Source organism: Phycisphaeraceae bacterium, assembly GCA_019636735.1.
Classification (GTDB): Bacteria; Planctomycetota; Phycisphaerae; order Phycisphaerales; family SM1A02; genus VGXK01.
In genome coordinates this window covers 1-461,373 of sequence record JAHBWY010000002.1, presented here as the reverse complement: position 1 = coordinate 461,373, position 461,373 = coordinate 1, and the positions used below count along the sequence as shown (strand labels likewise).

General features: G+C 66.0%; 352 protein-coding genes, 4 tRNA genes, 1 rRNA gene, 1 other RNA gene and 2 pseudogenes (1 of these 360 only partly in view). 160 read left to right on the top strand and 200 right to left on the bottom strand.

Annotated elements, in window-relative coordinates:
* Nucleotides 1–691: the end of a S8 family serine peptidase gene (locus KF724_04000; protein MBX3354843.1), read on the top strand. It extends 3,035 nt beyond the left edge of the window; 691 of the gene's 3,726 nt are visible here — the last part of the coding sequence; the start codon falls outside the window, past its left edge; its stop codon occupies nucleotides 689–691.
* 170 nt (nucleotides 692–861) lie between these two features.
* Here KF724_04000 and KF724_03995 read toward each other — a convergent pair.
* Nucleotides 862–953: transfer RNA gene (locus KF724_03995), tRNA-Ser, on the bottom strand.
* Between the two features lie 127 nt (nucleotides 954–1,080).
* Here KF724_03995 and KF724_03990 point away from each other — a divergent pair.
* From KF724_03990 to KF724_03965, 6 genes are all read left to right on the top strand, one after another.
* Nucleotides 1,081–1,782 carry a DedA family protein gene (locus tag KF724_03990; protein MBX3354842.1) on the top strand — a complete coding sequence of 234 codons (702 nt, stop codon included), beginning with the start codon at nucleotides 1,081–1,083 and terminating at the stop codon, nucleotides 1,780–1,782.
* Nucleotides 1,783–1,796: 14 nt separating this feature from the next.
* Nucleotides 1,797–3,014 (top strand): ADP-forming succinate--CoA ligase subunit beta, encoded by a 1,218-nt coding sequence (gene sucC, locus KF724_03985; protein MBX3354841.1) that lies wholly within the window; start codon nucleotides 1,797–1,799, stop codon nucleotides 3,012–3,014.
* Between the two features lie 13 nt (nucleotides 3,015–3,027).
* A complete protein-coding gene (locus KF724_03980; protein MBX3354840.1) occupies nucleotides 3,028–3,735 on the top strand; it encodes a haloacid dehalogenase-like hydrolase in 708 nt (235 codons plus the stop codon).
* Between the two features lie 84 nt (nucleotides 3,736–3,819).
* The gene (locus KF724_03975; protein ID MBX3354839.1) at nucleotides 3,820–4,563 is read left to right on the top strand and encodes a hypothetical protein; all 744 of its coding nucleotides are present in this window, start codon (nucleotides 3,820–3,822) and stop codon (nucleotides 4,561–4,563) included.
* Nucleotides 4,564–4,649: 86 nt separating this feature from the next.
* The gene (locus KF724_03970; protein MBX3354838.1) at nucleotides 4,650–5,927 is read left to right on the top strand and encodes a hypothetical protein; all 1,278 of its coding nucleotides are present in this window, start codon (nucleotides 4,650–4,652) and stop codon (nucleotides 5,925–5,927) included.
* Between the two features lie 226 nt (nucleotides 5,928–6,153).
* Nucleotides 6,154–6,462, top strand: coding sequence for a hypothetical protein (locus tag KF724_03965; protein MBX3354837.1), 309 nt, complete (start codon nucleotides 6,154–6,156; stop codon nucleotides 6,460–6,462).
* 129 nt (nucleotides 6,463–6,591) lie between these two features.
* Here the strand turns inward: KF724_03965 and KF724_03960 are convergent, their stop codons facing one another.
* Nucleotides 6,592–7,452, bottom strand: a complete 861-nt coding sequence (locus KF724_03960) for an NAD(P)-dependent oxidoreductase (protein MBX3354836.1) — start codon at nucleotides 7,450–7,452, stop codon at nucleotides 6,592–6,594.
* A gap of 276 nt (nucleotides 7,453–7,728) precedes the next feature.
* Here KF724_03960 and KF724_03955 point away from each other — a divergent pair, with 276 nt between their 5' ends.
* The 9 genes from KF724_03955 to KF724_03915 all read left to right on the top strand — a co-directional run bounded on the left by KF724_03955 (nucleotide 7,729) and on the right by KF724_03915 (nucleotide 17,823).
* Nucleotides 7,729–8,727: an AAA family ATPase gene (locus tag KF724_03955; GenBank protein ID MBX3354835.1), complete on the top strand. Its 999-nt coding sequence runs from the start codon at nucleotides 7,729–7,731 to the stop codon at nucleotides 8,725–8,727.
* An 84-nt stretch (nucleotides 8,728–8,811) separates the two neighbouring features.
* A complete protein-coding gene (locus tag KF724_03950) occupies nucleotides 8,812–9,711 on the top strand; it encodes a DUF58 domain-containing protein (GenBank protein MBX3354834.1) in 900 nt (299 codons plus the stop codon).
* A gap of 200 nt (nucleotides 9,712–9,911) precedes the next feature.
* Complete coding sequence (locus tag KF724_03945) at nucleotides 9,912–10,853, top strand: hypothetical protein (GenBank protein ID MBX3354833.1); 942 nt, start codon at nucleotides 9,912–9,914, stop codon at nucleotides 10,851–10,853.
* Nucleotides 10,850–11,947 (top strand): VWA domain-containing protein, encoded by a 1,098-nt coding sequence (locus KF724_03940; protein ID MBX3354832.1) that lies wholly within the window; start codon nucleotides 10,850–10,852, stop codon nucleotides 11,945–11,947. The genes KF724_03945 and KF724_03940 overlap by 4 nt, the downstream gene beginning before the upstream one ends.
* Nucleotides 11,948–11,972: 25 nt before the next feature.
* A complete protein-coding gene (locus tag KF724_03935; protein MBX3354831.1) occupies nucleotides 11,973–13,022 on the top strand; it encodes a VWA domain-containing protein in 1,050 nt (349 codons plus the stop codon).
* Nucleotides 13,019–14,422, top strand: a complete 1,404-nt coding sequence (locus tag KF724_03930; GenBank protein ID MBX3354830.1) for a hypothetical protein — start codon at nucleotides 13,019–13,021, stop codon at nucleotides 14,420–14,422. The genes KF724_03935 and KF724_03930 overlap by 4 nt, the downstream gene beginning before the upstream one ends.
* A gap of 21 nt (nucleotides 14,423–14,443) precedes the next feature.
* Nucleotides 14,444–16,315, top strand: coding sequence for a BatD family protein (locus KF724_03925; GenBank protein MBX3354829.1), 1,872 nt, complete (start codon nucleotides 14,444–14,446; stop codon nucleotides 16,313–16,315).
* Nucleotides 16,312–17,172 carry a tetratricopeptide repeat protein gene (locus KF724_03920; GenBank protein ID MBX3354828.1) on the top strand — a complete coding sequence of 287 codons (861 nt, stop codon included), beginning with the start codon at nucleotides 16,312–16,314 and terminating at the stop codon, nucleotides 17,170–17,172. The genes KF724_03925 and KF724_03920 overlap by 4 nt, the downstream gene beginning before the upstream one ends.
* 177 nt (nucleotides 17,173–17,349) lie before the next feature.
* Complete coding sequence (locus KF724_03915; protein MBX3354827.1) at nucleotides 17,350–17,823, top strand: EamA family transporter; 474 nt, start codon at nucleotides 17,350–17,352, stop codon at nucleotides 17,821–17,823.
* Here the strand turns inward: KF724_03915 and KF724_03910 are convergent.
* The 5 genes from KF724_03910 to KF724_03890 form a co-directional block, all read right to left on the bottom strand.
* Nucleotides 17,807–19,018, bottom strand: coding sequence for a hypothetical protein (locus tag KF724_03910; protein MBX3354826.1), 1,212 nt, complete (start codon nucleotides 19,016–19,018; stop codon nucleotides 17,807–17,809). The two genes, KF724_03915 and KF724_03910, sit on opposite strands and share 17 nt — an antisense overlap.
* Nucleotides 19,019–19,071: 53 nt before the next feature.
* Nucleotides 19,072–19,159 (bottom strand) — tRNA-Ser (locus KF724_03905).
* 64 nt (nucleotides 19,160–19,223) lie between these two features.
* The gene (locus tag KF724_03900; protein ID MBX3354825.1) at nucleotides 19,224–21,278 is read right to left on the bottom strand and encodes an elongation factor G; all 2,055 of its coding nucleotides are present in this window, start codon (nucleotides 21,276–21,278) and stop codon (nucleotides 19,224–19,226) included.
* A 189-nt stretch (nucleotides 21,279–21,467) separates the two neighbouring features.
* Nucleotides 21,468–22,967 (bottom strand): hypothetical protein, encoded by a 1,500-nt coding sequence (locus KF724_03895; protein ID MBX3354824.1) that lies wholly within the window; start codon nucleotides 22,965–22,967, stop codon nucleotides 21,468–21,470.
* A gap of 273 nt (nucleotides 22,968–23,240) precedes the next feature.
* Nucleotides 23,241–23,489: a DNA-directed RNA polymerase subunit omega gene (locus KF724_03890; GenBank protein ID MBX3354823.1), complete on the bottom strand. Its 249-nt coding sequence runs from the start codon at nucleotides 23,487–23,489 to the stop codon at nucleotides 23,241–23,243.
* A 205-nt stretch (nucleotides 23,490–23,694) separates the two neighbouring features.
* Between KF724_03890 and KF724_03885 the strand changes: the two genes are divergently transcribed.
* The gene (locus tag KF724_03885; protein ID MBX3354822.1) at nucleotides 23,695–25,518 is read left to right on the top strand and encodes a chloride channel protein; all 1,824 of its coding nucleotides are present in this window, start codon (nucleotides 23,695–23,697) and stop codon (nucleotides 25,516–25,518) included.
* A 224-nt stretch (nucleotides 25,519–25,742) separates the two neighbouring features.
* Here KF724_03885 and yidD read toward each other — a convergent pair whose 3' ends face one another.
* The 8 genes from yidD to KF724_03845 are packed head-to-tail and all read right to left on the bottom strand — an operon-like array spanning nucleotide 25,743 to nucleotide 37,058.
* Nucleotides 25,743–26,045: a membrane protein insertion efficiency factor YidD gene (gene yidD, locus KF724_03880; protein ID MBX3354821.1), complete on the bottom strand. Its 303-nt coding sequence runs from the start codon at nucleotides 26,043–26,045 to the stop codon at nucleotides 25,743–25,745.
* A gap of 35 nt (nucleotides 26,046–26,080) precedes the next feature.
* Nucleotides 26,081–26,740, bottom strand: a complete 660-nt coding sequence (locus tag KF724_03875) for a fumarylacetoacetate hydrolase family protein (GenBank protein MBX3354820.1) — start codon at nucleotides 26,738–26,740, stop codon at nucleotides 26,081–26,083.
* 27 nt (nucleotides 26,741–26,767) lie between these two features.
* The gene (locus tag KF724_03870; GenBank protein MBX3354819.1) at nucleotides 26,768–28,783 is read right to left on the bottom strand and encodes a hypothetical protein; all 2,016 of its coding nucleotides are present in this window, start codon (nucleotides 28,781–28,783) and stop codon (nucleotides 26,768–26,770) included.
* Complete coding sequence (locus KF724_03865) at nucleotides 28,783–30,879, bottom strand: ABC transporter permease subunit (protein ID MBX3354818.1); 2,097 nt, start codon at nucleotides 30,877–30,879, stop codon at nucleotides 28,783–28,785. The genes KF724_03870 and KF724_03865 overlap by 1 nt, the downstream gene beginning before the upstream one ends.
* A complete protein-coding gene (locus KF724_03860) occupies nucleotides 30,876–32,222 on the bottom strand; it encodes an ABC transporter ATP-binding protein (protein MBX3354817.1) in 1,347 nt (448 codons plus the stop codon). The genes KF724_03865 and KF724_03860 overlap by 4 nt, the downstream gene beginning before the upstream one ends.
* 18 nt (nucleotides 32,223–32,240) lie before the next feature.
* Nucleotides 32,241–33,812: a hypothetical protein gene (locus KF724_03855; protein ID MBX3354816.1), complete on the bottom strand. Its 1,572-nt coding sequence runs from the start codon at nucleotides 33,810–33,812 to the stop codon at nucleotides 32,241–32,243.
* Complete coding sequence (locus KF724_03850) at nucleotides 33,813–34,811, bottom strand: hypothetical protein (protein ID MBX3354815.1); 999 nt, start codon at nucleotides 34,809–34,811, stop codon at nucleotides 33,813–33,815.
* 18 nt (nucleotides 34,812–34,829) lie between these two features.
* A complete protein-coding gene (locus KF724_03845) occupies nucleotides 34,830–37,058 on the bottom strand; it encodes a hypothetical protein (protein ID MBX3354814.1) in 2,229 nt (742 codons plus the stop codon).
* 155 nt (nucleotides 37,059–37,213) lie between these two features.
* On the opposite strand from KF724_03845, the gene KF724_03840 reads away from it, so the two are divergent.
* Nucleotides 37,214–38,326, top strand: coding sequence for an ABC transporter permease (locus KF724_03840; protein ID MBX3354813.1), 1,113 nt, complete (start codon nucleotides 37,214–37,216; stop codon nucleotides 38,324–38,326).
* A 132-nt stretch (nucleotides 38,327–38,458) separates the two neighbouring features.
* On the opposite strand, the gene KF724_03835 is transcribed toward KF724_03840, so the two are convergent.
* The 6 genes from KF724_03835 to KF724_03810 all read right to left on the bottom strand — a co-directional run bounded on the left by KF724_03835 (nucleotide 38,459) and on the right by KF724_03810 (nucleotide 44,781).
* Entirely contained in the window at nucleotides 38,459–39,886 is a 1,428-nt protein-coding gene (locus KF724_03835; protein ID MBX3354812.1) for a hypothetical protein, read from the bottom strand.
* A gap of 50 nt (nucleotides 39,887–39,936) precedes the next feature.
* Nucleotides 39,937–41,166, bottom strand: coding sequence for a hypothetical protein (locus KF724_03830; GenBank protein MBX3354811.1), 1,230 nt, complete (start codon nucleotides 41,164–41,166; stop codon nucleotides 39,937–39,939).
* Between the two features lie 103 nt (nucleotides 41,167–41,269).
* A complete protein-coding gene (locus tag KF724_03825) occupies nucleotides 41,270–42,550 on the bottom strand; it encodes a CCA tRNA nucleotidyltransferase (GenBank protein ID MBX3354810.1) in 1,281 nt (426 codons plus the stop codon).
* 13 nt (nucleotides 42,551–42,563) lie between these two features.
* Entirely contained in the window at nucleotides 42,564–43,289 is a 726-nt protein-coding gene (locus KF724_03820) for a 1-acyl-sn-glycerol-3-phosphate acyltransferase (GenBank protein MBX3354809.1), read from the bottom strand.
* Nucleotides 43,286–44,032, bottom strand: a complete 747-nt coding sequence (gene cmk / locus KF724_03815) for a (d)CMP kinase (protein ID MBX3354808.1) — start codon at nucleotides 44,030–44,032, stop codon at nucleotides 43,286–43,288. The genes KF724_03820 and cmk overlap by 4 nt, the downstream gene beginning before the upstream one ends.
* Complete coding sequence (locus KF724_03810; protein ID MBX3354807.1) at nucleotides 44,029–44,781, bottom strand: TIM barrel protein; 753 nt, start codon at nucleotides 44,779–44,781, stop codon at nucleotides 44,029–44,031. The genes cmk and KF724_03810 overlap by 4 nt, the downstream gene beginning before the upstream one ends.
* 176 nt (nucleotides 44,782–44,957) lie before the next feature.
* On the opposite strand from KF724_03810, the gene gcvH reads away from it, so the two are divergent.
* From gcvH to KF724_03730, 16 genes are all read left to right on the top strand, one after another.
* Nucleotides 44,958–45,350 (top strand): glycine cleavage system protein GcvH, encoded by a 393-nt coding sequence (gene gcvH / locus KF724_03805; GenBank protein MBX3354806.1) that lies wholly within the window; start codon nucleotides 44,958–44,960, stop codon nucleotides 45,348–45,350.
* Nucleotides 45,340–46,149 (top strand): ABC transporter ATP-binding protein, encoded by an 810-nt coding sequence (locus KF724_03800; protein MBX3354805.1) that lies wholly within the window; start codon nucleotides 45,340–45,342, stop codon nucleotides 46,147–46,149. Before gcvH ends, KF724_03800 begins: the two co-directional genes overlap by 11 nt.
* Nucleotides 46,097–48,682: an ABC transporter permease gene (locus KF724_03795; protein MBX3354804.1), complete on the top strand. Its 2,586-nt coding sequence runs from the start codon at nucleotides 46,097–46,099 to the stop codon at nucleotides 48,680–48,682. Before KF724_03800 ends, KF724_03795 begins: the two co-directional genes overlap by 53 nt.
* A gap of 100 nt (nucleotides 48,683–48,782) precedes the next feature.
* The gene (gene uvrB, locus KF724_03790) at nucleotides 48,783–50,885 is read left to right on the top strand and encodes an excinuclease ABC subunit UvrB (protein ID MBX3354803.1); all 2,103 of its coding nucleotides are present in this window, start codon (nucleotides 48,783–48,785) and stop codon (nucleotides 50,883–50,885) included.
* A 673-nt stretch (nucleotides 50,886–51,558) separates the two neighbouring features.
* On the top strand, nucleotides 51,559–54,513 hold the full coding sequence (gene uvrA / locus KF724_03785) for an excinuclease ABC subunit UvrA (GenBank protein MBX3354802.1): 2,955 nt from the start codon (nucleotides 51,559–51,561) through the stop codon (nucleotides 54,511–54,513).
* 156 nt (nucleotides 54,514–54,669) lie between these two features.
* A complete protein-coding gene (locus KF724_03780; protein MBX3354801.1) occupies nucleotides 54,670–55,065 on the top strand; it encodes an acyl-CoA thioesterase in 396 nt (131 codons plus the stop codon).
* The gene (locus tag KF724_03775) at nucleotides 55,062–55,850 is read left to right on the top strand and encodes a hypothetical protein (protein MBX3354800.1); all 789 of its coding nucleotides are present in this window, start codon (nucleotides 55,062–55,064) and stop codon (nucleotides 55,848–55,850) included. The genes KF724_03780 and KF724_03775 overlap by 4 nt, the downstream gene beginning before the upstream one ends.
* Nucleotides 55,850–57,475 carry a PDZ domain-containing protein gene (locus tag KF724_03770; GenBank protein MBX3354799.1) on the top strand — a complete coding sequence of 542 codons (1,626 nt, stop codon included), beginning with the start codon at nucleotides 55,850–55,852 and terminating at the stop codon, nucleotides 57,473–57,475. Before KF724_03775 ends, KF724_03770 begins: the two co-directional genes overlap by 1 nt.
* Before the next feature lie 232 nt (nucleotides 57,476–57,707).
* The gene (gene raiA / locus KF724_03765) at nucleotides 57,708–58,016 is read left to right on the top strand and encodes a ribosome-associated translation inhibitor RaiA (GenBank protein ID MBX3354798.1); all 309 of its coding nucleotides are present in this window, start codon (nucleotides 57,708–57,710) and stop codon (nucleotides 58,014–58,016) included.
* A 19-nt stretch (nucleotides 58,017–58,035) separates the two neighbouring features.
* Nucleotides 58,036–58,512 carry a PTS sugar transporter subunit IIA gene (locus KF724_03760; protein ID MBX3354797.1) on the top strand — a complete coding sequence of 159 codons (477 nt, stop codon included), beginning with the start codon at nucleotides 58,036–58,038 and terminating at the stop codon, nucleotides 58,510–58,512.
* 12 nt (nucleotides 58,513–58,524) lie between these two features.
* Complete coding sequence (locus tag KF724_03755; GenBank protein MBX3354796.1) at nucleotides 58,525–58,797, top strand: HPr family phosphocarrier protein; 273 nt, start codon at nucleotides 58,525–58,527, stop codon at nucleotides 58,795–58,797.
* A 3-nt stretch (nucleotides 58,798–58,800) separates the two neighbouring features.
* The gene (locus KF724_03750; GenBank protein MBX3354795.1) at nucleotides 58,801–59,847 is read left to right on the top strand and encodes an NAD(P)-dependent glycerol-3-phosphate dehydrogenase; all 1,047 of its coding nucleotides are present in this window, start codon (nucleotides 58,801–58,803) and stop codon (nucleotides 59,845–59,847) included.
* A 16-nt stretch (nucleotides 59,848–59,863) separates the two neighbouring features.
* Nucleotides 59,864–60,886 carry a serine/threonine-protein phosphatase gene (locus tag KF724_03745; GenBank protein ID MBX3354794.1) on the top strand — a complete coding sequence of 341 codons (1,023 nt, stop codon included), beginning with the start codon at nucleotides 59,864–59,866 and terminating at the stop codon, nucleotides 60,884–60,886.
* A 175-nt stretch (nucleotides 60,887–61,061) separates the two neighbouring features.
* Complete coding sequence (gene cadA / locus KF724_03740; protein MBX3354793.1) at nucleotides 61,062–63,146, top strand: cadmium-translocating P-type ATPase; 2,085 nt, start codon at nucleotides 61,062–61,064, stop codon at nucleotides 63,144–63,146.
* A gap of 64 nt (nucleotides 63,147–63,210) precedes the next feature.
* Nucleotides 63,211–63,981 carry a methyltransferase domain-containing protein gene (locus KF724_03735; GenBank protein ID MBX3354792.1) on the top strand — a complete coding sequence of 257 codons (771 nt, stop codon included), beginning with the start codon at nucleotides 63,211–63,213 and terminating at the stop codon, nucleotides 63,979–63,981.
* A 124-nt stretch (nucleotides 63,982–64,105) separates the two neighbouring features.
* Nucleotides 64,106–64,495 carry a DMT family protein gene (locus KF724_03730; protein ID MBX3354791.1) on the top strand — a complete coding sequence of 130 codons (390 nt, stop codon included), beginning with the start codon at nucleotides 64,106–64,108 and terminating at the stop codon, nucleotides 64,493–64,495.
* Here KF724_03730 and KF724_03725 read toward each other — a convergent pair.
* From KF724_03725 to KF724_03705, 5 genes are all read right to left on the bottom strand, one after another.
* Complete coding sequence (locus tag KF724_03725) at nucleotides 64,440–65,039, bottom strand: hypothetical protein (protein ID MBX3354790.1); 600 nt, start codon at nucleotides 65,037–65,039, stop codon at nucleotides 64,440–64,442. The two genes, KF724_03730 and KF724_03725, sit on opposite strands and share 56 nt — an antisense overlap.
* Before the next feature lie 16 nt (nucleotides 65,040–65,055).
* Complete coding sequence (locus tag KF724_03720) at nucleotides 65,056–66,135, bottom strand: class I fructose-bisphosphate aldolase (GenBank protein MBX3354789.1); 1,080 nt, start codon at nucleotides 66,133–66,135, stop codon at nucleotides 65,056–65,058.
* A gap of 110 nt (nucleotides 66,136–66,245) precedes the next feature.
* Nucleotides 66,246–67,520, bottom strand: coding sequence for a tRNA 2-thiouridine(34) synthase MnmA (mnmA, locus tag KF724_03715; protein ID MBX3354788.1), 1,275 nt, complete (start codon nucleotides 67,518–67,520; stop codon nucleotides 66,246–66,248).
* A 247-nt stretch (nucleotides 67,521–67,767) separates the two neighbouring features.
* Nucleotides 67,768–70,404 carry a hypothetical protein gene (locus KF724_03710; protein ID MBX3354787.1) on the bottom strand — a complete coding sequence of 879 codons (2,637 nt, stop codon included), beginning with the start codon at nucleotides 70,402–70,404 and terminating at the stop codon, nucleotides 67,768–67,770.
* 230 nt (nucleotides 70,405–70,634) lie between these two features.
* Nucleotides 70,635–71,018, bottom strand: a complete 384-nt coding sequence (locus KF724_03705; GenBank protein MBX3354786.1) for an RNA-binding protein — start codon at nucleotides 71,016–71,018, stop codon at nucleotides 70,635–70,637.
* Between the two features lie 221 nt (nucleotides 71,019–71,239).
* Between KF724_03705 and KF724_03700 the strand changes: the two genes are divergently transcribed.
* The 4 genes from KF724_03700 to ribD all read left to right on the top strand — a co-directional run bounded on the left by KF724_03700 (nucleotide 71,240) and on the right by ribD (nucleotide 77,573).
* Nucleotides 71,240–72,280, top strand: a complete 1,041-nt coding sequence (locus KF724_03700) for a hypothetical protein (GenBank protein ID MBX3354785.1) — start codon at nucleotides 71,240–71,242, stop codon at nucleotides 72,278–72,280.
* A 208-nt stretch (nucleotides 72,281–72,488) separates the two neighbouring features.
* The gene (gene fusA, locus KF724_03695) at nucleotides 72,489–74,603 is read left to right on the top strand and encodes an elongation factor G (GenBank protein MBX3354784.1); all 2,115 of its coding nucleotides are present in this window, start codon (nucleotides 72,489–72,491) and stop codon (nucleotides 74,601–74,603) included.
* 178 nt (nucleotides 74,604–74,781) lie between these two features.
* Complete coding sequence (locus KF724_03690; GenBank protein ID MBX3354783.1) at nucleotides 74,782–76,428, top strand: serine/threonine-protein phosphatase; 1,647 nt, start codon at nucleotides 74,782–74,784, stop codon at nucleotides 76,426–76,428.
* Nucleotides 76,425–77,573 carry a bifunctional diaminohydroxyphosphoribosylaminopyrimidine deaminase/5-amino-6-(5-phosphoribosylamino)uracil reductase RibD gene (ribD, locus tag KF724_03685; protein ID MBX3354782.1) on the top strand — a complete coding sequence of 383 codons (1,149 nt, stop codon included), beginning with the start codon at nucleotides 76,425–76,427 and terminating at the stop codon, nucleotides 77,571–77,573. Before KF724_03690 ends, ribD begins: the two co-directional genes overlap by 4 nt.
* A 6-nt stretch (nucleotides 77,574–77,579) precedes the next feature.
* Here the strand turns inward: ribD and KF724_03680 are convergent, their stop codons facing one another.
* Genes KF724_03680 through KF724_03670 form a run of 3 tightly spaced genes read right to left on the bottom strand, consistent with a single transcriptional unit; the run spans nucleotide 77,580 to nucleotide 82,503 of the window.
* Entirely contained in the window at nucleotides 77,580–79,007 is a 1,428-nt protein-coding gene (locus KF724_03680; protein ID MBX3354781.1) for a DUF4340 domain-containing protein, read from the bottom strand.
* Nucleotides 79,004–81,805 carry a hypothetical protein gene (locus tag KF724_03675; protein MBX3354780.1) on the bottom strand — a complete coding sequence of 934 codons (2,802 nt, stop codon included), beginning with the start codon at nucleotides 81,803–81,805 and terminating at the stop codon, nucleotides 79,004–79,006. Before KF724_03675 ends, KF724_03680 begins: the two co-directional genes overlap by 4 nt.
* Nucleotides 81,802–82,503, bottom strand: coding sequence for an ABC transporter ATP-binding protein (locus tag KF724_03670; GenBank protein ID MBX3354779.1), 702 nt, complete (start codon nucleotides 82,501–82,503; stop codon nucleotides 81,802–81,804). The genes KF724_03675 and KF724_03670 overlap by 4 nt, the downstream gene beginning before the upstream one ends.
* A gap of 199 nt (nucleotides 82,504–82,702) precedes the next feature.
* Here KF724_03670 and KF724_03665 point away from each other — a divergent pair, with 199 nt between their 5' ends.
* Nucleotides 82,703–84,229, top strand: a complete 1,527-nt coding sequence (locus KF724_03665; protein MBX3354778.1) for a response regulator — start codon at nucleotides 82,703–82,705, stop codon at nucleotides 84,227–84,229.
* A gap of 37 nt (nucleotides 84,230–84,266) precedes the next feature.
* Here KF724_03665 and prmC read toward each other — a convergent pair whose 3' ends face one another.
* Nucleotides 84,267–85,193, bottom strand: a complete 927-nt coding sequence (gene prmC, locus KF724_03660; GenBank protein MBX3354777.1) for a peptide chain release factor N(5)-glutamine methyltransferase — start codon at nucleotides 85,191–85,193, stop codon at nucleotides 84,267–84,269.
* An 89-nt stretch (nucleotides 85,194–85,282) separates the two neighbouring features.
* Between prmC and KF724_03655 the strand changes: the two genes are divergently transcribed.
* From KF724_03655 to KF724_03640, 4 genes are all read left to right on the top strand, one after another.
* The gene (locus KF724_03655; GenBank protein ID MBX3354776.1) at nucleotides 85,283–85,732 is read left to right on the top strand and encodes a hypothetical protein; all 450 of its coding nucleotides are present in this window, start codon (nucleotides 85,283–85,285) and stop codon (nucleotides 85,730–85,732) included.
* A gap of 2 nt (nucleotides 85,733–85,734) precedes the next feature.
* Nucleotides 85,735–87,255: a glycosyltransferase gene (locus KF724_03650; GenBank protein ID MBX3354775.1), complete on the top strand. Its 1,521-nt coding sequence runs from the start codon at nucleotides 85,735–85,737 to the stop codon at nucleotides 87,253–87,255.
* Between the two features lie 125 nt (nucleotides 87,256–87,380).
* Nucleotides 87,381–88,907 carry a catalase gene (locus tag KF724_03645; GenBank protein ID MBX3354774.1) on the top strand — a complete coding sequence of 509 codons (1,527 nt, stop codon included), beginning with the start codon at nucleotides 87,381–87,383 and terminating at the stop codon, nucleotides 88,905–88,907.
* A 108-nt stretch (nucleotides 88,908–89,015) separates the two neighbouring features.
* On the top strand, nucleotides 89,016–92,141 hold the full coding sequence (locus tag KF724_03640; GenBank protein MBX3354773.1) for a proline dehydrogenase family protein: 3,126 nt from the start codon (nucleotides 89,016–89,018) through the stop codon (nucleotides 92,139–92,141).
* A gap of 114 nt (nucleotides 92,142–92,255) precedes the next feature.
* Here KF724_03640 and KF724_03635 read toward each other — a convergent pair whose 3' ends face one another.
* From KF724_03635 to KF724_03610, 6 genes and pseudogenes are all read right to left on the bottom strand, one after another.
* Nucleotides 92,256–93,827, bottom strand: a complete 1,572-nt coding sequence (locus KF724_03635; protein ID MBX3354772.1) for a YifB family Mg chelatase-like AAA ATPase — start codon at nucleotides 93,825–93,827, stop codon at nucleotides 92,256–92,258.
* 341 nt (nucleotides 93,828–94,168) lie between these two features.
* On the bottom strand, nucleotides 94,169–96,004 hold the full coding sequence (locus tag KF724_03630; GenBank protein ID MBX3354771.1) for a HAMP domain-containing histidine kinase: 1,836 nt from the start codon (nucleotides 96,002–96,004) through the stop codon (nucleotides 94,169–94,171).
* An 84-nt stretch (nucleotides 96,005–96,088) separates the two neighbouring features.
* On the bottom strand, nucleotides 96,089–96,841 hold the full coding sequence (locus KF724_03625) for a response regulator transcription factor (GenBank protein MBX3354770.1): 753 nt from the start codon (nucleotides 96,839–96,841) through the stop codon (nucleotides 96,089–96,091).
* Between the two features lie 182 nt (nucleotides 96,842–97,023).
* A pseudogene (locus KF724_03620) lies at nucleotides 97,024–97,170 on the bottom strand (iron-sulfur cluster assembly accessory protein).
* Nucleotides 97,171–97,563: 393 nt separating this feature from the next.
* Entirely contained in the window at nucleotides 97,564–97,998 is a 435-nt protein-coding gene (gene iscU, locus KF724_03615) for a Fe-S cluster assembly scaffold IscU (GenBank protein MBX3354769.1), read from the bottom strand.
* 60 nt (nucleotides 97,999–98,058) lie between these two features.
* Nucleotides 98,059–99,297 (bottom strand): IscS subfamily cysteine desulfurase, encoded by a 1,239-nt coding sequence (locus tag KF724_03610; GenBank protein ID MBX3354768.1) that lies wholly within the window; start codon nucleotides 99,295–99,297, stop codon nucleotides 98,059–98,061.
* A gap of 248 nt (nucleotides 99,298–99,545) precedes the next feature.
* Between KF724_03610 and panC the strand changes: the two genes are divergently transcribed.
* Entirely contained in the window at nucleotides 99,546–100,460 is a 915-nt protein-coding gene (gene panC, locus KF724_03605; protein MBX3354767.1) for a pantoate--beta-alanine ligase, read from the top strand.
* A 78-nt stretch (nucleotides 100,461–100,538) separates the two neighbouring features.
* Entirely contained in the window at nucleotides 100,539–101,801 is a 1,263-nt protein-coding gene (locus KF724_03600) for a TlpA family protein disulfide reductase (GenBank protein MBX3354766.1), read from the top strand.
* 63 nt (nucleotides 101,802–101,864) lie between these two features.
* Here KF724_03600 and KF724_03595 read toward each other — a convergent pair whose 3' ends face one another.
* Nucleotides 101,865–102,884: a polyprenyl synthetase family protein gene (locus KF724_03595; protein MBX3354765.1), complete on the bottom strand. Its 1,020-nt coding sequence runs from the start codon at nucleotides 102,882–102,884 to the stop codon at nucleotides 101,865–101,867.
* A gap of 108 nt (nucleotides 102,885–102,992) precedes the next feature.
* Nucleotides 102,993–103,739: a class I SAM-dependent methyltransferase gene (locus KF724_03590; protein ID MBX3354764.1), complete on the bottom strand. Its 747-nt coding sequence runs from the start codon at nucleotides 103,737–103,739 to the stop codon at nucleotides 102,993–102,995.
* Between the two features lie 73 nt (nucleotides 103,740–103,812).
* Here KF724_03590 and KF724_03585 point away from each other — a divergent pair, with 73 nt between their 5' ends.
* Entirely contained in the window at nucleotides 103,813–104,037 is a 225-nt protein-coding gene (locus KF724_03585; protein ID MBX3354763.1) for a hypothetical protein, read from the top strand.
* 24 nt (nucleotides 104,038–104,061) lie between these two features.
* Here the strand turns inward: KF724_03585 and KF724_03580 are convergent, their stop codons facing one another.
* From KF724_03580 to fliM, 13 genes are all read right to left on the bottom strand, one after another.
* A complete protein-coding gene (locus tag KF724_03580) occupies nucleotides 104,062–104,835 on the bottom strand; it encodes a TVP38/TMEM64 family protein (protein MBX3354762.1) in 774 nt (257 codons plus the stop codon).
* 132 nt (nucleotides 104,836–104,967) lie between these two features.
* On the bottom strand, nucleotides 104,968–106,638 hold the full coding sequence (locus KF724_03575; protein ID MBX3354761.1) for an L-lactate permease: 1,671 nt from the start codon (nucleotides 106,636–106,638) through the stop codon (nucleotides 104,968–104,970).
* Nucleotides 106,639–107,249: 611 nt separating this feature from the next.
* Nucleotides 107,250–109,631, bottom strand: a complete 2,382-nt coding sequence (locus KF724_03570) for a protein kinase (GenBank protein ID MBX3354760.1) — start codon at nucleotides 109,629–109,631, stop codon at nucleotides 107,250–107,252.
* Nucleotides 109,632–109,661: 30 nt separating this feature from the next.
* Complete coding sequence (locus tag KF724_03565; protein MBX3354759.1) at nucleotides 109,662–110,459, bottom strand: sigma-70 family RNA polymerase sigma factor; 798 nt, start codon at nucleotides 110,457–110,459, stop codon at nucleotides 109,662–109,664.
* Nucleotides 110,460–110,543: 84 nt separating this feature from the next.
* Complete coding sequence (gene icd, locus KF724_03560) at nucleotides 110,544–112,016, bottom strand: isocitrate dehydrogenase (NADP(+)) (protein MBX3354758.1); 1,473 nt, start codon at nucleotides 112,014–112,016, stop codon at nucleotides 110,544–110,546.
* A 65-nt stretch (nucleotides 112,017–112,081) separates the two neighbouring features.
* Complete coding sequence (locus tag KF724_03555) at nucleotides 112,082–112,753, bottom strand: hypothetical protein (protein ID MBX3354757.1); 672 nt, start codon at nucleotides 112,751–112,753, stop codon at nucleotides 112,082–112,084.
* Between the two features lie 46 nt (nucleotides 112,754–112,799).
* A complete protein-coding gene (locus tag KF724_03550; GenBank protein MBX3354756.1) occupies nucleotides 112,800–113,525 on the bottom strand; it encodes a YebC/PmpR family DNA-binding transcriptional regulator in 726 nt (241 codons plus the stop codon).
* 150 nt (nucleotides 113,526–113,675) lie between these two features.
* Complete coding sequence (locus KF724_03545) at nucleotides 113,676–117,182, bottom strand: tetratricopeptide repeat protein (protein MBX3354755.1); 3,507 nt, start codon at nucleotides 117,180–117,182, stop codon at nucleotides 113,676–113,678.
* A gap of 62 nt (nucleotides 117,183–117,244) precedes the next feature.
* Nucleotides 117,245–118,354: a hypothetical protein gene (locus tag KF724_03540; protein ID MBX3354754.1), complete on the bottom strand. Its 1,110-nt coding sequence runs from the start codon at nucleotides 118,352–118,354 to the stop codon at nucleotides 117,245–117,247.
* Entirely contained in the window at nucleotides 118,351–118,734 is a 384-nt protein-coding gene (rbfA, locus tag KF724_03535; protein MBX3354753.1) for a 30S ribosome-binding factor RbfA, read from the bottom strand. Before rbfA ends, KF724_03540 begins: the two co-directional genes overlap by 4 nt.
* 27 nt (nucleotides 118,735–118,761) lie before the next feature.
* Nucleotides 118,762–121,791: a translation initiation factor IF-2 gene (gene infB, locus KF724_03530; GenBank protein MBX3354752.1), complete on the bottom strand. Its 3,030-nt coding sequence runs from the start codon at nucleotides 121,789–121,791 to the stop codon at nucleotides 118,762–118,764.
* A 73-nt stretch (nucleotides 121,792–121,864) separates the two neighbouring features.
* On the bottom strand, nucleotides 121,865–123,175 hold the full coding sequence (gene nusA, locus KF724_03525; GenBank protein MBX3354751.1) for a transcription termination factor NusA: 1,311 nt from the start codon (nucleotides 123,173–123,175) through the stop codon (nucleotides 121,865–121,867).
* A gap of 416 nt (nucleotides 123,176–123,591) precedes the next feature.
* Nucleotides 123,592–124,731, bottom strand: a complete 1,140-nt coding sequence (gene fliM / locus KF724_03520) for a flagellar motor switch protein FliM (GenBank protein ID MBX3354750.1) — start codon at nucleotides 124,729–124,731, stop codon at nucleotides 123,592–123,594.
* An 87-nt stretch (nucleotides 124,732–124,818) separates the two neighbouring features.
* Here fliM and KF724_03515 point away from each other — a divergent pair, with 87 nt between their 5' ends.
* Entirely contained in the window at nucleotides 124,819–126,972 is a 2,154-nt protein-coding gene (locus KF724_03515) for a thioredoxin family protein (GenBank protein MBX3354749.1), read from the top strand.
* On the opposite strand, the gene KF724_03510 is transcribed toward KF724_03515, so the two are convergent.
* Nucleotides 126,932–129,355, bottom strand: a complete 2,424-nt coding sequence (locus tag KF724_03510; GenBank protein ID MBX3354748.1) for an O-antigen ligase family protein — start codon at nucleotides 129,353–129,355, stop codon at nucleotides 126,932–126,934. The two genes, KF724_03515 and KF724_03510, sit on opposite strands and share 41 nt — an antisense overlap.
* Nucleotides 129,352–130,479 (bottom strand): undecaprenyl/decaprenyl-phosphate alpha-N-acetylglucosaminyl 1-phosphate transferase, encoded by a 1,128-nt coding sequence (locus tag KF724_03505; GenBank protein MBX3354747.1) that lies wholly within the window; start codon nucleotides 130,477–130,479, stop codon nucleotides 129,352–129,354. The genes KF724_03510 and KF724_03505 overlap by 4 nt, the downstream gene beginning before the upstream one ends.
* 90 nt (nucleotides 130,480–130,569) lie before the next feature.
* Between KF724_03505 and KF724_03500 the strand changes: the two genes are divergently transcribed.
* The 7 genes from KF724_03500 to KF724_03470 all read left to right on the top strand — a co-directional run bounded on the left by KF724_03500 (nucleotide 130,570) and on the right by KF724_03470 (nucleotide 141,187).
* On the top strand, nucleotides 130,570–131,181 hold the full coding sequence (locus KF724_03500; protein ID MBX3354746.1) for a TIGR00730 family Rossman fold protein: 612 nt from the start codon (nucleotides 130,570–130,572) through the stop codon (nucleotides 131,179–131,181).
* A 105-nt stretch (nucleotides 131,182–131,286) separates the two neighbouring features.
* Entirely contained in the window at nucleotides 131,287–131,925 is a 639-nt protein-coding gene (locus tag KF724_03495; GenBank protein MBX3354745.1) for a sigma-70 family RNA polymerase sigma factor, read from the top strand.
* 4 nt (nucleotides 131,926–131,929) lie between these two features.
* Nucleotides 131,930–136,255, top strand: coding sequence for a protein kinase (locus tag KF724_03490; GenBank protein MBX3354744.1), 4,326 nt, complete (start codon nucleotides 131,930–131,932; stop codon nucleotides 136,253–136,255).
* A gap of 360 nt (nucleotides 136,256–136,615) precedes the next feature.
* Complete coding sequence (locus KF724_03485; protein MBX3354743.1) at nucleotides 136,616–138,454, top strand: hypothetical protein; 1,839 nt, start codon at nucleotides 136,616–136,618, stop codon at nucleotides 138,452–138,454.
* Nucleotides 138,455–138,646: 192 nt separating this feature from the next.
* Nucleotides 138,647–139,525 (top strand): UDP-2,3-diacylglucosamine diphosphatase LpxI, encoded by an 879-nt coding sequence (gene lpxI, locus KF724_03480; protein MBX3354742.1) that lies wholly within the window; start codon nucleotides 138,647–138,649, stop codon nucleotides 139,523–139,525.
* Nucleotides 139,526–139,563: 38 nt separating this feature from the next.
* Nucleotides 139,564–140,166: a hypothetical protein gene (locus KF724_03475; GenBank protein ID MBX3354741.1), complete on the top strand. Its 603-nt coding sequence runs from the start codon at nucleotides 139,564–139,566 to the stop codon at nucleotides 140,164–140,166.
* A 100-nt stretch (nucleotides 140,167–140,266) separates the two neighbouring features.
* A complete protein-coding gene (locus KF724_03470) occupies nucleotides 140,267–141,187 on the top strand; it encodes a hypothetical protein (GenBank protein MBX3354740.1) in 921 nt (306 codons plus the stop codon).
* 32 nt (nucleotides 141,188–141,219) lie between these two features.
* On the opposite strand, the gene KF724_03465 is transcribed toward KF724_03470, so the two are convergent.
* Nucleotides 141,220–142,395: a DNA topoisomerase IV subunit A gene (locus KF724_03465; GenBank protein ID MBX3354739.1), complete on the bottom strand. Its 1,176-nt coding sequence runs from the start codon at nucleotides 142,393–142,395 to the stop codon at nucleotides 141,220–141,222.
* A 76-nt stretch (nucleotides 142,396–142,471) separates the two neighbouring features.
* On the opposite strand from KF724_03465, the pseudogene KF724_03460 reads away from it, so the two are divergent.
* Nucleotides 142,472–142,609, top strand: a pseudogene (locus tag KF724_03460) (Cys-every-fifth RiPP peptide CefA).
* A 21-nt stretch (nucleotides 142,610–142,630) separates the two neighbouring features.
* On the opposite strand, the gene KF724_03455 reads toward KF724_03460, so the two are convergent.
* A complete protein-coding gene (locus KF724_03455) occupies nucleotides 142,631–144,841 on the bottom strand; it encodes a DNA topoisomerase VI subunit B (GenBank protein ID MBX3354738.1) in 2,211 nt (736 codons plus the stop codon).
* Between the two features lie 182 nt (nucleotides 144,842–145,023).
* On the opposite strand from KF724_03455, the gene ndk reads away from it, so the two are divergent.
* The 3 genes from ndk (at nucleotide 145,024) to KF724_03440 (ending at nucleotide 147,789) form a co-directional block, all read left to right on the top strand.
* Entirely contained in the window at nucleotides 145,024–145,494 is a 471-nt protein-coding gene (gene ndk / locus KF724_03450; protein MBX3354737.1) for a nucleoside-diphosphate kinase, read from the top strand.
* A 481-nt stretch (nucleotides 145,495–145,975) separates the two neighbouring features.
* Nucleotides 145,976–147,004: a sigma-70 family RNA polymerase sigma factor gene (locus KF724_03445; GenBank protein MBX3354736.1), complete on the top strand. Its 1,029-nt coding sequence runs from the start codon at nucleotides 145,976–145,978 to the stop codon at nucleotides 147,002–147,004.
* An 83-nt stretch (nucleotides 147,005–147,087) separates the two neighbouring features.
* Nucleotides 147,088–147,789 carry a CoA transferase subunit A gene (locus tag KF724_03440; protein ID MBX3354735.1) on the top strand — a complete coding sequence of 234 codons (702 nt, stop codon included), beginning with the start codon at nucleotides 147,088–147,090 and terminating at the stop codon, nucleotides 147,787–147,789.
* Between the two features lie 123 nt (nucleotides 147,790–147,912).
* Here the strand turns inward: KF724_03440 and KF724_03435 are convergent, their stop codons facing one another.
* Nucleotides 147,913–148,827 (bottom strand): nucleotidyl transferase AbiEii/AbiGii toxin family protein, encoded by a 915-nt coding sequence (locus KF724_03435; GenBank protein MBX3354734.1) that lies wholly within the window; start codon nucleotides 148,825–148,827, stop codon nucleotides 147,913–147,915.
* Nucleotides 148,824–149,423: an AbiEi antitoxin N-terminal domain-containing protein gene (locus KF724_03430; protein MBX3354733.1), complete on the bottom strand. Its 600-nt coding sequence runs from the start codon at nucleotides 149,421–149,423 to the stop codon at nucleotides 148,824–148,826. The genes KF724_03435 and KF724_03430 overlap by 4 nt, the downstream gene beginning before the upstream one ends.
* 396 nt (nucleotides 149,424–149,819) lie before the next feature.
* Here KF724_03430 and KF724_03425 point away from each other — a divergent pair, with 396 nt between their 5' ends.
* The 13 genes from KF724_03425 (at nucleotide 149,820) to KF724_03365 (ending at nucleotide 166,251) form a co-directional block, all read left to right on the top strand.
* A complete protein-coding gene (locus KF724_03425) occupies nucleotides 149,820–151,076 on the top strand; it encodes a hypothetical protein (protein ID MBX3354732.1) in 1,257 nt (418 codons plus the stop codon).
* Nucleotides 151,077–151,201: 125 nt separating this feature from the next.
* Entirely contained in the window at nucleotides 151,202–152,767 is a 1,566-nt protein-coding gene (locus tag KF724_03420) for a type II/IV secretion system protein (GenBank protein MBX3354731.1), read from the top strand.
* 5 nt (nucleotides 152,768–152,772) lie between these two features.
* A complete protein-coding gene (locus tag KF724_03415) occupies nucleotides 152,773–154,050 on the top strand; it encodes a type II secretion system F family protein (GenBank protein MBX3354730.1) in 1,278 nt (425 codons plus the stop codon).
* Between the two features lie 152 nt (nucleotides 154,051–154,202).
* Complete coding sequence (locus tag KF724_03410; protein ID MBX3354729.1) at nucleotides 154,203–154,667, top strand: type II secretion system protein GspG; 465 nt, start codon at nucleotides 154,203–154,205, stop codon at nucleotides 154,665–154,667.
* A gap of 21 nt (nucleotides 154,668–154,688) precedes the next feature.
* Nucleotides 154,689–155,267, top strand: a complete 579-nt coding sequence (locus tag KF724_03405) for a type II secretion system protein (GenBank protein MBX3354728.1) — start codon at nucleotides 154,689–154,691, stop codon at nucleotides 155,265–155,267.
* Nucleotides 155,268–155,323: 56 nt separating this feature from the next.
* On the top strand, nucleotides 155,324–155,851 hold the full coding sequence (locus KF724_03400) for a hypothetical protein (GenBank protein MBX3354727.1): 528 nt from the start codon (nucleotides 155,324–155,326) through the stop codon (nucleotides 155,849–155,851).
* Nucleotides 155,823–156,881 (top strand): prepilin-type N-terminal cleavage/methylation domain-containing protein, encoded by a 1,059-nt coding sequence (locus tag KF724_03395; protein ID MBX3354726.1) that lies wholly within the window; start codon nucleotides 155,823–155,825, stop codon nucleotides 156,879–156,881. Before KF724_03400 ends, KF724_03395 begins: the two co-directional genes overlap by 29 nt.
* The gene (locus KF724_03390; protein ID MBX3354725.1) at nucleotides 156,878–158,275 is read left to right on the top strand and encodes a general secretion pathway protein GspK; all 1,398 of its coding nucleotides are present in this window, start codon (nucleotides 156,878–156,880) and stop codon (nucleotides 158,273–158,275) included. The genes KF724_03395 and KF724_03390 overlap by 4 nt, the downstream gene beginning before the upstream one ends.
* Nucleotides 158,272–160,290 (top strand): hypothetical protein, encoded by a 2,019-nt coding sequence (locus KF724_03385; GenBank protein MBX3354724.1) that lies wholly within the window; start codon nucleotides 158,272–158,274, stop codon nucleotides 160,288–160,290. Before KF724_03390 ends, KF724_03385 begins: the two co-directional genes overlap by 4 nt.
* Before the next feature lie 10 nt (nucleotides 160,291–160,300).
* Nucleotides 160,301–160,909 carry a hypothetical protein gene (locus KF724_03380; protein ID MBX3354723.1) on the top strand — a complete coding sequence of 203 codons (609 nt, stop codon included), beginning with the start codon at nucleotides 160,301–160,303 and terminating at the stop codon, nucleotides 160,907–160,909.
* Nucleotides 160,906–161,916: a hypothetical protein gene (locus KF724_03375; protein MBX3354722.1), complete on the top strand. Its 1,011-nt coding sequence runs from the start codon at nucleotides 160,906–160,908 to the stop codon at nucleotides 161,914–161,916. Before KF724_03380 ends, KF724_03375 begins: the two co-directional genes overlap by 4 nt.
* Nucleotides 161,917–162,118: 202 nt before the next feature.
* Nucleotides 162,119–165,031 carry a hypothetical protein gene (locus KF724_03370; GenBank protein ID MBX3354721.1) on the top strand — a complete coding sequence of 971 codons (2,913 nt, stop codon included), beginning with the start codon at nucleotides 162,119–162,121 and terminating at the stop codon, nucleotides 165,029–165,031.
* Nucleotides 165,019–166,251, top strand: coding sequence for a hypothetical protein (locus tag KF724_03365; protein MBX3354720.1), 1,233 nt, complete (start codon nucleotides 165,019–165,021; stop codon nucleotides 166,249–166,251). Before KF724_03370 ends, KF724_03365 begins: the two co-directional genes overlap by 13 nt.
* Here the strand turns inward: KF724_03365 and KF724_03360 are convergent.
* Together KF724_03360 and KF724_03355 are read right to left on the bottom strand one after the other, a co-directional pair.
* Nucleotides 166,203–166,676: a hypothetical protein gene (locus KF724_03360; protein ID MBX3354719.1), complete on the bottom strand. Its 474-nt coding sequence runs from the start codon at nucleotides 166,674–166,676 to the stop codon at nucleotides 166,203–166,205. The genes KF724_03365 and KF724_03360 overlap by 49 nt on opposite strands.
* 62 nt (nucleotides 166,677–166,738) lie before the next feature.
* The gene (locus tag KF724_03355) at nucleotides 166,739–171,025 is read right to left on the bottom strand and encodes a PQQ-binding-like beta-propeller repeat protein (protein MBX3354718.1); all 4,287 of its coding nucleotides are present in this window, start codon (nucleotides 171,023–171,025) and stop codon (nucleotides 166,739–166,741) included.
* Nucleotides 171,026–171,148: 123 nt separating this feature from the next.
* Between KF724_03355 and KF724_03350 the strand changes: the two genes are divergently transcribed.
* Nucleotides 171,149–171,712, top strand: a complete 564-nt coding sequence (locus KF724_03350) for a hypothetical protein (protein MBX3354717.1) — start codon at nucleotides 171,149–171,151, stop codon at nucleotides 171,710–171,712.
* Between the two features lie 32 nt (nucleotides 171,713–171,744).
* On the opposite strand, the gene ppk1 is transcribed toward KF724_03350, so the two are convergent.
* Both ppk1 and KF724_03340 read right to left on the bottom strand, forming a co-directional pair.
* Nucleotides 171,745–173,901 (bottom strand): polyphosphate kinase 1, encoded by a 2,157-nt coding sequence (gene ppk1, locus KF724_03345; protein MBX3354716.1) that lies wholly within the window; start codon nucleotides 173,899–173,901, stop codon nucleotides 171,745–171,747.
* Complete coding sequence (locus KF724_03340; GenBank protein ID MBX3354715.1) at nucleotides 173,898–174,371, bottom strand: 6-carboxytetrahydropterin synthase; 474 nt, start codon at nucleotides 174,369–174,371, stop codon at nucleotides 173,898–173,900. Before KF724_03340 ends, ppk1 begins: the two co-directional genes overlap by 4 nt.
* Before the next feature lie 151 nt (nucleotides 174,372–174,522).
* Between KF724_03340 and KF724_03335 the strand changes: the two genes are divergently transcribed.
* Complete coding sequence (locus KF724_03335; protein ID MBX3354714.1) at nucleotides 174,523–175,944, top strand: hypothetical protein; 1,422 nt, start codon at nucleotides 174,523–174,525, stop codon at nucleotides 175,942–175,944.
* A 19-nt stretch (nucleotides 175,945–175,963) separates the two neighbouring features.
* On the opposite strand, the gene KF724_03330 is transcribed toward KF724_03335, so the two are convergent.
* Genes KF724_03330 through KF724_03320 form a run of 3 tightly spaced genes read right to left on the bottom strand, consistent with a single transcriptional unit; the run spans nucleotide 175,964 to nucleotide 178,296 of the window.
* Nucleotides 175,964–176,503, bottom strand: coding sequence for an NUDIX domain-containing protein (locus tag KF724_03330; protein ID MBX3354713.1), 540 nt, complete (start codon nucleotides 176,501–176,503; stop codon nucleotides 175,964–175,966).
* On the bottom strand, nucleotides 176,500–177,498 hold the full coding sequence (dapA, locus tag KF724_03325) for a 4-hydroxy-tetrahydrodipicolinate synthase (GenBank protein ID MBX3354712.1): 999 nt from the start codon (nucleotides 177,496–177,498) through the stop codon (nucleotides 176,500–176,502). The genes KF724_03330 and dapA overlap by 4 nt, the downstream gene beginning before the upstream one ends.
* A 36-nt stretch (nucleotides 177,499–177,534) precedes the next feature.
* Nucleotides 177,535–178,296 carry a pyridoxine 5'-phosphate synthase gene (locus tag KF724_03320; protein MBX3354711.1) on the bottom strand — a complete coding sequence of 254 codons (762 nt, stop codon included), beginning with the start codon at nucleotides 178,294–178,296 and terminating at the stop codon, nucleotides 177,535–177,537.
* Between the two features lie 30 nt (nucleotides 178,297–178,326).
* Between KF724_03320 and KF724_03315 the strand changes: the two genes are divergently transcribed.
* The gene (locus KF724_03315) at nucleotides 178,327–179,007 is read left to right on the top strand and encodes a hypothetical protein (GenBank protein ID MBX3354710.1); all 681 of its coding nucleotides are present in this window, start codon (nucleotides 178,327–178,329) and stop codon (nucleotides 179,005–179,007) included.
* Between the two features lie 16 nt (nucleotides 179,008–179,023).
* Nucleotides 179,024–180,442, top strand: coding sequence for a UTP--glucose-1-phosphate uridylyltransferase (locus KF724_03310; GenBank protein ID MBX3354709.1), 1,419 nt, complete (start codon nucleotides 179,024–179,026; stop codon nucleotides 180,440–180,442).
* 193 nt (nucleotides 180,443–180,635) lie between these two features.
* Here KF724_03310 and KF724_03305 read toward each other — a convergent pair whose 3' ends face one another.
* Complete coding sequence (locus tag KF724_03305; protein ID MBX3354708.1) at nucleotides 180,636–182,465, bottom strand: DHH family phosphoesterase; 1,830 nt, start codon at nucleotides 182,463–182,465, stop codon at nucleotides 180,636–180,638.
* A gap of 147 nt (nucleotides 182,466–182,612) precedes the next feature.
* On the opposite strand from KF724_03305, the gene KF724_03300 reads away from it, so the two are divergent.
* Entirely contained in the window at nucleotides 182,613–183,236 is a 624-nt protein-coding gene (locus tag KF724_03300; GenBank protein ID MBX3354707.1) for a nucleoside monophosphate kinase, read from the top strand.
* 39 nt (nucleotides 183,237–183,275) lie between these two features.
* Here KF724_03300 and KF724_03295 read toward each other — a convergent pair whose 3' ends face one another.
* From KF724_03295 to tpiA, 5 genes are read right to left on the bottom strand one after another with little or no spacing between them, the layout of a single operon-like run.
* Nucleotides 183,276–184,298 (bottom strand): PDZ domain-containing protein, encoded by a 1,023-nt coding sequence (locus tag KF724_03295; protein MBX3354706.1) that lies wholly within the window; start codon nucleotides 184,296–184,298, stop codon nucleotides 183,276–183,278.
* Nucleotides 184,299–184,312: 14 nt separating this feature from the next.
* Nucleotides 184,313–185,377, bottom strand: a complete 1,065-nt coding sequence (locus tag KF724_03290) for a phosphotransferase (protein ID MBX3354705.1) — start codon at nucleotides 185,375–185,377, stop codon at nucleotides 184,313–184,315.
* On the bottom strand, nucleotides 185,367–186,257 hold the full coding sequence (locus KF724_03285; GenBank protein ID MBX3354704.1) for a YicC family protein: 891 nt from the start codon (nucleotides 186,255–186,257) through the stop codon (nucleotides 185,367–185,369). Before KF724_03285 ends, KF724_03290 begins: the two co-directional genes overlap by 11 nt.
* Before the next feature lie 30 nt (nucleotides 186,258–186,287).
* A complete protein-coding gene (gene secG, locus KF724_03280; GenBank protein MBX3354703.1) occupies nucleotides 186,288–186,833 on the bottom strand; it encodes a preprotein translocase subunit SecG in 546 nt (181 codons plus the stop codon).
* A 37-nt stretch (nucleotides 186,834–186,870) separates the two neighbouring features.
* Nucleotides 186,871–187,710, bottom strand: a complete 840-nt coding sequence (gene tpiA / locus KF724_03275; protein MBX3354702.1) for a triose-phosphate isomerase — start codon at nucleotides 187,708–187,710, stop codon at nucleotides 186,871–186,873.
* 47 nt (nucleotides 187,711–187,757) lie between these two features.
* Here tpiA and alaS point away from each other — a divergent pair, with 47 nt between their 5' ends.
* Both alaS and acs read left to right on the top strand, forming a co-directional pair.
* Nucleotides 187,758–190,637 carry an alanine--tRNA ligase gene (gene alaS / locus KF724_03270; protein ID MBX3354701.1) on the top strand — a complete coding sequence of 960 codons (2,880 nt, stop codon included), beginning with the start codon at nucleotides 187,758–187,760 and terminating at the stop codon, nucleotides 190,635–190,637.
* Nucleotides 190,638–190,872: 235 nt separating this feature from the next.
* Nucleotides 190,873–192,954, top strand: a complete 2,082-nt coding sequence (gene acs, locus KF724_03265) for an acetate--CoA ligase (GenBank protein MBX3354700.1) — start codon at nucleotides 190,873–190,875, stop codon at nucleotides 192,952–192,954.
* A gap of 171 nt (nucleotides 192,955–193,125) precedes the next feature.
* On the opposite strand, the gene KF724_03260 is transcribed toward acs, so the two are convergent.
* The 3 genes from KF724_03260 to KF724_03250 form a co-directional block, all read right to left on the bottom strand.
* The gene (locus KF724_03260; GenBank protein ID MBX3354699.1) at nucleotides 193,126–194,199 is read right to left on the bottom strand and encodes a response regulator; all 1,074 of its coding nucleotides are present in this window, start codon (nucleotides 194,197–194,199) and stop codon (nucleotides 193,126–193,128) included.
* Complete coding sequence (locus tag KF724_03255; protein MBX3354698.1) at nucleotides 194,196–199,346, bottom strand: PAS domain S-box protein; 5,151 nt, start codon at nucleotides 199,344–199,346, stop codon at nucleotides 194,196–194,198. Before KF724_03255 ends, KF724_03260 begins: the two co-directional genes overlap by 4 nt.
* 133 nt (nucleotides 199,347–199,479) lie before the next feature.
* Nucleotides 199,480–200,268: a hypothetical protein gene (locus KF724_03250; GenBank protein ID MBX3354697.1), complete on the bottom strand. Its 789-nt coding sequence runs from the start codon at nucleotides 200,266–200,268 to the stop codon at nucleotides 199,480–199,482.
* Between the two features lie 243 nt (nucleotides 200,269–200,511).
* Between KF724_03250 and KF724_03245 the strand changes: the two genes are divergently transcribed.
* Nucleotides 200,512–201,594 carry a dockerin type I repeat-containing protein gene (locus KF724_03245; protein MBX3354696.1) on the top strand — a complete coding sequence of 361 codons (1,083 nt, stop codon included), beginning with the start codon at nucleotides 200,512–200,514 and terminating at the stop codon, nucleotides 201,592–201,594.
* Here the strand turns inward: KF724_03245 and KF724_03240 are convergent.
* A complete protein-coding gene (locus tag KF724_03240) occupies nucleotides 201,548–201,763 on the bottom strand; it encodes a sigma-70 family RNA polymerase sigma factor (protein MBX3354695.1) in 216 nt (71 codons plus the stop codon). The two genes, KF724_03245 and KF724_03240, sit on opposite strands and share 47 nt — an antisense overlap.
* A 117-nt stretch (nucleotides 201,764–201,880) precedes the next feature.
* On the bottom strand, nucleotides 201,881–202,486 hold the full coding sequence (locus KF724_03235; protein ID MBX3354694.1) for an HD domain-containing protein: 606 nt from the start codon (nucleotides 202,484–202,486) through the stop codon (nucleotides 201,881–201,883).
* Between the two features lie 246 nt (nucleotides 202,487–202,732).
* Between KF724_03235 and KF724_03230 the strand changes: the two genes are divergently transcribed.
* From KF724_03230 to KF724_03215, 4 genes are all read left to right on the top strand, one after another.
* Entirely contained in the window at nucleotides 202,733–203,986 is a 1,254-nt protein-coding gene (locus KF724_03230) for a DUF1015 domain-containing protein (protein MBX3354693.1), read from the top strand.
* Between the two features lie 78 nt (nucleotides 203,987–204,064).
* The gene (locus tag KF724_03225; protein ID MBX3354692.1) at nucleotides 204,065–205,339 is read left to right on the top strand and encodes a hypothetical protein; all 1,275 of its coding nucleotides are present in this window, start codon (nucleotides 204,065–204,067) and stop codon (nucleotides 205,337–205,339) included.
* 42 nt (nucleotides 205,340–205,381) lie between these two features.
* Entirely contained in the window at nucleotides 205,382–206,521 is a 1,140-nt protein-coding gene (serC, locus tag KF724_03220; protein MBX3354691.1) for a 3-phosphoserine/phosphohydroxythreonine transaminase, read from the top strand.
* A gap of 102 nt (nucleotides 206,522–206,623) precedes the next feature.
* Nucleotides 206,624–207,793, top strand: coding sequence for a M28 family peptidase (locus KF724_03215; GenBank protein MBX3354690.1), 1,170 nt, complete (start codon nucleotides 206,624–206,626; stop codon nucleotides 207,791–207,793).
* Here KF724_03215 and KF724_03210 read toward each other — a convergent pair.
* Entirely contained in the window at nucleotides 207,780–209,624 is a 1,845-nt protein-coding gene (locus tag KF724_03210; GenBank protein ID MBX3354689.1) for a histidinol-phosphate aminotransferase family protein, read from the bottom strand. The genes KF724_03215 and KF724_03210 overlap by 14 nt on opposite strands.
* Before the next feature lie 39 nt (nucleotides 209,625–209,663).
* Between KF724_03210 and KF724_03205 the strand changes: the two genes are divergently transcribed.
* Both KF724_03205 and KF724_03200 read left to right on the top strand, forming a co-directional pair.
* Nucleotides 209,664–210,353, top strand: a complete 690-nt coding sequence (locus KF724_03205) for a DJ-1/PfpI family protein (GenBank protein ID MBX3354688.1) — start codon at nucleotides 209,664–209,666, stop codon at nucleotides 210,351–210,353.
* An 89-nt stretch (nucleotides 210,354–210,442) separates the two neighbouring features.
* Complete coding sequence (locus KF724_03200) at nucleotides 210,443–211,954, top strand: trehalose-6-phosphate synthase (GenBank protein MBX3354687.1); 1,512 nt, start codon at nucleotides 210,443–210,445, stop codon at nucleotides 211,952–211,954.
* 33 nt (nucleotides 211,955–211,987) lie between these two features.
* Here KF724_03200 and KF724_03195 read toward each other — a convergent pair whose 3' ends face one another.
* A complete protein-coding gene (locus KF724_03195) occupies nucleotides 211,988–212,650 on the bottom strand; it encodes a flavin reductase family protein (GenBank protein ID MBX3354686.1) in 663 nt (220 codons plus the stop codon).
* A complete protein-coding gene (locus tag KF724_03190) occupies nucleotides 212,640–213,185 on the bottom strand; it encodes a low molecular weight phosphotyrosine protein phosphatase (GenBank protein ID MBX3354685.1) in 546 nt (181 codons plus the stop codon). The genes KF724_03195 and KF724_03190 overlap by 11 nt, the downstream gene beginning before the upstream one ends.
* A 65-nt stretch (nucleotides 213,186–213,250) precedes the next feature.
* Here KF724_03190 and sthA point away from each other — a divergent pair, with 65 nt between their 5' ends.
* A complete protein-coding gene (sthA, locus tag KF724_03185; GenBank protein MBX3354684.1) occupies nucleotides 213,251–214,717 on the top strand; it encodes a Si-specific NAD(P)(+) transhydrogenase in 1,467 nt (488 codons plus the stop codon).
* Between the two features lie 65 nt (nucleotides 214,718–214,782).
* Nucleotides 214,783–215,129, top strand: a transfer-messenger RNA (tmRNA) gene (gene ssrA / locus KF724_03180).
* Nucleotides 215,130–215,210: 81 nt separating this feature from the next.
* Here ssrA and KF724_03175 read toward each other — a convergent pair.
* The gene (locus tag KF724_03175; protein MBX3354683.1) at nucleotides 215,211–217,517 is read right to left on the bottom strand and encodes a hypothetical protein; all 2,307 of its coding nucleotides are present in this window, start codon (nucleotides 217,515–217,517) and stop codon (nucleotides 215,211–215,213) included.
* 272 nt (nucleotides 217,518–217,789) lie between these two features.
* Between KF724_03175 and KF724_03170 the strand changes: the two genes are divergently transcribed.
* The gene (locus KF724_03170; protein ID MBX3354682.1) at nucleotides 217,790–218,506 is read left to right on the top strand and encodes a hypothetical protein; all 717 of its coding nucleotides are present in this window, start codon (nucleotides 217,790–217,792) and stop codon (nucleotides 218,504–218,506) included.
* Complete coding sequence (locus KF724_03165) at nucleotides 218,503–218,931, top strand: hypothetical protein (GenBank protein ID MBX3354681.1); 429 nt, start codon at nucleotides 218,503–218,505, stop codon at nucleotides 218,929–218,931. Before KF724_03170 ends, KF724_03165 begins: the two co-directional genes overlap by 4 nt.
* Nucleotides 218,932–219,080: 149 nt before the next feature.
* On the opposite strand, the gene KF724_03160 is transcribed toward KF724_03165, so the two are convergent.
* The 6 genes from KF724_03160 to KF724_03135 all read right to left on the bottom strand — a co-directional run bounded on the left by KF724_03160 (nucleotide 219,081) and on the right by KF724_03135 (nucleotide 227,765).
* On the bottom strand, nucleotides 219,081–220,748 hold the full coding sequence (locus KF724_03160) for a TolC family protein (protein ID MBX3354680.1): 1,668 nt from the start codon (nucleotides 220,746–220,748) through the stop codon (nucleotides 219,081–219,083).
* A 64-nt stretch (nucleotides 220,749–220,812) separates the two neighbouring features.
* Nucleotides 220,813–222,060, bottom strand: a complete 1,248-nt coding sequence (locus KF724_03155) for an ABC transporter permease (protein ID MBX3354679.1) — start codon at nucleotides 222,058–222,060, stop codon at nucleotides 220,813–220,815.
* On the bottom strand, nucleotides 222,057–222,899 hold the full coding sequence (locus KF724_03150) for an ABC transporter ATP-binding protein (GenBank protein ID MBX3354678.1): 843 nt from the start codon (nucleotides 222,897–222,899) through the stop codon (nucleotides 222,057–222,059). Before KF724_03150 ends, KF724_03155 begins: the two co-directional genes overlap by 4 nt.
* Before the next feature lie 20 nt (nucleotides 222,900–222,919).
* Nucleotides 222,920–224,296 (bottom strand): efflux RND transporter periplasmic adaptor subunit, encoded by a 1,377-nt coding sequence (locus KF724_03145; protein MBX3354677.1) that lies wholly within the window; start codon nucleotides 224,294–224,296, stop codon nucleotides 222,920–222,922.
* A gap of 259 nt (nucleotides 224,297–224,555) precedes the next feature.
* On the bottom strand, nucleotides 224,556–226,631 hold the full coding sequence (locus KF724_03140; protein MBX3354676.1) for a hypothetical protein: 2,076 nt from the start codon (nucleotides 226,629–226,631) through the stop codon (nucleotides 224,556–224,558).
* A 225-nt stretch (nucleotides 226,632–226,856) separates the two neighbouring features.
* A complete protein-coding gene (locus tag KF724_03135; protein ID MBX3354675.1) occupies nucleotides 226,857–227,765 on the bottom strand; it encodes a zinc-binding dehydrogenase in 909 nt (302 codons plus the stop codon).
* Nucleotides 227,766–227,915: 150 nt separating this feature from the next.
* Here KF724_03135 and KF724_03130 point away from each other — a divergent pair, with 150 nt between their 5' ends.
* Nucleotides 227,916–229,085 carry a DUF1573 domain-containing protein gene (locus tag KF724_03130; protein ID MBX3354674.1) on the top strand — a complete coding sequence of 390 codons (1,170 nt, stop codon included), beginning with the start codon at nucleotides 227,916–227,918 and terminating at the stop codon, nucleotides 229,083–229,085.
* A gap of 336 nt (nucleotides 229,086–229,421) precedes the next feature.
* Here KF724_03130 and KF724_03125 read toward each other — a convergent pair whose 3' ends face one another.
* The gene (locus KF724_03125; protein ID MBX3354673.1) at nucleotides 229,422–231,476 is read right to left on the bottom strand and encodes a hypothetical protein; all 2,055 of its coding nucleotides are present in this window, start codon (nucleotides 231,474–231,476) and stop codon (nucleotides 229,422–229,424) included.
* 405 nt (nucleotides 231,477–231,881) lie between these two features.
* Here KF724_03125 and KF724_03120 point away from each other — a divergent pair, with 405 nt between their 5' ends.
* Complete coding sequence (locus KF724_03120) at nucleotides 231,882–233,192, top strand: hypothetical protein (GenBank protein MBX3354672.1); 1,311 nt, start codon at nucleotides 231,882–231,884, stop codon at nucleotides 233,190–233,192.
* Here KF724_03120 and KF724_03115 read toward each other — a convergent pair.
* Nucleotides 233,164–234,867 carry a COX15/CtaA family protein gene (locus KF724_03115; GenBank protein ID MBX3354671.1) on the bottom strand — a complete coding sequence of 568 codons (1,704 nt, stop codon included), beginning with the start codon at nucleotides 234,865–234,867 and terminating at the stop codon, nucleotides 233,164–233,166. The genes KF724_03120 and KF724_03115 overlap by 29 nt on opposite strands.
* A gap of 64 nt (nucleotides 234,868–234,931) precedes the next feature.
* Here KF724_03115 and cyoE point away from each other — a divergent pair, with 64 nt between their 5' ends.
* Nucleotides 234,932–235,978: a heme o synthase gene (gene cyoE, locus KF724_03110; GenBank protein MBX3354670.1), complete on the top strand. Its 1,047-nt coding sequence runs from the start codon at nucleotides 234,932–234,934 to the stop codon at nucleotides 235,976–235,978.
* A complete protein-coding gene (locus tag KF724_03105) occupies nucleotides 235,975–237,123 on the top strand; it encodes a DUF3179 domain-containing protein (GenBank protein MBX3354669.1) in 1,149 nt (382 codons plus the stop codon). Before cyoE ends, KF724_03105 begins: the two co-directional genes overlap by 4 nt.
* A gap of 7 nt (nucleotides 237,124–237,130) precedes the next feature.
* Here KF724_03105 and KF724_03100 read toward each other — a convergent pair whose 3' ends face one another.
* From KF724_03100 to KF724_03040, 13 genes are all read right to left on the bottom strand, one after another.
* On the bottom strand, nucleotides 237,131–237,739 hold the full coding sequence (locus KF724_03100; protein ID MBX3354668.1) for a heme-copper oxidase subunit III: 609 nt from the start codon (nucleotides 237,737–237,739) through the stop codon (nucleotides 237,131–237,133).
* Nucleotides 237,740–237,790: 51 nt separating this feature from the next.
* Nucleotides 237,791–238,225 (bottom strand): cytochrome C oxidase subunit IV family protein, encoded by a 435-nt coding sequence (locus tag KF724_03095; protein MBX3354667.1) that lies wholly within the window; start codon nucleotides 238,223–238,225, stop codon nucleotides 237,791–237,793.
* Between the two features lie 16 nt (nucleotides 238,226–238,241).
* Nucleotides 238,242–239,201, bottom strand: a complete 960-nt coding sequence (locus KF724_03090; protein ID MBX3354666.1) for a cytochrome c oxidase subunit 3 family protein — start codon at nucleotides 239,199–239,201, stop codon at nucleotides 238,242–238,244.
* A gap of 2 nt (nucleotides 239,202–239,203) precedes the next feature.
* Nucleotides 239,204–240,922, bottom strand: coding sequence for a cbb3-type cytochrome c oxidase subunit I (locus tag KF724_03085; GenBank protein MBX3354665.1), 1,719 nt, complete (start codon nucleotides 240,920–240,922; stop codon nucleotides 239,204–239,206).
* Nucleotides 240,922–242,079 (bottom strand): cytochrome c oxidase subunit II, encoded by a 1,158-nt coding sequence (coxB, locus tag KF724_03080; GenBank protein MBX3354664.1) that lies wholly within the window; start codon nucleotides 242,077–242,079, stop codon nucleotides 240,922–240,924. The genes KF724_03085 and coxB overlap by 1 nt, the downstream gene beginning before the upstream one ends.
* A complete protein-coding gene (locus KF724_03075) occupies nucleotides 242,076–243,038 on the bottom strand; it encodes an SCO family protein (protein ID MBX3354663.1) in 963 nt (320 codons plus the stop codon). The genes coxB and KF724_03075 overlap by 4 nt, the downstream gene beginning before the upstream one ends.
* Entirely contained in the window at nucleotides 243,038–243,583 is a 546-nt protein-coding gene (locus KF724_03070; GenBank protein ID MBX3354662.1) for a hypothetical protein, read from the bottom strand. Before KF724_03070 ends, KF724_03075 begins: the two co-directional genes overlap by 1 nt.
* A 30-nt stretch (nucleotides 243,584–243,613) precedes the next feature.
* Nucleotides 243,614–244,918, bottom strand: coding sequence for a hypothetical protein (locus KF724_03065; GenBank protein MBX3354661.1), 1,305 nt, complete (start codon nucleotides 244,916–244,918; stop codon nucleotides 243,614–243,616).
* A 27-nt stretch (nucleotides 244,919–244,945) separates the two neighbouring features.
* Nucleotides 244,946–245,629, bottom strand: a complete 684-nt coding sequence (locus KF724_03060; GenBank protein ID MBX3354660.1) for a cytochrome c — start codon at nucleotides 245,627–245,629, stop codon at nucleotides 244,946–244,948.
* A gap of 2 nt (nucleotides 245,630–245,631) precedes the next feature.
* Nucleotides 245,632–246,249, bottom strand: coding sequence for a DUF3341 domain-containing protein (locus KF724_03055; GenBank protein MBX3354659.1), 618 nt, complete (start codon nucleotides 246,247–246,249; stop codon nucleotides 245,632–245,634).
* Nucleotides 246,246–247,697, bottom strand: a complete 1,452-nt coding sequence (gene nrfD, locus KF724_03050; protein ID MBX3354658.1) for a polysulfide reductase NrfD — start codon at nucleotides 247,695–247,697, stop codon at nucleotides 246,246–246,248. Before nrfD ends, KF724_03055 begins: the two co-directional genes overlap by 4 nt.
* 86 nt (nucleotides 247,698–247,783) lie before the next feature.
* Nucleotides 247,784–251,074, bottom strand: a complete 3,291-nt coding sequence (locus tag KF724_03045; protein MBX3354657.1) for a TAT-variant-translocated molybdopterin oxidoreductase — start codon at nucleotides 251,072–251,074, stop codon at nucleotides 247,784–247,786.
* Entirely contained in the window at nucleotides 251,062–251,715 is a 654-nt protein-coding gene (locus tag KF724_03040; protein MBX3354656.1) for a cytochrome c3 family protein, read from the bottom strand. Before KF724_03040 ends, KF724_03045 begins: the two co-directional genes overlap by 13 nt.
* A gap of 292 nt (nucleotides 251,716–252,007) precedes the next feature.
* Here KF724_03040 and KF724_03035 point away from each other — a divergent pair, with 292 nt between their 5' ends.
* From KF724_03035 to KF724_03020, 4 genes are all read left to right on the top strand, one after another.
* Complete coding sequence (locus tag KF724_03035) at nucleotides 252,008–252,799, top strand: TatD family hydrolase (protein MBX3354655.1); 792 nt, start codon at nucleotides 252,008–252,010, stop codon at nucleotides 252,797–252,799.
* 4 nt (nucleotides 252,800–252,803) lie between these two features.
* Complete coding sequence (locus KF724_03030; GenBank protein ID MBX3354654.1) at nucleotides 252,804–253,904, top strand: twin-arginine translocase subunit TatC; 1,101 nt, start codon at nucleotides 252,804–252,806, stop codon at nucleotides 253,902–253,904.
* 67 nt (nucleotides 253,905–253,971) lie between these two features.
* Nucleotides 253,972–254,559 carry a tRNA adenosine(34) deaminase TadA gene (gene tadA / locus KF724_03025; protein MBX3354653.1) on the top strand — a complete coding sequence of 196 codons (588 nt, stop codon included), beginning with the start codon at nucleotides 253,972–253,974 and terminating at the stop codon, nucleotides 254,557–254,559.
* 240 nt (nucleotides 254,560–254,799) lie between these two features.
* Nucleotides 254,800–255,969, top strand: coding sequence for a hypothetical protein (locus KF724_03020; GenBank protein ID MBX3354652.1), 1,170 nt, complete (start codon nucleotides 254,800–254,802; stop codon nucleotides 255,967–255,969).
* A 167-nt stretch (nucleotides 255,970–256,136) separates the two neighbouring features.
* On the opposite strand, the gene truD is transcribed toward KF724_03020, so the two are convergent.
* Genes truD through KF724_03000 form a run of 4 tightly spaced genes read right to left on the bottom strand, consistent with a single transcriptional unit; the run spans nucleotide 256,137 to nucleotide 260,112 of the window.
* The gene (gene truD / locus KF724_03015; protein ID MBX3354651.1) at nucleotides 256,137–257,447 is read right to left on the bottom strand and encodes a tRNA pseudouridine(13) synthase TruD; all 1,311 of its coding nucleotides are present in this window, start codon (nucleotides 257,445–257,447) and stop codon (nucleotides 256,137–256,139) included.
* Complete coding sequence (locus tag KF724_03010; protein MBX3354650.1) at nucleotides 257,444–258,037, bottom strand: HAD-IA family hydrolase; 594 nt, start codon at nucleotides 258,035–258,037, stop codon at nucleotides 257,444–257,446. The genes truD and KF724_03010 overlap by 4 nt, the downstream gene beginning before the upstream one ends.
* Before the next feature lie 53 nt (nucleotides 258,038–258,090).
* Nucleotides 258,091–258,537: a bifunctional nuclease family protein gene (locus KF724_03005; protein MBX3354649.1), complete on the bottom strand. Its 447-nt coding sequence runs from the start codon at nucleotides 258,535–258,537 to the stop codon at nucleotides 258,091–258,093.
* 30 nt (nucleotides 258,538–258,567) lie between these two features.
* Nucleotides 258,568–260,112 (bottom strand): S8 family serine peptidase, encoded by a 1,545-nt coding sequence (locus tag KF724_03000; protein ID MBX3354648.1) that lies wholly within the window; start codon nucleotides 260,110–260,112, stop codon nucleotides 258,568–258,570.
* A gap of 130 nt (nucleotides 260,113–260,242) precedes the next feature.
* Here KF724_03000 and metK point away from each other — a divergent pair, with 130 nt between their 5' ends.
* The 3 genes from metK to KF724_02985 are packed head-to-tail and all read left to right on the top strand — an operon-like array spanning nucleotide 260,243 to nucleotide 263,287.
* The gene (gene metK, locus KF724_02995) at nucleotides 260,243–261,487 is read left to right on the top strand and encodes a methionine adenosyltransferase (protein ID MBX3354647.1); all 1,245 of its coding nucleotides are present in this window, start codon (nucleotides 260,243–260,245) and stop codon (nucleotides 261,485–261,487) included.
* Nucleotides 261,484–262,806 (top strand): hypothetical protein, encoded by a 1,323-nt coding sequence (locus tag KF724_02990; GenBank protein ID MBX3354646.1) that lies wholly within the window; start codon nucleotides 261,484–261,486, stop codon nucleotides 262,804–262,806. Before metK ends, KF724_02990 begins: the two co-directional genes overlap by 4 nt.
* A gap of 22 nt (nucleotides 262,807–262,828) precedes the next feature.
* Complete coding sequence (locus KF724_02985; GenBank protein MBX3354645.1) at nucleotides 262,829–263,287, top strand: PTS sugar transporter subunit IIA; 459 nt, start codon at nucleotides 262,829–262,831, stop codon at nucleotides 263,285–263,287.
* A gap of 111 nt (nucleotides 263,288–263,398) precedes the next feature.
* Here the strand turns inward: KF724_02985 and KF724_02980 are convergent, their stop codons facing one another.
* Nucleotides 263,399–265,639, bottom strand: coding sequence for a 4Fe-4S binding protein (locus tag KF724_02980; protein ID MBX3354644.1), 2,241 nt, complete (start codon nucleotides 265,637–265,639; stop codon nucleotides 263,399–263,401).
* Between the two features lie 47 nt (nucleotides 265,640–265,686).
* On the opposite strand from KF724_02980, the gene KF724_02975 reads away from it, so the two are divergent.
* The gene (locus tag KF724_02975; GenBank protein MBX3354643.1) at nucleotides 265,687–266,700 is read left to right on the top strand and encodes a DnaJ domain-containing protein; all 1,014 of its coding nucleotides are present in this window, start codon (nucleotides 265,687–265,689) and stop codon (nucleotides 266,698–266,700) included.
* A gap of 272 nt (nucleotides 266,701–266,972) precedes the next feature.
* Nucleotides 266,973–268,001 (top strand): S1/P1 nuclease, encoded by a 1,029-nt coding sequence (locus KF724_02970; GenBank protein ID MBX3354642.1) that lies wholly within the window; start codon nucleotides 266,973–266,975, stop codon nucleotides 267,999–268,001.
* 136 nt (nucleotides 268,002–268,137) lie between these two features.
* Here KF724_02970 and KF724_02965 read toward each other — a convergent pair whose 3' ends face one another.
* Nucleotides 268,138–268,743: a hypoxanthine phosphoribosyltransferase gene (locus tag KF724_02965; protein ID MBX3354641.1), complete on the bottom strand. Its 606-nt coding sequence runs from the start codon at nucleotides 268,741–268,743 to the stop codon at nucleotides 268,138–268,140.
* On the bottom strand, nucleotides 268,740–270,311 hold the full coding sequence (gene gatB / locus KF724_02960; protein MBX3354640.1) for an Asp-tRNA(Asn)/Glu-tRNA(Gln) amidotransferase subunit GatB: 1,572 nt from the start codon (nucleotides 270,309–270,311) through the stop codon (nucleotides 268,740–268,742). The genes KF724_02965 and gatB overlap by 4 nt, the downstream gene beginning before the upstream one ends.
* Nucleotides 270,312–270,331: 20 nt before the next feature.
* Here gatB and KF724_02955 point away from each other — a divergent pair, with 20 nt between their 5' ends.
* The gene (locus KF724_02955; GenBank protein ID MBX3354639.1) at nucleotides 270,332–271,534 is read left to right on the top strand and encodes a peptidylprolyl isomerase; all 1,203 of its coding nucleotides are present in this window, start codon (nucleotides 270,332–270,334) and stop codon (nucleotides 271,532–271,534) included.
* A gap of 255 nt (nucleotides 271,535–271,789) precedes the next feature.
* Here KF724_02955 and KF724_02950 read toward each other — a convergent pair whose 3' ends face one another.
* Together KF724_02950 and KF724_02945 are read right to left on the bottom strand one after the other, a co-directional pair.
* On the bottom strand, nucleotides 271,790–272,278 hold the full coding sequence (locus tag KF724_02950; protein MBX3354638.1) for a peptidylprolyl isomerase: 489 nt from the start codon (nucleotides 272,276–272,278) through the stop codon (nucleotides 271,790–271,792).
* 34 nt (nucleotides 272,279–272,312) lie between these two features.
* Nucleotides 272,313–273,260, bottom strand: coding sequence for a hypothetical protein (locus KF724_02945; GenBank protein MBX3354637.1), 948 nt, complete (start codon nucleotides 273,258–273,260; stop codon nucleotides 272,313–272,315).
* 338 nt (nucleotides 273,261–273,598) lie between these two features.
* On the opposite strand from KF724_02945, the gene KF724_02940 reads away from it, so the two are divergent.
* A tRNA-Cys gene (locus KF724_02940) sits at nucleotides 273,599–273,672 on the top strand.
* A 350-nt stretch (nucleotides 273,673–274,022) separates the two neighbouring features.
* Here KF724_02940 and KF724_02935 read toward each other — a convergent pair.
* From KF724_02935 to KF724_02885, 11 genes are all read right to left on the bottom strand, one after another.
* Nucleotides 274,023–275,984: a DUF2075 domain-containing protein gene (locus tag KF724_02935; GenBank protein ID MBX3354636.1), complete on the bottom strand. Its 1,962-nt coding sequence runs from the start codon at nucleotides 275,982–275,984 to the stop codon at nucleotides 274,023–274,025.
* 107 nt (nucleotides 275,985–276,091) lie between these two features.
* Nucleotides 276,092–276,307 carry a hypothetical protein gene (locus tag KF724_02930; protein ID MBX3354635.1) on the bottom strand — a complete coding sequence of 72 codons (216 nt, stop codon included), beginning with the start codon at nucleotides 276,305–276,307 and terminating at the stop codon, nucleotides 276,092–276,094.
* A 208-nt stretch (nucleotides 276,308–276,515) separates the two neighbouring features.
* On the bottom strand, nucleotides 276,516–277,823 hold the full coding sequence (locus KF724_02925) for a hypothetical protein (protein MBX3354634.1): 1,308 nt from the start codon (nucleotides 277,821–277,823) through the stop codon (nucleotides 276,516–276,518).
* 232 nt (nucleotides 277,824–278,055) lie between these two features.
* Nucleotides 278,056–278,784, bottom strand: coding sequence for a hypothetical protein (locus KF724_02920; protein MBX3354633.1), 729 nt, complete (start codon nucleotides 278,782–278,784; stop codon nucleotides 278,056–278,058).
* Between the two features lie 498 nt (nucleotides 278,785–279,282).
* On the bottom strand, nucleotides 279,283–280,179 hold the full coding sequence (locus KF724_02915; protein ID MBX3354632.1) for a dockerin type I repeat-containing protein: 897 nt from the start codon (nucleotides 280,177–280,179) through the stop codon (nucleotides 279,283–279,285).
* Nucleotides 280,180–280,450: 271 nt separating this feature from the next.
* The gene (locus tag KF724_02910; protein ID MBX3354631.1) at nucleotides 280,451–281,179 is read right to left on the bottom strand and encodes a hypothetical protein; all 729 of its coding nucleotides are present in this window, start codon (nucleotides 281,177–281,179) and stop codon (nucleotides 280,451–280,453) included.
* A 142-nt stretch (nucleotides 281,180–281,321) separates the two neighbouring features.
* The gene (locus tag KF724_02905) at nucleotides 281,322–282,185 is read right to left on the bottom strand and encodes a type II secretion system protein (GenBank protein MBX3354630.1); all 864 of its coding nucleotides are present in this window, start codon (nucleotides 282,183–282,185) and stop codon (nucleotides 281,322–281,324) included.
* A gap of 57 nt (nucleotides 282,186–282,242) precedes the next feature.
* Nucleotides 282,243–284,006, bottom strand: a complete 1,764-nt coding sequence (locus tag KF724_02900) for a dockerin type I repeat-containing protein (GenBank protein ID MBX3354629.1) — start codon at nucleotides 284,004–284,006, stop codon at nucleotides 282,243–282,245.
* Nucleotides 284,007–284,135: 129 nt separating this feature from the next.
* A complete protein-coding gene (locus KF724_02895; protein ID MBX3354628.1) occupies nucleotides 284,136–284,906 on the bottom strand; it encodes a hypothetical protein in 771 nt (256 codons plus the stop codon).
* Between the two features lie 134 nt (nucleotides 284,907–285,040).
* The gene (locus tag KF724_02890; GenBank protein MBX3354627.1) at nucleotides 285,041–287,257 is read right to left on the bottom strand and encodes a hypothetical protein; all 2,217 of its coding nucleotides are present in this window, start codon (nucleotides 287,255–287,257) and stop codon (nucleotides 285,041–285,043) included.
* A 6-nt stretch (nucleotides 287,258–287,263) separates the two neighbouring features.
* Nucleotides 287,264–289,105 carry a hypothetical protein gene (locus KF724_02885; GenBank protein ID MBX3354626.1) on the bottom strand — a complete coding sequence of 614 codons (1,842 nt, stop codon included), beginning with the start codon at nucleotides 289,103–289,105 and terminating at the stop codon, nucleotides 287,264–287,266.
* Nucleotides 289,106–289,823: 718 nt separating this feature from the next.
* On the opposite strand from KF724_02885, the gene KF724_02880 reads away from it, so the two are divergent.
* Complete coding sequence (locus KF724_02880) at nucleotides 289,824–291,227, top strand: radical SAM protein (GenBank protein ID MBX3354625.1); 1,404 nt, start codon at nucleotides 289,824–289,826, stop codon at nucleotides 291,225–291,227.
* 391 nt (nucleotides 291,228–291,618) lie between these two features.
* Here the strand turns inward: KF724_02880 and murJ are convergent, their stop codons facing one another.
* Complete coding sequence (murJ, locus tag KF724_02875; protein MBX3354624.1) at nucleotides 291,619–293,220, bottom strand: murein biosynthesis integral membrane protein MurJ; 1,602 nt, start codon at nucleotides 293,218–293,220, stop codon at nucleotides 291,619–291,621.
* Between the two features lie 76 nt (nucleotides 293,221–293,296).
* Between murJ and KF724_02870 the strand changes: the two genes are divergently transcribed.
* Nucleotides 293,297–293,689: a hypothetical protein gene (locus KF724_02870; GenBank protein ID MBX3354623.1), complete on the top strand. Its 393-nt coding sequence runs from the start codon at nucleotides 293,297–293,299 to the stop codon at nucleotides 293,687–293,689.
* On the opposite strand, the gene KF724_02865 is transcribed toward KF724_02870, so the two are convergent.
* The 6 genes from KF724_02865 to nadC form a co-directional block, all read right to left on the bottom strand.
* Entirely contained in the window at nucleotides 293,644–294,660 is a 1,017-nt protein-coding gene (locus KF724_02865; GenBank protein MBX3354622.1) for a VanZ family protein, read from the bottom strand. The genes KF724_02870 and KF724_02865 overlap by 46 nt on opposite strands.
* Entirely contained in the window at nucleotides 294,660–295,775 is a 1,116-nt protein-coding gene (locus tag KF724_02860; protein MBX3354621.1) for a ParA family protein, read from the bottom strand. Before KF724_02860 ends, KF724_02865 begins: the two co-directional genes overlap by 1 nt.
* Nucleotides 295,776–295,798: 23 nt before the next feature.
* Nucleotides 295,799–297,595, bottom strand: coding sequence for a hypothetical protein (locus tag KF724_02855; protein MBX3354620.1), 1,797 nt, complete (start codon nucleotides 297,593–297,595; stop codon nucleotides 295,799–295,801).
* Nucleotides 297,596–297,721: 126 nt separating this feature from the next.
* The gene (locus KF724_02850; GenBank protein ID MBX3354619.1) at nucleotides 297,722–298,735 is read right to left on the bottom strand and encodes a hypothetical protein; all 1,014 of its coding nucleotides are present in this window, start codon (nucleotides 298,733–298,735) and stop codon (nucleotides 297,722–297,724) included.
* Nucleotides 298,736–298,757: 22 nt separating this feature from the next.
* Nucleotides 298,758–299,594, bottom strand: coding sequence for a biotin--[acetyl-CoA-carboxylase] ligase (locus KF724_02845; GenBank protein MBX3354618.1), 837 nt, complete (start codon nucleotides 299,592–299,594; stop codon nucleotides 298,758–298,760).
* Entirely contained in the window at nucleotides 299,587–300,576 is a 990-nt protein-coding gene (nadC, locus tag KF724_02840; GenBank protein ID MBX3354617.1) for a carboxylating nicotinate-nucleotide diphosphorylase, read from the bottom strand. The genes KF724_02845 and nadC overlap by 8 nt, the downstream gene beginning before the upstream one ends.
* Nucleotides 300,577–300,649: 73 nt before the next feature.
* Between nadC and KF724_02835 the strand changes: the two genes are divergently transcribed.
* Nucleotides 300,650–301,093, top strand: a complete 444-nt coding sequence (locus tag KF724_02835; protein ID MBX3354616.1) for an HIT family protein — start codon at nucleotides 300,650–300,652, stop codon at nucleotides 301,091–301,093.
* An 87-nt stretch (nucleotides 301,094–301,180) separates the two neighbouring features.
* Here the strand turns inward: KF724_02835 and ppdK are convergent, their stop codons facing one another.
* Nucleotides 301,181–304,282 (bottom strand): pyruvate, phosphate dikinase, encoded by a 3,102-nt coding sequence (gene ppdK, locus KF724_02830; protein ID MBX3354615.1) that lies wholly within the window; start codon nucleotides 304,280–304,282, stop codon nucleotides 301,181–301,183.
* A 151-nt stretch (nucleotides 304,283–304,433) separates the two neighbouring features.
* Between ppdK and KF724_02825 the strand changes: the two genes are divergently transcribed.
* Nucleotides 304,434–305,840: an anthranilate synthase component I family protein gene (locus tag KF724_02825; protein ID MBX3354614.1), complete on the top strand. Its 1,407-nt coding sequence runs from the start codon at nucleotides 304,434–304,436 to the stop codon at nucleotides 305,838–305,840.
* Here KF724_02825 and KF724_02820 read toward each other — a convergent pair.
* The 6 genes from KF724_02820 to KF724_02795 all read right to left on the bottom strand — a co-directional run bounded on the left by KF724_02820 (nucleotide 305,797) and on the right by KF724_02795 (nucleotide 312,723).
* Complete coding sequence (locus KF724_02820; GenBank protein MBX3354613.1) at nucleotides 305,797–306,648, bottom strand: hypothetical protein; 852 nt, start codon at nucleotides 306,646–306,648, stop codon at nucleotides 305,797–305,799. The genes KF724_02825 and KF724_02820 overlap by 44 nt on opposite strands.
* Before the next feature lie 46 nt (nucleotides 306,649–306,694).
* A complete protein-coding gene (locus tag KF724_02815) occupies nucleotides 306,695–308,941 on the bottom strand; it encodes a DUF3488 domain-containing protein (protein ID MBX3354612.1) in 2,247 nt (748 codons plus the stop codon).
* Nucleotides 308,942–308,961: 20 nt separating this feature from the next.
* On the bottom strand, nucleotides 308,962–310,086 hold the full coding sequence (locus KF724_02810) for a DUF58 domain-containing protein (protein ID MBX3354611.1): 1,125 nt from the start codon (nucleotides 310,084–310,086) through the stop codon (nucleotides 308,962–308,964).
* 24 nt (nucleotides 310,087–310,110) lie between these two features.
* Nucleotides 310,111–310,611 carry a hypothetical protein gene (locus KF724_02805; GenBank protein MBX3354610.1) on the bottom strand — a complete coding sequence of 167 codons (501 nt, stop codon included), beginning with the start codon at nucleotides 310,609–310,611 and terminating at the stop codon, nucleotides 310,111–310,113.
* A gap of 139 nt (nucleotides 310,612–310,750) precedes the next feature.
* On the bottom strand, nucleotides 310,751–311,314 hold the full coding sequence (locus KF724_02800) for a hypothetical protein (protein MBX3354609.1): 564 nt from the start codon (nucleotides 311,312–311,314) through the stop codon (nucleotides 310,751–310,753).
* Nucleotides 311,315–311,331: 17 nt separating this feature from the next.
* Nucleotides 311,332–312,723: a hypothetical protein gene (locus tag KF724_02795; protein MBX3354608.1), complete on the bottom strand. Its 1,392-nt coding sequence runs from the start codon at nucleotides 312,721–312,723 to the stop codon at nucleotides 311,332–311,334.
* A gap of 606 nt (nucleotides 312,724–313,329) precedes the next feature.
* On the opposite strand from KF724_02795, the gene KF724_02790 reads away from it, so the two are divergent.
* Nucleotides 313,330–314,232 (top strand): hypothetical protein, encoded by a 903-nt coding sequence (locus tag KF724_02790; GenBank protein ID MBX3354607.1) that lies wholly within the window; start codon nucleotides 313,330–313,332, stop codon nucleotides 314,230–314,232.
* 186 nt (nucleotides 314,233–314,418) lie between these two features.
* Here KF724_02790 and KF724_02785 read toward each other — a convergent pair whose 3' ends face one another.
* The 3 genes from KF724_02785 to KF724_02775 form a co-directional block, all read right to left on the bottom strand.
* On the bottom strand, nucleotides 314,419–315,861 hold the full coding sequence (locus KF724_02785; GenBank protein ID MBX3354606.1) for an AAA family ATPase: 1,443 nt from the start codon (nucleotides 315,859–315,861) through the stop codon (nucleotides 314,419–314,421).
* A gap of 74 nt (nucleotides 315,862–315,935) precedes the next feature.
* A complete protein-coding gene (leuS, locus tag KF724_02780; protein MBX3354605.1) occupies nucleotides 315,936–318,788 on the bottom strand; it encodes a leucine--tRNA ligase in 2,853 nt (950 codons plus the stop codon).
* Nucleotides 318,789–318,901: 113 nt separating this feature from the next.
* Nucleotides 318,902–320,428 (bottom strand): bifunctional folylpolyglutamate synthase/dihydrofolate synthase, encoded by a 1,527-nt coding sequence (locus KF724_02775; protein MBX3354604.1) that lies wholly within the window; start codon nucleotides 320,426–320,428, stop codon nucleotides 318,902–318,904.
* A gap of 212 nt (nucleotides 320,429–320,640) precedes the next feature.
* Between KF724_02775 and KF724_02770 the strand changes: the two genes are divergently transcribed.
* Nucleotides 320,641–321,459 carry a TIGR00730 family Rossman fold protein gene (locus KF724_02770; protein MBX3354603.1) on the top strand — a complete coding sequence of 273 codons (819 nt, stop codon included), beginning with the start codon at nucleotides 320,641–320,643 and terminating at the stop codon, nucleotides 321,457–321,459.
* Here KF724_02770 and mnhG read toward each other — a convergent pair.
* The 14 genes from mnhG to ribH all read right to left on the bottom strand — a co-directional run bounded on the left by mnhG (nucleotide 321,439) and on the right by ribH (nucleotide 334,367).
* Nucleotides 321,439–321,768: a monovalent cation/H(+) antiporter subunit G gene (gene mnhG / locus KF724_02765; GenBank protein ID MBX3354602.1), complete on the bottom strand. Its 330-nt coding sequence runs from the start codon at nucleotides 321,766–321,768 to the stop codon at nucleotides 321,439–321,441. The two genes, KF724_02770 and mnhG, sit on opposite strands and share 21 nt — an antisense overlap.
* A gap of 5 nt (nucleotides 321,769–321,773) precedes the next feature.
* Nucleotides 321,774–322,064 (bottom strand): hypothetical protein, encoded by a 291-nt coding sequence (locus tag KF724_02760; protein ID MBX3354601.1) that lies wholly within the window; start codon nucleotides 322,062–322,064, stop codon nucleotides 321,774–321,776.
* On the bottom strand, nucleotides 322,061–322,405 hold the full coding sequence (locus KF724_02755) for a Na+/H+ antiporter subunit E (GenBank protein ID MBX3354600.1): 345 nt from the start codon (nucleotides 322,403–322,405) through the stop codon (nucleotides 322,061–322,063). The genes KF724_02760 and KF724_02755 overlap by 4 nt, the downstream gene beginning before the upstream one ends.
* On the bottom strand, nucleotides 322,405–323,862 hold the full coding sequence (locus KF724_02750) for a Na+/H+ antiporter subunit D (GenBank protein MBX3354599.1): 1,458 nt from the start codon (nucleotides 323,860–323,862) through the stop codon (nucleotides 322,405–322,407). Before KF724_02750 ends, KF724_02755 begins: the two co-directional genes overlap by 1 nt.
* On the bottom strand, nucleotides 323,859–324,329 hold the full coding sequence (locus KF724_02745) for an NADH-quinone oxidoreductase subunit K (protein ID MBX3354598.1): 471 nt from the start codon (nucleotides 324,327–324,329) through the stop codon (nucleotides 323,859–323,861). The genes KF724_02750 and KF724_02745 overlap by 4 nt, the downstream gene beginning before the upstream one ends.
* The gene (locus tag KF724_02740; GenBank protein MBX3354597.1) at nucleotides 324,326–324,778 is read right to left on the bottom strand and encodes a Na(+)/H(+) antiporter subunit B; all 453 of its coding nucleotides are present in this window, start codon (nucleotides 324,776–324,778) and stop codon (nucleotides 324,326–324,328) included. The genes KF724_02745 and KF724_02740 overlap by 4 nt, the downstream gene beginning before the upstream one ends.
* Entirely contained in the window at nucleotides 324,775–327,066 is a 2,292-nt protein-coding gene (locus KF724_02735; protein MBX3354596.1) for a DUF4040 domain-containing protein, read from the bottom strand. The genes KF724_02740 and KF724_02735 overlap by 4 nt, the downstream gene beginning before the upstream one ends.
* 144 nt (nucleotides 327,067–327,210) lie before the next feature.
* On the bottom strand, nucleotides 327,211–329,853 hold the full coding sequence (locus KF724_02730; protein MBX3354595.1) for an ATP-dependent RNA helicase: 2,643 nt from the start codon (nucleotides 329,851–329,853) through the stop codon (nucleotides 327,211–327,213).
* Nucleotides 329,850–331,037, bottom strand: a complete 1,188-nt coding sequence (locus KF724_02725) for a hypothetical protein (protein MBX3354594.1) — start codon at nucleotides 331,035–331,037, stop codon at nucleotides 329,850–329,852. The genes KF724_02730 and KF724_02725 overlap by 4 nt, the downstream gene beginning before the upstream one ends.
* Before the next feature lie 8 nt (nucleotides 331,038–331,045).
* Nucleotides 331,046–331,756, bottom strand: a complete 711-nt coding sequence (locus tag KF724_02720) for a hypothetical protein (GenBank protein MBX3354593.1) — start codon at nucleotides 331,754–331,756, stop codon at nucleotides 331,046–331,048.
* A 12-nt stretch (nucleotides 331,757–331,768) separates the two neighbouring features.
* Entirely contained in the window at nucleotides 331,769–332,413 is a 645-nt protein-coding gene (locus KF724_02715; GenBank protein MBX3354592.1) for a prepilin-type N-terminal cleavage/methylation domain-containing protein, read from the bottom strand.
* Nucleotides 332,414–332,529: 116 nt separating this feature from the next.
* The gene (gene ftsY, locus KF724_02710) at nucleotides 332,530–333,456 is read right to left on the bottom strand and encodes a signal recognition particle-docking protein FtsY (GenBank protein ID MBX3354591.1); all 927 of its coding nucleotides are present in this window, start codon (nucleotides 333,454–333,456) and stop codon (nucleotides 332,530–332,532) included.
* A gap of 3 nt (nucleotides 333,457–333,459) precedes the next feature.
* On the bottom strand, nucleotides 333,460–333,885 hold the full coding sequence (nusB, locus tag KF724_02705) for a transcription antitermination factor NusB (GenBank protein ID MBX3354590.1): 426 nt from the start codon (nucleotides 333,883–333,885) through the stop codon (nucleotides 333,460–333,462).
* On the bottom strand, nucleotides 333,882–334,367 hold the full coding sequence (gene ribH, locus KF724_02700) for a 6,7-dimethyl-8-ribityllumazine synthase (GenBank protein MBX3354589.1): 486 nt from the start codon (nucleotides 334,365–334,367) through the stop codon (nucleotides 333,882–333,884). Before ribH ends, nusB begins: the two co-directional genes overlap by 4 nt.
* A gap of 32 nt (nucleotides 334,368–334,399) precedes the next feature.
* On the opposite strand from ribH, the gene KF724_02695 reads away from it, so the two are divergent.
* Nucleotides 334,400–335,368, top strand: a complete 969-nt coding sequence (locus KF724_02695) for a hypothetical protein (protein ID MBX3354588.1) — start codon at nucleotides 334,400–334,402, stop codon at nucleotides 335,366–335,368.
* A gap of 27 nt (nucleotides 335,369–335,395) precedes the next feature.
* Complete coding sequence (lptD, locus tag KF724_02690; protein ID MBX3354587.1) at nucleotides 335,396–338,557, top strand: LPS assembly protein LptD; 3,162 nt, start codon at nucleotides 335,396–335,398, stop codon at nucleotides 338,555–338,557.
* An 86-nt stretch (nucleotides 338,558–338,643) separates the two neighbouring features.
* On the opposite strand, the gene ruvB is transcribed toward lptD, so the two are convergent.
* From ruvB to KF724_02675, 3 genes are read right to left on the bottom strand one after another with little or no spacing between them, the layout of a single operon-like run.
* Nucleotides 338,644–339,693, bottom strand: coding sequence for a Holliday junction branch migration DNA helicase RuvB (gene ruvB, locus KF724_02685; protein MBX3354586.1), 1,050 nt, complete (start codon nucleotides 339,691–339,693; stop codon nucleotides 338,644–338,646).
* A 57-nt stretch (nucleotides 339,694–339,750) separates the two neighbouring features.
* The gene (locus tag KF724_02680; protein ID MBX3354585.1) at nucleotides 339,751–340,356 is read right to left on the bottom strand and encodes a LemA family protein; all 606 of its coding nucleotides are present in this window, start codon (nucleotides 340,354–340,356) and stop codon (nucleotides 339,751–339,753) included.
* Between the two features lie 17 nt (nucleotides 340,357–340,373).
* Nucleotides 340,374–341,078: an HAD family hydrolase gene (locus KF724_02675; GenBank protein ID MBX3354584.1), complete on the bottom strand. Its 705-nt coding sequence runs from the start codon at nucleotides 341,076–341,078 to the stop codon at nucleotides 340,374–340,376.
* Between the two features lie 163 nt (nucleotides 341,079–341,241).
* Here KF724_02675 and KF724_02670 point away from each other — a divergent pair, with 163 nt between their 5' ends.
* Nucleotides 341,242–342,078 (top strand): peptidylprolyl isomerase, encoded by an 837-nt coding sequence (locus KF724_02670; protein MBX3354583.1) that lies wholly within the window; start codon nucleotides 341,242–341,244, stop codon nucleotides 342,076–342,078.
* Nucleotides 342,079–342,156: 78 nt separating this feature from the next.
* Here KF724_02670 and KF724_02665 read toward each other — a convergent pair whose 3' ends face one another.
* Both KF724_02665 and KF724_02660 read right to left on the bottom strand, forming a co-directional pair.
* The gene (locus tag KF724_02665; protein MBX3354582.1) at nucleotides 342,157–342,882 is read right to left on the bottom strand and encodes an LON peptidase substrate-binding domain-containing protein; all 726 of its coding nucleotides are present in this window, start codon (nucleotides 342,880–342,882) and stop codon (nucleotides 342,157–342,159) included.
* Between the two features lie 39 nt (nucleotides 342,883–342,921).
* Entirely contained in the window at nucleotides 342,922–345,369 is a 2,448-nt protein-coding gene (locus KF724_02660; protein ID MBX3354581.1) for a radical SAM protein, read from the bottom strand.
* A 69-nt stretch (nucleotides 345,370–345,438) separates the two neighbouring features.
* On the opposite strand from KF724_02660, the gene KF724_02655 reads away from it, so the two are divergent.
* Entirely contained in the window at nucleotides 345,439–346,083 is a 645-nt protein-coding gene (locus KF724_02655) for a hypothetical protein (protein MBX3354580.1), read from the top strand.
* Here the strand turns inward: KF724_02655 and KF724_02650 are convergent, their stop codons facing one another.
* Entirely contained in the window at nucleotides 346,084–348,582 is a 2,499-nt protein-coding gene (locus KF724_02650; protein MBX3354579.1) for a hypothetical protein, read from the bottom strand.
* A gap of 143 nt (nucleotides 348,583–348,725) precedes the next feature.
* On the opposite strand from KF724_02650, the gene KF724_02645 reads away from it, so the two are divergent.
* From KF724_02645 to KF724_02635, 3 genes are all read left to right on the top strand, one after another.
* Nucleotides 348,726–349,799, top strand: coding sequence for an aminotransferase class I/II-fold pyridoxal phosphate-dependent enzyme (locus KF724_02645; protein MBX3354578.1), 1,074 nt, complete (start codon nucleotides 348,726–348,728; stop codon nucleotides 349,797–349,799).
* Nucleotides 349,796–350,668, top strand: a complete 873-nt coding sequence (locus KF724_02640; protein MBX3354577.1) for an HAD family phosphatase — start codon at nucleotides 349,796–349,798, stop codon at nucleotides 350,666–350,668. The genes KF724_02645 and KF724_02640 overlap by 4 nt, the downstream gene beginning before the upstream one ends.
* A gap of 158 nt (nucleotides 350,669–350,826) precedes the next feature.
* Nucleotides 350,827–351,954 (top strand): aminopeptidase, encoded by a 1,128-nt coding sequence (locus KF724_02635; GenBank protein MBX3354576.1) that lies wholly within the window; start codon nucleotides 350,827–350,829, stop codon nucleotides 351,952–351,954.
* Between the two features lie 99 nt (nucleotides 351,955–352,053).
* On the opposite strand, the gene KF724_02630 is transcribed toward KF724_02635, so the two are convergent.
* The 4 genes from KF724_02630 to tkt form a co-directional block, all read right to left on the bottom strand.
* Nucleotides 352,054–352,356 (bottom strand): hypothetical protein, encoded by a 303-nt coding sequence (locus KF724_02630; GenBank protein ID MBX3354575.1) that lies wholly within the window; start codon nucleotides 352,354–352,356, stop codon nucleotides 352,054–352,056.
* A gap of 177 nt (nucleotides 352,357–352,533) precedes the next feature.
* Entirely contained in the window at nucleotides 352,534–353,427 is an 894-nt protein-coding gene (locus KF724_02625; GenBank protein MBX3354574.1) for an FKBP-type peptidyl-prolyl cis-trans isomerase, read from the bottom strand.
* 44 nt (nucleotides 353,428–353,471) lie between these two features.
* Complete coding sequence (gene rpiB, locus KF724_02620; GenBank protein ID MBX3354573.1) at nucleotides 353,472–353,966, bottom strand: ribose 5-phosphate isomerase B; 495 nt, start codon at nucleotides 353,964–353,966, stop codon at nucleotides 353,472–353,474.
* Nucleotides 353,967–354,028: 62 nt separating this feature from the next.
* Nucleotides 354,029–356,038 (bottom strand): transketolase, encoded by a 2,010-nt coding sequence (gene tkt, locus KF724_02615; GenBank protein MBX3354572.1) that lies wholly within the window; start codon nucleotides 356,036–356,038, stop codon nucleotides 354,029–354,031.
* Nucleotides 356,039–356,327: 289 nt separating this feature from the next.
* Here tkt and KF724_02610 point away from each other — a divergent pair, with 289 nt between their 5' ends.
* Complete coding sequence (locus KF724_02610) at nucleotides 356,328–357,002, top strand: hypothetical protein (protein ID MBX3354571.1); 675 nt, start codon at nucleotides 356,328–356,330, stop codon at nucleotides 357,000–357,002.
* A 148-nt stretch (nucleotides 357,003–357,150) separates the two neighbouring features.
* On the opposite strand, the gene KF724_02605 is transcribed toward KF724_02610, so the two are convergent.
* From KF724_02605 to KF724_02590, 4 genes are all read right to left on the bottom strand, one after another.
* The gene (locus tag KF724_02605) at nucleotides 357,151–357,894 is read right to left on the bottom strand and encodes a hypothetical protein (GenBank protein ID MBX3354570.1); all 744 of its coding nucleotides are present in this window, start codon (nucleotides 357,892–357,894) and stop codon (nucleotides 357,151–357,153) included.
* A 109-nt stretch (nucleotides 357,895–358,003) separates the two neighbouring features.
* Nucleotides 358,004–359,002, bottom strand: a complete 999-nt coding sequence (locus KF724_02600; protein ID MBX3354569.1) for a formylglycine-generating enzyme family protein — start codon at nucleotides 359,000–359,002, stop codon at nucleotides 358,004–358,006.
* A 190-nt stretch (nucleotides 359,003–359,192) separates the two neighbouring features.
* Entirely contained in the window at nucleotides 359,193–361,787 is a 2,595-nt protein-coding gene (locus KF724_02595; GenBank protein ID MBX3354568.1) for an arylsulfatase, read from the bottom strand.
* Nucleotides 361,788–361,858: 71 nt separating this feature from the next.
* The gene (locus KF724_02590; GenBank protein ID MBX3354567.1) at nucleotides 361,859–364,345 is read right to left on the bottom strand and encodes a hypothetical protein; all 2,487 of its coding nucleotides are present in this window, start codon (nucleotides 364,343–364,345) and stop codon (nucleotides 361,859–361,861) included.
* 196 nt (nucleotides 364,346–364,541) lie between these two features.
* Here KF724_02590 and KF724_02585 point away from each other — a divergent pair, with 196 nt between their 5' ends.
* Entirely contained in the window at nucleotides 364,542–366,044 is a 1,503-nt protein-coding gene (locus tag KF724_02585; protein ID MBX3354566.1) for a hypothetical protein, read from the top strand.
* 28 nt (nucleotides 366,045–366,072) lie between these two features.
* Here KF724_02585 and KF724_02580 read toward each other — a convergent pair whose 3' ends face one another.
* The 3 genes from KF724_02580 to KF724_02570 form a co-directional block, all read right to left on the bottom strand.
* Nucleotides 366,073–367,152, bottom strand: coding sequence for a hypothetical protein (locus tag KF724_02580; GenBank protein ID MBX3354565.1), 1,080 nt, complete (start codon nucleotides 367,150–367,152; stop codon nucleotides 366,073–366,075).
* A gap of 310 nt (nucleotides 367,153–367,462) precedes the next feature.
* Nucleotides 367,463–368,962, bottom strand: a 16S ribosomal RNA gene (locus KF724_02575).
* A 762-nt stretch (nucleotides 368,963–369,724) separates the two neighbouring features.
* Nucleotides 369,725–370,783: a ComF family protein gene (locus KF724_02570; GenBank protein MBX3354564.1), complete on the bottom strand. Its 1,059-nt coding sequence runs from the start codon at nucleotides 370,781–370,783 to the stop codon at nucleotides 369,725–369,727.
* A 283-nt stretch (nucleotides 370,784–371,066) separates the two neighbouring features.
* Here KF724_02570 and KF724_02565 point away from each other — a divergent pair, with 283 nt between their 5' ends.
* The gene (locus KF724_02565; protein ID MBX3354563.1) at nucleotides 371,067–372,311 is read left to right on the top strand and encodes an HD domain-containing protein; all 1,245 of its coding nucleotides are present in this window, start codon (nucleotides 371,067–371,069) and stop codon (nucleotides 372,309–372,311) included.
* A gap of 54 nt (nucleotides 372,312–372,365) precedes the next feature.
* On the opposite strand, the gene KF724_02560 is transcribed toward KF724_02565, so the two are convergent.
* Both KF724_02560 and KF724_02555 read right to left on the bottom strand, forming a co-directional pair.
* Nucleotides 372,366–372,719, bottom strand: coding sequence for a DUF1428 domain-containing protein (locus KF724_02560; GenBank protein ID MBX3354562.1), 354 nt, complete (start codon nucleotides 372,717–372,719; stop codon nucleotides 372,366–372,368).
* A gap of 177 nt (nucleotides 372,720–372,896) precedes the next feature.
* On the bottom strand, nucleotides 372,897–373,598 hold the full coding sequence (locus tag KF724_02555; GenBank protein MBX3354561.1) for an isoprenylcysteine carboxylmethyltransferase family protein: 702 nt from the start codon (nucleotides 373,596–373,598) through the stop codon (nucleotides 372,897–372,899).
* A gap of 366 nt (nucleotides 373,599–373,964) precedes the next feature.
* Between KF724_02555 and KF724_02550 the strand changes: the two genes are divergently transcribed.
* Nucleotides 373,965–374,546, top strand: coding sequence for a TetR/AcrR family transcriptional regulator (locus KF724_02550; protein ID MBX3354560.1), 582 nt, complete (start codon nucleotides 373,965–373,967; stop codon nucleotides 374,544–374,546).
* Between the two features lie 115 nt (nucleotides 374,547–374,661).
* Here the strand turns inward: KF724_02550 and KF724_02545 are convergent, their stop codons facing one another.
* From KF724_02545 to KF724_02535, 3 genes are all read right to left on the bottom strand, one after another.
* Nucleotides 374,662–375,414: a biliverdin-producing heme oxygenase gene (locus KF724_02545; GenBank protein ID MBX3354559.1), complete on the bottom strand. Its 753-nt coding sequence runs from the start codon at nucleotides 375,412–375,414 to the stop codon at nucleotides 374,662–374,664.
* A gap of 65 nt (nucleotides 375,415–375,479) precedes the next feature.
* Nucleotides 375,480–378,269, bottom strand: coding sequence for an aconitate hydratase AcnA (gene acnA, locus KF724_02540; protein MBX3354558.1), 2,790 nt, complete (start codon nucleotides 378,267–378,269; stop codon nucleotides 375,480–375,482).
* Nucleotides 378,270–378,313: 44 nt separating this feature from the next.
* Nucleotides 378,314–379,717, bottom strand: a complete 1,404-nt coding sequence (locus KF724_02535; protein ID MBX3354557.1) for an MFS transporter — start codon at nucleotides 379,715–379,717, stop codon at nucleotides 378,314–378,316.
* Nucleotides 379,718–379,813: 96 nt separating this feature from the next.
* On the opposite strand from KF724_02535, the gene KF724_02530 reads away from it, so the two are divergent.
* A complete protein-coding gene (locus KF724_02530) occupies nucleotides 379,814–380,263 on the top strand; it encodes a hypothetical protein (protein MBX3354556.1) in 450 nt (149 codons plus the stop codon).
* A gap of 242 nt (nucleotides 380,264–380,505) precedes the next feature.
* Here the strand turns inward: KF724_02530 and solA are convergent, their stop codons facing one another.
* From solA to KF724_02510, 4 genes are all read right to left on the bottom strand, one after another.
* The gene (solA, locus tag KF724_02525; GenBank protein ID MBX3354555.1) at nucleotides 380,506–381,699 is read right to left on the bottom strand and encodes an N-methyl-L-tryptophan oxidase; all 1,194 of its coding nucleotides are present in this window, start codon (nucleotides 381,697–381,699) and stop codon (nucleotides 380,506–380,508) included.
* A gap of 3 nt (nucleotides 381,700–381,702) precedes the next feature.
* Nucleotides 381,703–382,380 (bottom strand): VOC family protein, encoded by a 678-nt coding sequence (locus KF724_02520; GenBank protein MBX3354554.1) that lies wholly within the window; start codon nucleotides 382,378–382,380, stop codon nucleotides 381,703–381,705.
* A 130-nt stretch (nucleotides 382,381–382,510) separates the two neighbouring features.
* Entirely contained in the window at nucleotides 382,511–383,416 is a 906-nt protein-coding gene (locus KF724_02515; GenBank protein ID MBX3354553.1) for a 3-hydroxybutyryl-CoA dehydrogenase, read from the bottom strand.
* A gap of 4 nt (nucleotides 383,417–383,420) precedes the next feature.
* Nucleotides 383,421–384,593, bottom strand: a complete 1,173-nt coding sequence (locus KF724_02510; GenBank protein MBX3354552.1) for a citrate synthase — start codon at nucleotides 384,591–384,593, stop codon at nucleotides 383,421–383,423.
* 84 nt (nucleotides 384,594–384,677) lie between these two features.
* On the opposite strand from KF724_02510, the gene KF724_02505 reads away from it, so the two are divergent.
* Both KF724_02505 and prpB read left to right on the top strand, forming a co-directional pair.
* Nucleotides 384,678–385,409, top strand: coding sequence for a chromophore lyase CpcT/CpeT (locus KF724_02505; GenBank protein ID MBX3354551.1), 732 nt, complete (start codon nucleotides 384,678–384,680; stop codon nucleotides 385,407–385,409).
* 49 nt (nucleotides 385,410–385,458) lie between these two features.
* Nucleotides 385,459–386,361, top strand: coding sequence for a methylisocitrate lyase (prpB, locus tag KF724_02500; protein MBX3354550.1), 903 nt, complete (start codon nucleotides 385,459–385,461; stop codon nucleotides 386,359–386,361).
* A gap of 35 nt (nucleotides 386,362–386,396) precedes the next feature.
* Here the strand turns inward: prpB and KF724_02495 are convergent, their stop codons facing one another.
* Together KF724_02495 and KF724_02490 are read right to left on the bottom strand one after the other, a co-directional pair.
* Complete coding sequence (locus tag KF724_02495) at nucleotides 386,397–388,586, bottom strand: hypothetical protein (GenBank protein MBX3354549.1); 2,190 nt, start codon at nucleotides 388,584–388,586, stop codon at nucleotides 386,397–386,399.
* Nucleotides 388,586–389,383, bottom strand: a complete 798-nt coding sequence (locus tag KF724_02490; GenBank protein ID MBX3354548.1) for a sigma-70 family RNA polymerase sigma factor — start codon at nucleotides 389,381–389,383, stop codon at nucleotides 388,586–388,588. Before KF724_02490 ends, KF724_02495 begins: the two co-directional genes overlap by 1 nt.
* 226 nt (nucleotides 389,384–389,609) lie before the next feature.
* Here KF724_02490 and KF724_02485 point away from each other — a divergent pair, with 226 nt between their 5' ends.
* Nucleotides 389,610–390,494, top strand: coding sequence for a hypothetical protein (locus tag KF724_02485; GenBank protein MBX3354547.1), 885 nt, complete (start codon nucleotides 389,610–389,612; stop codon nucleotides 390,492–390,494).
* Here KF724_02485 and KF724_02480 read toward each other — a convergent pair.
* On the bottom strand, nucleotides 390,441–391,904 hold the full coding sequence (locus KF724_02480) for a DUF1570 domain-containing protein (protein ID MBX3354546.1): 1,464 nt from the start codon (nucleotides 391,902–391,904) through the stop codon (nucleotides 390,441–390,443). The two genes, KF724_02485 and KF724_02480, sit on opposite strands and share 54 nt — an antisense overlap.
* A gap of 58 nt (nucleotides 391,905–391,962) precedes the next feature.
* On the opposite strand from KF724_02480, the gene KF724_02475 reads away from it, so the two are divergent.
* Genes KF724_02475 through purH form a run of 4 tightly spaced genes read left to right on the top strand, consistent with a single transcriptional unit; the run spans nucleotide 391,963 to nucleotide 400,316 of the window.
* Nucleotides 391,963–394,335: a hypothetical protein gene (locus tag KF724_02475; GenBank protein ID MBX3354545.1), complete on the top strand. Its 2,373-nt coding sequence runs from the start codon at nucleotides 391,963–391,965 to the stop codon at nucleotides 394,333–394,335.
* A complete protein-coding gene (locus tag KF724_02470) occupies nucleotides 394,332–397,382 on the top strand; it encodes a VWA domain-containing protein (GenBank protein MBX3354544.1) in 3,051 nt (1,016 codons plus the stop codon). The genes KF724_02475 and KF724_02470 overlap by 4 nt, the downstream gene beginning before the upstream one ends.
* Entirely contained in the window at nucleotides 397,379–398,683 is a 1,305-nt protein-coding gene (locus tag KF724_02465) for a PQQ-binding-like beta-propeller repeat protein (protein MBX3354543.1), read from the top strand. The genes KF724_02470 and KF724_02465 overlap by 4 nt, the downstream gene beginning before the upstream one ends.
* A 22-nt stretch (nucleotides 398,684–398,705) precedes the next feature.
* Complete coding sequence (gene purH / locus KF724_02460) at nucleotides 398,706–400,316, top strand: bifunctional phosphoribosylaminoimidazolecarboxamide formyltransferase/IMP cyclohydrolase (GenBank protein MBX3354542.1); 1,611 nt, start codon at nucleotides 398,706–398,708, stop codon at nucleotides 400,314–400,316.
* On the opposite strand, the gene KF724_02455 is transcribed toward purH, so the two are convergent.
* Nucleotides 400,310–401,584 (bottom strand): MltA domain-containing protein, encoded by a 1,275-nt coding sequence (locus tag KF724_02455; protein ID MBX3354541.1) that lies wholly within the window; start codon nucleotides 401,582–401,584, stop codon nucleotides 400,310–400,312. The genes purH and KF724_02455 overlap by 7 nt on opposite strands.
* 94 nt (nucleotides 401,585–401,678) lie before the next feature.
* Here KF724_02455 and KF724_02450 point away from each other — a divergent pair, with 94 nt between their 5' ends.
* The 4 genes from KF724_02450 to KF724_02435 all read left to right on the top strand — a co-directional run bounded on the left by KF724_02450 (nucleotide 401,679) and on the right by KF724_02435 (nucleotide 406,996).
* On the top strand, nucleotides 401,679–401,981 hold the full coding sequence (locus KF724_02450; GenBank protein MBX3354540.1) for a twin-arginine translocase TatA/TatE family subunit: 303 nt from the start codon (nucleotides 401,679–401,681) through the stop codon (nucleotides 401,979–401,981).
* A gap of 34 nt (nucleotides 401,982–402,015) precedes the next feature.
* Nucleotides 402,016–404,094 (top strand): DUF2868 domain-containing protein, encoded by a 2,079-nt coding sequence (locus tag KF724_02445; protein MBX3354539.1) that lies wholly within the window; start codon nucleotides 402,016–402,018, stop codon nucleotides 404,092–404,094.
* On the top strand, nucleotides 404,087–405,649 hold the full coding sequence (locus tag KF724_02440) for a DUF3482 domain-containing protein (GenBank protein MBX3354538.1): 1,563 nt from the start codon (nucleotides 404,087–404,089) through the stop codon (nucleotides 405,647–405,649). Before KF724_02445 ends, KF724_02440 begins: the two co-directional genes overlap by 8 nt.
* Nucleotides 405,650–405,775: 126 nt before the next feature.
* Nucleotides 405,776–406,996, top strand: coding sequence for a patatin-like phospholipase family protein (locus KF724_02435; GenBank protein MBX3354537.1), 1,221 nt, complete (start codon nucleotides 405,776–405,778; stop codon nucleotides 406,994–406,996).
* Between the two features lie 47 nt (nucleotides 406,997–407,043).
* Here the strand turns inward: KF724_02435 and KF724_02430 are convergent, their stop codons facing one another.
* Nucleotides 407,044–408,555, bottom strand: coding sequence for a peptidoglycan DD-metalloendopeptidase family protein (locus tag KF724_02430; protein MBX3354536.1), 1,512 nt, complete (start codon nucleotides 408,553–408,555; stop codon nucleotides 407,044–407,046).
* 573 nt (nucleotides 408,556–409,128) lie between these two features.
* Between KF724_02430 and KF724_02425 the strand changes: the two genes are divergently transcribed.
* A complete protein-coding gene (locus tag KF724_02425; protein ID MBX3354535.1) occupies nucleotides 409,129–411,831 on the top strand; it encodes a hypothetical protein in 2,703 nt (900 codons plus the stop codon).
* A 15-nt stretch (nucleotides 411,832–411,846) separates the two neighbouring features.
* Here the strand turns inward: KF724_02425 and KF724_02420 are convergent.
* Nucleotides 411,847–411,920, bottom strand: a tRNA-Val gene (locus KF724_02420).
* Nucleotides 411,921–412,140: 220 nt separating this feature from the next.
* The gene (locus KF724_02415; GenBank protein MBX3354534.1) at nucleotides 412,141–412,410 is read right to left on the bottom strand and encodes a TM2 domain-containing protein; all 270 of its coding nucleotides are present in this window, start codon (nucleotides 412,408–412,410) and stop codon (nucleotides 412,141–412,143) included.
* 34 nt (nucleotides 412,411–412,444) lie between these two features.
* On the opposite strand from KF724_02415, the gene KF724_02410 reads away from it, so the two are divergent.
* The 4 genes from KF724_02410 (at nucleotide 412,445) to mgtE (ending at nucleotide 416,791) form a co-directional block, all read left to right on the top strand.
* Nucleotides 412,445–413,605: an NADH:flavin oxidoreductase/NADH oxidase gene (locus tag KF724_02410; GenBank protein ID MBX3354533.1), complete on the top strand. Its 1,161-nt coding sequence runs from the start codon at nucleotides 412,445–412,447 to the stop codon at nucleotides 413,603–413,605.
* Nucleotides 413,605–414,930, top strand: coding sequence for an MFS transporter (locus KF724_02405; GenBank protein MBX3354532.1), 1,326 nt, complete (start codon nucleotides 413,605–413,607; stop codon nucleotides 414,928–414,930). The genes KF724_02410 and KF724_02405 overlap by 1 nt, the downstream gene beginning before the upstream one ends.
* 81 nt (nucleotides 414,931–415,011) lie before the next feature.
* Entirely contained in the window at nucleotides 415,012–415,383 is a 372-nt protein-coding gene (gene mscL, locus KF724_02400) for a large-conductance mechanosensitive channel protein MscL (GenBank protein MBX3354531.1), read from the top strand.
* Between the two features lie 25 nt (nucleotides 415,384–415,408).
* Nucleotides 415,409–416,791: a magnesium transporter gene (gene mgtE, locus KF724_02395; protein MBX3354530.1), complete on the top strand. Its 1,383-nt coding sequence runs from the start codon at nucleotides 415,409–415,411 to the stop codon at nucleotides 416,789–416,791.
* Here the strand turns inward: mgtE and KF724_02390 are convergent.
* The gene (locus KF724_02390; GenBank protein MBX3354529.1) at nucleotides 416,766–417,752 is read right to left on the bottom strand and encodes an alpha/beta fold hydrolase; all 987 of its coding nucleotides are present in this window, start codon (nucleotides 417,750–417,752) and stop codon (nucleotides 416,766–416,768) included. The genes mgtE and KF724_02390 overlap by 26 nt on opposite strands.
* Nucleotides 417,753–417,868: 116 nt before the next feature.
* Between KF724_02390 and KF724_02385 the strand changes: the two genes are divergently transcribed.
* A complete protein-coding gene (locus KF724_02385) occupies nucleotides 417,869–418,396 on the top strand; it encodes a TlpA family protein disulfide reductase (protein MBX3354528.1) in 528 nt (175 codons plus the stop codon).
* A gap of 49 nt (nucleotides 418,397–418,445) precedes the next feature.
* Here the strand turns inward: KF724_02385 and KF724_02380 are convergent, their stop codons facing one another.
* The 6 genes from KF724_02380 to KF724_02355 form a co-directional block, all read right to left on the bottom strand.
* Nucleotides 418,446–419,591: a tetratricopeptide repeat protein gene (locus tag KF724_02380; protein MBX3354527.1), complete on the bottom strand. Its 1,146-nt coding sequence runs from the start codon at nucleotides 419,589–419,591 to the stop codon at nucleotides 418,446–418,448.
* Complete coding sequence (locus KF724_02375; GenBank protein MBX3354526.1) at nucleotides 419,588–421,591, bottom strand: secretin and TonB N-terminal domain-containing protein; 2,004 nt, start codon at nucleotides 421,589–421,591, stop codon at nucleotides 419,588–419,590. Before KF724_02375 ends, KF724_02380 begins: the two co-directional genes overlap by 4 nt.
* Nucleotides 421,592–421,661: 70 nt before the next feature.
* Nucleotides 421,662–422,171, bottom strand: coding sequence for a type II secretion system protein (locus KF724_02370; GenBank protein ID MBX3354525.1), 510 nt, complete (start codon nucleotides 422,169–422,171; stop codon nucleotides 421,662–421,664).
* Nucleotides 422,172–422,177: 6 nt separating this feature from the next.
* On the bottom strand, nucleotides 422,178–423,821 hold the full coding sequence (locus KF724_02365; protein ID MBX3354524.1) for a hypothetical protein: 1,644 nt from the start codon (nucleotides 423,819–423,821) through the stop codon (nucleotides 422,178–422,180).
* Nucleotides 423,818–424,435, bottom strand: coding sequence for a prepilin-type N-terminal cleavage/methylation domain-containing protein (locus tag KF724_02360; GenBank protein ID MBX3354523.1), 618 nt, complete (start codon nucleotides 424,433–424,435; stop codon nucleotides 423,818–423,820). The genes KF724_02365 and KF724_02360 overlap by 4 nt, the downstream gene beginning before the upstream one ends.
* Nucleotides 424,432–425,022 (bottom strand): prepilin-type N-terminal cleavage/methylation domain-containing protein, encoded by a 591-nt coding sequence (locus KF724_02355; GenBank protein ID MBX3354522.1) that lies wholly within the window; start codon nucleotides 425,020–425,022, stop codon nucleotides 424,432–424,434. The genes KF724_02360 and KF724_02355 overlap by 4 nt, the downstream gene beginning before the upstream one ends.
* A 270-nt stretch (nucleotides 425,023–425,292) precedes the next feature.
* Here KF724_02355 and KF724_02350 point away from each other — a divergent pair, with 270 nt between their 5' ends.
* The 10 genes from KF724_02350 (at nucleotide 425,293) to KF724_02305 (ending at nucleotide 437,156) form a co-directional block, all read left to right on the top strand.
* On the top strand, nucleotides 425,293–425,652 hold the full coding sequence (locus KF724_02350) for a prepilin-type N-terminal cleavage/methylation domain-containing protein (GenBank protein MBX3354521.1): 360 nt from the start codon (nucleotides 425,293–425,295) through the stop codon (nucleotides 425,650–425,652).
* Nucleotides 425,653–425,778: 126 nt separating this feature from the next.
* Nucleotides 425,779–426,861, top strand: coding sequence for a hypothetical protein (locus tag KF724_02345; protein ID MBX3354520.1), 1,083 nt, complete (start codon nucleotides 425,779–425,781; stop codon nucleotides 426,859–426,861).
* A complete protein-coding gene (locus KF724_02340; protein MBX3354519.1) occupies nucleotides 426,858–427,559 on the top strand; it encodes a PilN domain-containing protein in 702 nt (233 codons plus the stop codon). Before KF724_02345 ends, KF724_02340 begins: the two co-directional genes overlap by 4 nt.
* Entirely contained in the window at nucleotides 427,556–428,146 is a 591-nt protein-coding gene (locus KF724_02335; GenBank protein ID MBX3354518.1) for a hypothetical protein, read from the top strand. Before KF724_02340 ends, KF724_02335 begins: the two co-directional genes overlap by 4 nt.
* The gene (locus KF724_02330; protein MBX3354517.1) at nucleotides 428,143–428,748 is read left to right on the top strand and encodes a hypothetical protein; all 606 of its coding nucleotides are present in this window, start codon (nucleotides 428,143–428,145) and stop codon (nucleotides 428,746–428,748) included. The genes KF724_02335 and KF724_02330 overlap by 4 nt, the downstream gene beginning before the upstream one ends.
* 33 nt (nucleotides 428,749–428,781) lie before the next feature.
* Complete coding sequence (tadA, locus tag KF724_02325; protein MBX3354516.1) at nucleotides 428,782–430,599, top strand: Flp pilus assembly complex ATPase component TadA; 1,818 nt, start codon at nucleotides 428,782–428,784, stop codon at nucleotides 430,597–430,599.
* Nucleotides 430,583–431,902 carry a type II secretion system F family protein gene (locus KF724_02320; GenBank protein ID MBX3354515.1) on the top strand — a complete coding sequence of 440 codons (1,320 nt, stop codon included), beginning with the start codon at nucleotides 430,583–430,585 and terminating at the stop codon, nucleotides 431,900–431,902. Before tadA (KF724_02325) ends, KF724_02320 begins: the two co-directional genes overlap by 17 nt.
* A 303-nt stretch (nucleotides 431,903–432,205) precedes the next feature.
* A complete protein-coding gene (locus KF724_02315) occupies nucleotides 432,206–432,811 on the top strand; it encodes a TetR/AcrR family transcriptional regulator (GenBank protein MBX3354514.1) in 606 nt (201 codons plus the stop codon).
* Nucleotides 432,808–434,019 (top strand): efflux RND transporter periplasmic adaptor subunit, encoded by a 1,212-nt coding sequence (locus KF724_02310; protein MBX3354513.1) that lies wholly within the window; start codon nucleotides 432,808–432,810, stop codon nucleotides 434,017–434,019. The genes KF724_02315 and KF724_02310 overlap by 4 nt, the downstream gene beginning before the upstream one ends.
* Complete coding sequence (locus KF724_02305; protein ID MBX3354512.1) at nucleotides 434,016–437,156, top strand: efflux RND transporter permease subunit; 3,141 nt, start codon at nucleotides 434,016–434,018, stop codon at nucleotides 437,154–437,156. Before KF724_02310 ends, KF724_02305 begins: the two co-directional genes overlap by 4 nt.
* Here KF724_02305 and KF724_02300 read toward each other — a convergent pair.
* Both KF724_02300 and KF724_02295 read right to left on the bottom strand, forming a co-directional pair.
* Nucleotides 437,143–439,248 (bottom strand): serine/threonine protein kinase, encoded by a 2,106-nt coding sequence (locus tag KF724_02300; GenBank protein MBX3354511.1) that lies wholly within the window; start codon nucleotides 439,246–439,248, stop codon nucleotides 437,143–437,145. The genes KF724_02305 and KF724_02300 overlap by 14 nt on opposite strands.
* An 18-nt stretch (nucleotides 439,249–439,266) precedes the next feature.
* A complete protein-coding gene (locus tag KF724_02295; protein ID MBX3354510.1) occupies nucleotides 439,267–441,318 on the bottom strand; it encodes a methyl-accepting chemotaxis protein in 2,052 nt (683 codons plus the stop codon).
* Nucleotides 441,319–441,367: 49 nt separating this feature from the next.
* On the opposite strand from KF724_02295, the gene KF724_02290 reads away from it, so the two are divergent.
* On the top strand, nucleotides 441,368–441,682 hold the full coding sequence (locus KF724_02290; protein ID MBX3354509.1) for a hypothetical protein: 315 nt from the start codon (nucleotides 441,368–441,370) through the stop codon (nucleotides 441,680–441,682).
* Nucleotides 441,683–441,755: 73 nt separating this feature from the next.
* On the opposite strand, the gene KF724_02285 is transcribed toward KF724_02290, so the two are convergent.
* Nucleotides 441,756–443,267 carry a hypothetical protein gene (locus tag KF724_02285; protein ID MBX3354508.1) on the bottom strand — a complete coding sequence of 504 codons (1,512 nt, stop codon included), beginning with the start codon at nucleotides 443,265–443,267 and terminating at the stop codon, nucleotides 441,756–441,758.
* A gap of 28 nt (nucleotides 443,268–443,295) precedes the next feature.
* Nucleotides 443,296–443,952 (bottom strand): phosphopantothenate--cysteine ligase family flavoprotein, encoded by a 657-nt coding sequence (locus tag KF724_02280; protein MBX3354507.1) that lies wholly within the window; start codon nucleotides 443,950–443,952, stop codon nucleotides 443,296–443,298.
* A gap of 117 nt (nucleotides 443,953–444,069) precedes the next feature.
* Here KF724_02280 and KF724_02275 point away from each other — a divergent pair, with 117 nt between their 5' ends.
* Complete coding sequence (locus KF724_02275; protein MBX3354506.1) at nucleotides 444,070–446,121, top strand: heavy metal translocating P-type ATPase; 2,052 nt, start codon at nucleotides 444,070–444,072, stop codon at nucleotides 446,119–446,121.
* On the opposite strand, the gene KF724_02270 is transcribed toward KF724_02275, so the two are convergent.
* Nucleotides 446,064–447,728: an NAD-dependent malic enzyme gene (locus tag KF724_02270; protein MBX3354505.1), complete on the bottom strand. Its 1,665-nt coding sequence runs from the start codon at nucleotides 447,726–447,728 to the stop codon at nucleotides 446,064–446,066. The genes KF724_02275 and KF724_02270 overlap by 58 nt on opposite strands.
* Nucleotides 447,729–447,779: 51 nt before the next feature.
* On the opposite strand from KF724_02270, the gene KF724_02265 reads away from it, so the two are divergent.
* Nucleotides 447,780–448,304 carry a SprT-like domain-containing protein gene (locus KF724_02265; protein MBX3354504.1) on the top strand — a complete coding sequence of 175 codons (525 nt, stop codon included), beginning with the start codon at nucleotides 447,780–447,782 and terminating at the stop codon, nucleotides 448,302–448,304.
* Here KF724_02265 and KF724_02260 read toward each other — a convergent pair.
* From KF724_02260 to KF724_02250, 3 genes are all read right to left on the bottom strand, one after another.
* Nucleotides 448,244–448,666: a hypothetical protein gene (locus KF724_02260; GenBank protein ID MBX3354503.1), complete on the bottom strand. Its 423-nt coding sequence runs from the start codon at nucleotides 448,664–448,666 to the stop codon at nucleotides 448,244–448,246. The genes KF724_02265 and KF724_02260 overlap by 61 nt on opposite strands.
* 37 nt (nucleotides 448,667–448,703) lie before the next feature.
* Entirely contained in the window at nucleotides 448,704–449,480 is a 777-nt protein-coding gene (locus KF724_02255; GenBank protein ID MBX3354502.1) for a hypothetical protein, read from the bottom strand.
* 379 nt (nucleotides 449,481–449,859) lie between these two features.
* Complete coding sequence (locus tag KF724_02250; GenBank protein ID MBX3354501.1) at nucleotides 449,860–450,525, bottom strand: hypothetical protein; 666 nt, start codon at nucleotides 450,523–450,525, stop codon at nucleotides 449,860–449,862.
* 504 nt (nucleotides 450,526–451,029) lie between these two features.
* Between KF724_02250 and KF724_02245 the strand changes: the two genes are divergently transcribed.
* From KF724_02245 to KF724_02210, 8 genes are all read left to right on the top strand, one after another.
* Nucleotides 451,030–452,139 carry a WYL domain-containing transcriptional regulator gene (locus tag KF724_02245; GenBank protein ID MBX3354500.1) on the top strand — a complete coding sequence of 370 codons (1,110 nt, stop codon included), beginning with the start codon at nucleotides 451,030–451,032 and terminating at the stop codon, nucleotides 452,137–452,139.
* Complete coding sequence (rmuC, locus tag KF724_02240) at nucleotides 452,139–453,581, top strand: DNA recombination protein RmuC (protein ID MBX3354499.1); 1,443 nt, start codon at nucleotides 452,139–452,141, stop codon at nucleotides 453,579–453,581. Before KF724_02245 ends, rmuC begins: the two co-directional genes overlap by 1 nt.
* Nucleotides 453,582–453,793: 212 nt before the next feature.
* Nucleotides 453,794–454,357 carry a hypothetical protein gene (locus tag KF724_02235; protein ID MBX3354498.1) on the top strand — a complete coding sequence of 188 codons (564 nt, stop codon included), beginning with the start codon at nucleotides 453,794–453,796 and terminating at the stop codon, nucleotides 454,355–454,357.
* A 142-nt stretch (nucleotides 454,358–454,499) separates the two neighbouring features.
* The gene (locus tag KF724_02230) at nucleotides 454,500–456,071 is read left to right on the top strand and encodes an efflux RND transporter periplasmic adaptor subunit (GenBank protein ID MBX3354497.1); all 1,572 of its coding nucleotides are present in this window, start codon (nucleotides 454,500–454,502) and stop codon (nucleotides 456,069–456,071) included.
* Nucleotides 456,058–456,738, top strand: a complete 681-nt coding sequence (locus KF724_02225; protein ID MBX3354496.1) for an ABC transporter ATP-binding protein — start codon at nucleotides 456,058–456,060, stop codon at nucleotides 456,736–456,738. The genes KF724_02230 and KF724_02225 overlap by 14 nt, the downstream gene beginning before the upstream one ends.
* A complete protein-coding gene (locus KF724_02220) occupies nucleotides 456,735–457,892 on the top strand; it encodes an ABC transporter permease (protein MBX3354495.1) in 1,158 nt (385 codons plus the stop codon). The genes KF724_02225 and KF724_02220 overlap by 4 nt, the downstream gene beginning before the upstream one ends.
* Nucleotides 457,893–457,894: 2 nt before the next feature.
* Nucleotides 457,895–459,091 carry an ABC transporter permease gene (locus KF724_02215; GenBank protein MBX3354494.1) on the top strand — a complete coding sequence of 399 codons (1,197 nt, stop codon included), beginning with the start codon at nucleotides 457,895–457,897 and terminating at the stop codon, nucleotides 459,089–459,091.
* A gap of 111 nt (nucleotides 459,092–459,202) precedes the next feature.
* Nucleotides 459,203–460,738 carry a cytochrome c gene (locus KF724_02210; GenBank protein ID MBX3354493.1) on the top strand — a complete coding sequence of 512 codons (1,536 nt, stop codon included), beginning with the start codon at nucleotides 459,203–459,205 and terminating at the stop codon, nucleotides 460,736–460,738.
* Nucleotides 460,739–460,755: 17 nt separating this feature from the next.
* Here the strand turns inward: KF724_02210 and KF724_02205 are convergent.
* On the bottom strand, nucleotides 460,756–461,373 hold a 618-nt coding region (locus KF724_02205; GenBank protein ID MBX3354492.1), incomplete at its 5' end, for a hypothetical protein.

Here is a 461,373-nt window from a genome sequence, read left to right as displayed (position 1 = left end):
TGTCACGACCATTTACGACGAGCCTCAGCAGCTTTCGAACCTCTCGATCACCGCGATCGGCGAAGCGATCCCGAGCAACAGCGTCTACACGATGTTCTTCGTCTTCAATGTGCAGACGAATCGCTGGCTCCTGCTTCCCGACACGCTGACCTTCTTTGATGACGAAGGGGGCGGAGTCGTCAACATCGGCTCAGGTTCCATCAACCTGCTCTACAACACCATCAACCTCATCGACACATCGAGCGGTCAGGGCAAGGTGCGATTCCGCCTCGTCACGATCGGGCCGCCGACCGTGAACACCTATCAGACATGGTGGGACTTCGTGCAGGTTCAGCCGAATCCGCCGCTCGAGCCGCCGATCCCCTGCTGGGTCGCGCGGGAGGTCTACGGCGCGAACAACCCGCGCTGGGTCTACTTCCGCACATGGCTCGACCGCCACGCTCCGTCGGTGGTGAGGGATGCCTACGACACCTTCGCACCAACAGCGGCCGAGTGGCTGAAGAGCCAGCCGACCGCGAAGAAGGCCTTGCGCTCCATGATGGATGTGGCCATCGGCCAACTGAGTCATGAGGAGATTCGCACGGCGATCAAGCGCTTCGGATGGAGCCCCGATGGGCAGATCTTCCGAGCTCGCGTGAACCATGCGGTCTCGAAGGCGCTCGAGGAGCGCGCGCTGGCGATGCCGGAGTAAGCCGCTCTCAAGGCTCAACACGACCAGACCTCCTGGCTGCATGCAGCCAGGAGGTTTTTTCTGCGCCAAGGTTGCTCTCTCGCGCCGCGGCAGGGCTCTCGCGTGACCACCCAGCGCGCCGCGGGTTCACCGCGGCCACGACTCAGAGGCCCCCGCAGGACATCAAGAAACGGACAGGGCGGGATTTGAACCCGCGATACGAGGCGGTACCCCGTATACCGGTTTAGCAAACCGGCGCCTTCAGCCGCTCGGCCACCTGTCCCTTCGTGCTGGACTTGCCGAGCACGACGAGCCGAAGTGTAGCGTGGGAGTCCTCCCTCGTGGAGGCCCGATGACCTACGCTGGCCTCTCCCCCCACCTACGCCATGATGGAACTTCTCCATGAATTCATGCGGCTCTTCACCGAGCTGCCTCAGTTTCTGACCGAGTTCGTCCACGCCTATGGAGCGTGGATCTATGTCCTTCTCTTCCTGATCATCTTCTGCGAGACGGGGCTCGTGGTGACCCCCTTCCTGCCCGGCGACTCGCTGCTCTTCGCGGCGGGAGCCATCGTCGCGATCACTCAGCAGCCCGATGAACAGGCGGCCGGCACGGTGGGCCTGAATGTCCACCTCCTGGTGATCCTGCTCATCATCGCCGGAGTGATCGGGGATGCGGTGAACTACCACATCGGGAAGTGGATCGGGCCGCGGGCGTTCACCGATCGCTACCGATTCCTGAAGAAGCAGCACCTTGAACGCACCCATCGCTTCTTCGAGAAGCACGGCGGCAAGGCGATCATCCTGGCCCGATTCGTGCCCATCGTGCGCACCTTTGCCCCATTCGTCGCAGGCATCGGCACGATGACCTACCGGCGCTTCTTCGCCTACAACGTGATCGGTGCGATCGTCTGGGTGACGAGCTTCGTCTACGCGGGGTATTTCTTCGGAAACACGCCGGTCGTCAAGGAGAACTTCACCCTCGTGATCGGCGGCATCATCGTCGTGAGCGTCATGCCGATCGTCTACGAGTGGTGGAATGCACGGCGGGCGGCGAAGCGAGCGGCGGCCCAGAGCGTCCCGGCCGCATCGCCGGGTCCGGGCGGCTGCTAAGCTTCCTGCCCCTCATGCGGATCCACGAACACCAGGCGAGAGCGTTGCTTCGAGGCGCCGGGGTCGCCACCCCGCGATTCTCCGTGGCCCACAGTGTCCCCGATGCCGTGACCGAGGCGCAGCGACTCTTCGGCGAAGGGGCGAAGGAAGTCGTCATGAAGGCGCAGGTGCATGCCGGAGGCCGTGGCAAGGCTGGCTTCGTCAAGCTGGTGCGCTCCGGCGAAGAGGCCCGCAAGGCTGCCGAGTTCATGCTCTCCACGCGAATGAAGAGCCCGCAGACTCCGCCCGAGGGCCTCGAGGTTCGCACGCTGCTCGTGGCCGAGGCAGTCGAGATTGCGAAGGAGTTCTATCTCGCGGTCACCCTCGATCGCTCCGTGCGGACCAATCTTGTGATCGCCAGCGCCGAAGGGGGAACCGAGATCGAGACGGTCGCCGAGGAGCGCCCGGAGGCGATCCTGCGCGTGCCGATGGACCCTGTCACCGGCCTCGCTCCCTACCAGGCGCGTGAGATCGCCTTCAAGCTTGGCTTCCATGGCCGACAGGTGGCCCAGGCGGTCACGATCATGCTGCGCCTCGCCAAACTCGCGGTCGATCGCGATGCAAGCCTCGCCGAGGTGAATCCGCTCGTGGTCACGCCTCCTTCGAGTGAGCATCCCGACGGACAGGTGCTCGCCATCGATGCCAAGTTCACCTTTGATGACAATGCCCTCTTCCGGCAGAGCGAAGTCGCCGACCTATTCGATCCGACCGAGGAGAACCCCGCCGAAATCCGCGCGCATGAGTTCGGCCTGAGCTATGTGGCGCTCGACGGCTCGATCGGGTGCCTCGTCAACGGCGCCGGTCTCGCGATGAGCACGATGGACCTGGTGAAGCTCCATGGCGGCCATCCCGCCAACTTCCTCGATGTCGGCGGCAGCGCCAGCGAGGAAGCGGTCGGAGAGGCCTTTCGCATCATCCTTGCCGACCCTCGTGTGAAGGGCGTCCTCGTCAACATTTTCGGCGGCATCATGCCCTGCGATCGCATCGCCCGCGCGATCGTCGCCGCGGCAACGCAAATCGGCTTCAAGGTTCCACTCGTGGTTCGTCTCGAAGGCACGAATGTCGATGCGGCGAGGCGGATTCTGAAGGACGCCCAGCGCAGCATTCCCACGATGCAGGCGGCCAGCGATCTCACCGACGCGGCGCGACGGATCGTGGCGGCGACCGGCGCGAAGGCAGCGGCGCTTGCCTGAGGCGTCTCCGCCGATGGATGGCGAACGCCTCATTCTCTTCGACATCGATGGCACGCTCCTGCGAACGCAGGGGGCAGGCATGGCCGCGATGATCGAGGCGCTCTCCCGGCTCTTTCCCGCGCAGCGCTTCTCATTCGATAGCATCCCCGTCGCCGGACGGCTCGACACGCTCATCTGGCGCGATCTCGCCGAGCGTCACGGCATTCCCGATGAACCCTCGGTGCATGCTCGCTTCCGCGCCACCTACGCGGAGTGCCTCCGCGCAAAGCTTGACAGCGCCCCGGGCTCGACGCGAGTCATGCCCGGAGTGCCGGTACTCCTTGATGCGCTGCGCGGGCGCCCGGGCGTGCATCTTGGCTTGCTCACCGGCAACTACAGCGAAACGGGCACGCTCAAGATTCGTCACAGCGGACTCGATCACACTCTCTTCAAAGTGAACGCGTGGGCGGAGGATGGGGAGAGCCGTCGGGCCCTACCACCAGTGGCCATCCGACGCTTTCATGAGCAGCACGGCCGGCCGATGGACCCCGAACGCGTGGTCATCATCGGTGACACGCCGCATGATGTCGATTGCGCCCTCGCGACCGGCTGTAGGGTGCTGGGCGTGGCGACCGGCGAATTCCCGCGCGACACCCTCGCCGAGCACGGCGCGCACATGGCGCTCAATGCACTCGACGACACCGGGGCGGTCGTCGAGTGGCTCCTCAACTCGTCACACTGACAGGCTGTCCACAGCCGCTGCCACCGCCTGCGAAGCACCAGAGCGTCGACGCCCTTCCCGTATGCTCGGCGGCCGGAGGCAAGGATGGGAACCGAGTACGGCCTGTGGTGCCGAGACTTCTACATCAACCAGAAACTGGCGCTGAAGCTCGACCTGCCCGCGGGTCGGGAGCCGGTGCTCGAACTCTTTGATCGCGTCCGCAAGCAGGCGCCGTCGCTCAGGCACCTGCGCCGCTTCGACCAGGAGATCGTGCTCGAGAGCGACGACCACGATCGGACCTTCTCCTGGGTGACCATGCGGCAGACCTCGCTGCGCAGCGGCATGGTCAATCCTCCGTCGCTCGACGCCGCGTATGCGCTCCATCGCACGGTGCTCGAAGTGGCGCCGTGGTACCTCTCGATCTCTCCACTTGATGTCGAGCATCTTGAACTCATCTTCTGCTTCGACTTCGAGACCGAGGGCAATCGCGATCAGATCATCTGGGATGCGCTCCTTGCGGAGTCGCCACTTGCGGCATTGGTCGACCTTCAGCAGGAGCGCCCCATCGATGTGCAGCCCTTCATGGGGCTCTCCCTCAGCCCATCGAATGACCTCCAGGCCTACTTCGAGGTGAAGAGCCGGACCAAGAGCAGCGAACCGACCGTGGTTCGGGCGGGTGAGGAGCCCATCAGTGTCTATCTCACCGTCCGGCGCAGCGGACCGATCCAGGCGATCGCCGAGTTGCCCACGCTGCTGGCCACGCTCTGCGGTCACGCCGAGCGGCTTGCCGAGGATCGCGTGATTCCACACATCGTCAAGCCGATCCGTGACGCGATCACCGCGTCATAGATCGTGAACATGTCGGACCGGGGCCTTCCGTGCCCGAGCCTTCGGCTTCTCGCAGCGAGCGAGCCGCCCTACCGGTAGGAGTGTGCGTGAACAGAGTCATCAGCCGTGCCTCGTCAGGTATTGCCCTTTGCAGAGAGCGAACGATCGTGCTCGCGATGGTGGTGCCGCTGGCCGCGCCGTTCAGCTCCGTGCATGGTGCCGCCTCGACCGCGGATGCGCGTCCCAGTCACCGCGCGGAGCGTGCATCTCTGCTGACCGCGAGCGCCGCGCGGCCGCAGTCGTTGCACCCACCGGGGCAGCACCCCCTTCGTCCACCTCCGCTGCCGGCGGATCTCCCCCGTCCGCAGCCATCCGAGGCGCCACCGCCGACTCCCGAGGCGGTATCGCCCCCAACCGCCGCTGAACTCGATGTGCTCGCCCAGGAGCTCGCGCTCCTCGATCTTGCCGCGACTCTCTCGGTCACCGTGCCGCGCGATGTGCAGACACTTGATGAGGTGATCGCTGCGCTCACGGCGCAGACGAACCTGCCGATCGAGGTCGATTGGGAGGGCCTTGTCTCGATGGGTATCCGCAACGACGGTCCCGCCGTGCTCGCTGGCGCGCAGGGGTCGCTGCTGGCCGTCCTTGAGGCGATCTGTGCGAATGTCGGGACGACTTTTGCTCGGCCGCGCGCCGAGGCGACGCTCGGTCGCCTGCGCATCATGAATGATGCGGCGGCCACCGCGCTGCGGCGCACGCGCGCCTATCGAGTGGATCTGCTCGCCGACGACTTCATGACGAAGGCGCGCGAACACATCGATCCCGACTCGTGGCTCGTGAATGGCGGCGATCTCCTTCACGCCTCGCGCACCGGCGGCACGGTCCTGGTGAGCGCACCGGCAACGATCCATCGGCGACTCGCCGCGCTCGTTGAAGAGCTTCGACTGACCCATCCCTCCATGCTGAAAGTCTCGGTCGATGCCATTCGGGTTCCCACGCGCGACTGGCGCATCATCTCGATGTCGGAGCGCACGGAAGTGATCCGGCCCGAGGCAGTCATGTCAATCGCCGGGGCTGCGCGAGTCGCATCACCGACGCTCGTGACCACGATGGATGAGCAGGCCGAGTCGGTGCTCTCCGAGCCGGGGTTGAACCTGCGGTTCGCCTTCCGTCCCGAGTGGGACACCGAGCGAGGGGTCCGAGTCGTCTTCGAGTGCGCGGTCACGCGCGAGGGAGTCGAGGCGATCAGTTCAGGGTCGATCGCCGCACCGATCGACGGGCCGCCCGCGGTCACGGCGGTCGACCTGCCCGGGACCGAGGAGACCGTGGTCATCTTCCTCCGTGCACGCCCTCTGCCGAGGGCTGCCTCGGCCGTCGGCCTTTGACGGTCCCGCCCGGCGATCACCGAACAAGGCCAACAGCCCCCCTGCGTGCTCTGGTGGCTGGTGATCGGCCCCCAACGCCGCGCTATGCCGCCTTTCGAGGAGCGATCCCGGGGCGTGAACTCAGCCCACACCCCCTGTCCGCTGGCATTGAATGGCCTTTCCCGCTACCCTGCGGGACTCTCGCCGCCTGACCAAGTCGGTCCGGGCGATTCAGAAGGACGCTTCCATGGCCGAGCTCGCCCCCAGCAGCACCGTCACCTTCACCATCAAGGCCCTCCCCCGCACGGAGCGCCAGCGCAAGACGCTTCAGCGCCTCATGCGACTTCAGCCGAAGGTGCAGCGAACGCTCTCACGCTTGGCTCATGTGCGTCGCCGGGAGACGCCGTGGACGCAGCGCGGCGGCCGACTCTTTGCTCGCCGCAAGACGCCAACCAAGGTCGTCGTGCCCACGGTCGGTGCCTCGTTCACGCTTCGCATCACGCCGCAGATCGTGGCCGATGTTCGGAGCGTCGAGCGCTACCTCGCCACGAAGTAACGGACTGTTTCAGATCCCGCGCGGGGGTTCGTTCGGCGTCGCCCTGGTCTTGGCGCAAGGATCACGCCGCCGGGGCTGTTGGTCCGAGGGTTGTCGACTGAACAGGTCGATCCGTCGTCACCCATCACCTCAGGTTGACTCGGGCATCGACTTCGCGAGATCTGGGCGGTAGTGCAGAATCATGGCGTGCGTGCCCCGTGCGCCGTATCCCTTCGCCACGAGGTCATCAAAGAGCCGCTTGGCCAGCAGCAGACCCGGGAGTTCAAGGGACATCTCCTTCGCTTCGTCGATCGCGATGGCGAGATCCTTGGCGAGATGCTCAGCCATGAAGCCGGGCGCAAGGTCGCCCCGGAGCACGCGCGGCGCCAGGTGCTCGATGGTCCAGCTTCCAGCCGCACCACCTCCGACACTTCGGAGAACCTTGTCCGCATCGAGTTCGGCCCCGTGGGCGTAGGTCAGTGCCTCACACATGCTGATGGTGGCCGCGGCCACGAGAATCTGATTCACCAACTTGCAGTGCTGGCCGCTGCCGGGGGGGCCATGATGCACGATCGTTCGCCCGAGCTTCTCAAGGAGAGGCATTGCGGCGGCGACATCGCTCTCCTCACCTCCGACCATGATCGAAAGGGCTGCATTCCTGGCACCGATGTCGCCACCGGAGACCGGCGCATCGACGCTGCCAACACCCACCTCGCGAGCACGGTGCGCGATGCGCCGCGCAAGTGACGGCGGCGATGTGCCCATGTCCACCACCACACGAGGAGGTGTCCTGGCCGCCAGCGTGCCCTCGCCCGAAAGATGAACCATCTCCACTTCGTCGGGCATGCCCACCATCGAGAAGGCCGCGTCCGCGCCATCGGCAGCGGCGGCGGGTGTCGATGCCCAAGTCGCCCCGCGCGCGAGGAGTGCCGACGCCTTCGACTTCGTCCGAGTGTGGAGAACCACCTCGTGTCCTGCGTCAAGAAGATGACCCGCCATGGAGCGTCCCATCACGCCGCAACCAATCCAGCCGACTCGCATGAAACACTCCCGTGACAAAGTCCCGTCTCCGCCCGGCGGCCCACTCAGGCCGCAGGTGTTGACCTCAGCGCCGATCCTACGACGACACGCCCTTTCACACGCCACGATGAAGCGCCGTATCTTCTTCCGGGTACCACCTTGCTGCTGGCGGGAGCTTCCGTCAGCACTGGCGCATGAGACCTGAATGTACCGAGGCGAGGGGCCCCACCATGAGCCCCTGAGGCGCCGTGACCTGAGGAACCCTCCATGACCGTCACCCAACACGACATCTCCTCCATCGAACGACAAGTCGAAGCCGCAAGCAAACCCTTTCGCCAACTCGTGGAGCAGATGCACCGAGTGGTCGTCGGACAGGATGAGCTCCTCGAAGGGCTGCTCATCGGTCTTCTCTCGAACGGGCACATCCTGATCGAGGGCGTGCCCGGACTCGCCAAGACCACGGCCGTCGCAACCCTTGCCGCCGGCATCCGCACGGGCTTCCAGCGCGTGCAGTTCACACCCGACCTGCTGCCGGCGGACCTCATCGGCACGCTCGTCTACCGCCCCGCGAGCGGCGACTTCGTCGTCAAGAAGGGCCCGATCTTCACGAACATCGTGCTGGCCGACGAAATCAATCGTGCGCCGGCGAAGGTCCAGAGCGCCTTGCTCGAGGCGATGCAGGAGCGCCAGGTCACCATCGGCACCGAGACCTACCCGATGGCCGACCCCTTCCTCGTGCTGGCAACGCAGAATCCCATTGAGCAGGAGGGCACCTATCCCCTGCCCGAGGCGCAGGTCGATCGATTCCTGCTGAAGCTGGTGGTGCGTTACCCGACGCCCAAGCAGGAGCGGCAGATTCTCGACCGCATGGCACGCACCAACTCGAAGATCGCCATCGAGCCGGTCATGCACCCGGAATCGATCACGGCGGCCCGCGCCGTCATCGATGAGATCTTCGTCGACGATCGGATCAAGGACTACATCGTCAACATCGTTGTTGCGTCGCGCGACCCCGGCGCCTTCAAGGCGCCACTCAAGGAGCTGATTCAGTACGGCGCCTCACCGCGAGCGACGATTGCGCTCACGCTGGCGTCGCGTGCCAAGGCCTTCCTCGACGGCCGCGGCTATGTGGTGCCGCAGGATGTCAAGGATGTCGCCCTCGAGGTGCTGCGTCATCGCATTGGCCTGACCTATGAAGCCGAAGCGCTCGAGCGCACCAGTGATGATGTCGTCCGCACGCTGCTTGAGCATGTCCCCGTGCCGTGATGATCGGCACGGGCATTCGTGCGGCGGCGGCTCATGCGCCCCGCTGCGCCGAACGCCCCGTGAACGCATTCGCATGAAGTAAGCATGGTTGCCGCCCCCACCTTCTCTGACGCCAGAGAACTCCTTCGCAAGGTTCGCCGCATCCAGATCCGGACCAGCCGGATCGTGAGCGAGGCGCTCGCGGGGCAGTATCACTCCGCCTTCAAGGGGCGAGGCATGGAGTTCGAGGAGGTGCGTCCTTACACGATCGGCGACGATGTGCGCTCGATCGACTGGAATGTCTCCGCTCGAGTCGGGATGCCTCATGTCAAGCTCTTTCGCGAGGAGCGTGAGCTGACGGTCATGCTGGCTGTGGACTTGTCCGGGTCGCTCTCCTTCGGTTCATGTGCCCAGTTCAAGCGCGAGCTGGCGGCGGAAGTGGCGGCGACCGTGGCCTTCTCGGCGATTCGCAACAACGACAAGGTGGGCCTGATGGCCTTCACCGATCGGATCGAGCGCTTTGTCCCCGCGCGCAAGGGCTCAAGGCATGTGCTCCGGATCGTTCGCGAGCTGCTGGGATTTCAGCCTGCGGGCCGGGGCACGCGACTGGGCGAAGCCATCCGGGAACTCGATCGCATTCAGCGGCGGCGCTCCGTGCTCTTTGTCGTGAGCGACTTCCTAGATGAGGGGTGGGAGGACTCCCTCTCGCTGGCCCGCCAGCGCCATGATGTCATCCCGGTCGTCGTCCACGATCGGCGCGAGGGCGTGCTGCCCGCCGTCGGACTTGTCGAGTGTGTCGATCCCGAGACGGGTGAGCGCGTGGTCATCGACACCACCAGCCGGCGCGTGCGATCGCGCTACGCAGCCATGGCTGCCGAAGGCTTCGAGCGCCGACGCCGCGCGTTCGCCCGATCGAAGATGACACCAATCGAAGTCGAGACCGGCGCCGATTGCGGCCGTCCCCTCATGGACTACTTCCGCCGTCGCGAGGGGAGGAAGCGGTGATGGGGCCGAGGAGCGATCGCCTCCCATGCCACCAGAGGCGCCGCGCCGGCTCGCGCTGCGCTGCGCTGCTGATCAATGGCGCCGTGGCGCTGAGTGGAGCTGGCGCTGGCGCCAACGCGCAGGTGTTCGATTCCCCGACTCCGAGCCGAACCCCAGGTGCCACTGCGCCGCAGAACCAAGTCGCTCCAGCAGCGGCATCGATGTCCGACGCCGATCTCATCACCGACGCCCACGCCGAGGCTGCGGGGGTGCGCGCAAAGCTCGTCGCCGCGAGCGGACGCGTCGAGGTTGGCGAGCCGCTTCGGGTGCGCCTCGAAGTGCAGGCTCCGCCGGAGATGGCCGTGCGTTTGCCGAGCGCGGCCGCGCCGGGGGCACCGCGCCCGATGCTCGGCGAGTTTGAACTCCGCGCGGCGCGTCTGCTCCCGACCGACTCCCGCACGCCGGGGCTCCAGGTGCAGGAACTCGACTTCGTCTCCTTCGCCGCAGGCCTCCAGGAGCTTCCGCCGATCCCGATTCGCAGAGGAGGCACCGACGGTGGCGAAGTGCTCGCGGTTGGCCCTCTGCGCATCGAGGTGCTGTCGCTCATGGGCGAGGTCGACGACCCGCGCGAAGCGCTTCGGCCCGTCAAGGACCCGCTCGACATGGCGCTTCCGGGTGAGTGGTTGCCATGGCTTCTCGCCGGTGTGGGCGCTCTCGCGGTCGCGGCGTGCGCACTGCTCCTGATGCGTCGGCTGAGACGCCCGGCGCCACCGGTCATCATCTCCGCCGAGGAAGAGGCGCGAGAGGCACTCGGCGCCCTGCGGCGCGACGCTCTTCCCTCCCAAGGTCGAGTCCTCGACTTCTATGTGCGGCTCTCTGACATCGTGCGGCGCTATGTCGAACGGCGCTTCGGCATCCGGGCTCCCGAGCAGACCACTCAGGAGTTCCTCGTCGAAGCGAGCCGACACCCGATGATCGTCGAAGGGCATCAGGTTCTTCTCGCAGGCTTCCTGCGGACCGCCGATCGTGTGAAGTTCGCCGCGGAGCGTCCCGCCGAGGGCGAGTGCGCGCGGGCCTTCGATGCAGCCTCGGGCTTCGTCGATGAGACCGCGGAGCGCGGGACTCCGGGCACTCCGGACAACGCCTCGGAGGTGCGCCGATGAGCGCCTTCTCCTTCGAGCAGGCGTGGTGGCTGCTGCTGCTCTTCGTGATTCCGCTCTTCTGGCTCAGACCCATGAATCGAGCGTGGCGAGCGAGCGTGGTGTTGCCGGGCGCATCCGCCCTGCGGCAGGCGGGCGCCGCCTCGCAGGGGCTCCTTGTGCGGGTCCGTTGGCTCCTGCCACTCCTTCGCTCACTTGCGGCGGCGCTTCTGGTGATCGGGCTGGCACGACCGGTCAAGGCCAACGAGCAGACGCGCATCTTCGTTGAAGGCATTGCCATCCAGATCGTGGTCGACCGCAGCGGTTCGATGCAGGCGATGGACTTCGCCCGGCGCGGGCGCGAAATGGATCGGCTGGATGCGGTGAAGCTCGTCGCCACGGAGTTCATCGCGGGAGGCGAGGGACTCAAGGGGCGCCCGAACGACCTCATCGGGCTCGTGACTTTCGCGCGCTTCGCCGACAGCCTCTCGCCTCCCACACTCGATCACGACTATGTCATCGATGTCCTTCGGAGGATTCGCCCAGCAGGCCCCGGCGGCGAAGATGGAACCGCGATTGGCGATGGCGTCGCTCTTGCCGTCGAGCGCCTTCGCGGGCTCGGTGATGATCGCTCCGTCGACTCGACTCGCAGGATCAAGAGCCGTGTCATCATTCTCCTGACCGATGGCGAAAACAACGCCGGTGACATCGATCCGATGCTGGCCGCCGAGATGGCGAAGGCGCTTGGAATCCGCATCTACTCGATCGGTGTCGGCTCGCGCGGCATGGCACCGATGCCGGTGCAAACTCCACTTGGTCGTCGCTTCGTCGACCAGCCGGTCAGCATCGACGAGGCGCTGCTCCGTCGCATGGCCGAGATGACCGGCGGCGAGTACTTCCGAGCCGTCGATGAACGGAGCCTGCGCCAGATCTACGAGCGCATCGATGCGCTCGAGCGCACCGCGACGGAAGAGCGCCGATATCTGCAATCGTCCGCGCTCGCCGTGGAACCCGTCACCATCGAAGGCATCCGTCTGCCGCCGCTGCTGCTCTTGGCCGTGATCCTCCTCGGCATTGAGATGCTCCTCGCGCAAACGCGCCTTCGAAGCCTGACTTGATCCGCACGCACCCTTCCCCACCCCCATGGACCTCGAGTTCGCAAGACCTGCCGCCGCACTCATCATTCCCGTCGCCGCAATTCTGCTGGCGTTGGCGGTGTGGCGTCAGCGCACGCGGGTCGCGGCATGGGCGCGATTCGCCGAGCCCGCGCTCTGGCGGCGCCTCGCGCCGGCCGCCAGCGCCTGGCGACCGCTGCTGCGAGCCGCGCTGCTGACCGCCGCCATCATGTCGACCACCTTGGCGCTCATGGATCCGCGCTGGGGACTTCGCGTCGAGGAGATTCCACGAACGGGTCTCGATACCTTCTTCCTGGTCGATGTGAGCCGCTCCATGCTCGCCGAGGATGCGACACCGAACCGGCTCGATCGCGCGCGGCAGTTCGTCTCCGATGCCATCGATCGCGCGGCGGGTGATCGGGTCGGACTCATCGAGTTTGCCGGAGCGCCGGCCATCCGTGTCCCGCTCACGCTCAACTACGGCGCGTTCCGGACGATCCTCGCCGAACTCTCTCCGCAATCGGCGGCGCGCGGCGGGACCTACCTGGCCGATGCGATCGAGCTGGCCATCGACAGCTTCCCCGAAGGCACGGGCGCTCCTCGCGCGCTTGTCATCCTGACCGACGGTGAGGACATGGGCGAAGGCGATCCCGCGCTGATTGCGGCGAAGGCGGCCCGGGAGCATGGCATTCGAATCTTCACCGTCGGAATCGGCGACTCGGTTGACGGGGCTCGCATCCCCCTCTCGCGGGGCGCCCAGCGCACTTGGCTCATGCACGATGGTCAGGAGGTCTGGAGTCGCATGGACCCCGAACTGCTCGCCCGCGTGGCCGAGGCGGGCGAAGGGCTCTTTGTGAGGGCGGGAACGGCCCAGGCCGACTTCGGCGAGATCTATGAGCAGACCGTGGGCCAACTGGAGCGTGGCGCCTTTGAAGGAGGCACCATCCAGAGGCGAACTCAGCGGTATGTCTGGTTCGCTGGCCTCGCGTTGCTTCTCCTGGTGCTGGAGAGCCTGGTCAGCGATCGCCGGGATGGCGGCTGGCGGCGCGCCTCGGCGAGATTGGAAGGTGCGGCATGAGATCTTCTCGCTTCCAAGACCATCATCGACTTGCCTTCGCCTTCGGGAGTGCGCTCGCGATGGTCGCGCTCCTGCCCGCAGCGGCTCAGCAGCCCGCGACGACGACTCCCGCGCCCGCAAGCCAGGCGCCTCTCACCTTGCCCGAGAGCGCCCCATCGCCCGCCGACATCGGGTCGCCATCGCTTCCTCCACTGCCTTCGCCCACAGCAAGCAGTCGAGCAGGGGGCGATGCGACCGAGCGCGCCTTCCGAGACGCGATCCTCGAAGCGCGCTCGGCTCGGCAGCGCGGCGAGGTCGAGTCGGAGCGCTCGGCGCTCGCCCGCGCCCTTGAACTGAAGCCTGACGCAAGCGAGGTCGCCTACAACCTCGGCCTCGCCGAGTATGCCCTTGGGAACCTCGCGAAGGCCCAGGAGTTCTTCGGCCGTGCCGCACAGTCGCGCAACGCCGATGTCGCCGCGAGGGCCATGTACAACCGCGGCCGCGCCGTCATCGACGCGGTGTCGAGCGATTCCGAGGCCGGCGCTCCCTCGCCTGAGGCGATGAAGGAGGCGATCGAGCAGGTCCGTCGCGCCCTGACCCACTTCAAGGATGCAAGCGCTGCCGATCCCACCGATCGCGATGCCCGCGTGAATGCCGAGGCGACCCATCGCCTTCTCCGGCTGCTCGAACAGGAACAACAGCAGCAGCAACAGCAGCAAGGTGAGAAGGACGACCAGCAGGAGTCCGGCGAAGGAGACCAGGGTCAGCCGCAGCAATCGGGCGACCAGTCCAACGACCAGCAACAACAGCAGCAGTCGCAGGATCAACCTCAATCCGGTGACCGTTCACAGCAGCAGCAACAGGACGGTCAGCAAGGACAGCAAGGACAGGAGGGACAACAGGGTCAACAGAGTCAGCAGGATCGGCCGCAGGAGTCGAAGGACACACCACCTTCGGAGGAATCCAAGCCGTCGCCACAACAGCAGGGCGAAGGAAAGTCGCCGCCGGAGCAGCCAAAGCAACCCAAGGACTCCTCGCAGGATCGCGACCAGCAGGCGCCTCCTGAGAATCCGCTTGATGATCGCCCGCAGGAGCCGAAGGGCGACGGCGAACCGAAGGAGCCCCAGCAACAGCCCCAATCCTCGCAGCCGTCTGGAGATTCGCGTGATCGGGACCAGCAGAGACAGCAGCAGCCCAGCGCCCAACCCGAGCAGGGTCAGGGTGGTGACTCGAGTGCCAGCGCCGCGCCTGAAAGCGGCGAAGCCTCATCACAGCCACCGTCGGGTGAGCCGCGTCGGACGATGAGCCGCGAGGAGGTCGATCGCCTTCTTCAGTTGGTTCGAGAGAAGGAGAAGAAGCGGCGCGAGCAGCGTCAGGCGCAGGAGCGATTGCGACAGGCGCCCGCGGAGCGAGATTGGTAGTCCATGCGTGTGAGGTCGTTCATGCACTCTCGAAACCACATCCTGAGTCCGCTCCTTGCGTGCGCGATGGCGCTCACGGCGCTTTGTGGGCCTGTGTCGATCGCGTGGCCGCAGGGTCGACAGGGCGCGGAAGCCCGTTCTTCGAATGCCAATGTCGAGATCGTCTATCCACTCCCCCGGGCGGAGACCGGCGAGCCGATGACGGTGACCTTCGAGGTCACCAATGCGTCCACGGTCGAGGATCCGCGGGTGCCGAATACCCCGGGTCTCGAAGCTCGCGTGACGCGCTCGCGCGAGTTCTCACAGACCACCATCATCAATGGCCAGGTGACTCAGCGCCGCTCGGTGCGCTTCGATGTCAACTTCTTCGCCGAACAACCGGGGCGATTCGAGATCCCGCGGATTCGCATCGTGGTCGATGGTCAGACCTACGAGAGCCGCCCCACCACGGTTGAAGTGACGGGATTGGACACATCGCGTCTGGCGCGGGCGGAGATCTCCATCGATCCCGGCGAGGCCGTCGTCGGGCAGATGCTCACGGCGACGCTGCAAGTCAGGATCCGGAACCCCCGTGCCGGACGAGTGGCCGCCGACGCTGCGCGACTCTGGGACACCTTGATTCTGCCGAATGAGTCCCGATGGGGCCTCTTCCAGGGAGCAGTTGAAGAACTGTATCGGGAGCGCCGTTTCCGCATCCCTCCGAGATCGGAGCGCGACGCCGACGGCGACGAGTGGGTCGTTTACGAGCTCTCGACTCCCTTCTCAGCGGACAAGCCCGGGCCACTCCTCATCCACGGCATCGAGATCAAGCTTCGCTATCCGCGTGGCGCTGGCGAGCGACTGCTCACGATCGAACCAGCGCAACCTCGCGTGAACATCGAGCCTCCGCCAAGTCAGGGCCGTCCGGCTGATTTCGCCGGAGCCGTGGGTGTCTTCGAACTCGATGTCCGCGCGAGACCGACGCGGGTCGGCGTGGGTGACCCGATCACCCTTTCGATCATCATCGCGGACCGCACGCCGGGCGGTGCGGATCTCACGCGACTCCTTCCCCCGCCGATTGCGGAGCTCCCCGAACTCACGCGGAACTTCCGCATGCCCTCGGAGCCGCTGGTGGGCACCATCAACGGCCGGACGAAGGTCTTCACGCAGACGCTTCGTCCCCTCTCCGAGCGCATCACCGATATCCCACCGATCCTGTTCAGCTTCTACGACCCCGACACCGGCCTCTATCGCACACTCCGCTCGCAGCCGATCCCGATCACGGTTCTTCCGGTCGAGCGCATCGATACCGCTGCCGTGACCGGCTCCGCACCCGTCGCGACGCGACCATCAACATCGCCGACCGCGAGGTTGACTGAGATCGAAGGTGGCTTGACCGCCAGTGTGCCCGTGAGTCGTGCGATGCTCAGCTCGACGCGCCCCGATGTGGGTTGGGGCATCGCGGCGCTCCTCATGGCACCGCCCCTGCTGGTCGCGGCGATTGCATTTGCTCGTCGACGAGCGGAGCTTCGCAATGCCGATCCGCGCGGGGAACGGGCTCGAACGGCGGGCCGGCGAGCGCGTCGAGCGCTGGCCAGCGCCACCGATGCCGCGGGCGTGGCATCCATCATCAAGGCCTTCATCGCCGATCGGAGCGGCCTCGCGGCCGCCTCGCTCACCCGACGCGAGGCGCTCTCGATCCTTCGGGAGCACCACGCCGATCCAGCGATGTGCGATGAGATTGACGAGCTCATCGCCGCAGGCGAGCGACTGGCCTTCGCGCCGAACGCCTCCGCAGAGTCGACGGAACGCCTTCGTGACCGAGCCCGAACTCTGCTGGCGGCGCTCGAGCGCGTCGAGCTCAAGGTTGCGCCGCTCCCGAGCGCGCTTCCATCCACGGGAGGTGCGCTGTGAACGCGCGGCTCAGCCTCCCACTGATCGCGGCGCTCGTCGCGCTCATGCTCACAGCGCTCGTGACCCCCGCCGCGCGGGCCTCTTCCGACCCCGCCGCCTCCGGCGATGCACTGGCCACGCTCCGCGCCGCCGAGGAGGCCTACGACGACGGCATGCAACTCCTCCGGAGTGATCCCGCTGAAGCTCGGCGTCGATTCACCGAGAGCGCCACCCTCTACGCGGCGGTGCGCGACTCCGGTGCTGACAACGCCGCACTCCACTTCAACCTGGGCAACGCGCTCCTCCAAGCCAATCAACTCGGCCCGGCCATCGCCTCCTATCTCCGAGCCGAGCGAGCTTCTCCGGGTGACAGCCGTGTGCAGCGCAACCTGGCGCATGCCCGCGGCCAGGTCACCGATCGCTTCGAGCGAGCGGGCACCACGACTATTCTTGAGAATGTCGCGAGCTGGTGGCATGTCCTCTCCACATCGCAGCGACTCGCGATCGCGGCAGGCGCGTGGGCTCTGCTCTGGACGCTGATCCTGATCCGCATGGTGCGACCCCGTCTCTTCATCAGCGAAGGAAGCGCGATGGCCTTCCGCATTGGCGGTGGAACACTCGCCGCCGTGGCCCTCACCCTCGGCGTGACGGTCGCCGCTGATCTGGCCCTTGAGCGCTTGCGTCCGCGCGGGGTCATCGTCGAGAACGGAGTGGTCGTCAGGAAGGGTAATGGCGACGGCTTCGATCCGCAGTTCCAGGAGTCACTTGGAGAGGGAGTCGAGTTCAGGGTGGTCGATCGGCGGCCGGGATGGCTTCAGATCGAACTCTCGAATGGCCGCGGCGGCTGGATCAGGGAGAGCGAAGCGGAAGTGCTTTGAGCGACGCGCGCTGGCGCATCCGCCCGCGAGGTCGATCGGGCTCGGCAGCATCAAACATCGCGCCCATCGAAGTGTGACGGCTTTGAGCGCAAGGTCAGCCCAGCGCCGACGGCGCACCGTCACCGCCCCCATGTTCGCCTTCGTCGGGTCTCCGCGTGGCCGCGGTATCGTGGCGCCATGCAGGCAATCCTCTTCGGTGTCTTTGCAGGCGTGGCTTGGGGTGTGGGCGAACTCTGCACCAAGCTCGTTCTCAAGTCGGGCCAGGTCGGTCCCCTCTCGGCCATCATGGTGCGGACCGTGGTGGCGCTGCCGATTCTTGCCGCAGCGTGGTTCTTCGCCACGCGAGGCTGGCTGTCGTGGGTCGGTCTCGACTCGAGCCGGGAGCCCGCTTGGTGGCTCGCCGATGGTCGAACGCTGCTCCTGCTTGTGCTCGGCTCAGGTCTCAGTGCCGGTGCGCTCGGGGTCGGGCTCTTCTACATGGGCATCGCGGTCGGCGATCTCTCCAAGGTGAAGCCAATTGCCTTTGCCCTCGCTCCGGCCATTGCCGTCGTGCTCGCTTGGCTGATTGTCGGCGAACCCATGAGCCTGCGGAAGGTGCTGGCACTCGTCCTGCTTCTCTCCGGCGTCGTGCTCCTCACGAGCTCGAAGTGAGCGCCGCACTCTCGGCGCTGCCAGCTTGCCCATCACCACGACTTCCCGTGGCGAGATGACGAATCAACTCCCCGCACTCGGGACAGCGATCGCTCTGGATCTTCATCAGGTCCTGACGACAAACGCGACATTGCGGCGATTCAAGCGTGAGCTTGTAGCGAAGGCCGCATTGGAGGCATTGACCGGAGCCAGGCCTGATCACGATGACGCCGTGACAGCGTGGGCAACCGATTTCGCCCGGCGTGATGGATGCCGCGTGCGCCGCCACCTCGACACGCCAGTTGAACCAACCGACAAGCGCCACGATCGCAAAGAGGCTGGCCGCAATGACCCCGACAGTCCCGCCGAGCGCCAGACCCACATCGCTTCGGAGTCCGGCCCCTGCCGCGAGGATGACGCCAGAGGCGATGACACATGCGATGAAGGCCGCTGGAAGAAACGCCGTGCTCCCCTGGAGGCGCGCGACGCGCATTGGCCGGGCGAGGGAAACCCCGACCGCGATCGACCAGCACACGAGAAGCAGCACCGGCGGGTCGATCCCGAGGATTCTCTCTTCGCCGGTCCTGCGGGCATGAAGGATCATGGCGCCGGTCACGAGCAGCGCCAGCAGCGGCGCGATCGACGCGAGGAACGGCGCCATCAGCGGCTCCGCAGGTCGACGCCATGCGGCGGCCAGAAGGAGGAGCGTGGTCACGGAGATGACCTGCCCGAAGATGCGGGCTTCGATCCACCAATTCTCCCAGAAGGTGGATCGCACCGCTGCGTCGATCGAGGGCGCCACTGAAAGGGCGGCCGCGATGGCTGCCAGCGAGACTCCCGCCATCGCCAAATGGCGTACTCCCGGCTGGTGGAGCAGACTGAGCGACGACAATGCCGCAAGGCCCGGCAAGAGGAGGAGAAAGGCCGCACCGAGCAGCGCATCAGATCCCACCGCCGTCACGAACACTGCCGAGAGGGAAATGAGCAGAACCTGAAGGGAGAGCGTGGCGATGCCTGCGACTCCCGCTTCGCGAAACGAGGGGCGCGCCGCAAGCATCGCGAGGGGAATGCAGAGGAGCGCCGCCACAACTCCTGCGATTCCGATGGCTGCGATCCTGGGCAGCGCGTCATACCGCCCCTGCACCATGATCACGAGAGAACTGAGCAGGACCACTCCCAGGAGCAGCAGGATTGACCCGATGATCCACTGGCGCACGGGGACCTCCTAGGAAGTGCACGCCACACGCCCCTGCACGGGCGTGAACTCAACGGAGAGGGTGGGATTCGAACCCACGAGCAGGACAAGCCCGCTACCGGTTTTCGAGACCGGCCCTTTCAACCGCTCAGGCACCTCTCCTCACCGCACTCCTCGGACGACACCCTCGGAGTCGGGGCGAACACGATAGCAGAGAGCGTCTGGTTCAGGCGACCGCTTCCTCCTGCGGCTTGAAGGCGGCAATGAGCTTCTGCTGGACATCGTGCGGGGCCTGCTCGTCGTGGCTGTGCTCCATGGTGAAGCTGCCCGCACCTGCGGTCATGCTCTTCAGGCTGCTCGCGTAGGTCGTGACTTCGCCCAGCGGCGCGGTGGCTTTGACAAGCACCTGCCCGCCCGGCAGCGTCTGCGTGTCGATGATGCGGCCTCGGCGCGAGGAGAGGTCGCTCGCGATGGCGCCCAGCGCGCTCGCCGGCGCGGAAACCTCGAGCGAGACGAACGGCTCCATGATCACGGGCTTCGCCTTGCGCGCGCCATCAATGAAGGCATGCTTCCCGGCGGTGATGAACGCGATCTCCTTGCTGTCGACCGGGTGGTGCTTGCCGTCGTACACGCTGACCTTCACCCCCTGCATGGGGTAGCCCGCGATCACACCATGCACAAGCGCCTGGCGAACGCCCTTCTCAATCGCCGGAATGAACTGCCTCGGCACGCTTCCGCCATAGGTGTCATCGACGAGTTCGAGAGGCCAGTGCGGGTTGTCATGGGGCAAGGGCTCGACACGAAGGTAGACCTCGGCGAACTGGCCGGCGCCACCAGTCTGCTTCTTGTGTCGGCAGTGACCTTCGCCCTTGATGGTGACCGCCTCGCGATAAGCGATCTTCGGCGGGTGGGTGTTCACATCGACGCCGAATCGCTCCTTCAGCATGCGCAAGGCGATGCGCAACTGGAGGTCGCCCATGCCGCGAAGCACCGTCTCACCGGTCGCCGCGACATGCTCGACGCGCAGCGTGGGATCCTCGAGTTCGAGCTTCGCGAGGCCCTCGGAGAGCTTCGCCTCCGTGCCCTTGGTGGCGGCTTCGACGGCAAGCCCCTGCACGGGGCGCGGCATCGGCAGCGGACGAAGTCGCAGCCACTCCGACACCTCGGCATCGTGAAGAATCGATCCTGCCCGAACTTCCTCGAGCTTCGGCACTGCGCCGATCTCACCCGCGACGAGTTGGTCAACCTCCACATGATTCTTGCCCTGCATGCGGTAGAGATGGTGGAGTTTCACCGGCTTGCGGCTGTCATCGAGTCGAAGCGCCGCGTCCTTCCGAATGGTTCCCTGGTGCACTCGGAAGTACGCGAGACGACCGACATAGGCGTCGATCGAGACCCGGAAGACATGCGCCATCGCGGGATCGGCGGGGTCGTGACTCGGAACCCATGGCTCCGGCGCCTTCCCTTCCTGCACGACCTCGAAGGGGCGCGGATTGCTCTCGGAGGGACTGGGCGCATGGTGCACAAGATCCTTGAGCAGCTCCTTCACACCCGCTCCGCTCCGAGCGGAGACGAAGACGAGTGGAATCAGGTGCGCCTCTCGAAGCGCCTTCTCGAAGGGATCGTGCAGTTCATCAACTGAGGCGACCTTGCCGTCGAGGTACTGCTCCATGAGCTTCTCGTCGACCTCGACCACCTGATCAACAAGCTGGGAGTGGAACGACGCCACATCGCCAAGGTCACTCTCCCCCTTCTCGTTCTCGAAGCAGTCGACGACGCTGGCACCGTGACCCGCAGGAAGGTCGAGCGGACGCACCACCGGGCCGAGGAAGTCCTTGATTGCCTCGATCGCTTCCGAGAGTTCGTCGCCGCGATCAATCTTGTTGATGGCCACCATGCGCGGCAGCTTGCGCTCCTCGGCCACCTTGGCAAGGCGCCGAAAGACAGGATCTACACCCGTCTTCGGATCGACGACCAGAAGCACCATGTCCGCGGCGGGCATGCAGGCGAGTCCGCGTCCCAAGAAATCGGAGAGCCCGGGCGTATCGATGAGGTTGACCGTCACGCCTTCGAACTCGAGGTGCACAACGGTTGCATCCACCGAGTGTCGCAACTCCTTGGAGATGGGGTCGTAGTCGCAGACGGTCGAGCCTTCCTCGACCTTTCCCGCCTTGGGGATGGCGCCCGCCTCGTGGAGCAGAGCTTCGATCAGCGAGGTCTTCCCGCCGCCCGAGCCGCCCATGACCACGATGTTGCGGACGCTCCTGTTCGCTCCAGCCATGTCGCCTCCCAGTCCGGACCTGCGACGCGGCGCACCACGCGCCGGGACGCGGGCTCATGAAAACCCCGGGAAAGCGCATCGTAGTGGGCCGACTCCGCCTTGGCCGCCCCAATCAGGGAGAGCGGTCCGAAACGGAGCCGGCCCGAACAGAAAACTCCGAGGTCACCTCTCGAGCAGTGACCCTCTCACTCATCCGGTCCAGTTGCCCAGCACGAGGGCGATGTCGGCACCATCAACCACTCCGTCGCCATTGGCGTCGCCGGGCGAGCCCGCACCACCGCCCCAGTTTCCGAGCACGATGGCGAGATCACTGCCGTTGACAAAGCCATCGCCGTTGAGGTCGCCCGGAATGGGAGGCGGACCCTGCTCACAGACATCGGGCGTGCCGTTTCCGTTGAGATCAGCACAGGTCGTCATCGGACCGGCCCACGGCACACCGGCGACCGCCGCATCCTCCTCGAACATCTCGAGGCAGAATCCGTTCGGGAAGCACGCGGCTCCAAGCGGGGGCGGACAGTTGGCCTGAGCGCAGGTGACATTGTTCCCCGTGTAGAGACCGCCAGCGGCGGCGCAGTCGGCTGGGCTCATCACGGCGCATGTGCCGTCAGGCTTGCAGCATGCGCCGGTCGCGAAGCAGGTGTAGCTGGCGCAGTTCTGTCCCACGGGGCCTGGAACTCCGCCCGCCGCGACACAGTTCGGGAAGCTCAGGTTCAGGCAGCCACCCGTCGACTGGAAGCAGCAGGGAACATTGCCGGTCGGCACGCAGTTGGCGGACTGGCAGTTGGTGTTGGCGCCTTGGAAGGTTCCACCCAGTGCAGCGCATTCATTCGGAAGCGCGATGGTGCACTGGCCCGATGGCAGGCAGCACGCACCCGGTGCTGGTGGTGGACACCCGAGCCCGGTGTAGCTCACCCGAATGTTCCAGTCGCCGGTCGGCTTGCAGAAGCTGATCAACTGGTTGAAGTTGAACCAGCCACCCGGGCACGCCAGCGGACAGGTGATCGCGAAGAGCCAGTTGTTCGCGGCGTGCTGGAGACCGTTGGTGTCCGTGGTTGGAAATGCGTTGCTGTTGGTTGGAATGGTGCCACACGGGCCGCTCGGCAGATTGTGATGCTTGTCGATGCGGTACCCGACGGAGATGATTCCGCTTCCATTGTTCTGAAGGATGATCTGCTCCGGGTCACCAGGATCGACCAGGAACTGGATGTTGACGCCGTTCGTGCCCGGGGGAATCACGAGGTGAGGCAGGACCGTCCCATCGGAGCTGAAGACCGCCACGAGATTGCCCGTCGCCGGAGTGCCCTCCCAGAAGAGCACTGACCAGTGGGTCGTGGTCGTCACCGTGGTGTTGCTCGTCGCGAAGATCATCTCGGTGAGATCGATTCGAACGGGAAACTGATCGGCGGGAACCGCGAACGACGCGGCCGCAATCTCGCCCTGCGAGAAGCCCGCTTGCAATGTGAATGCGCCGCCTGAGAAGTTCGCGGCGGACCAGGTCTTCACCTCCGGCGGACACGATGCGACGCCACCTTCGTAAGGCTCGTTCTCGCCGCCGACGGGCAGATCGATGACATCCCTGAGCAGAATTGGTAGAGGATCGAAGCGAGTGCCCCCACGCTCCGCGGCCATGACCGCTGACGAGAGGAAGAGCGCGGAGATCGACACGAACGCGAGGCTCTTGGCAGACATGAGAACTCTCCTGTGTGCCCCGGAATCAGAAAGGCCGATATCGGAAAGTTAACATCTGGCGGATTGATGCCAAGCCCCAGTTCCGATCTCGGCGCACTTCCGACGCTCTCATCGGCCTGACTTCGTGACCGGAGATACCTTCCGGACCTTCTCTACGGCGTACACCTCCACCCCGCAAGCCCCGACGGCCAACCATTGGCTGGCGACCGCGCTCAAGGACGGGATGCGCCCCACCACTGTCATCACCCCCGTTTCGAGAGTCCTGACGGTTGTTCAGCGCTTCCGGGAGGACGAGGGCGGACGAAGACCGCTGCTCTCCCAGTCGATCGTGATCTTGCCCTGCCGGATCTCCTCGATCGCGATTTCGAGATTGGAGAGGTGGCGACCGTCGGGCGTGCTTCGGGACACCAGCGGACGGGCATCTTCGACCAGCTCCGCCAGGCGTCGCTGGATCAGCGCCGTCAGCTTGAAACGGCCACCGAGATTCTCGACAAGGTCATCGTTGAGCAGGGCTTCGATCACAGAGACTCTCCTCGGAGCGAATCGTGGAGTGTAGCGAGGATCGACCGCCACGCCAAGGGCATTCCAGCCCTCCAGATCGCGTAACCGGTGTTTGGGGTTGGAACCGATCCCGCCGCTCGGAGGTTCAGGGCACGCAGCACGCCCGGCGGCGGGTGGTGGGCGGGGCTCCGGACGCTCAATGGCGGCAACAGGTAGATTCGGGCCGATGGCGGAGGTGAAACTGCCTGCAACGAAGTCCGGTCCGCGGGCACTCAGACTCGATCGAGATGGCGTGATGCTCGTCGCCGCGGCCATGGTCGGGGTGGTGATGGGCCTCGCGGCGCTGGCGTTCATCGGCCCCATCCAGTGGCTTGAATCAAGGCTTGAAGGCGGCGCTCATTCGCTGGGTTCGCTCGGCGTCATCGTCGTGCTGACAGCGCCGATGATCGGGGCGTTCCTGACCGCCATGGTCTTCATCGCACTGCCCATCGTGGCCCGCGGTCACGGCGTGACCTGGGTGCTCTACGCCGTCAGTCGCGAGCGCTCCCGTCTTCCTCTGCGCCTCGGCGTTCGGCAGTGGCTCGGCAGCACCTTCACCATCGGATCAGGTGGATCGGCGGGACCTGAGGGACCGATCGTCACGATCGGCTCCACCATCGGCAGCGTGCTGGCCAGAAGACTTGGAGCGTCGCCGCCGCAGATCACGACCTTGCTCGGATGTGGCGCCGCTGCAGGATTGGCCGCTGTCTTCAATGCGCCACTGGCGGGCATCTTCTTCGTGCTCGAGGTGATCCTGCGCGACTTCTCCCTTCGAACCTTCACGCCGATCGTGATCGCCAGCGTCATGGGGACCGCCACGGCGCAGACCGTGCTCGACAGCCGACAGCCGATCTTCGGCATTGGTCCCGGATTCTTCGAAGGTGCGCCTCCTTCCTTCACCGTGGCGCAGGTGCCGTCGTTCGCGCTCCTCGGGGGCGCGTGCGCTCTCGTCGCGATCGCCTTCGCGCGGGTGCTGCGCCGCAGCGAACATCTCTTCGCGCGCGTTCCGGGGCCTGCATTCCTGCGACCTCTCTGGGGCGCGTGTGCGCTTGGCCTGCTCGGAGCGGGCTATGTGCTGCTGACTCGGACCACCGAGGGTGGACCGCCCTTCTTCGGAAACGGCTACGCGCTCATCCGGGATCTACTGACCCCCGCCTGGTACAGCCGTGACGATCGAGTCGGCGGCTCGCTCATCATGCTCGCGATCATTCTCGGCGCGTGGACGCTCCTCAAGATGATCGCCACGGCCTGCACGCTCGGTTCGGGTGGTGCGGGCGGCCTCTTTGCACCGAGCTTGCTGATCGGGGCCACCGTCGGTGGTGCCTTCGGAGCGTTCGTTGACGGCACGGGCATCATTCCAGGCGCCCACCCCGCGTCGTTCGCGCTCGTCGGCATGGGATGCACGGTGGCGGCTTCGTCACACGCGCCGCTCACCGGCGTGCTGCTGGTCTACGAATTGACGCAGAGCCCGCGCATCATTCTGCCGCTCATGCTCGCCGCGGTGGTGGCGGTACTGGTCGCACGCTGGTTTGATCGCGACTCGATCTACACGGCGGAACTGCGGCGCCTCGGCGTGCAGTTCGGACCATCGCCCGATGCGGCGCTGCTCCGCCAGCTCTCAGTGAGCGACCTGCGCCTTGAGCCCGCCTCATTGGTTCATCCGCAGGACGATGGCCGTCGCCTGCTCGAACTCGCGGAGCAGCACCATGCCGATGAGATGGTCATGATCGACGACGAGGGGTGCTATCTCGGCATGATCACGGCGGGCGATCTTCGGGCGGCGATCGTCTTCCGCGAAGCGCTGCCCCTCGTGCACGCCGATGAAATGGCGCGACGCGACATCTCGCCGCTCGCACCCGACCTGTCGCTTGACCAGGCGCTTGATCGCTTCTCACGCCACGATGTCCAGAGCCTGCCCGTGGTCGATCCTCAGACGAAGCAGGTGCTCGGCATGGCGGGCCGGGCTCGCATGATGCGGCGATACCAGGATGAACTGGAGCGGCAGGCGTGAGCGAACCCCGCTTCCGCTTCCCGGTGCGGATGCGTCTCCGGAGCCCCGCTGTCTTCCGACGCGCCTACGCCGACGGCGCCAGGACCGACGCGGGTGGTGTCATCGTCTATGCGCTCGCCAATGAACTCGACCATCCGCGCCTCGGCATCTCGATCGGCCGACGCGTCGGCGGTGCAGTCGTGCGCAACCACATGAAGAGGCTGCTGCGCGAAGCCTTTCGTCTCTCACAGCACACGATCGGCGGCGGATGCGACTTGGTGGTCGTGGTCCGCCCGCACCGGGCCCGGAGCGTGCCGGAGTACACCGAGGTTCTCCTTCGAGCCGCCGCCAAGCGGAGGCACGGGATCGACCCCTGAACCACCCCACGGGTGGCATCGCGCGAGTCGGCGGAGCGTGAGGGCGCTGCCTCGGATCGCTCCGTGAGTGCGCAGCGCCTCCTTGGCGTAGCAGGAACACGAGGGGTGAAAGCGGCAGCGCCCGCCGAGCACGGGACTCAGCAGCCGCTGGTAGAGCGACACGAGCGCCATGACCGATCGCGCCGCGATCGTGGGGCGCGCGGTACTCACGGCTCCTCCCGAACGCGGTTGCGAATGAGCCCCACGCCGGTCACCTCGACTTCGACCACATCACCGTCCTTGAGGAATCTCGGCGGCGTTCGAGCCGCACCGACACCCGACGGAGTTCCCGTGAGGATGAGCGTGCCGGGAAGGAGCGTGGTTCCTCGGCTCAGGTCGGCGACAAGCCGCGCCACGGAGAAGAGCATGAGGCTGGTCGACGACTCCTGCATCAGCTCGCCGTTCAAGCGCGTGCGCAGGAGAAGTGATCCGGGGTCAGTCACCTCGCGCGCGGGCCGGAGCGGCGAAAGCGGGCAGAAGGTGTCGAAGCTCTTGCCGCGGCAGAACTGGCCGCCGCTCCCCTGCTTCTGCCACCACCGCGCCGACACATCGTTCGCAACGCGGTACCCCGCGATGACCTCGCCCGCCTGAAGTTCGGGCACATCGCGCGCCGCCACGCCGATCTCGACGGCCAGTTCCCCCTCAAAGTCAACTTGCGGGCCATGCTCGCGCGCGATCCTCGGAATGACGATGTCATCCTCGGGCCCGCAGATGCTCGCCGGGTTCTTCATGAAGACCATGGGGTGGGTCAGCGGCGCCCCGCCCATCTCCGCCGCGTGATCGGCGTAGTTTCGACCGATGCAGAGGATGGCTGGAGGCGTTCGCATGTCGTGGGCGCGACCGGGGCAACGCCGTCAGCGAGTCTGGAAGTCGGCTCGCGATCCAGCGCGCTGCTCCTCGCGCTGACGGGCTCGCTCGGCTCGAACCAGTCGCCACTCTTCCATGCCCGGAGGCTCGGGGAACATCTGGGTGACGGCCTGGGAGAGCGCCGTCTCAACATCGGGGTCGCCGCGCCCTTGCGCTCGCACGCGCTCCACGATCGACTGACCGATCGGACTCATCCTGATCTCGCGGTTGATGGAGTCTCGGACGCCATCATAGGCCAGGCGTCGCATGGCCTCGGGCGCGCGGTTGTACATGGTGAGCCGGTCAAGCAGCGAAATGCTCGAATCCTTCAGCAGCGCGGTGAACACGCGTTCCTCGGTCGTCTCCATGTCCGCAATGAGATCCCTCATGCGTCCTTCGCCGAACTTGTTGACGAAGTTGAAGTAGTGCGTGCTCTTGAAGAACTCGATGATGCCGGAGGCGAACTCGCGCGCGGTCTTGAGCCGCTCGGGTCGACCCATCAGGTAGGCCTGAATGAAGCCGTTTCGGAGCGCGGCATAGACATCGGTTGCCGCGGTGTCGGGGACATACTCATACTCACCCCGCGTCGTCTCCTGGACGAAGACATCGATGGGGCGACGATACTTGTTGCTCGGCCGCACACCTGTCGAGCCGAAGAGCTGGTCCAGTTCCGTGTAGATCTGCTGCGCCGCCTCGATTTCGCCCGCACGCCACAACTCGCGGACATTCGAGGTCATGAAGTTCTCATAGAAGTCGGCGAAGGTGTCGACGCCACCGCCGCGACTTCGGTCGTAGTAGTGGTCGTAGAGATTTCGGAAGGCCTTGTTGGCCGCCTGGATCCAGCGCGGGTCGTTGAGCCGGGTCGGGTTGTCGTTGGAGAAGGGATCGAAGCTCATCAGCCCCGATCGCTGGAGAGCCTGGATGGCCTGCAGCCAGAGGCGATCATTGTTGAGCTGCTTGTAGACATCATCGATGTTGTCGTAGCGCTCCGCGCCCGTCTCGGAGCCGAGCTTCGCCCAGTAGAAGGCGTGAGCCTGCGGATGGCGCCAGTCGAAGGGACCGTACTCCTTCGTGTATTGCGCCATGCGAACCGGGTCCATGTTGTAGGTATCCAGCAGCACGCGCTTGCGAAGCCAGGTGATGAACTGCTCAAGCGGCACCTGGAGCTCGGGATCGCGGAAGACCTCGGAGATCGCGACATAGAGCGGGTCGGTGCGACGAAAACCCTGATCGAGCTCCATGAGCCTCGCATAGGGCGAGGTCTCGATGGCCTTCCATTGACCGTAGAGGTTGAGCAGATTGCGATCGAACTTGAAGGAGAAGCGTCGCTGGTAGGGTGAGAGACCCGAGGTCAGGCGATCGACGACCTTCTGCACATCGGGGTGAAGGGCGACGAGCTCGGCATAGGTGTCGGGCGCATCGGCGATCGCCTGAATCCAGCGCTCCCGCTCTTCCTGGTCAAAGGGCGGAATCCCCAGCAGATACTGCCACTCTCTGGCGAACTCGCGCTTGTAGAAGAGATGCGCGTCATCGCTCACGCCGTCGATCTTGTGGGCGAACCAGAAGGCCAGTTCCTTGTTGAGCCCGAGGTCGTTCGGGTTGTAGCGGAGCCCCTGGTTCCGAACGAGGTCGATGCCCTGGTTCACCCATGACCAGCGCTCCTGCGGCGTGTTCGTGAGAACCGAGATGTTGTAGGCCATGTTGTGGCCGTGGAAGGCCCAGACCTCGGGGAAGCGCGGCTGGAGCTTGGTGATCCACGATGCGAGAGAACTCGCCTCGTAGAACTGGCCCTTCTCCTTCATCTTGGCGAGCTTGATCCAGAGGTAGTCCGCCACGATGGGCCTGATGGCGCCGATGGCGTTGGCGAGTGCAATGATCGGCGGCGCGCCCTCGATCGGATCAGCGGTGTAGCGCAGGCCGAGCGTCTCCGCGCCCGACAGCATGCGTGGCACGAGCGCACTCGCGCCGACCACCGAGACGAGCACGGCAAGCGCCGCCATGAGTTGGATCACGCGATCACGCATCAGCCACCTTGACCACTGTAGATCGCAAGTTCCTTCCTGCGGAAGATGATCCATCCGACGCAGGCGGTGACTCCCGTCCAGAGCACCCCGATCACGGCGATGGTGCGACCGACCGTACTCCACGGGACCAGGCGCCCTTCGACGAGGAGCGTCTCGCCACTGGTTCCGCCGAACCCGGAGAGCGCGAAGTACGCCGCCTGCGCAATGCCGCGGACCGTGTGCTGGAAGGCCTTGGCCAGCCAGAAGTCATTCGGATCGACCCAGTACTCCTCGATGGCCACCGCGAGGAAAGGCGTCAGCGAACCGATGAGATAGACCGTGGCACTGAAGAGGAGCGCGACCGGGAAGTTCAGAACGGTCGCCGCACAGATGCCCAGCATTGCGAGGAACGAGAGCTTGACCCACTCCACCACCATCGCGCGGACAAAATTCATCTCGAATGAGCCAGCCTTGTAGAGCACCTCGATGCCGTTGGCATCCCAATTCAGTGTTCCACTTCCTGGGAAGAACTCCCCGTCTCGGAATCCGATGTTCATGATCTCGAGCACCAGCGTGCCATCGTCACCGATGTTCTGCCATCGGACGCGCTCGGTGTGGCGCTGGGCGGGCACATAGATGCGATCCATCCAGCTCCCGTCGGCGAAGCGGAAGACCACCGGATGCTGTTCATGTGGGCTGCTCGCCCCGATATGGAAGAGGAACGAGAGGCTCACATCGGCCTGCGCGGCGCGCGCGGCGCCCATCCCGGGGAAGCGATAGGTGCGTGACTCACCCGCAGGCACCAGGCGCTGCGCCGAGAGCGCATCCCGACGGATCTGGTCGCCGAGCGCTCGACGCACCTCCGCCTCGTTGCGGAAGCCCATGTCGATGTCCTGTCGGATGCTCGGGTCGGCGGCGATCAGGTCATCGACCGCCGTGCGCACCTGATCGGGCGAGAGCGGCTCATAGACAGGTCGCACACCCACGCGTGCGGCAAGCACTTCGTCGCGGACCGCCATCTCATCGAGAAAGTCCTGCGCGGGCTGCGTGCGCATGTACTCGACAAAGAGCAGGATGCTCACGCCGCTGACGAGGAGGAGCACTGCGTTGACCGCCACCACGCCCAGCCACTTGCCCAGGATGTAGCGCATGCGATCGACGGGCTTGGTCAGCGTCTGCCAGATCTGGCGATCCCGGATCTCGAGCGCAACCGTCGCACAGGCCAGCACAAGCGTGAGCAGTCCCGCCAATCCGAAGGTCACCCCCAGCGACCAGCTCAGGAAGGCCTGGATTCGGTAGCGGAGCGGTCCAGCATCGATCGCGAGCGGGACGAGCGGCAGCACCACCAGCAGCACGAGGATGAACGCGCCGGTGTACCACTGCCGCGTCGACTCGCGGACCACGATGTTCGCCACTGCGGAGAGGGAGCCGGCACCCGAAAGGGCTCGCAGCACCAGCCGACTCAGCACGCCGTAGCCGACGATCAACACCACCATGCCCACGATGGCGACGAGCATGCCCGTCTCGCCCCGCAGGAGCGCGATCGACCCGCCTCCGATCGCGCCGAGAAGGACCGCGAGCATCATCGGCGCCAGACCGAGCCCCGCGGCGATGGCCGCGATCGCGGCGGCGGCCAGCACGACCCCCACCACGGCCGTTCGATTGAAGATCGCCGGTGGCGCCCAGGCCGGCATCGAGGGCGCCATCAGAAGTTCCGCAATCTGATCGGCGACGACGAGGCGCCCGGAGGTCCTGTCGAAGAGTTGCTCCCCGAGGGACCGCAGCTGCATCGACACATAGCTGCGATCACCGACGGTCACACGCCCCTGTTCGAGCAATTCCACCGTCGCCGGATCGCGCTGGTTCAGGTTCGCATTCGCGAGGCGATCGATGATGCCGGCCCGCTGCGAGGCGAGCCGGAACGAGGTCACGATGACCGGCAGCCCGGCAAGAATGACGACGAGCGCGGCAATGAGCGCGGCGATCCATGTCCGCCCCGGCTTGCGCAGTGCGTTCTGAAGCCTCGGCAGAAACAGCCAGAGCACCCACAGCCCCACGCATGAGGCCAGGAGCGTGATGAGCAGAAAGGCGTTGAAGGTGAAGCTTGCCGCGCTCACCGCTTCGACCCACCCTCATCATCGGCCCTGTCGCCGAGAAGCCCCTCGATGAACGAACGATCGACCTTGGGATCGGACGGTGGGGCCGCCCCCGGTGTTCGCGGAGATGACGGCGATGACGAAGGAGTTGGAGAAGACGGTGTCCCCGGCGTCGAGCCCGAACCGCTCCCACTCTTCGGTGGCGCTCCCCTCGCTGGCCCGCCGCGCTCCGGCGCGTCGATCTCTGGATGATCCGGCGCCTTCGCCTCGGTCAGTTCGCGAAGCACATCGTCCCGGACGCCGCGCTCGCGTCGCGCCTCGTCGGGGCGCTCGACCTCGACGGCACGCACCGGTGCGCTTTCGGAGGTCGACGCGAGGGACTCGATGAGCGCGCCGCCTTCGCTCTCCTCGCTCGCTTCGTCGCCGTGGAGCAGGAAGTCCGCCGTGGGTCCGCCGTGCTTGGCGCCGCTCGTGGCCACCTGCTCCTGGCGTGCCCGCTCGACGATGCTGATGAAGAGCTCTTCGAGCTTCTGACGCGGCGCCTGCACCCGCTCGATGGAAGCGCCTTCGCTTTCCCGAATGACCTGCTCGATGCGGGTGATCGTCTCGGGCTTCAGGCGCGGCGCCTGAATGACCGTTCGATTCGTATCTTCGAGAAGCTCCTCGGTGGTGCCTTCAGCTCGAACTCGCCCGCCATACAGGATCACCATGCGGTCGCAGACATCCTCGACCTCGGAAAGCAGGTGGCTCGACAGGAGGATGGTCTTCCCGCGCCGACCCAGGTCGAGCAGCAGGTCCTTCACCTGCCTCGTGCCGACGGGGTCGAGTCCCGATGTCGGTTCATCGAGGATGAGGAACTCGGGATCGTTGATGAGCGCCTGCGCCAGGCCGAGGCGCCGCGCCATGCCCTTGGAGAACTCGCCCACCGTGCGATTGGCGGCGGCGTCGAGACCGACCATGGACAGCAGCTCGCCCGACCGACGGCGCCGGACGCGCCGATTCAACCCGAAGAGCTTGCCGTAGTAGTCGAGCGTCTCGACCGGGTTCAGGAAGCGATAGAGATAGCTCTCCTCGGGAAGAAATCCGATGCGTCGCTTCACCGCGACATCGTCGGGTTCCCGGCCGAAGACCCGCAGCACGCCCTTCGATCGCCGCAGGAGTCCGAGGATCATCTTGATCGTCGTGCTCTTGCCGCTGCCGTTGGGGCCGAGCAATCCGAAGATCTCATGCCGCCGGATGTGGAAGTCGATGCCATCGACGGCCACGGCGGTATCGCGATGCCAGAAGTCATGGAAGACCTTGGTGAGCGCCACCGCCTCCACGACGAGGTCCTGCTTGGCAGGTTTGACGACGGCTTGCTTCATGTGCACTCCTGCGCCGGGTCAGCGTCCGCGGCCTCGCGTGGCATCGCGCTCCAGTCGCCGACCTGGACCATCGATGACGATCCCGCGCAGTCCGAGGTTCCATGTCGGATCGAGTCGCGCGGCCGCATCGGCCTCCGCTCGCTTGCGCCGCAACTCAGCGTCGCGGCGCGACTGCATGACATCGGGACTGCTGGCGACGGAGACGGTGAAGCGCGACATGCCTGGCGCCACCGAGAAGACCTCGATCTGGTCGGCGTTGTCGCTGAAGACCTGCTTGATCGCATCAAGCCACATCTGCCGAACAAGCTGGCGCGGATTCTCGCGGAAGCTCTCCTTGAGTCCTTCGAGTCGGCGTGTCTCCGCGCCGAGCGTCGCCTGGATGGCGCCCTGATAGGCGCGCGCCCGGTTCAGGATGAGCGACGCCTCGCCCCCGAGATCAGCCCGCTCCATGAGTGTGCCGAGCTCGGCCAAGAGCGCGTCCGCTCGCTCTTCGTCACCAGCCAGAAGCGCCGTTTCGTAGCGGCGAACACCTTCGAGCAACGCCTCGTAGGCGGGCCCCGCCACCGCCACCAGCAGCGACTGCGCCTCCTGCCGCGCCTTGTCGACCACTTCCTTGGCCTGCTCGCGCGCCACCTGCACCTGGGCGTAACGGTTCTCGACTGCCAGCGGTGCGATGCGCTCGGGGACGGAGAGGGTCACGATGCGGATGCCGCAACCAAGCTGATCGAGCACCTCTTGGGCCTTCTCGCGGATGAGCAGCTCGAGCTCGCTCCGGCGGCCTGTTCGGGTCACCACCCTGACGGAGTCCTCTCCGGCGTCGTTCGAAGCATCAGGCGCCGCTTCGGCCGCCGCAGTCTCGGTTCGTGCAGCACCACTCTGCTGCGTCCCGGCATCCGCTCGACCTCGCAAGCTGTCGCGATCGGCGAGGAGATCGTCGAGCGGCGTCACCGCGCTCGCGAGAACCACGCCGCGCATCAACGCCGTGCGAACGAGTCGATCGACAAGAGCTCGGTCGACGCGCTCCACATAGGCGCTGACATCGTCGACCATGTACTCCGCCACCACCTGAAGGTGGGCGAGATCGCCATCGGCGGTCAGGACTGAACCATCGGCCCCGGGACGAATCGGGTTCGAGGTATCTGCCGCCTCGATCGCGCGCTGGATCGTCGAGTTGGGCGGAAGGCGCGGCCAGAACTCATTGCGAAGGGAGATGTCTCGCCGGGATTCAAAGACGACAATCTCTCCGATCGGGTACGGCCAGAACGGCTCGAGCCCCGGGCTCAACTGCGCCTCGGCGCCCTGCCCCTGAATACGCCCGAACATTGTCTTCACCCCGGTGAACCCCTCCTGCACCGTCTGGAATCCACTGAAGAGGAAGGTCACCAGCAGTCCGAGGATGGCGAGTTGAAGGATGCGATAGCTGAGCCGCAGGGCTTCGCCGAGGCTCTGATTCGCGGGGTCCATCGCCTCGCGCAGCGCCGCCTCTCCCCCCGCCTCGGCGGAGACCTGAAGCCGGACGCTCGCCTCTCGGCGCGGCGCATCCTCATCGCGGTCGACATCTTGAATGGGATCGTCGGGAAGGGAACTCATTTACGAACCTCCCGCTCCACCACTCGCGGCCGCCGCAGGTCGTGGCGACATGCGAGTGGAGTCACTCTGCGGGCGAATGGGTCTGCCGCCGGCGTCGCGCGTCGGCTGCGGAATCCCCTGCGCATCAGTCGGCGCATCGGGATCGAGCAACTGGAATGGCGCCCGAGACATGTCGGTGACGAAGGTGGTGCTTCCCGTCAGCGAGGTTCGCAGCGTGTCGAGCCAAGCGAGGAAGATCGCCAGGTCCGCGTGCTGCTGCATCTCGCGGTAGAAGCGCGACGCCTCGCGATCGCCCTGCGCCTGGATCTCGGCGCCCCAGAGCCGCACGAGGTCGCGAATGATGTCCGCCTGGCTCGCGGCCTGGCTCTTGAGTGAGTCGGCTTGAGAGTTCGCCCGGCTTGCCTCGAGGCTCGCGAGGCTCTCTTGCGTCGCGCCCATGCGACGAAGCACCGCGGTGGTCGTCTTGGGCGGGAGCACCACCTGCGCGATCGCCACCTTCTCCGGCGTGATCCCGGCAATGGGGTTGCGCCGCAGGTCCGCCAGGATCGCGGACTCCGCCTCGGGGAGCTTGCTGTTGCGCCCGATGAGATCGCTGAAGTTGTAGCTGCCCACCTGCCGGAGCGAGCCCTGCAACAGGCCGGTCAACTGCCGTGATGCTCCGTCGAGCGAGGTGTATGAGTTGTAGAACTCCCGCGGCGCCTCCCCCGAGTCGTCGATGCGCCAGAAGAGAAACGCCTTCACCAGGATCTGCTGGCCGTCGCGCGTGTTCACGGTCTCGAGCGGACTCTCGATGAGCTGAAGCCGAGTATCGAGCTTCGCCACGCTGTCGATGAAGAAGGGCGCCTTCAGGTGCAGACCGGGCTCGCGGACGATGCCGGCTGGCTTGCCGAAGCGCGTGACGATGGCCACTTCATGGAAGTTCACCGTGAAGGTGGTGTTGAAGAGCACCAGCGCCAGCACGATGACGGCGGCCACGATGAGAACAACGGGTCTGAACATGGTCGCGTCTCCGAGAGATCAGTCCTTCCGCTCCAGGTAGTCGCGGAGATTGAGTGCCGAGTCGGGGGTCTGCATGCTGAGGTCGAGCTGCACGCGCTCGGGGTCGACGCCGAAGACGAACTTCGTCCGGACGCCCGCGAGCACCTGGCCGATCACTTCCATCGTCTTGCGCTGGCGATACAGCTCCGGCGCAGCGAGATACGACTCAACCTGGCCGAGCACTTCCATCGCGGAGCGGCGCACGGCGATCTGGCTGCTCCAGCGCCGCGAGGCCGAGAAGGCGAGCTCCCGCGCCGCCTGTGCGGGGTTCGCGGTGAGCAGGCGTTCCAAGCGAGCTCGGCCTTCAATGACCGCGGGGTCGTCGTGACCCTTCTCATTGCGAAGGGCCTGCCACGCGAGAATCTCGTTCACGATCATGGTGGCCTGTGACGCGTCACCGATGAGCGTGGCCATGGTGTTGTCGACCACCTGCCGCGCCTCTTCGAGCGTCTTCCGCGCGTTCTGCGTCTCGACCGAGATCGACTCGAACATCTCGCCCGCTTCACCGGGCGGCTTGAGCATGGTCGTGATGACGGCCACAACTTCCACACCCGCCCGCTCACGATCAAAGGCGGACTGGATGCGAGCCTGGAGGGCCGTGCCCAGCGACTCCCCGCGCGGACTGAGGACCTCGTCGAGAGGCTGCGTCGAGAGGAACTGGCTCAACTCCCGCATTGCGATTGCACGCAGCGCACGCTCGCGCATGTCGAGTTCGGAGCGGCGCACGCGCACATCGTTGGCGAAGTTGAGCCAATCGAGCAGGCCATCGGACTTGATGCGATAGGACATCATCACATCGGCGTCGACCAGGGCGAATCCGCGCGCGGCATCCTCGAGCGCCTGCTCCTCGGGCGAGGCGCTGGCCTGGCCGGGCCGACCGGCGCCTCGGACCGGGGTGGCGGCCGTCATCGGACTGGGCGGCACCTGGGGAAGTGCGGCCGCCCCGCCGAGTGCCGCCGCCGCTTCGCTGCCGGGGCCGAGGTCGCGCTGGCGCTCCGCGGCGAGCGACGGCGCTGCGACGAGGAAGGCCTGCCGCGAGGGGTCCGGAGATGCATCGGCCGCCCAGAGATTCACCGCGCGACCATCAATCGGCTTCGGCTTCGGGCCAAGTTCGAGCGTGCGAAGCTGGGAGACATCGACGACATGCGCCGTTTCGAGGGGCCACGGCCACTTGATGAGGACCGTCGCCTGCTGCACTTCGCCCACGATGCGACCACCCCGCAACCGCACCGCCTGCTGACCAGGCCCGACCACGACGACCATCGACAGGAGCACAAGCACCACGGTGCCCAGGGCCAGCAGCGCCGCGAAACTCCGCAGCATGAGCTGGTAGCCCCATGAACTCGTGATGTCGAAGCCGAACTGGTAGTTGATGGCTTCGTTGATGCTGCGGACGATGTTGTCCGGCGCCGCCAGCAGACCCAGCACTCGAGAGTCGAACGCCGGACGCGGGTACTCACCCGGCCGCCGCGGGCGATAGAGGTTCAGGATGAAGTTCAGGAGCGCTTCCGCCGCCACCAGCACCATGAACCACGCGATGCACCGCGCCACCACCTCGGCAGCACGGGGCTGCTGGAAGACATGGAAGACGATGCCGACCGCAAGCGCAAGGAGCACGAGCGCCGTGCCCACCATGACGCCCGCCCCGCCGCGGAGGTTCTGCCACGCCGTCTGCTTCGCCATCCCCGCGACGAAGCGCGAGAAGATGAAGGAGACAAGGGCCAATCCCACGGCGATGGCGAGTTGCCACCCCTGGTGGCTGCCAACCCGGAAGGCGTCCGCCTCGGAACCTGGGCGATCGAGCTCCGCATAAAGGTTCAGTGCATAGATGCCGAGGCCGAGCCAGAGGCCGGCGACCAGAAGGGTCACCCCCGGCACCATGAACTTGTGCACCAATCCAAGACGCCGAGCGGCTGCGTCGGAGACAACACTCTCCTGGTCGAAGACACCGCGTCCTTCGCGCCGCGCCGCCTCAATCTCCAGCCGCTCGAGCGCCTCGAGTCGCTCCAGGCGGTGCTGGTTGAAGACAACAATCAGCGTGACCCAGACTGCGATGCCCGGCAGGACATACCAACTCGCTCCGACGAGCGCAGTGTCCCCAAGGACCTGTCCAAGAATGAGGAGGAGCAGGCCGATCGCGAGTTGGAGGAGCAGGCCGAATCCGGCGACCCGGGTCGCCTGCTGATAGGCGAGATGATCGATCCGCATGGCGCGAACCCTGAAATGAGACCGGGATGGTAGCGAGAGATGGTCCCAGCCGTCGTGCGGATTCTACGACGAGCGAGCGGGCCCGGTTCAAGGAGGTTCGCTACTCTTCCTGACAAGCCCGCCTTGACATCTCCCGCGGGCGCCTGGACGCGGACATGGGAATCATCGAGCAGCTTCTCGCCATCGCGCGGGTCACTCTCCTGGAGAGCATTCGTCAGCCGGTCGTGGCCATCGTGGCCGTTGCCGGGGTCATTGTTCTCATCCTGGCCAATCCGCTGACGACCTTCACGATGGAGGATGACCAGCGGATGCTCATCGAAGTGGGGATGAGCACCATCTTCATCGGTGGCCTGCTGCTCGCCGCATTGCTGGCCACGGGCGTGATGACTCGGGAGATCGAGAATCGAACGGTGCTCACCGTGGTGAGCAAACCGGTCGAGCGACCGGTCCTGCTGGCCGGCAAGTTCCTCGGTGTGCTGGTGGCCATTCTTGCCTCCTATGCCTTTCTCGCCTGCGTCTTCATGCTGGTGATCAGGCATGGCGTCATGCCCACCGTCGCCACGCCCTACCAGGCACCGGTGCTGCTCTTCGGAATCAGCGCCTGCCTGCTTGCAGGGGGGTTCGCCCTCTTTGCGAACTTCTTCTACGGGTGGAGTTTCGGGGCGACCTTTGTCCTGACGGGCACCCCGCTGCTCTTTGCGGCCTTCCTCGCCACGCTGCCGTTCAATCACGACTTCTCGATGCTGCCGGTGAATCCCCCGCCATCGACGATTCCCGGTTACACGCCCGATGATCTCGCCTCATTCATCTGGCGGAACCTGAACCTCGAACTGTGGAAGGCGATTTTCTTCGCGGGGGTTGGCCTGACGGTGCTCACCGCCATCGCTGTCTCGCTTTCCACGCGGCTGAGCCTTGTCCTGACGCTGATCGCGACCATCGGCGTCTTTGTCCTCGGCCTGCTCAGCGACTGGATCTTCGCGCGTCGGATCGCGGCGATCGAGAAGATCATCGCCGCGGACCCGGGATCATGGTGGGACGCCAATCACCTCACCTGGGCCTTCTGCAAGGCAGCTCAGGCGGTCATTCCAAACTTCCAGCTCTTCTGGTTGGTTGATGCCGTGAACCAGAAGAAGACGATCGTGATGTTCGGGGACCTCGACGGCGAAACTCAGGCCTACGGTGCCATGGTGCTTGCCTATGGCGCGGTCATGACGGTGGCCGCGCTCGGTCTCGGGGCCATCCTGTTCCAGCGGCGCGAAGTGGGTTGAAGTCAGGATGAGCCGGAGGTGCGCAGTGCGCGCCCTCATTCGCGCGAGCGAGCATCGGGACCGCAGCATCATGCCATCCAACGATCGCTTGACGCCTTCGGCCCTCGCATCGACCCGATCCGCGATCGTGACTCAGCCGCGGTTGCGGCGCTCCTGGGCCCGCTGACGCTGGAGATCGGAGAGCTCCTTCTGAAGCTGCATGAGCATCTCTTCGAGCACCCGCTTGGGCGGCGCATTGAGCTCATACATCATGATGGGCTCGGCTCGATCCCACCAGCCGATCAGCCGGCGGATGGCGTTGATGCGGATTCCCAGGGTCGCTTCGGGATCGCGGCCCGAGGCGCGAATCTGATAGTCGCGCAGCAACTGCTGGTACTCGCGCTTGCAATCTTCCTGGGTGCGCCGCCAGTCCTCGGCAATGCGCTTGCCGACATGGCTGACCACATAGGTGTCCGGAGCGAGTTGCATGGCCTCGAAGAGCTCGGCCTCGGTGTTCGCACGGCCCTGGGCAAATCCGCTTCGAACCGCGTCGGTTGCATTGAAGGAGAGGTTGTCTCCCGATCGCGAGACAACGAACTGGCCGGTGGTGTCCTGATGCCAGGTCACGAGACCGGTCTCATCATCCACATCGTAACTCGCCTCGAACGACGAATGCACCATGCAGCGGCAGAGGAATCCCGGACGGCCGCCGATCTCGCAGACCTCATAAATCTTGTTCAGCCACGCATCAAGCTGCTGCCCCTTGATGGAGATGCCGCCGCCACCCATGGTGATGGCGCCGAGCGAGCCGACATCCATGAAGTAGATCTCGTCCGCATGGAGCGCTGTAAATGCGGCACCGGAGATCGCCTCCTCAATCCACGCCACCAGACGATGCTTGCGCTTGATGCGCTGGAGGCTGACATGAATGCGATCACCTTCAAGCACGAGGCCGCCGCCGGAGTTGATCCGCATGACCATGATCTGACCGGGCCCAAGCTTGTCCATTTCCTTCTCAAGCTTCTCCATCTCATCGTGACGGAGACCGGTGCCGACCATGCCGGGCAGCGGCAGCACGAAGACCGTCTTCTTCCCATCGGCACGGGGTCCGGTGATCGGCCCCGCGTTGTCCGCAACTTCCATCGCCGAGAGGCGTGACGACGCTCGGGGCGCAGGCGTCCCCGGAGTCGTCGGCGTCGCTGGGGCTTCTGGAGCATCGTCCTGGGAGCCGCCACCGGAACCCGCCGGCGTCGCTGTTCCACTTCCTTCTTCAACAAGCTTCACGGAGCGCACATCGCCGAGGATGATGACGCGACGCCCGGTGCGTCCATCGGCATCGACCTCAAGGGTCATCGCGAACCGCTCGAGCTTGCTCAGGACGCCCGTCACGGTCTCGTCCCGTCCGCGATCACGGAAGGTGACCTCGATTCGGTCGCCAATCGCGCCTCGCCAGACTCCGCCGGTGAAACGAATCTCCGCTGCTTCACGCTGCTGGAGAGCCCACGCCCCCCCGACGGCTGGAATGAGGGCCAGCGAGGCAGCAAGGACAAGGCTTCGAATCACTCTGCTTCGTGAGGTCATGTTCGCTCCAAATCAGCGTCAGGTTGATGCGTTCCGTTGCGGCGTGCAGGTCATCGACCAAGGCCGCGACCGCGACCCCCACCAAGACCACCACCGCCGCCACCGGTTCCCCGATTTCCGCGGCGTCGTTCCTCGATCTGGCGGATCTGGCCCCGCACCTCTTCGAGGAGATCCTCGATGTCCTTCAAGCGAGCCCGGGGCGGTTGCCGGCGAGCCATCCAGCGGAGTTCGACGGCAGGGAAGCGCTCCATGGCCTCCTTGATCTCCTCGAGCGCCCGCCGAGCCTTGCCGAGGTGAACCAACGCGTCATCACCGCTGGCCCATCCCATCTCTCGGACATAGGTGTCCCACGAGGTGAGCGAGCGCTCGTACGCGGCTCGCCATCGCTTGATGTAGTCGTCCGTCAGCCTCGCTCCATCCTGGTTGCCATCGACCAGCGAGCGATCCCACTCGCGATAGCCCAGCGCGAAGAGAAGATCATCGAGGTCCTCCACCGTGCCCTTGCTGAGCATCAGGTCCTCGGCGATCTTCGCGTTGAACCCAGCGACGGACCGCGTGGAGTCATCGACCACATAGGTGCCCTGGTCGTCTTCCTGCCAGATGAGTTCACGCCCGCGCCATGACACGCTCAGCTTGTGCTTCGCTTCGATCATGCCTCGAGCGAGCGCCTTGGGATAGCCACCCGCCTCGAAGAACCCCACGGCGATCGACTCCCATGCGGCATAGAGCTTGCGGTGCCACTCGAAGTCGGGCGTCCATGTGGACATGTTGAAGACATTGTTGAGTCCATACAGACGCGCGTTGGGCGCCATATAGAGATCCGGCCAGGCGAACGCAAGCAGCGATGCGAACCCGACGGAATCCTGCACCCACACGACGGCGGGGATATCGCCGATCTCAGTCTTGAACGCATTGATCAGGTTGCGCATGTCATCGGCATCGAACTTCGCGAACTCCTCCGGATCGATGTTCGGGAGGTGCTCATTCGAATCGATATCCGCAGCATTGAGCACGAACACGATCAGGTCGGGCTGCTTCGTCTTCACATCGGCGATGACATTCCGGTACGCGGCAGAGTTGATGTCCGTGCCCATCTGCCCTCGCAGAGGAATGCGATAGACCTTCGGGTGATGGGCCGGATCCTTCTGATCCATCTGGTAGGGCGAAGGACCGCGTCGCTGGACCACGCCACCCGACTGGAAGCCGAACGAGGTGGTGAGCAGACCGGTGAGTGCAAGCGCACCAACCAGACGAGCGGGGAGCCAAGAGTGATTCGACATGTAGTCCTCCAGCGGGGTGATTGTACGAGTATACCCCCCGGATTCCGGTTGGCTGCTTGACTCCTCGCTCTTGGAGGGGTCGAGCGTGGCAATTTTCCGCCGATCATGTGGTGCCTGTCCCATCCTCGGGCGATGGGTCCGCGGAACGATCGGCCGAATGAACCTCACGCGCGGCCGCGATCGCCGCGCTCCGGGAGGAGAACTCGCCTCGAAGCTGACGGTCATAGAGATCGCTGAGGACTCTCTTGAATGCCGGTCCCGGTGCCCATCCAAGCGCGATGAGGTCATCACCCGTGACCAAGGGCGCGGGGGCAAGCCCCTCCGCCGCAAGGCGCTCGACCTCGGTCGCCACCAACTCCGCCCGGACGGGGTCTTCAGCCCCAATGAGATCGAGGGCCGAATGGAATGCGCTTCGGGCCGCCGCCCGCTTGCGGGGGGCGAGGTCCGCGTCTTCCCATCCGGATCGAATGAACGAGGCGAGCTCCAGGGTCACCGAGAGCGCCTCGGCTTCGGCATTGGAGAGGACCAGTGCCGCACCCCACTGCGCCTGTCGATCGGGACCACAACCGGTTGATGCGCCCGAGCGATCGAGCATCCACGCCGCGAGCCCCGCGGCAAGATCGCACATCGGGGGGAGTCTGGCGATCCTCTGGTCCGTCAGCGGAAGAGGCGATTCTCGGAGCACCGAAGGCCCGAGCCCGAGCGCCTCGATCAGCGCCACGCCGCGACCTCGTGACGGATGCAGCAGGATGCGTCGAACTTCGGTGCCAACTCGCTCCCGACTCACGCCAAGCAGGTCATTGGCGTGGAGCCTGATGGCCGTCTCGACCTCGGAGTCGACCTCGAGGTCGAATCGTGCGGCGAAGCGCGCAGCGCGGAGCATGCGCAGTCGATCTTCTCCGAGTCGATCTTCGGCGCGACCGATCGCGCGAAGGCGACGAGCGCGCAGATCCTCGACGCCCCCGACGAAGTCGATCACACGCCCATCGGAGGGCACCTCGAAGAGGCCGTTGATGGTGAAGTCGCGCCGCCTCGCATCCTGCTCCGCGGTCCCGAACTCGACGCGCGCGGGCCGACGGCCGTCGAGATAGTCGCCATCCCGCCGAAAGGTGGCCACCTCGATGGTGTGCCCCATGCTGCGCACGAGCATCACTCCGAAACTCGCGCCAACTCCGCGGGCTCCGGGGAAGTGACGGGCGATCTCCTCGGGCCTCGCATCGGTGGCGATGTCGTAATCCGCTGGCTCGAGCCCGAGAAGGCGATCTCGCACACAGCCCCCGGCGAAAAACGCGACAAAACCCTCGGCCGTGAGAACGGCGGCGACCCGCGCCGCGGCTTCGCGAGGTGACTTCGGGGCTGCCGAGGTTCGGCCTGAAGGAGGCACCCCTGCACTCTACCTACGGCAAGGCGCGCCGGGGCCGCCAGCCCGTGCGCCGCATGGCCTCTCCTCGACGCCTGACAAGTTCGCTCACCTGCTCCCGCAAGAGCGAGAGAAGCGCTCCCGGTTCGCGCGGCAACTGCTCGGCAGGAATCGGCTGCCCGACTTCCACCTCGATGCGTCCGAAGAGCTTCGGCCACTTCTCTCCTCGCCGCCAGACATCGAATGCCCCCTCGATTCCCATGGGCACGACTGGAACTTGCGCGCGGCGAATCAGCAGGGCCACGCCCGGCATGAAGTCGTGCACCCGTCCATCCGGGGTGCGCGATCCCTCGGGGTAGATGAGAATGCACCGCCCCTCGCGAAGTTCTGCGAGGGCCGCCTTGAAGGCCGCCGTGTCGCCGCCCTCTTCCTTGAGCGCGATCGCGCCATAGGAGCGCATCAGCCACGCAAAAGGCTTCCAGCGAAAGAGACTCTCGCGCGCCATGGCGGTGAGTTGACGGTCGACCACCGCGCAGCCGTTCAGGACGGGGTCGAGCAGCGACTGGTGATTACTGACGAAGATGCACGGCCCGGACGCAGGAACGAGCGACTCCCCGGTGATTCGGAAGCGGTAGCAGAGTTTCAGCGTCAGGCGGCAGAGCGATTCGCAGACATCGAACCAGAGCACCTGAAGACGCGAGCGTCCGGGGCACCGCCGGGTGTGATCCAATCGACGGCGCCGCGCCACCACCACGGTGCTCACCGGCAGCAGCCCCCCGCGGCGGCGGCATCGAGGCGATCACGGGGAATCCGCCGCCTCACTTCCTGCTCGAGACGATCGACGACTTCGCGCTCCGAGAGCGCGCTCGTGTCGATCACCACCGCCCCCTCGGGCACGCGCAACGGAGCGTCGGCGCGGGTCGAATCGATGCGATCGCGAACGAGCATCGAGCGACGCACTTCTTCGGGGTCGGTGCGGCGACCCTCGCGCTGCAATTGCTCGCAGCGGCGCCGCGCTCGAACGGCGGGGTCGGCGTCGAGATAGAAGCGCACGGCCGCTTCCGGAAAGACCGCAGAACCCTGGTCCCGCCCCTCGGTCACGAGCCGCGGGTGCGCGCGGGCGATCTGCTGCTGCAACACCACCATGACCTTGCGCACCTCGGGCTGCGCCGCCACTTCACTCACGACCGCGTTCACATCCTGATCCCGGATTCTGGCCATGACATTGCGCTGCCCGAGGTGGAGCGCCGGGGGGTCGCTCATCCAGTCGAAGGCGAGCCCCTGCGAGCGAAGCGACGCCGCGAGCGCCGCGCCGTCGGAGGGTTGGAGGCCCCCCTCGATGGCCGCAAGCGCAGCCGCGCGATACATCGCCCCCGTGTCGAGAAACTCAAGGCCGAGTCGTCGGGCGAGGCTCCGTGCGACGGAACTCTTGCCCGTCCCCGCCGGACCATCGATGGTCACGATGACGCCATGCTCCGCGTCACGCTGACCCGTGGCGTTGGTCACGCGGGCTCCTCGGCGAGAATGGCCTCCGACATCTGGTCGCGCGCCTGCTCGATGGCCTTGGTCGGATCGCCCTTGCCGACAAAGTCGATGCAGAGCGTGTTCACATAGCCGACGCTCCGCACCGCTTCGACGCAACGCACGAGATCCCACGGCTCATGGCGATCGCCCTTGCCGAAGCCGCGCACCGTGGCGAGGATCGCGCTGGTGGCGTAGGGCGCCAGGCGACGCAGCGTCTGTTCTGTCTCACCGGAGGCGTGAGCGTGCTCGAAACTCGGCAGGCTTCCGATGCGGAAGCCACCGACCTTCTTGATGAGTTCCGTCAGGCCCGCCGGCGGATCGATCAGCCCGGGTGCCGGTTGAAGAAGGACATTCACCTCCATGCGATCAAGCGCGGAGAGCGCCTCCTTGATGCCCTGCGCGGTCTGATTGAAGGCGTGATCGTCGGTGACGGCCGCGGGCTTGATGCCGATCGCGCTGCATCCGAGGCGCGCGGCAGCCGCAGCCAACTTCCGCATGCGCTCGATCGAGGCCGCCCGATCCGCCGGTGCCCGGAAGTCGAGTGGTTGAGACTCAACGAGCAGGAGGCAGGGACATTGGTCCTTGTCGCCGGCATCCCGAAGTGCATCAAGCTGGGAGAGGCGAACTCCCGCGAGCAAGTCAGTCGGCAGAGCCAGTCCTCGGAGTCCGAGTTCCCTGGCGGTGTACCCCGGCAGGTCGCTGAGCGCAAGCGGCGAACGCGACCGCGTCACGAGCGATCGCAAACTTCCAGCCGCGAGAGTGAGAAGGATCTGCGTTTGCACGGCGAGGTGAACCCGTCGAGCGGGCGAGTTTACGGGAACGGCCCGCCCCGCGCGGCCTGCGGTATAGTCTGCCCCCCTGCATCGCGCGGCGCGATGCGACGAAGAGACCCCAGCGGAAGAATCCCATGGCCAGCCCCGCCGATCGACGCTACAGCGACACCCACGAGTGGTTCCATTCCGAGGGCACGACGGTCACCGTGGGCATCACCCGCCACGCCGTCGACCAGCTCACGGACATCACCTTCGCCGACATGAAGCCGGTCGGAAGCGCCATCGCCGCCGGGGGCTCCGTCGGCGAAGTCGAGTCGGTGAAGACCGCGAGCGAGATCTACAGCGCGATCCCCGGCACCGTCGCCGAGATCAACCAGGCGCTGCGTGACGATCCCTCGATTCTGAACAGTGATCCCTATGGCCGCGGCTGGATCGTCAAGCTCACGGTGACCGACCCCGCCGCCGTGGCCCAGCACATGGCCAAGTTGCACGACGCGGCGGCCTACGACTCGAAGAATGGGGGGTGACGCGACCGAGATCCGGTCGACGCCCCCCGTCCAGGCGCCAGCCGCGCCGCTGGCGGGACCATCCATCGTCACCCGGGGTCTCACCCGGCGCTATCGCTCGGGAGAGCGCGTGGTTGAAGCGCTTCGGGGAATCGACTTCGAGTTGAGAGAAGCTCGCTTTCACGCGGTGATGGGGGCGTCGGGCAGCGGCAAGAGCACTCTGCTGCACCTGCTCGCCGGGCTCGATCGCGCCGACGGCGGTGAGATCGAGGTGAATGGCGAGCGCGTCGATCGAATGGACGAACGGGATCTCACCCTCTATCGGCGGCGCCGGATCGGGGTGGTCTTCCAGAGTTTCAACCTGCTGCCAACACTCTCGGCCCTTGAAAATGTCGCGTTGCCGGGCGTGCTCGACGGGCTCCCCCGACGCGCTTGCCACGAACGAGCGGCAGAGCTGCTCCGTGATCTCGGCCTTGGAGGTCGTCTCGATCATCGACCTGATGCGCTCTCCGGAGGCGAGCAGCAGCGTGTGGCGATTGCGCGATCGCTCTACTTCGCGCCACCGGTCCTCTTTGCCGATGAGCCGACCGGCAATCTCGACTCGGCATCGAGCGAGCGCGTGTGGGAAGCGCTTGAAGCGCTCGCCGCCACGCGCCGCATGATGGTGCTCATGGTGACCCATGAACCGACAGCCGCCGTGCGCTGTTCCGGTGTGACGGTGCTGAGAGATGGGCAGGTCGCGGGACGATTCGACACGGAGGGCATGCATGCGGGCGACCTTGCAGTTCGCGCTGCGGAGCTTGCTGGCGCGTCGAGGTAGGTCGGCGCTGCTTGCTTCGGCCATCGCCTTCGCCACGGCGCTGATCGTGGCCATGGCGTGCGGCATCGCTACGGCGCAGCAGAACATCGATGCCCGCATCGACCGGCTCATCGGTTCCGTGCATGCCCGCGTGGTGCACCAGTTCTCCCAGACCTTCGAGGCTGAGGTGGTCGACACCATTCGAGCCCTTCCGGGAGTCGAAGCGGCTGGAGCAAGACTGATCGGATCGCTCACCCTCGTGCATGCCGACGGGCGCCGGGGTGATGACGGTCGCGTGATTCGCGCCACGGTGCAGGCGCGCGGCATCGATCTTGACGGCGATCCGCGGCTCACGCCGCTGCCGCTCCTTGAGGGACGGGCCCCTCGAAACGGTGCGGAGATCGTGATCGATCCGACAACACAGCGCCTGCTGAAGGCGACCATCGGCGATCGCCTCGAGGTGCAGCGCCTCGGAGATCCCATCGAACTCGAAGTGGTCGGCATCTTCGATCGGCCGGCCCTCGGCGCGCTTCAACGGCCGATGGTGCATGTCGATCGCTCCACGCTCGCCGAGGCCAGCGACCGGGGCGACGAGGTCTCGGTGGTGGCGATCATTCTTCGCGACGGCATCGATGTGGAGGCATGGTGCGAGACTCACTCCGACGCGGTCCGCGAGCCGCTGGTGCTCGAGCCCGCGGAGAGGGTCAAGGCGGGGCTTGATCGCCAGGCGGCAGGTTCCGCACTCGGTTTCACACTCGCCTGCGTGGTGGGGTTTCTTGGCTGCGCGTTCATCGTCGGCACGGGCCTGACCACGGCACTTGCCGAGCAGGTGCGCGAACTGGCGATGCTGAGGGCGCTCGGCGCGGGTCGCTGGCATCTCGTCGCCTCGCAACTCTCCGCCGGGGGATTGCTCGGCGTTGCGGGCGTCTGCGCGGGCCTTCCCCTCGGGATTGCGGTCACCGCCGCTGGCGCCTTCTGGTATCGCCATCTCCTGCCGGTCGGACTGGTCCTTTCAGTCACGGGAATCCTGGTCGCAGTCGCGGGCGCCGTGGTCTCGGGAGTGCTCGGCGCTTCATTTGCCGCGGCGAGCGCATCGCGCGTCACGCCCCTTGAGGCCCTTCGCATTCAGGCGAAGCCGCCAGCCGCGGGCATTGTCGTGCGCCTCGCCCTGATCGGTGTCGGGCTCATCGGGCTCCAGTCGCTGCTGCTGCTCATTCCCGATCGCGACGCGCGCTTCTGGATGTATGTGCTGCTCGGTCAGCCGGCCCTCTTCATCGCCTGGCTGCTCTTGAGCGTGCTGGTCCTGCGCGGCGTGGCGCGGTCTGTGGCGCCGCTCCTTGATCGCGCGCTGCGCCTTCCGCTTGGTGCTCTGCGAGGCGCGGTCGAAACCTCGCCGATCCGCCTCGGATTGACGGCTGGTGCGCTGATGGTCGGCATGGCGATTCTCGTCAGCGTCTGGGGGAATGGACTCGGCCTGATGCGCGAAGTGGTTGAACGGGTGCGCTTCGCCGATGCCTTTGTCTTCAAGACGACTGGGCTTTCGCCCGCCGCCCAGGATGAGCTGCGGGCCATTCCCGGTGTGCGCACTGCGGTGCCGATCGGCTACCTGCCGGTGCGCGTGATTGGAGAACAGGTCTTTGGTGCGCCCGGACTCGGACCTCAGAATGTCACCTGCATCGGTTTCGAGCCCGAGTCGTTCTTCGAGCTCAATCGCATCGAGTGGATCGAGGGCGAGCCGGCCACCGCCCTGCCGAAACTCCGTGAGGGGAATGCCGTGCTCGTGGCGAGCGAGTTCCTGAATGCGCGCGGCTACCGCGTCGGCGACACGATCACGCTCGGCGGACCTCGACGGCAGCATGACTTCGAGATCGTCGGGGTCGTCTCCAGTGCGGGACTTGATGTCGTCACCCAGTTCTTCGGCATTCGCAGCGTCTACATGGAGCAGGCCGTGAGCTGCGTCTTCATGGACTTCGACGCGGTCGCGCGCTGGTTCGATTCGCGTGACGCCTTCATCATGCAGATGGACCTCGGGCCCGATGCCAGCGTAGAGACCGAGGCGCGCATTGCCGAGGAGGTCTCCGAGCGGGTGCCGGGGGCGGTCTTCTCGAGCGGTCGCATGATCAAGCATGCGGTCACGCAGATCGGACGGACGGCGCTCGCGGTGAGTTCGGGCGTGGCCTTCGCGGCGCTGCTGCTGGCGACCTTCGGCATGGCGAATGTGGTGGCCGCGGGAATCTCGGCGCGACGGCGCGAGTTCGGCGTGCTCCGCGCGATCGGCGGATCGCGGGGCGTGATCGCGCGACTGGTGCTGGGCGAAGTCATGCTCGTCGGCATCACGGCGATCGTCTCGGGCACCCTGCTGGGTCTTCACCTCACCTGGCTCGGCACACTCCTCTATCGCGACATGGCGGGGCTCAACATCGAATTCGTGATCCCATGGCTCCAGGGCGCGATCGGCGCTGTGGCCCTGCTCATCGTGATCGGCGCGGCGGCGCTCCTTCCGCTTCGAGGGGCGTCGCGCCAGACCCCTCGAGAGTTGCTCTCGACCGCGTGATCGCCCAGCTCTGTTGCCCGCCTTGGCTTCGGCGATCGATGGAATCACGCCCCGTCGGCTTCCGACCTTGGCCCCTCCGCCCATCTCCTACGATTTCGCGGTGAAGTCCTTCGACCTCCACCGGCCATTTGAGCCGACGGGCGACCAGCCCACCGCGATCAAGGCGCTCGCCGAGGGCGTGCTCGCGCGACGCCGCTGGCAGACGCTGCTCGGCGCCACCGGCACGGGCAAGACTTTCACGATCGCGAATGTCATCCAGGAGGCGCAGAAGCCGACGCTCGTCATCAGTCACAACAAGACGCTGGCGGCGCAGCTCTACGAGGAGCTGCGCGAGCTCTTTCCTGGCAATGCCGTCAGCTACTTCGTGAGCTACTACGACTACTACCAGCCGGAGGCGTACATCCCGCAGAGGGACATCTACATCGAGAAGGATGCGAGCCGCAATCAGGATCTCGATCGACTTCGTCTCGCCGCCACCAGCCACCTGCTCTCGCGCCAGGACACCATCGTGGTGGCGAGTGTGAGCTGCCTCTATGGCCTCGGTTCACCGGACGAATATGCGCGTCGCGTGCTGCCTGTCGCGGTCGGTGCCCGGCTCCCGCGGCGTGACTTCCTGCTCGGCCTCGCGGGCATGCAATACTCGCGCAACGAGATCGCTCCGACGCGAGGGCAGTTTCGCGTGCGGGGCGACACGATCGAGCTCTTCCCGGCCTATGAGCAGCACGGCATCCGCATCGGGTGCTTCGGCGAGGAGGTCGAGTCGATCGAGCTCTTTGACGCCACCAGCGGTGAAGTGCTCGCGCAGGAGCGCGAGGTCTTCATCTTCCCCGCGGTCCACTATGTGATGCCGGAAGAGCAGCGGCGCACGGCCATCGAGCAGATCCGGGCGGACCTCGACGCGCGCGTGCTCGAACTTCGCAGCGAGGGCAAGCTCCTCGAAGCGCAGCGCCTCCTCGGCCGCACGCGCTACGACCTCGAAATGATCGAAGAGACCGGCTTCTGTAACGGCATCGAGAACTACTCCCGCTACTTCGACGGTCGGCCGCCCGGTGCGCGGAGCTACTGCCTCTTCGACTACTTCAATCGCGTGCCGGGGCGGGCGCCGGGCGACTGGCTCATGGTGATCGACGAGAGCCATGTCACCATCCCGCAGATCCGCGGCATGTACTTCGGCGATCGCAGCCGCAAGCAGACGCTCGTCGATCATGGTTTCCGGCTGCCTGCTGCGCTTGACAACCGGCCGCTCAAGTTCGAGGAATTCGTGGACCTCGCGCCCCAGTGCATCTTCGTGAGCGCCACACCGGGGCCGTGGGAACTCGAGCAATCGGAAGGCATCGTCGTCGAGCAGGTCATCCGTCCAACCGGACTGGTCGATCCGCCGATTGAGATCAGGCCCGCGCGAGGACAGGTGCCCGACCTCGTCGAGCGCTGCCGCGAGCGCGTCGCCCGGAACGAGCGTGTGCTTGTGACCGCGCTGACCAAGCGGCTGTGCGAAGACCTCACCACCTTCCTGCACAAGGAAGGGCTGCGCGTGCGCTATCTGCACTCGGAGATCGAGACGCTCGAGCGCATTGAACTCTTGCGCGACCTGCGGGGGGGCGAGTTCGATGTCCTGGTCGGCGTCAACCTGCTGCGCGAGGGGCTCGATCTTCCCGAGGTGAGCCTCGTCTGCATTCTCGACGCCGACAAGCAGGGCTTCCTGCGTAGCCAGTCAAGCCTCATTCAGACGATGGGCCGCGCCGCCCGCAACGCCAACTCGCTGGCGGTCATGTACGCCGATCAGGTCACGCCGGAAATGCAGGCCGCGATCGATGAAGTGGAGCGCCGGCGCGCCAAGCAGCTTGCGTACAACGCTGAACACGGCATCGACCCGCAGACGATCCGCAAGGCGATCCGACGCGGCATCGAGCAGGAGCTCGCCGCCCAGAAGACCGTGCGCGAAGCGATGGGCAAGCGCCGCGCTTCGGAGACCTTCGACCGCGACGAGTTTGTCGCCAAGCTCGAAGAGGAGATGCTCGAAGCGGCCCGCAACCTCGAGTTCGAGAAGGCGGCGCAGCTTCGCGATCAGGCGGCGAAGATTCGCGCGTTGCCCGAAGCCAGCGGTCGTCTCAGTGTCTCCGTGCTCGATGACGCACCCGCCAAGCGCCGCACGAAGGCCGGAATGCCAGGCACCCGCGCCGGTCGCAAGCGGCGCGGCCGGTAGTCGTCGGGGAGTTCGGTCGGGGCCGTCGCTCGGGCGCCGCATCGCGCGACCGCTGGACCAGGAGCGCCGCGCGCCATGCGCGTGCATCGCTCAACTCACGCACTCGCCGCCATCAATCGCAGTACTCGCACGACCGCGCTCGCCCCGGCGAGCGAAGCTGTCCACCGTGATTCAACTGCCCCCTGAAACTCAAACCGCCGGTCGATGAGAGCCGGCGGTCGCTGGTGAAGAGTCTGTCTCCCGGGCGAGGAAGTTCGGATCGATCGGCCTCATCCGAAGAGCGCCGACCGAGGCCATCAGGAACTCCCAGTCACCTCGATCCGGAGCCACCGAGTGGTTGGATCGAGGCAGGGGACAGGATCCCTCCGTGCTCTTGGCGTCAGCAGGCAGAGGGATGGTGGCGGGGGCAGGCATGGGAGTGCTCTCAATCAGGGCACCAGAAGGTTCGTCAACTTAACCGCGACGGTGCCAGAATTCTTCCAAGTGGTCCGATGATTCTGCCTTCTCCGGACCTACCCGCCAGTCGCCAATTGTCGAAACAGGAAAACATTGCGCCTTGGGCGGTGGCGTACCATCGACACTCTCTCGCCTCGTGTTCCAATAATGGGCCCAAGACCGAGGCAGATCCTACCCTCCCCCGCCCTTGAGCGGTGCCTGCCAAGCCCTACGCCTCATGTCCTCACGCACTTCCCGCACCTCTGATGATCGCTGCATTCGTGTCACTGGGGCCCGGGAACACAATCTGCGCGGGCTGAACCTCGAGATCCCGCGCGATCAGCTCGTGGTCCTGACCGGCGTCTCGGGAAGCGGCAAGAGCTCACTCGCCTTCGAGACCATCTTCGCCGAGGGCCAGCGCAAGTACATGGAGAGCCTCTCCGCGTATGCGCGGCAATTCCTCGACCAGATGCAGAAGCCGAATGTCGAGTCGGTCGAGGGGCTTCCGCCGACCATCGCGATCGAGCAGCGCTCGGGTGGACACACGCCGCGCTCGACCGTCGCCACAACCACCGAGATTTACGACTACCTGCGACTGCTCTTCGCTCGCGCCGGAACGCCGACCTGCTGGCATCGCGACAGTGAGGATCCTCGCGCCGCGCCGTGCGGTCGACCGATCACCGCCACGAGCGCCAGCCAGATCGTCGCGGGCGTGGTGGACGCCTTCGCGGGGCGCCGCATCATGGTCGCGGCGCCGCTCATCCGGGCGCGCAAGGGCTTCCACAAGGAGGTTCTTGAAGCGATCCAGAAGCAGGGATTGATGCGGGCGCGCATCGACGGGCGCGTGGTCGATCTCCGTGAGGCGCTCAAGGCGGGTGGTGAGAACCCGCTGGGGCTCGGCCGCTACGAGACGCACACCGTTGAAGCGATCGTGGACCGCCTCGAGGTCTCCGATGCCGACCGGCAGCGCCTCGCCGAGAGCGTCGAAACCGCGCTCAAACTGGCGCAGGGCAGCGTGACAATTCTCGCGGAAGAGGCGGGCGGTTCATGGAGTGAACGCCCCTACAGCGAGAAGTTCGCCTGCACCGAACACCCCGAGTGCTCGCTCGAGGAACTCGAACCACGACTCTTCTCCTTCAACGCGCCACAAGGGGCCTGCCCCGCCTGCGCGGGTCTCGGCACGGTGAGCGAGTTCGACGAGGCGCTGGTTGTGCCCGACCCGGCTGTGGCTCTCAACGACGGCGCCATTGAAGCGTGGCGACGCTGGGGTCCGCGCACGAACATCTTCTACGCGCGGCTCCTTCGGCGCTTCGCGGCGCTCTTCAAGGTGGCACCGGGGACGAGCGTGGCGAAGCTTCCGGCGAAGGTCCGTCGGGCGCTCCTCCACGGCATTCCTCCAGAGGATGCGGAGAAGCTTGGCGCCAGCTTCGAAGGGGTGATTCCGAATCTCAAGCGTCGCTTCGAGGAGTCAGAGAGCGACTTCGTGAAGGAGCGCCTGCGGCAGTACATGTCAAGCGCGCCGTGCCAGACCTGTCATGGCGCTCGGTTGCGGCCCGAGGCGCTCGCGGTGAAGCTGCGCTCCGGTTCGCTGAAGCTCTCGATCTCGGAGACGACCGCGATGAATGTCGAGCGTGCGCTCGCCTTCTTCGAGTCGCTGGACCTCAATCGCGAACAGTCGACGATCGCCGCGCCGATTCTCAAGGAGATTCGGGCGAGACTCGGTTTCCTCGCGAATGTGGGGCTCGACTACCTGACACTCGACCGGCAGAGTTCCACGCTCTCCGGCGGCGAAGCGCAGCGGATTCGGCTGGCGACCCAGGTCGGCAGCGGCCTCGTCGGCGTCTGCTATGTGCTCGACGAACCGACCATCGGGCTTCATCAGCGCGACAACGACAGGCTCATCGCGACGCTCAAGCACCTGCGCGATATCGGCAACACGGTGCTCGTGGTCGAACATGACGAAGACACCATCCGCGCCGCCGACCATCTCGTCGACATCGGCCCGGGACCCGGTCGGCACGGCGGAACCATCGTTGCGCAGGGGTCGGTGCGCGAGATCGAGGGAAGCCGCGAAAGCCTCACGGGCGCCTTCCTCTCGGGGCGACGCCGCATCGAAGTCCCCGAGTCCCGCCGTGCCGTTGATCGCGGCAAGGCGCTTGTCGTCAAGGGGGCCCGAGCGAACAACCTCAAGTCGATCGATGTCACCTTCCCGCTCGGCGGGCTGATCTGCGTGACCGGTGTTTCGGGCAGCGGCAAGAGCACGCTGGTGAATGAAGTGCTTCTCAAGGCGGCGAAGCGCACGGTCGGTGGAGCTCGCGTCATTCCCGGGGCGCATGACCGCATCAACGGTCTCGCGGCGATCGATCGCATCGTTGAGGTCGATCAGTCTCCCATCGGGCGCACACCACGCTCGAATCCCGCCACCTATACCGGCGTGTTTGATGACATCCGCAAGCTCTTCGCCGCGGTGCCCGAGTCAAAGATCCGCGGCTATGAGCCCGGGCGCTTCAGTTTCAATGTCAAGGGCGGTCGCTGCGAAGCATGCACCGGTCAGGGCGTGCGCATCATCGAGATGCACTTCCTGCCCGATGTCTTCGTGACCTGCGAGGTCTGCAAGGGCGCGCGATACAACCGCGAGACCCTGGAGGTGCGCTACCGCGGCCGGACCATTGCCGAACTGCTGGATATGACCGTGGACGACGCGGTCGGCCACTTCGAGGCGCATCCGCGCATTGCCCGCATGCTCGGCTGCCTGCGCGATGTCGGCTTGGGCTACATCCAGCTCGGCCAGGCGAGCACGACCCTCTCCGGCGGAGAGGCGCAGCGCGTGAAGCTCGCAACCGAGCTCGGCACCGCGTCGACCGGTCACGCCCTCTATGTCCTCGATGAACCGACGACAGGACTGCACTTCGCCGATGTGGAACGGCTCCTTCATGTGCTGGCCCGCCTCGCCGATGCCGGGAACACGCTGGTGGTCATCGAGCACAACCTCGATGTCATCAAGTGCGCCGATTGGATCATCGACCTCGGGCCCGAGGGTGGCGAGCGGGGCGGCACGGTGGTCGCCGAGGGAACGCCGGAGCAGGTCGCCCTGGATCCCAGGAGCCACACCGGTCGTTACCTGAAGTCGATGCTTCCATCGCTCAAGTCTCCTGCGGTGCGCCGCCGACCTGTGCGGAGCGGGCATGGATAGGCGGAGCCGAGGCGAGGTCCGTGTCCGCTCACATTCCCTCGTGATCAGCCGCGACGACGGCGGCAGCGTCGACGGAGCAAAGGCGAGGTCCGAATCCGCTCTCCGCTGCCGTCCCTTGCCTGACGGCCGATGTGCGTTTCGGATTACGCTCGCGGCATGAGCGGCGAGGTCCCGTTCCATCCGGCGCTTCGGCGAATCACCTCCCCTGCCGACGAGAATCATCAGGGCACCGTCTTCGGCGGCGTCATCCTGAGCCTGATCGATCAGGCCGGCTATGTCGAAGCGCGACGCCACGGCCTCCATCGATGGGTGACGGCGTCGATCGATCGAGTCGACTTCATAGCGCCGGTGTACACCGGGGACATTCTCGCACTGTCGACTGGCACCGAGCATGCGGGTCGCAGCAGCGTTCGCGTGCGCGTCGTGGTTGAAGCGGAGCGCTGGCGAGGCGGCGAAACCGTCAAGGTCACCGAGGCCGTGCTCACGATGGTTGCCATCGGCCCCGATGGCCGGAGTGTCGACTTCCGATCGCCGCCTCGGAGTGAACCATGACCGTTGCCCCGCGCTCTCGCGACGCCGAACTGGCCAAGCCTGCACTCCGCATCGCCTGCATGGTGAGCGGCCCGGGCACGACGGTCATGAACCTCGCCGATCGCATCGAACGGGGTGAGCTGCCGGTGCAGATCGTCCTTGTTGCGGCGACGAAGGCCGGGACCCAGGCGATCACCCGCGCTGCCGAGCGCGCTCTGCCGACCATGGTCATTGCGACCGACGATTCACCAGCGCGCTCCGATGCAGCGTCGCCTCCCGCGGCCGCGACACGGACCATGACCGGAGAGCGCGCCGGACGGAGTCGAAGCGCGAGTCGTTCGCCGCAGCCCGCGATGCACGCGCTCCAGAGCGCCATCGATGACTCACTCGATCGCGCTCTTCGTCTCGCCAATCCCGACCTCATTTGCCTCTGCGGGTACATGCGACTCTTCCGCGTCGGACCGTGGGGGGGAAGGGTCATCAACATCCATCCCGGGCCGCTGCCCCAGTTCGGTGGCAAGGGCATGTTCGGTTCGCGTGTTCATCGTGCGGTGCTCGATGCCGGCCTGCACGAGACGCGCTGCTGCGTTCACCTCGTTGACAGTGATTACGACCGCGGCCCGGTCATCGCGGAGCGCCGAGTCATGGTCCTGCCCGCCGACACACCCGAATCTCTCGAAGCGCGCGTGCGAGCGGCGGAACTCGAACTCCTGCCGGAGGTGCTTTTGGGCATTGCGCGGGGTGAGATTGATCTCCAGGAGATCGCCTTGAAGGCGGGCCGCAGCGACCTATCCTCTGGAGCGTGATGCGTCGCTTCGCCGGACCCTTCGCCACTCTTGCTGTTGCGCTCGCGACCGCGTTCGGTCAGGGCGCAACGAGCGAGGAGTGGTTGGCGCCTGCTGGCAGTCCACTCCCCATCGGCGTCGATGACACCGCCCCTCCCCGCACTCGTGACGATGCGCCGCGAACGCCGCGTGACGGCCCTCGGGGTACGCCTCGCGACGGTGCGCGTGAGCCCGAGCGCCCGCGTGACCGCCCCGCCCCGAGTCCCATTGACAGCGATCGCCGGGCCGCCGAGCGCCGCATGGATGCCGAGATCGCCAAGGGTGATTGGCGCCGCGCACTGACCTTCGCCGAGGCCTTTCTTGAGAAGTACCCCGGTGATCCGCTGATGCTCTACCAAGCCGCGTGCGCGCTAGCCCAGTTGGGCGAGCGGGATCGCGCCTTCGAGGCGCTCGAGCGATCGATCGACGGAGGCTTCGGCGATCTCGGGACGACACTCGGCGACCCCGACCTCGCGCCCCTGCGCGACGACCCGCGATGGAACGCGCTGCGTGATCGTCTTCGCAGCAAGCGCCCCGCGGGCGAGCGCCGGGTGCGACTTGGCGAGGAGGCCTTCACCGAGTGGCAGACCAAGTACGGCGACCGGCGCTACACCTATCTCACCGACGATGCGCGGCGCCTGCGCCTCGCGCTCGCTCTCGATGAACGAAGCCGTGGCGAGATGCTCGAGATGATTCACCGTCAGGGGGATTGGTGCGCTCGCATCCTCTTTGACGGCGTGCAGAACGATGTCGTGCTGTTGGCCGTGCCGCACCCGCTTGACTTCAAGGATTTCTTCCCCGATCAGAACACTGCCGGTCTCTACGAGCATCGCAACCGGCGCCTCGTGAGCCGAGACACCGGCGCGAGCCTGCGCCATGAGTTTGTCCACCTCCTCCACTGGGGACACATGGATCGCCTGCGCCAGGTGCATCCCATGTGGGTGCAGGAGGGACTTGCAGGCCTCTTTGAGGACTACACCTGGGATGAGGATGGATCCCCCCGCTTCCGGCCGAACATCCGTCACAACCTCGCCCGGGGTGCCGCCTCGGCGGGGAACGCGCCTCCGTGGCCGCGCTTCTTCTCAATGAACGGACCGCAGTTCATGCTCCGCGCCGAGCTGCATTACGCCCTCGCGCGTTCGATCTTCGAGTTCCTCGCCGATCAGGGGCGGCTCGTCGCGTGGTACCGCGCCTACACCGAGGATTTCGAGCGTGATCCGACGGGCGGCGAAGCCATGGTCGCCGTCTTCGGGAAGCCGCTCGACCAGATCGAGCGCGACTGGCGCCGCTGGCTCGCCGGACGCGGTGCCGTCAAGGATCACTACTCCATTGATCCGATCATCATCGGCATCCAGGCGGAGAACTCCAACGATGGCGTGCGCGTCACGCGCGTGCTCCGGCGCACCCCCGCAGCCAACGCGGGACTTCGCATCGGTGATGTCATCGTCGAGGTCAATCGCGAGTCGGTTCGCTCACTCGAAGAGCTCGTGATGGCGCTTGGTCGGCGCCCCCGCGGCGAGCCCGTCGATATCGCCTACCGTCGGCGCGGGGAGTATCGAACGGCAGTGCTCGTTCAGACGAACGAGCGTCCAGCGCTTGCGCCGTGAGATCCCGAATTCGAATCAAGGCACCACGGGGATGGCGCGATCTCAGGCGCTCTCCGACTCGGCGCACCGCGCCACGGGCTCACGCGACCGGCGCGCGTCGCCATCCGCGTCTGTGCTCCGATCTCCGGGGCTCTGCGTGACCGTGTAGGATGATGCGCCTTCGGGGCCGGAGGCCCCCGACGAGCTCCCGGCCTTGCGGCCACAAGCCAAGTCTCACTCAAAGGTTGCGTTCATGCAGGTGAATATTTCGGCCAGGCACATGGACCTCACGGGCCCGATCGAGGCCTACATCCACAAGAAAGTCGAGCGCATCACGCGCCATTTCGACCGCGTTCAGCAACTCTCCGTGGTCATTGAGAAGCAGCCTCGGCATGGATTCCATGTCGAGCTGATCACCGACATCGAGGGTCACGCCGACTTCGTGGCGAACTCGACCCACGAGGATCTCTACGCCGCTGTGGACCTGGTGGTGGATCGCGGCGTGCGCCAGCTCACCGACCACAAGGAGAAGGTCCGCAATCACCACCACCCGCACCAGTGAGCCCCAGGCCACCGACCCCATGAAACTGCTGAACATCGTCGTCAAGGAGGCCATCATCCCCAAGCTCGTCGCCGTGAAGCGCGACGATTCGATCGGGGAGTTGCTCGATGCGCTGGTCAAGGCGGGGCGTGTACCGGCGGCCAAGCGCGACGAGTTTGTCAAGGCCGTTATCAAGCGCGAGAAGCGGGGCTCAACCGGCATCGGTCACGGCGTCGCCGTGCCCCATGTCAAGAGTCTTGAGACCGATTCGGTGCGCGTGGCCGTGGGACTCAGCGAGCGCGGCGTTGAGTTCAATGCGCTCGACCGCCAGCCCGTGCACGCCATCTTCCTTCTGGTCTCTCCCGAAGAGCGACCGGAAGAGCACATCGCGGCCATGGAGGCCATCGTGGGATGTCTGGGCAAGGACCAGTTCCGCCGCTTTCTCCGTCAGGCCAGGAGCGTCGACGATGTCGTGACGCTCCTGGAGGAGGCGGATGCGGGAAGGGCCGTTCATTGAGCGCGTGAGAGCGTGGTCAGCGCACGCATCGTCATCCAGAACAAGCTCGGGCTGCATGCGCGGCCGGCGATGACATTCACCGAAACTGCGTCGCGCTTTCAGGCCTCAGTCACAGTGCGCCGATGCGACGGCGACGAGACGGTTGACGGCAAGAGCATCATGCAGATGCTCCTGCTCGCGGGAACGCAGGGCACCGAACTCGAGATCTGCGTCGACGGCACCGATGAGGCGGCGGCACTCGACGCGCTCGTCACGCTGGTCAATCGGCGCTTCGACGAGGAGTGACTCGTGCCGATGCCGCCTGCACCTGCGTCCGATGACTCCACTGTGCCGGTGACCATCGTGGGCGATGGGCAGATGGGTCTCGTGCTCGCGAGACTCCTCGCCGAGAAGAACGCGCCATGCGTCCTCTCCGGCCCATTCCCCGACGAGGTCGAGCGACTTGCCCGCGAGCGGCGCTCCCCGCGGCTGCCCGACTTCACGCTGCCGGACTCGATCAGGGTGGAGCCGATCGCCGCCCGCGCGCTGCACGGCGCGGCGCTCGTCGTCAATGCCATTCCCACCCAGTTCATTCGCGCGGTCTGGGTGCCTCTCGCGTCGTCGCTTCCGCGCGAGGCGGTGGTGATGAGCGTCGCCAAGGGCTTCGAGCGCGGCTCTCATCGGCTGCCCTGCGACATTCTCGCGGAATCGCTGCGAACTCCGACGAACGCCACGCCGCCAATGGTGGCACTCACCGGCCCCACAATCGCCGCGGAACTCGCGCGTCGCCTGCCTGCCGCCATGCTGGCCGCCAGCCACCACGCGGAGGCCGCGCATCTGGTCCAGCGCGTCTTCACCACGCCGTGGCTGCGCATCTACACCCACGACGACCCGGTGGGCGCCGAAGTCGCGGGCGCCCTCAAGAATGTCATCGCGCTCGCAGCAGGCATGATCGATGGACTCGGGCTCGGCTTCAATGCGAAGAGTGCGCTCCTCGCGCGCGGTCTCGCCGAGATGGTCAGGCTTGGCGTGGCGCTCGGCGCGAGAACGGAGACCTTCTTCGGGATCGCAGGAGTGGGTGATCTCGCGACGACATGCTTCAGTCCGGAGGGCCGCAATCGCGCCTGCGGAGAGGCCATCGGTCGCGGCGCGACTCTCAATGAGCACCTCGCCCGCACGAGGTCGGTGGTGGAAGGGGTTGAAACCGCACGCAGCGTCGCCGATCTGGCCCGCGACCGGGGTGTCGACATGCCCATCACTGACGCCGTGTGCAGAATCCTCTTCGATGGCCTGCCTCCACTGGACGCCATTCACGAACTGATGACGCGAGAGGCGAAGTCGGAGCGGATCGGCTGAGGTCCGGCTTCAAGTGTTGAGTTCGGCCGCGGTCGCCACGGCCGATCCCTCCCGCGCCGGAGCGTCGATGAGCACCACCCAGGACATTCACACAATGCGCTGCATGGAGGTCTGGGGCGGCAATGACGCCGTCGATCGAGGTGTCGCCATGCCGGGCCTCGAACTCTGGGTGCGAAGCGAGCCGCTGCCCGGCCACACGGAGGGCGGCGATGTGCACTTCGTCTCCTCGTGCGGCACGGGGCGCATCTCTCGCATGGTCGTCGCCGATGTCAGCGGCCACGGCGATGGCGCCAGTTCGCTCGCGCAGGGTCTTCGTCGACTGATGCGCCGCTTCGTGAACTTTGTCGATCAGACGCGCTTCGTCCGAGCGCTGAACGATGCGATCTTCAGCCCCACCTCGGGGGACTTTGCCACCTCGCTCACGATGACCTTCTTCGCGCCGACGCGACATCTGACCCTCTGCAATGCCGGTCATCCTCGCCCGATGTTCTGGAGCGCATCAACCCGCGAGTGGCGCGTGCTGGCCGCGCGGCAGGCTTCGGCGAGGAAGCCCGGCACCGCACCGCGCAACCTGCCGCTGGGGGTCCTTCAACCGACGGAGTATGAGCAATTCGGACTCACCCTCTCTGAGAACGATCTGGTGCTCGCCTACACCGACGCGCTCGTCGAGGCCAGAAGTCCCGAGGGCACACCTCTCGGTGAGGCGGGCGTGCTCAAGCTGCTCTCCATGCTCGATGCGACCCGTCCCGATGACCTGATTCCCGAGTTGATGAGTGCCCTCTCGAAGTGGTGTGGCGGTGCACCGCTCGAAGATGACCTGACGCTCCTTCTCTTGCGTCAAAGCGGCGCGGCGGTGAGCGCGGGGGCCGTGGTTCGCCTGAAGGGTGTGCTCAAGTTTCTGGCGATCGTGCTCCGAAATCTGCTGCCGATCGGAAATCGACCTCCCATTCCCTGGCCCGAGGTCAGCCGAAGCGTGCTCCTGGGGGTTTCGCGCCGACCCGAGGTGGAACCGGCGGAGAGGACCCGGCCCGCTCCGTGAACCCTTCGCAGGGACGACGAGCGAGCGTGGGCACGACTCGATGGGTGCGGAGAGAACCTGAGCCGCTGCATGAACCCTCGGCGTGCCCCGCTCGTAGCCAGTGGCACCAGGTGCGGGTCCGCTGCTAGGCTTCGAGGACTTCACTTCTTCCGTCGCGCCCAGAGAGTCGCGCCCCATGAGCACTGCAAGCGCTTCAACCGGTCTTTCTTCCGGCACTTCGCCGTCTTCCCGAGGTCACTCGTCATCCCGCCGCGCCGCAGATCCCGGCGCCGAGGGAGGTCGTCGCCTCGAACAGCAGCTCTTCCTGGCGCTGGTGGGCGGAATGCTCCTGCTGTCCGCGTGGATCGCCACGCTGCTCGGCATCGATCCCCAGGTCGCGGACATTCCTGCGGCCCTCGGCGCGATCATTCTCTTCATTCCGCTCGCCTGGGGCGCCATCCGTGAGTTCCTCGCCGGTCGGCCATCGAGCGACACGCTCGCGTCGCTGGCCGTCTTTGCGGCGCTCATGAGCAATCTCTTCCTCGCGGCGGGCTTTCTCGCGTTCTTCCTCTGGCTCGCTGAGCTCGTCCTGAGCCGAACCGCGTGGGGGGCGCAGCGCGCCATCCGCGACCTGGTCGAACTCACCCCCGATGTGGCTCGACTGGTCGACGGTGATTCGGAGCGCGAGGCGAGTCTCTCGGAGATCCGCGTCGGCATGGTCGTGCGCGTCCGCCCCGGCGAGAATCTGCCCGTCGACGGCCGCGTCCTCTCGGGCACTTCGAGCATCAACCAGGCGTCCCTCACCGGTGAAGCCGTGCCGATCGAGGTCGAGCCGGGCACCGATGTCTACGCCGGCACCAGCAACCTGACGGGCCAGATCGACATCCGCGTGACCGCCGTCGCGGGTGAAACCACGATCGGCAAGGTCGAGACGCTCATTCGAGAGGCCGAGGGTTCGCGCGGTCAGCGCCAGGAACTCATCGAGCGCCTCGCGAGTTACTACGTTCCGGTGGTGCTGATGGTCGCCGGCCTTGTCTGGTTCTTCGCGAGCAAGAGTGAGAATGCCGCGATCAAGGCCGCGGCCGCCGAGCGCGCCATCACCGTGCTGGTGGTGACCTGCCCCGGCGCGCTGCTCATCTCCTATCCGACGGCGATGGTCGCCGCGTTCGCCGCGGCGGCGCGCCTCGGCATCATGATCAAGACGACGCGCGTGCTTGAAGCCGCGGGCAATGTCGACACGGTCGTCATGGATAAGACGGGCACGCTCACGACGGGCCGCTTCAGCGTCAGCCGACTGGCGCCCGCCGAGGGCGTTGACCCCGCGTCGCTCCTGCAAGCCGCCGCCGATGCGGAGCAGAGTTCCAATCACCCGCTGGCCCGCAGCATCATGGAGACAGCGGCGAAAGCGCGTCTCCAGCCTGAGAACCTCTCGAAATACGAAGAGCTTCATGGGCGCGGTGTCATCGCCCAGACCAACGGAGGAAGCACGATTCACGCGGGCCGTATCGAGTGGCTCGCGCAGATGAACCCCGCCATCGAGGCCTCGGTGCCAGGTGTCGAATCGATGATCGAGGGCATGTCGGGCGTCCATGTGATGCGCGACGGCCGCTACCTCGGCGCCGTGGGCCTCGAGGACAAGCTCCGCCGAAACGCCGCCGAGGTGGTGACCAAGCTGCGCGATCTCGGGGTGCGCCGCGTGGCCATCTTCACCGGTGATCGCCTGAGCGTGGCGAAGCGCGTCGGTCAGGCGGTCGGCGTCGACGCCATCGAGGCGGAGTGCCTCCCCGAGGAGAAGCACGAAGAGCTCAAGTACCTCATCCGACGCGGCCATCGCACGTTGGTGGTCGGTGACGGCATCAATGACGGCCCCATCCTCGCAAGCGCCGATGTCGGCGTGGCGATGGGCCTCTCCGGCTCGGATATCGCGACCAACTCCGCCGGCGTGGCGCTCATGAACGACGACCTTCGCCATGTGCCCTTCCTGCTCGAACTCGCGCGGCGCACCCGGCTCATCATTGCGCAGAACATCGGCGCGAGCCTCCTGCTGGCGATCATCGGCCTGGCGCTTGCGGCGACCGGCAACATCAACATCTGGGCGACGCCCTTCTTCTACGCGGTGAGCTATGTCTTCGTCATCGCGAACAGTCTCCGACTGGTCCGCTTCGGCGAGGACTTCATCGGCAACGAAGAGGCGCGGCGCGCGGCCGAGGCGCTTGCTGCGTCGAAGCCGGCGCGGCAGTTGCGTCAGCGCGGTGGATCGGCTGCCGCGACGGCGGGATGACGCCGACCCACCGACGCCCTTCGGCGTTCGTCGTCGCTCCGGTGACGATCGAGGGGTCGCGCCCATGACCGCACCCGAGGCTCGATTCACCGGACTGGCCGCGGATTACGCGAAGGCGCGACCGGATTACCCCCCTGCGGCATTCGAAGCGATGGTGCGCGGGCTTGCCCGTCCGGTGCGAGCGGTTGATATCGGCTGTGGCACGGGGATCTCCACGCGTCAACTCGCGACGGTCGCCGACCAGGTGATCGGCGTCGAGCCGAACTCGGAGATGCTCGATCAGGCGAAGGCTTCGAAGGGCCACTCCCCTGGGCTTGCGCCCCTCGAGTGGCGCAGCGCTCCCGCAGAGCAGACGGGCCTGCCCGCGGGCGAGTTCGGCCTGGTGCTCGCGGCGCAAGCCTTCCACTGGTTTGATGCCGATCGGGCGCTCGCCGAGTTCGCCCGGCTATTGCGCCCGGGCGGGCGGGCGGCGCTGCTCTGGAACTTGCGCGACGATCGCGATCCCGTGACCGCGGCGTACTCAGCAATCGCGGTTCCCCACGCGATGCGTCACCTCGATGCGACCACGATTCGGGCCCGCGCCGAGGGCGGCGAACCGCTGGCCCGCTCGCGTCTCTTCAGGAACGCCCGCCGGGTGGACTTCATTCAGACGCAACATCTCGATCTCGAGGGCACATTGCAGCGGGCTCGAAGCGCGAGCTACTTCCCGCGCGAGGGCGCCGAGCGAGCCGCGGCCCTCGATGCCTTGCGAGGTCTCTTCGCCGAGCGATCGCACGATGGCCTGCTGACCCTCCGCTATCGCACGGAGTTGCACATGGCCGAGCGGCCGGAGTGAGCGCCCCTCGAAGAGCCGCCGGGGCGCGGAGCACTCGAGCGATCGCGTCACCGCGCTCCTCCGGTGTGCATGAGTGCCGCTCCGCCCATGTCCGCCGCACGCGACAAGCTGGGAGAATGCGGCCATGCGACCGTTCACGCCCATTCTCCTTCTCGCCATCGCCAACATCTTCATGACCTACGCGTGGTACGGACACCTGCGCGATCTCAAGCATCGCACGCTCATCGTGGCGATCGTGGCGAGCTGGCTGGTGGCGTTCTTCGAGTACTGCTTCCAGGTACCCGCGAACCGACTCGGATTCGGCGACGGACAGGGACCCTACACGCTCGGACAACTCAAGGTCATTCAGGAAGTGCTGACCATGACGATCTTCGCCGCGTTCGCCGCGGGATACCTTCGGCAGCCGATCACACTCAACTACCTCTGGGCGAGTCTCTGTCTGGTCGGCGCAGCGTTCTTCATCTTCCGGGACCAGGTGCCGTCGGCGGCTCTTCCGACGATTCCGGCGCCATGATCGAGGCGCGCACCCGGCCAGCGCGGGAGAACAGGGGATCACCGCCGCGCATGGACCATGGGCCGAAGTCGCGCTGGTCATCGATCGCTTCGATGATTCCCCTCGCCTCCGCAGCCGTGATGCCGCCGGGACCGACTCGAATGGGCACCTGACGCGAGATGCTGGTGCGAAGCACGGCGACATAGGCCGGCTCGCCGTCGACCACCACCGCGACCGGGCGATTGAGGTGAGCGAGCGTCGCCGCATCGAGTCGCATCTGTGAGCCCGCCTTCACATTCATCAAGAGAAAGTCGTCGTTCCCCTGCCGTCGCACCATGGCGAGATGAATGTCCTCGAGGTCGATGATCGGTTCCGGCGCGAGGTGCACCGTTTCGCCATACCGAGAGCGCGATGGACTCCACTCCTCCACCGCCTCGAACGAGGCGAGGTAGACCTCGACCTTCGGCGGAGGCCCGCTGATGCGGGGAGAGGTCCTGCATCCGCACGCCAACAGCAGCAGAAGCACCAGCGCGGCCGACCCTCGAAGCGCCGGTGTGATCATCACCGCCAAGGTCCTCCCATCAGGCGATGGTCACTTCGGGGTCGAGATAGACATCCTGAATGGCATGGAGCAGCTTCACGCCGTCGGCCATCGGACGCTGGAAGGCCTTGCGGCCGGAGATGAGTCCCGTGCCGCCGGCGCGCTTGTTGATGACGGCCGTCTTGACCGCATCGGCGAGATCGCTCGCGCCTGCACTCGCACCGCCGGAGTTGATGAGCCCTGCGCGACCGCAGTAGCAGTTGAGGACCTGGTAGCGCGTGAGATCGATCGGGTGATCGCTGCAGAGATCGGTGTAGATCCGCTTGTCGAACTTGCCGTAGCTCGATCCGCCCATGTTGAGCGCCTCGTATCCGCCGTTCAGTTCGGGCTGCTTCTGCTTGATGATGTCCGCCTCGATCGTGACGCCCAGATGGTTCGCCTGACCGGTGAGGTCGGCGCTCGTGTGATAGTCCTTGCCATCCTTCTTGAAGGCGTTGTTTCGCAGGTAGCACCAGAGGATGGTGGCCATGCCGAGCTCATGGGCGTGCTGGAAGGCGTTGGCGACTTCGACGATCTGTCGATCGGCGTTGTCGGAGCCGAAGTAGATGGTCGCCCCCACCGCGGCCGCGCCGAGGTTCCACGCTTCTTCGACCGTGCCGAAGAGGATCTGGTCAAACTTGTTCGGGAAGGTCAGCAGCTCGTTGTGATTGATCTTGACGATGAAGGGGATCTTGTGGGCGTACTTGCGGCTCACGCTGCCGAGGACGCCAAAGGTGGTCGCAACCGCGTTGCAGCCGCCATCGATGGCGAGCTTGATGATGTTCTCGCCGTCGAAGTAGAGCGGGTTCTTTGCGAAGCTCGCGCCAGCCGAGTGCTCGATGCCCTGGTCCACCGGAAGAATGCTCATGTACCCGGTGCCTGCCAGCCGCCCGGTGTTGAACATCAACTGAAGATTCCGAAGCACCTGCGGCGAGCGATCGCTCTGCATCCAGATTCGGTCGATGAAGTCCGGGCCGGGCAGGTGCAGCAGCTTGCGATCGACCTTGGCCTTGTGGCTCAAGAGGGAGTCGGCCTCGGCTCCGAGGATCTCAACGGTCTTGCTCGCGGTGGTGGCAGGCATGAAAGCTCTCCTTGAAGTGGAGAATCGTACACAGAGCACGGGCGAAGGCCGGCGCTGGAAAGGCCCTGCGCCGCGCCCCGGTGCCGCTCCGGTGTGGCATGGCCGTCGGCTCAGGTGGCCGCTTCGATCCACCCGCCTCCGATCACCTCATCGTCGCGGTAGCAGACGACCGCCTGCCCCGGAGCGACGGACTCGATCGGAGCGTCGAAGACGACCTCGATCGTGTCCGGAGTGATGGCGCGAACTCTGGCCGGAGCGGGCTCGGCGGTCGAGCGCACCTTGGCCGTGCACCTGATGAAGTCCGCCGGCGGATCGATGAGCCAGTTCGATTGTGCGGCCGTGCACCCGCGTCGCAGAAGCCGCTCCCTTGCTCCGACGGTGATGGTGTTCGCGACGGGATCTTTCGCGATCACATGCACGGGTCGCCCGAGCGCCACCGGCACTCCCCGCCGCTGACCGATCGTGAATCGCTGATGGCCGTCGTGCGTGCCGATGGTCCGGCCGTCTTCATCAAGAATGTCGCCGGGCCTCAGGTCATGCGGCGAGCGCCGATCGATGAAGCCCGCGTAGTCCTGATCGGGCACGAAGCAGATCTCCTGCGAATCGGGCTTCTCAGAAACCGGGAGCCCGAGCTCGGAGGCAAGGGCGCGAACCCGCGCCTTGGTCATGGCGCCGATCGGCAGCAGCATCTCGCTGAGGCGCTCTCTCGGCGTGCCAAAGAGCACATAGCTCTGGTCCTTGCCGTGATCGATGCCTCGCAGCAACCTCGCTCGTCCGGCGGCCGGGAGCGCCGCAGCGGCATCACCGCCGACCCCTGATCGGGGCGTCATGCCACTGCCATCGCCCCGCACCACGCGCGCGTAGTGGCCGCTCGCCACGAACTCGGCACCAAGATCCTTCGCGAGCGCATGCAACCTTCCGAACTTGAGCCAGTCGTTGCAGCGCACGCAGGGGTTCGGGGTGCGCCCGGCGTTGTACTCACTGACGAAGTAGTCCATGACACGGCCGAAGTCCCGCTCGAAGTTGACCGCGTAGAAGGGAATGCCCAGGTGCGCCGCGACCAGTCTCGCGTCCGCCGCGTCGTTCACGCTGCAACAACCCTGCTTGTGGCTTCGCGGCGCCTGCGGAAGCGAGGTGCGAGTCGGCGCAGCCAGGCGCGAGGCACATCGCGCGGCGTCGCGCGGAGCACCGATCGAGCCCCCGCGGCCGCCGGGCTCTCCATCGCCGTGAAGTTTGATGTCACACTCCGCCTCCTCGCGCGCCTCGGCCGATCCGAGGCGCATGAAGCAGCCGATGACCTCGTATCCCTCTCGCAGGAGCAGCGCGGCAGCCACGGAGCTGTCCACGCCGCCGCTCATGGCCACGACAACCTTGGTGCGACTCATGCCGGGACCCCGAAAGTGGCGTCGAGTCTCTCTACCGCGTGGCACTTGCGCTCACCGTCACCATGCCCGATGCGAAGCCGCGCATCCGCCGCCGCTCCCAAGAGGCGCTCCTGGCGCTCTCGGCGGGCAGGGCTGACAACACACTCGCGGGCAATCGGGGACATGGCCGGTCGATGGTAGTCGCGCGCCGCGCTTCGGGCTGCGTGCGGCACGACATCGGCACACCCCTGTTCACCGAAGGTTCACATCAGCGACGGCCGCTCCCCTCCTCGTTCACGGGCACGCCGGTTCCAGCAGCGAAGGTCATGAAGCTCGGACTTGCCGCGATCACGGACTCCGGGAGAGTCTGAACCATGTACCAGGCGCATCGCTGCCCATGAGAACGGAGCATCTCGCGTGGGCCCTCCATGGCGCGCTGGCGGACCTGACTCAGGTCTCGAACGCCCTGCACGGAGTCCACGCTCTTCGGCAACGGCTCGCTCCAGAGCGTCACCACTCCACCGACGGTGTCAACGACACCAGCCGCCAGGGCTTCCTCCGCCGCATCGATCCGCTCGATGTCACTCAGGCCCCGTTCCAGCTCGGCCGATCGCGCTGCGGCGTCCCTCAACTCGTCGCAGGCGCGCGAAGCGTGGTTTGACAGCCAGAAGAGCTGCGCGAATCGCCGCTGCACGACAGCCCTCTCCAATCGCGCCTTCTCAGACGGCGTGAGCATCTCGTCCAGTTCAGCGAGCACCTGTCGCTCGAGGTGGCGCCAACGCTCCTGGAGTGAGCGCAGTGGCGCCTGCGTCTCCAATCGAGCAAGAGGCGACTGCTCCCCCGAGGAGTGTCGCGGCAGCGCGTTCGCCATGCGGACGAACGAACGCAAGAGCAGCCTCTCCTCGTCGATGAGCGGTTGGAACTCTTGAAGCCGAGGGGCAACCATCCGGACCGCCTCCAACTCGCGCGCCGTTCCGAAACGAGCGCTGCGGATGGCGTCCAACGGACTGACGCGCGCGCCGCCGAACACAGTGAGGTCGCCCATGACGATGAGCCAGCTCACCCATGCATAGGGAATCGAAATCACAGAATCGGCGCGCCGGGAGAAACTGATCGCGTCGGCGCGCCAGCTCTCCTCCGGCGGAAGTGCGGCACGAATCGACTCGAACAGCCGCCGGTCGATCTCGTCAGCAGCCGCCTCGATGAGGTCGATCGCCTCTGAGACGCGGCGCCGCCACTCATCCGTCCCCTCCGGCTCCTGGTCGTTCTCCCCGACGACGACATAAGTGACGATGCGGCCGCTCTCACCGGGGCGTCGCTCCATGGCCACTCGCGCGTGCGGCGCGACTCGCTCCTCCCACTCACGACCATGGGCCTCGACCAATGCCTCAAGCGTTGCGCGCGGCAGGAGCGACTCGCCGAGGAGACGCATCCATGCGTCGATCTCCCGCGTGCCCAGTGTGAAGCGGCCGAACCAGTCCATGCGGCGACCTGTGGAGTCCGCCGGTGGCGTGCGCGCCGAGGTTCGCGGTGACCCGCCGAGCAGCTCCTGCTCAGCGGTCGTGAACTCGGGGAACTCGGTCACTTCCGGAAGCGGATCCGGCGGAACGGCGGAATCGGCGATCCACGCCATGCCAAGCAGCGACGCAAGGCGCTTGCGGAACGGCGTCGAGAGCGCTTCGAGTTCAGGGGGGACCTCGTCTTCCTGGCGGAACATCGAGAAGTGCCTGGAGGTGCTTGTTCGTCCCCAATCGGGATCGCTCAGCGCCGCGCTGACCGCCTGCTCCTTGAGTGCATCCTCGGCGTCGAGCCACTCATTGAAGATCCGAATTGCCTCGGCGCGTCGCTCTCCGGTCACGCTCCGCTGCGAGAGGACCCGTCGCGCAAACCACTGCGGAGACGGCCGTGATGGCGCCGCCAGGTCCCATGGATCAAAGGACATGAACCCGTCGAGATTGAAGATCTGATTGCGGTACACGCGCCGCAGACGCTTGGCTTGCTCGGGCTCGAGCTGAGAGGCCACCGCTTCCACCGCCTCGCGCTGCGCCACAAGCAGATCCCTCAGCGGCAATTCCGGTGTTTCCCGAAGCGCCCAGAACTCGCCCAGAGGATCAACGAACGGCTGCGGCGGAGCGTCTTCCGCGGCAGCGCGCGCCTCGATGTATGCCTTCATCGCCCGATCAGCATGTTCTCGAAGTCCATCCGCTCCCTCCTGGAAGGTCAGACCCGAGATACCGAACTCGGCGCACGCCTCTGCAAGCCGAAGGCGCTGCGCGAGGATTGCATCGAGGAGTGCGCGGTAGACCCGCTCGCGACGCGGCGCACTTGCCGCGAGCCCTTGCCGCACGGCCTCACTTTGTCTTGTCGCTGGCGGAAGCGCCTCGAGCAGTTCGCTCAGGTCGAAGGGCTGCGCGATTCCGCTCATCGACTGCCCACGGGCGAACCGTGCCAACCAGCGCACTCGCAATTCCGTCAGCACCCCCCCAAGGCGACTCCGCGAATCATCCGGCGCTGCGCGACAGGCACACTCCACAAGCCTCTCGATCGCCTGGTGTTGCTGCGACATGGCGCCTCGAACCACGGTGATGGCTCGTCGGACCGAATCCGGAGCCTCGTATCGAGTTCCGTCGACGCCCAATGCGTCGGTCGATGCCTGGCAGTGCTTGATGTTCGCCTCCACCGAGGTCAGGTACTCCCCGTAGCAGCGCCAGAGTGTCTCCGGCTCGATCGGAACCCCCGCTGATCTCAGAAGGTCGGCCACCTCGACAATGCCAACCGGCTGAGATCTTCCGTTCAGTCCCGTGGGGAAGACCTGCGCTGCTGCTCGCGTGGACGCCATCACAACGAGCGAGGCGATCAACGCCCACCACGCGCAACCAGAGACTCTGCGAACGCCGACCGTCATGGGCTGGCCTCCTCGGAACGGGCGCATCTCACGCCCGGGCCTTTGGAAAGAAAAGCGGGCACGCGTGGTGCAGCATAGAGCCGCAGCCTCGCGTGCCCGCCTCTTTCGTGTCACCGGCCGCGACCGCTCCAAGTGGAACTGCCGCAACGCGGTGATTGTCTCTGCGGCATGACGCCGCTCAGGATCTGGCTAGAACCGGCTGGAATCGGCCAGACCTGTCTTGCTCAGGTTCACCAGCCGCCGCGGTCGCCGCCGCCGCCACGGCCGCCGCGGCCACCGCCGCCGCCACCGTAACCGCCGCGACCACCACCGCCACCGCCGTAGCCACCGCGGCCACCGCCGCCGCCGCCACCACCACCGAAGCTCCGCTCCTCGCGCGGACGAGCCTCGTTGACCGTCAGGTCACGACCCTCGATGTTCTTCCCATTCAGGGCCTGGATGGCCGCCTGAGCCTGGCCGGAATCGTCCATCTCGACGAAGCCGAAGCCACGCGAACGACCGGTCATGCGATCCGTCACCACCTCCGCGCTGCGCACGGAGCCATGCTGCTCGAACAGCTCGCGCAGACTCTCATTGGTCGTCTTGAACGACAGGTTGCCGACATACAGTTTCATCACAATCAATCCTTGCCCGAACTCTGATGCAACCGGCGACGATCTCGGGCGAGGTCAAGCGACGGCTGATTCAACGCTGCGGTCTAACTCGAACGGTTCAGTCAGCCCTCGCGAATCCGACCCGAGTATAGCGTCCGATCTTTCGGAGGTGTTCAACAGACCTGAATGTTTGAGGAAGGATCCGGGCGATACAGAGCGACCCAGCAGTTACCCTCTTCGCCATGCCGCTGCTTCTGGGCATCGACGAAGCGGGCTATGGCCCGCTGCTTGGCCCCCTGTGCGTGGGCTGGGTGCTCGCTGAGGTCCCTTCGGCAGACTTTGCGCCATCTGGCACGAACTCCGAAACTGGCGGTGCCTCGACCCCCGCCACCTCGGGCGATCTCTGGACCACCCTCGGCAGCGCCATCTGCCGACGACCGCGCGATCCGCGTGGCCGCATCGCTGTCGACGACAGCAAGCGGTTGAAGCGCCCCAATGATGCCGCGGGTCACCCTCTCGAGCACTTGGAGCGGGGCGTGCTCGGCTGGCTCGCCTGTCTCGATGGCCGCTGCGCACTCGACGCACCCGCCGCCTTTCCCGTCGATGACGGTGCGCTCCTGTCGCTGTTGGGCGCCGCGCCGCCCGACGCAGCGCCGTGGTCGACTGCGCCGACACCACTCCCGCTTGCCAACGATCGCGCGCTCCTCGGCATCGCCGCGAAGCGCCTTCAGCGAGCGCTCGCCGACTCCGGCGTCGCGCTGCGCGCGCTGCGCGTCAACGCTCTTGATGTCCCCGCGTTCAATGCGGCGTTCGAGCGCACGCGCAGCAAGGCGTCGGTGAACACGGCGATGGGCCTTGAGGTGGTGCATGCCGTCTCGCAGCAGCACTCCAACGACGATCTCATCGTCGCCTTCGATCGCCACGGCGGCCGCGTGCACTACCGCGAGGAACTCGCCTACACCTTTCCCGAAGCGTCATTGAGGGTGCTCGAAGAGTCCGATGCGGGCAGCCGCTACGAACTCGACTGCCGACATCGCCGAATCACCGTCTCGTGGCAATCGGAAGCGGAGTCGAAGCATCTCACCGTGGCGCTGGCGAGCATGGGCGCCAAGCTGGTTCGCGAGCTTTGGATGCGTCGCCTGAACACCTCCTTCTCGAAGATCATGCCGGAACTGAAACCCACGGCCGGCTATGTGGAAGATGGCCGCCGCTGGCTGGCTGAAGTGGAGCCTCACCTGGCCCGTCTTGGCCTCGATCGAAGGCGGCTCGTGAGAATGGCGTGAGTTTCCGGGCTTGACAGTGGCGTCACCCGGGCCTCGGAGGTCGCCCTTCTCGACTGAATCCTTGACTTCGAAACACGGGTACCGGTAAATTGCCCGATTCTTCGCCGCAGGGCAGGCGCTCGACGGCCGATGTCGGGACGGTCGATCGCTCATCCCTCGGACACCGCACGCAAGGCTCCATTCATCAGGAGCAGGAAGCTCGAACGCCATGGTCACCGATCTCAGCAAGGTTCGCAACATCGGCATCTGCGCCCACATCGACGCGGGCAAGACGACCGTGACCGAACGCATCCTCTTCTACACCGGCAAGATCCACCGCATGGGCGAAGTGCACGAAGGCACCGCCACGATGGACAGCCTCCAGGAAGAGCAGGAGCGCGGCATCACCATTCAATCCGCGGCGACGAGCTGCCCATGGACTTTCCAGGGGGTCGACTACAAGGTCAACCTGATCGATACCCCGGGCCATGTCGACTTCACCATCGAGGTGGAGCGTTCACTGCGCGTCCTCGACGGCGCGGTGGCGGTCTTTGACGGCAAGGAAGGTGTCGAAGCCCAGTCGGAAACGGTGTGGCGACAGGCGGAGCGCTACGGCGTGCCGCGCCTCTGCCTCATCAACAAGATGGACAAGATGGGCGGCGACTTCGAGTTCAGCTTCAACTCGATTCGCGAGCGCCTCGGTGCGAACGCCATTGCCATTCAGCTTCCCATCGGAAACGGTCCGGACTTCAAGGGCATCATCGACCTGATGACCATGAAGGCGCTCTTCTGGAAGGCCGAGGATGACGGCACCACCATCACCGAGACTGAGATTCCCGATGACTGGAAGGATGCCGCCACCATCTGGCGCGCCCAGATGGTCGAGCGCATCGCCGAGCTCGATGAGCAGCTCACCGAGAAGTACATCCACGATCACGACTCGATCACGGTTCCCGAAATGAAGGCGGCGCTTCGGAAGGCGACCATCGATCGCCGCGCGTTCCCCGTCCTCTGCGGCTCGGCGCTCAAGTATGTCGGCATCCAGAAGGTGCTCGACTCGGCGATCGAGTACCTGCCGAACCCCACCGAGCGCGAGGATGTCGAAGGCGTCGATCCCAAGGAGCCTTCCACCAAGCTCACTCGGCCCCACACGGAGGACGCGCCCTTCTCGGCGCTGGTCTTCAAGGTGGTGGCCGATGTCGCGGGCACCCTCACCTACCTGCGCATCTACTCCGGCAAGCTGACCAAGGGCAGCCGCGTGCTCAACCCCGGCAACGGCCGCAAGGAGAACATCAGCCGTCTCTACGAGATGCACGCCCTCGACCGCGAAGCGCTCGATGAAACGGGCGCCGGCCAGATCGTGGCCGTGGTCGGCCTCAAGGACAGCTTCACCGGCGACACCCTCTGCGACCCGGATCATCCGATCATCCTCGAGCGCATGGTCTTCCCGGAGCCGGTGATCTCGATGTCCATCGAGCCCATCACCGCCGACGACAAGAAGAAGCTCGGCGAAGCCCTCACGACCATCCGCCGCGAAGATCCCTCCTTCCGCTCCAACTACAACGATGAGACGGGCGAGACGATCATCTCGGGCATGGGCGAGCTTCACTTGGAGATCATCAAGAACAAGCTGACGCGCGACATGAAGATCGGCGTCAATGTCGGCAAGCCGCGCGTCGCCTATCGCGAGACGATCGTCGGCCGTGCCGAGCGCGTGCGTGGTCTCTTCAAGAAGCAGACCGGTGGTCGCGGCCAGTTCGGCGACGCCTATGTCACCGTGGAGCCGATCACCCCGGAACAGGCCGAGGCCGAGGAGCTGGAGCTCAAGGATGGTGTGGTCTTCCAGGACAAGATCACCGGCGGCGTCATCCCGCGCGAGTACATCCCGAGCGTCGAGTACGGCGCGCGCCAGGCGGCCGCAAGCGGCATCCTCGGCGGGTACCCGGTCATCAATGTCCGGGTGCAGCTCGTCTTCGGCAGCTACCACGATGTCGACTCGAGCCAGATCGCGTTCGAGCAGGCGGGTGCCCTCGCCTTCCGCGAGGCGTGCACGCAGGCTGGCCTCGCCCTGCTTGAGCCCATCATGAAGGTCGTCGTGACCACGCCCGATGAGTTCTTCGGCAGCGTCTCAGGCGATCTCGCCTCGCGACGAGGTCACATCGTGGACAGTGAGATGCGCGGCGTTTCCCGCATCATTCATGCCGAGGTTCCGCTTGCGGAGCTCTTCGGCTACACCACCACGCTCAGGTCCATGACGCAGGGCCGTGCAAGCTCCAGCATGGAGCCGCACACCTATCGCATCATGCCCGATCGCCTCAAGGACGAGGTGCTCGCGAAGACCTGATCCGGAATTCGGCCCGCAATCTCACTGCCCTTGTTCCCAATTCCCCGTGCTCGTGCGGCCTCATCAGCCGCGCGGGATACTGTCGCTTGGTTGGAGCGTCTCAAGGTGATTCAACCTGCGTTGCCTCCGGCGCGAACCCGACGCCTCCCGAGCCCGAACTGACCTTTCCATCGTGTCCATGAGCGAGTCCGCATCCGAACAGAACCTCCCCGGCCTCTTCCGCGGGGAGTACGAGCGAGAGATGGAGCGCTGGTTCCGCACGCGCTTCCTGATCCTCTGCGCGGTCTTTGCGCTGCTGGAGATCTTCGCCCTGGGGACCTATCTGCTGATCTGGTGGGCTTCGAGCATGCAGGCTCCGGAGCGCCTGGTGACCGCCGACCAAGCGGTCCTGCGCCAGGGGTTCGACAGCCTGACCCTGCCTGCGGCCTTCGCCAGCAGCGTCGCCCACTTTGCCATTCTTGCGGTCTTCGCACTCATCAGGACGCGTCGCGTCGAAACGCGCGAAGCCCTCGTGCACGAGGCAAGCTGGATGATCGTGCTCCTCGGGGGCGTGCACCTCGCCCTCGAGTCGGTTGCGGCCTTGCTTGGTGCGACCGAGACCTTCAGCCCGGTGCAGAGCATCTTCTTCTGGCATTTCTCCGCGTGCCTGATCCTGCCATGGTCTCCTCGCGAGAGCCTTCGTCCGATGGTGCCGCTGATCGTGGCTTATGGCGTCGCCGCATTGCTCCTCAATCAGCACGGCGGAGTGGTCCAGGTGCGCGGCGAAGTCCTCCAAGACTCCGGCTGGTGGATTGAGCCGCTCCTGAGCACGCTCCTCCTGCCGCTGGTGCTCATTCCGGGCATGGTGGCGTGCTGGTGGCGCCTGAGTCGTCATCGCCGCCGATTTGGACGCCGCATGGCCAGCCAGGGCTTCATGGAGTTGCGCCGCGAGCTCTCCCAGGCCCGGAAGATTCATGAGAGTCTCTTCCCACACCCCTCCAAGCACGAGGATGTGGAATTCGACCTCCTCTACCGACCGATGCGCGAGCTCGGCGGAGACTTCGTGCAGGCCTGGACCGACCCGCTTGATCGCTTCCACGCGGTGGTCATCGATGTCACCGGGCATGGGCTCGCCGCCGCGATGACGGTCAATCGACTTGCTGGCGAACTTGATCGCATTCGCGCCGAGAACCCGCTGATCTCACCGTCGGCGGTGTTGGCGGGATTGAACCGCTACATCTATCTCACGCTCTCGAAGCATGTCATCTTCGGAACGGCGGTCGCAGCCCAACTCGATCCGCACACGGGGCGCCTGGTCGTTGCGAATGCAGGTCATCCGGCCGCGGTCCTGCGACGACGCAATGGCGGTGTCGAATCGCGCGAGAGCACGGCGTATCTGCTCGGAGCCATCGCCCACACGGAGTTCGAAGTCACCGAGGAGGTCACCTGGCTCCAGCCGGGCGAGACGCTCATCCTCGTCACCGATGGTGTGATCGAGGCGCGCGATCGGCGCGGTCGTGTCTTCGGCGAGTCGCGGCTTCGCGAAGCGTGCAGCCGGCAGCCGGCGCCTCCGCGCTGGAGCGAGTTCCTCGCTTCGCAGATCGATCAGTGGAGCGGCGGCATTCTCCACGACGACCTCCTCATTGCGACGATGTCGCTTGCACCGACGGCGCGAGTCGCGCCTCCTCCGGGCGTCACGCTCGAAGAGCGCACCTCGATTCGCGAGGGTGAACGCACGCCCTCACCCGCCACGGTGAGTGGTGGAACTGTCGCTAGGGCGACCGTTGAGAGTGCGACTCAGGAGCCCCCGGTGGAACTTTCCGCGCAGGTCTCCGTCGCCACATGACCGGATCCGCCGACTCCAGCGAGAGCCTCTCTCCGCGCGAGGCCGAGTGCATCGATCAAGCGATCTCGACCGCCGTTCGCCTTGCCGTTCGCGGCCACGGTCATGTCGAGCCGAACCCGATGGTGGGCTGCGTCATTCTCGCGTCCGACGGCCGCGAGGTCGGCCGAGGCCATCATCGTCGGCTAGGTGAAGCGCACGCCGAAGTCGAGGCGCTCCGCCATGCTGCTTCGAACGCTCGCGGCGCGACGATGGTGGTCACACTCGAACCTTGTCGCCATCACGGGCGGACCCCTCCATGCACCGACGCGATCATCCGCGCCGGTGTCGCCCGGGTCATCTACGCGACGGCCGATCCGAACCCGATCGCCGGTGGTGGCGCGGCGGCCCTGCGAGAGGCGGGCATCGTCGCCATGCAACGGGCGCACCCCTCGGCGTCGGCGCTCAATGCTCCCTTCGTTCATCGCGTGACGACGGGACTTCCGTGGGTGTCCGCCAAGTGGGCGCAGACGATTGACGGCGCGATCGCCGCCCACGGCGGGGCCTCTCGCTGGATTTCGTCCGAACGGCTGCGCCGCATGGTGCACCGCGAACGGGGCCGGGTCGATGCCGTGTTGACCGGCATCGGCACCGTGCTTGCCGACGATCCTCAGCTCACGCCGCGTGGCGTCACGAAGCGCCGCACGCCCATGCGCGTGGTGTTCGATCCCGAACTCACCATCCCGCTCGAGGCGGCGCTCGTCGCCTCGGCCGACCGGGTTCCGCTTCTGATCGCGGCGCATCCCGAAGCGATCACGCGGCGACATGACCACGCGGCGCGCCTTCGTGAGCGCGGTGTCGTCCTCATCGAAGTCGAAGGTCCGCTGCACGCGCTGCTCCTGATCCTCGCGAGAGACCATGGCGTCTCGCGCCTGCTCGTCGAGAGCGGCGGCGGTCTGCTGGGCGCACTTGAACGCGAGAACATCATCAATGAGCGCTGGGTGGTCATTTCACCGCGACTCGCAGGCGACCCGCGTGCCCCCCGAGCGATCCGAGGCTTTGAGCCCGCCACGCCCGATGACATGAGGCGGCACACTCTCGCCGGCGCCTGGCAGCGCGGCGACGAGATGGTGCTGCTCTACCGCAATCTCGAAGGTCCCCGCGCCTGAGCTGATTCACTCCCCGACCAGCCCGAACTCCTGGGCCGAGAGCGGCAGCGCGAAAGAGGGCGGGAAGATCCGCAGGACATCGTCCGACTCATCAAGCGCCCAGCGCCCCCCGTCGCCCTCGCGCGCCACCCTGATCACGCTGGGCGACCCCGATGTCGGAACGAGTTCAATCGACGCGAGCAGGAGCTCCTGCGGCATCGGATGAAGCGCCAGCTCGGTGGCCCGGGACTCGACCAATCTCTCGATGAGCATGGCGAGTGCGGGGAGATGGGCGGCCTGCTTCGATTGATCATCGCCGCGCGACACGAACCATCCATCGATCGTTCGATCGAGTTGGACTCGCAGAGCCCCCTGCGGATCGCGAATGCGAATGGAGCGAATGTCCTCGGGTCGAAGCGCGGTGGGCCGAGGATCGGCGAAGGCCTCCGCCGCGGGCAGGAGCGCGGCCAGCGCCGTCTGGTCGAGGAGCACGATCGGGGGCCGATCGGTGCGCCGAGCACAGATCGAACCCCCCTGCGCGAGAGCCGATCCGATCTCGACACGCTCGATTCGCAATGGTGTCGCCGTGGCGCCAGCGGAGTCCGCGCCACTGCCGAGCGTGCCCGCCCGCGCCGATGCGACCTCGATGGACGCGATGGGGCGCTCCAGTCCGAAAAGGGCCAGGTCCTCGGGCTGCTCATCGGCGAAGCCCGCGTGCTCCACTCGAGAGAGTGCGCCCAGAAGTGCGGTGACGACCCCTTGGTCCACTCTCGTTCGGAAGGGCGCCTCCATCATCCAGCGACCATCTCGCTTGATCACTTCGAATCGCTGCGCCGGGCGCGACGGATCTGCCGGCGTGCGATCGACCGTGATGCGCTGAGGGTCCGCACCAGCCAGATCGAACAGGCGCCATGAGCGCAGGAGCCTCAGATCGCCCTCAAGCACCGCCTCGTGCAGCGACGGCTCCGCGGCAAGGGCCGGGCCATCATCAACGCGCAGCCACGCGCGCCCGCCCACGCCCCGGCGCCCAAGCTGAAGTGTGATCGATTCATCACCGAGGGTGAGTCGGACCTTCGCCTGTGGCGGAGCAAGCCCCAGCGCCGCAGCTTCGTTGTCACTCACCGCGCCGCGCGAGGTCGCGCGAAGATCGACCGCGCGAGTCAGCAGCTCCCGCAGCGCACTCCCCTCGGCGGGCTGGACGAAGGGCAGCACTTGGAACCAACCATCACCACGACGCTCGAAGCGAAGGGTGGAAGCCCCCGCGCTGATGTCCACCGCATCGAGCCGATCAAGCGGCCAACGGCCCGGCGTGAGAACCGGGCGAGGACCGCCCCGGACTTCGCGCGAGTGAACCTCATGGTCCATGACGCGTGCACGCTGGCGGGCCAAGTACCACGCGCCCAACGCCAGCGCGGCCAGAAGCCAGAAGACGATCGCGATGCGCCAGACCTTCATGACGCCCGCCTCCTGAGCCAGAGGAACGCCGCGAAGAGCATGGCCGCACCCGGCACACCCGCGACCGCGCTCAGGCCGAGCACGCCACGCACCCGCGTTGCCTCGACAGGAATGCGCTCCACCTCGCGCCCCGTGGCGGAGGCGAAATCGCCTTCGAGTTCGACCAGCCATCCGATGATGCCGACGAAGAGCTCGCGGTTTCCCGGATAGCGAAGGAAGACGCGCTCCGGGCCGAGTTGCCCCGTGAGATCGGTCAGGCCGGAGAAGAGCCAGCCGGCGCCACCTGAGACCACCGCCCGCGCGCCGCCGGGTCGTTCGCGCGCCACGATGACTGCCACGGGCGAATCAAAGCGCTTCGCCACTGGCACGGCTGTGGTGCGACGAGCGGCACCGCGCCAATCATCTTCGAGCCAGCGATTGCCGGCCGGTGCAATCTCGAGGAGTCCGATCGCCTCGACACCTTCCATGCCGGAAACGGGAACCGGCTCGCTGATGATGGTCCTCATGCCCGCTGCACCACGCGCCGCAGGATGGCTCGATGCCCCATCGATCTCGTGAAAGGCTCGAACCTCGCGCTCACGCTCGGAGAGCGCCGCGAGCTCGAGCACGGTCCGGCTGCTGTCCGCTCGCACGCCGAGACGCTGCGCGAGCTCCGCCCATGGATCGGGGCGTCCGATCAGCGGAAGCACACTCGGCGTGACGGCGAGAAGGATCGGCTCCCCCGACTCGATAAGCCGCAGGGTCGCCTCCAAGAGGCGCTGCTCCCGCGCATCGGCCTCGATCGACTGCCGTCGCAGAGGCGGAATGATCACCCACGCCTGTCGTCGGCCTTCGCGCGCGAGCGGCCGAGGCTCCGCACCGGGCTGCCACTCCGAGACCGCGCAACGGACCGAGCGCAGGGCGTCGGCGAGCGCCGTCAGGTCCATCCGATCGGCGGAAGGTCGAAGGAGCGATCGTCCCTCTGCATGCACGAAGATCACCTCCGGCGCCCGGCCACGCTCAATCGACCGCAGCGCGGCCGCGATGACCTCCTCGCCTCGGAATCGTCGATCGAAGGAGGCCCCCCCGCTTCCGAGTGGCGGCAACACCTGCCAGCCGGGAATGGCCGCCACACCGCCCGGCCCGCTCACCACCACGGCGTCACCCGAGCGCAGCGCGGCGGCAACCTCGCTCAAGGCCACGCCGGGAAGCCGGGCGAGCCGATCCTGCGCCGAGGCGAGGCGCTGCGCCATGTCCAGAGCGCGCGACGGCGCATCTCGGAGATAGTCCATGACCGGAGGCGGCAAGTTGGCGCCGCGGCGCAACTCACGAAGCGCCGCCTCGGCGTCGTTGCATTGGGTGATCCACGCTCGCAGCGCCGCATCGAGACGGCTCGCCGCCCGCATCGGATCGGCGAGCGGCGCCTGCTCACTGCTGCGGGCATCGGCCCGGACTGCATCAAGAAACGCGCGGTGATCGGTCGCCACTCGAATGCAGATCGCGCGCCACTGCTCCAGCACTCCGCGTTGTTCGTCAGTCAGCGTCGTCCGGCCCGCCGCACCACCGGCCGCCGCGACTTCCGCCGCCGACGGCACCTGCGCGAGGAGCGCTGTCAGCGCATTGGCCTCCGCACCGGCCCACGAAGCAAGGCGCTCATAGGCGGCAATCCCTCCATCGACTGCGGCGTGCGCCTCGGACAGTGGCGACTGGTGCAGTCGCTCGAGGCGCTCAAGCGCCTGCTCGAAGCCCATCGACTGCGATGGATCGGCGGGGTCGATTCGAGCAGAGGCGAGTCGACCGCTTCGTGTTGCCAGACCGTCAAAGCGAGCGAGCACTTCATCCAGTTGCCTGAGCGCCGCTGCATCGACGGTGTCACGACCGGCAATTGCCTCGATACGCCAATCACCATCGAGCGAGGCGACCAGCGCCCGAGTTCGATCGCTCAGCGTCCATGCGCGCGTGCGCGTGAGGTCAACGCTCTGCCGAAGCATCGGCTCGCTCGCGAGGCCGATGATCGCGATCACCAGCACCAGCGCCCCGGAGAGCATCGCGGCTCGTGCCGCCACGCGGCGGCGCGCCTGGCCTCCGCGCATCGACTCGCCCACACCATCGATCGACGCCACGAGGAACCATGCGATGACCGCGACGAAGAAGAGCACATTCGCCGGATCAAGAATGCCCAGCAGGAAGTCATCGACCCGCCGCAGCGGATCGACGGCGAAAGCGATCGAAAGCGCCTCGGGCGGCACCATCGTCGGGAGCGCTCGCCCCAGAAGGAGCCACGCCGACCAGCCGCCGATCGTCAGCAGATAGGCCGTCAACCCACTCGGCACGAGCAACGCGAAGAGGCACGCGCTCGCCAGCACCGCACCACCCGCGAGCAGGATCCCAAGGAGCCCGCAGGCGAACTCCCCGAGGTCCGGCCGAGCCACGAGCGACAGCAAACCAACCTGCGCCACCAGCGGCAGCGCAAAGAGCAGCAGGAAGGCCATCAACGCGACGAATTTCCCGAGGATGATCGCCGTCGCCGATGCTGGCGACGAGAGCAGGGTGTCCCATGTGCCCGAGCGCCGCTCCTCTGAAATGCTCCGCAGCGCGAAGACCGGCGCGGTGACAAAGAGACACCACGCGGCCACTTGGAGCGGAACTCGCATCGAGACGGGTGTGCCCGGGACCAGCGCACCGAGTGCGAAGACGATCCCGGGCGGCACAGCGAAGGCGGCGAGCGCCACCCATCCGATCGGCGCCTGCACGAGCATCAGCCACTCGCGCAGCAGGATGGCCCGTAAGGCGCCCGACGATGCGGAGGAGCTCGTCATTGCAGTCGCCCGCCGAGAAGACCGCGATAGAGATCTTCGAGCGTGTCCGCGCCGCCGCGCCGGAAGTGATCGACCTCGCCATCGGCGAGGAGGGTGCCTCGATCAATCACCACCACGCGCTCGCAGAGTGACTCGACCTCCGAGAGGACATGGGTTGAGAGCAGCACCGTCGTCTCCCCCTTCAGCGAGCGGAGCAGTGAACGAAAGTCGTCGATCTGACCGGGGTCGAGCCCCGAGGTCGGCTCATCGAGCACCAGGACGCGCGGGCGATGCACGATCGCCGCAGCCAGGCCCGCTCGCTGCCTGAACCCCTTGCTGAGCTGTCCGCAGAGGCGCCGACGCATCGGCGCCACGCCGGAAGCCCGAATCGCGAAGTCGACCGCGTCGCGCCGCTCGCCTCCGCTCAACCCATACATGCGGGCGCGCAGGCTGAGCATCTCCTCGACTCGGAGTTCACCGGGCAGTGGCGCGTGCTCGGGAAGCCACCCGAGCGTTGAGAGGGCCCCCGCCCGATCGCTTCCCAAGTCACGGCCGCAGAGCGTGATCCGCCCCTCGTCGGGGGCGATCGCCCCGGCGATCATGCGAATGGTGGTGCTCTTGCCGGCTCCGTTGGGACCGAGAAAGCCGCACAGCACCCCCGCCGGCACGCGGAACGAAAGCTCTCGCACTGCGGCGACCGTTCCGAATCGTCTGCTCACGCCTTCTAGATCGATCATGCGGGGCCGCGTCCAGGTGCGTTCCGTGTTCCGGGAACTCTCGCACCGGACGGCGTTCACGCATCGTCTGGAGCGAGAGTTTCGAAGTCTACTCGCGCGGGAAGGGCCGTCGTGCCGATCTATACTCGGCGGTTCTCCCCTGCCCGCCCGGTTGCGACCGGACCCCTCTGGCAGTTGACCCATGACTTCATCCGACGCCCCACCTGAAGCTGCCACGACCGGCGATGTCCCGCAACTCATCGAGGCCATCGCGGATGGTGTCGGTGTCGTCGAGGCCTCGGGCGAAATCCTCTGGATGAACAACCGGCTCGCCGCGCAGCCACCGGAAGTGATGGCGCGCTTCAGCGACGCCTGCCGCGACCAGATGCGCGACGGCATGGCCGTGCCGCGTCGCGCTCATACGCGGCGATTCAGCGTCGCCAGCCGGCGCTTCGAAGTCATCATCTCCCCCTTCGTTGGCGGACCCGGCGCCACCCTCCGCGCCGTCGGCGTACTGTGCGAAACCACGGCGCGGGAGCGCCTCGCCGATCGCGTCCGCGCCATTGACACCGCCGGAGCTTCGCTGCTCGCGCTCGATGCGCGAATTCTGAATCCCCTCAATGTCGCCGAGCGGCTCAAGCTTCTGGAAGGTCGTATTACGCAGGCGCTGAAGTCGATTTTCGGCAGCGATCACTTCGAGCTGCGACTGCTCAATCGCGAGTCGGGGCAGCTTGAGCTCGTGATCGGACATGGCATCGAGCCGCTGCGGATCGGAACGAATCTCTTTGCGCGACCCGAGGGCAATGGCCTCACGGGCGTCGTGGCGTCGTCCGGTGAGAGCATTCTCACCCCCGACATCTCGAATGAACCCCGCTACATGACGGGGCTCACCAACGCGAAGAGCAGCCTGGTGGTCGCGCTCAAGCTCGATGAGCGCGTGGTGGGCACGCTCAACCTCGAATCCACGAGCGCGTCGAAGTTCGATGATGAAGATCGCCTGCTGCTCGAGCTTTATGGGCGCTACACCGCCATGGCGCTCACGATCCTCGACATGCTGATCGTCGAGCGCTACACGACGAATCAGCGCGTCTCCGGCTCTCTCCGCGAGGAGATGGCCGTTCCCGTCCACGCCGTTCGGAATGGCCTCTCGCGCCTGCGACTGCGACTTGGCGACGACGCCGATGCCGCGTCGATTCTCACCGAGATCGAGCGATCGCTCGAATCGGTCGAAGAGCGAGTCCGCAACTGCACCTCCGGTCCTCGCAGCGTGCTGGGGCTCGATCGCCTCGACCGCGAGCGCGGCAAGGACACGGTCATCTCCGGGCGACGCGTGCTTGTGGCCGACGATGAGGCCCCCATTCGAGAGACGATCCAGAGCGTGCTCGGCGATGCCGGCGCGCTCGTCGAAGGCTTCGGTTCCGGTGTCGCGGCGATCGAGGCCATCCAGAAGGCGGCCGCGGCCAGCCGGCCATTCGAACTGGTCCTGAGCGATGTGCGGATTCCCGATCGCAATGGCTACGAGATCTTCCGTGCCGCCAAGGATGCCTCTCCCGCCACGGCCGTCATCCTGATGACCGGCTTCGGTTACGACCCGAATCACTCGATCGTGCGGTCGAGTCAGGAGGGTCTGAGTTGCTTCCTCTTCAAGCCATTCCAGGCAACGCAGCTCGTGGAAGAAGTGCGGAAGGCGCTGAGCCCTGAGACCGACGCTGGCCTACCCGCGGGCTGATCCGCCGCGATTGCTCGCCCGCAGAACACTCTCGCGGTCAGGAGACGGCGGCTCGCGCCCGCAGCACTCGATTGAATCCCTCGTGATCAGGAAGGACTTCCGCCTGAGTGAGGCCCTGTGTCTCTGCGGCGATATCGAGCGCGGCGTCGCGCTGCGCGTGACCGATCTCGACGAGCAGCAGCCCGCCAGGCTCAAGGTATGCAGGCGCCTCGGTCACGACGCGCCGCACCAGGTCGAGGCCATCGGCTCCACCTCGAAGCGCGAGCGGCGGCTCGTGCAATCGCACATTCGGCTCAAGGTCATCCCACTCCGAATCGGCGACATAGGGAGGGTTCGAGGCGATCAGGTGGAACTTGGAGTGATTCGGTGAAAGGGCCGCATAGAGATCGCCTTGGAGCAGCGTGAGGCGCTCCTCCACGCCATGCCGGCGCGCGTTCTCTCGCGCGAGGTCGAGCGCGTCCGGGGCGAAGTCGCTCGCGGTGATGGCCACGCTGAACCCCTTGGTGCGAAGCAGCGAGATGGCGATGCACCCGGTTCCGGTACAGAGGTCGAGCACACGAGAAGGCTCTGACGCGCCATCCGATGCGCCATGCACGGCGCGCAGATGCGTGATGGCTTCCTCCACAAGCCGCTCGGTGGCCGGCCTCGGAATGAGGGTCGCCGGCGAAACTCGGAAGGGCCGTCCGAAGAACCAGGCCTCGCCCACCACGAACTGGACGGGCTCATGCGCCACGACGCGGCGCACAAAGTCGCGCAGGAGCGCCCGCTCCTCGGCGCTCGCGGGCCGTTGCGGATCCATGTAGAGCCGCATGCGATCGCAACCGAGCGCCCGAGCAAGCAGCATCTCGGCACAGACCCGCGGGGCGTCAATGCGCTGACGCTCGAAGTGCTCGTGCATCCATCGAAGCAGGCGCGTCGTGGTCCAGGGCTCCTCCGTGTTCCTCACTGGCGCGGGTGCATCCATGCGATCTCCTGCCTGCGAGCGTAGTCGGGGAAACGGGTACACTGTTCGCCCCTTCCCTTCCCGCTCCCCGCTCCGCCGCTCCCAGTGCCATGCGTGCCATCGACCAGGACTTCCTCAAGGACCTCGCCGAACGAGCCAAGGCCTCCAAGGCCTTTGGCGCGATCGAACTCCAGGGCCCCCGACTTCGCTGCGCCGCCGCCGACGCAGCCGCTGAGGCGTGGTACTGCGTGGAGTTCCGCGACGATGCATGGCACCTGACGCTGGTCACTCCCGATCGATGGCTTTCCGAGTCGATCGAGTCTGACCTGATGCACACGGGCGATGCGATGGAGGAGCTCTTTGAAGAGGAACTGGTCGAGTTCGGTGTCGAGACCGTTCCTCCGCCGGTTCGTCACTATCGATCGGACGATCGCCTCTACACCTTCGATGTACGGCTGCCTGACGGCCACGATTCCGAACTCATCTCGCGCTACCTGCTGGCGTTTGAGGCGACCTTCCGGAATCTTGGCGATATGTCAGGCGCGGACGAAGAGGAGTGAACGTGGCATCCCTGCGGGTGCTCATGCTCGGATGGGAGTTCCCGCCATTCATCACGGGTGGCCTGGGAACGGCGTGCTATGGGTTGACCCGCGCGATGTCGCGCATGGGGATGGAGGTCACCTTCGTCCTGCCCAAGCAGATCGATCCGAGCTACGCCTCGCATGTTCGGCTCATCTCGCCGGGCGAGCCTCGCCCCGAGGACGCCGCGGGATTCCCGACGGCCGCGCCCTTTTGCGTGGAGCCGCAACCCGGCGCACCGGAGCCGCCGGGAGGTCTCCATGGCATTGATCGCTCCGCGTCGAGCGGAGTGACGGCCGAGGGCCGGCTCTCCATCCTCGGTCCGCTGGCGACACCTGAGCCGCGCCGCTCGGAGTCTTCGGTCTACGGGCCGGGTGGACTCTCGTCGCGTCTGGGTTCGCTCATCGCCGCGTCAAGACACCGGCGCCTGCTCCAGCACTCGCTTCGGGCCATGGACGCCGAGACGCTCGAACGCGAACTGGCGCTTTACGAGGCCGTCCCCGAAGCCTCGGCGGCACCAGCCTTCGACTCCGAGGCGGACATCACCCCGCCTCCCACGCGCTCCGACTACGAGGGCGACCTCATCGGTCAGGCGGAGCGCTACGCGCGCTTCTGCGCCAAGGTCTCGAAGACCCTCGACTTCGATGTGATCCACGCCCACGATTGGCTCACCTATCCCGCGGGACTCGCGGTCGCGCGACTGACGGGCAAACCGCTCGTCTGTCATATTCACAGCACCGAGTTCGACCGCTCCGGCGAGCATGTCAATCAGCCCGTCTACAACATCGAACGGCGGGGCATGCACGGCGCGGTGCGCGTCATCGCGGTGAGCATGCTCACCAAGAACCTCTGCGTGAACCGCTACGGCGTCTCACCGGACAAGATCGATGTCGTCTACAACGGCGTCGACCTCGATCCCCGCGCGGTCGGCATCGCAGGCATCGAGAAGGGCGATCGAATCGTCCTCTACTTCGGCCGCATCACCATGCAGAAGGGCCCGGAGTACTTCATTCAGGCGGCCAAGAAGGTGCTCGATGTCATGGACGATGTGAAGTTCGTCGTCGCCGGATCGGGCGATCAGGCGCAGCGCATGATCGAGATGGCCGCCGCGCTCGGCATCGGCTCCAAGGTGCTCTTCACGGGATTCCTGCGCGGCAAGGACATTCAGCGCGTCTTCAGCATGGCCGACCTCTATGTCATGCCGAGCGTGAGTGAACCCTTCGGCATCGCCCCCCTCGAGGCGATGAGCCATCGCGTGCCCGTGCTGATCAGCCGCACGAGCGGCGTGAGCGAGATCCTCGTGAATGCCCTCAAGTGCAATTTCTGGGATGTCAGCGACATGGCGAACAAGATCGTCGCCGTGCTGCGCTATCCGCCCCTTCAGAACACGCTCCGAGACCATGGCTACTTCGAGGTGCGCGGCATCAACTGGGATGGCGCAGCCCGGCGCTGCGAGACGATCTATCGCCGAGCCCTCGGTGCGATGAATCACGCGGCGCATTGAGCCCTCTGGCCTCGAACATGATGCCAGATCCGGAATTCAAGTCGCGGTTCGATCCACTCGCCCCCCTCGGGCGAACCTAGACTTCCGCCCTGCTCCAACCCCAATTTTTGAACGAGGAGACCACGATGACCGAGCGATCGAACCCCTCCCCGCGCCCGAACGGCGCTGTCGAGCCGAAGTGCCCCGTCCTCACGACTGCCAATGGCGCGCCCATCGGCGTGCAGCAGGCGCTGACCGCCGGCCCGCGCGGACCGCTGCTCATGCAGGATGTGGCGCTGCTCGAGCAGATGCAGCACTTCAATCGCGAGCGGATTCCCGAGCGCGTCGTCCACGCCAAGGGGTCTGGCGCCTACGGCACCTTCACCGTCACGAAGGACATCTCGAAATACACCCGGGCGTCGATCTTCAGCCGAGTCGGCAAGACGACGGAGCTCTTTCTCCGCTTCTCGACGGTGGCGGGCGAGCGCGGAGCCGCCGACGCCGAGCGCGATGTCCGCGGCTTTGCCGTGAAGTTCTACACCGACGAGGGCAACTGGGATCTCGTCGGCAACAACACGCCCGTCTTCTTTGTGCGTGACCCCTACAAGTTCCAGAACTTCATTCACACGCAGAAGCGTCACCCGCAGACGAATCTGCGCGACATGGATATGCAGTGGGACTTCTGGTCGCTCTGTCCCGAGGCGCTCCACCAGGTGACAATTCTCTTCAGTGATCGCGGCATTCCCGCGACCTACCGCCATCTTCACGGCTTCGGCAGCCACACCTATTCGCTCATCAATGCTGCGGGCGAGCGCGTCTGGTGCAAGTTCCACTTCAAGTCGAAGCAGGGCATTCGGAATCTCACCGATCAGGAGTCCGCGGAGCTCATCGGCCGCGACCGCGAGAGCCATCAGCGCGATCTCTTCGAGGCGATCGAGGGCGGCGACTTCCCGAAGTGGCGCGTCTGCATTCAGGTGATGACGCAGGCGCAGGCGGATGGATTCCACTGGAATCCCTTCGACCTGACCAAGGTCTGGCCGCAGAAGGAGTTCCCGCTGATTGAGGTCGGCGAGATGGAACTCAACCGAAACCCGAAGAACTACTTCGCCGAGGTGGAGCAGGCGGCGTTCAAGCCATCGGCGCTCGTGCCCGGCATCGGGCCGAGCCCCGACAAGATGCTCCAGGCGCGGCTCATGTCCTACGCCGACACGCATCTCCATCGGCTTGGCGTCAACCATCATCAGATTCCGGTGAATGCGCCGCGCTGCCCGGTGATGAACTACATTCGCGATGGCGCACAGGCCAATGCCGCGAACTACGGCTCGGCGCCGAACTACTGGCCCAACAGCCACGCTTCGGCGCCGAAGCCCGAGCCGACCTTTGCCGACCCCGCGTGGAAACTCGGTGAGACGATCGTCGATCGCTTCGACAGCACGTTCGATCACGACGACTACACCCAGCCGGGCAATCTCTACCGGATGTTCGATTCGGCTCATCGCGATCGCCTTGCCGCTCGCATCGCCGGCGCGCTCGGGCAGGCCCGCATGGAGGTGCAGTTGCGTCAGCTCTGCCACTTCTTCCGTGCGGACGAGGATTACGGCAAGCGAGTCGCGGCCGCCCTTGGTGTCGACCTGTCGGCCCTCGGCTCGGTGCCGGAGGCGGCGCACGCCTGACCGCCTGCGGCGGAATCGGGGCCATCGTCGCCGTCGGTCGGGAGATCGGCGGCGACGATGACTGACGCCGAGGAGTGACGGGGGCCCCCTTCTATACTTCCGCCTCCCATGGGTCTCTTCTCCAAGCGCAAGTCGCGCGCCACCGTCGCTCCCGCGCCACCCTCATCCGGATCCGCCTCGTCAGGATCCTCCTCGTTCGGCGCCGACTCATCCGACGGGCGTGGCGGGCGGGCCCTTGATGATCAGGACGGCCCATCGGGATCTTCGTCATCGCCCGTCTCGCGCCGGGGTCCGGCGCGCCTGGTCGAGAGTGAAGAGTCCGCCTTCACCAGCGAACTGCTCAAGGTCGGGCGAGAGATGCTCGACAGGGCTCGCGCGAATCGAAGCGGCTTCCTCAGCGCTGCGTTCTGGTCGGACAAGCTGATGGACTGGTCCATGAAGGATCAGGCCTTCAAGGTGCAACTCTTCCGCTTCGTTGATGCGTTCCCGATGCTGCGGACGCCGGAGCAGATTCACGATCACCTGGTCGACTCGATGAGTCAGCCGGGAGTGAATCCGCCGCCGGGCTTCGACCTCGGACTCAAGGCGGGCGGGCTTCTCAAGGGCATCGCGGCGCGAACAATCTCCTCCCAGATCACGGGCATGGCCGGGAAGTTCATCGCCGGCACCGACGCGGCGAGCGCGCTGCCGAAACTGAAGGCGATCCGCAAGGACGGCCTCGCCTTCAGCGTCGATCTGCTCGGAGAGGCGTGCGTCAGCGACGAGGAGGCCCGTGCGTATCAGGCGAAGTACCTCGATCTGATCGAGCATCTGCCGAAGGAAGTCGCCCGATGGCCCGCGAACGAGCGCCTCGATCGCGATCACCTCGGTGAGATTCCCCGCACCAATGTGAGCATCAAGATCAGCTCGCTCCACGCCCGGACCGACCCGATCGACACGGAGGGTTCGATCCGCGGGCTCATGGAGGGCCTCGCCCCGATTCTGAAGGCGGCTCGCACGCATGGCGTCTTCGTCAACTTCGACATGGAGCAGGCGTCACTCAAGGACCTGACGCTCGAGCTCTTCATGCGCTGCTGCGAAGCGGTGGACTTCCAAGCCGGTCTCGCGATGCAGGCCTATCTCCGCAGCGGCGACGACGACGCCGAAAGGATCATCGAGTGGTCGAAGCGCTCCGGTCGCCAGGTGACCGTGCGCCTGGTGAAAGGCGCTTACTGGGACTACGAGACGATCCATGCGGAACAGCAGGGTTGGCCCATTCCGGTCTGGAGCCGCAAGCATGAGACCGACGCCTGCTTCGAGCGCATGGCGGAGGCCATTCTCGCGCAGACTCCGCGCAGTGCGGGCGCCGGCGGCGTGAAGCTGGCGCTCGGCTCCCACAATGCGCGGAGCATCGCCGCCGCGCTCGCGTTGCTCCAGCGCTTCGATCTGCCGCGATCGGCGCTCGAACTCCAGATGCTCCACGGCATGGCCGACCAACTCAAGGCGGCGGCGGTCGAGCTCGACCTTCGTGTCCGCGAGTATGTGCCCGTCGGCGAGATGATTCCGGGCATGGCCTATCTCGTGCGACGGCTCCTTGAGAACACGAGCAACGAGAGCTGGCTCCGCGCGGGCTTCATGGACAACGCCTCTCCGGAGGAGCTGCTTCGCTCGCCGCATCGGCAGCGCGCTGCACCGGCGCATCCCCGCGCCACGCCGAAGGAGCACCATGCGCTCTCCCCCGCCGAACCGGGCATTGGCGACGAGCGGCCGTTCTTCACCGAGGCGGTCCGCGACTTCTCGAAGCGCGATCAGCGCGACGCATTCGCCGCCGCGATTGCCCGGACCAAGGTGCCGAAGGTGGCCAATGACACCACCGTGGAGCAGGCGAAGGCGGCGATGGCCACACTGCACGGGGCCTTTCCGAAGTGGCGCGACACGCCGTACAGGGAGCGAGCCGCGATCCTGACGCGCACCGCCGCAGCGATGCGGGCGCGGCGTGATGAACTCGCCGGCGTCATGATCCGTGAGGCGGGCAAGACCTGGCGCGAGGCCGACGCCGATGTCTGCGAGGCGATTGACTTCTGCGAGTACTACGCGCGGCTCGGGGCGAAGCTCTTCCGTCGGGAGCGTCTCGGACGATTCGTGGGTGAGCTTGATGAAGTGATTCACGAACCGCGCGGCGTCTGCACGGTCATCAGTCCGTGGAACTTCCCGCTGGCGATTTGCACCGGCATGACCGTGGCAGCCCTCGTCTGCGGCAACACGGTGGCGGTGAAGCCCGCCGAGCAGACACCCGGCATTGCTCGCCTGATGTGCGAGTTGCTCTGGGCCGCCGGCGCGCCGCGCGAGGTGCTCGCATTCCTGCCCGGTGCGGGCGAGACCGTCGGCGCCGCGCTCGTGCGGGACCCGCGAACGGCGATCATCGCCTTCACGGGCTCGAAGGCGGTCGGCCTCGACATCCTGCGGGTCGCGGGCGATACCTCGCCGGAGCAGCATCATGTGAAGCGCGTCGTCTGCGAAATGGGTGGCAAAAACGCCATCATCGTCGACGCGAGCGCCGATCTCGACGAGGCTGTCCTCGGCGTGCGTCAGAGCGCCTTCGGCTTCTCCGGACAGAAGTGTTCCGCATGCAGCCGTGTGATCGTCGTTGACTCGGCGCATGATCACTTCCTGCATCGACTCATCGAGTCGACCAAGTGCCTCTCGGTCGGCGACCCGATGCTGCCGGGCACCGATGTGGGCCCGGTCATCGACGCGGAGGCTGCGGAGCGCATTCGGCGCTTCATCGAACTCGGCGCCCGCGAGGGCAAGCTCGAAGTTGAACTCCCCGTGCCTGCTGGAGTCGCCGAGTCGGTCGGCAAGCCATTCGTGGGGCCCACGATCATCAGCGGCATTCGCCCCGAGCATCGCCTCGCCCATGAGGAGATCTTCGGCCCGGTGCTCGCGGTCATGCGCGTGCGTGATTTCGACGAGGCGTTGCAGGTGGCGCAAGGCACCATCTATCGACTCACCGGCGGCGTCTACACGCGCAAGCCGTCGCATCTCGAACGAGCCAAGCGCGAGTTCCGGGTCGGCAACCTCTACCTGAATCGGGGAATCACGGGCGCTCTCGTCGGTCGCCATCCCTTCGGTGGTGGCGGCATGAGCGGCGTGGGCACCAAGGCTGGCGGTGCCGACTACCTGCTTCACTTCGTCGAGCCCCGCGCGATGTGCGAGAACACGATGCGCCGCGGTTTCGCCCCCGGCCTCGAGTAGCGTCGGGATCGGCGATCACCGGGGCCGGCGGCAGCTTCCGCTTGCCTCAGGCGCTCGCGCCCGGTCGCCGACATCGGCGCTTCGATTGCGGCCTGACAGGCGCCGCCGGTCGCCTCAGGCGCTCGCGCCGACCGACGCGGGGGCTCCGAGTCGATCGAGCAGCCGATATTGGATCGCCTCCGCGACATGCTCGATCTGCACTTCATCGCTCTCCGCGAGGTCGGCGATGCTTCGGGCAACCCGGCGAATGCGGTCATGCGCCCGCGCGCTCAGGCCGAGTTGGTCGATCGCATCGCCGAGAAGCCTCTGCGCCGCCTCGGGTAGCGCGGCATGGCGGTCAAGCGCAGGTCCCCTCAGCCGGGCGTTGAGGAGCCCCGGCCCCTGCCGGCTCGCCTGCCGTGCCCGCGCCTCGGCCACCGCCGCGCGCAGCGCAGCGGAGTTCCTGCCCGGCCGCGATCGCGCCAACTCACGAAAGGGCACCGGAAGCACCTCGACATGAACATCGATTCGGTCAATCAGGGGCCCCGAGAGCTTCTCCATGTACTTCGCCTGCTCCATCGCGCCCTTCTCGCCGCGGGCGCGGTGACCGCGCGCCGTGGGGTTCATCGCGGCAATCAGCATCACCTCGGCGGGAAAGCGAATCGCGCCGTGGGCGCGGGCGATGGTGATGTGTCCATCTTCGAGTGGCTCGCGAAGGCTCTCAAGCACCGCCCGACCGAACTCGGGAACTTCATCAAGAAAGAGAACGCCCCGGTGCGCGAGACTCACCTCGCCCGGCCGCGGAATCGCTCCACCGCCGACCACGGCGACGGCGCTCGCCCCATGGTGCGGTGCCCGCACGGGTCGACGCACCACCATCGCGCCCGCCACAGCACCGGCGCGAACGCAGGAGTAGAGCCGCGTCACCTCGACCACCTCGTCCCGCGTGAGAGGCGGCAGAATTCCGGGAAGGGCGCGGGCCATCATCGTCTTCCCAGCACCGGCGGGACCGATCATGAGCGCGTTGTGACCACCTGCGGCCGCGACCAGCAGCGCCCGCTTGGCCGTCTCCTGCCCTCGCACCTCGGCGAAGTCGACATCCGCTTCCGCCGAGCGCACGGCAGCATCGACATCGACCGGCGGAAGCGGCTCGAGTGGGCTCTCTCCGCGGAGAAAGTCGATCACTTCGCGCAGCGAGTCGCATCCATACGCGTGGACCCCCTCGACGAGCACGGCCTCGCGCGCATTCACCATGGGCAGGCAGAGTGAGAGGCCTCGCTGCCGGGCATGAAGGGCGAGGCTGACTGCACCCTTGATTGGCCTCAGTCGGCCATCGAGGGCGAGTTCGCCTGCGAAGATGAAGCGATCGAGATCGGGCCGCGCCGCGGGCGCCTTCGTCCCGCGCACACCTGGAGGATCGAGGGCGCCCCCGCCGTGCAGCACGCCGACGGCCATCGGCAGGTCGTAGACAGGGCCCTCCTTCCTGAGATCGGCCGGCGCGAGATTGATCGTCAACCGACAGCGGGGCCACTCGAATCCCGTGTTCTCAAGGGCCGTCCGCACCCGATCGGCCGACTCGCGCACCGCCGTATCGGGCAATCCCACGATGGTGGTGCGCGGCAGGCCGCTTCCCGCGAAATCGACCTCGATCTCGCAGGGCTGGGCATCGACCCCCTGAAGGACGAAACTCTGGATCCGACTGATCACGCAGGCCCAATGTGCCATCGACAGGAGCGAACCATCGAAGATCCGCCCTTCTTTCCGACGAAGCGCCTCTTCTGACGACCGCCGAAAATCCCCTCTCCATAACGAATCGTCTCTCCCGACAGACACTTCGCGCTCCCGCGATTGCTCAGCCCGGAGCGTCACTCAACAACGGCACTCACCCGCGCGGCAGCGTCTCTCCCGACAGACACTTCGCGCTCCCGCGATCGCGCAGCCCGGGGCGTCACTCAACAACGGCACTCACCCGCGCGGCAGCGTCTCTCCCGACAGACACTTCGCGCTCCCGCGATCGCGCAGCCCGGAGCGTCACTCAACAGCGGCACTCACCCGCGCGGCAGCGCCAGCTCGAATCGAGCGCCGCCGATCGCACTTTCGCCGCAGTGCAGCGAACCGCCGAGGCTGTTCGCGAGTTCAAGCGAAATCGAAAGCCCGAGTCCCAGACCTCGCACCGAATCGCCGGGCCCCAGAGAGCCTCGGTCGAACGCACGGAAGACGCGCTCGCGCAGTTCCGGTGGCACCCCGGGACCATCATCATCGACGGAAAGCACCACGCTGCCGTTGCGGGCGACAGCGCTCACCTCGACCCTCGCATGCTCGCCCGCGTACTTGCAGGCGTTGTCGACGAGGTTGAAGAGAATCTGCCGCACGCGCGACGGATCGGCGAGCGCCTGGACATCACAGGTGCTGCGAGTCACGAGTTCGGCTCCCGCCTCCTCGCAGCGGCGTCGCAGCACCGACTCGGCGTCATCGAGCAGCGCCTTCGCCGGTACTGGGCGCGCCTCGGCGGCTCCTCTCCCCTCTTCGAGACGCGACCATGCCAGAACATTCTCGACCAGCAGGCCGAGGCGCGTCGACTCATCACGCAGCGTCCGCAGATACTCGCGCGACCGGACCGGATCATCGACCATCCCGTCGGCAAGCATCTCCGCGTAGAGACGGAAGGTAGTCAGGGGCGTCCGCAATTCATGGGTCACACTGGATGCGAAGCGACTGGTCTGAAGCGCCGAACGAATGGTCGCTCGCATGGCGAGTCCCGTGGCGCCGATCGCACTGATCGCGAGAGCCCAGACGACGGCCAGTCCCATCGCGACTCCCTGCCCCACCACGGGCACCGGCGCAGGGCTCGGTGGAGGGACGAATCGAACGGGAAGGCTCGCGAGAATCCCTCCGCCCGGAGCATCGCCGATCGCCACGGGCTCGAGCATCGCGCCCGGCGCCGGATAGAGGTCACGCACGCGCTCAAGAAGCTCCCTCCGCAGCACGGGCCAATCGACCACCGCGCCCTGAAGCCAGATCCGATCGCCAAGGGCGACCCGTCGGGCGAGCAGCAACTGCCCCGGCGGCGAGCCGAGCCAGAGCGGCACCATGGGTCCGATGTCCGCCATGCCTCCGGTCACCTCGAGCAGCTCCGGGTGCGAGTCGAAGAGCTGCGCCGTGAGCGCGTTGCCCGGCATGCCGTGGGTGCGTCGATAGGCCGACTCCGCCATCGATGCCGCGTCGCGCCTCGCCCGGAAGTCACGCACGGCATCGGCCGTCAGGCTCTGCGCCCGCTCGCCCCAGGGCCACACCGGATGCCCGCCGGAAGCACGCGGATCGCCCCCATCCAGCTCGAACGCCGACATCAATCGTGTCTCGGTGTCTTCGAGCTGAAGAAGGAGAAGCGTGCCATCATGCTGCATGGCGAAGGCGCGCAAGCGATCGGCCATCGATGGATCGGGCGGAAGCGGGACGCAGCCGATCAGCCCCTGCGCCACGATCTCAGGCGACGGGAGCTGCGGCGAAGTGAAGCCATCGCGATGGGTGAATTGCACATGCAGCGGCAGGAGCTCGCTGCGAAAGAGGAGCAGCGGACTCGGCACCACCACTTCACCGGCGGCCAGCGGCTCGCCAAGTCGATTGAGCGCGAGCGTCTCCGGGTAGTAGGACTGGTACTCGAACCAGGTGCGTGCGCTCTCGCGCGCAAGAATCGGCGCGATCCATGAATCCATGCGCCATAGCGCCAGTCGGAGCGTCTCCTGCTGCGCGACTTCGGCGCGGGCCATCGCCTCCTCGCGTTCGAGTCGCGCGACCTGCACGGAGATCCACCCGAGGCCCGCCAGAACCGCGCCGCTGCCGATCGCGTAGACGATCCACCAGGCTGTGCGTCGACTGCGTCTCATGGAGAGCGTCCGCTTCCGAGTGATCGTGGCCGAGGGTGATGCGCCGTACGACGGGAGCTCCCGCGGCCCATCCACCGTCCGTGGCTATCGCACGGTGATCTCACTCCCCAGACGATAGCCCTTCCCGCGCGCGGTGGCGATCCACTCGCTGCGAGCGCCCGCCGAGGCGATGCGTTCCCGGAGCCTCGCAATCTGCATGTCGACGGTCCGCGTTTCGAGATTGCGGGGGTCGAGACCCCAGACGACCTGGAGGAGTTCATCCCGTTCCACCACGCGCGTCCGATGGGCGGCCAAGTGGCGCAGAATGCCCACATCCCGCTCGGAAATTGAGCTCTCGCTCGCGGCTCGCTCGGAAGCTGGCGACGACACGGGCGCACCCTGACCATTGGACACTGCCTCCACGACCCGCCGGGCGAGGTCCACTGTCACGGCACCGTCACTGAGTTGCGTGACATCCAAAGGTCGGCCGGGAGAACGCCGCAGCACCGCCTCGACGCGCGCGAGCAGCTCCCGGAGTGAGAACGGCTTCACGATGTAATCGTCCGCCCCGAGTGAGAGTCCGGTGACCCGTTCATTCTCTGCGCCGAGCGCGGTCACCATGATCACAGGAAGCGTCGGGCGCGAAGCGCGGATCGCCTTGAGCGCGTCGAAACCCGATTGCTTGGGAAGCATGCAGTCAAGAATCACGAGGTCCGGCGCCGACTCGAGGGCCTGCGCCACGGCGGCTTCTCCATCCCCCGCTTCAATCGTCTGGTAGCCCTGGAACTCCAGAGCATCCACAAGTCCGCGTCGGATCGCGGCGTCATCTTCGACCACAAGAACTCGAGTCTGGCTCATGACGATTCTCTCTGAAGGTGCATGTGCATCCCCAGCACGCCTTGGCGCCGCGCGGGATGCTCGATCGCGCCCCCTTGGGCGCTCAAGTCGCCAAGGGTACCGGAGCGCGCATGAAAAGGCCCCCGCCGAAAGGTCGACGGGGGCGCGCTTGGAAGCCGGGCGAAGCTGACCTCGGAGGCGGCTCAGGCCGCGAAGCTTGAGCCGCAGCCGCAGGTGGTCGTGGCATTCGGGTTGTTGAAGACGAAACCACGGCCCATGAGCTCGTCCTTGAAGTCGATCGTGGTGCCGTTGAGATAGAGGTAGCTCTTCGGATCGCAGATCACGCGCAGGGTGAAGGACTCGGCCGAATGGGTGGCCGTGGCGGTCGCTCCGCCCTGGCTTGACGCCGCCGCCGAGGCGCTGACCGTGACTCCCGACTCCTTCTTGGCCACCGGAGCGAGGGCGAAGGTGTATTCCCACACCTCATCGTTGTCCTTCTGCACTTCGGTGAGATCGAGCAGATAGCTGAAGCCGGAGCAGCCGCCGCCCTTCACGCCCACGCGAAGGCGGATCTTCTCCGCGTCGAGCCCCTGCTGGCGGACGATCGAGGCGATCTCACGGACGGCGGTTTCGGTCACATTGACGGGCATGAATCGGTCCTTGAAAATTAGCGAGTGCGGACGGGGCGGGTGAAGAACACCCGCGAGTGAACTTGGGCCGACACCGCGGCCCGGGTGAGGCAGTCAGTGCGTGTTCGCGGCCTGCGGCTTCTTCGCCTCGGCGACGCCATTCTTCTTCTTCCAGTCGGCGATGGCAGTTCGGATCGAATCCTCGGCGAGCACCGAGCAGTGGATCTTGACCGGCGGAAGGCTCAGCTCTTCGACAATCTGCGTGTTCTTGATCGCGAGCGCCTCGTCAACCTGCTTGCCCTTGATCCACTCGGTGGCGAGGGAGCTCGACGCAATCGCCGAGCCGCAGCCGAAGCACTTGAACTTGGCGTCCTCGATGACGCCCTTGTCGCTTACCTTGATCTGGAGCTGCATGACATCGCCGCACTCGGGGGCGCCGACGATTCCGACGCCGACATCCTTGCGCGTCGCCACATCCTTGCTGGAGCCGAAACTGCCGACATTCCGCGGGTTGTTGTAGTGGTCGATGACCTTGTCGCTGTAGGCCATGGGTTCAGTCCTTCATGGTGCGGCCACGAGGGCCGGTGGGTGCGAGCGGAGAAACGAAGCTCAGTGGGCCTGCCACTGGATCTTCGAGATATCGATGCCTTCCTTGTGGAGATCGTAGAGCGGGCTCATGGTGCGGAGGTGGTTGACGGCCTTCACGATCCCGGCGATCGCGTAGTCGACCTCCTCCTCGGTGGTCCAACGGCCGAGCGAGAGACGCAGCGAACTATGGGCGAGTTCGTCTCCCACGCCCAGGCTCTTGAGCACATAGCTCGGCTCAAGACTGGCGCTGGTGCAGGCGGAGCCGCTGCTGCATGCGATGTCCTTGATGCCCATGAGCAGGCTCTCACCCTCGACGAAGCCGAAGGAGATGTTGGTGATGTGCGGCAGCCGACGCTCGGCGTGACCATTGACCTGCACCACCTCAAGCTTCGAGGCGAGCTCGCGCTCGAGCTTCTGACGAAGTCCGAGCAGGCGCTGGCCGTCGCGGTCCATCTCGGCGGCGCAGAGCTCGCACGCCTTGCCGAAGCCGACGATGCCCGTCACATTCAGCGTGCCGCTGCGCATGCCGCGCTCGTGGCCGCCACCATCCATGAGCGCCTCGAGGCGCACGCGGGGCTTGCGGCGGCGGACATAAAGAGCGCCGACCCCCTTGGGGCCGTAGATCTTGTGGCCCGACCAGCTCATGAGGTCGATGTTGTCCCGCTCGACATCGGTGGGCATCTTGCCGACCCACTGCGTCGCATCGGTGTGGAAGATGATCTCGCGCTCGTGGCAGAGTGCGCCGATCGCGGGAATCTCGTTGATGGTGCCGATCTCGTTGTTCGCCCACATGAGGGAGACGAGGATCGTGTCGGGGCGCAGCGCGGCCTTCACCATCGCCGCCGAAATGATGCCGTCAGCGCCGGGCTCGAGGAAGGTGACCTCGAAGCCCTCGCGCTGGAGTCGCTTGCACGGATCAAGGACCGCCTTGTGCTCAAGGACCGAGGTGATGATGTGGCCGCGTCCAGTCTGGCCGTCGCCGGCCTTCGCATACATGCGAGCGGCGCCCTTGATCGCCAGGTTGTTGCTCTCGGTCGCGCCGGAGGTCCAGATGATCTCCTTCGAACTCGCGCCGATCAGCGCGGCGGCCTGGTCACGCGCGGCTTCGACGGCGTCTTCCGCCTCCCAGCCGAACTTGTGATTGCGACTGGCGGCGTTGCCGAAGCGCTCGGTGAAGTAGGGAAGCATCGCCTCGACCACGCGCGGATCGCAGCGGGTGGTGGCGGCATGGTCCATGTAGATGGGAAGCTTGGGAGCCATAGGGGTGTCGTGCACTGAAAGGGAAGACTCTGAGAAAGGCCCCGAGGAGGCGCCTTGAACACTCGTACAGACGATTCGACGACCACTGTTCCAAGATTCCTTGGTCGCTGAGAATCGTTCTCAACGGGAGTATATGCATCGCCATGGAAACCGCGTCCTCTCGGCGGACTTCCACGGACCTTGGCTTCCGGATTTGAGCCCTGAACCGCGAATCGCGGCCATCCGTTGGGGCGGTAGTGTGACGGCCCATGGAGATCATCTCGGACCGTCGAGCGCTTCAGCGCTGGCCGAACGGCGCGCTCGTCCCGACGATGGGAGCGCTGCACGATGGTCACGCTTCGCTCATTCGAGAGGCGCGGCGCCGGAGGGTGGGTCCGGTGCTGGTCTCGATCTTCGTGAATCCGACGCAGTTCGCGCCGCACGAGGACTTCGCGCGCTATCCGCGCACGCTCGAGGCCGATTCGGTCGTTGCAAAGGCCGCCGGCGCCGATGTGATCTTCGCACCACCTCCGGAGGAGATCTACCCCGACGGCCCCGACGCCGCCGCACGCGCCGCGGAGCACTTTCCCCTGCCGCAGGCGGCGACGACGCCAGCCCTTGAAGATCGCATTCGACCGGGCCACTTCGGCGGAGTCTGTCTTGTGGTCGCGAGACTCTTCGAACTCGCGGCTCCGAGAGTCGCCATTTTCGGCGAGAAGGATTGGCAGCAGTGGCGGGTCATCGATCAGATGGCGCAGCGGGCGGCCGCCGACGCGCCGATTGAGAGCCCGCTTCGTCACCTCGAACTTTCTGTTGCGCCCACGGTGCGGGAGCATGACGGCCTCGCGATGAGCAGTCGCAACCGCTACCTCTCCGCCGAAGATCGCCGACGCGCGACGGCACCCTGGCGCGCGATCCAACTCGCTCGAGAGTTGAAGCACCTCGCGCTCACCGAGATCGAGGAGGCCATGACCAATCTGCTGGTCGCCGAGGGATTCGAAGTCGACTATGCGGTCATCCGTGAGGAGGACTCCCTGAACGCCCCGGGCGCGTCGACACCCGTCGAACGCCTGCGGGCGCTCGTGGCGGCCCGCGTCGGTGGCGTTCGGCTCATCGATAACGCTCCGCTGCACCCCCGGCACGGCGGCGATTCCATTGATCAGTCCATGGGAACAAGGGCGTAGGATGCCCGTGTTCCAAGGGTCGCTCCGGCCTCTGATGGGCCTGGCGACGCCGCTCACTCAAACTCTGGACGCCCACGCATGAGCCACTCCTTCCCCACGAGATTCTCCGGCCTCACCTCAATGCGTGGAGTCGCGTGCGCCCTTCTCTCCGTGGCGCTTCTGCCATCAGTCGCGCTCGCCCAGGGCGCCCCCGGGGGACGAGGACCGAGGACTCCAGGCTCGCTTCAGCGCGGCCCCGAAGACCCTGTCGCCCAGCCTCGATTCCAGCTTCGACTGGATCAGGCCGACCGCGCAGCGCTTGATCGGAACATCGGCTTCGCAATGCCGCCTGTGCCCGCCGACGGTGTCGAGTGGATCGGAAGTGAGCCGCTCTCGGTCGAAGCACTGCGAGGGCGGGTCGTGGTCATTCAGAGCCTCACGACACGAGGATCATGGCGCGGGTCCGTCGATCAACTGCGGACGCAGCTCAAGGATGTCAGCGAAGTACCAGTCGTCTTCCTTCTTCATGTGCCCGAGGCCGCGGACCAGGGACGACGACAGCTCGAGCCCGCCCTTGATGGGTGGATCGGCCTCATCGACTCGGACGGAAGTTTCTGCGACGAACTCGGAGTCTGGCGGAGACCCGTGAACCTCGTCGTCGACCGCAATGGCGCCGTTCGGTACGCGGGGCTCACTCCGGAAGGCGTTCGCGCCGCAGTCGAGCATCTCAACAAGGAGACGCGCGAATCCGATGCCGCTCCGCCTCCCGCGCGGCCGGCCGGCGACGCCCGCGTCGAGTTCCCCACCTTCCGCGACGCCGTAGGAAGCGCCGCTGACCGCCGGGGCACGCCGATGCCTGAATTCGTGATCGAATCGTGGATCACGGCCCAGCCGACCCCGGGCGATCGCCTGGTTGTCATCGACTTCTGGGCCACATGGTGCGGGCCCTGCATTCAGGCGATTCCCCACATGAACCAGCTCGCCGACCGCTTCGGTGCCGACGCCTGCATCGTCGGAATCTCGAACGAGAGCAAGTCGAAGTTCGAGCAGGGCTTCCGCGATCGCAAGCTGAAGGAGCGAGACTTCAAGTACGCCCTCGCCATCGATCCACAGGCGCGCCTCCAGGGCTTCTTCGAAGTGCGCGGCATCCCCCACTGCGTCGTCGTCTCTTCTGACGGAGTGGTCCGATGGCAGGGAGGCCCCAATCAGCTCACCAATGATGTGATGCAGAAGCTCATTTCCGCCAATCGCGAACTCGTCAAGGCGAAGAAGAGCGGCAGTTCGCCCGATCGAAGCTGGAAGCGATCGGCTCCTCCGCCGCGCCAGGGTGGTGGCGGGCGCGATGTCCGGCAGCGCTATTGAGATCCCCGGGGATGAAGATGAGAACGCGTTCCGGGCGCTCGTGACGGCGCTGATCTGTCCGCGTCACGCGTCGCGTCGAACGACACTCGCTGCGGCATCGGCCAAGAAGTCATGCGCCGGGCCCGGAGGCAGGAGCGACAGCCTCGCCCGAGCGCGGGCGACGAGGTCCATCGCCCGCTCACGAGCCCGATCGAGCGACCCGCTGGCCCGCATCGCCGCGAGCAGGCCTTGGACATCGCGCTGGGTCACGAGGGCGAGCGCCGCATCATGGCGGCGACGATCGGCCGAGGCTGCGCCGAGGTGGAGAATGACCGGCAGCGTGAGTTTTCCCTTGGCAAGGTCGCGGCCGAGACTCTTGCCGACGATGTCCGGATGGCCCTCGAGGTCGAGGAGATCATCCTGAATCTGGAACGCTACGCCAAGGTCGTGGCCGAAGTCGCCCAGCGCCTGACAGAGCGCTTCGTTGGCGCCGGAAAGCCTGGCACCAATGCGGCAGCAGGCGGCGACCAGTGACGCTGTCTTCCGACGCACGATGTCGAAGTAGCGCGACTCATCAAGGGCCAGATCGTCGCGATGCGCGAGCTGCACCAGTTCGCCCTCACACAGCGTGTTCGTGATTTCGCCGAGGGCCAGATTGATCCACGGCTCTCCCGCGCGGGAGCAGAGGTGGAAGGCGTTCGAAATGAGGTAGTCGCCGAGGATCACGGCCGTCTCATTCCCGCGGAGGCTGTTCACGGTGCGGCCCCGGCGACGGATCTCCGCATCATCGAGCACATCGTCGTGCACGAGCGTGGCCATGTGAATCATCTCGACGACGGCGCCGATCATTCGGTGACGCTCGGTGACGGCATCGGGGTCCGTGCCCCCGCGCGCCGCCATGCCGCTCAGGACCATGAGTGAAGGACGCAGCATCTTGCCGCGGTAGCGCTCGACATAGCGACAGAGCTCGTTGACCTCGGGGAGATCACTGACAAGTTGCTCATCGAAGATGCGCTCGACCTGACCAAGCTCTTCGGCAAGGCGAGCCGCCACCCAGGCGTGGGCGGCGGTGGCTTCCTGGCCGAGCAGCGACGGGCGGGTCATGAGCGGAATGATAGGAGGCCCCGCGTCGGCAATGTCGCTCCCCATGCGGCCAATGGTGGCTCCGAGGGTTCGAGGACTGCGTCGGCGTATGACGACCTGCGGCTGCGGCTACCGCTCCGCCACGATGTAGGCGATCCAGCCGGCGCAGGGCTCCCCGCGATCGCTCGGCTTGAAGACACCATTTCCTTCGCCGCTTCGTCGCTCGGTCCCTTCCCAGTAGACGGTGCTGCGGCTGAAGCCTGCTTCGGCGAGGACCTCTCGGATTTCCGCGAGCGTCCAGAGGCGCCAGTCATAGGTGAACGCCCGCTTGATCTCGCTGCCGTCGGGGAATCGGAAGTGGATGTGATTGACCACCTCGTTGGTGATGGGATTGACCATCGCCTGGTCCCACACATAGGTGAAGCCGTCGAGGTTGCGCTCCTCTTCCATGACCGACCAGCTCTCATACCCACCGTACGCATCGAGGATGAGCACGCCGTCGCGCACCAGCGCCTTGTGGGCGTTGGCAAAGTAGCGCCGCAGGGCCGCGCGGCTCTTGAAGACGAAGTAGCTGAAGTTGAGCGCGACGACGACATCGACCGATGGACCGCGAAAGGTGGCGGCGTCAGCCTGCGCCAGTCGGATGCGCCCCAGCTCCTCGGCGGTCCGCTCACCAGCGCGGTGACGCTGCCCCCACGCGAGCACTTCTGGGTCGAGGTCGATCCCGATCGCTCGATGCTGCGGATTCCGACGCACCCACTCGGCGGCCAGCGCAAAGCTCGCCGCGAAGTCCTCGCGCAGTGTCACCGGCGCACGGCCGCGAAGCTTTCGAAAGACGCGCTCAATGAAGTCCGCCTCGTTGTCGGGACTCTGCACTGCCAGTTCGTAGAGCTCGCGCGGATCGGAGTTCGAGGCATTCCGCCAGGCGCGGCGCGGCGAGCGTTCACTCTTGCGCCGTCGAGATGCTCTCGCCTTGGGCGCCTTCGAAGTCCGCTCGGTCGGGCGTGCGCTCGCGGTCGACTCTGCCGCACCCGGCGCGCGTCGCGACTTCGCCGTCGAGGTCCGACGCTTCGGCGTGGCACTGCGAGTCCCCGCCGCCGAGGGCCTGGACTTGGAACGAAGTGGCGGACGAGGTGAAGCAACAGCCGTGGCGGAATTCGACATGGAACGGTGATGGTAACGAAGCGCCGCGGCCCCTTCAGGCCGTCGGACGGTCCGCCGGACCCGCCGGGGGCGAGGCCTTCCCTCCGGGTGTTCGCATGGCGCGTCGCAGCGCGGCGCGACCGATGAGACTGATGGCGCCGAGGCAGACGGCCATGATCACCACGCCGACGAAGGCCATTCCCAGTCCCTTCTCACGGACAAGCGACTGGATGTCCTCGGCGTGACTGGCGCCCTCGGCGGCGATCCAGCAGGCGACTGCGGTCCGGGGCGCCATCCCGATCGCCGTACCGATCAGGTAGGGCCAGAGTCGGACGCCGCTCGCGGACATCGCCAGATTCGTGAGCGCAAATGGCGAGTTCGGCGGCACGCGAAGCAGTGTCACGATGAGGAGCGTGCGCCAATAGCCCTCATTGACGAGCGCTTCGCGCACCACGCGTGCCTTGGGCTTGGAGTCAAGCCAGCCCTCCACGCCCTTCCCCGCCACGAGTCGGGAGATGCACCACCCCACGAAGGCGCCACCCACGAAGCCGATGATCGACGCGGTGAAGCCGCGGGTGAATCCGAAGGCCCAGCCGCCGAGGATCGCCTGGGCATAGGTCGGCAGCATGCCCGTGCCGGCGGCCAGAATGAACACCGCGACGAAGATCACGATCCCACGGTCGGGATCGGAGCGGAGCCACTCGGAGAACGGCCCGAGGTACGCCAGCAGAACAAAGCCCCACAACGGCGGAGTCGTTCCCCAGAGCACCGCAAGGACGCTTGTGGCGAAGAGGCGCTTCGATCGCTTGGTTCGAAGGACTGTGCTCATCGGTGTGCAGCGGACCGGGTGTTCGCCAGATTCGCAGGCGCGGACGCACGCTACACGGCGGCGCCGGGCGTGTCGACCGGGCGGCCAGACAGCGGCCAGCGGAACCCTCGGCCTCGCGCGCCGGCGCCATGGTCAGAGCAGCAGGGAACTGACCGCTGCGATCGCGGCGTAGACCAGCATGGGGGCGACCGTGAGTCGTAGAATCGATGCGACACTGCCGTCGAGCGCATCGGGCTCCGCCCCGCCGGCGGGCCGGTCGCGCAGGCCGACCACGGCCGCCACCGCAACGATGTTGTGGATGCAGATCATGTTCCCGAGCGAGCCCCCCACGGTCTGAAGCGCAAGCACCGTGGTGAGCTCCAGGTCGAGCGTCCCGGCGATCGCCGCCTGGACCGGCGCGAAGGTGAGGTTCGAGACCGTGTTTGATCCGGAGAAGAACGCTCCGAGCGCTCCGAGCAACGAGGCGACCTGGAGCCACGAGGATCCCGCCGCGAGCGCCATGGCATGTCCGATCGCCATGACCGGCGCGGCTGCTCCGCCCAGCATCATCACCTTCACGAGCACGAGCGCGCCGACGAGCGCAACAGCCGGCCGCACGAGGCGCGACACGGTGTCGCGCCACGCTGTGGCGACAGCCTCGCGCCTCATACCGAGCAGCGGAATGGCCATGAGCGACACGGCCACGAATGGCAGCAGGAATGGAACGAACAGAAGCGGCATCTGCCACGCGGCGTCGGTCCCCAGAATGTGACGCAGTCCCACCACCAGCCCGGGTGTGACCCACCCCGTTCCCGCGATCCCGAAGTCGATCTCTGCGGCGGGACTGTCGGCGGTGAGCGGGGTGCGAAGTCCGAACGCCTCGATGCGCGTCAGCGCGAGCAGCACGACGACGGCGATCAGCGGCGTCGCCGCTCGGAGTGTTCCGAAGCGCCTCTCAGCCCTGGCATCGGCGGACTTCGGGGTCGCCACGGTGGCGGTGGTCGAGAGCCCGAACTGTCGGCGGGCGAGCGCGCCACCGAGGATGGTGCCGCAGAGGCCTCCCGCGATCGACGGGAACTCATACGAGAACAACGCCATGACCGTGTAGGGCACCACGGTGGCGAGCGTGACCGCAAGCGTGAAGCCGAGCGACCCGCGAAGCGTCCGCCACGGAAGGACGACACGAAGCGCGAGAATCGGGATCACGAGCGCCGCCACCGCGTTCACGGCAGCCGCCTTGCGCCCGATGGCGAGCAGCTCGCCGGGGCCGAGCCCGAGCTCGCCAAGACCGAACCAGATGGGTGTGCCGACGGCGCCGAACGAGACCGGCACGCTGTTCATGATGAGACACATGGCCGCCACGCGCACGGGCGGAAACCCGAGACCGACGAGGATTGGTGCCGCCAGAGCCGCCGGCGCACCGAAGCCGCACAGACCCTCGATGAGGAACGAGAAGCTCCAGCCGACGAGCATGAGCTGCGCAACGGGATGCGGGCTCAGGGCGCGGATGCGCTGGGTCAGCTCGCGCATGGCGTCCGAGGCCTCCATTGTCTTGAACAGGAGCACCGCGCCGAAGACGATTCCAATCGGGGTGAGCGCGGAGAGCGCGCCATCGATGACGGCGGCGTTCACCAGGCGCCCAACCGAAGTGGAGCCCGGAAGCGCTCCACTGGCGGTCGACCCTGCCCTGAACCAGATCCACTGGAGGGCGTAGGCCAACCCTGCCGCCGCCGGAAGGGCGACATGGGCCGGCAGGGGAAACCACCGCCGCGGCCTGGCGACGGTCATCGCCGCGACCAGCAGGGCGAGCGGGAGGATGGCCATCGCCAGCGTCATCGTGACCCATGGGTGCCTGATCGACGGTCAGATCGAGCCGGCGGCAAGGGTAGCGGCCGAGCGCTTCGACTGATCGCTCGCAGGAGAGACGCCTGCCTGCGGAGGCACGCATTGGCGACATCTGCAACGAGGCCGTTCCCAGACCACCGCTCCGCGTCTCCCGTTCACTCGGCGTTTTCCGGGGGCTCGGAGGCGAGGAGCCATGGGGAACGGCCAGCGGAGTGCGCTTGATCCGGGACGGCGTCAGGCCGCACCTCCGCAGGTAGCGAGTGTGAGTTCACCCCCGCCCATGGACTCCTGATCATGCGCTTCTGGCCACTTGGCGTCGCGGCACTTGCGACGATCATCTCTCTTTCGACGATGGCTCGCGGAAGGGTGGAGGAATCCGCACCGACCAGCCGCGTCGCCATCTGTGTGGTATCGACCAACGAAGAACTGATGATCGCCCGGCTCACGGCGGAACGGATCGTCCACAGTCCGCACGGCGTCGGCGCATGATCGCCGCGCTCCGGCGCGGTTGATGCGCGGAATGTCATCCACACTCGGCCACCGCCGTCAATCCCACGCAGTGCGGACCGCGCACGCCACGCAAGGCAAGATCACGGCGCCAGGGACCGCAGGGTCCGATGTGCCTTCGCCATGGCGAAGAGTGCCGGCTTGAGGTGTGGATGGCTCCACCCAACCACGGCCAGACCCCTGATCCAAAGCGGCCCAGAGCGGATCACCTTCCAGAGGGCCGGATCGCCCGCCTCGAGAAGTGTCGCCGCGTCAACGAGCGACATTGTCTGCCATGAAGTCACCTGCGGCGCTGGTGCGATCGGCGCCGGCTGGCGCAGCCCATCTGGGCGGCGGCGCTCCACTGCAAGGCGACTGGCGAGAATGTCGATCAGGCCGCCTCTCTCCGCCCCGCAGAGCGTGGCCACCCAGACTCGAGCGCGTCGTTCTTCGGGCGACATGGCGTCCCACCACCGATCCGCGGCACTGACGAAGATCCCGATCGGGCGTCGTCCCTTCGGAACATCGGACATGATCGACGCATAGACGGCCACGGCCTCGTCGAGCCTTCCGCGCGACTCGAGGAATTGTCCGTACTCCAATCGCAGGGGATGGGCCCGTACGGCCGCCCGGTAGATCGCCTCAGCCTCCTCGTCGCGTCCTTGCGCCGCGAGCACCCCGGCGGTCACCCGTGCCGTGCCACCGAGTCGGTTTGCCAGGACCTCTGCGGCGAATTCGTCCACGATCCGCTCGGCAAGCGCAATGTCGCCGCAGTGTCTTGCGGCATCGGCGAGATAGAGCCGAAGCACTTCCATGGAGGGGTGGGCGCGGACCGCCTCGCGAAGGCGCGGATAGGCTCGAGCGGGTTCGCCGCTGGCCAACAGCATGACGCCGAGGGCGCCATCCACGAACGGATCGGGCGGTGAGTGGACGGATCGCCTGGCCTCGAATCGGTCGAAGGCGGCGATGGCCTCATCCACCTCGGTCTCCAGGTAGGCGCGGAGTCCAACCAGTCGATCATCGTTCGCATACTGCGCCGGAATCGGCTCGCCGGCCAGGGCCGCTTCGACCACCTCCAGTTCCGCTCGGGCGTCGCGGTTCCATGGTGACCAGAAGAGCGCCGCGCGGAGTTGATCGCGGGCCGAGTGGACACTTTCAGGCACGAGCGTCCTGAGCGGCCGACTCCCGTCTACCCCCGGATCGTTGTAGAACGCGCTCGAGAAGATCACGAGGATGGTGCTCTGATTGAGGAGCGAGCGATGGGCATTGGTCCGATGCTGGTCGACCCATCCGGGAACCAGGAAGAGTCGCACGCCCACCGCCGAAAGAAGCAGTCCGGCCAGGACGGCACCGACGGATGCGGAGATCAGCACACCACGACGCCGTCGAGCGAGTTTCACCGCCCGGGTCAGCAGCCCGTCCCTCTTCGCCAGGATCGGTCGATGCGTGCGAACGCGCACGAGGTCGTCCGCGAAATCTCGCGCCGTCTGGTAGCGGCGCGTCGGGTCAGGGTCCATCGCCTTGGCGATCACCGTCGCCATGTCGCGAGGGATCTTCGAGTTCAGGTGTCTGAGCGGAGGCGCGCTGCCGCCCTCGATCTGGGCTCGAAGCCGCACCGGGTCATGGCCCTCGAAGGGCGGCTGAAGCGCCGCGGCGTGATAGAGCGTGGCGCCGAGAGAGTAGATGTCACTGCGGCGGTCAATCCGCTCGGCATCGCCGCACAACTGTTCGGGTGAGGCATACGCGGCCGTGCCGATGAACTGACCCTGGCTGGTCAGCGTCGCGTCCGTCTCCCTCGCCAGGCCGAAGTCCCCCAGCAGCGGGGTGCGACTCTCGCGGATGAGAATGTTCGAGGGCTTCACATCCCGGTGAATGAGACCCGCCGCATGCACCGCGGCGAGGGCCTTCGCGATCGAGACTCCCAGATCGCAGACGAGGGCCCAATGGGACTCCGCCGCCTCGCCCTTCGTGCGAGCGCCGCCCCGCTCCCTGCGGCACTCCTGGATCCACTCCGCGAGCGTCGGCCCATCGATCCACTCCATGGCGAAGGCCTGCACGGACTCGGAGACGACCACATCATGGATCGCCACGATGTTGGGGTGCGAGAGGCGCGCCACGGCACGAACCTCGTCACGGAAGCGCTCCCTGGCCCTTGGCGAGACGGCATGCGAGGACGGCAGGACCTTGAGAGCGACCAGGCGGTCGGCCAGCCGGTGCTGGTGGGCAAGGTAGACCGTGCCCATTCCGCCGCGCCCCAGGACTCGCAGAAGCGTGAACCCCGGCACATCAGGCATGGGCTCGAGAGGGTCGGATCGAATCCGGCGCGCAAGCTCGATGAGGCCCTGGACGCGACCGATGAGCCGCGGCTGACCACGGCACAGCAGGTGCGCGTCGAGTGTCTCCCCTTCCTCCAATCCACGAATGATGCGATCGAAGACCTCGTCGAGGAACGATTCGTCTTCAGAAGGCGATGAGGTCGGCGCCATAGGAGTGACAGGAGCCCCGCGGCCCTTCCTTCAACTACCCGGAGAGTTGTCGTGTGCGCCGCCAAACCCGGGACTCTGGCCGGTGGCCGCGTCGGGCGCCGTGTCGCGTTCCACGGGGGGAGAGCCAGCCGGGGCCATGGATGTGACTGGCGCACTGTGCGAACGAAGCGCGAGGCGAAGGCCGGATGCGTACAAGGCAGCGCCCCGTCTGAAGCGATGCCGGACCGCCGAGATCCCGATGTGAAGCCGCTCAGCGATCTGCTCAACCGGAAGCTGCTCGATCAGTCGCAGACGAACCACCTCCTGGTCTTCATCGGAGAGCGCGGCAAGCGCGGAGCGGATCGCCCCCGCCCGCTCCCGCAGAATGGCAACGCGACTCGGCGTGTTCGAATCGGACACTCCCGGTCCGTCGACACATTGCAGATCGATGCGCTTCCGCCATGGCGGTGCGTGGACGGGAGGTTCGTCGGAGCCATGGTCTCCTCCTCGCTTGAGCGCCGCGTAGTAGTCCGCCATGTCCCGGATTCGATTGTCGATCACGCTCAGGATCCAGTTTCGAAACGCTCGCCTCCCCCGCCACTCACAACGGTGACGATCGCGCCAGGCATGCAACATCGCCTCCTGCCAGACATCGTCCGGCGAGCACATCGTCTTCAGCGCCGTGGACATCCGCGACTCGATCACGAGGAGGAGCGCCGGGGGATCGATCGCCTCGATCGCCTGATCCCACTCGTGAACGGTCCATTCACCTCGAGGTTGCTCCATGGCCACACCACGCTCCACTGACGGCATCCACACCCACCGCACACAGCGTCCGCCCCCCTTCATGGTAGTGGCAGGACCACCCAGCCCAAAGCCCTGCTCGAAGTCGCGTCGAACTGAGTCCGTCACGCCGCGGGTGTGCCCAGCCCGCTAGACACCGACCGGGACCTTCACATCCATGTGCCTGATGATCTCATCGCCGAAGCCAGAGCAACTCACGAGCGTTGACCCGGGCATCATCCGCTCGAAGTCATAGGTCACCGTCTTCGCGGCGATGGCGCCTTCGATTCCGCGAATGATGAGATCCGCCGCCTCGCTCCACCCCATGAAGCGGAGCATCATCTCACCCGAGAGGATGACCGAACCGGGGTTCACCTTGTCGAGGTTCGCGTACTTGGGGGCCGTGCCGTGCGTCGCCTCGAAAATCGCGTGACCGGTCACATAGTTGATGTTCGCGCCGGGGGCGATCCCGATGCCACCGACCTGCGCGGCGAGCGCATCGCTCAGATAGTCGCCATTCAGGTTCATGGTGGCGATGACATCGAAGTCCTTGGCCCGCGTCAGCACCTGCTGGAGCGTGATGTCTGCGATCGAATCCTTGATGAGCAGCTTCCACTTCCACTTGCCGTCGCCATGCGTCGACCAGAGCTTCATCGCCTCGTCCACCTCGGCGATCACCTTCTTCTTCTGCTCCGGCGTCATCATCTCGTAGCCAGGATCGATCATGCGAGCGTTCTCCTCGCTCGTGATCGACGGCTTGCTCTCGCGGTTTCCGAGGATCCAGCTCTCACGCTCGGTGACAACCTGATCACGGAAGTACCTGGCCGCAATCTGGTAGCCCCAGTCGCGGAAGGCGCCCTCGGTGAACTTCATGATGTTGCCCTTGTGCACGAAGGTGACGCTGCGGCGCTTCTCCTTGAGTGCATAGGCGATGGCGCTGTGAATGAGTCGCTCGCTGCCCAGGTAGGAGACGGGCTTGAAGCCGATGCCGACCTGCGGCGGCGTACTCGAGAGATCGCGCTTCGGCGCGCCGACTCCTTCGAGCTGGGCCTGCCATTCGACACTGCGCTCCTTCGTGCCGAAGCGGATCTTGCCGAACTCCTTGGGGAACTCCTTCGCGAGGAAGTCGAGCACCTTCTGACTCTCCGCCGTGCCCGCGGCATACTCGATGCCCGCGTAGATGTCCTCCGTGTTCTCACGGAAGATCACCATGTCCACATCTTCGGGCTTCTTGACCGGACTGGGCACGCCCTTGAACCAGCGCACCGGGCGCAGACAGACATAGAGATCGAGGAGCTGACGGAGCGCCACATTCAGCGAGCGGATGCCGCCGCCGACGGGCGTGGTGAGCGGGCCCTTGATGCCGACCAGGTGCTCACGGAAGGCCTTGAGCGTCTCGTCGGGAAGCCAGTTGCCGGTCTTGTTGAAGGCCTTCTCGCCGGCGAGCACTTCGTGCCAGTGGATGCGCCGCTTTCCGCCGTAGGCCTTGCGGACGGCTTCGTCGAAGACCTTGACACTCGCGCGCCAGATGTCCGGTCCGGTGCCATCGCCCTCGATGAACGGAACGATGGGCTCATCGGGGACCTTGAGGCCGCTGGCGGACATCGAAATGGAGCTGGGCATGGGTCTCTCTCCTTGGGGCGAAGATCTGAAGGTTCGAAGCGGGGCGCGTCCGGCGGATCGGCCCGTCAGGGAATGTCGATGGGTTGCGACTGGCCGCTCGGGCGCGCCGCAGGCGGTGGAGGTGGCGGAGCGATGCGACGACCCGAGGGCGCCGCATCGGGCGGAGGCACCGAGTCGAGCGGATCGTCGCGTGCGTCATCGCGCGCGGAGAGGCTCGCCGGTGGAAGCAGCATCGGATCATCAAGGTCCATGGGCACCGATGGCGCGATCGCACGAGCGGGCGCCATCGCCATGAGCCTCGACTGCACCTCGTCGAAGTAGTGATCGGCCTGCAGCCAGAAGTGCGCCGGGATGCAGAGGTCACTGGTCGAGAAGCGCACCACCGGAAGATCTCCGGGCTCGAGGGTGCCGCGCAGGCGCCACTCCGCCTCCTCGCGATAGGGCTTCTGCCCGGGGAGGACCACATCGCGCTTCAACTCGCGCCAGATCTCGACACGAGCCCCCGGCTCGTCGGTCCACACCATGTTGTCCATCACCATCCAGTCGCGATAGCGGGGCTGCTTCGCGGCAGCCACCATCGCCTGCCAAACTTCGTCGCGCGTGTGACCTTCGAACGATCGGCTCTGCGAACAGCCCGATGCAGTCGCCGCCGCAGCGGCCAGCATGCACCACGCCACGCAAGAAGATCGCCGACCGCGAGCGCCCGATGGCGCCGCATCGGGCGAAGCATGGGGCACTGCGCGGGGTGTGGCGCGGGGCGAGGCGCAGGACACGCCGGAGCTCTCACTCGACAAAGTCAGCATTGCTGTGGACCTTCTGGACATCGTCATGCTCTTCCAGTGCATCGATGAGTCGCTGCACGGCCGCCACCAAGTCGCCCTCGACGGCGGTCGTCATCAGTGGAACATACGACAACTCGGCATTCTCGACAGGAACACCCGCCGCCTCGATGGCCTCCTTGACCGCGGCGAGGCGGGTGGGCGGGCATGACACGAGGTGTCCGTCGGCGTCGCTCCGCACATCGTCGGCCCCCGCTTCAAGTGCGATCTCGAGCATTCGCTCCTCCCCGACGCGGTCGGCGGAGACCAGGATCACCCCCTGCTGGGAGAAGCCATGCAGGACGCTCCCGGGTACTCCGAGCTTGCCACCGTTCTTGTCAAAGATAGTCCTGATCTCGGGAGCCGTGCGGTTGACATTGGAAGTGAGACTCTCCGCGATGATCGCCACGCCGCCCGGGCCATAGCCCTCGTAGCGCACCGCCTCGTAGTTCTCCCCCTCACCGCCACCAGCCCCCTTCTTGATCGCTTTCTCGATCGTGTCGCGCGGCATGTTGGCAGCCTTCGCCTCGTCGACGGCGAGTCGCAGACCGGCATTGAAGCGCGGGTCACCACCGCCGCTCTTTGCCGCGACGATGACGGCGCGACTGAGCTTCGACCAGAGCTTGCCTCGCTTGGCGTCGACGGCGGCCTTGCGCCGCTTGATGTTCTTCCATGCACTGTGTCCGGCCATGTCGTCGAAGTCGGAAGTTGAGTGGTTTTGGGTAAGGATCTTCTCAGCGGACGGTCACGAGGCGAGCGAGGCCTGTGGGTCACCCGCGGGCAAGAGCCGCGACCACCGACATGCGTCGTGCATCGTCGCGGCGCCGGACGGAACTCGCGTTTACGGATCGCCGCCGTCGCCCGCAACCTGCGGAGTCGCGATCATCGGTGCGCGACCGGCCTCGACATCGGCCAGCTTGCGAGCCGCCCGCTGCGTGGGACGCCCGAAGTGCTCCTCGTAGAAGCCCTCGGGATCGGCCAGGCGAAGTCCGCACTCGCCGATCAGGTACGCGCCGAGCTGCGGCAGGAGCTTCGCCCGATCGAATTGCTGCGAGGAGATTCTGACGACCTTGCGCCACGACTCGATGGCACCATCTCGATCACCGGAAGCCCAGAGCGCATCACCGAGATGGTCGAGGACTTCGAGGCTCGGCTCCTGCTGCTTGACGGCGACCGATCGGCGCAGGAGTGTCAGTGCGCCGGGGGTGCCGTCGCCGCGATCGGCCAGTTGACCCTGCATGTACCGCACCCAACCGAGGGTGTCGAGGATGGCCGCCTCCTCGGGCGCACCCGCGAGGGCCCGCTCCGCGAGTTCGACCGTTCGAGCGTCGAGGAGCCCGCGCTCGAGTCTCGACCACGCCAGATTGTTGAGGGCCATCGCGTGATCGGGCTGCACGAGGATCGCCTCTTCCAGCAGGCGTTCACTGCCTTCGCGATCACCGACCATCGAGTAGAGCGTGGCCAGTTGCACGAGGGCGCTCGCCTCATCGTCACCGACATCGCGCGCCCACTCGAATGGACGAATGCCCTTGCCGCGCAGGGCACGGAAGAGGGCGATCGACTCTTCCGCCTGATCGCGCGTCTCGGCATCCGAGGCAAACGCCGCCGCTTGAAGCGCTCGAAGCGCGACCGGCGGCAGTGAGGAGGGGTCCTCGAGACGGGCTCGAAGAAAGACACCCGCCGCCTGCGGGAACCCCGTATCGATGAACATCTGTGCGGAGTCGCGCCATCGCATGGCCATCGCAAGATCGCCACTCGCGCCCGCGCTCGTCGCCGCTGCTCGTCGCGCGAGTTCCGCCACGCGCTCGACGGCCTCGCGCTGCTCGTTGAGCGAGCCGCCACGCGCATCCTCCATGGTGCCGACGGCGGCCGCCGCGGCATAGAGCACCGCGTCAGGACCACCCTCGGCCAGTCCCGGCTCGGCGAGTTCGATGAGCACGCGGCTTCGACCCGGAATGCTGTTGGGCAGGCGCGAGGCGATCTCGACCGCGGCCAATCGCTGCGCCGCGCCGATCGAGGGTGCTTCGAGCACGCTTCGGAGCGCTTCGAGAGCCTCGCCGGGGCGATCGGCACGCTGCTCCAAGTTGGCGAGTTCGAGCGAGCGACGCACACCCGGTGGTCGAGCGAGAAGGCGCTCGCGGCTTCGAGTGGCCGCCTCCTCGCGGCGCCCAAGCGCCCGGAGCACCGCCTCGAAGTGCCAGGTGAGAAGCGCATCATCGGGGTCATCGACCATCGCGCGGCGCAGCTCTTCGAGCACCGCATCGCTCTGGCCCGCCTGCACCCGCGCTGCAAGCAGCGCGTCACGAAGAGGGACCAGTCCGGGCCGCGCCTCGCGCTCTCGCTCAAGCCACGCAATCGCCTCGTCGCCGCGCCCCGAGCGCGCCATCAAGTTGACGGCAAGACCCACAATCTCTCCATCGAACGGCCTCGCCTGCGCGAGCGCCTCAAGCCGCGCCACGGCCTGCTCGGCGCGACCTCGGGCAATGTCCTCTTCAATCGAGACGCGCTCATCGAGCCACGCCATCGGACCTCGACGCAGCTTGGCCCGGAGCAAGGTCCATGACTCTGCATCGGCCGCCGCGCCCTGGCGCGGGTCGAGCAGCCGAAGCATGACCACGGCGGCTTCGTCATCGGTGGGGTTCTGTTCGAGTGCGGCGGTCGCCCGACGGAGCGCCGTCAGGGCGAGTTCCTGACGAGTTGGATCATCGGCACGAAGGAGCGCGACGCGGTCGGCGAGCATCTTCGCCCGCGCTGAGGCCGCGCCTCGAACGCCGCGCGCATCAAGCGCTTCGAGCCGGGCGAGCGCAAGGTCCAGTTCTCCCGCAGCTCGAAGGGCGAGCGCCGCCGCCCGCTCCACCTCGTCGCCGGGGGGCAGGCCTTCCGCCGTGCCGGGCGCTCCTGATTCGAGCTTCGCGATCAACGACGCCTCTTCGAGGGCGCCAGCCACCTCGAGTTGGGCGATGGCGAGCCCGAGGTCATCGGGCGCCTTGGCCCGTGCCGCGACCACGGTCGTCCAAGCACTTCCGAAGTCGCGACCCAGCGCCGCGAGGCGCACTTCGGCCGCTGCGCGCGACGGCGAATCGGGCAGTGCTCGAAGCGCCGTTCGAAGCGAGCGCTCATCAACCGCCCCCGAGAGCGCCGCAATGGTCGCGGCCATTCCGAACTCGGGGGTCGCTTCAAGGCGCTCGACGAGCGCCTTCGCCCGCGCGTCGGGATCGCTGTCTCCCGCCGCATCGAACCAGCCTCGCAGGGAGACATCATCCCCCGGTGACGCGGCGAGCAATTGCTCGAATGCCTCGCGCGCCTGCTTCGGATCAACCTCGCCCAGGAACTGCACCGCGAGAATCGACTGCGGCCGCTCTCTCGCCATGAGGCGCGCTCGCTCGATGAGGGCGGGGCGCGTCGCGTCGATCGAAACAAGCCAGCGGGCGAGATCGACCTCTCGGGCCGATGGCTCCTGAAGCTGGGCCAGCGTCTCGGCCAGGCGCGCCTCGGCCTCTTCGCGTCGCCCTGCGGCTTCCAGAAGGTAGAGCTCGCGCGGAAGGACGACATCGTGATCAACGCCGGGAAGTTCCTTGATGACTTCGAGCTCTTCGAGAGCATCGGCCCATCGACTCAGACGCGCCATCGCATCGGCGCGAGCCAGCAGGAGCTCTGCACGGAGCCGAGTCGTGTCCTGTGCAGCGGCGTTGGGGTCGAGATGCCGCGCGGCCTCGAGTTCATCGAGCGCGACCAGCGCATCTCGCCACGCTTCGATGGCCGCCACATCGAACTCGATCTCACGAAGGACGCCCCCAAGCACTCGACCGCCGATGACGCGGGACGCGCTCGTGAGTGGAGTTCCATTCCGCTCAGCCGCAAGGAGTGCACCGGCGATTCGGCGGATCGCATCCTTGTACTGCCGCTGCGCCGCCGCCGCGGTCCCCGTCGCCATCAAGGCCTGCGGATCATCGGGCTTGATGATGAGGATTCGCTCATAGGCATTGAGCGCACGCCCATCGTTGCCGACTTGCGTGAAGGCTTGCGCCAGGAGGCGAAGCGCCTCAAGATCTCCGGGGTCTCGAGCCGTGGCCGCTTCGAGGTCCACGATCGCCTTCAGGAGCTTTCCCGCACCGAGCGACTCCCGAGCACGCTCAAGAAGCCTGCGCACCTCAGCGGCGTCGACACCGTCGGGGTCGAGCGGTGCCACTCCGGGCCCCTGCGGTGGCGCGAGCGGACCGAGCAACTCGAGCACCTCAGCGAGTGATCTCGCCGCGAGTTCGGGCTCGGCATGCACTCGAACATCTGATTCGGGCACACCGGGCGGCGGCGCTGGAGGTCCAGCGAACGCTTCCCGCGCGAAGGCCATGGTCGCCCAAGTGAGCGCCACACATCCGACTGCGCGAAGCCATCGACACCGCGAATGATGGCTCACTTCCGAGCCGCCTTTCCAGCCTTCCGGCGAGACGCCTGACCGGACGCGCGCGTCGAACCCTTGGCGGGGCGCGAGGCCGGCTTCGCGCGCCGCGAGCTTCGCTTCGCATTGGCGACGCGGGCTGGTGCGCGCGACGAAGGCCGTGCGCCTCGCGAGGTCTTCGCGCCGCTGGGTCGCGCACTCTTGCTTCGTCCCGCGGATCCCGCTGACGACTTCTTCGGCTTCGGTCGCGGGGCGGCGGGCGTCTTCCCACCCCTGGCTGCCTTCTCCTTGGTTCGCGACGGGGCGGGCTTGCCGTTGGACGCCCCTGTCGCGGGGGTTCCCTTGCGACCGGCGGCCGACTTGGAGGCGCGAGCTGCGCTCCCGCCACCGCGCGAGGGTTGCGTGGCACTGGTCTCGGCTTCGGTCGGTGGGGGCTCGGCGACAACGCGCGGCATCCGGGCGACGCGCGCGGCTTCCGCTTCCGCGATCATTCGCGCCACGCCTCGCGGCGTTACCTTGGCAACGAATGTCTCGGCCGCCCGCTGAAGCGCGAGATGCGAAGCGAGGGCGCGATCGGCGGGAATGTGCCTCTGAAGCCACCCAGTCGCTTCGACCACCGTCGTCTCGCGATGAAGCGCTCCATGATGCACCAGCATCATCAGCGTCTGGTCATCGACGGGTACGGCGTGCGCGTCGAGCCCCAGCAGCGCGACGCGGGCCGCCACGAACGGAACCATGCCCTGGAGACTCTCGAGATAGGCGCGGGCGTCCCGCTTGCTCAGCCCCGAGACTCGATCGAGTGACACCGCGTACTCACGACGGTAGAGATCATTGAGTGCAGCCCTGACGCGGATCGCCCGCTCCTGGACCAGCGGGTACCGCGGACCGATCAGTTCAACGACTTCCTTGACGAGCGACACTCGAAAGTCATTGAAGCTGACGACCGCGGTCTTGATTCGAGCCATGGCCGCATCGGCCTGCGCGGTGGTCGCCTCCCAGACCATGAAGGAGTGCACCAGCAGTTCGACTGGATCAGGCCGCTCCTTCGAGGCCGGTGGCGGCGCCGCGACGGCGTTCGATCGAAGGATCGCGTTGAGCTTGCTCGTTGAACCATCATGCTTCACGAAGCATCCTCCCCCTTGGTGGAGTTGAGTGCGGCATCGAGCGCCGCCTGCTTCTTCAGGCGATCGTCGAGTTGAAAGTCAAGTTGAGGCAGGCGACGCGAGCGCACCATCTGGCCCACTTCGGCCGCCAGGTGCGGCGCCGCGTGACGAAGCGCCGCCACGGTCAGCGGACCATGTTCCGAGGGCAGAACGGAGATGCCGACCGACGCGCGCGCCTGATCGGGCGAGAGATCGACCTCGGTCACGCTGACGAGACCGCGGAAGCGCGGGTCGTGCAGGCCTCGCGCCAGAATCGTCTGGAGCGCGCGTCGCAAGCGCGCTTCGAGATGGCCCTGGCGCGGCGATCGCGGTCCATCGCCGGACCGTGCACTTCGCTGCATGCGCGGGTCCGACCTTCCCATGGCGAGTTACGCGCCGCTCCCAAGGCTTCGTGCGACCGAGATCGTCCTGTAGCACTCGAGGACATCGCCAACCTGGATGTCGTCGTAGCCCACGATCTTCATGCCGCACTCGTTGCCGGCGCGAACCTCCCTGGCGTCGTCCTTGAACCGCTTGAGCTGCTCCAGGCGCCGATCCTTCTCGACCACGATGCCGCCTCGCGTGACACGGATCTGGGCGTTTCGTTCCATGACGCCATCGGTGACATAGCAACCGGCGACAGCACCAACCTTGGAGATGCGGAAGACCTGGCGAACCTCGGCGTGCCCGAGGACCTCGAGCTTGAGCTCGGGCTCGAGAAGACCTGCGACCGCCTTCTGCACATCGTCGGTGAGGTCGTAGATGACATCGTAGAGGCGGATCTCGATCTTCCTCGCCTCGGCCGCCGTGCGCGCCTTGGAACTGGTCGTGACATTGAAGCCGACGATGATGGCGCCGGTGGCGGCCGCGAGGGCGACATCGCTCTCGTTGATACCGCCTACAGCACAGTGCTTGACGCTGACGGCGACCTCGTCGGTCTTGATCCGCGAAAGCACCGTACGCAGCGTCTCGACCGAACCCTGGACATCGCCCTTGACCACCAGCGCGAGCTCCTTCCGCTCGCCCTTGCCGAGGTGCTCGAAGACATTGTCGAGGGTGATCTTCGGTGCGGCGAGTTCGCGCTCGCGTTCGACGCGGCGGCGCTCGATGGCCGCCTCTTCCGCCTCCTTCAGCGAAGGCGCCACGAAGAAGCGATCGCCCGCGTCGGGCAGGAGATCGATGCCGGAGATGGCCACCGGCGTGCTCGGCCCCGCTTCGTCGATCCGCTGACCGCGATCGTTGACGATGTCCCTGACTCGGCCGAAGGCGCGACCGATGACGACGATGTTGCCCTTCTTGAGCAGACCTTCCTGTACCAGAATGCGGGCGACCGGTCCGCGTCCCTCTTCCATCTGCGCTTCGAGCACGGTGCCGACGGCGGTGCCGGCGAAGTCCGCCTTCAGGCCGAGCAATTCCGCCTGATAGTCGAGGACATCGAGCAGCTCCTGAATACCCGTGCCCTTGGTAGCGCTGGTCCTGACGATCTCCGTGTCGCCGCCCCACTCCGTAGGGTTCAAGCCATGCTCGGCGAGCTGGCCGAAGATGCGCTGGATGTTGTTGTCGGTCGCCTCGGATCGATCGATCTTGTTGAGCGCCACCACGATCGGCACCTTGGCGGCCTTCGCGTGATTGATGCTCTCGATGGTCTGCGGCATGACGCCGTCATCGGCGGCGACGACGAGCACGGCGATGTCGGTGACATGAGCGCCTCGCGCCCGCATGTTGGTGAACGCTTCGTGACCAGGCGTATCGATGAAGGTGATGACCCGCTCGCCGTCGCCCGCCTTGACGGGGACTCGGAACGCGCTCGTCGCCTGCGTGATGCCGCCCGCTTCGCCCGCCGCGACATTGGTGTTGCGAATGCGATCGAGCAGGCTCGTCTTGCCATGATCGACATGGCCGAGAATGGTGACGATGGGGCTGCGCGGCCGCTCATCGGTGCGCTGCCGCTGCTTGAAGATCTCTTCGATGTTCTCCGTGGCGGTCTTCGCGTCGGTCGCCTCGATCTCGACACCGAACTCCAGCATCACCTCCATCGCCTGCTCGGCGTCGAGGGTGGAGTTCAGGTTCGCCACGATGCCCTTCAGGAAGAGCTGCTTCAGAATGTCGGCGGCCTTGACGCCCGTGGCTGCGGAGAGATCCTTGATGTAGACGGGCGTGCTGACGCGCACCGGTCCCGAGGGCTGACCGGGGGCCTGCCTCTGGCCGGGCACCGCCGCGCGCTTCGCGTGATCGCGTCGATGAGCGCGGAAGAACCCGCCGGAACGACTGAGTCGATTCTCCCGCTCCAGAAGATCCTGCTCGCGCCATGGCTCGAATGGCGCTTCGCCTTCGCCACCTCCTGCTCGAGCACTGCGGCCACCGGGGCCATCGGCGACAGCGCGGCGACGATTGCGTGCGCCCTGGCCAGTCGCCGGTCCGCCTCGACCGACTCCTCGATTGCGGTCGTCGGTCCCAGGACCATCAGTTCCACGCCCGACGCGCGGCCCTGTTCGAGGGGGACCGCCGGGTCCGGCGGCGCTCCGAGGCCGCGGTGCGGCGATCTGCTCCGGCTGCTCCACACGGATGACGCGCGGCCCGCTGAGCTGCGTGCGCACCGGTCGCTCGAGCATCGGTCCGACAGGCTTGATCTCCTGCGGCCGGTCAGGAACATTCATGCGCGGCGCCGGTCCCGGCGGGAACACCGGTCCACGAGGCGAAGCCTGAGTCGGAGTCGTTCCACCGGGGGCGACCGATCCGGGACCAGCCGGCGGCGTCGGACGACTACCAAGGCCGGGCGGTGGTGCTGGAGGCGGTGGTTGATCGAAAGCGCCGGGCGAAGACTTCGCGTGCGCCTTGCCGATGGGCGGGACTGACTGATCAGTCGACAGTGCAGTCTCAACAACCGGAGTGGAAGTCACACCAGCGGGCGCGGTCGGTGCAGCGGCCACCGGCGTGGCAGAGGCTGCGACCTCGCCAACCAGCGCACTCTCAGACTCGCCAGAGGCAGCCCTCTCTTCAACGGCAGATCCAGCCTCGGAAGCCACGGTCGCGGTGCTCTTGCGAGTTGAGCGACTCCTCGTTGAAGGCGCGGGCTTCTCGTCCGACGCAGGGGGCGCTGCGGTCGCCGTGGCGGTGTCGCCGTCAGACGAACCATGATCGCCAGCCGCGGTCGCCGACTTGCGCGATCTCCGTGGAGCCTTTTCGGCGCGGGCGCGAGCTTCCTCGACATCGACGGGAGCGGCTCGCTCGACGGCCGTGCCTGCATCCGCCGCGCCAAACCACTCACGAATGGTCAGCGCGAGGCCTACGGACACCGTCGCCTGCGGCTTGTCAACGCCGGGAATGTCCTCGGCCTTGCACTTCTCGATGATGTCCTTCGCGGTGACGCCCAGCTCCTTCGCAAGCTGTGAGATGCGCACCTTCTGGATCTTGGACAAATGTGGCTCCTTGCCGTCCCTTGACAATCGTTCCTGCGGCACCGCCCTGCCGCGCGTGGTTCTCTCCGCCCCGTCAGCGACCGCCTCCGAGAATGTCGTCCGCGGCGCTCTCCGCCTGCGCGTCCACCTCGGCGTGGACTCCGCCGCCCAGCAGCGCATCGGCCGCCGCGTGCTCCTCTGCCTTGCGAGCTTCCGCCTCGGCCTGCTCGCGAGCCTGCTCCTCCTCGACGATGCGCGCCCTGGCGCTGCACGCGTCGACAATCCGATCGACCAGATCCGGTTCGAGGCGGAGCTTCTCGGTGAAGATGTCCGACCGGACCTCCTCGACATCGAAGACGCTGATGAGACCGAGCGCGCCCATCTTGTCGAGGATCTCGCTCGTGACACCTTCGATGGGCCGAACCGTCTCTTCGAGAATCTCAAGGCCGCGGTCAAACTCCGCTGGCGTGAGAATGTCGATGTCCCACCCGGTCATGCGCGCCGCCAGTCGCACATTCTGACCTCGTCGACCGATGGCGAGCGAAAGCTGATCTTCGCGCACCACGATGGTGGCGCGGCTCAACTCGAGACAGATGCTGACCTCTTCGACCTCGGCCGGCTTGAGCGCATTGGCAAGCAGCACCTGGCTCGAGTCGTTCCAGCGCACGATGTCGATCTTCTCGCCGCCGAGTTCGTTCACGATGTTGCGGATGCGACTGCCGCGCACGCCGACGCACGCACCGACGGCGTCGACCTTGCTGTCCACCGAGGCGACGGCGAGCTTGGTGCGGAAGCCGGCCTCGCGCGCCATCGCCTTGATTTCAATGACTCGCTCGGCGACCTCGGGAACTTCCGCCTCAAAGAGGCGCCGGATGAAGTCCGGATGGGCCCGCGAAAGGACGATGCGGACCTGATGGCCGCCGTCGCGCACATCGAGAATCAGGCAGCGGACGCGGTCACCCGGCTGAAACTGCTCGCCGGGAATCTGCTCGGAGCGGGGCATGAAGCCCTCGGCCCGATCGATCTGGACCATCAGCACATTGCCGTCGTAGCGCTGCGCCGTGCCGGTGACGAGCTCGCCCTGGCGCTTCGAGAATTCATCCAGCAGGCTGTTGCGCTCATCCTCGCGGAAGCGCTGGATCATCACCTGCTTCGCGGTCTGTGCCGGAATCCGACCGAGCGCTTCAAGCGGAATCTCCTCGATGGTCCCCTCGTTGTTGCGCCAGAGGCGCACCTTGCCTGAGAGACGATCGATCTCGCAGCCGAACTCCTCGGTGTCGAGCGAGTTGAAGTGCTTGCGCGCGGCACTGACGAGCGCCTGCTCGAGATCGCCGATGAGCAACTCTCGGTCGATGTTGCGGTCGCGCGCGATGGAGTCGAGGATGCGGAGGGTTTCCGAGTTCATGAGACGGTCCTGCGATGGATGCCTGGTTGTCGAGATGTCTGCCTGTGACGCCCCGGCGGACGACGAGATGTCGCTGCGAAAAGAAACACGGGCCACGCTCGGTCGCAGCACCGAACATGGCCCGTCCCTTGGGCGAGACGCTGCCGGCAGAGCCGACACCTCTCACCCTGTCCCATTTGGCAACCGGCGTTACGGCACGGCGGCCTCCGGGATCTGCCAACAGGCCCCACGGGCCCGCTGTGCGAGACCGGCTCGACGGCTCACGATGGACGCGTGGCGCGTCATCGGGAGTCGGCAAGGAGCGTTGGAACCAGCACGATCATGCGGGCTTCCTGGGCTGAGGACAGGGACGGAACGACAAGCCAGCCGGGACGGCCCGACTGACTCGCGAATAATACGCCATCGTCCCGAAATTCTCAAGATCCGGCAGTCGCCGATGCCCCGCCGGGGTGTGCGGAATCCGATGTCGCAGAACGACTTACGCTGAAATCGCGATCCGCCACCGCGCCGTGGCCCTGCGACGCCCCCGAGATTGCGACCGCCCGGCGACCCCGGCTCTGGCCGAGCCGCCCATGGAACTTGGGCCGCCCCTCCACTCTGAGGGTGGCCGGAGCAGAGGCCTTTCGTGTGGTCACGATGATGTCCCCGGGCTCCAGAGCGCGGAGTTCGGAGACCGTCATGGTCGTCTCGGCGAGCACCGCGTCGATCGTGAGCGTTGCGGAAGAGAGCGACTTCGAAAGGCGCTGCTGCGCATCGGGCGCGCGGCGCGAGCGGCCCGCCGCGAGCCAGCTCTGGCTGTTCAGGCGGTCCATCAGCGGCTCGATCGCGTTGTAGGGCAGGCAGAGGCGCATCGGGCCGCTGCATGTGCCGAGCTTCACATCGAAGGTGATGGCGACGACGACTTCGTTCGGCGGCACCACCTGCACGAGCTGTGGATTGCTCTCCGTTTCACCGAGCGTGAAGTCCATGCGCTCAAGGCCCTGCCACGCTTCCGCAAGCGCACTTACGCCACGATCAAGCAGGTTCCTCACCAGGCGCATCTCGATCGGCGTCATGGGCCGCTGCGGCACGAAGATCTCGCGATTGCTGCCGCCGAGCAGGCGATCGATGACGGGATAGATCACCGTCGGACTGAGATCGAGCAGGAAGTGCCCCTCCAGTCGGCCACTGTGCAGAAGGGTCAGACTCGTGGGATTCGGCAGGCGCGAGATGAACTCCGCGTAGCTGACCTGTTCGCAGCTCTGCACGCTGATCTCGACGATGGTGCGCAGCAACCCCGAGAGCCCGGCGCCATAGCTTCGCGCGAAGGTCTCGTGCAGCGTGTTGAGCGCACGCATTTGCTCCTTGCCGATGCGCTCCGGACGCTTGAAGTCGTAGGGTCTGATCTCGACGGTCTCCTGACCGCGCCGGCGACGCGTGAACATCTGCGCGGGGGAGCGACCATCGAACACGCCGCTCGTCACGGCATCCCGCAGTGCGTCTCGCTCGGAGGCGTCGAGAGGTGGTGCGGTCGGCGTTCCGGCCGACGGTCTGCTGGCAGCTGTGGCGTCATCCATCCGATTCGATATCGGCCGTCTGCGGGCCCTTGTCCCAGCGATTACACCCTTGCACCCGAACAGGCCGTCGACCGTACGCTTGGCATCATGTTCGATTCGGCCAGCTTCCTCTTCCGACTGCCCCGGGCGGTCATCACCACGCTCGCCTTGGGAATGGGCCTCCTGCTTCTGGCGGGCGTCGAGGCTGGCGAGGCCGCAGCCCAGGGACCACCGGCGTCCGGGGGTCGCCCCGGCGGTCAGGGCGGCGGAGGCGGGTTCGGTATTCCGGGCATAGGCAGTGTGCAGGCCCCTGTTGACGATTCGATCGTCCGAGTTCGCGCCATTCCCGCGCGGGAGCGGGTCATTCCGGGTGATCCGGTGCCGGTGGCCATCGTCTTTGACATCAAGCCGGGCTGGCACATCTGGACCTCGGCCGTTCAGGCGGCCCGACTCCCCGCGGAGTTCTCTCGATTCGATGGCGCGACCTACACCACGATCGCGCTTGATTCAGCGGCGAGCAGCGCTGGTGTCGAGGGGCTTGTGGTCGGCACCTCGTTCATCCAGTGGCCCGACTACAAGCCCTCGACGGTCTCACTGGGCGAAGGGCCTCAGACCTTCGCGTTCTACGAAGGTCGCGTGATCGCGTACCTGCCGATCATGGTCGCGCCAGACGCGGTGCCGGGCGAACGAACAATCCCCCTGCTTGTCAGCGTCCAGGCGTGTGACGACTCCAGTTGTGCGATGCCCGAGGATGTGTCCGTCCGAGTCGCCCTGACCGTGCTTTCGCCGAGTGAAGCTGCTGCGGAGCAGTCAACTGGCACCGCGCAGGCACCAGGCATGACGCAGCCTCCCGGAGGCAGCAGCAGTGCTTCTCAAGGTGGCTCCACCGACACGGCGCTCTTTGCGGCCTTCGATCCCTCAGTTTTCGGAAGGATCGCGGCGGGCGAGGCGGGTGATGAGGCGCCGCTCATCTCCGGAGCTGGTGACGATCGCCGCGTTCACTTCAATCTCTTTGTCATCCAGTTCAGTGTTGACCCCGACGGTGCGGGAGTGCTGCTGCTGATCCTGATCGCGCTCGTCGGCGGCATGCTGCTGAACCTCACGCCGTGCGTGCTGCCGGTGATTCCGCTCAAGATCATGGGGCTCACGCAGATGGCGGGCGATCGCATGCGCGCGATCGTGCTCGGGCTCGCCATGACGGGCGGAATCATCGCGTTCTGGGCCGTGCTGGGCATCCTGATGGCGTCGATTCGGGGTGTCGATGCGGTGAGCGCGCTCTTCCAGTTCCCGCTGGTGACGCTTGGCATCGGACTCTTCATCGCGGTCATGGCCATCGCCATGAGCGGTGTCTTCACGGTGGGCCTCCCCAACTGGGTCTATGCCTTCGAGCCGAAGCATGACTCGCTCAAGGGAAGCTTCATGGTGGGCATCATGACGGCAATTCTGAGCACGCCCTGCACCGGCCCGTTCATGGGCGCGAGCATCGGGTTCGCGCAGAAGATCAACTCACCGTGGCTCCTCTTCGGCATCTTCATCGCGATCGGCATCGGCATGGCGCTGCCCTACCTGGTGCTCTCGGCATTCCCCGAATTGGTGAAGCGGGTGCCGCGTGCGGGACCGGCGAGTGAACTCGTGAAGCAGATCATGGGTCTCCTGCTGCTGGCGGCGGCGCTCTACTTCATCGGATCAGGCGTCGTCGGATTGATCGGCCACCGGGGCTATGAGTACTGGTGGGTGGTGGCCGCGGTCTCGGGATTCGCGGGGCTCTGGCTGATGATCCGAACCATGCAGATCACGCGCTCGCCCTCACGCCGCCTGATGTTCGGCGGCGTTGGCGCGGTGATCATCGCCATCTCCGGCGCCGTCGGGCATGCGATGGCGGGTCAGGTCGATCCGCTCAACTGGAGTCTCTTCTCGCCCGAGGCCGAAGCGCGGGCTCGGGATGAAGGCCAGGTGGTGGTCATCAAGTTCACCGCCCACTGGTGCCTCTCCTGCAAGGCGCTTGAGAAGGTGGCGCTCTCGCCGCCGCGGATTGTCGATCGCCTCTCCCGGCCCGATGTGAAGCTTCTGACGGTTGACATCACCGATGGCGACCCGATTCAGAAGGCGCGATTGCGCGAGGCGGAGAGCGCAACGATTCCGCTGCTTCTTGTGTATGCACCCGACGGCGCGCTCACCCTCCGCAGCGATGCGTACACGACGCAACAGGTCCTCGACGCGGTCAATCTCGCGGCGAAGCGGGGGTCGATGGCGCGGCGCTGATCAGTCGTTCGAAGAAGGCTCGATCCGCGGGGGCAAGTTGTCGGAGAGGATCGAGCGTGAAGCTCTCATTCACCTCAAGGGCTCGCCGAGCCGCCCTCTCCGCACCCGCTGTATCGCTCAGGAGCAGGTTGATCTCCGCCATGCGCCGCAGCATGCCGAGTGAGCGGGGATCGCGGCGCAGGGCTGTATCGATCGCCTCGCGCAGCGCCGCGTCCTCGTCGGGCTCACCGGGGCCGGGCACGACGGTGCCGCGAGCATCGCGACGCGACTCGATCGCCACCAGCGCGTGCGCATCGACGAGCAGGCGCGCGGTGGCGAGTTCTGGTCGACTCCTGAACGCCCGCTCGGCGCGATCAAGCGCCTCCCTGGCGAGCGCTTCCCTCTCGGTGGTCTCCGAAGGCGGCACGGTCTCGACCGCGCGGATGCCCTGCTCGACCGCCGCGAGCCACGGGAGCGCATTTCCGGGAATGGCCTGCGTCGACTCCTCGAGCAGCATCGCCGCGGCGCGCCGAGGGAGCGGCTCTCCCGTGGCCGCGGCCTCTTCGATCGACTGCGCGGCTCGCTCGGCGCTGCGCTCCTGGATGCCCGCTCGCATCGAGACGACGGCGAGTGCCATTGCTGCGGCGAGCGAGAGCACACCAACGAGCGCCAGCATTGGCCGATCGGCGCGGCTTGGCGGCCGTGATCCTGCACCGGCCGCCGCCGTCCCAAGCAGCAACCAGCACCACCACGCGCTGCCGGGCAGCCAGAAGTCCATGTCCACCTGCGCGTGCGTCAGCAGAGCCCACGCGGAAACCGCCAGCGCCAGCGCAATGACGCGCCCTCCGCGCAGCACCAGCCTCGCGGCGAGGGGCGCCATCACGGTGGCGATCACGCTGCCGAGGAGTCGGACTGATAGCGACTCGACCGCATGATCGCTCGATGAAGTGAGCGCGAGGGCGAGAAGAGCGCCGAGCGCCGCCGCCAGGAGCGCAAAGCCCGGCGCAGAGCCCAACGCAGAGCGCTCCTGCGCTGTCGGGGCATCGGGCTCATCTTCATCGCGCGCCGCACCGCGAAGCGAAGCTCGCAGGAGGAAGAGCGCCAGCACCACGAGCCCGGCACCTCCGGCTCCAAAGGACACCATCCAATCCACGAACGCGCCATGGGCGCTGGTGACCTCTTCGGGGGAGAACCAGGGGCGGTTCCGCACATACGCATCCTGGAAACCACCGACACCAGTTCCGATCAGCGGCACCTCGACGAACGCGCGGGCACTGCCGATCAGGTAGTGCCATCTGAACAGCATGCTGCGCTCGCCGAGCGTCGTCTCGCCCAGCAGTCCGCCACGAATGAACGCCACCACCGGTGCGGTGAAGACCAGCACGAGGAGCAGACGCGGCACCCATCCGGGTGCAGGCCCTGACGATCGCCTCCAGACCAGCAGTCCCGTCGCCGCGACCGCGAGAACCAGCACCGCGAAGGCGCCTTTCGAACCATTCATGATGACGAGCGCGAGCGAGCCGAGCGCCAGCACCGCACACGCGAGACCGGCGACCTGATTCAGCCTCATCTCGCGCGGGCTCGATTCGACTGCTCCACTTCGTGCCCGTGATGCGGAGGAGGCACGCCCGACGGCCCGAGCCTCACTGCCGCGGCGCTCGGACCACGCGAGAAGCGCGGCCAAGAGTGCCGCGCTGAGCAATACTCCTGAGAGCACATTCGCCAAGCCAAACCAACCCGTCGCCTCGGGCTGACGAAGGCGACGCTCATAGGCGAGCGCGGCGGGCGAGCCGGGCGTCCAGCCCCGGCTTGCGAAGAAGGACTCCCTCACGCGCTCGAAGTCGCTCACGAGCGCCGGATGCTCGACGAGGAACTGATTCGCGCCGCGGACCGTCATCGCCGCCGCCGCTCCGATCAGCGCACCGGCCACGATCGCGCGCCCGGCCCGATCGCTTCCCGCCACGAGCACTGCGGCCATCGCCGCCACGAGCCATGTCGCACCTCGCCAGAAGTTCGCGAAGTCCGCATGGTGCGCCATCGATTGAGCGACGAACGCGGGAAGCGGAAGGAGCGCGAGAATGATCAGCAGCGCCACGCCCTCGCGCGTCGAGGCGCGCGGGTCCATGACTCCGGCCTGCGACAGTCGCGACGCTCTGAGTCGAGCCGCCGCAAGCATGGCGATCGCCGCCGCGCCGATGGCGTCGAGCAGCAGACTTCCGCTGGGCCCCATCCCCGCGAAGGCGCCGGGCACCAGGGCGGGGTCACTGTCAAAGCGAAGAGCCGGTGCGATCGTCACGAGGCCGCGCGCTGAAGCGACGCCCGCGAGGACCACCAGCGCCACGCGCTCGCGCAGGCGCGCGGCCGCAAGCGCCGGCGATTCGAAGGCTCCGCGCGAGACACTCATCGTCGCACCGTGTGTTCAAGAAGTCCGAGGATGAGCAGCGTCGCCATCGTCTGCACGCCGATCAGCACCGCCTGCCATGGCTGCACCGTCCCGAGGCTGACACCTCCCACACCGGTGATGAAGGTCAGCGCCCAGATGACGAGCACCGCCTGGCGCCGGGAGAGCCCGCGCTCGACCAGCCGGTGGGAGAGATGCTGCTGATCGCCGACCAGCGGGCTTCGCCCCTGCGACACCCTCAGGATCGACACCGCGATGAGGTCGTAGAGCGGTACGGCCAAGATGATCAACGGCATGAAGACGCCGTACCACGCGCTTCCCAGCGCGTAGGCCGGATTGTCGGTGGCCGTGAAGGTGATCCTGATGGTCATGACCGCCAGGACATAACCGATCACCAGAGAGCCGCCGTCGCCCATGAAGATGCGGGCCGAACCCCGCAGCGGAAAGTTCTGCGGCATGAACCCGGCAAGCCCGCCGACAAGCAGCGCCAGCACTCCCGCGATGAACCACTGCTCGACGATCAGCGCAGCCGCGAGCAAGAGCGCACCGGCGATGAATCCCACTCCTCCCGCCAGGCCATCCATGTTGTCAAGGAAGTTCAGCGCGTTGATGACCGCGGTGATCCAGAGGGTCGACAGCGCAATCGACAGCCAACGCCCCCCGGCTCCCCACTCATCGAGGAGAACCAGCAGTCGCAGATCGAAGAACGCCGCGAGCGTGAACGCCACGCCAAGCTGAATCACCAGCTTCGGCAATGCCGGCAGTGGTCGCCGATCATCAATCAAACCCATCAGGTGGATCACCAGCAAGCCGCCGAGAAACGCCCATCCGAAGGGAGCACTCTTCAGAAGGCGATCAAGGAAGGGTTCGACCATCGGCTCAAGCGCCAGCACCAGGTCGAGCCGGCTCGCACTCACCAGCAGGAGCCCCAGCAGGAGCGGCAGGGCGATCGCCGCCGCAATCGCAATCCCACCGATGTTGGGCACCCGGCGCAGCACTTTGGCGTGTCCCGCCGCCCCCGGCGAGTCGAGCGCGTTCCATCGGGTACCGAGGCGAATGAGCAGCGCCGTCGTCGGAACCGAGATCACGAAGCCGACGAGAAGGAGCGCAAGCGCCGTCGCAACCATCGCGTCGTATGGTATCGAGCGACGCTCCGGCGTTGAGGGTTCGGGCTCCACCTGACCCCATCACTTCCCGCCCTTTCCCCCCACCGACTCATGCCACCACTTCGAAGCGTCACCGTCTACTGCTCCAGTTCACCTCACCTCGAAGAGCACTTCGCACACACGGCAGAGCGGCTGGCGACTTCGATCGCACGACGGAACCTCACGCTCGTCTACGGAGGAGGCGGAATCGGATTGATGGGGGTCATCGCCCGAAGTGCGAAGGCGCACGGCGGCCGGGTCGAGGGGATCATCACCTCGAAGTTCCTGCGGCTGGAACAGGGCTGGGATGGCTGCGATGAGCTGGTCGTGGTCGAGACCATGCGCGAGCGGAAGCGACAGCTCGCGGAGCGCGCCGATGCATTCGTGGTCCTCCCCGGAGGGCTGGGCACCTTCGAGGAGTTCTTCGAGATCCTGGTCGGACGACAGATCGGCGACCACCACAAGCCCATTGGGATCGTGAACGACCGCGGGTACTACGACCCGATGCTGGCGATGATCGATCACTCGATCGAGCACCGCTTCGTCAAGCCGGCCACGCGCGCCATGCTCCATGTTCATCCCGATCCCGACTGGGTGCTGGATGCATGCGCGAATGAAGCCGCCGATGGCGGAGCCGCCGCGAGGTATGACCCGCAGATCTACCTCCCGATGGGGCCCCGATAGGTTCACGGACCTCTGCACTCGTGCGATGCGCCGCTCGCACCGTCGCCATGGCCCCCATGGACTGGTCAACCGCGCAGGCTCTGCGCGATTCGGTTCGTCGCCGCAATGGCGTTGGTGCGCGGCGTTCCGTCGGTTACCATCGACCCCATCATGGGGACTCCGGAGCCTGGCGCTGCAAACATCACAGAGCTTCTGATGCGGGAGGCGGCAGGCGACTCCGCAGCGCGCAGCGAGCTCAGCGAGCGGCTCTACCACGAACTTCGCGCCCTCGCCTCGCGCTTCATGACCAAGGAGGCACCGGGCCACACCCTTCAGCCGACGGCGCTTGCGAATGAAGCCTTCATCAGGATGGCGGGTGACCGAGGTTCCCCTCAGAACCTCAATCACTTTCTCGCTCTTGCCGCGCGACACATCCGCCGAATCCTGGTTGACCATGCGCGCCGTCGAGCCCGCGTCAAGCGAGGCGGCGGAGTGAGGCCGATTTCGATCGACTCCGTGGACATCGAGACGACCACCCCGGGCCTTGACCTGCTGGCGCTGGAAGAGGCCATGACCCTCCTTGAACGAGATCATCCGCGCGAGGCGCAGGTGGCTGAGCTTCGATTCTTCGGCGGATTGCAGGAGGAGGCCATCGCCGCGCGGCTCGGGGTGTCGCTTCGAACCGTGCAGGACGATTGGCGCTTTGCACGGGCGAAGCTCCGGACCTTGATGAACGGGGAACACCGCAATGGAGTCGCGACCTGAACGGATGCGTCGGCTCTTCGCTGCGGCGCTTGAGCGCCCGAAGAGCGAGCGGGCCGACTTCGTGCATCGGAAGTGCAGGGATGACCCTGCGCTCGCCGCCGAGATCATGGCGCTCCTTGCCGAGGCGTCGAGGGAAACGGCCTTCATGGAGGCGCCGATTGTCTCCACCGAAGGTGCGGCGCAAGCGATCGCCGAGGCGTCACACGATCCTTCGGTCGGTCTCGAGGGCCAGCGGATCGGCTCGTTCACCATCGGTCGCCTGATTGGTGCCGGGGGCATGGGCCGGGTCTACGAGGCGGAGCAGTCCTCGCCCCGTCGGAAGATCGCCTTCAAGGTGCTTGCCTCTCACGCGATGAGCCCCGCCCTCGCCAGGCGATTCGCGATGGAGGCGGAGGCCCTGGGACAGCTCGACCACCCCGGGATCGCCCGGGTGCTCGAGGCGGGAGTGCATCGGATGCCCCATGGCGCGCTGCCCTACATCGCCATGGAGCTCGTGCCCGACGCGCAGAGCATCCTCGCCTACGCCGATGCTCAAGGGCTCGCTTCACACGAGCGCGTGGCTCTTGTCGTCCAGGCGTGCGAGGCCATTGAACACGCGCACTCCCGCGGGTTCATCCACAGGGACCTGAAGCCATCCAACCTGCTCGTCGGGAGTGATGGGCGCCTACGGGTCATCGATTTCGGGATCGCCAAGCCGACTGCTGCCGCGTCGATGGAGCGATCGATGGCCACGCTGACGGGCGAAATGGTGGGCACACCGAAGTACATGAGCCCCGAACAGTGTGAGGGTCGCCCCGCGGCCATCACCGTGCGGAGCGATGTCTACGCACTGGGCCTGGTGCTCTACGAGCTCCTGGCGGGCCGACCGCCCTTCGACTTTCCCGCGGACTCGTTCATCGCCGTGGCCGATGTGATTCGCACCCATGATCCGCGGCGACTGCGCACATTGGCGCCCGCACTGGGCTCCGAGTTCGATGCCGTCGTCATGCGCGCCATCGAGCGCGATCCCGTCGCGCGCTACGCCTCGGCCCGGGAGCTTGCGGAGGATCTCAACCGCGCGCTGGCCGGCGAACCGGTTCAGGCCAGGCCGCTCACCTTCAGTCGCCAACTTCGCCGACTCGCGCGGCGATACCCGGTTCCCGTCGCGGCGGGTGCTGTCGCCGTCGCCGGTCTCCTCCTCGTCAGCGTCATCTCACTGGTCGCCCTTCTCGTGGTGGTGGCGACCAACCGGGCGCTCGATGAGTCCTACGCCGAGCTCGAGCGCTCGACCCGAACGGCGGAGAACGAGCGTGCCACCAGGGAGCTGACGCAGCGCCAGATCAGTACGGCGGAGGCTGCGGCGGCACTCAATGGTGGCGATGTGCGCGGGGCGCAGCATGCGCTCGCCGGGTTGCCAGCCGATTACACCCCCTGGGAAGCGCAGCACCTTCGCGGCCGCGCCGACCTGGCCGCGGTCATGATCGAGAGTGCGAAAGGCGAGTTCCGGTTCGCACTTCCGTTCAGCGACGGCGATGATCTCCTGACTCTGACCTCGGAGGCGGGTGGCCCGGTCATGCTCCATCGTTTCGGACTCAATGGCGCATCCAAGGGCCGCGAGGCGCCGAGTCTCGATCCCTCTGTAATCGAGGCGCTCACTTCAGAGTCGGGTCGCTTCGATCGAACCTGCGCTCGCTTCCGATCGCCCGACGGTCGTGACGGCTACATCATGTCCAACGGATTCGTGCTACTCCAGCTCGAGTGGGCGGACGGCGGCCTTCGTTGCAACCTGGTGCAGGAGCTTCTTCGCCCGACGGCTCATCTGGGTGTCCGGAACCTGACCTGCGATCCAACTGGGCGCATCATTGCCGCGGTCACCTACAGCGCGCCTTCCGAGTCCGATGTGGGCATTTGGCTCCTTCGTCGGAAGGACGACGGTCGCTTCGAGCGCTATCACTTCCTGGACGCATCGACGCCGGCCTACACCCTGGCGAGTTTCTCTCCCGATGGACGCACCCTTGCAGTGAGCCGGGCCAATGTGATCACGCTCTACGAGATCGACGACGAGGGCATCCCGCGCGAGTGCGGCCATCTGACCGGCCATTCGCACTACATCAACGACATGACCTTCTCCTCCGACGGCACGCTCCTGGCCACGGCCTCATCGGATCGATCGGCCATCCTCTGGAGTGTGAATGAGGCGCGCGCCGCCTTCGAGGCCCGCCAGCGAGGCGCCCTGCCGGAGGAAGTGGTCGAAGCTGAGCATCGCACCCGGATTGGCACTGCCGAGAACCTCGGATCTGCGGCGTTTTCGATCGCCACTTCGCCAGCCGATCCCGATCTCTTCGCCGTTGCCGATGGGAGCAATGACATCATGCTCTTCCGTCTCGAGCGGTCAGGTGGCTCAGCTCGAGTCCGCCAGGAGGCGACCCTCAAAGGTCACACGGTCCCGCCCTACTCCCTGCGGTTCAGCGACTGCGGTCGCTGGCTCATCTCCTACTGCTCCCAATCGGCGCGACTGTGGGTGCCAGCGGACAGCGACGGGATCACATCTCTCCCCTACCTCACCTCCGGTGTTCGCGCAGTTGACTTCTCGCGCTGCGGTCAGCTCGCCTTCGTCGCGGGACAGAACAGTTGGCTGACCATCTGGGAGATCGACCGCCCCGGCGCACCCATTTTCTGGGAGCAGTTGCCCGGTCCTTCAATCTCTGCCTTGGCAGTCCTGCCGCGCTTCAACACCATGCTGATGGCTCACGGGGGAGGCGCGATGAGCATCTGGGACATTGCCGATGAAAGGGCACCGAGACTCCGCAGGTCCCTTTCGTGGCCAGCCTCCGTCGCTACCCAGGCCGTGCTCGCGGCAACCGAGAACGGCGAACGCTTCATCTTCGCAAACTGCGGCGTCAGCCGTTGGGGTGGGGCCGATCTGACAGAGGGCTCAATCGTCGTGGTCGGCGAACTCGAGTGGATCAACGGCGAAGTGGAGGTTCGCCTGCGGGAGAGGTGCCATGTGCCGGCGCCGGTCGCCAGTCTTGCGCTCTCCCCCTCGGGCCGAGTTGCCGCATTCTCACGCCTCGATGGAGGCGTCTTCCTGCTCGATCTTGATTCCAATGACGAAGCTCGTGAGCTGCGGGTCGACGCGGCCCACGATCCGGGTGGGCGCTCCTCCATCGAGCCTGTGTCGACGCTGGTCTTCGTTGATCAGGAGACTCTGCTCGCCGGACACAAGGATGGACCGGTGTCGCGCATCAGCTTCGGGGGAGGACGCGTGGTCGTCGAGCCCTACGGGACCGCTGGAGGCGCTCACTCGGAAGCCATCTCCTCGATCAGCCTTGCCACGCAGTGCGACCCGCCCCGGATCTTCACCTCGTCACTCGATGGCACCATCAAGGTGTGGGACCCTCGGACCAGGACCACCGTCGCAACGCTTGGCGGCTCAGCCAGGTCCGTCCTCTTCCTGCGGGCGTCCGCCGATCCTTCGGGAAGAGTCCGGCTGCTCACCGGCAGCGCTGGCTTCGGCGGGCTGGGGAACGCCGCCCGGCTCTGGGAGGCGGACATCGACCGCCCCACGCGAGTTCACCGGGAGCGATGGCGACTTCAGATGGACCGGGCGGCGAAATGGCTCTGGCACCACCTCTCGACCTCTCCCACCGACACCCCGCTCGACGCTGAAGCGCTCCTTGCACAGGCGTTGGCCGTGGGCGGCTTCACCGACGACGAACTTCGCGCCGCACAAGGACAGCTTGTCAACTCCCCGATGGCCTTGGCGCGGCCATTGAATCGCGCGTGGCTGCTCTGGCTGGAAGAGCTTGCGAGCGCCCAGGCGCTGCGAAATGGGGACCCCACCGCCGTGTCGCAGGTTGATGACACCGCCTCAGCGATCCGTCGTCAGGAGGCCTCGCGCTGGCTTGATTGGTGCGAACAACTGAACCCCAACTGCTCCGAGCTGCTTCTGATTCGAGCGGGTCTCGCCCAATGCGCCGGCGAGCCCGCTCGCGCTCTTGAGCTTCTCGATGCGTTCGACCGGCGCCTGACCGAGGGACTGACCGCGAACCACGGCGTTGCCGTCGCAACCCGTGTCGATGCGCTGCTTTCGATGGGCAGGATCGACGACGCCGAGGAGCTCATTCGGGCGATGCCGCCCAGCAGCTCGGCGTGGTTTCCTGCAAGTGTGGAAGGTGCCGCGCGGAAGATCTTCGACCGCGAGGTGCGCGTCGCTCGCCTGATGGCGATCCGGGCCGAACGCCACAACAACGACTCACGCGAGACGCTGGCCGACGCCCCTCCCTCGGCGTACCGGACATCCGATCACGACCCGGCGGTCGATCCTCCCGGCGGACCGCCGCTCCCCTGACTCGTCCAGAATCCTGAAGATTTCGATGTGGACCGCACGCCTGAAGGACGCGTTATCGAGTGGGGGTCGCTCGACTCTGTCGCGTTGCGGAGTCGGGCGATCCTACCTCCGGAATTCAGCGCAGTGGCCCGGGACGGGCGCCGCTCGGCGCCCCATCGCGCGCGGCCGGTCGGCGCATCCACGGTCGCCTCGAGTTCGGAATCTGCTCCGGGCGCGGCCATCGCCCCGGACTGAAACTCTCTCGCCCAATCGACAGAGGGTCGTGTCAGAGAGTCATGTCGGTCCTCTAGGTGCTCTTGAACATGGGCTGTGCCGGCGTCGGCACCAAGCCACGAGAGCCACCTCAACAGGGAACCCGACATGACCACTTCGCCACACAACCTCACCTCATCCGCTGGCGATCACGCTCCACGGATCGTCCGAACCCGCTTCCTTGCGGAAAGTGCCTCCGCTGGACCCGGACAATGGCTCCTCGCCGCGGCGATCATCGCCAGCAGCCTCGTCGGGCCGCTTCACGCCGAGACCGTCAGGTGGACCGGCGCCGCTGGCGACAAGCGCTGGGAGAACAAGAACAACTGGACCAAGCTCAATGCACAGGGCCAGCCCCAGGGCGCACCTGCGGCCGCCCCCGGATCGGAGAACGACGGCGGACCCTACGAAGTGCTGATTCCCGGCTCATCGGGCACCATCACCATCACGGCAAGCGGCGCGAAGAACCTGAAGTCCCTGAACATGGCGACCGGCGGCGCCATCACCACCATCACGAGCAGTCGCGCCGCCTCCGGCGAGGCCATCGAGATCGAGTTGAACGCCGAGAAGGGCTTTCACATCGGCATGGGCCATCGCATCATCGCCGCCTCGAGCGGCGTGGGGCCGATGGCCGAGGGGTTCGCGGGAGGAAGTGTCACTCTGAAGAGCACTGATGGAGCGATCGTCCTGGACAGCAGCGCGATGATCGTGGCCGGCAAGGGCGGCGGTGGCGCCAATGTCTTCTCCGGAGCCGGCGGCGACATCATGCTCATCGCGAAGACCTTGGTTCGCTGCACGAAGGGCCGCATCGTGGCGGGTGACTCCGGAAGTTCGCCCCAGGCCTTCATTCCCCAGTCCGCTCGCGGCGGCAACATCAACATCGTGGTCACCGACGGGGACTTCCTGAATGTCGGGTGGGGGGATCAGCCGGGCGTTCGCGCTGGCGATGGCGTGGCTCGGGGTGGCCATGTCTCGATCACGGCAAAGAACATCATCAACAACATGTCGTTTGCCAAGATCACGGCCGGATCCGGGACCATGCTCGGGGCGGCAGGTGGCGATGTGACCCTCGTGGCCATCGAGAGCGTGCAGAACACCGGCGATGTGAACAGCGGTGACCAGCAGAGCGCCACCATCCGCGCGGGAAACGGCGGACCGGCAAGTCCCCAGCATCGAGTGTCCTCCGGCAAGGGCGGGCGAGTCACCATTCTGGCGGCCACCCTGTTGAACGGAGTCTCCCCGACGGGTCAGCTCCGGCCGGGTCAGATTCTCGGTGGCCAGGCGGGCATCGGCGAGACACCGACGCCCGCCGAGGGTGGCTCGGTGGCCGTCTTCGCCAGCACGAAGGCGCGGGTCGGCAAGATCCTCGCGGGCAAGGGCCGCACGGGCAACGAGGCCGGCAAGCCCCATGGTGATCTGACGGTTGTCTCGCCCAACATCTACGGCGTGGTCAAGGCATTCGGTGACGAGGTGAAGTTGGTCGGCGCGGCGGGACTCCTGGCCGCCGCATCAACGATCGACCTCGCCGGCCTCGGCGCGAACGCCGTCGAAGGCATCACCCTCGTTTGCCTGAACACCGACGGAGGAACCATCAAGCTGAAGGGCTCGGCCGCTGGTGCGGTCACCTGCGACGGTGGCTTCGGCGAGATCGTCATCAATGCCGAAGCGGTCGAACTGACGGGATTCGCCCAGCCGGTGGCTCTGAACGATGCCTGGAATCAGATCGTCAACCTCATGCAGGGATTGGTCTTCGCCGATGCCAAGTGCAGCGCCCAACCATGTGTCGGCGATGTCGATGGGAACGGCGTGGTCGATGCCGCTGATCTTGCCCTGCTGCTGCAGGCATGGCTCACCAACAACGCAGCCTTCGACCTCAATGACGACGGCAAGGTCGATGGCGCTGATCTCGCCCTGGCGCTTGGCAATTGGGGCGATTGCGACGAGAACTGACCGACGCTCCTTGAACCGGCGGGCGCACTCGGCGTCCGCACCACCGAACCGACCTTGATCAACACCATGCCCCCTGCGGCCCTCGTGCCTCGAACATTCGAGCACGGCGGTCCGGGGGCATGGTGTTGCGCGCCCCGCAAGACCCTGGCACGGCTGGCGGGCCGACGCCGAACGCGGGTACAACCACGGCCCATGGCGGATGCTCCTCCTCCCCTGGGCCTGATCGCCGGGAGCGGCCAACTGCCTCTCCTTGTGGCCTCAGGAGCGCGGACTGCAGGCCGCGCGGTGGTGGCCGTAGGCCTGCGGGACCAGTTCGATCCCGCGCTTCCTTCCCTGTGCCATCGTTTTCACACGGCGGGCATCGTGCAGATCGGCCGATGGATCCGTCTGTTGCGGCGCGAGGGTGTCCACGAGGCGATCATGGTCGGCCGCGTCGCCAAGGCCCGGATGCACGATCCTCTGCGGCTCTTCAGGCAACTCCCAGACCTGCGGGCGGCGCTCCTCTGGTACCGTCGTCTCAGGCATGACCGCCGCAACGCCGCGCTGCTGGCTGCGGTCGCCGATGAGCTCGCCTCCGCTGGAATCACGCTGATCGACTCGACTGCGTACATCCCCGGTCACATGGCCTCACCCGGCGTCATGGGCAAGGTGACTCCCTCGCGCGAGGCCGAAGGCGACATGACCCTCGGATGGCCTCTCCTGGTGCAGATCGTCGAACTCGACATCGGCCAGTCGATCGCCGTCCGGGATCGCGATGTGATTGCCGTCGAGGCGGTCGAGGGCACCGATGCGCTCATCGACCGCGCCGGCGCGCTCTGCCGCGCGAAGGGCTGGACGCTGCTCAAGACGGCGAAGCGCGCCCACGACATGCGAAGCGATGTCCCAACGGTCGGGGTCCAGACCATCGAGCGTCTGGCCGAGCGCGGCGGGCGCTGCCTGGCCCTCGGCGCTGGGCGCGTGATCATGGTCGATCGCCCCGCCGTGCTCGCCGCGGCGGACCGACTCGGCATCGCGGTGGTCGGAGTTCCGGAGGTCGCCGCGTCCGACCGAGGCACCGGCGCTCCTTCGTGAAGCGGGACGAGGAACACCCCTTTGTCAGCCGCGCGGGCATGAAGCTCGCGCACGCCCTCGATACCTTCGGACCGGCGGGATCTCTCGGCTCGCGCGGCTTGGATGTCCGCGGTCTTCGCTGCGCCGACTTCGGCTGCAACAAGGGCGGCTTCACCGACTGTCTCCTACAGCGCGGCGCCGCCCATGTCATCGCGATCGACACGGGCTACAACATCATCGATTGGAAGCTGCGCAGCGATCGACGGGTCGAGGTGCGCGAGCGGACGAATGCGCTTCATGCGGAACCGCCGCGGGAAGGCGTGGACCTTGTGGTCATCGACCTCTCATGGACTCCGCAGCGGCTTGCCGTTCCTGCGGCACTTCGGTGGCTTTCACCCTCGGGAGCGAAACGGATCATCACGCTCGTCAAGCCGCACTATGAACTCCGCGCCGATGAGAAGCACCTCCTGGAGCGGGGTTTCCTTGCCCATGATCGAGCACGAGGCGTGGCTGAACGGGTCGCGTCGGAGATGCCCGCCCTCGGGGCGAGCGTGATCGATTCGTGCGCCTCGCCGATCATGGGCGGGAAGTCCTCTCGGGCCCGCAAGGGCGAAGGGAACCTCGAGTTCCTCATGCTGATCGAGCCCGCCCGCTCGGGGTGACCGGCCCGATTGAGAAAATCCTCGCGTGCGCTGTCAGGACCCGACAGAGTCTCGATAGGTGCCCCTGAACGCCGGACTTCCCGGCGCCAAGGAGCCACCGATGAACACCCCGCGCAACCCTTCGCAGACCTCGACTCGCCAGACCAACACCCCTGGCACCGTCCCCGAGAGCGCCGATCAGTTCGGCACGCTCACGGTCAACGGACACCTCTCCCTCGCGTCGAGGGGAAGCGAAGATGAATCAATGACCGTGGCGCACGCGATCGACCCCGAAGCGGGGTTGGTCACGGGGCTCCACCTTCGCGGCGATCTCCTCCTTGGACACACGCCCGCTCAAGACGCAGGCGCGGCGTGTGCGTTTCTCGCAGTCGCGGGCGGGGTTCGAGGTTCCACCCCGCCCGCCCTGCGAGTGGACGGTGCCATCGCCTCACCACCCCGCGCTGACATGCTCTTCGTCCTGCGAGGACGGGCTCGCGCAGGCATGTTCGTCCTCTGGTCCGGCCATCTCCTCGGGGATGGCACACTGGAGCTTCACGAAGGTGCCTGCGCGACACCGAGCTCGCCCCATGCGGGCGACACCGCCCATGCCGGTTCGATCGGCGCCTTTCTCGGCCCGAATCTCGAGGTTCAACCCTTCGGCTGCGAAGCCGTAGCGCCATCAAACCCGAATGCGCGTCTCTCGCAGGAGGCGGAGTATGGAGCGCTTCACTTCGACATGGGCGCGGTCATGCAGCGGAGCACGCTGCGACTGCGCGTCGGGCCGCGCGACTGGAATGGCCGCACCAGCGACATGCTTCGAGTGCAGGGCACCCTGCATCTGGGCGGGTCGAAGCTCATCGTTGCCAGTGCCTTCCAGTCGCTTCCGACCATGCTGAAGCCCGGCGACTCATTCCCCCTGGTCCAGGCCAGTACGCTCTGCGGCGAGCTCGCCGCGGTCGAGACTCCGAACCTGCCCAACGGCCTCCGATTCGAACTCGAGCGAACCTGGACCACGCTCGCGCTCCGCGTCGTCCGCAAGTGAACGGGCCAGGGCACCGCGCCGAGGCCCATGAGTCAGTCGAGCCAGTCCTTCGCCTTCAGGCGCTCGGGCACATAGGTCTCGGTGACATAGGAAATGTCCTTCGTAATCAGCGACTCGACCTCCATCTTGAAGCCGTTCTTCAGGAGGAGGTCGATCTCGCGCTGCCAGCCGCGGTGCTGGGCGAACCACGGGTAGGCCGCGATCTCCTTCGCCCGCTTGATGTCCGTGTCGGTCAGCGTGATCTTCACCGCGTCGGAGAGCTTGCACTCGACGAAGTCCTTCGCGCGAATGCCGAGGAACTTGGCCGCTGGAATCGCCAACCTCGACGACTCGAAGGCGAGCGAGATCGACCCCTGCTTGATGACGCTGTAGATGTAGTGCCCCCACGGATCGCAATCGAGCAGGCAGATGATGGGAAGCCCCAGCTCGGTGTGAAGGCGCTGGAGAAGCCGGCGACAGCCGCGCGGCGGTTGCCCCGCACCGTGAGTCAGGATGCACTGGTGCTTCTCCCAGAAGCGATCCTCGTTGAATCGATTCCAGACCGTGCCCTTCTCGACATGAAGCACGAACTTCGCATCGCACTTCTTGAACTGGATCACATCGGGTTCGACGATGCTCGGCAGCGCATAGCCGCCTGAGCCCATTCGGCGGCAATCGATCTCGTCGCCCTTGTCGACGAGCGTGATGGTGCCGACCATCGACCCGCGATTCTCGGCGAAGACATGGAGCTCCTCCCGCAGCGACCCGAGGGTGACTTCGAGATCTTCGAGGATCGCGTCGGACTCATTCTGTTCGTCGAAGGTGTTCTCCTTCGTCCCCGCGACCGTGTGCTTCGCCTTGTAGAACACACCTCGAAGACTCGAGGTCTTGCTCGCGGCAATCAGGTCCTTGATGGTGCTCGCATGCAGCAGGGTCTGCATGAACTGCTTCGCCTGGTTCAGGTTGAAGAGCTGACGCTCCTGCGTCGCTTCGCCCATCTCGAGAATGCCGCGCTTCCTGTTCCAGATGGTGTTGGAGCGTGTGCGCGAGGGCACCTCGATGACCGGCTCCTTCCCGGCAACGGCGCGCGAGACCACGGTGTTGGCGAGCGCCTCGATCTTGCCGCCGGTCAGGGCATCCCGATCGGCGACGGAGCGTCGGCCGGTCGAAGAACCTCGACGCCGTGCGGGAGGTGATGTCGCTGCCGATTTCACTGTTCGCCGAGCCATGGGTGAGTCCTGCCGTTGGGTTCGATGATCTGCCACATCCCGCTCAGTTCAGTTCTGTTCGTTCCAGAACTGCTCAATCCAGAACTGCTCAATCCAGTACTGCTCATTCCAGGCCTGCTCGTTTCAGGCCTGCTCGTTTCAGGCCTGCTCGTTTCAGGCCTGCTCGTTTCAGGCCTGCTCGTTTCAGGCCTGCTCGTTTCAGGCCTGCTCTATCCACTCCCGCGATCGCCATCGCTCACTCCGCGGCGAAGAGCGTCTCGTCGTCGTCGCGGGCCGCCTTGCGGCGCAGGCGAGGTGCAGGGGTGGAGTCCTTGACCGGTGCCTTCGCCGCCGCCCCGCGACTCTGGCGAGCCGGCGCGTCAGCAGCCTTTGCCGTTGCGGCGTTCGCCTCACTCGTCCGCTTCGCCACCTTCGCTCCCTTCGCCGACTTCGTTCCCTTCACCGCTTTCGTTCCGTTCGCTCCCCCACTCGGCGGCGTGTCGGTCACGACGGGCTGGCTCGAAGGCGACGCCACGACGATGACGCCATCCAACGCGTCAAGATCCTCCTCGTCGCGCTGGACCCGGCCCTCTTCGTCGAGCACCTGATCGGCCACGGCGGTGAGTGCGCGGGCCTGCGCCTGGAGCTTCTCGAAGAGCTTCTTCGGATCGGTGCCGTTGATCGCGTGGACTGCCTGGACAATCTCACCGATGTAGCGCTCGAAGACATCGCGACGCTCACCCTCGCGCGCCATGCGCTGGCGTCGGCGCAGATAGGTCCCGAGCTTGCGGCCGCACTCCATCAGAGCCAGCTTCATCTCCTTCCGGATCTCGTCGTAGTCGGCGATGGCTTCCTTGCTCTCGCTGGTGAAGGGCACCCAGACGCTCGCCATGTGAATCGCGATCACGAGCGGGCCCACCGGAAGCCCGCCGCGCGGCTGCTGGAGACCGTAGTTGCGCCATCCCGTTTCCGCGACAGCGCGGAAACTGGAACATGCGCTCTGCTGGAAGAGGAGCGGAACCCGGTTCGCAAATCGGATGACCCGCGCGCTCTCATCGGCGGGGAGTTCTCCACCGAAGGCGATGGCCGCCTCGATCTGAAACGGGCGACCGCGATAGACCTCGGCGTCGCGACTCGACGCCGCGTAGAACTCGGCGCGGACGCCCTTCAACATGCCCGCGAGAAGCTGTCGCACGCCGATCGGCGAGAGGCAATCGGTCGGTGGCGGCAGGAAACGCTGCGTCTGAAAGGCCCGGTAGATCGCCTCGGCGAGCGGCGCATCGACCGACGAAATGCGCGTGCGACTCGTGACTCCGACCGCCGAGCAGATCGACGCCGCCGTTGCCGAACTCACCCGACAGAAGCGCTCCTGAAGGAAGGTGAAGAGCGAGCCCTTGGTGGTGGCTTCGTACTCCTTGAGCATCTGGAGGAGCGTGCCGAGCTCGATGCCGCGCGGATGCGGCTGGATCTCGCGCGTCTCAGCGGGAAGTTCATTCACCGCCCGCGGATAGTTCACGCAGCCGAGCGTCTCGCTCGTGCGCACCTCGACCCCGTCGCTCACCGTGTCCGCTGGTGTCGTCAGCGCGGCCTTCAGGAGCTTGGGCTCAAGATCCTCCTCTTCCGCGGCGCTCTCCCGCGTTGGTGGAATCAGCACGATCCGCGCGTGGGGATTGGCGATCGCGGTCAGTTCGAGGAACTCCTCAACGCTCCCGCGTCCGCGCTGATAGCGCCCCTCGAGTTCGATCGAGACGCTGGTGCCGCTGGCGAACTCCCCCGTCTCGAGCAGCGTGCCAGAGCGGGCAAGTGCCTTCGCTCCAGCGGTGACCGTGCTCAAGCGCTTCGGCGGGAAGTCGTCGGTGACCCGATCGACCGTCACCTCGGCTCGATTGGTCTTCGTGTTCATCGCCAGCTCGATGTGATGGGCTGACGCCTTGGGTCCGGGTTTCGTGTGGATCACCATGGGCTGCCCCGTGGTGATGAGGCCATACATGCCCGCCGCGGAAATCCCGATCCCCTGCTGCCCGCGCGACATCTTCAGCCGATGGAACTTCGAGCCATAGAGCAGGCGACCGAAGATGTTCTCGACCTGCTTGCGCACGATGCCGGGGCCGTTGTCGACGACTGTCAGGCGGTAGCGCCCGCTGCGAGCCGTCGCCGGACGACCGGGCTCGAGATCCTCGATGGCCACCACGATCGACGGGAGAATGCCCGCCTCCTCACAGGCGTCGAGAGCATTGTCGACCGCCTCCTTCACCGCGGTCAGGAGCGCCTTGCGCGGATTGTCGAATCCAAGAAGGTGACGGTTCTTCGCGAAGAACTCGCTGACCGAGATGTCGCGCTGGCGCGACGCCATCTCCTCGGCGCTGGCGCCTCGGCGAGCCTTGCTCTCCTTCGGCTTCGACTCCCGCTTCGAACGATCGGACCTTCCCTGTGGCATGTCGAGCAGTGCCGCCTCCGTGCCGCCCATGGTCACCTCCTGCGAACCTCGGCGAAAAGTACCCGATCGCTTGCGCGCCGGGCCAGACCTCACGCCCTTTCAGGATCCGCCATCGGCACGAAGCTCGCGTCGTCGCTATCCTTTCCGCCCTTCTCACTCCACGGCGGGGCCGTGGTTGCGGTGAGAAGGAGACCCCGCACTGGGAGACGACCGTGGAAACGACGCTGATCATCCTGAAACCTGACGCCCTCCAGCGCGGACTCGTGGGCCGCATCCTCACCCGCTTCGAGGAGAAGGGACTTCAGGTCGTCGGCTGCAAGCTCATGCAGATCTCGCCGGATCTGGCGGCCCAGCACTACAAGGACCATGTCGGCAAGCCCTTCTACGCGGGGCTCGTGCGATTCATGACGAGCGCCCCCGTTCTGGTCCTCGCCCTCCGCGGCATGAACGCGATCACCGTTGCCCGCGGCATGATGGGAGCGACCTTCGGCAGCAAGGCGGCCGCCGGCACCATTCGCGGTGACTTCGGCGTCAGCAACAGCTTCAACCTGATTCACGGCAGCGACGGGCCCGAAGCCGCAGCTCGAGAGCTTTCGCTCTTCTTCAAGCCGGGCGAAGTCATCGAGCACGCCCGCGCCGTCGACGCCTGGATCTACGACCACTCGAGCGGCAAGCCCGAGTAAGAGACTCCTCGAAAGCCCCGCAGCCATCGACCGGTTCCGGCTTCGCAGCACCGCATCGAGATTCGATCAGCGGCTTCCCAGAAGCCCGCGTCGACTGCTCCTTGTGGGCCACTCGCACCGGCTCGAGTCCTTGTGGCTCGCTCTCGGCGAAACGGGGTTGTGAAGCACACTTCGGGTCGGCCATTTCGATCGGCCGAGCTGGGCCGGAAGTCTGAGGTTGAATCGACCCCGCCGAAAGGTCCCGCACACCGAGCGATAACCGGGGGATCTCCGGGATGGCCCCATCTCGTGATTCCACGGCCGCTTGCTGACCGTCGGGGCGGCCCCATGCGCAAACCGTCGCCGATTTTGCGTCCCCGATTCAACGCAAGGCGAACTCCCCCCGTACTCCACTGGTAACAGCGGTAGCGAAACCGCAGGCCCCGCCCCGTTTCTGGCGGCAACTTCAGGATGAGGTCGAAGTCACCTCAAGGTGGACACGATGTCCGTGCTTGGATCCAACTCCCCGCTCGATCGCCTGCGTCGCCGACAGCGTGCCATTGTGGCTCGCCGCGCCGCCGACCGCGCCGATAGCCCCGCCCTCTCCCGCGAGGAGGAGCGGCTCCTTCGTGAGATCCTCTCGGAGCCGATGGACTACATCGACTCTCCCGAGTTTCGCAAGCGCGACGCGGAGCGGACCATCTACGAGCAGGCCCCGAACATCCAGCGGCCCGATGTCTCCTGGTATCGCCCGCTGCTTGACAGCCTTGTTCCAGGCGATCGTTCGCGAAGCCGTTCCCAGCGAAGCCCGGGGTCGGTCCTGCTCACCGGTGCGCAGGAGCGCGTGCTGTTCCTTCAGTACAACTACGCCCGCTGGCGCATCTCGGAGATGCAGAAGCGTCTCGATGGTGCCCTCCCCGATGTGACCACGGCTCGCGAGGTGCTTCGCTGGTATCGCGTCGCCAAGCGCTACCGCGAGCAGATCGCCGAGACGAATCTCGCGCTCGTCCTGGCGATGGCCAAGCGAACTCGCATGAGCGAGGTGGACTTCGCCGATCTCATCAGCGAGGGGAACATGGCCCTGATGCGCAGCGTCGACAAGTTCGACTGCGGTCGCGGCTTCAAGTTCTCCACTTATGCCTGCCGCGCCATCATCAAGGCGTTCAGTCGCCAGGGCATGAAGCTGAGCAAGTACCGCCAGCGATTCCCGAGCGAGTTTGACCCACAGTTCGAGAAGTCGAACCATCTGGAGACGGTTCGCGCCACCGACGAGCGCGACTCCGCGGCCGAAGTCCGCCATGTGGTCATGAGCAACGCCTGCGATCTCACTGAGATCGAGCGGACGGTCATCGTTCATCGATTCGGCCTCGATCCGCAGCGGGATCGCCCGGGCCTCACGCTCGATCAGGTCGGCCAGATCATCGGCGTGACCAAGGAGCGCGTTCGCCAGATCCAGAACAAGGCGCTGGAGAAGATCCGGCTCGCCCTCGACGAACTTCGCGCGGATCCTCCCAAGCCGAGCGAGAACTGATCGGTGGGCCTGCGGAAGGCCGGGCTGAACAGGGCTCCTCTGTCGATCACGAATCCGCTTGCGCCGCCGCTACACTCGCGGCCATGGCGACACATAAGGTCTATCCGAGTGCTTCCGAAGCCCTTCGCGGCGTCGTCAAGGATGGCATGACCATCGCGGTCGGCGGCTTCGGGCTCTGCGGAATCCCCGAGCAATTGATCATCGCCCTCCGGGACAGCGGCGCGAAGGACCTCGTGTGCGTGAGCAACAACGCGGGCGTCGATGACTGGGGCCTTGGGCTCCTGCTCCAGACGCGCCAGGTTCGCAAGATGGTGTCGAGCTATGTGGGTGAGAACGCCGAGTTCGAGCGGCAGTTCATGTGCGGCGAACTTGAAGTTGAGTTCACGCCGCAGGGCACCCTTGCCGAGCGCCTTCGCGCAGGCGGTGCTGGAATCGCGGGCTTCTACACGCGCACCGGCGTCGGCACTCCCGTTGCCGCCGGCAAGCCCACGGAGGTCTTCGATGGTGAGACCTTCGTGCTTGAGCGCGGCATCGTTGCGGATCTTGCGCTTGTGAAGGCGTGGAAGGCCGACGAGTGCGGGAATCTGATCTACCGCCGGACGGCTCGGAACTTCAATCCGATGATTGCGACCGCGGGGCGCCTCACGATCGCCGAGGTCGAGGAGATCGTCCCGATCGGCTCGATAGACCCCGACCAGGTCCACACGCCGGGCATCTTCGTCCAGCGGATCGTGAAGACCGTGTCGGAGAAGCGCATCGAACAGCGGACCACCCGCCCGGGGTGATTCGAACCCCCGGGCGCTTGGCGAATCTCCCGGAGATCACGCGAGTTCGGCGCAGCGCGCAGCGCCCGGCGCAGCGCGCTCTGCACTGAGGACCGCGGATGCCACCGAGGGCTGCCGAACCGATCAACCCCACGGCCCGCCGCAAGGCCAACTCCCAGTGGCCTGCCTGCCATCGGCGACCGCTTCGAAGACCGGCCCGAGAAACGCCGCGAGCGCGGTGACGACCGTGGGCAGCTGATCGACCGGCTGGCCAGATCGCAGCCGCCGGCAGAAGGCCTGCCATTGGGCCTGCTTCGTCGGGTCCGTCGCGAACTCAGGGCTGAGCCCGGCGACCGGTCCTGCGGGAATCGGCACATTGCGCCGGGTTGCTGTGGCCGCAAGCGCACCCGTCAGCCCACATGCATCGAGAGTCCGGGTACGTGAGAGATGGAGCAGATCGAAGTAATCCTTCATCCGCGAGTTGAGGAGTCCCCGCTCAACCATCCCGAGGGCCTTCTCGGTGACGACGGTTTCGACGGGGTAGGCACGCAGGCGGGCTCGCGGCAGATCGATGAGCGTCGGAAACTCGATGTCTTCGGGCCCGGGAGTCACGGCATCGCCGAAGCCCACATCGACCTGGAGTCGGATGCGTGCCTTTCCGAGAGTTGCCACAGCGCTGACGCGAACGCCGCCGTAGTCCTGGATCGTTCGGATCTCGGCAGCCTGCACGCTCTCGACATCGAAGATGAGACCATCGTCTTCGACGGCGGTCGCGGCAACTTCTCGCATGACGGCGGTCATGCGCTCGAGCGAGTCGTCACCGAACCCGAGGAGGTCGATGTCGCGCGTCACACGGTGCGGCATGCCCTCCCACGCCACGAAGAGCATGGCGCCCTTGAGGAGGAACGATCCCGCGTGCATCGACTTCGAAAGTCGGTAGAGAAATCGCTCGGCGACCGAGCGCACGAGCACCTGCTCGAACTCCTCGCCGCGTTCGTGCGAGAGGTTGAGAAGCCGCTGCTTGACCGACGCGCTGATATCACGAAGCGGGCGCGTCATTGCAGCCCCTCGAGGTACGGACGCATCACCTTCTCGACCCGACACACTTTGGCGGCGCGGAGGACTTCGTCCATGGTCACCCGACGAGAGCGAACCGCCTCGCGAAGTGCCTCAAGCGCGACATCGAGTCCCACCTTGTTCCGGTACTTGAAGAGGTCTGCGATGGTCTTGGCGACGGAGTAGACCTTGACCGTCGCGCCTTCGACTTCGTGCGTCTCGACGCCGTGCGTGAGCGCCTCGCCGGAGAAGCGGACGATCCGCAGTGGCGGGGAGCTCTGTGCCGGCTTGCGTGCCCAGGGGTCGATCGCCAGCCAGACCTCCCATGGGTTCTGGACGGTCAGGCCATGGAACACGAGCGCCGAGAGCAGGCAGACGACTCCATGCGGAACGAGGGTGCATGCGACGGCGAGCGAGTGCTTCTCGGTGAGATCATGGTCGGCGGCGACGTAGACACCGCGGGCGATCCGTCGGAGGTCGCCCGAAGCGACTAGTTCACGCAGCCGGTTCCGGGTGATCCCAAGGGCGGCAAGGTCCCGGCTCCGGACCACGCCACGGTCGCGGACTGCCTCGAGAGGATGGCGTGGCGGGCCGGCCATAGGTCACATGGTACAAAAGGTCTGTAGAAACCAACAAGTACCGACGGATTGTATCGGCAGAATGGAGCGCCTGCCCGCGTACAGGCGTCGGACTCCGCGATCGGCATCTGCGGTGGTGTCGTGGCGTCGGTGCATCCTCCTTCAAAGGCCCAGTCCTGTGTCCAAGGAGATCGAGCACCTTCCCGGAACGCGCAAGGCAGAAGCAACTCCTGTGTCATCAGCAGTTGTTTTATAGGACCTCATTGATCAAGGTCCGTGAATCTTCTCTCCAACAGAGAGAATGCGCTCGAATCGGCCGCCGATCTCGCCGATCGCTCAATCTTGAGGGCGAGATTGCCATAAACCCGGCCTCAGTTCGTTCATCGTGCCCATACGGAGGTCCGCAAGGAGTCACACATGAAGCATTCACTCTTCGCCGCGCTCATCGTTGCGGGGGCCATCGTTGCCTCCCCGCTCTCGCACGCCCAGTTCGGAAGCCGCAGCCTGATGGTGCAGGCCTTCGAGCCCTACATCATGCAGCGGGACATGCCGCTGATGGTGGCGATCCTCGATCTCGATGAGACCCAGCGTCCCATCGTCGACATGCTGCTCGAGGACTACATGGCCTCCTTTGCCGCAGGCATCGAGAAGGTCCGGGCCCAGATGCAGGATGCGGGCAGCGCGGCGAAGGAAGATCTGACCGCGCTGCTCCGGCCATTGAACAACTGGAGCCGCGAGCGACAGGAGCTCTACAACCGCTTTGCCGAAACGATGAAGAGCGTGCTCAGCCCTCAGCAGCTTGACCGCTGGCCTGCGTTCGAGCGGGCCATTCGCCGCGAGCGGCTTCTGCCTCAGTCGGAGATCTCCGGCGAGGGAGTGAACCTGATCGGCATCATCAACGACCTCGCGCCTCCCGCGGAGGTCCGCGCCACCGCCCAGCCGGTGATCGAGGCGTATGAGATCCGAATCGATGGCGCGCTCACCGAACGCCAGGCGCGGGAAGAGGAGAACATGGGTCCGATGATGGACGCCATGGTCACCATGGATCATCAGCGGGCGGCCGAACTGCAGGATCGGATCATGGCCGCACGCGTGCGCTTGCGTGATGCGCAGGAGATCAGCATCGAGGAGATCTCTACGGCGCTCGGCGCCGATTGGGGGCCCCGCTTCCGCGTCATCGCCATGCAGCGGGCCTTCCCCGAGGTCTTCTCGCCCAACAGCGTCATTCGACTCTTTGATGCGGCCCTTGAGATCGCCGACCTCACCCCGGAGCAGCGCGCCTCGATCACCTCGCTCAAGGGAGAGATGGAGCGGGAGTGGGAGGGCCTCTCGCGGGAGATGCTTACGGTCGTCAAGCGAGATGAGCCTGCGGCGCCGAAGCGTCGCGCGGCGGCTCCGGCCGAGCGACAGGGCCGTTCGCCGGAACTCGAGGCGATGCGTCGGAAGCGCCAGGATCTGGCCGAGCGCTACCGCCAGCAGCTTGAGCACATCCTGACGCCGGAGCAGTACGCTGATCTCCCCGGAGCACAGCGGCATGCGGCTCAAGGCTTGGGTAAGCAGTTCGGACCCGCCACTCCGGGTGGCGGCGGTGTGACCACCATGCCGAAGGGCGGCGGAGACCTCGGCGCCGGGGCCGATGATGCCGCACCGATTCCACCCACGGCGATTGAGTAAGGACGACTCCTCTGGACCCCCTCACAACGCGAGAGACGCCCGTGACCGGCAGCAGTGCAACCAACGGCAGCGCCGCCAGGGGTGTCGATCTCACCTCTCTTCGAGCGGGAGCCGGTGCGAGCGAGATGTCCCTCAAGGATCGCTGCGGCCTCCTCGGAATCGAATGGTTTGACAAGGCGCCGACGGCCGAGCCAGAGGCGATGGCGTTGATTCCCGCTGAGACGGCTGTGCGACTTCGCGTTGTCCCGCTCCGTCTCGACGGCGCCAGGCTCCAGGTGGCCATGGCGGATCCCTTCGACCTCGCCGCAATCGACGAGGTCGCGGCGATGACCGCGCGACCGCTCTCGCGAGCGAGCATGGAGGGCTCCGTCTTCGGCGATCTGATGCGCGCCGTGTATGGCACCACCGCGGCTCGCATGGCGGAGAGTCTCGCCGGTGAAGCGGACCTCGCCTCAACCAGGGTCGAACACAATCTCGATGCGATCGATGCGGCGGATGTGCACCGGATGGCGGAGCAGCCGACGCTCATCAACCTCGTCAACCTGCTCATTCTGGAGGCGATCCAGAATCGAACGAGCGACATCCACATCGAGCCCTTCGAGAGCGAACTCAAGATCAAGTACCGCATCGACGGTGTGCTGCTCGAGCAGAAGCCGCCTCCGAAGCATCTCCAGGCGGCGCTCATCGGTCGTGTCAAGATCATGGCGCACATGAACATCGCCGAGCGCTATGTGCCGCAGGATGGCCACATCACCCTTCGCTTTGAGGGCCGCAAGGTCGATATCCGCGTCTCAACCGTGCCCACGATCTACGGCGAGAGCGTCGTCATGCGAATTCTCGACAAGAGCTCGCTGCCGCTCGACCTCCGAAGCCTCGGCATGTCGGAGAAGCATCGCGGGATGATGGACCGGCTCATCGAAAAGCCGCACGGAATGGTGCTGGTGACCGGACCCACCGGCAGCGGAAAGACGACCACGCTCTACGCCGCGCTCTCCAAGCTCTACGACCCCCGCAAGAAGATCATCACCATCGAAGATCCCGTCGAGTACGAACTCGCGGGCATCAACCAGATTCCCGTCAATCCGAAGCGAGGATTGACCTTCGCGACAGGCCTCCGCGCCATCCTGCGACAGGACCCCGATGTCATCTTCGTCGGCGAAATCCGCGACAACGAAACGGTGGACATCGCCATTCGCTCAGCGCTGACGGGTCACTTGATCTTCAGCACACTGCACACCAACGACGCCATCAGCTCCGTTGGCCGCATGGTGGACATGGGCGCCGAACCCTATCTCATCGCGAGCGTGCTCGAGGGGCTGCTCGCCCAGCGACTCGGCCGGCGCCTCTGTCGCCACTGCGCGACGCAGGTTGCCCTCGACGACGATCGACGAGCTCGCATCACCGACGAGGAGGCAGCGCTCTTCAACGGACGGTGCGCCATCGGGCGCGGCTGCGACGAGTGCAGCGGCAGCGGCTTCCGCGGGCGCCTCGGCTTCTTCGAACTGGCTCGAATCAATCCGCGCCTGAGGGCCGCCATCTCGCAGGGTCGAACGGTCCTCGATTTGCGCGAGCAGGTCGATGCCGACTTCATCACTATGCGCCAGGACGGCCTGGACAAGGCCGCCGCCGGTATCACCACCATCGAGGAAGTACTCCGCGCGACGCAGGATGTCGACGACTCCGGCGGTTGAGTCCCATGCCCAGTTTCCGGCACCAGAGTCTTGATGCGAAGGGCGCCGTCGTCTCCGGCGTGATCGCTGCGACCGATCGCGCGGCGGCGATCAGGCAGCTTTCGAGCCGCGGTCAGCGGCCGGTGTCGATCGTGGTGGTCGACGAGGACTCGACGCCATCGAAGGCAACTGCGGCGCCGCGTGCCGACGGATCGAAGACCAAGGCCTCGCTCTTCTCGATGCTGACCGCGAAGAGCACGCTCTCCCGGAGCGAGCTTGCGAACTTCATCCGCGAACTGGCGACCGCCCTGGAAGCAGGCCTTCCGCTGATGCAGGCTCTTCGCACGGTGCGCCAGCAGGCTTCCGGCCATGCCCAGGCGGTCATCCTCGATCGTCTCATTGAGAAGGTCGAGGCGGGCCAGCCGCTTCAGCAGGCGATGGCCGACTACGGCCCGCCCTTCGACGAGATGGTTGTCGGCATGGTTCGGGCCGCCGACGCCTCGGGTCGAATGCCCGAGGTCCTGCACCAGCTTGCCGACCTTCTCGAGCGCGGCATCGAACTGCGCCGCGAACTTGTCGGCGCGACCATCTACCCCTTGATCGTGGCCGTGATGATCCTCGTCAGCGTGGTCATCCTCGTCACGGTCATTCTTCCACGCCTGATGGAGCCGCTCCTCGCCTCGGGCACGCCCCTGTCGCTGCCTTGGCCGACTCGCGTGCTCATGGGCTTTGCCGACTTCATGCAGGCGTGGTGGTGGGCCGTGATCCTCGGCATCGGCGGCGCCCTCATCGGATGGCGACTGTGGATCTCAAACCCCGAGAATCGCCTGATGGTTCACCGGGCGCTTCTTCGACTTCCCATCGTCGGAGTTCTGTTGCGTGATGTCGCCGTCGCCCGCTTCACGCGCACGCTGGGCACGCTCGTCTCCGCCGGTCTCCAGATCATTCCCGCACTTCGGATCGTCCGGGACACGCTCGGCAACCTGGTCCTGATGCAGGCCATCGACGAGGTCACCGAGCGAGTGAGTACGGGTCAGAGCCTCGCGGAGCCGCTCGAGCGATGCGGCCACTTTCCACCAATCCTCATCCAGATCGTCAACATCGGTGAGCGGTCGGGACGCCTTGAGAGCATGCTGCTGCATGCCGCAGGCGCCTTTGACCGTCAGGTCAACGCCTCGATCAAAGTGCTCACGAAGGCACTGCCACCCGTCCTGCTCGTGATCATGGCGTGCCTCGCCGGGTTCGTTCTCCTGGGAATCCTGCTGCCGCTCATGAATCTCCAGTCGGCCTTCATGACGGGTTGATTTGCGGCGAGTTCACGCCGCACTGACACCTATCGGACGCTAGTCTTCCTAGCTCGCTCGTTCTCCTTACCCGTGAATCCGGCAACGCCGAGCGCCCTCGTGCGTTGTGACTGTCACGGGGTTCCCTATCGACCCTGAGGAGTCCTCCGGCCATGAAGTCCATGAAGAACCTGATGCATCCAAATCTTCCGGTGTCACGACACTCCCGCAGACTCAAGCGGCGTGCGCTTCGTCGGCGCGCCTTCACCCTGCTCGAGATCATCATTGCCGTCACGATCGTGGCGATTCTCGCCGCGCTCATCGTCCCGCGTCTGACGGGGTTCATCGGGCAGGCGAAGAACGATCGGGCGAAGGCCGATGCCGCGACGCTCGCCCAGCAGGTGGAGCTCTACATGACGAAGAACCACCTGAGCACGGTTCCTTCGGACTTCAGCCTGGAGGTCCTCGCCGAGGGCGAGCCGCCCATGCTCAGGAATCGCAAGCAGCTTCTCGATCCATGGGGCCGTCCCTTCACCATCCGGGTTCCCGGCGTCGTCAACTACGACTTCGACATTGTCAGCGCGGGCGAAGATGGCGAGCTCGGGACGCCCGATGACATCGTCAACGGCCAGACCTGATCCGAACCGAAGAGGTTCCAGTTGCGCACGGTTCACCCCCGAGGCTTCACGCTCGTCGAAATCATGGTGGTGGCGATCATCCTCGCCGTCATCGGCGCGATGGTGCTGCCTCGGCTGGTCGGAAAGAGCTCGGTGACGGCGCAGCTCGGCGCCGAGCAACTGGCTTCGATGCTCGGCACCTTCGCCTTTCGCGCCTCGCTGGCAAGCCAGCCGGTGGCCCTGATGCGTGATGGCGAACTCGGCACGATTGAAGTGTGGATCCTCGACACCGATCCGAGCCGTCCGGAGAATCCCCCCGACTGGCGCCTCGATCGCTTTTCCAGGCCGCTTCAACTGCCCGAGGGTGTCGTCCTCTCTGAAGTTGTGGTCAATGGCCAGCGCCTCATGCCCGATGCGTGGCGCGTCGTTGCAACTCCCGGAATACCCAGGCCGCTCATGGAGTTCGTCCTCGCCTCCGAGGAGGCCGGCGACGAGATCACGGTTGTGCTTGAGCCACGCGCGACCGCGCCCTTCTTCATCACACGAAGTGGCCGAACCACCGCCATCGGTCGTACCGCCTACGACCTCGACCGTGAGGGCCGAGAGAAGGAGCCGTGGTGACCACTGTGGCAATCGCCGAACCAACCATGGGCGCGCGAACGCCAGCAATCCCTTCTGTGACTGCGCCGGAGCGTTGCGATGCGCCAGCACCTTGCAGGGCGTCGCGCCCCACGCGCTCGACCGCCCCGCTGCGCCTGCGTTCACCGCGCGGCTACGCGCTGATCGATGCGCTGCTCGGCGGGCTCCTTCTGGCCATCGCGCTCGTGGCGGTGCTATCACTCTCCGCGCGCAGTCTCCAGATGGAGCGAGCCGGAGAGGAGGAGGTCGTCGCGGCAAGTCTGCTCGACGAAGTGCTCTCGCTTGTCCTCGCGGAAGGTCCCGTTGACTTTCCCAAGGTTCACGACACGGCCGGACGCTTTGACCCCCCGTTCGGCGACTGGGAGTTCGAAGTACTCATCGAAGCGCAGGGTCTTGGAGATCCATGGCGCGTGCTCGCGATTGTCCGAAGTCCTTCCGGCGCGACCTATCGATGCGGCACGCTTCTGGCGCCGCGCCCCGAGGATGCGCCGATCATCATGCGACGCCCACCTCAGCGACTTGAAAGGGAGGATCGCTATGAAGCGGCCCGACAGTCTGTGCGCTGAACACTCGCTGCAGGTTGCCTCGCGACCTCGAGGCTTCACCATCGCTGAACTGGTGGTGGCACTGGTGGTCGCCGCGCTCGTGCTCACCGCCATCAGCACCTCGGTCAGCCGAATCGGGCGATCCCGGGAACTCGTGCAGATCCGGCTGTCAGCGCATCAACGCGCCATCGATGCAGTCGAGTCGCTCCGCCGAGACCTGAACAGCATCATTCGATCAACCGATCTCTTCCAGACTCGACTGGTCATCACAGAGTCGGTGATGAACACCCGCTCGGGGCCGGTCGATCGGAGCGAGGTGATTCTCTTCGCGACCCGGTTGATGCCGGTCCGCGACATCGAATACAACGGCGAGGGCATCGAGTACGAGACCCAGTATCGCGTCATGGACGATTCCGCAGGCTCGGCGCTCTGGCGGCGGCGCGATCCCGTGCCGGACGACACGCCCGACGGTGGCGGCGTGGTCGAGCCCGTGGCCGATGGAGTGATCGGCCTCTACCTCGAGGCTTACGACGGCGAGAACTGGTGGCCCGCATGGGACTCCGACGAAGATGGCTTGCCTCTCGCGGTCCGAGTCACTGTCACTGTGGCTGGCGCCGCGCCCGATCGAGATCCGAATCTGCCTCCGGAGGCCATCATCACGCTTCGAACACTCGTGGCCATCGACCGGGTTCCTGAGCCGATCGACGAGGAACTCGAACGACTCGCACGCGAACAGGAGGCCGCTGCGGCCCTGGCGGAAGCGGCTGGCGCGGGAGGCATGGGAGGCCTTGGTGACCGAGGCATGGGCGCCGACGACGGTCCCGCCGCTGCGGCGGTCGCCGGACCGGCCTCGCCAGCCGGTCGTGCCGAGCGCGCCGAGGCCATCAGGGACATCGAATCGCGCGGCGGCGGAATCCGATCGCAGGGTGGTCCCGATGCGGGTGGCCGCGGTGGCGGAGCGCGGGGTGGTGATGGTGGCGGCGCACGAGGTGGTGGCGGCGGCGGTGGAGCGCGAGGTGGTGGTGGCGGAGGAGGCGCCGGAGCACGATGAACGGGCGAAGGCGTCACACCTCGGTTCAGCGCCCCCGCGGCAGCGTCACGCTCGTCGTCCTCTGGGCGGTCGCGATCGCGTCGATCGTCGTGGCGGCGACGCAGGTGCTCGCCTGGCGCCAGGCGGTCATGGGGCGCGAAGCGCTCGCCCGAGTGCAGGCCCGCTGGGCGGCGCGCGCTGGCGTCGAGTCCATGATCTCGATCATGGAGTACTACCAGAAGAATCCCGTCAGTGATGACGCGCTCGCGCTCACTCGCGACCTCGAAGCCCACGCGATCGGCTCGACCGAGACCGGCGAGTTCGACATCCGACACTTCCGCGACGGCTTCGAGTACGCCGGTCCGATGGACGAGCACTCGAAGCTCAACATCAACATCGCGACCAAGCCGCAACTGCTGACCATTCCCAACATGACTCCCGATGTCGTCGACGCCATCATCGACTGGCGCGATGCGAACAACGAAGTCGAGGGTTTCGGCGCCGAGGCGGAGTACTACGCCAATCGGGGTTACAAGTATCGCCCGCGGAATGACAACTTCCGCAGCATCGCCGAGCTGGAACTGGTCGCCGGTTGCTGGCCGCGCTATGTTCGCGGCGAGGACTGGAACCTCAACAGCCGTCTCGATCCCAACGAGAACGACGGCTCGCTCAGCATGCCCGACGACAAACCGGACGGCTATCTCGATGCTGGCTGGAGCGGCTATCTGACGGCGTACTCGCGCGGCTCTCACGCGACGGCCAACGGGGTTCCGAAGCTCTTCCTTCGAACGGCGACCACTCAGCAGATCGAGGAGCGGCTCGGCGTCGACTCGGCGCAGGCGAGCGCGCTGTTGAACTTCTCCCGGCAGGGCAACGCCCGACTCGAAACACTGCTCGTCACGCCTCTCAATGCGCTGGCCCCGGCGGGCGGCGCAGGGGGAGGGCGCACCGCTGGAACCACCGGACGATCTCGGGCCGGTGGACGGCAGGGCAGCCAGCCGGCGCAACAGCAGCAGGAGGTGGCGCCGCTGGACTCCAATCAGCTTCGACTTCTCTTCGCCGAGTGCACGCTCGATGACCCCTTCAAGCCCGCTCCCGGCCGAGTCAACCTGAACACGGTGTCCAGCGAAGTGCTCCAGCGCGGGCTCGGCCTTGAGCCGCGTGCCGCCGAGGCGATCATCTCCGCCCGACAGCGTCGCCAAGGCGGCTTCACCAGCATTGTCGATCTGCTCGAAATCGCCGATCTCAAGCCCGAGACGATCACGCAGATCGCCGGGCAGGTCGGAGTCGAGAGCTTCGTCTACCTGATTTCGAGTCGAGGTCGGGCGTTGAGTACCGGGACCGAAGTCGAACTCGTGGTGGTGGTCGATCGTTCCACCATTCCTCTCTCCTTCATTGAGGTTCGCGAGCCATGACTCGTCGAGTGCGCGTTGCCGCAGATCCAGCCTTGACGGCCATCATTGAGGTCCCTGCGACTGGTGATGCGAGGCTTTCGCTCTGGCGCCAGGGTCCTTCGGGTGTGCGCCTCGAGCGCATGACCTCACTGGTCTCCAGCACTCTTGCCCATGCGGTGGACGAGAGCCGCGCGGCCCGAGTCGTGGCGCTCCTTGCGCCAGGCCAGGCGCGCTGCCGTGTCTGCGAACTTCCCAACGCCGACGAGGCGCAGCTCCTGAGCGCCTTGACGCTCCAGGCCGAGAGCATGCAGCTCGGCAGTGTTCCGCCACACCGCAGTGCCGCTGCTGTCATTCCCCGAAGCGAGGGCGCTGATCGTTGCGGCGTCGTGGTCGAGTGGCCGCCATCAGAGGAACCGCCTGCCCTGCCAGGCTCACTCCTCTCCTCGCGGCAACTCACCTTCGCGGGAGATGTCTCAGCACTCGCCGCGCTCGTGACCGTTCCCGGGGTGCGGGGCCCCCTGCTGCTGATTGACGCAGAACGAGGCGTGGTCTCCTTCGCGATCGCGACGCCGCGCGGAATCGCGCTGCGATCGGCGCGTGAGAACCTTGCCGAGGGCGGGGTTGACGCCATCGTTCGCCTGGTCATCGAGACCGCGCTTCACCACGGCGCGTCAGGCGCCGAGATCGAATCGCTCGCTGAAGCAGTCCGAGCGGCCGCCGCTCAGGCAAACGGCGCTGGATTCGGTTGCTCGCCCGACGATCTGACTCGGCTTGCCGCCGCCATCGGGGGATCGGTCGATCCCGCATGGTGGCGTCAGCACGCCATTCATGCCGGCGCGGCGCTCGCGGCGGCGGGACCACTGGCCGCGCTCACGACACTGCTCGCGCATGAACCGGGCGAGGAACCCAATGCCGTCGGTCGTGTGCTGAACCGCCTGGCCGATCCGAGGGTCCTCACCGGGCTGATCGTGGCGGCTCTTCTCGCCATTGCGTTCGGGCCTCTTGTGTTCGCTTGGGGTGATTACTGGGTCACGCGATGGCGCATCCGTGAACTCGGCCCCGACAAGCTGCGGGAGGTCGTCAAGGAGAACGACCTTCGCATCGCGCTCTATCGCGAACGCGCCGCGCGGACCTGGCCCATGTCGAAGATTCTCTCCGACCTCGCCTGCTGCACGCCCGAGGGCATCGAGCTCGATCAGCTCAACATCGTCCAGGGCGAGTCGGTGTCAGTGCGCGGCCGCGCATCGCGCCATGATCTGCTCGCCCCCGAGGAGGTCGTCCTGCGCATGGAACGGCTCATGCAGGACTCGCGCATCTTCACCCGCATCAGCAAGGGATGGGACGCTGCGAATCAGTCGGGCATCATGCAATTCAATCTCTCGGCCTTCGTGGCGGCGCCGACGGCGCCGATCGCCATGAGCGAGACCCAGGATTGGGCGAAGCTGACCCTCGCCGATCGGCGGCACCCGCGAGCCCGCGCCGCCACCCCCACGGCGCCACCTCCACCTGCAACTTCGCCGGCCCCGAGCAATGGCGCTTCGGGACAAGGTGCGCCGTTGGCGACCGCCTCATCTGATGCGCCCAACGACGGCTCCGTGCCCGGCTCGGCGCGTCACCGGAGTGCATCGGCGGGCGAGGGTGACAGCGCGGGGTCATCGCCCACTCAAGTCACCGCGGCGAACGGCACCCAGGAGGGCGCGAATGGAGCGGGCGAGGCCGTTGCCGTCTCGTCGTCGGAGCGCCGAGCGCCGCCGCCCGCAGGCGGAAGCCGCGCCGAAGAGCGTGGCTTGGCAACCACCGGCCAGCCTGGCGCCTCGAACGAGCGAGCCGGACCGCGAGGTCCCGCTGCTGCTCCTGCCGATGTCCCGCCCGATCCGCTCACCGACGAGCAGATCGCCGCGATGACCAAGGAAGAGGCGCTCGCCGCCGCCGGCGCCGTTGCAAGGGCCCGCAACAATCCCGCGTTCAACGCCGAGACCGTCGCCCGCCTGCGTGCGGAGTTCGACAAGCTCATGGCCCATGTTCGATCCAAGTAATGAGTGACGCATGAACCTTCCCTTCCAGCAGCAGATTGACCAGATCAAGTCGTGGCCCCGAGCGGCGCAGGTGGCGCTTCTTCTTGCCTGCGTCCTCGTCGGGTGGCTCCTGGTGCGCGACAGCACCTGGGCATGGGCCGCGAGTTACTCGAAGGAGGCGGTGGAGCTTCGAACTCTGGCCGCCCGCGAGCGAGACCAGAGCCAGAACCAGGTCAGGATGATTCGAGACCAGATCATCGCACACGGACAGGTGCAGGCGCCTCGGCGCGCCTCCGAGGGCGCTGCCCAGATGGCTGCGGCGGCGACCCGGATCATCCGCCAGCACTCGAGCGTCATCAACTTCAAGTACGACGCTCGCACCTCGCAGCGGCTCCCCGCGTCGGCGCTGCGCGATGTGGTCGGCAATCGCCGCGCGGAGCGCGTCACCGCCGATGTTCAGTTCGAGGCGCCTGTCGAGGTGGTCAGCAAAATCGTTTCCGAGCTTGAGGCGAGCCCTGACATCGACTCGGTGAGCACCCTTCGGCTTCAGCGCGTCGACCCAGGCCGGCGCCTTCGCGTCAAGATGATCATCGAGGCGTGGGTGGTTGCGGGCGACGAGCCCGGCAGGAGAACGACATGAGTCCGCGAGTCCGACTCACAAGCGGAGTGCGCTGGTCCGGCCCCGTCATCGTGGGGCTTGTGACGGTGGTCGTGATCGCGGGCGTTTCGCTCGCCGGTGTGCTAAGGCTCGCAGGCGCAGCGGCAGGGCCGAGGGTCGACTCGCGCGAGACCAGCGCCTTCGATGCGCTGCTCGCCACCCATGACGAAACCGCGAAGCTGCACCGCGAGCGCTTCGAGGGACGGAGCCTCTTCTTCATTCCCATTCGACCCGCGGATCCCACCCCTCCGCCGCCACCGCCACCACCGCAGCGCGATGAACGGCCTCCGCCCCCGCCACCCGAGCCTGCGCCTCCGGCCGAATACACCGGCCCGAAGGTCATCGCATGTATCGGGAACATGGTCTTCTTCGCGGACAGCATGCAACTCGGCAAGGGTGAGGAACGATCAGGTGTGCGCGTCGTCTCCACCAATCCACCGTGGAGCGTGACGCTCCATCACTTGAAGAAGGACTATGTCGTCTCGATCCTTCCGGACTCGAATGAGTCGTTCTTCGGGGGAAGCCTCTCGACCATCAGCCCCTCGAGCAATCCCGGCATGGAACTGATGTCCGCTCCCAGTCCACGGCCAGTGGCGGGCCGAGCCACGGCCACGCCAACGCCGTCTGCACCAGCGGTGCGCGGAGATCAGCCCCCCGAACCGCGTCCCGGTGACTTCCCTGGTGATGCAGCGGTGGGCGATCCTCCGGCGTCCGAACAGGAACCGCCTCTTGATGGCGGGCCTCCGGTTGCATCGCCGCCTGCGCCATCTGATGCGCCATCCGGCGCCCCGCCGAGCGCTTCATCGGAGAGCGGTCCTCCGCCGCTCACCAAGGAGGAGATCGACGCCATGGATCGGGATGCTGTGTCGAAGGCCATGATGGCGGTCTCCCGGGCGCGCCTGAACCGCAATCTGGACGAGGCGACTCGCAGTCGTCTCGCCCAGGAGCTTGCGTGGCTCCAGGCCCGAATGAACCAACTCCGCCGTTGAGCGAACGGCGGCATCTCTCGTGAAACACCGGGCTCTCCCCAAAGAGGCCCGCAATGACCGGGGCCAATCCCCGTTCAACCACCCGGACGATTACAGTGTCCGCCCAGAACGAGGCCCCGAGGCCCCAGGCCGCCCTTCGTGCCGAACGATGGCATCTGACGGAGAACCGAGTGTGACCACCCGATTGACCCGACTCCTGCCCATGCGTTGCCCCTCACTCCTTCGCTCGCGCGCCGCGCTGGTCGCAGGAGTTGCCTCAGCCCTCGGTGCGGTCACCTTGCTGACCTCTCCCTCGTCGGCCCAGGCGCGCCGGCCCCAGCCGGCTCCGCAGCCTGAAGCAACCGTGCAGGCGGAGTCGTCGCAGGACGAAGCGCCAGCGGCACCGCGTCGCGTGCAGCCCCAGGCGCAGCCCGATGGTCCGCAGGCGGGCGCTCTCGAACTCGGTCAGGCGAATGGGCAGGGCAATGGAGTTGGTCCGGCGCCAGTGGTCGTCCCCGCTGCCGCGACTCCACCCGGCAACGATCTCCCTGCACTTGTCGTTCCCGATGGCTCAATTGATGACAACGGCGCATTCAGCGTCATCAGCGGCACCAGGCGCCCCGGAGGCGAGGAGCGCGTCAAGCTCGTCGCTTCACAGACGCGCGTCAAGGAGTTCATCAAGTTCATTGCCGAAGTCACGGGGAAGAGCGTCATTCCCCGTCTCACCACGGCCGGCGAGACACCGATCACCATCGTGAGCGATCGTGAGGTCACGCGCCGCGAAGCCCTCGATCTCATCTTTCAGGCGTTCCGGGTGAATGACATCGCGGTTGTTGAGACGGACCGCTACATCTTCATCGACTCGATGGGCAGCGTCGGCCGGCTCGGTCCCCACCCGGTGCTCGGACCCGAGGTCGATGTGCTCTCGCTCGTCGAAGACGGTCAGTGGGTCTACAAGATCTTCAAGATCCAGAACACCAAGGTCGACGCCCTTGCCAGCCGGATCACCGATCTCCCCGACTCCGCGTCGCTGACGCCGGACCCCAACAGCAACCAGCTCATCTTCTTCGGCGACCTCTCGACGGCGAAGCGCGTCCAGCGACTCGTGAATGTGCTGGACACCCCGGCCTATGTCGATGTGCAGACGAAGACCTTCCGCCTCCAGTGGGCTGACGCCTCCCAGGTGGCCAGCTTCATCTCGGAACTCTTCGCGGCCCGGGGAACCTCCGGTGGTGCCGCTGCGGGCGGTGCTCAGCCCCGCGTGGCGCAGCCCGCTCGTCCCGGACAACCACAGCCACGACCGGCTGGCGCCACGGGTGGCGGCGAGCTTGTCGGAACGAGCGAACAGCTCCTTGTCAGCGTGATACCCGCGCTGAACTCGATCACGGTGCGCGCCGAGCCCTCGGTGATGCGCGAGATCGAGCGTCTCATCCAGACGGCCTGGGATGTGAATCCATCAAGCGGTGGACAGATCTTCAAGTACTACGACCTTCGCTACACCGATCCGCTCAAGGTGCGCGAAGTCTTGAGCGCGCTGCTTGAATCCGGCGGCAGTGGCGGTGCGCGAGGCGGTGCAGGCCGGGGTGGCCTCGGAGGAGGCGTCGCCGGGCGCGTCCAAACGGGCGGCGGAGGCGAATCCGGTGCCGATGTCGCCGTCGCGAACATCTTCCGCATTGAGGCCTACCCGGACTCCAATCGTCTGCTGGTCATCTCGAAGACCCCGGACAACTTCAAGTGGCTCGACGAGATGATCGCGGATCTCGATCAGCCGCTTCGCGTCGGGCTTCCGCTGAATGTGCCGCTGAAGCACGCGAACGCCGTGGAAATGGCTGAGATCCTCAACGCCCTCCTCGCCCCCGCCGGCGCCGATGCACGCATTCGAGCCCCGGAGACAGGGTTGACGGGCATCGACTTCACCGTGCTCCAGGGCGGAAGCAGCGGATCAAGCGCCGGTACCGCTGGCGCCTCCGGTCAGGCTGCGGGCACGGGACAGGAGATTCGCTTCCCATGGCAGTCGGCGCGAGGCGCCGGTGAGTCGGCACAGAACGAAGTGAGCGCCATCGTCGGCAAGAGCCGCGTGGTGCCGAATGCCAATCAGAACTCCCTGCTAGTCCTTGCAACTCCCGAGATCCAGGAGGCGCTCCTTCAGATCATCGAAGACCTGGATGTTCCGGGCCGCCAGGTCATGATCACGGCGATTCTCGCCGAGGTTCAGCTCGGCGATCAGCTCGCCTACGGCCTCCAGTTCGGACCCGCAGGCCTTGCTCCGACGAATCCGAACAACGCCATCGTCATCTCGGGCACGGGCGACGCTGGCCGCATGTTCGCCGGCTCGCGCGAAGGCGACTTCATCGGAGATCTCACCACCAGCATCCTGAGCTTCGGCGTGGATGCGACGGTCATCCTTCAGGCTCTCGATCAGGTGACCAATGTGAGCATTCTTCAGTCGCCGCGCATCTACACCAGCGACAACAAGGAAGCGAAGTTCTTCGACGGTCAGGATGTCCCCTTCCAGTCGCAGGCGACGACCCAGGGTACGGCCGGCGGTACGACCGCTTCGTTCGAGCAGATCCCGGTCGGTATCGGTCTGAATGTCCGACCCCGAATCACCAAGGAGCGGAATGTCTACATGGACATCGAAGTGCTCCTCTCGAATCAGAACCCCACCAGCCCGCAGGGCGTCGGCGGCAACCCCGTCATCGATCGTCGCCAGACGAACACGAAGATCACGGTCAAGAATGGACAGACCATCGTCATCTCCGGCATCCGCAAGGAGCAGCGGAACTTCCAGAAGACGAAGGTGCCATTCCTGGGCGACATCCCAGGCCTCGATCTGATCTTCGCCTTCACCGACGACACCACCACCACCAAGGAGCTTGTCGTCTTCATCACACCCGTCGTGGTTGACAACCCTGATGAGAACGACAGCAACTTCAATGTCCAGGAGCGCCGGCGCCTGCGGGAGCTGGCCCAGCCGCTTCGTGAGCGCAGCGACAAGCTGATCCGCGGCGCCGGCTTCACGCCAATGAGCGATCTCAAGGACGACTTCGGCGGTCCGCTCATGCCCGAGCTCCCGGAGGACAGCGATGTGAATCCAGCGCCTCCCAGCGAGCCGACGCCCGCGTGGCCGAGGTGAGTCGTCGCCTCCGGCCCATCGGCGTCCTTGTGACGCTCCTGCTGCTGCCGACGGCGATCGGCCTCGGTGGCTGCGAGCAGGAGCGGATGACCGAGTCGCGCTTGCTCATGCCCCCACCGTTGCAGCCCGGCGGTGACGAGACGCGCCGCGACGGCTTCCTTCGCGTGGCGATTGAGCCGCTCGGCGAAGTCTCCAACGACGGCTTCACGCTTCCGCTCTGTTCGCCCGACGGCCGCTTCATCGCCGTGCAGGCGATGAGCAACGCCGACTGGCCAACGCTGACCGCGGGCCCCGAGCAGGCCCGAGCCGTCCGCGGGCGGATCGTCATCTACGAGGTGCTGCTCGGAGCGCTCCAGCCTCTCGGAGAGGTCGCGGGCCCCTACCTGCTCGGTCGCAGCGCCAGCGACGAGGGCTTCCTCGTTGAGAGCCCGCGAGAAGATGGAAGTCGCGCCATCGGCCTCGTGCGCTGGGACGACCGACAAATCGAATGGCTCATCGAGGACTCATTCGTGAACGCCTTTGCCGTCCTGGGACCACGAGGCACCTGGGCGTACTCGCGGCGACCTGTGGATGGCCGCGGGTTCGAACTTGTCATCGAACGGCCCGAAGGGCGCATGGTCTTCTCGACGGGGCGCGACCATAGCTGGCTGCTCCCCCGCTTCGACGGCGACGGCAATCTCTTTGCCCTGCGCCTCACCGATGGCACGCTGGCGATGGGTTTTCTGCCGATGACACCCGGCATCGCCGAGAGCGCGGAGACGCTCCGGCCCGCCGTCCGCATGCTGCCGCTGTCGCTCCGTGGTTCGCCGGATCGAGCGCTCGCCACAATGACGCCCACCGATGGACTTGCCCCCGTCGGGCTCTCCGAGCAGGTGCTCTTCTTCCACCCTGACTTTCGGCGCATGGCGCTCTGGGACGCCGGGAGCGACTCTCCCCAGCTCCTTGTTGATGGGAGCGTCGGCGCCGCGATCATCCCCGATGGGAAGAACTCGCGAGCGATTGTCGCCTCACCCAATCGACTGCTCGAGCAGGCCATTCCGCCCCGCCCCGGCGATGTCCCCCTTCGAGTTCTTGAAGGGCTCTGGCTTCCAAGGACCGCGCCGACCACTGACGGACAAGTTCTGATGGTCTCGCCCGACAGGGCGCGGCTCATCCTGACCCGGCTGACGATTCAGATCTCGTCGTCTTCCTCCTCGTCCTCGTCGTCGTCGAAGTCGTAGTCCTCATCCTCGTCGTCGTCGTCGAGGTCGTCGTCCTCGTCGTCTTCTTCGTCCTCGTCGTCATCCTCGTCGTCATCGAGGTCGTCGAGGTCGTCCTCTTCATCTTCCTCTTCCTCTTCCTCTTCCTCGTCCTCGTCTTCCTCTTCTTCCCCGTCCTCCTCGTCCTCATCGACGGCTTCCTCGTCGTCGAGCTCCTCTTCATCCTCCTCGTCCTCGAGCTCTTCCTCCTCTTCCTCCTCCTCCTCCTCTTCTTCCTCCTCCTCCTCTTCGTCGCGCTTGGTGCCACGCCGAGCATCCTCGAGCGCCGAGCCCAGTCCATTGACTCCGCTCAAGTCGAACCACGATGCGTGGTCACCACGCGGCGTGCCGAAGATGGCATCGCTCACTTCGTCGATCATTTCGTCCGTCATCTGCAACACGCCCATGGCAAGTTCTCCGGTCCCGCGTCCCGCGGGCTGGCGAGTTATGCGCGGGCGGCGCGCAAAAGTCAATGCGCGGTTCCGGCGGGCATTCGAATGGCCGTGCTTCGATCGACCCCCGACCCGACGATCATGCCGTCGAGGACGAGCCACCGATCGGGTCGATCGCCGGTGGGAATCACCAGCGGATCCCCGATGAGGCGAGCGCCATCGCGTCGAGAGAGCTGGTAAAGCACCACGCCGGGCGGGCTTCCAATCATGCGCTCCTGTCCGGCCTGATACGCCGGCGCCGCCTCGGGATCGATCACGATGAGCGTCTCCTGAGTGGCGAGAAGTGTTTCGAAGCGCCGATCAACGGCGATGGCATCCTGTCCGATGAGACGCCCCGAGAGGTCGAAGAGGACCAGCCGATCGGCACCGAGCCACGCCACGGAGTCACCCACGCGCTGCAACGATCGCAGCGACGAGCCCGCCAGCGTGCGTCGCATCGGCGTGATGAAGCGGCTCGTCTCCACGGTGCCGTCGATGAGGTTGATGGGAACAATCTCATCGCGCCGAGAGCCGCGCACCACCACGACCAGCCGGCGATCCGCTGACTGGATGGACGGTGAGCCTTGGCCGATTCTGTGGTCGATGCGACGCCATCGCAGACCATCACCCGGCGCGAGCGCCGAGACCTCGTTGCGCACCGCGACGAGCAGCATCGGACCTGGAGCCAATGCCAGCCAATCGACATCGGCGTCCGTCGATCGCACTTCAAGCACTTCGCCATCGGATGGATCGAGCATGGCGACCATGGGCGTCGGAGCGCCTTCGAGCGATCGTCGCACACCAGCCACCGCCAGCATCCATCCATTCACGGCGACGGGGAGTTGGCCTCCCGATGCACTGTCCGGAATCTCATCGAGCACACCGTCCCGGCGCCACACCACCGCTCCGCGCGCCAGGTCCACGCAGGCGATGTCGCCATTGCGCCGCACGAGGAAGAGCCGGTTGCCTGATCGAAGCGGGAGGATCTCGCTCGGAACGAACTGGGTGATTCGCCCCGCAGGTCCCGCACGCCGCGGCACGACCGAAGGCCCGGTCACCCGGCGCGGATCAAAGAGCGCGCCGACGGCCGGAATCTCCCACTGCGTGGAGCCATCGGCGGGATTGAGCGAGATCAACGAGGCGTCGGCGCCGCTGCCCTTCACCCAGAGGACGATCGAGTCATTGAAGGCGACGACCACGGGCTCCTCGTGATCCAGCGGACGGCTCCAGACTCGATCGAGAGATGTCCCGCGCCGCAGGGCGAGCGTGGGTCGGGGCTGTTCGCGATCCGCTCGCTCGACAAAGAGTGCCGCGTCGCGCGGGCGCTCCGCGTCAGCAGCGCTGCCCAGAAGCGCCAGCCGACCGCTCAGCGTGACGGCGCCACTCGGCTGGGCGCCGATGCGAGGCCAGTTGCGCACGGCGGGGTGATCGGGCGAGACTCGGCGGAGCGTCTCGCGAAGGAGGGCGACCTCCTGCGTCGATGAGCCCGTCATCACGGCGTGATCGTGAAGGAGCGCGACCTCAGCGCCGATGGCGTCAAGCCAGCCCTTCTCCTGCCCGAGCTCGACGAGCAGAGCCAGGAGTGGCCGAGCCGCCTGATCGACGCCAATCAGGCGTGATCGGCCTCGGAGCGCCTCGACAGCGACGGCCAGCGCCTCGCGCGGCCGACCGGACTCCAGAAGCAGGCGAGCCGCCGACTGAGCAGCCATGACACCGCTGTCGCTCCCGACCCATGTCCGCGCAAAGTCAATCAGTTCTCCCGGCGTTGGCACGGGAGGAACGCGCCGCCACTCGGACTCCGCCTCGCGATTCCGGTCATTCAGGACGCCCTGCCCCGCAAGCAATACGAGGTGCTCCAGCCGAGAGAGAACCGCAGCCGAAGCTCTCAACTCTCCATCACGCGTGACGAGCATTGCCTCGCGGAGTTCGGGTGACGCCAGGATCCGTTGCCAGGACTCGACCGCCTCGGAACCACGGCCCCGCCGGAGTTGCCAGGCGCCCTGCGCGAGCGATGCCGTGACGCGATCGGCGGGGCGCACGGCAATCGAGATGGCCGAGGCGAGCATGCGCTCCATGTCGGCATCGGGCAATTCGACTTCCGTGGACCCGGCGATGATGCGCTGGACCAGTTCACTCCGCATGGCCTCCTCGCGCGAGGCATCGATGGCGCTGGCCGTCGTCGCGATGCCTTCGAAGATCATCGCGGGCACTGCACACTGGATGCCCAGTTCGAGCAGCGCCATCGCGCGGGTGGGATCGATCGGATCGCGAGCCATCCAGTCGCGCACGGCGCGCTCGGCGCCGACCAGCGGCATGAAGCACTCCAAGCGATCATTTCCAGCGAGAAGCACCTGTCCATCGGCGAGAAGGGCGTTGCCGGGCCGTCCAGTCTCGATGACCTGGGCCAGCGTGCCAGCCTCGGCGTCGATGAGCAAGAGGCGATCGAGGAGCGGGACCACCACAGCCGCGTGACCATGAATCGAGCCTTCGGCGAAGTCCGCACGACCTCGGACCGCCAATCGCCCCCCGTCCAAACCTGCCGCTCGGGTGACTTCGCTCAGCCGCCATCGAGGCTGTTCCAGTGAGTCGGCGTCAAAGAGCGCCATGTCGTCGCCGATCGCCAGAAGCAGTCGGCCATCGGCCGAGGCCCGCACCACGCGTGGCGAACCCCACGCTTCGCCGGCACCCGTGAGGAAGCGACGCTGAATCGCGCCACTCTCAGGATCAAGGACAAGCACCGACTGACCGTCGGGCGCAATCGCCACGAGTCCACTGCGGAGGAGCGCCGGTGTTCCGGTTTCCCAAGGCAAGTTCACGCGCGACACCTCGGCCACCGGCACCGATGAACGGCGGAGCCAGCGGATCGAACCATCCGCGGCATCGACCCGAGCAATGGCACCCACTGAAAGGGCGACGAAGATCGACCCCTGTGCAGCCAGGGGGCTCGACAGCGGTCGCATGTTGCTCATGGGGCGACTGCCCGCGCCCGCGAGGTAGGTGATCCATCGCACATCACCTGTTTCGAGGCCGAGCGCCACCAGCGTGGCAACGCTCTCCCTTCGCGTGGTCTGCTTGCGGGCGAGCACGATGACCATGTCATCGACGACCAGCGGGGCTCCGTGGGGAAAGAGACCATCGCCGCTGTCGGGATCGGGCGGCTCAAGTTGCGCGAGCATCCGCTCCCAGAGGATCGTGCCGCTCTCGGCATCGAGGGCGACGACGCGCCCCTCGCCCGTGCGTCGAGACTCTGCGGCATGTCCGGTGAGCACGACCAGTACGCCGTTGCCGAGGGCAAGCTCGGAGAGATCGCCCAGTGGCATCGTCTCGGTGTCATCCCGAACCGAGAGATCGCGCTGCCAGCGGACACGCCGGCTCAGGCGATCGACGCAACTCACGAGGTGGCCCTCTGAGAGAAAGAGGCGATCGCCGTCGGGTCGCGGTGCCACGGTCAGAAGGGCCCCCTCCTCGGCCGCCTGCACCGCCGTCGGCACAGCCACCAGTGGACCGTCGACAGGATTGAGATAGCGCCGCGAGAAGGGCGAAGCGGCCAGTGGCTGACGCCAGATGCGATGCCACGCCGAGTTGACATCGATGGGCGAGGGCGATGCCTGAGCCGCGCGGGACGCGTCGACCTCCGCGTTCACGGCCTCGGCGATGCGCGCGACCTCGGGGTGAAGTGCCGCGAGGTCCGCCAATTCAAGCGCTCGAAGCGAAGCGAGCGTGGTCTCACCGAGTATGCGATGGGCGCGGCTCTGAATCGCGAGCACGAACGCGAGGTCTCGAGGGGCTCCCTGGCGCGAGGCGAGTTCGTCGAGGTCAACATGACGAAGCCACGCAAGGGCGCCAGCCGGTCGGCCCGCCTCAAGTTCGCGCTGCGCGAGTCGCAGCGCGGCGCGCGAGCCTTCAAGCGTGGTCGGCGCGAGAGTCGCAACGGTCGCGTCATCGCGCTCTTCGCGATATCTCGCGATGAAGGGGGCAACCAGCCGCTCCCACTCCGCGCGGACCGCAGGCGCCCGGCGCAGGAGCGAGATCATCCGATCGGTGACCGTGACGAAGCGATCTTCATCCTCCTCGGAGGGCACCAGGCGCTCGCCATATTCCGCGAGCAGCCTCTGGGCGATCCTCGCGGACTCGAGGGCGTTGGCATCGCGCAGATCCTCGGCACGCCGCGAGAGTTGCAGCGCCGAGGGGCTGTCGCCCACCGTGGGGATCGCCACCTCCTGCGCGAGTGCATGAGACACCATCGCCCAAGCGAGAAGGAGCGCGAGCGCGCTCCGGCACCTGGGTCGCTGCAATCGCAGGGTCAGCCCATCGAGGATTTTCACGCGGGGCCGTCTCCGGTGAGGCGTGCTGGCGGTCGCCGACACGACGACGCGCACATGGTTACATTCTTCGGGTCCATGAAGCGAAGGCCAGCACCAGAGTGCCGAGAACGAGCAGGAAGGCGCGTGCCCACGACCTGTAAGCGATGCCCGGCGTCCGGTTGCACCGAGAACTCCGTTGATGAGGCCGGCCGCGGGGCGACACCGCTCCGTGGCGGACTGGCCGTGCTTTCGTTGCTGACGCTCGGGGCGATGCTCCCGGGATGCGTGGCACCACCCGACATTTCGATCGATGCCGTGGATGTGGTCGAGGTCGGTGAATCTACGGTCGAGCTCGCCATCCGTGTGGTGCTTGAGAATCGCGAAGATGTGCCCGTCAAGCTCGACATGTGGGACTACCACCTCGACTCATGCAGCGGCCGCTATCAGGGCCGCTGGTCAGCCGGGTTGACCATACCGCCGAATGAGACGGTGCGCACCTCGATCCCCGCCGTCGTGCCGGGCGGTGCCATGGGCACGCCCTCGTGCACCTGGCGATCGGGTGGCAGTGTCACCTTCATGGCGCCGAGTCGCCTTGCCGAGGTGCTCTTCGAATTGGGCCTGAACAGGCCAAGCGCATCCTTTTCCGGGACTGGGGACGCACTCGGGCGCGGCGGTCCTGTCCCGTTGATTGCGCCGATCGGCCCGTAGGCTCGGCGACATGCTCCGGCGCCTGTCGCCGCTCAGCCGTCGCGCCGCAGCGTGCCACTCGCCCTGCGGTTGAGCGCCACGCTCATCAGCCGGGAGTGGACGCCGAGCGTGCGAGGATCATCGTCGGGCAGCCCATCGGATCGCACGCGCTGATAGGTGCCATCAGTCTGCATCTGCCACGCGGAGGCGCAGTCATCGAGGCAGACCTGGAGAATCTCCCAAAGCTGCGATCGCAGCGCCCGGCCCTCAACCGGTGTCGCTGCCTCAACGCGCGTCTGGAGGTTGCGATACATCCAGTCGGCGCTCCCGAGGTAGAAGTCGCCAAGAAGCGGATCGGACTGCCCTCCCTGGAACCAGAAGATGCGGCTGTGTTCGAGGAAGCGCCCGACGATCGAGCGCACGCGGATGTTCTCCGAGAGTCCCGGCACACCCGGCCTCAGGCAACAGAAGCCGCGCACGATCAGGTCGATCTGAACCCCCGCCTGGCTCGCGCGATAAAGGGCGTCCATGACGCCGCGATCTTCGAGCTGGTTCATCTTGGCGATGATTCGACCGGGGCGCTCCTTCGTGTGCAAGAGGGTCTCGCGCTCGATCAACTCAAGGAAGCGGCGCTTCATGGCCACCGGCGCAACCAGCAGCTTGGTGTACTCCTTCTGCCGGGAGCGACCTGTCATGTAGTTGAAGAGGCCGACGAGATCCTCGGTGATCTGCGGATCGCAGGTGAAGAGGCCGAGGTCTTCATAGAGTCGCGCAGTCTTTGAGTTGTAGTTGCCGCTGCCGATGTGTCCATAGCAGCGCAGACCTGTCGGCTCCTGGCGAACGACAAGCGTCGTCTTGGTGTGCGTCTTGAGTCCCACGACGCCGTAGGCGACATGGACGCCGGCATCTTCGAGCTTCCTGGCCCAGAGGATGTTGCGCGCCTCGTCAAATCGGGCCCGAAGTTCGACCAGCACGGCCACCTGCTTCCCCGCCTCGGCTGCCTCGATGAGGCTGGTGACGAAGGGACTGTCACCCGAGGTGCGATAGAGCGACTGCTTGATCGCGACCACCCGAGGGTCCCGCGCCGCCTGCTCCACGAATTGCTCCACCGTCGCTTCGAAGCTCTCGTAAGGATGGTGAACAAGGAAGTCGCCGGCGCGGATGAGCGAGAAGATGTCCCCTTCGCCATCCTCCAAACCCGCTGGCGTGAGCGGGGTCCAGCGAGACCAGTGCAGTTCGGGCAGATCGAGGTCGGCGATCTGATTCAGCACGCCGTAGTCGAGGAGCCCCTCGGTTTCGTAGATCGCCTCGGGCTCGAGTTGGAGTTCGTCCATCAGGAAGCGGAGAATCCGCGGGTTCGGACGACTGCCCAGTTCCAGACGGACCACGCGGGCGAAGCGTCGCTCCTTCAGGGTCTGCTGAATCGCCTCGAGCAGGTCCTCGACATCCTCGTTGTCTCGCTCAATCTCCGCATTCCGCGTGACGCGGAAGGGCAGCACCTTGAGCACTTCCATTCCGGGGAAGAGATCGTCGAGGTTGTGCTCGATGATCTCCTGGAGGAGGACGAAGCGACGCGTACCGGGCACCTGGTAGAGGCGGCTGGGCGTCTCAGGCACCTTCACGCGCGCGAAGAGCTGCTCGCTCTCGCCGGGTCGCCTGAGCATCACGCCGAGCGAGACGCTCATGTTCGAGATGAAGGGGAAGCGGTGTCCCGGGTCGACCGCAAGGGGTGTGAGAATCGGAAAGACATTCTGGTGGAACCAGACCTCGGCGTCGCGCCGCTCCGAATCCGAGAGATCGCGCCAGTGGACGAGCTCGACTCCGACCTCGGCGAGCCGGGGCAGCACTTCGCCGCGCAGCATCTCCGCCTGCTCGTGGCCGAGCTGCATGACCATCGACCTGATCTCGGTCATCACCTGCGCCGGCGAGAGCGCCTCGGGCACGGGCCAGCTCAATCCCATCGCGGCTCGGCGCTGAATCGGCCCGACCCGCTTCATGAAGAACTCATCGAGGTTGCTCGAGAAGATCGACAGGAAGCGAAGGCGCTCGAGAAGCGGCGTCCTCGGGTCAGCGGCGACCTCAAGGACTCGTCGATTGAAGTGCAGCCACTCGACATCGCGGCTCAGAAAGCGCGCGAGGTCGGATGGACCTGGCTGGGCAGTGGCCGGCGGCGCCGCACCCGGCGCCGACTCGACCGGCGGAGGGTTCATCGACGACGGCTCCTCGCCGGCGCGGTCGCCGAACCGGGCGTCGCCGACAGCGGCTCCGTAGCAGCGGTGGCGGGCTTGGGTTCAACCGCGATGCCCGTGCGGGCCACGCCGCAGGTGAATGTCGCGACGCACCCAGGGGCCTCCTCGATCTCGACGCGCCGAACGGTCACTCCGCGCGGCAATCGCCGCGCCACTTCGAGGGCGATGAACTCCGCGACATTCTCCGCCGTTGGATTGACGCGATCGAAGGGCGCCGTCTCATTGAGACTTCGGTTGTCGAAGGCAGCCACCACATCGCGAAGCGTTGCCTCGAGCGCATGAAAGTCGCAGAGCAGGCCGTCGGGGTCCAGCACCTCACCCCCGACCGTGAGGGTGACGCCCCAGTTGTGACCGTGCAGGCGCTCCCTGACACCCCTCATCACGATCGCATGCGCCGCCGAGAATGTGCGCCGAACGGTGAGTTCGAACATGGCGAACTGAAGTCTACCCATGACCTTGCACCGCGAGACCGATCGATTGAGAGGTCGATCCGCTTTCGCGCCAGTTTTCCGCAAGGAGGAGGTTCAGATCGCTCCTCTCAACCGGGGGAAAGCACCGGCCGGTTCGGCTACCTTGACCTTCATGGGAACTTCGACCGCAGCACCCCTCATGCTGAGCATTTCAGGGTTGCGTGGCATTGTTGGTGAGTCGTTCACGACCGATGTCGCCCGCCTCTACGCGACGGCTTTCGCTGGCTGGATCGACGAGGGTCGGCCGGGCGCGGCCGCGGCGCCTCGCATCTGCGTCGCCCGCGATGGACGACGAGGTGGCGAGGCCGCTCTCGGCGCGGTGCGCGACGCCCTGCAGGACGCCGGCTGCGAGGTGATCGACCTCGGCATTGCCATGACCCCGACCGTCGGTGTGGCCATTGCGCACCATCGCGGCGACGGCGCGCTCGTCGTCACCGCGAGTCACAACCCGCAGCAGTGGAATGGCCTGAAGGCGCTCGATTCGAGCGGTCTCGCCCCGCCACCGGAGCGAGCCGCACCGCTGATGGCTCGCTTCAAGGCCCTGCGCGATGGTGTCGGCAGCGCGGCAGCCACCGCGCGCGTCTCTCGCCCTCGCGGCGCCGCGACCGAGGATTCACACGCCGCGGAGCGCCATGTCGAGCGCGTCTTGCAACTCGTCGATGTCCCCGCGATTCGCCGCGCCGGCTTCTCCGTTGTTCTCGACTCAATCAATGCGAGCGGCGCCATCGCGGGGCGCATGCTTCTCGAGCGCCTCGGCTGCCGGCTCACCCACCTGAATGGCGACCTGAGCGGCGTCTTTTCCCACACACCCGAGCCGCTCGAAACGAACCTGGGTGAACTCATCGCGGCCACGCCGCGCGCTGGCGCGGCGGTCGGTTTCGCGCAGGACCCCGACGCCGATCGACTCGCCCTCGTTGATGAACGAGGCCGCTACCCGGGCGAGGAGTACACGCTCGCGCTCGCCGTGTGGCGCATGCTGGAGCGCCGCGGCGCGGGCGTCCTCGCCGCCAATCTCTCAACGAGCCGCCTGATCGACGCCGTCGCCGGGCACTTCGCGGGCAGCCGCGTGATTCGCACGGCCGTGGGCGAAGCGAATGTCGCCGCTGCACTGAGGAGGGAGCATGGCCTGATCGGCGGAGAGGGCAACGGCGGCGTCATCGTGCCGAGCGTGACCTGGGTGCGCGACTCGCTCTCCGCGATGGCGCTCACGCTCGACCTGCTGGCCGGACGCGGGCGACCTCTCTCGGAGATCGTGGCCCAGTTGCCGCCGACCGCCATGGTCAAGTCAAAGCTCGACCTCGCGGCCGTGGGAGGCGCGGCGGCGGTCGCTCCCGCGCTTGAGCGAGTGAAGCAGGCGTGGTCCCATGCGTCACCGAACACGGTTGACGGCGTTCGCGTCGATCTCGACGACGGCTGGGTCCACCTGCGGGCAAGCAATACCGAGCCGATCATCCGCATCATCGCCGAAGCGCCGACATTGGCTCGCGCGAATGCCCTCGTCGATGAATGTCGTCGTCTCGCCGGACTTCCCTGACGCGACCTCCGCGCCGCCGTTACGCGCGCGGACGGCTCTCGACCACTCGATGGACGAAGGGTGTCACGGTGCAGTCGATCTCCACCATGAAGAAGCCGCCTCGGTGCTGCTTCACGCCCGGCCACATGACACGGCGATCGGTCTCAGGGATGTTCCTTCGCTCCACTTCCTGGAGCGGAACCCACTCGAGCCGACCTTCGTCGAACTCTCCCTCGGGTACGGCGCCATCGTCGATCGGACGCGTCGCCTCATAGAGGAAGATGAGCCAGTGGCCCTGGCCCTCGTACGCGCGCTCATTGACGATGCCGAAGAGGCGCAGCCCGTCATCGGGAAGTGACAACCCCGCTTCCTCGCGCACTTCGCGCAGGGCGCACTCGCGCGGGCTCTCCCCCGCCGCCACTTCCAGTTTGCCGCCGATGGGCGAGTACATATCGATATTCGGCAGCTTCCTTCGATGAAGCATGAGCAGGCGATCCTGCCGGTCCCAGAGGTAGCAGAGCACCGCGATTCGATAGGGCAGGCCCCCGACCGCACCGACGACGCCGGAGAGATCGCTCAATGCTTCGACTCCCCGCGCGGCGCGACGGCCGTCGCCCCCGCCTCACCCGACATTCGCGCGCCTCCATCGGCCATGAGCCCGGCCTTCTGGAGCAGGTCGCGCACGCGCGGCACCAGCGACTCGGACATGCGACAGAGCGGCAGGCGCAAGACTCCCGAGTCACGCCCCAGGAGTTCCATCGCACGCTTCAAGGGAATCGGATTCGTGTCGAGCGAAAGGAGCCCGCGCGCCAGTGGAAAGAGCTCGGCGTGGATGCGTCGCGCATCGGCATAACGATCGGAGAGGAAGGCATCGCAGAGCGCCTTCACCCGCGCCGGGAGCAGGTTCGAGAGCACGCTCACCACGCCGCTCGATCCGATGGCGGCGAAACTCAGTGTGAGCGAGTCATCGCCCGAAAGGATGGTGATGCCGCAGCGCTGCCGGATCTCGCTCGCGGAGTCCATGCTTCCAGTCGCTTCCTTGACCGCAACGATGTTCGGATGCGTCGCGAGACGCTCGATCGTCTCCGGAGCGATCGCCACGCCGCAGCGGCCCGGAATGTTGTAGAGCACGATGGGCAGCGGCGTCCCATCGGCGATCGTCATGAAGTGTCGATAGAGCCCCTCCTGCGACGGCTTGTTGTAATAGGGGCTCACCTGAAGCGACGCATCGGCGCCGAGGCGGTGGGCAAGCTTGTGCAGGTGAAGCGCATGCGCCGTCGAATTGCTCCCCGCGCCGGCAATGACGGTGAGCCCGCGCGCATGACCCTCGCGCACCGCGAGTTCGACCACCGTCGCGTGCTCCTCTTCGGTGAGCGTGGGGCTCTCACCGGTCGTCCCGCAGGGCACGATGCCCGCCACGCCGCCTTCAGCCTGCGCGAGGATCTGCCGCTTCAATCGATCGACATCGACCTGACGACCATCTTCGGTGAAGGGAGTGACGATGGCGGTGAAGCAACCTTGCAGCGGTCTCACGGGTTGGGCCTTCGGTTCTGGCAGTGGAGTTGGGCGGGGCATGGGCGCGTGATCAGGAGGGGCTCGATGACAGTGAGCCTATCCCGCGGGTGACATTCGAGCCGCTCGATCCATCGCCTCGATCATCTCGCGGACCGCGAGGCGCATCCCCAGCAGAATGGACCTCGAAACGATCGAGTGGCCGATGTGAAGCTCGACGAGGCCGGGCAGCCTTGCCACTGGACTGACATTGATGGCCGTCAATCCATGCCCCGCGTTGAGCCGCAATCCCGCCCGGCGCACGGCGTCGGCGGCTCGGGTCAGCGCGGCGAGGACCTCGACGGCCTGTGGCGAGCGACCATCGTTGCCATGATCTTTGAAGGCGTGAGCCCAGACGCCCGTGTGCAGTTCACAGATGGCGGCACCGACCTCGTGGGCCGCCTCTACCTGACGCGGATCGGGGTCGATGAAGACGCTCACGGGCACCCCATGGTCTGCGAGGCGCCGCACCACCTCGGCCACGCGCCCCCGCGAGGCGATCACATCGAGCCCGCCCTCGGTGGTGATCTCTTCCCGACGCTCGGGCACAAGCATAGCGCTGTGGGGCCGGACCTCGCAGGCGATCCGAACCATTTCGTCGGTCGCCGCCATCTCCAAGTTGAAGCGCCCTTGCACCGAGTGACGCAACCGCCGGACATCGGCGTCCTGGATGTGCCGCCGATCCTCCCGCAGGTGAACCGTGATCCCAGCGGCGCCACCCAGTTCCGCTTCGACGGCGGCCGCCAGGGGGTCGGGCTCATCGCCCCGGCGCGCCTGGCGCACGGTGGCGACATGATCGACATTGACGCAGAGATCGGGCACTCTGAGAGGGTAGCGGCTACCATCGGCGGCGTGCCTGACTTCGCCGACAAACTCGCGGCGCTGGACCGTGATCTGGCCACCCAGGGTGAGCGCGTGCTGGAGCTCTGCACCCGCGCGGTCGAAAGCTACTTCGACCGCGACGCCGAGCGAGCCCGAGGCGTCGTCGCCATGGATGATGCGATCGACAAGGTCGATGTCGAGATCGAGCGCCGCTCGGTTCCGATGCTCGGCATGGGTGAGAAGGACGAACATCGCATCCGCGAGGTGCTGACCATCGTCAAGGTCAACAACGAGCTCGAGCGCATCGCCGACGCGGGCGTCGTGATCGCCGAGCATGTCATCGAGCAGGGCCCGATGAGCGAGCGCGTGCCGCCGACCTTCCGGGTCATGGCCAACAGCGTGCTCGGCGTGCTGCGGGACGCCGTCCGAAGTGTCGCACGCAAGGACGCAGGTCTCGCACGACAGGTCCTTCTCTTCGATGACACGATCGAGCGCTTCAAGCGCGAGATCCTGATGCACGCGCAGGAACAGGTCGCACTAGGCCACTTCGGAGTGCCCTTCGCCTTCAGGCTCATGGCCGTGGTGAAGGCCCTCGAGCGGATCGCCGACCACTGCACCAACATGTGCGAACAGGTCATCTATCTCAGGTCGGGGCTCATCGTGAGGCATCGACCGGAGGGATGGACCGAGCCGGAAGCCCCCGATGCCTGAACCGACGACTGCCGAGATGCCGCTTGAGAAAGTGCGTTCGCGACTGCGCGCCTGCGGGCAGGAACACCTTCTCACCTTCTGGAGTTCGCTGAGCGAGAGCCAGCAGCGCTCGCTCCTCTCCCGCATCGCCGCGCTTCCTCTCGAGCGACTCATTGAGATGCGACATCAGGCTGAGCACCGGGCCCCTGCCGATGTCTCATCGCTGGCGCCCGTGCCCGTCGTTCGGCGCGATCATCCCGACGCCGTCCGTCTCCATGCCGCGGGTGAACAGCTCGTTCGCCACGGGCGCGTGGCGGCCTTCACGGTGGCCGGTGGACAGGGCACTCGACTCGGCTGGCGCGGACCGAAGGGGACCTTCCCTGCGACGGTCATCACGGGCAAGCCGCTCTTTCGCCTCTTTGCGGAGCAACTCCTTGCGCGTGAGCGGAGGCATGGGGTGTCGATTCCCTGGTACATCATGACCAGCCCCCTGAACGATGCGGACACCCGCGCGTTCTTCCACGACAACAACTACTTCGGGCGTCGCCCGGCGGATCACTTCTTCTTCCCTCAGGGGGTCGTCCCGACGCTGGACCTCGAAGGGCGGGTGCTCCTGAGCGCACCGGATGAACCGGCCACGAACCCTGATGGTCATGGCGGATCACTGCGGGCGCTGCGAGAGAGTGGCGCCATCGAGGACATGGGCGCTCGCGGCATCGAGGTGGTGAGCTACTTCCAAGTCGACAATCCCCTTGTCCATGTGCTCGACCCTCTCTTCATCGGCGCGCATGTCGCCTCGACGGAGTCGTCGGGAGAGATGTCGAGCAAATGCGTGCCGAAGCGAGATGCGGCGGAGAAGGTCGGTGTGCTCTGCCATGCGCCCGGCCCCGATGGACACGCGGTCACGCAAGTGGTCGAGTACAGCAACCTGCCGCGCGAAGTCGCAGAGCGGCGAGCGCCCGATGGAAAGCTGCTGCTTGAGGCCGGGTCGATCGCCGTGCACGCGATCGGGCTCGCCTTCCTCGATGCGCTGACGAAGGACCTCGATGGCTCCGGTCTGCCGTGGCATCGAGCGCTCAAGGCGACGCCTTTCGTCGATCTCCAATCGGGGCGCCTGGTCGAGCCGAAGGAACCGAACTCCATCAAGTTCGAGACCTTCGTCTTCGACGCGCTGCCTCTGGCCCGACAGTCGGCGGTGCTTGAGACCTCGCGTGTGGAGGAGTTCGCGCCGATCAAGAACGCGAGCGGCGAGGACTCCCCCGCCAGCTCGCATGCGCTCCAGAGCGAGCGAGCCGCCCTCTGGCTCGAGGCTCATGGCGTGAAGGTTCCCCGGCGCCCCGACGGCGCGGTGGACGCGAGGATCGAGATCTCACCTCTGACGGCGCTTGAGGCGAGCGATCTCGCCCACGCATCGCTTCCGCGACAGGTCGAGCGAGGTCAGGACCTCGTCCTGTAGCGCCCTCGATGGGTTGACCAAGATCACCGCAGGTGTTGCCGGCCGAGCGAGGTCAGGACCCCGTCCTGGAGCGCCCTCGATGGGTTGACCGAAGTCACCGCAGATGTTGCCGGGCGACGCTCGATGCACAGCCGCGACACGGGGTTCCGGTCGAAGGCCGCGCGGCGTCCGAAGCGGCTCTCTATGACTCGGCTCACCGAACGCTCGCTGCCGCACTCACTCGGCGCATGTCAATGACAGTGAGGAGTTCCTCTTCGCGGCCGCGGAAGCGATTGAGGCGCGCTTCAACCACGAGATCGAGCGACTCCCCGGTGTCGAGGTCGCGCGTCCACTCCGCGCCGGACCACCAGATGGCGCGGCGCGTGGTCCGACCGCTCCCCTGCCTGAGCCAGAGTTCGACATGCGATCCGCTCGAGCCAAGTTGGCGCGGCGGTGCCGCGAGCACCACGCACTCCAGCAGGAAGCGCGGCCGTGGATTGCCGCGGCCGAAGGGCTCGAGGCGCGCCAGTTGACTCAGCGTTGACCGCGTCAGCTCATCGAGCGTCGCACGAATGTCGATCGAGAGCTCGGGAATGAGCGCCTCGGGAGCGAGGCGCGCGTTCACCTCCTCAATGAGCGCCTCCTGAAAGCTGGGCAGCGCCGCGCGGTCGATCTCCATACCCGCCGCCATCGCATGACCTCCGAGGCGACGGAATGGCACACCACGCAAGGCGCACGCCCGAAGCGCTTCGAGCAGGTGCACGCCCGGCACGCTCCGACCGGAGCCCTTGAGCGTCTCGCCCTTGTCCTGAAGCAGAATCGTCGGCCGTCCGAATCGCTCCACCAGCCGGGAGCACGCGACACCCACGACGCCCTCATGCCAGCGAGCATTGGCGAGCGCAATCACGCGCCGATCGGGGCGGGTCATGCCCGCGGCCTCGGCCGCTTCCATTGCGCTCTCGACACAGGAGCGCTCGAGCCCCTTGCGCTCTTCGTTCAGTTGCGAGAGGGCACTGACAATCTCGCTTGATCGTCGTGCATCAGCCGTGGTGAGCAACTCGAGAGCCTCCGCCGCGTGACCGAGGCGCCCGCAGGCGTTCAGCATCGGTGCGAGGCGGAACCCGATCGCCTCGGCGTCGACATCGCTGCCGGCTTCGGAGCGGACGAGGGCCTGAAGGCCCGGAATCGCTGTGGTCGCAAGGCCTCGAAGCCCAATGGCCGCGAAGATCCGGTTCTCATCTTCGAGGTCCATGACATCGGCGATGGTGCCGAGTGCGACGAGCGGCAGCAATCCAACGAGCGTGCGCCGCACGGGCTCGGAGACCTGATGAGGTCCGAACCATGCGCTCGCCGTGGTGCAGGCGGTCTTCCAGGCCACCGCCGCGCCACAGAGCCGCGGAAATGGCGCTGCCTCTCCGGGCAGATCGGGGTGCACCAGCGCAGACGCACGCGGCAGCCGATGGGTGCCACCGTGGTCATTCACCGCGCTTCCCGCAGCGCGACAATCGGCCGATGCATCGAGCTCGGTTGCCGCACTCTCCGAGAGCTCCATCGCATGATGGTCGGTGATGATCAGCTCGAGGCCGAGTTCCCTCGCGAGTTCAGCTTCGGTCACTGCGGTGATGCCGCAGTCAACGGTGATGACACTCTGCACACCGCGATCGGCGAGTTCGCGCAGGGCATCGCCGTTCACTCCATAGCCATGCTCCATGCGGTGCGGCAGATAGGTCTCGGCGGAGCGCGAAGGGTCAAGCGCCCGGAGCAGATGCCAGAAGAGTGCCGTGGCCGTGATGCCATCGACATCGTAATCGCCATAGATCGCGATCCGCCTGCGATCGCGCCACGCTCGGGCGATCGCCTCTCCCGCGGCGACCGCTCCCGGGAGTGTGGTCGGTCGATGGAGGTCCTGAAGTGCGGGCGATTCCAAGATGCGCCGCCGTCGCTCATCGCCCCCCGATCGATCGTCCAGCAGGCGCCTGGCGAGAGACGACTGTCCCTTGCCCGCCTCCATGCGGACCGTCCACCTCCTTCGCACACCCTGCATGCGGGCAAAGTACGCATCCGGGACGGGCGCGGCAAACCAGCCAGGTGGTCCGATCCGCGCCCTCGGCGCCATCGGACCCCGATTCACCCTTCGGGCAACCTCGACTTTCGCGTTTCCCGGCGCTGCGTCATACTGCCGGACCTGCTCATGGCTCCCGGCAAGATCACCTCCATCCTCCTCTTCGGCGTGCCCGGTTCGGGCAAGGGCACCCAGGGCGCCATCCTCGGTCGCATTCCCGGGTTCGTTCATCTCGCGATGGGCGATGTCTTCCGCTCGCTCGACCGCCAGAGTCCGCTGGGCAGGAAGTTCATGGAGTACTCGACGCGCGGCGAGCTTGTGCCAGATGACCTCACCATCGAGATCTGGCGCGACCATGTCGATTCGATGATCGCGTCGGGGGCCTACCGGCCGAATCGTGAGTTCCTTCTGCTTGACGGCATTCCCCGCAGCGCGGCGCAGGCCGAGGCGCTCGCTCCCTTCGTCGATGTCCGACTTGTCATCCATCTCGTCGCGAAGGACCAGGAGGAGATGGTCGAGCGCATGCGCCGCCGCGCGCTTCAGCAGCAGCGTCCGGATGATGCGGATGTCGCCGTCATCCGCCGCCGCTTCGAGGTCTATCGCGAGTCGACCAAGCCAGTCCTCTGCCGCTTTGATCGATCGCTCATTCGCGACATCGAAGCGAGCGGGACGCCCGGACGAGTGTTGCTTTCGATCTTGGAAGCGGTCGTGCCGCTGCAGGAGTCGACCTTCACGAATCCGCTCGGCCACTGAGGCTCGACCGATGCCCCGAGGCGGCTCGCGCCGCCTGCGTCATCGAGGGGGAATCTGCTGATCGACGGGCATCAGCAGATCATCGCGCGAGAGGAGCCGACCCAAGCGCTGAAGCGCCCCGGCGAGGCGCACGCGATCGCGATCGGTCACGCTTTCCTCATTCATGTGAGCTTGGAGCGCGTCGAGACCCTGCGCTGTCGCGGAGAGAGCGTCGATTGCATCTCCTCGCGTCCGCCAGATGCCATCTTCGAGTTCATCAAGGCGTCGCTCGAGTTCCGCGAGACGCCCCGCAAAGGTCATCTCGACCACGGGGCCGTCGCGTGAGGTCGAGGTCAGGGGAACAAGTGTCGCCGTCGCGACGAAATCGCGCCGGATGCGGCGCGCTTCCGCCTCGCGAAGGATCTGCACATCGGAGCTGCGTCGGAACGCATTTCGCTCCCGACCCATCCGGTCGTTGGCATCGAGCTGCTCCATCGAGCCGAGGCGCATGGTGACCTGCACTGCCTGCGTCACCACCTGCCCCGCGCGATCGCGTCGGGGACGCCCCTGCTCATCGAGCACCGGACGCTGCACGCGCAAGTGCACGGCTGTTCCGGGTGCGAGCCGCTGAACCACATCGCTCAGTACCTGGCTGCTGAGGATCGGCTCGTCGTTGATCGCCTCGATCACATCGCCGATGCGAAGGACTTCCGCAGCAGGCATGCCGGGCACCAGGCCCATGACGCGCACGCCGGACATGCCCTGTGGGCCGATGTCCATGCTGATGCCCAGCGCCCCGCGAGGTTGCTCGACCAGCCGGCGACACGCTGCATCAGCCAGCCGATGACGCTGTTCGGGGTCGAGACCGCCGCGCTCAAGGCGGCGAAGCAGGACGGGCTGCGCCTCAGGCATCGGCAGGGCCATGAGTGCGGCGGATGCAGATTCGCGCTCCTCCCACTCCGGGCTCGCAAGTCGATCAACGAGCGCATCGACCTGCCGCTCAAGTTCCGCGCTGACGGCCGCCGCTTCGCGCGGCGGAGCGACGGCGCGATCTGGCCGCCCCTGAGGCGCTGCGCCGAGCACGGCGGCCGAGGCGATCAGGAGGATGGCGAGAGCGCTTCGAGAATGAGTGGCTCCTCTTCGCGGATCCACTCGGCGCGGCGGCGCAGGAAGCGCACCATCGCCGAGCCTTGCAGATTCGCAAGGCTGCCCGTTCGAGCAATTGGAACGATGCCCTCGGCGATGCACGCCTCGATCATAAGCCACGGAATCGCTCGGCGCTCCGGTAATTCCAAGGTGACACCCGCCCGCTTCACGCCCCCCATGGCAGCCCGCACCAGAAGGGGATCCAGCCCGGCAGGCCACTCATCGATCTCATGACTGGGGAGCCGAAGCGAGCCGAGGTGGAGCAGCGCGTTGGCCACCTCCACCGCCCTCGGCTCCACCCGAGCCGCATCGAAGTCAACGATCGCCGCGACCTCGCCCCCGCTGAAAATGAGGTTGCCCGGGTGGTAGTCGCCGTGGATGGGCTGCACTCCGGTGGCAGCGAAGCCGCTCTCGATGCCCCGCTGTGCGGCGACCCGGTACATCTGCCGCAGCGCCTTCGTGTGCCCAAGGAGCTCCGCCCGGTCAACCTCAGGTTCAACTGCGGGCACGCTCTCCTCCGCGAGCTTGGCCGCGCCGAGAATGATGCCTGATGCGTGAAAGCTCCCATGGACGGGGTCGCCATCGAGGCGCATGGTCATGGCCGCCAGAAGGAGCTGGCCGAGCGCCTCGCCCGCTGCTTGCGCATGGTCGACCGATCGCTGGTAGCGCGCTCCGTCGACGAATCGAAAGTACTCGTAGACATGGTCGCCCATGCGCAGCGAGGTCTCGCCGCTCTTGAAGGGCTGTGGCGCCGCCACGGGCACGAGCGCGAGTTCGAGGCGCCGCTGGAAGTCCTGGCAGAAGCGAACCCGTTCCGGCGCCGCATTGATCGGCGCCCGGCGCTTCAGCAACCAGCGGCTCGTCTCCGTCGAGATGAGCAGTTTGGGACTGCGACTCGAGCCCCGGTCGAACTCGACGACCTTCTCCACCCGACCGAGGCGATCGGAACCGATGCGTCGAATGACCTCTCTGGCCTCATCAGGCGCAAAGCGCTCGCGAGGTCGACTACTCGGCATTCTGCGACTGTTCCTTGATCCGATCGATGGCCGCCTTGACCTCGACAATCCGGCGACTGATGTCGACATCGGCCGACTTGCTCGCGATGGTATTGGCCTCCCGTAGCATCTCCTGAGCAAGGAAGTCGAGCACGCGGCCGATGGGCTCGCGATTCGACGGGTCGACGAGCGTATGGAACTGTTCGAGGTGTCCCTCGAGTCGGGTGATCTCCTCGGCGATATCCGTGCGCTCGGCGAATCCTGCGACTTCGCGGATGACATCCTCTTCGCGCACGGCGACGCCGAGCTCACCAAGCATGGTCTTCATGCGCGCCATGAGGCGCTCTCGATAGAGCTCGCTCACCTCCGGTGCTCGATGCCGCACTGCCGCAAGCCCGCGCGCGATGTCCTCGCCGAGCTGGACGAGCGTGCGGCGAAGGGAGTCGCCCTCGCGCTCGCGCATCTCGATCACTCGATCGCACGCCTGGTCGACAAGCTTCGCGAGCAAGGGCCTTGCGCGCTCGGCGATGCGATCGGCCGCGTCGTCGATGACCACGCCCGGCAGCGCCAGGAGCGCCGCGAGTGAGGGGCCGTTCACGCCGCCATTCTCGCGAATGGCGCCAAGCCCGGGCACGCCATCGAGCTGCGAAAGATAGGCCTGCAACGCCTCGCGATTGATGCGAGCCGCGACTCGCGCGCTTGAGTCGAAGACTCGAATCGAGACCGTCACGCTGCCTCGAATCAACCGTCTGGCGATCTGCGCATCAATCTCCGCTTCAAGCGAAAGGAGCGCATCGGGCAGGCGAAGCGTGCTCTTCAGGAAGCGATTGTTGACCGAGCGGATCTCAACCGAATAGCGTGCACCATCTTCTTCGATGGACGCAGCCCCGAATCCGGTCATGGAGCGGATCATGGTGTTCCGGCGAGCGGGTCAGCGCAGGTCGCTGTCCTGCGCGGGATTCGCGCTTGAATCGAAACGCTCCTCGCCCGAGGGATCTGCCGCAGGGTCTGCGGAGGGCGCATCGCCGGGCTCGCCGACCGGCGGCGCCGCCGGCTCATCGGGGGGAAGGACAGCAGGTGGCGTCACCGCGCCCTCGCTGGCAGGCAACTCGGCCGGGGCCGGCACGGGCGGTGCGGGGATCGTGGGGGCGGGCGTCAGCGGAAGGGGCATCGGCTCAAGCGCGCCGGGCTCGGGAGCGCCGATCGCCGGTGCCGATGCGGGAACAACCGTCGGCCGTGAAGGCACAAGGTTCAGAGCGACGGCGATGACCACGAAGAAACCCGCAGCAATCCAGGTTCCCGTGGTGAGCACATCGCCCGTTCGACCACCGAAGGCCGTGTCAGCGCCACCGCCACCGGCTCCACCGAATGCTCCGGCGAGGCCGCCTCCCTGCGGACGCTGAACCAGAATGATGAGGACGAGCGCGAACGCCGTCGCGATCATGAGCAGAGTCAGAATGGTGAACAGAAGTGGCATGGGTTTCTCGTAGTGTCCCGTCAGGAGCTGTTCTCGATCAACGCTCGACCTTCGCGGTGGCGCCGCAGGCCGCCACGATCGCCAGAAAGTCGGCGGCCTTCAGGCTGGCGCCTCCGATGAGGCCGCCATCGATGTCCTCTTCCGAAAAGAGGGCCGCCGCATTCGCCGCATTGACCGAGCCGCCATAGAGGATCCTCACCCCGCTGGCGGATCGGAGATCATAGCGGTTCGCAAGCCACTCCCGAATCGAGCGATGGGCCTCCTGGGCGTCCGACGCCGATGCGGTCTTGCCCGTTCCAATCGCCCAGACGGGCTCATAGGCGACGACCACCTCGCCGAGCCGCTCCGCGCCGACCTCGCGAAAGCCTGCCTCTAGCTGGCGGCGATTGACCTCATGAGCCTTGCCGGCGCTCCGCTCTTCCCAGGTTTCCCCCACGCAAAAGATGGTCCGGAGCTCGGAGCCGAGCGCCCGAGTCAGCTTTCGGCCGCAGAGTTCGTCGCTTTCGCCAGCCCCGTGGCGTCGCTCAGAGTGTCCAATAATCACCCATTCGCCGCCACTGTCGCGAATCATCTCGGCGCTGACCTGCCCCGTGAACGCCCCCCGCTCTTCGGCGGACAGGTCCTGGGCGCCGACGCCGATCGCGCTGCCAGCAAGGACTCCCGCGACATCCCGCAAGTAGGGAACTGGGGGAAAGAGCACCACCTCCGCGCGCTCGGGCCCGTTCGCGCACCGCGCCGCACCCTCGGTGGCGCCGCCGGGCGCCGGCAGCGGCGCGTCGCACGCGCGCCGAATCGCCTGCGCCAACTCCACTGCCGAGGCGCGAAGTGTGTTCATCTTCCAGTTGCCGCCCACGAAGGGCCGTCTCGCCGGGACCATGACCGCAGAGGGTAGCCGACGGCGTCAGACCGTACGATCCACGGCCCATGCGTTCGGCTGCGGACATTCGCCAGATCTTTCTCGACTTCTTTGAACAACGAGCGGGCCACACGGTGGTGCCGTCGAGCGCGGTGGTGCCTCACGACGACCCCACCCTGCTCTTCACCAACGCGGGCATGAACCAATTCAAGGATGTCTTCCTTGGCCGCGGCACGCGCCCCTACCAGCGTGCGGTCGATACGCAGAAGTGCATCCGAGCCGGGGGCAAGCACAACGACCTCGAAGATGTCGGCCGCGACACCTATCACCACACCTTTTTCGAGATGCTCGGCAACTGGAGCTTTGGCGACTACTTCAAGGCCGAGGCGATCGAGTGGGCGTGGGAGCTGCTGACCTCGATCTACGGGCTGCCCGCAGATCGTCTCTACGCGACCTACTTCGCTGGCGATTCGAAGGCGGGTCTCGACCCTGACACCGAGGCGCGCGCTCTCTGGCGACGCGTGCTGCCTGCGGAGCGCGTGCTGCCCGGGCTGATGCGAGACAATTTCTGGGAGATGGGCGAGAGCGGCCCGTGCGGCCCGTGCAGCGAGATTCACTTCGATCGCATCGGCGGGCGTGACGCAGCCGACCGGGTGAACAAGGGCGATCCCGATGTGCTCGAGATCTGGAACCTGGTCTTCATTCAGTTCAATCGCGAAGTCGACGGCACCTTGCGACCACTGCCGGCGCGCCATGTCGACACCGGCATGGGCTTCGAACGCTTGACGAGCGTTCTCCAAGGCAAGCGATCGAACTACGACACGGACCTCTGGACTCCGATCTTCGCGCGCATTCGCGAGGTCACGGGTGCCCGCGCCTACGACGGGAATGTCGAGAAGCTGAGTGATCCGATCGATGTCGCCTACCGCGTCATCGCCGACCACGCGCGCTGCCTCACGGCGGCGATTGCCGATGGCGCTGCGCCAGGCAACGAAGGTCGAAACTATGTGCTGCGCCGCATTCTTCGACGCGCCGTCCGCATGGGGCACCAGACGCTCGGCGTGCGCGAGCCCTTCCTCTGGCAGATGGCGCCGGCGGTCGCGGAGTCGCTCGGCGGAGTCTTCCCCGAGATGCGCGAGAAGCTTCCGCGCGTGCAGGAGATCATTCGCGAGGAGGAGAGCGCATTCGGTCGAACGCTCGAGCGCGGACTGGCGCTCTTCAACGAGGCGGCCGGTCGCTCGCGCGAAGCAACGCTGGCCTCAGGCGGTGACGGCTCAGGAACCGTCGCCGTGGCTCCGCCCCGTATTGCCGCCGAGGATGCCTTCCGACTGCATGACACCTTCGGATTCCCGATCGATCTGACCCGCGTCATGGCCGAGGAGCGCGGGCTCGAGGTCGATCTCGCGGGGTACGAAGCGCTCATGGAGCGCGCGAAGCAGACGAGTCGAGATGCCGCCGAGGGCGCCGGTGATCAGATGCAGCTCCTGACCCCCGACGCGATCGCCGGTCTCGCGCACATGGGCGTGCATCCGACGAACGACTCGGAGAAGTACCCGGGCCATGATGTCCGCACCGAAGTGGCCGCGATCTGGAATGGTCGCAACTTCGACGAGCACGCCGATGTCGGCACGCGCGTCGCCATCATCTTTCACAAGACCTCCTGCTACTCGGAGAGCGGCGGGCAGATTGGTGATCGCGGCACTTTCATCGTTTCGCGCCGGCATGGCGATGACAGCGGTCGCGACCAGCGCTTCGAGGTCGACGAGACCCGCGCCTTGGGCGGCTTCGTGCTGCATATCGGTCATGTCGCCTCCGGCCAGGTTCGCCGTGGCGACAACGGCCTGCTCTCGGTGGAACGAGGCCGACGCCAGCTCATTCGCGGGCATCACACGGGGACGCATCTCCTGAACCATGCGCTGCGCAGTGTGCTGGGCGACGAGGTCCAGCAGCGCGGCTCACTCGTCGCCGACGATCGGCTCCGCTTCGACTTCTCCTTCCATCGGTCGGTCAAGATCGACGAGCTGGCGCGGATCGAGGAACTGGTCAATGACGCGATTGCCGCTGACTCGCGTGTGCATGCCGCGATCGTCCCGCTCGACGAGGCGAAGCGCATTCGCGGTGTGCGGGCCGTCTTTGGCGAGCGCTATCCAGACCCCGTGCGCGTGGTCAGCGTGGGCGTGACGGTGGAGGAGCTCATTCGTCATCCCGATGATGCGCGCTGGATTGACCATAGCATCGAGTTCTGCGGCGGCACTCATCTGGCCACCACCTCCGAAGCGATGAGGCTCGTCATCCTCTCGGAGTCCGCGGTGTCTGCGGGTGTGCGCCGGATCACGGCGCTCGCGGGCGCTCCGGCGCAGGCGGCGGTGGCCACGGCCGCGAATCTTGCGGAGCGATTGGAAGGCGCGAAGAAGCTCGACGGTCAGGCGCTCGCCGAGGAGGTCGACGAGATCGGCGAGATGCTCAAGGATCTGCCGACGGGCGTTCTCGCTCGTCAGCGCCTTGAGCCGCTGCTTGTTGCTCAGCGCGAGCGCGTGAAGGCGTGGCGCAAGGAGAGCGAAGGCGCGAACCTCGGCCAGATCGTCGAGCGGGCGCGAGAGATTGCCGCGATGGGCGGCGGCAAGGCGATCGTGGCGCGGATCGATGGCGCTGGCCGCGACCCCCTGCTCGCGGCGCTCGATGCCATTCGCGCAAAGCGAACCCAGTCGGCCGTTCTGTTGATCTCCGCCGATCACGCCGCCGGCCGAGTGACCATTGTCGCGCATGTCCCGCCGCCGCTGGTCGAGGCGGGCCTGAAGGCGGGCGACTGGGTGCGTGTCGCAGCGCAGGCCTGCGGTGGTTCGGGCGGTGGACGCCCCGATTCAGCGCAGGCTGGCGGCAAGGACCCCGGGCGCGCCGGTGAAGCGCTCGCTGCGGCGCAGGCGCACGCGGCGAAGTTCACCGCGTAGGTTCGTTCCTCGAGAAGAACGACGACGATCCGAATCGATCGGGAGTGCCTGCCTTGGGATCATCGCCTCGAAGCGCGCTCGTGCGACCTGCCCGCTGATGATCGGTCTCGGGCCCTGCCCTGCAACGCCCGGACTGGCGGCGGCGCCACATCGAGCCCCCCGCCCTCTTTCACCACCCCGCGCGTGGAGGTCCACAGGGCCCGAGTGCTAGATTGCCGCTCTGGAGGTCTTCGCCATGGAGCAGAGGAGTGGGCATTCGTCGTCAAGCGCTGCGCGTGGTTCTGCGGGCTCCGGTTCGAACGCCGCGGGCATCGAGTCGATCCTGACCGAGGAGCGCATCTTCAATCCGCCCTCGGACCTCGCCTCGCGGCTCGGCTCGCTGCATGTCCCCGACATGGCGAGCTACCGGGCGATGTACGAGCGCTCGATCCGCGATCCGGAGGGCTTCTGGGCTGAAGTTGCCGGAGGATTCCACTGGTTCAAGCGCTGGTCAAAGGTGCTCGAGTGGGATCTTCCCTTCGCCCGGTGGTTCGTCGGCGGCACCACCAATGTCTGCTTCAACTGCGTCGACCGACAGGTGAACGAGGGCCACGGCAATGAAGTCGCCATCATCTGGGAGGGCGAACCCGTCGGTGCAGGATCTGGTGGCGCGGGGCGCGGCGATGCACGCGCTGTGGGGCCTCAGATTCGGACCCTCACCTATCGCGAGTTGCAGCACGAGGTGAGCCGATTCGGGAATGTGCTCAAGAGCCTCGGTGTGAAGCGCGGCGATGTTGTCACGCTCTACATGGGCATGGTGCCGGAACTTGCGATCGCGATGCTCGCCTGCGCTCGGATCGGCGCGGCGCACTCGGTCATCTTCGGCGGATTCGCCGCCAGCGCCATCGTCGATCGCGTGCGTGACGCCGGAAGCACGCTCATCGTGACCTGCGACGGCGGCCATCGCCGCGGCTCGCTGGTGCCGCTCAAGGACAATGTCGATCGCGCCTGCGAGCAACTCCCCGAGGTTCGGCATGTGGTCGTCTTCAGGCGATGCGCCAATCCCATCCAGTGGACCCACGGCCGCGATCACTGGTGGCATGAGCTCATGCAAGGGGCGGGTGATGCGTGCCCCTGCGAGGCGATGGACTCTGAAGAGCTGCTCTTCCTGCTCTACACGAGCGGGTCGACCGGCAAGCCCAAGGGCATTCGCCACACCACCGGCGGCTACATGATCTACACCGCCTTCACGGCGAAGATGACATTCAATCTCCACCCCGGAAGCGACGAGGTCTACTGGTGTACCGCCGACATCGGGTGGATCACCGGCCACAGCTATGTGATCTACGGGCTCCTGCCCAATCGCGTGCCCACGCTCATGTACGAGGGCGCTCCGAACCACCCGAAGGAAGACCGCTTCTGGGAGATCGTGGAGCGCCATCGCGTCACGCACTTCTACACGGCGCCGACGGCCATCCGCGCCTTCATGAAGTGGGGCGACGAACATCCGGCCAGGCATGATCTCTCCTCGCTGCGCATCCTCGGGACCGTGGGCGAGCCGATCAACCCGGAAGCGTGGATGTGGTATCGCGGGAAGATCGGGAGTGATCGCTGCCCGGTCGTCGACACCTTCTGGCAGACGGAGACAGGCGGCCACATGATCACGCCGCTGCCGGGATGCACACCGCTCGTCCCGGGAAGCTGCACGCTGCCCTGCTTCGGCATCGATGCCGCGGTCGTCGATGAACAGGGTCGCGAGCTTCCGCCGAATCGAGGGGGGCTGCTTGTCGTCCGCAAGCCGTGGCCCGGAATGCTGCGCGGCATTCACGGAGACCCGCAGCGCTACAGGGAGACCTATTGGAGCCGAGTGCCGGGCATGTACCTCGCAGGCGACGGCGCTCGGCGGGACGCGCGTGGGTACTTCTGGATCATGGGTCGCATCGACGATGTGATCAATGTCTCCGGCCATCGGCTGGGCACGATGGAAGTGGAGTCCGCCCTGGTCGCACACGACGCGGTCGTGGAGGCGGCCGTCGTCGGCATGCCTCACGAGATAAAGGGCACCGGCATCGCGGCGTTCGTGACACTCGCACCGGGGTGGCAGGAGCGAGCCAACGACGCGCTGCGCAAGGCGCTGCAGGACCATGTGGTCCAGGAGATTGGTGCCATCGCCCGACCGGACATGATCCGCTTCACCAATGCGCTCCCCAAGACGCGCTCCGGCAAGATCATGCGGCGCCTGCTCCGAGATGTCGCCGCGGGCCGCGACTCGGCCCAGGACACCACAACGCTGGAAGACTTCAGCGTGCTCGCGAAGCTGCGCGAGAGCGAGGAGTAGTCCGCATGTCCATGGCGGGATCGAGCTTGGTGGTCGTGACGCGGAGGCCCGTGGCGGGTGGCGACCTTCGCTGGCGGGGCTCGGAGCTGTGCCGTGCCGCCTCGCCGACACCCAGCCCGCGCGGCGCACGGCCACCAGCGGCGATGGCATGACGCCTCGGCCCCCGCCCGCTCACGCGATCTTCACGGGTGCCGGCGCCAGGCCCGGCGGAGGCAGCGGCGCCAGGGTCAGTTTCGACGCCTGGATGGTGTCGTCATACAGGTTGTGGATCTCGATGAACTCCTCCTCCCGGTCGAGGAACGCCGCGACCACCTCGGGATCGAAGTGGGAGCCCGACTCCTTCACGATCAGATCGCGTGCGACGCTGTGAGTGAACGCGCCCTTGTAGATGCGCTTGGAGGTCAGGGCGTCGTAGACATCAGCCACGGCCACGATCCTGCCGGAAAGGGGGATGTCCTCGCCGTGAAGACCAAGCGGGTATCCCTGGCCATTCCACCACTCGTGATGGCTGGCAGCGATATCGCGGGCCATGCGAAGAAAGCCGGCATCGGGGTAGCGCTCGAGAGCGGCATCGAGCGTCTCCGCCCCGATCGCCGCATGCGTCTTCATGATCTCGAACTCCGACTGGTTGAGCCGGTCGGGCTTGAGCAGCACCGAGTCAGGGATGCCGACCTTGCCGATGTCATGCAGCGGGCTCGTCTGGAAGATCAGGCGGATGAACTCCGCATCGATCCGATCGCGGTACTTCTCACGCGCCGCAAGCCTCCGCGCGAGCGCTCGCGAGTAGAGCTGCACTCGTTCAAGGTGCGCCCCCGTCTCCGGATCGCGAGACTCGGCGAGCTTGGCGAGCGCGAAGATCGCCACATCGCGGGTCTCGAGTCCGAGGATCCGCTCTCCGATGCGCACGCGCTCGATCAGCTCGGCAGGTTCGAACGGCTTGGCAATGAGGTCATCGGCGCCCGCCGCGAGCCCCTGCACGCGCTCGGCCGGCGTGTGGTGTGCCGTGACCAGCAGGATGAAGACATACGCCGGGAGGTCTGATCCGCGCACGGCGTGGCAGAGCTCCAGCCCCCCCATCCGCGGCATCTCCCAGTCGGTGACGACCAGGCGCGCCCTTCCCTCTTCGATCCACCTCATCGCCTCCACGCCGTCGGACGCCGTGTGCACGCGGAACCCCGCGCTCTCGAGCGTGCGTCCAATCAGGGTGCGGAAGATCTCCGAGTCATCGACGACAAGCACATTCATGACTTCTCGCTCCCCCTGGTCTCGCCGCGCGGAACATGCATCGCCAGGCGCGGGCGAAGCACCGGAAGGAAGCCGAGGCATCGTTCGACCTCCTCATGGAGCTCGTGCAGCGAGCGGGTCGCCTCGTGGAGCGCTCCAGAAAGGACGGCCTTCTCAATGCGCTCGGCGGCTGACGAGACGCCATCGGCGGCCATGGTCGCAGCAGCACCCTTGAGTGCATGGCATCGCTCCGCCGCGGCGCGCACCTCGCCCGATGACACCAGGCGTTCGATCGCCGTGAGGCTCTCGCGTGCCTGGCGTTCGAAGCGCTCGAGGAGGTCGTCGACGAGCGTCAGATCGCCCATGCAGCGATGGACGAGCGTGGCTGCGTCGAGTGGGTCGATGCCTGATCCCTCGTCGCCCGTTCCACGCGCCTGCGCATCGGGCGAGCGACCATGGCCGAGGGGGCACTGGCCGGTCCCGGTGTGGTGCCGGGGCACTTCGTCGCGCGGCGCCGAGGCGCTCCCCGCAGGCCCCGTTGAGTTCGGCGTCGGATCAATCGTCATGGTGCATTCCTCCTGGAAGTTGCGTGAATTCGCGACACAGGCGTCGAGCGCCGCTGTGACCTGCTGCAGGTCCATCGGCTTGGTGATGAAGTCGTCCATGCCCGCGTCGAGACAGCGATCGCGATCTCCGCGGACGGCATTCGCCGTGAGGGCGATGATCGGAATCCTCCTGACGGGAGCAGCGCCACCGGATCGCTCCGCCTCCCGGCGGCGGATCTCGCGAGTCGCCTCGAACCCGTCCATCTCGGGCATCTGACAGTCCATCAGCACCGCGTCGAAGGACTCTCGCTCGATCGCCTCGAGGGCGGCCCGTCCATTGGGGGCCACCGCGCACCGATGTCCAATCTGCTCCAGGAGCTCACGGGCAACCACCTGGTTGATCTCGTTGTCCTCAACGAGGAGCAGATGAAGTGAGCGGCTCGCCGTCCGGGCCACCGCATGACGCGAATCGACTGCCGTCGTCACGGCCCGCCGCAGTGCCGACCGCCGAAACGGGGTTGAGAGAACTGCGGCGCAGGCTGGAAGAGGCGGCACATCGCCCCCCCGATCGGATCGGATCAGGATCCACGGGATCCGGGCGAACATCGCGTCGAGTCGTCGGGCGTCGGCCATGGCCTGCCCCTGCGACGCCCCCGGGCGGTCGACGAGCACCATGACTTCAGGACGCCGCTCCGAGGCAGTGACACCCTGCAGCCATCGGATCGCCTCGGAGACTTCGGCCTGCTCTTCAATGCGGTATCCAAGGTCGCGGACGGTCCGAACGAGGTGATCGTGCTGGATGTGACCCTGTGCACCGATCACCAGCGCCGATCGCTCCAGGGCTCCGATCGCCGTCACAGTCTTGGTCATCGGGAGGCACGGGTCGGTGGTGGTGAGCGGAACTTCAAAGTGGAAGGTCGAGCCGCGGCCTTCCTCACTGTCGACTCCGATGGAGCCACCCATCAGCTCCACCAGGCGCTTGCAGATCGCCAGGCCGAGGCCCGTGCCGCCAAATCGACGCGACGCCGTGGCATCAGCCTGGGAGAACGCCTGGAAGAGGCGCTTCTGGCCCTCGGGAGAAATCCCAATCCCGGTGTCGGTCACGCTGAAACGGACCACTGCCCTGGCCCCGTCCGTTGTAGGGCCGATGTGTTCGACCTGGAGCGACACGCTGCCCCTTGGAGTGAATTTCACTGCGTTGCTGAGAAGATTCAGGAGGACCTGGCGCAGTCGATCGGGATCGGCATGGACGAAGCGCGGCACCTCCGACCCGATCGCGCAGGAGCAATCCAAACCGCGCTCCTTCTGCCGGATCGCGGCCATGCCGACCGCATCGTGCACCATGGCGTGCAGATCGAAGGGAATCTCATGGAGCTCCAGCCGACCCGCCTCCACCTTCGAGAAGTCAAGGATGTCGTTGATGATTGACAGCAGTGAAACGGCGGAGTATCGCCCGAGGTGAATGTACCGTCGCTGTTGCTCCGAAGTGGCGGATTGGTCGAGCAAGTCAAGCGTGCCGATGACTCCGTTGAGCGGCGTTCGAATCTCGTGGCTGACCATGGCGAGGAACTCGCTCTTGGAGCGACTGGCCGCCTCCGCCCGCTCGGAAGTCGCACGAAGCTCCTTGGCCTGTTGTTCCAGCTTCTGAGTGGCATCCAACAACTGCTGGGTGTGCAGTTCACGCGCCGCTTCAGCCGCCCGGCGATCCGAAATGTCTCGAAGAAACGAGCAGAACATGAGACGGCCGTTGGCCATGCGCGACGCCGCGACCGACATCTCGACCGGGATCTCACGACCATCTTTGCAGCGGGCAACAAGCTCCACGCGGCGACCGATCACGCGACCGCCGCCTTGGGCGCAGAACCGTGCGAGGCCGGCACGATGTCCTTCGTGAAATCGCTCCGGAATCAGCGTGTCGGTCAGGTTTCGTCCCACCGCCTCGTCGCGAGTCCAGCCAAATGCAGCTTCTGCATGCTGGTTCCATGAGATGATGACCCCATTTTCATCGGCGGCGATCGCGGCATCGAGTGCACCACCGATCATGGCGCGAGCCTGTTCTTCGCTGGCTCGCGCCGCCTCGACCGCACAGGCGAGAGCGTTGGCCTGCTCGGCCAACCGCTCCTGTGCGAGGCGCACCTCGGTGATGTTCTCGTGAGAAACGACGACCCTCACGGCTCCGTCACCGGGGAAGCGCGCGACGCGCATCATGAACCATCGTTGCTCGCGGGGGGAGTGACAGTCATACTCCATCGAGAAGCTCTGCCTGGAACCCTCGAGGACCATCCGGACACCCTCGGCAGCTTCAATGGCCTTCGAGGCGCTGTCCCCGGCGGCGGACCGGCACACCGTGAGGTAGTTGACGCCCTCGAAGGCGCCCGTCGATCCGTTGGCCGACGCGAACGAACGCCATGCCTCGTTGACGGCAAGGATCGTGCCGCGCTCATCGAGGATCGCTACATGAGCTTGGAGTGCGTCCACGGTCGCGCGAGAGAAACGCTCGGACTCAATCACCCGTTGCTCAGCATCAATGCGCTCAAGTCCGCGTCGAATCTCCCCGGCGGCGACCTCGAGCATTCGCGTGAGGCGCTCGCCGGGGACGAAGTCTCCGTCCCAGAGAAGTTCGACCACCACCTGGAGAACCTCGCCGGTGCGGATCGGAATACGAACGGCGGTGATCGGCCGCGGACCGCCCGTGGCACCGTCGTCGGTATCGGCACCACCATCAGACTCCGATCTGAACCACATGGTTTCCGAAGGGTCGGCGCGAAGGTCAAGCGAGGTCTCGCCATGTCCCATGGAATCATCGACGAGCTTCCAAGCGGCGTCTGTCCACAATGAGTTGCTGCTCCCATCCACTGAGCGAACCTCGAGCGACGGGTGGCCCGTAGTGCCGTCTCCACCGATTCGGCTCACCCGCGCGGATCGACACCCGGTCGCCTCACGGAGGGCTTCGAGGGCCAGGTGAAGCGCCTCGCTCTTGCAGAGGGATCGCGACGCTCCAGTGGCAATGGACAGCAGCATGCGCAGCTCACTCTCAGAACTGCAGGCACGCTCCAAGGCGGCGGCAAGGCTCTCCTCGGCAAGAATCTGCTCTGTCAGGTCCGAGCGGACCGAGACGAAGCGCACGATCCGTCCATGCTGGTCGCGAATGGCCACGATGGCGGTCTTCAGCCAGATCAGCGATCCGTTCTTGGATCGATTGCAGATGGTGCCGTTCCAGATGCCGTCGCGGTGGAGACACTCGAACATCGAGCTCCAGAACTCGGCGCTGTGACGCCCCGAGCTGATGAGGCGGTGCGTGGCTCCGATCAGCTCCTCGCGGGAGTACCCGGTGACCCGGCAGAAGAGATCATTCACCGCGGTGATGCGACCGTCGGCATCAGTCTCCGAAAGGATCGTGGCGGTGTCGAGGGCGATCGACTGGAGCCGAAGCTCGTGGTTCAGGCGGTCCGATTCCATGACCGCGCGACGCAGCTCCGATGTCATTCGCCGCGCGATCTCCACTGCGCGGGCGCGCGTTCGAATGAGCATGGCTGCGATTCCGGATGCGAGGGCGGCGAAGATGACTCCGCCGATGGGAAGCAGCCACTGATTGACCGCCGAAGGCTGCCCCGCATGGAGGCGCGTACCAACGGTCCAGGTTCGACCGGCCACAGGCACGCTGAACCAATTCACCGATGCATCGGCCGGGGGGCCTGCGCCCGCCCCGTCCCCATGGCAGATCAAGGAATCCTCCGAAGGCTCCGGCCCGTTGTGAACCCAGACCTGCCCGACGGAGTCGAGCGCCTTGATTGCATTGTCACTGAGGAAACGCTCCGACTCGAATCGAAGACAGACCCAGCCGGCCAGCGCCTGTCGGCGATCGCCAATCGTCTCCGGCGGCACCGTGGTGTTGAAGATCGGCAGGTAGAGGTTGAACCCGCGCGTGGAAACGCCGCCCCATAGGTCAATCAGACCGGTGATGCGGCATTCGTTCGAGTCGCACGCTTCGAGCATTGCATCAACGCGGTCGGCACATTGGCTCAAGTCGCGCCCGAGCATGAAGTGCGCCACTGGCTCCGGCTCGCAATGAGTCACTACCCATGCCTCGGGAAACTGGTGCGGGCCATCGGAGCATGGCGCCTGAGTGACATGCGCTGACTCCTCGCGAGGAAGGAGCGTCGCGATCAGCGCCTCCCGCTGGTCCTCCGGAATGCGGGTGATGACGAGCATTGCGTTGACGCCGCTCGGATCAACACTCCGTCGAACGGCTGTGACCACTCGCAGCCACTCCGCTCGATCCACACCGTTGCTGCCGTCGAAGTAACTCTGGGCTGCGCGGAGTGCCTGCTCGAATTCCCGCATGCGATCCCCGATCGTGAACTCGACCATCGCACGGAACTGATCTTGTTCGAGTCGGTGCCGCTCGGCAATTCGGTCACTGTCCACGGCGAACTTCGATCGTGTGATCAACACCACGGAGATCAGACACACCGAGAAGACGATCGCTGCCACGACGGACGCGCGAAGGAGACGCGAGTGACCGCCACACACTCCGAGGCGCAGTTCAACCTCGGCAATCGCGGTTCGCGCCGACGCCATTGCCATGGCGCGATGATGATGTTCCTGCGGATCGCACGGCATCACCGCCTTCGATCGGCCTGAACCGGGGCCGGGTTGAGCGCCGATTCGCCGAACGGCCGTTGAAATGCCTCAGATAGCGGCCTTGTTCACGAAATCTGGCTCCAGCACGGGCCTGCCGTGCGACCGGAGATCGCTAAGGCGTCAGCTGCCAGTCGAAGGCATTCGCGGTGTTGGCCCAGAAGCGCATGTCCCTGAGGGCATCAACCTGAATGGTGTCGACCGCGCCGCTGGTGAAGGCGCAGACCGCGGTTCCATCGTGTCGCGCGCTGATGTTGCCATAGCTCGCGGGCTGCGCCGGGTCATAGGCAGCCTGCCACTGCGAGGTCACGAGACGCGGCGACTCGATCCGGAAGTACCCCTCGACCTGGCGGTTGTCGCTCGTCGCATCAGTGCGCGACGACGCAAAGAGCAAAAGCTTGTCGGGATTGCGAATGCTGGAGAGCCGCTGGACATAGAAGTTCTTGAGCGGTGCCGGGGCGTTCGGCAGGAAGGCGTAGCGCTCCTGGTCACCGCCCACGAAGGTGCTGTTCATGCCGAGGCTCGGATAGAGGCTCGCGAAGTAGAGGTACTCCTCGTGCTTCCCGTTCTTCAGCTTCTCGAGTTCGGAAGCTTGCTCGTTGATGTACATCCCCTCGAACTTGTGCCCGAGATAGGGGGCGATCCGCCATGGATATCGGGCGGCGATGGTCGCTCCGCCGCCATAGCTGTTCGGGGAAATGAACGAGCCATCCTGAAGTCGTGCAGGAAGTCCGGTCTTGAATCCGGGCAGAACCCACGCATTGGAATCCGTGGCGTAGGTGTTCCACGCCATGACCATCTGTCGTGCCGCCGCCATCTCTCGCGCCCGCGAGCTGTCGGCCACCAATCGCCTGAATGCAGGCACCGAGAACGCGAGCAGAACAGCAATCGTCGCGACAACCACCAGCAACTCCACAACCGTGAAGCCACGGCGCTCGTACCGTCCGGACCTGCGGGCGGGGCGTCGGACCGGGGAACATCGGACTCGGAACGCAAATCGTGGGGACGCTGGAGCGGAGGGCATCGGGTGAACCTTCTGCATCGAACCGAGAGTGCGGCTCGTGCCGCTCTCCAGATACGCGGATCGCATGATAGGCGTTCCGTGACGATCTTGCGAATCATTCTCAATACCAACTACACTCCTGCCATGACCGCCCCCACCACCTTGCCCAGACCCTCGTCCCGATCCTCCTTTCTGACCACCGGCTTCGCCGCGGTCGCTCCCGCGCTTCTTCTCGCGGCGTCAGCGAGTGCGGAGGTCAACTACCAAGGCCTCATCCTGACCCCGGCGCTCGATCGCTGGATGTACCCATTCGGCGCTCAAGCTGGCGCGGAAGCAACGATCTCGACCTTCGGCTCGGAACCCGGTGCGCCGGACTTCGACAGCCGCGACGGGCAGATGCTGGTGCGCTTCGATACGGGTTCGCTCGTCCCCGCGGGTCTTGGTGCTCATCGATACCTGGTGACTTCGTTGCGCCTCACCGTCGAGTTCGCGAATGACCTCATCGTTGAGTACGACCCGACGCCCGATCCATGGCAGAGCTTCCTCGACCCATCGGACCCAGAGTGGGTTCCCGACCCTGACCCGGGCCAGCCGGTCGAACTCTTCGGGGTCGGCTTCCGCAACGGGTTCTCGCTTCAGACCTTTGCGGAGAACTCGCCCTACACGGTGCCGCCGAACAGTCCTCTGAGCCCGAGTGTTCGCAATGCCTTCGCGCTCTCCTTCAACGAGCAGGGCGCGGCGATCGATGTCAGCAACAACCCGCGCGAGGGCTTTGATCCGAAGCGATTCAGCGTCGGCCTGATCGACGGTCTTGAACCGGGCGATCTGATTCCCGTCGGCACCGTCATGCACTTTGACCTCGATGTGAGCGATCCTGACATTCAGGGCTATCTCGCCAAGGGCGTCGATGCCGGGCGGTTGATGTTCGCCATCACCAGCCTGACTTTCGTGGTCCAGCAGGGCGGCAACTTTCCCCGCTTCTACAGCAAGGAAAATGCCTTCGTCATCTTTGGATTGGCGCAGCCGGCGCGCTTGGAGTACCAGGTGACGATTCTTCCGGAGTGCATCCCCGCCGACCTCAACTGCGATGGCTCAGTGAATGGCGCCGACCTTGCCCTGTTGCTCGGAACCTGGGGCCCATGCGTCGGATGCGCCGCCGATCTGAACAACGACGGTGTCGTCAACGGAGCTGATCTGGCGATCCTGCTGGGCAAATGGACGGGGTGAGCGCCACCGCCTCGGAGACAATCTCTCGCACCCGGTGAACAATCGCCGAGATCTCCCCGCGATCGCGGGCGAGCACGCTGGCCATCTCATCGATGGTGCATCGATCGCCCCAGTGCATGATCAGGACCAGTCGCTCCGTCTCCGTCAGTTCAGCGATCGTGCTCAGCATGTCGCCCTCCATGGCGGCCCTCCCGAGTCCGCATGGTAACGCGAGTTCCTGGCTCGTGCCCACGGCGCGCGTGTGAGCGCACCTCTTTCGCGCGCAGGCGCCTTCTCCCGGCCTCGCTCACGCGGCCATCAGGAGGGCGCGATCGACGCGCTCGTCGACCACTTCGTGCACGAAGAGCTCTGCGAGCGCAGGGTCGAACTGGCTGCCCGCGCCGCGAAGGATCTCAGCTCGTGCCTCCTCGATCGATCGCGTCGGCGCGTAGCCGCGCGGCTGGACCATGGCATCCCAGGCGTCGACCACTGCGATGATTCGCGCGACGAGCGGAATCTCCTCCCCCGCGAGGCGACCCGGGTACCCGGTGCCATCCCATCGTTCATGGTGGTGGGTGACCGCAGCGGCGAATGAACGAAGCGCGCCAACCCTCGACACGATCTCCGAGCCCATCTCCGAGTGCTCCTGGATGAGCGAACGCTCACCTGGCGTCAGAGGCCCCGGCTTCCGGAGGATCCGCGCAGGCACCCGGAACTTCCCGATGTCGTGCAGCAGCCCCGCGACCTCGGTGATGGTGATCTCTCGCACGCTCAAGCCGGCGGCGCGGGCCAAGCCCCCCGCCAACTCGCTGACCCGCCGGCAGTGGTCGGCCATGTCCCTGTCCATGGTGGCGAATCCCGCCAGGAGGCCCTCCGCCGCGGCTCGCATCGACAGTGTGCAGGATGACTGCATGAACGCTTCTCCTCTTCAGAACTGCTCGGGCCCTTGGGGAACACCTTGAACCCCGAGGCCCTTGGGAGATCGGCCTGTCCTCGGGGCTCATCGAGGCGTTGACGACTTCGCCGTGCCGCGTCGAAGGTGTCACTTGCACAGCCCCACCAGCCGCGCGTCGCAGCCGCGCCGACCCACCCCAACTGCGTGGCGCGCCGGCAGCCGAAGTCTCTTCCCGGACCCGCTACAATCGTTCGCTTTACCACCGTGATCCGCGTTCACCCCTTTCCAGCCCTTCGCCCCATTGCCAGTCGCGCCGCCGAGGTGGCATGCGAGCCTTATGATGTCGTCACGACAGCCGAGGCGCGAGCACTGGCCGACGGTCGCCCTGCCTCGTTCCTTCGAGTCGTCCGATCGGAGATCGAACTCGATCCATCGATCGACCCCCACTCGACTCCGGTCTACGAGCACGCCCGCAGGAAGCTCGGTGAATTCTGCGATCAGGGCATCCTGCTCCGAGATGATGCGCCGTCGTTCTATGTCTATCGCCTCTCGGTGGTTGGACGACGCCAAGCGGGCCTCGTCGCCTGCATGGATGTTGAGGATTACCGCTCCGGTCGAATCCGCATTCACGAGAAGACGCGACCCGACAAGGAAGATGATCGAGTTCGGCACATCCTGACGACGCGGACGCACGCTGAGCCCGTGCTTCTGGCAGCGCGCGGCGCCGACGCGCTGAACTCCCTGCTGTCAGCGGACATGAATGAGCGTCCGCTCTATCACTTCGTTGCGCGTGATGGCGTCACGCACAGCCTTTGGCGTTCGCGTCATGTCGCCGAGTATGTCGATGCCTTCCGGGAGCTCGGCGTGGTCTATGTCGCCGATGGCCACCATCGCTCCGCCGCCGCCGATCGCGTGGCGCGCGAAGTCGATGAGGGACGCGCGCCGGCGGGTCAGGGCGAGGAGCATCGCCGATTCCCCGCCGTGATCTTCCCGGCGGAGCAACTCGTGATCCTCCCCTATCACCGAGTGGTGAAGGACCTGAACGGGCATAGTGCCGAGGCGTTCCTCGAGCACCTGCGGAACAACGGTTCGCTCACACCCACGGTGCACCCCGATCCCGACTCCCACGGCAAGGTCTGCGTGTATCTGGCCCATCGCGCGGAGCCCGGGCCCGACCGAGGTCGCTGGTACCAGTGGCAGCCGGCGCCACAGCACCTTGAGGGTCGCGATGCGGTCGCTCGACTTGATGTCTCACTGCTCCAGGATCTCGTCCTTGCGCCCGCCCTCGGTATCCAGGATCCGCGGCGCGATGCGCGCATCGGCTTCGTGGGTGGCAGCGTGGGGACCGCCGAGCTCATGGGGCAGGTCGACTCAGGCGCCGCGGCCGTTGCGTTCAGCATGTTCGCAACGAGCATGGATGAGCTTCTCGCGGTGGCCGAGGCCCACCAGATCATGCCGCCGAAGAGCACCTGGTTTCATCCGAAGCTTCGCAGCGGTCTCTTCATGCACTCATTCTGACGCGCCCCACGGCATCGCCGGCGCGGCATGATGACCGTGTGACTCGGAACGACCTGCGGCCGCGGGTACACTTCCGCGATGCAATCATCCGCCTCCCAGACCGCCAGCGGCGCGGCTCCCATCGCCGGTGTTCCACTGGCCCGCGTGCTTATCGCCGACAAGCTCGAGACCTCCGCCGTCGACGCTCTCAAGGCCTTCGGCTGCGAGGTCCTGCTCAAGCCCGATCTGCCCGCCGACGGCCTCGGCGCAGCGCTTGCGGAGAGCGGCGCCGAGGTGCTCGTTGTTCGAAGTCGAAAGGTCAATGCCCAGGCGATCGACGCCGCAACCAAGCTGGGTCTGATCGTGCGCGCGGGCGCCGGCTATGACACCATCGATGTCGCGGCCGCGAGCCGTCGCGGCGTCTTCGTGGCGAACTGCCCCGGGAAGAACTCGATCGCCGTCGCCGAGTTGGCGTGGGGACTCATCCTCGCCGCCGACCGCCGCATTCCCGACCAGGTGGCGGACCTCCGAGCCGGCACATGGAACAAGAAGGAGTACTCCGCGGCGCAGGGGCTTTACGGTCGCACGCTCGGCATCGTCGGCCTCGGACAGATCGGGCAGGAGATCGCCCGGCGCGGACGAGCCTTCGGCATGAAGGTCGCCGCCTGGAGCCGCAATCTCACCGAGGAGCGCGCGGCCGCCCATCAATGCGACTTCTGCTCGAACATCGTCAACCTCGCGAAGGTCTCCGATGTCATCAGCATCAGTGTCGCGGCCAACGAGGAGACGGCGAACCTCGTCGGTGAGAAGTTCTTCGCGGCGCTCAAGCCCCACGCGATCCTGGTGAACACGAGTCGCGGCACGGTGGTCGACCAGGCAGCCATGACCGCGGCCATCCGCGACAAGAAGCTCCGCGCCGGTCTCGATGTCTTCGCCAAGGAACCCGCGGGCGGCACGGGCACCTTCGAGGACCCGATCGTGAAGGAACCCGGCGTCTATGGCACGCACCATGTCGGTGCCAGCACCGACCAGGCGCAGCAGGCCGTGGCTTCGGAGACCGTCCGGATCATTCGTGACTACATCCTCCATGGGCGCGTCCCGAACTGCGTGAACCGCGCCGCGACCACACCGGCCACGACCCTGCTCTCCGTGCGTCATCTCAATCGCCCGGGTGTTCTCGCGCATGTCTTCTACACCCTCGGCCAGGCGAAGATCAATGTCGAGGAGATGGAGAACATCATCTACGAGGGAGCGAAGGCGGCGCTCGCGCGCATTCACCTCGATGGCGTCCCCACGAGCGAGCAGATCGACCACATCTCAAAGAATGAGAATGTTCTTGCGGTGAGCGTCTCCCAGATTGCTCGCCACACCTGATGAACAGACCGCCGAACCACCACCCTCGCCACGGATCTTCCCATGACCACCTTTGCCTCAGCGTCCACCACCATGACTTCTGCTTCCAATCGCCCCAAGCGCATCTTCAACTTCTCAGCGGGCCCCGCGTGCATGCCGGAGGAGGTGCTCGCCCAGCTCCAGGAGGACATCTGGAGCGTGCGCGGAAGCGGCATCGGCATCATGGAGCACAGCCATCGAGGCCCGGTCTACGACCGCATCATCGAGGAGGCTGAAGCGGACTGTCGCGCGGTGGCTGGGATCGGTGATGCACACCATGTGCTGTTTCTTCAGGGTGGCGCGACGCTTCAGTTCGCCATGCTGCCGCTCAACTTCCTGCATCCGGGCCGCATCGCCGACTATCCCGACACCGGCGTCTGGGCGACCAAGGCATGCAAGGAAGCGAAGCTCTTCGGCAAGGTGAATGTCGCCTTTGACGGCTCGAAGACGAAGTACGACCACACGCCGAGCGCGAACGAACTCACGCTCACTCCTGACGCGTGCTACCTCCACTACTGCTCGAACAACACCATCTACGGCACGCGCTGGCCAGAGCCGCCGAAGACCAACGCGCCGCTGGTCGCCGACACGAGCAGCGAGATGTTCGCGAGGCCCTGGGACTTCCAGCATCACGCGATGGTCTACGCGGGCGCTCAGAAGAACCTCGGCCCCAGCGGTGTCGTGCTTGTGCTGCTGCGCAAGGACTTCCTCGAGACGCAGCGCAAGGATCAGCCGATCGCCACCATGCTCGACTATCGCAAGCATGTCGAGAACGGCAGCCGTCTGAACACCCCCAATACCCTCGGCATTCATGTCATGGGCCTGACCTTCAAGTGGATCCTGAAGCATGGAGGCCTGAAGGCGATCGAGCAGCGCAATGCCGAGAAGGCCGGAGTCATCTACGCCGCCATCGATGGCAGCGGCGGCTTCTATCGAGGCCATGCGACGCGCGAGTGCCGGAGCCACATGAATGTGGTCTTCCGTTGCCCGAGCGAGGACCTCGACAAGAAGTTCGTGAAGGAGGCCGAGGCTGCGGGCATGGATGGACTCAAGGGCCATCGCGATGCAGGCGGCCTTCGTGCGAGCATCTACAACGCCTTCCCGAAGGCCGGCTGCGAGGCGCTCGCTCAGTTCATGGCGGAGTTCGCGAAGAAGAACGGCTGAAGTCGCCCCACGCGATCGCGGGGCCGCAAGTGCGCTGACGGCGCGGGCGGCCGTCGTGCGACGGGCGCCATTCGATCGATCGGGGCGATGGAGGACACCCGCTTGAGCGAGCCGATGGACGGTCCTTCGCACGACGCTTCGCACGGCTGTTCGAAGGCCTCTCCGTCAAGCGCCCTTCGGCTCTGCGGCATCACCATCGCCTCTCGCGCGGCGCTCGTGCGCCTTTTTGTGCTCATGGGAGCCATCGCGATCGCGCTCGTCGTGGCGCACCGCATGTGGATCGTGATGCCCGGGAATTCGTTCACCGGAGCGTTGCCGGAAGCGACCCCGGCCGAGCGGGCGCTCGCGGAGGCCCTCGCCCGCGATGTCCAGTTCCTTGCAGGCGAGATTGGCCCGCGCAATCGCGCATTCGCAAGGGCGTACACCAGAGCGGCCGACCACATTGAGCGCCGACTGCGATCGATGGGCTACGAGCCGCGGCGCGAACCTTCACCTGACCACGATCCGACGGCGAGTCCGGGGAACATCATCGTCGAGCGTCACGGCGGCGCGCGAAGCGAGGAGATCCTCGTCATCGGGGCCCACTACGACAGCTTCGAGGATTCTCCCGGCGCCAACGACAACGCGACGGGCGTGGCCGCGGTTCTCGCGCTGGCCGAGGCCTTCTCGCCCGCCAGGCGACCCGCCGCGCCGGAGCGCACCCTTCGCTTTGTGCTCTTTGCCGACGAGGAGCCTCCGTACTTTCAGACGGAGGACATGGGCTCCTTGACGCACGCCCGCGCTTCCCGTCGAGCGGGCGACCGAATCGTCGGCATGCTCTCACTCGAGACGATGGGGTGGTACTCCGATGAGCCGGAGTCGCAGAAGTACCCGCCACCACTCGGATCGCTCTACCCCGATCGCGGCAACTTCATCGGCTTCGTCGCCAACCCGCGTTCCCGCGCATTCCTGCATGAAGTGATCGGGGCCTTTCGGGAGACCACGGAGTTTCCGTCGGAGGGCGCAGCGCTGCCCGGCGTCATTCCCGGCATCAGTTGGTCTGACCACTGGTCGTTCTGGCAGGAGGGCTATCCCGGCCTGATGATCACGGACACCGCGCCATTCCGTTACCCCTACTACCACACGACGGGCGATACACCGGACAAGATCAACGCCCTGAAGCTGGCGCGGGTGGTCGCAGGACTGGAACGAGTGCTGGGGCGACTCGCGGGCGCCGATCGGCCAGGCCCCTCGGCTCCCCATGCCGAGAACGCGTCACTCACGGCACCGTAGGCCGCGGCACCTGAACATCTTCGATCTCTTCCGGTGATGCGCGCACTTCCAGCGTCCGCATCCGCGATCGCATTGCGTCCGCAAGGATGGCGACCATTCGCCTGTTGACCTCGCGCTGTTTCACGGCGATGCGAATCGTGTGCGTGCCAAGAACACGGCTTGTGCGGCCCGCGTCACGAATGAAGAGACCTCGGCGAGCGCAGTCGGCGCAGAGCGCCCTGGCATCCGGACCGTTGGGGGGCAGTCGAAGAAGAAGCCAGTTTGCGCCCTCTCCAATCAGCGTCAGCTCCGGCATCGTCTCGTCGATCAACATCATGAGCTCCCGCCGCAGCTCCACGGTCTCGGCGTGATGCCTGCGTGCGTGCTCAGAGTCCCGAAGAGCCTCGATGGCCGCCATCTGCGCCGGCAGACCGATCTCCCACGGTGGGCTGAGATGCCTGATCTCGCGCACACGCTCCTGATGCGCGCAGAGATACGCCACGCGGAGCCCGCTGAGAGCGTGCGCCTTGGAGAGCGACTTGCACACGATCAGTCGAGGATCGTGAGCGGCGATCGACTCGAGAGTTTCGTCCGGCGCCTCGAAGTCGATATAGGCCTCGTCGATCCAGATCCGAGTCGAGCGGGGTGTCGAGGCGAGAATGCGAAGGATCTGGCTCCGCGAGAGGAGTTGACCCGTCGGATTGTTCGGATTCACCAGAATCAGGAGATCGATCCGCTCGGCGCAACACCGCGCGATGACTCGCTCCGGATCAATCCGGAAGCCCTCCGATTCACGCAGCTCCATGCGCTCGACCTTGCAACCGATGAGCCTCGAGAGCACATGGTCATACTCGCCGTAGGTTGGGTCAGGCAGCAGCACGCGCGTATCGGCACCGAACCAGAGCCGCAGCGCTCGATGGATGAGCGCCGACGAGCCGGCGCCGACCGAGATCGACTCGGGTGGAAGTCCGCGGCACTCGGAGATCTCACGCACCACGCCTCGCGCGTCCTGAGGAGGTGCCGTGGCAATCGACCAGGCGAGGTACTCCTGAAGGACGCGGAGCACCCCCGGTGCCGGCGGAAACCAGGCGTCGAGCACATCGGCGTTGATGGTGGACTCGTGACGATCGACTCGCTCGAATCGTTCCCCGATGGCGGCGAAGGCGGCGCCGCCGTGAAAGCAGCACTCTTCGCACTCCGACACCGACGACTCGAGATGACCGCAATGATCGGGACCGAGCGCGAGCTCGAGCGGCGCGTCGAGGTCCCACTCGATCGATGAGCGACCGTCTCCGATCCGGGCGGAGATCTTTCGATGCCGTTCCATGCCGCGAACTCGGTCGATCGTGGCGCTCATGAGCTCATAGGTCACCCTGCCTGATCGGGCCAGAAGTCCATGCGGTTCCAATCCCGCCTTGACATAGAAGGACCGAAGCTGCTGCCGGCCGATCGCCACCACTCGATGACCGCCGCGCGCCTCGATCCAACGGAACGCCGCCAGCATGAGGATCGCCGCCAGGCGGGATCCTCGCCGATCCGCAGGAACGGTGAGGAGACGCACTTCGTGGGCACCCTCGTCCATCTCGAATGGAAGCTCCTCCCGCTTGAAGTACTTGTCGATCGAGAATCGACGACTTCCCGCCGGCGTGATGGTGACGAACCCCACGAGGTCATCGCCACAGGAGGCCACGATCTGAACATTGAACTCGTCGAGCTCATCGGAGAGCGCTCGCAGGGCGTTCTCCTGGTGCTGCCCCAGCTCGGTCGCATAGACCTCATGCCGCAGTCGTCGGATCCGCTCGCGCTGTTCAGCAGTCGCGATCGAGACCCGCGTTCTCGAGGGCACGGACATGTCGCGGGAGCGTACCACTGCAGCCATGCAGGAACTGCCTTGAACCGCGATGCGGGTACAACCTGCGGTGTGCAGTACCGCATTCTGCTCTACCCCGGCTTCGACGAACTCGACGCCATTGCTCCCTTCGAGGTGCTCTCGATGGCGGCAAGGCGATTGGCGCCTGCCTCGGATGCGTGGTGCGTCGACCTGGAGACGATCAACGGCGCCGAGGAGGTGCGAGCGTCCAACGGTCTCGTGGTTCGAATTGAACGACGAGCGCCGACGGGCCATGCGCCGCAGGTTCTCATTGTGCCCGGCGGCGGCTGGGTCGATCGATCCCGCATCGGCGCCTGGAGCGAGTTCGAGCGCGGCGATGGCCCAGGCACCGTCGCGCGCGCCGTTCGTGAAGCCCACGCTCGCGGCACCATCATTGCCAGCGTCTGCACCGGTGCCATGCTGCTCGCACGCGCGGACCTCCTCCGAGGGCGCCGGGCCATCACCCATCACGCCGCCATCGATGATCTCGAGCGATGCGGCGCCGTGATCGTCCGCGACCGCGTGGTCGATGATGGCGAGATCATCACGGCCGGCGGTGTGACCAGCGGAATCGACCTCGCGCTCCACCTGGTTGAACGATTCGCATCCGCCGCGCATTCCAGCGGCAAGAGTCTGGCCGACGAGATCGCTCGCACACTCGAGCATCCGCGAACGGCCGCAACACCGAGACCGTCGAGTCGATCCTCCTGACACGGCATCTGTGGGCGACCCCGCACTCATCCGGCGAAGCCGACTCTCAGCCGCGCAGACTTGCATCGTCGCGCCCATCGCGGTACGCCATGCGTGTGTGGACGCGTGATTCACTGCACCAGATGATCGAGTCGAGGATGAAGGGCTACCGCTTCATCGTGGTGGCCAACCGCGAGCCCTTCATTCACCGATTCGATGGCGATCGGATCACCGTTGTGCGTCCAGCAAGCGGCATGGCGACGGCGATCGATCCCATCATGCGCGCCAGCGGCGGCACATGGATCGCGCACGGCTCGGGCGAAGCGGACCGAGAGGTGGTGGACACCTCCGACCGAATCAGGGTCCCTCCGGAAGATCCCTCGTACACGCTCCGGCGCATCTGGCTCTCGAAGGAGGAGGAGGAAGGCTACTACTACGGCCTCGCCAACAGCGCCCTCTGGCCGCTCTGTCATGTGACCTTCGTGCCGCCGGTCTTCCGACCGGCTGACTGGGAGTGCTATCGCCGCGTGAACGAGCGCTTCGCCGACGCCGTCCTGAGCGAGGTCGGCGACGCCCCCAGCTTCGTCTTCATCCACGACTACCACTTCTGCCTGCTGCCGCGCATGCTCAAGCGCGCCAATGCGAACATCATCGTCGCGCAGTTCTGGCACATTCCCTGGCCCAATCGCGAGGTCTTCCGCGCGTTCCCCTGGAAGCAGGAGCTCCTGGAAGGCCTGCTCGGCAACGACCTGCTGGGCTTTCACATCCGCTACCACTGCCAGAACTTCCTCGAGACCATCGACCGCACCATCGAGGCGCGTGTCGATCCCGACCGCTTCCAGATCACTCAGGGTGGACGCACCACCGCGATCCGCGACTTCCCGATCACGATCGACTTCGAAGCCCAGTCGCAGCGAGCCTCGTCGCCGGAGGTCGAAGAGGCGATGGAGCGCTGGCGCCGAAAGCTCGGCCGCCGCGCCGAGATGATCGGTGTCGGCATTGATCGGCTCGACTATTCCAAGGGCATTCCCCAGCGGCTTCACGCCGTCAACGAGTTGCTTCGCAGCCGCCCCGAGTGGCGTGGTCGGCTGACCTTCGTGCAGGTGGCGGCGCCGAGCCGAAGCCATATCGAGCCCTATCAGCGGATCGAGGACGAAGTCGATCGCCTCGTGGAAGAGATCAACTTCCGCTGGCGTGAACGGGATTGGCAGCCCATTCACTTCTTCAAGACCCATCATGATCCCGTGGAGATGACGGCCCTTCACCGACTGGCTCGCTTTGCGGCGGTCACGAGTCTGCACGATGGCATGAACCTTGTTGCCAAGGAGTTCGTCGGCAGTCGCATCGACAATGACGGCGTGCTGGTCCTCAGCCAGTTCACCGGCGCCGCCCGCGAACTCACCGATGCGATCCAAGTGAACCCGTTCGCCATCCACGAGATCGCCGACGCCATGCACGCCGCGCTCATCATGCCTGCGGAGGATCGCGCGCGCCGCATGAGGCGCATGCGCAGTCATCTCGCCCAGAACAATGTCTATCGTTGGGGGGCGAAGATTCTCTCGGAGCTGCTCAAGTTCGACTTCCCCGAAGATGCCGAGTCACTCCTGCGTCTGCGCACCTGATGCAACGAACGCGGCGGCGAGTGATGATGCTCCTCAGGAACCGGGCGGCATCTCCAGCGCCGCGGCACCCCACGGAAGCTCGAAGCGATCGCGCGTAGTGGCGTATCCGAATCCGCCCATGCGACCCACCGCATCGAGCTTCGCGGGGTCGATCCGATGGCGCGCATCAACCATCTCGTCGCGCACATGCACTCGCACGACGGCGCCAATGACGATGTTGCCGGCGTTGGGCACGGCGCTCCCGCCATCGAGACGAATCACTTGAAGGGTTCGGCACTCAAAGGCAACCGGGCTTTCCGCCACGAACGGCGCCCGCACCATCACCCCGGGCCTCGGTGTCAACCCCGAGAGTTCGAACTCGCTTGCGCCATAGGGAAGCGGCTCGGCTGCGGCGACCACGCGCCGGATGATCGGGTGGGCCGCGATGCTGACGGTGAACTCCCCTGAGCCGCCTTCGCTGCGCGACTTCGCGTTGCGCAGCGAGTCCTTCTCATGACCGTGCTCATCATTGGCCGGGCAGAAGAGGAGTGACATTGGCTCACTTCCAGCGCCGGCAAAGAAGCTGAATGGCGCGAGGTTCACCGAGGCGCCATCGGGCGAAGTCGTCCCGACGACGGCGATCGGTCGCGGCACGATCGCGCCGATCAGCAGCTTGTATCGCTCCGACGAGGGCAGCGTCGCAGGGTCAATCTCCATCGTCCTTCCCTTCGGCGCGGTTCGCGCGCTTCGCCCCGGCGTTCGCCCGACATGGCAGCTCGTGTTCGCGTACGAGATGCTCGACAAGCGCGTCGACCGCGATCATGATCTCCTTGAACATCAGATCGAAGGCTTCCGGACCGTGCGGGTAAGGATCGTCGACTTCCATCGTTGCGCCGATCGGTGTCGCCGAGAAGCTCTTGAGAAGCTGCACTCGTTCGGCCGGCGCACCCATCCTCGCCAAACCTCTCCGGTTCTGTTCATCCATGCAGATGATCAGATGCGTGCGCGCGAACTCATCGGGCTCCACCTGCCGCGCACGAGACACCATCGGAATGCCGTGTCGGGCCGCCACCTCGCGCGCCCGCTCATCGGGTCGTTCGCCGGCATGCCAACCCCCGAGCCCCGCGCTGGAGACTTCCACGAACGGGTCGGCCCCCACCTCGCGAAGTCGATGCTGAAGGACCGCCGCCGCGACAGGACTCCGGCAGATGTTGCCCAAGCAGATGAAGAGAACTCGAATCCTGGCGGCCATGCACAGGATTCTTCACATTCACCATCAGCTTCGCAAGGGGTCGCGTCGATATCCTCGACCATCCCATGAGCGCGCTCTACGAATATGACCTGATCTGCATCGGAAGCGGTCCCGCAGCCATCCGCGCGGCCATTCAGGCCGCGAAGCTCGGCCGACGCGCGGCGGTGGTCGAGAAGGCCCGCATGCTGGGAGGTTCCTGCCTTCGCACCGGCACCATTCCGAGCAAGACCTTCCGCGAAGCGGTTCGCACGATGACCGCTGACACGATCGCGAGGTCCATGCACGCCACCGGGCTTCAGCGTGTGCGTCCCACGATGCCGCAGCTCGTGGCGCGCGTGCAGGAAGTGATCGAGACCGAGGCGACCACGACGCGCGCCATGCTTGATCGCAACGATGTCACGGTGATTCCGGGCATGGCCTCGTTCATTGATGCGCACACGCTTCGCATTGAAGCGACCGATGCCACTCGGGTTCTCCAGGCGGCTCATGTGCTGATCGCCACCGGGAGCCGCGCGATTCTCCCGCCCGGGGTCCGCTGCGATGGCGAGACGATCTTCTCAAGCGACAACATTCTGGAGATGCGCGAGCTCCCGCACTCCATGACCGTCATGGGCGCCGGCGTCATCGGGATCGAGTTCGCCTCGATGTTCGCCGCCGCCGGAGTCCTGGTGACGCTCGTCGACAAGGTCGATCGTCCTCTCGGTTTCGTCGACCGAGAGCTGATCGACGAACTGATGCATCAACTCCGCGCGCTGCGCGTCACCTTCCGCATGAACGAGGAGGTCGACCAGGTCGAGGTCACGGAGGCTTCACCGCGCCGGGCCGCCGTCGTCACCCGCAGCGGCAAGCGGATCGTGAGCGATGTGATCCTGATCTCCGCGGGTCGCGTGGGCAATGTCGAGAACCTGGAGCTCGAGGCAGTCGGCATTCAGGCGGACGATCGCGGGCGCCTGAAGGTCGACGAGCACTACCGCACGGATGTGCCGACCATCTACGCCGCAGGCGATGTGATCGGGTTTCCGGGCTTGGCGGCCACCAGCTACGAACAGGGGCGTCTGGCCGCGTGCCACATGTTCGGCGAGCGCAGTGAGCCGATGGGCGAACACTACCCGTACGGCATCTACGCCATTCCCGAGATCTCGATGGTCGGCGCCACGGAAGAGCAGCTCACGAAAGCGTGCGTCCCCTACGAGATCGGTGTTGCCCGTTACGGCGAGATTGCGCGCGGCCTCATTCGAGGAGCGGATGCCGGGGTGCTGAAGCTCATCTTTCATCGCGACACTCGACAACTGCTCGGCGTGCATTGCATCGGTGAGCAGGCGACGGAGCTGATCCACATTGGCCAGGCGGTGCTTCGCCTCGGTGGTGGTCTCGATTACTTCCTGCAGACGGTCTTCAACTATCCGACCTTCGCCGAGTGCTACAAGACTGCCGCGCTCAATGCCCACAATCGCTTGCGGCTCTCCGCGAGTGCGTCCCCAGCGCGTGACACCTCCGCCCCCGTGGCACGCCCGGCGCCCGAAGCACGGTGATCGTCTGGAAGTGAAACCGCCTCAGCCTGAAGCGACGCGGCTATACTCGATGCTCTTTGACAATCGGGCCCGAACTGGCTTCGACCGGACAATCCCGTCCTGTCGTGGCGCGCCGTGGAGCATGCAGGCCACGCAAAAAGCATGCACAACAACAACTGCCAACACGCAGTACGCTCTCGCGGCCTAATATTGGCCGCACGGAACCCGCCCGATGCCCGGTAGGGTGAAGTTCCGCAATCATCGGGCAGGCACGAATCGGCCGACAGACCCGACCGTGTGACATTCAGTCCGTCTTGGTTCCGCCGAGGCTGCTGCCGGCCGTAGGCGGAGTGACGATCAACGGCAGATACGCGCGTAGAGGCGACTTGACGACTGTTTCGGCACGGGAGTTCGAATCTCCCCGGGTCCATTGCGAGTGGAAGAAGCGAGCCCGGAGGCGGAGCCATGATCCGCCGTCCGGGCTCGTTCTCGTTCGTGGTCGCGGCTGGGGCGCCTATTGCGGACACGGCCCCCATGCACCGAGCAGAATGGCGAGATCAGCGCCATTCACCGATCCATCCTTGTTGATGTCGGCGGGGCATGGCGGCGAGCACGCGCCCCACGCACCAAGCATGATTGCGATGTCGGCGCCACTCACCTGGCCATCGCCGGTCAAGTCCGCGGCGCATGGCACCTGAGGACAAAGGCCCTGGAAACCCGGGCAGCAGTCGCCTGAGCTCAGGCACTCCGGGTCACACCAGCAGCCGGATGGCGACTGGCTGCCGCACCATCCGTCGCAGGGGTTGTCAGGCTGGCACTCATCGGGGATTCCGTCATGGTTCGAGTCCATGCTCAGCCCCATGGCGATGTCGTACGCGTCGTGCCGTCCGTTCTGGTTGCAGTCCTCGATGCCGTCGAGGCGCACGACGACCTCGTCGACCCAGCCATCCGCCATCGAGATCGTGATGGAGTCGAGTTCAAAGTCATCCGGGAGCGTCACGATGGTCTGCACGAAATCGCAGGGGAAGGTGGTCGGAAGGGCGACGAAGAAAATCATGCCCGATGTTGAAGTGACCTGCGCGTCGAAGGCCTCGCCTGCCGTCCAGAACTCCACCATGGTGGCGCGCGTCTGCTTCGGAATGGTGGGACGAGTGTGATAGGCCGCGTTGACCAGGCGAAGCGAGAAGGGAGCCGCTTCGGGAAGCGGGGCGGCGCAAAGCGGATCGATGAACGCCTCGGAGAACAGCGGATCGAACAGGATGAAGTTGTGCAGAAGGAAGTCGGGATCGGGGAATGGCCGCGGCTCCGCCGGATCAACCGAGATGAAGGTCTCGATCAGGTCCCCGTGACCGAAGGTGACTTCATCGCTCGTGGCGCCGACACCGACGATGGCCGCGCTGGTCTGCGCCGATGCGGGATAGGAATTGACGCTGCGGTTCTCATGCACGCTGCCGCAGGTCAGGGCGAGCAACTCCACCTTGTAGGCGCGATAGCGTCGCGGCGGACTGTCGAAGCAGACGGTGAAGAGGTTCAGCGGCGGCTTGCTCAGGTCCTTTGCTGCAATGGTGCTGCTGAGCAAGAGCGGAAGACCGTTCAGCGCACCGGGAAGGGTGAGCACCGTTCCATCGGCGCATGTGTGATCGACCGCTCCGGGCGCGATCCACGGCCCACCGGGAGCCGTCGCCGCGGGGTTGAGTGCGATCGTCGGCGGTCCGACGACCCCGGTCATCCGCTCCGGACCGTACATGCCGAAGAGCACGGGCTCGGTGTTGCAGCCACCGTTCACATTGAAGCGCCGCGCCTTCAGATTGAAGAGTCGAACGACCGGGCACTTCTGCGGAACGATGAGGTCAAGTCGCCGGAACCTGATGATGCACTCCGGCTTCGGCGGCTGACCTCCGTTTCCTCCGCCACCGCTGCCGAGAACCTGCGTGGCCATGAAGATGCCGGGCTGATTGGGACCGCCATAGGTGCTCGAAAACTCGAGGTAGTGATCCTCGATCTCTCCGAACTCATCGTGCGCCGCGATCATGGTCCCGTCCCACGCGATCTGATTCTGAAGGAGCGGCCAGTTGCACTTCGGGTCGATGTTCGCCAAACCCGAGTAGACGCAGCCAATCTGCCGATTGCTCACCACCATGCGAACCCACAGCGGACTGAGCGGATTCTCCACGCGAATGCCGCTGATCGTGATGGTGCGCGTCTCGCCCGGCCCCATGGTGATGGGAATGTCGCGCACGGCGTGCTCCATATTGCCATCGACCTGCGGGAGTCCCGTCAAGGCGTTGTAGAGCTCACGCCATGCTCCGTCACGATTCTGATCGATGAAGAGGTTGAAGTAGAAGGTGCCGTCGGCAGGATGACCCGCCGTGGTACTCACTCGGAACCTGATGTCCGCAATCGGGTTTGACCCCACGGCGTAGAGAAGAATCTGCGGCACCGCGTCGTTGTCTGGTGACGAGGGAGTCTGCGTCGAATCGAAGGTCGCCGTCGGCGACACGGTTCCCAGCCGGAAGGTGGTGGGCACCTTGAGCCATGTGCCGTGATCGTGGAGTGGCGTCGCAGGCACCAGGTTGGTGTGATCGAAGTTCGTCACCCAGCGTGCCAGCACCCCCGGATAGGCGAGGATGAGCGGCATGCTCGTCGTGCTGCCGACCGGCGCATCGCCATAGTCGGCCAACGGCGGAGTGAACGCAGCCACCTGTCGAGTGGTGCCAACCGCACCCGCGGCGGCAAGGGCCAGCAGCGACACGCCAATCATGGGCGCAACTGAACACGCCCGAACCCCGACGGGTCCGATCCGACGATTCTGCCCCTTCATGATGGAAGTCCTTCCACCCCCGGAGAGGTGTTCTCGCATGGTCCGCCCCCACGACAATTGGAGGAGCGACCTGCGTGCAGGATCTTATCACGATCTGAACCGGAATAGTTCGGGAACTCTTGCACGAACACGGCGGCCTCGCGCGAGATTCACCGAGACCGACAGTGCGATTCAACCGCGAAAGCCGTACCGCCCCGCGTATAAGTGGCGAAGTGCCCGGGTCGCCAGACACCTCCACCGGCTCCTCGTCCGCCTCGCGGCTCGGAGCGAGCATGACCGATTGGAGCGAGGTCGCCCGCGCTGCGGACCCCGACTCCCACGGCTACGAAGCGTCGCGGACCTCGCTCGCCCAGCGCTACTGGCCGATCATTTACGCATTCATCCGCCAGAGCGGCCGCGATGAGGAGACGGCGCTCGACCTCACGCAGGGCTTCCTTGCCGATGTGCTCTTCTCTCGCGGCCTGCTCGATCGCGCCAACCCTGAGCGCGGACGCTTTCGAACGCTGCTCCTGAGCTCGGTGGTGAACTACCTTCGCGATGATCATCGTCGCCGCACCGCGGCGCGGCGACACCCCGGCGAGGGGCGATTCGTGCTGCATGGAGCCCTTCCGGTGATTCGTGACCCATCGCTCACTCCGGAGCAGGCCTTTGCCGCCGCCTGGGTGGCGATGCTCATTCGAGAGGCGGCCGAACAGTGCCGCCAGCAGTGCATGCGCGAAGAACGCGAGGCGGCATGGATCTGCCTTGAGCGCCGCATTCTTCGCCCCGCACTCGAAGGTGCTTCACCTGCCACGACCGAGGAACTGAAGCAGATCACAGGGCTTGCGACCGCGTCGCGCATCGCCCGCGCGCTGGCGTCGGCGAAGCGCTGCTTCGCGGAGCGACTTCTCGAACGCATCGGAGCAAGCGCTCACGATGATGCATCCGACGAGGAGATTCGCACGCTGCTCAAGCTCTTGGACGGCGAGAAAGGAAGGAGTTCATCATGACGCAACCCCGCCCGCAGGTTGATCCGGGCCTCCTTCGCCCCACGCTCGCCTGGGTGCGGGCGTGGAGCCAGTCCCCGGAGTGGGCTGTCGCCGACCTTGTGGCCCGCGAGCTCGAACCTCGCTGTGAAGGTGCCATCGACCTCATCACCTCCCCGGACACCTCGCTCACGAGCCTGGTCAAGGCGAAGTCGTTGTTCAAGGAGCTTCGCATGGAGGGCGACACGCTCGAGGAGCGCAAGCTGGCGTCACAGCTCTATGCCCTGACGATTGCGGCGGCCCTCGTTCGCTTCGACGAGTTCATCACCCGACAGCGGCGAGCCTCGATCAAGCAGGCGTTTCAGCATCTGACGCAGGACGACGCACTTCCTTGGTCGCTGCGCGAACTGGCTCGGGTGGCGCTCGCGCGATGTCCCGGCGTGAGCTGAGGTGCGGTCGCGCATGGACAGCCTGCGCCATCGAAACAGAATCTGCGTCGAGTCGCGTCGGAGTGCCCCAGGGCCTGTTCGCACACGCCCCACCCGTCCCGTCGCACGCCGACCAGGCCCGCCATGCGATCACCGCACGCCAGCGCGAGTCACCGCGGCGCCGAGAACCAGGTTCCCGGATCGACCGTCGGTGGCGGAAGAGCCCTCTCCCAGTCGATGCGGGTTCCGCCGAGCAGCGTGCCTGTCGCAAAGGAGAGGTCAACGAGGGCGATCTGCCACGCGGCGAGCGCCGCGACCTCGCGGCTTCGCGCATCAGAGAGGCGAGTGCTCGCATCCAGCACATCCGTGCTTGTCCGCAGCCCCACGCTGAACTGCCGCTCCTCGCCCGCGAGCGTGCGTGCCGCGAGCACCACTTCGAGCCGCGCCGCCAGAATCCGGCGCCACGCGTTTTCCAGGTTATCGAGCGAATTGAGGACTTCCTGGCGAATCACCAGGGCGCGAAGATCGCGGGTCGCCAAGCGCTGGAGTCGCGCCAGAACGGCCTGCGCAATCCGGCTGCGCGCCGCCTCGTTGCCGAGCGGAATCTCAGCCCGCACGCGAAGGAGGTACTGGTCGTCATCGCCGATCTCGGAGACGGAGCCCCCGAAAGAGGTGCCTCGCCCGAGGACCTGGTACTGGTAGTCGAGCACAAAGAGCGGCAGGGCCTGATTGCGTCGCAGATCGATGGTGGTCGCGTCGATCGCAAGTTGAAGCTCGAGCTCCAGCATCTCCATGCGCTCTGCGACCGCTCGTGCGGCGAGCTCCTCGCCATCGAGCGTCAATCCAAGCGGATTCGGAGGGGTCACCGGCATGAGCGCCGTGGGTGAACTGATCGGCAAGTCCGGGTCGTTCATGATCCGCTTCAGGTCGCGGATGCGAAGACGCAACTGGTTGTCGGCGACAATGATCGCTTCGACGGTGCGCCCGACCCCGCTCTCGGCGCGCGTGATCTCGATCTCAGGCGCATCCTCGGCGCGCACTCGGTTGCGGGCCAGCTCGAGCTGGGCCATCGCCAGCTTGTACTGCTCCTGCCTGACCTCGAGCTCCTTCCACGCGGCGTAGAGATTCCAATACGCGCGGTCGGCATTGGCCAGCACGCGGATGGCTTCGAGCTTGGCGCGGGCATCGGCAATCTGGCTCGCCAATCTCGCAATCCGGATGCTGGCGGTGTTCGCCTCGATGCCCGCGTTGCGAAGGAGTGGCTGGCTGATGCTGAACTCAAGCCCGCTCTGCCATGAGTCCGAAGTGATCAGGGGATTGTTCGGATCGGCGCGGTTGAAGAGGCCGCCGGCGGTGAAGGTGCCTCCGGTCGCCAAAGGGAAGCGAACGCCCGTATCGAGCGAATCACTGGCGATGGGAAGTCCCTCCTCGAGGTTCGTGAGGAGATTGTTCTCATTGCGGGTGTAGTTCGCGAAGAAGGTCGATTCGAACTTCGCTTCCTCCTCGCTGACGCGCGATCGGGCGATCGACGGGTCAATCTGGATGACCTTGAGGTCGAGGTTGTGTGACAGTGCCTTGGCACGGACATCGGCAAGAGTGATGTCCGTGCGCGACGGAAACTCGAGACGCCGCGGCCCATCTTCGAGGATCCGGCGCTGCGCGTCTTCGAGCGTTTCGGGAGGCCCGCGCGTCTCGGCCTCGGGTTCGAAGGCGGCGATCTCGCGGAGCTTGGCGGGCGGCACTCGCCAGGGTTCCTCCCAGTCGCCGAAGAGTTCATTCTGGCACCCGGCGCTCGCCGCAAGGGCCGCCATGACTCCGGACCACGCGACAAGAGTCATCGCGCCTGATCGTGGGCGGCGTGGCGAGCTCTCCGTGGCCGACGCGGGCATCATCCTGCGCAGGCTACTCATGTCGAAGGGCTTCGATCGGATCGAGGCGGGCGGCCTTGATGGCGGGGAACATTCCGAAAACGATACCGACCAGCGCACTGAAGCCGAACGCGATGGCGATCGCCCACATGGGCACGGTCGCATGCTCAAGCCCCGCCTGCGGAATCATCATCATGGCGAAGGCGAGCCCCTGGCCGATGGCGACTCCGAGGAACCCTCCGACCAGACAGAGGGTGACGGCCTCGAGGAGGAACTGGAGCAGGATCGCCGCTGGCGTGGCGCCCACCGCCTTGCGCAACCCGATCTCCCTGGTGCGCTCGGAGACCGAGACGAGCATGATATTCATGATGCCGATTCCGCCGACGAGCAGCGAGATGCCGACGATGCCACCGGCGATGGCCGTGATGGCGGCGGCCATCGACTTGAACTGGTCGATGTACTGATCGATCGCTTCCACTCGGAAGGTGTCGGGTTCACCTCGACCGATGCCGCGTCCGCGCCGCATGACATGCATGATCTCCGCCCGCGCCTCCTCGGCGTGCTGCGGACTGAGCGCCATGGCGGCGAATCGCATGAAAAACCAGGAGTCTTGGAGTTTCTCCACCACGGAGAAGGGAATGAAGATCTCCGTTCGACTGGTGTTCATGCCGCCGAACATGCGCCCCTGGATCGTCTCCACGATCCCCACGATCAGGAATCGCCGTCCACCCAGAAGGATGTGCTCGCCGATCGGGTCCTCGGGAAGTCGCAGCTCCTCGATGGCCGCCTCGTTGATCAGGCAGACCTGCCGGGCGCTGTCGATGTCGATCTGGCTGAAGGCTCGCCCCACGATGACCTGGCGATTCTCGACCTCATGCCACGCTGGCCAGATCCCCACCACATTCACCGCCTCGAGTTGTTCAAGACTGCTCTCGGCGGTCATCGTCATGTCGCTGATCGGCGTAATGCAACGGACCGACGGACACTGGCTGGCGATCGCTTCGGCTTCCGAAACCTGGAGCCTGACGCGATTCCACGGATAGCGCTGTCTGGAGGTCGCCTCGGGTCGGTTGGGGAAGATGAAGAGACGCGACGCGCCGAAGGTCTCGAACTCGCGCAGAATCTTCTGTTCGAAGCCGGTGAGCGCGGCGATGACCGCACAGACACTGCCAACACCCACCACGATGCCAAGCGCGGTGAGCAGGCTGCGCGTCTTGTTCGCCCAGATCTGCCCGAAGGCGAGCAGGATTGCCTGGAGATAGAAGAAGGGGTTGAAGATCACGCGGCCTTCTCCTCGGCCGAGGCCGCCTTGGTCCCTTCAGAGTCCCGCTCGCCCGGGTGTTCTCCCGAGGCGCTTCGCTGCAATCGTTCGAGCGCCGCCTCCACGCGCGCGGTGGCCATCGGCACCAGTCGCCCAACTGATTCATCATCGATCGCAGCGCAATCAGAGATGATCTTGCCATCGCGCAGGCGAATGACGCGCTGACAGGTCGCCGCCACCTCGTCCTCGTGGGTCACCAAGAGGATGGTCTGGCCTTCACGGTGCAGTTGGCGGAAGAGCGCGAGGATCTCTTCGGTGGTCTTCGAGTCGAGATTGCCCGTCGGTTCGTCGGCCATCAGGATGCGGGGACGGTTCAGGATGGCGCGAGCGATCGCCACGCGCTGCTTCTGACCGCCCGAAAGCTGGTTCGGCCGATGATGCACCCGCGACGCAAGCCCGACGCGCTCGAGCGCCGCGAGCGCCTTGCGGCGACGGCTCCCCCACCACCCCGAGCGCCGGGCATAGATCAGCGGAAGTTCGACATTCTGAAGCGCTGTCTGTCGAGCGAGCAGTTCGAAACTCTGAAAGACGAAGCCGATCTCCTGGTTTCGGACCCGCGCGAGTTCACCCGCACCGAGCGCACTCACCAGACGCCCTGCGAGTCGATAGCTCCCGCCCGTCGGCCGATCGAGACAGCCGAGCATGTTCATCAGCGTGCTCTTCCCGCTGCCGGACGAGCCCATGATCGCGACCATCTCATTCTCGTGGATCGAGAGATCGACTCCGCGCAGCGCGTGAATCGTCTCGACGCCGACATGGTAGATCTTGGTGATCCCGCTGAGTTCGATGAGGGCCGCCATGGGGAGCTCCGTCGAACGCTTCAGAAGCGCACGCTCATTCCGCCCCCGCCACCGCCACCGCGACGACCACCTCCTCCACCAGCACCGGGAGGTCCGCCGCGCCCCGTGGGTGCTGGCGCGCCGCGGAACTCACCCAGCCCCGCATTCTCATCGGGCTTGACGAGATCACCCGCCTTGAGCTTCTCCAGAGTCCTGAACGGCCCAGTGATGATCTGTTCTCCGGGCTCGAGACCGGCCACGATCAGCGTCTCTGTCAGGTTCGACGGCCCCACGCGAACCGCGGCTGCAACCGCGCGACCATCGACAAGCTTGAAGACGATCGGCGTGGTTCGGCGCCCCGATCGGTCAATCAGGTCGCTCGATCGCAGCTCGGCGGGCAACTCGCTCGGTCGCCGCTCGACGACGGCCTGGCTGGGAACGATCACACCCTCGTGCGTTCCCACCACGATGTCCACATTCCCGCCCAGCCCGGAGAAGATGACCTCGCCGTTGAGTTCGAGAGCCACCTTGACTGGGAAGAAGCCCGAGTTGTCGCGCTCCGTCTGACGCTGGAGAGGGACCTCGGAGACGCGTCCCTTGAAGACGCGATCCTTGTAGGCGTTGATGAAGATCTCGGCATCCTGATCCCGGGCGATGCGCGCGATGTCGGACTCGCTGACGCGCGAGAGAAGTCTCATCTGGCTCAGGTCGGCGATCGTCATGATCCGCGTGCCGGGGTTGTTCATGGTGCCCACGACGACCAGTTCCCCGACTTCGGCGTTGAGCAGGGTGACCACTCCGTCGATGTTGCTGATGATGGTGGTCCGCCGAACCGCCTCGCGCGCCTGCTCGATCTGCGCCTCGGCGGTCGCGAGTCCCTTCTCGAGCTGGTTGATGGTGCTCTCCGCCGCCTGCACCTGGGCTTCGAGTTCACTCACTCGGAGCATCGCATCATCGAGCGCCTGTCGGCTGACATCGCCAGTCGCATAGAGCTGCTCCTGGCGATGCTGGGTCTGCTTCGCGTTCAGCAGGTTCTGCCGCGCACCGACGATCCTCGCTCGTTCAGCCTCGAGGCGGTAGCGCTCACCATCACGACGAGCCTCGGCCGCCTGAAGCGCCGCCCGAAGATCACGATCATCGAGCCGAATGACGACCTCGCCCTTCTCGACTCGCTCACCCTCGCGACGGCGGATCTCGACGATTCGGGCGGAGACCTCGGCGGAGATGTCGACCTTGGTCACGGGCTCCACGGTCCCTGGAGCCGAGATCGTCTCGGTGAGCGTCCCCAGCCGGGATGAGTCGGTTCTGACTGCGGTCGGCTCCTCCGCTCGCATGTTCCGGAAGGTCGGAGCCGCGAAGACGGCGCCGACACCGATCAGGACGGCGAGGACGATGAGAATGATGATCAATCGTCGCATGGGCGGCGTCGCGGTGGAGCCAAGGCAAGCTTCGGGTCAGTTCGCGAGGTCCAGCACGAACGGCTGCGACCTCCCGCGCCCGCCTCCAACCCGGATTCAGAGAACCCGTCTCGATCGGAGGGCAGAGTCTACTTGTTCGCCGAAGTCTCCCCGTGGTTGCGAATTCAGAGGTTCGGAGCGGCCCCGTGGCAAGAAAGAGGCCCCCCGGCCGAAGCCGGGGGGCCATCACCTTGCATGGGGTCGTGATGCTGGGCCGAACTTACGGGCAGTTCGGACCAGTCAGCCAGGCACCAAGGATCACCGCGATGTCAGCACCGCTGACAAAGCCATCGCAGTTGACATCGCCGGGAGCGCCGGGAACGCCGGGGGTCGTCGGACTCCAGTTGCCGAGAACGATGGCGATATCCGCACCGTCGACGCAGCCGTTGCCGCTCTGGTCAGGGGTCTCCACACACGCCGCCTCAACGGGCTGGCCAATGATTCGGAACGCGTTGTTGTAGAGCCAGTTCGGGTCGTCGCCGACCTGCACTGCCCATACCGCGGGCAGCAGGAAGAACTGGAACCCACCAGCCGCGGTGGCGCTACGCCAGCCGTGGAGACCACCTTCGAGCAGCGGGACACCGTCTGGCCCGAGGAGGAACCACGCCCACTGGGAGAGCTCATTCGGTCCACCGTTGTCGCCGTAGAGAGTCAGGTAGTAGTCGCCGGGCGGCAGGACCGGACGCTCTGACTCAGGAATCACGATCGGCCACGCGGCGTTCGCTGCGTCATCATCAGCCTCGTCGTAGTTGACCGGGAGTGGCACGAGGCCTGCCGCAACCTGATCCGCGGCGGTCGGAGCCGGGTTGCCCGGCAGGCGATTCCAGATCACCCAGCCGAGATTCGAGACGGTCCAGCCGGCGGGGATGAATCCCTTGCCGATGATCTTTGTGACCACATAGTCCGAGTCGCTCTGCGGCACAGTGAACGCCACCGCCGACCAGCGTCGGGTATTCGCTCCACCGAGGTTGCCCGAGGAGAGACCGAGGTTGGTCAGCGCGCCGGTGTCCTGGTTGCGGATGGCCCGCTGCGAACCGGTGTTGAAGATCACGCCGTCGAAGTCGAAGGCCACATTGCCTGAACCGGACTCCGGCGGGAACTGCGCGTTGAACCAGCTTCCAATCCGAACCAGGTAGTAGTGGTTCGCATTGGCATTGACGATGGTGATGCGTGATGGTCCAGCCACCTGACCGCAGGTGTCATCGGCGCAGGCGCTCGGGTAAGTTCCCAGGAGCGACGGATCAAACGCGCCGAGGTCGGTGCCGATGTCGTAGACGGCGATCACCGAGTCGAAGTCGAGGTTGCAGCCGTCAACCGAGAGCTCGCCGTTGGACGGGGCCTTGATGACATACCAGATGTCCAGACCGATATCGACCGCGCAGAGGCTGCTCGGGCCGTTCGGGCCGTCGGTGGTGGCACCCGTGGTGTCAGCAAAGACCACATCACCTGGCTGCACCAGGATCGGCGAGAACGCGCAGTCATTCGCCGGTCCGGGATTGTCGCAGCTATAGATGAAGTAGCCGCACTCCGACACCGCCAGATCGACGCAGTTCTGATCCCACGAAACGAAGCAGCAGTTGGAGTCGAAGCCGCAGACGGCCTCGCAGCAGGTGAAGTCATCGCAGCCCACACCCGCGTGAACTTCGGCGCAACCCGCGGTCGCCGCAGCGCAGATTGGACCGAAGGGCGTCGGCTGAGCGTCGATCCACACCTGGTACTCGGCCGGGCAGTTGTAGAACGGGACGGCAGAGTCAACCTCGAACGGAGTGGTGATGACGAAGGTGTAGGTTCCAGCCGGCAGGATGAACTGCGGCATGATGTGATTGCAGGAAGACCCCGCTGCGCCGTACAGAACGGTCCCCGCCGGGCACGATCCGCCCTGGATCAGGAAGAGCACCGAGCTGACGAATCCGGGCGCGCCGCCCTCGCCGTCCGCATTGTTCATGCGAGCATTGATGCTGACCGTCGCGCCCTGATTGAGCGTGAAGGTGTACCAGTCAAGGTCGCGGCTGGTGTGTGCGGTTCCGCCGAACGGCACGAAGGTTCCGACCGTTCCCGTGAGTTCGAGCAGTCCGGGCACCGAGAGCACCCCGACATCCTGAAGTTGAGCTGGCGTGAAGTTGCAGCCGCCGTTGGGGTCCACATAATTGGCCACCGCACCAGCCTGCAAACAGTCATCGTTGTTCAGAATCGGGCTCGATTGCACCGCCAGGCAACTGCTGCCTGCATTCGCAGCACCTGCCGCGAAGAGTGCGAGGGCGCCGACACCGGCGCCGAGAATCAATCTCTTGTCCATGAACGCATGTCCTCCTTGAATCTCAGCCCCAACCGCCCCTCCCGAGCCATGGCACCACGACCATGGAACGCCGGGCCAACGCGGTCGGCCTGACGAGATCGCCTCTAATGTAACCCGATCATCACACGAATCCAATGGACGGGCAGGGCCATTGCGAGTTTCCAGAGAGATTCGCGCCGGTCTCGCCCGGGGTCCACGCCCTCGTCCCGAAGGACCGAAATCAGGTTATTGCCAGACGATCACGACTTTCCCGAACTGAGCACCCGACTCGAGCCGTCGGAATGCTTCCTGCCCATGCTCAGCGTGGTGAATGGAATCGACCACCGGCCTGACCAGGCCGGCACGGAAGAGCGCCAGCACTTGGGCGAACTCCTCCATGGTTCCCATCGTCGACCCGACCACGGAGAGCTGATTCCAGAAGACGCGGGTGAGATCGCAAGTCGCATCGCCGCCCGTGGTCGTTCCGCATGTTACGAGCGTTCCCCCGCGGGCCAGGCTCTTGAGGCACGCGCCGAAGACTGCCTTTCCGACTGACTCGATGCAGAGATCGACGCCCCGGCGGCCGGTCGCAGCGCGGACCTCTCGGGACCAATCGGCGCCCGAGTCGAGAATGGCATGATCCGCCCCGAGCGCCTTCGCCCTCTCGAGCTTCTCTGCGCTCCGGCTCGTGACGATCGTGATGCACCCGAGGTGCCTGGCCAGACCGAGCGCCGCGAGTGCAACTCCGCCGCCGATACCAGGGATGAGCACACTCTGACCAGGGCGGACTCGGCCGCGCGAGATCAGCATCCTCCATGCAGTCAGGTGCGTCAGCCCGAAGGCCGCAGCCTCGACTGGATCACTGTCGCCGACTTCGATCAGATTCGCCGCGGGCGCCACGAAGAACTCTGCGTGCGTTCCGGGGCGGTGCTCACCGATCATCTCGATGTCTTCGCCAGCCGGTCGCTCGCCCGGCTTCGGCTTCGGTGAATGCATGATCGCGGCGTTCAGAATCACACGCTTGCCGATCCATGCTTCATCGACCCCGGGCCCAACGCGATCGACAACTCCGACGCCATCGGAGCCACTGGTAAAGGGCCATTCGACCTCGACTCCCGGAAGGCCGCGCCCACCCCAGAGGTCGAGGTGATTCATTGCGGACGCTTCGGTCCGAACACGAACTTCACCGGGACCGGGCACTGGTTCAGGACGATCGGTCGTGAATCGTATGTTCGGCGCAACAGGGTCTCCCAGGCGCGTGATTTCAATGGCTCGCATGGGCCGCGAGTGTAGGATCACGACTCGATGAAGACGATCGAAGTGCTGCTCGCCCTGGCATTGACAGGCAACCTGCTCGCCTGCGCCGATGCCTCCGAGTCATCGCAGGACACCGCGGCTTCCGCCGTCGCGCCACTTGACTCCTCGCAGTCAGACGCCCTCGCTCAAGTACCCGGAGCACGACCCGGCCAGGGAGCCACGACTCCGCCCGCTCGCCGCCCCGCTGCACCAGCAGCGCCAGTTCGGGTCGAGCCCGCCCTCGTCAACTTCGGATTCGTCGCCCCTCACACCGACCTCTCCGCCGAGGCGAAGATCGTCAACGACACGGATCGTCCGGTCCGCGTTCTCCGGGCTGTTCCATCCTGTCAGTGCACCACCGTTGATCTCGACGGAAAGGTCATTCCCGCCCGCGATTCATTGACTTTCCCGCTCGCGATGAAGGTCAGTTCGACCGGCGTCAAGATGGCCGATGTCCGCCTGATCGTGGAAGGCCTCGACACGCCGCTTCGCGTCGAGCTCCGCGCCGAGGTGGTGTATTCGGTCCGCGCCGTCGCTCAGAACAAGCCGGGCGGTTCGTGGGACCCCTTCATCGATGCCGACACTGATCCATCGCGCGTGCGCGGCGAGGTGACCGTGGGCACACTCGACGGCAAGCCTTTCCGGGTCCTCAGCGTCGGTGCCAAGCCGCCGCAGTTCCTCGATTGGGATCCGTCGCAGCCTCCAAAGGCCTCCTATCGCGTGCGCTACGATGTCTCGGCGCGGGACTGCGACTCGATGCCGCGCTACCTGATCATCGAGACCGACCGTGAGGATGCGCCGCTCATCGACATGCGGGTGCGCCACAAGTGCACCCACATCCGTCCGAGGATCCAGTTCGCCGAGTTCAGGGCGAACGCGGGGGTGATTTCGCCGGGCAAGCCAGGAACCTTCGAGATCGAGATCAAGAAGGCCGTCATGCCCCGGGGCAATCTGACGGTGCAGCGCGTCACCAGCACACGCAGTGACATCGTCGCGGAGCTCCTGGAGCAGAAGTTCGACGGAGAGAATTCCGTGGTCACCGTGCGCCTCACTCCGAAGGCGGGCGCCAGCGGAGTGCTTCTCTTCCCCGTGCGCTTCGACCTGACTTCACCTGAGGAAGCGCGCCCCTTCGCCGAAGATCTGCTCGTCTACTGCAAGGCCGTGCCGGACGACGCATGACCTGACGCCGGTGGCGAGGATCCGGGGATCTCGACGCGCTCACGCTTCCAAGCGCGGCGCGTGACGGCCTGCGCACCCCGCTCCGCTCGAACTCGCTCATGAATCGAGCGGCTTCCGCGCGAAGCCTCGGCTGATGCACACAGACCCTGCCCCCGACACAGCGCAAGAACAAGGGAATTGGCCCGGCGGCCCCCCGAAGGGCGGCTGTTCACTGCCCCCGACCGAGCGAGAGCGGGGGCGCAAGCGGGGCGCAGACAAGGCGCAAGAGAAAGGGCCCCCCGGCCGAAGCCGAGGGGCCCATGATTCCACAGGAGTGGACCGGATTGGAGATCCGGATTACGGGCAGTTCGGACCCGTGAGCCACGCGCCGAGGATCACCGCGATGTCAGCACCGCTGACGAGACCATCGCAGTTCACATCGCCGGGGCTGCCCGGGGTGCCGGGGGTGGTGGGGTTCCAGTTGCCGAGCACGATGGCGATGTCCGCACCACTCACGCAGCCGTCGCCGCTCTGGTCGGGGTTCTCCGTGCAGACGGGCCCGCTTGCACAGCTCACGGTCAACGCGTAGTCGTTGTTGCCGCTGCCGCAGGGGAAGCCGTTGAAGACCGCGGGAGCCGCGAAGACCCAGTGCGTACCGGCCGGCAGCGTGACCGTGAAGGTCGCCGTGCCGCAGAAATCACCGGCCGCGAACGGATTGAGCTCGGTGGCCGTCGCACAATCCGTGGTGTTCACGATGCCGATGACCATCGGGAGCTGCGAGGTGATGGTCACGGTGATCTCAGTCTCATCGGCAAGGTCGAGGACATACCAATCGGTGTCACGCGTGCCGCCAGAGGCCCACGCCGTACCACAGATCGTCTCGTTGCAGTTCACCACGCCGAAGACAGGGAAGACCGAGTTGCAGCCGCCGTTGGTGTCCTCGCCGCACGGCTCGCCCTCGGCGGTACCGGTGCAGGTGAAGGGGCACTCAGGCGGAGTGCAGGTCTCGCAGAACTCGAGAGCCTGATCGGCGCAGAGCTGATCCCACGCGGTGTCGCAGCAGAAGGGATCGAGCAGACAGATGAACTCGCAGCAGGTTGGATCGCTGCAGCCGGGGGTGGTCGCCGCGGCGCAGCAGTCATTGCCGCTGAGCTCGCAGATACCGGGGCACGGCAGGCCGCAGAAGTCGGCGGCCAACTGCGTGCAGAGGAAGTCCCAGGCGATCAGGCAGCAGAACGAATCGACCGAGCAGACGAGGTCGCAGCAGATCTCATCGGAGCAGCCCGGGGTCTCGGAGACCTCGCAGCAATCCTGGCCAGCGCCACAGATCGGATCACACTCGGCCGGTTCATTGCTGACGACGAGCGTGTACTCGTTCACATCACCGGATCCGCAGGGGAAACCGTTGAACACGGTCATCAGCGCCACGATCCGATAGGTGCCAGCCGGCAGGCAGTCGAAGGTCAGAACTCCGGGGCAGCCAAAGCCGGTCACCGCAATGACCGTCGGCGGGCAGATCGCATCGACCAGGATCGCCGCGCCTGGTCCGTCGGAGTAGATCTCCACGGTCAGGTTCGTCGGCTCGGTGGTGGTGAACTCATACCAGTCGGTGTCGCGCGTGTCAGCGTCGGCCCAGAAGGTGCCGGCGATGATCTGGTTCGGACTGATGATGTCGACCGGGGTGAAGGGCGGCGAGTTGCAGCCGCCGTTGAAGTCGTCGCCGCAGGGCTCCGGCTCGAAGTAGTTCGGAGTCGGGCCGACACACGAACTTCCGCCGACCACCGAACCGAAGACATCAACCATGAAGCGCGCGGGCACGCCGGCGCCGAATCCAAAGAACGCCTCGAAGATGCCCGAGCCATTGAAGTTGAACATGCCGAAGCCGTTGATGCTGGCACCGATGGCCGGAGCACCCGCGGTTCGTGCGCCCTGCTGGTTGGTGCCGACGGCGCCGCTCACTTCGTTCCAAGCGATCCAGAAGCCGCCCAAGCCAGGGTTCGACACGGTCTCAAGCGTCAGTGTCACCGGCGAAGCGGGGATGGCATTGATCGTGAAGTTGCCTGCCGCGCCCTGCTCAGGCAGGGACACCACACCAAGGCTCGTCTGGGTACCAATGTTGAACGCGGTGCCATCGAAGGTCATTTCGACCGCGAAGAGCTCGATGTTCACCGCCGGTGCATTGGCAAGGCGGAAGAGCGTGAGACGCGCCTCGGTGATCTCCGCCTGTGTGGCGCTGGGCGGAAGCTCGACGAAGCAGTTGTTGTAGACGCGGACACCAGCGTTGGCGCCCTGTGGGTTGAAGAAGTTCGGCCCGGCAGCGCCGGATCCGAAGATCTGAGTTTGTGCTCCGGCAGTCGACGCGGCAACGATCGTCGCGACGCCCAGAGCGGCGAGGGTGGTACAGAACCTCATCTTCCTTGGACTCCTCTGAAAAAGGGGATAAAACGGTCTCGAGGCCATTCGCGTTGAGCCTCGAGGAACTGACCGAGAATACGCACGGATGACAAGGGAGGACGCACCTAGGTCGCCCATTGCTGGCCGTCCGGATCCACGGACGCGGGAAGTCTGTCGCCGGCCATCGTGGAGTCCAGCACGAACACCAGGCCACGCCGCGAATTCAACGGAACTGCCTTCCCTTCAGGCGTTATGTTGACCCAAGGAGTAGTTCTTCTCGGAATCTTGTCCCCCCATCCCCAAATGCCCATGCCGCTCCTTCTCTCTGCCCCCCTCTCGATGGCCCTTCTTTCCGCTGGCTGGGTCCAGTCCACCTCCCCGGAACAGCCTGGGGCAATCCCGGACAGGTTCGTCCAGCAAAGCGTGCCGCTTCCCCCCGAGGTCCGCCGAGAGGTCACCGCCCCCACCGGGGGCGAACCCGGCACCCTCGTCGACCCGGCTCGGATCACCCGCCTTGCCGTGCCTGAACCGCCGGGGCGGGTGGCGCTCCTGCCCCCCGTGGTCCACCGGGTCGCCGGAAGCGCGGAGCAGGTGCCCATCGACCGAGAGCGCTTCGAGCGAACAACGGCGGCGATCGATCGGGGTCTCACTTGGCTGCGAAGCGTGCAGGGGCCAAACGGCGGGTGGATGGAGGGAACGGCGGGCGCTGGCACCGATCAGGTCAGACCTTCGTTCGCTGCGTCGCTTGCGATCACGGGTCTGGTCATCAAGGCCTTCGCCCAGAACGGCATCGATGTCGAGAGTGATCCGGCGCTCGCTCGCGCGATCGAGTACCTCCGTCGCCGCGCGTGGCCCGACGGGACATTCGACCCCGACTCATCTGGGGCGCTGGGCAACTATGCCGCGTCGGCGATGACGATGGGTCTCGCCTCGGTGGGCAGTGCTCGAACCCGGGAGTGGGTCGTCGAGATGGTCACCTGGCTCAAGTCGAAGCAGTGGGACCAGGCGCAGGGGATCGGGCCCGATCGCGATTGGTTCGGCGGCGCCGGCTATGGCAACAGCCGTCGCCCCGACTTGAGCAACACCCAGTTCTTCCTTGATGCACTGCGCGACGCCGGTGTTGACGCGACCGACCCGTCGGTGCAGAAGGCGCTCATCTTCGTGACGCGCTGCCAGAATCTGCCTGAATTCAACTCGGCAGCGTGGGCCGAAGATGGCTCGCGCGATGGTGGCATGGTCTACACGCCGGCCAACGGCGGCGAGAGCATGGCGAGCGGCGCTGCCGGTGAAGGGCGGGCCGGCGAGAAACTCCCGCCGGGACAGCCCCGCTCACTGCGAAGCTATGGAAGCATGACCTACGCAGGCTTCAAGAGCCTGCTGCACGCGGGATTGACCGAGGATGACCCGAGAGTCCGCTCTGCGCTCGAGTGGATCTCGCGCCACTGGACCTTCAAGGAGAACCCCGGCATGGGACTCGAGGGTCACTACTACTACCTCCATGCAATGGCGCGCGCCTTGCGAGCCTCGGGGCAGCGCATGATCACCGACTCAAGCGGCACCGAACACGACTGGCGAGACGAACTCATCGACACGATCGTCGGCATGCAATCCGCCGACGGCAGCTTCCGCAACAGCGCCGAACGCTGGATGGAGGCGAACCCCGAACTCGCGACGGCCTATCTGCTTCTGGCGCTTCAGGAAGCGATCAAGCCGACGCTGGTGATGGAGCCCTGACCGCGGGGAGCGTTGCACTTGAGCCGCGCACGAGGCGCCAGCTCCATGCCGCGAGAAGCGCTGCCACCGCGAGGAGAACCGCGCCCGTCGCCTGGTGTGCCGTGGTCACAATCACTTCCCAAGAAGGAATCGCTGGCCCGCGTCGCGTCAGGACTACAACGAGCGCGCCGATTCCAAGCAGGATCTGCACGCCCACCACCGCGTGCAGCACGCGGCCTAGGCCCGGGAGAATCGGCACTCGTCCGTCGCGACCGAAGGCCTTCGCGCGGAAGCCAGTCATGAGCACGAGGATGAGAATGACCGCCGCCATCGTGATGTGCCCATGCAGCGCCCAGAGCGGGCCCGAGCCCGGCGCGTCCTCGGTCGGCCGCACCGAGAGGTGTCGATAGCAGGCGCCGAGAATGAGCTGCATGATGAGCAGCGCAATGAGCACGATGCTGAAGCCGCGCATGGTTCCGCCTCCCGGGATCGCCTGCGCCGCTGGCAAGCGCCTCCAGCCCGAGGAGAGCATGGCGGCCAGCACGACGGTTCCCGCGAGAATCCCCTGCCCCATCACGCCATGCACGATCCCGAGCACCAGGCTCGGCTCATGATCGGCGCGATGCTCGCTCATCGAGAAGCCACCCGTCACGCGCAGCGCTCCAAGCAGCCCCTGAACCACCACGGCGAGAAGCAGGGCGATCGCCAGCACGCGAACTGAAACTCGGGACTCGCTCCTGAAGACGACGCCCACCAGAACGAGCGTGGTGACACCAACCAGCATACCGAAGAGACGATGCGCATGCTCGTAGTACACACCGCCCGTCATCGCGCTGAGCGGATAGAGCAGCATGTTGTGGCCGAAGCTGCTGGGCCAGTCTGGCACGGCGAGACCCGCCTTCATGCCGGTGACCAATCCACCGGTGATGAGCAGCAGGAGGATGGCTGACGCGGCGACGCATGCAAAGAGCATGGCGGGGTTCGAGAGTGGCGTGCCGCTGCGTCGCCGACCGATGCGATCACCCACCCATCCGAGCACGCCGGACACAAGGAAGAGCCCGATGATCCACGGCCCTCCCTGCGTTCGAGTTGTTGCACCGCGCTCGAGAGCGGCGTGCGCCGCCTCGGCCAGTTGCTCGCGCGACTGAGCCTCATGCCCATCGATTCTCAGGATGAGATCGCCCGCCTGGAGGTGCGAATTCTCGGCGCTCGATCGTGGTGCGACGGCCATCACCCGCAGGCCCGAGATCTGGCCCGATGGCGCCGCCTCCAACAGGAGACCGAGCTCGATCGCCTGACCCGCCTCGGGTTCAATGACGAAGAGCGGGATCTCCTCGCGCTGACCATGGCGCTCGACGAGGAGCGAGATTGAGGGCTTGCCGCCCAGGAGACCACCCACGACCAGCAGATTGACGGCGGCGCAGACAAGTCCGACGACCATGCCGGAGGCGAGCGGCCCGCCGTGACGGGCGGCGATGAATCCCGCGGCGACGATCACGAGAAGACTCAGGATGAAGATGATCTCGCCCGCGATGAAGCCTGGAGCCGTCATGGCGGCGTAGCCACAGGCCCACATGCCGACGGCACTTCCAAAGCCCAGCGCGAGATTGATCACGCGCACCCTCGAGGCGAGGGCAAGGACGGCCAGCGCCGCAAACAGAGCCACAAGCACCAGGATGGTCGGATTGGAGAGCATGGATTCCTATACTAAGCATCCTCCGCGACCGCTGACGGCCTCGCCAACTCCCCTGCGCCGCCCCATGACCAGCGCCACCTCCACTTCTGCGCCGATGCAAGCTCCGGGCTCGCCGCGCGATGGCACCGTGGAACTGATTGGTGCCGCGCCGCTCGCTGCCAATCTCGACGCCGCTGATGCGCAGCGAAGCGAGCGACGCTTCCTTTCAGTGTGGGCGGCGCTCTCGAAAGCGCGACTCAGCGCGCTGGTCGTCTTGACGACGGCGGTGGGCTACGCGGCGGCGCCGACCCCCGACCGAGCGTGGCTTGCCTTCATGGGCACGGTGCTCGGCACGGCCCTGGCCGCCGCAGCAGCAGCGATGCTCAATCAGCTCATTGAGACGCGACGAGATGGCCTGATGGTGCGGACGCGCGGACGACCATTGCCCGCAGGCGCCGTCTCACCCGTCGTGGTCTTCGTTGTCGGTGTCGTGGCGGCGTACCTCGGCGTTTCGATGGTCGCCCTCTTCGGCAACCTCCTGGCGGCGGGGCTCACGCTCTTCACAATCCTGCTCTACATCCTGCTCTACACGCCCCTCAAGCCACTCACGACCTTCAACACTCTGATCGGCGCGATCACCGGCGCCACGCCACCCATGATCGGCTGGGCTGCGGCGACCGGCTCCCTCGAGCCCGGCGCATGGATCCTCGGCGCCATCCTCTTCGTCTGGCAGATCCCCCACTTCTTCGCCCTCGCGTGGATCTATCGCGATGACTATCGACGCGGTGGCTTCGCCATGCTGCCCGTGCTCGATGCCAGCGGGCGCACGACTGCGGAGATCGTACTCCTCACCTCGCTGCTCCTCATTCCCGTGGCGCTCCTCGCCACCATGTTCGGTGTCGCGGGCTGGTGGTTCGCCGCGGGTTCGCTGCTGCTCGGGCTCTGGCTGAGTGCGCTCGCAGTTCGCTTCAGAATCTCGCGGACGACTGCGGCGGCGCGGGCAGTCTTCATCGGCAGCATCGTCTATCTGCCCTTGCTGCTCATTCTGCTGGTGGCTGACCGAGGTCCAGTGGGTCCCCACGCCGCGCTGCGAGGCGGGTCGTCCTTCGCCGTTGATGTGCCGGCGCCATGAGCGGCGTCACACCTGCTCCCGGCGGGCCCGCGCGACTGACCTTCGCCTCCGGCGGCTGGGCCATCGTCGCGGCACTGCTGCTCGTGGTGGGCATCGTCCTCTGGTCACTCGTCGGCGTCTGGTCGGGGCGCGGTCGCGTGGGCGATGGCACTTCGGTCGAGAGCTACGGCTTTGATCTCTCGAACCTGCGCGTGCCGCGCGAGACCTTTGTTGCCAGCGGCATGGCGCGCGACGGATTGCCGGCGCTCGACAATCCCGTGGTTCTCGACGGCCGGGAGATTCCCACCATCAACACGCAGCGGCGCCGCAAGCTCGTGGTCAGCACGGACCGGGTGCTCGGCGTGGTGGTGGATGGCATCGCCCGCGCGTATCCGCTTCGCGTGCTCAATGGTCACGAAGTGGTGAATGACGAGATCGCCGGAGTGCCGATCGTGGTCACCTACAGCCCGCTGGGTGATGCCGCAGCGGTCTTCTCCCGACGCATCGGGGAGCGCACGCGGCGGTTCGGCGTGAGCGGTCTGCTCGATCGATCGAACCTGGTGTTCTATGACCGCGACACGGAGTCTCCCAGCCTGTGGGGCCAGCTCTCGATGGAAGCGATTGCTGGACCACTTGCGGGAACGCCGCTCGAACCACTGCCCGGCGTTGTCATCACCACCTGGGCGGCGTGGCTTGCTCGCCACCCCCACAGCGAGATCATCGATGGTGATCCCGCGCTCGGGCGTCGCTACGCGAGCACCAGCTACACGCGCTACTTCACGAACAACTCCTTTCTCTTTCCCATGCCGCCGGCGCCATCATCGCCGCAGGAGACGCCGGCCCTCGCCCGCAAGGCACCCGTGGTCGCGCTCCGCGACCCGCGCGACGCCTCGAAATGGATGGTGCTGCCGACCGAGCGCATTCGCGTGGCGCTCGGGCGGAGCGACTCGGGCGAGATCGAGGTCGACGGTCTGCGACTTCGCGCGGAGGTGACCGCCGCGCACGCACCGGGAGAGCCTGCGGGCGCTCGCCTTGAGCCGTTTGACGGCGACCCGCTCATGACTGTTCCGTCGCTCTGGTTCGTGTGGCGCGCCTTCCACCCCGACGCGCAGATCGAGGTCATCACGCGCCCCGAGGAGAGCGCGGCGGCCGATCCGTCGCGGTGAGGCGCTCTCAGCTTCCGAACCAGAGCACGGCGTAAAGAGCGATCCACGCGATGGCGAGCGTGTGCCAGTAGAGCCCCGAGAGCTCGATGCCGACGGTGTCGTCGGCGCGATAGCGCCCCTGCATGGCGCGATGCGTGGTCAGCGCCAGAGAGGGCATGCCGCCGATCACATGAAGCGCGTGAAGGCCGGTGAGGACGAAGAGCGTGTAGGCATAGAGCGACGCATCCATGCGCAGATTCGCGGCGATCAGCTCCCACCAGGCGATCACCTGGACGACCAGGAAGAGGAGCGCACCGATCGAGGCCGTCATCATCCAGCGCCCGGCACCAAGCGCCGTGCCGCTCCGAGCTGCGCGTAGCGCCATCACATGCGCGGCGCTGATCAGCCCGACCAGCAGCGTCGACATGACGAAGAGGCGGGGAACTCCCGGCGCACCCGGCGGGCGCCACTCCGCTCCGACGCCTTCACCGAGGCGCACCACCATGTACCCCAGGATGGCCGAAGCAAAGACCATGCCCACGACCACGACGAAGAGCCACATGCCGAAGCGCCACGCGCTGCGACGCTCCGATGATGAATCGAAGGGATCGATGAAGCGTTCGGTCTTGATGGCCACGCCGTCAACGCCCCTTCCGCGCGAGCGTCGCGTCGCCAGGACGCCGATCGATCACGGGGTGAACTGGTGGAAGCGCGCGACCGGCGCCCCTGGCGCCGCCGCTTCGAGCGTCTTCTGCACCGCGGGAGGATTGCCGCCGAACTGGAGGTTCTTGTACTGGACGGAGTCCATGACCGTGAAGGCCATCATCAGCACCACGAAGAGAACGCAGGCGACGAACATCAGCAGGTTGAAGGGGCGATCCCAGCGCAAGTGCATGAAGAAGAGCGCCACCAGCGTCGCCTTGATCACCGCGATGCCGATCGCAATGTGAATGTTGAACTCACCGACATCGATGTACCGGACGGCGACCGTGATGACGGTCAGCACGATGAGTGCGGCGGCCGTACCCAGAAGCGTGCTCATGGGCACGAGATGGCCGACGAGCGGATGAGCTTCGCCGTGGGCGCCGTGGTGATGAGCGTGAGACGCGGATGGATTCGCCATGGCTGTTCCGAGGCCGTCAGTGGATGAGATAGAAGAGCGGGAAGAGGAAGATCCAGACAAGATCAACCACATGCCAGTAGAGGCCGCCCACATCGACGGGCGTGTAGTACTGCGGCCCGAAGTCTCCGCGCATGCCGCGCCAGATGAGCCAGACGAGCATGAAGCCGCCGATCACGACATGGACGCCGTGCAGTCCTGTCATCGCGTAGTAGATCGCGAAGAAGAGGTGTGTATTCGGCGGAAGCCTGGGATCCTCAAGATGGAACGCCGCGGCCTTGTCCGGCTCGGTGGCGACCGTCCTGATCCCCTCGGCCTCGGCCATGCGTCGCGGCGAGGCGAGGCCCGTCGGCGCCTGAGCCGCGGGCCTGATCGCCGCCTGGTCCACGGGAGGCATCTCTGCCAGCACCGGCAGCGCGGTTGCGGTCGGATCAGTGACGACCAGTGGCGGCGGAGGCGGCAGTGGCGTGGCCAGCGCCTTCATCTCCTCGCGCCCATCCGCGGAATCGGGCGGAACATAGAACGCCGTGCCCCACTTCAGGTTGACTTCCAACTTGTGCTGGTACTCGAAGTACTTGATGACCATGAAGCCCGCGGCACCGGCGAGCGTGAGCCAAAGGCAGAGGAGCATCGCCGACTTGCGACCGGTCTGCGCGTATCGCACCGCGAGCGCCATCGTCAGGCTGGAGAGAATCAGCACCGTCGTGTTGATCCCGCCCAGGATCGTGTCGAGGTAGAGACTGGCGTAGCTGAAGACCTCGGGGAAGCGCACCCTGAGGACGGCATAGGCCACGAAGAGACCGCCGAAGAAGAGCACTTCCGTGGCAAGAAAGAGCCACATGCCGAGCTTCGCGCTGTCGAACTGCTGCTGGGGCGTCTCGAAGTGATGCGCGAGGAACGGCGGATGATCGTGGCCATGCCCGTCGGCGTGGCCGTCATCGTGTCCGTGTGAGGATGGGCCTGCGGAGATGGTGCTCACGGTCAATGCGCCCCCGCCCGCTTCGGGGCATTCGGGTTCAACTCGGGGTCAAGACTTCGATCGACGACATAGCCGCCCTCTTCCTCGTTCCAGACGACGCAGGAGAAGTCGTAGCAGTCACCGACCCTCGGCTGCGAGGGGAAGTTGTCATGCGGAGGCGGGCTCGAGCACTGCCACTCGAGGCTTCGACCACCCCAGGGGTTCGCCGGTGCGCGACGCCCGAACCAGAGGCTCGAGAGAAGGCAGTACGCCGTCACCAGGAACCCGAAGGCCATGACATACGCACCGATCGTCGAGATCACATGGTAGGTCTGGAACTCGGGCTGGTAGGTGTAGTAACGCCGCGGCATGCCGTGGCTGCCGAGCATGAACTGCGTGAAGAAGGTGATGTTGAAGCCGATGAAGATGATGATGCACGCGAGGCTTCCGAGCGTCTCGCTGTACATGCGGCCGGTCATCTTCGGCCACCAGTGGTGCAGGCCGCCGATCATGGCGATCAGGGCCGAGCCCATCATCACATAGTGGAAGTGCGCCACCACGAAATAGGTGTCGTGGAGGTGGACATCGGTGTTGAGCGTGGCGAGGTGCAGGCCCGTCAAGCCGCCGATGGTGAAGAGCACCAGGAACGCCAAGGCGTAGAACATCGGCGTCGTGAGACTGATCGAGCCCTTGTAGAGCGTCGCGGTCCAGTTGAACACCTTCACGGCGCTCGGGATGGCCACGCTGAAGCTGATCGCCGAGAAGAGCACATTCAGCAGCGCCGACTGGCCCGAGACGAACATGTGGTGGCCCCACACGAGGAAGCTGAAGATCGCGATCGCCACCGAGCTGTACGCGATGAAGCGGTAGCCGAAGATGTGGCGATGGGAGTGCACGGCGAAGAGCTCGCTGATGATGCCCATCGCCGGCAGGATCATGATGTAGACGGCGGGGTGACTGTAGAACCAGAAAAAGTGCTGGAAGAGCACCGGGTCGCCGCCAAGCATGGGATCGAAGATGCCGATGCCGACGGTCCGCTCGACGATGAGGAGCAAGAGCGTGATGGCCAGCACCGGGGTCGCCAGCACCTGGATGAGCGCGGTCGAGTAGAGCGCCCAGAGGAAGAGCGGCATGCGGAACCAGGTCATGCCGGGCGGCCTGAGCTTGTGGATCGTGACCACGAAGTTCATGCCGGTGAAGATCGAGCTGAAGCCGAGAATGAAGACGCCCACGACGACCGGCACCACGCCGCCGAGGTCGGTGGTGGTCGAGTACGGCACATAGAAGGTCCAACCCGTGTCGAACTGACCCATCAGCAGCGAAAGGACCGCGCAGGCGGCGCCGGCGAGCCAGAGCCAGAAGCTGAAGAGATTGAGCCTTGGGAAGGCGACATCCTTCGCCCCGAGCATGATGGGCAGAACAAAGTTCCCGAGGGCCGCCGGAATGCTCGGGATGATCACCAGGAACACCATGATCGCCCCGTGCAGGGTGAACCAGATGTTGTAGGTGGTGGGATTGTCCGTCAGCACCGGCGCCGGGCTGAGGAGTTCCGTCCGAAGGAGCAGCGCGAAGATGCCGCCTCCGAGGAACGACACCAGGACGGCGACCATGTACATGACCCCGATCCGCTTGTGATCGAGGGTGAACGCCCAGCTCAGGAAGCCGCGCGTGTGCGTGAGATAGTTGTCGCCCGACGCGGTGTGATCCAGAACGGCGTCGTTATTGACATTGATGGCGGTCATCACTTCTGCTCCGTGGCTTCCTTCAGCCACCTGCCCGTGCGTGGATCGAACTCTTCGACATTCTTGATCATCCCGATCAGCGCGTCGATCGCGCGCTCATCGAGCTGTCCCCGGAAGGTCGGCATCTGACCCGCCTTGAAGGGACGGACGATATGGCTGTTTGGATTGATGATCGAGTCCCGGATGTAATCCTCGGGAGTGGCGAACTCCTTCCCGGGTCCGATGAGATCGCGATAGGCTTCATCACGGTTCGTGCGTGAGTTGAGAACCAGGCCATCGCTGCCCGCCCCACCGGTGGTCTTCGCCCAGAGCCCCTTCCAAGTCGGACCGACACCGACCGTGCCGTCAAGCGAGTGGCAGGTCACGCAACGCCCGAAGAGCTTGGGACCGGCGCGCCAGTAGAGCTCCTCATCGTCGATCTTCTCGAGCCAGGTCTCCTCGTTCTTGAGCCACGCGTCGAAGTCGGGCCGACTGAGAACGAAGACGCGGCGGTTCATCTGCGAGTGACCGCTGCCGCAATACTCGGTGCAGAAGAGGTGGTGGAAGCGATTGCGCCCCGTCGGCTCATCCGCCTGGAACCAGAGGTAGCCGTAGCGCTCCGGCACGCAATCGCGCTTCACTCGGAAGTTGGGAATGTAGAAGGAGTGGAGCACATCGGTCGACTTGAGCACCATCTTCACCGGCTCGCCGGCGGGGATGTAGAGATCATCGGTGATGACACCGTTGGGGTACTTGAAGGTCCATGACCACTTCACCGCCGTCGCCTGGATCTCGTAGCTGTTCCTCGGAGGCGTGACCAGGCCAACATAGCCCTCGACGCCCAGGGTGCGTGAACCGGCGAAGCCGAGCCAGAAGATGACGACCACCAGAATCAGCGGAATCACCAGCCAGGTGAGTTCGAGTGGTGTGTTGTGCGTGGGACCATCGGTCCGGAAGGTGTGCCCCTTCGGCGCCCGGTACTTCACCACGAAGATCACCATGAGCACGGCGATCAACGCGAAGAAGAAGTAGCAGAGCCAGTTGATGAAGTAGAACATCTGGTCCAGCCCGCCCGCAAAGGTCGATGCGGGCTCAGGCAACCAGAAGTCACCACCGAGGACCGGCGTGGCGGTGTCGGCGAGAGCGACAGGTGCGATGGCGAAGAGGAACTCGGTCATGACTTGGGTCCGGCGTCAAAGGGCGGCGTGATGCTGGGTGTCGAGCGCTCCCGGCGAGTGGAGATCCACTGCATCCAGACGACCCCCGCCACAATGCCAAGCAGCGTGACTACGCCGCCGATCTGCATGAATCGGAAGGCAAACCACGCATAGGTGGCACGGTCCGGGTCATAGACATGACACCAGAGGATGAAGCGATCCACGATGGTGCCGATCGTGCCCCCCGAGGCTTCGAGGAGCGCCATTCGAAGCGTTGAGGGCTTCTGGTCGGCGCCGTAGAGCTGGCGCGAGACGCGCCCATCGGGCGTCAGCACAAAGAGGCACGCCGCGTGGGCGTACTCACCATCGGGCTGAAGGCGGAATCCGAATCCAACCGCATCCGCGAGTCCGCGGCTGCTCGACTCTGGCCCCGTCAGGAAGTGCCAGCCATTCGCGCTCTGCGGACGGCCGTACTCAATGACATACCCGGCCTTCTTGGCCGCGGCGAGGTCATGCTTCTCCTCGGGGTTGATGCTCACCGAGATCACATCGAACTGATCGCCCGCACTCCAGTCGACGCCCTGGAGCCCCGCCACGAGCCGGTTCAGGACCAGGCTGCACAGCATGGGGCAGCGCAGATAGCCCAGTTGGAGAATGGCCGGTCGATCGGGACGCAGGACCTCCCGCAGCGTGACCGGTCGCCCGTGGTCATCCACGAAGGGAAGGTCGAGCGGCACCTGCGCGCCGAGCTTCGTGACATCGATGTCGACGCCCTCGAGTTCCTCCGGCGTGCCGTGCGCCGAGACGCGCGGCGGCTTGTAGCCCGAGCCGGTGCGCTGGGCCGTGGCGGTCGAGATGATCGCACCCGCGCAGACGGCGCCGAGCAGCCACGCGGCCACGCGGCGGGCGTTCTCTGGCCGGCGACGATCCGCGAATGACCCTCGAACGAGAGCGAGCATGGTGTCGGTCAGGGTGGCCATCACGGCACTGGCTCCGTTGCTCCTGAGTTCGACGGAGCGGGCGCTCCGGGCGCAGCGATGCGCTCCGCAGAGTCCGCGTTCGACGCCATGGAGCGCTTCCCGCTGCTGGAGTACTCCTCCGACACAAGCTTCATTGCCTCGGCGATCGGAATGCGAACAAGCGTCTCCGTCTTCTCCTCGGCGTTGATCCAGGGATATCGCATCCACGAGTTCAGCAGGAGCCCCTGCGACAACCGCGCGTACTCGGCGGGCGAAAGTCGCCCTTCGACGTGCACCTTGTCGAGGGCCGCCTGCACGGAGCGGACTCCGGCGGCATCGAGCGGACCGGCGGGAATCAGCGCGGCGATTCCGGCGCTCGCGTCGAGCACCTTCGCCTTGAATTCCTTGCGCTCGATGTTGAAGTTGAGCGCGGCGATGGCGACAACCAGTGCAATCAGCACGATCACTCCGGCCAGAGAGAAGAACCAGGTCCAGCCTGGCTCGGGATCGTCGAATGGCTCAAGCTGCGTGAGCGACTGCGAAGTTGTGGAGGGTGGATGTGACACGGTGCGGTGAGTGAAGGCGGAGCGGGTCGATCAGATGTTGTGGAAGCGCAGGCTCTCCTGGAGCCGCGGGTCGCGCGTGCACACGAGCGGATGCACGCGGAGGCGCATCAGCGTGTAGCCCGCGACGAGCCCGAGCATGCCCGCGAACATCAGCCAGTTGACGGGGTTCGAGAGCCCTGTGGTGACATGCGCGTTGGCCGCCAACATTTCGTCATAGTTCGTGAAGCTCGGCAGGTTGGCGGGGATGCGCGGCATGATGAGCCAATAGAGATCAATCCACGCGAAGAGGAGCATCCACGCGGCACCGATGGCGAGAGTGATGCGGAAGCGCTTCGTCCATCGACTGATCAGGAAGAGGAACGGAATGACGAAGTGGCCAAGCAGCAGCACAATGCTGAGCGGTCCCCACCCACCGACCTGTCGCGCCATGTAGTAGGTCGTCTCCTCGGGAATGTTCGCGTACCAGATGAGCATGTACTGGCTGAACGCGATGTACGCCCAGAAGACGACACCGAAGGCGAAGATGAGCTTGCCGATGTCCTGATAGTGCTCGGGGGTGATGACGCCCCGCAGGTATCCGCGCTGCTGGAGGAAGAGGCAGAGCAGCGCCAGCGAGGAGAAGCCCGCCGTGCAGGCGCCCGCGAAGAAGTAGACGCCGAAGATGGTGCTGAACCACGCCGGGTAGAGCGTCATCATCCAGTCCACCGCGGCAAAGGTCACCGTGACACCGAAGATGATCGCCGCCGGCCCCGCGAAGCGCTGGAGGCGCACGCTTCGACTGACGCTGCCATCAACATCCTGCCGGATGGAGTCGCGCCAGAAGATCCATGCGAGGATGAACCAGCTCACGAGATAGATCGCCGACCGGATGAAGAAGAACGGCGCGTTCAGGTAGGCCGTCTTCTTTTTGACGACATAGGCCTCGTCCGGATCGCGCAAGCGCAGCGACTCGAGATCGAGCCATGGCCAGAGGACATCAAGCTGGTCTCGCAGGAAGAGCACCACGAACGGCAGGAAACCGATCCAGAGCCAGAAGAGGTTCGACATCAGCGCCTCGGCCGGGCGCCGAACCGCCACGCTCCAACCTGCGCGCGTGAGGTGCTGGATGATCACGAAGAAGAGTCCGCCGAGGGAGATCGACAACCCGAAGAGCCAGGTCTGAAGCCAGACTCGGGAGAGCTGATCGGCCTCCATCGTTCGCCAGCCGAGCACCACGCCGGCCGCAAGAAGCATGACGCCGAAGACCATGGCGAGCCGTGCCTGCATGGTGAGGCCGGTGCCGATGATCGAGCGATCGGAGAGGTCGGGGGCGTGAAGCGTCGCGGAGTGGCTCATCGTCTGCTCGTCAGTCGTGCGTGGGAATCAGTCGAGTCGGGACCGCAGGTCGGCGGGAACATCGCTCTCACGGGCGTTCTGGCTGCGCTGAAGCGCCTTCACATAGAGCGCGATCGCCCAACGATCCTGGACGGAAATCTGCGACTCGTAGCCGGCCATGTTGCGGATGCCGTGCGTGATGGTGTTGTAGATCTGGCCGATCGGCTGGGTCACGACGGTTTCGTCGTGCACCAGGTTCTTCGCCTGAACCCAGGTGGTGCCGTTCACCGGACCGTTGATGTTGGTCAGCAGTTCCATCGCCCGCTGATTGATGACGCCATCACCGCCACCGGCGTAGCCGTGGCAGAGCGCGCAATAGATGTTGAAGCGGGCCCGTCCGCGCTCGAGGAACTCAAGCGATGCCTGCGTCTCGGGGTTGGGTGGAAGCGTCGTGGCCCAGGCGCCGTCGACCACACCAGCGTCGAGGTGACCATCCGCGCGGAGCTCGCCCCGGGCCACCGCGCCAAGGATCGGCGGTCGCATGGCGCGAAGGTCGGCAAAGAGCGGATTCTCCGACTGGGGGTTGAATCGCGACTGGAACGCCATGTCCTGGAAGAGGCGCACGGGCCGGTTGGGGCTCGGCTCGGAGCGGATGCGTGCGATCACCGCCGGGGGGATGAGAAGCAGCAGCACGACGAGGAGGCCGCCGAAGATGAGTGCGCGGGGTGGCATGATTACTCCTCCACCGCCTCGACGGTGCGCGCTCCGAGGGACTTCAGCAGAGCCTCGGTGCGGCTCCGCAGGAAGTTCGGATCACGGGCGTCGATGGAAATGAAGAACCGGTCGTCGGTCGCCCGAAGGAATCGCCGATTCGTGAAGAGGGGATGGAAGAGGCGCGGAAGTCCGTTGAGGAGGAACATGCCGCCCGCCGTCGTCATGGCGGAGAAGAGCACCGTCAGTTCGAACATCACCGGGATGAACGCGGGGATGCTCCAGAGCGGCTTGCCGCTGATGAGGAAGGGATATCCCGTCACCCAAACGAGGGCCCAGATCGAAAGGCTGGTGCCGTTGGTGAAGACCTGAAGGGCGAGCGCCAGCGTGGCACCGGTCAGCCCGGCCATGAAGACGAGCACAGGAAGGATGGTGCGCCGAATGCCCATGGCGGCATCGAGGCCGTGCACGGGGAATGGCGTATGGCAATCCCAGAGCGCGTAGCCCGCGTCGCGGACGCGCTCCGCAGCCGCGACGATCTGCGCGGGATTGTCGAACTCGGCGATCAACCCCCAGAGGCGCGTGCCCGCGCCTGCACTGCGGATGGGCACGGCGGGAGCGGGAGTGGTGACGGTACTCATGTGCGGGGATCTCCCGGGGTCTGCGGAGTCTCCGGTGCGGGCGAGGCCAGTGCGGCGCCGGACACCGAGGGGTGGCCGTGGGAAGCGCCATGGCCGCCGTGACCATTGTTCGAGCCGTGATGGCCGTAGCCGCTCCAGTGCGGATCCGCCTGGGGCATGGTCGCCTTGACCTCGGCGATCGCGATCATCGGCAGGTATCGGCAGAAGAGAAGGAAGAGCACTCCGAAGAGGCCGAAGCTGCCGATCATGGTCCCGATCTCGACCCAGGTGGGTGCGTACTTGTCCCACGAGGACGGGAGGAAGTCGTTCGCGAGGCTCGAGACGATGATCACATAGCGCTCGAACCACATGCCGATGTTCACCACCAGGCTCAGGACGAACATCAACGGAATGCTCGTTCGAATCGCCTTGAACCAGAAGAGCTGCGGGGTGATGACATTGCAGCTCACCATGATGGCGTAGGCCCACCAGTACTGGCCGAAGGCGCGGTTGACGAAGGCGAACTTCTCATAGAGAGCGCCGGAGTACCACGCGATGAAGAACTCCATCGCGTAGGCGTAGCCCACCATGCATCCCGTCACCAGGATGATCTTGTTCATGTTGTCGAGGTGCCGCAGCGTGATCAGGTCCTTGAGCCCGAAGAGCTGTCGCGCCGGGACCGCGAGCGTAACCACCATGGCGAAGCCGCTGAAGATGGCGCCCGCGACGAAGTACGGCGGGAAGATGGTCGTGTGCCAGCCGGGAAGCTGGCTCACGGCGAAGTCGAAGGAGACGACCGAGTGCACGGAGAGCACCAGCGGCGTCGCCAGCGCCGCGAGCAGCAGGTAGGCCACTTCATAGCGGTGCCAGTGGCGATTGCTGCCGCGCCATCCGAGGGCGAAGAGACCGTACCCAAGCTGCCGGATGGTGCCCTTGGCCCGATCTCGCAGCGTCGCGAGGTCGGGAATGAGGCCGACATACCAGAACACCAGTGACACGGTGAAGTAGGTGCCGACCGCAAAGACATCCCAGAGGAGCGGGCTTCGGAACTGCGGCCACATCTCCATCGAGTTCGGCACGGGGAAGAGCCAGTACGCGAGCCAGACGCGACCGACATGGATGCCGGGGAAGAGACCCGCGCAGATGACGGCGAAGATGGTCATCGCTTCGGCGAAGCGGTTGATGCCGGTGCGCCACTTCTGCCTGAAGAGGAAGAGGATGGCGCTGATGAGCGTGCCCGCGTGACCGATGCCGACCCAGAAGACGAAGTTGGTGATGTCGAAGGCCCACATCACCGGGTTGTTCAGGTTCCAGACGCCGACACCCGCGAAGACGAGATAGGTCACGCAGAAGCCGAGCAGGCCCACGAGCCCCATGCTCAGCACGAAGGCGATGTACCACGCGAGCGGCGCCTTCCGCGACTCGGCCACCCGGGCCACCTGGTGAGTGACCTCGCCGAAGCGATCCATGTTCAGCACCAGCGGCGCACGCTCGCCCGGCTGATCGACTGTGTTGTCGCTCTGGATGAAGCCGAGGCTTCCTCGATCGATCACGCTCACGCGGCACCTCCCTGACCGCCGGTGCCATTCGTCGCGCGGCCATTGGACGCGTGGCCGTGTCCACCATCTCCACCCACGGCAGGGTTCGTCACCCGCGCCATGTAGCGAAGTCTGGTCTTGGTGTTCAGCTCCTCAAGCATCTGGTAGCTGCGAGGATCGCCGTGCAGGGCGCTGACACGGCTCTTGGGATCATTGAGGTCGCCGAAGACGATGGCACCGGCCGGGCAGGCGTCCTGACAGGCGGTGGTGATCGTGCCGTCGGGAATGGTCCATGTCGATTCGCCGCTCGCGGTGCCACCCTTGCGAGTCCAGGCGTTCTTCGCACGAATCTTCGCCGACTGGATGCGCTGCACGCAGAAGGTGCACTTCTCCATCACGCCGCGCATGCGAACGGTGACCTCGGGGTTGAACTGCATGCGAAGCCTGATGTGGGGCCCAGTCTCGATGAAGTACTCGGGTTCGACCGCCAGCATCCCCTTCTGCTCTCGAATCGGGGTGCGCCGCTGGTAGTCGAAGAAGTTGAAGCGACGCACCTTGTAGGGGCAGTTGTTGCTGCAATAGCGGGTGCCGATGCAGCGGTTGTAGACCATGTTGTTCAGCCCCTCATCGTCGTGCACCGTTGCGGCGACCGGGCACACCTGCTCGCATGGAGCGTTCTCGCACTGCATGCAGGTGACGGGGCAGATCGCGAAGCCGTCGGGGCGATCGATGTCGTCGCCACGGAAGTAGCGGTCGATGCGGATCCAGTGCAGTTCGCGTCCGCGAGCCACCTGGTCCTTGCCGACGATTGGAATGTTGTTCTCCGCCTGGCAGGCGACGACGCACGCCGAGCAGCCGGTGCAGGTCGAAAGGTCAACCGACATCGCCCAGCGGTACTTCGCGCCGTCGAGGTTCGTCTCCTCCCAGAGGCTGAGGCGGTGCATCACATGGGTGCGATGCGCGGCGAAGTCGGGGTGATCGCGATACTCAGAGAGCGTGCCCTGCCGCACGAGCGACGGCAGTCGCGCCTGGATGCCCTGGTGCGGCACCGCGGGAATGATCGCTTCGGAGACGCCGTGATCCTGCGTGTGAGCGAAGGCGTATCGACCACCCGCCTTGGTGACCGAGGCGTCGGCGTGCACCCATGGCGCGCTGCTGGTGCGCAGGGCGTAGGCGTTGAAGCCCGCGTCGCGCGCAATCGACGAGCCGCACTCGCGTCGGCCATAGCCGAGCGCGATTGAAATCGAGTCATCGGCGTGCCCCGGCAGCGGCCAGACCGCCGCGTCGATCGAGCGCCCACCGGCGGCGAGCCGCACGATCTCGCCCTTGGAGACGCCGAGCTTTGCCGCAGTCTTCGGGCTCAGGAGCGCGGCGTTGTCCCAGGTGATCTTCGTGACGGGATCGGGCAACTCCTGGAGCCAGCCGATCGATCCGAAGCGGCCGTCGAAGACCTTCATGTCATTGAAGAAGACGACTTCGAGTCCGCCGGCAGCGGCGCGAGGCATGGTGGTGCCGTGAGCGTCCAGGCCGCTCGCGATCGCTGCGGCGTTGACGGCGGGGCGCCCCTCGGCAGTGGCCGCGGAGCCGGGCACGGAGCCGCGTTCGAGCATGCGGCGCCACGCCACTTCGGCCGCGAGTCCCGGTGGTCCCGAAGTGTGCGTGCGCCGCACGAGCTGCTCGCCCTCGGTCGGCCCGTCGCCAGCGATCATCGCCAGCATCTCGATGGGGCTTCGAGCCTTCTGATCATCGGGCACGAGCGGCAGAATGAGCGGCTGCTGAATGGAGATCGAGTGATCCCAGTTTCGGACATCGCCCCAGCACTCGAGATAGTGCGCCGCGGGCAGGTGCCATGTGCAGGCGGAGTGCTGCGAAGTCTCGTTCACCTCGAGGGAGAGGTGAATCACTTCGCGCGCCTTGGTCATCGCGCTGCCGAAGTCGAGGTCGGCAGGCGCGGTGTAGACGGGGTTGCCGCCGAGCATGACGAGCGTCTCGACTCGACCGGCCTGGAGCGCATCCACCAGCGCCTTGATCTGCGGCAGCGAGGGACTCTCGAGCGCTGGCACATAGCGCACCGTCGCGCCGCTGTTCCCGAGCGCATCGTTGATGAGCGCACAGATCGCATGAACCACCGCGGGCTGGCCGGGGCCGGCGACTACGACGCCGCGACCGCGCGCCGCGCGAAGATCATCGAGAAGCTTGGCGTAGGCCTCGGTGCGGCCGTGGCCGAGTTGGTCGGGACTGAAGTTGGCGCCAAGGCGACGGCACGCCTCGATCGCCGGATTGGACGGAACTTCGAGCGAGCCGGCGATGTGCGCCGCAATCGCGGGAATGATCGAGCGCTGCACGGCAAATCGCTCGTCGGCATTCATGCCCGTGACCGAGAGCGTGCTCTCGAAGGCATAGAGTCGGGAGAGCGTCGCGTGCTTCGGATCGGCTCCATTCGGGCGACGCCCCTGCGCGAAGTCGCGCGTCAGCCTCGGCGAGATCGGCGACGCGTTGAGGAAGTCGTCATCGAGCGAGACGATCACATCCGCGCGGGAGAAGTCGGGGATGACGCGCCGCGGCGATCCGAAGGCCAACGCGGTGCCCTCGAGCGCCGCGTCATTGGAGAGCGGCTCCCAGGTGGCCCAGAGCGCCTTCGGGAAGGCCTTCATCACGCGTGCCTTCATGTCGGCGAAGGTCGGACCACTAAAGGCCTCGGAGAGGAAGGCAAGTCCCTCGCCGCCCCGCGCCTTGAGCGCCGCGAAGCGCTCGACGGCCCACACGCTGAAATTCGCATCGGTGGACGGCGCGCCCCGCTCATGCGCTTCGATGCTGCGCTCCGGGTTGTAGAGCGCGATGATGCTCGCCTGCGCGAGCGTGCTGGTTCCGCCGCCCATCCATGTCTCGGCGTTGCCGTCGAGCTTGATCGGGCGGCCGTCGAAGCTGGTGGCCAGCAGGCCCATGCCGACGCCGCCGTACTCCGTTGCTGTCGCGTAGATGACGGGCGTGCCGGGAATGCGATCGGCGGGGCGAACCGCGTAGGGAAGGATCTTCTCCTCGGGCCAGCGCCGGCACCCCGAGAGCCCGATGCCCGCGAGCGCCATCGACGCGCCCATCAGCTTGATGAAGGTTCGACGATCCTCGCCGTCGGGAAGCTCCGACGCGCCTTCGGGGAACTCGCGACCGAGCTGCTCAAGCAGTTCCGGCGATGGGGTCTTCTCTTCAATCGAGCGCCACCAGCGGCGCCCACTCAGAGGGGCGGGCGACTCCGAGGAGCCGCAGCCGCCGGACGGAGACGCGGAGTCGCGGTCGTTCAGCGGTGGCATGTGGAGCAGTTCTCGTTGGGATGAATGTGATAGAGGTCCCGCAGCGCCTCGCGCTCGGCGCGAGTGAGTGCGGTGCGCTGGTCGTAGGCCATGTTCGTGATCTCGTTCAGTGGTCGCAGACGATCCACGGGATCACGATGGCAATCAAGGCACCATCCCATCGAGAGCGGCGCCGACCGGTAGACGACTTCCATCTGGTCGACGCGACCATGGCACTCCACGCATCCGACACCTCGATTCACATGCGCCGCGTGGTTGAAGTACGCGTAATCCGCCAGGCGATGCACCTTGATCCACTCCACCGGCATGCCCGTGGCGTAGCTCTCAAGCACGGGCGCCAATCGAGGACTCTGCACATGAATCTGCGTGTGGCAGTTCATGCATGTCTGCGTCGGAGGAACCGCGGCGAAACCACTCTCCTCCACGGTGTTGTGGCAGTAGCGGCAATCCATGCCGAGCGTGCCTGCATGCAGCGCGTGACTGAAGGGCAGCGGCTGCGTCGGCTTGTACCCGACTTCGAGCGTCTTTGGACTCAATCCGTACGCAACAAACATCACCGCGTACAACGGCAGCACGGCGCCGGTGACAAGCAGCACCGGCAACAGCGCATTCGACCATCGGGGGAAGAGGAAGCGACTCATGCGAGCGGTGGTTCCAAGGCGTGCGGGGTCACGAGGGAAGCGGATCGATCGGGGCCGGGAGGATGGGCGGCGTGACCACACCTCCGTGCCAATTTTCACGAAGTAAGGTTTCTGATGCTACGGGACGCGCTTCGGGATGGTCAAGAAATCACCGCGTTGAGAGTGACTCTCAATTGCCGTTTGGGTACCGCTCAGCGCGACTTCACCCCCCCGCCGGGCCGAATCGGACCCCAACCTGGAGGCTCGTTGTGGCTCCGGTAGAGTCACACCCTCGCCCGAGGCGCCGCAACCCTTGATCGACACCCACTGCCACCTCAGTTTCAGCGTCTTCGAAGGGCGCGTCGCCGAGGAAGTTGCCGCGATGCATGCTGCGGGTGTGAAGCAAGCGATCTCTGTGAGCACCACGAGCGCTGACGCGATCCGCGCGAGGACGATCTCCGAGACCCACCCCGAAGTCTTCCACACGGCGGGCGTCCACCCGCTCTACAGCGACCAGCCGGTCAACTGGGGCGATCTCCGCGAGGTTGCCTCCGGTCCCCGGTGCGTTGCGTGGGGCGAACTCGGTCTCGATCGCCATCACCGAAAGCCCCCCTTGAAGGTGCAACTCGAAGTCCTGCTCGAACAGCTTGATCGTATCGCGCGGTGGCGCTCGGAGGGGCTGGACCTTCCGATCGTGATTCACTGCCGCGATGCCTTCGACGATCTGCTCCCGGTGCTGGTGCAATCGACCTTGCCGATGGAACGCATGGTCTTTCACTGCTTCAGCGGCTCACCCGATGAAGCGCGCCGAGTGCTCGATCTCGGATCGATGATCAGCTTCACCGGCATCGTCACCTATGCGAACGCGCCGCTCGTCGCCGAGGCGGCGGCCCTCGTGCCGCTGGATCGCCTGATGGTCGAGACCGATGCGCCGTTCCTCTCGCCCGAGCCCATGCGCGGCACCTTTCCCAATCGGCCGGCCCATGTCCCGCTGGTCGCGGCGAAGCTGGCAGCCCTGCATGGCCTGGCCCCCGAGGTGATGAGCGAAACCCTCGATGACAACGCCCGGCGCTTCTTCAACCTGCCGCGGCCCGCCGTAGCATGAACGCGTGCACGACGCCCACGACTCCCACGACTCCGGCGGCGCTAACAACGCCGAACCTCGCGGGGTGATGAGCTTCGGCGACCACCTCGATGAGCTCCGGAAGAGGTTGATCCTCGCGGTCGCGCTGCCGCTGCCGCTCGCCGTAGTGGCGTTCCTCTTCGCGCCTTCGATCAGGGCGATTCTCTGCGAGCCGGCATTCGCCGCCCAGCGGGCGAGCGGCATTCCGCCGTCGCTCCAGGTGCTCAACCCCGTGGAGACGATCGGTGCCGACATGCACCTGGCGCTCGTCGTCGCGCTGATCCTCTCCGCACCGTGGATCCTCTGGCAGGCATGGAAGTTCGTCGAGCCGGGCCTCTATGCGTCGGAAAAGCGCTTCGTCCGCATGCTGGTGCCCATGAGCGCCGCGCTCACGGTCATCGGCATGCTGCTCCTCTACTTCGTGATGCTGCCGCTGATGCTCAAGTTCCTGGTGAGCTTCGGCGGTCCGGCACCGGTCGAAGTCGACGAAGCGCCGCCCGAACTCTCCGCCGCGCTCTCGGGTGCCGCCGAAGGCGAGGCGCGCCCCGCCCCGCCTGCGGTCGATGGTCCGGCTCCACTGCGCATTCCAATCTTCGCCGAGCCGCCGACGCACCTGCGTCCCGGCGACCTCTGGCTGACGCCGGCGCATGAACTTCGCGCGGCGCTTCCAGCCGGAACCGAGGGACGCCTCGAGATCTTCTCGATTCCCCTTCGTCGACTCGGCCAGCTCGACCAGCAGTTCCGGCTTCGGGAGTACCTCGACTTCGTGCTGACGCTCATGCTGGCGGTGGCGATCGGCTTCCAGTTACCGCTGGTCGTTCTCCTCCTCGGGTGGATTGGCGTGATCGAAGTGGACCTCCTGCGCCGATATCGCCGCCACGCCGTCTTCATTTGCATCATTGCGGCGGCGATCATTACGCCCACCGTCGATCCGGTCTCGATGATGCTGATGGCCATTCCGCTCTACCTGCTCTATGAGCTGGGCATCGTGCTGCTGGTCGTGGCCCCGCCGCGTGCGGTTGCCGAAGGATCGGTGATGAATCGCGTCAAGGATCTCGCGCTCGGTCGCGGACGGATTCGGCCATGAGCGGACGCACCCGAGTAGACGCGGCTGGCGGTTGTGCGCTCGCGCTCGGTCGCGGACGGATCCGGCCATGAGCGGACAATCGCCCGAGGCTCGCGCGGCACTTCGGAGACGCCGGCATCGCCGCATGATGGCCCGCCGGCGCGCTCTCGTCGCGCGATGGAGGCGCCACCATCCATGGTTTGAGTTGACCGATCTGCAGATGATGGAGCGGGCGCTTGAACTCGCCCGCATCGCGGCCCGTCGCGGCGAAGTGCCCGTCGGCGCGGTGCTGTATCGCAATGGAGTGATCCTGGGCGAGGCGTTCAATGAGCGTGAGGCTGGCGCCGATCCGACCGCGCATGCAGAAGTCGTCGCGCTCCGTCGCGCCGGCATTGCTGCGGGTCAATGGCGCCTGGGGGAAACTCGCATGGCGGTCACGCTCGAACCCTGTCCGATGTGCGCTGGTGCGCTCGTCAATGCGCGGGTGAGCCATCTCGTCTTCGCCGCCTTTGACCCGAAGGCGGGGGCCTGCGGCACGCTCTATGAAATCCCGAGTGACCCGCGCCTGAACCACCGGCTCCGGGTCTGCGGCGGCGTGATGCAAACCCGTGCGGCACGGCAACTTCGGGCATTCTTTGCGCCACGACGAGCCGCCCGGCGGACTCCGAGGTCCTAGAACGGAACACAGTTCGCGTTTCCGGGCCGGTCTCTGCAGGAATGTTCCGCGGAGCCCGACTTTGGGCATCCAAATCGCAGTCTTCGAGCGGACATCTGCCCAGTCGCTTTCCACACTCAAAGTGTCTTGAGCGCGTACTCAGGATGTGCGACCGCGACGCGAGATCCGCGCGGGCGCACCCGACCGCCGAATGCCGCACCAGCGGCAATGACCCTCACGAAGTTCAGAGGAGTCTCGACCATGCGACGCCATGCCGATCGATCTGCCCGTCTTCAGCCCATCGCTTCACTTGGCGCGCTGGCCGCGATGGTGATCGGCTCCAGCGTGACGGCGGTGATTGCAACCTTTCAGACCGGCGAGTTCTACACCTCTGACGCCACGGTCACGCGCGGAGTCTTCTCCGGGGATGTCTGGGTGCGCAATGTCACGATGGGTCAGCGCACGCTGACCGCAGTTGAAGGTGGGCTCGGCAATGCATCGGCGGTGCGCATCTATGTCGCCGCGCCAGGAAGCAGCCAGTTTGAGCTCGTCCCCGATGACTCGATCGGTCGGCCCGGAAGTCCCGTCGGCCTGGCGCTCGGTCGCGAAGTGAATGCGGAGAACATCGCATCGGGTCTCGATGTGCTCTCCGGATACAGCCTGAGCCGAATGCTCTACACCGATGGCACGCGCCGCGTGCGCATCGACATGTTCGCCGCGTCGCCCCAGCGTGACAACGATCCCGACAACGACGATCCCGAGCCGGAGATGGTGGCCGTCGGCTCCTTGCGAGGCGCCAGCTTCTCAATGGCGCCGATCGTCGGCGGTGACATTGACAATCCGCAGGTGGGTCGCGGCATTCCTGTTCCGCCTGCTCGCATCGCCGAGGGTGAGACCGGAATCAGCATTCTCACCAATCAGAGCGACGCGCCGTTCGCCATCAGCATGGTCGGCATGGATCTGAGCGGCGACATGGGCGTGCCATCTGATCAGTCGTTGGTGGGCGTCCGAATGGAGATCGAACCCGGCGCTCCAGCCATGGTCAAGGGCTGGTTCACCGGCATCGGTGCCGATGTGATGCCGAGCGACTTCGATGAGGATGCCTTCCGCCAGGTGCTCGCCGGCGTCGTGGGCGACGGCTCTAACGATGGTGGAGTGAGCACCGGAGCGGGCTTTCCGAGCGGCTTCTACACCGGCCTCTACTCCGGCCCCGGCGGGTTCGCCGGTGCGGATGGTCAGTTCGTGTCAGCGCCTCCACAGACGGTGGTTCCAACGCCGACCAACGGCGGCGGTGGCGGTGGTGGTGGCGGCGGCGGTGGTGGAAACAACCCCAGCCCGCCTCCTCCGCCTCCCATCCCGGCTCCAGGCGCGATCGGACTCATGGCCCTGGCTCTTGCGATCGGCCGAGGTCGTCGGCGCGAGCAAGATTGAGTGCGCCGTTCACGAGGCCGCTCTCGCTGATGATCGGAGCGTCGCCGCGAGGTCGATGAAGGTCGGGCGATCGTCCCACCGATGCGATGCAGCCTGAGTGGCCATCTCGGGGTCTCGGCGACCCGTCGTTGCGACGCCATGCGTGCCCATCGCGGAACCCGCGACGATCACGGCTCATCGTGCGCCCCAGACTCCGCATCTCTGAAGAGCTCGCGCAGCACGACCGTCGCATAGGCGCCCTTGGGAAGATCGAAGGCCAGCCGAATGAAGGGACCATGCTCGTCCATCGACCCCTCGACCGATGGATGGCCCACGCGCACGCGAAGCGGGCGCCGAGCCCCTTGCGGCCCATCGGGTGCCGCGCTCATGAGCACTTCCCCTCCGAAGCGAAGCATGGCCTCGCGTTCACATTCACCAGCACGGCCCGTGGCCGCCACCATGCCGGGCCCCGGCAGAGGCCCGCTCGGAGAAAGCTCGAACGCCGCCAGTCGCGGAGCGATGGCGCGACCTTCATCGCGCTCGGCGAGGTCCTCTTCACCAACGAGGAAGACCGCGCCATTGTCATGAAGCCAGGCGACATCACCATGGTGAATCTCGCCGAGCGTGCCCGCGCGCACCCGCTCCGCGACAACCTGATTGAAGATCGCCGACTGAAGGGCGCTCACCCAGAAGGCGCGATCCTCGCGGCGAATGGCCGAAATCGCGCGCGCTGGCGTTGCTCCACGAACCAGTGCCGCCAGCGCCGCCCGCTCCGCATAGTCGCCTCGATGCCAGAGCGGAAGACTCTCGGCCCACTTCCCCTGGTCGAAGTGCTCGCGCGCCGGGCGCTGATGCTCGGGAAATGGCGAGCCGCCGGCGCCGAGCAGTTCCGAGAGCAGCGCCTCGGGTGATGCGCCAAGCAGCAATCGACCGAGCACATGGCTGTTGCATCGATAGCCGAAGCGCTGCGGACCGAAGAAGTCCGGCACACCGGTGGTCGCCAGGCGCGACAGGCGTCGCCAGACTGATGTCACCTTGAGCGGATCGACCTCGCGCACTCGAATCGCAAAGCGGTTGCCCTGCAGGTGACCTCGACGAAGCTTGTTGCCGTGGCGCGCCTGCCAGAGGATCTCAATGCGAGTGTCGCTCGGTGGAGGGGGATCGCTTCGCCCCGGCAGGTGAATCGAAACGGTCTGCTGCGTCACACCGACTCGATCCTTCATGCCCGCGAAGCCGATCGCTCCCGGGTCGACTTCGTAGTGCCGCGCGAGCAGGTCGATGAGCTCGCCATGGGCCATGTGCCGCTTCTGCACTCGGAGATAGAGGTGCTCTCCCTCGCCCGAGGGTTCATAGAGTGGGATCTCATCGACGAGGAAATCCTCGGCCCGCGCCTTGATGCGACCGCTCAGGTCGGGCTCACCCAGCATCCATGTTCGGGGAAGTGGATCGGGCGCCACAGGACTGGCCGATGCCCCCCGGTTCGACACCGTTTCACTCATGATCGGAGCACTCCGTGGCGCTCGAGCGCTCGCTCGATTTGCGGTGCCGTGTCCTGCGTTGGGTCAATCAGCTCGGCACGCCATCCAACTCCGGCGGCGGCCATGACATTCTCAATGAGATCATCGAAGTAGATGATCGACTGAGGGGCGAAGCCGGTGCGATCGAGGAACGCCTTGAAGATCGCCGCGTCGGGCTTGCAGTGTCCCAGCAGGTGCGAGGCGTGCCGGTGGCGGATCGCATCGAACGCGGGCATTCCGTGCATGAACTCCCAATGCGCATGATTGGTGTTGCTGAGGCACGCCGTCTCGGCACCAGCGGCGTGAATGCGATCAATGAGCTGGGCCACCCCGCCGTACTCACCGAGAATCCACGCATCGTGAATGCGACGCAATTCCTCTGGCGTCGCGCGATGCCCCACCAGCGCGCTCACCGCCTGATGGAACTCCTCCTCACCCATCGTGCCGCACTGGTGTCGATGCACCAACTCGCCCATGGCTCGGCGATCGATCTCCGCGTCAAGATCGGCGCGGGGCGTCACCCCGGCCGCCAGGCAGCCCTCGCGGAATGAACGGCAGATTCGAACGATCACGCCGCCGAGATCGAAGCAGACCACGCGAGATGGGGCTGATCCACCCGGGGGCGTCAATCCTCCTCCTCATCCTCATCGGGATCGATCTCGGGAATCGACTCCGAGCCTGCATCAGGGGCACGCGAGGCTTCTTCGAGCACTTCCTCATCGACGAGAATCGGAACATCCTGCGCGACGCCGAGGGCAATCGCGTCACTCGGCCGACTATCGACGCGAATCTCCTCGCCAGAGTGCTCGATGACGAGCTTGGCGAAGAAGGTTCCTTCACGAAGGTCGTCGATCTCAATGCGCCGAAGCGTGCCGCCCAACGATCGAATGACCGAGGCCAGCAAGTCATGGGTTTGGGGCCGCGGAACCTCGATTCCCTTGAGCCGGCGCTCGATGGCGAAGGCCTCGGGCAGCCCGATCACGATGGGAAAACTCCGACCGCCCTCGCCCTCGGAGAGCTCGATGATCTGCATGTCGCTCATCTCGCGAATGAAGATTCGCGACAACTGCATCCGCACCGCCATCGAGGGCTCCCTCCCCTGCTACGAAGCGCTCCAGTGACCGAGCAGAATGGCGAGATCGGAGCCACCGACGGAGCAATCGCCATCAAGATCCGCGGGGCACGCATTGCACGCCGCGCACTCGCCCCAGCTTCCGAGCAGCAGGGCGAGATCGGCGCCATCCACCACGCCATTGCCATCAAGATCACCCGGAATCGGAAGCAGGTCGATGGCCAGCGAGACGGCGGCGAACGCATCCACGCGCCCCCAGCCGTTGAGCAAGTCGTAACCGGGGTCACCAATGTCCTTCGCGGTCTGATGAAGAACGCTCCGAATGGAGGACTCGCTGAGCGATGGATTGACGCTCAGCATCAGCGCGATTGTGCCCGTGACATGCGGCGCGGCCATGCTCGTGCCGGTCTTGACCATGGTGCCGCCGTCAGACGCCAGCGAAAGCACACCGACGCCGGGGCCCATCAGGTCGATGTTCGGTCCCCAGTTCGAGCCCCACCAGCGCTGGTCGGCGTTGTTGGTCGCGCCAACCGCGATCGTCTCGGGCCACCGCGCGGGGAACGAGAGCTGCGGCGCACTGCTGTTGCCCGTCGCCGCGATCATCGGCACGCCGGAGGCGAATGCGTACTTCACCGCGTCGTGGAGATAGGCGGACCCTGTCGAGTACTGGAGGCTCATGTTGATGAGATCCGCACCATTGTCGACCGCCCAGGTGATGCCATCGGCGACCCACGACTCAACGCCACCACATGGCTTCACGACGACCACGGGCAAGATCATCACATCCCAGCAGAGACCTGCGATGGCCGTGCCGTTGTTGCCCGAGGCGCCGATGATTCCACTGACATGCGTGCCGTGACTGACGCACAGATCGCTTGTGTTGGTGTTCTGGTCAGGGATGTTGAAGCCTTGGAGCACCCGACCCGCGAGATCGGGGTGAAGCGACACGCCTGAATCAAGCACAGCGACGACCGTGGGACGCCCCCCCGTGGTCAGTGTCCACGCGGCCGTTGCGCCGACATCGGAGCCACTGATTCCCGCGACGCCATCGGCCACTTGTCCCGTGTTCAGCAGCGCCCACTGCGAGGAGAATGAAGGATCGTTCGGTACCACGCTCGCCACCCCGCCGACTCCGTCGACTGACGCAACCTCGACCGCAGGGTGGCGCGACAGCTCTGCGACGGCCTGCTCGGGATCACGGCCTGCGGCGAGTGTCACGGTGCGCCAGCGATCGAGACCGATCTGCGACGCCAGCATCGCGTTGCGGTGGGTCACCAGCGAGGTTGGCGCCAGCGAGACTCCGCCGAGCGCCGCGAGATCGCGCGCCTCCATCACCGCGCCGGGGCGGAGCTTGACGAGCACATGGCCCATCGCGAACTCGGCGCCGAAGACGGCGAAGTCGTTGGCCTGCCCCTGATCAGCCGGTCCCGCGCCCTGAGGCGCGGACCACGCCGAGAGTGAGAACGCGCCAATGAACGCCCCAAGGGCGATGACGGCGAGCCTGCCTCGCCCGGCGAAGAACTCAAGTCGGGCCTGCGGCCCGGTCGCCATGCAGATCTTGATGATGCGGTTCATGGTCCGACTCAAGGGTAGCCCAGCCACGGGGGTCGGGCCATTCGCAACCGAGGGGGCCGATGCATCAATCGCCCCGATCGCTCCCCCCCTGCCAACCCTCCCCTCCCCTTGAACCCGACGGGGCGATAGCATGCGCGGTTCACCCTATCGAGGACCGAGAAACATGTCCAAGCGAACCTATCTCTTCACCAGCGAGAGCGTGTCGATGGGCCACCCCGACAAGCTCGCCGACCAGATTTCCGACGCCGTGCTCGATGCCATGCTCCGCGTCGATCCAAGGAGCCGCGTTGCCTGCGAGACGCTGGTCACCACCGGACTCGCGGTTGTCGCTGGCGAAGTGACCTGCGGTGGCTATGTCGACATTCCCGAGATCGTCCGTCGCACCGTACTCCGCGCGGGATATGACGATGCGCGCAAGGGCTTCGACGGCAAGAGTTGCGGCGTGAGTGTTGCGATCGGTCGACAGAGCCCCGACATCGCGCGCGGAGTCGACTCGAAGTTGAACGGCAAGGCCAAGGAGCAGGGCGCCGGCGATCAGGGCATGATGTTCGGCTTCGCGTGCCGCGAGACACCGAGCCTGATGCCGCTGCCGATCGACCTCGCGCATCGCCTCGTGGCTCGACAGGCCGAGGTCCGCGAGAAGGGTCTCATCAAGGGCCTCCGTCCCGACGCGAAGAGCCAGGTGACCGTCGAGTACGAGAACCTCACGCCGAAGCGCGTCGACGCGGTCGTCCTCTCGACGCAGCATGACCCCATCTGGAATGGACCCGCGAAGCAGAAGACCCTGAAGGCGCAGGTCATCAAGCACATCATCAAGCCGGTCCTCGGCAAGTGGTGGTCGCCGAAGATCAAGGTGTGGGTCAACCCGACCGGCCAGTTCGAAGTGGGCGGACCTCACGGCGATTGCGGTCTCACCGGGCGCAAGATCATCGTGGACACCTACGGAGGTCGTGGTCGCCACGGCGGCGGCGCCTTCAGCGGCAAGGATCCCTCGAAGGTCGATCGCTCCGCCGCCTACATGGCCCGCTATATCGCGAAGAATGTCGTGGCCGCAGGGCTTGCCGAGGCCTGCGAAGTCCAGTTGAGCTACGCCATCGGAGTGGCGGAACCGGTGAGCGTGCTGATCGAGACGCAGGGCACGGGCAAGGTCGATGATGAGTGGCTCGCCGACGAGGTGCGCAAGCACTTCGAGCTGACGCCGAGCGGCATCATCCGCACGCTCGACCTGCTGAAGCCGATCTACTCCCCCACTGCGGTGCATGGTCACTTCGGCCGCAAGCCCGACGAGGCGGGCCCGGGGACCTTCTCATGGGAGCGGACCGACAAGGCGAAGGCCCTTGCCGCGGCGGCGCGGAAGGCCGGCTTCAAGGTGTGACCTCTTCGCAGACGAGGCGCGGCGCCGCGTCACTGCCGCCGCGCACGGCGGCGATCGAGCGCCTCGCGACGCTTGTCCCCGCGTGGCCCGATCTTCCCTTTGCGGAGCGCGGTGAAGGCGGTCTTGCGGACGCGATCCTTCTTGAGAGCGTGCGCCGCTGGCGCACGCTCGAGTGGCTCTCAGGCGTTGCGATGGAGCGCGACCCTGCGTCGATCGAGGCGCCGCTCCGAGCGGCGCTGCTCGCGGCGGGTGCGCAGCTCCTCCTGATGGACGAACCGGACCACGCGGTCGTCAATGACACCGTTGAGTGGGCGAAGCGCCGCATCCGTCCGGGCGCAGGGCGACTCGTCAACGCGGTGCTCCGCCGCCTGATCTCGTGGCGACGCGAACGGCAGCCTTCATTCGAGCCGCCGCGCGACCATGCAGGGGCGCTGTTCCTGCCCCGGGCCGATGGGACGAGCGTGCGCCTGGAAGGGCCGCCACGGCCCGAAGATCCCGTCGCGTGGATGGCGATTGCCACTTCGCATGCTGAGGGAATCGCGCGACGATGGTTGGAGCGTCACGGCGCGGAGGTGGCGTGGAGGCTCGCGTTGCACTCGATCGCTCCGCCGCCGCGCATTGTCGCCGACCCGACCGGTGCCCTCGCCGGTCACCCGAGCGCCGCGGCCCACGAGAGCGCCGGGTTTCGCGTCTGGCAGGGTTCTCTCGGAGACCTTCGTCGCGCGATGACAGCGACACCTTCGCTGCGCGTGCAGGACCCCGGAAGCGCCGCTCCGCTAGATCGCGTGCGTCACCTTTCGCCGCGACGGATCGTGGATGCCTGCGCAGGACTCGGCACCAAGACGCGCCAACTCGCGTCGATGTTCCCCCGCGCGGAGATCATCGCGGGCGATGTCGATCCCGAGCGCCGCCGCGCCCTCGAGGGCACCTTCCCCCGCGGCGGGCAGGTGACCATTCTCGACCCCGAGGCGATTCTCGCGCTGCGCGAGGTGGACCTGCTGCTTCTTGATGTCCCCTGCTCCAACAGCGGGGTCTTCGCGCGGAGGCCGGAGGCGAAGTACCGCTTTGATCAGCGCCGGCTTGCCTCGCTGGTCGCGCGGCAGCGTGAGATCGTGGAACACCATGCGGCGGTCGTCGGGCGTGCGGGAACGATCCTGTACTGCACCTGCAGCCTTGAACCCGAGGAACTCGATGGCGGGCTCGACACCGTGGCGGCGAACCTCGGGCGCGAGGCCGTTCGCGAGGCGCACCTGCCGCGGGGCGGTCCCGGGTTTCCCCCCACCATGCATGCGGATGGCGGCGGCAGCGTGCTGATCTGATAGGATCACCGATCCGCTCCCCATGAACATTCTCGAGATCCTGCGACCTGAGTCCGTGAAGGTGCCGCTCGTGTCAGCCGACAAGCGCGGCGCGATCGATGAGCTTGTTGATCTGCTGGCGGGCGACAATCGCGTCAGTGATCTGGCAGCGCTCAAGGCCGCGGTCTGGGAGCGCGAGTGCCAGCGCTCGACCGGCATCGGCGAGGGTCTGGCCATTCCGCACGGCAAGTGCGCCGCAGTCAAGGATCTGGCGATGGTGGTCGGTCGCCCCGCGTCTCCGATCCCGTTTGATGCGATCGACAAGAAGCCGGTGCGGCTCCTCATCCTGCTGGTTTCACCGGTGGACAAGATCTCCCTGCACATCCAGGCGCTCGGTCGCGTGAGTCGACTGCTGAGTGATCCGGGCCTGCGCGAAGCCACCTATGGCGCGTCCGATGCGGCGTCGCTGTATGAGCTCTTCCGCAAGGCCGAGGGCGGCTGAGCGCCTCGCCACTGCGCCGCGACCGCGATGAAGTCCGGTCTCACCGCAGCCACTTGAACGCGGTGGCCATCGGTTCGGCGCCGGTCACGATCGCATCGCTGCCCAGGGCAATCATGAAGGCGCTGGAAGCCTGCCGCGCGCTTCGAGTTCCTGCAGGCGACGCGCTTCCTCGAAGGCTTCGTTCGATTCCTCGATCCGCTGCGTTGCGCGGAGGAAGTCACCGAGCCCGCGCCAATGTCGCCAGTCGACGGGCGCAAGCTCCACCGCTCGCCTGAGCGCGAACTCCGTCTCCGCCTCCCGCCCCGCGCGACCGTGACCAATGGCGATGGCGCGCCACGCCGGCGCGTGGTCGGGCTCGATGTCGAGTGTGCGATGGACGAGCGCGATCCCCTCCTCGATCTCCTCCGCCGAACCTCGCTCAACCAGCAGCAGCGAGAGGCGTCGCATCGCTTCAAGTCCCTCGGGGTGCCACTCGAGCCATGCCCGCCCGAGCGTGATCGCCCGCGCCATATCGCCTTCACTCTCCGCCATCGCCACGCGCTGTCGGAAGACGAGCGCCCACTCGGGGAACTCTGCCTGCGGATGATCGGCGAGCAGCGGCTCGATCCAGGCGTCGGCCTCCGCCTCCCGCCCCCGCAGCCAGAGAATCCTGACGATGTCGGTGGCCACCGCGGGCCGAAGCGGTGAACGCTCGGGGAAGCCCGCATAGGCGCTGCGCAGCAGGCGCTCGCTGGCGACGAAATCACGACGAAGGGCGGCAAGCCATGCGCGCCGCAGATCGATCCACGGCTGCACCTGAGGAACGAAGCCGATGCCACCGCGACCGATGAGTGAAGCGAACTCATAGAACGCATCGGCGCGCTCGGCGGCGGCGAGCACCTCTGGCGGGGGCATGACCGCGTCGAAGGTGAAGACGCTGGTTGCCGGGACGACCGCCCTGCGATCCGCACGATTGGCCACCAGCAGCGCCAGGTTCTGCGCACCCACCATGGCCACCAAGAGGAACACGACCGCGTTGGCCCACAGCCAGCTCCATCCAGCACCAGTGATGCGCCCTGCCCGGCGCAGCACGAAGGAGTGAAAGCCCTCGTTTGATCGGCGCAGCACCCGCCAACTCTTCCAAGTGATGAAGGCGACGATCGCCGCCACGCCGCTCGAAAAGAGTAGCGGAAGCGAGGTGCGGATACCGCCGACCGGCATCGCGGCCGCCGGGAGCGACGGCATGAACGGCGCGTTGACCGCAAGCAGCGTGAGGACGCCCACGACGAGGATCAGCGCTTCCTCGCGCCGCGGCAGTTCGAGCGGTCGCTCGGCCGCCTGCGACTCCGTGTCCCGCTTCGCTGAAGCGTGCGGGGGTGCGCTGGGTGTGTGCGAAGCGTGCGCCTTGGCGCCGCCCCGCTCCGACTCCGCCACCGCCAGGACCGGGGCGCTGCCATGGTGTGCCTTCGGCAGGCTCTCCGGAGACGCACTGGCGAAGGTGGCGGGCCTGCCCCAACTGACTGAGAGCGCCTCATTCGGACAGACGCTCACGCAGTCGAGACACTTCATGCACCCCGGGTCGACCACCATTCCGAACTTCGCCACTTCTTCATGCACGCGCACATTGCTCGTGCAGACCGCCGTGCAATGCCCACAGTGTTCACATGAGTCGTTCACGCGAATGCGAAGCGGAGCGATGCGATCAATCGGCGCAAAGAAGCCTCCATAGGGACAGGCATAGGTGCAGTACCCCTTCTGTCCGAGGAAGTAGACCGTCATCACGCCGCAGACGAAGAGGAACGGCACGGCCATGAAGAGGCCGGGAAAGGTCGCCCAGAAGTCGCTCGTGATGAACTGCGTGGTGATCTGCATCCGCGGCGGATCGGGATGGAGATAGGGCAGGATCGCCCAGCGCCACGCAAGCGGCCAGACGAACATGTAGAGCGCCAAGCCCAGCGGCACCACCATCAGCCAGCGGGCGCGGAGTGGCCTGGGGCGCACGCCGAACTTCTTGAGAATCCAGCCACATCCATCCTGAAGGAGCAGCACATGGCACCCCCAGCCGCAGAAGAAGCGCCCGAAGATGACCGTTGACAGGAGCGCGAGCGCAAAGAAGACCGTGCCGGTGTTGATGATTCCGTACTTGGCGGTCTCCATCGCCTCGGAGGGCTCGACCGGCGAGAGGGTGCTCCCCTGGATGAGCCACTGGATGATGTGGAGAATGATCAGCGCCTGCACGCCGAGCAAGACGGCGAATCGCCAGCGCGTTGAACGACTTTCCTTCACGCGGGGCGCCGACGGGGCATGTCCGCTCGAACTCAGAATCGGAAGCGACACGGCACCGCCGTCGCATCGAGGCCGGGGAGCGGACATGCCGAGATCGTAGCGGGCGCCGTCGCTTCTATACTTCGCCCTTCTGCATGGCTCGAGACTACTACGAGGTCCTTGGCATCGATCGCGGCGCCAGCGCTGACGACATCCGCAAGGCGCATCGGAAACTGGCGAGAAAACTCCACCCCGATGTGAACAAGGCCGCCGATGCCCAGGCGCGCTTCGCGGAGATCCAGGAGGCGTACGACATCCTGAGCGATGAGGAGAAGCGCAAGCGCTACGACCAGTTCGGTCACGCCGGTGTGAGCGGCGCCGCAGCCGCGGGGCCAGGCACCGGCGCGCGCGGCGCGTCGGCGGGCTCGCCCTTCGGTGGCGCGGGCCAGTGGCAGGATGTCGATCCTGAGACCTTCGAGTCGATCTTCTCGAACTTCGGCGATTTCTTCTCGGCGCGCGGCGGGTCAAGTGACGCGCGGAGTGGCGCTGGTCGCCAAGGCGCTCGCAGCGGCAGCCGCGGCGGCGCCTGGCCGGGTGGCGGCGGCTGGTCAGGCGGTGCGCCGAACCAGGGCGCGGATGTCGAGGCGGAGACAACGGTCGCCTTCGAGACGGCGGCGCTCGGCGGTCGACAGTCGCTTCGATTGCGAGGCGTTCAGGGCCGTGATGAGGAAATCGAACTCAAGATTCCCGCTGGACTCAGCGATGGCACCCGCATGCGGTTGCGAGGCAAGGGCCATCCTGCCCCCGGCGGTGGAACACCCGGCGACCTTGTGGTCACCGTACGGGTGACTCCGCACCCTTGGTTTCGGCGCGAGGGCCTCGACATCATCCTGGGCGTTCCGCTCACGATTGCGGAAGCGTCGCTCGGCACGAGCGTGACCGTTCCACTTCTTCAAGGCAGTGTGACACTCAAGGTTCCGCCCGGCGCTCGAAGCGGGCGTCGCCTGCGCGTCAAGGGCAAGGGCATCACCGACGCCAAGGGCGTCTGCGGTGACTTCTACGCGGAGCTCCAGATCGTGGCGCCGGAGACGCTGACGGCTGAGGATCGTGACGCACTTGAAGCGATGTCCGCGCGACTTCCCGATCCGCGCCGAAATCTCTGGACCTAGGCTTGAAGGCGATGAGCGGCACTCCTTCCATCCCTCCGCATGCCGGGCGTCAGGACACGGCGGCCTCTCCTGTCCGCGTGCGGCGTCTGAGCGGTCACCCCTCCTCTGGCCCGCGAGACGAGCGACACTCTGGCGATCGTCATTCTCACGATCGACATTCTGCAGATGGCGCTGCCTCTCGGGTTCGCAGCGCCGCGGGGCTCCGGGGACCAGCGGCGACGGAACCGCGTCCCGCCGCATGGTGGGCGGCGCTCCTTGCCACGCTCGCGTTCGTGGCACCAGCTCTCGGATGGGGCTTCGAGGGGCACCGCATCATCGCGACCATCGCGAGTTCCGAGTTCACGGACACCACCGCGAAGGCGATCCGCGAACTCCTTGGCGAGACGAGTGTCGCCGACGCCAGTGTCTGGGCCGACGAAGTTCGCAGCGATCCCAAGTGGGATTGGATCAAGCCGCTCCACTACATCAATGTTCCGCGCGACGCCACGCGCATCGACATGGGTCGCGATGGCGCCGACGGTCAGCAGATCGTCTCGACGATCCTCACCTATCGGGAGGTTCTCGCCGATCCGACCAAGTCCAGCGAGGAGCGCCTCCTCGCGCTTCGGCTGGTGCTGCACATGGTTGGCGATGTTCACCAGCCGCTTCATGTGTCGTATCGAGACGACCTCGGTGGGAACAAGCTCACGCTGAAGGCCTTCGGTCGCAACAGCAACCTGCACCGTGCGTGGGACACCGACCTGATTCAGCGGCGCCTGAAGGACACGAAAGGCGGCTGGCCGGTGATGAGCGCCGATCTTCGACAGGCCATCAAGCCGGCGCAGCGCACGCAGTGGCTCCGTGAGCGCGAACCCATCGCATGGGCCAATGAGTCGCTGGCCATCACGCGCCGCATCTACAGCCGGTTGCCCAAGGCGCCCAGCGACATTGACGACGCCTACTTCCGAGAGTGGATGCCCGTGGTGAATGAGCGGCTCCAGGCTGCGGGCGTTCGACTCGGCGCCCTTCTGAACGACGCGCTCGACCCGGCGAGCCGCACACCTGCGCAAGGAAGGGAGAAGCGGCCGTCGAGACCGTCCGGCAGCGGTAAGGACCCAGCCGCGCCGACTTCCGAGGAGAAGCCTGATTCCGAAGAGAAGTCCGCGCCCGGAGGGAAGTCGGGGCCCGAAGAGAAGGCCGCACCTGGGGAGAGGTCGGGGCCCGAAGAGAAGTCTGCGCCTAGGGAGAGGTCGATGCCCTGGTCGTCGGGCAAGGCGACGCAGTTGGAGTCTCTTGGGCGGAGACGATGGAGCCGAAGCTGACCAAGGACGGGTCCTAGCCCGCGCGAGCCATCGAGCGACGCCGCGTGGCACTGCAAATCGCCGCCCGCTCTGGAACGGGAGTGAGCCGAGCGCGCTTCCTCGCCGAATTGCGAAGGTCGGAGTGCGAGCGCCGCGCTCACGAAGTCACAGGCACCATTGCAAAGACGGCGGGCAGATTCCGGTAGTAGCCGTCGTAGTCGAGGCCGTAACCGACCACGAAGACATCGGGAATGTCGAAGCCGATGTGATCGCATGGCGTTTCGAGCGCGCTCGGAATCGTCTTTCGCAGAAGCACACAGGTGCGGAGAGACGCCGGGTTCAACGCCATGATTCGCGACTGGAGCAGCCGAAGCGTGCGCCCCGAGTCGAGGATGTCATCGACCAGGATCACATCGCGCCCCGCGAGGTCGCTTGGCAGATCGCCCTGAAGCCTGGCCCCCTGGCTCGTCGTGGCCGTGCCGGGATAGCTGCTGACGGTGGCAAGACCAAGACGCAGCGGCACTGGAAGTTGACGCACGAGATCGGCGGCGAAGATCAGCGCGCCGGTCATGACTGCGACGAGCACGGGATCTCGCGGCGTGGGTCCGAGCCCGGCAGCAATCTCCGCCGCGAGCGCCGGCATGCGCTCGGCGATCGCCTCGGCACTCACCACCACGCGATCGACGCGCTGATCCGATGGAGGACCGCCCCGCGCGCGCTGTCCCGCCGTCGCATCGCCCTCGCGCGGCGACGCACCGCTCATGCGCCACTCCGCAGTTTGGCCATGAGCTTCTCATTCACACTCTTCGCATCGGCCTTTCCGCCCGAGAGTTTCATAACATGCCCGACGAGTCGACCAACGGCCGCCGCCTTCCCCGCCGCGACATCGGCGGCGGCCTGCGGCTGCGCCTCAATCGCCGCGAGAACCCAGGCATCGAGTTGGCCCTCATCGCGCACCTGGATGAGACCGTGCGCCTTCGCGACATCCTGCGCGCTTGCCCCCGTTTTCGAAGGATCGCAGAGCAAAGAGAAGAGCTGATCCGCCGCCTGCGGGCCAACCTCGCCCTTCTCCCGGAGCGTGATGATCTCGGCGATCTGTACCGGTGCCACGCCGAGCGTTTCAAGGGCACGCCCCCGCTCGTTCGCATACTTCGCGCCGGTGTTGAGGAGGAACTTCCCGGCGACAAAGCCCGCCTTCGCTTCGCTCAGACCAGCATCGACGCACGCCTCGACGCACCGCTCGAAGAAGAGACAGGTCGTGCGCTCCTCGGTGAGCACGCGAGCATCGACTGGCGCAAGCCCGAACTTCGACTCGTACCTGGCGCGCCGCTGCGCCGGAAGTTCGGGGAGCGAGGCGCGCACCTGCGCAATCCACGCCTGGTCGACCATGACCGGCACGAGGTCGGGGTCGGGGAAGTATCGGTAATCGTGGGCGTCTTCCTTGGTGCGCTGAAGCAGCGTGATGCCGCGCTCATCATCCCAGCCGCGAGTGCTCTTGGCCCCGGGCCCCATCTCGCGGCCATCCTCGAGCCACGCCTTCGGCTGGCGCTCGAACTCATGGTCGATCGCGCCGCGCAGCGCCTTGAAGGAGTTGAGGTTCTTCACCTCCACGACCGGAGTGGCCACCGTGCGTCCGTCCTCGAGGTCGAGGAGCACATTCACATTCGGTTCGAAGCGCATGTGGCCCTTCTGCATGATGCCCTCGGAAACCCCGAGGAAGGTGCAGATGAGGCGCAGCTCCTTCGCGAAGGTGACGACATCCTCGGCGCGATCGAAGTCGGGCGCGGTCACGATCTCAAGAAGCGGCGTACCCGCTCGATTGAGATCGACGAGCGAGCCCTCGTAGTGAAGTCCGCCCGGCAACTCGTGGCCCAGTTTGCCGGTGTCCTCCTCGAGGTGCGCCCTGATGATGCCGATGCGCTTCGACGAACCGTCGGCGGCAGGGATCTCGACGGCACCATCCGCGCAGAGCGGAAGGTCGTACTGGCTGATCTGGTAGCCCTTGGGAAGGTCGGGATAGAAGTAGTTCTTCCGATCCCACTTGCTGAACGGGGCGATGTGGCAGCCGAGGGCGAGGCCCACTTGGATGGACATCTCGACGGCCCGCCGATTCATGACCGGGAGCGTGCCGGGCAGCGCGGCGACGACGGCATCGACCAGCGAATTGGGCTCGCGGTCGAAGTAGCCCTCCTGCGCCGGATTGGCGACGCGGGTGAACATCTTGCTCCGCGTCGCGAGTTCGACATGGATCTCAAGCCCCACCTTGAGCGTCGACTTCACGATCTTCGCCGCTGGCTTCATCGATTTCGGAGCGCCGGATCCCGCAGTCATGGGTGGATGATACGGGTTCCATGCAGGACAATCCCAGGATGCATTCGCATGCCGCCAGTGTGGCCACGCTGCTCCTCCTTACCGTCACCTCGACGCGCGCCGATGATTCCACGGCGGTCGCGCCGAAACCGGTGCGTGCGATCGCGCCCCACTCCGCTCCATTACCCGCGCCCGAGGGCCCGCCTCCGCTGCCCGAACTTCTGCCCTCGATGCGGTCGGAGCGAACCTGGGTCAAGCCGGAGGGTCCGATCTGGATCGAGGTCACGCGACCTCCGAACACGCCGCCGCTCGACCTCGTGCTGATGGCACCGAGCGGCACGGTCCTTGCCTCGACGCCGATCGATGCGGGGCGCTACGACGCGCTCGCCATGCTTCCGCCCATTCATGCGCTCGAGCGCGCGGCGTGGCTTCAACTCCTGAGTGGAGGTCATCCGACCGGTACGCCACTGGTGGTCGTGCCCCTTCGTACTCCACCGCCATGCAGGACCGTCGAAGCGAAGCGCCCCGATGGCGTAACGCGCTTCACGCGCATCATCGGATGGGGCAGCGAGCCGCTTGATCCCAACGATCCCGCGGCTGCGGCACTTCGATCGTCGTGGATTGAAGGCGACTCGCCGATCACCAGCGGGTTTCGCGTCTATCCCGACCGCGATGCGATCATGCGCACGGAGTTCGGTCCCATCCTCTTCGCGTTTGCGCCTGATGCGGCGCCGGCCACGGTGTGGAACTTCCTGACGCTCGTCGAAGCGGGCTTCTATGACCAGACGGTCATGCACCGCGTGGTCCCGCGCGATCGCGAGGGAAGACCATTCGTCGTGCAAGGTGGTGACCCCACCACCACGGGCGATGGCGGACCGGGTTTCAACCTGGCGCTTGAGCCGAGCGATCTGCCGCACGACTTCGGCGTGCTCTCGATGGCGCGCGGCGACGAGCCGCACTCCGCGGGGAGTCAATTCTTCATCGCGCTGTCGCGCGAGGGCACGGCCAGACTTGATGGCCAGTACTGCGCCTTCGGATACGCCGTCGGCGGACGCGAGCCCATTCTCCGCATGAGCGAAGTCCCCATCGACGATCCTCGCACCGGGCGCCCGAAGGACCCGCCGCGCGTCGAGCGCATCGAACTGGTGCCGGCACCGGCGCGCATGCCGGGAGTGGACCGCCGCGATCTTCGCCTGCCCCGGGAGCCGCCACCGGGCCCGCCTCCGGCGAACCCGGAGCGCTGACCCACGAGACGCAGAGCTTCAGAGTGGGCGATGACCGCCGACACCGAGAACTTCAGCGCAGTCGTTGACTCTGGGGACGCAGAGCATTGGCGCGGTCGCTGACGCGACCCTCTTCGCGACTCGTCAGGGACCCGTGCGCGCGTGACTCTTCGCCGCGGCGCCCATCGATATGGGCGCTCGAGCTTCACGCCGCGCTACCTCACACGCGACGATGGCCTTCCACGCGCTCACGGAAGCACGCGTCACCGCGACCGCTCAGGTCTTCGCTTTCGCGTCCTCGGTCACCTTGACCATGCGAGGCGGCTTGCCCGAGGGCTTGCCGCTTCGGGGGTCGACCGGCGCGGCGGCGATCTTCTCGACCACATCCATGCCGCGCGTCACTTTGCCGAACGCGGTGTACTGGCGATCGAGATGCTTGCAGTGCTCGCGTGTGAGGCAGACGAAGAACTGGCTGCCCGCCGAATCGGGATCGTTCGATCGAGCCATCGAGAGCACGCCCGGCTGATGCTCGCGCGCGTTGAACTCCGCCTTCACGCGCCACCCCGGGCCACCTGTTCCATCGCCCTTGGGGCAGCCGCCCTGGATCACGAATCCCGGCAGGATGCGATGAAACGACAGGCCGTCATAGAAGCCCTGGCGCACAAGCTTCAGGAAGTTCTCCGAATGTCCGGGGGCGACATCGTTCCAGAGTTCAACCTGAAAGGTGCCCTGATCGGTCTCGACAGTGACGGTGGGATAGCTCATGGAAGTCTCACTCGCTCCGCGCAGCGCGGAGGGTTCAAGGGGTGATCCATCGCCCGGAGGCGACGGTACGAAAAGAGGTCGGTAGCAGGAAGTTGCGCCCTTCGAAGACGGTGAGCTGTCCGCTCAGGAGAAGCGGCGGAGGCGTCTCACTCTGGCGCACGAAGCGCTCGATGCGCTCGAGCACCGATGAGGGCAGCAGCTCGATGCCTCGCTCACCGAAGTCCGTGCGCTCGCTCTGGAAGACGAAGCGCCAGGTTCCGCTGACGGGGTCTCGCGTGACCACTCCGCGACGATCCTGGAGGCGCTCGTTCGCGGAGAGGTTGACGAGCGGAGCGCCGCCGACGCCAGGCGGCAGGACTCGGCCGGTGCGGGCAGGCCCCGCATCGCTGCTTCGAGCGACCACGCCAATTCGTTCATCGAGCGCCCGCTCCACATCGGCAGCGAAGGTCTCCGAGTCAAAGGGCGCGGCCGGCGCGGTGACTTCGGCAATCCCGGCATCCGCAGCTCCGGCGAGGGGCGATCCAATCAGCGGATTCGTTCGAATCGGACCCGGAACGATCGCAGGCATCGGTGCGGCACCGGGCGGAAGAAGCGCGGCGCGAGGCTGACGAGGTGGCTCTGCGGAAAGTGGCGATGCAAAGACAGGCAGCAGGAAGTTGTGCTCGCGATAGGTCAGGACGAGCGCGGTGAGTTCGAACCACTGCACCTCCGTGCGGCCGCGGATGTGCGAGATCATGTCCTCAAGCACCTGGCACGGCAGGGCCGCGACTTCGCGATCGGCCTCGGTCTCGAGATCGTCTCGAAGCGTGATCATCCAGATGCCGGGGCCAGGGTCATAGCGCAGCGTGACCGGAGCGCGCGCCAGACTCGACCCTTCGCGCAGGAGCGGGAAGCGTCGGGTCGGCGCCGCGCCGGGCGTCGCGGCGACCGCGCCCGCCGGCTTGTCAGACGCATGTGCCGATGGAGAGTCCGTGCGAGGCACTCGCGCTGGATCGGCTTCGGTTGCAGGCGCGCCTGCAGACGCGCGTTGTGAGGCCTCGGTGCTGGACGCCCCACCCGCCTCCTGAGAGCGCGATGGTGCAGCCGGAGTCGTTGGAGTTCCCGAAGCTCCAGATGGCGTCGGGGATTGCGTCGTCGCACTCGCGCGGAAGGTTCCCGCCCCCAGGGCCAGAGCCGCGGTCATGATCGACGCCAGAATCACCCCGAGCGGCACGAACGGAGCCGCCGGCCGTCCAAAATCCGAACTCAGACCAAAGGTGCGTTGACGCGCAGACAAGGTGGTGCCACTATAGGGAACTCTTCCCCCGCTGGGGGAGGCTCGGCCGAGTACCCAAGTGGCCTAAGGGGACGGATTGCAAATCCGTTATTCGCGGGTTCAAATCCCGCCTCGGCCTTGAAGAGACCCCCGTCCGACATGGGCGGGGGTCTCTTCGTTTCCAGCGCCAAAGCCGAGGCGGATCGCTCGCCTGCACCGCGTGCGGCTCGCGCTTGATCCAGGACGAAGACAGCGCCTGACCAGCCGAGGCGGATCGCTCGCCTGCACCGCGTGCGGCTCGCGCCTGATCCAGGACGAAGACAGCGCCTGACCAGCCGAGGCGGGTCGATTGCCTGCACCGCATCCCGGGCTGGCGAGCGAGCGCCGGTGGCGCGTGACTTGGAAGGCGTTGGTCGATCGCGTGGCATTCAGGTGCCACAGCACATGACCGACCCACACCGAAGTCCATCGACCGCCCATGGTGGCAGGCTACGGCGCGTCGAGCGATCTCACGCCGCACTCAACGAGGCGCTGATGCGTCGCGTCGAGCTCGGTGCAACGCGGGACGAAGATCACCGTTCCGTCACGCCCTCGCGTGAGCAGCACGCGATAGGAGTTCATTCGGAGTCGGAAGGGATCGCGGACCATCGCGCCGCGCCGGTACCCGCGCGCCTGGTCGTTGGACCAGCTCGATCCAGTCCAGCGAAAGTCCGTGCCCCAGGCGACGAGCGCTGCGTCCAGTTCGAGACCCTGCGCGGAGAACTCGGTGACACAGGTCTCGAGGCGCCGGCAGGAGCGTTGTTGCGGATCATCTTCGGCGTCGCCATACCATGGTCCCACACGGAGACGCTTCGTCGACTGAAAGTCGTTCGGGATCCCGAAGTTGACGAGCGCCTTGTCCTTCGACGAGGCGAGGATGCCGAAGCGTGCGCTTGGGTCATCGGCATACCGCGTGCGGAGGTAGTCGCGGGCCACTTCAAGGTCGCGCGTCACGCGCAGGTGAAAGCCCGCGTTCTCAAGGGCGTGAGACCGTCGTCCAAGCTCCCCGCACGGCTCGCCTTCGAGCAACCCCGAAACAAAGCGATGCAAGTCCTGCGCCGAATGGAAGCGGATCTCCCGATCGAGGTTGAGTGCCTCGTCGGCATGAAACGCGCCGGGCGCGAGCGAGGACATCGCATGCGCGACTGCGGGCGGACCATGCACGGACCACTCCGATGAACAGCCCGAGGTCGCAATCGCGGTTGCCCATTGCGAAAGGCCTGCTTCCTCGCCAACATGAATCTCCTGTCCACCGCCGATCAGGCCCACCACCACGCTCCACTCCGGGATGCGCTCGGCGAACTCGATGAACTCCTCCGGCTCCGAGCGCCCCGGTGAGTTCGTGTGCTTCGCCGCGATCTGATGGGCATCCCAAGCCCGTTGCGCCTCGTCGAAGATCAGCACATGCTCGGGAGGGATGCGCTCGCGCCGAGTCGAGTAGCTCTTGACATAGTCCTTCACGCCGCGAACGAAGACCTTGCCATCACCGCCGGCACTCCTCAGCGTGTACTGGAGAACCTCGACGAGCGGTCCATTTCCCGAGAGATAGACCGCTGGAGCCGTTGGCTTGCCCCTGGGGCGATGAACGGAGAGATCATCGAGGAACCGCGCGTGAACCACGCGCAAGCCGACCAGTGTCTTGCCCGCTCCGGGCACTCCCGTCAGCAGGATCAGTCTTCTCGTGCTGGTTCGCGCGGCATCGTGGATAATGCGTGAGATCGTCGCCACCGCAGGGTCGGTGAAGGCGCGCGCCCTGTGAACTTCTCGTAACTCGCCTCGCTCGAAGAGCTCCCTCGCTGCGTCGACAATGGTCGGCAGTGGCCGATAGGCGTCCGCGGCAAGGAACGCCCGGGCGGAGAGCGGCTGGGCCGGAGGCGGGCTCTCGAGTCGCGCCACCAGATCGGCGAGCGCATCGGGCCCGACGATGTGAACCCCCTGCTGGTTGCCCAGGTAGCCCTTGGCCCGCATGGCGACAAGCACCGCGTGCACCGCATGACCACCTCGGTCGGGATCGCAGCACGCGTGATAGCAGCGCAGGTCCCGGGCATAGGCCGCCGCCTGATCAATGTCGGCCTGCCGCGCGTCGGAGCGACCCTTGAGTTCGAAGACGACGACTGCACCGCTCGCGAGAATGATGGCATCACTGCGCCGACTCTCCAGTGGAAGCTCATACTCGAGGATCGAGGTGTACTTACGAGCCAGTTGGCTGCGATCGAGAATCCGCTGCGCCTGCGATTGCAGCGGAGGCACGCTCTCCTGCCACGCGCGAAGTTGCTCGGGCGAAGCGTCGGGAACGAACGCGCGCAGCCGACCCGTGACTTCGTTCACCGTCACAGTGACGAACCTGGGCACATCGGAGCACCACCCGGAGCGGGCCAACTCCGTAGGATCAGGATCGGTGTCGCTCGACATGGAGGGCGATCTCCCCGGGAACTGCGCACCAACTCCCCGCAATCGCACTCACACGAGTGCGGTCACCAGCAGTGGTCGCCGTCCAGGATAGCGCGCCCTGGCCGCACTCAGGGAGATCGCGCACCGCTGAAATCACACCAGCACTGATAGACCACATGCGCCGGGAGCGACTGCTGCCAGCCCATGCCGAAGTGCAGGGTCATCCATGCGGAGAAGGCGGCCTCGGGCCCTGAACCGAAGTGAGACGGAAAACGGCGCCAGTGCTCGGCGACCACCGCCTCGGGCATCCACCGCTGCCACTCCACTCCATAGTGGCGGGCCATGGCGCGGAGGAAGGCTTCTTCCATCGTCCCACCATGGATCACGGGCCACTGCGATAGAACTGAACTCGGAAGCCGTGTGGTCACTGCTCCCATCGATAGCGTGGCCATCCACAAGGTTGCTGCAGCCACCGAGACGACTGACAGCGCCACCATTGTGATGCCGGACTTGAGTCGTGTTGGGAATGCGGGGATGTACATGATGCCAGCGCTAGACGAGGGTGGCTCGAGAGAGAATGCGCCATCCCGTGACACGAAACCAAGGAAATCGGCCCATTGTTCCAAGCAGGGTTCGCAAGTCCTCACGATCGAGGACCCAGTGAGCTCGCTTGTCTGCATCGTCAGTGGAGATGCCACTCTTCAAGGAGTGCTCCAAGGAGAAGACCTGCTCACGGATGGCCCAGTTCTCAAGACGATCGGCGATCTCGTGAGCCTTCGTGGAAAAGACCGCCGCAAATCGATCCTGGTCATCCCCCCGAAGATGGCGAACTGCAATGTTCAGGCCATAGACCGCCCACCAACCCCAACTTTCAAGCCAATCGCCACGCGGGACTGCCTGTGGATCAGTAATCCTCTCGACTCCCTCCAGCAGGCGACCCACGCCGTCGATCGGGTCAATCTCGCCGAGCAGAACCCTCAACTCGATCAAGCCACCTCGGCAGCTGTTCGCGATGCCGGAGTAGCTGTCGTCGGACCTCCTTGCCGCCAGATCCTCGAGAAGAACGATCGCGCCCTCGAGCTGGCGTACCGCAAGCGGGCCGTCAACTGGAAGACGATTCGGTTGCTCGGCGATCACTCGTCGCCGAGCACTGCCCGCCACATACAACGCCACTCCCTTTGCGCACTGGAGAACATCGTTCTGGGTCTGAGACTCCGATTCATTCAGGACCGTCGAAGCAACCCCGATGGCTTCATGGAGCTGCCACATCATGGAGTGAGCATTGGCAAGATTGGCCATGTAGAGGAGCCGCGACGCAGAGGGAAGATCCGGAATGTTCGCCGCAATCCTTGCCCACTCGAGCGCCTTCGCGTATCGACCCGCCTGATCGAAGCCGACGCTCAGTCGGTTCGCCGCAAGACCGCGTTCGCGAGGAGTCGACGCAATTCGAAGCATCTGGCCGCAAAGCCTGCGGACCTCCTGATGATCACCTTCACGGTGGGCGCGGAGTGAAAGCCTGTTCAATTCCTCGAATGACTCCTGCGGCAGTGGCTCCTGGCCCAATGCCTCCTGGAGAGGATCGATCCAGAGCGCCTCCGCGACATCGCCCGCAGGCCAGTCGAGAACATCCGACAACCCCATCACCAGATCAAGCTTCGGATTTCCACTGTCTGGAACGACCTTCGCCGGATCGCGATTGAGCGCAAGTGCGAGCTGAGTCTTCGAACACCCCAAGTAGCTCTGCGCCAACTCGATCATGCGAACCAGCCGCTGGCGACGCAGGTGATCTGCAACCCGCGTCTCCGCAGCGCGGGAGCGAGGCCGGACTGGCGGCTCTTGCCTCTGATCTTCGGATTCCACGAGTCGGATCCTCCTTCAACCAACGCCGATCCTGGCTCGGCGACGCCCACCACTTCCCAGCACGAAAGTACCTCGGCATCACCTCTCACGCAAGACCTGATTGGTAACGCGGCCTGGGCGGGCGGCAGACAACGAGGCCCGCCCCCCAATGCAACAAGGGCTGCGACCGAGACTGGCCGCAGCCCTTGCTGGATTCTCAAGGTTCGATCGACCGAATCGGCCGACCTTCGCCTCAGCGACGACGCCTAGCCACGAGCCCGGCGATGCCGAGCAGCGCCACGGCGCCGGGGGCCGGGATGAAGTTGCCGTTCACGGTCACCATGTCGAAGCGCCAAGTTCCGGCCGGGCCGTAGTTGCTTCCCGGGTTCGATGCCTGATACCCGCCCTGCGGCGCGAAGGTGGCGAGCAGGCGGAATCCGAAGTTGGCGTTGTTGGCTGCACCGGCGATATCCGACAGGTCGACGGCGATGCCGTTGAACCAGGTGTTGCCCGCGTTGATGTCGATGATGCCGCCGTTCGCAAGACCATCGGAGCTGTAGGTCGTGCCATCGAGCGTGTAGAGGAACTGAAGGTAACGGCTGGCGGTGTTGGAATTCCGCTGGTCCCACGAAACGACGATCTTGTCCCAGCCCTCGGTGGACACCAGGAATTGCACGCCGCGAGTCAGGTTGCCCTCATTCTGCGCCGCGAAGGTGGTGATGTTCCAACCGTAGTTCGGCGGGCTTGTGTTCACCGGATCGCTGGAGCCGCCGTCAACGGTCCCGCTTGCAAAGCTCCCCGTGGTTCCGCCGAAGAGTGATGCCGTTCCGAAGCCGACCGATGGCGTCGGGCTGCCCGATCCTCCGGGGACCGAAGTCGTGGATGGCCCGTTGAAGTCCCACTGGACCAGGGTGCCGGGGTTGTAGTCCGCCATGACGACGCCGGTAAGGGCGACCGTCGCGATGCACGCAACAATCTTCATGTCTCTCTCCTTGGGTGGGCCTGTCCGGCTCCGTGACCTTGACCCCAGGGCGACACCGCATCGACCTGAGGACTTGGAAGCCCCACAGGGTAGCGGCGCTTGCCGTGGCAACCAAACACGATCTGAACGATCCACCAACACAGGTCCAGCCGCTCAAGGACCGCCGAAGGCCAGGGCTAGCCACACGACCCGCGCCACAGCCCCACAGGACTGGCGTGCTGCTCCCCCTCGGCCGCTGCTTCGCTGTTCTCTAAGGTCCGCTGCACCGTCAACCCGGACCCTTCAGCCTTCCAACCTGCGTTGATGTCTCGTCGATTGAAGGCGCCCGGTCACCTTGCGCGCTCCCCCAGCGGCGATGCCCCCAGGTGGCGGCGACCATGCGAAAGCCCCGCCCTGACAGGGCTGACCTGTCACGGCGGGGCGGGAGCACTCGCAGCTGGTCGGGGTCGAAGGGGCCCGATGGTTGAGCATCGAGCCCCGTCGAACTCTCGGGGTCGCTCAACCCCAGTTGCCCAGCACGATCGCGATGTCGGCGCCGTTCACCACGCCGTCACCGTTCAGATCTGCCGCACAATCAACGCACGGTCCCCAGCTTCCGAGCACAATCGCGATGTCAGCGCCGTTGACCAATCCGTCGCAGTTCACATCGCCGGCGCCGCAGCTCGGACCCGGGGTCTTGCCCGAGATCGTGACCATGTCGAATCGAAGCGTGCCGCCACCGCCGAAGCCACCGGTGCCGTAGGGCGAATTGGGATCGGACGCCGCGAAGGCCTCGTTGGGGCCCCACACATTGAAATTGAAATCGATGAATGGGACCGGCGAGAAGATGGTCACGACTCGCACGCCGAAGTTGGGATTGTTGTTCACTCCCGGGATGCCCGAGAAGTCCACCACGCGATTGTTGAACCACCAATCGCCCTGGTTCGCCGAGAACTGTCCGTCATTGTCGAGGCCCGCATTGGTGAAGTTCACGCCATCGAGCGTGTAGCGCACTTCGACCCACGCGCTGACGCTGTTGGAGTGACGCGTATCGAACGACAGGGAGATGTCCTCGAAACCCACGGTCGACACATTGAACTGCACGCCATTCAGTCCGCTGCCCTCGGTGAGGAAGATCGGGAAACCGCTGATGTTCCACCCGTAGTTGGGTGGCGGCGGGCCACCCGCGGGATCGCTCGAGCCGTTGTTTGATGCGCCGGTGGCGAACTGGGCCACGGCGTCTCCAACGAGCTGCGCAGAGCCAGCGCCCGTCGACGGAAGCGGACTGAGGGGCCCCCCGGGCACCTCGGTGTTCGACGGACCATTGAAGTTCCATTGGGTGATGATGGTGGTTGATGCCTCGGCACCCGACATGGCCGTCAAGGCGGCCACGATTCCAGTCGCAAGCAATCGCATGGGGGATCTCCTCAACTCCGTAATTGACACATGCGGCGGCACCCTGCCACTCGCACGCTGGCCACTATGGCAACGCAGTGTTCAGGCACGGTTGAGATCGAGTGATGGCTCCGTCCAATCGCAGACCGACACGAGTGGTCACGCCGACGCCGGCTTGCCGATCGACGCAGGCGCTGCCATCGCCAACGACAAGGGGCCGCACGCTCTCGCGTACGGCCCCTGGTGTCTTCGTTTCACCGCCAACCCGGAGTTGGCGTTGAACGCAATGATCTCAGCGACGACGGCGGGCAACGAGACCGGCAAGGCCGAGCAGCGCAATCGCGCCCGGAGCCGGAATGAAGTTGCCGCTGACGGTCACCATGTCGAAGCGCCAGGTACCCGTGCCTTGGTAGTTGCTGCCGGTGTTCGACGCGACATAGCCGCCCGCCGGGCCGAAAGTTGCCACGATGCGGAACGAGAAGTTCGCATTGTCGGCGGCGCCGGCAATGTTCGACAGGTCAACGGCGCGGTTGTTGAACCAGGTGTCGCCTGCCGGACCCTCGAAAATGCCATCGTTGGCGAGGCCCGCGTTCGTGTAGTTCACGCCATCGAGCGAGTAGAGGAACTGAACGAAGCGGCTCGAGGTGTTCGAGTGACGCTGATCCCAGCTCACCACGATCTTGTCCCAGCCGACGGTGGACACATCGAACTGCACGCCGCGCTGGTTGTTCTCCTGGCCCTGGGCCGCGAAGGTCGTGACATTCCAGCCGTAGTTCGGCGGGGTGGTCGTCACCGGATCCGTCGATCCGCCATTCGCGGTGCCGCTCGCGAAGGTGGCCGTCGTGCCGCCGATGAGCGACGCGGTGCCGAAGCCCAGCGAGGTCGAGGGGCTCAGCGCGCCACCGGGAACGGTGGTGGCCGAAGGCCCGTTGAAGTCCCACTGGGTGAGCGTGCCGGGGTTGTAGTCGGCGCTCGCGATGGCCGTCACGGTGGCCACGATTCCAATTGCAATCAGACGCATTTCTTCTCTCTCCATTGAATGAAAGGACTCACACACTGGCGGCCTTCGCTGGCCGCTCAATGACCCAAGTGTGACCAACGACTGTTCAGATACGGCTTAGAACGCGTGATTCCGCCGAGGTTGATCGATTCTTGACCGTCGTTCAATTGTCATCGAGCGCCGGCCCAAGCGGATCCCAGATCCGATCAGGGTGGTTCCAGTCGCCGTTGGGGAAGTTCGGATCGGTGTTGCCCTGGATGTTCGTAATGGCGTCGAGGTTGACCACATGCCGCACGCTTCCATCCGCAAACATCATGTGGCCACCATTGAAGTGGCGTGCCGCGAAGCGCTTCCAGTCGGAGCGATGACGCCGCAGATCGCGATTGAAGTGCGGGTCGTTCCCGGGCAGCTCGTTGCGATTGGCCCGCATCTCGAGCATCAGGATGGTCGATGAGGGGATCGAGATGTGCGACATCCGCATCACCTGGTTCGGCGTGAACTGGGCGATGTTGTACTTGTTGAGGTAGGTGTTGTTGAGCTGCGAGTTGGGCACATAGTTGAAGTAGAACGAGCGTCGTGCACCGCTCGGACCGGGCTGCCCGAACGCGAATGGCGCGTCGCCTTCATGCACCGCCGCCGGATCGATGAAGATGCCGCCGCTGTCCTCGGTGGGGACCATCGTGCCCTTCTGATAGGCATCTTCGACGATGTCGCGGTAGGGCTTCTGGCCGACGAACGGGGGAATCGCGTTCGCCCACCAGCGCCGCTCCTGGAGGTTGAGCGGCATGTCGCCGATGTCCTTCATGCCTTCCCATGGAAGGGCATCCTGATTCAGATTGATGTAGCCGATGGTGCCCACCCCCCACTGGCGGAGGTTGGACTTGCTCACCTCGGCGCGGCTGGAGCGCTGGACCATGCCGATGGCGGGAAAGAGCAGCGCCATCAGCAGCACGATGATTCCGACCACTGCGAGCATTTCAATGATGGTGAAGCCGCGTGGCGGTGTTGATGAAGACCTGGCGCGCATGAGTGATGAACCTCGATGTTCGATGACGAAGGTGCGAGTGGTTCCGGCCGGAACAGATCAGCCCCAGTTACCGAGAACGATGGCGATGTCGGCGCCGTTCACCACACCGTCGCCGTTGAGATCCGCCGCGCAGCCGACGCACGGTCCCCAGCTCCCGAGCACGATCGCGATATCGGCGCCGTTGACGATGCCGTCGCAATTGACATCGCCAGCGCCACAGGGCGGAACGAAGGTGCAGGCGGTCGAGAGGAGCGTGGCGAAGCTCTGCGTCACGAGCGCCGGGCTCGGGCAATTCAGCCAGGTGTTCGGCGCCCCGAAGGTGCTCGACGCCGCCGAGTCGTCATACGCGCTCGACGCATCGATCGTCGATGTCGCATTCTCGCGGAGCCGGCAGACTTCAGTGCTCGAGACGCCACCTCGGTAGTAGTGCGGACTGCCCTCACCGGCCCACGGCACCACCACCTCGCCGATCGCGTTGCGGATCTCAATCCGCCACTTGTCGTTGCTGGTCGTGAAGCGACCGGAGACATGGCCTGGGGCGCTTCCCGTGGTCCCGGCGATCAGCGCCGTGTCGAAGGTGTTGATGTTCGACCAGTTCGGCCCGGCGTTGAGATTCGTGTCCAGACCGCCCTGCGCGGAGGTGCGCTCGATGAAGGTCAGGATGCGCCCGGCCGGCAGGTTCGACCAGAAGGGGTGATTGGTGAGGAAGATCTCACCCTCCTTGCCGCCCTCGACTTCCTGCCAGCGGAACGACCAGTTGCGAAGGTCGAGGTTGTTGATGCTGACGACGAGCTCAAACCAGTCACCGCCGTTGCCTTGCACGCGGCCGAAGAAGGAGTCTGAGGCGAAGCCGTTCTGGCTGTCCTGCGAGGAATTGCCGCCGTTGAGGAAGTTGTCCGACTTGACGGCGTTGTACTCGTTCAGCCAGATCAGATTGCAGCCGGAGCAGAGGTCGGCGTAGACACTTGCTCGAAGCGCGGTGAAGTTCTGGTAGGTCCGGCACTGGTTGGCGGGGTTCGTCCAGGAGTTTGGGCCTCCGAAAGTGCTCGAGTCGCCCCCGCGGTAGTCACTGAACTCATTGATGGCCGTGCTCGGATCCTGCCGGAGCTTCACGACTTCACGGCTGTTGACTCCACTGCCGGACCAGCCCGGTGCCCCCTCGCCCACGAGTCCGACATGGATGTTGCCCTGCGCATCGAGAATGCGCGCCTGCCAGTCGCCGTTGCCGACATCGAACGGGTCCGTGCAGTCGAGTGGAGGACCGGCGTCACAGACATTGGCGTTGCAGATGATGTATTGCGTGTCATCGGCGCAGGCATTGATCCACCAGTCACCGTTGCAGGGGTCGAAGCTGAAATCAGTATCGAGCCCACCTGCGGCCGTCCCTCGCTCGGTGATCGTGAGGATCGTTCCCTTGCGCAGATTGCTCCACTTCGGGTCGTTCGTGAAGATGATCTCGCCCTGCGGAACCGAGGGGATTCCCACCCAGATGTCCGTCACCCCGTCGGCGTCCGTCTCCAGCCACTCCACCCACTGGATCTTCCACCCGCGGAGATCCATGTTGTCCTTGATGATGACGAGCTCGATCCAATCGCCGCCGTTACCCATCACGCGCCCGAAGAATGAGTCGTCGTTGTTCGAGCAGTTCACGCCGGCGGGACCGTCGGGCATGGGGCAGCCCGCATTGGGGGAGCCGGGATTGCCGAGCCACTTCTGGCTGCCGACGCAATTCCACTCGTTGAGAATGATGTCCTTCGCGAGAGCGGAGGTGGCACAAACGAGGGTCGAGAGGGAGAGAACAACGACAGACACGCGGGGCATGAAGAACTCCTGGAGGGGCACGGTTGGAATGAGCCAAAAAGTAGGCTCACCATGCCTGAGCCCGTGCGCGGGGCTCGACAAGAGTTCGTTTGATCTGCGTTGTGATCGTGTAAACCGGCCCGGGTGACTTCAGGACCAATGACCCAGGACCACGGCGAGGTCCGCACCGTCCACGACCCCGTTGCCGTCGAGGTCGCCGACACATGGGGTCTGTCCGCACACGCCCCAGTGGCCGAGGATCTCGGCGATATCGGCGCCGTTGACCACGCCATCGCCATTGACATCGCCGATGACTGGCGGCAGTTCGAAGTTCACCACCATGAATGGCCGCCAACCAACTGAAGGGGTGTTCCTGGCTTCGAACCGCTTCGCGGTCTTCATGGTCACTTCGTTGCCGGTGATGACCCAGCCAAAGTTCTCGTTCACACCATCGACCCATGACTGCACATCGGCCACCAGGTCTGGCGTCGATCCGAAGACATACCAGTTCTGATCATTCACGCTCTTGGTCACGCTCGCCTGAGCGACGAAATCCCCGCCTGGCGTGGTCCACGGAATGTCCGGCCAGAAGCGCTTCGTCCAGGTGACATCGCCGGGAGCAGGGTTCACGCCGCCGCCGCCATAGCCGAAGCTGACACCCTCACCCCAGTCGTTCAGGCAGCGGCGGAGTGAAATGAGTTGAGCGCCGCCCTGTCCCATGCTCATGTAGAGATGCACCTCGACCGAGGTCACGATGCTCCCGGCAGGAACTGCATCGACCGGGAAGCGCATGAGTCCGCGACGAATGGTCCCGCCACCGTTTGGTCCGACCCGACCGGCGAACACCTGCCACGCCTGCCCGAGGCTCAACTCCTGCCCACCCGAGTCAGGCTGAATGAGCGTGGTGTCGCGATTGCACAAGACCGAGATGGAACCGCCTTGAACCGAGGTTGCGACACCGCCAGAGGTCAGCGCCGCGACGATGAGCGCAGTTGCCGTCCGGCTTCGAGTCAGAGTGCGCCCGAACAGAAAAGGAGAGCGCGCGTGGTTGAACTTCATGGCGTCCAGTTTCCAAGCAGGATGGAGAGGTCCTGACCATCGACGACACCATCGAAGTTCAGGTCACCCACACCGAAGTTGCCCCAGTTCCCGAGCAGCATCGCGAGATCGGCGCCATCCACGAGGCCATTGCCGTCGATGTCAGCGGTAGGAATGCTTCGAGGTGAGATCGTGATGGCGATGACGCGCGTCGTCGTCATGCCGTCGGAGTCGATGCCGATCACCGAGATCTGATGGTCGCCCGGTGAAAGGCTCCGCGTCGTGAGCAACCGGCCAACGCCCAGTGGGCCATCTCGATCACTCCACCACGAGAAGGCCGACCCCGGAAGGTACTCATCTTCGAGATCCCATCCCGACGCGTGCAGCACGACGCTGGCTCCGCGCCAATAGGTGTCGGCGTTCGGAGAGAGGATGTGCACATCGGGCGGATTGAGCTGCATGAAGAGCGACTCGATGGGGCGCTCGGCGACGGAAGTGTTGAATCCATCGCTGACCAAGAGCCGCAGAAGACCGCGGCCCGGCTCGGCGCCGGGGAGTCCACTCGGGTCGAAGATGATCGACTCGCCCTGGGGATTTACAGAGACCGGCGCCCACCGGCCTCCCCCGTTCGGACTGTAGAGGAGCATGAAGCTGAGGTCGTCGCCATCGTCATCGGTCGCGCTCCATGTCACCTCGATCGGGTTCGCCTTCCACGCTCCGCCCTGCGGTGCGGGCGCGGCGATCGCGGGCCACGCCGAAGTGATCTCGGCCCTTGGCGCTTGCGCCGAGCGCACGCGCGAGGTCATCACCCGCCCCTGCGCCGCTGGCGCGAGGTCTCGAATGACCACGCGATCCACGCGCACTCCGGCATCGGGCTTCGGCAGAAGCGCGTAGATCGGCGCGGTGGCATTCAGGCGTCCGGTGCCGCAGCATGACTCGCGCATCGTGTCCGTCCGGAGGCGCACGCGGTGCACCACGCGACCAGCCGCATCGAGGGCTTCGATCGCCACATCGCCCGCCGGGTCATCAACGGTCGGCCGCGCCTGGTCAAAGACGAAGATCGGATCAAGCGCCACGCTTCGATCCTGATGGGTCAGCACACCGGCCACTCGAAGACAGGGCACCTCACGGCCACGAGCATCGGAGTCGCCACCATCTCCGTCGCCATCCGGGCCCGCGGCGCTGCTGCACTGCGATCGCGGATCACTCAAGCACTTGTTGTAGGTTCCCGCCGCCACCCATGCTGCCGGGGTCAGCAGTCCCGCCACCATCACATCGCTCTTGGTCGATGCATGAAGTTGCGGCAGACCGAGGGGGTCCTTCAGGTGGTGTTCCACATCCACCGACGGCTGGCCGATGGTGGCGCTGTTGTGAGCAAGGCCCCAGAGGTGGCCGATCTCATGCGCGAAGGTGCGCTGCCAACGATTCTCTGTCGTGTTGCCAAAGGCGACGATTCCCGGCACGCCGTTGGCGAGTCCATTGCCCGAATAAGGATTCCCGGGAAGAAACCCGTAGACGAACTCGGGCTTGCCGTAACCGGCATTCGGAATCTGCACATTGCGGATGTCCGCGAGAGCGTTCAGAAGCGCCGACCCGGTGTTGTTCACATTCTGCGTCCAAGTCAGGGCACCAAGCGGCGAGCGGTGGTAGTTCCAGTCACCGACGGCGAAGATCCCCCGAAGGAAGTTGTCGGCGCTACCCGGCTCCATCATGTCAAGCGGCGGAAGTCCGCCACTCGGCGTGTAGTTGATGGCGACATACGCCAGATCAACCACGGCCCGGCAGACGAAGGCATAGTTCCCCGAGATGAAGAGGTTGTTCGCGGTGTTCGTCTCGGTGACGCTCGCCGTCGGATTGACCAGGATGCGGAAGCTGACCTGTCCGGAGACAGGCGGGACCACGATGAAATTCAGCGTGTGCTCGAGTGCGCCAGAACTCGGCGAAAGCGGCGCCACGATCGGTCCGTTCATCGAATAGAAGGGGCCGGCCGATGACTCCACTCCGTTCACGAACATGCGGAGCACCGCATCGACACCCTGCACGGGGCCGGCGCTTCCGCTGATGGCGACTTTGGCCCTGACCATGGTGGATCGGCCCCCGACCAAGGTCGTCGAGCCGTTCTGAAAGCCTTGTGTGACCTCGATCGAGGCCACGGAGAGATCCACCGCCAGCACGGGCAGCGACAAGGCGAGGGAAGCGGCCGCGGCCAGCGCTCGGGTCAATGCATCATGCATGCTCATTCAGCTCCAGAATCCAAGGAGAATCGCGACATCGGCGCCATTCACCACGCCGTCGCCGTTGAGATCGGCGCTCCCTGCCGTGCCCCACTGCCCCAGCAGCACGGCGAGGTCCGCGCCGTTGACCACGCCATCGCCATTGAGGTCGCCGGGAATCGCGGGTGGCGTCACCGTCACCGAAAGTGTCAGCGACAGGAACGAGACCTCTTCGCCGGGAATGTTCTCATCGGTGCAGGTGAGGAACGCCTGCCTCGAATAGGTCCCGGGTGTGAGCCCCGCGAGGTTGAAGCCGAACTTCACCGTGCCGGGCGTGCTGCCGATGCCGAATGAGCTTCCCTGCATCACCGAGAATGCACGATGACCATTCTGAAGGTTCGTTGCATCGACATCCAGCATCGCCTGGTTTGAGTCGAAGTTGAAGTTGAACACCGACACCGGAAGCTCGACCACTCCGTCCCCTGATGGAATGGAGAAGGACGCCGTCGTCGAGGCCACCTTCGTGTTCGGCGAGAAGCTCGCATTCGCAGGGCGCACCACGCTCCCAATGACCGGAAGCTGCAACGCTGAGTTCTGCACCGCCTCGTTGGGGGTGGTCACCAGCACGCCTCCGTTGAGTGGCCCGACCACGGAAGTGTTGACCGGGAAGAGCCAACTCGAGAAGTTCGGCTGGATCGGCGCCTGCGCCGAGACATTCCCCACCACGGCCCCTTGTCCCACGGCGACGAAGCTGAGCGGATCGACGCCCAGGGGCGAGACCACGCTCACGGCATTCCATGTTCGCAATTCAACCGCCACGCTCGCATTCCTGATGACCTTGCCCGGCTGTGCGGCAAGCCACGACTCGTGCACGGCAGGCAGTTGGAGATCGACCACCACCGGCACATGGTCGCTGGCATCGAACAGCGCATCGGCCAGAGCATTCGATCGAGCAAGTTGTCCGGGGAAGTAGAAGTTGTTGCCATCATTGATGGCCTTCTTCCACTTCAGGCCATCGTTTCCGAACGATCGATAGGTGTCGGGAATGACCGCGAGACCGGCCCCGTCGACCATCGTCGTTGAGAAGAGGTGCATGTCGAATCGATCATCCATGCCGCCACCGATGAGTCCGCCCCCCGTGACGCTGCGTGGCGACTGAGTGTGCTTGATCGCGTTGACGATGCCGGTCCATTCGCCCGGCTGAACATCGACCGCAATGCCGTTGCCGGGGACCGAGATCCACCACTGGTAGCCGCTCTCATTCGCCGTGTAGAAGTTCATATCCCCCGTGTAGATGATGGGCGTGTTCGCTGGCAGCGCATCGGCGTCGGTGCGGATCGCCTGCACACCCTCGAGGCGCTGCTGCTCGTTGGCACTTCCGCTCGACGCTCGGAGGTGCGAGCCATAGACATAGAAGCGGGCCTGTGGCGAGGAGTATCCGACGAGTTGAAGCCACCATCGATCGGTGTTTCGGCCCGCACCGGTGAAGATGTCCTTGTGTCCTGCGGGCAGCTCGAACACTCGGCCATTGCGAAGGAAGATCGCGTTCGCACCGGTCGCCTGATCTTCTGACGGACTGGTGGTGAAGGTGCCGAGGGAGTAGCTCACTCCGGGGGGCGCGGCCGCATTCACGATGCCGATCAGGGGCGCGAGGTTGACCTGTCGCACCTCGGTGAAGACGAGGACATCGGCGGGAATGGCAAAACCGCGACTCTGGTCCGCGTGAATCTCAGCAATCACATGCGCGATGGCGTCATTGGACCCCTGAAGACCAGCCACATTGAAGAACGCCACGCGAACCTGCGAGTGCACGGGCATCGCGACGGCCGCCGCAGCGGCGATGGTGGCGATCAGAAGTCTCCATCGCATCCACGCAGGATAGCCCGAATCTCAAGTGAATCGAGCTTCCGACCGGTCATTGGCCCTTCTGCGTCCCGAAGAGACCATTTCAGAACCCCGCGTTTCCGAGACTGAGCGAGGAAGGTCCGTGTGAGGACGAACGACCCGAAAGGGGCGAGCGAGAGCGGCCTCGGAGAAGCCGCCACTCGATCGTCGACGCAATGCTGCGAAAGCGGAGTTGGCTGAAGGCTGCGCGAGTTCTGGGCCAGCCGCAAAGGGGCTCTCAGAGCGTTGTCGGTGACCAATATGTCGCGGTGTGGAGGCGCGAGTTCTTGGAGAGTCACGATGGGCTATCAGACCCGACAGCGGTCATCACGCGGCGCGGCGGGGCGGCGATCGATCGTCCACCTGATGCGCTGCGCGACGAAACGGGAGGGGCCCGGAATCGCGCCACTCGGGCCATGAGCGTTCGGAGTGCTGATTGCGCTGGACATGGGAGCTCGTGTGGCAACTCTCCACGGGTCGAGGTCCGAGCGAACTCGGACTCAACTTGACCAGTGTTGACGGCGCGCGGGCGGCGGATCGGGCTGAGTCACTCCGGGATCCGGTCATCGATCGACTCCGCCGAGGCCACTCCTGCGAAGAACTCAGCGTGGACATGGTCGTTGCATCGGCGTTCGGCCGGGCTCGATGCAGACCATGTTCTCAAACGGACGGCCTCGCACCGCTCCCCTAGACTCATCCAGTCGTGACAGTCGCCCCAATTCAACCGACCGACCCGACCTCCGGCCATGCGACGCCATGGGGGTCACGCCGCTCCGCCGCTGGCGCAGAGAACGGGGTTTCCCCCGCGCGAGAGCGCCCCATCCGGCTGCGTGACCCGACGCTTGCGCCGATCGCCGCGAAGGTGATCGAGGGCCAGCGCCTCTCGATCGAAGATGGCGCCCGCCTCTATGAAACCACTGACCTCCACTCGGTGCTTCACCTGGCCGATCTCGTGCGACGACGCCTTCACGGGGAGCGCGCGTACTACAACATCAATCGCCACATCAACTACACGAATGTCTGTGCGCTCTCATGCCGCTTCTGCGCGTTCTTCCGGAAGCGTGGCCAGGAGGGCGCGTACGAACACACGATCGAGGACATCGTGGCGCAGGCGAAGTCGGCGGAGAGCGCCGGAGCGACGGAGCTTCACATTGTCGGCGGCTTGCATCCGTGGCTGCCCTTCGAGTGGTACACCGAGATGCTGCGACGACTCCGGCAGGAGACGCCTCGGCTTCACCTCAAGGCCTTCACGGCGGTGGAGATTGTGCACCTCGTTCGAATCTCCAAGCGAGGCCGGCTGAAGGGCGAGGGAGTTCGACAGGTGCTCTCGGAGTTGAAGGACGCCGGTCTCGGTTCGCTCCCCGGTGGCGGCGCCGAGGTCTTCGACGACCGTGTTCACGACGAGGCCTTCAAGGGGAAGATTCGCGCCGAGGAGTGGCTCGAGGTGCACCGAACCGCGCACGAGATCGGGCTCAACTCCAATGTGACCATGCTCTACGGTCATGTCGAGTCGCGCGCCGAGCGATTGCGGCACTTTGAAGTGATTCGACGGCAGCAGGACCGCACGCTCGCTGAATGGGCCGCAGAGTGCGCGGTTCCAGTGCAGGCGCCAACCGAGGGGTCAGCCGATGAGACGCACCCCGCGGTCGTGCTCACCGGTCCGGCGGCGATGTACCCGTCACGACGACTGCCCGACCGCGACGGTGAGCGCCCGAAGCGCGGCTACTTCCAGACGATCATTCCCCTGCCCTTCTTTCCCGATGCCAGCGCACTTGAGTCACTGCCAGCACCGACTGGACTCGAGAACCTCCGCACGCTGGCGATCGCCCGGCTGATGCTCGACAACCTTCCACATGTGAAGGCGTTCTGGATCATGCAGACACTCGGCATGGCGCAGCTCATGCTCCAATCGGGCGCCGATGACATCGATGGAACGGTCGTCTGGTACGACATCACCAAGGCGGTAGGCGACGGCACGCATCAGGAGACAACGGTGCGGGACCTTCGGCGCGCGATTCGCGAAGCTGGCTTCGTTCCCGTCGAGCGCGACACCATTTACCGCGAAGTGGAGCGCGACGGCGCCGAGTGGCGCGTACCGGGGGCCTGACGGCGAGAGCCGCAAGAACGGTGAGCGTCGCTGGACCGCCTGCACGGGATCCGCGGTTGTGCTGCACCCAAGAAAACCCCGAGCCGTGAACGGACCTTGCGCAAGCGCGAGGAGTCCACGACTCGGGTGCAGAGGGGAGCGATTGAAGGGCCCCGCCCCGGAGGAGAGGCGGAGCCCGGAACCCCCGAATGGGCGATTTCGGGAGCCGCCTGAGAACATCTCAGGCGCTCCACCTATGGCAGGCCCGGTCGTCTGTGTGAGCAGCGATGCGGAGTGCCTCAGGCGCTCTCGGGACCGCCTTTGGACCGTGGCCTGTGCCGCATCACAAGCCTCGTGGCCCGCGGCACTTGCTTGGCGCCATCACTGAGCGGCAGCGCGCAACATCAGCCGATCATCGCCCCTCGGAGCGTCCGCGCAACGCCCAGCGAAGCTCCACGGATCCGAGCCCACGGGACGACACGAGCAGTGCCGCGACACCTGCGCCGGTCCCCACGGCGAGCGCCAGCGCTGAACCTGCCCATGTCTCTGTGGCAACCACTCGCCCCGACACGGACGCCATGATCAACGCCACCGCGCCGGTCGCGATGGCGACGCCGAGCGATCGCAGCACGCTGCGCCACACTTCACCATCCATGATCGGCCCGGTCTTTCTCGCGAGCAGCTTGAGAATGATCGCGACCTGCACCATGGCCGTCAGCGCCGTGCTCCATGCGAGCCCAGCAACCCCAAGCGGTGTCCAGATGAGAATGAGGTTCAGGGTGAGATTCAACCCCACCATGCCGAGCGCCACGCGCATCGGCGTCAGTGAATCGCCCTGCGCGTAGAAGGCGCGCGTCGCGACCTGCTGAGTCGAGTACGCCCAGATTGCAGGGGCGTATCCGAGCAGTACCCAGGAGACCATCGCGGAGTCACTCGCCGTGAAGCGGCCCCCTTGGAAGAGCGTCGCCGCGAGGGGCTCGCGGAGTGCGATGAGCCCGGCGCTTGCGGGCAGCGCGATGAAGAGCGTCAGCCTCAATCCGCGCCGGAGCGTGTCGATGAAGGCCGCGGGGTCAGATGCCTGACGGGCGAACGCGGGGAAGATCGCCGTCGCCACGGCAATGCCGAACACTCCCAGTGGGAACTCGTACAGTCGCTGGGCACAGTTCAGGAAGGTGAGACTGCCCTCGGCCAGCGGCCACTCGACCCCGAAGACTGTGGGGCCCACAATCGTGCGCCAACTCGCGATGAGGCTGTCGATGGCGGTGTTGATCTGAAAGACACCGAGACCGAGCAACATCGGCAGCGCCTGGCGGAGCGTCGTTCGAAGCGGTTCACCGATCCCTGCCGTGTTGAATGAGAGCGGCACCCGCGCCCGGCGCAGCGCTGCCAGGCTCCACAGCACCTGCCCGACCCCGGCAACCACCACCGACCACGCCACGACTTGAATGTGCGTGGCCGACTGGAGCGCCTCCCACCCGACCAAGCGTCGCGCGGAGTCGCTCATGAGGAGCGCGGTGGCCACGATCGCGAGGTTGAGGAGAATCGGCGCCGCCGCCGTCGGTCCGAAGCGTTGGTGCACCTGGAGCACCGCGCCCAGAAGTGCCGTCAGGCAGACCAGCGGCATGTACGGCAGCATGATCATCAGCAGCGAGAGGCCGATGCCGCCGTCGGCGCCGTCGCGAGGCAGCACCCACAACAGCGCTTCACCGACCAGGGTGATGATCGCAAGCACCACCGTGATGCCGCCCAGCAGCACTCCGGCAAAGGCGCTCGCCAGCGCCGGGTTGTCGCGCTCAAGGCGCGTGTAGACCGGAAGGAAGCTCGCAGTGAGCGCCCCTTCACCAAAGAGGCGTCGAAAGAGGTTCGGCACCTGGAAGCCGAAGTTGAAGGCGTCCATCAGCGGACCAGCGCCGAAGACGCGCGTCAGCGTGGCATCGCGCGCCAGACCGGTGACGCGCGAGAGCAGGGTCAGGAGGGAGACGGTGCGGGCATGGCTCTCAAAGCTCTTGGCCATGGCGGGTCGGGAATGGCTACTCTCTATCGACCCGATGCGTCCCCGACGGAGAATGTCCCCGGCCCTGATTCCTGCCATGGCGGCACTCCTCCTGATCGGCGGCTGCGACGCACCACCTGAGACGATCGTCGGCTCCGATGTCCCGCAGATCGTCGGACTGGAGAGCCGGAATGTCAGCGGCATCGAGCGTGACGGCGAGACGCTGACCGCCGTGCATGTCGTCTACCGAGGCTCCATGCGGACCCCGGTCGAAGTCGCGGAACGCACCATCGACCGCTATCGCGTCCACGGCTGGACGCTGGTTGAGCGCCGCATCCAGACCACCTCGGCGCGCCTGACCTTCACGAAGGGCGATCGAAGGGCCGTCGTTGACCTGAAGGTCAGCACCCTGAATCCCGCCATGGGCGCGGGGTCGGTCGATCTTCAGCGGGCAAGCGCTGCGGCCCCCTCCCCCGGCGGAACTTCATAATCGGTTCCGCACTCCGGGCAGCGACCGACACCGTTCGTCGCCTCCGTGCCGGCAAGGGAGTGATCACAACGGATGCACTCAAGATGAGCCCGATCGATCCGGGCGGTGATTCGCCGACGCGCACGGCGCGCGGCCCATGCTGCAAGGAAGAGAATGAGCCCAAGGTCGATGGCCGCACGAAGAGTCGGGGATCGCATGCGATACCACTCATCGACGACTGCGGCGCTGCGCAGGATCGGCCGGAGGATGAGTGTCAACTGCGCCACACCCATCAGCAGCACGAGCAACAGCAGCGCCATGATCGCCGGCCCCGCCACCAGTCGACCCATCACACGATCGGGCAGCAGTGGACGCTTCGGCAGCACCGTCATTCGAAGCAGGATCTCGACCGCAGCGTGCGCTGAGGCGATGGCGACCACAATGAGCCCGGTGATGACGACCTGTCGGCTGGGCATCGCCCATGAGCGCTCGCCGATGAACATGAAGAGCGGAAGCGAGCCAGCAGCGCCGATGAGCGCACCCAGCAGAACCGCGGGCCATGGCCACCACTTCGAGAAGAGCTCAGCCATCGCGGCGTCGCGCGCCGCTCGGCGTCGCCGAGACTCCCATCCTCCGAGCGGCTTCGTGGCCACGATCCACGCGACGGCGAGAGAGACACCCATCAGGTCGGCGACCCAATCCTCCCAATCTCGATGGCGCCCGATGATGGCCCAGCCCTGGGTCCACTCATCGAGCGCACCCCACAGCACCCCCGCGATCCAGAGCATCCAGAGTGATCGAAACCATCCGCTGAACCACGCTCCCGTCGCAAGAAGCGCATAGAGCACCATGTGCACGATCTTGTCGGGCCCCGGATCATGCGGCGGGCCAAGCCCCAGTCCGGGCCAGTGACTGAGGACCGCGCTCACCAGCAGCGCGAAGGCCGTCACCACGCCGAGCTTGCGACGAGCGGAGCGACCCGCGTCACGCATCAGAGGCTGATCCCACCCGATCGCGGATTCGAAGCGGCCGGCTCCGATGATCGAACCTCACCCGGGTTTCGAGCCGCGACGACGGGCTTGGGCTCAGGGGACGCGGATTGCGCTTCTTCGAAGCGGACCTCGACGGGGCTCGCTGTGTTGAGCGAATCCGGCGAGTTCGGCATGCTTGGCGTGCCCGGCGTGTTGAGAGCGCCGGGCGTGTTTGGAGTGCCGGTTGTGCTGGGCGTCAATGGCCGCGCATCAGGAGCGTTGGAGGGCGTGGGGCGGCTCGACGATGCGCCCGAACGGCTCGACGGCACCGCCGCGCGGCGCCGCCGCAGGCTCGCCGCAACCGCGCGGTAGTCCTGCGCTCCGGCGCATTGCGGCGCGTAGTCGAAGATCGTCTGACCGAACGATGGCGCCTCGGCGAGCTTCACATTGCGACGAATGGGAGGAGAGAGGATCTCACACTCTGACCAGGGGAGGCCCGAGCCGCGGTACTGCTCAAACTGCGCTCGCATCTCCTCGACCACCGCCTTGCCGTGACTCGACTGCGACTCATGCATGCAGAGAAGAATTCCGCTGACGCGCAGCGCTGGATTGAGGCCCTGGGCCACGAGATGCACCGTCGAGAGGAGCTTCTCGAGTCCCCTGAGCGCGAGATAGTGCGCTTGCATGGGAACGATGACCTCGTGGGCCACCGTGAGGGCGTTCACCGTCAGAACGCCCAGCGACGGGGGACAGTCGAGGATCACCGTGTCGTAGCGCGACAGAATCGGCGCGAGCGCTCGAGCGAGCACACGCTGCATGTCCGGCACCGAGGCGAGCTGGCCCTCGACCAACGCCAACTCAGTGACGGCGGCAATGAAGTGAAGCTGTTCTCGCGCCGCGACTACCGCCGCGTCAGCCGAAGCGTCCGGGTCGAGCAGCAGGTCATAGATGGTCGTGGCATGCTCATCGGGCTCAACGCCGAAGTGCAGTGAGAGATTCGACTGTGGATCGAGGTCGACCAGAAGCACGCGCTCGCCGGCCTCCGCCAGCGCCGCGCCGAGATTGACCGCCGAAGTCGTCTTGCCGACACCCCCCTTCTGATTCAGGATGGCGATGATGCGAGGCGACCCTTCCATGGTCGCGCGAGTATAGGGACCGCTCATCGTCCGGCTGGAGCGGGCATGTCGATCCACGCACCAAGGTCCGTGCAGATGGGGGCGGGAGGCGACCACGCCGGCACGGGCAATCCCGCGGTCTGGCGACTTCGACCCGCGCCGGGTTGGCGCTCGAGCCCCACGAAGAGCAGGCGCTCCGAGCTGCCAAGTTCCGCTTCGGGTATCCACGAATCCGGCAGCTCCACGCGAACCCGCCAGCGATCGGCGTAGCGACCGGCGTGCGCGGCAAGGCCGCCCATCGCGCCACCCGAGAGCATGGTGATGGCGCCCTGCTCGTTCACCGAGAAGCGAGCCGGTGTTCCGGCAGGGTCGCCCACCGTCACGATCACCTGATCGCCCGCGACAGGCTCCGGTCGGAGGCACTCGATGAACAACTCCCAACGCCGCGCGAGCTTGCGGATGCTCGCCGTGGTGCGCCACGGTGTGGGATCGGGCTCAATGCGTTGCGACTGCGCCGAGGCGAGAGAGAGTGGAGGCACGAACGCAGCGAAGCCGAGCCCCGGCGGGCGCACGGAGAAGATGCCGGGGCCGACCACGAGCCGGCCGCGCCATCGTCCGCTTTCGAGTCGCAGCGTGAGCCCGCCGCGCCAGCGCTCGAGCGGCTCCCCTCGCGGCTGCCCCGGCACAACGGCGACCCTTTCGATGGGCCGCTCAATGCGGGTGCGCGCCACTCCATGTGGAGGGATGAGGAGCGCCACCGGCACTTCGGCCGGCGCCTCAAGCCACGCACACCGCACCACCGCTTCCACCGGGAGCGGGTTCGCGGCCACCAGTGTGATCGATGCGCCTGCGTCTGACTCGAGCCAGACGGTCAACGGCGAGCGAGACTCCATCCAGCCGAGCGCGGCGCGCATCGTGGCTTCATCGTTTCGCTGGCGATCGAGAAGAATGGCGAGCAGCGAGGCCAACTCTTCGGCGCCGGCGATCCATGCGGCGATCAAGCGCGGGGCTCCCTGTGCCTGCGGGTCGCTGACACGCGAAGTGAGCAACTCGCGAAGCTCCTTCGCCACCGATGGGCTTCCTCGACGCACTCGCTCAAGACCGGCCTGCCAGAGTTCAGCGCGGTGGCGCGCCAGAAGCGCCGCGGGCGCCGCGAAGGGCGGCGCTTCACAGGTCATGTCCAACTCCTGAGCGAGCAGGACCCAGCGCCAGTACTCGCCGGGCGAGCGCGCATCGGGGAGATCGGGAGTCCCGGAGGTCAATCGAAGGACGCCTCGTGCCTCCACGACCTCCGGCGCGACCGCGGGCTCGGGGTCGATCCATGCCGGTGCCACGCGGACTGCACCAACTTCGATCGTTCCCGCAAAGTCAGCGGGCGTTTCGACGAGCGCCACGAGCGCCGCGTCGACACCGATGCCGGTCTCGTCGAATGCCGCGAGGAAGACCGACGGCGAGCGAACCTCGAGATCCTCGGCGGGCAGCGTCCACGATCGCTCTGCTCTCGGCAGACCACGGCTGACCACGCCAAGCGACGCCTGAAGTCGTTCGCCCGTACTGAGCGTCACCGGGACCTCATCGGGCCACTCGATGCGCCGCGTGTCACCGGGTCGTCGTGACGGCGGATCGAGCTCAATGGCCACCACGCCTCCACGCACCGCCAATGGCGCGGGCGTTCGAACTCCGAAGTTCACAAGTGGAGCGCCCGGCGCCGTTCGCGCCTGCACGGCACCAGCGAAGCCCGGGCTGGTCGCGCCGAGAGCGACGGCCGCCAGCGCACTCATCGAGAGCCGACTGGCCGCGCGCGGCGTTTGGCGAGCCCGTGTCCTTGAACTGCCGCGCATCAGGGCGATGGTAGTGCATTCGACGCTCAATCAGGCGCCCGGCGCGAACGCGGCGGCAGAGGCGTCACGACCCCCTGTCGGCGCACCACAGCCACTCGATGCCCGCCGGAGCGCCCTCTGCGTCAATCAGGGCGTGGCCGCCGCCGGTTGATCCGCGCCAACCTGCGCCGCTCTCTGGAGCAGACCACTGATCCGGTCGCGTCGATAGAGGTCATTGAGGTGAAGAGGCGGCGCCACTTCGTCGGAGTCGCCCTCGCCGAAGGGGGCGAGCGATCCGGTCAACAACGGATGCCGCACTGTCTCATGGCTCTGCGCAATGCCGCTCGGCGAAACTGTTCCGAACGCGCGACTCGCTGGCGTGACCCATGTGTCGATTCGAGTGGACAGCAGACCGATGCCGGGGAAGTCTTCCATCATCATCGGCATGATGTAGACCGCTTCGTAGTCATGCGGCATGGTGGGTTCGACGCGATGCACCGCGCTCGCAGGTGGAGTCTTCGCCTGCTGCTCCTCGGGAGAGACGAGCGCCAAGCGGGGCATCATGCCGCGCAGACCCGGAAGCCAGACGCGCCGCCAGTCGGGCTCACCGATGTAGAACATGGTTCCGGCGGGCACCAGCGTCTGCACCACCGGGCGCTTGTCGCGCATCGCCAGGGCGTAGTCACCCTGAGGGAAGACGGCGTAGATCGCGCCATCTCCACGAACGAGCACATCGGGGCGCTGCTCGACTTCATAGACCGTACTGAAGCCGCTCGGCAAGCGCAGGTCTGCCGCCTGCACGCGAAGGCTCTCGCTGAGAGCGCCGCGATCGGCGACCATTGCCTCGCTTGGGATGAGCCGGATCTGCTGGCGTCGACGAGTTGGCGCGGGAGGTACCGCCGGCCCCATGCGAGGTCGATGATCCCCAAAGGTGTTGCGGCGCGGAGACGCGTCGGCTTCTGCCTGCCGCGCGGCCAGCTCCTCGGGCGTGAGCGGAGGAAGCTCCGGCGGTGCCTCGCGTTCGGCAGGTTCGGGATAGCCGGGAATGGCCGGAGGCGGCGGAAGTCCCGGCACGCCATCGGCCATGCTCACGCCGATTGAACCGAGCGCGGTGAGCGCGGCGATGGAGGCGATGAGATGGAGGCGGTCTCGGGAGTGCACGGGCCAGCCATTATGTCGGCTCTCACCCCCCGGGATCAACAGCAAGGGTCGTCAACGCAGCAGGAAGAACCTCCTCGCCCCCTTCCCTGGCGATTCTGATGCCGTGGGCGGGGTCCACTTCGATCACCCGGCCGATCACGACCCGGTCGCCAACTCGGAAGCGGGCCATCGTGCCCCGCAGGACATCGCGCTCGAGATAGGCCGCTCGCACCAGATTGAGATCGGCATCAAGCCACTGCTCGAACGAGATGATCAGGCGTTCCACCACTTCCACGCGCTCAACCGCGACGCCGAGCATGCCGAGACTTCTGGCGCGCGGGGCGATGTCGGGCGGAAAGGTCCGCTGCAAGACATTGATGCCCACGCCGACGATCGCAACCTGACCGACGCATTCGATGAGAATGCCGCCGAGCTTGCCGCCATCGGGCGCGATCAGATCGTTCGGCCACTTGATGCCCACTCGAAGGGCGCCGGGCCGAAGCAACTCGATGGCGATCGCGACCGCGACAGCACTTCGAAGGAGAAGCACTTCGGCAGGCAGCGCAGGGATGACGAACGAGGTCGCCGTGCCCGCGTCGATGGTGTCGTCCCATCCTCGCCCGAACCGACCTCGCCCCGCGGTCTGGCGAAGCGCCGTGATGACTTCACCCGCGACCAGGCCCCGGTCTCGGGCAAGGTCCTGAGTCGAGCCGATCGAAGGAACCACCACCACGGAGCGAACCCAGCGCGTCGGCGCTCCGACCGTCTCAGTGTGCGATCGAAGCGACGCATCAAGTCGGCTCTGCCAACGCTCGACTTCCTCGGCGCTCGGCTCCACGAATGGCGAAGGAGACGCGCCCATCGCTTCGCGCTCAGTCATGGCGCCTCGTCGTGGAGCCGCTCGCGACCGCCGCTCGAGTCGAACGGCCAACTTCGACCTCCAGCGAAAAGTCGATCGAGCGTGCCGCGTGCGTGACGGCGCCAGCGGAAATGCGATCAACCCCGGTTCGGGCGATGGCGGCCACCGTCTCGAGGCGCACACCGCCCGATGCTTCGAGCACGATAGGAGAGCGGGCCCGCTCGCGCATCGCCACCGCGCGCGCGAGCTGCCCCGGACTCATGTTGTCAAGGAGCACCATGTCAACCGTACCCGATGGCCATGCAAGGATCTCGCTGAACTGTTCAAGCGTGTCGACTTCCACCTCCACGAAGCGCCACTTGGGCCGCGACCGCATGCTGCGCTCAAGCACGCGCTTCAAGCGCTCGAGTGCCGGCTCGCGTGCGCTTGAGAGCGCGGCGAGGTGATTGTCCTTCACGAGGATCGCGTCGAAGAGGCCGACTCGATGGAGCGCTCCCCCGCCACAGCGCACGGCATACTTCTCGAAGTTCCGAAGACCCGGCGTTGTCTTGCGCGTGTCAAGAAGCTGCGCCCGGGCGCCCCTGACCGAACGAATCTTCGCCACGAACGCCGCCGTCACAGTGGCCACGCCCGAGAGACGCCCGAGCAGGTTGAGCACCGATCGCTCCGCGGCGAGGATTCCACGAACCGATCCTTCGATCGTCGCCACCAGTCTGCCGGCGGAGATCGTCTCGCCATCGCGCGCCTTCGCTCGCAGATGAAGCCCCTTGAAGTTCGACTCGGCGAGGACCTTCACGGCGGGAAGGCCCGCGAGTGTGCAGCCCTCCCGCGCCACAAGGGCGGCGCGGCCGAGTGCCGACGCGGGAATGGTCAGGCGGCTGGTGACATCGCCGCGCCCGAGATCCTCCCGAACGATGCGACGACACTCGCGTCGGAGCTGCGCCGCGGGGAGAAGCTCGGCGAAGAGCGCGGGGAGTTGGAGCGTGTTGAGATCTCGAAGCACGCGACGAGCGTACCGCCCACACCGGGCAGGCTCGGACTCCACTCCGGCCGCCGACGCTCGTAGGCTCTCGACCATGAGTGACCCAGCGCCCGGCCCGGCTCCGTCGATCTTCACGCGCATCATGCGCGGTGAGATTCCATCACATCGTGTCTATGAAGACGCCCATGTCGTCGCCTTCCTCGATGTCGCGCCGGTGAGTCGGGGTCATACGCTCGTCGTCCCGCGCGAACAGGTCGCGAGCCTGCACGATCTCTCGCCGACCGCGGCCTCGGCGCTCGGCCAGGCCCTTCCACGAGTGGCCCGGGCCATCATGGGTGCGACCGGCTGTCGCGCGTACAACCTGCTCATCAATTCGGGCGCCGAGGCGGGCCAGGTGGTGATGCATGTGCACGCGCACCTGATCCCGAAACATGCCGATGGAAGCGGACTGCGCCACGAGTGGCGCGCGACGCCGCTCGACGCGAACGCCGGCGCCGAACTTGCCGCAGCGATTCGAGCCGCGCTCGCCTCAGGCTGACGATCTCGTCGACGGTGCCGACGCGCGACCATGCCACGAACGGCCGCGCGCGAAGTCAACCATACCTCAGCCGATCGCCGCCTCGCCTCAGCGCCTCGACTTCGAACCGCCTCGCGCCTTCGTTCTCCGTGGCCCACGAGCCGCGCGTGATCCCCGACCACCGGACTTCGACTTGCCGGCGCTCGAGCGCCCCGCAGGTGAGCGCGATGGTGTCGTGCCGAGGTCGATCGCCCACTTCGCCGCGGCCAATCGTGCGACCGGCACTCGGAAGGGCGAGCAACTCACATAGGCGAGTCCAACCTGCTCGAAGAAGCGGATTGACGCAGGGTCGCCGCCATGCTCGCCGCAGATGCCGAGCTTGATGTCGGGCCTCGTCGCTCGCCCCTTCTCGCAAGCGATGCGCACCAGTTGCCCGACGCCCTCGGCGTCGATGGTGGCGAAGGGATTGTCCTTGACGATCTCAAGCTCCGCGTAGCGCGGCAGGAAGCTGCCCGAATCGTCGCGACTCATGCCGAGCGCCGTCTGCGTGAGATCGTTGGTTCCGAAGCTGAAGAAGTCGGCACTGCGGGCGATGTCATCGGCCGTGATCGCTCCGCGCGGAATCTCGATCATGGTGCCGACCTGGTACTCGAAGCGCACGCCGCTCTCTTCCATGACCTGCTGCGCCACGCTGCGGATGACCTCCACCTGGAGTTCGAGCTCGCGACGGAAGCCGACGAGCGGAACCATGACCTCCGGCCGAACGGCAATCCCCTCGCGGCGCACGGCAGCGGCCGCCTCGAAGATCGCCCGCGCCTGCATTCGACTGATCTCGGAGTGCACGACGCCCAGGCGGCACCCTCGGAAGCCAAGCATCGGGTTGAACTCGTGCAGCTCCTCCACCCGGCGCGAAATCACATCAACGGGCACTCCAAGCTTCACCGCGAGCTCCTGCTGTGCCTCCAGATCGTGCGGCAGGAACTCATGCAACGGCGGGTCGAGCAGGCGGATGCATGCCGGCCGTCCATCGAGCGCTCGGAAGATCCCCTCGAAATCGGTGCGCTGATAGGGCAGCAGCTTGCTCAGCGCCGAGTGGCGCCCCGCATCGCTGCTTGCGAGAATCATCTCCCTCATCGCATCGATGCGATCGCCCTCGAAGAACATGTGTTCCGTGCGGCAGAGGCCGATGCCCTCGGCGCCGAAGGCGATGGCGTGATGCACCTGCTCCGGCGTATCGGCGTTGGTGCGAATGCCGAGGCGACGGAAGCGATCCGCGAGCTTCATGACGAAGTCGAACCAGCGGAAGACTTCGCTCTTGGCGGGATCGAGCGTCTTGGAGACGAGGACCTGCTTCAACTCGCTGTCCGCAGTAGCCATGCGGCCGGTGAAGACCTCGCCCGTGGTGCCGTCGACGGAAATCGCATCGCCCTCTCGCAGCGTGAGGCCGCGACAGATGAGCGTGCCCGCGTGGTAATCGATGACGATCTCACCCGCGCCGGCAACGCAGACCTTGCCCATCTGCCGGGCCACAAGTGCCGCATGGCTCGACACGCCGCCTCGAGTGGTCAGGATTCCATCAGCGGCGATCATGCCGCGCAGATCCTCGGGGCTTGTCTCGATGCGGCAGAGGATCACATGGCGCCCCTCGCGAGCGAGGCGTTCGGCGCGCTCCGCGGTGAAGGCGATCTCGCCCGTCGCGGCGCCGGGACCGGCGGGCAATCCGCGGCTCAGCAGGCGCCCCTCGCGCCGCGCCGCCTCATGCGCTCCCGTGTCGAAGATCGGCTGGAGGAGCTGGTTCATCGCCTCGGGGTCGGCGGAGCGGATCGCATGCTCCGGAGTCATCAGTCCTTCGCGCACCATGTCGTGCGCAATCCGCACATAGGCGCGCGCGGTGCGCTTGCCGTTGCGCGTCTGGAGCATGTAGAGCTTCTTCTTCTCGATGGTGAACTCGAAGTCCTGCACATCGCCGAAGTTCTTCTCAAGCGTGCGCCGAACTCGTTCGAGTTCCTTGAACGCGCGGCCGATCTGCGGATCATGCGCCATCTCCGCGACGGGCTTCGGTGTTCGTACGCCGGCGACGACATCCTCGCCCTGGGCGTTCACGAGGTACTCGCCGTAGAAGACATTCTCCCCCGTCGCCGGGTCCCGGGTGAAGGCGACGCCGGTGCCCGAGTCGTCGCCCATGTTGCCGAAGACCATGCTCTGCACATTCACCGCGGTGCCCCACTCGGCGGGAATGCGGTACTTCTGGCGGTACACGATCGCGCGCGGGTTCATCCAACTTGAGAAGACCGCGCCGATCGCGCCCATGAGCTGGTCGAGCGGCTTCGTCGGGAAGTGATGGCCGGTGCGCCGCTCGATGAGCGCGCGGTAGCGATGGACGAGCTCCTTCAGATGCTCGGTCGTGAGTTCCGTGTCATGGACGGCGCCGACCTCGCGCTTGAGGCCATCCATGACCTCTTCGAAGGGCTCATGGTCGTTCTCGTGGACCTTCTGCACACCCATCACGACATCGCCGTACATCTGGACGAAGCGGCGATAGCTGTCCCACGCGAAGCGCGGGTTGCCGGTCGCGTGGGCGAGAGCTTCGACCGTGTGGTCGTTGAGACCCAGGTTGAGAATCGTGTCCATCATGCCCGGCATCGAGTCGCGGGCACCGGAGCGAACCGAGACGAGCAGCGGGTTCCGAAGATCGCCGAAGCGCTTGCCGGTCTCCTTCTCGAGCGTGGCAATCGCCCGAAGAAGCTCGGGCATGAGCGCCTTCGGCATGTGACGCCCCTGCGCGTAGTAGAGATTGCAGACCTCGGTCGTGATCGTGAACCCCGGGGGCACGGGCAATCCGATCGAGGTCATCGCCGCGAGATTCGCCCCCTTGCCGCCGAGCAGCGACTTCATGTCGCCGCGACCGTCACAGCGACTCTGCCCGAAGAAGTAGATGAACCCGGGCGCGCTTCCGCGCGAAGCACCAGTTCGCTTCGCCGCCGAAGACTTCGCTCGCGCTGGGGCGCCACTCTTTCCACCAGGCTTCGAGCCACCGCGAACGCCGCGCTTCGAAGCCTTCGCGGCAGGCGAAGTGCTCTTCGTCTTACGGCGCGGCGCACTCGGCGCCTTGGCGGCGCTCTTCGCTGCTGCCCCCGAACGCCGACTCTTGGGTGCGGATGAACGACTCGCGCGCGAGCGCTGAGACGGCGGAACAAGAAGCGTGCTCATGGAAGTTCGGGAGTGTATGCACTGGCCTGCGGGTGGCGATCGGCCCGATGACCGCGATTGGCAGTCCCTCTGGCGCGAGAGGGTTCTTCGAATCGGCGCCGGAGGCGTGCCCGATGCGGCTCCGCCTCCATCGACCGTAGGATGATGGGCCGTGCGCGTGCAACCCCTTGCGTGGTCCCTTGATCCATGCGAAGTGATCGAGCGCTGGCCCCTCACCATGCCGCTCGCGGCGCTCATCTCGCGGGGCGGCGGAGCCCACGCCCGCTGGTCGATCTTCGGTCTGCCGCGCGCGTGGAGTGAAGTCGCCCGTTCAGAGAAGGACGCAGATGACCAGCAGCGTGCATGGCGGCGCCTCGTCTCACCCGGGCATCGCTCGACCGCGCCGATGCACGATGAGCCGTCCCTGCTTCCCCCGTCCGCTCCGGCTTCTGGCGAACCGACGGCGCTCCCCTTCGAGCGCGGATGGATCGGCTTTCTCTGCTACGAACTGGCGCAACTGATCGAGCCAACCTCGCTCACTCGGGGTCGTCTACTGCCCGGCTGGCCGCTCGCTGGCGGCTGGACCTGCGATGCGGCGCTCATCCATGACGCCCACAGCGGACAGTGGTGGCACAGCGGCCCGGCGTCGCGCCTGCCCGTGCTCGAGGCGCGCCGGGAGCACGCGCTGATTCACTCGATGCGCGCCGATCAGGCCGAAGGCACCTTCGCCGCCCAAGTCAGCCGCGTGCGTGACGCGATCCTGAACGGCGATCTCTTTCAGGCAAACATTGCGCAGCGTTGGAGCGGAAAGCTGACCGGCTCGCCCCGCGCGCTCGCGGTGGCCGCGCTCGAGGCGAGCCAGGCCCGCTATGGCGCCATCATCGAGCGCCCCGATGGTGCTGCGGTCATCTCCATGAGTCCCGAGCTCTTCCTCGAGGTCGATCGTTGCGGCGGAGTTGTCACCCGCCCCATCAAGGGCACCCTGCCCCGGGAGCGCGACCCCTCGGAGCTTCGGCGAAGCGAGAAGGATGCCGCCGAGCTCGCGATGATCGTCGACCTGATGCGCAATGACTTGTCGCGCGTCTGTCGACCGGGAAGCGTGCGCGTGGTGAGCGCAAGGGAGATCGAGACCCATCCAGCGCTTCATCACGCGGTCGCCGAGGTCCGGGGACGCCTTCGCCATCGAGTCGGTGTGCCCGAGCTGCTTTGGGCGACCTTCCCCCCGGGCAGCGTCACGGGCGCTCCCAAGGTCGCGGCGATGCGACTGATCGATGCACTGGAGGGTGCGCCGCGCGGTCCCTACTGCGGCGCGGTCGGTTGCGTCGCTGACCATGGAACGGCGGTGTTCAATGTCGCGATCCGCACGATCGTGCTTGACGCGCCCGAGAGCGACGGCACTTGCACCTTCCGCTACTCGGCGGGGTGTGGCATCGTGAGCGACTCCGATCCCGCACGCGAGGAAGCGGAGAGCGAGCTGAAGCGCGCCGTCCTCGATCGAACGGCGCAGGCGCTCTCATCGGCCGCAGGTTCGACCGTCACGCCGCACGAAGCGGTCGCTGCTTCTGCTGCGCGGCAATGACGAAGAGAATCTGGTCCGCCACCAGGCGCTGCGCCGGGTGATAGAAGCTGAAGTCAAAGGCGAGTCCCGCGTAGGTGAACTGGGCACTGTCGAGGTGGGTGTGAATCACCTTCGTCGTGGCGAGAATCGGCACCGGCATGGCCGCTCCCAGGGGCAGTCGTGCCCAGAGCACCGGATGACGCGAGAGGATCGACGCATCGGCAGGTTCGACACGCACGCCAAGACCGCCGCCACCGATGTTCATGACCGTCGCCTTGAACGAGGGCCCGACCTCCGGCTGAAGTCCATCGAGCACGCTTGCATCGACGCGCTCGCCGGCGAGCGCCGCGCGAATGAGGGGATCCGCCGCACGCTGCGTGTGGACCACGCTCGAGGGATCGAGTAGCGGCCAGAGGTCGATGGTGGGCAGGCGCAGCGCCCGGGCGTCGTAGCGGCCGTGGCGGCGCTGGCAGCGCTCGAGCGACTCGGGCGCTTCGAGTGTGAGCGACCCTCCGCGATCGACGCCTTGCGGCGTGACCCGCGAGAGCACGCGTGTGGGAAAGGTCCAGCGGTTCGGCCCGATCACGACCGCGCCAAGCAGCGCCGTTCCGGGGGTGAAGGCGATCAGCCGACCCAGCGCCCGCGGCGGGTCCACGACGATCTCATCGTCCGTCACGCGCTGAATGCGCACGCGCCAGATGAGATCACCGCGCTCGGCGTCATCGTTTCCCTCGGAGGGCGCGAGCGCAAGCTCAATTGCGCCGTCGCGATCGCACAACTGCTGGAGGGTTCGCTGCCACTGGGTTCCGCGTGCTCGAGAGGCCGGCATGGACGATCTCCTTGATGAGAGAGAAAGCTGCTCTTTCATCGGTCGATCACGGCCGCCCCCTCTGCGCGAGTGCCGACTCGAGGCGTCGAAGGTGCTCCGCCGCTTCCGTCTGTGCCGTTCGTGACGGCGCGTGGCCCGCGAAGCGGATGTCGTAGTAGAGTTCGACCAGTCGAGTGAACGCCGCCCCGACCTGCGCGTCAGTCTTGGCGAGCACGCCCGCGTGAAGGAGCGGAGGCCTGGTCTCGGGTTTCGCCAGACCCGCCGCATCGAGCTGAAGGAGTGCGTCGGCAAAGAAGAGCGCCTCCCTGCGGACGCGCCGCCGCTCCGACCCGTCGAGTTCGTCAAGACGAAGCAGTCGACGCCACCGACGCTCACGACGCCTCAGCAAGATGACCGTCGAGACGGCTCCAACCAGCGTGATCACCACGGAGGCGGCCCATACTCGTCCCACGCCACCGGACTCGAACTGCCGAGCCACCGTCTCCGTCCAATCACCAACCGCGCTCACCGCCCCGCGCAGCCACTCTCCTACGCGCTCGCCGCCGCCGCGCAGCATGGTGGACTGGGTTTGCGCATCAAACGCGACCACGCGCGTTCGCCAGAGGAAATCAATACCGTCATAGAACCATCGGAAGGGGTCGGTCCAACGACGGCTGCTGTCGGCGAGCGCTTCGAGGGTCGCGGACGGCGTTGGATCGACGGTGGTCCATGCCCACGGCCCGGTTCGCACTTCAACCCACGCATGGGCGTTGAGCTCGCGGACGATGTAGCTCGATGTGGAGGATTCGAACTCGACCGCGACAAATCCCACCACTACCCGAGCCTCGACGCCCACCGACTGGAGCATGCCGCAGAGCGCCGAGGCGAAGAGCTCGCAGTGGCCACTTCGACCGCGCCTGAGGAAGGCGTCGATGGGATCTTCCCCTCGGCGAAGGACCAGCCCCGACAGATCGGTCGTGTATCGGAATCCGCTGCCCTGGAGATATCGCAGGAAGATGCCGGATGCCTGTCTCGCCCACTCCCAGCGGAACTCCGGATCATCACGGAGCCGACTCGACGGTGGCGGAGTTTCGCCAACCTGCCCCAACACGCGGCGAGCTTCCTCAGCCACGCCCTGAACAGGAAAGCGCGGCTCGAACCACGATTGACGCGGCCCCGTGAGCGCCATCAGTCCGGGGGTTCCGATGAAGGGCTGGACCTTGACCTGGTAGCTCCAGACACGCGGACCTCGCCCCCAGTCCGGATCGCGAAGTTCAAAGGTCTCCGGGGAGAAGAGCACGCTGCCGACGCCGGGATAGGCGACCGCGACGGGTGCCCACGCTGAGAAGATGCGATCGGTGCTGAGCAGACGAAGATCAACCACCTGCGTGTAGGTCTGCTGCCGAAGATCGATTGGCGGCTGGCCGAGCGCTTCGAAGTCTTCCTCGCCGCCCGTCGGAATCGGACGACCGCGACCGGGGTCGCGGGTGGTCACCCAGCGCGCCGATCGAGCGTCATATCGATCGAGCACGGCGCCGCGCAACCGAAGCGGTTCTGGTGAACTGGTTGGCTGCCCCGCGGGATCGATCCACTGCACGCGCATCACTTCTCGACGCGATTGGGCGATGGGTGCCGTCGATCGCAGGTCCACCTCGGAGCGGAACCCCGAAACTCGACCCGCACCGCCGAAGCCATCGAGGCGCTGCATCATGTCGCGCGGGAAGAGCACGAAGAAGAGCAGGCTGCACACTCCGCCCATCACAAGGGCGCTCGTCACCACGCGGCGAATGTGGCGCCCGGCGCGCCCACCGAACACGGGCGGTGGCGGCGGTACACCCTGCGCCACCTGTCGATAGCGATCGGCGGAACGCTCGGCGCCGCGCTCCAGTCGATAGAGCACCAGCGAGAGAATGACGAGCACCGTGTACCCGAGCAGCAAGACGCCGAAGGTGAGATCCGTCGTGGCCAGACACCCCGAGAGCATCAGGACCAGCGAGAGTCCAAGGAGCTGCCGGCGATCGCGCGTTGTCTTGCGCTCATAGAGCTTGATGACGGTGGTCCACAGGACGAAGGTGCCGACTGATGCGGCGAGCGTGACGGGGTCGGCGCGGAAGGGCGCCTGCGTGAGCGTCCACGCGAGGATTCCCAGCACCGCGATGGTGGTCAGCCACTTGGGCAGACCACGACCGCGCGGTCCCTCGGTGATGATCCAGCTCGCCGCCGCAGGCACGGCCGCCATCAGGATCAGCGCCAGATCCTGCCGCGCCACGCCGAAGGCGACAATCGAGACAAGCGTTGTCGAGAAGGCGGTCACGGGAAACCGCATCGCCGGGTTCATGCGAGCAGATCTCCCAGGCGCGTGGCCGCAAGGTGCACCGAGTCCTCACGACCTTCGTCGAGATCGACGCGATCGACATGGACATGCACGACGGCGGCGCGCTCCTCTCGATCGCCGTCAGGTCGCGGAAGCCGCGGCGCGTCGAGGTCGATCGCCGCAAGCAGCGCCATCAGTCGCTGGAGATGCCAATGCCCTCGTCGCAGCAGCGTGCGGGGCGCATCGACTCCATGAAGGGAGAGGGCGTACTCGTATCCCTCCCGATCGGCTGCCGCGACCAGACTCGCGACGAGCGTGATGGCATCCTCCTCAAGCGCGCGGGCTCGAGCCGGCGCATCGTCGCCGGGCGCGACGCGAAGCATCGAGGTGGCTCGCGTGAGATCGAGAATCACCCGTAAGCGCGGCGGCGCATGCGTCGATCGCTCCACGGTGGCCAGTTCGTCCAGCCCCGCCCGCCTTCGCCACGCGATCTGGCGAGGGCTGTCGCCGGGTCGATACTCGCGCACGCCCAGGAAGTCCTCTCCCGGGCCGGGACGCGTCGTTGTTCGCACGCCACCGAGTCCCTGCGGCGCCAGCAGTCGAAGGACACCCGGCTTGAGCGATCGAATCGCCGGCAGCACCAGCACCTCGGCGGGCTGCTGGAAGACGACAATCTTCCTGAGCAAGCCGAAGGGAAAGGCGCTCGCCGCCTGGATCGCCTCGAATCGAAAGCGGCCTCGCCGCATGGGAACGAACATGCCCTCGACATGCGCCGTCTCACGCGGCCCCGCATGAAGCAGCCATGCCGGTGCGCTGCGGCCCGCGCCCGACCAGCCGCGCGGGCCTGCAACCGGCGCCTCATCGATCGAGAGGTCAAAGAGGGGCCACCACCGCACCGCATTGCGAACGATGTACCGCAGCGACATGGGCTCGCCGACGCGCCCCGTGCGCGGCTCGGTGCGCGTGACCTGCAGTCGAACCAGCATGCCCCCCGAGATGATGCCCGAAACGATCACGCCTGCGAGCATTGCGGCGAAGGCCCAGATCAGCAGGTTGTTCGGTCGATACGCGGAGGCAACCCCCAGAAGGACGGTGATGGAGAAGTAGGCGACTCCTGCCAGGGGGACATGGTAGAGACGCCGCATCGGCACCACAGCTCGGCCTTTCGATCAACGACCTCCGGGGCTCGACCAGAAGCGATCGGCGTCCCGGGTGAGATCAGCACTGCGGACCGAGTCAGCCCCACGCCGCGCAGGCCCGCGCGCCATGTTGACGAGGAGCGCCCCCTTGTTTGCATCGAAGGGCAGTGAGATGAGATCCTCGACTCCGGTGTATCCGCTTCGAGCGACTCGAATGCCCCACTGCTCATCCATCCAGCCGCTTCCGAATTCATCGAGCTTGATCGTGAACCAACCGTCGCTCCCTGACATGACGCTGGTGACCTCGGAACGACTGAGTGATCCCGGATCTCGCGTGAGCGTCACGCGCGCGCCGATCACCGGATTGCCCTCCTCCAGTCGCCCATCGGTCGGCGAGACGATCTGGATCGACTCAAATCCCGTGTCGAGCACACGGCCTCGCAGTTCGTAGGTGCAACCGCCGGTGACAAGGCAGAGGAGACCAACGGCCACCGCGACAGCCATCATCGGAAGTGAAGGAATCCGCTTCATCCGGGAAAGCGTAGCGGGATGGTCGAGTGCGAGCGCGTCGCTCGTGACACCGCGACAGGCTCGAGAGGCGCCAAGGGCTCGTTGCACCTGATGGCCTCGATGGTGTTCAAGGGCTTGACGGGCTTGAGAGTCGCCATCGTCAAGGCGAATCCCTGCCCACGGAATCGCGCTCACCCGATGCCGAAGACTCCCGGCCCGCTGAGCGCGAGAGATTTCCATCGTCCCCCATTGGCCAATCGGCGGGCTTCGGTTGCTGACGGAGCTCGCGCAGCGCACTCGAGATCACCGCCGTCACGAACGCGGCCGCGAGCGTGAAGACGAAGATCTTCGACGCCGTCGACGAGGTGACGCCGAACATCGCGGCCGACAGCGCCACCCCGCCGGCGAGGAGGATGGCGATGCCTCCCATCGCGATGACGGTCTTCAGTCTTCGGCGCCGGGGCGGGAACTCCGGCTCAGGCCCGACATCAACGCTATCCCAGTCGACGCTCGCCCCGAGTTGCTTCGACGCTTCGAGCGCCGCCTTGGCCTGCTCCACCGAGGATTGGCGCACCATCACGGGAATTCCCGTTGACCCGGGTGTCAGCGAGTGGGGAAGTCCGAGGTTGCCGAGCACGAAGATGTGCGCCTCGATGCCCGCGTCCTCGAGGACCGCAACGATGGTTCGTGCTTCGAACTCACCCCCCGCTTCCAACAAGGGCACCAAGGGATCGAAGTCGCTCACTCCACACCCCGCAATCGATCGATCTCCGCCAGCAGCGCATCGGGATCGTCGGGACCGAAGTCGCGCTCCCCCAGCGAGACGCGCCAATCCCTGACCTCACTCGGCGAGAGGCGAACGAGATGGCCTTCGCGCATCTCCGGGTGCGTGATGGAGGTCGCGCAGAGCGCCGCGCGGATGAACCCTGCATCGAAGCCATCCACTCGGAACCACGCCTGCTCCGGCAACGCGCCATCACGCTGGGCAGAGGGCGGCGCGATCGGCGCCTGAATCAGAAACGAGCGATGGGCGAGGTCCTTGAGCCCGGGAACCTCACTCTTCTGGAGGCTCGCGAATGCGGTCGCAAAGTCGGGCCAGGTGCGACGGGCGCGGCGCGCAGTCGCTTCCGCGTGACGGGTCCCGGCGTAGAGCACCGCGTGCCCGGAGACGAGCCGATCGATGACCGTCTTCGGCCACCAGACGGTGGGAGCGTCTGGGTCACCGTCCACCGCGTCACAGATGACGGCGCGGTGACCTTCGAGCGAAGGTCCTTGATCGGCCACGGCTCGGCGGCAGGCCACGCTGCCCGGCGCACTTGGCGCCAATCGCTCCGCCACTTCGCGCCACGGTCGTAGCGTCACTCGTAGCCCCGGACCCACTTCGATCGGTTCGCCCGGCGCGGGGAGCGGCTGCTCGAGCAAGAGGCTGACAACGGCGCCGAGGAGCGTCACCCCCGCCTCACCGAGTTCAGTGGGCAAGTCGACCAACTCGAGTTCGGGCCTTGCGCAGCGGCGCAGACCGTTGGTGAAGAGCATGCCGCGGCGACCATCACCGACCGCGCCGTCGCCCGCATCGCCGCCGGTGGCGAGCGCGAGCACACTCCAGAGCCATCGCTCATTCGGCCCCGCCTCCGGATGGAGGAACCACTCGTCGAGCGCCGCACGCTCGAAGACGACTCCACTTGAAACATCGAGAATCGCCACGGCATCGGGCACCGCGGCGGCGAGCATGCTCATCAGGACGAAGTAATCCTCGGCGGGTTCACTCAACCCAAGCTGCGCCTGCATGCGCACCACCCAGCGGCACTCCGCGAGCGCCGCATCGGACCCGCCCTGGGGCGCATTCGGGACCGCGGCGGCTCGCTCCGCCCAGAGCACCACCGGTGCATCGACCGAGGGCAATTCGGCCACAATGTTCCAGAGCATCTCCGGGCCGTCATCGCCGCTCTCAGTCTGACCGAGTCGCGCGTCCTCGCCGATCCACTCAACGATCGCTTGCGCGATCTCATCGCGCGATGGAGGCTCTTCACCAGGGTAGAAGGCGACCCAGTTCGAGGGCGGCTCCTCTTCCACCTGCCACGCGGGGTGGTCGGGCGGTCTGCCCTCGGGTGATGGTGTGGCGTGCGACGACATGGAAGTGCACCGCACCTTGTTGGGATGCGAAGCGCCCATCTTAGGAAACTCCCAGCGCCGACACGAACACTCCAGGGATCTTTGAGCGTGCCGACGAAGACCCGGCGCACCATTGACCGCCGGTCGGCGCCATTGCGTCTCATTCCTTCCTGTCAAGCTGGCAGGCACGAATCGCGAACGGGCGTCGTCCGCGAACACGCACCCCTGTGTTCTGAATGTTGCACTCGACTCACTCTCGGAATGATTCCCGGAACACCGGCGGAACGAGCGGCGTAGTTGAGCGCAGAAAGCTGCATCGGGCGCTTGCGAAGCGTCGAAGTCGCGGCAGCGTAACGGAAGGGCGCACTGGCGCCGTCTGGACGAACGACGAGAGACGACACGGAATCCAACGGTCGAAGGAGGACGATCCAATGACTCTCTTTGCTCAACTGGTCGGAATGATTCGTCGCTTCGTGAGTCTTCATTGGCATCGTGCCTTCGGTCGTACGCAGCCGTGCACGATTCCGTGCCGGTCACGACCTGCGCGATAGCGGATTCGATTCTCACCCGCTCCATCACGCAGGCCCCTTCCGGATGGATGGGGCCTGCTTCTTAGAGAGGTGGCTCATGCCTGAACTTCCCCGCGACTCCACGACGACGACCAACGCGTTCGGCGTCTTCAATCCTGAACGCCTGCCGCTTGAGCAGCGCGCGCACTTCCGCCCGCTCCGGATCTTCGTCAAGGAGCGCCGGCAGAAGGGCCAGCCCGACTGGGAGCAGTGGACCCCCGAGGATGAGCGTGGCCGTCGCGTGGTCGCGGAACTCTCCCCGTTGCCTGCTTCGGAGATCCTTGCCTCGATCACGGCGCGGGCGAATCGCCCGGGAATGACGCTGCTTCTCGGCTTCGAGTCAATGCCTGGCGGCGGTGCCGCGGCGCTCGCGGCAATCGGCGAAACCTCCCGCTCCCTGCACGACTTCCTCGAAACGGTCGGCCCGCAATCGGCCGCCGCAGGGCCGCGATTCCTGCTGCTTGACGATGTCGCGCTCCTGCGCCTGCTTCGCCGCGGTCTCGCGGGTTTCACCTCGGCGGTGCGCGTCGAACCGGGGGAGCACGATCGCATCGAGGTGAGTGATCTCGAGAGCATTCTTCAGGCGGTCGATGCGGGTGCATCGCCCCTGGAAGCGGATCTCCGGACCATTGCGTGGCTGCGCTTCGGCCCTGACTCGAAGGTCGAGGTCGTGTCGCGCCGCCGCGCCGTGGTCCACGAACTTGTCGCCGAGGCCATGGCGCTCTATCTCGCGTCGCAGCTCGGCGTGCAGCATCGCGAGGTGGTTCGGCCCGAGGCGTGGCGAGTCGCCCAGCTCCTGGGCGTCTCCGGTCACCTCGAGCTGCACCCCCGCGAAACGCTGGTCACCAGCACCTTCGTCGATGTCGGCTGCTGCTGCTCGGCCCCGTCGGAACGCCACCCCGCGGCGGTGGGGGTCATTTATGACCTCCCCAGCCGGAGCTGGCATGGCGAAGAAGGGTGAACCGCTGAGGCGGATCCTGCGTATCTGAGGGTGAACGATTCTCGTTCATCTTCCTTCTCCCCCCGGGGGCGAGGCTCAGTCACGAGAGCCTCGCCCTTGTGTTTTTGGACTTTGAAATCAGCGCGGTCGCCTTCCGCCGCGGGTGCCGCGCGAAGTCGCCGGGCTCACCGGTGCGCTGACACTCCCCTACTCCGCGGGAACGCAGCGCGACTTGGCCCAGGCGCGCAGTGATGCGAGCGGCTCGGCCATCACCACCGACAGCGGAGGCGACGCGCGAAGGGCGTCGACGACATCGCTCGAAGTGAGATCGCGTCGACCATCTCGATACGCCCGAAGGAGCGCGGCTTCAATCGCCGCCTCGATCTCCGCGCCGCTGTAGCCCTCGGAGGCCCTGGACATGGCCGCCACATCCAAGCCTGCCGGATCTCGTCGGCGCCGGCGCAGGTGAATCTCGAGAATGGCGCGGCGTGTCTCCTCGAGCGGAAGGTCAATGAAGAAGATCTCGTCGAAGCGCCCCTTGCGCAGCAGCTCCGGCGGCAGCACGCTGATGTCATTCGCGGTCGCGGCGAGGAAGACGGCGCTGCGCCGCTCCTGCATCCATGTGAGCAGCGTTCCGAACATGCGCCGGGAGACGCCGCCGTCGGTCGAAGTTCCAGCGGCCGAGGCGAAGCCCTTCTCGATCTCGTCGATCCAGAGCACCGCGGGCGCCATGCGCTCCGCCTGATGCAGGGAGTCGCGAAGTCGTCGCTCGCTCTCACCAATGAACTTGTCGTAAAGGGCACCCGCGTCGAGGCGCATCAGCGGCAGCCCCCACGCGCTGGCCACCGCCTTCGCAGCGAGACTCTTGCCCGCCCCCTGCACGCCCAGCATCAGCACTCCGCGCGGTGGCGAGAGGCCGAAGTCCGCCGCCTCGGCGTCGAGGCCGCCCTGCCGCGAGGCGAGCCACTGCTTCAGCTTGCCGAGGCCGCCGATCTCATCGAGGGCGATGGGTGCCTGCACGAACTCGAGCACGCCACCCAGTTCGCCCAGAGCGTTCCGCTTCAGGGCCACCAATCGATCAAGGTCACTGGCGTCGAGGCGATCATCTTCGGCGACACAGGCGAGCACGACGCGCTCCGCCTGCCGGCGCGTGAGCCCACCGAGCGCTCGGACCATGGCATCCAAGGTCCGGCGGGTCACCTCGTGGGTAATGACGCGCGTCTTTCTCGCTTCCCGGAGCGCGCTCCGGATGGCCTCCTCGAGTTCATCCTTGGTCGGCACTGGCGGCGCCCAGTGATGCGCTTCACCGTCGATGAAGGGCGGAAGGCGCGATTCTCGCTCAACCAGCACCACGGTGCCGAAGGTGCGCCTGGCCTGCTGCACCGCTTCGCGCAGGGCACGCACGGTGCGTGAGTCTTCGAGATGCGGGGAGAGATCGAAGAAGAGGTTGACCGCGCGGGTGGGCGATGCTCGCATCGCGATCCACGCAAGGGCTCCGGCGGGATCCTCGGTGCCGGCGATCGGCGGCCCTTCGAGCCGCGACTCTTCAAGTCCGCGCACAGCGCTCCAGCGCCGCACGATCACCTGACTCGGGATGGCGTCAAAGACTTCGTCGCGGAACCACTGCTCATCATCGGTCCGGACCACCACGAGCGGGTGAGTCCCATCTAACTCTCGGGCGAGCGGTGTTCGGCGCCAACCAAGCTCAATGCGTGACTCGATCATCATCCCCCCGTGACCACGCTCACCATCCGCCCCGGAACGACGACAACTTTGCGGACCGGTCGATCGCCAATGGACTTTCGCACGGTTTCGTCGGCCATGACGAGCGCCTCGATGGCGCCGGCGTCGGCGCCGGCGGGAACTCGCAGGCGCGCCTTCACCTTGCCCTGAACCTGAACGGCGATCTCGACCTCGTCATCGACGAGCATCGCGGGATCGACTTCGGGCCAGCGGGCGAGCGAGACGAGGTCGTCATGACCGAGGCGCTGCCAGAGCTCCTCCGCCATGTGCGGGGCGAATGGCGCGAGGATGCAGACGAATCGCTCCAGTTGCGAGCGGGTCATGCCGCCCTGCGTCGGATCGCTCATCTCCGTCGGCCGTGTCGCCGCATTCACCAGTTCAATGAGCGCGGCGATGGCGGTGTTGAAGGCCAGCCGCTCGGTGTCTGCGGCGACGCGCGCGATCGTCCGGTGGAGGCGGCGCTCGAGGGCCGGGTCCTCCTTCGCCGCCAGCAGGAGTTCGCCGCTTCGCTCGTCGATGGCCAGGCGCCACGCGCGTTGCAGGAAGCGGAAGACTCCGGCGATGTCACGCGTGTTCCATGGCTTGCTCGCCTCCAAAGGGCCCATGTACATCTCGTAGAGGCGCATCGTGTCGGCGCCGTACTCCGCAATCACGCCGTCGGGATTGATGACATTGCGCAGACTCTTGGACATCTTCGCGATGGTCTGCGTGACGCGATCGCCCGTTCCCTTCTCGACATGAGCGCCGTCGCGCTCCTCCACCTGGTCGATGGGCACCAGGCTCTTGTCCTGTCGCTGATAGGCCCAACTGGTGATCATGCCCTGGTGGAAAAGCCGGCGGAAGGGCTCCGGCGTGCTCACCTCACCGAGGTCGAAGAGGATCTTGTGCCAGAAGCGCGCATAGAGAAGGTGCAGCACCGCGTGTTCCGCCCCGCCAACATAGAGGTCCACGCCGCCGCCGCTCATCCAGTGCCGCTCGGCGTCGCGCCCCACGAAGCGCTCGCTGTTCTGCGGGTCGCAGTAGCGAAGGTAGTACCAGCAGCTTCCCGCCCAGCCGGGCATCGTGTTCGTCTCGCGGCGCACCGGCGTCTCCGGCGGAAGGAGCGCCGGGTCGACACCCGCTTCACCCGCAGTGGTGTTCACCCACGCGGTCGCCTTGCCGAGCGGCGGTGTCGGTGTCGCACTCTCGATCGGCTTGAAGTCCTCCATCGCCGGCAGGGTGACCGGGAGATGCGCTTCGGAAATGGGGTACGCCGCGCCTGATTCATCGAAGACGATCGGGAACGGCTCGCCCCAGTAGCGCTGTCGGCTGAAGAGCCAGTCGCGCAACTTGAAGTTCACGCGCCGTCGCCCGAGGCCCTTGGACTCGAGCCACTCCGTCATCCTCGCCTTTGCCGCCTGGGTGGGCAGACCGTCGAGTGAGAGGTCGCCCGCAGCGCTGCTGCACGCGACCCCATCGCCCGTGAATGCGCTTTCGAGCGGCGCGTTCGCATCGCCCCCTGTTGGCATGACCACCCGCCTCACCGGCAGGTTGAATGCGCGCGCGAAGTCGAAGTCGCGTTCATCATGCCCCGGCACGGCCATGATGGCGCCGGTGCCATACCCCATGAGGACATAGTCGGCAATCCAGATGGGGAGCTCCGCGCCGGTCACCGGATGCACGGCGCTCAGTCCACTGTCAACTCCGCTCTTCTGCTTCGAATCCGCCTGTCGCTCGACATCGCCGCGATTCCGCGCGGCGGTGACATAGGCCTCGATCGCACGGCGACGATCGGGCGCGGCGCTCTCCAACGCGAGCGAGGCCAGCGGATGCTCGGGCGCAATCACCATGTAGGTCGCCCCGAAGAGCGTGTCGGGCCGCGTCGTGAAGACAACGAGCGAGCGCGCGGACTCCTCCACCGCTGCACGCGGCGCGGCGCCAGACTCCCCTGCCACCCGGACCGGAAAGCGAATCTCCGCGCCTTCGCTTCGCCCGATCCACTCCGTCTGCTGGATTCGAGTGCTCTCGGGCCAGTCGACCGTCGCAAGGTCGGCCAGCAGTCGGTCGGCGTACTCCGTGATCCTGAACATCCACTGCCGCAGCGGGAGGCGCAACACGGGGTAGCCACCGCGCTCGCTTCGACCGTCGATCACTTCCTCGTTCGCAAGGACCGTGCCGAGCTTCGGACACCAGTTGACGGTCTGCTCACCGAGATACGCAAGACGATGGGCATCGAGCTCCTCGCGACGCTCAGCCGGGGAGAGCGTCGCCCATGGACCTCGCGCGGGCGTGCGCTCGCCGCGCTCGAACGCACGGATGAGTTCACCGATCGGTCTCGCGCGAGTGAGCGAGCGGTCATACCAGGCGTCATAGCAGCGCAGCCAGATCCACTGCGTCCAGCGATAGAACTCCGGCTCGCAGGTCGAGACTTCGCGCGACCAGTCGTAGCTGAGACCGAAGCGCTTGAGTTGTCCGCGGAAGGTGTCGATCGCCCTGCGCGTGGTGATCGCGGGATGAACCCCGGTCTGCACGGCGTACTGCTCCGCCGGAAGCCCGAAGGCATCCCAGCCCATCGGATGGAGCACGCCGAAGCCGCGCATGCGCTGATAGCGACAGAGGATGTCCGTGGCGATGTATCCCTCGGGGTGTCCGACATGGAGACCCGCGCCCGAGGGATAGGGGAACATGTCGAGCGCATAGAACTTCGGCGCCGAGGCGTCGAATCCGGGCTCGCCGGGATTGGTCGTGCGGAAGGCCTCTGCCTTCTCCCAGCGCATCTGCCACGACACCTCGATCTGGTTGGCCAGAGCACCGGTGTAGCGGTGCGGTGTCGAGTTCTCAGGCGACGAAGACATGGGGAAGGCGGCAGGCTACCGCCGAAGCGAGGCGACGGTCCACCAGACGCGCCGCCGGCGACGCTCCGACCCGAGATGATCGAGGCGACCGCTCGTCCGCAGGCCGCGTTCGGTCAGGCGTCGACCTTCGAACGCTCGTGCTGGAGGTGCTTGATCGTCTCGCCCACCAGGTAGAAGCTGCCCGTCACGACGATGAGGTCATCGCGGCTGACGGCTCGATGCGCCAAGGCGAGCGCCTCGGGGAGTGTGCGAGCGACCTGACTCATCTTTCCGGAGCGCTCCGCGAACATCTTCTGAAGCTCGTCGGGATCGGCGGCTCGCGGCGTCGTAGCGGCACGGGTGAAGATCACCTTGTCCGCACCGAGATTCACGCGGTCGAGCATCGCCGGCACATCCTTGTCCGCGCAGCAGCCGAAGACGCACACCATGCTGTCATAGGGCACATGCGCGCCGACGCAGCGCATCAGCGCCGTCATCGACGCGGGGTTGTGGGCGCCATCGACCAGCAGGCGCGGGCGCTCGCCGAGGAGTTGCATGCGACCGGGCACGCGGGTCTTCATGAGCCCCGCGGTCATGCGATCGTCGGGGCAGTCGAAGCCGCAGCTCTTCAGCGTGTCCACCGCCGCGAGCGCCAATCCGCAGTTGCCCGCCTGATGCTCGCCCTGGAGCGGAACGGGGAGATGCTCAAGTCGACTGGTGCGCGTGTAGAGGCAGACGCGCGTATGCGGGCCGAGATCGGGATCGGTGCAGAAGCGACTCGAGTACTCGATGTCCTTGTTGACGATCCGCAGGATGGCGCCGCACTTCTCCGCCGTCTCGCGGAAGACCCGCTCCACATCGGCCTGGGGCTCGAAGACGATCGCGGGAACCCCCTGCTTGAAGATGCCCGCCTTCTCCTTCGCAATGTCAGCGAGGGTGTTGCCGAGGATCTTCGTGTGGTCGAAGTCGATCTGCGTGATGACCGTGACGAGCGGCGTCAGCACATTGGTGGAGTCGAGTCGCCCGCCGAGTCCGACCTCGACGACAGCGATGTCAACGGCCTGCTCCATGAAGTGCTTGAAGGCGATGGCCGTCATGACTTCGAAAAAGGTCGGCTCGAAGTCAAGCCGCGCGATGGCCTTGGCCACCGCGCGAGCGTGTTCGCAGAACTCGCTCTTGCCGACCATCTTGCCGTTGATGGTGATCCGCTCGCGAAGCTCGACAAGATGAGGGCTGGTGTACTGCCCCACCGTGTAGCCGCACTCTTCCAGCATGCTGGCGATCATCGCGACCGTGCTGCCCTTGCCGACCGTGCCGGCAACATGGACCGACTTGATCTGCTGCTGGGGGTTGCCGAGGCGATCGAGAAGCTTGCGCATGCGATCGAGCTTGAAGGCCTGTTCGCCGAGACGAACCACGCGCATGCGCTCGATGTCGGTGCGGTCGTAAAGCCAGCGCAGCACCGCCGGGTAGGTCGAGAGATCGGGAGCTCCCCCGCCACCGTTTCGGATGGGCTTAGGCTCGACCGCAGCCGGGCTGCGCACCTTCGCGGGAGCGGGCCGCCGACTGGCCGTCTTGGGGGTCGATCGATCGGAACCGGGCGCCTTGGCACCCGCACGGGGAACCCTGCCCGACGAGCGGGCGGGAGTGGGCTTGGGCATAAGCGAAGCATTCTATCGAGCGCGAAGTTCTCATTCAAACATGACGGCTCTAATCCTAGGCGCGACAAACAGTTGCGATCGGACACACGGAGGCGCGCCGCGGCCTGACCATCCGCCTTGGTGGGCCGTCTGGAAGAACGAAGTCACCTCCCCCCCGGCCAAGAGCCGACATTCCACGGGGTGCAGAGGTCGCTGCGCCCTGGAGAGCATTCATGAACACGAAGTCGCGCGCCACCTCGCCCAACCTCGGAAGCGAGTCGTGGCGTGCGCTGCGCATCCTGAGCGAGTTCGTTGAGGCCGTCGACACGCTCAACACCATCGGACCCGCCGTGAGCGTCTTCGGCTCCGCACGAACAACGCCGGAGACGCGGTACTACGACATGGCGCGCGAGTGCGGACGCATGCTGGTCGAGCGAGGCCTCGCGGTCATCACCGGCGGCGGGCCAGGCATCATGGAAGCGGCCAATCGCGGCGCAAGCGAAGCGGGCGGCATCAGCGTGGGTCTCAACATCGCCCTTCCCTTCGAGCAGGTGCCGAACCCCTACCAGACGATCGAACTGGAGTTCCGCTACTTCTTCATCCGCAAGGTGATGTTCGTCAAGTACGCACGAGGCACCATTATCTTCCCCGGCGGCTTCGGAACGCTCGACGAGGTGTTCGAGTCGCTCACGCTCATGCAGACGCTCAAGATCAGGCCGATGCCCGTGGTGCTCGTCGGTCGCGGCTACTGGGACGGTCTGCTGCGCTGGTTCCGCGAGGTGCTCATCGATCAGCATCGAGCGATCGATGCGCAGGACCTCCACCTCTTTCACCTCACCGATGATGTGACTGAAGCGGTCGATCTCGTCCACGAGGTGAGTGAAGGCCGCCGTACATGGGCGGCGAATCTGCCGCGCTTTCCCGAGGATGCGGCGGGTCCCGCCGGCGAAGGAACTCGAGAAGGCGTCCTGCCGCGCAAGCGGGCGGGTGGCGAGTCGCCTCCCGCGGCGGAACCGACCTCACCGCCACCTTCACCGCCGATCGTTGGGTGAACGCTCCCCGCCCACCAGCGGCGCGTTCGGAAGTGAACTCTCGAGTTCCGCTTCACGCACAGCGCTGCGCGCGAGCATGTGCGAACTCACCGGCAGCGTGGCGAGCAGGAAGGCGAAGATCACCAGCAACCGGAAGAACCACTCGCCCGTGGGAAAGGCCGCCATCGCGCCGAGACAGAGAAGCGAGGCGGCAAGCGTGCCGGCCTTGGTGGCCGCATGCTGACGCGCGAGCGCATCGGGAAGCATGAGCACGCCCCACGCCGCAATCAGCAGCATGAGCGAACCAAGTCCGAGCAGCGTGGTGGCCACGATGGTCACAGCTCCCTCACCTCCCCCTCGGCGCGGCGCGCGGCGCGGTCGACCAGTCTCGCCCAGCCGATGGTTCCGACGAATCCCACGAGCGCGAGCCCGATGGCGACATCGAGGTAGACCGTGCGCGCCGTCAGCAGGCTCGCGGCGATGCAGAGCGAGATTCCCGCGGTCAGGAAGAGGTCGAGGGCGACGATGCGATCGGCATGACGGGGGCCGAGGACCAGGCGCACGGCACCGAGGGCCGCAGCCGCCAGGGACGCGATAATGAGCGTGGTGACGCCGAACTCGATCATGGCGCCCCCTTGCCGAAGAGCTTGATCAGCGACGGCTCGAAGTCGGCGCGAATGCCCGCGATCGCTTCCTCGGCCTGCGAAGTATCAAGCAGGTGCAGCAGCATCTCGCCGCGCTCCATGTCGATGTCGATCGTTGTTGTTCCCGGTGTCAGGGAGATCATGCATCCGAGCAGCGTGGCGCCATCCTCGCTCATCGGGGCGAAACGCATGCGGACCAGCCCCGCCGGGGGTGGGGTGCCACCGAGCGTCTGTCGCAGGATGACGCGCACCGTCTGGAGGCCGGAGATCACCACCGCCTTCAGGAAGAGCAGCAACAGCCCGATGGCCACAAGCAACTTCATCACCGTCCGCCTCCCATCTGCTCCGCCGCCGCCATCACGAATGAAATGAGGATCTGCGGCGCTACTCCGATCGAGATCGTGATCAGCGCAAGGGTGATCGTGGTGATCCATGCCGGACCGAGGCGCGTGTTCGCGGGCAGGTGCCACTCCGAATCGGGGTGGCGCTTCCAGAAGGCCTCGAGCCAGATCTTCATCATCGAATAGAGCGTGAGGAAACTGACGATGAGGGCCACCACGGTCCAGGTAATGTGTCCGAGCGCGATCGTCTCGCTCAGAACGAGGAGCTTCGCCCAGAAGCCGGAGAGCGGAGGAATGCCCACCAGCGAGAGCGCCGGGATTGCGAAGACGAGCCCGAGCATCGGCCTCGCGTCATAGAGACCACCGATCTTGCGGAGGTCGTAGCTGCCGGTCAGGCGCCAGATCATCGCGGCGATGAGGAAGAGATTCGCCTTCACGATGATGTGATGCGCGGTGTAGAAGAGCGCCCCGCCATCACCCGTCGCCGTACCCAGCGCGATGCCGAGCAGCATGTAGCCGATCTGGCTGATGATGTGGAACCCGAGGATGCGCCGAAGATCCCAGTGATACGCGGCGCCGAGCACGCCGAAGAGCATCGTCGCGGCGGCGATCCAGCCGAGCGCGTCGAGCAGCATCTTCGGCGTCGGCTCGAAGACATCGCCGCACATGCGCAGGAGGGCGTAGACGCCCACCTTCGTCAGCAGACCTGCACAGAGGGCGAGCACGGGCCCGGGCAGCGTGTGATAGGACGCAGGCAGCCATGCAAAGAGCGGGAAGGCACCAGCCTTGATGAGGAAGGCGAGCATCAGCGTGCCCAGAAGCAGCGTCGTCATGCCGGGCGGCAGCGCCTGCACGGCGTGATGCACGGCCGTGAAGTTGAGGTGCCCGGTGACCGAGTAAATGGCGCCGACCGAGATCACCAGCAGCAGCGTGCCGACGAGGTTCAGCGCGAGGTACCGGAAGGTCGCGTCGAGCTGATCCAGCCGCCCGCCCAGCGCGAAAAGGCCGAGCACGCCGATCAGCATGACCTCGAACCAGACATACATGTTGAAGAGATCGGCGGTCGCAAACGCGCCTCCCACCCCGGCGAGCATGCCATGCAGGAGCGGCAGAAGCAGCGGCGATTGCGGCCGCGTGTCGGCGTCACTCAGCATGAAGAGAAGACTCGCCGCCCCCATGATGGCGGTGAGCAGCACCATGATGGCGCCGAGCCGATCGATCTGAAACTGGATGCCGAAGGGCGCCTCCCAGTTGCCGAAGGCCACGGCGGGAACCGTGCCCTGCGAGGTGATGGCCACGAGCGCCACGGCCGACGCAAGCAGCGCCGCCATGCCGATGAAGCTCACGGTGCGCTGGAGCGCTGGCTTCACGCGCCACAAGGCCGTGAGGACCGCAGTCAGGAGCGGTACCAAGACCGGCGTCACCACGAGAAGGTTCATGCGTGAACCCTCCCGTGAGGTTCGCGGGCCCCATCAGGCGAGCGATGGCCGGTGGGTTCCACCTCCGGCGATGGAGGATCAAACTCGGGCGCGTCGTACGGTGGCACCACCGGATCGGTTGGACGCGGCTCGGCGTAGACGAGGTCAGCGGCGTTGTCGCTGCCCGAGCCGTCAATGAGACGCAGCGCCGCAACCAGTGCGAAACAGATGAGCGCGAATCCGATCACGATCGCCGTGAGGACCAGCGCCTGCGGCAGCGGATTGGCCGAGGCCTCGACCGTCTCGCTTCCTGAAGGAATGACCGCCGGGAGCGCCGTGGTCACTCGTCCCGATGCGAAGAGCACCAGGTTGACGCCACTCGCGACGATCGCCAGCCCCAGCACGCAGCGCACGAGATCACGCGACATCGCGAGCCGCGCGCCGACGAGCAGCGTGACCCAGATCGCCATGGCGAGGGCCCAGATCATCGACCGCCCTCCCGGACCTCGTCGTCATCATCGATCTCGAGCAAGCCGAGCGCGTACCCCGAGAGGGCGCCCCAGACACACAGAAAGACTCCGATGTCGAAGACCATCACCGTCGAAAGCCAGAGCTTCGTGACACCGAGCGGCAGCGTGAAGGAGAGGTGCGTCAGGAAGGGCAGCCCGGCGAAGAACGCGGGCACGCCCGAGAGCGCTGCACTCAGCACGCCGATCGCCGCGAGAGCGACAGGATCGCCGGTCGGCAGCCGCCGCCTCGCCGCGTCGGGTCCGCGCGCGATGCCCCACAGCACCGTCGCGCTGACGGCGACGAGGCCTCCGATGAACCCGCCGCCAGGCTCATTGTGTCCCCTGAGCAGAACCCAGATGGAGGCGATGAGGATGATCCAGTAGAGCGGCCCCACCACCCGCTCCAGGATGACGATGCGCCGGTTCATGTCCGCGCCTCCTGCCGGCGTCGCGGAGGCCTGAGCGCCGCGAGGATCGGGATCGCCGCGAGAATGGAGATCATGACGACGGTGATCTCACCGAGCGTGTCGATCGCACGGAAGTCGACGAGGATGACATTCACGACATTGCGTCCATGCGCATCGGGCACGCTCTTCGCCAGGAAGTACTCCGACAGGAGAGGATCGAGCGTTCCCGCGCTGACCACCACGAAGAGAAGCGTGACCGCCGACGCGAAGAGCACCGAGATCACCATCGCCCAAGGACGCCGTCGCATGCCGCGGATGCTGGTCGTGCGCCCCAGCCGCTTGAGTTTGAGCAGCACGCTCGCCACCACCACCACGAAGACCGTTTCCACGATGAATTGCGTGTAGGCGACATCGGGCGCTCCGGCGAAGAGGAAGAAGACGGCGCTTCCGTATCCGACCAACCCAACCGCGAGCACGATCACAAGCCGGCGCTCCAGTCCACCGGCCAGCAGAGCGCCCAGGGCCACCACGATGCAGGCGCCCGCTACACCAAGCGAGGGCCACTCCCACTCAGGCCACGCGAGATCACCGCGAACTGTCCAGAGCATGAGTCCGATCGCCACTGTGATGGCGAAGAAGAGCATCGCCATGTAGCCCGGGAGGCTTCCATTCTGGATGCTGCGCGTCGAGACCGCCGCGAGCTTCGGGATGCCAGCGACAACCCGACTGTAATGGGAGACCGAGGCCATCCAGTCGAAGTGCTTCGCCAGGCGATCGAAGCCTCGATGGATGGGATCCCAGAAGAGATAGACGACCACACCAACCGCGAGCGTGATCGTCAGCGTGCCCAGCATCGAGGGAAGGTGGGAATGGAAGTCGATCGACTCAATCGGCGCCGCCGACATCGCCTGCGCCGCTGAGAGGATGATCGACCGCGCCACCCAGGGAAGGACTCCGAGCACGATCCCCATCGTGGCCAGGATGAGCGGCGGAAGGACAAGTGACGCTCCGCACTCGTGGGCCTTTGGCGTGATCGAGACGCCGGGATGCCACCAGAAGACCCGAATGGCTGCGACGCCTGCGACGGCGACCGCGACGATTCCAAAGACTCCGTAGCCGATCTGGACGAGGACTTCGACCTGCTCGGCAAGCTTCGCCTCATGGATCATGTCCTTGGCCAGGAAACCGAAGGTCAGCGGTAGTCCGGCCATCGACGCGCCGGCCAGCAGCGCCGCAGTGGCAGTGAGTGGCATCGCGTGACGCAGATTGCCGAGCTTGTCGAGAAGGCGCGTGCCCGTGCCGTGATCGATGTTGCCGGCCACGAAGAAGAGCGGCGCCTTGTAGAGCGCGTGCGCGAGGAGCAGCGTCGCCACCGCCACGGTGGCGACGGGACTGGAGAGTCCGATGAGCAACACCAGGGCGCCGAGCGTGGCCACGGTGGACCATGCCAGGATGCGCTTGAGGTCGCGCTCCCGCAGCGCGAGGATCATCGCCCACCCCGCCGTGATCGAGCCGACGGCTTCGAGTGTGCCCTGCCAGAGCGGCCATTCGCCGAACGCGGGGTCGAGCCGCGCCAGCAGATAGACGCCGAGCTTGACCATCGTGGCCGAGTGCAGATAGGCGGACACGGGGGTCGGCGCCGCCATGGCATTCGGCAGCCAGAAGTGGAATGGAACCTGCGCGCTCTTGGTGAACGCGCCGATGAAGATCAGAATGAGCGCCATCGAGAGCGTCGGCGTGCGCGCCATCTCCGGAACGACCTCGATCAATCCGCTGATCGATGAAGTTCCCGCCTGTTGGGTGAGCAGGATGAACCCGGCGAACATCGCAAGACCGCCACTTCCGGTCACGATCAGCGCCTGCTGGGCCGACTTTCGGCTGGTGAGGTCTTCATGCCCGAAACCAACCAGCATGAACGAAGTCAGGCTGGTCAGTTCCCAGAAGACGAAGAGGAGGAAGAGATCATCCGCCGTGACACACCCGATCATGGCGAGCATGAATGCGGTGAGCATCACGAAGAGCCGGCGCTGATGCGGATGGCCACTCAGGTAGCCGGCCGCATAGATGAATACCGCGACGCCGACGCCGGTGATGAGGGCCAGCATGAGCGCGGAGAGACCGTCGATCCGGAACGCGAAGTCAATGCCGAGTGAGGGCACCCAGGACAGGCTCTTCGTGAGCGGCACTTCACCCCGAAGGAGAAGCCAAAGCAGACCCAGGAAACTGACGAGCGGCGCCATCACGAAGGCAGCGCACTCCGCGGGGCGCATCGGTCGTCCGTGAAGATGTGACGCGGAGGGGGCGGCCATCGGGAGTGTTCTTTCGCTGGATGGTCAGCGTTGGAGGCATGGCTGCGCCGACCGTGGCGCGGGGCGGAGAGTGTAAGAGACTTGCGACGAGGCCGCGCCGCAACCAAGAGGCCGCGCGCCGAGATGGCAGCCGTTGCGCAGCCGTCAGCGCCACTCGTGCTTCGGGTAGCGGCGCTTCAACTCCGGCTTGATCTGCGGATAGAGCCGCTCGAAGAACCCCGGGAGATCGCTCGTCACCTGGAGGGGGCGCTGACTGGGCGCGAGAATCTCGATCAGCACCGCGATCCTGCCACCAGCCACCGTGGGGGTCGCCCGAAGATCGAAGAGGTCCTGGATGCGTGCGCCTCCCCGTGGCGGCTGCCCGGGCTGATAGGTGAGCCGCAGGCGTCGACCGTTCGGAAGCGGGATCTCCGCAGGCGCCATGCGCTCGACGAACATCGCATCGTCATGCGCAAGCGCTCCGCGCACCGCATCGAGGCAGTGGCGATCGGCCAGTTGTGACGCGCGTGTGGCGCCGTGCACGATCTCACTGCGGATGACGGCGAGATCCTCGTCGTCGTAGGCCAGCAGCGATCGTTGCGGAAACCACTCGGCGACGCAGCGGACACGGGCGATCCACTGCTCGACCTTCTCATCCCAGAGCGGCAGGTCGACTTCACCCAGAGCGATGCGCCGTGCAAGGATGGTCGCCGCCGCGCCCAAGTCGCGCGCGGGGCGCAAGATCATCTCGATCGGAGTACCGTCGAAGCACACCTCCTCGATCGACTCGACAGCCTTCGTCTCCGGATTCCAGCGCTCCTCGATGGGGCGCGCGAAACGCTGCGGCATGGCGGCCTCGAGCCACGCGCGCTCGAGGGGAACAAGGAGCGAGAGCAGTTGCGTCGATGGATCGCGTGGATGGGCTCTCGCTCCAAGCGCCAGCAGGAAACCCTCGCCGCGCACGAGCGTCTCACGGTCGAGTTCGACCTTGCGGCGGCCCGCCACCAGCGCGTGAGGCTTTTGTCGGTCGGGCCTCCACGCGACGAAGTCGGGAAACCCAGCCAGCAGCGAGAGCGCCACCTCACGCTCCGTTGCGGCACCATGCAGGGCATCGGTGGAGGTCGATCGACCTGCGATCGGCGCCTTGATGGCTGGCGTGTTGCCAGTTGAACCGCGCGAGGCCCCATCGCTGCGCCGGACACCAGCCTTGTTCGAATCCGCCACCAGTCGCGTGAGTTGCTCGCACGCGCGCCGCGCTTCCGCCAATGCCGCGTGGTTCACCCGCGCACTCGACGGCGGCGTGCGCAGCAGGCGCTCGCGCACCAGCATGTCGGAGGGTGCTTCCCCCTTCTGAAGAAGCGAGAGAAGCGCTGCGCGACTCCCGGGGTCGCGCTCATCGACCAGCGGGCGACCGGCGGCAATGGCGCACCACGCCGCGCTGCGCTCGACGCAGCCGAGACGAGCCGCTTCGATCATCGCCCGCGCAAGTCGCGGGTGGAGCGGGAGCGCGGCGGCACGACGGCCCATCTCCGTGATGGCGCCAGCCTCATCGATGCAACCCAACCGAAGGAGCAGAGTCTTCGCCAGCGCCACCGACTCAGTCCCTGGTGGGTCAATCCACTCGAAGCGCTCGGCGTCCGAGACACCTCCCGGCAGCAGCGCCGCCAGTGTGAGCAGCGGTTCGCTGAGGTCCGCTCGAAGAACCTCGGGCGAATCGAAGGCGGGCCGCCGCGCATGGTCCTGTTCACTCCAGAGGCGAATGCAGCGGCCCGGCGCGGTTCGTCCCGCACGGCCTGCGCGCTGCTCCGCCGCGGCGCGGCTGATCGGCTCGAGCACCAGCGCGTCGAGGGCGCGCCGGGGGTCGTGCCGATGCACCCGGGCCGTTCCCGAGTCGATGACCGTGCGAATACCGTCGATCGTGATCGAAGTCTGCGCGACATTCGTGGCCACGATCACGCGCCGTTCGCTCCGCGGGCGCAGCGCCTCATCCTGCCGCTGCGGCGACATGCCTCCATGCAACCCCGTGACAAACGCCCGTTCGCCGCGACTTCGCAGGGCCGCTCCGATCGCGTCCACGCTGCGATCGATCTCCTCAGCGCCAGGCATGAAGACGAGCGCATCACCGAGGAGCTCCCCCGCATCGAGCAGTTCGATCATGGCGCGTGCGGCCATCTCCCACGGGGGCACGCCCGATTCGGCGGCGCGGAAGGAGATGTCGACGGGATGGCAGCGCCCCTCCGCGTGAAGGTGTCTCGCACCGAGTCGCGCCGCCAGTCGCTCCGCGTCGAGCGTCGCGCTCATCACGATGAGCTTCAAGTCCGGACGAGGTCCGCGTTGAATGCGCTCGGTGATGCCGAGGGCGAGGTCCGCCAGTGTGCTTCGCTCGTGAAACTCATCGAGAATCACAGCGCCGACTCCGGCGAGCGTCGCCTCACGCTCCAGTCGTCGCAGAAAGACCCCCTCCGTCAGGAATCCGATGCGGGTCTCCCGACTCCATGCGCGCTCGAAACGAGTCTGGAATCCGACCACGCCTCCGAGTGCAGTGGCCCCGCGCATTGGCGCTGACGCGCTCGACCGGCGACGCTCGGCGACTTCATGCGCCACCCGCTCGGCGACCAGCCGCGCCGCGAGGCGACGCGGCTCGAGCACGAGGATTTCGCCCTCGATCGCCCCACCCTCAAGAAGAATCTGCGGAACCTGCGTCGTCTTCCCGCTTCCGGTTTCGGCCGTGAGCACGAGCGACGACGACTCCGCCAGCGCCCGGCGGATCTCCACCTCGAGCGCTCGAACCGGAAGCACCGGCGTCACGGCGCTCCGGAACCGGCCGCCGCGCCCGCGCTGCCGCGTGCCGGTCCGCTGAGCAGTTTCGCCGCCGTCGCCTCGGCCGCCACGCGATTCCCGAGCGGAGTCCAGTGGATGTCGACGGGGAAGTAGAGCCGACCCTGCGGCACCGCGTCGATGAGATCCTGCGTAATGTTGATCACTTCGAATCCCTCGGCGGCAAGCGCCTGACAGAAGGCCTCGTTGAAGCGGAGTTCCTCTTCCGTGTCGAGGACTCCCTGATGGCTCCACCGTGCTCGGTCTTCGGGATGCACCATATACGCCAAGGGGAAGTGCACGATGACCTGGCGCACACCGCGGGCGCTCATCGCCTCGCGCTGCTCGCGATAGAACGCGAGCGCCTCGGCGATCTCCGGGTCATTCGGATCGAACTCGCGGAAGCGCTTCATCACCCGACCGGCGCCGGTGATCTCGCGGGAGCCTCCGTCGGAGGCGACCATGCGCTGGAAATTGGTCACAGCGATCCAGCCGTAGAAGACGAGCGCGGAGTTCTTGGCGATGCCCTTCAGACGCTGCGACAGACCCGCATCACGCTGCACCATGGCGCCATCGGCGGTGAGTTCAACCTTGTTCCAGTTCTCCTTCTGCGGAACGACCATCGAGCCGTAGACGAACTGCATCGCGATGTCCGGGCGGTACTTCTCACCTTCGGCTCGGAACCACGCGAGCTGCGCCGCCGGGCCCTGCGCGGGAACGCCTGCGTTGATGACTTCGACTGACCCCGGCGCCCCCTTCGCTTGCGACAGCGCGTTCGCCAGGAACACGGCAAAGGTGTCTTCGTAGTTGACGCCCCATCCGAATGCGAATGAAGGTCCGAGCAAAAGGATGCGCTCCACGCCCGGGGTGCGCTCGTAGGACACGGGTGCCTGCGCCTTCGATGAGCGGAAGCCCTGCTCGTTCGTGTAGAGCATCACATCGAACTCGTGGGTCTGATGGTGATAGCTCAGGAGCGGCTTGTTCCAATAGCCCGCGTGCTCGTTGAGCGCATAGATGCCCGGCGAGACGCGCCGCCAGAGGGGCTGTCCCACGCCGACCCAGTAGTAGGCCTGAAGCACGATCTCGGCGACGATGAGGCAGAAGGCTGCGGCCACCAGGGCGGCGGCCAGTTTGACCTTCCATGAGCGAGCGGGTGCGGTGGCGGGAGTCGACATGGTGGAAGTCATCGGGTCAATCGCTTGCGGACATCATTCATGAAGCGGACGATCTGGCCCTGCTCCTTGGGTGAGGAGGCCTGTTCGACCTCGCTCTGCCAGAAGTCCATGAAGCGAGAGGCGATCCGATCGCTCGGCGGAGGGGGCCCGCCATCTTCCGCGACGCGATCACGGTTGCGCTGAATGTCCCGCCGCGCCTCGGCAAGTCGCTCGTCGTCGCTCCGCGGGCGCTCTTCGCCCCGCGTCATGCGCTCACCGAGGCGCATCCAGTCGGCCACCCACTTGTCGATGAAGGGACCTCGCTGCTCTTCGGGAAGATCGATGTACTCCGCCGCGGCGCCCGCAAGGACATCCTTCGCGAGGGTGCGAGCGTTCTCATGAAGTTGCGCCCGCGCCGGCCCCACCACGCCCGCAAGAAATGCCGCCGCCGCCGCCGACTCCTGCGGCTGGAGCCCGCGGAAGCGATCCGCGAGTTCGAGCAGGAACTTCAATCGCTCCTCGACGGGCAGCTTGTTGAAATCAGGCAGCGCCAGGTAGCCGAGCGCGTCATCGACCGGGCTGTCGAAGATCGAGGGTGGCGGCTTCCAGCGGATGGCGACCCACCAGTAGGTCCCGCCGCCGATGAAGAGCGCGAGCAGCGCCGCAGTGCCACCCAGCAGGATCGCCCGCCGATGGCGATCAAACGCATCGCGAAGAGCATCAAGATCGATGGTGATCATGGCGAAGCCCTTTCAATCGGCGTCCTCCTCGTCGAACTCCACCAACTCCCCGGCGCTTCCATCGATCCACACGCCGTTGCGCGGATTGCGCCCCGAGCCGTGACGATCCTGGCTGTCGATCAGCAGCGGATAGCGCCGCCGAAGGTCATTGCCGATCAGATTTCCGACGAGGCGCGACTCAAGCTCGCGCTGCTTGCGATCGAGGTCCTTCTGAGGAATCGAGCCGGGAGGATGCTGCGCGAGCATCTGCGCCACAGCCAGTTGCACCGGCGGCAGGTACTTGAGCAGTCCCGGCAAGTAGAAATAGCTGGTGCCGATTTCAACCGACTCCTCGTCGATATCGGCGGGGCAGAACCACACTTCACTCGTGCGGTCGATCTGCCGCTGGAGAACTTCCGGAAGCCCGCCGATGGGCCCGCTGGCACTGGCCGCCGGCAAAAAGTCGGCGTTCGGAAGCAGGCTGTTGTTGATCGACTGATAGCTCGTGATCGGGACCCACAGGTTTCGGAGGTTGCTCAGGCACTGGGTGTTCTGCGCGCTGCGCCGGATCGTGGCGAGCGCTGGCATGATCAGACCGAGGAGGATCGCGATGATCCCGATCACCGTCAACGCCTCGACCAGAGTGAAACCCTTGGGTGCCCGCCCAGTGGATGACATGCCCGCGATTCTACGCGCGACATGGTGGCCGTTCACCCATCGACTGGTGCAGACTTCGCTGGGAATCAATGACGGAAGCCCCATTTCGCAGACCTACCGCTCGCCCCCGGGCCGGTTCAGGCGTCGGTGAACATCGCTTCCACGAAGCGATCGGGGTCAAATGGCTGCACATCCTCGGGGCGTTCTCCAACTCCAACCAGCTTCACCGGGACATCGAGCTCATCCCGGATGGCCACCACGATGCCACCCCGCGCGGTGCCATCGAGCTTCGCGAGAAAGATGCCGGTCACATGGGCCGCTTCGCGGAAGACCCGGGCCTGCTGAATCGCGTTCTGACCGCTGGTCGCATCGAGGACCAGCAGCGTTTCGTGCGGCGCGCCATCGATCTTGCGCGCAATCACATTGCGAATCTTGGCGAGCTGCCGCATGAGATGCTCCTGCGTATGGAGTCGCCCCGCCGTATCGACCAGCAGCACATCGACGCCACGAGCGAGGGCCGCCTCCACGGCGTCGAAGGTGACGGCCGCAGGATCGGCGCCCGCCTGCCCGCGCACGATGTCGACTCCAAGCCGCTCCGCCCAGATCGCCAGTTGGGCAACGGCGCCAGCGCGATAGGTGTCCGCCGCGCCGAGCAGCACGCTTCGTCCTTCGTCGCGCAGCGTCTTGGCGATCTTCGCAACACTCGTCGTCTTCCCGGCGCCGTTCACGCCGCACACAAGGATCACAGTGGGCTTCATCGCGGAGACCGCGAGCGAGCGATCCTGCGGCCCCCAGCGCGACTTGAGATTCGCCTTCAGGAACTCCAGCGCGTCTTCGCCGCGCGGCACTCGGCCGGCCCTGAAGTCGCGGCGCAGTGCCTCGATGATCTCGCGTGACGCCTTCACTCCGACATCAGCGGCGATGAGTCGCGACTCGATCTCGTCGATCAACTCCTCGGAGAGCGGACGACCATGAAGCAGCGTGCGCAATCCGGCGCCGAGCGCCTGCGCCGTGCGTGCGAGCCCCCGCTTGATCGCATCGATCGCTGAACGAAACAGGGCCACGCCTCAGACTCCTCCGCCCGACGGTACCCCGCGCTCCCGTCGGATCCGGTCGAGCACGGCATTCACGAAGGGCGGGCTTCGCTCACCGCCGAACTCACGGGCGAGATCAACCGCCTCGCTGATGGCGAGCGCCGCGGGAACCCCTCCATGCACCATCTCCCACCACGCCAGCCGAAGCACATTGCGGTCGACGATCGGCTGGCGATGAATGGGCCACTCCGGGGTGAAGCGGGCAATGTCCTGATCGGCATCATGGCGGCTCGCCCATGCCTTCGCGGCGAGCGCGGCACCCTCCTGGCGCACCGCATCGTCGGCTCTCGCCTCTCCCTCGGCTCCAAGTGAGCCGGTGAGGTCACCGCCATCGCCACCGGCATCGAGCTGGTAGAGCTCCTGGATCGCGCAGCGACGAATGTCGCGCGAGGGACTCATGCCCGCACCGCCTGAATCGCCCGCACCGCGGCGATCGCCGCCACCATCGCTTCGCGCCCCTTATGCCCATGGGCTCCACCGCATCGCTCGCGGGCCTGGCGCAGCCGGTCTACGGTCAAGACGCCGAAGGTGACGGGCTTCACTTGAGTTGCAGCGAGATGCGCCAGGGCCTGGGCGACGGACAGCCCGAGCACACGATCGTGGCGAGTCTCCCCTCGCACAATGCAACCGAGGACGACGACGCCGTCGATATCGTCGCGTTCCGCAAGTGCGGCGGCAATGGGCACCAGTTCGAATGCGCCGGGCGAGGCCACGCGACGCAGCGACGCCGACTCCCCGCCGCAGGCGATGAACGCCTCGACCGCGCCCTCTTCCAGTTTGGCGGTGATCTCCGCGTGATAGGCGCTCGTCACCACGCCGATTCGGAGCCCCCGCGCGTTGAAGGCCTGTTCTGAAAGGCTGGTCGCCGGGTCCTTGTGCATGGGGGCTCGATGGTAGCCGCTAGGATCGGCGCGTGGCCCGACCGCTCGTCCGACTTCTCGGCACCCTGCAACTGGTGCGGTTCTCCCTGGCGCTTGGGGCCATCGGCGACCTCTGGTTCGCCGTCCTGCTGGCTCGCGCCGACCCTGCCGCGAGCACGCTGCCCGTGGCGACGATGGGCCTTGGAGAGGCGCTCGCCATCGCCACACTGGTCGCGACCGGCCTCTTCGCCTTCGGAACCAGTTTGAACGATGTGCTCGATGTGCGGCATGACAGCGCCTTCAGTCCGGAGCGCCCGATCCCATCGGGGCGTGTGCGATCGGGACAGGCGGTCATCGTGGCGATCGGCGCGCTGATGACGGCGGTGAGCTGCGCGGTCCTCTTCGGTCGCGACGCGCTCCTGACCACCGTTGCCGTCGCTGCACTCATCCTCTTCTTCAATGCCGCGGGCCGTTACTTTCCCGGCGTGGGTCTGCTGACCGTGGGACTGGTCCACGCCGGCCACATGCTCATTCCCGATCAGACCCCCGCGCTGACGCTCCCCGCGTGGCTGGCCATGGTCCACGCCATCATGGTGCGCGCAACGGTCTATCGGCTCGAAGAGAAGCGGCCGCCGATCGGCCCCGCTGCCGTGCTCGCGGTCACCGTCGGCCTGGCCGTGGCGACGGGCCTCCTTCTGTCGCGCTCGAGGGCGCTCGAACCCGGTGCCTGGCCCGGCGAGATCTCCGCGACCTCAGCCCTCTGGCCCATCGGTGCCATTGTCCTCTTCATCATCGTGGCGCGTCTGAAGACTCGGGGCATTCCGCCCGGCGCCGCCGCGGAAAAGCTGCTGCGTTACGGCTCGCTCTGGCAGGTCGTCTATGGCGTCTCGTGGATGGCCATGATCGGACAATGGCGCGCCGCGGGATGGCTGCTGATGCTGGCTGTTGGTGGGTTCGCGGTGCTGCTCCTTCTCCGCGAAGCCCTCTCGCTGGTCCTGCGACCCCCGACCTACCGCGCGTAGCCGCCGAGGTCGGTAGCATGCCGCCCGATGCAGGTCCGCGCCGGCGAACGCGACACCCTCCGACCCGGGCGCGCCTGGAGTCGCCTCGTCGCCGCGTGCTTGCCCGCCCTCACGACGATCTTCACCGCCGTCAACGGAGCGACCGCGCAGGAGCTTCAGGACATCCCGATCACGGGCGATCGATTGGGAGGCTTCGTCCTTCCGATTCTGCCGGTGGCGTCCAATTTCCGAGCGACCGGGGTGCAAGCGTGGCTCTGGCGCGTGGATGACACCCAGCGACTCGAGCTGCGCGGCGATGTTCGCATCCAGGTTGCTTCCTATGAATTCGCCTCGCAGCGGGCCTTCATCTGGATCAACCGCCTGCCGACGGCCGTCGGCCTGGTGAATCAGATCGCCATTTGGTTTCCCAGCGTCGATGAACCGACACGCCGCGCCGGCCTTGGCGTGAGCGGCAGTGATCTTCTCATCACGGCCAGCACCATCGGCGAGATCGACATCACGGCCACGCTGTGGGAGGAAGCTGATCCGGGCGGCAGCGAAGCTCGAGGGGCCGCCGAGGCGCGCCTGCGACGACACCTCGCGCAGATCGCCGACGGTCGCCCGCTGCTGCGCACGCAACCTCGCGTCGATCGCCCACCCGTGCCACCGACACCGACGATCGAGGTCGGAGGCCGCGTCGAACTTCCCCCACCGCCGCCAGCTCCAACGGCCACCACCGTTCGAGTGCCCGCCGATGGGCCACCGATTCTTGCGCCGACGGGAACCATGACCTTCTTCGGGCGGACCATCACCGTCGATGAAGCGAGCGACTCGATCGCCATCGAGGGGACCGTGCGCATTGACTGGCTCAACTCGAACCCGGCCAATCCCGAAGGCACGCTGCAACTCTCCGCCGACCGGGCTGTCATCTTCCTGAAGCCGGGCACACTTGCCGCGCTGATCAATCGCACGGGACCACTCGGTGCAGAACGGGTCGAGGGCATCTATCTCGAAGGCGATGTGCTCGCCACCGACTTCAACTACACGATCCGTGGTCGGCGTATCTACTACGACATCGCGACGAACCAGGCGCTCATGGTCGACGCGGTGCTTCGCACGGCCATTCGCCGCGGACTTCCGGTCACCGCGCGAGCGGCGGAGCTCCGGCAGGTCGCCGCGGACCAGTTCGTGGCTCAAAGGGCGCAGGTCTCAACGAGCGAGTTCTTCACGCCCCACCTTGCCATCGGCGCCGAGCAGGTGCGAGTGACCAAGCGTGAGGGCAGTGCATATCTCGAGGGGTCCAACGCCACCTTCCGCGTGGCCGGCACACCGGTCCTCTGGACCCCCGGGTTCAGCGGGACGCCGAGTGAGTTCCCGCTCAAGAGCATCTCCTCGGGCTACAACCAGACACGAGGTGTGGAGGTCGGAACCCGCTGGAACCTCTTCAGTCTGCTGGGCATTGAGACACCGAAGGGTGTGGATGGCGAGCTGCTCAACGATGTCTATTCCAACAACGGTGTCGGCCTCGGCACACGCTTCAGTTACAGCGAGGGTCCGCAGGATGGCAACCTGAAGCTCTACGGCTTCTACGACTTCCAGAATGAGGAGCAGAGCTCCGCCGGTCGCAATTACATCTCCGAAGACACCTTCCGCGGCATCGCCTCGGCGGACTACACCACGCTCATCGGTTCGGAGCTCCTGGCGCAGGTGCAGGCGAACTTCGTGAGCGACCCCGCGTTCCTCTCGACCTTCGATCAGCGCGCCTTCGCGGAACATCGCGAGTACGAGACGAGCGGCTTCCTCAGATGGCAGTCGGGCAACTCGGTCTTCTCGATCCTCGGCAAGTACGACCTCGACAACTCGGTGGTGAACTCCTATCAGTTGGCGAGCCGCCCCTACTCCGTCGACAAGCTGCCGCAGGTCGATTACGCGCGCTTCGCTGACGAACTCTTCGGCTGGCTGTCGTGGAGCCAGGAGTACAGCGCGAACACCATGCAGTTGCGCCTCACGAAGGGCACGCCGGAGTCGATCGCGGCACCGAATCTCGCCTTCTTCCCGGCGGACTATCTGGCGCCCGCGCCCTTCACACAGGACAACCTCCCGATCGCGAATGCCTACTCGAGCGCCGGCTACAACCAGGACCTGAGGGCGCGGATCTACACGCGGCAGGAACTCTCCGTTCCCTTCGAGTGGGAGAAGATCAAGATCGTCCCCTTCGGTCAGGTCACCGGTGTCGGCTACTTCCTCGAAGACTTCAACTCCTACTCACCCGAGGCCGACGATTATCGCGGCCTCTTCGGCGGCGGCGTGCGCATGAGCACGGAGTTCGTGCGCGTCTATGACGGCGTGCAGAATCGTGCTCTTGACATCAACCGCCTTCGATGGGTGCTGAAGCCGAATGCGATGCTCTGGAGCGCCTACGACACTTCCAACCCCACCGACTACCCGATCTACGATCAGGGCGTCGAGGCGATCTCCGGCGCGAGCGTGGCGCAGGTCGGCCTCACGCAGCGCTGGCAGACCTATCGCGGCGGTCCTGGAAACTGGCGGAGCATCGACTGGATCTACCTCGATGTCGGCGCAGTCTTCAGCGATCACAACAACACCTTCCAGCGCACGCTGCCGAACACGCTCAAGTACGCGCAGAGCCCCCTGCCGACCTTCTATCGCTTCCGGCCGGAGTACTCGCAGTGGGGAAGCCACCTCTATGGCAATGCGACATGGCAGCTCAGCAGCACCTTCTCGGTGATTGGCAGCATGGTGGCACTGCCATTCGATGAGCGCCCGTCGGGCGGCAGCGCGTCGAAGTGGCTCGGGCGCGGCTCGCTCGGTGTGGCGATGTACCACTCGCCCGAGGTCTCCACCTTCGTCGAGTACCGCTATGTGAACAACTTCGATCCGACGGACACCTACCCCTCGGATGAGCTTCTCAATGTCGGGCTCAACTACAAGATCGGCCGCCTCTATGATCTCTCTCTCGGGCCGCAGTTCGATCTCCGGGAGGGCGGCTTCCGATCGCTCTCGGCCCAGCTTGTCCGGGTCTTTCCCGACTTCGACTTCGGCATCGGGGTGAGTTACGACGCCATCGTCGATGAGTACTCCCTGAACGCGCGGCTCAGGATTGCCGGCCCCAGCCAGCGCGGCGCGTGGAGTTTCTCGCAAGCGACACCGCAGTTCCCCTCGCCGTGGGCTGGTCTCATGACGCCGTGACACAATGTCACCAGGACGGCATGACACTGTGACGCGTTGACACCATGGCACTCCGACGCGCGTCGCGCCAGAGACCCGCAGCAGATTCACTCAGGAAACGGCAACACGCCCGATGGCGTCGCGGGGGGTTCGAGCTCGAGGTGCCGCCACGCTCTCGGCGTGAGCTGTCGCCCCTGCCGCGTGCGGGCCACGAAGCCGATCTGGAGGAGATAGGGCTCGACGAGATCCTCGAGCGTGCCCGCATCATCGGCGAGGGTCGCCGCGACCGCTTCGAGTCCCACGGGGCCACCCGCGTAGATCTCCGCTATCGTGCGAAGGTAGCGCCGGTCGAGTTCATCAAGTCCCAGCGCATCGACCGCTTCCAGTTCGAGCGCACCGGACACCGCCGCGTCGGAGACGCGTCCACCGCAGCGCACCTGCGCGAAGTCGCGCACGCGTCGAAGAAGCCGAATCGCCACGCGCGGCGTGCCGCGGCTTCGATCGGCAATGGCCGACAACGCGTCGAGGTCCACCTGGCCCATGCCGAGAATCTCGACCGCGCGGCGCAGGATCCGCACCAGCTCTTCGTGCTCATAGAAGCGCAGGTGATGGACGATGCCGAAGCGGCTACGCAGCGCGTGGGTCAGAAGCCCGGCGCGCGTCGTCGCGCCGATCAGCGTGAACGGCTTCAGCGAGAGCGTGATGATCTTCGCGTGCATGCCGCTGTCGACGGTGAAGTCGACGCGGTAGTCCTCCATGGCGGGATAGATGTACTCCTCCACCGCCGCCGGAAGTCGATGAATCTCGTCGATGAAGAGCACATCGCGGGGCTCGAGTCGCGTGAGCGTGCCGACGAGGTCACCCGGTCGCGTCAGAGCCGGGCCGCTCGTAACCACGGCGCGGCTTCCCATTTCGTTGGCGATGACATGGGCCAGCGTCGTCTTGCCCAGCCCCGGTGGACCGTGGAGGAGCACATGCTCCATCGGATCCCCTCGCTCACGCACCGCCTGAAGGGCGATCGAGACTCGCTCGACGAGATCGCGCTGACCCACATAGTCATCGATGCGCGTCGGGCGAATCGCCGGCGCCGCCGCCTCGACCACGGCATCCTCTTCCTGTGCTTCCCGAGCGACGATGCGTTCCTTCGCCACGCCGATCTCCCTGCCTTGGACCCCGAAATCACGCCAACCGATGGCGCCTCGACGGGTGCGGACTCAGAACTTCACCTTGGGGGCTTCCTTCGCGGCCGGGTCCTTCTCCTCGTAGAAGGGCATCGCCTCGAACTTGAAGACGCCCGCCAGCACATTGTTCGGGAAGACGACGATCGCGTCGTTGTATCGACCGGCGGCGGAGTTGTAGCCGCTGCGCGACCGCGCGATCATGTTCTCCGTGCTGCCGAGCTCACCCTGAAGCTGAAGGAAGTTCTGATTCGCCTTGAGATCGGGGTACGCCTCGGCGACCGCCATCAGTCGACCGAGCGCCTGCGTGAGCTGCCCCTCGGCGGCGATCTTGTCGGAAATGACCGTGGCGCTCGTCGCCTTTGCCCGTGCGGAGATGACGGCATCGAGCGTCTCTCGTTCGTGCGTGGCGTAACCCTTCACCGTCTCGACAAGATTGGGAATGAGGTCATGTCGTCGACGGAGCTGCACATCGATGTCGGCGAAGGCACCCTGCCCTGCGATGCGCAGACGAGCCAACTGGTTGTAGATGGAGATCACCCAGAGCACCAGTCCAACGATGACCAATCCACCGACACAGAGAACGGCGCCGAGGATGCCGCCAAGGACCGCCTGAGCAATCAGAGTCGAGCCGCCTGTCATGTCCATGGCCATGGTCCTCAAGAAGAAGTGCGCGCGGAGCGCTGATTGAGCGACGCGAGCACGCGCTCGGCGTCGGCAAGGTCAGGCAGCACCGTGTCAGCGCCTGCTGCACGGAGCTGCGTGGCTCGGGGTTCCCGCGCCACGCCGATGAAACCATACCCGCGACGGTGCGCGGCTGTCACATCCCAGACCCCGTCACCGATGTAGACGATCGTCGGGGTGGCGATTCCCGCGGCCACGCCGGCCATGGCCCGACGGGCGGCGAGATCGATGATCTCCTCGCGGGGCTGCGCGTCGTCGGCAAACGCGGCGGGCAGGTCCTCCGCGTCGATCCTCGCCGTTCGGAGTTTGATGAGCGCCGTCCGTTGCCAGCCACCGGTGGCAAGGGCGGGAGTCCACCCATGCGACGGCAGGAGGCGAAGAAGCGCCGCAGCTCCCGGTGTCGGGGTGAAACGCTCCGGTCGCTCGCTCGCCTCAATCTCGATCAATGCCGCAAAGCGATCCCGAAGCCGGTTGAGGTCCTGTCGCGTCGCCGGGCGACCGGCATGCCGCTCCATGATCTCGGTGGCAATGGCTTCGTCGGTCGAGTGGCGATACGCCCCCCAGTCCGTACAGATGTCCCTGATGCCCCAAGCCTCCTCGACCGCTCGAATCCAGCACGCATCGTCCACGGCGCTCGTCTGGGCCAGCGTGCCGTCAAGATCAAAGATCGCCAGCCGCATGGAGTGTCTCGGGAAGGCAACGAGCGCGAATCAACCGTTCTGAACAACAGATGGTCGAGGATATCTTCTTCGAATCGGCTGTTCGGCGCCGTCACCCAGCCGTGGCTCGCTGAAGGGCCCGGTCCCCGAGGAGGTTGATGCAGTGACTCGTCTCCATGCCCCAGTGTCCCGTCGTTCCTCGTGGCTCGCCCGTTCGCTGAGGGCGCTTCGGCCATTCAACCCGCGCAACCTCACGCCGCTCGTTGTCACGCCGCTGCTGGCTTCGCCATTCCTGCTCGGCGCCGCGCCGCGTCAGGCCGCGACGCCGACTGCGCCGGAGCGCCCTGCGGACAGCGCGCCGGCACCGCAGGCGGACACCCACGAACTTCCGAAACTTTCCGCGACGGTGACGACCACGAAGGGCCCGATCACCTTCGAACTCCACCCCGACGCGGCGCCGGTCACCGTGACGAACTTCTGTCACCTGGCGTCGAACCACTTCTTCGATGGTGCGCCGATCAACTCGAGAGCGCGCGTCTTCCGCTTGATGGGCTCGCCGTGGGAGGGCTTTGACCCCGGCTATCGGATTCGACGCGAGTTCTCCGGCAAGTACAAGTACGACCGAGCGGGTCGAGTCGGTATGGGGCGCGCGGAGAAGGCGAACGCGATGCCGACCCAGTTCGCCATCACCGTCAAGGAGCAGCCATCGTGGAATCTCGATGTCCCGCTCTTCGGGACCGTCACCGACGGACAGCGCGTCGTCGATGCGCTCGAGGAGAGCGATCGCATCCTGAAGATCGAGATCATCGGGGACCCGACGCCGCTCTATGAGCGATACGAGCGACGAATTGCCGAGTGGAATCAAGCGCTCGCCAAGGCTGGGTGGACGCCCGGCGCACCGCCTGTTCGGAAGGAGTCGAGCGAGGAGCCGGTTCAGGACGACACCCCCGCTTCGGACGAGACTCCGCGCGATACGACTCCGAAATCGCCTGAGCCGACGGCGAAGGACCCGGCGGCGTGAGCGCCACTATCCGAAGACCCGGCCTCGCTGATCGAAGTCAGTGACCCGAGCGGCCCGGCGATTATTGAACGACCGCGCTCAGTTCCAGCTCAGACCCTTGGGCCACTCGCCCGCACGCTGCCGGTCCGCTGCTCCAACCAGTCGATCAAGACCGAGCAGGTGATCCCTCAGGATTCTCGCCCGAGCCCAGGGGTCGGGCTCCTCAAGCAGCCGGTAGCGATCACACTCGCTCCGCACAATCGCATCGCCCACGATTTCAACCATGGCGTGCGTCGGCAGATCGTCGCGCGAGATCCAGTTGAGCAGCGCTCGAATCGAGTTCATGCGCCGCAATCTCGGCCCCGCCATGACCTCGCGGATCGCGCGACGGGCGGTGTGCATCGGCGGGAACGCGCGGCCCGGTGGTTCGAGCGGCCTCAACACCGCCTGGCGATAGAGGCGCTCATCGCCGGGTTCATCAACAGTCAGGATCCGAGCGCGGCAGATCCCGTGCAGCGTGATGTTGTGTCGCCCATCCGCGAGTTGGTTGTGTTCCACCATGTGACCGACGCAGACCGCGTCGCGCAGCGGCGCCGGCTCCTTCCACGCCCCTTCTGCAATCGCCGAGGGCTGCACCACAGCGAGCGCAATCTGTCCGGCGCGCATCAGGTGGCCATGTCCGCGCTCGAGGCAGTGTTCCACCATCTGCCGATAGCGCGGCTCGAAAACATGGAGTCTCTGCCGCGAGTGAGGCAGCAGCACCACTGCCGGCAGGACAAAGAGCGGCATGGGTCGGTCGAAGTCGACGGTGATCACATCCGCCATTGCGAAGATCGTAGGCCCGTTCGGCCCGGCCGAGATCCGCTAGGGCTGCCAGCAGCGCAAGTCATTGGGAATCTTCGTCGGATCCCGACCTCGCTGCCGTCGTCGGCTCATCACATCCCGCCACACCTCGAAGACGCCGCCGCGCTGAATCGACGCGATCGTCTGCTCCGCGACGAGGTCGAGTTCACTCAGCGGCACCCGGCCATCGGAGAGAACAACCATGCGCCGCGCTCCCTCGCGGCGGATCGACTCGAGCGGGACCTCCGCCGGAATGAGCGGGTCCACTTCGCGCTCGGGGCTCTCCGCGAAACGGGGAATACCCTCGACGATGGCCGTTCCCAGGCGTTGACGCCATGTCATGACGAAGCGTTCGATGTCGCCGACATTCGCGCCGCGCCTCTGAAGTCGCGGCACGATCAGAGGAAGGCGAAGGGCGGGGTCGGCAGACCCCAGGCGAGCCAGCATCGACTCGATGTTGGCCAGCACCCGCTCCAGCGGATGTGCACCCATGAGCGCGCGGTACGCCGGTGATGTGCAGGCGTGCAGATCGATGCTGATGACATCCGGCCCCGCCGCGAGCATCGCCTCGATGCGCGGCTGATCGGCAAGCAGTTCCGTTCGCACATGCACCGCCCGAGCCCCGGCCCAGTGGGCCATGCGGATGAACTTCGGCAACTCGGGGTGCCAGAGGGGATCGCCGACATGACCGAAGGTGATGACCACATCGCGCGGCGCCGCGACCTCATCGAGGATCGCTTCAAGCAGGCGCTCGGTCATCGGCGGGCGCTGGATGCTCCCGACCCGGTGGGGACTGAATGACCCGGAGGCGCGGCGGCCCGTGTTGAGCTCGATGATGAGATGCTGCGGAACGAAGGCGGGAGGCAGGTTGAAGAACTGGTGCTCGAGCGCCTCGACGACGGACCACCCGCCGATGTGATCGATCGTCTCGCCTGAAGCTCCGTCGACCACGATGGGTTCGATGCCCCTTCGCATCCGGAGCTTGGCGCGCATCGAGTCGAGCACCGCGCGCACCATGCTGCGCCGAATGCGATCGACGGGCAGCACCGCCGACGGGTCCTCGCGCGTGATCGGCTCGCGATCGATGCGCTCGCCGAGGAGCCGCGGGCCCCGTCGCAACGCGAGCGCCTCAAGCAGAGGCCGCCCGACGACACACGCACCAAGCCCTGGCGGCGCCGGCGCATAGGTCATGTCGAGCTCGCCCATCGCCGAGCGATAGCGCGCGACCACCTCGTCGGCGCCACCAAGACCGTCGATCATGATGACGGGCCAATCTGGTCCACAGATGAGCGCCGCATCGAGGCCGCGCCGCTCGAGCGCCGCACAGGTTGCGGCGGGTGCGACCACTTCGTCCCAGACACATGCACCGTTGACTCCACCGCGCCACGCGGAGTCGGCCCAGAGACGCGCCGTCCGGATGACGCTGATCTCCTCGGGGTAGGGCGACCGACCACAGGCTTCGACCTCGACCGGGAGCGAGATGCGCCGAGGATCAAAGAGCGGGCGGGGGTCGAAATCCGTCGGTACCAGCAGGATGATCCGCTCCACCCCTTCTACGCGACCGAGGCGCTCCAGTGTCGCTGAGAGCACCGTGCGTCCTGCGAACTCCGAGTCGAGGTGGCGGGGAACACCCGTTCCACCACGCTCCGGGTCACAGGCAATCACGGCGGCCAAACGAGGCATGGCGCGCACCTCGACGGTGAGGGGGCCGCTGGTTGCGGTGGAAGACAATGGCTCCCTTCGCGATACCTGCGCTCCGGCGTACTCATGCTGCAGATCTGCAAGACTCGCACCGGTTCCAAATCTCGACTCCACCGAAAGTGCATCACCGGAGACTTGCATTGCTGCGATCTGCGGCAACTCGATCGGCTGTCGCTCCACGAGACGCGTCGTCACGATCTTCTTGATCGTCGCCGCATGCCGGGCCGCGTGCGGGTCGATCTCGATCACCTCGCGTCCCGATCCGCGAAGGGACTCGATGAGGCGATCGAGGGCGCTGCGTTCGGCGCGCAGCCGTCGAGTGCTCCGTGTGCCATCGGGAGTGCGAGCCGTATCCTCAACGACTCCCGCGGAGAGCACGGCCGCCGTGTGGAGGTTCTCGATGGTCCGGAAGGGACCCAATTCACAAGCCCACTCGCGATGAAGTTCGTGCTCCGCGGCGCAGAAGAGCCCGTCGGTGAAGGCGAGATCGAAGCCGGCAAGGATGATCGGATTGCAACCGAGCGCTTCAAGCGTCAGAGCGCCCCGAACCGACCACGGAGCTTCGGCCAGTCGCGCGAGCGTCAGGATGGGGAGGCGCCGGCGATGGAGTGCGTCGGCCACCGATGGCGCCGCGAGGGCGAGCGCATGCCTCGCCTTGATCGGAGCTTCAAGCGCGGGCAGCACGCACGAGAGCGAGGGGCCGGCGCCCAGCAGGACTCCGGGAACGCGCGGGAGTGAACCGGCGCTCCGACCCAGAAGCGCGGCCATGGCCCGGCGCGCTTCCTGAAGGGTGGTGTCGGCGGACTCCATCAGCGGTGACGATACTCCCCCGCTTCCATGAAGGGGACGCCGAAGGCCGCCGCCGCCTGCTACGGTTTGGGGGTGACCTCCGCTCCCGATCCAGGCTTCTTCACGCGCTACCTGCTTGAGAATCCGTGGCCTGCGGTCATCATTCTGGCAGTTGCCGCCGTAGCTTTGCTTCGATTCGCCATCGATCGAGAGGATCGACGGCTCCTGCTCGGCGCGGCGGGGTGCGTCGCGGCCGGCGTGGTCATCTTCATCACCGCCACCCTGGTCACGACGCCGGCGGAGCATGCCCGTCGCGTGGCGAACGAGTTGATCGAGGCCGCGGAGACCGCCAATCTCAACGCCATGCGGGCGCTCTTCGAGGAAGACGCGTCCATTCACTTCGGTTCGCTCACCTCAATCGGACTCGAGTGGCGGATCATCGATCAGGGCATCGAGTCTCTGGGTCGTCAACATCGGATCGAGTCCAACAGCGTCACGCGGCTGCGCGCCGGCCCCGTGACCGGCGGCGCCGTCGCCGAGTTCGGTTGCATCACGACCACTGCCTCGAGTTTCGGGCCGGTGCCGAGTACATGGCTCATCGAAGTCGTGCCGGGTGCCGACGGTCAGTGGCGCATTCGACGGCTGGCGGCGGTGGCCATCGCCGGGCGAGCGCCCTCGGGTCAGCCGTGGTAGCTATCGCAGCACGCGCACAAGACGCAGCGGGCCGTTGGTCTGATTGACCGAGAGCAGGATGGCGCCGGAGATCGGCTCATCGAGGCGCACGCTGCGCTTCGCCCGCGCACCGGGCTCGAGTCGGATCGGACCATCGCGCCGCGCCGTGCCCGAGGTGGTCGAGAGGATCGACTCCAGTTCGAGAGGGCGATCGGAGCGATTGACGAGGACCAGGTCGACGACGGCGCCGGGGCGACCATCGGCAAGGGTGATGGGACGCAGGAGGGCCTCGCAGGTGAAGTCGCGAACCTCGATCGCGACCGGCGGATCAACGCGCAGCGCATGACCGCGATCGGCCGTGAACTCGAGCTCGATACCAACGCGCGTCGCGCCGGATGGCTGCGTGCGCGGGAGGGTCACACTCACGATGACCTCACCCGATGCTCCCGGCGGCAGCGAGAAGCGTCGCATGCGCGGAATGAACGACCAGTCGACCGGCGCGACGAAGCGAAGCGTGCCCTCCATCGTCACATCCCATGGATTCACGAGACGCACGGCAAGACGCTGCTCCGCGGTCGACCCCTCGAGTGCTGCGGGCTCAAAGCGCAGCTTCGAAAGGAACGCACCGAGGAGTGGATCCACGCCGTCGATGATCACTGGCGTCGAGCCGATGACTGCCTCGACGGCCCCCTGGCGACGCTCAAGCGGCATGGGCACGCCAAGCGCATCCCGCGCCGCGAGAACGCCCCCGTCGAAGGGCAGTGAGAGCGCTCGCGCGGCGCCGCCGTCGCGTCGCCAGGCAAGGACCCGGGCCGCTTCGTCGGATGAGAGGAGCAGGCACTCAAGATCACTTCCCGCATCGAGCGTGGCCACCGAGCGCACACCCCGTGCGGCGCTCGTCAGACCACGGAGCGCCAGCGCCGCTGCAGCGGGCTCGGGATCGAGCGCGCCACGCACGGCGATCATCGACGCGCCCTCCTGCCAGTGGCGGATGAGCTCGAGGGCCGTCAAGTCGGCGGTGGTGCGCGCCCCATCACCGGTGGTGTCCACCACGCGCAGTGTCGAGCTGATCTCTTCAAAGCCGGGAACCAATCCATCGAGCGTCGTCACGATCGTCGATCGCCCCGCGTCGCTGCCAGCGACCATCCAACGCGAGACGAGATGCCCGAAGCGCTCGAACCACGCACCATAGACCTCGCGCCACGCATCGTCCTCTCGGAGAAAGACACCTGCGGGATCATCCTGCTCCAGGTGCCACAGCGGCGCGAGCGATGCAGGCACGCGACTGATGCGGAGAATCGGCTCGACTCCCGCAAGCATCAGGTCATCGACGAGGAGTCTGGTCTCCGCAAGCGAAAGCCCGATTGATGGCGCGAGGCGACCATCACCGACATCGATGACCACGAAGTCGGGCCCAATCACACTGCACGCATGTACAGCGTCCGCGCGATCCAGCAGGCGCTCGCGATCGAGCCAGAGCCCCATGCGCACCAACGCGCGCTGCTCGCTCCCTCCGATCGGTACTCGCCTCGACTCCGAACGCTCGTCGGGCTCGATGATGGCGAAGGGCATGCGGACTCGGTCGAGTGAGCGCGTCCCGGAGAGAGCCTCCACTTCGACTTCGAACGCGCCGAGGCCGAGGGGCGGCACTTCCACTTCGTAATGTGCTTCGCCCGTGGCACTCCACTCGACGCGGACGCGGCCATCGGCGTCGCGGAGAACCCCACGCGTCATGGCGGCGCCGAGTGGGTCGTTCACCTGCACGGTCACAGCGCGCGGTGAGGGTCCCGGGCGCGCGCCGGCGCGATCGAGTCCGATGGTCACGCGCGGGACGCGCCAGATCTCGAGGTTGTCGAAGATGACGCTTCCGGCGACATCGCCCGTCGGATCGTCGGGCAGGCAGGGCGTGACCTCCATCGCGACCTCCATCGAGCGCGACCCGGCCGGCGCCGGGCCGCTGCGAATCAGGAGGCGCTGCCAACCCTGGATTGCACGCCCCGAAGCCTCCCATTGCGCGTCCGGGATAGGCTCGAGAGAGGCATCGAGTGCGCGAATGACCAACCGCACGCAGGAGCGTTCGACGCCCTGGGTCTGCACCAACACTGATGCTTCAATGACTTCATCGGCGAGGACCGGGATGATCGCCGGCTCCGTCGCCACGGCCATCGCACCACCAGCCAGTGCGAAGCGAAGCGCCCATCCGCCCTGAGCACCGATGACTTCCGTGCTCCCCACGCCACCGAATGGCGGGAGACCTTCACGAGCGGAGTCGCGCGAGAGCAGGCGATAGAGCCCCGCGGGAAGTTCTCGCGGCAGCGCAGGATCGGGTTCAAAGGTGAAGGTCGCGACGCGATGCGGTGCGAGGGGCGCATGCGCCTGGTCGGCGCTCACGGCGCGAGCGCCCATCGGCTCGGGGGTGAGAGTCGCCGCGCCCTCGATCTGGCCGACGAAGCCGTGGCCGAGCGCGACCACCGCGCCCGAGGCCATCGCCGTCAACCAAGTCGGGGGCACCACTCTCATGCCTTGAACTATCGGCCGAAAGGACCGCTGAACTGGATCGAGCGGCGCTCGGAAGTGGCCATGGTCCAGAGGCCACCCCCTACCCAGGGCGTGCGGTCGATCCGCACCGATCACCCGGCTCCAGAGCGGCGTACGCTGCCTCCGTGCACTCGATTGACCTCCGCTCGGACACGGTGACACGCCCCACGCCAGCCATGTGGGGGGCGATGCGCCACGCCGAGCTTGGTGATGATGTGCTCGGCGATGAACCCACCGTGGCGGCGCTCGAATCGAAGGTCGCCGCGCTCCTCGGTCACGAGGCCGCGCTCTTCACCCCCAGTGGAACGATGGCGAACCAATTGGCTATCCGTTGCGCGTGTGAGCCGGGCGATGAGATCATCGCGCATCGGGAGAGCCACATCATTCACTATGAGACGGCGGCTCCGGCTGCGCTCTCCGGGTGCATGATTCTTGGCCTTGATGGACCAGGCGGGCGTTTTGATGCCGACTCGCTGCGAGCGGCCATTCGCGGCGGTGACATCCACTCGCCGAAGAGCCGCATGGTGGTCGCGGAGAACACCCACAATCGGGGTGGCGGCACGGTGTGGTCACTCGAGGAGTTCAAGGCGGTGGCCCGCGAGGCTCGCGAGGCGTCGCTTCATCTCCATGTTGATGGCGCGCGACTCGCGAACGCTGCCGTGGCTGCGGGCTACTCGATGCGCGACTTCGCATCGGAAGCCCGGAGCGTGAGTCTCTGCTTCTCGAAAGGACTCGGGTGCCCGGTGGGAAGTGCACTCGCGGGACCGCGCGACTGGATCGAGCGGGCGCGGAGATTTCGCAAGATGTTCGGGGGAGGCATGCGCCAGTCGGGCCTGCTCGCCGCCGCCGCCATCTGGGCGCTCGATCACCACATCGATCGATTGGCGAGTGATCACGCGAACGCCCGTCGCCTCGCCGAAGGGCTCCGAGAGGTCGACGGTCTCGCACTGGAGATCGAACCCAAGGCCATTCCCACGAACATGGTCTTCTTCCGGGTGGACCCTCGAATCGGCACAGCTCGCGACGCGGCCTTTCGGCTTGCGGAGCGCGGCGTTCGGCTCATTCCCATGGGACCGCAACGACTGCGAGCCGTCACGCATCTCGATGTCAGCGAGTCGGATATCGATCGCGCCATCGAGATCATCCGCGAGGCGCTGCGCGCCGTGCCGCAGGCCGCAGCACGGGCGGGGCACCAATGAGCAGCGAGCGTCGAGCGAACTGCGGTACACCCGCAGCGACGGCCGCCGACCACGGCTCCGCGACGCGAAGCGCCACAACTCCACGCGCCCACGACTCGGAAGCCTCGCCGCGATCGCCGAGTGCTTCAGGTGACGGCCGCACGCTGCACCAGTCGAGCGCCTCGGCGGCATCGGGCTCCGATGGCACCCTTCGTGCTGCGATCTTCGATCTCGACGGCACGCTCTTTGACACCTTCGAAGAACACTTCGACTCCTGGGGACAGGTCTGCGCCGAACACGGTGTCGCGCTCACACCGGCGCAATTCGCGTGGAGCTTCGGTCGAAGGAACGAAGAGATCATTCCCGCGCTATGGAAGGAGGCCGGTCTTCCCCCGCCTTCGGGCGCGGCGCTGCATGCCATCGCGGAGCGCAAGGAGGAGCTCTTTCGCGACCGCTTCGTGACCAGACCCCGAATCATGCGCGGGGCACCTGAGCTTCTCACGGCCCTCCGCGCGGTGGGCTGGAAGCTTGGAGCGGGAAGTTCTGCGCCGCCCGCCAATGTCGAGGCCTTCCTCGCAGCCCTTTCCCGCGGGTCCGCCTTTGATCGCTGCGTCTCCGGAGCCGATGTCACCCACGGCAAGCCTCACCCCGAGGTCTTCCTGAAGGCCGCCGAACGACTTCAGGTTCCGCCGAGCGCGTGCATCGTCTTCGAGGACGCGCCACCCGGGGTTGAGGCAGCGCGGCGCGCGGGCATGAGGTGCGTGGCCATCGTCTCCCGCGGGCGGACGCGCGCGGAGCTCGCCGACGCCGATCTTCTCATCGATGACTTCTTCGCCGTAACGCCCGAGTCTCTCGACGCCCTGCTCGGGCGCAGCCCAGCGACCGCGTAGGTCGACGCGCCTCGCTGAACGACCGATCGTCACGGGGTTGATGCGAAGCGCCGCAGGGCACCGAGAAGCTCCCTGTTGATCATGAGGCCCTGCACTCGGCCTCGCCGTGGCGATCGTGCTCCCGCCACCAAGGTCCTCCGCGCCGGTAGCATCGGGCCATGATCGACCCACGCGTCCGCACTCTGACCAAGAACCTCATCGCACACTCCGTTCGCCTGGCAAAGGGCGATCATCTGCTCATTGAGACCTTTGACTGCCCAGATGAGGTCGCGATCGCATTGGTCGAGGAGGCTCGCCGCGCAGGTGGACATGCGCATGTCGCTCTGCGACGCACGCGCATCATGCGGGCCCTGAACAAGGACGCCGCCGAGGACAACCTTCGCGTCTGGGGCGATTACGACCGCGAGCGCATGAAGCGCATGCAGTGCTACATCGGCATTCGCGGTTCGGAGAATGTGAGCGAGATGGCGGGCCTCGATCCTGCCCAGATGCAGCGCGTCGGCAAGCTCTATCAGAAGCCGGTGCATTTCGAACAGCGGGTTCCATGCACGCGATGGTGCGTCCTGCGCTGGCCCACTCCGTCGATGGCGCAACTGGCGGGCCTGAGCACCGAGGCCTTCGAGGACTTCTACTTCAATGTCTGCAATCTCGACTACGCGCGCATGGCCCTCGCCGCGGACAAGCTCGCGGCGCGCATGCGTGCGACTGATCGCGTGCACATCAAGGGGCCGGGCGAGACGGATCTCCGATTCAGCATCAAGGGCATCGGCGTGGTGCCCTGCTGCGGCCACGCCAACATTCCCGACGGTGAGTGCTTCACCGCGCCGGTCCGCGAGAGCGTCGAAGGCGTGATCCACTTCAACGCGCCGACCATCTACAACGGCAACTCCTTCTCGAACATCCGGCTCGAGTTCAAGGGCGGCCGCATCGTCTCATGCCGTGCCGACCAGAATCAGAAGACACTGGAAGCGATCTTTGACACCGACGCCGGCGCCCGCTTCGTGGGCGAGTTCGCGATTGGTTTCAACCCCTACATCATGGAGCCGATGAAGGACATCCTCTTCGATGAGAAGATCGCCGGCAGCTTCCACTTCACTCCCGGCAACTGCTACGACGAGGCCAGCAACGGCAACAAGAGCGAGATTCACTGGGATCTCGTCTCCATTCAGCGACCGAGCTATGGCGGAGGCACCATCGCCTTCGATGACACAGTCATTCGACGCGACGGCCTCTTCGTTGCCGACGACCTGCGCGGACTCAACCCCGACGCGCTGACCTCACCCTGACACGGACCGAGCGCGACTTCACCGGCAACTCACCAGCGCGGCGAAGTCACATTCCGCGAATCACCGACGCGGCATCACCGCTCACCGCCCTCGCGGGAGTCACTTCTTCCCTGGATTGAGTTGTTCCTCGATTCGCCGGTTGTACTCGGGAATCTTCTCATCCACGAGGTTCTCAGCGACATCGTACGCCTTGCCGAGCGTGCTCTTGCGATTGCCGCTGATCGGGTTCTTCTCGGTCGATCCGCTCGCGACCGGCGCCGCGTTCGGGTGCGCCCCGTTGGGCGGTTGCTGCGCCGTGGGGTGAGTCTCCTCACACCCCGCAGCCCCAAGCAGCGCGCCCGCAACCGCCACAAGGAGCGACGCCGGGAGCGATCGCCATCCGATGGAACGGTGTGTCTTCATGCGGGCATTGTAGCGCCGTAGCCACAAGGTGCGCTCGCGTGTCCTGGCAAAGGCCCTTGGCGCCGCAACGCGGGGTTCCCCATCGATCTCGCGCTCGACCGCGTGTGCACGCGACTCGGGCCACCGCGGCGCCGCCCGAATCGACTTTGACTCGAGCGGTGCCACGGTCGACCTCGATCAATCCGCCTTCAGAAGTTCAACATCGAAGATGAGCGTCGCCTTCGGCGGAATCGGTCCTCCGCCGCGCTCGCCGTATGCGAGGTTCCAAGGCACGATCAGCTTGCGCTTGCCGCCGACCTTCATGCTGCCGACTCCTTCGCCCCACCCGGCAATCACCTGGTTGAGCGCGAAGTCCGCGGGCTGCCCGCGATCGACCGAACTATCGAACTTGCGTCCGTTCACGAGGTATCCGCTGTAGTGCACGGTGACGCGCGACGAGGGCGAGCGCGGCGTGGGGCCCGTGCCCTCGACGATATCGATGTACTGAAGTCCGCTCGGCGTGGTCACGATGGTGCCGTTGGTCTCCACTCCCGGCAGTCGGCTGCGCGTGCTCCGCTCGATGATCTGGCCTGTCACGGCGTTGACCAGCAGCTCGTGCAACATCGCATCCTTGAGGATCTGCACACGGAAGGCGGGAGGCTCGGCAAGCAGGTCGCCCTCGACGGTGCGCACCACGCCGGGCGTGTCGCGCAAAGCGGCGGCCACGGCATCCGCAATTGCCAGTTGGGCCACGGTCAGCTCGCCGGTCGACCCATGGACGGTGGCTCGGCGCGGCAGACCATCGTTCATGCAGACGAACTCATGAATCACCTCGCCATCCTCGACGAGCGTGCGAGCCTGCACGATCGTGCCCAGGGCGGCGGCCTTGGTCATTGCATCCGCCATCGACACCGGCGCCGCACGGATCGCCGCTTCGACTGTGTCGAATGGAGGAGGCAAGGTCGACCAATCCTGCTCTCCGACGGAGGATTGCGCCGCGATCGCCGCGCCACCGAGAAGCAGCGCCGCAACAGCGAGAACCCTCTTGGAGTTCGAGAAACGACGAACGGGCACGAGAGAATGAACCGACATGAGTGAACTCCTGTTCTTGCGCCATGCGGCGCATGCTTGAATGATTACACCGACGAACTTCGGGCGACCCCGGCTCGAAGCTGCTCGAACCGCGCCGACGATCGTTCGAGAAGATCAACCTTGCGGAGGCGCCGCACATGGCGCTCTTCCGCGGTGAACACGGCGCCGAGATACGCGCGGACCATGTCCTGCGCCAGGGCGCTTCCCACGATGCGCCCGCCAAGAACGAGCACATTCATGTCATCATGCTCGACTCCCTGGTGGGCGGAGTAGTAGTCCTCGCAGTTTCCCGCGCGGATGCCCGGGATCTTGTTCGCAGCGACACTGGCCCCGACTCCGGAGCCGCAAAGCAGAATGCCCCGATCCGCGCGCCCCGCAAGAATCTCGACGGCCACCTTCTCCGCAAAGTCGGGGTAGTCGACCGAGTCGCGCGAGTGCGTCCCCACATCGACCAGATGATGACCGAGTGATCGGATGAAGGGAACCAGCAGCTCCTTCAGGTCGAAGCCGGCATGATCGCTGCCGATCACCAGCCTCAGGGGCGTCGCCGCACCACTCCCTCCACTCGCACCGGACGCCGCGCTGGTCGAGCCCGCCCCGCTCATCGCGCTGCTCCCGATCGGGTCGCCTTGAGGACGCGCTGAGCGACTTCCGCCACATGCTCTGGCTCGAAGCCGAACTTCTTCTGCAACTGCTTGATCGGCGCCGAAGCGCCGAAGGTCGTCATGCCGACCACTTCGCCTTCGAGACCGACATAGCGTTCCCAGCCGAAGACGCTCGCCTGCTCGACCGCGACGCGAGCGCGGATCGCCGGTGGCAGCACCGAATCGCGATAGGATCGCTCCTGTCGTTCGAAGAGTTGCCAGCATGGCATGCTCACCACACGGCTTCGGACCCCCGAGCGACCGAGCAATTCCGCGGCCGCCACGCACAGCGAGACTTCGCTGCCGGTGCCGATCAGAATCACCTCCGGGGCGCCCTCGGGCGGGTCGAGCAGCACATACGCCCCCCGGGCACAGCCATCGGCCGACGCCATCTTCGTTCGGTCGAAGGTCGGCAGGTTCTGCCGCGACAGCGCGAAGATCGAAGGCTCGTGCCGCGTCTCCATCGCGATGTGCCAGCAGGCGACGACCTCGTTCGCATCGGCAGGTCGCAGAAGCTGGACTCCCGGCATCGCGCGAAGGCTCGCGAGTTGCTCGATGGGCTGATGCGTCGGGCCATCTTCACCAAGACCGATCGAATCGTGGGTGAAGATGTAAAGGACGGGCAGCTCCATCAAGGCACTCAGGCGCATCGAGCCGCGCATGTAATCGGTGAAGATGAGAAACCCGCTCGCAAAGGGGCGAAGTCCGCAGAGGGCCAGGCCATTCGCGATGGCACCCATCGCATGCTCTCGCACACCGAAGTGCATGTTGCGACCGATCGAATCTGGCAGGAAGTTCCCCGCGCCATTGAACTCAAGACGCGTCTTCGTGCTCGGCGCGAGGTCCGCCGCTCCACCCAGCAGCCACGGCACGCGCTCCGCGATGGCGTTCAGCACCTTGCCGCTGGAGACGCGCGACGCCACGCCTTTGGCATCGGCCGGGAAGGTCGGCAGCGCCGACTCCCAACCCGCAGGAAGCGCACCCGACTCGATCGCATCGAGTTCGGCAGCCTCTTTCGGGAACTGCTTCGCGTAGGCGGCGCGAAGTGACTCCCACACCTTCCTCGCCTCGGCTCCGCGTCGCCCGACTCCATCGGCGAAACGCTCGCGCACTCCTTCGGGCACGAGGAAGTGGGCATCCTCCGGCCAGCCGTAGAAGCGCTTCGCGCCGCGGATCTCCTCCTCGCCGAGTGGCTCACCGTGCGCCGCACTCGTGTCCTGTCGCGTGGGCGCCCCCCAGCCGATGTGACTGTCCACGATGATGAGCGTGGGTCGGTCGGTCGTGCGCTTCGCCTCGTCGAACGCGCGCTCAAGCCGATCGAGATCGTTCGCATCGCCAACGCGGAGGGTGTTCCATCCATATCCAAGGAATCGCGTGGCGACATCATCGGAGTACGCAAGGTCGGTTCGTCCTTCGATGGTGATGTGATTGTTGTCGTAGATCCAGCAGAGGTTCGAGAGCTTCAGATGACCGGCGAGCGACGCCGCTTCGCTCGAGATGCCTTCCATGAGGCACCCGTCGCCGCAGATCGCCCATGTTCGAAAGGTGAAGAGCTCGAAGCCGGGTCGGTTGTAGCGACTGGCGAGCCAGCGAGCGGCGAGCGCCATGCCGACGCTGTTCGCGATCCCCTGGCCGAGCGGCCCCGTCGTCGTCTCGACGCCCGCCGTGTGGCCATGCTCAGGATGACCGGGACACTTGCTGCCCAATTGCCGGAACGCGCGGATGTCATCCATCGAGACTGCGAGGCTGTCGCTGGCGGGCGGAAGCTGGCGTACGCCGGCGAGGTGGAGCACCGAGTAGAGGAGCATCGAGGCGTGCCCGTTCGAGAGCACGAAGCGATCGCGGTCGGGCCAGCGCGGCGCCAGCGGATCGAAACGAAGCACCCTTTGCCAAAGCGCATAGGCAACAGGTGCCAGCGCCATGGGCGTGCCCGGGTGCCCGGAGTCCGCGGCCTGCACCGCGTCCATCGAGAGCGTCCGGATGGTGTTGATGGCGAGCGCATCGATGGCCGGCACATCCGAGGGCGTGCCTGCAACCGGCGACTGGGAACGGGTGGGCGCCGAGCTTGGTGTTGGAGTAGCCACGGAGAACCCATGCTACCCTGCGCGGCGGAGATAGAATCGTCTCGCCGTCAGGCGTGTTCACGGCCACGACGCAAGCCGTCCGATGAACACCTGTCGGCGCTCGAACTCGGCTCTGCGAGCGAGCCCCGGACCGATCCGGAATCCAGATCACGACCCGATCAAGGAACCCACAATGTCCACTCTGAAGCCCGACACCGCGTGCGCCTTGCGACGACTCGCTTCTCCCGTTGTGCCGTTTCTTGCTGGCGCTGCGCTGGTCTGCGGCATCACTTTGCTCAGCGGCGCTCAGCAGCGATCGGGAGGCGATGATGACAAGCCGGGCACGGAGTCATCCTTTGCAGGGCCTCCGAAGGTGACCGATTCCGGCTCGGATTCGTCATTCAAGGGCCCGCCACCGCAGGCAGGCGCTGGGCAGGCTCCGACTGGGACGGGCTTCAACAATCCGGGCGGCGCGATCGATCCCACCGCGTTGCAGGCTGCCGCGGCAAGCGGAGGAATTCACTTTCACACGCACTATCACGGTGTCCAAGGTCAGGCTCCCATGGCGGGCTATGCACCGACCACCTTCGTCAATCCGGCGAATCTGCCGAGCGCCAACACCGCGAGTCAGTACATGCCCGGGTACGGCCCCGGCGATCCCGGCCCTCTCGGATCGGCGGCTGGTGAGGTCAATCAACCCTTTGTCGGGTCGCACACCTACACGGGCTTCTCCGGATACGGCGCTTACGGCAACTACTTCGGAGGCCCTGGTGGATACTTCGGCGGATCTGGTGCCTTCGGTGCGACGCCGATGGCCGTGAACACGGCGTACGCCAACGCCGGGTATGTCGCCGGGTTCAACGACTGACTCGCAGCCACAGGGCCGAGTGCGCTCGTGCATTTCGCCTCGCGAGGCGGGTGCGATGTTCGGCTTTGGAGCATCGCCCGATCACGCATCGACGCACGGCGGCCATGCCGTGACGAGGTGAGCGCGGCGCTGCTTCTGTTTCGGGCTCTTAGTGTGATCCGCCATCGGAGGCCGCGCGTCGTGGCGAACTGTCGCGATTGACGAGTCGGGCAAGAAGCACGGCGGGATAGAGCATGCCGACGGCCGCTTCCACCACGGCGAGATTTCTTGCCCACACTCCAGCGGGCGTGATGTCGCCAAAGCCCACTGTGGTCAGGCAGACGAAGCTGAAGTAGAGATAGTCCGCCCAGTTCATGTCGGGCGCCCGGGCCGTTCCATCGGCGACGCGATACGCCGCGGGATTCTCCACTCCAAGGCGGTGGTGCAGAATGGCGAAGATCACCCCGATCAACAGGTACACGGCCACACCGCCGTACACGCGATCATCAATCAGTGATTGCCCGAAGAACACTTCCTTGGCGATGACCACCGTGGCCGCGATGTAGAAGATCAGGACGAGGACGCCGGGCCAGTTAGCCAGCGCGAGCTCGAGGTGCGCACCGTAGAAGGCCGTCACCGAGAGATGCGCTGCAAGCGCCAGAATGATGGGAATGATCACCCACCGTCTCGGCGAGAGCATAAAGACGCCGAAGAGTGGAACTGCACCGAAGAGCACCATGGCCGAGATGGGCGTCGGCTGTCCCGGCGTGTCGAAGATGGGATAAGTCGCCAGCAGGCCGACCACTGCGACAAGCACCGGAAGCGATCGATTGCGCAGCCAGTGGAGTGGCCTCGTAGCTCGGGCCGCATGTTTGCCGAGCGTGCCGAATCCGGCACTGTCGCGTGGTGCCATGTGGCAGGAGTCTAAGTGGCCGATTGAAGATCGGCCGGTCTCAAGGTGCCGCAGACGGTACGGCGAGCGGCGCCTCGACAGGCCGACATGTTGAGCGCGCTCGCCGCGTTCAATCCCGAGCCGGAGAGGGTGCGTCGGGTGGCGTCTGAACGGGCGGAGCCTCTTCCGGCGGGGCCACGGCCGGGCCCGAGCGCACACAGCGGAAGCCGATGTGGGAGGTGCCCGTGTCCCAATCCTCGCCGCGACGCGCACTCGGTCGGTAGTTGCGGCAGTAGTTGTCAGCGCAAAGGAACGAGCCGCCCTTGATGACGCGCTGCTTGGTGAAGGGCCGAGTCGGATCACTGGGCTGTTGCGGTCCCCGCGGATCGTGGCAGACACCCTGAGCTGCGGAGGCGCCATGCGCGGCGAAGTCGTACCAATCCGCGCACCACTCCCAGACATTGCCGGTCATCTCGTAGAGGCCATAGCCGTTCGGCGGGAAGCTGCGCACCGGTGCCGTACCGTCAAAGCCGTCGGCCTTGGAGTTCTGCGTCGGGAAGCGCCCCTGCCAGATGTTCGCCATGTGCGTGCCACCGGGCACGGCCTCGTCGCCCCACGCAAACTCCTTCCCTTCGAGCCCGCCTCGAGCGGCGAACTCCCACTCGGCCTCCGTGGGTAAGCGCTTGCCGGCCCACCTGGCGTAGGCCTCCGCATCGGGCCACGCGACATGAACGACGGGATGATCCCAGCGACCTTCGAGATCGCTCCCCGGCCCCTCGGGATGCCGCCAGTTGGCGCCCGGCACCCACGCCCACCACTGGGAGACATCGTCGAGATTGCGCACCGCGGCGGGCGGGCGGAAGACCACTGAGCCTGCGACGAGCATCTCCGCCGGCGGCTTGGGAGTGCCCGGCGGGAGCTGCTGCTTCAACTGCTCCCAGTCGGGCACCGTCTCGGCCATCGTCACATAGCCCGTTGCATCGACGAACTCCTTGAACTGCCGATTGGTGACCTCGGTGACATCCATCCAGAAGCCGTCGACGCGCACTCGATGCGCCGGGCGCTCCTGCGGATACGCCTTCGGATCATCGGAGCCCATTGTGAACTCCCTGCCGGGAATCCACACCATGCCCTTCGGCGCTCCGGCGGGTGCGGTGGTGGGCGACGGAGCGTCAGGTGGCGCGGACGCAGGCGGCGGCACCTGTGGCTGCGGATCCACGGTCGCGCTCAGCGCGCCGGCGGCGAGCGCAAGCGCGGCCCATGCAACAGCGAGTGCGCTCAAGCGCCCCTCACATTCGTGACTCGCGCGCCAGGGGGCGTCATTCGCGACCCATCTCCAGCTTCTTCATGCCATCCTCGAGTTCCTTGATGGCCTCCGGCGACAACTGCGGCCGGTCGATCCCGATGGTCAGTTTGTTGAGCCTGGCGGTCAACGGGAACGGCGGCAGATAGTCGGCGTCGTTGATCCCTGTGATGGTATCGGAGCCAATGTCGAAGCTCTCGTCCCACTGCAGGATCATCGGGAGCGTGCGCTCCATCTTCTTCGTGGCGACGACCTTGCCATCCACGCTCAGCGTGCCCGTGCCCGGCCGGCCCACGCCGGAGAAGTTGTTGAACGCCAGCGTGCCGAGACCAAGTCCGTTGTAGTCGAAGTCAAAGACAAGCGTATGCCGCCCCGGCGCGAGTGCTTCCGGAGCTTCCCACTTGATCCACTCGAGGTTGAGCAGGTTCCAGCAGAACACCGGCTTGCCCTTGAGCAGATAGAAGCCCCAGCCCGCGAACCGCCCGCCGGAGGTCGCGATCATGCCCTCGGCGCCACCTTCCGGCACGGTGATATCCGCGGTGATGGTGTACGAGGTGTTGAGCAGGAACGGCGCATCGCCCTGAGGGGTCCCGGTCATCGGCCGCGTGTAGACCAGCTCGGTCCGACCGGCCGTGAGGCTCGGTCGCGGGGCCGCAACCCGGGCGGCGACCGACGCGTCGAGCGGGAAGACCTGATGCTTCCTGGCCTCCTCGACGAACATCCTTCGCATCGCTGCGACCTTGTCAGGGTGTTGTGCGGCGATGTCGTCCGATTGGTTCCAGCTCTTGGACAGGTCATAGAGCTGAAAGACCTGGTTGTTGAGCGGGTCCGGGTTGGCTGGGCTGAAGGCATCCCACGGCGCGCGGCCCGGCTTGGTGCTGAGCAGCCAGCCGTCGTGATACAGGGCGTACTGACCCATCATTTCGAAGTACTGCGTCGTGTGGCGGGACGGCGCCTTGGCGTTGGCGGCGTCGAAGGTGTAGGCATAGCTCGTTCCCTCGATGGGCTTTTGCTTGATGCCATCAACAAATTCCGGGGCGGCGATGCCCGTCACTTCGAGAATCGTCGGCACATGGTCGATCACATGCATGAACTGCTCGCGCAGGCCGCCCTTGTCCTTGATGCGCGCCGGCCACTGGATCACCATGCTCTGATTGATGCCGCCCAGCCGATTGGCGTTCTGCTTGAACCAATCGAAGGGGGTGTCGAATGCCCACGACCACCCCGCGGACATGTGGTTGTAGGTGAACTCCGTGCCCCACGCGTCGTAGTACTTCATCTGCACATCCACCGGCGGTCGGACGCCATTGAAGAACGCGACCTCGCTGAATGTGCCTTCAGGACCGCCCTCGGCGCTCGTGCCGTTGTCGCCGTTCTGGTAGATGATCAGTGTGTTGTCCAGCTTGCCCAGGTCTTCGAACGCCTGGATGACACGACCAATCTCGTAGTCGCTGTAGGCGACATAGGCGGCGAACACCTCAACCTGCCGAATGTAGAGCTTCTTCTGCTCGGGTGAGAGCGTGTCCCACGGCTGGAGCATCTCGCTCGGCCACGGCGTCAGCTCCTGGTCGGGCGGAATGACGCCGAGCTTCTTCTGGTTCTCGAAGATGCGCTCTCGGAGCTTCTCGTAGCCATCATCAAACAGGTGCATCGCGCTGATCCGGTCCACCCACTCCTTCGTCGGATGATGCGGCGCGTGTGTGGCGCCAGGGCAATAGTGGATGAAGATCGGCTGGCGCGGATCGGTCTGGTGGATGCGGTACATCCAGTCGATCGCATCGTCGGCCATCGCGGTGATCAGGTTCCAGGAAGGCTCCTTGCCGGTGACCGGCCAGATCTCCGCCTTTGGATCTGAGCGATCCATCTTCAGAGTGCCCTCCTTGCCGATCCATGGATAGATCTGCGTCGTGTTTCGGAAGAGGTTCGGCCCCCACTGATTCGCGTCGCCGCCGACGAACCCATAGAAGTAGTCGAAGCCCATGCCGGTCGGCCACTGCGTGAACGGCCCGACCTGACTGGCCTGATAGGTCGGCGTGTTGTGGTTCTTGCCGAACCAAGAGGTCGCGTACCCATTGTCGCGCAGAATGCGGCCGATGGTCGCATTGTCCACGCCGATGATGCTGTCGTAGCCGGGGAACCCGGTGGCCTGCTCGGAGATCACTCCGAAGCCGACCGAGTGATGGTTGCGCCCCGTGATGAGCGCGGCACGCGTCGGCGAGCACAGCGAGGTGGACATGATGCGGTTGTAGCGCAGTCCGTTGGCGGCGATGCGGTCCATGGTCGGCGTCGGGATCACGCCGCCAAAGGTGCTCGGCACGCCGAAGCCCGAGTCATCGGTCAGAATCAACAGGATGTTCGGCGCACCCTCGGGAGGCACCACGCGCGGCGGCCACCATGGCGTCGACTGAAGCGCATCATCCTTGATCACGCCACCGAACGGCGGCGCGGGCGGTGGAAGCTGCTTCCCGTCGATCGTGGTCGTGGCACCGGGGGATCCCGGAGTGCCGGTGGTCTCCACACCCTGAGGCGATGCCGCCGCGCCGGCCATGGTCAATGCGATCGAACCAACCAGACCTCCAAGGAGGAAACGGACCATACTGAGCTTGCTCATCTCTCGAGACACGAGTGCGTCGTCAAGTGGGCGGCGTGTCTCAGGGGTCGCCCATCGTGATTGATGAAGATCTATCTCCGGAACCGTCCGAAGCCGCCACCGAATCGCTGACCGAAGCCGCCACCTCCGAACGAGTGGTCGCCGCCACCCCAGCCGCCGCTCGAACGATCACCGCCCCAGCCGCTGCTTCCTCCGTTGCCGAAGTTGCGCGACCATGAGTCACGGTTCAGTGAGTTCTGCTGATCGTGGCTCTGCCATCCGGAAAGTCCCCCACCCGAGGAACTCGCGCTGTCCCAGTGGCTCTGGAGATTGCTGCTGTTGAAATTGTTCTTCCACTCGCTCTGCGCCTGCTGCGACTTCTGCTGCCACTGCTGGCTGGCCTGTGTTGCCTGACTCGACTGGCTCGGCCAGCCCGACGAAGGCTTCTGCACCTGATTCCAGCTTCCGTTGTTGTAGCTCTCCCAGCCGTCGCCGGTGTTCTTGTAGACATTGCCGTCGTGGCCGGCGTACATGTTGCCGCTGCTCGTCTGCGCAAACGACGAGTCGGTGCGATTGCTGTGCACACCCTCGGCCCAACCGCCGGATGAGTTCTCCGCGTACCCCACGCCGCCGCGAGCCGTCGACTCATGGCCGGCCTCCGCCCAGTTGCTGCCTTGCTGCACATAGCTGTGGCCCCACGACTGGTAGCCGTTGGTTCCGCCCGTGTGCGCGCCGTAGGTGTTGGTCCACGGGCTGTAGGCCTGGCCGCCCCAGCGCGCTCCGTATGGAGTCGCGACGGCGCCGCCACGGTAGTAGTTGCCCGTTGACGGGTTGTACCCTGCGTGCCAGCCGGCGCCACCGTTGGGTCCGTAGGCATATCCGCCCGCGCTGTAGTAGCCGCAGTAACCGCCATGCCAGTACGGCGCACAGCCATACGAGTAGTAGCAGGGATAGCAGCCGTGCCAGCAGCAGCCGTCGTCGGCGATGGCCGCCCCCACGAGCATTCCTGCGCCGAACATGAGCGCGCCGGTGGCGGCGACATAGGCGCCGTTGTATCCCTCGGTGTAGCCCACGGTCACCGTTGACGGCGTCGCGCTGTACACCTTGACATAGGTGGTGTTGTAGACGGGGCTGGTCGGCGGAATCGTATAGATCACCGACGGCACCGCGGTGCAGACCGTCCACGGTCCGGTCGCCGCCGGCGCCACGAACCAGACGCCGTTGTGGCAGCAGTAGAACTGATTGTTCGCATTGACCACCTGGTACGCCGTGTTCACCGCGTACTGCATCGAGGTGCCCTGGATGGGCGCAAACTTCGGCGCTCCGTCGTACTGCACATTGACGGTGGTGCCTTCGATGTTGATCGTCGCCTTCTTTGGAACCTGTGCAATCAGGATTGCATCCTTCGCTTCGGCGGTTCCGGGCACCGAAGGCAGCACGAATGCCATCGGACTGCTCTCGGGAATGCGCGCAAAGTCGGCCGGCAGGTTCGCCGACGCTGCCGACCACGGACCGCTCAGCGACGGAGCGCTGAACCAGCGGCCGGCGACGAGGTAGTAGTAGGTCTGCGTGCTCACCTGAAGGAAGACAGGCTGCTCCGGGTTCGTCACATACATCAGACTCGTGCCGGTGATGGGCGAGCAGGACGGCGGTCCATTGGTCAGGATCAACTCCGCCGGCTCCGTGCTCGTGAACACCGTCGGTACCGTGGACATGGGCTGACCGGGGACCGCCGCAACGACATCCTGCCATTGATCGTTGGTGGGAATCTGCGAGAAGCTCGCGGGGAGCGTGCCCGCCGCGGTCCACGGACCATTCACCGGATCCGGCGCCTGAAGCCATGACTTGCCGACGAGCAGGTAGTAGAGCGACGAGTTCACATCGAGCAACAACACCCAGTTGGTGTTGACGGCCCACATGATCGGAGCCGATCCGAGCGGCTTGAACTGCAGCGGCCCAATGGAGTTGACGAGCACCGCGGGAGTCGCGCTAAAGAAGATCGGCGGCGGATTGAGATTGAGCGGCACCCCCTGCGGCATCGCCTGATCGTGCAGGCTCGCCGTCACGCGCTGGAGCGCGATGGTCAGCGAGTTCTGATTGGGGAGCATGTCCATGACCACGGCCTTCAGCGCCGCCGCCTGCTCGGGCGGAAGATCTGGAAAGCGAACGGCCACCACCTGGATGTCGCGGAGGACCACCTGCTGGAGGAGCTCGCGCACATGCGTGTTCGCCTGCACGGCGACGACTCCAAGCTGTGGCTGATCGGTTCCGGCAAGGGTCACTTCCACCACGCAGCGGAACTTGATCCGGTCGTGGTTCTGCCACGCGTCAACCTGCGGCTGGTGAATGACAAGGGTTGTGCCATCCTTCGTGAAAGTGCGAGGCCACCCCGGGTCGACCGCGAAGACGCCAGAACCGCCGCCATCGGACTGTTGGGCAGCAGGAGCCGCGGCAGCAGCGCCAGACAAGAGCGCGGTGAAGAGCGTGACGCTCATCGCAACGAGGAGCGCCACCCCACGGTGCGCGACACCGCGAAGGCGATCGATCGCCCCCAAACCCTGGAACACGGCGCGGATCATCAGTGGAACTCCTGGAAGACTCGAAGGGCGCGGTCGAGCGGGGAACATCTGCTGCTCAGCCGGAGATCATACACCCGTGCGGCATCCATTTGGATATTCTCATGAACACAACTGCTCAGTGACACCGGCTCGCGGACCGCTGAGAACCGTTCGCAGAATCTAGGCGCCAACTGGCGCTGCTCCATGGAGACATCCTGTGAAGTCCTTGCGCCTCAATCGTGGCTCTGTCTCAAGCTCCGCCCCTGCCCGGCTCTGTGCTGCGGTCCTGGCCGCAGCCACTCCCGTTGCTGCACATAGCGATGGCACCGATCAGCAGTCGGCACCGCCGATTTCTTCAAGTTCACCTGCGGTGATCGAAGCGCCGTCGATGAGTGACTCGGGCTCGGCTGCCCTCCCTGGCGCTTCAACCGATGATCGGCTCTCCGAGAACTCACGCGATTGGTGGATCGACATTACGCCCTACCTCTGGGCCGCCAGCGTTGATGCAACCATCGCACAGAAGGGCGTGAGCACTTCGTTCGACATTCCGTTCCGGGACATCATCAAGGATCTCGACTTCGCCCTGATGCTGCACCTCGAGATCGGGTACCGGCGGGCGTTCTTCTTCAGCGACTACAACTACATGCGGCTGAGCCAGACGGTGGATGTCTACGAGCCGCTGCTGACCAGTGCCGATGTTCCCCAGCTCCTCTCGCAGATCTCGGCGCGGGATCCCAGCTTTGGCAACGGGCCGTTTGCGTCGCAGTTCACGCGTGCGCTCGTTCAGACCGAGGGTGACCTCGCGAAGACGAAAGACCTGCTCGTGCAGCAGGTCGATAGCCGGATCAAGGACGCGCAGGCCCGGATTGACAGGGTCAACGAAGCGCTGGCGCAGTTCGACACGAACATCAAGCAGGCTCTCGAGTCTCTCTCCCCGGAGCAACGCAAGATTCTGGCGCAGCTCGCTCTAAATCGACTGGATCCGCGGGTCCAGGAGACTCTTCGTCGCATCAACGAGGCGCTTCAGAGTGCCGAGACGCGGACAGAGGCGGATCTTCGCGCGCTCGTCGGCAACGCCTACGACGCGGCCAAGCTGAACTTCGCCGAGAAGGACCAGCAGATTCAGGCGGCCATCATCGCGGGGCTCGCCGCTCTGAAGCCGGGCCCTGAGTTGAACTATGTCGAGGCGAGCATGACTCTGCAGATTGCCGAGTTCGGCGGTGGCTATCGTCTGCTCGACTGGGAGTTGGGCCGCCCCATTGGCGAGCAGCACATCTTTGCGGGGCTTGATCAGCCGATGTCGTCGATGGCATCCCGAGTGTTTCCTGTGCTCCAGTTCGATCTCATCGGGGGTGCGAGGTACTACAACCTCCAGTACGACCAGACCCTGGCATTCACGCCGGACAAGTTTGGGATCCTGCCCGCGATCGTGAGCACCAACTCACGCTACGAGTGGGTCGACGGCATCATCGGAGGGCGCATCGGGCTCGCCGTGAACAATGAACTCCGCTTCTGGTGCCGCGGCGACGCGGGCGGCTTCCAGAGCCGGAACAACTCCTGGTGCGTGCAGGGTGGCATCCAGTGGGTGCCGCTTCCATGGCTGAATGTCGTGGCGGGCTATCGAGCGCTCGGCATCCAGTACGAGGAGAACGGCACCCAAGGCTTCCGCTTCGACGGCGTGCTGCAAGGACCAGTCCTCGGAGTGGGCTTCTCGTTCTGATTCGGCAGCGGGCGACACTTCGCGCTGATCAGCTCACTGGAATCGTGAGCACGGGAGCGGTCTGCGAGCCCCTCTCGCCCTCCGCCAGGCGCATGAGGAAGAGCATCTCCAGTCGCTGGAAGTGACGCTTGCTTTCGAGGTCGGTGTCGTCAATCCAGAACCACCATCCGCGATGCTGCACCGCAATGACGGCCTGCCGTGGGGCGTCTCGCCCCGACTTGATGTTGACTTGCCCGAAGGTGGACTCAGCGCTGGCGTGAATCGTGGTTGGAGCCACGACTCCTGCCTCGACATGCTCTGGTGGGACTTCAATCGCCGAGGCCGAGGCGACGAGGAGTTGGGCCATTGAGTTCGTGCGAATGGCGAGTGCTGGATCGCCCGCTTGTCGCAGGCCAGTCACCAGGGGAACGCGAAGGACTCCGCTCGCGGATGGTTGCGGACGCCGGATGTCGAGCAGTCGCAAAAGCTCGTCGATCTGGACGCGGTGGGCTTCGTCGCCCTCCCGGATCGAGAGTTCGAACGAGTCGCTCGAGCCTTGTTGCCGTCCCCAGAAGATCACCCCGGCGCGATGAAGCTGAACAAGAAGTCTGGCTGCGTCGAGAAAGCCGTCGCGACCACCGCGGCCAGGTGATTGCAAGTCATTCATCCCTGCCACGAGCCACGGAACAAGAGTGGCATCGTCCACGCCTCCGTCGAGGAGCAGGACGAGCAGTTCGAGCGACATGGGGCTGAGCCAGTCCTTGAGAAATGCCTGTCCGGTCACGGGGACATAGCTGATGGTGGGATTGTCCTCGTAGCTGACTCCGGCGCTCAGTGGCACAAGATTGCCCGAGTAGTTCGACTGTGGGCCCACGCCGAACTGGGCGCCTGCCGTTGCGCTGAACTTCAGTGATGCCGTCACGCTGGTCACCGAAAGAAGCCCAATCGGATCCCCGTAGCGCATGCGAACGAGGGTGAGCAGAAGTTGCTCTGCGTTCGTGCGTGCGATCACTTCGTTGTAGGCACTCCGTCCCGCAGAGACGGAAGTGGGACCGAGGACCTGGCAACCAGCAGTCCACAGCCCTGCTCCGGCCAACCCCGTCACGATCAAGCGAGTCGGTCGATGCATTGTCGTGTACTCTTGCCTTCGAGTTGCGAGGAGGAGCGATCCGACTGGAGTTCCTCTTGGAAGGAACCCGTCCCGAGCGGACCCGTGCTTCATCAGCGTAACCCCTGGCATTCGCCGGACGCAAAAGCACAACCGCCGCACCACTGAAACAGCGGTGCGGCGGCTGCATCTATTCAAGGAACAGTTGGGTGCCTTCGCCGTGCGTTACCGCACGGCTATCCGAGAGTCGACGAGCGACACTCGGGCGAGGACGCGTTCACGATTTCAAGTCCCGGATCTCTCCGGGCGCTCGTCTAAGTGATTCCCTTAGAAAGGAGGTGATCCAGCCGCAGGTTCCCCTACGGCTACCTTGTTACGACTTAGTCCCAGTCACCAGCCTTGCCGTGGGCACCCCTGAATCGAGGCGACTTCGGGCACTGCCAGCTCCCATGACTTGACGGGCGGTGTGTACAAGGCTCAGGAACATATTCACCGCGGCGTAGCTGATCCGCGATTACTAGCGATTCCGACTTCATGGAGGCGAATTGCAGCCTCCAATCCGAACTGGGGCGCCTTTTGAGCGGTTTGCTCCACCTTACGGTCTTGCATCGTTCTGTCGGCGCCATTGTAGCACGTGTGCAGCCCTGGGCATAAAGGCCATGAGGACTTGACGTCATCCCCACCTTCCTCCGGTTTGACACCGGCGGTCTCGCTAGAGTACTCAGCATTACCTGTTAGCAACTAGCGACAGGGGTTTCGCTCGTTGAGGGACTTAACCCGACACTTCACAGCACGAGCTGACGACAGCCATGCAGCACCTGTTCACGTTCCACCCAAAGGGTGTGGCTCCCGTTTCCGGGAGTTAATCCGTATATGTCAAACCCAGGTAAGGTTCTTCGCGTTGCTTCGAATTGAGCCACATGCTCCACCGCTTGTGTGAGCCCCCGTCAATTCCTTTGAGTTTTAGCCTTGCGACCGTACTCCCCAGGCGGCGCACTTAACACTTTTGCTTCGGCCGGGAGGGCGTGAAAGCCTCCCCGACCTAGTGCGCATCGTTTACGGCGTGGACTACCGGGGTATCTAATCCCGTTTGCTCCCCACGCTTTCGTGCCTCAGCGTCAGGACAGGCCCAGTGGCCTGACTTCTCCTTTGGCGTTCCGATAGATATCTACGCATTTCACCGCTCCACCTATCGTTCCAGCCACCCCTACCTGCCTCAAGATGCATGGTTCACCAAGCAATTCCTCGGTTGAGCCGAGGTATTTCACAAGGTGCCTTTGCATCCGCCTACGCACGCTTTAAGCCCAGTGATTCCGATTAACGCTCGAGCCCTCTGTATTACCGCGGCTGCTGGCACAGAGTTAGCCGGCTCTTCCTTTGGGTCTGGTCATTGTGTTCCTGAACCCTGACAGGTCTTTACACCCCGAAGGGCTTCGTCAACCACGCGGCATTGCCCCGTCACGCTTTCGCGCATTGCGGAAGATTCGTTACTGCAGCCTCCCGTAGGAGTCCGAGCAGTGTCTCAGTCTCGATGCGGCGGGCCGTGCTCTCACACCCGCTACCCGTCTTCGCCTTGGTGAGCCATTACCTCACCAACTAGCTGATAGGAGATTCCCCGCGCCCAAGGCAGTAAACCTTTGATCGAAGCATGTCAATGCCTCGACATCATCGGGTATTGATCCGGATTTCTCCGGGGTATCCCCGACCTCGGGGTACGTAGGAATCTATTCCTCGCCCTTTCGCCACTCCTGGATTGCTCCAGGCGTTCGACTTGCATGTTTTAGCCATGCCGCCAGCGTTCAATCTGAGCCAGGATCAAACTCTTCAATTGAGTTCGTTGCGACACGGACCGAAGTCCGTGAATGCTTCGATGATTCCTGGCGACCTGAATGCGACGCGATGCGTCGACTCAGGCCGGTCTCATCGCGACTGCGATCGCGATGCCGGTGGACGGCTAGTTCCACCGGTGTTTCCAACATCCGTGACCGACTCCGACAAGCGGAGCCGAGACGGTCTCGCAGAATTGACCATTTCTATCTGGTCTCACGGAGGATGTTGGTGACGACTGCTGTGACAGTCGTCGTGCTTCGGCCGCCAATGTGCCGTGAGCACACTGACGGACCGCCACATCCTCGCGGCGTTCCCAACTGTTCACTTGTCAAAGAGATCCTGCGGACTTCGGGCGCCGGAGAGTGTCCGACGAGCGAAGGCGGCAGTACAACCCGCCGCTGAAGGCCAGAGGCGGAGGAGAGAGGATAGCGACTTTACGCAGGCTGTCAAGGGGTGTGAACCCGAATTCCGGCAAAGCCGTGGCGAGGCGGAGAACCGGCTGGCCGAGGGACACGACTCCTCGCCCTGTCGACGCCGAGCAACTCGGCGGGCGAAGCCAAGCGTCGGCGGTCTGCCGGGAGCGAGATGGACGGAGCCGATCATCGGCCACAACACCAGCTCCAGTAGCGTCTTGGAGCCGCGTCACCTCACCCCCGGGAACGGTACCCACCCACGCGAACGGTACCCGCCCTTGCGGTCTGGACCGGCCCCCGTGGTTTCGCGACGGTGACTGCCGGCGTGAACCGTGATGGTGGCCCACGGTTCAGTCAGGGAATTGCGGCCCGGCACCCGAGTTGTCATCCGATCCAAGTACGGCCCGGGTGGAGTTCTTCTTCGATCGACCCGGATTTCCAGAGGCGCCCGAAGCGTCCTCTGGAGCCGATCTCTGATGCTCATCGCGTGAAACCGCAACCACCGCAGCCCCGATTGGCCCGAACCCCATGCGCGCCAGCACTCCAGCCGCACTCCGAAGTGTTGCACCGGTCGTCCGCACATCGTCCACGAGGATGACCGCTTGACCGGGCCGAGGTGAGCCGAGCGGGACTCCCCAGCGGCGCTGTATCAACCACGCCCACGCGGGAGTGGCGCCTCTGGCGATTGCCGACTCGAGGCGTGTCGCCCGCTGACCGCGCACCTGAGGCGGCCGCCACTCCTGGCGAAGCAGCGAGACTGCCTTCAATTGAGTCGATTGGGCAAACGCCTTTGCCAGCAGGCGAGCGTGATCCACGCCTCGTTCCCATCTGCGCAAGAGCGGCATCGGAATCGGCTGGACCAGCGGACCAGCGAAGCCCTGCGGGCATGCGCCAGCAGCTCGAAGGGTGTCGATGGTTCGGATCCACTGGCACCCGAGCGCCGCGCCGATGCGCGACGCGAGTTCCGGCCTGTGACCATGCTTCGTTTGCAGGATCGCTTGCCGGAGTTGCCCGCCGTACGCGCCAAGGCGAACGAGCGGAAAGGGATCTTGGCTTCCGGGAGCCCCAGTGGGCAACTCTGCGTCGGAACGGGCGGAGCCGTCGAAGCCGATCGCACATTCGTCGCATAGAGGCACCTTCGTGCGGTTGTTGCATCCCTGTGTGAGCACGCCGTGTTGGTGGATTGGCCTCCGAGCCTCGCCCTGTTCCCGAAGACTTCGCCCGATCGTGCGACCACACTGGAGACACCAATCTCCAATGGCATCGGCGTCGGCGGAGAGCAGCCCTTGCGACGACGCTCCCTCGCGCTCCAGCGCGAGCGGGCCTTCGCGTGGTTGATCGGTGCCCCGCGCCTCCCCGAAGAGAAGCTGCTCGATCTCCTGAAGTTGCAAGGCCAGCCCGGACCACATTGGTTGAACTCCATCCCGCCGATGCCGCATCACGCCCCGATCGCTCACGATCTGCGGCGATCAGGAACCTAACGGCTCTGCGGAGATCGACGCTACCGGGAGCCCGTCTTTCCTTCGACCGAGGTCCGCTCGACGCGCCGCGGCTCGCAGGGCGCCCGCTGTATCCTCACCCCACCGCACGGCTGCGGCGTGGAGTTCCCGTACGAACCTCTTCGACCACCAAGACGAGACCGCCGAGTTCCGCCGGGTCATCCAGCGGAGTGAGGAGCATCGCGCGATTGTCATGATCGGCGTGCTGTTGGCGCTCGCCGCGATGGTGATTCTCAGGGACCTGCTGGGCTCGGGCGTGGTCGAGGGCACCGCCCTCATCTCCATCCTGATCGTGGTGGGCGTCGTCATCGCGGTCGAACTGGGAACACTCGCAGCGGCCGGTCGGGCCGATCGGGAAGGTCGGCTCGTACGAACTCGCGTCTGGTACGGATCGATGGTGGTCGAGGCGCTGGCGCCGACCGCCATCATTCTCATCATGCAGTTGACCACGCCTCTTGGGCTGGTCGAAGGCTTGAGTGCGCCGACGATTCTCCTCTACGGCATGGTGTGCGCACTGGCCATTCTGAGGCTGCGCCCCCTGCTCTGCGTGCTGGCTGGATCCATCGGAGCGGTTGGACATGCCGTGTTGACTGCCTTCGCGTGGGCCACCAGCGCGACCCTCGCCGAAGGTGGAGCCGCCGTTCAATCGGAGATCGGGCTCTTTCACTTCTCCTATGCCTTCAGCATCGCCCTGTTCGGCATCGTCTGTGCGCTGGCCGCGGGCGAGGTGCGCCGATGGGTGCAATCGACACTTCGGGAGCAGGCGGAGCGGCGTCGCGTGGAAATGATCGCGAGGAACACGCTCATCTTCGGTCTTGCCAAGATCGCGGAGTACAGGGACAGCGACACGGGCGCTCATCTCGATCGCATCAGCGCCTATTGCGAGCTCCTCTGCGGGCCGCTGCAGTCGAGGTTCCCGGAGATCGATGCCGCCTGGATCGAGCGCCTTCGCCTGGCGAGTTCAATGCATGACATCGGCAAGGTCGGGATCCCCGACGCGGTGCTGCTCAAGCCCGGCCGTCTCGATCCCGAGGAGCGACACATCATCGAGCGACACCCCGACCTCGGCTATCGCGCGCTCGACTCGATTCTCCGCAAACACGGCGGCGACAAACTGCTCGAGATGAGTGCCGACATCGCCGCATGTCACCATGAGCGATGGGATGGCAAGGGCTACCCGAACGGCCTTGCGGGCAGCCGAATTCCCCTTGCCGCACGGATCGTGTCGGTCGCCGATGTCTACGACGCCCTGACCAGTGCCCGGGTCTACAAGCCCGCGATGCCGCATGAAAAGGCCGCGGCCCTCATCCGCGAAGGCTCAGGCACGCAATTCGACCCCGAGGTGGTGGCCGCGTTCGACCGCGTCGAAGAACTCTTCAACGAGGTGCGGGCGCAGCACGCCCCGGCGCCCGAAGGCGAGCCGGCCGCTGGAACTTGAGCGCGTTTCCACGCCGCCGGGCGACCACGCTCCGCCAACGAGATCGCCGGACGCTCACATCTTGATGATCGGCGCAAACCCGCCCCAGCTCATCCGCTTCATGTCAAAGGGCATGACCTTCGGTCCCTTCGTCATGCGCGGATCGCGCATCAGCGCGGCATGCACCTTGTTCCGGTGCGCCTTCGACTTGAAGATGACCCACGAGAAGATGGCGGTCTCGCCCTTCTTCAACTTGAGCAGCTTGTCGAAGGGCACTCCGACGGGCGAGGAGAGATCCTCGGCGACGCACTCGAAGTACTCCTGGACACCGTTCTCCCGGCAGATCGCTCCGAAGATACGGGCGAGCTTCTTGTACGCCGCGAGGTGCTTCTTCTGGACGGGGAGGACGAATCCATCGACATAAGCCATGCCTGTCTCCTTCGGGGGAAGCTCAGCGGCGATGCGTCGGAGCCCATGTCCGACACGCGCCCGCTTGAAGTGTGACTTCGCGCCTCTTGCGATCGGCGAGATTCGACGCGAGTGTACGAGATCGACTCGAACCACTCGCGACGAAGCCTGCCGTGCCGCCCCACGCGCCGCGCGCGCTCACGCACGACGCGGAATCGGAAGAAGCGCCCGCACTCGACGCCGATAGTCGAGGTAATCCTCGCCGTGCTCCGCAACGAGGTCACGCTCTTCAAACCAGATGCCCATGAAGATGTACCCGCTCGTCATGATCGCGAAGAAGAGATGACCGACGCTCATGTGAGGCGTCGCCCAGAAGGCCACGAGAAAGCCGACCATCAGTGGATGACGAACGAGGCGATAGGGCCCCCGCAGCCGGAATCCCACGGGCGATGGTGACCGCCCCATAAAGCGCAGCCAGACCTGGCGAAGCCCGAAGAGGTCAAAGTGATTGATCACGAACGAACTGACGAGCACAAGGCCCCACCCTGCCAGGGAGAGCGCCACCAGCGTGCCTGCCGCCAGCGGGTGCTCCACCGACCAGACCGTCTGCGGAAGGGGCTGCCAGAAGAGAAAGACCGCCAGCAGCGACAGGCTCGCGGCAATCACGAAGGTGCTGCGCTCGATCGCTGCGGGAATGACCGTGGTCCACCAGCGCTTGAACGCGGGGCGCGCCATGATCGTGTGCTGCACCACGAAGATCGTGAGCAGGAGCGCGTTGATCAACAGCGACGGCCCGATCGCTCCGGGAGTACCGGCGTCGATCGACTTCGCCACACCCCAGTTTCCCACGAAGCCGATCGCGTAGAGGAAGGTGACGAAGAAGAGAAGATAGGCGGCCACGCCGTAAGCAAGCGTGCCGATGCGCGATCGCGAGTCGGCGGCACGCCGCGCGAACGCCGAGAACGGGCAGCCGCCGGTCCGAGGATCGTCGCCGAAGCGTGTGGACCGAGGATCTGAAGATCGCCGCGTTGCGAGGCGCTCCTCAGCCGAGTTCATCGGGGTTGACTGCGAGTGCGTATGAAGTGAAGTGGCGGACATGAGTCGGGCTCCCGAGTGAGAGGTTGATGCGGTGCGTCACATCATGCGACGCGTTCGAACCCGATCATGCCATGGTGTCCGAGCCACTCGAGTTGACTTGAGGTGCACTTCACGCGATTCTGGGTTGACTTCAAGTCAACCAATCCCGGTCCGATGCCTCAGGAGCCCATGGCCGCCTTGACCACACGCGAGCGACTGATCGACGAAGCCGTCGACCTCTTCTATCAGCGGGGGTTTCAGGCGGTGGGTCTCGACCAGATCCTTCATCGTGTCGGGATCACCAAGACCGCGTTCTACAAGCACTTCGAGAGCAAGGACGACCTGATCGTGGCCGTGCTCCACAAGCGCGACGGCGATGACCTCGCTGAGATGGTGAAGTGCATGGACGAGCTTGGGGGGCGCGATCCCAGGAAGCGGTTGCTCGCGCTCTTTGAAGTTCTCGACCGAATGCTGCGAGACCCCGGCTTCCGAGGCTGTCTCTTCATGAACGCGGCGACCGAGTTCCCTCTCCAGAATGACCCGATTCACCGCGCCGCAGCCGCCCACGGCGATCACATTGCGGAGATCGTGCACAAGTGCATCACCGATCTCGGATTGGCGGACCCCGCGAAGCTGACCCGGCAGATCATGCTGATCTTCGGTGGCGCGATTGCCGCACGGCATGTGGGTGGCGAACTGGATGCGGCCGAATCCGCACGAAGCATGACCGAGGCGATTCTCGATCGAGCACTGGCGAAGTCCGCTGGCTAGCGTCTGTCTGGCACAAGACCCAGCATTGATACAGCGACTGTGCCGGCGCGCGTGGGCGTTCCGCCGGCACTTGACGCGTTTCCACGCTGGGTGAAAAGAGACGCCACCCCTGCGATCAGCCGGCCGCGGGAGCTCCGTCGAGCTCGTCCATCAGCGTGGTCACCATGTCGAAGGTCTTCTGCGCCGCAGCCACGATGCCATCGTGCTGTGACGGCGTCAGCGGCAGCGCGTCGATGGCCGCCTTCGTGCGCGCCCAGCGCTCGCGAATGAGATCGCCGTGGGGATCGAGATAGCGCGTGCCGGCATTGGGAGGCAGCGGCAGTGCTCGACGAATCGCCTGCGCAATGAAGCGACCGCCATTGGTGCTGCCTTCGAGGACATAGAACGGTCCGATCACGAGCGCCGGGTCGATCTCGATCATGGCGTCGATGGCCGCCCACGCCGCTTGCGAGCGCGGACCGGGAAGGCCCGATCGCCCCGTGGCATTCGCCTCCGCACCGGACTGCCGCATGATGACGGCAAGCGCGTCGAGGTCCTCATCGATGTTGGAGACGCGGAAGTGATGATCCTCGATCACTGCGGCAAAACCGGGAAGGCGTCGCGCCGCGTCAAGCCGTGCCTCGAAGGGTTCATGCAGGCCTCGCATGGCGCAAAGCCATGCCGCATAGAGCCTCGGCTCAGCCTTGCCGCGCACGAGAGCCTGCTGGACGCCGTGCTTCTCCGCGCGGGTGTGCTGCTCGGCCGTCGCCTCTCGAAGCCGCGCCGAGAGCGTGGCCGGTGCGGTGGAGGCAGCGTGGGCGGCACCGTGCGATTCAGGTCCATTGACTCGATGCGGCGCCGGAGCGCCAGGGGTGGATGCGTGGCTCATTGTTGAGACTTATTCTCAACACTTGCCCCCTTGAAGTCAACTGCCGCGCCCGACCTTCCCACTGGTCACGCCTTCATCATGCGCCGGAGCACCGCGTGAAGGATTCCACCGTGGCAGAAGTACTCGACCTCCACCGGCGTGTCGATCCGGCACATGGCCAGGAACTCCGTCACCGAGCCGTTCGCCTTCGTCGCGCGAACGCGAATGTCCTGCTTCGGCTTGAGATCACTCGGCACTTCGATGTCGAAGGTCTCCGTTCCGTCGAGACCAAGCGTCTCTGCATTCTCATCGGGTCGGAAGGTGAGCGGCAGCACGCCCATGCCGACGAGATTCGATCGATGAATGCGCTCGAAGCTCTCCGCGATGACGGCGCGCACGCCGAGAAGCGATGTGCCCTTGGCGGCCCAGTCGCGCGAGCTGCCCATGCCGTAGTCCTTGCCGGCGAGGACGATCAGGGGAATGCCGCGCGACTTCGAATTCATCGCCGCGTCATAGATGGGTCGCACCTGGCCGTCGGTGAAGTCGGTGGTGACGCCACCGGTCGTTCCTGGCGCCAGGTGATTGCGGATGCGCGTGTTGGCAAAGGTTCCGCGCGTCATCACGCGATCGTTGCCGCGCCGAGAGCCGTAGCTGTTGAACATGCTGACCGGCACCCCCTGCTCCAGCAGGAAGCGCCCCGCAGGTGAGTCCTTCTTGATGTTGCCGGCGGGCGAAATGTGATCGGTCGTGACCGAGTGCCCCAGCTTGGCCAGGCACCGCGCGCCCTTGATCGAGGCGATGGCCCCGGGCTCCCGTCCCATGCCCTCGAAGAAGGGCGGCTCCTGAATGTATGTGCTCTTCGCATCCCACTCGTACATCTCTCCACCGGTCACCTTGATCGCCCGCCACTCCTCGCTGCCGGTGAAGACATCGGCGTACTGCGAGCGGAACTGCGCCTGGGTCACGCAGCGCGCGACCGTCTCGTCGATCTCCTTCTGCGAGGGCCAGAGATCGCGGAGGAAGATCTCGCGACCGTCACGCGTTCGAGCAAGCGGCTCATGTACAAGATCGATGTTGACCGTGCCGGCGATCGCGTAGGCCACGACGAGCGGCGGCGAGGCGAGATAGTTCGCCTTCACATCCTGGTGGATGCGCCCCTCAAAGTTGCGATTGCCCGAGAGCACGCTGGTCACGACAAGATCGCTCTCCTGGATCGCCCTCGAGATCGACTCGGGGAGCGGTCCCGAGTTGCCGATGCAGGTGGTGCAGCCGTAGCCGACGATGTTGAAGCCGAGTTCTTCCAGGGGCGCGAGCAGCCCCGAGGCAGTCAGGTACTCGGTGACCACCTTCGAGCCCGGCGCCATCGACGACTTGACCCACGGCTTGCGCATGAGTCCGAGGTCGCGCGCCTTCTTCGCGAGCAGACCGGCACCGATCATGACGCTCGGATTGCTTGTGTTGGTGCAACTCGTGATGGCGGCGATCACCACGCTGCCGTGGCGCAGGATGAACTCAGCATCCTCGTGGCGAACGAGCACGCCCTCACGGTCGGCATCAAGCACAGCGACGCTCCCGGTTTCACGCTGCGCCGCACCGCCCTCGCTCGCCATGCGATCGGCGCGAACAGCCTCGACGGCGTTCGGCTTGCCGTAGAGATTGGCGAGGTCGCGATGCCATGCGTTCTTCATCTGGGAGAGCGTGACGCGATCCTGTGGCCGAGCAGGACCGGCGAGCGATGGCTCAATCGATCCAAGGTCGAGTTCGAGGGTCGATGAGTAGCGGATCGGCTCGCGATCGTTCCGCCAGAGCATGTTCTCCTTGCAGTACTTCTCGACGGTCCGCACGAGGGCCTCCGAACGGCCGCTCAGTCGCAGATAGGAGAGCGTCTGCTCATCGACCGGAAAGAAGCCGACCGTGGCCCCATACTCCGGCGCCATGTTGGCGATGGTGGCTCGATTCGCGACCGGCATCTCGTTGAGGCCGGGCCCGAAGAACTCGACGAACTTGTTGACGACCCCATGCGCCCGCAGCATCTCCGTGACGCGCAAAACGAGATCGGTCGCGGTCGTTCCCTCGGGAAGCTTGCCGGTGATGCGCACGCCGACGACCTCGGGAATGAGCATGTAGATCGGCTGGCCGAGCATGACCGCCTCGGCCTCGATGCCGCCGACGCCCCAGCCGAGGACGCCGAGCCCGTTGATCATCGTCGTGTGACTGTCGGTGCCCACGAGCGAGTCGGGGAAGAGCACGCCGTCGCGCTCCCACACGACCTTCGCGAGATACTCGAGATTCACCTGATGAACGATGCCCGTCGCCGGAGGAACGACGCTGAAGTTGCGGAAGGCCGTCTGGCCCCAGCGGAGGAACTCGTAGCGCTCGCGGTTGCGCTCGAACTCGAGATCGCTGTTGATGGAGAGTGCGACACCGGAGGCGAAGGCGTCGACCTGCACGGAGTGATCGATGACGAGATCGCACGGCACCAGCGGATTGACCTTGCGCGGGTCGCCGCCCATGCGCTTCATCTGGGCCCGCATGGCGGCGAGGTCAACCACGCACGGCACGCCGGTGAAGTCCTGGAGCACCACGCGTCCTGGCATGAAGGGGATTTCGACATCGGCGCCCGCGCCGGGCGCGAAGTGTGCAAGAGCCTTGACATGCTCCTCGGTCACGACATGACCGTCACAGTTCCGCAGACACGCTTCCAGAAGCACCCGGATGGAGTACGGCAGCTCCTCGATCGGCGCGAAGCGCTTGAGCGCATCAAGGCGATGGATCGTCCTCGACACGGTCGCGCCGCCGGACGATGGCTCGGCAGCGGGAACTTCAATCTCGTGGCGGGAAGCGAAGCGATTGGCGTCGGAATGGTGGTTCGTCATGGCGTGAACCGAGCATCGTATCAGCGCTGCCGCGAACTCCGCCTTCAGGGGGCGGCGCGCGGCGGCACCGCTCTCGGCGCTCTGAAGCGCCGCTCGGTGACCCACGGAATCAGGGCAAGACCAATCGCGCCCGAAGCCACACAGAGCAGGAAGAAGCGGAACCAGGCCGCCGTCGCATCACCATCGGATGCGGCCAGCAACCACTGGAAGATGTTGCCGCTCTGCGCCCCGGCGAGCGCAACACCGAGTGTCATGACAGCCGTCAGGAGTGCGTACTGCGTCGCGGAGTAGCGCGGCGTGCAGAGCGACATCAGGAAGGCCACGAAGCCCGCCGTCACCAAGCCGATACCGAGGTACTCGATGACGACCGCAATGATGAGCGCAGGAATGCCGGGCGCGTCAGGAGCGACCGCGGCGGCGTGCATCGCGAGCCACGCGAACGACGCGGTGCTTGTCGCCTGCACGATGCCGAAGACGAACAAGCTCCTTCGCAACCCGAGTCGAGGCACAAGCATGGCGCCAATGAGCGCTCCGCCGATCGTGACGCCGAGGCCGATCGCTTGTCGCACCCATCCGATGTCGGCCAGTTCATAGCCCAGATGCCGTTGAAGAAATGGCAGCGTCATCGGAATCGCCAGGTTGTCCGGCAACTTGAAGATGAAGATGAATGCGAGCAGCGCCACCAGGCGACTCCCGAAGCGCTCGGCGAGATCCCGGAACGGTTCGACCACGCTTCGGGCGAGCCGCGATGAAAGTGACGAGGGCTCGGGTTGATCGCCCTCAGGTTTGGGGGCGAAGAGCGTCCCGAGCGCGAGAAGTGGCATGATCAGAGCCAATCCCGCGAAGGTGATCCCCCACCCGAAGGCTGCGCCCCACTTCATCGTGGCCCATCCGCCGACAATGAGCGAGCCGGCGCCGAGAAGCGCCAGGGCGAGGCGGTAGCCCATCACGAAGACGCTTGCGGCCGCCGCACGCGTGGCCGGGGGCGAGATGTCAATGCGATAGGCGTCAGCCGCCACATCCTGCGTGGCGGAACAGATGGTCATGCAGAGCGCCAGCCCGAAGAAGAGCGCGAGGAGCGGCCGCTCTTCGCCCGAGGCGAAGGTCACCAGCGACACGCCGACAAGAGAGGCGGCAATGCCCGCTTGCGAGGCGAGAATCCACGCTCGTCGTCGCCCGAGCTCTGCGAGCCTCTGCGGAAGGAGCGCATCGACCAACGGGGCCCAGAGCACCTTCAGCGTGTAGGGCAGAAGCAGGAGGGATAGTGCGCCGATGGCCGCTTCCGACGCGCCAGCAGAGGTGAAGGCACCCTGCATCGAGACGGTCGCGATGGTGTAGGGCACTCCACCGGCGAATCCGAGAACCAGCAGTGACGCGCTGCGACGAGTGAAAAAGAGATCCCGGACTGTCGGAGCTTGCGCTTCTGCACTCGGCGGGTCACTCCGCACGCAATGAAGGTAGGAAAAAGTTCCGCTGTTCGCCGACCTGCACTCTGGCGGCTGTAGTTTCCCCGCATCGAGCCCACTTCCGGGAGAACAGGTCTCATGCGACACGCGTCAAGCACATCTCGAACGGCGAACGCACGGTGCCCGGCACCTGCGGAGCACCACGCGGCGCCCGCTGCGAACGCTGGTGCGGATCACGCGCCAGATTTCTGGTTTGAGCGAAGCCAGGCCTATGCGGCCGCAGGCGACTTCGCACGCGAGGTGCTTGCCTCGGTCCCGGAGGATGGAGCCTCGGGCACCATGCTTCGACACAGCGCCATCGCTCTGGCAGGCACGGTTGCCTCGGCGGTCTCGACCGTCCGAGAGCGTCTCCCCGAGGCCACGCTCAGTGCGCACGACTACGCGCAATCCGTCGCCGGTCTCCTCATCCTTCACGCGGACTTGTCGACCATGACACCCGGACAGCAGGCCAAACTCCGGGAGCCGATCTCCGCCGTCGCCAGACTTCTCTTCGGGCTTCGGAGAGCCATCATTCAATCTCCCTCTTGAACCACTGACGCGCCTGCGCCACTGCTCCGCGCGTTGACATCAGCATCCTCCTTGCGAATCGCGGGCTCTGTGGACACGGAAGTGTCAACGGGTCCGCGATCTCGCGCGCCGACCATACTCCCGCGTGAGTTCAGCACCGGGCGCGTTGAGCACCACGCGCATTCAGCGCCGGACAAGATGCACCCCGAGCAAGTTCAACCCCGCGCGAGTTCAGCACCCGGCGATGCAACCGCCGCCCGAGTTCAGCCCCGCGAGCCCCGTGCGCGAAAGCGGTCGGCCCGGAGGAAGCCAATGTCGTACCCCGTGCCGCCCCGCGCGACGAGACCGGTGAGGATCTCCCCCACCACGGGCGCGAACTTGAATCCGTGCCCCGAGAAGCCGGCGGCGAGGAAGATCGCGCGCGTGCCCGGCACGCGATCGATGATGAAGTTCGCGTCGGCGGTCATGGTGTACATGCACAGTGCGCTGCCACTCACGGGACCGGACGCACCCGGAACAAGTCGACGCATCGCATCGGCGAGGTCCGCCACCTCCTCGTCAGTGGGCGCCCGCCTCGGAGCATCGGGGTCGATCGCTTCTCCGGGCAGATGCCGGGCCACCTTCGCTCCCGGCGGAAAGGGCCCGCTCGCCCGTTCGCTCGACGCGCCTCGATCAGGAATGCCATAGAAGGGTCCCCTCGGACCGTCTTCGAAGAACCACACCGGCATGTCGGCCCGCGCGGGCGGCATGGATGATTCGCTCGCCGCCTTGCTGCCATCGATCCACGCCATCACCTGCCGGGTGGGACGAAGGTCCGCGCCGCAGGCTCGGGCGAGGCGACCAGTCCACGCGCCCGCCGTAACGACCACCGCCGCCGCGTCGTACTCCTCGGCGACCGTCTCGACGCGGACACTCGCGCCATGCTCTTCGATCGACTCGACCTTCTCCCCTTCCTGGATCACCGCGCCGTGCCCTTCAGCCAGGCGAAGCTGCGCGAGGATGGCCGCCTCCGGGCGAACGAAGCCGCCCCCCGGTTCGAGGATCGCCGCCGCGCCCTCAGGGACCGCAAACCACGGAAGGCGCTCTCGGCACGCGTCTCGATCGAGCTCCTCGACGGCAATCCCATAGTCGCGCCCGCTTCGACGGACACCTTCAAGCACTTCCCCCTTCGGATCACCGACATAGACCACGCCGCAAAGGTCGAGAAGTCTCTGGCCCGAAGTCGCCTCGACTTCCGCCCACCCTTCGCGAGCCCGCATCAAGAGCGGCATATAGGCCGGATCCTCGAAATAGGTCCAGCGCACCACGCGTGAGCCCCCATGCGAACTGCCGCGATCATGCCCCCGCGTGAATTGCTCAAGCCCGAGCACGCGCAACCCCGACGCCGCGAGCGATGCACACGCCGCCGATCCCATCGCACCGAGACCGATGACGATGACATCGCATGTCCGGCGCATCGCTCAACGACTCCGGACCGGCACGCTCGGCGCTTCGGCGAGCGTGACCGAACCCGCAGGTCCCTCGATGGTGGCAATCAATCTCGCGCGTGGGCCCCGACTCACCGAAAGGCGACTCCCGATCGCGGCGAGCATGCGCCAGATGCGCTCGGGGTCGGGATGCTCGCCCTCGAGACGCACCAGCCGAATGCCTTCGGGCGCATCAGTCGAAGGGTGCACACTCTCGCCCCACTCGATCAGGAAGGGAATCAACCCCCCTCCCAGAAGCAGCGGCGGCGTGATGCGCCATCTGACTCTCGATCCGTCAGGTCGCTCTCGACCTCCATCAAGCGGCGCGCCAAGGTCCACGCCACCCCGTGCCGCCGCTTCCACCCGTGCACCGAGATCGCGTGCGGCCGCGCACCACCCCACGACATGCGTCGACATGCCCGCGCTCAGCCCGAAGGTCTCCGCTCCGAGGGCCCGCGCGTCCGCAGGTGCGTCAGGATCGAGCGCGAGGATCTCGAGGTAACGGCCTCCGCCGGCGCCGAGCAGCGCATTGTGGGTGCCCCAGCGCTCATGTCGCCCCCCCGCCTTCGGGCGCACACCAAGCCGCGACTCGAACCACTCCATGGCACTCTCGAGGCGATCCACCCCAATCAGCAGATGATCGAGATCGTCGGGGAGACCGCCGCGAAACATGCGGGCATCCTACGAGATGCGCGCGACACGAACGGTCGCGTGCATCGAGGCGCCCCACCCCCTATCGGATCAGGCGCGTCGATGCGGAATCCACCGATCACCCAGACGCCGCACCGCCCCGGCGCTCGCCTCACCCTCGGGATGGGTACTCAAAGACACCCCGGCCACTCTTGTCGCCCAGGCGTCCGGCCTGCACCAGTTGCCTCAGCAGCGGGCATGGGAAGAACTTCGGATCACCCAGCTCGCGGTGGAGCACCATCATGATGTCGTGGCAGACATCGAGGCCGATGAAGTCAGCGAGGCGCAGCGGTCCCATCGGGAAGTTGCAACCGAGCTTCATGATCTGATCGATGTCCTCGGGCTTCGCCACGCCACCCATCCACGCATGGAACGCCTCGTTGATGAGCGGCATCAGCACGCGATTGCTGACGAACCCGGCGCGGTCATTCGCCGTGACGGGCGTCTTGCCCATCGCCTTGGCGAGCTCGATGGTGCGCGAGGTCGTCTCATCGCTCGTCGCGATGCCGCGAATGACCTCGACCAGCGCCATCACCGGCACCGGGTTGAAGAAGTGCATGCCGATCACCCGCGGCGCCGCGTCACCCACGGCCGTCGCGATGTCGGTGATCGAGATGCTTGAAGTGTTCGTGGCCAGAACGACCTCCTGCTTGAAGGTCGCGGACATCTCGCGAAAGATGCGCTTCTTGAGCTCGGCGTTCTCACTGACCGCCTCGACCGCCCAATCGGCGTCCTTCGCATCGGCGATCGCACTCGCATAGCGGATGCGACCGAGCGCCGCGTCGGCGTCCGCCTGCTGAAGCTTGCCCTTCTCGACCGCGCGCGAAAGCGTCTTGCGGTGGTAGCCCCGAGCAGTCTCGAGCTGCTTCTCGTTGACATCGACCTGGATCGCGGAGAGCCCGTGCTGCGCGGCGGTCAGCGCAATGCCCGACCCCATGGTCCCGGCTCCGATGATGACGATCGTCTTGACACTGGTCATGGCTGAACTCGAAGGGGCGGTCATGGTCGCGGTGCTCATGGGATCAGGCCTTCCACTTTCGAAGTGTGGGTCCCTTGTACTCAGCCAGCGGCCGAATGATCCGGTTGTTTGCGTGCTGCTCCATGATGTGGGCGCACCAACCCGTGATGCGGCTCGCCACGAAGATCGGCGTGTACTGCGGCACGGGAATGCCCATGATGAAGTAGGTCATGCCGCAGGGGAAGTCGACATTCGGATGAATCTTCTTGTCGCGGAGCATGATCGCCTGGACTTCGTCGCCCAGGTCAAACCACTTCTTCGCATCAGGACCGAGCTTCTCCGCCAGCTTCAGACCCCATGCTCGCAGGATGCCGGCGCGGTGATCGCCGTTCTTGTAGACGCGATGGCCGAAGCCCATGAGCTTGCGCTTCTCCTCGAAGGCCCGCTGCATCCACGCGTTCACGGTCATGCGACCGCCGGCGCAGTCGCGATCGATGTCCTTGAGCATCTCCATCGCCATCTCGTTCGCACCGCCGTGCAGCGGTCCCTTGAGCGCGCCCACTCCGCCGCACACGGCCGAATGCATGTCCGTCTCGGTGCTCGCGATGACGCGACAGGCGAAGGTGCTCGCATTGAAGTCGTGCTCGGCGTAGAGGATCAGCGAGACATCCATGATCCGCGCGGCGAGCGCATCCGGCTTCACGCCGGTCATGCACCAGAGCAGGTTCGCGGCGTGGTCGAGATTCGGGTCCGGCGAGACGGGCGTCTTGCCGTCTCGTCGCATCTGGCCGTAGCCGATGATCGTCGGAATCTTGGCGAGCAGCCGCTTCGACTTGCGCAACTCCGCCTCGGGAGAGTTGTCTTCACACTCCGGGTCGACATGGGAGAGGAGCGAGATGCCCGTCCGCAGAATGCTCATCGGGTGCACATCGGCCTGCCCGGGCTGCTTCTCCGCGATGCGACCGACGATCTCAAGGATTCCCTTGTCGACGGGGCGCATTTCAGCGAGCTCGTTCTTGAACGCGCTGAGCTGCGCGGCCGTGGGCTTCTCGCCCACCAAGAGAAGGTAGGCCACCTCCTCGAAGGTCGCGTTCTCGGCGAGGTCGGCGATTTCATACCCCCGGTAGATGAGCTGCGTCTGGTTGACGGCGCAGATGGTGGTTTCACCGGCCGTCTGGCCGGCAAGGCCACGGGTGTCGACCGGCTTCGCGGAGGGAGTCGTTGGAGCGGCGTTCATGAGGCACCTCGCAAGTGGGGGTTCAAGTGTGGTTCGGGGCAGACATGCTAGGAGAAACGCGCGGGCGTTACCATCCCTGCCGAGATGCGCCACGACCTCTTCTTCACGCGGCGGAATGGGCCACTCGGCATGGTCCGTCACATCCGAGCGGCGGCGCCGCTCGCGCTGCTGGCGGGCACGCTCGGTGCCTGCAGCAGCACGCCCACCCCAACACCACACGGCGAGGCAGCGACAAAGGCAGCGTCGCTCATGCAAGGCACCTTCACCAGTCGTGAGCAGGCGCAGCAGGACCCCTCGTTCCGCGAGGTGACGCTGCGCATGGCGCCGATCTGGACCGATCGCACCGATGCGAAGTGGCTCTATGTCGAGCAGGCGCTCGCGTCGATGCCCGAGCGCCCTTATCGACAGCGTGTCTATCGCGTCTCACAGGATGCCGATGGCACGGTGGAGAGCATGGTCCTGTCACTGCCGGGCGATCCACTGCAATACGCAGGTGCCTGGAGAGAGGCGGCTCCCCTAGGGCAGTTGCTCCCCGATCTGCTCGAGCCGCTCGGTGGCTGCGTCGTCTTCCTGCGACAGGAGGGCGCAAGCAAGTTCTCGGGTGGCACGCAGGGCACGAACTGTGTGAGCACGAGAGAGGGCGCTGCGTACACCACCAGCGAAGTCACGCTCGATGAGCGCGGCATCACTTCATGGGATCGCGGCTTCGATGCCAATGGCGCGCAAGTGTGGGGTTCAACCGCGGGACCCTATCGATTCGTTCGCATCTCGACGCGTCCTGATGCGCCGCTGCCTGCGGCGGGAGCGGCGCCATGACCGCTCACTGTGACCGTTCGATGTTGAACCTTGCCGAGGATGCGACTTCATGACCTCCCCTTCGCCTTCATCAGGTCCGCAGTCGTCATCACCAGGGGCGCGACTCCGCGCGGCCTGCGAGCGCGGCGTGGTCATGATTCCCGGGGCATTCAATGCGCTCGTCGCGAAGGCCGTCGCCGCGGCGGGCTTCGACGCCTGCTACATCTCGGGCGGTGCGACGGCGAATGTCGCGGGCTACCCGGACATCGGCCTCATCACACTGACGGAGATGTGCCGGACTATTCGCGAAGTCGCGGATGCGTCGGCGCTGCCCGTGGTTGTCGACGCCGACACCGGATACGGCGAGGTCGAGTCATGCGTGCGCACGGTGGTTGAGTACGCGAGAGCCGGCGCGGCGGCTCTTCATGTCGAAGACCAGGTCTTCCCGAAGCGCTGCGGCCATCTCGACGGCAAGGAGCTGATTGCGGAGGAGGACATGGTCGAGAAGGTCCGCGCCATGGCGCACCATCGGCCCGATCCATCGTTCGTCATCATCGCGCGAACTGACGCGCGCCATGTCGAGGGATTCGACGCCGCCGTCCGGCGCGCCAGCGCGTATCGACGGGCCGGCGCCGATGCGATCTTCCCCGAAGGACTTGAGAGCGAAGAGGAGTTCGCGCGCTTCGCGAAGGCGTGTCCGGGCCTGTTGCTCGCGAACATGACCGAGTTCGGCAAGACGCCCGACATCAGCGCCGAGCGCTTTGGCGAGCTCGGCTATCGCATGGTGATCTACCCCCTCAGCATGATGCGTGTGGCCATGGGTGAGGTCACCCGCGGGCTGGCGACGCTTCGACACGAAGGCACGGTTCGATCGCTGCTTCCCTCGATGCAGACCCGCAAGGAGCTCTACGCGCTCCTCGGATACACGCCGGGTGAACAGTGGAACTTCGGTCCGAAGCGCGATCGGGCGTAGCCGTGGGCGTGGGGGGGTCGGCCCGCCCCGCTCGCTCACTTCGCCGGGAGAGCAACCGGCGTGACGAGCACGCCGTTGCCGCGGTTCTCGAGTCGGACCAGCCCCGCATAGCCGCGCCGCTCGAGTTCGGCGCGAATGACTTCGGGTGAACTTCCGCGAAGGCGCTCGATGGCCGCGAGGGCCTCGACATCTCCAATCACGGGCGACCAACCCTTGGATCCGATGCCTGCGATCGCCTGAGCTTCGAGCGCCTCGGGCAGCGGACCGGCGAGGATGGCCGCCCGATCGACGAGCAGCTTGCCATCACCCCGGGGCAGCGCCGCAGTCATGGAGTCAGCGACCGCTTCCGGTGCCCGCGCACTTCGTGCGTTCGGTCGAACGGTCACGCGCCGCCCGGAGGAGCGCTCGCTGCCTTCGACGCCTTGAATGAAGGTCACGCCGTTCTTCACGGGCGCTCCATCGCCCTTGGTTCGCCCGATCTTGGTACCGAAGATGACGATCGCCGCCACGGTGACCGCCGCCGTCGCCCATGGCGACCAGCCACTGTGTTTGGCTCTCGCCGCACTCTCGCTCGCACGGCCGCTGCGCTTGGTGCGGCAGACAGTCCACGATCGGCGCCACTGCGCCGACCGAAGCGACGCCACCGCCTCCTGCGACGCGGCGCGTGCCGCGGCCATGGCCTCGTGCGATGCCGCGCGGGCCGCAGCCATCGCTTCGCGCGCGGTCATGCGGGCGGCTTCCGCGAAGTCGGGCTGGACGGCGGCGCCTGCGGCCGCACCCGCAGCGAAGCCCGCAAACCTCTCAGAGCCCTCACTCCGCGCCGACTCACCGCGCATCGAGGGAAGGGCCGCGGGTCGCACGGCGGAGAGATCTCCGGCGGCCAGCAGATACTTGAGATCGGCGAGCATCGCCTCGGCCGAGGGATATCGCTTGGAGTAGTCAGCCATGGCGCGGCGCACGATCCACCGCAGCGCTTCGGGCGAGGGCTTCGTGAACGCGCTCAGGCCGCCATGGGCGGGGAAGGTGTTCTCGAGCACCGAGTAGAGCACGGCGCCAGCCGAGTAGATGTCGAAGCGAGCGCCATCAACCTCGTTGACCTTGGTGCCGCGCAGCGCCTGTCGAACCATCTCGGGATCGCGGAAGTACTCCGTGCCGTGCGTGGTGAGCGTGAAACTGCTCGCGAGCGGCGTCACGAGCCCCACATCGATGACCTGGGCGCGACCCCGGCTGACGATGATGTTGTCGGGCTTGATGTCCTTGTGCCAGAGACCGGCGCGGTGGAAGCGCGACAGCGACTCGACGACATCGGCCATGAGCGAGACGAGTTCGCGCTGCGCCTCCGCCGGGAGCGCCGCTTCAGCCGCGACACCTCGGTGCTTGACCGTCGCAAAGTGACCGAGTGAAGGTCCCTCGTAGTGCGGCATCGCGTACCAGAAGCGATGCGGCTCGAAGGCGTGGTCAAGAACAAGTCCGAGAGATCGCGCCGCATCGAGTGAACGGCTCTCGCGCACGATCTGCGGGAGCGTCGATCCTTCCCCGATCGCAAAGCTCTTGATGACCACTCGCTCAGGCATGCCCTTGAGCGAGGCTCGCTTCGCGCGCTCGGGTGTGGCGATGTAGAGCTTCGCGCCCGATCCGCCCGTGGGGAGACGGCCGTCGATCGTGTATCCCGCGAAGCCCGTCACGAGCGACAAGGGGTCGGGCCACGGTGAACGCGACGCATCCCCGGCGCCGTTCGGCACGGGCGGTGGAGGCGGAGGCGGCGGCGCCGGTCGATCGGCCATCACCTGCTGCGGCGCACCAGGGAACGCGCCACCTGGTGCTGCCATCGCCGGCGCGAACGCTGGTTGACGGCGGCGATCAGGCGGGACTTCGATGCCAAGCACGCGCAGGGGGCGCTGCACAGCGGCGCTCCAGAGGCGCAGGCCACATGAGACGAGATTGTTGTGAAAGCTCCGTGCCGCCAAGTCCGCCTTGGGGAACCGGGCGAAGACCAGAAGCACGACCGCTCGCGCCAGGTTGATCGGAGCGACCAGCAGGTTCACCGCGGCGCCGACGACATCGCCGATGACCCCGAAGACGCACGCGAAGAGCCGCGCGATCAATCGAAAGATCAGGCCGATGCCGAGCACGAGCACCGTGATGACCACGCCGACCGCGAAGAGGCCGAGCAGGATCATCGCGATGGCGGTGAAGACTTCACCTCCTGCGGAGACCGGCGACATCACGCGCACCTCGGCGGAAAGGTGATGCCTGACCAGGCGGCAGACTGACCGCTGCCACCACTCTTCGGCGCCGACGGTCCGGGGTTCCTCGCCTCACGCGATGCCGCCCGGTAGATCTCGGCGATGGCCGTGTCGAACGCGGCATCCGCCGCGGCAAGTCCCGCCCGTTCGGCCTCACGCGATTCATCTTCGGTGAAGCTGTATGCGGAAATCGTTCGCACCAACTCGGCTCGAAGCGCGTCGCGCACCTTCGCGGCGTGGCGCGACACGGTGGGTTCGCTCACTCCCACGCGCTCCGCGACATCCCGTCCCGACATGCCTTCGAGCACGCGGAGCTGGAAGACCTGAAAGATCATGAAGTCCGATCGCGCTTCGACCGCGCGGATGGATGCGAGGACCTTCGCGCGGAAGACCTGTCGCTCATACTCATCATCGGGCAGGAGCGCGTCGGTGTCGTTGGGTGTCATCCCATCGAGGCTCGCCGCACGCTTGCCGGCGCCACGCTTGCCGGCCATGCGGCGATCGACCTCGTCGCCAAAGACATGACGGGCGATGGAGAGAAGCCATGTGCTGAACCGCACGCCTCGTGTCGGATCGAAGCGCTCGATCGACCCGGAGAGTTGGGCCAGAGTCTCCTGGGTGAGGTCGCGGGCCGTCTCGGCGCCGATGGAGCCGCGACCCCACTTGGCGAAGTGGGCGCGGATCACGGGACCGAACACCTCCCAGAGCTCAAACCAGGCGGCCTCCTCGCGATTCCGAAGGCGATCAATGAAGGTGGTGGTAATGGGGTGGAGCATGATCACGCCCGCTGCTTGGGAGGCCCGCCGTCGGTCTTTCAAAGTGTACGGCCCGGTTCTGCGGACGCTTCAGAAGAGTGCATTCAGAAGGAGCAAACTCCACATCTGCACAAATTGCGGACCGTGGTGAAAGGCTCAGAAAGGCTCCCCCAATCACCGGGCAACGGAGCACCCGGTCCGTCGCCCACGGTGGCGCGACGACAACCGGGCCCGAAAGGAGCCTTCCATGTGCGTGACTCGTTCTCTTCTTCGCTGGTCGCTCATCGCCGGACTCGGCTTGGGCGCCGTTGCCCTTGTCGTGGGTCCGCAGCGTGTCGGCGCGGCCATGGCGCAGATCCGCAGCTGGGGGCAGAACACTGTTGATCGCTTCGTCGAGGACCCGGTGGCGCTGCGTCGTCAGCTTGAGCAGCTTGGCGCCGAGTATCCCGGACGCATTGGCCAGTTGCGAGGTGAGATGGCGCAACTGGACCGACAGATCCATCAACTTGAGCAGGACTGCGAGATCAGCCGTCGAGTCGTCGCGATGACCACGGCCGATCTCGACCAGGTCGATGCGGCGCTCGCCGGTTCATCGCCGGCGGTCGTCCGCACTCGCCTTGGCAGCTCAGATGGGTCGAGCCTGCGCGCCGAGGCGAAGCGCATCCAGCAGATCCGCGGCTCGCACCAGGATCGCCTTCACGGCGGCGAGCGCCAGCTCACCATGCTGCGTGATCAGCGAGCGAAGCTCGGTGCCGTGCTGTCGCGACTCGAGCGCGAGCATGCCGACTTCCAGATCAAGCTGGCGACGCTCGACCGTCAGATCGACGCCGTGGGTCGGAACCAGCGCCTGATCCAGATGGCGCAGGAGCAGGCGAAGGTCCTCGCCGAGTACGAGCGCGGCACGCGCGTCGGCAACCTCGGTCAGCTCGAGGGGCGACTTGAGCAGATCCGCATCGAGCAGGAGGCGAAGCTCGAGGTGCTGCTGCGGGCCGACGACAGCGATCCCTATGAATCCGCCGCGCGCGAAGCGTTGCGCAGCGAGCCTGCGACGACCGAGCGACCAGTGCTGCCCGCCGCCTCACTTCAGGCGAAGTTGAGCGGACCAGCGCCCGTCGGCGCCCTCCGTCCATGACATCCTGAGATCACGCGGTCGCAGGTTCCGAGTGGACAACTCGGGAGGAGGCGGCGGCTTCGAGGAATCCCCGGCGGAAGAGGACGAACCACGCTCCTCTCCGCCGGCTCCCGGAGCGCCGCCTCGTTCATTGGGGCGATTTCGAGGCGGAGGCCTCTGGCCGCTTCGCGGATTCGCGGGCGCCGGGTTCACGAGGAACAGCGGCGCCCGTCGCGCATCCTGAAGCTGATCGACCGGCACCTCGAAGGCCCCTTCATCATCGGCGCGCAGGATCGTGTCGCCGCCATGCACGCCCTCCAAGCGTTGCTCGAAGCGAGCCTCGAGCAACGCCGCCCGCAGCGATTCGAGATCCTGGGGGTACACCCCCTTCTCGCGGAGCGCAAGCACGCCCTCGGCCATGAACTCAAGCCGCTGCGCTGCCGCACGAAAGCTGCCCGGCCTCTGCGAGCCCGCAAAGGAGCGCCAGCGTTGTTCGAACTCCGCAAGGACGCGGTCATCCGTGCCCCCGAAGGCCATGCGAAAGGCGCTCACCGAGTCGCGCCCATCGTTGAGATGCCGAAGGTATGCGGAGAAGTTGCTGCTCAGGCGACCGCCTTCACCCCAGAGCAGGAACTGCACCATCGACGCCGCTTGAAGGTACTGATTCGACGCGCCGCCGGTGGTCACCGCCGAGTTCCATGTCCTGGAGTCGCGCGCAAGCAACTGGGCGAAGGGAATCACCTGCTCGTTGTCGATCAGCGCCTTCACCCGCGAAACGGTCCGCGGCGTCACCTGTCCCTCGATGACCGTGCCGTCGACCACCACCGCTTCACCGAAGTACTCGGCAAGACCTTCATTGGCCCACGGCGGGAGATTCCCCTCGAAGTACGAGTGCGCGACCTGGTGAAAGCCCTCGTGGCGAATGACATGTTCGATGCGGGTTCGCGGCAGATCACCGGTGAAGAAGGCGAGCCCGGACCCACGCGGCCCCACGAAGAACATGCCACCCGAACCCGCCGCGTTCACACCGAAGCGTGTGCGCAGCGTGTCGCGGTAGTCCTGAGGCGAAGCGAACATGTAGACCGTCAGGTGCTCCTGACCCCGGCGGCGAAGCCCCTGCATGAGCCGCGTGTACTCTCGGTACATCGTGTCAAGAAGATCGGCATAGGCCTTCGTCTCCGCGAACGCGAGATCGCTTCGAATCGTGTAGTGGCGACTGGTCGGGAGCGAGCGGCCCGGGCCCGGATCGGTCCGCTGCCACCATGACGGCGGTGGACCCTGCGGCGCAGCAGCCATCAGGAGCGCCATGCCGAGCAGGAGCACAACGCAGGACCAGCGAGGGAACGCCCTGCACGACGACGCGGCGTGGTGACACTGGGTGCGACCTCGTGCAGGAGTCGGCATGGGGCTGGCGATGCGCCTCGAGTGCACGATTCGAGTGTACGCGCGTCGTCGGAGCCGACTCCTATCGCTTCTATAGTGTGTCACGGTGACGGCCCACTCATCCAACCTCGCAGGGGTGCTCTCCGCGGCGCGCGGGCGCCTGATGGCCGTGCGCGTCGGACCGAGCGTGCTCTGGTGGATCACCGCCGCAGCTCTTGCGGCCGCGTGCGCCGCGCTCCTGCTGCGTTGGATGGGATTCGCGACATGGTGGCTCGCCGCATGGCCGGCCGTGGGCGCCCTCGTGGCACTCGTTCGCGGCTGGGCGTCGCGGATGACGCTGCTTGACGCCGCCGTCGCCGTTGATCACACGCATGGATTCAAGGACACGCTGTCCACCGCGTGGTCTGCGGATCGCGGGGCGCTCGTGGACGAGGCGTTCGCGGCGTTGCACCGGGAGCAGACGGGTCAGTGCTTGCGGCGCATCGATCTCTCGCGACTTGGAGGCATGCCCGCGGGAAGCACCATCGCAGCCAGCATCGGGTCGATCGTGCTCCTCGCTGTAGCGCTCGCGCTGCCGTGGCCAGCGGCGCGCGACGGTTTGGCTGTGAGGGAGTCGAGCGAGCGCATCGCCGCGCGGGAGCGCGAGCAAAGCGAACGCGACTTCACCGAGACTACGCCAGTCGATGAATTGCCCCAGCTCGCCGATCGCATCGAACAGTTGGCGCAGGATGGCGACCTTGCCGAGGCGGAGAAGGCTGTTGAGGAACTTGAGCGTCGCATGGAAGAACTCGCGCGGCGTCGACGCGAGCGCTCTGCGAGCGACCCATCGGCTGACCTCGATCGTCGTGAGCGGGAGGCGCTGCTCGACGGCGCTTCGCGCCTGGGCGAAGCTGCGGAAGCACTCGCCGCAGACTCAGTCGCGTTGCGCGGCGACGATGCGCGAGACGAACTCGCGACGGGTGACTTGCCTTCCGCGGACCCGGAGGCGCTTGCGCGGCGCGCCGAGGGAGCGCCCGAGACTACGGATGCAGGAGCGACGACGAACCCAGGCCCGCCGACGACCGCGGGCGAGGCACCGAAACCGAGCGACTCCCGACGGCCGGCCGAGCCTGAGGCGACGAATGCTCGCGTCGATGGCAAGGAGATGGAGAAGCCGACTCCGCCGAAGGACGCGACGGCAGCGGATCGCCCGGCGGATCCGCCGCGCTTGCAGGACGCGGATCGAGCTCGCGATTCGAAGGGTGCGGAGAGCCCGACAAGCGACTCCACCAACCGGCGCGATGGCGGGACGACCCCGGCGCCTGAGAAGCCTGAGGCGTCGGAAGCGAACGACTCGTCCAGCGGTCGGGAGAAGGGCGAGACGCCCGAGCGCCATGACCCGGCATCGGCACGCGATTCCCGCGATTCGGCGTCCAAAGGCGAGCGCCGCGATTCGACCGGCAACGAACCAAACGGCGAGCCGCAGCGGAGCCGTGGAACCCGCGACCAGCAAGGTGCGCCCGGCGAGCGAGGGGCGTCGACGCGAGATCCACGCAACGAACGAGAGACGACGGCCAAGAGAGATCAGCCCGGCGAGCGAGAGGCGTCGGCGCGAGATACGCGCGGCGAGCGAGAGACCACGACAAAGGGAGATCAGCCCGGCGAGCGGGAGGCGACGCCCGCGAGCGGTCCGCGTGAGAGCGCTCGTCGCGAAGGGTCCGAGACGCGAGAGGGACGAGAGCAACAGAAGAGTGGTGATCGCGCCGATCGCGCCAACCAAACCGAGCAGCGCGAGGTCCGCGAGCGAGATCCCGCCAAGGCTCCCGATTCGCGGGAGATGATGGAACGCGAGCCCTCGGACGGCGAATGTGACGGTGGCGCCGCCTCCGACGACGATGCTTCGTCGCGCCGATCCCCACGGGAACCGCGAAGCGAGGGCGAACGGCGCGAGGAGCTTCGCAGGCGGCTCGAGGAACTCTCGCGAGAGCTGGGAGATCAGGCGTCTCGAGCTGGCGACCGCGCCGAGGACCGCGGCGCGCCGTCGCCCGAGCACAATGGCGCCGATCGCCGTGATCGCTCGCCGATGACCGCGAGCGAGTCAGACGATCCTTCAACGGCGGAAGGTGCCACGCGCGCCGCTCGTCCCGATGGACGGCCCGGTCAGTCGCGCATCGCCGGAACTGGTGACGGCGCTGCGGTTGATGGAGTGACCGACGGTGGCCGGAACACTCCGCGCACCATCTACGAGGTCGACGCCACGGGCGCAGGGGCCCCACCCACCGGCGAACTCGAAGGCTTCGCGCCGCGGGATGCCGCCGCACCGGCGCTTGATGGAACGAAGGTCCCCATGCCGACCGGTCGCGGAGCGACAGGGACTCGATCACCCACGATCGATCCCTCGGTGGCCCCCCGCTTCCGCCCGCTGCTCGAACGCTACTTCGAACGCGTGCGCAGCGCGCCTTCCGCACCTGTTGATCGCTCTCCCGGAACTGGGCCGTGACACTCCGGTTCGATGAGCCAGCGTGGTTCTGGGCGCTTCTGCTGCTGCCGCCCCTGCTGGTCACCTGGTTCGCGCTGGGACGACTCGCTGCCGGGCGCCGCAGCGCCGCCGTGCTTCTTCGCGTGCTTGCGGTGGCCGCGGTGGTGATGTCGCTCGCGCGACCTCAACTTCTGGCCACGCAGGAGTCGATCGCCGTTGTCGGCGTCCTTGATGTGAGCGGGTCAATGGTCCGCTTTGCAGAGACGCCTCCCGACGAGCTGCGCCAGGCGTTCATGCGCGCCGCGTCGACCAAGGCTCCGCAGGATCGCGTCGGCCTCGTTCTCTTCGACGGACGGGCCCGCGCCGCGATGATCCCCACGGCCCTTCCGCGATCGCTCGATGCCGTCGATGGTGCCTTGCATGACGGCACGGCGCTTAGCGAAGCCGTGGCGCTCGCCCGTGCATTGATCCCCGCGGGCGAGGGAGGCCGACTGGTGGTCATCAGCGACGGCCTCGAAACGATCGGCCGAAGCGAAGCGGTGGCCGAGCTGCTGGCCACCGATCGAATCGCGGTCGACACCGTGCTGGTGCCGCTTGCCCCGCTCGACGATGTGGCCATCGATAGCTTCGACCTTCCCGCGACGGCACTTCCGCGCTCGGTCATCTCCACGCTCGTGACGCTTCGCGCGACGGCACCGACCACGGGCACCGTGCGCTTCCTTCGTGACGGGCGCCCCCTTCCTCTTCAAGGCTCAGGTGCTGGCGGCGATGGTCTCTCCGTCGAACTCGCGCCGGGCACGACGACCATCCGAGTGCAGCTTCCCATTGGTGATGGTCCAGTTCACCAGCTCGATGTCGTCTTCGAGCCCGATGATCCCGATGCCGATCGCATCGTCGAGAACAGCCGCGCCCGGCGCGTGGTGGCGGTGCCTGCCGGGCGAAGTGTGCTCGCGCTCGGGCGCGAGGGTGCCGCGAGCCCCGGCGATGCGTGGCTCGAAGCTGCGGGCTTTGACATCCGTCGCCTTCCCGCCGATGCCCTGCCGGAAGATCCGCTCTGGCTCGCTGGGTTCGACCTTGTGCTCCTTGACAATGTCTCCGCCGCCGAACTCTCGCCTTCTGCGCAGCAGTTGATCGTCGACCATGTGCAGCGGATCGGAGGTGGCTTGATCTGCACCGGTGGTCCGAACTCCTTTGCGCCGGGCGGATGGAAGGGCTCCCAGATTGCCCAACTGCTCCCAGTCGAGATCGAACCGCCGGGAGAGAAGCGGCGACCGCGGACGGCCGTCGTCTTCGTGATCGATCGCTCCGGGTCGATGCGCGCGCCGGTGGCCGGTGCTCGCGCAACTCAGCAGGAAGTGGCCAATGAAGCGACGGTGCTCGCCATCGAGAGCATCGGCCCCCGCGCATATGTGGGTGTCATCGCCTTCGACAGTGTGCCCTCGACCATCGTGCCGATCGCGCCGCTCGATGACCCCGCGTCAGCGGTCGCCCGCGTGCGGCGAATCACCCCCGATGGCGGTACCGCGATCGGTGCGGCCCTCCGCGCCGCACTGGATGCGCTCGACACAGTGACCGATGTCGATCGTCGCATGGTGGTACTCCTGACCGACGGCGTCGGGAGTGACGGGCGGCTGCTCGTGCAGCAGACGGAGCGCGCCGCGAAATCGGGCGTCGCCGTCACGACCATCGCCATCGGCGATCAGACTGATGACGCCTCACTTGATCGAGTGGCACAGGCGACGGGTGGCCTCTTCCGATCGGTCCGCAATCCTCGCGTGCTGCCCCGCGTGCTCATCGAGTCTGTGCAGGTGCTCAATCGACCTCTTCTGCGCGAGGGCGTGATCGAGGTGACGCCGGTCGGCTTGGACGAGGCCGCGCTTCTGCTCGCCTCCGCACCGGCGCTCCGGGGGACGGTCATTCTCGGCCCGCTCCGCTCCGCCGATGCGACGCTTGATGCGCAGAGCGACCTCGGCGAGCCACTCGTGGCTCGATGGCCCGCCGGTGTCGGACGCGTGGCCGTCTTCGCATCGGAGTTCAGCGGACCGTGGTCGGAGCCATGGCAGCAGTGGAGCGGTGCCGCCGCCTTCTGGGAGAGGATGGCGCGATGGGCGGCCCGCTCGCCCACTTCCGCGCCAGTGGCCGCCGAAGCGCGCATTGAGGATGGCCGCTTCGTGGTCACACTCGAAGCGGCCGCCGCTGATGCCATCTCCGGCGCAGTCGTGGATGGAATCGCCCGTTCCCCCCAAGGCGATCGCGTGCCATTCTCTCTCAGGCGCGTGGCGCCGCGTCGCTTTGTTGGAACAACCGAAGCGACCGAGAGCGGACCGTGGCTCGCCGTGCTTTCCCCGCGCGGCGTCGATGGACCACTTCCACCAATGCTCGCCGCAGCGGTGGCGCCCGAGGGCATCGAGTACGAGCGCCATGAGGCCGACGCAGCGCCACTCCGCGCCCTGCAAGTTGCCACCGGCGGACGCGAGATTCCGTTGAGTGAACTCGCCTCGACCAATCTCTTCGTTCGAGATGGCCTGCAACTCGGTGTGCGGGAGCGAAGTCTGTCGGCGCTGCTGCTGATGCTCGCGGGCCTTCTCTTCGTCGCCGATGCGGCGCTTCGGCGCTTCGCGCTGCGCAAGCAGATGATCGCAGAGGCGATCACGATCACCCAAGCGCAGGGGCGCGAGGCTGCGGCGCTCGCCTCCAGCCGACCGTCGCGCGGCTCAGCCCGTTCGCGATCGGACACTACAGATGGCGGAACCGGGGATGAAGTCTCCGCGCCAGCGCCTGCGCGCGATCGAGCCGCCGCACCGGCCGTGGCACCCGAGCCTCGCCGTCGCTCCGTTGAGGATGCTCCCCTGCCACAGGTCGCCGCCGCGCCGTCGGCCGACGAAATCAAGGCGGCCCTTGCCGCACTTCGGGGCGGCGGCGCAGCGGGAGCCGGGAGCACCAAGGGGGAGCGTGCATCGGACGCCTCGCCCACGACTGATGTGCCTTCCTCGGGCGGCCGCGAGGGGAATGAGAGCCTCGACGCGCTGCGACGGGCGCGGGATCGGTCGCGTATATTCCCGCCATGACTTTGACGACCCGATCGAGCCGCGACCGGCACATTGCATGGTGCTCCCACCGCGACTCGAAGCTGTCCCGACGCCGGGTGCTTCCGGCGTTGGCAACCCTGACGCTCCTGACGACACTCGCCGCCTGCTCGGCGCCGAACGGTTCATCGTCGGCGAACTCGAGCGCGGCGACCGGTGCGGATGCGACGACTGCCGCGCAGCAGCGCGTGGAGCAGCTTCGAAGTCAGCTCGATCGTGACCTCCTCGCCGGGCCAAGCGTCGCCGAAGGCCTCGGATATCGAACGCTTTGGCAGACTCGCATCAGCATGAGCCCGGGCGCCACGCTGCGCGGTGCCGACTGCACCCCCGAAGAAGTCTTCGTCTGGGACTCGAATGCGATCTTCACCCGCCTCAGGCCATCGAGTGGTGATGCGCTCTGGCAGGCGGCGAGCACGAGCCGGGTCGATCGCATCCTCTCCGTGCTGGCGATCGACATTGCGGGGGCGCCATCCCGTGTGGCGCTGCTGACCGACACGCAGTGCATGATTTTCGATGCGAGCAATGGAACCTTCGTTGATGTCCAGCGCTTCCGACGCATGGCCAATACGCCTGCGGCAGAGCGCCCGCCCTTCCTGATCTACGGCACGCAGGCTGGGCAGGTGGTCTGGCACGATTACATCATCGGTAGTGCCAGCCATGTTTCCGAGCAGGCGGGGCAGTTCATTCAGGCGCCTCGGCTCATCGGCAATGTCCTCGTCGCCGCGAGCACCGGTGGCGCCGTCGCGGCGTATCAGGCGTCGACTGGTCGCCTGATCTGGGAGCAGAGTCTCGGCGCGCGTATTGACGCCCGACCCGCGGCCAATGAGCGCGCCGTCTGGGTTCCGAGCCACGATCAGTACCTGAGCTGCCTTTCACTGAGCGATGGCCGCATTCTCTGGCGCTACTTCACTCAAGCGCGGATGTCGGAGAGTCCGACGCTTCTCCTGGACAGCCTCTACCTTCAGCTTCCGGGAGAGGGACTCGTGTCGTTTGACCCACTTTCGCCGGATCGCTTCGAGGGCACTGTGCGATGGCGCTCCCCCGAGGTGCGCGGCGACATCGTCGGCGCATGCCGCGCCGGGCTCGTCGCCTGGGACCCCGCGCTGCGTCGGCTGACCCTGCTCGAAGAGCGCACCGGCTCGATCATTCGTTCGTTCGATCTGCCCGGTGTCGTTGACCTCAACATGACCGAGCCGGTCGATGGCGACTTCGTGCTGGTCGGCGAGGATGGTCGTGTCCAGCGGCTGACCCCCATCGTGCGTCGGACCCAGGCGCGCTCGTGAGAGTGCAGAGGAGCGCCAGGTCATGAGTGGCGCCTCGTCGATCTCCCGCGCCCTTGTCTCGGTGCATGACAAGAGCGGCCTCATCGAACTCGTGCGCGGGTTGCAGGCGCACGGCGTGGAAGTGCTCTCGACCGGCGGCACCGCGCGGGCAATCGCCGAAGCGGGCGTGCCGGTCACGCCCATCGACGCTGTCACCGGGTTCCCGGAGATGCTGGACGGCCGGGTGAAGACGCTGCACCCCGCGGTCCATGGCGGCATTCTTCACCGGCGGGATGATCCGGCCCATGTCGCCGCGATTCATGCGCAGGGCATTCGCCCGATCGACCTCGTGATCGTCAATCTCTATCCCTTCGAGGCGACCATCGCCCGAAGCGGTGTCACCTTCGACGAGGTGATCGAGCAGATCGACATCGGCGGACCTTCGATGGTGCGCAGCGCCGCGAAGAACCACGCCTTCGTCACTGTCATCACTGACCCGTCGCAGTACGAGGGCCTGCTGTCTGAAATGCGGGAGCATGGCGGCGGAACCAGCGCGGCGTTCCGTCGAACCTGCGCCGCAGCGGCATTCGCCCGCACCGCGATCTATGACGGCGCCATCGCCGCATGGATGAGCGCGCAGAACGGTGCTGCGTATCCCCCTGTCCTTCTCATGCCCCTCGTGCTGGAGAGTGAACTCCGATACGGTGAGAACCCCCATCAGGCCGCCGCCGCCTATCGCGACCCCGCATGGCGCGGCGCGACGATCGTCGGCGGTCAGAGCCGCGGCGCGAAAGCGCTCTCCTACAACAATCTGCTCGATGCCTCGGCTGCCTTCGAAGCCGCGTGTGATCTCGCGCTGCTCGATGAGCGCCGAGTCGCGGCGTGCGTGGTGAAGCACACGAATCCCTGCGGCGCCGCGCTGGCGGTCACCGCGCGCGATGCCTGCATGGCGGCGTGGGCGGGCGATCCGCTTGCGGCATATGGCGGAATTGTGGCGCTCTCCGCGGAGCTTGACCTCGACGCGGCGGAGGCGCTCGCCGAGGGCGACCGCTTCGTGGAGGTGATCGTGGCACCATCGATCGCGCCAGAAGCGCGGGAGCGTCTCGCTGCGCGATGGAAGAACCTGCGGCTCGTCGAAACCGGTCCGATCGAGCGAGCGCCAGCACCGCGCCAGGGCACCGCTGACTGGCAGGTTCGCTCCATTCTCGGAGGCTGGCTCGTCCAGGAGCGCGACGCGGCCATCGAAGATCCGGCGCACTACCACCACGCGGCGGGACCGGCTCCCTCGCCCGACACACTGCGCGAAGCCGCCTTCGCCATGACTGTCGCCAAGCACTTGAAGAGCAATGCCATCTGCGTCGTGCGGAATGGTGAGTTGCTCGGCGCAGGGGCCGGCCAGATGGACCGCGTCTCAGCCTGCGGTATCGCCGTGTCGAAGGCGACTCAGCGCCTCGGGGAGTCATCCTCGATGCCCGCGGTTGCCGCGTCCGACGCCTTCTTCCCCTTTGCGGACGGCCCGCGTGTGCTCATCGACGCCGGCGTGCGCGTCATCGTGCATCCCGGCGGCAGCAAGCGCGACGAGGAGACCTTCGCGCTCTGCAACGAGCGCGGCGTGACCTGCCTCATCACTGGTCGGCGCCACTTCCGTCACTGACGCGCCGTCGCCGCCGCGACCGAACGCGGTTGGCGAGGTGGCAGCGGATACTTCGAGACAAACTCGGGCTTCAGGAAGAAGTAGTACATGGTGCCCTCGGCGTACTGGCCGCCCGCAATGATCTCTGCGGCCTTGCCCTGCCCCATGTAGATGTCGCCTCGACCTGGCGCCTTGATCGCGCCACCCGTGTCCTGATCGAGCATGAAACGCCGGAAAGTCTGCTGCTGCCCGCCGAAGTTGATCGACTTCGTGTCGACATAGACGACGCCACCCGGCGGATAGACCTTCTTATCCGTGGCGAGCGTCTCCTTCTCTGTGACGCGCACGCCGAGACTGCCCGCGGGCCAGTTGCTTCCGTCATAGGTGGTGAAGAAGACCATGTTCTCGTTCCGCCACATGAGGTTCAGCACGGTGTGGGGATCGCGCTGGTACTCATCCATGATGGCCTTCAGGCTGATCTTGTCGCGAGCGATGATGCCCTCCTCGATCATCGACTTGCCGAGCCCGACATAGGGGCGCCCAGTCTTGCCTGCGTACCCGATGAACATGTTCGTGTTGTCGGGCAGGAGGATCTTTGCGCTGCCGTTCACCTCCACGATGTAGACATCGAGCGGTGAGCGCAGCCAGACCAGTTCATTGCCTTCGAAGGCGTTGCTCTGGAGCAACTCGCGGCGCGAGGGCCACTCGCCGATCGAGCCGTCGGCGCGACGACGACCCTGCGGTTCTCCTGTGAAGGAGTCGGTCACAAGATCAGACGGCCGCTTGTAAACGGGGAAGCTGAACTCAGCGCTGCGCGTGAGGCTGCCTCGGAACTCCGGTGTGTAGTACCCCGTGAAGAGCACCACACCCTGACCGTTGTAGCCCACTGTCTGCCAGACATCGAACTCTCGACGGATGCGCTCGATGAACGCGGCTTCGCTCGTCTCCTCGCGCACGATCTGGCGGAACGCGACCACGCTCGCTGCCGCCTGCTCCCATGACGCGTAGAAGTCCCACGGCGCGAGGCGCTGCTTGCTCGACGGCGCCTGGAAGAACTCGATGCTGCGATCGAGCGCCTGGTAAAGAAACGGATCGCGCACGCGCCACGCGGCACCGAGATCGGGCCATGGGTCGTCAGGACCCAGCTTGCGCAGGGCGCGTTCACCGGGGAGAAGCTCTCGGGAATAATCCGGGCCCGCTCCGGGCACCGGCTCCGGATCGCTCTTGCATCCTGCGAGCGCCACTGCGGCTGCGAGAAGCGCCGCACCGAAAAGTCTGCATCCTTGCATGCCCAAAAGATACCCATGCCGATGAAAACAGGGCAACATGCGCGACTGAAGCCCGCCCCGCTATGATTGCGGTGACCGTCTCCCCGGAGCCCCCATGAACGGATTCGACCTGCCTCTTGGCCCCTCGCTGATGCTCGGCTTCTGGACCCCCGGGTTCTGGGAGATCCTTCTCATTCTGATGGCGGGCCTGCTGCTCTTTGGTCGGAGGCTTCCCGAGGTGGGCCGCAGCTTGGGGCGGAGCATCGTCGAGTTCAAGCAGGGCATGCGCGATGTGAAGAGCGAAATCGATCGTGAGCCCTCCCGAGAGCCGGCCGATCCGCGTCGAATTCCAACGCGCGGAGACGCCGTGCCACGCTCGACCGTGGAGGCCGATGAGGCCCACGCCGACCGCTCCTGATTCGCCTTCGGCATTCGATGACCGGGTCGCCGTGATGGCGCTGGCCCTTGTGGAGGGCGCCACACCGCGGCGAGTGGATGGCCTGCGCGGTCATGACCTCGATGAGCGGGCCATTGAGCGGTTGCGCGTGCTCCCCGAGGGCCGCGCCGTCGAAGCCGTCTTGCAGCAGTTGGGTGCCTGGCCTCGATCGATGCTGCGCCTTGCCATTGCGATCGCGGTGGTGCTCGTCGCGCTCGGCAGTGCAGCGCTTGTGACAAGCACCGGCGCCGTCAGCGTGCCGGCCGTGCTCATGGGAACGCTCGGACTTCAGACGGTTCTGCTGATCCTCTGGCTTCTCTCACTCTGTCCGGGGACAGGCCCCCTGCTTCGACGCATCTTTGCGTGGGCGCTGATCGGACCGGCTCGCACGATACGCCGTTTCGGTGCGGAGGTCGGTGAGCGGTGGAGCACTCCCGAGGCGATCTCCGAGTGGATCGGCCGCTGGCGCCGGGGCAGCGAGCGCGATCACGCAGCGGTCTATGCGTCGATGGAAGCGCTCTCGATGGCGTATGCCCCGCGCCGAGGTCTGCTTGCGGCGCTGGTCTATGGCGTCTGGTCCAACGCCGCGTGGCTCGCGGCCAACGCGCTGATGCTCGTGGTGCTCGCGATGCAGCTTCTTCGAAGCCGCACCTACACGCTCCACAGCGGGCTCATCAGTCCGGAGCTTTCGCGATCGTGGATCGAGCCGCTCGTGACGACGCTCTCCACACTCATGCCTGCATCGATGCTGCCCGATGCCGAAGCGCTCTCGCGAGCGGCGCTTGATCCCGGCGGCATTGCGCCCGACAGTTGGCGCTGGGGCACGCTCATTCTTGCGACGGTCGTGCTGCTCGGAGTGGTGCCGAGAACGCTGGCCCTGTTCCTTGCGCTCGTGCTATTGCCGGTCGCAAGGCGGCGGTGGCGCATCCCATGGGATGACGCTCGACTCGCGGCGACTCAGGGTGTGATTGAAGCGTCGCTGCCCCCGGTCACGATTCTCGCTCGGGAGCGCCCCGCGGACGACTCGGTACACAACGCAGCCCCAGGGTTCGCGCGATCACCGGGAGCCATGGTCAATGCGACCTCTGCGGCGTTTGTCGCGGAGCCGACGCGAGGCGCCTCGGCCGAGGTCCGTGGTCGGCCCGGCGCATGCCTCGCCTTTCTTCGGTTGGGTGATGCGTCGGCCGTGCAGTGCTTCCTTCGCTCTGTTCGCACCGATGCCGCGCACGAAGGCGCGCTGGCTTCAGCCATTGACCTCGGCTGTCTCACGGATGGCGGATTGGACGCCGCCGAGCGTGCTGCGGCGCAACTCGCGCATGAGCAACCTGCGCTGCTGCTCCTTCTTTGTGCGCTCTCGATGGCACCGCGCCGTGGCGTTGCCGATCTGCTTGATCCTCTGCGTCGTGTGGCTTCCGTCGAGGTTGCCGCCGTGCTGAGCGGCGCCGCCCCGTTGCGACGCGGCGGTGCGCCCGAAGATCTCGAGCGGACCATTCACTCATGGCGCAGTGTGCTTGAGCGCAGCGGAGTGCGGCGGATCATCGAACTGGATGGCGCACTCCCCTCCCCACGCATCGACGAGCTCTGCGCCGGCCTGCGATCCGGGCATGTCATCGCCACCGCGCGGGTCGGACGGCTGGAGAGTGCGCTTGGGGCCATCGCTGACGCGATCGCCTCGTGGGGCGATCGAACCTTGACCGGCGACGACGCACGGCGTCTTCTCAACCGGATTGGCGCGATCTACGGCGCTCCGAACATCACCGACGAGGCACCGTTCATCATGTCGAGGCACGATCCGTTGACGGCCGGCGAGGTCGTCGCAGCCCGGGCGATTGACCTCGCCGAGCGGAGCACCGGATTCGCCACGCTCGAGGCACGGAGGCGCGGCGAGGCCCTTCGTGCTGCGGCGATCGATGATGCGCTGGCGCTCGCGGTGGAATTGGAGCTTCAGGGCTGCGGCGAGGTCCTGATCTCCCGCGCTGTGCAGGCGGTCCGCACCGCATGGTCGGCACACGGTGACAATCAGGCTCACACGCAGGTCGCTCTTCGCGCGGTCGCGTCGATCATGGACGACTCCGGAGTCGCCTCTCATGGCTGAGCCGCTGCTGATCGGAGTTGTCGGCCAGGTGAACGCGGGGAAGAGCAGCGTGCATGAGTCGCTCCTTCGCTATCGCGATCCTCAGGCCGTGAGCGCCGAGCCAGGCTGGACGCGCGAAGTGCGCGCGATGGACCTTCGCGTCTCTGCCGATGGCGACAACCGAATCGGCCAGGGCCATGGCCGTGGCGAAGTGGCCGCGCGACTCCTTGACTTCCCGGGATTCCAGCGGATCGAGGCGCTCGAACGCATGGTGGATCGCACGCTGCCGAAGGTTGGCGCAGCCGCAGACACGAACGCGGAGCCGACTGCCCGTCCGAGCGAAGCCGACATGGAGCGTCTCCTGCAGGAGATGCGGAAGGAAGGTGACTTCCGGCACGAGGAGCTGGTGACAGAGGGCGCCCGACGATGCCAGGTGCTCCTGCTCGTGGTGGACACGCGCGAAGCGCCGAGCAGCGCGTTTGAGAGCGAGCGACGACTCCTGACGCGGTTGACCGGGCTCAAGCCCATCATCCTGCTCAATTGCACCGCGCATCAGGCATCGCGCGTGGCTGCATGGCAGGAGGCGCTTCGAGCCGACACCGAGCCAGCCCTGCCCTTTGACGCGTGGCATCTTGCGTGGGCGCATGAATTGGCGCTGTGGCGCCGGGTGCTCGCCCGAGTTGCCGCGTCGCCGGCGCATGCCGCCATCGCTCGGGCGATCCTTCATGATCGCGAGCGTCACCGAGCGGAGGCGGATGAAGCCGTCGCGCTCCAGATTGCCGATCTCCTGATCGATGTCGCGGCTGCGCGACGACCCGTGGAACACGCTGACGACAGGAGGGAGCGCCTGGAGGCCGCCCGCGAGCTGATGGAGCGGGCGCGGCGCCGCGAGCAACTCTGTTTCGAAGCCACGCTCTCGCGCCTGGGCTTCCGCAAGGGCGACGCGGTACTGGAAGCGCTCGGCGCGGGCGACGACGCCGCGCTCTCTGATCCATGGTCCGCGAGGGAGATCGCTCGGCGCATGCCGGGCCTCGTCAAGGGGCTCGCCGCCGGAGCTGCGGTGGGAACCGGCGTTGGCGCAGCCACCGGTTTCGTCGTCGATCTCGCCACGATGTTCACGACGATCGGTGCCGCGACGGCGCTCGGTGCCAAGCTCGGTGCTGCCGCCGGCGCGGTCGCAGGCGGCGCATGGGCCATTCGAGACAAGCTCGTCGAACTTCCGCAACTCGGAACGAAGGATGCTCGCCTCTCGCGGGAGGCGATTGAGCTGCTCGCGCTTCGACAGGTGGAAATGTCGCTGGGACTCTTTGGCCGCGGACATGCCGCGCTCGATGTCGCACCGGTCCGCGCGGCGGCGGGCATCGCCCTCGGTGCCGATCAGCGCAGCGCCGTGATCGACATTGTCGGAGGTTTGGTGCAGCACGCTCGGCCCGCGCGATGGAGCACGCTCAACGGGCCCGTCGCGCTCGATGCTTCCGACCGGGTCCGCGCGGTCCGCGACACCCAGCGGCGGCTGGTGGCCGTCCTTGGTTCAGCCGATGGGATCGACGAATCCGAGCCGCCCGCGGCCCCATGAGCAAAACGGCCGAAGACCGGCCGGCCTCCGTCGCATCCACGCAACGGTAAGCTCCCGCCTCCGGCGCCGCAGGCCGCGCAGCGCCGTGACCCACCAGTTGGACATCGCGCCCAGAAAGTTCGAGACATGTTGACTCTCCTCAGGCTCTTCGGTCCTGTCTCGCTCCTTGGCGGCTTGCTCCTGATGGCTGGTTGCGGCGAGCCGCTTCGGCCGGTCCTGGACCCCGCGGAGTTCAAGGCGCGCATCGAGCGCGACAATGCCGCCATGGCTGCGGTCATGGAGGACTCGGTCAGCCGGATCATGCAGCGCGTCGAACAACGCATGGCCGAGGGGAAGGAGACGACCATCAACTTCCTCGCCATCTCCGGCGGTGGAGACTGGGGTGCGTTTGGATCCGGGTTCCTGGTGGGCTGGGGCGAAGCACCCGATCCCCAGTATCGCCGTCCCGATTTCGATGCGGTCACTGGTGTGAGCACCGGTGCGCTGCTGGCACCGTTCGTCTTTGTCGGCACCGATGAGGCGGTGATGGAGGTGGACACCTTCTATCGGAATCCCGAGACCTCATGGATCAAGTCGCGGGGCCTCCTCTTCTTCATGCCATGGAATCCATCGTTCCTGACCATTCCCGGTCTGCGCGAGGACATCGAGAACAGCGCCACCCGGGAGTTCGTCTCCGCCATGGCGGAGCAGTCCCGCAAGGGCAAGGTGCTTATCATCAGTGCGACCGATGTCGACCTCGGGCGCCAGCGATTCTGGGGCATCGGGCCGCTCGCCGAGGCTGCCGAGTCCACGGGCGACCTGAAGTCGGTCACCAGATACATGCTGGCGTCGTCGGCGATTCCTGTCGCGTTTCCACCGGTCGAGATCGACGATGGGCTCTACATCGATGGCGGTGTCACGGCCAATGTCTTCCTGCGTCTGAACACTCAAGATCCGCACTCGTTCCTTCAGCGCTGGATGCAGAAGCACCCCGGTGTCCCTGTTCCCAAGGTGCGATATTGGGTCATCGTGAACAACCAGCTCGAGCAGAGCCCGGCGACGGTACAGCGGCGGTGGCCGGTCATCCTGACCCCTTCGCTCAACACCTCGACGCGGTCGGCGACCATCGCGCAGATTCAGCTCCTCGCCACAGAGGCCTACTACGCCAATAGTCGCTACGGCACCAATATCGAGCTGCGCGTGGTGGCGATCCCCAATGACTGGCGGCCTCCAGTGGATGGCATCTTTGAGAAGGAGACGATGCGTTCCCTGAGTGACCTCGGCCGGAAGATGGGCGCAGATCCATCTTCGTGGCAGTTGTGGGCGGCGCCGTCGGGCCTTGGGCTCACGCCGATCTACGCGCCGTAGTCCTCGCGGCAGCGTCGTGGCCGAAGGGAGCGTCGTCGCTGCGCCGTTCAGCCCGTCCACCCCCCCAGCACGATGCTGATGTCGGCGCCATTGACGACTCCGTCACCATTCAAGTCAGGCGCGCATCCGGCGCACGCACCCCAGGCTCCCAGGATGATCGCGAGGTCGGCGCCGTTGATGTGACTGTCGCAGTTGAAGTCGCCCAGCAGGCCGCCCACCGCGACCGCAACGGTGACTCCCTGACCGTTGACCTTGCCATCGCTCGGTGTCACGGTGCAGGTGAGAAGTGCACCGCACGACGCGCTGTTCCGCGGAATGGCATCGGAGTGCGCCGCGGTCGTCACATCGCGAAGGACTTCCGAACCCCGCTTCCAGACATATCGGTAGCGGACGACATCCCAGTCGAGGTCTTCCTTGGCGCCTTGCGTAAGCACGCGGCAGAAGATGACATCCTGCGGCTGCGGACTCGCCGGATCAAAGGCGGCACCAATCGGCTCAGGCGGCCGATTGAAGGCTGGATCGATCGAGGTGACCATCTCGAAGGGCGCGTCGATCATGAGTTGCCCGTTCAGCTCGAATCGCAGTCTCCATGTGCCGACCATGGGCTGAAGCCAGTCGACGGGCCACGCGAACCAGTTTGACAGCGAACGGAATGACTCCGGGTTTCCCCAGTTCCATGTGGCGTCGTCGGCCAGTGAACCGTCGGGCCTGGTGAATGTCACTCGGATCTGGCACTCGGCCGGGAAGTTCCAGACGAACCACCAGAAGACCACCTCGCTGTCCGTCGTTGCAATCTGCGAGTCGGTCGGCAGCGGCCATGGTTCCCACCACGGCTGAGGAAGATTGAAGAGGTTCGTGCGCGTGATGCCAAAGTCGAAGAGAAGGAGCGCTTCGGTGTCGAGCGGGGACTGATCGAGGAAGTCGCTCGGCCCGGGATTGCAGGCGCCGTGAAATGGCTCGTGAACCTCCCAGCCATTGGGCCCGTTCCGCATGGTCTGAAAGTGAAGGTGGGGTCCCCAACTGTTGCCACTCGAACCGACCATGCCGATCTGCTGCCCGGCGACCACGCTCTCTCCCAAGGTCACGGGGATCGAGTCCTTCTTGAGATGCCAGTACTGACTCTCAAAGCCGTCGCCGTGATCGAGAATCACCAGATTCCCAAGCCAACCGCCGCTGGTGTTCGTGTCCGGGAGACCGTCGTTGACAAAGACGACCACGCCGTCGCGCGCGGCAAAGACTGGGACTCCGATGAACTGTTCGGCGAAGCTGCGGAGAGTGGAGTCGGTGCCCTCATGGCCGTCATAGGTGAACGGCCGGCACTTCCAGTCGTGGAATGAGCCCGACGCGGGATCAAGGTCGACGAAGCCGCCGTTCATGAAGTCGGACCCATTGGTGCCCGCCATTGGATAGAAGCGATACATCGGAGTCGATGCGACATCCCCGTCGCCAGCGACGCCACCTTCCGGCGCGTCAAGCTTGGAGCCCGGCGGGTGCTCCAGGACGATCGGCGGCGCAGGAAGGACGAGGGTCTTTCGATTCGCTTCCACCTTGGTGCGCACAAACTCGAGCACTTCACGAGGGACGCACTGGTGACCATCATGGGCGAGGGCTGCAGGCGTGAGCGTGGCGACAATCGCAATGGCGAGCGGCTTGGCAATGGCAGGCAGCCCCCCACACGCCGAACCACTCCTCCAGACAGACCTGACCCGCCTCAAGGTGACGGAGCGGTCAGGACGCTTCGGGGAAGTCGAATCGCAATCTGGGCAGCGCATGACACCCATCATGCCATGACGGCCGAAGCCCCCCAAGAAAATCCTCTGAGTCAACGCGCCCGCGAGTTGGGTGAGCGCACAAACAAGCCCCGCGTGGTGCGTCAGCCGAAGCCAAGCGCAGCCGCGGGGCTATTGGCCGGAGTCTAATCCGGCAACTGGACAAGTCAAGGGACCGTCTCACGCCAGAAGTTGCGGCGGGCGTCAAGGCGGTGATTCGAGGATTGGAGCGGCGGGGCCTGCTGATGCCCAGCCGTCTGCGATTCTCCAGCACCGGCTCGGCGTATCGGGATGTGCCGTGGGTGCCGTTGCAGCTCCGATTCCGAGTCGGAGAGTCATCCACCGTCGGCAGCCAGCGCGTCGTTGGACCGCGACGCGCAGCTTGTGGAGGTCCGAGTGTCGCCGCAGGGCGATCCGCGGGCGGCGGAGTTCGGTGTGGATCCGCAGGCGGTGGCCGGGATGCGCCGTCCGCTGCTGGTGCGCATGCTCAAAGATCCCGGCGCGCCCGGTGACCTGTCACGCAGTCTGAACGAGCGCTTGCAGGCCGGCAAGAGCGCCGTGGTCGACTCGGCCAGCAGGGCGCACTTGCTGACGGAGGAGATCGTCCGGTACGTCGCGGCAACGGTGACGGATGAGGATGGTGCCAGCACGCTCCGCGCATCGATCCGCGCCCTGCCGGTCGCGTCGCATCAGCGGCTCATGGAGATGATGCGCGCCGTCGGCGCATGGAACCAGTCGGAGGCGGCTCGATTCATAGACGAGGACGGGCGCATCGATGCTGACGGCGTCGACTCGCTCGAGCAGATGCTCACGGCGCTCTCGATCACGGGCCCGGATGTCGCCGGGACGCTCATGAGCGCCGGGCCTGCGATGCGCGCGAAGCTGGCCACGGCTACACCGCGGTTGATGGCCGCCAAGGCTGAGGGGCTGCCGGTGGCCGACCAACTACGGCAAGCGCTGTACTGGGTGGCGGCGAGTCGTGCCGCCTGGAAAGAGTCGCGGATCCCCGCTGGGGACTACTACCTGGACCAGGGTGCCATCTCGAGGCCACCATGGCACGGCGACCCGGTGGTGGCGACACTGGCCTACGCCGCGGACAAGCTGGGGCCGCGCGTGTTCGCGTCGGCCATCGGCTCGATCGTGGACATGTCCGGCACCAGCGTGTTCAGTCCCGAGCCGCAGCCGTTCGAGCAGGCTGTCGCTGCGGCGCTGCTCGAGCGCCTGCCGGAGCGCATGGTGCAGTCGCTGGGAGACCCTGCGACATGGCGGTTCAGCACGCCCGACCACGCCGGGCGGGCGGATGACGGCGATGCATCGGCGGTGCAGTTCTCGCGGCTGTCCGACGCCCCCGGGCTGCTGTTGTTGCACAACCTCACGCTCGCCAACCTGCGCCATGCGGCGCGGATGGGTGGCCTGCCGGTGCCGAGCCTCGCGGTGACGCGCGATGATGCTCCGATCACGGACTTCGGGGAGCTCGCACTCCTCGCGGATCCGAGCCTTCTCGATCGCAGCGACACGCACACCTTCGACGCGGACATCTATTCACCGCGGTATCCGCAGGTGACTTACACCGTGAGCCGTCCGCAGCTCATGGCGGCATTCGAATCGCTGCGAGAGGCGCAGACGGAGCTCACCGGCAAGGCTTGGATGGACTTCGACGAGGCGGATGTGCGCCGCAAGGGGATCGAGGCGTTTACGGACGACACTGCGGTACGCCTGGCGTTCCTGCGTGACACCAATCGCGCGCCGGACCTCGCCGGCGAATCGAACCGGCGTGCCGCGGTCGATCAGCGGATTCGGGCGGGTGAAGGGCTCTATGACGAGCTTCGCGCCTGGGCGGAACGCCGGTTCGGCAACATCATCACGAACGAGCGCATCATCCGGGAGAGTGTCGCGGGGAACAGGCGGGAGGAGCCGCACACGCTCGAGCGCGTCGTCCGCGCCATGAAGCGCAACCTGCGCGGCTCGGACGGCATGAGCATCTTCGGCATGGAACCGATCAGGGCGCTGGTCTCCAACCGTCTGCGCAGCAAGCGGGCGGTGCAAGCCCAGCGCGCGAGGCTCATGCCGGAGGCCGCGATCATCGGCAAGGACGGCGTCAAGGAACAGATGAATGCTCGCTTCTTCCAGTGGGCGGATGGACTGCGTGCGCAATGGCCGGCGTGGAGCGCTCCCAGCGCCGCAGATCGCTTCGGGTACTACGACGCGGCGATGGAAGTGCTGGCCGAGATTGCGCGTGGTCGCAAGCCGGATTGGGTGAGTGTCCCGCCGGAGCAGATGGCCGAGGCCAGGCAGTTGCTCCAGGAGGTTGCGGCAGCGCCGACGGAATACTTCGAGGTCAAGCCATTGCGTGCCGTGCCGCTGCGAGAGTCCAAGGCGGCAGTGGCGCCAGCGCACTATGCGGCGACGGTCAGCGAGATCCTCGGGCCCGCCGGCGTGCCGGTCTACCACTACGACCAGGACGCCGGCCCGGAAGCCAGGGCCGAGGCGGTCCGGCAAGCCGCCACGGATCACTCTCTTCTGTTCAGCCGAGCGACCGATCAGGGGATCCAGATCGTGGACCTGTCGGCGCTCACGCTGGCGGCCGACCGCGAGAACCCGATCGGCCCAGGTGTCGCGAAGATGGTGCCGGAGTTGTCCCAGGAGCAGTTGGGCGCGGCGTTCGCGCATGCGAAGCCGTTGGCCGGTCGCAATGACCGCCTCGGCGTGATGCTCGATCACAATGGCCTGCTGATCCCCGTGCACTTCGTTGTCGATTCAAGATCCGGCAAGCCAGTGCAGATCCGCTACCCCAAAAAGCAAGCCCCGCTGGATGAGCTGGCCGGGGCCAAGCAAATCCGCGGGGCTATTGTCCAGAGTCTACGCCGGCAACTGAAGAAGTCAAGGGACCCGCTGCGATCAGATGTAGTGAAGGGCGTCAAGGCGGCGATCCGAGCAGTCTCGCAACGGGGCATGCCGCTCCCGCGCGGACTGCGCATCTCGAACACCGGCTCGGCGTATCTGGATGCGCCGTGGGTGCCGATGCTCCCGCGGCAGATGCGCGAGGCCCGGCAACCGAGGCGATGATTTCACCGGGCGGAATGGGCGTTGGGGGACTCGAACCCTCGACCTTGCGGGTGTGATCCGCACGCTCTAGCCAGCTGAGCTAAACGCCCGATCGAACACAAGAATGTACCCCGGCGGCGGCGGCGCCTCAAGCGGTGCGTCTTTTGCGGCTTGGCCCGCATTGGCGGGGGCCAGACGGACGGTCCTGACCACTCCCTTCTGCAAGTCGCCGCGCGGCGAGATTGCCGTGGGAACCGCCATGGGCCGCGCCCAATCGAACCTTCGTGTCACCGCAACGCGGCGGCGTTCATCCGCGATGCGTCACGCCGGTCAGAACCAGGCTTTCTTCTCGACCTGATAGGTCTGATAGAAGTCCTGATCGGACTTCGTGAGGTAGATGATTCCCTCAATGAAACCGATCAATCCACCGGCACCGCAGGTGACCGCGGAGATCACGATTCTGATGATCCCGCCACTCACATCGCCGAGCACGAAGCGGTGAAGTCCGAGGGATCCCAACACAATGCCCAAGACGCCCGCGAGAACCTTCTTGTTGTCCTGCGGAGCACCGCCTGGCCCACCAGAGGAGATTTGGCTCATGAACGGAATTCTACCGCGCCGGTAGTGTGCTCGCATGCCAGCCGACCGCTCCGCCGCCTCGCCCCGGCTCCCGGTGGAATCAGATTCGCCGCCCCTCGCTCCCCGCGCGAAGCTGCTCACACCGCTCAAGCTTCGCGGTGTCACGCTGCCCTCCCGCGTGGCGCTTGCGCCAATGTGCCAGTACATGGCGATCGATGGGTGCACCACCGACTGGCATGCCGCCCACTTGTCGACTTTCGCATGTGGCGGCTTCGGACTGGTCACGATGGAAGCCACCGGGGTTGCACCGGAAGGGCGCATCACGCCTCATTGCGTCGGACTCTGGGGCGATGCACAGGAGCGCGCCCTGGCAACCACTGTCGCGCGGGTGCGCGCCGTGAGCGATGCTCCTCTCGGCATTCAGATCGCCCACGCGGGTCGCAAGGCGGGCACGCATCGTCCATTCCTCGGAGGTCCCCGAGGGCACATTGCGCGAGAGAGTGGCGGATGGCAGGCCATCGGGCCGAGCGCAATCGCCTTCAACACGCTCCCGCCACCAGTGGAAATGACTATGGACGATCTCGACCGCATCGCTCGCGCCTTCGCCGAGAGTGCGGAGCGAGCCGCTCGCATCGGCTTCGACTACTGCGAAGTTCACGCGGCGCATGGCTACCTGCTGGCGAGCTTCCTCTCGCCGCTCGCCAATCAGCGTCGCGATCGATACGGCGGTTCACTCGAGGCGCGCATGCGCTTTCCGCTCGAGGTCGTCGAGCGAGTGCGGAGCGTCTGGCCGCATGATCGGGCGCTTGGAATCCGCTTCGGCGGCTCCGACTGGGCGGACGGCGGATGGACGATCGACGATGCGGGTGTCTTCGCCTGCGAGGTTGCTGCGCGCGGGGTCGATCTCGTGAGCATCTCGACCGCGGGCAATGCTCCGGTCTCGCCTGCGGCGAGCCCCGGATGGCTGGTGCCGCACGCCCGCGCCGTCCGCGCCGCGCTGCACGCCGCCGATCCCCACACCACCGTTGCGGTCTTCGCCGTCGGCGAACTCGACGAACCGCACCTCGCCGAGCGCACACTTGCCGAGGGCTCCGCCGACGGCATTCTCCTGGGTCGCGGTGCGCTTCGTGATCCACGCTTTCCCTGGCGCGCCGCACGGGCGCTGGGTGAGCTGCCTCACTGCCCGCCGCCCTACGCGTGGGCCGTCGGCGTCTGATGACGAACCCGCGATCGACGCATCGCCGCTCGCGAGGACACCGCCCTTCCACGCGGCGCCCTCCATTCTTCTCCGCGCTGAGGAATCGGAACTATCGCCTCTTCTCTCTCGGTTTCATCTGCGGAAGCACCGGGCTCCAGATGCTTGCCGCAGCCGTCCTCTGGGAAATCTGGGAGCGCACGCAAAGCCCGCTCTGGCTGGGACTCGCCGGGCTGGCGCGAGCGCTTCCTGTGATCGTGCTCGCACTCCCCGCGGGTCACCTCGCGGACATCGTGAGCCGGCGTCGTGTGCTCTTCGTGACGCAGGCGCTCTTTGCTCTTTGCGCCGCGGGCTTCGCACTCAACGCATGGCTGCATGGCCCCAACTGGATGCTCCTGCTGCTGATGATGCTCTCCGGAGCGGTCCGCGCCTTCAACGGCCCGGCCCGCGCGGCGCTTCTGCCGATGCTCGTCCCTCCGAGACGCTTCGAGAACGCCGTGACGATCAACGGGGCGATCTTTCAGTTCGCGGCATTGGCCGGTCCCCTTCTTGCGGCGGGCATGATCGCCCTCTCCGGTGAGACCGCCTGGGTCTATGTCACGAGCGCCGTCCTGTGCGGCGTCTTCTCCGTGACGGCGGTCGCGCTCGTGCCACGGCCGGCGGCGGCGGTCAAGGTGCCCTTCACCGCACGAACCATGGTCGCGGGGCTCGGACACATCGTCCGCGAGCGGGTCATCTTCGGAGCCATCACGCTCGACATGCTCGCCGTGCTCTTCGGTGGGGCGACGGCGCTCCTCCCCTACTTCGCCGACGAGGTGCTCGGAGCTGGACCCCTCGGTTACGGACTGCTTCGATCGGCGCCGAACGCGGGCGCGATCGTCATGGCGCTGCTGCTGGCCACGAAGCCTCGTCTCTCCCCCGCCGGTCCGATGCTCCTCGCGTCGGTGGCCGCCTTCGGGATCACCATCATCGGATTCGGCCTCTCGACCTCGCTGACTCTCTCAATTCTGCTGCTGGGGCTTGGCGGCGCCGTCGACAATGTGAGCGTCATCATCAGGCATGTCCTGGTGCAGGCGCGCACCCCCAACTCGCTCCGGGGGCGCGTGAGCGCCGTGAACACGGTCTTCATCGAGTGCAGCAATGAACTTGGCGCCTTTGAGAGCGGCCTCGTGGCCTACTGGTTCACTCCGGTGATCTCGGTCGTCTCGGGCGGGATTGGCACTCTGCTCGTTGTCGCAGGCGTCGCGATCTGCTTCCCTGCACTCCGCCGACTGCGCGATCTTCGAAGTGTGGATCCGGCCCTTGACTCCGTCGCCGCGCCCGTCGGGACGACGACCGGACGGTAAGCTCCGACCGCGTCGTGGCGGCGAGGTGCACCGCGTGGTGCACCATGTGGTGCGCCAGCGAGCACGCCAGAGGAGAGCATCATGATTGGCAACTTCATCAAGGAGTTCCGCGAGTTCGCTGTCAAGGGGAACGCCATCGACATGGCGGTGGGGCTGGTGGTCGGCGCCGCGTTCAACAAGATCGTCCAGTCGATCGTGAATGACATCATGATGCCCCCGCTGGGCATGGCCATCGGTGGCGTGGACTTCCGCGACCTGGCCTGGGTTCTTCAGGCGGCCAGCACGGACCCCGAGACCGGCAAGGCCATTCCGCTGGTCGCCGTTCGATACGGCGCCTTCCTGAACACGCTCATCGAGTTCATCATCGTGGCGTTCAGCGCCTTCATCGCCATCAAGGCCATGACCAGGGTCATGTCGCTCCGCGGATCTGCCGCCGCCGAGCCGAAGACCTGAGCCGGCGCTCCAGCGAGTCGTTGCCGTGATCGGTCACCTCGTCCAATCCGACCTTGAGGATCTCATCCACCGCAAGGCGTGGGATGAGTTGCGCGAGATCCTCGCCGCGCTTCCCGAGCAGGATGTGGCCGAGATTCTCATCGACCTTCCGGAGCACGATGAAGGGGTCATCTTCAGGCTTCTGCCTCGCGACCGCGCTGCGCAGGTCTTCAGCTATCTGCCGCTTGAGCGACAGGAGGAGTTGATCACCTCGCTCTCCAGTGAGCAGACGCGCGACATCCTCAACGCGATGACCCCCGACGATCGCGTGCAACTTCTCGATGAGTTGCCGGGCGAGGTCACGCGGCGCCTGATGGAGTCACTTGACCCGCGCCAGTTGAAGGAGACGCGTCAACTCCTCAACTATCCGCCGGACACTGCGGGTCACTTCATGACCCCGGAGTTCGTGGCCATGCGGCCCGACCTCACCGCCCAGCAGGCCATCGATCAGTTGCGCCGGACTCCTCGGACCACAGAGACGCTCAATGTGCTCTATGTGGTGGACCACGCCGGGCGACTGCTCCACGACATCAGGCTGGCAACACTGGTCCGCGCGTCTCCGGATGCGCTGGTGGGAGACATCGTCGAACGGAATGTCGTCTCCATTCCGGCGAAGATCGACCGCGAGGAAGTGGTGCGCGCGTTCGAGAAGTACGACCGCGTGGCCCTGCCGGTCGTGGATGACCAGGGATGCATGCTCGGCATCATCACCGTTGACGATGTGATGGATGTCGCGCGGCGCGAAGCGACCGAGGACATCTACAAGATCGGCGGCATGGAGGCGATCGACACCCCCTACATCCGCACGCCGTTCGTCACCCTTCTTCGCAAGCGCGCGTTCTGGCTGTCGTTCCTCTTCCTCGGCCAGATGATGACGGCCGGCGCCATGGCCCGTTTCGAGAGTGAGATTGCCGCAGCCGTCGCGCTCGCGCTCTTCCTGCCGCTCATCATTGCGAGCGGCGGAAACTCCGGATCGCAGGCGTCCACGCTGATCGTTCGAGCGCTGGCGCTCTCGGAGATTTCGACTCGTGAATGGTGGACGGTCGCGCGACGGGAGATCGCCTCAGGTGCCGTCATGGGGCTCTGGCTCGGCTTCATCGGCTTCCTGCTCGTGATGCTCTGGCAGTGGCTCGGCCTGATCAACTATCCGGAGTACGCCTATCTCCTCGGGCTGACGGTCTGGGCCAGTCTCCTCGGGGTCGTGACCTACGGCACGCTGTGCGGAAGCATGCTTCCGTTCATTCTGCGCGCATTCAGGCTCGACCCAGCAACGAGCTCCGCCCCGTTCGTCGCGACCCTGGTCGATGTCACCGGCGTCGTGATTTACTTCTCGATGGCGGCCATCATTCTCCGCGGGACGATTCTCTGACCGCCTCATCCGGCTGCGCAAGGAAGCGGATGATCTCCCTGCGCACATCCTCAGGGCGATCGTGAAAGAGGACATGGCCCGCGTCCGGGATCAGTGTGCCCTGACCCCGGGGAAGCGCTGTCACGAAGCGAGGCAGGAGCGACGGATCGAGGACGAGGTCGTAGGAGCCCCAGAGCACGAGCGTCGGCACTTCGATTTGGCCGAGGCGATCTTCGAGACCACGCGTGACGAACTCCCGCAGTGATTCGATGATGCGATTCGTTCCCGGCAGTCGACGCTGCGCTTCGTTGACGAAGTGGCGAACCACGGGCGGCGGAGTTGGCGGCGGGCGATAGAAGACCAGGTTGATGATCCGCCGGAAATCTTCCTCGCTTTCCAATCGCAGCGGATTCTCTCCTCGATCCACCGCCCGCATGAAGTCGTTGCGGAAGGGAGGTTCGAGTCCCGCCGGGGCCAGCAGCACGAGGCGATCGACGCGATCCGGCGCAATGATCGCAATCTCCGCCGCGATGGCGCCGCCCATCGAAGTCCCGATGATCGTGGCGCGCTTGATGCCGAGAGTGTCCATGAAACGAAGAACCTGCGTGGCATAGAAGGTCCCGTCATGCGCCACCTCCGGGTGCGCCTCATGCTGTCCGAAGCCGGGCAGATCGGGCGCGATCGCCCGATGCGTCGGCGCGATCCACGCCATGATGCTCATCATGGCGTCCATGCTTGTGTTGTAGCCGTGCAGCAGGATCACCGGCGGCGCCTGGACCGACCCCGCCTCAAGCCACGGCCAGCGATGGCCATCGACCATCGTCGAGTGCTCGGTGACACCGAGACGCCATCGCATCGCGACCCGCGCGGCACCCATGAACGCCGAGGGCGACGACCAGAGCCAGATGACGACGCCGGCCAGAAGCGCCGTCAGGCACGCGGCAATGATCAGAATGCGCTTGATCACTCGAGGCAGACGCATGACTTGCCATGATCTCCGAAGCGGTCAGACAACGCCAGAGTCATGAGGGATCGAGGCAAGACCCATACACTGCATCGCGGCGCGACGGCCGTTCACCAGCACTTCAGGAGGCCACGATGGCATCGCTCTTCTCCTCTCGCTTCTTTCGCGCCATTGTGCTGGCGCTTGCCGCCTTCGTGCTCCTGCGTGTCGTGCTCGGGATCATGGAGCGACCCGGTCTCTCCGGCACACCGCCAGCCATCGACGCGAGGACGATCGACGGTCAGTCTGTTTCGCTCGCCAGCCTGCACGGCAAGGTGGTGCTCATTGACTTCTGGGCCACATGGTGCCGCCCCTGCATCGCCGAGATTCCGCACATCAGGCGTGTCTATGAGCAGCATCACGCCTCCGGCTTCGAAGTGATCGGAGTGAGCCTCGACCAGAACCGCGACGCCCTCAAGGCGTTCCTCGCGCGGGAGCGCCTCCCGTGGCCACAGATCTTCGACGCCGATGCGCCTCCGGGCCAGCGGCTCGCCGAGCGCTACGGCGTGAAGTTCATACCGCACACACTGCTCATCGGACGCGATGGCCAGATCATCGCCTCGTCGCTGCGCGGAAGTGAACTCGATCGCGCCGTCACGAAGGCGCTTCGAAGTCCCTCGTGATCGCTGGAGCACGGCCGCCCGATGCCCCGGCCACGATCGATCGCGGGCATCAACCGCCTTCGGCAAACTCTCCGCGTGTCGCCAATCGCGCCTGCACATGGCGTCGCATTCGTTCGATCATCTCGCGGGATTCGCCGCGCAGGCTCGCCTGCTCCAGCCAACGCTCACTCGCCTGGAGATTGCCTCGCTCGCGCTCGACGGCGCCGAGGAAGAGGTATCCCTCGGAGAGGCGCGGGTGGCTGGCCACGAGGACCTCGCCGCACGACGCCACGCGGCCCCAATCGCCCGCAAGCCACGCTGCGTAGCCGAGCGTGACGAGGTGTTCAACCGGCGGCTGACCCGGAGGTGCGTGGAGGAGAAGCAGATCGCGAGCTTCGACCGCGCGCGAGAGCATCAGCAGGCAGCGGGCCCGCATGCGAATCATGTCTCCGCGATTCCTGTTCGGCGCCAAGACGGCCAGGTCAAGCGTGCGAAGACACTCCGCCCACTCGCCGGCGTCAAAGAGGGCGTGCGCCAGATCCTCGGCGAGCAGCGGACTGTCCGGGTCGCGCGCAAAGGCCTGCTCCATCACATGAGCTGCCTCCTCGCGGCGCCCCTCCATGCTCAGGCAGGCGGCGCGAATCTGCTGGAGTACCGGATTGAACTGGAAGCTCGACGCCGACTTCTCGATCAGTTCCCGAGCTTCCGTCGCACGGCCAGCGGCGAGCTTCAACTCGGCACAGCAGGCGATGTACTGGAGATTCTTCGGATCAAGCTCGCGCGCCTTCGTGTAGTTCTCAAGAGCGCCCTCCGGATCGTCGCACCGCTGCGCGAGGACGCCGAGGAAGTAGTACGCCTCGGCATTCTTCGGATCGACCTCGATCGCGCGATCAAGCGTCTGCTTGGCTTGATGCATGCGTCGCTGCTCGATCAGGATTCGCCCTCGCAGCACCAGGAAGCTGCCATCTTTCGGATAGCGCTCGATGGCGCGATCGATCTGCGCGAGCGCCGACTCGAACTGCCCCGTCGCCAGCGCCTGGCGCGCCTGGTCATAGACAACTCTGGCGTTCGTCCGATTGAAGCGATCGTTCGCGGCTTGCCGCATCTCGATGCCGCGGTAGCTCGGTCCACCGCAGGCGGAGAGTGTGGTGATGGCAACGATGACCGCCAACGCGGAGCACAGCCTTGGACGAGCTGCACCGGAGCCTTGAATCATGGATTGTCTCCTTCAAGCGGACTGGGCGAGTCCTCCGGAGCTTCGCCGCTGTCGATCGGCGCCGACTCTCCCTCTCTCCGTGGGGGCGTGGCGGGCGAGACGAAACCCTGCGACGGGAAGTCATTCGGCAATGGAATCGGCGGCGACACGAACGACGGATCTCCGCCGTCGGCGCCACTCAGGCGAGCATCGAGTTGCTTGCGGAACTCCGTTCCATCGCCCGTGCGAACGGCCTCGCGCAACCGCACCATGGTCGGCAGCGTGGTGCGCATGCGAACGGCGTTGTCGGCATAGAAGAGCGAGCGCTTCATGTCGCCCTCGCGGAACGCGTCAAGCGCCTGGCGCTGATAGTCCGCCACCATTTGGTCGTTTGAGAATGGGAGCAAGCCTGCACGGGCGCCGACCCTGACGGCGTCGACGATATCGAGCGACTCCGTGCCGTGGTCGTAGAGCTGCTTGTCCTCGAACACGGTTGGCGTGAGCAGGAAGATGATCTCCTCGCGCTTGACTCGATCGGCCTGACCTCCGAAGAGGGCGCCGACAAGCGGAATGTCGCTCAACCACGGCACCATGCGGCGGTTGATCGTGGTGTCCTCGCGGAAGAGTCCGCCAAGCACAATGGTCTGCCCGCTCTTGACGCGCACATTCGTGCGAAGCTCCTGGGTGCTCTCATTTGGCACCGTCGCCTCGCCGCCGCCGGGCACCTTCAGATCCACCAGCCTCGCGCTGGAGACGCTCGGATGCAGTTCCATTCGGATCTGTCCATCCGGCGAGATGAAGGGGCGGAAGGTGAGCTTGATGCCCGTATCGAGGAACTTCACATCCTGTGTCGTGCTCGTCTGGGTCTGCGTAGTCGAGAGATACGCGACCTTCTCGCCGATGAGCACTTGCGCCCGCTGACGATTGAGCGCCGTGACGGTCGGGCGTGCCAGAATCGTCGTATCGGTGACCTCGTCGAGCACGCGAAGGAAGATCGCCACATCGTTCGTGATGATGCCGACCTTCAGCGTGGGCGGTCGGTCGATGACGGGATAGTTGTCGATGACGCCGACCTGGGCATTGCTCGGCTGGAGCGTGCCATCGAGGATGTTGTCGAACGCGGCGAGCGGCCGGGTCACCTGCGCAAAGTCGATGTTCCCGATCGCCGCAAAGTCGAGGCCATAGGCGTTTGCCTCATCGACCGTGGTGCGCAGGATGGTGGCCTCGACGCGCACCTGCTTCGGCGGGACATCGAGGTCTTTGAGCAGCGTCTCGACCGCGCTCACATTCTCGACGAAGTCATTGACCACCACCTTGGTCGTGAAGGCATAGTCGTCCGCGCCGCCATCCTCGCTGGTTGGAATGAAACCAGGGGCCACCTCTCCTCGGGCCACCACCGAGCCCCCTTCGGAGAGAAGCGGCTTGATGAACTCCGTCGCGTCGCGGGCGGAGAGGTACTGGAGCGTGAAGACCCGCGCCTCGCGGCGCATGGACGCGCGCTCCATCTCCTCCCGCTCCTGTCGCGAATAGACATAGATGAAGGTCCCGCTGCGCACGGCACTGAAGCCGTTCACGGCGAGAATGGCATCGAGCGCTTGCTCGAAGGGCACATCGTAGAGGTTGACCGTGACGCGGCCTGTCACTTTGTCGCTGGCGACGATGTTCCGTTGGCTCTTGATCGCCAGAAGTTCGAGAAGTCTGCCGACCTCGACTTCCTGTGCGGCGATGGCGAAGGTCCCCGCCTCGGTCACCTGCACGGCGGCGGCGAGATCGCCTTGTTCGGAATCGGCCGGTCCACCAGCCGGAGGCGCCACCAGGGAGCGACGGGCGGGGGTGACCTCGCCATCGACACCCTGGGCCGACGCGCTGGCCAGCGAGACGACCGCAGTGATGACTGTGCTCGCGAGAACTGCTGCGAGCGCAAGCCGCCGTTGATCTGAACGGGTCAGCGTCACGAGACCATCCTTGGAGCCGGCACAATGCCGGACGCCGATTTCGACGACCCATCCGTGGATCGTCACGGGCGGGATATCGGCCCGCCACGCCCATTCGGATCAATTTTGCGCGGTGGTCATGATCCGGTGACGGTGGTCATGGTCCGGTGACGGTGGTCGCGCCCGTGATCGGATCGACGGACACGACACAGGTCCGCGGGGGGCCCCCGGGACCTCCCGCGGTGATCGTCATGGTCGGCGTCCCCGTCGCTGCATGCACCGATCCGAGTGGAGTGAAGCGCAGGGTCGCACTCGGGATGCTCGCTATCGCCATCTGCACATGGTCACTGGCCGCGGCACGACCGCTGCCGAAGACGACATCCCATGTTCCCCCGGTGTCAGGCCGCGCGATGGCAGTGTTCGGTGAAGTCAGCCGGGCGAGCCAATAGCCCGTTCCGTCGCTTCTGAAGCGCACGATGACAGGATCCTGCGTGTCCGCCATGCTGGCCATCTGGGCATAGCGCAGGTCCGCGCGAAGGAGACCCGCCGTCGCCATCGCGCGATCGGCCTGCGTCCTTCCGAAGAACGGCACGGTCAGCGCCGCGATCGTCACGATGATGACCACGCAGACCAGGACTTCAACAAGGGTGAATGCTCGGCGCTTCATCGTCGCTCACTCTGCTTCGAATCCAAGCGCTGTCACACGCACTGGCCAGATCTGGTTGGGATCGCCACCACGACCGGGCGGAGCTCCCTCGGTGAGACCGTCGATCAGGTCAAGCGCATGGTCGTAGTAGACCGAGGCTGTGTTCTGAAGGACAACATGGTTGGCGGCAACTCGCCCCCAGACCTTCGTGTTCCCTCGAAGCTGAATGGGGTTCGTCGGCAGGAAGAGCGAGCCGACGACTGAGGAGTCCAGAATGTCCCAGGTGAAGAAGTTCGAGAGGAATGCGGGCACCGGATAGATCCGGAAGCGCCACGGCTCCATGTACATCGGCTCGGTCGGCGCCTGCGCTGAACAGGCGTTCGAGCTCCACTGCCCGAACCACGCCTTCCGATGCGGGTCACCGTCCTTCTTGGCCGCGTTACCCTCGGCCGCACAGTTGAAGGCTCTGCCGATCCAGCTGCCGTGAATGCGCACGCCATAGCTCGTGAACACATTGAAGGTCGAGTTGTCCTTCAATTCAACCACGGCGTTCTTGAGATCCATGCTGTAGATCGTGAAGAACGGCGCATCCGCCACAAAGGTGACATCGCCATCGATGATGAGCTTGCTGTTCTCGATGCGAAGCGTGTTGTCGATGCGATAGATGCCCGACTTGAGCGTGACGGTCGCACCGTTGATCATTGTGAAGTCTGCGGGCGGTCCCCACGGGAAGCCGAGGAAGGTGTTCTGTCGAAGTCGGAATGGCGTGGTGTAGGTCACCGTCGTGCCATTCACCGTGATCCCGCCCCACTGGGTGGTTCCACCTGCAAAGGCCGGCGCCGGCGGAGGCGGAATCATCTTGATGGACTCATCGGGCGCGAGCTTCTTGGCGCAGATCTTGTTGGCACCAGCACCAGAGATCGTGAATGAGCTCGCGTTGAACGGGTAGTAGATCCAAGTCGCCTTGTCGAGGCAGGGATCGTCAGCACTCGGCGGGGTGTAGTCGGGCTCGAAGGTGGCGGTCGCGTTAATGAAGACGCCATTGGACCCGGCCCATGAGGTCTCTGCCTGCGTGCCGATGTTGACACGCAGCTTCTCCTGCGACGCCGGTGCGTTCTGCCAGCGACCGACAAAGTTCGTCCCATCAAAGATCATGAACTTGTTGGCGAAGATCGCATACTGACCCTTGTTGGTCATGGGCAGCGACATCTGCGCCACAGAGCGGAAGCGACTCCCCCCCTTGATGCTGGTCGCGATGATCTCCACCTCGGTCGTCGATTGATCGGGGTTTGAGTTTCCGCCGGGATTTGCCGCCCGCTTGTTGATGTCCACTAGTTGGATGCTGACGGTGCCGCCGTCGAGCGCGTAGTTGGTCAGCAGCATCCCGTTGGTGTGCTTGGTGCGCCACTTGGTGTCCGAGCTCTTCAGAATCTCCTTGGCGATCGCCAGCGAGCTGTCGGCGAGCACCCGCGCTTCACTCACGCTGGCCGCCGTCCGACCGGTCATGACCGCGTGATCACTCCCGGCCACGAAGGCGTAGCCTGCGGTGCCGACGACGGCCAGGGCGAACAGCACCAGCAGCAGTGCCGCGCCTCGTCGGTGGGGACGGACGACCGTTCGCAGTCGATGGCCATGTTGATCTTCGCGCTGATAGCGTGTGTCGAGATTCATGGGCAGTCCTTGTGCTTCTGGAGGAAGGCGACTGCTTCGGAGATTCGCAGCGTCTGTCCACCATGCTGCTGATCGAAGACGAGATCGAGGCTCACTCGACGGGTCGTGCAGCTGTTGAAGCCGTGATGGTGGAAGGTGGCGGAGGCCAGGCCGTCGAAGACGGGAGTGACCGTGAGCTGATTCATGGTCTGGAGTGATGCCCGCAGGGCACTCCAGTCCGTCGCAAGCGGATACACCGTCGACGCCGCCGGATTGGCGGTACGCGACATCTCGACGCGCAGACTCACCGGGTTCCAGCGGTACCAGCGGATCTCATTCGCATTGATCTCGTCATACGCCTCCTTGAACTGATTGCTCGCGATGAAGTCCTCGCTGGGCACCCAGAGGACGACTTCATTGGGCGAACAGTGCAGAATGGCCCGGGCGCGAAGAATGTGATCCGAGAGGCGCGCGTGACCGCTCGCCACGCGAATCACCTGTTGAGCCACTCGGTCCTGGTCACGAATGGCGCCGCCGAGTAGCGTCAGCAGGCTCGCCGCGCTCGCCGCGACAAGCGCCGCGACAACGATCGCGATCAGCAGTTCAACAAGGGTCGTTCCACGCCGGTGCGTCATGGCTGAAGCTCCTGGGCGCGGAAGCGCTCCGCCGTGGCGAAAACCCGACCTTGCGCATCGGTGACGGTCACTTGGATTCGCCATCCCGCAATCGCGAAGTTCTCATATTGCGGGAAGGTCCGCGTCTGCGCGGTCACGACCGTGGTGCGTCCGAATTCGGCAAAGGCCGGCCCCATCGGGTCGCGCACATCGGCGAGCGCCGAGTTCTTCCGAGGCGGCGCAAGCATGCCGCCGACGGGCTCGATGCCCGCGAGAGTTGGAGTCGCGGCAAAGGGAAGTGACATGAGCGTCGACACCTGCTGCTCCGCGGCAATTCCCGCCAGAAGCTGGCGCCGCGCATCGCGCTGCGCACCAAGACCGACCTGAAGTGCCATGGCCGCACCAGCCGCCGTCAGCGCCAGGATCACCGTGGCGATGAGACCTTCGATGAGCGTGAGCCCGCGCCGCCGACATGACCGACACGGGCGCCGCGCATCGACGACCCTCTGGCCCCCGGCGCACGCTGACCGAGTTCGCGCTGGCGAAGAGCGTGATCCGGCAATGCATCCTGAAGTCAGGCCGTCCCTGCACATGATCCCTACCTTCATCAAGGAGCATCGGATCGGCGGCTCTCGGTCGGGAGAGCGCTCCTTCTAAGTCAGTCGCGGTGGAGTGAACGACCCGTGCAGCCGACATTCCCCGATCGCTTCCTGCGGGTCTCACGATCGGCGCCACGGCCATCTTCGGTACAGCCGGAATTCACGCAGCGCGACCTCAATCTCCCTGCTTGCCCCGCCGATGAGTGCTTCTGACTCTCTCACAGTCGCTCTCGGAGTCGGTTTCGAGGGCGCCTCCCCTTGGACGAAAGGAACACCCCGATGCGCAGGAATGGAACTCGAACGACGAAGAAGCGTGGATTCACCCTGATCGAAGTGCTGATTGTGGTCGTGATCCTCGGCGTGCTGGCAGCCCTGGTCATTCCGAGCGTCACGAGCGCGCTCTCCGATGCGAAGTCGGAGGCGGCCGATGCTCGCGGCAGCCAGATCCTGACGATGATCACTCGCTACAACCAGTTCAACCCCGGTTCGGCCATCCCCACGGCCGATGGAACGATCGCCGCGGACCAGTTGGCGAAGCTCGTCACGGCTGGCTACTGCACGGCCGATGACCTGGTGAACCAGCTCGATACGGCGAAGGGCTGGAACTTTGCTGGCGGCAAGGTGATTCCGCAGCCGTAATCTCACGGCACAGCCGGAACAGACGGACGCATCGAACGAGGCGTCGCGGGACCACCAGTCCTGCGACGCCTCGGCTCATTTCATGGTCAATCCGGGCCGATGAGAGACGCGAGGACCCGCGCTCTCATGGCCCTGCGACGAAACAACTCTCTGCTCTCCGTTGACTTCGGGGTCAACTCCGTGCGCCTGCTCCAGGTGGCCGGACAGCATGTCAAGGCCATGGAACTTCCCTGCGAGATCTTCTCGGCGGACCCTATCGCCGGCACTCGGGACCCCGGCGGACTCGGCGCAGACCTCACTCGAGTTCTCGCTTCGGCGGACTTCCAGGGGCGCCGCTGCGCGGTCACGCTTCCTGCGACATGCTTTCTGAAGGACACCGTGGTCCTGCCGGACCTCGATGAGGCGGATCGCGCCGAAAGCCTCTGCTGGGAGGCGGTCGATCGATTCGGCGTCGAGCACGACGAGGTCACAGTTGGCGCCTTGCGCCTGCGAGCGGGAAGTGGAGCGACGATTGTCGGCTCCATCGCGCCCGATGCGCCCGCGCCCCAGTCTCCTGCGAACAGCGCCAATTCTCAGGCCGGCTGTGAGCACCTGCTGATGGCGCTCAAGCGATCAACGGCGATGTTCGCGCTCGAGCCGCTTCTCGACGCAGGGCTTGCACCGATCCGACTTGAGTCGGCGGCGCTCGCCGGTCTTCGGACCGCGTGGACCTTCTGGTCACGGACCAGCCATGAACCACTCGCGTTCGTTCACATCGAGCCTTCCCAGGCGACGGTACTGCTGGCTCGCGAAGGAGAGCTTCTCTTTCATCGAGAGATTCCCGGCGTCTTCCAGACGATGCGAACGATCAATGCCTCCGCCGATCCCGATGCAATTCCGATGGAGGTGCGATCACCTGCGACGGATCGCCGCGCGTTCCGATGGTCGGGCCTTGCCGACGAGATTCTCCAATGCCTTCGCTATGTCGAGCGACGCGGTGCCGGTCAGTGGCCCGGCGGCCTGATCACTTCAGGGCCTGCGGCGGGCCAAGTCGAGCTGATCGCGACGCTCGAGAGCATCTGCGGCGTGCCAAGCCAGGCCGCGACCGCATCCGGAGTGGTTGACCCGCTCCCGGCCACGCTCTCGCCGTGCATCTGGGCCGCGGCCCTCGGTGCCGCAGCGATCGACCTTGGACAGCCGACGATGCTTGACACGCGGAGGGCGGCATGAGGGCCTTTCTTGTCGATCTCCTGCCGCGCGATGTGCGCGATCGCGTGCGCTCCCAGGGCGAGAAGCGGCGCTTCGGCCTGCTGCTGGTCCTGCTGGTCAGTTGCCTGGTCGGCGTCAGTCTGCACTCCTGGGATCAGGCGCGCCGCGCCCGCTTGATTCGAGAGGCATCCCTCGTCTCGCGCGATCGACTTGATGATGTCGATGTCGAGCTTCGTCGACTTGAAGCGGAGCGACAGCAGCTCGGTGCGTTCATGAGCACCTACCGGGCCGTGTCGCTGCCCATGGAGAAGAGCGATCTGCTCGCCACCATCGTCAATGTCATGCCGATTCAGGCCACGCTCACCGATCTCTCGATGCGCCTTGAGGAGCGCGTGCTGCCGCAGCCGGCGAACGCCGCCCCCACAGCACCGGGTGCTCCGCCGACCTCGCCCCCCAAGCGCCGGGTCCTCGAAATCCGCCTTCGCGGATACGCGGCGAGCAATGCCGAAGTGACGGCCTTCGAGCGCACGCTCGCAGCCACAGGGCCGCTCGCGCGGGTCACCCTGGGTGAGAACCGCTCACTCGAGACCCCCGACGGCAACTTCCAGGAGTTCGTCATCACCGCGGAAGTTGCGTTGGAGAGCATCGAGTCGGCACCTCGCACGCTTGATCCCATTGCGCTCGAATCGAGCCCACGACGCTCGGAGGCGCGGCGATGAGGTTCCCGACCCGGATCAACCTGCCGTCGCGCGAGCGCATGCTGGCCGGCCTTGGACCGACGCTGCTTGCGCTTCTCGTGCTGGCGCTCTTTGTCATTCCCAACTACTTCGCGGCTGCGGAAGCGCGGCGCGAGTCGCGGCGTGTCGATCAGGTGACGAACGAACACTTGATGAAGCGCTCGCAACTGGTCGCACTTGAGCGCGACCTCGCGCGCCTTCGTGCGGAGCGCGACCTGCGGTGCAGGATCATCGGCGACCTCGCCTCGGATCGCCTGGTGGACGCCATTGCGCGTCCAGTCGATGGTCGCTCAGTCCGAAACCAGGGCATTCGCCTGGGCATGCCCGAGAAGCTCGCCAAGGAGCAGGGTCGCCCGCTTGATCTCACGCGGCGCGTGGTCACGGTCGAAATGTCCGGCTCATTCGAGGCCATCTTCTCGGTGCTTGACGCCGCCGATCGCATCGATCAGCTCGTGGTCCCCGTGCGCCTTGAACTCGGGGCCATTCGAGGCGGGACGACGGACGAGATTAGTGTTCGGGCCACGCTCGAACTGCACTCCTTCTTCCGGGCGCAGGAGGCGTCGCGATGAAGCGAGCGCCCGAAGCTGCGCTGACCCCCTACCAGCAGATCTGCTCACGCCTCGGTGTGCAGCCGCGGCAGTTTGCCGTCCTGCTGGCGGTCGCCGGTGGCTCCATTGCACTTCTTGCGGGGAAGTCGCTCCTCTCCGGCCCGCGATCAACCGCGGCCAGTTCAACAGCCTCGCCGGTGGGCGCCATCGCAGAGGCCGCAGCGGCGAGCGCCACCGCCGCGGTCACACCGCCGGTTCCAGTGGAATCACTCCACCCGATCACGACCGGCAGTGATTCGGCCGCCGCCTCAACGGTGGTCCTCCGCCTCGACACCTCGCCGCGCCGTGATCCATTTCAGCACTTCATCGAGCGACCGAAGGAAACCCGCTCCGCAGCCGATGCGCCGGATGAACGCAGTGTTTCACCGCCTGATCTCTCCCTGTACGAGCTTCGCGCCACAATGGATGGTGAGTGGGCCATCATCAACGGCCAGACGCTTCGAGTGGGCGATGTCGTTGGCCTCGGCAGCGATGGAACGCCCATTCGACTGCGTGAGATCGGTCATCGCACGGCCGTCATCGAGTGGCGAGGACGCACATTCGAGCTCTTCTTCGCGCGCTGACAACTTCCAATGACTCACTGAATCGAGGTCCGCATGAACCCTCCGAACACCACCCCTGCACCCGAGCTTCGACCGAGTGAAGGCTCGCCAAGCTTCGGCCCCACCCGGGCGAGTGGCACGGCCGGGTCATCGATCCAGCCGCGACCCGCGCCGGGAGCCGCGGCTGTCACACCGCTGGGCCAGGTGCTGGTCGACATGGGCGCGATCACGGAGTTGCAACTCCAGGAGGCGCTCGAGCGGCAGTCTCAAGGCGGGCAGCGCCTCATGCTGGGGGAGATTCTCATCGGCATGGGGCTTGTGGACCCCGACACCATGCTCCGCGCCGTGGCGGTCAGTCGCGGCATCGATTTCGTCGAGGATCCGGCCGCCGCGGCCGAGGCCGGTGCGCTCGCGCTCGTTCCCGAGAACCTGCGGCGCGAACTCCGCGTGCTGCCACTGGCGCTTGACAAGGGCGAACTGGTGGTCGCCACCAGCGAGCCTCAGAACTTCTTCATCAAGGAACAGCTTGCCAAGGTCACCGGGTTCCGCGTGCGCTTCGTCGCGAGCCCGATCGATCAGATCGACGCGGCACTCGGCAACGCACCGACTGATTCACCGGAACTCGTCAATGACATCCTCGACGATGTCAACGAGGCGGACTTCTCGATCGCCGAGTCGCACGCGTCGGAGGCGATCGGCGGCGAGACCGACGCCGATGCGGGGCCAGTGGTCAAGCTGGTGAACTTCGTCATCTGCTCGGCGGTCAAGGAGGGGGCGAGCGACATTCATATCGAACCCGATGATGGCGTGCTGCGCGTGCGCTTCCGTGTCGACGGCGAGCTCTACACCAAGGTGAAGCCGCCCTACCGACTGCACGCCGCTGTGGCGAGCCGTGTGAAGATCATGGCGAAGCTCGACATCAGCGAGCGGCGCGTCCCGCAGGATGGTGAGATCAGCGTGAAGATCGAGGGTCGCCCCGTCGATCTCCGCGTCTCCACACTCCCGGGCAAGTTCGGCGAAAAGGTTGTCATGCGAGTGGTGGACGCGAGCGGCACGCGCCCGAGTCTCGAAAAGCTCGGCTTCCGTCCGGAGATGCTCGCGCGTTTCCAGTCGCTGATTGAACTCCCGCACGGCATCGCGCTCGTCACCGGCCCGACCGGCTCCGGTAAGAGCACCACGCTCTACGCGGCGCTCTCGACCTTCGACACCGAGACGCTCAATGTCTCGACCGTCGAGGATCCCATCGAAAGCAACCTCGTCGGCGTGCATCAGGCGCAGACCAATCCGAAGGCGGGCTTCACCTTTGCGAGCGCTCTTCGAGCCCTGCTGCGACAGGACCCCGACATCGTGATGGTCGGTGAGATTCGAGACAAGGAGACGGGCGAGATCGCCGTCCAGGCGGCACTCACCGGGCACCTGGTGTTGAGCACATTGCACACCAACGACGCCCCCAGTGCCGTGACGCGACTGGAAAACCTCGGCATTGAACCCTTCCTCGTCGCCGCTGCGCTGCGCGGCGTGCTGGCGCAGCGGCTGGTTCGGCGCATCTGCTCGCAGTGCCGCAAGGAATTCGAGCCTGATGCGGCGCAGCGCAGTGCCCTGGGTCGCTATGCCACTGACGCCACCAGGCTCTATCGGGGCACGGGCTGTCGCAAGTGCCGAGACACCGGGCTCTCCGGGCGCCTGGGTCTCTACGAGCTCTTCATTCCGGATGACGAGGTGCTTGATCTCATCAGCGCCCGTGGCGAACCGGCCGCGATGCGAAAGCTCCTCGAGCAAAAGGGCTTCGAGACCCTCTGGGATGACGGCATGAAGAAGGTGCTCGATGGCCTGACCACGAGCGAGGAGGTGCACGGTGCCTGCCGCGATTGAACAGAAGCGAGGGCAGCGTGGCGATGCGCGAAGCGCCGGAGGGCCGGAGCGCGCGACCGCTGCGGCGCCGGTCGACGGCGCCCGCAAGTTCGGCTACCGGGCCCGCAAGGGCGCCGATGTGGTCCGAGGCGTGGTCGAGGCAGCCTCCCACGCGGCGGCGGTGCGAGAGCTGCGTCGCCAGGGCCTTGTGGTGCTCGCCGTCGAACTCACGAACGCCGATGCGCCGGTCGGTGTAGCGCTTGCAGGATCGGTCAATCGCCTCTCCGCCGGCTTCAGCAAGGACGATGTCGTTTCCCTCTGCCAGCAGCTCGCCGTGATGCTCAAGACCGGTGTGCCGCTCGCCGAAGCGCTCAAGACCTTCGCCGACCAGTCGCGGAAGCGCGAGGTCCGCGAAATCGTGCAACGCATTCACGACGAGGTCTGCGAAGGTGAAGACTTCTCGCACAGCCTTTCGAAGTGGCCCAGGGTCTTTCCGCCCATTCTCGTCAGCCTGATGCAGGCGGCCGAAGCGAGCGGCATGCTCGATGAGATGCTCTCGCGTGTGGCGAAGGACCTCGCCCGCGAGCGCAAGACGGTGAAGCAGGTCAAGGGCGCAATGACCTATCCGGTCATCATGTTCCTGGTGGCCGTGAGCGCGGTGCTCGTCATCATGCTCTTCGTGCTGCCGAAGTTCATGCCGATCTTCAAGGCGCAGGGCGATCGACTCCCCGTGCCGACGAAGGTGCTCCTTGGCATCAGCAACTTCCTGCAGTTCCAGTGGAAGCTCTATGTGCCCGGCCTGCTGGTCTCGATGGGCACGCTCTTCGCGCTCTCGCAGACACCGCGAGGTCGGCGTGTGGTCGACTACATCAAGCTTCGTGCACCGGTCGTGGGACCGATGTTCCGCCAGATGTATCTCGCGCGCATGGCGAGCACCATGGCGACGCTGCTCGCGGCCGGCGTCAGTCTTCTCGAAGTGGTCGGGATCTGCCGCGCCGTGACGAACAACCACTACTACGGCTTGATGTGGGACGAACTTCGCGAGCGCATCGAGCGAGGTCAGGACATGGCCACGGCGTTCCGCAACGCCTGGTTCATTCCGCCGAATGTCTCCGCCATGTTCAACGCCGGCGAGCGCAGCGGACGACTGCCTGAGGTGCTCGGCAACATCGCGATCTACGCCGAAGAGGATCTCGAGATCGCCATCAAGGCCACGACTTCAATGATCGAGCCCATCATGATCGTGGGCATGGGTCTGCTTGTTGGTGGCATCGCCTCCGCCATGCTGCTGCCGATCTTCCAGATGAGCAAGATGAGCGGCTGAATCTGGGCCGGTTTGGACAAGGTTCCCGGCCCCCCTGCACCGAGGCCCGGCTTCACGCCATGCTCTCTTGTGGACTCACACGGGGCGGTCTGGCAGCCGCCCAGCACCGCCCCACGACTCCCGTCCGCGCATCAACAGATCGGGCATAGAGCGATAACACGAACCAATGCGATCGTCTCAAGTGCAGTACAGTCAACGGCTTGAGCCACAGAGGGGGTAGCTGTCGCCGAGCCCGATCGAGAGATCGAGCTGGTTTGGTCACGCCTTGGATCAACCGACCGTCTGGACGGTACAATCCCGGACTTGTCCAGAGGCGAAACAACCTGCCGTGATCGGGTCCTCGATGCCGCTGAAACGGTGATTCATCGCGACGGGATCGGGTCATTCACGCTCGATTCCGTGGCTGCCGAGGCGGGCGTGAGCAAGGGTGGCCTGCTCCACCACTTCCCGAGCAAGGAGCGCCTGATCGAGACACTTGTCTCGCGATCGATCGATCAGTGGGCATATGAGTGTGACGCCGCGGTGAACGCGCAACCCGAGGGGCCCGGCCGCGTGGCTCGGGCACTCAGCGCCATGTGCCTTGGCTCACCCGCAAAGTGGACCGAGCAATCGCGGCGCTCCTGCGCCGTGCTCATCGCCGCCATCGCGAACAACCCGGCGCTGGTCGCTCCGATGCGCATCAATCACCGCCGCATGCTGGAACGACTTCGCGCTGATGCGCTGCCACCGGGAACCAGCGAGATTGCCGTGCTCGCGCTGCATGGTCTCTGGTTCGAGTGGCTGCTGGGACTTGAAGAGATGGACTCCGGTCGCCTCGCCCGACTGCGCGATGCGATCGACCGTCTGCTGACGCCGGACTCGGGGGGAGAGTCACCGCATCACGGGAAGGTGAAGGAGAGATCGAAATGAAGTGGAAAGCGTTCGTTGCCGCATGTGCCGTCCTCGGCGGCTTGGCCGTCATTGGAGTCGGGCTCGCCCTCTTCAAGTGGCGCCAGATCTCGATCGCCATGGAGCAGGGCGCTCCGCCGGAGATGCCGGAAGCCGTGGCGACCGCCGAGGTCGCGCGGATCACCTGGGGGCCGACGGCTCGACTCTCCGGAACCGTCTTCGCGAAGCAGTCCGTCACGCTCTCAAACGAGGTGTCCGGCCGCGTGCGTGAAGTGAGCTTCGAGTCCGGCAAGGTGGTCGAACAGGGCGAGATCCTCGTCACTCTCGATGACTCGACCCAGCGCGCCGATCTCGAAGCGGCGCAGGCGAGCCTTCGCGTGGCCGAGGCGCAGGTGCTGACGGCCGAGAGCAATCTCCGCCTGCGTCAGGCGAGTCATCGGCGTATTGCCAACGCGCACGCGGCGGGCGCCGCCAATGAGCAGGAGCTCGACCAATCCCAGGCGAATCTCGATCAAGCCGAGGCCGCGGTCGCGCAGGCCAAGGCGGTCATGGATCAGGCCGCGGCGCTGGTCCGGCAGTTCGAGACCACCATCTCCAAGCTCACCCTGCGAGCACCATTCCGTGCCCGCGCCGGCCTTCGGAACATCCACCCCGGCCAGTTCCTTTCTGAGGGAACGACCGTCGTCGGACTCCAGAGCATCGACGACTCCATCTTTCTCGACTTCGCCGTTCCACAGGACCAGGCGTGGCGCGTGCAGCGCGGCGATGTCGTCATGGCGAGCGTGCCCATGCTCGGGCCCGACCCGCGGCCCATCACCGTTGTTGCGCTCGATGCGACGGCCGACCGAGGCACCCGCAATGTGCGCGTGCGCGGCGAGATTGCCAACCCGGGTGAAGTCCTTCGCCCCGGAATGTGGGTCGATGTCGAAGTCCCCGTTGATCGGCCGGCTGAGCATCTCTCGATACCCGCGACCGCCATCCGCCGCGCATCGTTCGGCGATCATGTGTTCGTCATCGAGCCCGACCCGGCAGCCCCCGGGGTGTTGCGGGCCCATCAGCGCCTGGTCACGCTGGGGCCGAGCCTCGGCGGCCGCACCATCGTGACCAGCGGAGTCCGCGAAGGCGAAGTGGTGGCCACGGACGGCTCCTTCAAGCTTCGTGAGGGTGTGATGGTGGCGCCCGGTGAACCGTCGGGCACTCGCGCCGCAGCCGCTCGGAGCGCCCCGTGAAGAAGCCGACGGCCTTCGAAAGTGCTGCCCGCCAAGGTCGGTTCACCGACCTCTTCGTGCGCAAGCCGGTCGTGGCGATCGTCATCAACATCGCCATTCTCGCCATCGGCTGGCGGGCGATCAGCGTGCTGCCCGTCAGGCAGTATCCGCGCCTCGAGTCGAGTTCGATCGTCATCACCACCGTCTACATCGGCGCGAGCGCCGAGACGGTTCGCGGCTTCATCACCACGCCCATCGAGCGAGCGGTCTCCGCCATCGATGGCATCGACTACATCGAGAGTTCGAGCACGGCCGGCGTCAGCGTCGTCACCGTCCGGTTGCGCCTCAACCACCCCAGCGTCAACGCCCTGGCGGAGATCTCTGCGCGCCTGAACCAGGTGCGCTCGGAGCTGCCTCCCGAGGCCGAGTCGCCGGTGGTCGACATCGTGCGCACCGACAAGCCTTACGCCACCTTCTACATCAGCTTCACGAGCGACACGCTCTCGCTGACGCAGATCAACGAGTTCCTAGTGCGCGAGGTGCAGCCCGTCTTCCAGACGATTCCCGGCGTCCAGCGCGTGGGCATCGAGGGAGCCCGGCCACTGGCGATGCGCATCTGGCTCGATGCGGCGCGAATGGATGCGCTCGACATCACGCCGCTCGAGGTGCAATCGGCCCTGACGAGGAACAACTTCGTTGCTGCTGTCGGTCGCGCGAAGGCGCCCGATGTCCAGATCGATCTGCTCACCGACACCGATCTGCGCGACCCGGCGGAGTTCGAAGCGCTGATCGTGCGCGAACGAGATGGGACCATCGTTCGACTTCGCGATATCGCGAGGATCGAGCTGGGCAGCGAGGAGCCGACCGCGCAAACTGGCTATCGGGGGAAGCCGTCGATCTACCTCTCCGTGTGGCCACTCCCCCGCGCGAACGAACTTGATGTCTCTGCCGCGCTCAAGCGGCGCATGGCCGAAGTGGCGCCCTCACTGCCGCCCAGCATCCGGATGGACCTGGCGTATGACGGCACCTACTACATGGAGAATGCGATTCGCGAGATCGGCCGAACTCTGGTCGAGACGATCTCGATCGTGGCGATCGTCGTTTTCATCTTCCTGGGCTCGGTGCGAACGGTGCTGGTGCCGCTCGTCGCGATTCCCATCTCGCTCACCGGCGCCTGCATCTTCATGTGGCTGATGGGCTTCTCGCTGAACCTGCTCACGATCCTGGCCATCGTGCTCGCGGTCGGACTGGTCGTCGACGATGCCATCGTGATGGTCGAGAATGTCGCGCGCCATGTGCGCGAAGGGTTGCAGCCCGTGACTGCGGCGCTCACCGCGGGGCGAGAGCTTGCCTCTCCCATCGTGGCCATGACGCTCACGCTCGCGGTCGTCTACACCCCGATCGGATTCCAAGGCGGCCTCACGGGCATGCTCTTCAGGGAGTTCGCGTTCACACTCGCGGCCGCGGTCGTCGTCTCCGGCCTCGTCGCACTCACTCTTTCGCCGATCATGAGCGCGGCCCTCGTCGGCTCGGGCCGTGAAGGGCGCATGACTTCACTCGTCAATCGCGGCTTCGATCGCGTGCGGCGCGTCTACGGTGCGCTTCTCGACTGGACCCTTGAGTTGCGGTGGACCATGGCGGCCGCGGCTGTCCTGATTGCGATTGCGGCGCTCCCCCTCTACATGCTCTCCGGGTCGGAGCTTGCTCCGACCGAGGACGAGGGCTTCATCATCTCCGTGGTTCAAAGCGCGCCTGATGCGACGCTCGAGTACACGCTCCGCGGCTTTGACGATGTCAATGCCATCTTCGCGGAGATCCCCGAGCGGGACTCGAACTTCAGCGTTTCGCAGGTCACGGGCGGGTTCGGCGGAGTCAAGATGCGCGACTGGCGGGAGCGACAGCGCACGACCGGCGACATCCTGCCCGAGGTCTTCATGGGGTTTTCGGGCATCACGGGCATTCGGGCGATTCCCGTCCGTCCTCCGCCGCTGCCAGGCGCAGGTCAGTTCGATGTCGAACTGATGGTGACCAGCAGCGAAGACGCCGATCGCATGGCCCAGTTCGCCCCGGCGCTGATCGGCGCCGCCTTTGCAAGCGGCAAGTTCATCTACGCCGACGGCGATCTCAAGATCGATCTCCCCCAGCTCAGGATCGAGATCGATCGCCAGAAGGTCGCTGACATGGGACTGGACCTCGCCTCGGTCGGCCGTGAACTCGCCATTCTTCTGGCCGGGGGCTATGTCAATCGCTTCAATCACAACGGGCGCAGCTACAAGGTCATTCCGCAGGTGGCGGACTCCGAGCGGGCCACTCCCGAGCAGCTTCTCCAGCTCAAGGTGCGTACGGCCAGTGGAGGCCTCGTGCCTCTCTCGAGCTTCGTCACGCTGCGCACCGAGGCGGCGCCGCGTGCGCTGACCCGCTTCCAGCAGCGCAACAGCATGAAGATTTACGGCGTGGTTGTGCCCGGCACCACGAAGGCCGAGGCGCTTGCGGTGTTGGAAGAAGCCGCCCGCGCGGTTCTGCCGCCGGGATACACGCTCGACTATGCCGGCGAGAGCCGTCAGATCCGACAGGAGGGTTCGTCGCTCACGGTCACGCTCGGCTTCGCGCTCCTGCTCATCTATCTGGTGCTGGCGGCGCAGTTCGGCTCGTTCCGTGATCCGCTCATCGTGCTGCTCGGCTCAGTGCCGCTGGCCATTTCGGGTTCGCTGATCTTTGCGTTCCTCGACCTAACGACAATCAACATCTACTCCCAGGTGGGGCTCATCACCCTCGTCGGCCTTGTCGCCAAGAACGGCATTCTCATTGTCGAGTTTGCGAACCAGCTCCAGGAGCGGGGACTCGACAAGATCTCGGCCGTGCGCGAGTCGGCGCAGACTCGACTGCGCCCGATCCTGATGACCTCTGCGGCGACGGTGTTCGGTCACTTCCCCCTGGTCATCGTGACTGGAGCCGGAGCAGCGGCGCGAAACTCGATCGGCATCATGCTCGTGAGCGGCATGGCCATCAGCACGCTCTTTACGCTCTTCGTGGTGCCTTCAATCTACGCGCTCGTCGCGGCCAAGCGATCGCCCGCGACGGACGATGCGACTGAGCTTCGGCCGGCGCCCGATCGGAATGAGGCTGTGCCGGCGAGCGGTCCCCTCAGCGTGGCATGAGTCGGATCACTTCCGGTTGATCGCTGATCCGAAGAGCTTCGAGGCTGACCTCGAGGCGCTCGACGCCTCGTTGACCGAAGGCGTCGATGACTCGGCCCGGCGCGATGAAGGTGACCTGCCGCGCTGACCAACCATCGCCGCTTCGCTGGAAGGAGAGCGGAACTTCTCGACGACCGGAGTCGAGTCGCCGAGGCGAGGCACCCTCCACTCGAACTTCCACGGCGCCACCTTCGACAATGAGCGGCAGCAGTCGATCAAGCGATGAGTCGCGCGCTGGGCCACGCGGCGCGAGATTGAAGGCAAGCCGAAGAGGTTCCGCCCGTCGTCCCGCAGGGTCGGGAATGACGATCGCCGCCGCACCTTCGTAGCCCGGTGCCGTGACTTCAACGGTCTTGCGCATCGACGCAGGTGTCCAGGTGATCATCAGGGACAGCGGGGTGCGACCCTTCGATTGGCCGTCGATCGTCACAAGCGCGCCTTCCGGGGCGCTCACGATGGTGAGACTCTCGGTGCTGGTCGACTCCGTCGGCGCGAACTCCAATGACGCCTCTGCCGTTGCGGGTGACGCGGTGCCACCCACGATGCCGGGAAGCCACTTGCGAACCTGTTGGAGATCGACGAAGCCGAGCGAGACCGCGCCAGCAAGTGCGGCTGCGGCCGCAAGTCCGACCACCAGACCCCAGCCACGACGCGCGGAGCCCCCTCCTGCTCCGCGCGCCGGGCCTCGGGGCGTTCGCATGCGCGTTGACGATTGGGTCCCGGGCCGCGTGCGAGACGACGCGACTGCGCGCGTCGACGCGGTGGTCAACGGCCGATCGAGATCAATCGCATCCTCGGCGGTACTCGGCAGAGATCCGGAGTTCCACGGCTCGGCGTGGGGCGCATTCGACTGAGCCGCTTGGCGGACAGCCTCGCCGGCTGTGAGGTTCATGGCGCTGCTCGGTCCCGCCAGATAGCGCTCAAGGGCCGCGGCCACTTCACCGGCATGCGCGAAGCGTCGCGTGCGGTCGCGATCAAGGCACCGCATCACAATCGCATTCAATGTTTCATCGATGGTCGGATCAATCGAGCGCGGTGGCTCGATGGTCGCGGCGCTGATGATCCGTGCCGCTTCATGCAGTGCGACGCCGCGCACATCGTAGGGGTACGCCTCGGCCAGCATCTCATAGAGGATGACGCCGAGCGCGTAGACATCGGTGCTCAGGTCAATCAATCTCGGGTCGCCGGCAATCTGCTCGGGACTCATGTACTGCACGGTCCCGATGAGCTGCCCGGTTTCGGTCCGCACACCCTCGATGCCAAGGTCGCCATTGGCACCTCGCGCGACACCGAAGTCGATCACCTTGACGCGACCGTGACGATCGACCAGGAGATTTGCGGGCTTCAGATCACGGTGCAGGATCTTCATCTCATGCGCGAAGGCAATCGCCTCGCACGCGCGGTGGAAGAGTTCAAGTCGACCTCGCTGATCGAGCCGGCGCGCTTGGGCAAACTCGGCGAGCGGCTTCGCATCCTCCACGAACTCAATCACCATGTAGGGAATGCCGCCGCTGCCATCGTCCCAGAGGCCATGCGCGACGATCTCCGCGATGCCGGGGTGGCGCAGGCGATCGAGAATGGCCACCTCGCGCTGGAAGCGCCCCACCGCCTCGGGGTTGTTGAAGCCGCGGGAGAGAAACTTCACCGCCACCTTGCGCGGCGGATCGCCGAAGCTGCCGGAGTAGACGCGGCCCATGCCACCCTCTCCGACAAGCTCGGTGATCTCCACGCCACCGATCGTCCGCCCGATGACTGGATCGCTGAAACGAGGCGATTGAGGCACACCCTCTCCCGGCTCAGGGGGACGGCGCGTCACCTCGCCCGGGGAACGAGAGACGATCGTGGCATCGAGGGCCTCGGGATGAGCGCCCGACGCGGACACCGCCGTGGGCTCAAGTCCGGCATCACGCTTCTCTGACGATGGTGCGGATGTGGGATCGGTCTCGACCTCGCGCGCGTTGGCTGGCGCAATGAGCGTTGGATCGACTCCTGAACCGAGATCGGCCTTGCGGTTCGGCGGAGTGTCCTCCAGCGGAATGGGCGCTTCATCCATACGCGCCCCTTCGGCGCTCTAGGACCTCAACTTGAACGCGCCGATGACTTTTCGAAGCGATTCGATCGCGGCGTGCAGACCCGACGCGGCGGAGGCAAACTCATTGATCGACGCTTCCGTCTGTTGCGCTGATGCGGAGAGACGCGCCATGGCATCGTCAATGCGACGGGCACCATCTGACTGCTGCGCCACGCCATCATCGAGGCCCGAGAACCGCTGCACCGTTCCCGTCACTCGCTCGATGACCTGCGAGACCTGTCCACCAATGCGATCGACCTCGGCGACACCGCGGCGCACCTGGTCGGCGAAGCGGTCCATTTCCATGACGCCGGAGGAGACCGCGGACTGCATCTCGCTGACCATGCGCTCGATCTGCACCGTGGCGGTGGCGGCCTGATCGGCCAAGCGACGCACTTCGCGCGCGACCACCAGGAACCCTCGCCCGCTTTCGCCGGCCTTCTCCGCCTCGATGGCCGCGTTGACTGAGAGAAGGTTCGTCTGATCGGCTACTCGCGTAATGGTGTCGACGATGGCTGTGATGGCCGACGCTTTCTCGTTGATCGCCGCAAGGCGCCCCGCGACTGAACCCGTTGCCGCATCGAGCTCACGCATGGACGACTCCATGCGGGCGAGGCTCTCGCGGCTGCTCGTCGCGATCGAGGTCGTCTCATCGGCCTCACTCCGCGCCTCGCGCGAGGTCATCGCCAGCTCCTCGCCGGTGCGCGTGATCTCCCGCACGGCGGCGGCGATCTCGGTCGAGTGGCGCGTGAAGTCCTGCGCGGAGCGCTCCTGCTCGGCGCTCGTGGCCGCCACCTGGGTCGCGGTCGCGTGAAGCTGAATGGTCGCGCGCTTCACATCGCCGACGAGGGAGTCAAGCTGGCGCGTCATGCGACAGAGGCTGGCCCCAAGTTGCGACGCTTCGTCGCTGGTGCCCCGATCGAGCCGCACCTCTGCGGTGAGATCGCCCTCGGCCACACGCGAAGCAAGTCGCATCGCCTCGGCCATGCCGCGTGAGAAGCGAATGGCGAGCAGCACAATGGTGCCAAGCACAAGCGAGAGTCCGACGATCGCCATCGCGCCCAACTGAATGATCTCGCGACGGATCGGACCGACGACCGCTGACTCGGGCCTGCTGAGAATGAGGATCCAATCACCGGTTGGAACCGTGGCCGTGGCGAGGTAGGCCGAGCCCCCCTCGATGGGATCACGCGCACGCCTCGGACCCTCGATGCGTGAGGTGTCCTGAGCGGCGCGCATGAACTCCGAGAAGGGCGTGGATCGAATCTCACTCCCACGAAGAGATGTGGGGAGATCGCCGCCGACACCGATGATCCGCCCTGCCGCCGTCACCACGAGCACCCTTGCCGAGGCCTGTTCAGCGATGGACTCCAGTTGACGATCGGTGTCGTCGAGCTCTCGCTCCACACTCGCCACGCCGAGGAAGACCCCGTCGATCACGATCGGCGATACGAACTCGACGACGCGCGCGCCGTCGATGATGGTCGGCTCGCTCACAACACTCTCGCGCCGACCTGTCTGCTGGAAGCGCTGACGCGCCAGCACATAGCCCGGGTCCGCTTCAGGATCGGCAATTGGCCGAAGGATCGGACCCCCACCGCGCGCCTGATCCCTGACCCACCGCGCCGAGAAGCGCCCGGTGGCCGTCGCCGCCTGCGGCGGGAGGCCGTCGCGCAGGTGCGCCGCGTCGCCCCCATCGGAGTCCGGCTCGTAGATATACGCGCAGCTTCGGCACCATGGGGTCTGTTCGAGCACGATCGCCAGCAGAGCCAGCGAAGCTCGGCGCTCTCCGAAGAGCCCGGCCATCTGCGCATCTGCGAGCGTCCGCGCCAACCCGGAGGCGTTGTTGTTCGCATCTTCCATCTTCGCGGCGGAGAGGACCGCCGCGTTCTCGAGCTCGGTCACCGCCGCGCTCCGAAGCGCATTGAAGCGCGTCAGACCGCCGACCCCGATGATCAACGCGTTGAGCAGGAACATCGGCAGAATGCCGAAGAGAAGCAGGCGCCCGGCCAGCGATCGACGGAAGACCAGCGGAGGACCGGCATGGGCCATGAAGCGGCGGAGTGTAGACGCTCGCGTCATCGCCTACCCTGCGACCCCAATGAAGCAGCCGACCCTCGTGCTGGCCCTCGCCGCCTCCGCATGGTTGTTGCTCCAGCCATTTCTTCACTGGATGGTGCATTGGCGGATTGACCGATACCGGTTCATCGTCGATATCACCGTCTGCGTGATCTTCGCCATGCTGGTGGCGCATGCGGTCAACCGCCGCCATGCTCGGTGGGGAGTCACCTTTGCAGCCCTCGTGGTGGCCCTGAATCCACTCTGGCCTTTGCAGGCTCCGGCCCGCGGCATGATGGCGATCACCATCGCGGCAGGAGTCGCTTCGGCGCTCTACGCCGTGCGGCGATGGAAGTGATCCCCCTGACGGCGTGAGCGAGCGCGGGCGTTGTCTCGTGTGCCGAAGCTGAACGGGCGGCGGAGTCTGTGGCTCAAGGCGCTGCCGGAGACGGCGATGGCACCGAAGGCGCCGCAGGTGTCGATGCTGCGCTTGGAGCAGACGGCCTCGCCGGAGGCAACTCGAAGAAGTAGGCGCCACCTTCGGGGCACGCCTCGTCCCTCGACTTCACCCGACCGACGAGCACGCGGTCTCCACGCACGGCAAGCCCGGAGCCGAAGGTGCGCTCCGAGCACGCTGCTTGCGGAAGCAGGCGGAAGGTCTCCACCCATCGGCCATCGACACGCTCAAAGCCATGCACAACTCCGAGCGGCGGCTCTCCGGGCACCGTCGAGTGCGAGTCGGAGACGAGGATGCGCCCTCTCGTGATGGCGAGCGATGAGCCGAGCGCTGCGCTGGGAATGACACCGCGCGGAAGCAGTTCTCCATCAAGGCTCCATGCCCCATCGTGCCGTCGATAGACAAACACCCGACTGCCCACAGTATTGCCGATGACCTCATTGGCCTGAACAACAACGAGATCGCCTTCGACAGCGACCGTCGCTCCGAACCCCATCAATGGTGTGACTTCGGCCCCCTTGAGTTCCGCCTCGAGCGGCCACTCCGCACCATCCCGACGACGGATCTCGACGACCGCTTCATCGGCCAGGCGCACCGACTCGCCGCGCAGGCCAGCGGTCAGGCGCGGCGAGCCGATGACAAGCCGCCGACCGTCCGTCGCCAGCGATGCTCCGAACCAGGTGCTGTTGCGCGACGGATCCCGTCGAATGATCGAGACGCGCTCCCATTTGCCGGCACCATCGTTCGCGAAAACATGCACGCCGGGCGACGAAGGAAGCTGATCGGGCTTGCCCGCTCGAAGGCGCGTGTCCGCGTCTGCACAGATGATGAAGGTCCCATCGGTCACGATCGATGAGCCGAATCCCGGCGCAGGTTCGCCGCCGGGTGTCGAGAGCGTGGCCGTCGGCGCCCAGCCACCGGCATCCTGGCTGCGGGTGAAGAGAAGCACCTCGCTTCGAACCGCCGTGCGCCGATCGAGATTGGTGACGAAGAAGTTCGAAGCTGCGGCGAGGCGCTGAAGCGTCGCATCCCGCGCCATCAGGTTGAAGACTCCGGGCATCTCGCGACGAGGCTGCCACGAACCATTCGACCAGGTGAACGAGGCAATCTGTCCATCGAAACCCGACTGGCGTGCAAGGATCGGACCAGTCACGAGCGCCTCATCGCCGGCGAACGCCACCACCATGCCGAAGGTGGGTGATGCCGTCGGCGATGGCGGGTCGAGCACCATCGACTCGCGGAGCACAATCATCGGTGCCGGGGCATTCGCGTCGGCTGGCGCTTCTGCAGAGTCCTGGGTCGCCGACAGGGAAAGCGACCGTGTCGGGGCCGGTGCCGATGGACTCTGCGTTGGATTCAACGGTCCGTCTTGTGCCGGTGCCGTGTCGCCCAACGCGGGGGTCACCCCTGCCATAGCGCCCGCGACCATCGCGAGGAGGGCGCCAAGGGCCGCCGCGCCGACGAATCGCCTCGATCGAAGAATCATCCTGTACTCCTCCTTGACTGACCCGCTCTCACACGCCGGGAGTCGCTCTCGCGGCTCGAACCGCGGCGGCACGCCGACGAACCGACGCAATCACGGCGCGGAGCAACTCCTGCTCATCGGGAAGATTGTGTTTGCCCGCCGCATCTCGGGGCGGCACGACTTCGACCCCGAGTTCAACAAGCGTCCGGAGATTGCGGTCGAGAATGGCGGTGTGCATCGATCCATGCATTGCCGGCGCGACGAGAAGCGACGCCCTGCCCTGCTCCACGCGCCCCAAGGCCGAGGCGAGCGTCGCCGTGACCACGCCATCGGCGATGCCCGCAGCCATCTTCGCAAGCGTGTTCGCGGTAGCCGGCGCGACGAGATACACCTCAAAGGGCGCCGCGTCGGAGAGATGCTCCGACTCAGGCGACAGGACGGTCACGGCCGGAGTGTCGCAGCTCCATGAGAGCGCCTCCGCCGTGACATATCGCAGCGCTTCCTGTGAGGCGAACGGAGTGACCCGCGCACCATGCTTGCGAAGGAGGCGCGCCACGATCGGTGTCTTGAACGCCGCAATGCTCCCGGTCACGAGGAGCGCGGCGCGAACGCCCTCAAGCTCATCGCCCTCGCGGACGACCTCGCGGTCGCCCAAGTCCGATGGCGTCGGCCTCGAGAGCGGAATCGTTGGCTCGCTTCGACTCACCGGCCTCATCCTACGGCCCCGGGAAGCCGATGAGTAAGATCCATCCGCCAGGACCACCTGGGCGGAACCGCGCCGCGGGTGCGTTCCCCGCGCCGCCGACGCCGAGTGGTCCTTCCTATGCGAATCGGCCTTCGACTTCTCCAGGACCTTGCCATTCCCTTGTCCGCGGGAGCACTTCTGCTCGCGGGCTGGGGCGCCAATCGATGGATCGGCGACGGGGAGCAAAGATGGATCGTCTGGGGACTTCTTGGACTCTCCTACCTCATCGCCGGCGCCGAACCCGCGATCCGCGGTGCCGCGCTGGCGCTTCGAGGTCGCTTTGACATCGACTTCCTGATGGTGGTGGCCGCGCTCGCGGCAGCCGCCATCGGCGAAGTGGTCGATGGCGGCCTGCTGCTCTTTCTCTTCGCCCTCGGGCATGGCCTCGAGAAGTACGCGATGGGCCAGGCGCGGCGCGCCATCTCGGCGCTCGGGTCGATCGCACCACGCACCGTGCATGTGCTTCGGAACAACCAGGAGATTGAAGTCCCGGTGGAGTCGGTCGAGATTGGCGAGACCGTCGTGATTCGCCCGGGTGAGCGCGTGGGCGTGGATGGGCGCGTCTCCGCGGGTCAGAGCGCCGTCGATCAGGCTCCCATCACGGGTGAGAGTGTGCCGGTCGAGAAGTCGCGCGGCGACGAGGTCTTTGCGGGCACGCTCAATGGCGATGGCGCGCTGCATGTGACCGCGCTTCGGGTTGCCGCCGACTCAACGATGGCGCGCATGATTCGCTTGGTCGAGGAGGCGCAGTCGCAGAAGAGCCGGGTGCAGCGCGCGGCGGATCGATTCACGCGAATCTATGTGCCGGTCGTGCTCCTGATGGTGGTGGCGACAGCAACCGTTCCTCCGGCACTCGGGTGGATCGCCGTGGCGGAGGGAGGGAGCGCCTGGAAGGAAGCCCTGCTGCGCGCAATCGCGCTCCTGGTCGGCGCATCGCCTTGCGCCCTCGCGATCAGCACGCCCGCCGCGGTCCTCGCAGGTGTGGCAAAGGCGGCTCGCTCGGGTGTGCTCATCAAGGGCGGCGCGCACCTTGAGAGCCTTGCCCTGGTGACCGCGATGGCGCTCGACAAGACCGGCACCATCACGCGTGGCCGACCCGAGGTGACGGAGATCATCCCGTTCGACGGCGCGGAACCCGAACGGGTGCTGACGCTGGCCGCAGCGCTCGAGAGCCAGTCGACGCATCCGCTGGCGCACGCCATCACGACTGCCGCGGAGTCGCGATCACTTGCGGTCCCGGCGGTGACCAATCTCGTATCGGTGAAGGGCAAGGGACTGGTCGGCACCGTCGAGGGTCGCGAGATACGGGTCGGCGCGGCGCGGCTCTTCACGACCGACGAAAGAAGCGCGTCGAAGGGGCCCGCGCTCCCCGCCGAAGTCGCGACTGCGGTGCATGATCTCGAGGCGGGTGCGCAGACGATCATGGTGGTCGCCGAGGGCGATCGCTTCATCGGGGTCATCGCGCTCATGGATCGTCCCCGGCCCGAGGCGGCTGGTGCGATCGCGCGACTTCAGTCGATGGGCGTCGATCCGATCGTCATGCTGACCGGGGACAATCCGACCGTCGCGAAGGCGATCGGCGCGACTGTCGGCCTTCGCGATGTGCGCGGCGGATTGATGCCCGAGGACAAGATCGAGGCTGTCTCCGAACTCGCGCGAACGCATCGTGCCGTGGCGATGGTCGGTGATGGCGTCAACGATGCGCCTGCTCTTGCCGCGGCCACGATCGGCATCGCCATGGGCGGCGGCGGCACCGATGTGGCTCTCGAAGCAGCCGATGTGGCGCTCATCCGGGATGACCTCGACCGTCTTCCCTTTGCCATTGCACTCGGGCGTGCCTCGCGGCGCGTGGTCCTTCAGAATGTCTCGATCTCGATGGGCATGGTCGGCGTGCTGATTCCGCTTGCCGTTCTCGGCTGGCTCCCCATCACACTGGCGGTGATCCTGCACGAGGGAAGCACGGTGGCCGTGGTCCTCAACGGCCTTCGACTGCTCGGCTTCCGCGATACGGTCCCACGCGAGCCTCGCGCGGCGACGCCAAGCGCGTCGATCGCCTCATCGACCGCGGGGGCTCACGCCGAGGCGGTCGCCGGAGCGGGAGTTGCGGCTCGGCGCGTCGAAGCGTCGTAAGCGGCGCTCCAGACCGCGCGACGCACCACGCCTTCGATGTTGGCAAGGTCGACACCCGGCGCCCGCGCGAGACCTCGCTCGATGATCAGCTTCGCCACTTCGACCGCGACATTCACGCTGGTCCGGCGAATCTCGGCAATCGGCGGATAGATGAGCCCGACGGCAAGATCCTCGGCCGACACTTGCGCGGCGAGCGCCTCAGCCGCGCGAAGGAACATCTCATCGGTGACGCGCGCGGCCACCGTCGCATAGACGGCGAGCCCGACCGCCGGGTAGATGTAGACATTGTTGCCCTGCCCCGGCACAAAGAGCTTGCCCTCGTGATGAAGCGGTGGGAAGGGGCTGCCGCTTGCGAAGATCGCGCGACCGCCGGACCACTCGATCGCTTCGCGCGCCGAGCACTCGCTCCGCGAAGTCGGATTTGAATAAGGGAAGATGATCGGGCGCTCGTTCACTTCGGTCATCGCCTCGATGACGGGCCGATCGAAGGCCTTGGCCACGGTGCTGACCCCAATGAGCACGCTCGGTCGCAGTGACCGGACTGCGCCCAGCAAGGTCGGCTCCGGTGCGTGCTCATGGGCGAAGGGCTGCTGGTGATCGAGAAGCCCAGCGCTTGCATGCGTCACGAGCCCCTTCGAGTTCATGAGCGAGCAGCGCGCGAGCGCCTCGCTGCGGGAGAGACCCTCGCGCGTCATCTGAAGACAGCAGAGCTCGGCGATGCCTGTGGCGGCGCTTCCGGCACCGAAGAAGAGATAGCGATGATCACGGAGATGCGTGCCCTGAATGCGACACGCTGCGAAGAGCCCGGCCACGGCCACCGCCGCCGTGCCCTGGATGTCATCGTTGAAACAGCTCACCCGATCGCGGAAGCGCTGAAGCAGCGGCGTCGCATTGCGATTCGTGAAATCCTCGAACTGAATGCACGCGTGCGGGAAGACCTCCTGCACGGCCATCACGAATTCTTCGACAAAGTCGTCGTACTCCGTGCCCTCGGCGCGGCGTCGCCTGAGACCCGGATAGAGCGGATCGGTGAGCAACGCGTCATTGTTGGTGCCGACATCGAGCACCACGGGCAGCGTGCTGTGCGGTGGAACGCCGGCGCAGGCGGTGTAGAGCGCCAGCTTGCCGATGGGAATGCCGATTCCGCCCACACCAAGATCGCCAAGGCCGAGGATGCGCTCACCATCGGTGACGACGATGACGCGAACTTCCGTTTCCGGCCAGTTGCGAAGGATTTCCTTGACGCGTCCACGATGCGACAGCGAGACGAACAGTCCGCGCGGCTGCCGCATGATGTGCGCAAACTTCTGACACGCCTCCCCAACGGTCGGGGTGTAGACGATCGGCATCAGCGACTGGATATCGCGCTCGAGCAACTGGTAGAACAATCGCTCATTCAGGTCCTGGAGCCCCGTGAGATAGATGTACCGATCAAGATCCGATGACTTCGACTCAAGGTGGAGCCGGCAGCGCCGGATCTGCAACTCGGGCGTTTCCACCATTTCCGGCAGCATGCCCTCGATGCCGAGAATGCGCCGTTCCGCCTCGGTGAACGCGGTGCCCTTGTTGAGCCGGGGATCTTCGAGGACGCGACGGTCTCCTTGCATGGATGAGAATGTACCGCGATGAGGCGCAGCCCGGATCTACCATCGTCGAACATGGAGGCCGAGCCGACCCTCTTCGACCCGCCGGCTCCGCCCCGAGTGCGCCACTGGCCTGCGGCACTGCCGCGGCTGCTGGAACCCCGCCTCATGGCATGGATCGATCGCTGGGAGTCACATTCGCTCGTCGAGGTGATGAGGATCGAGACGAGCGCTCGAATGCGCTCCTCTCTCGGTCGCGCCTACCTTGAGCGGCGCCTGATTCGCCTGAATCATCTGCTCCTTGAGCCGGGACGGGAAGAACTCCTCGAAGAGGTCTTCTGTCACGAGGTCGCGCACCTGGTGGTCTTCGAGCGCCATGGTCATGCCGCCGCACCGCATGGCCGGGAGTGGCGTTCGCTCCTTCGTGAAGTCGGCGCGCGCGTGCGCGTGACGATTCCACGCGATGAGTGCCGCTTCCTGCCACTGGAGCAGCCGCGCCGCCGACGCCGACGACGGGTGCGGCGCCCGCAGGTCATGCATCAGGGACTGGTCGGCGGCATGCTCGAAGCGTTGAGGCGCCTCCACGGCCGACTCATGTGAAGCACTCGGCTCGGACAGGTGTCGCGCACAAGGCGCGAGATCATGAGGTCCTCGACGATTTCGATCTCGTAGATTCCATCGTCGCCGACACAGAGGCGCGTTTCGGGCCGGTTCCTGAAGGTTGCCTGAGTGCCGTCGATGGCCACGGTTCCGATGATCGGCAGCCGCTCGCCAGGCACATCCATGGCGAAGAGGCCGGACGGCTCAATGCTCATCACGCTCTCATCGATCTCGCTCTTCCAGTGGCCGGTCAGGTCAAGTCTTGGAACGCGCTGCTGGTCATTGCACCCACCCGCAATGACGCAAGCGCCGCACACGATGAACGAGGCAGCAAGTCGGCGAGCGAACGAAGAGTGAAACATTGCGCTGGATCGTAGCAGTACCGCTCCCCGCGGCCGGCTAATCCTTGCGCCAATCGACCGTGTGCTCCCGGCCGGCAACGAGCTCGACGCTCTTCTCGAGGATCTTTCCATCTGGCAGGCGAATGCGAACCTGCCGCCGACCAGGTGGAAGTCCGATGATCCTGAACGATCCATCGCGCGTGGCAACCGCCGAGAACGGCGATTCAACGCAGACGATCACTCCTTTCGCGGAAGGCTCCTCGCGCACGGTGAGATCGACGGCGCCCGTTCGATCGAGCGTGACCGGAGTCGCCCGCGTCGCGCGCGTCAGTCGACGGTCAACGCGAAGCGAGCCCTCGCCTCGAACCTGTCGCACGCCACTCTCAGTCGTGCGAAGCGCGACGGGTGTGCCGGGCGAGACCACCACCGTGGTGGGGACAAATGCAGCGCCTTGCACCACCATGACCTGCTCCGGTCCGGCCGAGGTCCGGGTCCCCGGCGGAGCCACAACCCAAACAACGGGCAATCGCACCTCTTCATCGGCTGAGGGAGAAGCCGCTTCCCGCTGGGTTGGAGATCCTGGCTCCCGATCAGAGTCCGCTCCCTCCTTCGACTTCGGTTCCGGAGCCTTCAGCGGCACGAACCCCGAGAGCACCGCTGTTCGCGATGGGTCGATGATGGGCGGAATCTCGAGACTGCGCTGGGGCGGAGGCGTTGCCGACGCGGTGGAAATCACCAGTGCACCGGCGAGCGAAATGGCGAGTGCGTGCGCAAAGCGCCATGGCGCCGCGTCACGAAGCCGCCGGAGTGCAAACTGGCGGATGAATCGGGCCATGAGCATCGGCGCGAAGTTCTATCGGCAAAGTCCCGAGCGGGGGCGGAATGCGCTCTGGGACTTCCTCTTGATTTCCCGGACGCGGCTTGAGCCCATTGCACGGCTTCTTCCGATCAATCGCATGGTCCTTTGGCACTTGAGCTTGCCACACTCCGAGATGCACGCCACCTTCACAACACTCGGGCTGGCGCATCGGATGCCTCCCAGCCCCCCACCGACGGCGCGGAGCAGTGGCGCAAACATCCCCGTCGGACGCGAGCGGCCGGCTCGAGGGGACCGGCCGCTCGCTCATTTTTTGCTTCGAGTTCCGCCCGACCACCGCCACTCCCCACCTCCAGCGCATGCCGAAGGGCCCTCAGCGCCCGCCCGACTCTCCACTTCACGACGGTCGCGGCAGATGCGCCGATCGTGGGTAGGGCGGCGCCCTCCGCTCCGGAACCTCCTCCCCGTTGCCGCGTGCCCCTTCGCGTTCCGCATCAGAGGCGTAGAAGCTCAACCAGGCCCGCCGATCTTCAACGGTGCGCCCTCCGGCGAGGTCGATGAACTCCTGCCCGCCGCTTCCATCACAGATCTCATGCACCGGCTCATCGAGGATCGTGCTCACAAGCCGCTCGTAGAGCTCCCGGTCGGAGAGGTGATCGGTGTGAATCAGGTAGGTGTAGATGTCGCGCAGCCCGCGGATCACCCTCCAGAGGCGTGTGGAAACCTCGCCTTCGGGGATCTCCGCGAGCGGTGGCGCCTCGATCCCGATGGCCAGAAGCTGCTGGCGGTTGGTCGTCATCGGCGCAAGCTCGAGGTCATAGACCAGCGACCAGTACGCACGATCCGCGGGGCATGAGCCGCGAGCTTCCGCATCGCGCACAAGCGCGTCGATCCGCGCCTCGCGGTTCGCCCTCTGGGCCGCCCGCAACGCCTCGAGCTTCTCCCGGTGCGCCTTGCTCTCAGCAGGCTCATCGTCGCAACCGCTGCTGCTTCCCCGATGGCTCGCCATGACGAGGAACGCTCCCCCACCTCCACCCGTGCCATCGCTGATTCGTGCGATCATCGTCACCCCCAATCCCGGCTCTGCCTTCGCTTCGCAACAGCCGAGGGGCGGTGGCAGAACCGGCGCCCCGGCGACCGACGGGCAACCTACGGCGCGACGGCGCCTCGCCAACCTTGCGGGCCCTTCTTTCTCGCACTTTCCGTGGCGCGACGCGCCGAGCGACGGCAAGCGTGGCGATGACCACATGGTGCACCCGGATCGCGCTCGCGAGGAGCCAGGGACCAACGGCACGGGACCGGACTCCGCGTGACACGAAGTCCGGCCCCCCCTTCCAAGCCCCAAAGCGGAAGGGCGCCGCTGTTCCCCCGCTCACCCCGACGCGCACCGGAGCGCCCCCGCACACCCCAGTGCGCCCCAGTGCGCCCCGGTGCGCCCCCGGATCCGCCGTACCCGGAAGGGGCTCGGCGACGACCTGATCGACCCCGCGCCATCAGGTCATGCGGAAGCTGACTCGATGCCGATGACACAATGTGTCACTCCCGGAGGGGATCTTCCGGACATCTCATGGCTGCACGAACCAAGTCCAAACGCCGCTCGCGCGTCGCCCGTCGCGACAGGACCATCGCTCGCATCCTCGCCCTGCTGCGCGACGCCCACGGCGGCCGCGATCTCCGAATCGCCGATGCCGCCGAGCGTTATGGCGTTTCGGTCAGGACCCTCTTCCGCGACCTCCGCACATTGAAGAACCTCGGAATTGCCTTCCGAATGGTGGACGACCCGCGCGACCCATCTCGCCGCAGCTATCGCCTCGACGACCGGAAGATCCTGCCCGCCAGCCGACTCTCTCTCGAGGAGGCCATTCCGCTGGCGCTCGCTGGCCGCCAACTCTTCGGCAAGCGACAGATCCCGCTGCTCGAGTCGGCCTCGGGAGGCATCGAGCGAGTCCTTGACACCGTCAGCAAGCCCGTCGAGAGCGATCTCTCGAAACTCGAGCGGCGCATTTCCGTGCGGCTGGCTCCGCGCAACGCGGCTCGCGGACTCGGTGACCTCTTCCGCAGCGTGGTTGACGCAATGCTCCGCGGGCGCCAGCTCGACGCGGTCTACAAGAGCGCCTACGACCTCACGCCCTCACCACCGCAGCGCTTCAAGCTGGATCCCTTTGCGCTCGTGTTCAGGCATCGCGCCTGGTACATGCTTGGGCGTCGCCCCGATCAGGGGCGGGTGAAGCTCTACAAGCTGGTTCGCTTCAAGTCGCTCATCGCCACGAGCGTCCGCTTCGAGCTGCCCGCAGGCTTCGACGCGGACACTCACTTCGGTCACGCATGGTCGGTGATTCGAGGGCGGCCACGCGAGCGCGTGGAGATTGACTTCGCCCCTGACTTCGCAGGCAACATCGCGGACACGGAGTGGCACCCGACGCAGACTGTCTCGATGCGCCCCGACGGGTCCATGCGCTTCACCTGCCAGGTCGATGGACTCGATGAGATCACCTGGTGGGTGCTCTCGATGGGTTCGCACGCTCGCGTGATCTCACCCGCAGCGCTCGCCCGGCGCGTGGCGGCGGAAGCGGCAGCCACCACCGCCCTCTATGCGGCGGCCGCTCCGAAGCGAACTGGCTCGGGCGCCTCTCCGCCCGCACGAAGCCGCCGTCGTAGGATCGCCAAGGCCACCTGATGGTTGAAGCGATCCTCATCATCCTGCTTGCCGGAGTCGCCGTTGTTCTGACTCTTCAGGTGACGCTCATGCGCCGCAATGGACGCGAGAGCGCCACCGTCGACCCAGCGCACCAGGCGCTTGCCGCCGATGACCAGGCGCGTCGTACCGCCGAGGCGCTTGAGCCGCGCATCGATCGGCTCTCCTCGGGTCTTCGCGACTCGATCACTGCGCTCCGCAGCGAGAGCGGCGAGAGCGCTCGAGCGGTGCGCGAGGAACTCCTCGGTGTGGCCGAGCAGGCTCGCCGCGAGCACGCCGAGGGCTCCGCGGCGCAGCGGAAGGAGATCGTCGAGGCGCTCGAGCGCCTGGCCCGAACCATGCAGACCGGTCTCGACACTTCGCGCCAGCTCACGCAACAGAAGCTCGATGAGATCAGAGAGTCGAGCCAGCGCAAGCTCGACGAGATGCGCGATTCCAACCAGCGCAAGCTCGACGAAATGCGCGGGGTCGTCGAGGAAAAGCTCCAGCAAGCGCTCGAGGAGCGCATCGGCGCCGCGTTCAAGGGGGTCGGCGAGCGACTGGAGGAGGTCCATCGCGGCCTCGGCGAAATGCGCGCGCTGGTGGGCGAAGTGGGCGATCTGAAGCGCGTGCTCACCAATGTGAAGTCGCGGGGCACCTGGGGCGAAGCGCAGCTCGCGGCGCTCCTCTCGGACTTCCTCGCTCCCGATCAATACGACGCCAATGTCGCTGTGCGGCCGGACGCCTCCGAGCGCGTGGAGTTCGCCGTGCGCTGCCCCGGCGGATCCGACGGCGAAACGGTCTATCTGCCCATCGACAGCAAGTTTCCGCGCGAGGACTACGAGCGCCTGCTGCACGCCCGCGAGCAGGCGGACGCCGAGGCGACGACCGCGGCGGGACTCGCCCTTGAGCGCGTGGTCCGCGATGCCGCGGCGGACATCGCGCGCAAGTACATCGCGCCGCCGCACACGGTCCCGTTCGCCATCCTCTTCGTGCCGACCGAAGGTCTCTACGCAGAATTGATGCAGCGCCCGGGCCTCGCCGATGAGCTGCAACGCACTCGCAATGTCACGATCGCGGGTCCGAGCACCCTCGCCGCCATTCTCATCAGCTTCAGGATCGGCTTCCGCACACTCGCCATCCAGGAGCGCTCCGACGAAGTCAGGCGAATCCTCGGCGCGGCGAAGACCGAGTTCAACAAGTTCGGCGAAGTGCTCGACGCCGTCCAAAGGCACTTGACGCATGCGCAGAACAAGTTGACGCAGACGGGAACCCGCACACGCCAGATCGGCCGCGCCCTGCGGCAGGTCGAGGCGCTCTCCGACTCCGACACCGCCGCACTGCTGCCGACGGACGCCGCGGCGGCTTCGGATGACGAAGCGCCGGAGCAGGAGCTTCGCGGCGGTGACTCGATCGCCGGCGAAGTTGGACCGCGCGGGGGTTGACCTGATCGTGGATGGCTGTCGCGTCGAGCGGCGTGGCTCAGGCCGCATTGTTCCAGGTTCGGCGGCACCTCGGCGCGTACTGAAGAGCCGGTGTCAGCGTTGATCGGGAAGGTCCGGGACTGCCCTCCAGGTCGCCTTGGAGCGCCCGAGAATCATGTTCGCCCAAGGTGAGACGCGGCCGTGCCACCCTCCACTGCTACGATTGGATCTGGATGGCCCTTCTCCGGTCCACGCTCGCGGTCCTGATGACGGCAGCGCTTCTGTTGCCCTTCTGCGGCTGCCATGCGCTGTTGCTGGCGGGCCAAACGGATTCCTGCTGCGGCCGCCCCGCGATGGCGCTTGACCTCACAGCGCTCGCCGCCCGGGAGACAACACCGCGGCACTCTCCCGACCAGGCGGCCGCTCCGATCGAGGCGATTGGTTCATGCTCCGCTCACTGTTGCGGCGCAAAGGAGTCCGCGGCCCCGGTCTCTTCAGATGCAATCGAGACCACCGCAGAGGACGAGTCACAGGACACACCCACCGCTCCCTGTGATCCGGAGTCGAAACGCGTTCCCCAGCGCGGCCCCGAGTGTTCGCAGGACACCTGCTGCGTGAAGTGTGCGCCACTCAAGGCGCCATGGTCACACCCGGCGCTGCAACGCCTCGCCGACATCTTCGATGCGCACGCGGGCGTTGCGCGCGATCTGTTGGCACGGGGCCCCGATTGGCCACCGACGCTCCCGCTCGGACAGCCGCCTGCGCCACTGGCGCAGGGCACCAAGCTCACTGTATGACCCCGGCTCGATGGCGCGGCGCCTTCTGGCTGCCGTGCGCTGTCGTGTTCACTCGACGCAGCGATCCTGCTCGATGATGAACGCCGTGGCTGTGCCGCCCGCGCGGCATGGTTCGTTCGAGCCCGCTTCTCCGAGGTCATCCATGACCGATCAGTCAAATCCGTCGAACCCGACACCCCATGCGCCTCTTCGTGCTGTCGGTCACGCGCGCCGTGCATCCGAGCCCGCACACCGGGGCGAGCGCATCCCGCTTCCCCCTCGCACGCTGGTCACGCGCGTGCTCATTCCGCTCCTCATTCTCGGCGGGGCCGTCGCCACTCTGATCATTGCCGCCTATGAGTCCCTTCGCCCCGTGCCCACGGTGCGAGTGGCGCCGGTGGTGGCGATTTCGCGCACCGCCGACTCCGCAGGCAGCGGCCCCGCATCCGGGCCGCCCGAGAGAGCGCCTGCGCCGTCGCCTTCGGCGAGCCGCTGGGTGCAGGCACCGGGCTGGATCGAACCGGAACCGCTCCCGACCACGGTGAGCGCCCTGCGGGACGGCATCGTCGTTGAGCTGCTGGCACTGGAAGGCGACCCGGTCGAGGCCGGCCAGGTGGTTGCACGCCTCGAGGCGCGCACCCTCGAATTGGCGCTCGCCCGCGCCGAGGCCGAACTGGCTCGTGCGAATGCGACGCGCGAGCGAGCGCTCGCCATGGCGGAGCAGGCTCGCACCGAGCAGGCGCAGCTTCCACATCGCCGCGCGGCGGCGGAGGCGCGACTTGAGGCCGCTCGAGACGCCAGCGCGCGCGCCGATCGCCTCGGTGCGGCGCATGCCATGGGCGAGGCCGAGGTGGTGCGCTATCGACAGGCGATGCTCGAAGCGCGGGCGGAGCTCGAAGCGATCGAGCCGCTCGCGCGATCCATCGCCGCGGCCGAGCGCGCCGCCGAGGCCGAGGCGGCCACCGCGCTGCTCGTCCCGCAGGCGATGCTCGATGAAGTTCGTCTTCAACTCGGGCGAAGCGAGGTCCGCTCGCCCATCGACGGTGTCGTGATGGAAGTGCTCACTTCACCGGGCGAGAACCTCTTCGCTGGCGACATGGCCATGGGGCGCGCCGTGGTCACGCTCTACGACCCGAAGCGCCTCCAGGTCCGCACCGATGTCCCCCTCGCCGACGCTGCGGGACTGGCCGTCGGGCAGCGCGCGAGAGTGACGGTGGAAGTCCTGCCGGATCAGGTCTTCGAGGGTGTTGTGTCGCGCCTCGTGCACAAGGCGGACATTCAGAAGAACACCGTGGGAGTCAAGGTGTCACTGCGCAACCCGTCGCCAGAGCTGAAGCCCGACATGCTCGCCCGCGTGCGCATCGAGGTCACGAGCGGGCCACCTCGCGGCGGCGCGACCCCGGCTCGAACAGCCGATGGTGCGCTGTCGCCGGACACTATTGGGACGCCTTCGCGACTTCACTTGCTGGCGCATGGCGACGCCCTCATCGGCAGTGGACCGGAGCGCGTGGCCATGGTCGTGACTTCCATCGATCGCGGTCGAGGACGACTGGAACCTCGACAGGTCACGATCTCCGGAGACGCTCCGCGCGCCGGGTGGATCACGGTGACGCATGGTCTGCAGCCAGGCGATCGCGTCGTCCTCAAGCCGGACACGGCGCTCTCGCCGGGAACGATGGTCGCCATCGCCACCGAGTGGATTGATCCGGAGGGAGAGCGTGATGTCACTCGTTGAAGCGCGCGGCGTCACGCGCATTTATCACCGCGGCACGGAGGAGATCCGTCCGCTCGATGGACTCGACCTCGACCTTGAGCAGGCGTCGTTCACCGCACTCATGGGGCCGAGCGGATCGGGGAAGAGCACGCTTCTCCATCTTCTCGCGGGGATTGATCGCCCCACCTCGGGCTCGCTGCGTGTCGATGGCATTGACCTGACGCAGCTCTCGCGGAGCGCCCTTGCCACCTGGCGCTCGCGCCATGTCGGCATCGTCTTCCAGCTTTACAACCTCGTGCCGGTGCTGACCGCCTATGAGAATGTGGAACTCCCCCTGCTGCTTCACGCGCTCTCGCGGCGCGAGCGTCACGCGCGCGTCGCCGACGCCCTCGACCAGGTCGGCATCGCCCATCGGCATCACCACTATCCGCGTCAACTCAGCGGTGGCGAGGAGCAGCGGGTTGCCATCGCCCGGGCGCTGGTGACGAGGCCGACGCTCCTCCTGGCCGATGAGCCGACGGGTGACCTCGATCGCACGAACGCCAGCGCCATTCTCGACCTGCTCGTTCGCCTGCACCGCGAGGAGCACCGCACCATCGTCATGGTGACGCACGACCCAGCCGCGGCGGCCCGCGCCGAGACGACGCTGCACCTTGAGAAGGGTCGCCTCGCGGAGGCCGTCACATGAAGGCGATTCGCGTTCTGCGCTACTCATCGCTTCAACTGCGGCGCAATGCGACACGCACGCTGCTGGCCATGGGCGGGATCGCGGTCGCCATGTTCCTCTGGACCATCATCCGCTCCTCGGAAGAGGGCGTTCGACAGGCGACCGAGCTCACTTCGCGCGATACGCGCCTCGTCGTCTACCGGCAGAATCGCTACTGCCCATTCGCAAGCCAGTTGCCGCAGTCCTATGTTCACTCGATGGCGCGCCTCCCCGGTGTCCGGAGCGTCGCGCCAGTCAAGATCGTCGTCTCGAACTGCCGCGCGTCGCTCGATGTCCTCACCTTCCGAGGCGTGGAGCCCGAGTGGGTCGAACACGATCTTCTGCCACGCGCCACGCTGCGCGGCGGCTCCTTCGAAGAGTGGCGTGCGCGGGGCGATGCAGCGCTCATCGGTGAAGAGCTCGCCATCCGGCGACGGCTCCGGGTGGGCGAGACCTTCCGATCGGCGGGCGTCACCGCGGTCGTGGCCGGCATCTTCTCAAGCGCCGATCCGCAGGATCGCAACTCGGCGTTCGTGCACCTGCCGTTCCTTCAGGAGACGGCGAAGCGAGGCGGAACCGGTGGCATCGTGACGCAGTTCACCGTGACCGTTGATGACGCCTCGCAACTTGAGCCTGTGGCCTCAGCCATCGACGAGCTCTTCCAGCGCGATCAGTTCCCGACGAGCACCACACCCGAAAAGCACTTCGTCGCCCGAGCGGCGCAGGACATCGTGCGACTGACGGGCTTCGCCGGATGGGTCGCCTTCGCCGCACTCATCGCCGTCTTCGCCCTCGTTGCGAATGCGATGGCGCTTGCGATGCAGACCCGCGTGCGTGAGAACGCGATTCTCGAAGTGCTGGGCTTTCCCGGGCTGCTCGTCGCGTGGATGACGCTCGTCGAGGGGGTCATGATGGCGCTCGTGGGGGGCGCGATCGGCGCGGGTGCCGCGTGGGGCGTGCTCCTGTTCTGGCGCCCGGCCTTCTCCGCCGAGGGCGCCGTGGTGCCGATCGAGCCGAGTCTTGAAGTCGTTGTCCTCGGACTCGCGGCCAGCACCGTCGTGGGCGTGCTCGCGGCGCTTGTGCCCGCCCTTCGGGCGGCTCGCCTGGCCGCGGCTCCATCGTTGAGGGCGTCGTGACCATGCGACGCCTTCCCTTCGATTACGCCGTTCGGAATCTCGGGCGATCGCCGTTGCGCTTCGCGCTCGCGTTCACTGGCGCGTTCATGGTGGCCGCGCTCGCGACGGCGGCGACGGCGCTCCTGTGGGGCATGGACCATGCCCTCGGCGCGGGACGGGAACGGGACCATGCCATCGTGATGGGTGTCGGCAGCGAGGAGAGTCTCGAGCGCAGCGAGATTCCCGCGGGGACCGCATCGATCCTCGTCGCAAGCGTGCCGGGAATCCCGACCGCCGCAGGCCAGCCGCTCGTGAGTCCCGAGGCCGTGATGATGCTGCCCATGTCGGTTGGCAACGCGGAGCTCTCTCGCCCGGCCCTTGTGCGTGGCGTCGAACCCGTGGCCTTGCTGGTGCATCCCGGTGTCCGCATCGTGAAGGGGCGCATGCCGGAGGCGGGTGCGTCGGGCCGTGGCGATGAGATGATCAGTGAAGCCATGGTCGGCATCCGCGCGGAGCAGCAGCTTGGTTTGCCCGCGGGCTCACTCGAAGTCGGGCGGCGCTTCACCATCGACCGAACCACCTTCGAAGTCACCGGCCGCTTCGAAGCCCCTGGCACCATGACGGAGTCGGAAGTCTGGGCGCCCCTCAGTGATGTGCTCGCCGCCTCGAAGCGCACAACCATCTCGTGCCTCGTGGTGGCGCTTGACTCGGAGCATGGCGCGATGTTCGAGGACATCGACGCCTTCACCGCGCGACGGCTTGACCTTGAACTGGTGGTGCTGCGGGAGTCGGAGTACTACGCCGCGCTACGAACCATGTTTGCGCCGATCCGTTGGATGATCGCGGCATCGGCGTTCATGGTCGCCTTCGGCGCGTTGCTCGGTGGGCTCAACACGCTCCATGCGGCGTTTGCCTCGCGAGCGAGAGAGGTCGGCACGCTGCGGAGCATCGGCTTCGGCCGCGTGGCGATCATCCTCTCCTTCACGCAGGAGTCGCTGCTCCTTTCGGCGGCGGCAGCCACCTGCGCCATCATCGCCTGTCGATGGCTGCTCGACGGTGTCGGCATCGGCTTCTCGATGGGCTCATTCGTCTTTCGCGTTGACATGCTCGCGGTCGCGATCGGACTTGCCGCGGGTCTCGCACTTGCGCTTCTCGGAGCCGCCGTGGCCGCGAGCGCTACGCTTCGTCGTACCATTCCCGAGGCGCTGCGGGCGCCATGACACCGCGGCGAGCTCCATCGCGGATCCCGTCCGACCGCGCGGCCTTCGGGATCACATTTCACCGCACTCACCATCGTGCAACCGCATACTGACACAGGAGAATGACTGCTCATGCCACGCACGCAGACCCTCGAAGTCATCGCCTCACGCCGCGAGCTCGCGGCCCAGCGCTCGAGGCGTGCACTGGCCGCCCTTCTTGCCGCAGCCTGCGCCTTGGTGCATGGTTTGACGCACGCTGCACTCGCCGCGCCCGTGGCGCACCCGGGACCCGCACCGGCGCCCCAGCGCGCGGCGGACCTGCCCAGCGGTCTCATCGTGATGGGTACCTTGCCGTCGGCGCCTCCACTTGGGCGTGTGTTGCGCAGCGCCAAGGTCGGCGATCGCGTCACCTTCGCCGCTCGAGTCGCCGGGCGGGCGAATCCATTCGTGAGCGGCCGAGCCATCATGGTCGTGTCGGACCCGGCGCTGCTTCCATGCAATGAGAGAGAGGATGACCTCTGCCCGACGCCCGCGGACCTCTGCTGCGAGAGTCGAGAGACGCTGCTGGCCAACACTGCGACGGTGCAGGTGCTGGATGGTCGGGGGCGGCCGCTCGCGGTCGCGCTCTCCGGTCAATCCGGGTTGGCGTCACTGGACCATGTGGTGGTCGAGGGCGAGCTCGTTGAGCGCGGCGAGAACGGCGGCTTCGTGGTGACCGCCTCGCGCATCGTCCGACACGATCCGGCCACGGGCGCACCCACGCCTCCTGCCGACGCCGCCGCACCGGTCACCGCGCCCGCCGCCACGCGCACCATGCCCACCATGGCCGATCAGATCCCGGCCGACCTTCCCGGCCTTCACAACCTTCTTGCGTTCCACGAGAACTTCATCTCGGGCAGCGGGCCCGAGGGCGAGGAAGCCTTCGACTCGCTCGCGGCGCTCGGCTTCAAGACGATCATCTCCGTCGATGGCGGCACTCCCCGGGTGGAACTCGCGCAGGCTCGCGGCATCCGATACATCCACCTGCCCATCGGCTACAACGGCTTCGACGAGAAGCGCAAGCGGGAACTCACCCGCGCCGTGCGCGACGCGTTGGCCGACGGCCCCGTGTACATCCACTGTCACCATGGCAAGCATCGGAGCGCGGGTGCCGCCGCGACGGTGGCAGTCTCCCTCGGGTGGTCGAACACCGAGGCGATGATCGAGCGCATGAAGATGGCCGGCACTTCGCCGAGCTACAAGGGGCTCTACGCCTGCGCCCGCGAAGCGACTCCGCTGCCCAAGGAGGCCATCGACGCGGTTCCCGCTGACTTTCCATCCATCTCGAAGCCCGGCACCTTCGTGCAGGGCATGGTCGACATCGACCACGCCTTCGATCACCTGAGGCTGATCGAGAAGGCGGGCTGGAGGACACCGGCCGATCACCCGGACCTTGTGCCGGCGGCTGAAGCGGGACGGCTCTCGGATCTCTTTCTTCACCTGAAGGGCGGTGCCTACACCCAGCGCAAGCCCGATGACTTCAAGGCGTGGATGGAGTCAAGCCATCAGCAGGCGCAGCTCATCGAGAATGAACTCGCCAGCGGCAATCCGGATCTCGCCAAGGTGACCGCCGCCTTCAAATCGCTCGGCGCCTCCTGCAAGGAGTGTCATGTGGCCTATCGGGATTGACGGAGAGCGCAGCGGCGTCACTCGCTCGGCGTGATGACATCACGCCCGAGAATGCCGCCGCGTGTGAAGACATGCGCGCTCGTGCGGGTGTCGTCGACCGCAATGTTCGAGTAGAAGCCGCCGATCGAGGCCCAGTTGCCGATCGTGATTTCGGTGTCCATCCAGAGCGCGGTGCCGCCGCCCTTCACGACAGTCTCGTTGTCCAACAGCACCTTCCGAATCGGCATCGGGGCCACATGGCCATCGAAGAAGAGGGTCATGGGCACGCTCGAGGCGCCATGGTTGAAGAGCGGCGCGTCGGATGTCGACGAGGCCCGCCTCTCCTGCGGCGGAGACTGGAGCCAGTACTCCTCGGTCATTCGGCTCTTGAGATCTGGATGCGCGCACTGCGAAACAGTCGGCGAAATGCTCGCCGACGAAAATGCCAGCGGCGACTTGAAGGAACTGTCCGCATCACCACCGAAGACTCCCGGGTGGTACATCGCCGCGGGACTGGCGATGTAGGAGCTTTGCCACCGCGCCCCGGCAGCCGTGATGAATGTGAACGGGTTCGGATCGGCGAGACCGTATCCAACGGTCGCCATCCTGTTCAGGTCCGCGGGAGCGTAGAAGACGGGGTCCATGAATCGACCATT

Bases quoted from the DNA above. Each gene is read 5' to 3' on its own strand.
- KF724_03990 (MBX3354842.1), top strand. From the start codon at position 1,081: ATGCGGCTCTTCACCGAGCTGCCTCAGTTTCTGACCGAGTTCGTCCAC.
- sucC (MBX3354841.1), top strand. From the start codon at position 1,797: ATGCGGATCCACGAACACCAGGCGAGAGCGTTGCTTCGAGGCGCCGGG.
- KF724_03980 (MBX3354840.1), top strand. From the start codon at position 3,028: ATGGATGGCGAACGCCTCATTCTCTTCGACATCGATGGCACGCTCCTG.
- KF724_03975 (MBX3354839.1), top strand. From the start codon at position 3,820: ATGGGAACCGAGTACGGCCTGTGGTGCCGAGACTTCTACATCAACCAG.
- KF724_03965 (MBX3354837.1), top strand. From the start codon at position 6,154: ATGGCCGAGCTCGCCCCCAGCAGCACCGTCACCTTCACCATCAAGGCC.
- KF724_03960 (MBX3354836.1), bottom strand. From the start codon at position 7,452: ATGGGACGCTCCATGGCGGGTCATCTTCTTGACGCAGGACACGAGGTG.
- KF724_03955 (MBX3354835.1), top strand. From the start codon at position 7,729: ATGACCGTCACCCAACACGACATCTCCTCCATCGAACGACAAGTCGAA.
- KF724_03950 (MBX3354834.1), top strand. From the start codon at position 8,812: ATGGTTGCCGCCCCCACCTTCTCTGACGCCAGAGAACTCCTTCGCAAG.
- KF724_03945 (MBX3354833.1), top strand. From the start codon at position 9,912: ATGTCCGACGCCGATCTCATCACCGACGCCCACGCCGAGGCTGCGGGG.
- KF724_03940 (MBX3354832.1), top strand. From the start codon at position 10,850: ATGAGCGCCTTCTCCTTCGAGCAGGCGTGGTGGCTGCTGCTGCTCTTC.
- KF724_03935 (MBX3354831.1), top strand. From the start codon at position 11,973: ATGGACCTCGAGTTCGCAAGACCTGCCGCCGCACTCATCATTCCCGTC.
- KF724_03930 (MBX3354830.1), top strand. From the start codon at position 13,019: ATGAGATCTTCTCGCTTCCAAGACCATCATCGACTTGCCTTCGCCTTC.
- KF724_03925 (MBX3354829.1), top strand. From the start codon at position 14,444: ATGCACTCTCGAAACCACATCCTGAGTCCGCTCCTTGCGTGCGCGATG.
- KF724_03915 (MBX3354827.1), top strand. From the start codon at position 17,350: ATGCAGGCAATCCTCTTCGGTGTCTTTGCAGGCGTGGCTTGGGGTGTG.
- KF724_03900 (MBX3354825.1), bottom strand. From the start codon at position 21,278: ATGGCTGGAGCGAACAGGAGCGTCCGCAACATCGTGGTCATGGGCGGC.
- KF724_03895 (MBX3354824.1), bottom strand. From the start codon at position 22,967: ATGTCTGCCAAGAGCCTCGCGTTCGTGTCGATCTCCGCGCTCTTCCTC.
- KF724_03885 (MBX3354822.1), top strand. From the start codon at position 23,695: ATGGCGGAGGTGAAACTGCCTGCAACGAAGTCCGGTCCGCGGGCACTC.
- yidD (MBX3354821.1), bottom strand. From the start codon at position 26,045: ATGGCGCTCGTGTCGCTCTACCAGCGGCTGCTGAGTCCCGTGCTCGGC.
- KF724_03875 (MBX3354820.1), bottom strand. From the start codon at position 26,740: ATGCGAACGCCTCCAGCCATCCTCTGCATCGGTCGAAACTACGCCGAT.
- KF724_03870 (MBX3354819.1), bottom strand. From the start codon at position 28,783: ATGCGTGATCGCGTGATCCAACTCATGGCGGCGCTTGCCGTGCTCGTC.
- KF724_03860 (MBX3354817.1), bottom strand. From the start codon at position 32,222: ATGAAGCAAGCCGTCGTCAAACCTGCCAAGCAGGACCTCGTCGTGGAG.
- KF724_03855 (MBX3354816.1), bottom strand. From the start codon at position 33,812: ATGAGTTCCCTTCCCGACGATCCCATTCAAGATGTCGACCGCGATGAG.
- KF724_03850 (MBX3354815.1), bottom strand. From the start codon at position 34,811: ATGTTCAGACCCGTTGTTCTCATCGTGGCCGCCGTCATCGTGCTGGCG.
- KF724_03845 (MBX3354814.1), bottom strand. From the start codon at position 37,058: ATGCGGATCGATCATCTCGCCTATCAGCAGGCGACCCGGGTCGCCGGA.
- KF724_03840 (MBX3354813.1), top strand. From the start codon at position 37,214: ATGGGAATCATCGAGCAGCTTCTCGCCATCGCGCGGGTCACTCTCCTG.
- KF724_03835 (MBX3354812.1), bottom strand. From the start codon at position 39,886: ATGACCTCACGAAGCAGAGTGATTCGAAGCCTTGTCCTTGCTGCCTCG.
- KF724_03830 (MBX3354811.1), bottom strand. From the start codon at position 41,166: ATGTCGAATCACTCTTGGCTCCCCGCTCGTCTGGTTGGTGCGCTTGCA.
- gcvH (MBX3354806.1), top strand. From the start codon at position 44,958: ATGGCCAGCCCCGCCGATCGACGCTACAGCGACACCCACGAGTGGTTC.
- KF724_03800 (MBX3354805.1), top strand. From the start codon at position 45,340: ATGGGGGGTGACGCGACCGAGATCCGGTCGACGCCCCCCGTCCAGGCG.
- KF724_03795 (MBX3354804.1), top strand. From the start codon at position 46,097: ATGCGGGCGACCTTGCAGTTCGCGCTGCGGAGCTTGCTGGCGCGTCGA.
- uvrA (MBX3354802.1), top strand. From the start codon at position 51,559: ATGTCCTCACGCACTTCCCGCACCTCTGATGATCGCTGCATTCGTGTC.
- KF724_03780 (MBX3354801.1), top strand. From the start codon at position 54,670: ATGAGCGGCGAGGTCCCGTTCCATCCGGCGCTTCGGCGAATCACCTCC.
- KF724_03775 (MBX3354800.1), top strand. From the start codon at position 55,062: ATGACCGTTGCCCCGCGCTCTCGCGACGCCGAACTGGCCAAGCCTGCA.
- KF724_03770 (MBX3354799.1), top strand. From the start codon at position 55,850: ATGCGTCGCTTCGCCGGACCCTTCGCCACTCTTGCTGTTGCGCTCGCG.
- raiA (MBX3354798.1), top strand. From the start codon at position 57,708: ATGCAGGTGAATATTTCGGCCAGGCACATGGACCTCACGGGCCCGATC.
- KF724_03760 (MBX3354797.1), top strand. From the start codon at position 58,036: ATGAAACTGCTGAACATCGTCGTCAAGGAGGCCATCATCCCCAAGCTC.
- cadA (MBX3354793.1), top strand. From the start codon at position 61,062: ATGAGCACTGCAAGCGCTTCAACCGGTCTTTCTTCCGGCACTTCGCCG.
- KF724_03735 (MBX3354792.1), top strand. From the start codon at position 63,211: ATGACCGCACCCGAGGCTCGATTCACCGGACTGGCCGCGGATTACGCG.
- KF724_03730 (MBX3354791.1), top strand. From the start codon at position 64,106: ATGCGACCGTTCACGCCCATTCTCCTTCTCGCCATCGCCAACATCTTC.
- KF724_03720 (MBX3354789.1), bottom strand. From the start codon at position 66,135: ATGCCTGCCACCACCGCGAGCAAGACCGTTGAGATCCTCGGAGCCGAG.
- mnmA (MBX3354788.1), bottom strand. From the start codon at position 67,520: ATGAGTCGCACCAAGGTTGTCGTGGCCATGAGCGGCGGCGTGGACAGC.
- KF724_03710 (MBX3354787.1), bottom strand. From the start codon at position 70,404: ATGACGGTCGGCGTTCGCAGAGTCTCTGGTTGCGCGTGGTGGGCGTTG.
- KF724_03705 (MBX3354786.1), bottom strand. From the start codon at position 71,018: ATGAAACTGTATGTCGGCAACCTGTCGTTCAAGACGACCAATGAGAGT.
- KF724_03700 (MBX3354785.1), top strand. From the start codon at position 71,240: ATGCCGCTGCTTCTGGGCATCGACGAAGCGGGCTATGGCCCGCTGCTT.
- fusA (MBX3354784.1), top strand. From the start codon at position 72,489: ATGGTCACCGATCTCAGCAAGGTTCGCAACATCGGCATCTGCGCCCAC.
- KF724_03690 (MBX3354783.1), top strand. From the start codon at position 74,782: ATGAGCGAGTCCGCATCCGAACAGAACCTCCCCGGCCTCTTCCGCGGG.
- ribD (MBX3354782.1), top strand. From the start codon at position 76,425: ATGACCGGATCCGCCGACTCCAGCGAGAGCCTCTCTCCGCGCGAGGCC.
- KF724_03680 (MBX3354781.1), bottom strand. From the start codon at position 79,007: ATGAAGGTCTGGCGCATCGCGATCGTCTTCTGGCTTCTGGCCGCGCTG.
- KF724_03675 (MBX3354780.1), bottom strand. From the start codon at position 81,805: ATGACGAGCTCCTCCGCATCGTCGGGCGCCTTACGGGCCATCCTGCTG.
- KF724_03665 (MBX3354778.1), top strand. From the start codon at position 82,703: ATGACTTCATCCGACGCCCCACCTGAAGCTGCCACGACCGGCGATGTC.
- prmC (MBX3354777.1), bottom strand. From the start codon at position 85,193: ATGGATGCACCCGCGCCAGTGAGGAACACGGAGGAGCCCTGGACCACG.
- KF724_03655 (MBX3354776.1), top strand. From the start codon at position 85,283: ATGCGTGCCATCGACCAGGACTTCCTCAAGGACCTCGCCGAACGAGCC.
- KF724_03645 (MBX3354774.1), top strand. From the start codon at position 87,381: ATGACCGAGCGATCGAACCCCTCCCCGCGCCCGAACGGCGCTGTCGAG.
- KF724_03640 (MBX3354773.1), top strand. From the start codon at position 89,016: ATGGGTCTCTTCTCCAAGCGCAAGTCGCGCGCCACCGTCGCTCCCGCG.
- KF724_03630 (MBX3354771.1), bottom strand. From the start codon at position 96,004: ATGAGACGCAGTCGACGCACAGCCTGGTGGATCGTCTACGCGATCGGC.
- KF724_03625 (MBX3354770.1), bottom strand. From the start codon at position 96,841: ATGAGCCAGACTCGAGTTCTTGTGGTCGAAGATGACGCCGCGATCCGA.
- iscU (MBX3354769.1), bottom strand. From the start codon at position 97,998: ATGGCCTACAGCGACAAGGTCATCGACCACTACAACAACCCGCGGAAT.
- KF724_03610 (MBX3354768.1), bottom strand. From the start codon at position 99,297: ATGGCTCCCAAGCTTCCCATCTACATGGACCATGCCGCCACCACCCGC.
- panC (MBX3354767.1), top strand. From the start codon at position 99,546: ATGGAGATCATCTCGGACCGTCGAGCGCTTCAGCGCTGGCCGAACGGC.
- KF724_03600 (MBX3354766.1), top strand. From the start codon at position 100,539: ATGAGCCACTCCTTCCCCACGAGATTCTCCGGCCTCACCTCAATGCGT.
- KF724_03595 (MBX3354765.1), bottom strand. From the start codon at position 102,884: ATGACCCGCCCGTCGCTGCTCGGCCAGGAAGCCACCGCCGCCCACGCC.
- KF724_03580 (MBX3354762.1), bottom strand. From the start codon at position 104,835: ATGAGCACAGTCCTTCGAACCAAGCGATCGAAGCGCCTCTTCGCCACA.
- KF724_03575 (MBX3354761.1), bottom strand. From the start codon at position 106,638: ATGGCCATCCTCCCGCTCGCCCTGCTGGTCGCGGCGATGACCGTCGCC.
- KF724_03570 (MBX3354760.1), bottom strand. From the start codon at position 109,631: ATGGCGCCGACCTCATCGCCTTCTGAAGACGAATCGTTCCTCGACGAG.
- KF724_03565 (MBX3354759.1), bottom strand. From the start codon at position 110,459: ATGAAGGGGGGCGGACGCTGTGTGCGGTGGGTGTGGATGCCGTCAGTG.
- icd (MBX3354758.1), bottom strand. From the start codon at position 112,016: ATGCCCAGCTCCATTTCGATGTCCGCCAGCGGCCTCAAGGTCCCCGAT.
- KF724_03550 (MBX3354756.1), bottom strand. From the start codon at position 113,525: ATGGCCGGACACAGTGCATGGAAGAACATCAAGCGGCGCAAGGCCGCC.
- KF724_03545 (MBX3354755.1), bottom strand. From the start codon at position 117,182: ATGGCCTTCGCGCGGGAAGCGTTCGCTGGACCTCCAGCGCCGCCGCCC.
- rbfA (MBX3354753.1), bottom strand. From the start codon at position 118,734: ATGCAGCGAAGTGCACGGTCCGGCGATGGACCGCGATCGCCGCGCCAG.
- nusA (MBX3354751.1), bottom strand. From the start codon at position 123,175: ATGAACTCGGAAACCCTCCGCATCCTCGACTCCATCGCGCGCGACCGC.
- fliM (MBX3354750.1), bottom strand. From the start codon at position 124,731: ATGGATGACGCCACAGCTGCCAGCAGACCGTCGGCCGGAACGCCGACC.
- KF724_03515 (MBX3354749.1), top strand. From the start codon at position 124,819: ATGTTCGATTCGGCCAGCTTCCTCTTCCGACTGCCCCGGGCGGTCATC.
- KF724_03510 (MBX3354748.1), bottom strand. From the start codon at position 129,355: ATGAGTGTCTCGCGCGGAGCCTTCGAATCGCCGGCGCTTGCGGCCGCG.
- KF724_03505 (MBX3354747.1), bottom strand. From the start codon at position 130,479: ATGGTTGCGACGGCGCTTGCGCTCCTTCTCGTCGGCTTCGTGATCTCG.
- KF724_03500 (MBX3354746.1), top strand. From the start codon at position 130,570: ATGCCACCACTTCGAAGCGTCACCGTCTACTGCTCCAGTTCACCTCAC.
- KF724_03495 (MBX3354745.1), top strand. From the start codon at position 131,287: ATGGCGTTGGTGCGCGGCGTTCCGTCGGTTACCATCGACCCCATCATG.
- KF724_03490 (MBX3354744.1), top strand. From the start codon at position 131,930: ATGCGTCGGCTCTTCGCTGCGGCGCTTGAGCGCCCGAAGAGCGAGCGG.
- KF724_03485 (MBX3354743.1), top strand. From the start codon at position 136,616: ATGACCACTTCGCCACACAACCTCACCTCATCCGCTGGCGATCACGCT.
- lpxI (MBX3354742.1), top strand. From the start codon at position 138,647: ATGGCGGATGCTCCTCCTCCCCTGGGCCTGATCGCCGGGAGCGGCCAA.
- KF724_03475 (MBX3354741.1), top strand. From the start codon at position 139,564: ATGAAGCTCGCGCACGCCCTCGATACCTTCGGACCGGCGGGATCTCTC.
- KF724_03470 (MBX3354740.1), top strand. From the start codon at position 140,267: ATGAACACCCCGCGCAACCCTTCGCAGACCTCGACTCGCCAGACCAAC.
- KF724_03465 (MBX3354739.1), bottom strand. From the start codon at position 142,395: ATGGCTCGGCGAACAGTGAAATCGGCAGCGACATCACCTCCCGCACGG.
- KF724_03455 (MBX3354738.1), bottom strand. From the start codon at position 144,841: ATGGGCGGCACGGAGGCGGCACTGCTCGACATGCCACAGGGAAGGTCC.
- KF724_03445 (MBX3354736.1), top strand. From the start codon at position 145,976: ATGTCCGTGCTTGGATCCAACTCCCCGCTCGATCGCCTGCGTCGCCGA.
- KF724_03440 (MBX3354735.1), top strand. From the start codon at position 147,088: ATGGCGACACATAAGGTCTATCCGAGTGCTTCCGAAGCCCTTCGCGGC.
- KF724_03435 (MBX3354734.1), bottom strand. From the start codon at position 148,827: ATGACGCGCCCGCTTCGTGATATCAGCGCGTCGGTCAAGCAGCGGCTT.
- KF724_03430 (MBX3354733.1), bottom strand. From the start codon at position 149,423: ATGGCCGGCCCGCCACGCCATCCTCTCGAGGCAGTCCGCGACCGTGGC.
- KF724_03425 (MBX3354732.1), top strand. From the start codon at position 149,820: ATGAAGCATTCACTCTTCGCCGCGCTCATCGTTGCGGGGGCCATCGTT.
- KF724_03420 (MBX3354731.1), top strand. From the start codon at position 151,202: ATGTCCCTCAAGGATCGCTGCGGCCTCCTCGGAATCGAATGGTTTGAC.
- KF724_03415 (MBX3354730.1), top strand. From the start codon at position 152,773: ATGCCCAGTTTCCGGCACCAGAGTCTTGATGCGAAGGGCGCCGTCGTC.
- KF724_03410 (MBX3354729.1), top strand. From the start codon at position 154,203: ATGAAGTCCATGAAGAACCTGATGCATCCAAATCTTCCGGTGTCACGA.
- KF724_03395 (MBX3354726.1), top strand. From the start codon at position 155,823: ATGAAGCGGCCCGACAGTCTGTGCGCTGAACACTCGCTGCAGGTTGCC.
- KF724_03390 (MBX3354725.1), top strand. From the start codon at position 156,878: ATGAACGGGCGAAGGCGTCACACCTCGGTTCAGCGCCCCCGCGGCAGC.
- KF724_03385 (MBX3354724.1), top strand. From the start codon at position 158,272: ATGACTCGTCGAGTGCGCGTTGCCGCAGATCCAGCCTTGACGGCCATC.
- KF724_03380 (MBX3354723.1), top strand. From the start codon at position 160,301: ATGAACCTTCCCTTCCAGCAGCAGATTGACCAGATCAAGTCGTGGCCC.
- KF724_03375 (MBX3354722.1), top strand. From the start codon at position 160,906: ATGAGTCCGCGAGTCCGACTCACAAGCGGAGTGCGCTGGTCCGGCCCC.
- KF724_03370 (MBX3354721.1), top strand. From the start codon at position 162,119: ATGCGTTGCCCCTCACTCCTTCGCTCGCGCGCCGCGCTGGTCGCAGGA.
- KF724_03360 (MBX3354719.1), bottom strand. From the start codon at position 166,676: ATGGGCGTGTTGCAGATGACGGACGAAATGATCGACGAAGTGAGCGAT.
- ppk1 (MBX3354716.1), bottom strand. From the start codon at position 173,901: ATGAACCCTCCGCCGGTCGAGTCGGCGCCGGGTGCGGCGCCGCCGGCC.
- KF724_03340 (MBX3354715.1), bottom strand. From the start codon at position 174,371: ATGTTCGAACTCACCGTTCGGCGCACATTCTCGGCGGCGCATGCGATC.
- KF724_03335 (MBX3354714.1), top strand. From the start codon at position 174,523: ATGGGAACTTCGACCGCAGCACCCCTCATGCTGAGCATTTCAGGGTTG.
- dapA (MBX3354712.1), bottom strand. From the start codon at position 177,498: ATGCCCCGCCCAACTCCACTGCCAGAACCGAAGGCCCAACCCGTGAGA.
- KF724_03310 (MBX3354709.1), top strand. From the start codon at position 179,024: ATGCCGCTTGAGAAAGTGCGTTCGCGACTGCGCGCCTGCGGGCAGGAA.
- KF724_03305 (MBX3354708.1), bottom strand. From the start codon at position 182,465: ATGCAGGGTGTGCGAAGGAGGTGGACGGTCCGCATGGAGGCGGGCAAG.
- KF724_03300 (MBX3354707.1), top strand. From the start codon at position 182,613: ATGGCTCCCGGCAAGATCACCTCCATCCTCCTCTTCGGCGTGCCCGGT.
- KF724_03290 (MBX3354705.1), bottom strand. From the start codon at position 185,377: ATGCCGAGTAGTCGACCTCGCGAGCGCTTTGCGCCTGATGAGGCCAGA.
- KF724_03285 (MBX3354704.1), bottom strand. From the start codon at position 186,257: ATGACCGGATTCGGGGCTGCGTCCATCGAAGAAGATGGTGCACGCTAT.
- secG (MBX3354703.1), bottom strand. From the start codon at position 186,833: ATGCCACTTCTGTTCACCATTCTGACTCTGCTCATGATCGCGACGGCG.
- tpiA (MBX3354702.1), bottom strand. From the start codon at position 187,710: ATGGTCCCGGCGAGACGGCCCTTCGTGGGCGGCAACTGGAAGATGAAC.
- alaS (MBX3354701.1), top strand. From the start codon at position 187,758: ATGCGTTCGGCTGCGGACATTCGCCAGATCTTTCTCGACTTCTTTGAA.
- acs (MBX3354700.1), top strand. From the start codon at position 190,873: ATGGAGCAGAGGAGTGGGCATTCGTCGTCAAGCGCTGCGCGTGGTTCT.
- KF724_03260 (MBX3354699.1), bottom strand. From the start codon at position 194,199: ATGAATGTGCTTGTCGTCGATGACTCGGAGATCTTCCGCACCCTGATT.
- KF724_03255 (MBX3354698.1), bottom strand. From the start codon at position 199,346: ATGCCGTGCGATCCGCAGGAACATCATCATCGCGCCATGGCAATGGCG.
- KF724_03245 (MBX3354696.1), top strand. From the start codon at position 200,512: ATGACCGCCCCCACCACCTTGCCCAGACCCTCGTCCCGATCCTCCTTT.
- KF724_03240 (MBX3354695.1), bottom strand. From the start codon at position 201,763: ATGCTGAGCACGATCGCTGAACTGACGGAGACGGAGCGACTGGTCCTG.
- KF724_03235 (MBX3354694.1), bottom strand. From the start codon at position 202,486: ATGCAGTCATCCTGCACACTGTCGATGCGAGCCGCGGCGGAGGGCCTC.
- KF724_03225 (MBX3354692.1), top strand. From the start codon at position 204,065: ATGCAATCATCCGCCTCCCAGACCGCCAGCGGCGCGGCTCCCATCGCC.
- serC (MBX3354691.1), top strand. From the start codon at position 205,382: ATGACCACCTTTGCCTCAGCGTCCACCACCATGACTTCTGCTTCCAAT.
- KF724_03210 (MBX3354689.1), bottom strand. From the start codon at position 209,624: ATGTCCGTGCCCTCGAGAACGCGGGTCTCGATCGCGACTGCTGAACAG.
- KF724_03200 (MBX3354687.1), top strand. From the start codon at position 210,443: ATGCGTGTGTGGACGCGTGATTCACTGCACCAGATGATCGAGTCGAGG.
- KF724_03195 (MBX3354686.1), bottom strand. From the start codon at position 212,650: ATGGAGATTGACCCTGCGACGCTGCCCTCGTCGGAGCGATACAAGCTG.
- KF724_03190 (MBX3354685.1), bottom strand. From the start codon at position 213,185: ATGGCCGCCAGGATTCGAGTTCTCTTCATCTGCTTGGGCAACATCTGC.
- sthA (MBX3354684.1), top strand. From the start codon at position 213,251: ATGAGCGCGCTCTACGAATATGACCTGATCTGCATCGGAAGCGGTCCC.
- KF724_03175 (MBX3354683.1), bottom strand. From the start codon at position 217,517: ATGAAGGGGCAGAATCGTCGGATCGGACCCGTCGGGGTTCGGGCGTGT.
- KF724_03170 (MBX3354682.1), top strand. From the start codon at position 217,790: ATGACCGATTGGAGCGAGGTCGCCCGCGCTGCGGACCCCGACTCCCAC.
- KF724_03165 (MBX3354681.1), top strand. From the start codon at position 218,503: ATGACGCAACCCCGCCCGCAGGTTGATCCGGGCCTCCTTCGCCCCACG.
- KF724_03160 (MBX3354680.1), bottom strand. From the start codon at position 220,748: ATGACTCTTGTCGCGTGGTCCGGAGTCATGGCGGCCCTTGCGGCGAGC.
- KF724_03150 (MBX3354678.1), bottom strand. From the start codon at position 222,899: ATGGCGGCCCTCATCGAACTCAGCGGGATCACCAAGATCTACCATGTC.
- KF724_03145 (MBX3354677.1), bottom strand. From the start codon at position 224,296: ATGCGACGATTGATCATCATTCTCATCGTCCTCGCCGTCCTGATCGGT.
- KF724_03140 (MBX3354676.1), bottom strand. From the start codon at position 226,631: ATGGACAAGAGATTGATTCTCGGCGCCGGTGTCGGCGCCCTCGCACTC.
- KF724_03135 (MBX3354675.1), bottom strand. From the start codon at position 227,765: ATGAATCACCTCGACCTCTGGGGTGGGCGCGGCCTTCCGGGAGTCGAG.
- KF724_03130 (MBX3354674.1), top strand. From the start codon at position 227,916: ATGAAGACGATCGAAGTGCTGCTCGCCCTGGCATTGACAGGCAACCTG.
- KF724_03125 (MBX3354673.1), bottom strand. From the start codon at position 231,476: ATGAGGTTCTGTACCACCCTCGCCGCTCTGGGCGTCGCGACGATCGTT.
- KF724_03115 (MBX3354671.1), bottom strand. From the start codon at position 234,867: ATGCTCTCCAATCCGACCATCCTGGTGCTTGTGGCTCTGTTTGCGGCG.
- cyoE (MBX3354670.1), top strand. From the start codon at position 234,932: ATGACCAGCGCCACCTCCACTTCTGCGCCGATGCAAGCTCCGGGCTCG.
- KF724_03105 (MBX3354669.1), top strand. From the start codon at position 235,975: ATGAGCGGCGTCACACCTGCTCCCGGCGGGCCCGCGCGACTGACCTTC.
- KF724_03095 (MBX3354667.1), bottom strand. From the start codon at position 238,225: ATGGCGAATCCATCCGCGTCTCACGCTCATCACCACGGCGCCCACGGC.
- KF724_03085 (MBX3354665.1), bottom strand. From the start codon at position 240,922: ATGACCGCCATCAATGTCAATAACGACGCCGTTCTGGATCACACCGCG.
- coxB (MBX3354664.1), bottom strand. From the start codon at position 242,079: ATGACCGAGTTCCTCTTCGCCATCGCACCTGTCGCTCTCGCCGACACC.
- KF724_03075 (MBX3354663.1), bottom strand. From the start codon at position 243,038: ATGGCCACCCTGACCGACACCATGCTCGCTCTCGTTCGAGGGTCATTC.
- KF724_03065 (MBX3354661.1), bottom strand. From the start codon at position 244,918: ATGAGCCACTCCGCGACGCTTCACGCCCCCGACCTCTCCGATCGCTCG.
- KF724_03060 (MBX3354660.1), bottom strand. From the start codon at position 245,629: ATGCCACCCCGCGCACTCATCTTCGGCGGCCTCCTCGTCGTGCTGCTG.
- KF724_03055 (MBX3354659.1), bottom strand. From the start codon at position 246,249: ATGAGTACCGTCACCACTCCCGCTCCCGCCGTGCCCATCCGCAGTGCA.
- nrfD (MBX3354658.1), bottom strand. From the start codon at position 247,697: ATGGATCGCTTCGGCGAGGTCACTCACCAGGTGGCCCGGGTGGCCGAG.
- KF724_03045 (MBX3354657.1), bottom strand. From the start codon at position 251,074: ATGCCACCGCTGAACGACCGCGACTCCGCGTCTCCGTCCGGCGGCTGC.
- KF724_03040 (MBX3354656.1), bottom strand. From the start codon at position 251,715: ATGAGTCGCTTCCTCTTCCCCCGATGGTCGAATGCGCTGTTGCCGGTG.
- tadA (MBX3354653.1), top strand. From the start codon at position 253,972: ATGAGCGGACAATCGCCCGAGGCTCGCGCGGCACTTCGGAGACGCCGG.
- KF724_03020 (MBX3354652.1), top strand. From the start codon at position 254,800: ATGCGACGCCATGCCGATCGATCTGCCCGTCTTCAGCCCATCGCTTCA.
- truD (MBX3354651.1), bottom strand. From the start codon at position 257,447: ATGAGTGAAACGGTGTCGAACCGGGGGGCATCGGCCAGTCCTGTGGCG.
- KF724_03005 (MBX3354649.1), bottom strand. From the start codon at position 258,537: ATGCAGTTGTCGCGAATCTTCATTCGCGAGATGAGCGACATGCAGATC.
- KF724_03000 (MBX3354648.1), bottom strand. From the start codon at position 260,112: ATGAACCGCATCATCAAGATCTGCATGGCGACCGGGCCGCAGGCCCGA.
- metK (MBX3354647.1), top strand. From the start codon at position 260,243: ATGCGCGGTTCACCCTATCGAGGACCGAGAAACATGTCCAAGCGAACC.
- KF724_02985 (MBX3354645.1), top strand. From the start codon at position 262,829: ATGAACATTCTCGAGATCCTGCGACCTGAGTCCGTGAAGGTGCCGCTC.
- KF724_02980 (MBX3354644.1), bottom strand. From the start codon at position 265,639: ATGTCCGCTCCCCGGCCTCGATGCGACGGCGGTGCCGTGTCGCTTCCG.
- KF724_02975 (MBX3354643.1), top strand. From the start codon at position 265,687: ATGGCTCGAGACTACTACGAGGTCCTTGGCATCGATCGCGGCGCCAGC.
- KF724_02965 (MBX3354641.1), bottom strand. From the start codon at position 268,743: ATGAGCGGTGCGTCGCCGCGCGAGGGCGATGCGACGGCGGGACAGCGC.
- gatB (MBX3354640.1), bottom strand. From the start codon at position 270,311: ATGACTGCGGGATCCGGCGCTCCGAAATCGATGAAGCCAGCGGCGAAG.
- KF724_02955 (MBX3354639.1), top strand. From the start codon at position 270,332: ATGCAGGACAATCCCAGGATGCATTCGCATGCCGCCAGTGTGGCCACG.
- KF724_02950 (MBX3354638.1), bottom strand. From the start codon at position 272,278: ATGAGCTATCCCACCGTCACTGTCGAGACCGATCAGGGCACCTTTCAG.
- KF724_02935 (MBX3354636.1), bottom strand. From the start codon at position 275,984: ATGTCGAGCGACACCGATCCTGATCCTACGGAGTTGGCCCGCTCCGGG.
- KF724_02930 (MBX3354635.1), bottom strand. From the start codon at position 276,307: ATGGCCCGCCACTATGGAGTGGAGTGGCAGCGGTGGATGCCCGAGGCG.
- KF724_02920 (MBX3354633.1), bottom strand. From the start codon at position 278,784: ATGAAGATTGTTGCGTGCATCGCGACGGTCGCCCTTACCGGCGTCGTC.
- KF724_02915 (MBX3354632.1), bottom strand. From the start codon at position 280,179: ATGCGATTGCTTGCGACTGGAATCGTGGCCGCCTTGACGGCCATGTCG.
- KF724_02910 (MBX3354631.1), bottom strand. From the start codon at position 281,179: ATGCGTCTGATTGCAATTGGAATCGTGGCCACCGTGACGGCCATCGCG.
- KF724_02905 (MBX3354630.1), bottom strand. From the start codon at position 282,185: ATGCGCGCCAGGTCTTCATCAACACCGCCACGCGGCTTCACCATCATT.
- KF724_02900 (MBX3354629.1), bottom strand. From the start codon at position 284,006: ATGCCCCGCGTGTCTGTCGTTGTTCTCTCCCTCTCGACCCTCGTTTGT.
- KF724_02890 (MBX3354627.1), bottom strand. From the start codon at position 287,257: ATGCATGATGCATTGACCCGAGCGCTGGCCGCGGCCGCTTCCCTCGCC.
- KF724_02885 (MBX3354626.1), bottom strand. From the start codon at position 289,105: ATGCGATGGAGACTTCTGATCGCCACCATCGCCGCTGCGGCGGCCGTC.
- murJ (MBX3354624.1), bottom strand. From the start codon at position 293,220: ATGGCCAAGAGCTTTGAGAGCCATGCCCGCACCGTCTCCCTCCTGACC.
- KF724_02870 (MBX3354623.1), top strand. From the start codon at position 293,297: ATGGCGGCACTCCTCCTGATCGGCGGCTGCGACGCACCACCTGAGACG.
- KF724_02865 (MBX3354622.1), bottom strand. From the start codon at position 294,660: ATGCGTGACGCGGGTCGCTCCGCTCGTCGCAAGCTCGGCGTGGTGACG.
- KF724_02860 (MBX3354621.1), bottom strand. From the start codon at position 295,775: ATGGAAGGGTCGCCTCGCATCATCGCCATCCTGAATCAGAAGGGGGGT.
- KF724_02855 (MBX3354620.1), bottom strand. From the start codon at position 297,595: ATGCGCGGCAGTTCAAGGACACGGGCTCGCCAAACGCCGCGCGCGGCC.
- KF724_02845 (MBX3354618.1), bottom strand. From the start codon at position 299,594: ATGACTGAGCGCGAAGCGATGGGCGCGTCTCCTTCGCCATTCGTGGAG.
- KF724_02835 (MBX3354616.1), top strand. From the start codon at position 300,650: ATGAGTGACCCAGCGCCCGGCCCGGCTCCGTCGATCTTCACGCGCATC.
- ppdK (MBX3354615.1), bottom strand. From the start codon at position 304,282: ATGAGCACGCTTCTTGTTCCGCCGTCTCAGCGCTCGCGCGCGAGTCGT.
- KF724_02820 (MBX3354613.1), bottom strand. From the start codon at position 306,648: ATGCCGGCCTCTCGAGCACGCGGAACCCAGTGGCAGCGAACCCTCCAG.
- KF724_02810 (MBX3354611.1), bottom strand. From the start codon at position 310,086: ATGCGGCGTCTCTACCATGTCCCCCTGGCAGGAGTCGCCTACTTCTCC.
- KF724_02805 (MBX3354610.1), bottom strand. From the start codon at position 310,611: ATGAAGCGGATTCCTTCACTTCCGATGATGGCTGTCGCGGTGGCCGTT.
- KF724_02795 (MBX3354608.1), bottom strand. From the start codon at position 312,723: ATGTCGTCGCACGCCACACCATCACCCGAGGGCAGACCGCCCGACCAC.
- KF724_02790 (MBX3354607.1), top strand. From the start codon at position 313,330: ATGCCTGAACTTCCCCGCGACTCCACGACGACGACCAACGCGTTCGGC.
- leuS (MBX3354605.1), bottom strand. From the start codon at position 318,788: ATGTCTTCGTCGCCTGAGAACTCGACACCGCACCGCTACACCGGTGCT.
- KF724_02775 (MBX3354604.1), bottom strand. From the start codon at position 320,428: ATGCCCAAGCCCACTCCCGCCCGCTCGTCGGGCAGGGTTCCCCGTGCG.
- KF724_02770 (MBX3354603.1), top strand. From the start codon at position 320,641: ATGAACACGAAGTCGCGCGCCACCTCGCCCAACCTCGGAAGCGAGTCG.
- KF724_02760 (MBX3354601.1), bottom strand. From the start codon at position 322,064: ATGATCGAGTTCGGCGTCACCACGCTCATTATCGCGTCCCTGGCGGCT.
- KF724_02755 (MBX3354600.1), bottom strand. From the start codon at position 322,405: ATGAAGTTGCTTGTGGCCATCGGGCTGTTGCTGCTCTTCCTGAAGGCG.
- KF724_02750 (MBX3354599.1), bottom strand. From the start codon at position 323,862: ATGAACCTTCTCGTGGTGACGCCGGTCTTGGTACCGCTCCTGACTGCG.
- KF724_02745 (MBX3354598.1), bottom strand. From the start codon at position 324,329: ATGATCTGGGCCCTCGCCATGGCGATCTGGGTCACGCTGCTCGTCGGC.
- KF724_02740 (MBX3354597.1), bottom strand. From the start codon at position 324,778: ATGAACCGGCGCATCGTCATCCTGGAGCGGGTGGTGGGGCCGCTCTAC.
- KF724_02735 (MBX3354596.1), bottom strand. From the start codon at position 327,066: ATGGCCGCCCCCTCCGCGTCACATCTTCACGGACGACCGATGCGCCCC.
- KF724_02725 (MBX3354594.1), bottom strand. From the start codon at position 331,037: ATGTCGACTCCCGCCACCGCACCCGCTCGCTCATGGAAGGTCAAACTG.
- KF724_02720 (MBX3354593.1), bottom strand. From the start codon at position 331,756: ATGATCACCATCGATCTTGATGCTCTTCGCGATGCGTTTGATCGCCAT.
- KF724_02715 (MBX3354592.1), bottom strand. From the start codon at position 332,413: ATGTCATCCACTGGGCGGGCACCCAAGGGTTTCACTCTGGTCGAGGCG.
- nusB (MBX3354590.1), bottom strand. From the start codon at position 333,885: ATGAGTCCCTCGCGCGACATTCGTCGCTGCGCGATCCAGGAGCTCTAC.
- ribH (MBX3354589.1), bottom strand. From the start codon at position 334,367: ATGCACAAGGACCCGGCGACCAGCCTTTCAGAACAGGCCTTCAACGCG.
- lptD (MBX3354587.1), top strand. From the start codon at position 335,396: ATGCAGGTCCGCGCCGGCGAACGCGACACCCTCCGACCCGGGCGCGCC.
- KF724_02680 (MBX3354585.1), bottom strand. From the start codon at position 340,356: ATGACAGGCGGCTCGACTCTGATTGCTCAGGCGGTCCTTGGCGGCATC.
- KF724_02675 (MBX3354584.1), bottom strand. From the start codon at position 341,078: ATGCGGCTGGCGATCTTTGATCTTGACGGCACGCTGGCCCAGACGAGC.
- KF724_02665 (MBX3354582.1), bottom strand. From the start codon at position 342,882: ATGGCGGATGTGATCACCGTCGACTTCGACCGACCCATGCCGCTCTTT.
- KF724_02660 (MBX3354581.1), bottom strand. From the start codon at position 345,369: ATGGCCGCGCTTCTGGGTCGGAGCGCCGGTTCACTCCCGCGCGTTCCC.
- KF724_02655 (MBX3354580.1), top strand. From the start codon at position 345,439: ATGAAGGGGACGCCGAAGGCCGCCGCCGCCTGCTACGGTTTGGGGGTG.
- KF724_02650 (MBX3354579.1), bottom strand. From the start codon at position 348,582: ATGAGAGTGGTGCCCCCGACTTGGTTGACGGCGATGGCCTCGGGCGCG.
- KF724_02640 (MBX3354577.1), top strand. From the start codon at position 349,796: ATGAGCAGCGAGCGTCGAGCGAACTGCGGTACACCCGCAGCGACGGCC.
- KF724_02635 (MBX3354576.1), top strand. From the start codon at position 350,827: ATGATCGACCCACGCGTCCGCACTCTGACCAAGAACCTCATCGCACAC.
- KF724_02630 (MBX3354575.1), bottom strand. From the start codon at position 352,356: ATGAAGACACACCGTTCCATCGGATGGCGATCGCTCCCGGCGTCGCTC.
- KF724_02625 (MBX3354574.1), bottom strand. From the start codon at position 353,427: ATGTCGGTTCATTCTCTCGTGCCCGTTCGTCGTTTCTCGAACTCCAAG.
- tkt (MBX3354572.1), bottom strand. From the start codon at position 356,038: ATGGACGCGGTGCAGGCCGCGGACTCCGGGCACCCGGGCACGCCCATG.
- KF724_02610 (MBX3354571.1), top strand. From the start codon at position 356,328: ATGTCCACTCTGAAGCCCGACACCGCGTGCGCCTTGCGACGACTCGCT.
- KF724_02605 (MBX3354570.1), bottom strand. From the start codon at position 357,894: ATGGCACCACGCGACAGTGCCGGATTCGGCACGCTCGGCAAACATGCG.
- KF724_02600 (MBX3354569.1), bottom strand. From the start codon at position 359,002: ATGGTGTGGATTCCCGGCAGGGAGTTCACAATGGGCTCCGATGATCCG.
- KF724_02595 (MBX3354568.1), bottom strand. From the start codon at position 361,787: ATGAGCAAGCTCAGTATGGTCCGTTTCCTCCTTGGAGGTCTGGTTGGT.
- KF724_02590 (MBX3354567.1), bottom strand. From the start codon at position 364,345: ATGATCCGCGCCGTGTTCCAGGGTTTGGGGGCGATCGATCGCCTTCGC.
- KF724_02580 (MBX3354565.1), bottom strand. From the start codon at position 367,152: ATGCATCGACCGACTCGCTTGATCGTGACGGGGTTGGCCGGAGCAGGG.
- KF724_02570 (MBX3354564.1), bottom strand. From the start codon at position 370,783: ATGTGGTCCGGGCTGGCCTTGCAACTTCAGGAGATCGAGCAGCTTCTC.
- KF724_02565 (MBX3354563.1), top strand. From the start codon at position 371,067: ATGATCGGCGTGCTGTTGGCGCTCGCCGCGATGGTGATTCTCAGGGAC.
- KF724_02560 (MBX3354562.1), bottom strand. From the start codon at position 372,719: ATGGCTTATGTCGATGGATTCGTCCTCCCCGTCCAGAAGAAGCACCTC.
- KF724_02550 (MBX3354560.1), top strand. From the start codon at position 373,965: ATGGCCGCCTTGACCACACGCGAGCGACTGATCGACGAAGCCGTCGAC.
- KF724_02545 (MBX3354559.1), bottom strand. From the start codon at position 375,414: ATGAGCCACGCATCCACCCCTGGCGCTCCGGCGCCGCATCGAGTCAAT.
- acnA (MBX3354558.1), bottom strand. From the start codon at position 378,269: ATGACGAACCACCATTCCGACGCCAATCGCTTCGCTTCCCGCCACGAG.
- KF724_02530 (MBX3354556.1), top strand. From the start codon at position 379,814: ATGCGACACGCGTCAAGCACATCTCGAACGGCGAACGCACGGTGCCCG.
- solA (MBX3354555.1), bottom strand. From the start codon at position 381,699: ATGCGCCGGACATGCGATGTCATCGTCATCGGTCTCGGTGCGATGGGA.
- KF724_02520 (MBX3354554.1), bottom strand. From the start codon at position 382,380: ATGTTTCGCGGCGGTCTCCCCGACGATCTCGATCATCTGCTGATTGGG.
- KF724_02515 (MBX3354553.1), bottom strand. From the start codon at position 383,416: ATGAGCACCGCGACCATGACCGCCCCTTCGAGTTCAGCCATGACCAGT.
- KF724_02510 (MBX3354552.1), bottom strand. From the start codon at position 384,593: ATGAACGCCGCTCCAACGACTCCCTCCGCGAAGCCGGTCGACACCCGT.
- KF724_02505 (MBX3354551.1), top strand. From the start codon at position 384,678: ATGCGCCACGACCTCTTCTTCACGCGGCGGAATGGGCCACTCGGCATG.
- prpB (MBX3354550.1), top strand. From the start codon at position 385,459: ATGACCTCCCCTTCGCCTTCATCAGGTCCGCAGTCGTCATCACCAGGG.
- KF724_02495 (MBX3354549.1), bottom strand. From the start codon at position 388,586: ATGTCGCCGGTCTCCGCAGGAGGTGAAGTCTTCACCGCCATCGCGATG.
- KF724_02490 (MBX3354548.1), bottom strand. From the start codon at position 389,383: ATGCTCCACCCCATTACCACCACCTTCATTGATCGCCTTCGGAATCGC.
- KF724_02485 (MBX3354547.1), top strand. From the start codon at position 389,610: ATGTGCGTGACTCGTTCTCTTCTTCGCTGGTCGCTCATCGCCGGACTC.
- KF724_02465 (MBX3354543.1), top strand. From the start codon at position 397,379: ATGACTTTGACGACCCGATCGAGCCGCGACCGGCACATTGCATGGTGC.
- purH (MBX3354542.1), top strand. From the start codon at position 398,706: ATGAGTGGCGCCTCGTCGATCTCCCGCGCCCTTGTCTCGGTGCATGAC.
- KF724_02455 (MBX3354541.1), bottom strand. From the start codon at position 401,584: ATGCAAGGATGCAGACTTTTCGGTGCGGCGCTTCTCGCAGCCGCAGTG.
- KF724_02450 (MBX3354540.1), top strand. From the start codon at position 401,679: ATGAACGGATTCGACCTGCCTCTTGGCCCCTCGCTGATGCTCGGCTTC.
- KF724_02445 (MBX3354539.1), top strand. From the start codon at position 402,016: ATGGCGCTGGCCCTTGTGGAGGGCGCCACACCGCGGCGAGTGGATGGC.
- KF724_02440 (MBX3354538.1), top strand. From the start codon at position 404,087: ATGGCTGAGCCGCTGCTGATCGGAGTTGTCGGCCAGGTGAACGCGGGG.
- KF724_02435 (MBX3354537.1), top strand. From the start codon at position 405,776: ATGTTGACTCTCCTCAGGCTCTTCGGTCCTGTCTCGCTCCTTGGCGGC.
- KF724_02415 (MBX3354534.1), bottom strand. From the start codon at position 412,410: ATGAGCCAAATCTCCTCTGGTGGGCCAGGCGGTGCTCCGCAGGACAAC.
- KF724_02410 (MBX3354533.1), top strand. From the start codon at position 412,445: ATGCCAGCCGACCGCTCCGCCGCCTCGCCCCGGCTCCCGGTGGAATCA.
- KF724_02405 (MBX3354532.1), top strand. From the start codon at position 413,605: ATGACGAACCCGCGATCGACGCATCGCCGCTCGCGAGGACACCGCCCT.
- mscL (MBX3354531.1), top strand. From the start codon at position 415,012: ATGATTGGCAACTTCATCAAGGAGTTCCGCGAGTTCGCTGTCAAGGGG.
- KF724_02390 (MBX3354529.1), bottom strand. From the start codon at position 417,752: ATGCGTCTGCCTCGAGTGATCAAGCGCATTCTGATCATTGCCGCGTGC.
- KF724_02385 (MBX3354528.1), top strand. From the start codon at position 417,869: ATGGCATCGCTCTTCTCCTCTCGCTTCTTTCGCGCCATTGTGCTGGCG.
- KF724_02380 (MBX3354527.1), bottom strand. From the start codon at position 419,591: ATGATTCAAGGCTCCGGTGCAGCTCGTCCAAGGCTGTGCTCCGCGTTG.
- KF724_02370 (MBX3354525.1), bottom strand. From the start codon at position 422,171: ATGAAGCGCCGAGCATTCACCCTTGTTGAAGTCCTGGTCTGCGTGGTC.
- KF724_02365 (MBX3354524.1), bottom strand. From the start codon at position 423,821: ATGAATCTCGACACACGCTATCAGCGCGAAGATCAACATGGCCATCGA.
- KF724_02360 (MBX3354523.1), bottom strand. From the start codon at position 424,435: ATGACGCACCGGCGTGGAACGACCCTTGTTGAACTGCTGATCGCGATC.
- KF724_02355 (MBX3354522.1), bottom strand. From the start codon at position 425,022: ATGAAGGTAGGGATCATGTGCAGGGACGGCCTGACTTCAGGATGCATT.
- KF724_02350 (MBX3354521.1), top strand. From the start codon at position 425,293: ATGCGCAGGAATGGAACTCGAACGACGAAGAAGCGTGGATTCACCCTG.
- KF724_02345 (MBX3354520.1), top strand. From the start codon at position 425,779: ATGGCCCTGCGACGAAACAACTCTCTGCTCTCCGTTGACTTCGGGGTC.
- KF724_02340 (MBX3354519.1), top strand. From the start codon at position 426,858: ATGAGGGCCTTTCTTGTCGATCTCCTGCCGCGCGATGTGCGCGATCGC.
- KF724_02335 (MBX3354518.1), top strand. From the start codon at position 427,556: ATGAGGTTCCCGACCCGGATCAACCTGCCGTCGCGCGAGCGCATGCTG.
- KF724_02330 (MBX3354517.1), top strand. From the start codon at position 428,143: ATGAAGCGAGCGCCCGAAGCTGCGCTGACCCCCTACCAGCAGATCTGC.
- tadA (MBX3354516.1), top strand. From the start codon at position 428,782: ATGAACCCTCCGAACACCACCCCTGCACCCGAGCTTCGACCGAGTGAA.
- KF724_02310 (MBX3354513.1), top strand. From the start codon at position 432,808: ATGAAGTGGAAAGCGTTCGTTGCCGCATGTGCCGTCCTCGGCGGCTTG.
- KF724_02300 (MBX3354511.1), bottom strand. From the start codon at position 439,248: ATGGATGAAGCGCCCATTCCGCTGGAGGACACTCCGCCGAACCGCAAG.
- KF724_02295 (MBX3354510.1), bottom strand. From the start codon at position 441,318: ATGGCCCATGCCGGTCCTCCGCTGGTCTTCCGTCGATCGCTGGCCGGG.
- KF724_02290 (MBX3354509.1), top strand. From the start codon at position 441,368: ATGAAGCAGCCGACCCTCGTGCTGGCCCTCGCCGCCTCCGCATGGTTG.
- KF724_02285 (MBX3354508.1), bottom strand. From the start codon at position 443,267: ATGATTCTTCGATCGAGGCGATTCGTCGGCGCGGCGGCCCTTGGCGCC.
- KF724_02275 (MBX3354506.1), top strand. From the start codon at position 444,070: ATGCGAATCGGCCTTCGACTTCTCCAGGACCTTGCCATTCCCTTGTCC.
- KF724_02270 (MBX3354505.1), bottom strand. From the start codon at position 447,728: ATGCAAGGAGACCGTCGCGTCCTCGAAGATCCCCGGCTCAACAAGGGC.
- KF724_02265 (MBX3354504.1), top strand. From the start codon at position 447,780: ATGGAGGCCGAGCCGACCCTCTTCGACCCGCCGGCTCCGCCCCGAGTG.
- KF724_02260 (MBX3354503.1), bottom strand. From the start codon at position 448,666: ATGTTTCACTCTTCGTTCGCTCGCCGACTTGCTGCCTCGTTCATCGTG.
- KF724_02255 (MBX3354502.1), bottom strand. From the start codon at position 449,480: ATGGCCCGATTCATCCGCCAGTTTGCACTCCGGCGGCTTCGTGACGCG.
- KF724_02250 (MBX3354501.1), bottom strand. From the start codon at position 450,525: ATGATCGCACGAATCAGCGATGGCACGGGTGGAGGTGGGGGAGCGTTC.
- KF724_02245 (MBX3354500.1), top strand. From the start codon at position 451,030: ATGGCTGCACGAACCAAGTCCAAACGCCGCTCGCGCGTCGCCCGTCGC.
- rmuC (MBX3354499.1), top strand. From the start codon at position 452,139: ATGGTTGAAGCGATCCTCATCATCCTGCTTGCCGGAGTCGCCGTTGTT.
- KF724_02235 (MBX3354498.1), top strand. From the start codon at position 453,794: ATGGCCCTTCTCCGGTCCACGCTCGCGGTCCTGATGACGGCAGCGCTT.
- KF724_02230 (MBX3354497.1), top strand. From the start codon at position 454,500: ATGACCGATCAGTCAAATCCGTCGAACCCGACACCCCATGCGCCTCTT.
- KF724_02225 (MBX3354496.1), top strand. From the start codon at position 456,058: ATGTCACTCGTTGAAGCGCGCGGCGTCACGCGCATTTATCACCGCGGC.
- KF724_02220 (MBX3354495.1), top strand. From the start codon at position 456,735: ATGAAGGCGATTCGCGTTCTGCGCTACTCATCGCTTCAACTGCGGCGC.
- KF724_02215 (MBX3354494.1), top strand. From the start codon at position 457,895: ATGCGACGCCTTCCCTTCGATTACGCCGTTCGGAATCTCGGGCGATCG.
- KF724_02210 (MBX3354493.1), top strand. From the start codon at position 459,203: ATGCCACGCACGCAGACCCTCGAAGTCATCGCCTCACGCCGCGAGCTC.